The 461373-nt window shown below is 43.1% G+C and carries 459 protein-coding genes, 1 tRNA gene, 7 pseudogenes, 11 riboswitches and 1 other annotated feature (2 of these 479 running past the window's edge); of the genes and pseudogenes, 117 read left to right on the top strand and 350 right to left on the bottom strand.

Annotated features, from left to right (window positions below):
- Positions 1 to 102 carry the 5' portion of a putative DNA-binding protein gene (locus tag MHI44_RS20150; RefSeq protein ID WP_003238590.1) on the bottom strand. 231 nt of this gene lie to the left of the window's left edge, so 102 of the gene's 333 nt are visible here — the first part of the coding sequence; its start codon is at positions 100 to 102; its stop codon lies beyond the left edge, outside the window.
- Positions 103 to 279: 177 nt separating this feature from the next.
- On the opposite strand from MHI44_RS20150, the gene MHI44_RS20145 reads away from it, so the two are divergent.
- Positions 280 to 765, top strand: coding sequence for an Ig-like domain-containing protein (locus MHI44_RS20145; RefSeq protein ID WP_339202567.1), 486 nt, complete (start codon positions 280 to 282; stop codon positions 763 to 765).
- 37 nt (positions 766 to 802) lie between these two features.
- On the opposite strand, the gene ftsY is transcribed toward MHI44_RS20145, so the two are convergent.
- From ftsY to MHI44_RS20080, 13 genes are all read right to left on the bottom strand, one after another.
- Positions 803 to 1792: a signal recognition particle-docking protein FtsY gene (gene ftsY / locus MHI44_RS20140; RefSeq protein ID WP_003232026.1), complete on the bottom strand. Its 990-nt coding sequence runs from the start codon at positions 1790 to 1792 to the stop codon at positions 803 to 805.
- Between the two features lie 19 nt (positions 1793 to 1811).
- Positions 1812 to 5372, bottom strand: a complete 3561-nt coding sequence (gene smc, locus MHI44_RS20135) for a chromosome segregation protein SMC (RefSeq protein ID WP_015252105.1) — start codon at positions 5370 to 5372, stop codon at positions 1812 to 1814.
- A 100-nt stretch (positions 5373 to 5472) separates the two neighbouring features.
- Positions 5473 to 6222 (bottom strand): ribonuclease III, encoded by a 750-nt coding sequence (gene rncS, locus MHI44_RS20130; RefSeq protein ID WP_003232030.1) that lies wholly within the window; start codon positions 6220 to 6222, stop codon positions 5473 to 5475.
- A gap of 139 nt (positions 6223 to 6361) precedes the next feature.
- The gene (gene acpP, locus MHI44_RS20125; protein WP_003154310.1) at positions 6362 to 6595 is read right to left on the bottom strand and encodes an acyl carrier protein; all 234 of its coding nucleotides are present in this window, start codon (positions 6593 to 6595) and stop codon (positions 6362 to 6364) included.
- Between the two features lie 83 nt (positions 6596 to 6678).
- Positions 6679 to 7419 (bottom strand): 3-oxoacyl-[acyl-carrier-protein] reductase, encoded by a 741-nt coding sequence (fabG, locus tag MHI44_RS20120; protein WP_003232035.1) that lies wholly within the window; start codon positions 7417 to 7419, stop codon positions 6679 to 6681.
- Positions 7412 to 8365 carry an ACP S-malonyltransferase gene (gene fabD / locus MHI44_RS20115; protein ID WP_003245314.1) on the bottom strand — a complete coding sequence of 318 codons (954 nt, stop codon included), beginning with the start codon at positions 8363 to 8365 and terminating at the stop codon, positions 7412 to 7414. The genes fabG and fabD overlap by 8 nt, the downstream gene beginning before the upstream one ends.
- A gap of 18 nt (positions 8366 to 8383) precedes the next feature.
- Positions 8384 to 9385: a phosphate acyltransferase PlsX gene (plsX, locus tag MHI44_RS20110; RefSeq protein ID WP_003232041.1), complete on the bottom strand. Its 1002-nt coding sequence runs from the start codon at positions 9383 to 9385 to the stop codon at positions 8384 to 8386.
- A 13-nt stretch (positions 9386 to 9398) separates the two neighbouring features.
- Positions 9399 to 9965 (bottom strand): transcription factor FapR, encoded by a 567-nt coding sequence (gene fapR / locus MHI44_RS20105; RefSeq protein ID WP_003232044.1) that lies wholly within the window; start codon positions 9963 to 9965, stop codon positions 9399 to 9401.
- Positions 9966 to 10073: 108 nt separating this feature from the next.
- The gene (gene recG / locus MHI44_RS20100) at positions 10074 to 12122 is read right to left on the bottom strand and encodes an ATP-dependent DNA helicase RecG (RefSeq protein WP_339202566.1); all 2049 of its coding nucleotides are present in this window, start codon (positions 12120 to 12122) and stop codon (positions 10074 to 10076) included.
- A complete protein-coding gene (sdaAA, locus tag MHI44_RS20095) occupies positions 12100 to 13002 on the bottom strand; it encodes an L-serine ammonia-lyase, iron-sulfur-dependent, subunit alpha (protein ID WP_003232049.1) in 903 nt (300 codons plus the stop codon). Before sdaAA ends, recG begins: the two co-directional genes overlap by 23 nt.
- Before the next feature lie 25 nt (positions 13003 to 13027).
- Complete coding sequence (gene sdaAB, locus MHI44_RS20090) at positions 13028 to 13690, bottom strand: L-serine ammonia-lyase, iron-sulfur-dependent subunit beta (RefSeq protein ID WP_003232050.1); 663 nt, start codon at positions 13688 to 13690, stop codon at positions 13028 to 13030.
- Positions 13691 to 13828: 138 nt separating this feature from the next.
- Entirely contained in the window at positions 13829 to 15490 is a 1662-nt protein-coding gene (locus MHI44_RS20085) for a DAK2 domain-containing protein (protein WP_339202565.1), read from the bottom strand.
- A 15-nt stretch (positions 15491 to 15505) separates the two neighbouring features.
- A complete protein-coding gene (locus MHI44_RS20080; protein WP_003232054.1) occupies positions 15506 to 15868 on the bottom strand; it encodes an Asp23/Gls24 family envelope stress response protein in 363 nt (120 codons plus the stop codon).
- 276 nt (positions 15869 to 16144) lie between these two features.
- On the opposite strand from MHI44_RS20080, the gene rpmB reads away from it, so the two are divergent.
- Positions 16145 to 16333 (top strand): 50S ribosomal protein L28, encoded by a 189-nt coding sequence (gene rpmB / locus MHI44_RS20075; RefSeq protein WP_003221548.1) that lies wholly within the window; start codon positions 16145 to 16147, stop codon positions 16331 to 16333.
- Positions 16334 to 16405: 72 nt separating this feature from the next.
- Here rpmB and spoVM read toward each other — a convergent pair whose 3' ends face one another.
- The 17 genes from spoVM to MHI44_RS19990 all read right to left on the bottom strand — a co-directional run bounded on the left by spoVM (position 16406) and on the right by MHI44_RS19990 (position 33969).
- On the bottom strand, positions 16406 to 16486 hold the full coding sequence (spoVM, locus tag MHI44_RS20070; protein ID WP_003221545.1) for a stage V sporulation protein SpoVM: 81 nt from the start codon (positions 16484 to 16486) through the stop codon (positions 16406 to 16408).
- Positions 16487 to 16557: 71 nt separating this feature from the next.
- Complete coding sequence (locus MHI44_RS20065; RefSeq protein WP_003245470.1) at positions 16558 to 17202, bottom strand: thiamine diphosphokinase; 645 nt, start codon at positions 17200 to 17202, stop codon at positions 16558 to 16560.
- Positions 17203 to 17274: 72 nt separating this feature from the next.
- Positions 17275 to 17928, bottom strand: coding sequence for a ribulose-phosphate 3-epimerase (gene rpe, locus MHI44_RS20060; protein ID WP_003232058.1), 654 nt, complete (start codon positions 17926 to 17928; stop codon positions 17275 to 17277).
- 4 nt (positions 17929 to 17932) lie between these two features.
- On the bottom strand, positions 17933 to 18829 hold the full coding sequence (gene rsgA / locus MHI44_RS20055; protein ID WP_014476783.1) for a ribosome small subunit-dependent GTPase A: 897 nt from the start codon (positions 18827 to 18829) through the stop codon (positions 17933 to 17935).
- 14 nt (positions 18830 to 18843) lie between these two features.
- Complete coding sequence (gene prkC, locus MHI44_RS20050; protein ID WP_119899312.1) at positions 18844 to 20790, bottom strand: serine/threonine protein kinase PrkC; 1947 nt, start codon at positions 20788 to 20790, stop codon at positions 18844 to 18846.
- On the bottom strand, positions 20784 to 21548 hold the full coding sequence (prpC, locus tag MHI44_RS20045) for a protein-serine/threonine phosphatase PrpC (protein ID WP_014479762.1): 765 nt from the start codon (positions 21546 to 21548) through the stop codon (positions 20784 to 20786). Before prpC ends, prkC begins: the two co-directional genes overlap by 7 nt.
- Positions 21549 to 21554: 6 nt before the next feature.
- The gene (rlmN, locus tag MHI44_RS20040) at positions 21555 to 22646 is read right to left on the bottom strand and encodes a 23S rRNA (adenine(2503)-C(2))-methyltransferase RlmN (protein ID WP_014476780.1); all 1092 of its coding nucleotides are present in this window, start codon (positions 22644 to 22646) and stop codon (positions 21555 to 21557) included.
- Positions 22647 to 22649: 3 nt separating this feature from the next.
- The gene (rsmB, locus tag MHI44_RS20035; RefSeq protein ID WP_038427651.1) at positions 22650 to 23993 is read right to left on the bottom strand and encodes a 16S rRNA (cytosine(967)-C(5))-methyltransferase RsmB; all 1344 of its coding nucleotides are present in this window, start codon (positions 23991 to 23993) and stop codon (positions 22650 to 22652) included.
- Complete coding sequence (fmt, locus tag MHI44_RS20030) at positions 23980 to 24933, bottom strand: methionyl-tRNA formyltransferase (protein ID WP_029317789.1); 954 nt, start codon at positions 24931 to 24933, stop codon at positions 23980 to 23982. Before fmt ends, rsmB begins: the two co-directional genes overlap by 14 nt.
- Before the next feature lie 4 nt (positions 24934 to 24937).
- Positions 24938 to 25420 (bottom strand): peptide deformylase, encoded by a 483-nt coding sequence (gene def, locus MHI44_RS20025; RefSeq protein ID WP_029726494.1) that lies wholly within the window; start codon positions 25418 to 25420, stop codon positions 24938 to 24940.
- 26 nt (positions 25421 to 25446) lie between these two features.
- Positions 25447 to 27864 (bottom strand): primosomal protein N', encoded by a 2418-nt coding sequence (gene priA / locus MHI44_RS20020; RefSeq protein ID WP_339202564.1) that lies wholly within the window; start codon positions 27862 to 27864, stop codon positions 25447 to 25449.
- On the bottom strand, positions 27861 to 29081 hold the full coding sequence (gene coaBC, locus MHI44_RS20015) for a bifunctional phosphopantothenoylcysteine decarboxylase/phosphopantothenate--cysteine ligase CoaBC (protein WP_339202563.1): 1221 nt from the start codon (positions 29079 to 29081) through the stop codon (positions 27861 to 27863). The genes priA and coaBC overlap by 4 nt, the downstream gene beginning before the upstream one ends.
- An 82-nt stretch (positions 29082 to 29163) precedes the next feature.
- Positions 29164 to 29367 (bottom strand): DNA-directed RNA polymerase subunit omega, encoded by a 204-nt coding sequence (gene rpoZ, locus MHI44_RS20010; protein WP_003221520.1) that lies wholly within the window; start codon positions 29365 to 29367, stop codon positions 29164 to 29166.
- 3 nt (positions 29368 to 29370) lie between these two features.
- A complete protein-coding gene (gene gmk / locus MHI44_RS20005; RefSeq protein ID WP_003232083.1) occupies positions 29371 to 29985 on the bottom strand; it encodes a guanylate kinase in 615 nt (204 codons plus the stop codon).
- 7 nt (positions 29986 to 29992) lie between these two features.
- Positions 29993 to 30262, bottom strand: a complete 270-nt coding sequence (gene remA / locus MHI44_RS20000) for an extracellular matrix/biofilm regulator RemA (protein ID WP_003154355.1) — start codon at positions 30260 to 30262, stop codon at positions 29993 to 29995.
- A gap of 76 nt (positions 30263 to 30338) precedes the next feature.
- Positions 30339 to 31214, bottom strand: coding sequence for a YicC/YloC family endoribonuclease (locus MHI44_RS19995; protein WP_009967215.1), 876 nt, complete (start codon positions 31212 to 31214; stop codon positions 30339 to 30341).
- An 82-nt stretch (positions 31215 to 31296) separates the two neighbouring features.
- Entirely contained in the window at positions 31297 to 33969 is a 2673-nt protein-coding gene (locus MHI44_RS19990; protein ID WP_339202562.1) for a calcium-translocating P-type ATPase, SERCA-type, read from the bottom strand.
- Between the two features lie 121 nt (positions 33970 to 34090).
- Between MHI44_RS19990 and rqcH the strand changes: the two genes are divergently transcribed.
- On the top strand, positions 34091 to 35803 hold the full coding sequence (rqcH, locus tag MHI44_RS19985) for a tRNA modification protein RqcH (RefSeq protein WP_029317786.1): 1713 nt from the start codon (positions 34091 to 34093) through the stop codon (positions 35801 to 35803).
- Between the two features lie 39 nt (positions 35804 to 35842).
- On the opposite strand, the gene sirC is transcribed toward rqcH, so the two are convergent.
- The 56 genes and pseudogenes from sirC to MHI44_RS19705 form a co-directional block, all read right to left on the bottom strand.
- A complete protein-coding gene (gene sirC, locus MHI44_RS19980; RefSeq protein WP_003232091.1) occupies positions 35843 to 36331 on the bottom strand; it encodes a precorrin-2 dehydrogenase in 489 nt (162 codons plus the stop codon).
- Positions 36312 to 37097 (bottom strand): sirohydrochlorin chelatase, encoded by a 786-nt coding sequence (gene sirB, locus MHI44_RS19975; RefSeq protein WP_015252119.1) that lies wholly within the window; start codon positions 37095 to 37097, stop codon positions 36312 to 36314. Before sirB ends, sirC begins: the two co-directional genes overlap by 20 nt.
- A 2-nt stretch (positions 37098 to 37099) precedes the next feature.
- A complete protein-coding gene (gene cobA, locus MHI44_RS19970; RefSeq protein WP_003232095.1) occupies positions 37100 to 37873 on the bottom strand; it encodes a uroporphyrinogen-III C-methyltransferase in 774 nt (257 codons plus the stop codon).
- A gap of 98 nt (positions 37874 to 37971) precedes the next feature.
- Positions 37972 to 38565: an adenylyl-sulfate kinase gene (cysC, locus tag MHI44_RS19965; RefSeq protein ID WP_015252120.1), complete on the bottom strand. Its 594-nt coding sequence runs from the start codon at positions 38563 to 38565 to the stop codon at positions 37972 to 37974.
- Positions 38566 to 38577: 12 nt separating this feature from the next.
- Complete coding sequence (gene sat, locus MHI44_RS19960) at positions 38578 to 39726, bottom strand: sulfate adenylyltransferase (protein ID WP_003245745.1); 1149 nt, start codon at positions 39724 to 39726, stop codon at positions 38578 to 38580.
- A gap of 48 nt (positions 39727 to 39774) precedes the next feature.
- Positions 39775 to 40839 carry a sulfate permease gene (cysP, locus tag MHI44_RS19955; RefSeq protein ID WP_015252121.1) on the bottom strand — a complete coding sequence of 355 codons (1065 nt, stop codon included), beginning with the start codon at positions 40837 to 40839 and terminating at the stop codon, positions 39775 to 39777.
- An 11-nt stretch (positions 40840 to 40850) separates the two neighbouring features.
- Positions 40851 to 41552 carry a phosphoadenylyl-sulfate reductase gene (locus MHI44_RS19950; protein ID WP_042975738.1) on the bottom strand — a complete coding sequence of 234 codons (702 nt, stop codon included), beginning with the start codon at positions 41550 to 41552 and terminating at the stop codon, positions 40851 to 40853.
- Between the two features lie 161 nt (positions 41553 to 41713).
- Positions 41714 to 41819: riboswitch (SAM riboswitch) on the bottom strand.
- 144 nt (positions 41820 to 41963) lie between these two features.
- Positions 41964 to 42596: an orotate phosphoribosyltransferase gene (pyrE, locus tag MHI44_RS19945; protein ID WP_015715860.1), complete on the bottom strand. Its 633-nt coding sequence runs from the start codon at positions 42594 to 42596 to the stop codon at positions 41964 to 41966.
- Entirely contained in the window at positions 42593 to 43312 is a 720-nt protein-coding gene (gene pyrF / locus MHI44_RS19940) for an orotidine-5'-phosphate decarboxylase (RefSeq protein ID WP_003232107.1), read from the bottom strand. The genes pyrE and pyrF overlap by 4 nt, the downstream gene beginning before the upstream one ends.
- Positions 43281 to 44216, bottom strand: coding sequence for a dihydroorotate dehydrogenase (locus MHI44_RS19935; protein WP_015252123.1), 936 nt, complete (start codon positions 44214 to 44216; stop codon positions 43281 to 43283). The genes pyrF and MHI44_RS19935 overlap by 32 nt, the downstream gene beginning before the upstream one ends.
- Positions 44216 to 44986 (bottom strand): dihydroorotate oxidase B electron transfer subunit, encoded by a 771-nt coding sequence (pyrK, locus tag MHI44_RS19930; protein ID WP_014479746.1) that lies wholly within the window; start codon positions 44984 to 44986, stop codon positions 44216 to 44218. The genes MHI44_RS19935 and pyrK overlap by 1 nt, the downstream gene beginning before the upstream one ends.
- The gene (gene carB / locus MHI44_RS19925) at positions 44983 to 48198 is read right to left on the bottom strand and encodes a carbamoyl-phosphate synthase (glutamine-hydrolyzing) large subunit (RefSeq protein ID WP_015252124.1); all 3216 of its coding nucleotides are present in this window, start codon (positions 48196 to 48198) and stop codon (positions 44983 to 44985) included. Before carB ends, pyrK begins: the two co-directional genes overlap by 4 nt.
- A complete protein-coding gene (locus tag MHI44_RS19920) occupies positions 48183 to 49277 on the bottom strand; it encodes a carbamoyl phosphate synthase small subunit (protein WP_003232115.1) in 1095 nt (364 codons plus the stop codon). The genes carB and MHI44_RS19920 overlap by 16 nt, the downstream gene beginning before the upstream one ends.
- Positions 49274 to 50560 carry a dihydroorotase gene (locus MHI44_RS19915; RefSeq protein ID WP_015252125.1) on the bottom strand — a complete coding sequence of 429 codons (1287 nt, stop codon included), beginning with the start codon at positions 50558 to 50560 and terminating at the stop codon, positions 49274 to 49276. Before MHI44_RS19915 ends, MHI44_RS19920 begins: the two co-directional genes overlap by 4 nt.
- Positions 50544 to 51458, bottom strand: a complete 915-nt coding sequence (locus MHI44_RS19910) for an aspartate carbamoyltransferase catalytic subunit (RefSeq protein WP_015252126.1) — start codon at positions 51456 to 51458, stop codon at positions 50544 to 50546. The genes MHI44_RS19915 and MHI44_RS19910 overlap by 17 nt, the downstream gene beginning before the upstream one ends.
- A 144-nt stretch (positions 51459 to 51602) precedes the next feature.
- On the bottom strand, positions 51603 to 52910 hold the full coding sequence (gene pyrP / locus MHI44_RS19905; protein ID WP_029317776.1) for a uracil permease PyrP: 1308 nt from the start codon (positions 52908 to 52910) through the stop codon (positions 51603 to 51605).
- Between the two features lie 173 nt (positions 52911 to 53083).
- A complete protein-coding gene (gene pyrR / locus MHI44_RS19900; RefSeq protein ID WP_003232127.1) occupies positions 53084 to 53629 on the bottom strand; it encodes a bifunctional pyrimidine operon transcriptional regulator/uracil phosphoribosyltransferase in 546 nt (181 codons plus the stop codon).
- 182 nt (positions 53630 to 53811) lie between these two features.
- On the bottom strand, positions 53812 to 54723 hold the full coding sequence (locus tag MHI44_RS19895) for an RluA family pseudouridine synthase (RefSeq protein WP_003245307.1): 912 nt from the start codon (positions 54721 to 54723) through the stop codon (positions 53812 to 53814).
- Position 54724: 1 nt separating this feature from the next.
- Positions 54725 to 55189, bottom strand: a complete 465-nt coding sequence (gene lspA, locus MHI44_RS19890; RefSeq protein WP_029317775.1) for a signal peptidase II — start codon at positions 55187 to 55189, stop codon at positions 54725 to 54727.
- A 102-nt stretch (positions 55190 to 55291) separates the two neighbouring features.
- Complete coding sequence (gene ylyA / locus MHI44_RS19885; RefSeq protein ID WP_014476755.1) at positions 55292 to 55666, bottom strand: sporulation-related RNA polymerase-binding protein YlyA; 375 nt, start codon at positions 55664 to 55666, stop codon at positions 55292 to 55294.
- A gap of 144 nt (positions 55667 to 55810) precedes the next feature.
- Positions 55811 to 58576 (bottom strand): isoleucine--tRNA ligase, encoded by a 2766-nt coding sequence (gene ileS, locus MHI44_RS19880; RefSeq protein WP_015252129.1) that lies wholly within the window; start codon positions 58574 to 58576, stop codon positions 55811 to 55813.
- A 52-nt stretch (positions 58577 to 58628) separates the two neighbouring features.
- Positions 58629 to 58855, bottom strand: a binding site (T-box leader).
- 62 nt (positions 58856 to 58917) lie between these two features.
- Positions 58918 to 59412 (bottom strand): septum site-determining protein DivIVA, encoded by a 495-nt coding sequence (divIVA, locus tag MHI44_RS19875; protein WP_003221468.1) that lies wholly within the window; start codon positions 59410 to 59412, stop codon positions 58918 to 58920.
- A gap of 94 nt (positions 59413 to 59506) precedes the next feature.
- Positions 59507 to 60280, bottom strand: coding sequence for an RNA-binding protein (locus MHI44_RS19870; protein WP_015252130.1), 774 nt, complete (start codon positions 60278 to 60280; stop codon positions 59507 to 59509).
- Between the two features lie 60 nt (positions 60281 to 60340).
- The gene (locus MHI44_RS19865; RefSeq protein ID WP_003221463.1) at positions 60341 to 60613 is read right to left on the bottom strand and encodes a YggT family protein; all 273 of its coding nucleotides are present in this window, start codon (positions 60611 to 60613) and stop codon (positions 60341 to 60343) included.
- A gap of 6 nt (positions 60614 to 60619) precedes the next feature.
- Positions 60620 to 61075 (bottom strand): cell division protein SepF, encoded by a 456-nt coding sequence (gene sepF, locus MHI44_RS19860; RefSeq protein ID WP_003244791.1) that lies wholly within the window; start codon positions 61073 to 61075, stop codon positions 60620 to 60622.
- Positions 61072 to 61764: a YggS family pyridoxal phosphate-dependent enzyme gene (locus MHI44_RS19855; RefSeq protein ID WP_003245324.1), complete on the bottom strand. Its 693-nt coding sequence runs from the start codon at positions 61762 to 61764 to the stop codon at positions 61072 to 61074. Before MHI44_RS19855 ends, sepF begins: the two co-directional genes overlap by 4 nt.
- 6 nt (positions 61765 to 61770) lie before the next feature.
- Positions 61771 to 62607, bottom strand: a complete 837-nt coding sequence (gene pgeF, locus MHI44_RS19850) for a peptidoglycan editing factor PgeF (RefSeq protein ID WP_015252131.1) — start codon at positions 62605 to 62607, stop codon at positions 61771 to 61773.
- A 162-nt stretch (positions 62608 to 62769) separates the two neighbouring features.
- Positions 62770 to 63015, bottom strand: coding sequence for a YlmC/YmxH family sporulation protein (locus MHI44_RS19845; protein ID WP_015252132.1), 246 nt, complete (start codon positions 63013 to 63015; stop codon positions 62770 to 62772).
- Positions 63016 to 63097: 82 nt separating this feature from the next.
- Positions 63098 to 64378: an N-formyl-4-amino-5-aminomethyl-2-methylpyrimidine deformylase gene (ylmB, locus tag MHI44_RS19840; protein ID WP_033883357.1), complete on the bottom strand. Its 1281-nt coding sequence runs from the start codon at positions 64376 to 64378 to the stop codon at positions 63098 to 63100.
- Between the two features lie 87 nt (positions 64379 to 64465).
- Positions 64466 to 64567, bottom strand: a riboswitch (TPP riboswitch).
- Between the two features lie 12 nt (positions 64568 to 64579).
- Positions 64580 to 65374 (bottom strand): ABC transporter ATP-binding protein, encoded by a 795-nt coding sequence (locus MHI44_RS19835; RefSeq protein ID WP_014479731.1) that lies wholly within the window; start codon positions 65372 to 65374, stop codon positions 64580 to 64582.
- A 147-nt stretch (positions 65375 to 65521) separates the two neighbouring features.
- Positions 65522 to 66304 (bottom strand): RNA polymerase sporulation sigma factor SigG, encoded by a 783-nt coding sequence (gene sigG / locus MHI44_RS19830; protein WP_009967190.1) that lies wholly within the window; start codon positions 66302 to 66304, stop codon positions 65522 to 65524.
- 139 nt (positions 66305 to 66443) lie between these two features.
- A complete protein-coding gene (gene sigE / locus MHI44_RS19825; protein ID WP_003221446.1) occupies positions 66444 to 67163 on the bottom strand; it encodes an RNA polymerase sporulation sigma factor SigE in 720 nt (239 codons plus the stop codon).
- A gap of 62 nt (positions 67164 to 67225) precedes the next feature.
- Complete coding sequence (spoIIGA, locus tag MHI44_RS19820) at positions 67226 to 68155, bottom strand: sigma-E processing peptidase SpoIIGA (protein WP_003232163.1); 930 nt, start codon at positions 68153 to 68155, stop codon at positions 67226 to 67228.
- 192 nt (positions 68156 to 68347) lie between these two features.
- A complete protein-coding gene (locus MHI44_RS19815) occupies positions 68348 to 72649 on the bottom strand; it encodes a bacillopeptidase F (protein WP_339202561.1) in 4302 nt (1433 codons plus the stop codon).
- A gap of 302 nt (positions 72650 to 72951) precedes the next feature.
- A pseudogene (locus tag MHI44_RS19810) lies at positions 72952 to 73257 on the bottom strand (cell division protein FtsZ); the annotation flags it as partial.
- Between the two features lie 119 nt (positions 73258 to 73376).
- A complete protein-coding gene (locus MHI44_RS19805) occupies positions 73377 to 79724 on the bottom strand; it encodes an amino acid adenylation domain-containing protein (RefSeq protein ID WP_339202560.1) in 6348 nt (2115 codons plus the stop codon).
- 165 nt (positions 79725 to 79889) lie between these two features.
- Positions 79890 to 101096, bottom strand: coding sequence for a non-ribosomal peptide synthase/polyketide synthase (locus MHI44_RS19800; protein WP_339202559.1), 21207 nt, complete (start codon positions 101094 to 101096; stop codon positions 79890 to 79892).
- 664 nt (positions 101097 to 101760) lie between these two features.
- A complete protein-coding gene (gene ftsZ / locus MHI44_RS19795; protein ID WP_095843675.1) occupies positions 101761 to 102903 on the bottom strand; it encodes a cell division protein FtsZ in 1143 nt (380 codons plus the stop codon).
- A 35-nt stretch (positions 102904 to 102938) separates the two neighbouring features.
- Entirely contained in the window at positions 102939 to 104261 is a 1323-nt protein-coding gene (gene ftsA, locus MHI44_RS19790) for a cell division protein FtsA (protein ID WP_003232169.1), read from the bottom strand.
- Positions 104262 to 104434: 173 nt separating this feature from the next.
- Positions 104435 to 104800 carry a small basic family protein gene (locus tag MHI44_RS19785; RefSeq protein WP_003238683.1) on the bottom strand — a complete coding sequence of 122 codons (366 nt, stop codon included), beginning with the start codon at positions 104798 to 104800 and terminating at the stop codon, positions 104435 to 104437.
- A 17-nt stretch (positions 104801 to 104817) separates the two neighbouring features.
- A complete protein-coding gene (locus MHI44_RS19780) occupies positions 104818 to 105525 on the bottom strand; it encodes a DUF881 domain-containing protein (protein WP_019712168.1) in 708 nt (235 codons plus the stop codon).
- 22 nt (positions 105526 to 105547) lie between these two features.
- Positions 105548 to 106243, bottom strand: coding sequence for a DUF881 domain-containing protein (locus MHI44_RS19775; protein ID WP_015483203.1), 696 nt, complete (start codon positions 106241 to 106243; stop codon positions 105548 to 105550).
- On the bottom strand, positions 106240 to 107031 hold the full coding sequence (gene divIB / locus MHI44_RS19770; protein WP_003232178.1) for a cell division protein DivIB: 792 nt from the start codon (positions 107029 to 107031) through the stop codon (positions 106240 to 106242). Before divIB ends, MHI44_RS19775 begins: the two co-directional genes overlap by 4 nt.
- Before the next feature lie 129 nt (positions 107032 to 107160).
- Positions 107161 to 108072, bottom strand: a complete 912-nt coding sequence (gene murB, locus MHI44_RS19765; protein ID WP_003232182.1) for a UDP-N-acetylmuramate dehydrogenase — start codon at positions 108070 to 108072, stop codon at positions 107161 to 107163.
- Positions 108073 to 108103: 31 nt separating this feature from the next.
- Positions 108104 to 109195: an undecaprenyldiphospho-muramoylpentapeptide beta-N-acetylglucosaminyltransferase gene (gene murG / locus MHI44_RS19760; protein ID WP_029317768.1), complete on the bottom strand. Its 1092-nt coding sequence runs from the start codon at positions 109193 to 109195 to the stop codon at positions 108104 to 108106.
- Between the two features lie 120 nt (positions 109196 to 109315).
- Positions 109316 to 110416, bottom strand: a complete 1101-nt coding sequence (gene spoVE / locus MHI44_RS19755; protein ID WP_003244810.1) for a stage V sporulation protein E — start codon at positions 110414 to 110416, stop codon at positions 109316 to 109318.
- 60 nt (positions 110417 to 110476) lie between these two features.
- A complete protein-coding gene (gene murD / locus MHI44_RS19750) occupies positions 110477 to 111832 on the bottom strand; it encodes a UDP-N-acetylmuramoyl-L-alanine--D-glutamate ligase (RefSeq protein WP_029726512.1) in 1356 nt (451 codons plus the stop codon).
- On the bottom strand, positions 111833 to 112807 hold the full coding sequence (gene mraY, locus MHI44_RS19745) for a phospho-N-acetylmuramoyl-pentapeptide-transferase (protein ID WP_003232192.1): 975 nt from the start codon (positions 112805 to 112807) through the stop codon (positions 111833 to 111835).
- Between the two features lie 111 nt (positions 112808 to 112918).
- Complete coding sequence (locus MHI44_RS19740) at positions 112919 to 114403, bottom strand: UDP-N-acetylmuramoyl-L-alanyl-D-glutamate--2,6-diaminopimelate ligase (RefSeq protein WP_003245326.1); 1485 nt, start codon at positions 114401 to 114403, stop codon at positions 112919 to 112921.
- Between the two features lie 175 nt (positions 114404 to 114578).
- Positions 114579 to 116519, bottom strand: a complete 1941-nt coding sequence (locus MHI44_RS19735; protein WP_003245048.1) for a stage V sporulation protein D — start codon at positions 116517 to 116519, stop codon at positions 114579 to 114581.
- 116 nt (positions 116520 to 116635) lie between these two features.
- Positions 116636 to 118789, bottom strand: coding sequence for a penicillin-binding protein 2B (pbpB, locus tag MHI44_RS19730; RefSeq protein ID WP_080121159.1), 2154 nt, complete (start codon positions 118787 to 118789; stop codon positions 116636 to 116638).
- Positions 118786 to 119139: a cell division protein FtsL gene (ftsL, locus tag MHI44_RS19725; RefSeq protein ID WP_003232200.1), complete on the bottom strand. Its 354-nt coding sequence runs from the start codon at positions 119137 to 119139 to the stop codon at positions 118786 to 118788. The genes pbpB and ftsL overlap by 4 nt, the downstream gene beginning before the upstream one ends.
- Positions 119140 to 119178: 39 nt before the next feature.
- Positions 119179 to 120114 carry a 16S rRNA (cytosine(1402)-N(4))-methyltransferase RsmH gene (rsmH, locus tag MHI44_RS19720; protein ID WP_161477005.1) on the bottom strand — a complete coding sequence of 312 codons (936 nt, stop codon included), beginning with the start codon at positions 120112 to 120114 and terminating at the stop codon, positions 119179 to 119181.
- A gap of 69 nt (positions 120115 to 120183) precedes the next feature.
- Entirely contained in the window at positions 120184 to 120615 is a 432-nt protein-coding gene (gene mraZ / locus MHI44_RS19715; RefSeq protein ID WP_003221402.1) for a division/cell wall cluster transcriptional repressor MraZ, read from the bottom strand.
- Positions 120616 to 120740: 125 nt separating this feature from the next.
- Entirely contained in the window at positions 120741 to 122360 is a 1620-nt protein-coding gene (gene bshC, locus MHI44_RS19710) for a bacillithiol biosynthesis cysteine-adding enzyme BshC (protein ID WP_003245571.1), read from the bottom strand.
- Positions 122361 to 122430: 70 nt separating this feature from the next.
- A complete protein-coding gene (locus MHI44_RS19705) occupies positions 122431 to 123327 on the bottom strand; it encodes a 2-dehydropantoate 2-reductase (protein ID WP_339202558.1) in 897 nt (298 codons plus the stop codon).
- Between the two features lie 159 nt (positions 123328 to 123486).
- Between MHI44_RS19705 and MHI44_RS19700 the strand changes: the two genes are divergently transcribed.
- On the top strand, positions 123487 to 123969 hold the full coding sequence (locus tag MHI44_RS19700) for an N-acetyltransferase (RefSeq protein ID WP_014476736.1): 483 nt from the start codon (positions 123487 to 123489) through the stop codon (positions 123967 to 123969).
- A 56-nt stretch (positions 123970 to 124025) separates the two neighbouring features.
- Here MHI44_RS19700 and gerR read toward each other — a convergent pair whose 3' ends face one another.
- The 3 genes from gerR to MHI44_RS19685 all read right to left on the bottom strand — a co-directional run bounded on the left by gerR (position 124026) and on the right by MHI44_RS19685 (position 125472).
- The gene (gerR, locus tag MHI44_RS19695) at positions 124026 to 124607 is read right to left on the bottom strand and encodes a sporulation specific transcriptional regulator GerR (RefSeq protein ID WP_044052536.1); all 582 of its coding nucleotides are present in this window, start codon (positions 124605 to 124607) and stop codon (positions 124026 to 124028) included.
- A gap of 145 nt (positions 124608 to 124752) precedes the next feature.
- Positions 124753 to 124932: a 50S ribosomal protein L32 gene (gene rpmF / locus MHI44_RS19690; RefSeq protein WP_003154457.1), complete on the bottom strand. Its 180-nt coding sequence runs from the start codon at positions 124930 to 124932 to the stop codon at positions 124753 to 124755.
- A 21-nt stretch (positions 124933 to 124953) separates the two neighbouring features.
- Positions 124954 to 125472, bottom strand: coding sequence for a DUF177 domain-containing protein (locus MHI44_RS19685; RefSeq protein ID WP_014479718.1), 519 nt, complete (start codon positions 125470 to 125472; stop codon positions 124954 to 124956).
- 27 nt (positions 125473 to 125499) lie between these two features.
- On the opposite strand from MHI44_RS19685, the gene MHI44_RS19680 reads away from it, so the two are divergent.
- Together MHI44_RS19680 and MHI44_RS19675 are read left to right on the top strand one after the other, a co-directional pair.
- A complete protein-coding gene (locus MHI44_RS19680; RefSeq protein ID WP_003232215.1) occupies positions 125500 to 125685 on the top strand; it encodes a hypothetical protein in 186 nt (61 codons plus the stop codon).
- Positions 125682 to 126929, top strand: coding sequence for a nucleotidyltransferase (locus MHI44_RS19675; RefSeq protein WP_339202557.1), 1248 nt, complete (start codon positions 125682 to 125684; stop codon positions 126927 to 126929). Before MHI44_RS19680 ends, MHI44_RS19675 begins: the two co-directional genes overlap by 4 nt.
- A gap of 16 nt (positions 126930 to 126945) precedes the next feature.
- On the opposite strand, the gene ddcP is transcribed toward MHI44_RS19675, so the two are convergent.
- Both ddcP and MHI44_RS19665 read right to left on the bottom strand, forming a co-directional pair.
- A complete protein-coding gene (ddcP, locus tag MHI44_RS19670; protein WP_014476730.1) occupies positions 126946 to 127971 on the bottom strand; it encodes a protease DdcP in 1026 nt (341 codons plus the stop codon).
- Between the two features lies 1 nt (position 127972).
- Positions 127973 to 128755, bottom strand: coding sequence for a patatin family protein (locus tag MHI44_RS19665; RefSeq protein WP_003232221.1), 783 nt, complete (start codon positions 128753 to 128755; stop codon positions 127973 to 127975).
- Between the two features lie 180 nt (positions 128756 to 128935).
- Between MHI44_RS19665 and spoVV the strand changes: the two genes are divergently transcribed.
- The gene (gene spoVV, locus MHI44_RS19660; RefSeq protein WP_029726517.1) at positions 128936 to 130162 is read left to right on the top strand and encodes a dipicolinic acid transporter SpoVV; all 1227 of its coding nucleotides are present in this window, start codon (positions 128936 to 128938) and stop codon (positions 130160 to 130162) included.
- 10 nt (positions 130163 to 130172) lie between these two features.
- Here the strand turns inward: spoVV and coaD are convergent, their stop codons facing one another.
- The 8 genes from coaD to MHI44_RS19620 form a co-directional block, all read right to left on the bottom strand.
- On the bottom strand, positions 130173 to 130658 hold the full coding sequence (coaD, locus tag MHI44_RS19655; protein ID WP_003245283.1) for a pantetheine-phosphate adenylyltransferase: 486 nt from the start codon (positions 130656 to 130658) through the stop codon (positions 130173 to 130175).
- Positions 130659 to 130662: 4 nt separating this feature from the next.
- Positions 130663 to 131217 carry a 16S rRNA (guanine(966)-N(2))-methyltransferase RsmD gene (gene rsmD / locus MHI44_RS19650; protein WP_339202556.1) on the bottom strand — a complete coding sequence of 185 codons (555 nt, stop codon included), beginning with the start codon at positions 131215 to 131217 and terminating at the stop codon, positions 130663 to 130665.
- A 322-nt stretch (positions 131218 to 131539) separates the two neighbouring features.
- Entirely contained in the window at positions 131540 to 131812 is a 273-nt protein-coding gene (locus MHI44_RS19645; RefSeq protein WP_015715839.1) for a YlbG family protein, read from the bottom strand.
- A gap of 54 nt (positions 131813 to 131866) precedes the next feature.
- Positions 131867 to 132316: a regulatory iron-sulfur-containing complex subunit RicF gene (gene ricF / locus MHI44_RS19640; RefSeq protein WP_003221370.1), complete on the bottom strand. Its 450-nt coding sequence runs from the start codon at positions 132314 to 132316 to the stop codon at positions 131867 to 131869.
- A gap of 115 nt (positions 132317 to 132431) precedes the next feature.
- Positions 132432 to 132671 carry a YlbE-like family protein gene (locus tag MHI44_RS19635; RefSeq protein WP_003232231.1) on the bottom strand — a complete coding sequence of 80 codons (240 nt, stop codon included), beginning with the start codon at positions 132669 to 132671 and terminating at the stop codon, positions 132432 to 132434.
- A gap of 15 nt (positions 132672 to 132686) precedes the next feature.
- On the bottom strand, positions 132687 to 133085 hold the full coding sequence (locus tag MHI44_RS19630; RefSeq protein WP_003232233.1) for a YlbD family protein: 399 nt from the start codon (positions 133083 to 133085) through the stop codon (positions 132687 to 132689).
- A gap of 231 nt (positions 133086 to 133316) precedes the next feature.
- The gene (locus MHI44_RS19625) at positions 133317 to 134357 is read right to left on the bottom strand and encodes a CAP domain-containing protein (RefSeq protein WP_003245434.1); all 1041 of its coding nucleotides are present in this window, start codon (positions 134355 to 134357) and stop codon (positions 133317 to 133319) included.
- An 83-nt stretch (positions 134358 to 134440) separates the two neighbouring features.
- Positions 134441 to 134887: a CBS domain-containing protein gene (locus MHI44_RS19620; protein WP_003221362.1), complete on the bottom strand. Its 447-nt coding sequence runs from the start codon at positions 134885 to 134887 to the stop codon at positions 134441 to 134443.
- Between the two features lie 139 nt (positions 134888 to 135026).
- Between MHI44_RS19620 and MHI44_RS19615 the strand changes: the two genes are divergently transcribed.
- A complete protein-coding gene (locus MHI44_RS19615; protein ID WP_339202555.1) occupies positions 135027 to 135389 on the top strand; it encodes a YugN family protein in 363 nt (120 codons plus the stop codon).
- Positions 135390 to 135420: 31 nt separating this feature from the next.
- Here MHI44_RS19615 and ctaG read toward each other — a convergent pair whose 3' ends face one another.
- From ctaG to cyoE (MHI44_RS19585), 6 genes are all read right to left on the bottom strand, one after another.
- Positions 135421 to 136314, bottom strand: a complete 894-nt coding sequence (gene ctaG / locus MHI44_RS19610; RefSeq protein ID WP_046380999.1) for a cytochrome c oxidase assembly factor CtaG — start codon at positions 136312 to 136314, stop codon at positions 135421 to 135423.
- A 26-nt stretch (positions 136315 to 136340) separates the two neighbouring features.
- Entirely contained in the window at positions 136341 to 136673 is a 333-nt protein-coding gene (ctaF, locus tag MHI44_RS19605; protein WP_003232242.1) for a cytochrome c oxidase subunit IVB, read from the bottom strand.
- A 2-nt stretch (positions 136674 to 136675) separates the two neighbouring features.
- A complete protein-coding gene (ctaE, locus tag MHI44_RS19600) occupies positions 136676 to 137299 on the bottom strand; it encodes a cytochrome c oxidase subunit III (protein ID WP_003232244.1) in 624 nt (207 codons plus the stop codon).
- A complete protein-coding gene (gene ctaD, locus MHI44_RS19595) occupies positions 137299 to 139167 on the bottom strand; it encodes a cytochrome c oxidase subunit I (RefSeq protein WP_339202554.1) in 1869 nt (622 codons plus the stop codon). Before ctaD ends, ctaE begins: the two co-directional genes overlap by 1 nt.
- Before the next feature lie 32 nt (positions 139168 to 139199).
- A complete protein-coding gene (gene coxB, locus MHI44_RS19590; protein ID WP_339202553.1) occupies positions 139200 to 140270 on the bottom strand; it encodes a cytochrome c oxidase subunit II in 1071 nt (356 codons plus the stop codon).
- Positions 140271 to 140509: 239 nt separating this feature from the next.
- Entirely contained in the window at positions 140510 to 141427 is a 918-nt protein-coding gene (gene cyoE / locus MHI44_RS19585) for a heme o synthase (protein ID WP_003232250.1), read from the bottom strand.
- Between the two features lie 354 nt (positions 141428 to 141781).
- Here cyoE (MHI44_RS19585) and ctaA point away from each other — a divergent pair, with 354 nt between their 5' ends.
- A complete protein-coding gene (gene ctaA / locus MHI44_RS19580; protein ID WP_003232254.1) occupies positions 141782 to 142702 on the top strand; it encodes a heme A synthase CtaA in 921 nt (306 codons plus the stop codon).
- 402 nt (positions 142703 to 143104) lie between these two features.
- Here the strand turns inward: ctaA and pyc are convergent, their stop codons facing one another.
- From pyc to glsA, 4 genes are all read right to left on the bottom strand, one after another.
- Positions 143105 to 146551 carry a pyruvate carboxylase gene (pyc, locus tag MHI44_RS19575; RefSeq protein ID WP_339202552.1) on the bottom strand — a complete coding sequence of 1149 codons (3447 nt, stop codon included), beginning with the start codon at positions 146549 to 146551 and terminating at the stop codon, positions 143105 to 143107.
- 74 nt (positions 146552 to 146625) lie between these two features.
- Complete coding sequence (ftsW, locus tag MHI44_RS19570) at positions 146626 to 147837, bottom strand: cell division protein FtsW (protein ID WP_339202551.1); 1212 nt, start codon at positions 147835 to 147837, stop codon at positions 146626 to 146628.
- A gap of 205 nt (positions 147838 to 148042) precedes the next feature.
- Positions 148043 to 148324, bottom strand: a complete 282-nt coding sequence (locus tag MHI44_RS19565; protein ID WP_003245286.1) for a YlaN family protein — start codon at positions 148322 to 148324, stop codon at positions 148043 to 148045.
- A 97-nt stretch (positions 148325 to 148421) separates the two neighbouring features.
- Positions 148422 to 149351 (bottom strand): glutaminase A, encoded by a 930-nt coding sequence (gene glsA / locus MHI44_RS19560; RefSeq protein ID WP_003232263.1) that lies wholly within the window; start codon positions 149349 to 149351, stop codon positions 148422 to 148424.
- A gap of 102 nt (positions 149352 to 149453) precedes the next feature.
- On the opposite strand from glsA, the gene MHI44_RS19555 reads away from it, so the two are divergent.
- A complete protein-coding gene (locus tag MHI44_RS19555) occupies positions 149454 to 149939 on the top strand; it encodes a hypothetical protein (protein ID WP_003245279.1) in 486 nt (161 codons plus the stop codon).
- Positions 149940 to 149941: 2 nt separating this feature from the next.
- Here the strand turns inward: MHI44_RS19555 and MHI44_RS19550 are convergent, their stop codons facing one another.
- Complete coding sequence (locus MHI44_RS19550; protein ID WP_003245272.1) at positions 149942 to 151270, bottom strand: PhoH family protein; 1329 nt, start codon at positions 151268 to 151270, stop codon at positions 149942 to 149944.
- A 154-nt stretch (positions 151271 to 151424) separates the two neighbouring features.
- Between MHI44_RS19550 and MHI44_RS19545 the strand changes: the two genes are divergently transcribed.
- The gene (locus MHI44_RS19545) at positions 151425 to 152054 is read left to right on the top strand and encodes a YhcN/YlaJ family sporulation lipoprotein (RefSeq protein WP_003232269.1); all 630 of its coding nucleotides are present in this window, start codon (positions 151425 to 151427) and stop codon (positions 152052 to 152054) included.
- A gap of 82 nt (positions 152055 to 152136) precedes the next feature.
- A complete protein-coding gene (locus MHI44_RS19540) occupies positions 152137 to 152346 on the top strand; it encodes a YlaI family protein (RefSeq protein ID WP_003232271.1) in 210 nt (69 codons plus the stop codon).
- A 55-nt stretch (positions 152347 to 152401) separates the two neighbouring features.
- Here MHI44_RS19540 and MHI44_RS19535 read toward each other — a convergent pair whose 3' ends face one another.
- Together MHI44_RS19535 and typA are read right to left on the bottom strand one after the other, a co-directional pair.
- Positions 152402 to 152719, bottom strand: coding sequence for a YlaH-like family protein (locus MHI44_RS19535; RefSeq protein WP_003232274.1), 318 nt, complete (start codon positions 152717 to 152719; stop codon positions 152402 to 152404).
- Between the two features lie 56 nt (positions 152720 to 152775).
- The gene (gene typA / locus MHI44_RS19530) at positions 152776 to 154614 is read right to left on the bottom strand and encodes a translational GTPase TypA (protein ID WP_003232278.1); all 1839 of its coding nucleotides are present in this window, start codon (positions 154612 to 154614) and stop codon (positions 152776 to 152778) included.
- A gap of 112 nt (positions 154615 to 154726) precedes the next feature.
- Here typA and MHI44_RS19525 point away from each other — a divergent pair, with 112 nt between their 5' ends.
- A complete protein-coding gene (locus MHI44_RS19525; protein ID WP_003245500.1) occupies positions 154727 to 154915 on the top strand; it encodes a YlaF family protein in 189 nt (62 codons plus the stop codon).
- Between the two features lie 271 nt (positions 154916 to 155186).
- Positions 155187 to 155798: a hypothetical protein gene (locus tag MHI44_RS19520; protein ID WP_339202550.1), complete on the top strand. Its 612-nt coding sequence runs from the start codon at positions 155187 to 155189 to the stop codon at positions 155796 to 155798.
- A gap of 39 nt (positions 155799 to 155837) precedes the next feature.
- Here the strand turns inward: MHI44_RS19520 and sigQ are convergent, their stop codons facing one another.
- The 4 genes from sigQ to MHI44_RS19500 are packed head-to-tail and all read right to left on the bottom strand — an operon-like array spanning position 155838 to position 158848.
- The gene (gene sigQ, locus MHI44_RS19515) at positions 155838 to 156131 is read right to left on the bottom strand and encodes an anti-SigP sigma factor SigQ (protein ID WP_003232283.1); all 294 of its coding nucleotides are present in this window, start codon (positions 156129 to 156131) and stop codon (positions 155838 to 155840) included.
- Positions 156128 to 156649, bottom strand: coding sequence for an RNA polymerase sigma factor YlaC (ylaC, locus tag MHI44_RS19510; protein ID WP_038430006.1), 522 nt, complete (start codon positions 156647 to 156649; stop codon positions 156128 to 156130). The genes sigQ and ylaC overlap by 4 nt, the downstream gene beginning before the upstream one ends.
- A complete protein-coding gene (locus tag MHI44_RS19505; RefSeq protein ID WP_003232287.1) occupies positions 156649 to 156918 on the bottom strand; it encodes a hypothetical protein in 270 nt (89 codons plus the stop codon). The genes ylaC and MHI44_RS19505 overlap by 1 nt, the downstream gene beginning before the upstream one ends.
- Entirely contained in the window at positions 156908 to 158848 is a 1941-nt protein-coding gene (locus MHI44_RS19500; protein WP_082200942.1) for a hypothetical protein, read from the bottom strand. Before MHI44_RS19500 ends, MHI44_RS19505 begins: the two co-directional genes overlap by 11 nt.
- Positions 158849 to 159133: 285 nt before the next feature.
- Between MHI44_RS19500 and nprE the strand changes: the two genes are divergently transcribed.
- On the top strand, positions 159134 to 160699 hold the full coding sequence (gene nprE / locus MHI44_RS19495; RefSeq protein ID WP_003245026.1) for a neutral metalloprotease NprE: 1566 nt from the start codon (positions 159134 to 159136) through the stop codon (positions 160697 to 160699).
- Positions 160700 to 161050: 351 nt separating this feature from the next.
- Positions 161051 to 161965, top strand: a complete 915-nt coding sequence (locus MHI44_RS19490) for a class I SAM-dependent methyltransferase (protein ID WP_220396749.1) — start codon at positions 161051 to 161053, stop codon at positions 161963 to 161965.
- Positions 161966 to 162043: 78 nt separating this feature from the next.
- Here MHI44_RS19490 and MHI44_RS19485 read toward each other — a convergent pair whose 3' ends face one another.
- From MHI44_RS19485 to MHI44_RS19475, 3 genes are all read right to left on the bottom strand, one after another.
- Entirely contained in the window at positions 162044 to 162472 is a 429-nt protein-coding gene (locus MHI44_RS19485) for a GNAT family N-acetyltransferase (RefSeq protein WP_003232296.1), read from the bottom strand.
- Positions 162473 to 162497: 25 nt separating this feature from the next.
- Entirely contained in the window at positions 162498 to 163295 is a 798-nt protein-coding gene (suhB, locus tag MHI44_RS19480) for an inositol-1-monophosphatase (RefSeq protein WP_086343803.1), read from the bottom strand.
- 139 nt (positions 163296 to 163434) lie between these two features.
- Positions 163435 to 163623, bottom strand: coding sequence for a hypothetical protein (locus tag MHI44_RS19475; RefSeq protein ID WP_009967148.1), 189 nt, complete (start codon positions 163621 to 163623; stop codon positions 163435 to 163437).
- Positions 163624 to 163862: 239 nt separating this feature from the next.
- Here MHI44_RS19475 and MHI44_RS19470 point away from each other — a divergent pair, with 239 nt between their 5' ends.
- Entirely contained in the window at positions 163863 to 164501 is a 639-nt protein-coding gene (locus MHI44_RS19470; RefSeq protein ID WP_116315528.1) for a YktB family protein, read from the top strand.
- Positions 164502 to 164533: 32 nt separating this feature from the next.
- Here the strand turns inward: MHI44_RS19470 and MHI44_RS19465 are convergent, their stop codons facing one another.
- Complete coding sequence (locus tag MHI44_RS19465) at positions 164534 to 164800, bottom strand: UPF0223 family protein (RefSeq protein ID WP_014479696.1); 267 nt, start codon at positions 164798 to 164800, stop codon at positions 164534 to 164536.
- Positions 164801 to 164984: 184 nt separating this feature from the next.
- Here MHI44_RS19465 and speA point away from each other — a divergent pair, with 184 nt between their 5' ends.
- Positions 164985 to 166457, top strand: a complete 1473-nt coding sequence (gene speA / locus MHI44_RS19460; RefSeq protein WP_014479695.1) for an arginine decarboxylase — start codon at positions 164985 to 164987, stop codon at positions 166455 to 166457.
- A 53-nt stretch (positions 166458 to 166510) separates the two neighbouring features.
- Here the strand turns inward: speA and MHI44_RS19455 are convergent, their stop codons facing one another.
- Entirely contained in the window at positions 166511 to 166630 is a 120-nt protein-coding gene (locus MHI44_RS19455; RefSeq protein WP_003232305.1) for a GapA-binding peptide SR1P, read from the bottom strand.
- A gap of 418 nt (positions 166631 to 167048) precedes the next feature.
- Here MHI44_RS19455 and slp point away from each other — a divergent pair, with 418 nt between their 5' ends.
- Positions 167049 to 167423, top strand: coding sequence for a peptidoglycan-associated lipoprotein Slp (slp, locus tag MHI44_RS19450; protein WP_003245672.1), 375 nt, complete (start codon positions 167049 to 167051; stop codon positions 167421 to 167423).
- A 44-nt stretch (positions 167424 to 167467) separates the two neighbouring features.
- On the opposite strand, the gene lpdA is transcribed toward slp, so the two are convergent.
- From lpdA to MHI44_RS19425, 5 genes are all read right to left on the bottom strand, one after another.
- Entirely contained in the window at positions 167468 to 168880 is a 1413-nt protein-coding gene (gene lpdA, locus MHI44_RS19445; protein WP_003232309.1) for a dihydrolipoyl dehydrogenase, read from the bottom strand.
- A 4-nt stretch (positions 168881 to 168884) separates the two neighbouring features.
- A complete protein-coding gene (pdhC, locus tag MHI44_RS19440) occupies positions 168885 to 170231 on the bottom strand; it encodes a pyruvate dehydrogenase complex dihydrolipoyllysine-residue acetyltransferase (RefSeq protein ID WP_085186116.1) in 1347 nt (448 codons plus the stop codon).
- 114 nt (positions 170232 to 170345) lie between these two features.
- On the bottom strand, positions 170346 to 171323 hold the full coding sequence (gene pdhB, locus MHI44_RS19435; protein ID WP_003232313.1) for a pyruvate dehydrogenase complex E1 component subunit beta: 978 nt from the start codon (positions 171321 to 171323) through the stop codon (positions 170346 to 170348).
- Between the two features lie 3 nt (positions 171324 to 171326).
- Positions 171327 to 172442, bottom strand: a complete 1116-nt coding sequence (gene pdhA / locus MHI44_RS19430) for a pyruvate dehydrogenase (acetyl-transferring) E1 component subunit alpha (RefSeq protein WP_003222294.1) — start codon at positions 172440 to 172442, stop codon at positions 171327 to 171329.
- Positions 172443 to 172864: 422 nt separating this feature from the next.
- The gene (locus MHI44_RS19425; RefSeq protein WP_327847584.1) at positions 172865 to 173536 is read right to left on the bottom strand and encodes a YkyA family protein; all 672 of its coding nucleotides are present in this window, start codon (positions 173534 to 173536) and stop codon (positions 172865 to 172867) included.
- A gap of 213 nt (positions 173537 to 173749) precedes the next feature.
- On the opposite strand from MHI44_RS19425, the gene MHI44_RS19420 reads away from it, so the two are divergent.
- On the top strand, positions 173750 to 173908 hold the full coding sequence (locus tag MHI44_RS19420; protein ID WP_003232317.1) for a YjcZ family sporulation protein: 159 nt from the start codon (positions 173750 to 173752) through the stop codon (positions 173906 to 173908).
- Positions 173909 to 174017: 109 nt separating this feature from the next.
- Complete coding sequence (gene def, locus MHI44_RS19415; protein ID WP_003245474.1) at positions 174018 to 174572, top strand: peptide deformylase; 555 nt, start codon at positions 174018 to 174020, stop codon at positions 174570 to 174572.
- 35 nt (positions 174573 to 174607) lie between these two features.
- On the opposite strand, the gene MHI44_RS19410 is transcribed toward def (MHI44_RS19415), so the two are convergent.
- A complete protein-coding gene (locus MHI44_RS19410; protein ID WP_015252170.1) occupies positions 174608 to 175381 on the bottom strand; it encodes a Cof-type HAD-IIB family hydrolase in 774 nt (257 codons plus the stop codon).
- 385 nt (positions 175382 to 175766) lie between these two features.
- Between MHI44_RS19410 and rnpZA the strand changes: the two genes are divergently transcribed.
- Together rnpZA and rnjA are read left to right on the top strand one after the other, a co-directional pair.
- Positions 175767 to 175976 (top strand): RNA polymerase subunit omega 1, encoded by a 210-nt coding sequence (rnpZA, locus tag MHI44_RS19405; RefSeq protein ID WP_003222303.1) that lies wholly within the window; start codon positions 175767 to 175769, stop codon positions 175974 to 175976.
- A 5-nt stretch (positions 175977 to 175981) separates the two neighbouring features.
- Positions 175982 to 177649: a ribonuclease J1 gene (rnjA, locus tag MHI44_RS19400; protein WP_003245660.1), complete on the top strand. Its 1668-nt coding sequence runs from the start codon at positions 175982 to 175984 to the stop codon at positions 177647 to 177649.
- 33 nt (positions 177650 to 177682) lie between these two features.
- Here rnjA and ade read toward each other — a convergent pair whose 3' ends face one another.
- From ade to abhA, 5 genes are all read right to left on the bottom strand, one after another.
- A complete protein-coding gene (gene ade / locus MHI44_RS19395; protein WP_339202549.1) occupies positions 177683 to 179416 on the bottom strand; it encodes an adenine deaminase in 1734 nt (577 codons plus the stop codon).
- 155 nt (positions 179417 to 179571) lie between these two features.
- Positions 179572 to 180237, bottom strand: a complete 666-nt coding sequence (gene ktrC, locus MHI44_RS19390; protein WP_003222311.1) for a Ktr system potassium transporter KtrC — start codon at positions 180235 to 180237, stop codon at positions 179572 to 179574.
- 62 nt (positions 180238 to 180299) lie between these two features.
- A complete protein-coding gene (locus MHI44_RS19385; RefSeq protein WP_181217041.1) occupies positions 180300 to 181127 on the bottom strand; it encodes a gamma-glutamylcyclotransferase in 828 nt (275 codons plus the stop codon).
- Positions 181128 to 181142: 15 nt separating this feature from the next.
- Positions 181143 to 182429 carry a two-component sensor histidine kinase KinC gene (gene kinC / locus MHI44_RS19380; protein ID WP_339202548.1) on the bottom strand — a complete coding sequence of 429 codons (1287 nt, stop codon included), beginning with the start codon at positions 182427 to 182429 and terminating at the stop codon, positions 181143 to 181145.
- Between the two features lie 189 nt (positions 182430 to 182618).
- Entirely contained in the window at positions 182619 to 182897 is a 279-nt protein-coding gene (gene abhA / locus MHI44_RS19375; protein WP_003244728.1) for a transcriptional regulator AbhA, read from the bottom strand.
- Positions 182898 to 183180: 283 nt separating this feature from the next.
- Between abhA and mreBH the strand changes: the two genes are divergently transcribed.
- From mreBH to MHI44_RS19360, 3 genes are all read left to right on the top strand, one after another.
- Positions 183181 to 184188, top strand: coding sequence for a cell shape-determining protein MreBH (mreBH, locus tag MHI44_RS19370; protein WP_003245743.1), 1008 nt, complete (start codon positions 183181 to 183183; stop codon positions 184186 to 184188).
- 100 nt (positions 184189 to 184288) lie between these two features.
- The gene (locus tag MHI44_RS19365; RefSeq protein ID WP_003238865.1) at positions 184289 to 184423 is read left to right on the top strand and encodes a protein YkpC; all 135 of its coding nucleotides are present in this window, start codon (positions 184289 to 184291) and stop codon (positions 184421 to 184423) included.
- A gap of 108 nt (positions 184424 to 184531) precedes the next feature.
- Positions 184532 to 185764: an aminopeptidase gene (locus MHI44_RS19360; RefSeq protein WP_003232341.1), complete on the top strand. Its 1233-nt coding sequence runs from the start codon at positions 184532 to 184534 to the stop codon at positions 185762 to 185764.
- A gap of 33 nt (positions 185765 to 185797) precedes the next feature.
- On the opposite strand, the gene MHI44_RS19355 is transcribed toward MHI44_RS19360, so the two are convergent.
- Together MHI44_RS19355 and MHI44_RS19350 are read right to left on the bottom strand one after the other, a co-directional pair.
- Positions 185798 to 186709, bottom strand: coding sequence for a ketopantoate reductase family protein (locus tag MHI44_RS19355; RefSeq protein ID WP_144482487.1), 912 nt, complete (start codon positions 186707 to 186709; stop codon positions 185798 to 185800).
- 56 nt (positions 186710 to 186765) lie between these two features.
- On the bottom strand, positions 186766 to 188388 hold the full coding sequence (locus MHI44_RS19350) for an ATP-binding cassette domain-containing protein (RefSeq protein ID WP_339202547.1): 1623 nt from the start codon (positions 188386 to 188388) through the stop codon (positions 186766 to 186768).
- Positions 188389 to 188568: 180 nt separating this feature from the next.
- On the opposite strand from MHI44_RS19350, the gene MHI44_RS19345 reads away from it, so the two are divergent.
- Positions 188569 to 188838 (top strand): hypothetical protein, encoded by a 270-nt coding sequence (locus MHI44_RS19345; protein WP_003232345.1) that lies wholly within the window; start codon positions 188569 to 188571, stop codon positions 188836 to 188838.
- A 33-nt stretch (positions 188839 to 188871) separates the two neighbouring features.
- Here the strand turns inward: MHI44_RS19345 and lepB are convergent, their stop codons facing one another.
- The 16 genes from lepB to MHI44_RS19265 form a co-directional block, all read right to left on the bottom strand.
- Positions 188872 to 189453: a signal peptidase I gene (lepB, locus tag MHI44_RS19340; RefSeq protein WP_029317744.1), complete on the bottom strand. Its 582-nt coding sequence runs from the start codon at positions 189451 to 189453 to the stop codon at positions 188872 to 188874.
- Between the two features lie 144 nt (positions 189454 to 189597).
- Entirely contained in the window at positions 189598 to 191502 is a 1905-nt protein-coding gene (locus tag MHI44_RS19335; protein ID WP_212059062.1) for a fructose-specific PTS transporter subunit EIIC, read from the bottom strand.
- 14 nt (positions 191503 to 191516) lie between these two features.
- Positions 191517 to 192428: a 1-phosphofructokinase gene (gene pfkB, locus MHI44_RS19330; RefSeq protein WP_003244923.1), complete on the bottom strand. Its 912-nt coding sequence runs from the start codon at positions 192426 to 192428 to the stop codon at positions 191517 to 191519.
- Positions 192425 to 193180 carry a DeoR/GlpR family DNA-binding transcription regulator gene (locus tag MHI44_RS19325; protein ID WP_339202546.1) on the bottom strand — a complete coding sequence of 252 codons (756 nt, stop codon included), beginning with the start codon at positions 193178 to 193180 and terminating at the stop codon, positions 192425 to 192427. The genes pfkB and MHI44_RS19325 overlap by 4 nt, the downstream gene beginning before the upstream one ends.
- Positions 193181 to 193459: 279 nt before the next feature.
- On the bottom strand, positions 193460 to 194653 hold the full coding sequence (skiZ, locus tag MHI44_RS19320; RefSeq protein WP_339202545.1) for a sporulation-delaying-protein transporter subunit SkiZ: 1194 nt from the start codon (positions 194651 to 194653) through the stop codon (positions 193460 to 193462).
- The gene (yknY, locus tag MHI44_RS19315) at positions 194650 to 195342 is read right to left on the bottom strand and encodes an ABC transporter ATP-binding protein YknY (RefSeq protein WP_003232356.1); all 693 of its coding nucleotides are present in this window, start codon (positions 195340 to 195342) and stop codon (positions 194650 to 194652) included. The genes skiZ and yknY overlap by 4 nt, the downstream gene beginning before the upstream one ends.
- Entirely contained in the window at positions 195343 to 196476 is a 1134-nt protein-coding gene (locus MHI44_RS19310) for an efflux RND transporter periplasmic adaptor subunit (protein WP_029317740.1), read from the bottom strand.
- Between the two features lie 4 nt (positions 196477 to 196480).
- Positions 196481 to 197176, bottom strand: coding sequence for a toxin SDP protection protein YknW (gene yknW / locus MHI44_RS19305; RefSeq protein ID WP_014479677.1), 696 nt, complete (start codon positions 197174 to 197176; stop codon positions 196481 to 196483).
- Positions 197177 to 197276: 100 nt separating this feature from the next.
- Entirely contained in the window at positions 197277 to 199091 is a 1815-nt protein-coding gene (locus MHI44_RS19300) for an ABC transporter ATP-binding protein (RefSeq protein WP_339202544.1), read from the bottom strand.
- Between the two features lie 11 nt (positions 199092 to 199102).
- Positions 199103 to 200860, bottom strand: coding sequence for an ABC transporter ATP-binding protein (locus MHI44_RS19295; RefSeq protein WP_339203588.1), 1758 nt, complete (start codon positions 200858 to 200860; stop codon positions 199103 to 199105).
- A gap of 225 nt (positions 200861 to 201085) precedes the next feature.
- Positions 201086 to 201319, bottom strand: coding sequence for a molybdopterin converting factor subunit 1 (gene moaD, locus MHI44_RS19290; RefSeq protein WP_003232366.1), 234 nt, complete (start codon positions 201317 to 201319; stop codon positions 201086 to 201088).
- The gene (locus MHI44_RS19285) at positions 201312 to 201785 is read right to left on the bottom strand and encodes a molybdenum cofactor biosynthesis protein MoaE (protein WP_015715811.1); all 474 of its coding nucleotides are present in this window, start codon (positions 201783 to 201785) and stop codon (positions 201312 to 201314) included. Before MHI44_RS19285 ends, moaD begins: the two co-directional genes overlap by 8 nt.
- Positions 201785 to 202306 carry a molybdopterin-guanine dinucleotide biosynthesis protein B gene (mobB, locus tag MHI44_RS19280; protein WP_029725925.1) on the bottom strand — a complete coding sequence of 174 codons (522 nt, stop codon included), beginning with the start codon at positions 202304 to 202306 and terminating at the stop codon, positions 201785 to 201787. The genes MHI44_RS19285 and mobB overlap by 1 nt, the downstream gene beginning before the upstream one ends.
- A complete protein-coding gene (glp, locus tag MHI44_RS19275; protein WP_029317736.1) occupies positions 202267 to 203559 on the bottom strand; it encodes a gephyrin-like molybdotransferase Glp in 1293 nt (430 codons plus the stop codon). The genes mobB and glp overlap by 40 nt, the downstream gene beginning before the upstream one ends.
- Positions 203560 to 203576: 17 nt before the next feature.
- On the bottom strand, positions 203577 to 204596 hold the full coding sequence (locus tag MHI44_RS19270) for a molybdopterin-synthase adenylyltransferase MoeB (protein ID WP_339202543.1): 1020 nt from the start codon (positions 204594 to 204596) through the stop codon (positions 203577 to 203579).
- A gap of 50 nt (positions 204597 to 204646) precedes the next feature.
- A complete protein-coding gene (locus MHI44_RS19265; RefSeq protein ID WP_014479670.1) occupies positions 204647 to 205246 on the bottom strand; it encodes a molybdenum cofactor guanylyltransferase in 600 nt (199 codons plus the stop codon).
- 136 nt (positions 205247 to 205382) lie between these two features.
- Here MHI44_RS19265 and cse15 point away from each other — a divergent pair, with 136 nt between their 5' ends.
- Positions 205383 to 206348, top strand: coding sequence for a spore protein Cse15 (cse15, locus tag MHI44_RS19260; protein WP_029317734.1), 966 nt, complete (start codon positions 205383 to 205385; stop codon positions 206346 to 206348).
- Positions 206349 to 206388: 40 nt separating this feature from the next.
- On the opposite strand, the gene rok is transcribed toward cse15, so the two are convergent.
- From rok to ahpA, 3 genes are all read right to left on the bottom strand, one after another.
- Positions 206389 to 206964 carry a transcriptional regulator Rok gene (gene rok / locus MHI44_RS19255; protein ID WP_339202542.1) on the bottom strand — a complete coding sequence of 192 codons (576 nt, stop codon included), beginning with the start codon at positions 206962 to 206964 and terminating at the stop codon, positions 206389 to 206391.
- A 465-nt stretch (positions 206965 to 207429) separates the two neighbouring features.
- On the bottom strand, positions 207430 to 207876 hold the full coding sequence (gene ykuV / locus MHI44_RS19250; protein WP_213385270.1) for a TlpA disulfide reductase family protein: 447 nt from the start codon (positions 207874 to 207876) through the stop codon (positions 207430 to 207432).
- Positions 207877 to 207946: 70 nt separating this feature from the next.
- Positions 207947 to 208489: a biofilm-specific peroxidase AhpA gene (gene ahpA / locus MHI44_RS19245; RefSeq protein ID WP_339202541.1), complete on the bottom strand. Its 543-nt coding sequence runs from the start codon at positions 208487 to 208489 to the stop codon at positions 207947 to 207949.
- A gap of 236 nt (positions 208490 to 208725) precedes the next feature.
- Between ahpA and mscT the strand changes: the two genes are divergently transcribed.
- On the top strand, positions 208726 to 209529 hold the full coding sequence (gene mscT / locus MHI44_RS19240; protein WP_003244994.1) for a small-conductance mechanosensitive channel protein MscT: 804 nt from the start codon (positions 208726 to 208728) through the stop codon (positions 209527 to 209529).
- 36 nt (positions 209530 to 209565) lie between these two features.
- On the opposite strand, the gene MHI44_RS19235 is transcribed toward mscT, so the two are convergent.
- The 13 genes from MHI44_RS19235 to fadH form a co-directional block, all read right to left on the bottom strand.
- Positions 209566 to 209811: a YkuS family protein gene (locus MHI44_RS19235; protein WP_003232382.1), complete on the bottom strand. Its 246-nt coding sequence runs from the start codon at positions 209809 to 209811 to the stop codon at positions 209566 to 209568.
- A gap of 61 nt (positions 209812 to 209872) precedes the next feature.
- Positions 209873 to 210997, bottom strand: a complete 1125-nt coding sequence (locus MHI44_RS19230) for an N-acetyldiaminopimelate deacetylase (RefSeq protein WP_119899295.1) — start codon at positions 210995 to 210997, stop codon at positions 209873 to 209875.
- Positions 210998 to 211066: 69 nt separating this feature from the next.
- Entirely contained in the window at positions 211067 to 211777 is a 711-nt protein-coding gene (gene dapD / locus MHI44_RS19225; RefSeq protein WP_003218680.1) for a 2,3,4,5-tetrahydropyridine-2,6-dicarboxylate N-acetyltransferase, read from the bottom strand.
- 104 nt (positions 211778 to 211881) lie between these two features.
- Positions 211882 to 212337 carry a flavodoxin gene (locus MHI44_RS19220; RefSeq protein WP_003245242.1) on the bottom strand — a complete coding sequence of 152 codons (456 nt, stop codon included), beginning with the start codon at positions 212335 to 212337 and terminating at the stop codon, positions 211882 to 211884.
- A gap of 15 nt (positions 212338 to 212352) precedes the next feature.
- Positions 212353 to 213246, bottom strand: coding sequence for an exo-alpha-sialidase (locus tag MHI44_RS19215; protein WP_339202540.1), 894 nt, complete (start codon positions 213244 to 213246; stop codon positions 212353 to 212355).
- On the bottom strand, positions 213236 to 213712 hold the full coding sequence (locus tag MHI44_RS19210) for a flavodoxin (protein WP_339202539.1): 477 nt from the start codon (positions 213710 to 213712) through the stop codon (positions 213236 to 213238). Before MHI44_RS19210 ends, MHI44_RS19215 begins: the two co-directional genes overlap by 11 nt.
- A gap of 111 nt (positions 213713 to 213823) precedes the next feature.
- The gene (ccpC, locus tag MHI44_RS19205; RefSeq protein ID WP_339202538.1) at positions 213824 to 214705 is read right to left on the bottom strand and encodes a transcriptional regulator CcpC; all 882 of its coding nucleotides are present in this window, start codon (positions 214703 to 214705) and stop codon (positions 213824 to 213826) included.
- 147 nt (positions 214706 to 214852) lie between these two features.
- A complete protein-coding gene (cbpB, locus tag MHI44_RS19200) occupies positions 214853 to 215296 on the bottom strand; it encodes a cyclic-di-AMP-binding protein CbpB (protein ID WP_003218674.1) in 444 nt (147 codons plus the stop codon).
- Positions 215297 to 215433: 137 nt separating this feature from the next.
- Positions 215434 to 215631, bottom strand: a complete 198-nt coding sequence (gene abbA, locus MHI44_RS19195) for an AbrB antirepressor AbbA (protein WP_010886502.1) — start codon at positions 215629 to 215631, stop codon at positions 215434 to 215436.
- 133 nt (positions 215632 to 215764) lie between these two features.
- A complete protein-coding gene (locus MHI44_RS19190; RefSeq protein ID WP_003232389.1) occupies positions 215765 to 216283 on the bottom strand; it encodes a ribonuclease H-like YkuK family protein in 519 nt (172 codons plus the stop codon).
- A gap of 110 nt (positions 216284 to 216393) precedes the next feature.
- Positions 216394 to 216633: a DUF1797 family protein gene (locus MHI44_RS19185; RefSeq protein ID WP_003218671.1), complete on the bottom strand. Its 240-nt coding sequence runs from the start codon at positions 216631 to 216633 to the stop codon at positions 216394 to 216396.
- A 615-nt stretch (positions 216634 to 217248) separates the two neighbouring features.
- Positions 217249 to 218472 (bottom strand): EAL-associated domain-containing protein, encoded by a 1224-nt coding sequence (locus MHI44_RS19180; RefSeq protein ID WP_212060948.1) that lies wholly within the window; start codon positions 218470 to 218472, stop codon positions 217249 to 217251.
- 63 nt (positions 218473 to 218535) lie between these two features.
- Positions 218536 to 219300, bottom strand: a complete 765-nt coding sequence (gene fadH / locus MHI44_RS19175) for a 2,4-dienoyl-CoA reductase (RefSeq protein WP_003232398.1) — start codon at positions 219298 to 219300, stop codon at positions 218536 to 218538.
- A 142-nt stretch (positions 219301 to 219442) separates the two neighbouring features.
- Here fadH and MHI44_RS19170 point away from each other — a divergent pair, with 142 nt between their 5' ends.
- The 4 genes from MHI44_RS19170 to MHI44_RS19155 all read left to right on the top strand — a co-directional run bounded on the left by MHI44_RS19170 (position 219443) and on the right by MHI44_RS19155 (position 222812).
- Entirely contained in the window at positions 219443 to 220303 is an 861-nt protein-coding gene (locus MHI44_RS19170; RefSeq protein ID WP_003232400.1) for a metallophosphoesterase, read from the top strand.
- A 56-nt stretch (positions 220304 to 220359) separates the two neighbouring features.
- Complete coding sequence (locus MHI44_RS19165) at positions 220360 to 220854, top strand: L,D-transpeptidase family protein (protein WP_072174092.1); 495 nt, start codon at positions 220360 to 220362, stop codon at positions 220852 to 220854.
- Positions 220855 to 220929: 75 nt separating this feature from the next.
- Positions 220930 to 222222: an MFS transporter gene (locus MHI44_RS19160; RefSeq protein WP_339202537.1), complete on the top strand. Its 1293-nt coding sequence runs from the start codon at positions 220930 to 220932 to the stop codon at positions 222220 to 222222.
- A gap of 125 nt (positions 222223 to 222347) precedes the next feature.
- Positions 222348 to 222812, top strand: coding sequence for a YkyB family protein (locus MHI44_RS19155; protein WP_003232406.1), 465 nt, complete (start codon positions 222348 to 222350; stop codon positions 222810 to 222812).
- Positions 222813 to 222855: 43 nt separating this feature from the next.
- On the opposite strand, the gene cheV is transcribed toward MHI44_RS19155, so the two are convergent.
- Entirely contained in the window at positions 222856 to 223767 is a 912-nt protein-coding gene (gene cheV / locus MHI44_RS19150; RefSeq protein ID WP_264099771.1) for a chemotaxis protein CheV, read from the bottom strand.
- Positions 223768 to 223970: 203 nt separating this feature from the next.
- Here cheV and MHI44_RS19145 point away from each other — a divergent pair, with 203 nt between their 5' ends.
- Positions 223971 to 224132, top strand: a complete 162-nt coding sequence (locus MHI44_RS19145; protein ID WP_003245246.1) for a hypothetical protein — start codon at positions 223971 to 223973, stop codon at positions 224130 to 224132.
- Positions 224133 to 224333: 201 nt separating this feature from the next.
- Positions 224334 to 225515 carry an aminotransferase A gene (locus MHI44_RS19140; protein ID WP_015252196.1) on the top strand — a complete coding sequence of 394 codons (1182 nt, stop codon included), beginning with the start codon at positions 224334 to 224336 and terminating at the stop codon, positions 225513 to 225515.
- Positions 225516 to 225524: 9 nt separating this feature from the next.
- Here the strand turns inward: MHI44_RS19140 and kinA are convergent, their stop codons facing one another.
- Both kinA and MHI44_RS19130 read right to left on the bottom strand, forming a co-directional pair.
- The gene (gene kinA / locus MHI44_RS19135; protein WP_080529263.1) at positions 225525 to 227345 is read right to left on the bottom strand and encodes a sporulation histidine kinase KinA; all 1821 of its coding nucleotides are present in this window, start codon (positions 227343 to 227345) and stop codon (positions 225525 to 225527) included.
- Between the two features lie 163 nt (positions 227346 to 227508).
- A complete protein-coding gene (locus MHI44_RS19130; protein WP_017697267.1) occupies positions 227509 to 229623 on the bottom strand; it encodes a penicillin-binding protein 2 in 2115 nt (704 codons plus the stop codon).
- A 336-nt stretch (positions 229624 to 229959) separates the two neighbouring features.
- On the opposite strand from MHI44_RS19130, the gene MHI44_RS19125 reads away from it, so the two are divergent.
- A complete protein-coding gene (locus MHI44_RS19125) occupies positions 229960 to 230733 on the top strand; it encodes a CAP domain-containing protein (protein WP_003244693.1) in 774 nt (257 codons plus the stop codon).
- Between the two features lie 38 nt (positions 230734 to 230771).
- On the opposite strand, the gene MHI44_RS19120 is transcribed toward MHI44_RS19125, so the two are convergent.
- Together MHI44_RS19120 and mcpC are read right to left on the bottom strand one after the other, a co-directional pair.
- Positions 230772 to 231638 (bottom strand): NAD(P)-dependent oxidoreductase, encoded by an 867-nt coding sequence (locus MHI44_RS19120; protein ID WP_003245029.1) that lies wholly within the window; start codon positions 231636 to 231638, stop codon positions 230772 to 230774.
- Between the two features lie 137 nt (positions 231639 to 231775).
- Positions 231776 to 233743 (bottom strand): methyl-accepting chemotaxis protein McpC, encoded by a 1968-nt coding sequence (gene mcpC, locus MHI44_RS19115; protein WP_339202536.1) that lies wholly within the window; start codon positions 233741 to 233743, stop codon positions 231776 to 231778.
- Between the two features lie 134 nt (positions 233744 to 233877).
- Between mcpC and MHI44_RS19110 the strand changes: the two genes are divergently transcribed.
- Positions 233878 to 234579 carry a GNAT family N-acetyltransferase gene (locus MHI44_RS19110; RefSeq protein ID WP_134991646.1) on the top strand — a complete coding sequence of 234 codons (702 nt, stop codon included), beginning with the start codon at positions 233878 to 233880 and terminating at the stop codon, positions 234577 to 234579.
- On the opposite strand, the gene splB is transcribed toward MHI44_RS19110, so the two are convergent.
- The 8 genes from splB to papB form a co-directional block, all read right to left on the bottom strand.
- Complete coding sequence (splB, locus tag MHI44_RS19105; protein ID WP_003232425.1) at positions 234572 to 235600, bottom strand: spore photoproduct lyase; 1029 nt, start codon at positions 235598 to 235600, stop codon at positions 234572 to 234574. The genes MHI44_RS19110 and splB overlap by 8 nt on opposite strands.
- A 77-nt stretch (positions 235601 to 235677) precedes the next feature.
- The gene (splA, locus tag MHI44_RS19100; RefSeq protein WP_072174297.1) at positions 235678 to 235917 is read right to left on the bottom strand and encodes a splAB operon transcriptional regulator SplA; all 240 of its coding nucleotides are present in this window, start codon (positions 235915 to 235917) and stop codon (positions 235678 to 235680) included.
- A gap of 90 nt (positions 235918 to 236007) precedes the next feature.
- On the bottom strand, positions 236008 to 237720 hold the full coding sequence (gene ptsP, locus MHI44_RS19095) for a phosphoenolpyruvate--protein phosphotransferase (protein WP_029317726.1): 1713 nt from the start codon (positions 237718 to 237720) through the stop codon (positions 236008 to 236010).
- Entirely contained in the window at positions 237720 to 237986 is a 267-nt protein-coding gene (locus tag MHI44_RS19090) for a phosphocarrier protein HPr (protein WP_003154654.1), read from the bottom strand. Before MHI44_RS19090 ends, ptsP begins: the two co-directional genes overlap by 1 nt.
- Before the next feature lie 97 nt (positions 237987 to 238083).
- Positions 238084 to 240183 carry a PTS glucose transporter subunit IIABC gene (ptsG, locus tag MHI44_RS19085; RefSeq protein ID WP_003244661.1) on the bottom strand — a complete coding sequence of 700 codons (2100 nt, stop codon included), beginning with the start codon at positions 240181 to 240183 and terminating at the stop codon, positions 238084 to 238086.
- 228 nt (positions 240184 to 240411) lie between these two features.
- Positions 240412 to 241278, bottom strand: a complete 867-nt coding sequence (gene glcT / locus MHI44_RS19080; protein ID WP_003218635.1) for a ptsGHI operon transcription antiterminator GlcT — start codon at positions 241276 to 241278, stop codon at positions 240412 to 240414.
- A gap of 62 nt (positions 241279 to 241340) precedes the next feature.
- Positions 241341 to 242306 carry a LacI family DNA-binding transcriptional regulator gene (locus MHI44_RS19075; protein ID WP_003244772.1) on the bottom strand — a complete coding sequence of 322 codons (966 nt, stop codon included), beginning with the start codon at positions 242304 to 242306 and terminating at the stop codon, positions 241341 to 241343.
- A 281-nt stretch (positions 242307 to 242587) separates the two neighbouring features.
- A complete protein-coding gene (gene papB / locus MHI44_RS19070) occupies positions 242588 to 243682 on the bottom strand; it encodes a di/tri-peptidase (RefSeq protein WP_339202535.1) in 1095 nt (364 codons plus the stop codon).
- A gap of 165 nt (positions 243683 to 243847) precedes the next feature.
- Between papB and MHI44_RS19065 the strand changes: the two genes are divergently transcribed.
- The gene (locus tag MHI44_RS19065; RefSeq protein WP_014476643.1) at positions 243848 to 244051 is read left to right on the top strand and encodes a hypothetical protein; all 204 of its coding nucleotides are present in this window, start codon (positions 243848 to 243850) and stop codon (positions 244049 to 244051) included.
- Positions 244052 to 244088: 37 nt separating this feature from the next.
- Here MHI44_RS19065 and pfeT read toward each other — a convergent pair whose 3' ends face one another.
- From pfeT to MHI44_RS19040, 5 genes are all read right to left on the bottom strand, one after another.
- Positions 244089 to 246002 carry a metal-transporting ATPase PfeT gene (pfeT, locus tag MHI44_RS19060; protein ID WP_167408107.1) on the bottom strand — a complete coding sequence of 638 codons (1914 nt, stop codon included), beginning with the start codon at positions 246000 to 246002 and terminating at the stop codon, positions 244089 to 244091.
- Positions 246003 to 246237: 235 nt separating this feature from the next.
- The gene (gene stoA, locus MHI44_RS19055; RefSeq protein ID WP_319620572.1) at positions 246238 to 246735 is read right to left on the bottom strand and encodes a sporulation thiol-disulfide oxidoreductase StoA; all 498 of its coding nucleotides are present in this window, start codon (positions 246733 to 246735) and stop codon (positions 246238 to 246240) included.
- 50 nt (positions 246736 to 246785) lie between these two features.
- Complete coding sequence (gene ykvU, locus MHI44_RS19050; protein WP_339202534.1) at positions 246786 to 248123, bottom strand: sporulation protein YkvU; 1338 nt, start codon at positions 248121 to 248123, stop codon at positions 246786 to 246788.
- Positions 248124 to 248240: 117 nt separating this feature from the next.
- On the bottom strand, positions 248241 to 248867 hold the full coding sequence (locus MHI44_RS19045) for a cell wall hydrolase (RefSeq protein WP_213385259.1): 627 nt from the start codon (positions 248865 to 248867) through the stop codon (positions 248241 to 248243).
- A gap of 298 nt (positions 248868 to 249165) precedes the next feature.
- A complete protein-coding gene (locus MHI44_RS19040; protein WP_003218622.1) occupies positions 249166 to 249360 on the bottom strand; it encodes a hypothetical protein in 195 nt (64 codons plus the stop codon).
- Between the two features lie 165 nt (positions 249361 to 249525).
- Here MHI44_RS19040 and MHI44_RS19035 point away from each other — a divergent pair, with 165 nt between their 5' ends.
- A complete protein-coding gene (locus MHI44_RS19035) occupies positions 249526 to 249711 on the top strand; it encodes a YkvS family protein (protein WP_003232446.1) in 186 nt (61 codons plus the stop codon).
- 120 nt (positions 249712 to 249831) lie between these two features.
- Here MHI44_RS19035 and MHI44_RS19030 read toward each other — a convergent pair whose 3' ends face one another.
- The 5 genes from MHI44_RS19030 to MHI44_RS19010 form a co-directional block, all read right to left on the bottom strand.
- A complete protein-coding gene (locus tag MHI44_RS19030) occupies positions 249832 to 250122 on the bottom strand; it encodes a YkvR family protein (RefSeq protein ID WP_003245399.1) in 291 nt (96 codons plus the stop codon).
- A 733-nt stretch (positions 250123 to 250855) separates the two neighbouring features.
- A complete protein-coding gene (locus MHI44_RS19025; RefSeq protein WP_038427622.1) occupies positions 250856 to 251791 on the bottom strand; it encodes a glycosyl hydrolase family 18 protein in 936 nt (311 codons plus the stop codon).
- A gap of 96 nt (positions 251792 to 251887) precedes the next feature.
- The gene (locus tag MHI44_RS19020; protein WP_017695061.1) at positions 251888 to 252115 is read right to left on the bottom strand and encodes a LysM peptidoglycan-binding domain-containing protein; all 228 of its coding nucleotides are present in this window, start codon (positions 252113 to 252115) and stop codon (positions 251888 to 251890) included.
- A 15-nt stretch (positions 252116 to 252130) separates the two neighbouring features.
- The gene (ykvP, locus tag MHI44_RS19015; RefSeq protein WP_339202533.1) at positions 252131 to 253330 is read right to left on the bottom strand and encodes a spore protein YkvP; all 1200 of its coding nucleotides are present in this window, start codon (positions 253328 to 253330) and stop codon (positions 252131 to 252133) included.
- 480 nt (positions 253331 to 253810) lie between these two features.
- Positions 253811 to 254557 carry a glucose 1-dehydrogenase gene (locus tag MHI44_RS19010; RefSeq protein WP_003245309.1) on the bottom strand — a complete coding sequence of 249 codons (747 nt, stop codon included), beginning with the start codon at positions 254555 to 254557 and terminating at the stop codon, positions 253811 to 253813.
- A gap of 168 nt (positions 254558 to 254725) precedes the next feature.
- Between MHI44_RS19010 and MHI44_RS19005 the strand changes: the two genes are divergently transcribed.
- Positions 254726 to 255082, top strand: a complete 357-nt coding sequence (locus tag MHI44_RS19005; RefSeq protein ID WP_339202532.1) for a winged helix-turn-helix transcriptional regulator — start codon at positions 254726 to 254728, stop codon at positions 255080 to 255082.
- Positions 255083 to 255663: 581 nt separating this feature from the next.
- Here the strand turns inward: MHI44_RS19005 and queF are convergent.
- The 5 genes from queF to MHI44_RS18980 form a co-directional block, all read right to left on the bottom strand.
- Complete coding sequence (gene queF, locus MHI44_RS19000; RefSeq protein ID WP_003218613.1) at positions 255664 to 256161, bottom strand: preQ(1) synthase; 498 nt, start codon at positions 256159 to 256161, stop codon at positions 255664 to 255666.
- A gap of 17 nt (positions 256162 to 256178) precedes the next feature.
- A complete protein-coding gene (queE, locus tag MHI44_RS18995) occupies positions 256179 to 256910 on the bottom strand; it encodes a 7-carboxy-7-deazaguanine synthase QueE (RefSeq protein WP_032721432.1) in 732 nt (243 codons plus the stop codon).
- On the bottom strand, positions 256903 to 257352 hold the full coding sequence (gene queD, locus MHI44_RS18990; protein WP_003232462.1) for a 6-carboxytetrahydropterin synthase QueD: 450 nt from the start codon (positions 257350 to 257352) through the stop codon (positions 256903 to 256905). Before queD ends, queE begins: the two co-directional genes overlap by 8 nt.
- Complete coding sequence (gene queC, locus MHI44_RS18985; RefSeq protein WP_021479407.1) at positions 257345 to 258004, bottom strand: 7-cyano-7-deazaguanine synthase QueC; 660 nt, start codon at positions 258002 to 258004, stop codon at positions 257345 to 257347. The genes queD and queC overlap by 8 nt, the downstream gene beginning before the upstream one ends.
- A gap of 129 nt (positions 258005 to 258133) precedes the next feature.
- Positions 258134 to 258178, bottom strand: a riboswitch (PreQ1 riboswitch).
- 138 nt (positions 258179 to 258316) lie between these two features.
- Entirely contained in the window at positions 258317 to 259360 is a 1044-nt protein-coding gene (locus tag MHI44_RS18980) for a membrane protein (RefSeq protein WP_021479408.1), read from the bottom strand.
- 364 nt (positions 259361 to 259724) lie between these two features.
- Between MHI44_RS18980 and clpE the strand changes: the two genes are divergently transcribed.
- The 3 genes from clpE to motB all read left to right on the top strand — a co-directional run bounded on the left by clpE (position 259725) and on the right by motB (position 263777).
- Positions 259725 to 261824: an ATP-dependent protease ATP-binding subunit ClpE gene (gene clpE, locus MHI44_RS18975; protein ID WP_038427619.1), complete on the top strand. Its 2100-nt coding sequence runs from the start codon at positions 259725 to 259727 to the stop codon at positions 261822 to 261824.
- Between the two features lie 383 nt (positions 261825 to 262207).
- Complete coding sequence (gene motA, locus MHI44_RS18970; RefSeq protein ID WP_003238984.1) at positions 262208 to 263020, top strand: flagellar motor stator protein MotA; 813 nt, start codon at positions 262208 to 262210, stop codon at positions 263018 to 263020.
- Positions 262992 to 263777 (top strand): flagellar motor protein MotB, encoded by a 786-nt coding sequence (motB, locus tag MHI44_RS18965; protein ID WP_339202531.1) that lies wholly within the window; start codon positions 262992 to 262994, stop codon positions 263775 to 263777. The genes motA and motB overlap by 29 nt, the downstream gene beginning before the upstream one ends.
- Positions 263778 to 263816: 39 nt before the next feature.
- On the opposite strand, the gene mhqR is transcribed toward motB, so the two are convergent.
- A complete protein-coding gene (mhqR, locus tag MHI44_RS18960; protein WP_003232475.1) occupies positions 263817 to 264254 on the bottom strand; it encodes a MarR family transcriptional regulator MhqR in 438 nt (145 codons plus the stop codon).
- Between the two features lie 192 nt (positions 264255 to 264446).
- Between mhqR and kinD the strand changes: the two genes are divergently transcribed.
- A complete protein-coding gene (gene kinD / locus MHI44_RS18955; RefSeq protein ID WP_080287604.1) occupies positions 264447 to 265967 on the top strand; it encodes a sporulation kinase KinD in 1521 nt (506 codons plus the stop codon).
- A 27-nt stretch (positions 265968 to 265994) separates the two neighbouring features.
- Here the strand turns inward: kinD and MHI44_RS18950 are convergent, their stop codons facing one another.
- Together MHI44_RS18950 and spo0E are read right to left on the bottom strand one after the other, a co-directional pair.
- Positions 265995 to 266426, bottom strand: coding sequence for a hypothetical protein (locus MHI44_RS18950; RefSeq protein WP_003245685.1), 432 nt, complete (start codon positions 266424 to 266426; stop codon positions 265995 to 265997).
- Between the two features lie 85 nt (positions 266427 to 266511).
- A complete protein-coding gene (gene spo0E / locus MHI44_RS18945; protein WP_003218598.1) occupies positions 266512 to 266769 on the bottom strand; it encodes an aspartyl-phosphate phosphatase Spo0E in 258 nt (85 codons plus the stop codon).
- A 202-nt stretch (positions 266770 to 266971) separates the two neighbouring features.
- On the opposite strand from spo0E, the gene MHI44_RS18940 reads away from it, so the two are divergent.
- Positions 266972 to 267292 (top strand): YkvA family protein, encoded by a 321-nt coding sequence (locus tag MHI44_RS18940; protein ID WP_032721424.1) that lies wholly within the window; start codon positions 266972 to 266974, stop codon positions 267290 to 267292.
- A gap of 40 nt (positions 267293 to 267332) precedes the next feature.
- Here MHI44_RS18940 and mtnD read toward each other — a convergent pair whose 3' ends face one another.
- The 5 genes from mtnD to mtnE all read right to left on the bottom strand — a co-directional run bounded on the left by mtnD (position 267333) and on the right by mtnE (position 271812).
- Positions 267333 to 267869, bottom strand: coding sequence for an acireductone dioxygenase (gene mtnD / locus MHI44_RS18935; protein WP_003232483.1), 537 nt, complete (start codon positions 267867 to 267869; stop codon positions 267333 to 267335).
- Between the two features lie 14 nt (positions 267870 to 267883).
- Positions 267884 to 268513: a methylthioribulose 1-phosphate dehydratase gene (locus MHI44_RS18930; protein ID WP_128992732.1), complete on the bottom strand. Its 630-nt coding sequence runs from the start codon at positions 268511 to 268513 to the stop codon at positions 267884 to 267886.
- Positions 268471 to 269178: a 2-hydroxy-3-keto-5-methylthiopentenyl-1-phosphate phosphatase gene (gene mtnX / locus MHI44_RS18925; protein ID WP_003232486.1), complete on the bottom strand. Its 708-nt coding sequence runs from the start codon at positions 269176 to 269178 to the stop codon at positions 268471 to 268473. Before mtnX ends, MHI44_RS18930 begins: the two co-directional genes overlap by 43 nt.
- Positions 269175 to 270392 (bottom strand): 2,3-diketo-5-methylthiopentyl-1-phosphate enolase, encoded by a 1218-nt coding sequence (mtnW, locus tag MHI44_RS18920; RefSeq protein ID WP_033884236.1) that lies wholly within the window; start codon positions 270390 to 270392, stop codon positions 269175 to 269177. The genes mtnX and mtnW overlap by 4 nt, the downstream gene beginning before the upstream one ends.
- A gap of 84 nt (positions 270393 to 270476) precedes the next feature.
- A riboswitch (SAM riboswitch) is annotated at positions 270477 to 270577 on the bottom strand.
- A 38-nt stretch (positions 270578 to 270615) separates the two neighbouring features.
- Positions 270616 to 271812 (bottom strand): pyridoxal phosphate-dependent aminotransferase, encoded by a 1197-nt coding sequence (gene mtnE, locus MHI44_RS18915; RefSeq protein WP_213420070.1) that lies wholly within the window; start codon positions 271810 to 271812, stop codon positions 270616 to 270618.
- Positions 271813 to 271906: 94 nt separating this feature from the next.
- Here mtnE and MHI44_RS18910 point away from each other — a divergent pair, with 94 nt between their 5' ends.
- The 3 genes from MHI44_RS18910 to mtnA all read left to right on the top strand — a co-directional run bounded on the left by MHI44_RS18910 (position 271907) and on the right by mtnA (position 275281).
- Positions 271907 to 272686 (top strand): carbon-nitrogen family hydrolase, encoded by a 780-nt coding sequence (locus MHI44_RS18910; protein WP_319620546.1) that lies wholly within the window; start codon positions 271907 to 271909, stop codon positions 272684 to 272686.
- Positions 272687 to 272769: 83 nt separating this feature from the next.
- A riboswitch (SAM riboswitch) is annotated at positions 272770 to 272926 on the top strand.
- A 92-nt stretch (positions 272927 to 273018) separates the two neighbouring features.
- Positions 273019 to 274212: an S-methyl-5-thioribose kinase gene (gene mtnK, locus MHI44_RS18905; RefSeq protein ID WP_339203586.1), complete on the top strand. Its 1194-nt coding sequence runs from the start codon at positions 273019 to 273021 to the stop codon at positions 274210 to 274212.
- A gap of 7 nt (positions 274213 to 274219) precedes the next feature.
- Positions 274220 to 275281 (top strand): S-methyl-5-thioribose-1-phosphate isomerase, encoded by a 1062-nt coding sequence (gene mtnA, locus MHI44_RS18900; RefSeq protein ID WP_046380979.1) that lies wholly within the window; start codon positions 274220 to 274222, stop codon positions 275279 to 275281.
- A gap of 33 nt (positions 275282 to 275314) precedes the next feature.
- Here mtnA and MHI44_RS18895 read toward each other — a convergent pair whose 3' ends face one another.
- The 3 genes from MHI44_RS18895 to kinE all read right to left on the bottom strand — a co-directional run bounded on the left by MHI44_RS18895 (position 275315) and on the right by kinE (position 278241).
- Complete coding sequence (locus MHI44_RS18895) at positions 275315 to 275440, bottom strand: hypothetical protein (protein ID WP_003232500.1); 126 nt, start codon at positions 275438 to 275440, stop codon at positions 275315 to 275317.
- Positions 275441 to 275530: 90 nt separating this feature from the next.
- Positions 275531 to 276028, bottom strand: a complete 498-nt coding sequence (gene ogt / locus MHI44_RS18890; protein ID WP_029726987.1) for a methylated-DNA--protein-cysteine methyltransferase — start codon at positions 276026 to 276028, stop codon at positions 275531 to 275533.
- Positions 276025 to 278241 (bottom strand): sporulation two-component system sensor histidine kinase KinE, encoded by a 2217-nt coding sequence (gene kinE, locus MHI44_RS18885; protein ID WP_029317709.1) that lies wholly within the window; start codon positions 278239 to 278241, stop codon positions 276025 to 276027. The genes ogt and kinE overlap by 4 nt, the downstream gene beginning before the upstream one ends.
- 252 nt (positions 278242 to 278493) lie before the next feature.
- Between kinE and MHI44_RS18880 the strand changes: the two genes are divergently transcribed.
- Complete coding sequence (locus MHI44_RS18880) at positions 278494 to 279516, top strand: acyltransferase family protein (protein WP_003245573.1); 1023 nt, start codon at positions 278494 to 278496, stop codon at positions 279514 to 279516.
- A 40-nt stretch (positions 279517 to 279556) separates the two neighbouring features.
- On the opposite strand, the gene MHI44_RS18875 is transcribed toward MHI44_RS18880, so the two are convergent.
- The 4 genes from MHI44_RS18875 to htpX form a co-directional block, all read right to left on the bottom strand.
- Positions 279557 to 279739 carry a hypothetical protein gene (locus tag MHI44_RS18875; RefSeq protein WP_029317708.1) on the bottom strand — a complete coding sequence of 61 codons (183 nt, stop codon included), beginning with the start codon at positions 279737 to 279739 and terminating at the stop codon, positions 279557 to 279559.
- 2 nt (positions 279740 to 279741) lie between these two features.
- Entirely contained in the window at positions 279742 to 279897 is a 156-nt protein-coding gene (locus tag MHI44_RS18870; protein ID WP_003232510.1) for a hypothetical protein, read from the bottom strand.
- Between the two features lie 144 nt (positions 279898 to 280041).
- Positions 280042 to 281391: a Ktr system potassium transporter KtrD gene (gene ktrD / locus MHI44_RS18865; protein ID WP_003244672.1), complete on the bottom strand. Its 1350-nt coding sequence runs from the start codon at positions 281389 to 281391 to the stop codon at positions 280042 to 280044.
- Positions 281392 to 281564: 173 nt separating this feature from the next.
- Positions 281565 to 282461, bottom strand: coding sequence for a protease HtpX (htpX, locus tag MHI44_RS18860; protein ID WP_029317707.1), 897 nt, complete (start codon positions 282459 to 282461; stop codon positions 281565 to 281567).
- Between the two features lie 170 nt (positions 282462 to 282631).
- On the opposite strand from htpX, the gene htpK reads away from it, so the two are divergent.
- Positions 282632 to 283333 (top strand): transcriptional regulator HtpK, encoded by a 702-nt coding sequence (gene htpK, locus MHI44_RS18855; RefSeq protein WP_015252224.1) that lies wholly within the window; start codon positions 282632 to 282634, stop codon positions 283331 to 283333.
- 130 nt (positions 283334 to 283463) lie between these two features.
- On the top strand, positions 283464 to 283658 hold the full coding sequence (gene sspD, locus MHI44_RS18850) for an acid-soluble spore protein SspD (RefSeq protein ID WP_003218568.1): 195 nt from the start codon (positions 283464 to 283466) through the stop codon (positions 283656 to 283658).
- 10 nt (positions 283659 to 283668) lie between these two features.
- Here sspD and rsgI read toward each other — a convergent pair whose 3' ends face one another.
- From rsgI to MHI44_RS18830, 4 genes are all read right to left on the bottom strand, one after another.
- On the bottom strand, positions 283669 to 284814 hold the full coding sequence (rsgI, locus tag MHI44_RS18845; protein ID WP_015252225.1) for an anti-sigma-I factor RsgI: 1146 nt from the start codon (positions 284812 to 284814) through the stop codon (positions 283669 to 283671).
- Positions 284811 to 285566 (bottom strand): RNA polymerase sigma factor SigI, encoded by a 756-nt coding sequence (sigI, locus tag MHI44_RS18840; RefSeq protein WP_003245855.1) that lies wholly within the window; start codon positions 285564 to 285566, stop codon positions 284811 to 284813. The genes rsgI and sigI overlap by 4 nt, the downstream gene beginning before the upstream one ends.
- A gap of 263 nt (positions 285567 to 285829) precedes the next feature.
- Complete coding sequence (locus MHI44_RS18835; protein ID WP_128753571.1) at positions 285830 to 286804, bottom strand: TerC family protein; 975 nt, start codon at positions 286802 to 286804, stop codon at positions 285830 to 285832.
- Positions 286805 to 286880: 76 nt separating this feature from the next.
- Positions 286881 to 287546, bottom strand: coding sequence for a DedA family protein (locus MHI44_RS18830; protein ID WP_024572507.1), 666 nt, complete (start codon positions 287544 to 287546; stop codon positions 286881 to 286883).
- A gap of 180 nt (positions 287547 to 287726) precedes the next feature.
- On the opposite strand from MHI44_RS18830, the gene MHI44_RS18825 reads away from it, so the two are divergent.
- From MHI44_RS18825 to MHI44_RS18815, 3 genes are read left to right on the top strand one after another with little or no spacing between them, the layout of a single operon-like run.
- Positions 287727 to 290129 carry an EAL domain-containing protein gene (locus MHI44_RS18825; protein WP_029317705.1) on the top strand — a complete coding sequence of 801 codons (2403 nt, stop codon included), beginning with the start codon at positions 287727 to 287729 and terminating at the stop codon, positions 290127 to 290129.
- 36 nt (positions 290130 to 290165) lie between these two features.
- A complete protein-coding gene (locus MHI44_RS18820) occupies positions 290166 to 291101 on the top strand; it encodes a Ku protein (protein ID WP_010886496.1) in 936 nt (311 codons plus the stop codon).
- Positions 291102 to 291104: 3 nt separating this feature from the next.
- Positions 291105 to 292940: a DNA ligase D gene (locus tag MHI44_RS18815; RefSeq protein ID WP_029317704.1), complete on the top strand. Its 1836-nt coding sequence runs from the start codon at positions 291105 to 291107 to the stop codon at positions 292938 to 292940.
- A gap of 25 nt (positions 292941 to 292965) precedes the next feature.
- Here the strand turns inward: MHI44_RS18815 and MHI44_RS18810 are convergent, their stop codons facing one another.
- The gene (locus tag MHI44_RS18810; RefSeq protein WP_015252230.1) at positions 292966 to 293979 is read right to left on the bottom strand and encodes a glycosyltransferase family 2 protein; all 1014 of its coding nucleotides are present in this window, start codon (positions 293977 to 293979) and stop codon (positions 292966 to 292968) included.
- Positions 293980 to 293991: 12 nt separating this feature from the next.
- Positions 293992 to 295686, bottom strand: a complete 1695-nt coding sequence (locus MHI44_RS18805; RefSeq protein WP_046380975.1) for a DUF6044 family protein — start codon at positions 295684 to 295686, stop codon at positions 293992 to 293994.
- A 192-nt stretch (positions 295687 to 295878) separates the two neighbouring features.
- Here MHI44_RS18805 and MHI44_RS18800 point away from each other — a divergent pair, with 192 nt between their 5' ends.
- The gene (locus MHI44_RS18800; RefSeq protein WP_015715771.1) at positions 295879 to 296691 is read left to right on the top strand and encodes a metallophosphoesterase; all 813 of its coding nucleotides are present in this window, start codon (positions 295879 to 295881) and stop codon (positions 296689 to 296691) included.
- Between the two features lie 27 nt (positions 296692 to 296718).
- Here the strand turns inward: MHI44_RS18800 and MHI44_RS18795 are convergent, their stop codons facing one another.
- On the bottom strand, positions 296719 to 297270 hold the full coding sequence (locus tag MHI44_RS18795) for a hypothetical protein (RefSeq protein WP_024572091.1): 552 nt from the start codon (positions 297268 to 297270) through the stop codon (positions 296719 to 296721).
- A gap of 91 nt (positions 297271 to 297361) precedes the next feature.
- On the opposite strand from MHI44_RS18795, the pseudogene MHI44_RS18790 reads away from it, so the two are divergent.
- Positions 297362 to 298491 (top strand): annotated as a pseudogene (locus MHI44_RS18790) (glycosyltransferase).
- Between the two features lie 5 nt (positions 298492 to 298496).
- Here the strand turns inward: MHI44_RS18790 and MHI44_RS18785 are convergent.
- The 3 genes from MHI44_RS18785 to MHI44_RS18775 all read right to left on the bottom strand — a co-directional run bounded on the left by MHI44_RS18785 (position 298497) and on the right by MHI44_RS18775 (position 299519).
- On the bottom strand, positions 298497 to 298961 hold the full coding sequence (locus MHI44_RS18785; RefSeq protein ID WP_003232536.1) for a MarR family transcriptional regulator: 465 nt from the start codon (positions 298959 to 298961) through the stop codon (positions 298497 to 298499).
- 132 nt (positions 298962 to 299093) lie between these two features.
- Positions 299094 to 299276, bottom strand: coding sequence for a stress response protein YkoL (gene ykoL, locus MHI44_RS18780; RefSeq protein WP_003245766.1), 183 nt, complete (start codon positions 299274 to 299276; stop codon positions 299094 to 299096).
- A gap of 87 nt (positions 299277 to 299363) precedes the next feature.
- On the bottom strand, positions 299364 to 299519 hold the full coding sequence (locus MHI44_RS18775; RefSeq protein WP_003232538.1) for a hypothetical protein: 156 nt from the start codon (positions 299517 to 299519) through the stop codon (positions 299364 to 299366).
- Positions 299520 to 299713: 194 nt separating this feature from the next.
- On the opposite strand from MHI44_RS18775, the gene tnrA reads away from it, so the two are divergent.
- Positions 299714 to 300046 (top strand): MerR family transcriptional regulator TnrA, encoded by a 333-nt coding sequence (gene tnrA, locus MHI44_RS18770; RefSeq protein ID WP_003232541.1) that lies wholly within the window; start codon positions 299714 to 299716, stop codon positions 300044 to 300046.
- Between the two features lie 42 nt (positions 300047 to 300088).
- Here tnrA and mgtE read toward each other — a convergent pair whose 3' ends face one another.
- From mgtE to ykoG, 7 genes are all read right to left on the bottom strand, one after another.
- On the bottom strand, positions 300089 to 301444 hold the full coding sequence (gene mgtE, locus MHI44_RS18765; RefSeq protein WP_003232543.1) for a magnesium transporter: 1356 nt from the start codon (positions 301442 to 301444) through the stop codon (positions 300089 to 300091).
- A 17-nt stretch (positions 301445 to 301461) separates the two neighbouring features.
- Complete coding sequence (locus tag MHI44_RS18760; protein ID WP_009967087.1) at positions 301462 to 301584, bottom strand: hypothetical protein; 123 nt, start codon at positions 301582 to 301584, stop codon at positions 301462 to 301464.
- A gap of 91 nt (positions 301585 to 301675) precedes the next feature.
- A riboswitch (M-box (ykoK) riboswitch) is annotated at positions 301676 to 301841 on the bottom strand.
- A gap of 107 nt (positions 301842 to 301948) precedes the next feature.
- Positions 301949 to 302086: a transcriptional regulator SplA domain-containing protein gene (locus MHI44_RS18755; protein WP_003218541.1), complete on the bottom strand. Its 138-nt coding sequence runs from the start codon at positions 302084 to 302086 to the stop codon at positions 301949 to 301951.
- An 82-nt stretch (positions 302087 to 302168) separates the two neighbouring features.
- A complete protein-coding gene (locus MHI44_RS18750; protein WP_339202530.1) occupies positions 302169 to 302681 on the bottom strand; it encodes a PepSY domain-containing protein in 513 nt (170 codons plus the stop codon).
- A 91-nt stretch (positions 302682 to 302772) separates the two neighbouring features.
- Entirely contained in the window at positions 302773 to 303453 is a 681-nt protein-coding gene (locus tag MHI44_RS18745) for a PepSY domain-containing protein (protein ID WP_339202529.1), read from the bottom strand.
- A complete protein-coding gene (gene ykoH, locus MHI44_RS18740; protein WP_032677392.1) occupies positions 303450 to 304814 on the bottom strand; it encodes a two-component system sensor histidine kinase YkoH in 1365 nt (454 codons plus the stop codon). The genes MHI44_RS18745 and ykoH overlap by 4 nt, the downstream gene beginning before the upstream one ends.
- Positions 304815 to 304817: 3 nt before the next feature.
- Complete coding sequence (gene ykoG, locus MHI44_RS18735) at positions 304818 to 305504, bottom strand: two-component system response regulator YkoG (RefSeq protein ID WP_003232551.1); 687 nt, start codon at positions 305502 to 305504, stop codon at positions 304818 to 304820.
- A gap of 101 nt (positions 305505 to 305605) precedes the next feature.
- Positions 305606 to 305718: riboswitch (TPP riboswitch) on the top strand.
- 96 nt (positions 305719 to 305814) lie between these two features.
- Here ykoG and thiU point away from each other — a divergent pair.
- From thiU to thiX, 4 genes are read left to right on the top strand one after another with little or no spacing between them, the layout of a single operon-like run.
- On the top strand, positions 305815 to 306417 hold the full coding sequence (gene thiU, locus MHI44_RS18730) for an HMP/thiamine ABC transporter substrate-binding protein ThiU (protein ID WP_021479434.1): 603 nt from the start codon (positions 305815 to 305817) through the stop codon (positions 306415 to 306417).
- Between the two features lies 1 nt (position 306418).
- Positions 306419 to 307018, top strand: coding sequence for an ECF transporter S component (locus tag MHI44_RS18725; RefSeq protein ID WP_339202528.1), 600 nt, complete (start codon positions 306419 to 306421; stop codon positions 307016 to 307018).
- Positions 307005 to 308648 (top strand): energy-coupling factor transporter ATPase, encoded by a 1644-nt coding sequence (locus MHI44_RS18720; protein ID WP_339202527.1) that lies wholly within the window; start codon positions 307005 to 307007, stop codon positions 308646 to 308648. Before MHI44_RS18725 ends, MHI44_RS18720 begins: the two co-directional genes overlap by 14 nt.
- Entirely contained in the window at positions 308623 to 309387 is a 765-nt protein-coding gene (gene thiX, locus MHI44_RS18715) for an HMP/thiamine ABC transporter permease ThiX (RefSeq protein ID WP_339202526.1), read from the top strand. The genes MHI44_RS18720 and thiX overlap by 26 nt, the downstream gene beginning before the upstream one ends.
- Before the next feature lie 30 nt (positions 309388 to 309417).
- On the opposite strand, the gene rsbRB is transcribed toward thiX, so the two are convergent.
- Positions 309418 to 310251 carry an RsbT co-antagonist RsbRB gene (rsbRB, locus tag MHI44_RS18710; protein WP_003232560.1) on the bottom strand — a complete coding sequence of 278 codons (834 nt, stop codon included), beginning with the start codon at positions 310249 to 310251 and terminating at the stop codon, positions 309418 to 309420.
- 222 nt (positions 310252 to 310473) lie between these two features.
- Between rsbRB and isp the strand changes: the two genes are divergently transcribed.
- The 3 genes from isp to guaD all read left to right on the top strand — a co-directional run bounded on the left by isp (position 310474) and on the right by guaD (position 314780).
- Complete coding sequence (gene isp / locus MHI44_RS18705; RefSeq protein WP_029946400.1) at positions 310474 to 311433, top strand: serine protease Isp; 960 nt, start codon at positions 310474 to 310476, stop codon at positions 311431 to 311433.
- 132 nt (positions 311434 to 311565) lie between these two features.
- Positions 311566 to 311721: riboswitch (SAM riboswitch) on the top strand.
- Positions 311722 to 311848: 127 nt separating this feature from the next.
- The gene (metE, locus tag MHI44_RS18700) at positions 311849 to 314137 is read left to right on the top strand and encodes a 5-methyltetrahydropteroyltriglutamate--homocysteine S-methyltransferase (RefSeq protein ID WP_003232565.1); all 2289 of its coding nucleotides are present in this window, start codon (positions 311849 to 311851) and stop codon (positions 314135 to 314137) included.
- Positions 314138 to 314309: 172 nt separating this feature from the next.
- Positions 314310 to 314780: a guanine deaminase gene (gene guaD, locus MHI44_RS18695; protein ID WP_003245084.1), complete on the top strand. Its 471-nt coding sequence runs from the start codon at positions 314310 to 314312 to the stop codon at positions 314778 to 314780.
- Positions 314781 to 314828: 48 nt separating this feature from the next.
- Here guaD and MHI44_RS18690 read toward each other — a convergent pair.
- A pseudogene (locus tag MHI44_RS18690) lies at positions 314829 to 314998 on the bottom strand (hypothetical protein).
- 34 nt (positions 314999 to 315032) lie between these two features.
- Complete coding sequence (locus MHI44_RS18685) at positions 315033 to 315443, bottom strand: organic hydroperoxide resistance protein (RefSeq protein WP_003232570.1); 411 nt, start codon at positions 315441 to 315443, stop codon at positions 315033 to 315035.
- 142 nt (positions 315444 to 315585) lie between these two features.
- On the opposite strand from MHI44_RS18685, the gene ohrR reads away from it, so the two are divergent.
- Positions 315586 to 316020 (top strand): organic hydroperoxide resistance transcriptional regulator OhrR, encoded by a 435-nt coding sequence (gene ohrR / locus MHI44_RS18680; RefSeq protein WP_339203585.1) that lies wholly within the window; start codon positions 315586 to 315588, stop codon positions 316018 to 316020.
- A gap of 40 nt (positions 316021 to 316060) precedes the next feature.
- Here the strand turns inward: ohrR and MHI44_RS18675 are convergent, their stop codons facing one another.
- The 9 genes from MHI44_RS18675 to MHI44_RS18635 all read right to left on the bottom strand — a co-directional run bounded on the left by MHI44_RS18675 (position 316061) and on the right by MHI44_RS18635 (position 323027).
- A complete protein-coding gene (locus tag MHI44_RS18675; protein WP_339202525.1) occupies positions 316061 to 316486 on the bottom strand; it encodes an organic hydroperoxide resistance protein in 426 nt (141 codons plus the stop codon).
- A gap of 125 nt (positions 316487 to 316611) precedes the next feature.
- Positions 316612 to 317859, bottom strand: a complete 1248-nt coding sequence (gene proA / locus MHI44_RS18670) for a glutamate-5-semialdehyde dehydrogenase (protein WP_014479592.1) — start codon at positions 317857 to 317859, stop codon at positions 316612 to 316614.
- Between the two features lie 11 nt (positions 317860 to 317870).
- Positions 317871 to 318968 (bottom strand): glutamate 5-kinase, encoded by a 1098-nt coding sequence (gene proB, locus MHI44_RS18665; RefSeq protein ID WP_014479591.1) that lies wholly within the window; start codon positions 318966 to 318968, stop codon positions 317871 to 317873.
- A gap of 350 nt (positions 318969 to 319318) precedes the next feature.
- On the bottom strand, positions 319319 to 320221 hold the full coding sequence (gene purU / locus MHI44_RS18660) for a formyltetrahydrofolate deformylase (RefSeq protein WP_003245802.1): 903 nt from the start codon (positions 320219 to 320221) through the stop codon (positions 319319 to 319321).
- 70 nt (positions 320222 to 320291) lie between these two features.
- Positions 320292 to 320609, bottom strand: a complete 318-nt coding sequence (gene ykkD, locus MHI44_RS18655) for a multidrug efflux SMR transporter subunit YkkD (protein WP_015252242.1) — start codon at positions 320607 to 320609, stop codon at positions 320292 to 320294.
- Positions 320609 to 320947, bottom strand: a complete 339-nt coding sequence (ykkC, locus tag MHI44_RS18650; protein WP_339202524.1) for a multidrug efflux SMR transporter subunit YkkC — start codon at positions 320945 to 320947, stop codon at positions 320609 to 320611. Before ykkC ends, ykkD begins: the two co-directional genes overlap by 1 nt.
- Positions 320948 to 321024: 77 nt before the next feature.
- Positions 321025 to 321136: riboswitch (guanidine-I (ykkC/yxkD leader) on the bottom strand.
- Positions 321137 to 321168: 32 nt separating this feature from the next.
- The gene (locus MHI44_RS18645) at positions 321169 to 321687 is read right to left on the bottom strand and encodes a GNAT family N-acetyltransferase (protein WP_042974328.1); all 519 of its coding nucleotides are present in this window, start codon (positions 321685 to 321687) and stop codon (positions 321169 to 321171) included.
- Positions 321677 to 322204 (bottom strand): DinB family protein, encoded by a 528-nt coding sequence (locus MHI44_RS18640; protein WP_122894611.1) that lies wholly within the window; start codon positions 322202 to 322204, stop codon positions 321677 to 321679. The genes MHI44_RS18645 and MHI44_RS18640 overlap by 11 nt, the downstream gene beginning before the upstream one ends.
- 91 nt (positions 322205 to 322295) lie before the next feature.
- Positions 322296 to 323027 (bottom strand): DUF421 domain-containing protein, encoded by a 732-nt coding sequence (locus MHI44_RS18635; protein WP_033884976.1) that lies wholly within the window; start codon positions 323025 to 323027, stop codon positions 322296 to 322298.
- 144 nt (positions 323028 to 323171) lie between these two features.
- Here MHI44_RS18635 and MHI44_RS18630 point away from each other — a divergent pair, with 144 nt between their 5' ends.
- Positions 323172 to 323396 (top strand): hypothetical protein, encoded by a 225-nt coding sequence (locus MHI44_RS18630; protein ID WP_021479445.1) that lies wholly within the window; start codon positions 323172 to 323174, stop codon positions 323394 to 323396.
- Positions 323397 to 323472: 76 nt separating this feature from the next.
- On the opposite strand, the gene hmpA is transcribed toward MHI44_RS18630, so the two are convergent.
- Both hmpA and MHI44_RS18620 read right to left on the bottom strand, forming a co-directional pair.
- Positions 323473 to 324672 carry an NO-inducible flavohemoprotein gene (gene hmpA, locus MHI44_RS18625; RefSeq protein ID WP_339202523.1) on the bottom strand — a complete coding sequence of 400 codons (1200 nt, stop codon included), beginning with the start codon at positions 324670 to 324672 and terminating at the stop codon, positions 323473 to 323475.
- A gap of 238 nt (positions 324673 to 324910) precedes the next feature.
- Complete coding sequence (locus tag MHI44_RS18620) at positions 324911 to 325429, bottom strand: acyl-CoA thioesterase (RefSeq protein ID WP_003232595.1); 519 nt, start codon at positions 325427 to 325429, stop codon at positions 324911 to 324913.
- Between the two features lie 159 nt (positions 325430 to 325588).
- Here MHI44_RS18620 and MHI44_RS18615 point away from each other — a divergent pair, with 159 nt between their 5' ends.
- Together MHI44_RS18615 and pgl are read left to right on the top strand one after the other, a co-directional pair.
- Positions 325589 to 326449 carry a dimethylarginine dimethylaminohydrolase family protein gene (locus MHI44_RS18615; RefSeq protein ID WP_003232597.1) on the top strand — a complete coding sequence of 287 codons (861 nt, stop codon included), beginning with the start codon at positions 325589 to 325591 and terminating at the stop codon, positions 326447 to 326449.
- Positions 326450 to 326538: 89 nt separating this feature from the next.
- Complete coding sequence (pgl, locus tag MHI44_RS18610; protein WP_101172472.1) at positions 326539 to 327588, top strand: 6-phosphogluconolactonase; 1050 nt, start codon at positions 326539 to 326541, stop codon at positions 327586 to 327588.
- A gap of 43 nt (positions 327589 to 327631) precedes the next feature.
- Here the strand turns inward: pgl and MHI44_RS18605 are convergent, their stop codons facing one another.
- The 10 genes from MHI44_RS18605 to proG form a co-directional block, all read right to left on the bottom strand.
- A complete protein-coding gene (locus MHI44_RS18605) occupies positions 327632 to 328621 on the bottom strand; it encodes an oligopeptide/dipeptide ABC transporter ATP-binding protein (RefSeq protein ID WP_339202522.1) in 990 nt (329 codons plus the stop codon).
- A 12-nt stretch (positions 328622 to 328633) separates the two neighbouring features.
- Positions 328634 to 329524, bottom strand: coding sequence for a gamma-D-glutamyl-L-lysine dipeptidyl-peptidase (gene eepC, locus MHI44_RS18600; RefSeq protein ID WP_339202521.1), 891 nt, complete (start codon positions 329522 to 329524; stop codon positions 328634 to 328636).
- Entirely contained in the window at positions 329521 to 330621 is a 1101-nt protein-coding gene (gene ykfB, locus MHI44_RS18595; protein WP_181217015.1) for an L-Ala-D/L-Glu epimerase, read from the bottom strand. The genes eepC and ykfB overlap by 4 nt, the downstream gene beginning before the upstream one ends.
- Complete coding sequence (locus MHI44_RS18590) at positions 330618 to 331577, bottom strand: LD-carboxypeptidase (RefSeq protein ID WP_160221524.1); 960 nt, start codon at positions 331575 to 331577, stop codon at positions 330618 to 330620. The genes ykfB and MHI44_RS18590 overlap by 4 nt, the downstream gene beginning before the upstream one ends.
- 87 nt (positions 331578 to 331664) lie before the next feature.
- The gene (gene dppE, locus MHI44_RS18585) at positions 331665 to 333314 is read right to left on the bottom strand and encodes a dipeptide ABC transporter substrate-binding protein DppE (protein WP_326248490.1); all 1650 of its coding nucleotides are present in this window, start codon (positions 333312 to 333314) and stop codon (positions 331665 to 331667) included.
- Positions 333315 to 333316: 2 nt separating this feature from the next.
- A complete protein-coding gene (gene dppD, locus MHI44_RS18580) occupies positions 333317 to 334324 on the bottom strand; it encodes a dipeptide ABC transporter ATP-binding subunit DppD (RefSeq protein ID WP_032721399.1) in 1008 nt (335 codons plus the stop codon).
- Positions 334325 to 334328: 4 nt separating this feature from the next.
- A complete protein-coding gene (gene dppC / locus MHI44_RS18575; protein WP_326132001.1) occupies positions 334329 to 335291 on the bottom strand; it encodes a dipeptide ABC transporter permease DppC in 963 nt (320 codons plus the stop codon).
- A gap of 5 nt (positions 335292 to 335296) precedes the next feature.
- Entirely contained in the window at positions 335297 to 336223 is a 927-nt protein-coding gene (dppB, locus tag MHI44_RS18570; protein ID WP_003245446.1) for a dipeptide ABC transporter permease DppB, read from the bottom strand.
- A gap of 16 nt (positions 336224 to 336239) precedes the next feature.
- Positions 336240 to 337064 (bottom strand): D-aminopeptidase DppA, encoded by an 825-nt coding sequence (dppA, locus tag MHI44_RS18565; protein WP_014479576.1) that lies wholly within the window; start codon positions 337062 to 337064, stop codon positions 336240 to 336242.
- Between the two features lie 128 nt (positions 337065 to 337192).
- Positions 337193 to 338011 (bottom strand): pyrroline-5-carboxylate reductase ProG, encoded by an 819-nt coding sequence (proG, locus tag MHI44_RS18560; RefSeq protein ID WP_032721395.1) that lies wholly within the window; start codon positions 338009 to 338011, stop codon positions 337193 to 337195.
- 168 nt (positions 338012 to 338179) lie between these two features.
- Between proG and htrA the strand changes: the two genes are divergently transcribed.
- A complete protein-coding gene (gene htrA, locus MHI44_RS18555; RefSeq protein WP_015252257.1) occupies positions 338180 to 339538 on the top strand; it encodes a serine protease HtrA in 1359 nt (452 codons plus the stop codon).
- A 517-nt stretch (positions 339539 to 340055) separates the two neighbouring features.
- Here htrA and MHI44_RS18550 read toward each other — a convergent pair.
- The 4 genes and pseudogenes from MHI44_RS18550 to MHI44_RS18535 all read right to left on the bottom strand — a co-directional run bounded on the left by MHI44_RS18550 (position 340056) and on the right by MHI44_RS18535 (position 344357).
- Positions 340056 to 341027: a glycosyltransferase family 2 protein gene (locus tag MHI44_RS18550; protein ID WP_015715747.1), complete on the bottom strand. Its 972-nt coding sequence runs from the start codon at positions 341025 to 341027 to the stop codon at positions 340056 to 340058.
- Positions 341028 to 341038: 11 nt separating this feature from the next.
- A complete protein-coding gene (locus tag MHI44_RS18545) occupies positions 341039 to 343189 on the bottom strand; it encodes a glycosyltransferase family 39 protein (RefSeq protein ID WP_319620487.1) in 2151 nt (716 codons plus the stop codon).
- A 7-nt stretch (positions 343190 to 343196) separates the two neighbouring features.
- Positions 343197 to 343298, bottom strand: a pseudogene (locus tag MHI44_RS18540) (hypothetical protein); the annotation flags it as partial.
- Between the two features lie 108 nt (positions 343299 to 343406).
- Entirely contained in the window at positions 343407 to 344357 is a 951-nt protein-coding gene (locus tag MHI44_RS18535; RefSeq protein WP_015252261.1) for a ring-cleaving dioxygenase, read from the bottom strand.
- Between the two features lie 388 nt (positions 344358 to 344745).
- Here MHI44_RS18535 and steT point away from each other — a divergent pair, with 388 nt between their 5' ends.
- From steT to spoIISC, 6 genes are all read left to right on the top strand, one after another.
- The gene (gene steT, locus MHI44_RS18530; protein ID WP_029317680.1) at positions 344746 to 346062 is read left to right on the top strand and encodes a serine/threonine exchanger; all 1317 of its coding nucleotides are present in this window, start codon (positions 344746 to 344748) and stop codon (positions 346060 to 346062) included.
- A 275-nt stretch (positions 346063 to 346337) separates the two neighbouring features.
- Entirely contained in the window at positions 346338 to 346955 is a 618-nt protein-coding gene (locus MHI44_RS18525; RefSeq protein ID WP_003218470.1) for a DUF47 domain-containing protein, read from the top strand.
- 12 nt (positions 346956 to 346967) lie between these two features.
- Positions 346968 to 347969, top strand: a complete 1002-nt coding sequence (locus MHI44_RS18520) for an inorganic phosphate transporter (protein WP_003232642.1) — start codon at positions 346968 to 346970, stop codon at positions 347967 to 347969.
- Between the two features lie 109 nt (positions 347970 to 348078).
- On the top strand, positions 348079 to 348825 hold the full coding sequence (gene spoIISA, locus MHI44_RS18515; RefSeq protein WP_089172519.1) for a toxin-antitoxin-antitoxin system toxin SpoIISA: 747 nt from the start codon (positions 348079 to 348081) through the stop codon (positions 348823 to 348825).
- Complete coding sequence (gene spoIISB / locus MHI44_RS18510) at positions 348825 to 348995, top strand: three component toxin-antitoxin-antitoxin system antitoxin SpoIISB (RefSeq protein ID WP_003232646.1); 171 nt, start codon at positions 348825 to 348827, stop codon at positions 348993 to 348995. The genes spoIISA and spoIISB overlap by 1 nt, the downstream gene beginning before the upstream one ends.
- Before the next feature lie 85 nt (positions 348996 to 349080).
- Complete coding sequence (gene spoIISC, locus MHI44_RS18505) at positions 349081 to 349233, top strand: three component toxin-antitoxin-antitoxin system antitoxin SpoIISC (RefSeq protein ID WP_131228329.1); 153 nt, start codon at positions 349081 to 349083, stop codon at positions 349231 to 349233.
- On the opposite strand, the gene MHI44_RS18500 is transcribed toward spoIISC, so the two are convergent.
- The 37 genes and pseudogenes from MHI44_RS18500 to MHI44_RS18320 form a co-directional block, all read right to left on the bottom strand.
- Complete coding sequence (locus MHI44_RS18500) at positions 349230 to 350354, bottom strand: acyltransferase family protein (RefSeq protein WP_339202520.1); 1125 nt, start codon at positions 350352 to 350354, stop codon at positions 349230 to 349232. The genes spoIISC and MHI44_RS18500 overlap by 4 nt on opposite strands.
- Positions 350355 to 350397: 43 nt before the next feature.
- Positions 350398 to 351294 (bottom strand): N-acetylmuramoyl-L-alanine amidase, encoded by an 897-nt coding sequence (locus tag MHI44_RS18495; protein WP_181217006.1) that lies wholly within the window; start codon positions 351292 to 351294, stop codon positions 350398 to 350400.
- 12 nt (positions 351295 to 351306) lie between these two features.
- Positions 351307 to 351570 carry a phage holin gene (locus MHI44_RS18490; RefSeq protein ID WP_014479566.1) on the bottom strand — a complete coding sequence of 88 codons (264 nt, stop codon included), beginning with the start codon at positions 351568 to 351570 and terminating at the stop codon, positions 351307 to 351309.
- A 12-nt stretch (positions 351571 to 351582) separates the two neighbouring features.
- Positions 351583 to 351852, bottom strand: coding sequence for a hemolysin XhlA family protein (locus MHI44_RS18485; protein WP_015252265.1), 270 nt, complete (start codon positions 351850 to 351852; stop codon positions 351583 to 351585).
- 52 nt (positions 351853 to 351904) lie between these two features.
- A complete protein-coding gene (gene xepA, locus MHI44_RS18480; protein WP_256683383.1) occupies positions 351905 to 352744 on the bottom strand; it encodes a phage-like element PBSX protein XepA in 840 nt (279 codons plus the stop codon).
- 43 nt (positions 352745 to 352787) lie between these two features.
- Positions 352788 to 352952 carry an XkdX family protein gene (locus MHI44_RS18475; RefSeq protein ID WP_014479563.1) on the bottom strand — a complete coding sequence of 55 codons (165 nt, stop codon included), beginning with the start codon at positions 352950 to 352952 and terminating at the stop codon, positions 352788 to 352790.
- Positions 352949 to 353278 carry an XkdW family protein gene (locus MHI44_RS18470; protein ID WP_256683382.1) on the bottom strand — a complete coding sequence of 110 codons (330 nt, stop codon included), beginning with the start codon at positions 353276 to 353278 and terminating at the stop codon, positions 352949 to 352951. The genes MHI44_RS18475 and MHI44_RS18470 overlap by 4 nt, the downstream gene beginning before the upstream one ends.
- A 1862-nt stretch (positions 353279 to 355140) precedes the next feature.
- A pseudogene (locus MHI44_RS18465) lies at positions 355141 to 355404 on the bottom strand (terminase); the annotation flags it as partial.
- A 2-nt stretch (positions 355405 to 355406) separates the two neighbouring features.
- On the bottom strand, positions 355407 to 355679 hold the full coding sequence (locus tag MHI44_RS18460; RefSeq protein WP_029317674.1) for a hypothetical protein: 273 nt from the start codon (positions 355677 to 355679) through the stop codon (positions 355407 to 355409).
- Positions 355676 to 356254 (bottom strand): YmfQ family protein, encoded by a 579-nt coding sequence (locus MHI44_RS18455; RefSeq protein WP_015483131.1) that lies wholly within the window; start codon positions 356252 to 356254, stop codon positions 355676 to 355678. The genes MHI44_RS18460 and MHI44_RS18455 overlap by 4 nt, the downstream gene beginning before the upstream one ends.
- Positions 356238 to 357284 carry a baseplate J/gp47 family protein gene (locus tag MHI44_RS18450; protein WP_015252271.1) on the bottom strand — a complete coding sequence of 349 codons (1047 nt, stop codon included), beginning with the start codon at positions 357282 to 357284 and terminating at the stop codon, positions 356238 to 356240. Before MHI44_RS18450 ends, MHI44_RS18455 begins: the two co-directional genes overlap by 17 nt.
- Complete coding sequence (locus tag MHI44_RS18445) at positions 357277 to 357702, bottom strand: DUF2634 domain-containing protein (RefSeq protein WP_029317673.1); 426 nt, start codon at positions 357700 to 357702, stop codon at positions 357277 to 357279. The genes MHI44_RS18450 and MHI44_RS18445 overlap by 8 nt, the downstream gene beginning before the upstream one ends.
- Positions 357703 to 357758: 56 nt before the next feature.
- Positions 357759 to 358025, bottom strand: a complete 267-nt coding sequence (locus MHI44_RS18440) for a DUF2577 family protein (RefSeq protein WP_003244812.1) — start codon at positions 358023 to 358025, stop codon at positions 357759 to 357761.
- A complete protein-coding gene (locus MHI44_RS18435; protein ID WP_042974276.1) occupies positions 358025 to 359002 on the bottom strand; it encodes a phage-like element PBSX protein XkdQ in 978 nt (325 codons plus the stop codon). Before MHI44_RS18435 ends, MHI44_RS18440 begins: the two co-directional genes overlap by 1 nt.
- A 15-nt stretch (positions 359003 to 359017) precedes the next feature.
- On the bottom strand, positions 359018 to 359677 hold the full coding sequence (locus MHI44_RS18430; protein ID WP_003232674.1) for a LysM peptidoglycan-binding domain-containing protein: 660 nt from the start codon (positions 359675 to 359677) through the stop codon (positions 359018 to 359020).
- A complete protein-coding gene (locus MHI44_RS18425) occupies positions 359670 to 363671 on the bottom strand; it encodes a transglycosylase SLT domain-containing protein (protein WP_339203582.1) in 4002 nt (1333 codons plus the stop codon). Before MHI44_RS18425 ends, MHI44_RS18430 begins: the two co-directional genes overlap by 8 nt.
- 1 nt (position 363672) lies before the next feature.
- Complete coding sequence (locus tag MHI44_RS18420; RefSeq protein WP_003239113.1) at positions 363673 to 363822, bottom strand: hypothetical protein; 150 nt, start codon at positions 363820 to 363822, stop codon at positions 363673 to 363675.
- Positions 363823 to 363851: 29 nt separating this feature from the next.
- Positions 363852 to 364298, bottom strand: coding sequence for a phage-like element PBSX protein XkdN (locus tag MHI44_RS18415; protein WP_003232676.1), 447 nt, complete (start codon positions 364296 to 364298; stop codon positions 363852 to 363854).
- Between the two features lie 91 nt (positions 364299 to 364389).
- Positions 364390 to 364833 carry a phage tail tube protein gene (locus MHI44_RS18410; RefSeq protein WP_003232677.1) on the bottom strand — a complete coding sequence of 148 codons (444 nt, stop codon included), beginning with the start codon at positions 364831 to 364833 and terminating at the stop codon, positions 364390 to 364392.
- Position 364834: 1 nt separating this feature from the next.
- Positions 364835 to 366235, bottom strand: a complete 1401-nt coding sequence (locus MHI44_RS18405) for a phage tail sheath family protein (RefSeq protein ID WP_339202519.1) — start codon at positions 366233 to 366235, stop codon at positions 364835 to 364837.
- Entirely contained in the window at positions 366232 to 366450 is a 219-nt protein-coding gene (locus MHI44_RS18400) for a hypothetical protein (RefSeq protein WP_003232679.1), read from the bottom strand. Before MHI44_RS18400 ends, MHI44_RS18405 begins: the two co-directional genes overlap by 4 nt.
- Positions 366451 to 366453: 3 nt before the next feature.
- Positions 366454 to 366894: a phage-like element PBSX protein XkdJ gene (locus MHI44_RS18395; protein WP_003232680.1), complete on the bottom strand. Its 441-nt coding sequence runs from the start codon at positions 366892 to 366894 to the stop codon at positions 366454 to 366456.
- Between the two features lie 12 nt (positions 366895 to 366906).
- Complete coding sequence (locus tag MHI44_RS18390; RefSeq protein ID WP_129133955.1) at positions 366907 to 367392, bottom strand: HK97 gp10 family phage protein; 486 nt, start codon at positions 367390 to 367392, stop codon at positions 366907 to 366909.
- A complete protein-coding gene (locus tag MHI44_RS18385) occupies positions 367389 to 367745 on the bottom strand; it encodes a YqbH/XkdH family protein (protein WP_339202518.1) in 357 nt (118 codons plus the stop codon). Before MHI44_RS18385 ends, MHI44_RS18390 begins: the two co-directional genes overlap by 4 nt.
- On the bottom strand, positions 367742 to 368125 hold the full coding sequence (locus MHI44_RS18380) for a DUF3199 family protein (RefSeq protein WP_021479474.1): 384 nt from the start codon (positions 368123 to 368125) through the stop codon (positions 367742 to 367744). Before MHI44_RS18380 ends, MHI44_RS18385 begins: the two co-directional genes overlap by 4 nt.
- Before the next feature lie 21 nt (positions 368126 to 368146).
- Entirely contained in the window at positions 368147 to 369082 is a 936-nt protein-coding gene (locus tag MHI44_RS18375; protein WP_003232690.1) for a phage major capsid protein, read from the bottom strand.
- 25 nt (positions 369083 to 369107) lie between these two features.
- Positions 369108 to 369935: an XkdF-like putative serine protease domain-containing protein gene (locus MHI44_RS18370; RefSeq protein WP_003245836.1), complete on the bottom strand. Its 828-nt coding sequence runs from the start codon at positions 369933 to 369935 to the stop codon at positions 369108 to 369110.
- Between the two features lie 19 nt (positions 369936 to 369954).
- On the bottom strand, positions 369955 to 371442 hold the full coding sequence (locus MHI44_RS18365; RefSeq protein WP_003232695.1) for a phage portal protein: 1488 nt from the start codon (positions 371440 to 371442) through the stop codon (positions 369955 to 369957).
- 3 nt (positions 371443 to 371445) lie between these two features.
- Positions 371446 to 372747 (bottom strand): PBSX family phage terminase large subunit, encoded by a 1302-nt coding sequence (locus tag MHI44_RS18360; protein WP_339202517.1) that lies wholly within the window; start codon positions 372745 to 372747, stop codon positions 371446 to 371448.
- Positions 372744 to 373541: a phage terminase small subunit gene (gene xtmA / locus MHI44_RS18355; RefSeq protein ID WP_015252283.1), complete on the bottom strand. Its 798-nt coding sequence runs from the start codon at positions 373539 to 373541 to the stop codon at positions 372744 to 372746. The genes MHI44_RS18360 and xtmA overlap by 4 nt, the downstream gene beginning before the upstream one ends.
- Positions 373542 to 373657: 116 nt before the next feature.
- Positions 373658 to 374167, bottom strand: coding sequence for a sigma-70 family RNA polymerase sigma factor (locus MHI44_RS18350; protein ID WP_015715732.1), 510 nt, complete (start codon positions 374165 to 374167; stop codon positions 373658 to 373660).
- Between the two features lie 115 nt (positions 374168 to 374282).
- Positions 374283 to 374489 (bottom strand): phage-like element PBSX protein XtrA, encoded by a 207-nt coding sequence (gene xtrA / locus MHI44_RS18345; RefSeq protein ID WP_339202516.1) that lies wholly within the window; start codon positions 374487 to 374489, stop codon positions 374283 to 374285.
- A complete protein-coding gene (gene xkdD, locus MHI44_RS18340; RefSeq protein ID WP_015252286.1) occupies positions 374486 to 374836 on the bottom strand; it encodes a phage-like element PBSX protein XkdD in 351 nt (116 codons plus the stop codon). Before xkdD ends, xtrA begins: the two co-directional genes overlap by 4 nt.
- Positions 374837 to 374920: 84 nt before the next feature.
- On the bottom strand, positions 374921 to 375088 hold the full coding sequence (locus MHI44_RS18335) for a hypothetical protein (protein ID WP_003245588.1): 168 nt from the start codon (positions 375086 to 375088) through the stop codon (positions 374921 to 374923).
- Positions 375088 to 375888: an ATP-binding protein gene (locus tag MHI44_RS18330; protein ID WP_339202515.1), complete on the bottom strand. Its 801-nt coding sequence runs from the start codon at positions 375886 to 375888 to the stop codon at positions 375088 to 375090. The genes MHI44_RS18335 and MHI44_RS18330 overlap by 1 nt, the downstream gene beginning before the upstream one ends.
- On the bottom strand, positions 375788 to 376624 hold the full coding sequence (locus MHI44_RS18325) for a phage-like element PBSX protein XkdB (RefSeq protein WP_003245799.1): 837 nt from the start codon (positions 376622 to 376624) through the stop codon (positions 375788 to 375790). Before MHI44_RS18325 ends, MHI44_RS18330 begins: the two co-directional genes overlap by 101 nt.
- A complete protein-coding gene (locus MHI44_RS18320) occupies positions 376611 to 376790 on the bottom strand; it encodes a hypothetical protein (protein WP_015715728.1) in 180 nt (59 codons plus the stop codon). The genes MHI44_RS18325 and MHI44_RS18320 overlap by 14 nt, the downstream gene beginning before the upstream one ends.
- 178 nt (positions 376791 to 376968) lie before the next feature.
- On the opposite strand from MHI44_RS18320, the gene xre reads away from it, so the two are divergent.
- Both xre and MHI44_RS18310 read left to right on the top strand, forming a co-directional pair.
- Positions 376969 to 377310 carry an HTH-type transcriptional regulator Xre gene (gene xre, locus MHI44_RS18315; RefSeq protein WP_003232719.1) on the top strand — a complete coding sequence of 114 codons (342 nt, stop codon included), beginning with the start codon at positions 376969 to 376971 and terminating at the stop codon, positions 377308 to 377310.
- Between the two features lie 162 nt (positions 377311 to 377472).
- The gene (locus tag MHI44_RS18310) at positions 377473 to 378069 is read left to right on the top strand and encodes an ImmA/IrrE family metallo-endopeptidase (protein ID WP_015715727.1); all 597 of its coding nucleotides are present in this window, start codon (positions 377473 to 377475) and stop codon (positions 378067 to 378069) included.
- Positions 378070 to 378112: 43 nt separating this feature from the next.
- Here MHI44_RS18310 and MHI44_RS18305 read toward each other — a convergent pair whose 3' ends face one another.
- Together MHI44_RS18305 and MHI44_RS18300 are read right to left on the bottom strand one after the other, a co-directional pair.
- Positions 378113 to 378949 carry a manganese catalase family protein gene (locus MHI44_RS18305; RefSeq protein WP_003245071.1) on the bottom strand — a complete coding sequence of 279 codons (837 nt, stop codon included), beginning with the start codon at positions 378947 to 378949 and terminating at the stop codon, positions 378113 to 378115.
- 76 nt (positions 378950 to 379025) lie between these two features.
- Positions 379026 to 379628: a poly-gamma-glutamate hydrolase family protein gene (locus tag MHI44_RS18300; protein WP_015252289.1), complete on the bottom strand. Its 603-nt coding sequence runs from the start codon at positions 379626 to 379628 to the stop codon at positions 379026 to 379028.
- 105 nt (positions 379629 to 379733) lie between these two features.
- Here MHI44_RS18300 and MHI44_RS18295 point away from each other — a divergent pair, with 105 nt between their 5' ends.
- The gene (locus MHI44_RS18295) at positions 379734 to 380111 is read left to right on the top strand and encodes a PH domain-containing protein (protein ID WP_014479546.1); all 378 of its coding nucleotides are present in this window, start codon (positions 379734 to 379736) and stop codon (positions 380109 to 380111) included.
- A gap of 39 nt (positions 380112 to 380150) precedes the next feature.
- Here the strand turns inward: MHI44_RS18295 and MHI44_RS18290 are convergent, their stop codons facing one another.
- The gene (locus MHI44_RS18290; protein ID WP_015252290.1) at positions 380151 to 381104 is read right to left on the bottom strand and encodes an N-acetylmuramoyl-L-alanine amidase; all 954 of its coding nucleotides are present in this window, start codon (positions 381102 to 381104) and stop codon (positions 380151 to 380153) included.
- Between the two features lie 120 nt (positions 381105 to 381224).
- Between MHI44_RS18290 and MHI44_RS18285 the strand changes: the two genes are divergently transcribed.
- Positions 381225 to 381482 carry a YciI family protein gene (locus MHI44_RS18285; protein ID WP_003232731.1) on the top strand — a complete coding sequence of 86 codons (258 nt, stop codon included), beginning with the start codon at positions 381225 to 381227 and terminating at the stop codon, positions 381480 to 381482.
- A gap of 30 nt (positions 381483 to 381512) precedes the next feature.
- Here MHI44_RS18285 and phrA read toward each other — a convergent pair whose 3' ends face one another.
- The 3 genes from phrA to yjoB form a co-directional block, all read right to left on the bottom strand.
- The gene (gene phrA, locus MHI44_RS18280; protein ID WP_003245487.1) at positions 381513 to 381647 is read right to left on the bottom strand and encodes a phosphatase RapA inhibitor PhrA; all 135 of its coding nucleotides are present in this window, start codon (positions 381645 to 381647) and stop codon (positions 381513 to 381515) included.
- Positions 381637 to 382773 (bottom strand): response regulator aspartate phosphatase RapA, encoded by a 1137-nt coding sequence (rapA, locus tag MHI44_RS18275; protein ID WP_015252291.1) that lies wholly within the window; start codon positions 382771 to 382773, stop codon positions 381637 to 381639. Before rapA ends, phrA begins: the two co-directional genes overlap by 11 nt.
- A 145-nt stretch (positions 382774 to 382918) precedes the next feature.
- Positions 382919 to 384190 (bottom strand): ATPase YjoB, encoded by a 1272-nt coding sequence (gene yjoB / locus MHI44_RS18270; RefSeq protein WP_003245490.1) that lies wholly within the window; start codon positions 384188 to 384190, stop codon positions 382919 to 382921.
- Positions 384191 to 384338: 148 nt separating this feature from the next.
- Here yjoB and MHI44_RS18265 point away from each other — a divergent pair, with 148 nt between their 5' ends.
- Positions 384339 to 384803, top strand: coding sequence for a DinB family protein (locus MHI44_RS18265; protein ID WP_014479541.1), 465 nt, complete (start codon positions 384339 to 384341; stop codon positions 384801 to 384803).
- Between the two features lie 223 nt (positions 384804 to 385026).
- A complete protein-coding gene (locus MHI44_RS18260; protein WP_003245643.1) occupies positions 385027 to 385791 on the top strand; it encodes a sulfite exporter TauE/SafE family protein in 765 nt (254 codons plus the stop codon).
- A gap of 38 nt (positions 385792 to 385829) precedes the next feature.
- Here MHI44_RS18260 and MHI44_RS18255 read toward each other — a convergent pair whose 3' ends face one another.
- The 13 genes from MHI44_RS18255 to MHI44_RS18195 all read right to left on the bottom strand — a co-directional run bounded on the left by MHI44_RS18255 (position 385830) and on the right by MHI44_RS18195 (position 400915).
- On the bottom strand, positions 385830 to 387323 hold the full coding sequence (locus tag MHI44_RS18255; protein ID WP_017697315.1) for an altronate dehydratase family protein: 1494 nt from the start codon (positions 387321 to 387323) through the stop codon (positions 385830 to 385832).
- The gene (locus MHI44_RS18250) at positions 387320 to 388762 is read right to left on the bottom strand and encodes a tagaturonate reductase (protein WP_003245710.1); all 1443 of its coding nucleotides are present in this window, start codon (positions 388760 to 388762) and stop codon (positions 387320 to 387322) included. Before MHI44_RS18250 ends, MHI44_RS18255 begins: the two co-directional genes overlap by 4 nt.
- 76 nt (positions 388763 to 388838) lie before the next feature.
- Positions 388839 to 389840 carry a LacI family DNA-binding transcriptional regulator gene (locus MHI44_RS18245; RefSeq protein WP_003244946.1) on the bottom strand — a complete coding sequence of 334 codons (1002 nt, stop codon included), beginning with the start codon at positions 389838 to 389840 and terminating at the stop codon, positions 388839 to 388841.
- Positions 389841 to 389927: 87 nt separating this feature from the next.
- Positions 389928 to 391196: an MFS transporter gene (locus tag MHI44_RS18240; RefSeq protein ID WP_003245531.1), complete on the bottom strand. Its 1269-nt coding sequence runs from the start codon at positions 391194 to 391196 to the stop codon at positions 389928 to 389930.
- 47 nt (positions 391197 to 391243) lie between these two features.
- Positions 391244 to 392080, bottom strand: a complete 837-nt coding sequence (locus tag MHI44_RS18235) for an SDR family oxidoreductase (protein WP_003245605.1) — start codon at positions 392078 to 392080, stop codon at positions 391244 to 391246.
- Entirely contained in the window at positions 392077 to 393156 is a 1080-nt protein-coding gene (gene uxuA / locus MHI44_RS18230) for a mannonate dehydratase (protein ID WP_069703735.1), read from the bottom strand. The genes MHI44_RS18235 and uxuA overlap by 4 nt, the downstream gene beginning before the upstream one ends.
- 24 nt (positions 393157 to 393180) lie before the next feature.
- The gene (locus tag MHI44_RS18225; protein WP_339202514.1) at positions 393181 to 394200 is read right to left on the bottom strand and encodes a zinc-binding alcohol dehydrogenase family protein; all 1020 of its coding nucleotides are present in this window, start codon (positions 394198 to 394200) and stop codon (positions 393181 to 393183) included.
- Positions 394201 to 394205: 5 nt separating this feature from the next.
- Entirely contained in the window at positions 394206 to 395219 is a 1014-nt protein-coding gene (allD, locus tag MHI44_RS18220; RefSeq protein ID WP_339202513.1) for an ureidoglycolate dehydrogenase, read from the bottom strand.
- 104 nt (positions 395220 to 395323) lie between these two features.
- Positions 395324 to 396703: an MFS transporter gene (locus MHI44_RS18215; protein WP_103803754.1), complete on the bottom strand. Its 1380-nt coding sequence runs from the start codon at positions 396701 to 396703 to the stop codon at positions 395324 to 395326.
- Positions 396704 to 396770: 67 nt separating this feature from the next.
- The gene (uxaC, locus tag MHI44_RS18210; RefSeq protein ID WP_088325650.1) at positions 396771 to 398192 is read right to left on the bottom strand and encodes a glucuronate isomerase; all 1422 of its coding nucleotides are present in this window, start codon (positions 398190 to 398192) and stop codon (positions 396771 to 396773) included.
- A 196-nt stretch (positions 398193 to 398388) separates the two neighbouring features.
- Positions 398389 to 399567: an FAD-dependent oxidoreductase gene (locus MHI44_RS18205; RefSeq protein WP_003232765.1), complete on the bottom strand. Its 1179-nt coding sequence runs from the start codon at positions 399565 to 399567 to the stop codon at positions 398389 to 398391.
- Positions 399568 to 399606: 39 nt separating this feature from the next.
- Positions 399607 to 400029, bottom strand: coding sequence for a DUF1641 domain-containing protein (locus MHI44_RS18200; RefSeq protein ID WP_003220510.1), 423 nt, complete (start codon positions 400027 to 400029; stop codon positions 399607 to 399609).
- 388 nt (positions 400030 to 400417) lie between these two features.
- Positions 400418 to 400915: a cupin domain-containing protein gene (locus MHI44_RS18195; RefSeq protein WP_029317652.1), complete on the bottom strand. Its 498-nt coding sequence runs from the start codon at positions 400913 to 400915 to the stop codon at positions 400418 to 400420.
- Positions 400916 to 401046: 131 nt separating this feature from the next.
- Here MHI44_RS18195 and MHI44_RS18190 point away from each other — a divergent pair, with 131 nt between their 5' ends.
- The 3 genes from MHI44_RS18190 to fetB all read left to right on the top strand — a co-directional run bounded on the left by MHI44_RS18190 (position 401047) and on the right by fetB (position 403645).
- A complete protein-coding gene (locus tag MHI44_RS18190) occupies positions 401047 to 402021 on the top strand; it encodes a multidrug resistance efflux transporter family protein (RefSeq protein ID WP_256683366.1) in 975 nt (324 codons plus the stop codon).
- A 119-nt stretch (positions 402022 to 402140) separates the two neighbouring features.
- On the top strand, positions 402141 to 402893 hold the full coding sequence (locus MHI44_RS18185; RefSeq protein WP_048655273.1) for a phosphate ABC transporter ATP-binding protein: 753 nt from the start codon (positions 402141 to 402143) through the stop codon (positions 402891 to 402893).
- A complete protein-coding gene (gene fetB, locus MHI44_RS18180) occupies positions 402893 to 403645 on the top strand; it encodes an iron export ABC transporter permease subunit FetB (protein ID WP_095010690.1) in 753 nt (250 codons plus the stop codon). Before MHI44_RS18185 ends, fetB begins: the two co-directional genes overlap by 1 nt.
- 45 nt (positions 403646 to 403690) lie before the next feature.
- Here fetB and MHI44_RS18175 read toward each other — a convergent pair whose 3' ends face one another.
- Positions 403691 to 404506 (bottom strand): uroporphyrinogen-III synthase, encoded by an 816-nt coding sequence (locus MHI44_RS18175; protein WP_339202512.1) that lies wholly within the window; start codon positions 404504 to 404506, stop codon positions 403691 to 403693.
- 173 nt (positions 404507 to 404679) lie between these two features.
- On the opposite strand from MHI44_RS18175, the gene MHI44_RS18170 reads away from it, so the two are divergent.
- Complete coding sequence (locus tag MHI44_RS18170; protein ID WP_003232781.1) at positions 404680 to 404868, top strand: hypothetical protein; 189 nt, start codon at positions 404680 to 404682, stop codon at positions 404866 to 404868.
- A gap of 40 nt (positions 404869 to 404908) precedes the next feature.
- Here MHI44_RS18170 and MHI44_RS18165 read toward each other — a convergent pair whose 3' ends face one another.
- Together MHI44_RS18165 and yjiB are read right to left on the bottom strand one after the other, a co-directional pair.
- Positions 404909 to 406087 (bottom strand): glycosyltransferase, encoded by a 1179-nt coding sequence (locus MHI44_RS18165; RefSeq protein WP_339202511.1) that lies wholly within the window; start codon positions 406085 to 406087, stop codon positions 404909 to 404911.
- A 22-nt stretch (positions 406088 to 406109) separates the two neighbouring features.
- Positions 406110 to 407300, bottom strand: a complete 1191-nt coding sequence (yjiB, locus tag MHI44_RS18160; RefSeq protein ID WP_144482554.1) for a monooxygenase YjiB — start codon at positions 407298 to 407300, stop codon at positions 406110 to 406112.
- A gap of 390 nt (positions 407301 to 407690) precedes the next feature.
- On the opposite strand from yjiB, the gene MHI44_RS18155 reads away from it, so the two are divergent.
- The gene (locus MHI44_RS18155) at positions 407691 to 407969 is read left to right on the top strand and encodes a hypothetical protein (RefSeq protein WP_042974212.1); all 279 of its coding nucleotides are present in this window, start codon (positions 407691 to 407693) and stop codon (positions 407967 to 407969) included.
- A gap of 30 nt (positions 407970 to 407999) precedes the next feature.
- On the opposite strand, the gene MHI44_RS18150 is transcribed toward MHI44_RS18155, so the two are convergent.
- The 4 genes from MHI44_RS18150 to fdhF all read right to left on the bottom strand — a co-directional run bounded on the left by MHI44_RS18150 (position 408000) and on the right by fdhF (position 413054).
- Positions 408000 to 408626, bottom strand: a complete 627-nt coding sequence (locus MHI44_RS18150) for an NUDIX hydrolase (protein ID WP_327847010.1) — start codon at positions 408624 to 408626, stop codon at positions 408000 to 408002.
- 78 nt (positions 408627 to 408704) lie between these two features.
- Positions 408705 to 409346 (bottom strand): DUF4352 domain-containing protein, encoded by a 642-nt coding sequence (locus MHI44_RS18145; RefSeq protein WP_327847009.1) that lies wholly within the window; start codon positions 409344 to 409346, stop codon positions 408705 to 408707.
- A 197-nt stretch (positions 409347 to 409543) separates the two neighbouring features.
- On the bottom strand, positions 409544 to 410104 hold the full coding sequence (locus tag MHI44_RS18140; protein ID WP_003232799.1) for a DUF1641 domain-containing protein: 561 nt from the start codon (positions 410102 to 410104) through the stop codon (positions 409544 to 409546).
- Entirely contained in the window at positions 410097 to 413054 is a 2958-nt protein-coding gene (gene fdhF, locus MHI44_RS18135; protein WP_339202510.1) for a formate dehydrogenase subunit alpha, read from the bottom strand. Before fdhF ends, MHI44_RS18140 begins: the two co-directional genes overlap by 8 nt.
- A gap of 145 nt (positions 413055 to 413199) precedes the next feature.
- On the opposite strand from fdhF, the gene MHI44_RS18130 reads away from it, so the two are divergent.
- Positions 413200 to 413775 (top strand): YjgB family protein, encoded by a 576-nt coding sequence (locus tag MHI44_RS18130; RefSeq protein WP_339202509.1) that lies wholly within the window; start codon positions 413200 to 413202, stop codon positions 413773 to 413775.
- Positions 413776 to 413875: 100 nt separating this feature from the next.
- Positions 413876 to 414274 (top strand): DUF2809 domain-containing protein, encoded by a 399-nt coding sequence (locus tag MHI44_RS18125; RefSeq protein ID WP_319620474.1) that lies wholly within the window; start codon positions 413876 to 413878, stop codon positions 414272 to 414274.
- 9 nt (positions 414275 to 414283) lie between these two features.
- Here the strand turns inward: MHI44_RS18125 and MHI44_RS18120 are convergent, their stop codons facing one another.
- Entirely contained in the window at positions 414284 to 415183 is a 900-nt protein-coding gene (locus MHI44_RS18120; protein ID WP_327847008.1) for a DUF2268 domain-containing protein, read from the bottom strand.
- 126 nt (positions 415184 to 415309) lie between these two features.
- Between MHI44_RS18120 and MHI44_RS18115 the strand changes: the two genes are divergently transcribed.
- Positions 415310 to 415477: a YjfB family protein gene (locus MHI44_RS18115; RefSeq protein ID WP_015252312.1), complete on the top strand. Its 168-nt coding sequence runs from the start codon at positions 415310 to 415312 to the stop codon at positions 415475 to 415477.
- Between the two features lie 124 nt (positions 415478 to 415601).
- Entirely contained in the window at positions 415602 to 416075 is a 474-nt protein-coding gene (locus MHI44_RS18110) for a YjfA family protein (protein ID WP_052728185.1), read from the top strand.
- A gap of 39 nt (positions 416076 to 416114) precedes the next feature.
- Here the strand turns inward: MHI44_RS18110 and pdaC are convergent, their stop codons facing one another.
- Positions 416115 to 417518: a peptidoglycan-N-acetylmuramic acid deacetylase PdaC gene (gene pdaC, locus MHI44_RS18105; protein ID WP_181216990.1), complete on the bottom strand. Its 1404-nt coding sequence runs from the start codon at positions 417516 to 417518 to the stop codon at positions 416115 to 416117.
- 253 nt (positions 417519 to 417771) lie between these two features.
- Between pdaC and cotT the strand changes: the two genes are divergently transcribed.
- The 4 genes from cotT to MHI44_RS18085 all read left to right on the top strand — a co-directional run bounded on the left by cotT (position 417772) and on the right by MHI44_RS18085 (position 420390).
- Entirely contained in the window at positions 417772 to 418002 is a 231-nt protein-coding gene (cotT, locus tag MHI44_RS18100; RefSeq protein WP_181216989.1) for a spore coat protein CotT, read from the top strand.
- Positions 418003 to 418113: 111 nt separating this feature from the next.
- Complete coding sequence (gene cyoE, locus MHI44_RS18095) at positions 418114 to 419115, top strand: heme o synthase (protein ID WP_181217058.1); 1002 nt, start codon at positions 418114 to 418116, stop codon at positions 419113 to 419115.
- A 619-nt stretch (positions 419116 to 419734) separates the two neighbouring features.
- A complete protein-coding gene (locus MHI44_RS18090; protein ID WP_033884370.1) occupies positions 419735 to 420064 on the top strand; it encodes a YjdJ family protein in 330 nt (109 codons plus the stop codon).
- 131 nt (positions 420065 to 420195) lie between these two features.
- A complete protein-coding gene (locus MHI44_RS18085) occupies positions 420196 to 420390 on the top strand; it encodes a DUF4177 domain-containing protein (RefSeq protein WP_003232825.1) in 195 nt (64 codons plus the stop codon).
- 39 nt (positions 420391 to 420429) lie between these two features.
- Here the strand turns inward: MHI44_RS18085 and ybaK are convergent, their stop codons facing one another.
- Complete coding sequence (gene ybaK / locus MHI44_RS18080; protein ID WP_021479508.1) at positions 420430 to 420909, bottom strand: Cys-tRNA(Pro) deacylase; 480 nt, start codon at positions 420907 to 420909, stop codon at positions 420430 to 420432.
- Positions 420910 to 421137: 228 nt separating this feature from the next.
- On the opposite strand from ybaK, the gene MHI44_RS18075 reads away from it, so the two are divergent.
- Both MHI44_RS18075 and MHI44_RS18070 read left to right on the top strand, forming a co-directional pair.
- Complete coding sequence (locus MHI44_RS18075) at positions 421138 to 421533, top strand: hypothetical protein (protein ID WP_009967031.1); 396 nt, start codon at positions 421138 to 421140, stop codon at positions 421531 to 421533.
- 218 nt (positions 421534 to 421751) lie between these two features.
- Positions 421752 to 422258 (top strand): GNAT family N-acetyltransferase, encoded by a 507-nt coding sequence (locus MHI44_RS18070; RefSeq protein ID WP_131227324.1) that lies wholly within the window; start codon positions 421752 to 421754, stop codon positions 422256 to 422258.
- Between the two features lie 45 nt (positions 422259 to 422303).
- Here the strand turns inward: MHI44_RS18070 and MHI44_RS18065 are convergent, their stop codons facing one another.
- The 4 genes from MHI44_RS18065 to manR all read right to left on the bottom strand — a co-directional run bounded on the left by MHI44_RS18065 (position 422304) and on the right by manR (position 427965).
- Positions 422304 to 422786, bottom strand: a complete 483-nt coding sequence (locus tag MHI44_RS18065; protein WP_181217057.1) for a YjdF family protein — start codon at positions 422784 to 422786, stop codon at positions 422304 to 422306.
- Positions 422787 to 422955: 169 nt separating this feature from the next.
- Complete coding sequence (gene manA, locus MHI44_RS18060) at positions 422956 to 423903, bottom strand: mannose-6-phosphate isomerase, class I (RefSeq protein WP_181216988.1); 948 nt, start codon at positions 423901 to 423903, stop codon at positions 422956 to 422958.
- Positions 423904 to 423917: 14 nt separating this feature from the next.
- The gene (gene manP / locus MHI44_RS18055; protein WP_181216987.1) at positions 423918 to 425870 is read right to left on the bottom strand and encodes a PTS mannose transporter subunit IIABC; all 1953 of its coding nucleotides are present in this window, start codon (positions 425868 to 425870) and stop codon (positions 423918 to 423920) included.
- Positions 425871 to 426018: 148 nt separating this feature from the next.
- Positions 426019 to 427965: a mannose transport/utilization transcriptional regulator ManR gene (gene manR / locus MHI44_RS18050; RefSeq protein WP_033884375.1), complete on the bottom strand. Its 1947-nt coding sequence runs from the start codon at positions 427963 to 427965 to the stop codon at positions 426019 to 426021.
- 486 nt (positions 427966 to 428451) lie between these two features.
- Between manR and MHI44_RS18045 the strand changes: the two genes are divergently transcribed.
- Positions 428452 to 428799 (top strand): Ig-like domain-containing protein, encoded by a 348-nt coding sequence (locus tag MHI44_RS18045; protein WP_003232839.1) that lies wholly within the window; start codon positions 428452 to 428454, stop codon positions 428797 to 428799.
- 159 nt (positions 428800 to 428958) lie between these two features.
- Here MHI44_RS18045 and MHI44_RS18040 read toward each other — a convergent pair whose 3' ends face one another.
- Together MHI44_RS18040 and MHI44_RS18035 are read right to left on the bottom strand one after the other, a co-directional pair.
- Positions 428959 to 429714 carry an SDR family oxidoreductase gene (locus MHI44_RS18040; protein ID WP_003245148.1) on the bottom strand — a complete coding sequence of 252 codons (756 nt, stop codon included), beginning with the start codon at positions 429712 to 429714 and terminating at the stop codon, positions 428959 to 428961.
- Positions 429715 to 429950: 236 nt separating this feature from the next.
- A complete protein-coding gene (locus MHI44_RS18035; RefSeq protein ID WP_151262135.1) occupies positions 429951 to 430268 on the bottom strand; it encodes a putative quinol monooxygenase in 318 nt (105 codons plus the stop codon).
- A gap of 105 nt (positions 430269 to 430373) precedes the next feature.
- On the opposite strand from MHI44_RS18035, the gene MHI44_RS18030 reads away from it, so the two are divergent.
- On the top strand, positions 430374 to 431210 hold the full coding sequence (locus MHI44_RS18030) for a tetratricopeptide repeat protein (RefSeq protein ID WP_339202508.1): 837 nt from the start codon (positions 430374 to 430376) through the stop codon (positions 431208 to 431210).
- Between the two features lie 474 nt (positions 431211 to 431684).
- On the opposite strand, the gene MHI44_RS18025 is transcribed toward MHI44_RS18030, so the two are convergent.
- Complete coding sequence (locus MHI44_RS18025; RefSeq protein WP_029317635.1) at positions 431685 to 432065, bottom strand: hypothetical protein; 381 nt, start codon at positions 432063 to 432065, stop codon at positions 431685 to 431687.
- Positions 432066 to 432262: 197 nt separating this feature from the next.
- Here MHI44_RS18025 and MHI44_RS18020 point away from each other — a divergent pair, with 197 nt between their 5' ends.
- The gene (locus MHI44_RS18020) at positions 432263 to 432922 is read left to right on the top strand and encodes a hypothetical protein (RefSeq protein WP_038428800.1); all 660 of its coding nucleotides are present in this window, start codon (positions 432263 to 432265) and stop codon (positions 432920 to 432922) included.
- A 30-nt stretch (positions 432923 to 432952) separates the two neighbouring features.
- On the opposite strand, the pseudogene MHI44_RS18015 reads toward MHI44_RS18020, so the two are convergent.
- Positions 432953 to 433057 (bottom strand): annotated as a pseudogene (locus tag MHI44_RS18015) (peptidoglycan-binding domain-containing protein); the annotation flags it as partial.
- A gap of 136 nt (positions 433058 to 433193) precedes the next feature.
- Here MHI44_RS18015 and MHI44_RS18010 point away from each other — a divergent pair.
- Positions 433194 to 435056, top strand: coding sequence for a T7SS effector LXG polymorphic toxin (locus MHI44_RS18010; RefSeq protein WP_101172482.1), 1863 nt, complete (start codon positions 433194 to 433196; stop codon positions 435054 to 435056).
- 16 nt (positions 435057 to 435072) lie between these two features.
- Positions 435073 to 435363 (top strand): contact-dependent growth inhibition system immunity protein, encoded by a 291-nt coding sequence (locus tag MHI44_RS18005; RefSeq protein ID WP_029316956.1) that lies wholly within the window; start codon positions 435073 to 435075, stop codon positions 435361 to 435363.
- A gap of 43 nt (positions 435364 to 435406) precedes the next feature.
- Here MHI44_RS18005 and MHI44_RS18000 read toward each other — a convergent pair whose 3' ends face one another.
- Positions 435407 to 435538, bottom strand: coding sequence for a hypothetical protein (locus MHI44_RS18000; protein WP_256683353.1), 132 nt, complete (start codon positions 435536 to 435538; stop codon positions 435407 to 435409).
- Positions 435539 to 435551: 13 nt separating this feature from the next.
- On the opposite strand from MHI44_RS18000, the gene MHI44_RS17995 reads away from it, so the two are divergent.
- The 4 genes and pseudogenes from MHI44_RS17995 to MHI44_RS17980 all read left to right on the top strand — a co-directional run bounded on the left by MHI44_RS17995 (position 435552) and on the right by MHI44_RS17980 (position 436560).
- The gene (locus MHI44_RS17995) at positions 435552 to 435788 is read left to right on the top strand and encodes a hypothetical protein (protein ID WP_273796782.1); all 237 of its coding nucleotides are present in this window, start codon (positions 435552 to 435554) and stop codon (positions 435786 to 435788) included.
- Positions 435725 to 435883: an EndoU domain-containing protein gene (locus tag MHI44_RS17990; RefSeq protein WP_273796818.1), complete on the top strand. Its 159-nt coding sequence runs from the start codon at positions 435725 to 435727 to the stop codon at positions 435881 to 435883. Before MHI44_RS17995 ends, MHI44_RS17990 begins: the two co-directional genes overlap by 64 nt.
- 20 nt (positions 435884 to 435903) lie before the next feature.
- The gene (locus MHI44_RS17985) at positions 435904 to 436260 is read left to right on the top strand and encodes a hypothetical protein (protein WP_339202507.1); all 357 of its coding nucleotides are present in this window, start codon (positions 435904 to 435906) and stop codon (positions 436258 to 436260) included.
- A 6-nt stretch (positions 436261 to 436266) separates the two neighbouring features.
- Positions 436267 to 436560 (top strand): annotated as a pseudogene (locus tag MHI44_RS17980) (contact-dependent growth inhibition system immunity protein).
- Between the two features lie 144 nt (positions 436561 to 436704).
- On the opposite strand, the gene MHI44_RS17975 reads toward MHI44_RS17980, so the two are convergent.
- Positions 436705 to 436777: transfer RNA gene (locus MHI44_RS17975), tRNA-Val, on the bottom strand.
- Positions 436778 to 436949: 172 nt separating this feature from the next.
- Between MHI44_RS17975 and MHI44_RS17970 the strand changes: the two genes are divergently transcribed.
- Complete coding sequence (locus MHI44_RS17970; RefSeq protein ID WP_339202506.1) at positions 436950 to 438140, top strand: DUF819 family protein; 1191 nt, start codon at positions 436950 to 436952, stop codon at positions 438138 to 438140.
- Between the two features lie 69 nt (positions 438141 to 438209).
- Positions 438210 to 438755, top strand: coding sequence for a GNAT family protein (locus MHI44_RS17965; RefSeq protein ID WP_015252328.1), 546 nt, complete (start codon positions 438210 to 438212; stop codon positions 438753 to 438755).
- 32 nt (positions 438756 to 438787) lie between these two features.
- On the opposite strand, the gene metC is transcribed toward MHI44_RS17965, so the two are convergent.
- Positions 438788 to 439960 (bottom strand): cystathionine beta-lyase, encoded by a 1173-nt coding sequence (gene metC, locus MHI44_RS17960; RefSeq protein WP_128992644.1) that lies wholly within the window; start codon positions 439958 to 439960, stop codon positions 438788 to 438790.
- Positions 439953 to 441074 (bottom strand): cystathionine gamma-synthase/O-acetylhomoserine thiolyase, encoded by a 1122-nt coding sequence (metI, locus tag MHI44_RS17955; RefSeq protein ID WP_192858443.1) that lies wholly within the window; start codon positions 441072 to 441074, stop codon positions 439953 to 439955. The genes metC and metI overlap by 8 nt, the downstream gene beginning before the upstream one ends.
- A 67-nt stretch (positions 441075 to 441141) precedes the next feature.
- A riboswitch (SAM riboswitch) is annotated at positions 441142 to 441262 on the bottom strand.
- Between the two features lie 167 nt (positions 441263 to 441429).
- Here metI and MHI44_RS17950 point away from each other — a divergent pair.
- The 3 genes from MHI44_RS17950 to MHI44_RS17940 are packed head-to-tail and all read left to right on the top strand — an operon-like array spanning position 441430 to position 443130.
- The gene (locus MHI44_RS17950) at positions 441430 to 442152 is read left to right on the top strand and encodes an esterase family protein (RefSeq protein WP_015252332.1); all 723 of its coding nucleotides are present in this window, start codon (positions 441430 to 441432) and stop codon (positions 442150 to 442152) included.
- 36 nt (positions 442153 to 442188) lie between these two features.
- Positions 442189 to 442704, top strand: a complete 516-nt coding sequence (locus MHI44_RS17945; protein ID WP_003232861.1) for a YjcG family protein — start codon at positions 442189 to 442191, stop codon at positions 442702 to 442704.
- Between the two features lie 3 nt (positions 442705 to 442707).
- Positions 442708 to 443130 (top strand): GNAT family N-acetyltransferase, encoded by a 423-nt coding sequence (locus MHI44_RS17940; protein WP_339202505.1) that lies wholly within the window; start codon positions 442708 to 442710, stop codon positions 443128 to 443130.
- Between the two features lie 72 nt (positions 443131 to 443202).
- On the opposite strand, the gene MHI44_RS17935 is transcribed toward MHI44_RS17940, so the two are convergent.
- A complete protein-coding gene (locus MHI44_RS17935) occupies positions 443203 to 443457 on the bottom strand; it encodes a hypothetical protein (protein WP_003232866.1) in 255 nt (84 codons plus the stop codon).
- Positions 443458 to 443573: 116 nt separating this feature from the next.
- Here MHI44_RS17935 and MHI44_RS17930 point away from each other — a divergent pair, with 116 nt between their 5' ends.
- On the top strand, positions 443574 to 445853 hold the full coding sequence (locus tag MHI44_RS17930) for an ATP-dependent helicase (RefSeq protein ID WP_161477069.1): 2280 nt from the start codon (positions 443574 to 443576) through the stop codon (positions 445851 to 445853).
- Between the two features lie 73 nt (positions 445854 to 445926).
- On the opposite strand, the gene spoVIF is transcribed toward MHI44_RS17930, so the two are convergent.
- The 4 genes from spoVIF to yjcA all read right to left on the bottom strand — a co-directional run bounded on the left by spoVIF (position 445927) and on the right by yjcA (position 447387).
- Positions 445927 to 446181, bottom strand: a complete 255-nt coding sequence (gene spoVIF, locus MHI44_RS17925) for a sporulation-specific transcription regulator SopVIF (protein ID WP_003232870.1) — start codon at positions 446179 to 446181, stop codon at positions 445927 to 445929.
- 132 nt (positions 446182 to 446313) lie between these two features.
- A complete protein-coding gene (gene yjcZ / locus MHI44_RS17920; RefSeq protein WP_003232872.1) occupies positions 446314 to 446463 on the bottom strand; it encodes a sporulation protein YjcZ in 150 nt (49 codons plus the stop codon).
- 81 nt (positions 446464 to 446544) lie between these two features.
- Positions 446545 to 446751, bottom strand: coding sequence for a hypothetical protein (locus MHI44_RS17915; protein WP_017695696.1), 207 nt, complete (start codon positions 446749 to 446751; stop codon positions 446545 to 446547).
- A 279-nt stretch (positions 446752 to 447030) separates the two neighbouring features.
- On the bottom strand, positions 447031 to 447387 hold the full coding sequence (yjcA, locus tag MHI44_RS17910; protein ID WP_003232879.1) for a sporulation protein YjcA: 357 nt from the start codon (positions 447385 to 447387) through the stop codon (positions 447031 to 447033).
- Between the two features lie 159 nt (positions 447388 to 447546).
- Here yjcA and cotV point away from each other — a divergent pair, with 159 nt between their 5' ends.
- The 5 genes from cotV (at position 447547) to cotZ (ending at position 450120) form a co-directional block, all read left to right on the top strand.
- A complete protein-coding gene (cotV, locus tag MHI44_RS17905; RefSeq protein ID WP_339202504.1) occupies positions 447547 to 447933 on the top strand; it encodes a spore coat protein CotV in 387 nt (128 codons plus the stop codon).
- Between the two features lie 39 nt (positions 447934 to 447972).
- Complete coding sequence (locus tag MHI44_RS17900) at positions 447973 to 448296, top strand: hypothetical protein (RefSeq protein WP_015252340.1); 324 nt, start codon at positions 447973 to 447975, stop codon at positions 448294 to 448296.
- Positions 448297 to 448390: 94 nt separating this feature from the next.
- Positions 448391 to 448903: a spore coat protein CotX gene (gene cotX / locus MHI44_RS17895; protein WP_015252341.1), complete on the top strand. Its 513-nt coding sequence runs from the start codon at positions 448391 to 448393 to the stop codon at positions 448901 to 448903.
- A 151-nt stretch (positions 448904 to 449054) separates the two neighbouring features.
- Positions 449055 to 449543 carry a spore coat protein CotY gene (gene cotY, locus MHI44_RS17890; RefSeq protein ID WP_014479465.1) on the top strand — a complete coding sequence of 163 codons (489 nt, stop codon included), beginning with the start codon at positions 449055 to 449057 and terminating at the stop codon, positions 449541 to 449543.
- 127 nt (positions 449544 to 449670) lie between these two features.
- Entirely contained in the window at positions 449671 to 450120 is a 450-nt protein-coding gene (cotZ, locus tag MHI44_RS17885) for a spore coat protein CotZ (protein ID WP_014479464.1), read from the top strand.
- A 92-nt stretch (positions 450121 to 450212) separates the two neighbouring features.
- Here the strand turns inward: cotZ and cotO are convergent, their stop codons facing one another.
- The 10 genes from cotO to MHI44_RS17835 all read right to left on the bottom strand — a co-directional run bounded on the left by cotO (position 450213) and on the right by MHI44_RS17835 (position 459205).
- Positions 450213 to 450896 (bottom strand): spore coat protein CotO, encoded by a 684-nt coding sequence (cotO, locus tag MHI44_RS17880; protein WP_213414414.1) that lies wholly within the window; start codon positions 450894 to 450896, stop codon positions 450213 to 450215.
- Positions 450897 to 450996: 100 nt separating this feature from the next.
- Positions 450997 to 451773, bottom strand: a complete 777-nt coding sequence (gene fabI / locus MHI44_RS17875) for an enoyl-ACP reductase FabI (protein WP_003232896.1) — start codon at positions 451771 to 451773, stop codon at positions 450997 to 450999.
- Positions 451774 to 451908: 135 nt separating this feature from the next.
- A complete protein-coding gene (thiD, locus tag MHI44_RS17870; protein WP_014479462.1) occupies positions 451909 to 452724 on the bottom strand; it encodes a bifunctional hydroxymethylpyrimidine kinase/phosphomethylpyrimidine kinase in 816 nt (271 codons plus the stop codon).
- Positions 452725 to 452742: 18 nt separating this feature from the next.
- The gene (thiF, locus tag MHI44_RS17865; RefSeq protein WP_033883575.1) at positions 452743 to 453753 is read right to left on the bottom strand and encodes a thiazole biosynthesis adenylyltransferase ThiF; all 1011 of its coding nucleotides are present in this window, start codon (positions 453751 to 453753) and stop codon (positions 452743 to 452745) included.
- Positions 453750 to 454520: a thiazole synthase gene (gene thiG / locus MHI44_RS17860; protein WP_010886483.1), complete on the bottom strand. Its 771-nt coding sequence runs from the start codon at positions 454518 to 454520 to the stop codon at positions 453750 to 453752. The genes thiF and thiG overlap by 4 nt, the downstream gene beginning before the upstream one ends.
- Positions 454517 to 454717 carry a sulfur carrier protein ThiS gene (gene thiS, locus MHI44_RS17855; RefSeq protein ID WP_072173897.1) on the bottom strand — a complete coding sequence of 67 codons (201 nt, stop codon included), beginning with the start codon at positions 454715 to 454717 and terminating at the stop codon, positions 454517 to 454519. The genes thiG and thiS overlap by 4 nt, the downstream gene beginning before the upstream one ends.
- Entirely contained in the window at positions 454717 to 455826 is a 1110-nt protein-coding gene (thiO, locus tag MHI44_RS17850; protein ID WP_134155152.1) for a glycine oxidase ThiO, read from the bottom strand. Before thiO ends, thiS begins: the two co-directional genes overlap by 1 nt.
- Positions 455810 to 456427, bottom strand: a complete 618-nt coding sequence (gene tenI / locus MHI44_RS17845) for a thiazole tautomerase TenI (RefSeq protein WP_015715674.1) — start codon at positions 456425 to 456427, stop codon at positions 455810 to 455812. Before tenI ends, thiO begins: the two co-directional genes overlap by 17 nt.
- Complete coding sequence (gene tenA, locus MHI44_RS17840) at positions 456402 to 457112, bottom strand: thiaminase II (RefSeq protein ID WP_106073818.1); 711 nt, start codon at positions 457110 to 457112, stop codon at positions 456402 to 456404. Before tenA ends, tenI begins: the two co-directional genes overlap by 26 nt.
- 78 nt (positions 457113 to 457190) lie before the next feature.
- Positions 457191 to 457299: riboswitch (TPP riboswitch) on the bottom strand.
- Positions 457300 to 457360: 61 nt separating this feature from the next.
- Entirely contained in the window at positions 457361 to 459205 is a 1845-nt protein-coding gene (locus MHI44_RS17835) for a monovalent cation:proton antiporter family protein (RefSeq protein ID WP_015715673.1), read from the bottom strand.
- Positions 459206 to 459439: 234 nt separating this feature from the next.
- Here MHI44_RS17835 and prpE point away from each other — a divergent pair, with 234 nt between their 5' ends.
- Complete coding sequence (gene prpE, locus MHI44_RS17830) at positions 459440 to 460174, top strand: bis(5'-nucleosyl)-tetraphosphatase PrpE (RefSeq protein ID WP_339202503.1); 735 nt, start codon at positions 459440 to 459442, stop codon at positions 460172 to 460174.
- Positions 460175 to 460186: 12 nt separating this feature from the next.
- Here prpE and MHI44_RS17825 read toward each other — a convergent pair whose 3' ends face one another.
- Together MHI44_RS17825 and MHI44_RS17820 are read right to left on the bottom strand one after the other, a co-directional pair.
- Positions 460187 to 461086, bottom strand: coding sequence for an RluA family pseudouridine synthase (locus tag MHI44_RS17825; RefSeq protein WP_240304259.1), 900 nt, complete (start codon positions 461084 to 461086; stop codon positions 460187 to 460189).
- A gap of 14 nt (positions 461087 to 461100) precedes the next feature.
- Positions 461101 to 461373, bottom strand: the final stretch of a protein-coding gene (locus MHI44_RS17820; protein ID WP_339202502.1) for an NAD kinase. 528 nt of this gene lie beyond the right edge of the window; 273 of the gene's 801 nt are visible here — the last part of the coding sequence; the start codon falls outside the window, past its right edge; it ends in the stop codon at positions 461101 to 461103.

The raw sequence follows: 461373 nt of genomic DNA, 5'->3' as shown, positions 1-461373 counted from the left end.
GTCCAAATAATAAAGCGACATATAGCTCTTCTGTTTTGACGTCAACAACGACTGATAAAAATCAAACAGATAATTCATTCTCGTTGTCTTTTCGAGTGACATTTGAGCTCTCCCCTTTGTTAAGTCAAATCCCTTTACGATAACTTAGTTTACATGGTTTTATTGACACTGTCAAGTTTTTATCTTGTCAAAGCGACGATTAACCTTTTCCAAAATACGCTAAATATCATCCAATTTATTCCGATATTGTATATGAACCCTATTTTAAGGAGGATTTTTATGAAAAAAATCGGTTTATTGTTTATGTTGTGTCTGGCAGCCCTGTTTACAATAGGTTTCCCGGCACAGCAAGCAGACGCTGCTGAGGCACCTTATAAAGCCTCAATCACAAATATCAGCACAGATGGAGGGGTATACGGTAAAATCAATTACGGGCAAGGTCAATATTGGCGAGTCAAGTACAATATTACAGTAAGCGGCAAATTACTCGACCAAAACGGACAGCCAGTGCCAAACGCGCCCGTAAGATTTGAAGCGGACACGAAGGTCGGAAACACAACACAAACTGCTTCAGGAACAACTGATGCAAACGGAACATTTGAGGTTCCAATGTATTTGGGGCCAGCTGCTGGTTACTATACGTATTACACATCTGTTTCCGATCATTACTATGACATCATCCCATTCAGAGTTTTTTCTGGTGAGTCAAGACTGGTATCCACTGATAACAGCCTTTATCATTTCGCCTATCAAGTAAGAAGATAAAAAAGAAAAAGGCCCCCAAGATGTTGGGGCCTTTTTCTTAATCGTCGGCTTTTTCCACTAAATCTGAAAAGAGTCCGTACACATAGGATTCTGGATCAAATTCCTGAAGGTCATCAACTTTTTCTCCTAAACCGACTAGTTTAACCGGGATGTGAAGCTCGTTGCGAATCGCAAGGACGATACCGCCTTTTGCCGTACCGTCAAGCTTCGTTAAAGCAATGCCGGTAACATTTGTTGCTTTAGAGAATTCTTTTGCCTGAGCCATTGCATTTTGGCCGGTCGTGGCATCAAGGGCAAGCAGCACCTCATGCGGAGCTTCAGGAACTTCTCTTTCGATAACACGTTTTACTTTTTCAAGCTCTTTCATGAGATTTACTTTGTTTTGGAGACGCCCTGCCGTATCACAAATTAATACATCGGCATTTCTTGCTTTCGCAGCATGAACAGCATCGTAGATGACAGCTGCCGGATCGCTTCCGGCCGTCTGCTTAATGACAGGCACTCCTGTACGCTCTCCCCATACTTCCAGCTGTTCAATGGCTCCCGCTCTGAAAGTGTCTCCGGCGGCAAGTACGACAGATTTTCCTTCTTGTTTCATTTTATGAGCAAGCTTTCCGATCGTTGTTGTTTTCCCGACACCGTTTACACCTACCAGAAGGATTACGTTTAAACGCCCATCCTGGATGTTCAGTTCTGAAATTTGCTCATCTCCGCTGTTATAAATCTCGACCAGTTTCTCAGAAATCACTGACTGGACTTCCTTTGGATCTTGAATATTTCTGCGTTTGACTTCTTTTTTCAGCTCATCTATTAATTCCATAACGGTTGTAAAACCGACATCCGCGCTGATAAGAACCTCTTCAAGCTCTTCGAAGAAATCCTCATCCACTTTACGGTAACGGGATACAAGATCATTCACTTTGTTTTGAAAGGAGTTTCTTGTTTTTTCAAGGCCATCCTTAAACTTTTCAGATACGGAATCTGTCTGTTTTGTGATTTTCTCTTTTAATTTTTTAAAAAAGCTCATCTTTTAACCTCTTTCCTCGTTACTGAACGAATTCTTTTGTTTCTTCCAGCTTAACGGAGATTACCTTGGAAACACCGGATTCCTGCATGGTTACGCCATAAAGCACATCCGCTTCCTCCATCGTTCCTTTTCTGTGGGTAATCACAATAAACTGGGTATCACTGCTGTATTTTTTTAAATACTGCGCAAATCGGAACACATTCGCTTCGTCGAGCGCAGCCTCTACTTCGTCAAGGACGCAAAACGGCACTGGACGAACCTTTAGGATTGAGAATAAGAGCGCTATAGCAGTAAGCGCACGCTCTCCGCCTGACAGGAGGTTTAAGTTTTGCAGTTTTTTCCCCGGCGGCTGAGCGATAATCTCGACTCCTGAATGAAGCAGATCGTTAGGATCGGTGAGCCTCAGTTCAGCTCGCCCTCCTCCGAATAAGGAGCGAAAAACTTGATCAAAGTGTGAGCGGATTTGAACGAATGTGTCGTTAAAGCGCTTCGTCATTTCTTCATCCATTTCTTCAATCACTTGGAACAAGGTATTTTTCGCTTCTGTTAAATCTTCTTTTTGTTCCGACAGAAACTTGTACCGTTCGTTGACCCTCTCAAACTCATCTATGCTTCCGAGGTTCACGGTACCCAGCTCTTCAATTGCGAGTTTAATCAGCTTCACGCGCTTTCTGGCTTCCTCTGGATCAGTTTCAAGCTGATATTTCTCTTTTGCCCCCTCAAAGGACAAGCTGTATTCCTCCCGTAAATATTGGAGTAAATTATCAAGCTCGACTTCCATTCGTCCGAGTTTGACTTCTTCGTCTTTTAAGAGCGTTGTTTTTTGTTTATACAGGCGTTTCATTTCTTTCAGCTCACGCTCATACGTATCAAGCCCATGCTGAAGCTTGATGCGCTGATCGCGCCTTAATGCAATCAGTTCGATCGTTTTCGTTTTGTCACTCAATTTATGTTTTGCTGCTTCTTCCAGCTTTTCTTCGCCGCTGGTGCTAGATGACATCTCTGACGTTAAGAAGCTTAAGTCTTCTTTTGCTTCTTTTAACGCAATCTCTGTTTCAGTGAGCTCTTTCTTTAATCTGGCAAGGTTGTCCTCTTCCCCCTTGCATGCCTGCTCTTTTTTGGCCGCAGCGATCTTCAGCTCAGTAAGCTCGTTGGAAAGAGACTCTTTCGTTGAGGATTGCGTTTGTTTTTGTTTTGTCAGTTTGTCTATGTCCTCTTCAAGCTGTTTCATCTTTTCAGATACGGCAGAGAGCTCTTCTTCAAGCTTGCGTTTGCGCGCTTTTTTCTCTTCATCGCTTTCTGACAGAGCAGATTTTTCTTGGTCATAGAGCTCTAAATGGGTATTGATATTTTTCTCGGCAACTTGAAGTTCGTACAGCTGGCCTTTCACATCCTGCTGCTTTAACCTTAAGCCTTCCCCGGTTTCTCTTAAGTCAGCCAGTTTTTTCTCCATATCCTGAATGGATTGTTTAAGGGTTTTGACCTCTTGTTCAAGCAGAGCTGTTTTCTCTTCCATTTCAGCGAGCCGTTTCGTCACATCTTCTAGCTCCCGGCTTCTTCCGAGGAGGGAGTTATTTTTCTTTTTAACCGCGCCGCCCGTCATTGAACCACCGGGGTTCACAACATCTCCCTCAAGGGTTACGATGCGGTACCGGTGCCCGAGAAGCTTCGCAAGCTCGTTTGCACCCTTTAAGTCCTCTGTGATCAGAACGGTTCCAAGAAGATTCTGGATGACGCTTCGATACGCAGGATCAAATGTGACAAGTTCACTTGCAACCCCGAGAAATGATGAATGCCGGGCGGCTGTTTCCGCGTCACGGCTTTGAAGCTGGCGGTCTCTAATAACAGAAAGAGGCAGAAACGTCGCCCGGCCGAAGGAATTCTGCTTTAAATATTGAATCGCTTTTCGGGCAGATTGTTCATCGTCGGTCACGACGTGCTGAGCAGAAGCGCCGAGCGCTATTTCAATGGCCGTTTCATACTTCTGTTCTGTAGAAATCAGCTCAAGAACCGCTCCGCGAATTCCGCCAAGGCGCTCTTTCGCTTTTAGCACTTCTTTAACACCTTGATAAAAGCCGGAGAAATCTCCCTGCATCGTCTCAAGCATGTCCTTTTTTGATCTCGCTTGCTGAACGTATTGGTATGCCTGATACAGAGCGGATTCATTTTTTTCGTATTGGCGCTTTTTCTGCTCATATTTTGTCTGCATATCACGATATGCACCGACTTGACTGTGAATCTCCTGCTCAATTCGGGCAAATTCCGTTTCACATGCGGCTTTACGCGCAGAAATATCACGCCGTTCCTGCAGGTGCTTTTCATTGTTGTCCGCGAGTCTCTGCAATGTGACAGCGGATTGGGACATCTGGTCATCAAGAAGCTGGAGTTCGTTGCGTATCGAAGCCTGGCTGTTTAACAGCTCAAAATAATCACTTTTCAGCTGCTCGATTTTCTCTTCGACATTTTCATTGTGAAGACTGAGAGCCTGCTGTTTTTCTTTTACTTGCGCCCTTAACTGCTTCACCTCAGCCTGAAGCGTTTCGAAGACAGCTTCCTGCTTCGAAAGCTCTTCTTTCAGAACCGTTTCTTTTTGCTGGAACTGAACGATGGCTTCTTCAAGCTGTTCTTGGTTTTGCACAGCGTTTTTCTTTCGTTCTTTCAGGACTTCTTTACGGCCTTCAAGCTTTTCCAGCTCTTCACTAGTTACCAGTAAAACTTGCTGGAGCTCATCTACTGACTCATCAAGCGCTTGTATTTTGTCCCTTGTATCCTCAATCTTTGCTTCTTTCGCAGAAATAGCAGACGATTCAGCAAGCTCTTCTTCTTTTGCCATCTGCACTTTCTCTTTAAGAGTCGACCATTTACCATGCAGCTCTTCGATATCATAGGCAGTCAGCGCAATTTCAACATGCTCCAGCTCTTTCTTTTTCTCAAGGTAGTCTTTCGCTATTGAAGCTTGAATTTTAAGAGGTTCAACCTGCCCTTCAAGCTCATGTAATATATCTTCTACCCGATTTAGATTGTCCTGTGTCTCAAACAGTTTATTTTCTGCTTTTTTCTTTCTCGTTTTATATTTAAGCACCCCGGCCGCTTCTTCAAAGATACTGCGGCGATCCTCCGCTTTACTGCTCAGGATCTCTTCCACTTTCCCTTGGCTGATAATAGAAAATGCTTCTTTACCAAGCCCAGAGTCCATAAATAAATCAATAATATCTTTCAAGCGGCACGGCTGATTGTTAATCAGAAACTCACTCTCACCTGATCTGTACACACGTCTTGTGACACTCACCTCGTGGAAGTCAATTGGCAAGAAATGATCATCATTATCAAGAGTAAGCGTAACTTCAGCTAGATTTAATCGCTTTCTTGAATCACTCCCGGCAAAAATGATGTCTTCCATTTTTCCGCCGCGAAGAGAGCGTGCCGATTGTTCGCCGAGAACCCAGCGAATGGCATCCGTGATGTTGCTTTTTCCGCTTCCGTTCGGCCCGACAACTGCTGTCACGCCTTTAACGAAGTCTACGGAAATCCGTTCTGCAAATGATTTAAATCCTATAACGTCTAAACGTTTGAGGAACATAGCGATCCTCCTTATGTAATAAGTATTTCAATTCTATCATAAACATTGGTCAAATAAGACGGCATACATACTGAAATCCCCCTGAGTCATAAGGGGGATTTTATTGTTTCGTATGGTGTTTTTGCAATTTAGCTAAAGCTTCCTGAGCAGCGTGCTGTTCGGCTTCTTTCTTTGAACGGCCGTTTCCGACTCCGAGTGGTTCACCTTTTAGAGATACGATGGCTTCAAATTCACGGTTGTGCGCAGGTCCTTTTTCGTTGGAGATTTTATACTCCAGAGAGCCTTTGCCGTCCCGCTGCACGTATTCCTGCAGCTGGCTTTTGAAATCCATCACATGAGAAAAAGCACCATCGTTAATTTTAGGGAACACATAAACTTTTAAGAAACTTTCGACCGGCTCTAATCCTTGGTCAAGGTACAAGGCTCCGATAAATGCCTCAAAAACATCCGCCAATAGAGCAGGACGCTTTCTTCCGCCTGTCATTTCCTCGCCTTTACCCAACAGGACAAGATCGCCGAATGACAGCTCGTGAGCCAATGAAACGAGAGACGGTTCGCAAACAATTGCGGCTCTCAATTTCGTCAAATCTCCTTCACTCATAGCCGGGTATTTGGCAAATAAGAATCTGGAGATCGTCAGTTCCAAAACAGCGTCACCTAAAAATTCAAGCCTTTCATTATCTTCATACGGCTTTTTCCGATGCTCATTCACATAAGATGAATGTGTAAATGCTTGATACAAAAGCTTTTCATTTTGAAAGTGAACCGAAATCCGTTCTTGAAACTCTTTAAATTGTTCTACTTTTTTATAGAACTTTTTTTTATCTTTATAATGTGAGTGTTTTGACATAGTAACCTCCATAGGCACATCAGGTTCACCGCGCTTCTCTGACTAAACCGGATACAGCGCGCGTAAAAGCGGCATGCTGTAATAACTGCACGAATAAAGGGCTAAAGCCCCGCGTTTCGGCGGGACTTTTAGCATCAGCTTATTGCTGGTTTTGTATGTAGTTCACAGCGTCGCCGACTGTTGCAATCTTTTCAGCATCTTCGTCAGAAATCTCCATATCAAACTCGTCTTCAAGTTCCATAACAAGCTCAACTACATCTAGGGAATCAGCACCTAAGTCTTCCTTGAAAGAAGCTTCAAGTTTGACGTCTGCTTCATCAACGCCAAGGCGATCTACGATGATTTTCGTTACACGCTCTAATGTGTCTGCCATAGCAATTCACCTCCCCTCAAGTATTATAGTGGATTCGTTTTTAAAAAACTAGAGAAACTACGATGAAATTTTCGAGAAAAAACTTACATCACCATTCCGCCGTCAATATGAAGCGTTTGGCCTGTCATATAACGGGCTCCCTCTGAAGCTAGGAACGTGACAACACTGCTGACATCGCTAGGTTCACCAAAGCGCGCGAGCGGAATTTGTTTCAGCATTTCGTCTTGAACGTCTTTTGCAAGTTTATCTGTCATATCAGTTGAGATAAATCCTGGCGCTATTGCGTTTACCGTAATATTTCGGCTGGCGAGCTCTTTAGCAGAAGATTTGGTTAAACCGATGACGCCGGCTTTTGCAGCCACGTAGTTGGCTTGTCCAGGGTTTCCGCTGACGCCGACGATAGACGATACGTTAATAATGCGGCCTGAACGCTGTTTCATCATTTGTCTTGTAACAGCTTTTGTGCAGTTGAAAACACCCTTCAGGTTAATGTTAATGACGTCATCCCATTCGTCTTCTTTCATTCTCATGATGAGATTGTCTCTTGTAATTCCCGCATTATTAACCAGAATGTCAATCGTAGAAAAAACAGACAATGTTTCTTTTATCATGTTTTGTACATCTTCGGGATTTGATACATCCGCTTTTACAGCAATTGCTTTTCTGCCCATTGATTTGATTTCATCTACCACTTCATTTGCTTTCGCTTCATTGCCGGAGTAGTTCACGACAACATTTGCTCCGCTTTTTGCCAGATCAAGGGCGATTGAGCGGCCGATTCCGCGGGATGCGCCAGTGACAATAGCCGTTTTATCATTAAGCATTATCATTCTCCTCCTTAAGCGTTTGAATTGCCAGCTCGATCGTTTCCGGATCTGATACAGCAATTGTTTTTAACCGTCTATTCACTTTTTTCACAAGGCCTGAAAGCACTTTTCCGGGACCGATTTCAATAAAAGTCGTAACACCCTCTGCGATCAGCTTGTTAATGCTTTCCTCAAAACGAACCGGAGAGTAAAGCTGCTCAATAAGTTTTTCTTTGATATCTGCTTTTTCAGTCATCACGTCAGCAGAAACATTTGAGATGACCGGAACGTCAGCGTCTTTTATGTCACAGGCGTCCAATACCTCTTTCAGCTTTTCAGCAGCCGGTTTCATCAGTTCAGAATGGAACGGACCGCTTACTTCAAGCGGAATTGCGCGTTTTGCGCCGTTCTCTTTTGCCAGTTCAGATGCAAGCTCAACCCCTTTAGCTGTTCCGGAAATGACGATTTGGCCAGGACAGTTGAGATTCGCAAGCTGTACAAGGTTGCCTTCCTCTGTGACTTTATCGGTTACTTGCTTTAATGCTTCAGCATCCATGCCGAGAATCGCAGCCATTGCTCCTTCGCCAGCCGGCACCGCTTCATTCATAAACTCTCCGCGCTTTCTGACGGTATAAACAGCATCTTTGAAAGACAGAGCGCCAGCCGCAACCAGTGCAGAATATTCACCAAGGCTGTGTCCTGCTGTGAAATCAGGTGTAATGCCAGATTCTTTAAATTTCTCAAGAACAGCGATGCTTGTCGTAAGCAAAGCAGGCTGCGCATTGTATGTAAGTGTTAATTCTTCAGCATCCCCCTCAAAAATAAGCGAGCTGAGTTTTGTTTCCAACGTTTCATCGGCTTCATCAAACAGACGTTTTGCAGCAGGCACCTGCTCATAAAGCTCTTTTCCCATGCCGATAAATTGTGATCCCTGACCCGGGAATAAAAATGCAATCTTACTCATGATGTAAAAACCTCCAGACTACTCATCTGTTTTTTCTTCTTTCACTTCTTCCTGAATGAGCGCAGCCACATTTTGGCTGACCATCTCTCTTGCTTGCCGAATCGCATGGAATACAGCATTTGAATCTGAAGAGCCGTGCGCCTTGATCACAGGCGCTTTTAAGCCAAAAAGACTTGCTCCGCCATAATTCGAATACTCCATTTTCATTTTCATTTCTTTCAATTTTGGTTTCAGCACAGCTGCTGCAAGCTTGGATGTCAAAGTAGACGTCATTACGTCTCTCATCATTTTAAAAATTGACAACGCAGAGCCTTCCAGCGTTTTGAGTGTAACATTCCCGGTAAAGCCGTCTGTTACTACAACATCCGCCACATCATCTAAAAGGTCTCGCGCTTCCACGTTTCCGATAAAATTGATGTTTGCTGTTTCTTTTAAAATTTGGAACGTCTGCTTCGTCAGTTCGTTTCCTTTTTTATCTTCTGTTCCGACATTTAAAAGTCCGACTCTCGGCGAAGTGACACCGCGCACTTGCTGAGAATAAACAGAACCCATGATGGCATATTGAACGAGGTGCTCCGGTTTGGCATCGACATTGGCGCCGACATCAAGGAGAAGAAATCCGTCTCCCGAAACAGTCGGAAGTGTCGGGGCAAGCGCCGGACGGTCAATTCCTTTAATTCTTCCGACAATAAAGAGACCGGCTGTCATTAATGCACCGGTATTTCCTGCTGAAATGCATGCGTCAGCTCTGTTTTCCGCAACCTCCTGCGCCATAAGAACCATAGATGAGTTCTTTTTTCTTCGCACGGCACGGACAGGTTCATCCGTAGGCTCAATCACTTCATCTGCGTGCAGCACCGTGATGCGATCTGATGTAGTTGTTAAATGTGATTCTATCGTTGTTTTGTCACCGACAAGTGTGATATGGAGATCATCAAATGCCTCTATACCTTTTATAACTCCGTCAATAACAGCTTTGGGAGCGTGGTCTCCTCCCATTGCATCTACAGCTATTCTCATGCATGCTCCACCTTTATGAATGTTTTGAACGATACATGTCAAAGCGTCCAGAAAAAACAATTTCTTCGCCAACGTAGCTGTTCACTTCGACAACCGTTCTTCCTTTTTCTTTTTCGACAGCCGTCACTTTCGCTTTTGCTACGACACGTTCACCCTGCTTTACCTGTCTTGTAAAGCGGATGTCTGCACTTGCAGTCAGCGCCAGCTCGTCATCAATGACTGCAACGGCCAAAGAATTCGCCTGTGCAAATAAATGGTGTCCTCTCGCAATCTGATTCCGGCTGAACACGTGCTCCTGTTTTATTTCTAAAATGGATATCGCCTGATCATCCAGCTCAAGGTCAATAATTTCTCCGATAACTTCATCAAGTGACAGGGACTTCACTTCGTCCTCAAGTGTTTTCTCTGCCACGTTCTTAATTCTTTCTCTCAGTTCAGGTATGGAAAGCTCTAAGCGGTCCAAACGTATCGTCTGGATGCTCACCCCGAATTTACCCGCTAATTCTTCATCTGTAATAAAGGGGGTTGCTTGAATCGTCTGCTGAAGTAATTCCTGGCGTTCTCTCTTATTTCTTCTCATATCTAAACACCATCCGGACAATTAAGACTAGGTACTAATAGTAGTATATAATTTCATAGATTGGAATGCAACGATTGTTTCTGGCTGAACACCAAAAACTTCTGATACTCAGCTTAATTTTTCCCCGTCCATTACTCCGCTCTTCAGCAATTCATCTCTTAACACAGCGTATTCCGGCTCCTTCCAGAACGCGTCAGAAGCCACAAGATTCGCAGCATCCTGCCTTGCCGTTTCAAGCGCTCTGTAATCATGAACCATGTCCGCCACTTTAAATTCCGGCATTCCGCTTTGTTTTTTCCCGAAGAAATCACCGGGACCTCTCAGTTCCAGATCCTTTTCAGACAGCTCGAAACCGTCATTGGTCTCCGACATGATCCTCATCCGTTCTTTCCCTGTTTCTGATTTTGGATCAGCCATCAGAATACAGAAAGATTGATGCTCACCCCGTCCAACACGGCCGCGCAGCTGGTGAAGCTGTGATAGTCCGAAACGGTCGGCGTCATAAATCACCATAATCGTTGCATTCGGAACATTCACGCCAACCTCCACAACAGTGGTTGATACGAGAATTTGACAGTGATTTGCGCTGAATTCTCTCATGACCTGGTCTTTTTCATCGGAATGCAGCTTTCCATGCATAAGGCCGACATTCCATTTTCCCCGAAAAATATCAGAAAGCATATTGTACACGTCAATGGCGTTTTGCACATCAAGCTTATCTGATTCTTCAATCAGCGGACAGATGATATAAGCCTGCCTGCCTTGCTTTAATTCTTTTTCGACAAATGCCAAAATACGATCAAGCATGTCATGTTTTACCCAATAGGTTTCAATTCGCTTTCGTCCAGCCGGCATCTCATCAATGACAGATACATCCATTTCACCGAACACTGTGATCGCTAATGTTCTTGGGATTGGAGTGGCTGTCATAAAGAGAACATCAGGATCCTGACCTTTGTTCCGAAGCTTTTTGCGCTGCTCAACTCCAAATCTGTGCTGTTCATCAGTAATAACGAGACTCAGCGCCTTAAACTCCACCTCGTCTTGGATTAAAGCGTGGGTTCCTACAAGAATATCAATCTCACCCGCCGCAAGACGCTCAAGCAGTTCTTTTCGCCGCTTCCCTTTAACAGAGCTTGTCAAAAGAGCAACGCTGACGTCCCATTTTTCAAATAGCGAAACGAGCGAATCAGCATGCTGCTCGGCCAGAATTTCTGTCGGCACCATGAGCGCTCCTTGGTATCCGGATAGGATCGCGGCATACAGTGCAATGGCGGCGACTGCCGTTTTTCCTGATCCAACGTCCCCTTGAAGAAGACGGTTCATTCTGTATGGAGAAGACATGTCTGCTGTTATTTCGCGAAGAACGCGTGACTGGGCGTTTGTGAGGGGAAACGGGAGGCTTTTGATAAATCTCATGAGTTCTTCGTTTGAAAAACGCTGCCGTATCCCTTGTGTCTGCTCTCTTTCCGCCTTTCGGAACGCCTGCATTTTCAACTGAAACAACAAAAATTCTTCATAAACAAACCGCCGTCTGGCAAGCTTTAATGCTTCCCTTGTTTCAGGCTGGTGCATTGCTTTTAACGCCTGATAATAGTCAGGCAGTTTATAGCTTTTTCTTAGCTTTTCCGGAAGAGGATCAGGAAGTGAGTCTGCATATTGGGTCAGCGCCTGCTGAATAAACCGCCTCATCATTTTGACGGTAACATTTTCTTTCACAGAATACACTGGTTCAATGCTTTTGTCTTCTTGATGCGGCCTGTTTTTCAACTCCTGAACAGAGATGGTTTGGCGGTGCTTGTCCCATTTACCTGAAACCGTCACCACAGAGCCGAGCGAAAGCTTCTTCTTCAAATAAGGCCGGTTAAAACATACGGCTGTAATTAAATAGTGGCCGACCAGAAGCCTGAATGTCAGCCTGTTTCGTTTTTTTCCGTAATAGGTAAGAGAAGGCTCTGAATGAACCTTCCCTTCAACTGTGACTCTTTCATCATGCTTTACTTCTTCTAAATCCCTCAGCTCGTAGTCATCATAGCGATAAGGGAAATAATTCAGAAGATCAGAAATGTCATAAATACCGAGTTCATTCAATGTTTTTTCTGTTTCCGGCCCAATACCCTTAATGTTAGCTATACTAGTTTGCTGATGTTGTTTCACGTGAACCTAGCGCTCCTCCGAAAATTTTTTTCTCTAATTCTCTTCCTGTCGGTGTTGCCGCTAAACCGCCCTGGCCTGTTTCTCTAAGTGCAGTTGGCATCGTTTGGCCTATTTTATACATGGCATCGATAACCTCATCACATGGAATACGGCTTGTAATGCCCGCCAATGCCATATCAGCGGCAATCATCGCATTTGACGCGCCCATCGCATTCCGTTTCACGCAAGGCACCTCAACAAGCCCTGCAACAGGGTCGCACACGAGGCCTAGCATATTTTTTAATGTAATGGCCATGGCTTCCGCGCTTTGTTCGGGTGTTCCTCCTGCCATTTCAACAATGGCCGCAGCCGCCATACCTGAAGCTGATCCAACCTCTGCCTGACATCCTCCGGCGGCGCCGGAAATGCTTGCGTTATTGGCCACGACAAATCCGAAAGCCCCGGCTGTAAACAAAAAGCGGATCATTTGTTCTCTTGTTGGATTCAGCTTTTCTTTTACAGCAAATAACGTACCGGGCACCACACCGGCAGAACCTGCAGTCGGTGTCGCACAGATGGTTCCCATGGCTGCATTTACTTCATTTGTTGCAACGGCTTTCGATACAGCATCTAAAATCAGCGGGCCAGACAGGCTTTTTCCTGATCGAATATAGGCCTGCAATTTAACGGCATCTCCGCCTGTTAAGCCCGTTTGGCTCGTAACTCCCTCGAGTCCTTTCTGAACCGCCGCTTCCATAACAGACAGGTTATGATCCATCTGCTGAAAAATGTCCTCTTTTGTTTTTTCTGTTACTTCCATCTCTTGAGCTATCATCACATCAGAGATCAATATTTGTTTTTCTTTAGTAATCTCAATTAATTCTTTTACATTACGAAACATAACTGGCTCCTCCTGACCCTTTTCGCTAGTCAGCAATCTTTGTCACTTGAATAATATTCGGCAGTTTCGACAGCTCGTCGAGAATGTGGTCGTCAATATTTTGGTCGACCTCTATTGTCATCAGCGCAAGCTGGCCGATATCTTTCCGGGCTACTTCCATATGTCCTACGTTGATTGAAAATTTCGCCAGAACATTGGCAACACCGGCAATTGTGCCAAACTTGTCATTATGAACAACTAATATGGCCGGATGATTTCCTGACAGCCGGAGCTCAAAACCATTCAATTCTGTGATTTCAATCTTTCCTCCGCCAATCGAAATACCCGTCAGTTCCAGCTCACCCTTTTCATCAGAAATGGTGATTTTTGCTGTGTTTGGATGGACCGGGACTGCGTCTTCTACCCGAAACTCTATATCAATTCCTTTAGCTTCTGCAATTTGTATAGCGGTTTTAATCCGTTCATCGAATGTATCAAAATCAAGCAATCCGCCGATAATCGCGACATCTGTGCCGTGGCCCTTATACGTTTCCGCAAACGAGCCGTAAAAAGATACAATGATGCGCTCAGGCTCTCTGCCAAATAAACTTCTGGCCACTCTCCCGATTCTAGCAGCTCCCGCTGTATGAGAGCTGGACGGACCGATCATAACCGGGCCGATAATATCAAAAACGCTTCTGTATTTCATGCTATTCCTCCTTATGAACCAGAGCTTATTAGCGCTTTGCTTCTAGACTAATTGATCAGATATAAAATGGCAAGCGGGCACGTTACAGCGCTGCCGCACTTAAAAGCAGACATAAGAATAGAAGGGCAAATTGCCCTTCTATTCTGCAGAAACTATATACGAATACAGAGGCTGTTTCCCATTGTGGATCTCAACCTCAATCTCCTCGTACTTTTCACTGAGAAACGCTTCAAGCTGCTCAGCTTCTTCCTGAGACGCATCCTCACCATATAGAATGGTCACGATTTCATCATCTTCTCCGATCATTTCTGACAGCAGCATTTTCGCGGCTGACAGCTGATTTTCAGAAGTGCCGATAATCGTTCCATTCAGAATGCCCATAAAGTCGCCTTTTTTAATATCTTTACCGTCAATATGAGTATCTCTGACTGAGAACGTCACCTGTCCGCTTTTTACTTGCTGAATGGCGCTTAGCATATTGGCCTCGTTCGCTTCAGCTTCTTGATCCGGGTTAAAAGCCAGCAGGGCTGACATCCCTTGCGGAACCGTTTTAGCAGGAATGACAAAAACCTGTTCATCCACTACGCTGGCCGCTTGGTTAGCAGCCATGATAATGTTGGAGTTGTTAGGCAGGATAAATACCGTATCTGCATATACAGACTTCACGGCATCAACAATATCCTCAGTGCTTGGGTTCATGGTCTGGCCGCCTTCAATCACAACAGAAGCGCCAATGCTTTTGAATAGGTCTGAAATTCCTTCTCCCATCGCTACAGTCACAATGCCATACGGCTGTTTTGCCGGCGGTATTTCGTTGTCTGCAGGTTTGCTTTCTTGACTGATGATAGAGGTATGCTGTTCTCTCATATTTTCTATTTTTATTTTGATCAATTCACCGTAATGCTGGGCGTAGTTTAACACGTTTCCCGGCTCTTCAGCATGAATATGAACCTTCGCCAGCAATTCATCCGCAATCACAAGCAGAGAATCTCCGAACTGGCTGAGGTCTTGCCTGAACGTACCTTCGTCGAACTCTCTTTTTGTCTGATCAAGCCTAACCATCACTTCGGTACAGAATCCAAATTCAATATCTTCGGTATTCATCATGCTTTGCGCGCTCTTGTGATGCTCCGCGCTGACCATGTCGTCAAGTGACGGAAGAACTGCTTTCTGAGGTACAGTTTCACCTTTTAATGAAGCAAGGAAACCTTCATACACACAGAGCAGGCCTTTGCCCCCGCTATCGACAACTCCTACTTCCTTTAGGACAGGTAGCAATTCAGGGGTGCGGTTTAAAGACGCCTCTGCTTCTTCTGTCACTGCAATCATCAGCGCAGTGATATCGGTTTCTTTTTCTGCTAAGATCATCGCTTTTTTTGCAGCGTCTTTTGCAACTGTTAAAATGGTGCCCTCTACAGGTTTCATGACAGCTTTATACGCCATGTCTACACCTGCTTGCAGCGCAGCGGCAAACTCAAGTGCATTAATTTCTTTTTTCGTTTCAATGCTTTTGCTAAATCCGCGGAACAATTGGGATAGGATAACTCCTGAATTTCCGCGTGCTCCCATGAGCAGCCCTTTAGATAACGCGGAACCCACCTTCCCGATATCATCCGTATCCATTTGTTCAACTTCTCTTGCTCCGGAAGTCATCGACAGGTTCATATTTGTTCCCGTATCACCGTCCGGCACCGGAAACACGTTCAGTGCATCAACTGCACTGGCGTTTTGAGACAGATTCTGCGCTCCCGCAAGAATCATCTCGGCAAAGGTTCTGCCGTTTAATGTTCTGATAGACAATCCTACTCCTCCTAACTACGGGTTCGTCACTCGTACGCCTTGGACATAAATATTGACAGAGTCCACTGCCAGTCCGATGGTTTGATTTACTGTGTACTTTACTTTTGTTTGGACATTATGTGCCACTTCAGAAATTTTCGTGCCGTAGCTGACAATGATATACATGTCGATATGTATCTGTTCTCCTTCTTGGCGAACTTGGACACCCCTGCTGAAATTCTCTTTCCGAAGGATTTCAGTCAGTCCGTCTTTAATCTGGTTTTTAGAGGCCATGCCGACAATGCCGTAACAGTCAACCGCCGCGCCTCCTGCAACCATCGCGATGACTTCATTAGATATATCAATCTGTCCGTACTTCGTTCTTAATTCAATGGACACACTAGTTCCTCCTTCGAATGCATAGAGTTACAGCTATTCTACTATATGGTTTCCATTATGAAAAGACCAGGCAATAATCGCTGGCCGTACCTCTACATATACTATAGCGCTGCTGTTTCCGCAAGATGTCAAGTGAATTTTCTTGAAAGATGATGAAACAATAGTTGCAAACGTTTTTTAGCTGTGGTAAATTATTTAAAGTATCCATATCGAAAGCATCTAAGATTATATGAATGTTAAAAAGTAGATGTTTTGTGCAAGTGAGGAGGGAAACAAATGGCACGTAAATGCGTTATCACAGGTAAAAAAACAACAGCTGGGAATAACCGTTCTCACGCAATGAACGCTTCTAAGCGCACTTGGGGCGCGAATCTTCAAAAGGTTCGTATCCTTGTGAACGGAAAACCTAAAAAAGTATATGTATCTGCTCGAGCTTTGAAATCCGGTAAAGTTGAGCGTGTATAACAAAATGAACGCCTGCCCCGATATGTGGCAGGCGTTTTTATGTGGTGAAAGAGGGCTTTGAACCCCTGGGCATTAATCTTTTCTAAATGAGCCCAGCATCGCCCGGACAATTCCTCCTAAAAACTTCGGCAATTTAATGGTGTAAAATTTCATTTTTGTCCCCTCCTATAACGTCCCGTAACCGCCTTGTTCATTGTTTTCAGCAATTGAATGAAAGCACATGCTTAATCCGTGCTTCTTATCATTATTAATATGCCTTTTGCAAACGAAAAAGTACCTCGTGAATGAATGAGTTCGTTACTAATACATAGTGTTGAACCGAGCGTAATATGACAATTATTTAGAGGATATTTAAAACCGGTCAGGGTCAGCTCATGTATGTCTTCGGAAAACGGTATGAAGGAGATATATCGCTTATTTTCATCCTTCTCAATATCATATTCACCAGGAGGGAACATTTGAATATGATTTTGTTTGTCTATCAGCCTAATTTTTATGTTCGTTTTTACACCTTTATACAGAAGCTGAATGTTTCCTAAAAAATGATCAGCTCTGCCGCCTGTAATGCCGAAAATCTGAATAATATCCGGCTGCTTTTCCAGCGCCCAATCAAGGGCGAGGTCTAAATCTGTTTGATCTTTTTCTGCTTGATACACATGAAGGGCGGGAGCGGCTTTTTCTATTCGCCGGCGTTCTTGCTCCGTTATGCTGTCAAAATCTCCGAAGGCTTCAACAGGAATGATCCCGGCATCTAAGAGAGTGACGGTGCCTTTGTCAACACCGATCCAAAGCGTGTGTTCATCCGTATAGCCGGTTAGATCGGGAATGAGATTTTTCGGGCCTCCCGCAACGATATTAATTGTTTTCATCTCTGATTCCTTTCTCTGCATACAGGAAAAAGAGCTTAGGCTATTGTATGCCCAGCTCTTTTCTAAAGCTGCTTATTTACTTCCTCTGATTTCAGAAATTGCTTTTTTGCGGTCAGACTGGCCATAAACAGCTGAACCGGCAACGAGTAAATTTGCGCCCGCTTCAATGACGAGCGGAGCGGTTTCTTTGTTGACGCCGCCGTCTACTTCAATTAACAGATCTTTTTTTCCTTTTTCATCCGCCATTCGCTTAACCTCTTTTATTTTAGGAAGGACTGAATGAATAAATTTCTGCCCGCCGAAGCCCGGGTTCACCGTCATTAAAAGAACAAGATCAAGATCGTCGAAAACATGCTCGATGACTTGTACAGGGGTATGCGGGTTTAGAACTACTCCGGCCTTCACTCCTTGCTCTTTAATGAGCTGGATGGTACGGTGCAGGTGCGGACATGCCTCAGCATGCACAGACAGGATATCTGCGCCTGCTTTCGCAAAAGCCGGGATATAACGATCCGGCTCTTCTATCATTAAATGGACATCAAGCGGCAGATCCGTTACCGGCCGGACCGCTTCTACAATCAGCGGACCGATTGTGATATTCGGGACAAAATGGCCGTCCATAACATCAATATGAATACAATCGGCTCCGCCTTTTTCTACATCTTTAATCTCATTGCCTAAAGCGGCAAAATCAGCGGAAAGAATAGATGGTGCAACCTTTATCATTATGCTAATACCTCGGCTTTCTGTCTTTAATCTCCGTCATAAATTCAACATAATGGTCATAGCGATACTGCTTTAATTCCCCGTCTTCAACAGCTTGTTTCACCGCACATTTCGGCTCTTTCAGATGTAAACAGCCTCTAAATTTGCATGAAGCGCTTTTTTCTCTGATATCAGGGAAGGTATAGCCCAGCTCTTCTTCCTCAATGTCTGTAAATTCAAGCGAGCTGAATCCCGGTGTATCTGCAACCAAACCTCCGGACGTGTGAATCAGCTCCACGTGGCGGGTTGTGTGTTTCCCGCGGCCCAAATGCTCAGAAATCTCGTTTGTTCTTAATCCGAGCTCCGGACTGATCGCGTTGAGAAGCGAGGATTTCCCAACACCGGACTGACCGGCAAATACCGTTGTTTTATCCTGAAAATGCGGGATGATGTCCGCTAAACTATCTTGGTCCTTAGAGGAGGTAAGGTATACGTCATAACCAATATTCCGATAGTCCTCTGCATAGGCTTGTATCGTATCTTCTGTATCTTGATCTTCAATCAGATCCATTTTAGTAATGCATATAATCGGCTGAATATCATTGGCCTCAACGAGAACCAGGAAGCGGTCGAGCAATGCCGTGCTGAAAGAAGGCTGAACCGCTGAGAAAACAAGGACCGCTTGATCAACGTTGCAAATTGGCGGCCTGATAAGCTCGTTGGTTCTTTCTTTAATTTCCATTAGATATCCTTCTTTGTCATTTTCAGCCTGGTACACAACGTAATCACCGACAAGAGGGGTAATTTTGTTTTTTCTGAAAATGCCTCTTCCTCTGCATTGTATTACTTTATCTGAATCCTCTGATTCATCCAGTACATAGTAAAAGCCGCTTAGCGCCTTAATAATTTTGCCCTCAGGCATATTTTCCCTCCTTGTTATTCATCTTTCGGATACTCAATGGTTTTGTAGCTGACAACTTTATTGTTTACCATTACTTGATAGTACCCTTTTTGGCCGGGTTCAATCTTTAGTTCGATCGTTCGTTCAGTCGGCTCTTTTATCTTAAATTCTTCGTAAGTGTCAGAGATGCTGTGATCCGCATCGTCAACTGCGATTTGCACTTGAAGTTCGTCCCCTTCATTTTCTGGTTCGTAGGGGATCTTGACCTTTTCTTTCACTGTTTTCGCAGGTTTTTTCTCTGGTCCGAGAGAGAATGTCACTTCAACTTCGTTTCCCGGCTTTACTGCCGTACCTGCTGCTGGTTTTTGTTTGACAACCTGTCCTTCTGGAACATCATCTGAGTATGCTTCTTTTTCTACAAGCTTCAATCCGTTGTCTTCCAGATATCCAGACGCTGCTTCTTTACTGTAGGTTTTCAAGTCTCTAAGCGTAATATCTTCGGGTCCGATACTGACTGTAAGTTTGACTTGATCTTCACTCGGGACAAGCTCAGTCCCTGCTGAAGGATTTTGGTCAATGACAGTGCCCGCATTTTTCTCGTCATTCACTTCATTTACTGTTACATGTTTAAACCCTTGGTCCTTCAACGCTTTTTTTGCCTGGTCGACCGTTTGGCCTGTCACATCACCGATCTCCGTTTTTGCTTTTCCGGTGCTCTTATAAAGGGTGACCGTGGCGCCTTCTTTGACCGTGGTATCCGCTTTAGGATCCGTTTTTACCATCAGGCCCTCTTCAATTTTTTCATCTGAGATTTCTAACACCTCGGAATCAACCTGTAAACCTTCTTTTCCCAAGAGCCCTGCGGCTTTTTCGTATTCCATTCCGGAGACATCAGGTATTTTGACATCCTTAGGCATGAAAAGCGACGGAAAAACAGTGACAGCAAGAATTCCAGCTGTGATAAAAACGAGGCATATCGTGAGCAAAACCCACGGCCACTTTTTTCTTTTGCCGTTCTTCTTTGTTTTGTTTTCTTGTGCGGTTGTCACTTCAGCTTCTTTTTCGCCAGCAGCTTTAGCGAGTTCTTCATCTTTAATGATAGGTATCGCTTTTGTCATTTCTTCATCTTCTTGAATCGTAAATCTCTTTTCATTGAGTCTGTCGGCATCAAAAGCTGTTTTTATGTCTGCTTCCATGTCTTCAGCCGTTTCGTAGCGATGAAAAGGATCTTTGGCAGTTGCCTTGAGTATGATGTTTTCAACGCTTTGGGGGACCGATGGATTCCACCTTTTTGCCGAAGGAGTTTCCGCTTGAAGATGCTTCAAGGCGATGCTGACTGCTGACTCTCCATCAAACGGAATACGGCCGGTTAAAAGCTCAAATAGAACGATTCCAAGCGCATAAATATCCGATTTCTTTGTGGCTAAGCCGCCCCGGGCCTGTTCAGGTGATAAGTAATGGACCGAGCCCAGAACTGAATTGGTATGGGTGATTGTGGTCGAACTTAGTGCCGTCGCAATTCCAAAATCCGTTACTTTGATATTTCCCATATGATCAATCAAAATGTTATGCGGCTTGATGTCTCTGTGAACAATCTGGTTTTGATGGGCATGAGCGATGGCTGAGACAATTTGCTCCATGATGTTCAGCGCTTCTTTAGGGTGAAGCGGCCCATTTGCTGTTATGTATTCTTTAAGCGTCATGCCTTCAACATATTCCATGACAATATAATAAATATCATCTTCCTCGCCCAAATCGTAAATGCTAACAATATTCGGGTGATCGAGGCTTGATGCGGATTGGGCTTCTCTGCGGAAACGCCTGATAAATTCATTGTCATTTGCATAGTCAAACCGCAGGATTTTAATTGCGACTTCACGGTCTAGAATGATATCCTCAGCTAAATACACGTTGGCCATTCCCCCGCCGCCTATAACGCGGAGAATTTGGTAACGCCCGCTGATCCGCTTGCCGATTAGCACTGATCTTCACCCTCTTCAACTTGTAAAGCAAGCTCAAGCAAAACTGCTGTTATGTTGTCTTCTCCGCCATTCTGATTGGCTTTGTCCACAAGCAGGTTTACTTTTTCCTGAGGAGCTGAATCGCTTTGCAGGATGTCTTTTAACTCAGTGCCTTCCACTTTATTCGTCAGTCCGTCAGAACATAGAAGCAGTTTGTCTCCGGGTTCTATATCAAAGGAACGGGTGTCAATACTGACTGACTGGTCTGTTCCAAGCGCCTTCGTCAACACATTTTTTCGCGGATGATGTTCAGCGTCTTCTCTGGAAATCTCTCCAGTGCGAACCAGTTCATTTACAAGCGAATGGTCTTCTGTCACTTGAACGAAATCATCGTCCTGAAGCAAATAGCATCTGCTGTCTCCGATATGGGCAACAGAAACCGTTTTCCCCGTAAAAAGCGCACATACAATCGTCGTCCCCATGCCTTGGCATTCTTCGTGGGCTTGAGCGTGATCGTATATTTTGCTGTTTACCGAAAGAATCTGTTCAATGAGCCATTTTTCACATTCCGAGGGCGCAGTTGGAATCGTCTCTGCTTCATTCCATTTCTCCCCCATGGCTTTCACAGCCATCTTGCTCGCAACATCTCCAGCAAGATGGCCGCCCATGCCATCAGCGACAACCGCTAATATAAATTCATCTTTCCCCTTGAATATCCCCGCATCATCTTCATTATGCTGGCGGATTTTTCCTGTATCTGTTTTTAAGGCTGTTAACAACCCTCATCACCTCGTCTCGTCTTGACGCTCCTTCGCGCGAAGCTGACCGCAGGCTGCGTCAATGTCATGTCCTTGCTCTCTTCGGATTGTGACATTTACTCCGCGGGATTTCAGCGTTTTTTCAAAAGCAAAAATCTGATCACGCGGTGTGCGCACATAGTCCCGTTCAGGCACGTAGTTTACCGGAATCAAGTTCACGTGGCATTTGACTCCTTCCAGCAAGTCGGCAAGCTCTTCGGCGTGTTCCACCTGGTCGTTTACGCCTCCGAACAGCCCGTATTCAAAGCTGATGCGGCGTCCCGTTTTATTAATATAATATTTAACGGCTTCCATTAGATCAGGCAGTTTATATGCTCTGTTAATCGGCATCAAACGGCTTCTGATTTCTGTGTTCGGCGCGTGCAGAGAAATTGCAAAGTTAATCTGCATTTGCTGATCAGCAAATTCGTAAATTTTCGGGATGATCCCACTCGTAGAGACCGTAATATGGCGAGCACCGATATTCAGGCCCTTGTCATGGTTAATGATTTTCAAGAAAGCGAGCATTTCGTTAAAGTTATCAAAAGGTTCGCCGATTCCCATGATCACGACAGAGCTGACGCGTTCATCCGTTTCATCAAGAGCTTTTTGCACTTTGACTACTTGAGCGACAATTTCCCCTGCTTCAAGGTTTCGTTTTAAGCCTCCAAGCGTTGACGCGCAGAATGTGCAGCCAATACGGCAGCCGACTTGTGTCGTTACACATACAGAATTGCCATACTCGTGTCTCATTAAAACGGTTTCGATGGTATAACCGTCATGAAGCTCAAACAAAAACTTCATCGTACCGTCTTGAGAAGTTTGTTTAACAGCCGTTTTCAGCGTTGTTAACACAAAGTGAGTGTTTAATTTCTCACGCAGATCCTTTGAGAGGTTTGTCATTTCTTCAAAAGAAGATACGCGTTTTTCATATAGCCATTCAAAGATCTGAGCCGCACGGAACGGTTTCTCTCCGTTGTCTGTCAGCCATTGTTTAATTTCATCTAATTCAAAAGAATAAATAGACGGACGCTCTGTCCGCAATTCTTTTCTTACTTTTGTTTTATTAAGTTCTGCCATTGCTTATCCCTTCTTTCTCATGCTGCAAATAAAGAAACCATCTGTTCCGAAATAATGAGGAAGGATTTGAAGCCTTCCATCCCGAACAAAGGGTCTCACCTTTTCAGGCAGCCGCTTTTCAAGAGACAAATCGGGTTCAAAATCAGGATGTTCTTGTATAAACGCATGTATTACTTCATCATTTTCTGTCCGGTCCATTGTACACGTACTGTAGACAAGAGTGCCACCTTTTTTTACTAATGGTGCGATTTCCCTCAAGATCGACAGCTGGATTTCAGCTAGACGGGCGCTGTCGTCAGGCTTTTTCGTGTATTTCATGTCCGGCTTTCTTCTGATAACACCGAAACCTGAGCACGGGGCATCGACCAATATTCGGTCAAACTGTTCGTTTTCAAACGTTTCCCCCGCTTTTCTAGCATCCATTGTTTCCGCATGAATGATTGTCAGGCCAAGCCGGTCTGCCGCTTCTTTGATCAGCTTCACTTTATGTTTGTGAAGATCAAGCGACGTAACGCTCCCCTTGTTCTTCATTAATTCTGCGATATGAGCCGACTTTCCGCCAGGCGCCGCACACGCGTCAAGCACTGTTTCATCTGACTTAGGATCAAGGGCGCGGGCGACGAGCATGGAGCTCTCATCCTGGATGGATACTTCGCCGTTTTGGAAGAAATGAGTTCCGGCAATTGTTCCCTTTAAGAGCTTCACTGCATCTTCAGCGAGGTCGCCTTTTTCAACTTCGATTCCCTCAGCAGCCATTTGGTCAAGCAGCTCAGCTCTGTCTGCTTTCATTTCATTGACACGCAGCGTCTGCTTCGGCGGAATGAGATGGATGCGGCAAATCTTTTCCGCAGCTTCAAATCCATACGCATCCGCCCACTCTTTCACAAGCCATTCCGGATGGCTTGTTTCTGTCGCCAGCCGGCGTACAGGATCTTCGATCGAGTCAAAGGATGGAACACCTTCGCGCTGAATAGAACGGAGCACGCCGTTGACAAATGAAGCAATGCCTTTGTGACCGCGGATTTTAGCAATCTCAACCGCTTCATGGATGGCTGCCCTGTCTGGAATCTTCTCTAAATACTCCATTTGATATAAGGATAGGCGAAGAAGCTGAATCACCCACGGCTTTACCTTTTGAGGCTTATTGATAAACGGTTTAAGCATATAATCAAGCGCGATCTTATTTTGTAATGTACCATAGACAAGTTCAGTCAAAAGCCCTCTGTCCTGATCACTCAGTTCATTTGATTTAATGACCGATTTCAGCAGCAGGTTGCTGTATGCCTGGTTTTGTTCTAATTTGATCAGCGCCTCAAGGGCGATGTCACGAACACTAGTTTTTTTCATTGTTTACTCCTAACACATCACCGGCTTCAACATGAGCGCCTCGCACAAAGTCTTCGCCTTTCATTCGTTTTTTGCCTGCCGGCTGGAGTTCGGTTAATAACAGAGCCGTCTCGTTACCTGTGGCAACGATAATCCCTTCCTTTTCAACCGCAACGACTGTGCCTGGCTCAGCTTTGGTTGGTGCGGGTGTTTTTTTCGATTCCCACACTTTCAAGTTTTGTCCGTTTAGAGTCGTATAAGCAACAGGCCATGGATTTAAGCCGCGGATCTGGTTGTAAAGCTCTTCGCCCGTTCTGGACCAGTCGAGCAGCTCTTGCTCTCTTTTGATATTAGGCGCGTACGTCGCTTTCTCTTCATCCTGCTTTTCAGGTGATATGCTTCCGGCAATGACGTTTGGAACCGTTTCAGACAATAGCTTCGCGCCAGCAACGCTTAATTTATCGTGCAGTGTTCCGACATTGTCGGTTTCTTCAATGTCCACTTCCACTTTTGAGATCATATCGCCCGCATCCAATTTTTCCACCATATACATAATGGTAACCCCAGTTTTCTTCTTTCCCTGCAGAATGGAATAATGGATCGGAGCACCGCCGCGCAGTTCCGGCAAAAGGGATGCGTGAACGTTAATGCAGCCGTATTTTGGACTGTCGAGAAGCTCTTTAGGCAAAATTTGTCCGAATGCCGCCGTTACAATCAGGTCAGGCTTTAATGCCAGCACTTTCTCAATTTCTTCTGTCAATCTGACTTTTTCCGGCTGAAGAACCGGGATGCCGTGACGCAATGCCTCTTCCTTGACCGGAGGAGGTGTCATGACTTTTTTTCTGCCCTTCGGACGGTCCGGCTGTGTGACGACCCCCACTACTTCATATCCGTCCTCAATCAGGGTTCTTAAAACAGGAACTGAAAAATCCGGCGTTCCCATAAATACGATTCTCGTCATCAAATCATCCTTCCATATCCGCTAGTTCATCTTCTGTATAGTATTTACTTATTTTAGATGTAAACAACACACCGTCTAAGTGGTCCATTTCATGCTGCACGGCTCTTGCTAAAAAGCCTCGCGCTTCCAGAATGAACGGTTTTCCCTGACGGTTAAACGCACGCACTTTGACATAATCGGCACGTGTGACATCACCATAGACGTTAGGAAAGCTCAAGCATCCTTCAATTCCGGTTTGCTCGCCGCTTTTTTCTAAAATTTCAGGATTAACGAGATCAATTCTCCCTCTGTCATCCCCGATATCTACGACGGCCGCTCTTTTTAAAATGCCGATTTGCGGCGCTGCCAGTCCGACACCATCCATTTCAAGCATGGTGTCGTACATATCATCAAGCAGTTTTTTTAGCTTTTTATCAAAAACAGTCACGGTTTCCGCAGGTGTTTCCAAAACCTCCGCAGGATGTGTGACGACCTTTTTTACTGCCAATTTGTTACCCTCCAAGACGTGAGATCTTACATCATCATATAAGGATTCATATCAATTGAAATCATTACATGTTTTTGTTCAATTTCGCGTTTATAATGTTCCAGTATCTTCTTCAATAAAGCGGATAACTGGGTTTCCTGTTTGTATTTTATCACGCATTGATAGCGATATCTATCTTTGATCCTGGCTATCGGCGACGCGCTTGGTCCGAGAATTTTCGTGTCAGCTCCGCAGTTTGCTTTCAAAAAATGAGCGATTTTTTCAGCTGTAACCGCTGCTTTCGCCACTTCCTCATGAGAAACAGTCACAAGAGCCAAATAGTAGTATGGCGGATAGGATTGCTCTCTCCTGTGCGCCATTTCATGCTGATAGAACGTTTCATAATCGTGTGTTTTCGTCAGCTGGATACTGTAATGAGACGGTGTATACGTTTGAATGATGACATGGCCGGGCTTTTCATGCCTGCCTGCCCGGCCGCTGACTTGCGTTAACAGCTGAAATGTTTTTTCAGCCGATCTGAAATCAGGAATATGAAGTGTTGTATCAGCACTTAACACTCCGACAAGCGTGACATTCGGAAAATCAAGCCCTTTCGCGATCATTTGCGTTCCGAGAAGAATATCCGCTTTTCCTTCTCCGAAAGCTGACAGTAATTTTTCATGGGCGCCTTTCCGTGATGTCGTGTCAACATCCATCCGAATCACTCTCGCACTTGGCAGCACTTTTGTCAGCTCTTCCTCCACTCGCTGTGTTCCCGTTCCGAAAAAGCGGATATGCTCGCTTGCGCATTCAGGACAAGTGTGCGGAACAGGCTCTTCATGTCCGCAATAATGGCATTTCAGCCTTTGGCCGTAACGATGATACGTCATGGAAATGTCGCAGTGCGGGCATTGCGGGACATAGCCGCAATCCCTGCACATCACAAAGGAAGAGTAGCCCCTCTTATTTAAAAACAGCACCGCCTGCTCACCCTTGGCAATCGTTTCTTCAAGCTTTTCCATCAATTCAACTGAAAACATCGAGCGATTGCCGTTTCTAAGCTCCTCTCTCATATCGACAAGCGAAACCTCGGGCATCACCCGATGGTTAACACGGTGCTTCAGTGAAAGAAGCTCGTATACGCCCTTTTGCGCTCTTGCATATGATTCTAATGTCGGCGTAGCACTCCCTAATACAACCGGGCAGCTGTGATGCTCAGCCCGCTTGATTGCCACCTCTTTCGCATGATAGCGCGGCATTTCTTCCTGTTTATAGGAAGACTCGTGCTCTTCATCGATGATTATCATTCCGAGATTTTCAAACGGAGCAAAAATGGCGGATCTGGCACCGACGACAAGCCGTACTTCCTTCCGGTGGATTTTACGCCACTCGTCATATTTTTCTCCTGTGGATAAACCGCTGTGCATGACTGCCACCTGGGAGCCGAAGCGGCCCTTGAAGCGGTTGACCATTTGCGGCGTCAGCGATATTTCCGGTACGAGGACGATGGCTTCTTTTCCTTTCGCCAGTACTTTTTCAATTGATTGCAGATAAATTTCGGTTTTTCCGCTTCCTGTCACGCCGTGAAGGAGGAACACTTTATGCTCATCGCTGTCCAATGTCTCGCGTATGGGCTCGAAGGCAGCCCTCTGTTCGTCTGTCAGCGGCAGGGGCTCTGTTTTTTTGAACATTTTGTCCTGATAGGGATCTCTGTAAACCTCTTCATAGCTTTCCTTCAAAAGCCCTTTTTGGATAAGGGTTTTGATGGTTGCAGAGCTCGTGTCCGTTTTTTTGCACAATTCCGCCGCAGGAATTTTCACACCTTCCGGCTCAGAGATGAGAAAGTGAAGAATCGCCTGCTGTTTTGCTGCTTGGCGGGACAATCCCTCAGCCTGCTTAACAAGCTCTTCTTTACTCGCATTTGCCTGAATATGCCTGACCATTTTTTTATTGGTTTTTTGCGCGACTTTATACGTCACGTCAATGGCCCCTTTTTGAACATGCCTTTGAATCAGTTTCAGCGTATCATGATCGGGTATATCTGAATACAATAGCGTCTTTGTTTCAGAAAACAGCCGTTCCACTTGCGGCGGAAGATCGGCGCCGTGTGCAATTTTTAATTCTTTTTCATATTTCGCCTTTAAGGCGGCAGGCAGCATTGCTTGAAGCGCCGTTATTTTAAAAGACAGCGTTTTGTCTGACAGCCATGATGACAGATCCATAAGCTCCTCTGTCAGAACAGGTGTAAGATCTAATAAATCCTCTACTTCCTTGACAGATTTTCCCGATAGGTCAGATGCTTCTTTGACTGCTGTCACAAACCCTTGAATCTTACGGGGGCCAAACGGAACAATGACCCGCATCCCCGTTTTGATCATGCCCTTCAGATGGTCTGGGATTTTATAATCAAAAGGCCTGTCTATATTTTTAGTGCTGACATCAACGATGACTTCTGCAAAATTCATGAGCGCTCTCCGGTTTGTTTTGAGAGGGCTGCGATCTCCTGAAGAATTTCAAAAGAAACATCGAGCTTAGACATAATCGGGAGTTCGCGTTTATGCCCGTCTTTGAAAAAGATTGTCACGATATTCGTATCAGCACCAAAACCGGCCCCATTTGCTTTCACATCATTTGCCACAATCAAATCAAGGTTTTTAGCGGCGAGCTTTTTACGTGCATAGTGTTCAATGTCTTGTGTTTCGGCGGCAAATCCGACCAAAATCTGCTCTTTCTTTTTCTCGCCCAATTCTTTCAAAATATCGACTGTTCTTTTCAGTTCTAAGGTCATGCTGCCGTCTTGTTTTTTCATTTTATGGTCAAATACTGTTTTCGGCGTAAAATCGGCTACCGCAGCTGTTTTAATGACTATATCGCTTGCGTCATAAACAGAGAGCACAGCTTCGCGCATATCCGCAGCCGATTGAACAGGGATAAACTCAGCAAGGCCTTTAGGCTGATCAAGTGAAACAGGCCCAGAAATTAAGGTTACCCGTGCGCCGAGCTGAACAGCAGCCTCCGCTAGTGCGTAGCCCATTTTGCCCGTCGATTTATTGGTAAAAAACCGGACAGGATCAATCGCTTCCCGCGTTGGGCCGGCTGTAATGACCACATGCTTGCCTTCTAAAGGAGCGGATGTTTCTTCAGCAAAATGTTTTTCGGCCAGCTTTACGATGTTTTCCGGCTCTTCCAATCTGCCTTTTCCTACGTAACCGCATGCTAAATAGCCCTCACTTGGCTCAATAAAACGATAACCGTCCTGATAAAGAACAGAAATGTTTCGTTTGACTGCCGGGTGGTCATACATATGAACGTTCATCGCCGGCGCGATCCAAACGGGAGCCGTTGCTGCCAACAATGTTGTCGTCAGCATATCATCAGCGATGCCGTTTGCCAGTTTTCCAATCACATTTGCAGTAGCCGGCGCTACGATAATCAAGTCGGCCCAGTCTGCAGCATCAATATGAGAAATAACGCTTGGATTTTGTTCTTTAAATGTATCTGTATAGACTTCGTGGCGGCTCAATGCCTGAAATGTCAGCGGTGAAACGAATCGGCAAGCGGATTCAGTCATAATCACTTTGACATTTGCTCCTGCCTGAACCAGCTTGCTCGTTAACGCACAGGCTTTATAAACAGCGATGCCTCCGCTCACGCAAAGTAACACATTTCGATTGTTTAGCAATGAATTCTCCCCCTCTGCACTTTACAAAACCGCACGGAAAAAAATAACAACCTACATGTTATATAGGTTGCTACTTGTGCTACTATTCGCGGTCTTCCTTTTCAAACGAAAGCAGGCCTGCATCAATTTCTTCTAAAGCTTTGCCTACATATTTGTGTGAAATCGTATGTTCAATCATTTGGTCTTTTTTGATTTGCATTTCACGTGCGCGTCTCGCAGAAACAGTCACCAGCGTATATTTTGAATCTAATTTATTCATTAAAGAATCAATTGACGGATCTAACATTGATTATTCAACCTCCAGCATTTTCTTATATCTTGGTGCAACGCGTTCACGCTTCAAATGTTCAGCAAGAACGATTGCTTTGATTTTATCGCAAGCCGTTTCGACATTATCGTTTTCAACGACATAGTCATAAGCATCCATCATTTCTATCTCAGCTTTTGCGGCTTTCATTCGATTTTCAATCAGAGCGTCTGTTTCTGTGCCTCGTGTCACGATTCTGTTTTTCAGTTCAGAAAGGCTTGGAGGCGCAAGGAAAATAAACAGGCCTTCCGGGAAAGCATTTCTCACTTGAAGAGCCCCTTGAACTTCAATTTCTAAAAAGACGTCTTTTCCATCTTGAAGCGTCTGTTCAACATAATCGACTGGCGTGCCGTAATAATTGCCGACATACTCTGCCCATTCAAGCAGCTTGTTGTCCGCAATCATTTGCTCGAATTCGTCTCTTGTTTTGAAAAAATAATCGACTCCGTTCACTTCGCCCTCTCTTGGACTTCTTGTAGTTACTGAAATCGAATATTCAAATTTTGTGTCTTCCTGCGAAAAGATCGCTTGTCGAACCGTTCCTTTACCAACTCCTGAGGGACCTGAGAGAACGATTAATAACCCTCTTTCTTTCATGCGGCAATTACCCCTGCCCTTCATCCATAATTTCTTCTTTAACAGAAAGTCTGTGTGCAACTGTCTCAGGCTGGACGGCAGATAAGATAATGTGATCACTATCCATGACGACAACTGCACGGGTTCTTCGTCCGTATGTAGCGTCAATTAGCATTCCGCGGTCTCTTGCATCCTGAATCATCCGTTTGATTGGCGCAGACTCCGGGCTGACAATCGAAATCATCCGATTGGCGGAGATGATATTGCCAAATCCGATATTAATCAGTTTAATCGTCATCTTCTACGTTCCCCCTGTAAAATAGACGTCTCTAGTTTAGCCTAGTAAGACCGTCTGTAAACAATACGCACAGTCACTATTCTATATTTTGCACTTGTTCTTTTATTTTTTCAATAGAACTTTTCATTTCAACGACAAGCTTTGTGATCTGATGATCATTTGCTTTTGAGCCAATCGTATTTGCTTCCCGATTGAGCTCCTGAACAAGAAAGTCGAGTTTGCGCCCGACAGCTCCGCCACTAGCTAATATATCACGAAACTGGGCGAAGTGGCTCTTCAGCCTTGTAATCTCTTCAGTGATATCAGAGCGGTCTGCAAAAATAGCGCATTCTGTTACAAGCCGGCTCTCGTCTAATACGTCTTCAGTCCATTCTTTGATTCTGGCGTACAGCCGTTCCCGGTAACGAGATACGACATCTGCAGCCAGCAATTCAGTTTCTCTCACCAGCTCTTCAAGCTGATCAATATGCATCAGGCAGTCTTTCGCTAAGAGCAGCCCCTCTTTTTCACGCATTTCACAGAGACCTTTTACCGCTTCTTCTGCAGCATCGATGATCAACGCCTCCAGCTTGTCATTTTGCGTCTGTTCTTCATGAACCTGGACGACATGATCAAGCTTAAAGAAATCCATTACATCGGGCTCTGCAGACAATTGATACCGCTTCTTCATATCTCTCGCGGCTGCGACAAACTCATCGAGCAGCGGCCAATCAATTTCAAGCCTTTTCTCAACAAGCATATCGCTGTCAACGGATACGAAAAGCTCAATTCTTCCGCGCTGAATATGCTGCAGAATGGTCTGTTTCAGCTTATCTTCAAAATATAGCAAAGGCCTTGGCAAACGAGCGTTCACTTCTTTAAATCTGTAGTTCACAGATTTAAGTTCAACGCTTACAGAGAGATCGTCTTGTGTTTTGCTTGCACTGCCGAAGCCTGTCATACTTCGTATCATTTTAAAACACCCAATTCTTCCCTGTTCTCATAATAAAAGGGCAATAGACACGCTATTACCCCTAAGATTATATCATATGAATTTATTTTTTTCTTGTTAAAAGTGACCCCGCCAGCAAAAAAGTAGGGATGGCGGACATACCGATGACGAGCATCCAGTCCCCCGGCGTGATGGCTACAGTATGGAAAATCGGCTGAAGCGGCGGATAGTAGATTACTACAAGCATCAGCAAAATGGATGACAATACCGCGCCGATTAAATACAGGTTTTGAAACGGATTTCTAGAGAAAACAGAAGTTTCGCTGCGGCAGTCAAACACGTGAATAAGCTGAGCGAGCACCAATGTGGCAAACGCGATCGTCTGGGCATAAGCCAAGTTTTCCGGATTGCGGTGGTACACAATGATAAACGCTAAAATAGTGGCAACTCCGATTAAAAATCCTCTGGAAACGACCTTCCATCCTAGCTTGCGGGCAAATACCCCTTCTTTCGGATGACGGGGCTTGCGCTTCATGACGTCTCCTTCCGGCTGATCCATGCCGAGCGCCATCGCCGGCAATCCGTCCGTCACCAAGTTGACCCACAAAATCTGAATCGGAACGAGCGGTAAAGGAAGTGCGAGCAGCATCGCAAACAGCATGACAAGGATTTCTCCGACGTTAGACGCCAGCAGGTATCTGATAAACTTCCTGATATTTTCGTAGATGTTCCTGCCTTCTTTTATCGCCGATTTAATCGTCGCAAAATTATCATCCACGAGAACAAGAGATGATGCTTCTTTGGCCACATCTGTCCCGGTAATGCCCATAGAGACGCCGATATCAGCTTGTTTAATGGCAGGAGCATCATTGACGCCGTCTCCCGTCATCGCCACAATATGCCCGTTCTCCTGATAGGCTTTTACGATTTTTAGTTTATGTTCAGGGGAAACGCGGGCAAATACATACACATCCTCCACCACATGAGAAAGCTCTTCTTCAGAAAGTTCATTCAGCATCTTGCCGTCCATGATTTTGCCGCTTTTCGGAAGGAGGCGCAAGTCTTTCGCTATCGCTTTAGCGGTTTCTACATGATCACCTGTAATCATAACGGTCTTAATTCCTGCTTCACGGCATTCTTTTATCGCCTGCCTGACTTCCGGCCGCGGGGGATCAATGATACCTGAAAGGCCAAGCATGGTCAGATCTTTTTCCGCCTGCTCCATTGACGGTGTTTCGCCTGCTTTTATCGGCCTGTAGGCGACCGCTATCGTTCTGAGCGCCTGTGATGCCAAATGTCTTAATACCGCCTCTGTTTCTGCTTTTCTTTCATTTGAAAAAAGAGCCGCTGAGCCGTCATAATAAATACGGGAAGATCGCTGCATCAGTACATCCGGTGCACCTTTTGTAATGATATAGCGCTTTCTGTCTTGATCCTCTACGATGACAGTCATCATTTTCCGTGCAGAATCAAACGGAAATTCTTCGACCACCCGGTAGTTTGATTCAACAAACTCCTTTGAAAAACCGCCTTTTCTTGCCGCGGTGAGCAGCGCTCCCTCTGTCGGATCTCCGTCAAGCACATATTCGCCGTCTCTTTTCTCGATATTGGAGTTGTTACAAAGCGCTCCGAACAGAAGCATCTGCTGAAGCGGCTTATGTTCATTGACACTGATCTCTTTTTCGTTTAGTGTGAAGCTTCCTTTCGGTTCATAGCCGGCCCCTGCCACTCTCCATGTTTTCCCTCCGGACCAGACATGTGTCACCGTCATTTTGTTTTGTGTCATTGTCCCTGTTTTATCTGAACAAATGATAGATGCACACCCAAGCGTTTCAACAGCAGGAAGCTTTCTAACAATGGATTTTTGTTTAATCATCCGCTGTACACCAAGCGAAAGCGCCACTGTCACAATCGCCGGCAGCCCCTCCGGAATAGCGGCTACCGCTAACGAGACACCTGCTAAAAACATACTGTACAGATCATGCCCCTGAATAACACCGACAGCAACGACAAGTACGGTCAGAAGCAATGCAACAACAATCAAAATCTTCCCGAGCTGCTCCAGTCTTCTTTGCAGCGGGGTTGACAATGTCCCTGCCGATTCAAGCATGTCGGCAATTTTCCCCATAGCCGTATTCATTCCTGTCCCGACGACAACCCCCACACCGCTGCCGCGGGTCACAATCGTTCCCATAAATGCCATATTGGTAATATCGCCAAGTGAAACATCCGGTTTTTTCAATTTATCAGCATGCTTCACAACCGGGATTGATTCCCCGGTCAGCGCTGATTCTTCTATTTCAAGGCTTCTCGCTTCAACAATTCGAACGTCTGCGCCAATTCTGTCCCCGCTCGTAAATTTCACAATATCACCCGGCACCAGTTCCTTAGAAGGAATCTTTTTCCAGCTTCCTTCCCTGAGTGCCATGACATGCGGTGTTGAAAGCTCTTTTAGAGCCTGAAGAGATTGCTCAGCACGCCTTTCTTGAAAGAAACCGAGTATGCCATTCACAAACACAATCGCAATAATCGCAACCGCATCTACATATTCACCAAGAAATCCTGAGATTAACGTTGCCGCCAGAAGCACAAGCACCATAAAATCTTTGAACTGCGCGAAAAACAAGAGAAGCGCTGAAGTTTTTTTCCCTTCTTGCAGCTCGTTTGGTCCATGCTTGTCAAGGCGTTTTTTTACCTCTTTTTCTGTTAATCCTTGTTTCATGGACGTATTGGTTGCCTCTAGTAAATCTGTTTGTCCCATTTCATGAAACTTCATTCCGCTCGTCCACTCCCCTGCTCTCTTATAGAGATATCACTCTATAAGCATGCTTATTCTGACTCGTCCCATTTCATGCTATAATTATCGAATGCAGGAAGAATGAGAGGGTGTATTGCATATGTCGTTTGATGGCATGTTTACATACGGAATGACACACGAACTTAACGAGAAAATAATGGGCGGACGAATTACAAAAATCCATCAGCCATATAAGCACGATGTGATTTTCCACATCCGTGCCAAGGGAAAAAACCAAAAACTATTATTATCGGCACATCCGAGCTATTCACGGGTGCATATCACGGCACAAGCTTATGAAAATCCAAGCGAACCGCCAATGTTTTGCATGTTGCTGAGAAAGCATATCGAAGGCGGATTCATTGAGAAAATTGAACAAGCGGGCTTAGACCGCATCATGATTTTTCATATCAAAAGCCGAAACGAAATTGGCGATGAAACCGTACGAAAGCTTTATGTAGAAATTATGGGCCGCCACAGCAATATCATTTTGACTGACGCAGCAGAAAATGTGATTATCGACGGACTTAAGCATTTATCACCGTCAATGAACAGCTACCGTACAGTACTGCCCGGCCAAGATTATAAGCTTCCGCCTGCTCAGGACAAAATATCGCCTCTTGAGGTGTCAGAAGATGATATTTTGCGTCACCTCAGCTTTCAAGAAGGAAGGCTTGATAAACAAATTGTCGACCACTTTTCAGGCGTGTCTCCGCTTTTCGCCAAAGAAGCAGTTCACAGAGCAGGCCTTGCCAACAAAGTCACACTGCCAAAAGCGTTGCTGGCACTGTTTGCCGAAGTGAAAGAGCACCGTTTCATTCCCAACATTACGACTGTAAACGGAAAGGAATATTTTTATTTACTGGAGCTGACTCATCTAAAGGGCGAAGCGCGCCGTTTTGATTCATTAAGCGAACTGCTCGACCGTTTTTATTTCGGAAAAGCTGAACGAGACCGGGTCAAACAGCAGGCTCAGGATCTTGAGCGTTTTGTTGTGAACGAACGGAAGAAGAATGCCAACAAAATTAAAAAATTAGAGAAAACCCTGGAGTATTCGGAAAACGCGAAGGAATTTCAGCTTTACGGGGAGCTTTTAACCGCTAATTTATATATGCTGAAAAAAGGTGATAAACAGGCTGAGGTCATCAATTATTATGATGAAGAAAGCCCGACAATCACGATTCCTTTAAACCCGAACAAAACGCCTTCTGAAAACGCACAGGCCTATTTCACGAAGTATCAGAAAGCGAAAAATTCGGTCGCAGTTGTCGAGGAGCAAATCAGGCTGGCACAGGAAGAGATCGAATATTTTGATCAGCTGATTCAGCAGCTTTCGTCCGCTTCTCCCCGGGATATCAGCGAAATCAGGGAAGAGCTCGTAGAGGGCAAATATTTACGCCCTAAGCAGCAAAAAGGCCAGAAAAAGCAAAAACCGCACAATCCGGTGTTAGAAACATATGAATCCACCTCAGGGCTGACAATTTTAGTGGGTAAGAACAATCGTCAAAATGAATATTTAACGACAAGAGTGGCGGCCAGAGACGATATCTGGCTTCACACGAAGGACATTCCAGGCTCCCACGTTGTGATCAGAAGCAGCGAACCGGATGAGCAAACAATCATGGAAGCCGCGACAATTGCAGCTTATTTTTCAAAAGCTAAAGATTCAAGTTCAGTGCCTGTAGATTATACAAAAATCAGGCATGTCAAAAAACCAAACGGCGCGAAACCCGGTTTCGTCACCTATGACAGCCAGCATACCGTCTTTGTCACGCCTGATGCTGATACTGTCATCAAGCTCAAAAAAAGCTGAACCGCATAAAGAAAAGCCAGAGCATTTGTATGCTCTGGCTTATTTCTTTCTTCTCATCTGATAAAGCCTGTTCACTTCAGCAACAAAATCGCCGTCAATCAGCTTATCCACGTTTTCAGCAAGCTCTTTCGTGTGCTTTGGACTGGCTCCGCTTGTAGAAACAGACACAGTGACATGCCCTCTTTTTACGATTTTCGGCATATATACATTGCCAAGCTCAGCGTCACTGACACAATTGACAAGCTGAAAAGGCGAAGCGGATTGGGCAATTTCTTTGTTCACTGCCGCATTATCCGTCGCAGCAATAATGAAGAAAGCATTGAGATAATCTTCTTTTTCAATTGTCCGTTTTTCCCATTTGATACGCCGCTCTTCTGCCATTTGCTTGATTTCCGGTTCCACATCCGGACTGACAAGCGTTATATCAGCTCCCTCAGAAATCACCGTTTTCAGCCTTCTGAGAGCGATGCTTCCGCCCCCCGCAATCACAACCTTCTTCTTTTCCAGGCTAATGTGCAGCGGAAGCATATGAACCTCCATCAAAATCAAATTGTCCCTCAGAATTTGCCGCAGTTTCTCTCACACGGTTCAAAAATGCGTTTTTCACATGAGGATGAAAACCGATATAGGAAGAGAGGTAGACGTTCGGATTATGGGCTTTTAATTTCTGAACCTCTCGTTCGATTTCATTCATCAGCATACCCGTAAAAAGCAAATATGGAACGATAAAGGTTGTTGTGCCGTCATCTTTTTTAAGTTCTGAAAAAACCTCTTTGTAATTAGGGCCGCATGCTGTCAAAAAGCACGGAATGACTTCCTTGACTGGAACCATTTCCTGAAGAAGATTAGCAATTCCGGTTACGTCTCTTTTGACATCTGGATCTGAACTTCCCCTTCCGATGAGCACCACTCTGGCATTTTCATACGGAACACCTATGTCTTTCATTCGGTGATATACAGCCTTGACTACTTCTTCGTCAATCCCGATCGGCTTTCCGTATGAAATGCGGACTGATGGATATCGAGATGCAACACGGACAATTTCTTCCGGAATATCATGTTTTGCATGCGCAGCTGTTAAAAGAAGCAGAGGCACCACTGCGATATGAGTGGCGCCTTGCTTCACACATGCTTCAAATCCTGTCTCAATTGTCGGCTCCTGAAGCTCTAAAAAGCTGATTTCTTGTACTGGCACAGAGATGTGGGCCTTGCATCCTTCCAAAAAGGCTGCGGCTTCTTGCTGCGCTTTTTTGACCCGGCTGCCGTGGCCGACATATAAAATTGCTTGTTTCATTTTTACAACGCCTCGCTTAAATCTTGTTTTTTCAGTTCAGATTCAAACCATTCCAGCTTATAGTGATAATTTACAACATTTCCAATGACAATTAAACTCGGATTTGTAATGTTTTCTTTTATCACCGTTTCTGAAAGGGTGTCAACTGTACAAAAAACAGATTTTTGCTTGTCCGTTGTCCCCCAATGAATAAAGGCTGCCGGCGTAGAACCGTCCCGGCCATTTTCAAGGAGTTTTCTTTCAATCTGCTGCACGTTTTTGATACCCATATAGATGACAAGTGTATCAATTCCTGTAGCCAGCGCTTTCCACTTTTCCTCAAAATCTTCTTCTTTTTTATAGTGACCCGTTACAAAAGCGACGTTAGAGCCCGCATCCCGATGGGTAACAGGAATCCCGGCATAAGCGGCTGCCGCGATTCCAGACGTAATGCCGGGAATGATTTCAAACGGAATTCCATTTTCAGAGAGGCATTCCGCTTCTTCCCCTCCTCTCCCGAACACAAAAGGGTCTCCGCCTTTCAGTCTGACAACCATTTTCCCTTTTTGCGCATACTTCACAAGAAACCGATTGATGGTTTCCTGCTTCATCGTATGAAAATCCGGAAGCTTCCCGCAGTAGATCAGGTCTGCTTGCTCTTTGGCATATTGTAAAATCTCTTTATTTACTAATCTGTCATATAAGATGACATCAGCTTTTTCAATGGCTTTCAGCGCTTTAATTGTCAGCAGATCAGGGTCACCGGGACCCGCTCCTACAATATATACTTTCCCCATCGTATTTCCCCCGATCTATTCGAGTTCTTCCAGAAGATTCGCTGTGATGATGTTCTCGCTCGCATTCCGGCATCTGAGAAGAACGCAGCAGATCATATTCAGCTCAATTTTTGTTTAACAAACTCGATCAGCTGATTTTTACACGCTTCACGGTCATGCTGTCCTGAATCAAGAACGAGCTCTGGAGCTTCCGGTTCTTCATAAGGAGAATCAATTCCTGTAAAGAACGGAATCTCGCCGTTTCTTGCTTTTTTGTAAAGCCCTTTCGGATCTCTTTGTTCACAAATATCAAGGTCGCATTTAATGTAGACTTCATTAAATTCGCCCGCTTCCACAAGCTCGCGAACCTGTTGCCTGTCCTCGCGGAAAGGAGAGATAAAAGCAGTAATCACAATGGTTCCCTGCTGAACAAAAAGCTTCGCCACCTCTCCGATCCGGCGGATGTTTTCTTTTCGGTCTTCATCAGAAAAACCAAGATCCTTATTTAAGCCGTGACGGATATTATCCCCGTCAAGCACAATCACTTGGTAGCCTTGCTCAAACAATTCTCTCGCAGCGGCGTTGGCAATCGTTGATTTGCCTGAGCCGCTTAACCCTGTCAGCCAGAGAATGGAGCTTTTATGCTTGTTTTTTTGCTGGTACTCTTCTTTTGTGATAGAGGCTTCATGCCATACAATATCGCGATTTGTCACTGCCAGTCCTCCTTAAGATACGCCTACTTCTTCTTTTTTCTTCATCCCTTTGATTAACACTTCTACGACTTCTTTTCGACTGAATTCAGCAGGCGGCAGCACACCGTCTCTCAGCATACCTCTTACCTTAGTGCCTGATAAAATGACGTGATGCTCTCTGCCATGAGGGCATGTTTTCGCTGTTCCCATATTTCCGCATTTTTTACAGAAGAAGCTGTGCTCAAATTTCAGCGGTGTAATTCCGAGTTCTTCAGGTTTAAATGTGTCAAACAGCTCCTGTGCTTCGTATGTTCCGTAATAGTCGCCTACACCTGCATGATCACGGCCGACGATGAAATGTGTGCAGCCGTAGTTCTTTCTGACAAGCGCGTGGAAAATTGCTTCTCTCGGGCCTGCATAACGCATCGCCGCTAAAAAGACACCAAGGAAAACGCGATCTTTCGGGTAATAATGATCAAGAAGCACTTGGTAGCTTTCCATCCGTACATCAGCTGGAATGTCATCAGATTTTGTTTCACCCACTAACGGATTCAAGAACAAGCCGTCTACTGTTTCAAGAGCCGTTTTTTGAATGTATTCATGCGCTCTGTGAACAGGGTTTCTTGTTTGGAAACCGACAATGGTTTCCCAGCCTTTTTCCGCAAACTGGCGTCTCGTTTCTGACGGTTCAAATGTAAATTCAGGGAACTGTTTTGAAGCTTTTTTAATCAACGTAATCGGCCCGCCGACATATGTATTGCCGCGGCTGAACAGCTTTTTAACACCAGGATGCTCCTGTTCATCTGTTTTGTACACATTGACAGCTTCTTTTTGTTTGTCAGGCACGTACAGGTCTTCGATTTGGATAACGCCGTATGTTTCTCCTTCATACGTTAACTTTACCGTTTCACCAAGTGACAGTTCCGCTGCTTTTTGCGCATCGACCGGAAGCGTGATCGGAAGAGACCAGACAACGCCGGAAGAAAGACGCATGTTTTCGACTACAGATACGTAATCTTTTTCATTAAAGAAACCTTCAATCGGGCTGTATGCACCGATACCGATCAATTCCAAATCCGCAAAAGAAATTAAATCAAGTTCAATTTCTTTTTGAATGCCGCTCACATCATATGATTCATCTACTCTGTTTACTAATGTTCCTCCGTGTGGTGCTAAGCTCATAATATCCATCTCCTCCTAGTTAACTTATAAAATTACTCAGATTAATGATCAGATTCCCCCGCCTTGTTCGTGGACTGAGCGTCTCTCTTTACGAATGGCCTTTGTCAGGCTGATGGCACCGCCCGCCGCTAAAAGCACACTTACCATGATAAAGATCGAATAATAATCTGCTTTTAAAAACAAGGATACAAGCAGATAAGAAATCGATAAAGATAAAAACGGCGATACGATCCATACCTTCAGCATCGTTTGAACAACTTGTTTATGGAACACGTTCGGACCGTTTTTTGCCATGCCTATTCCGATAATAGACGATGACGTGACTTGCGCCAAGGGCACCGGCATCCCAAATACAGAACTGATGATCACAAGTCCTGCTCCTGTACCGGATAAGAGAATGCCTTCCCCTTTGGAGAATCTCGTAATTTTCTTCCCGTTTGTTTCTAGCACACGCCGGCCTAATAACAGTGCGCCAAGAGCAACAAAAGCTCCTCCATACAAGGTTCCTTTTCCGACATCAAGCACATCGGCAGCTACTAACGGGCCAACAGCATTCGCCACGTTATTCATGCCGGCAGAGAATGCTTCGAAAAATCCGGCAACTAACAAAACAATGCCGAGGATTTTTTGTTTTTTAGAAGATTTTACTTCAATCTTAAAATAACGAAACAGCTTAGATACGAAATAGGTGAAGCCGAAAGCGAACAGCGGGACAAAAACCCAAAATGACACAATGATCAGAAGATTGTTCACAAACAATACTTTATAAGCCACTCCCACGCCGACAACCGCGCCGACTGTTACTTCACTTGTCGACAAAGGAATGCCGAGCAGATTAGCAGTAAAGAGCGACAGGGCAGCAGCTCCAATAATGATGCAAACAATCGTCAGTGTAATCGTCTGCTCAGGAATAATGCCGGAGCTGATTGTTTTTACAACCTCGCCTCCGCCAATGACCGCCCCGGCAAAGACACCGACTGCGCATAGGATCAAAGCGTAGGTTTTCTTTTTGATGGCTCCGGAGCCGTAAGCAACCCCCATCGAAGCTGCAGCACCGCTTGCACCAATATTCATCGCGAAAAACAAGCTAAATAAAATAGCGGCTAATTCCATTTTGCAGCTCCTTATTCATGCAGTCCGCATTCTGTTTTCGCCATACCATTCCATCTGCCTGAGCGCAAATCCTCTGCTGTAAAAGCGGGAGCAGTGCAAGGCGCACATCCAATACTTGGATATCCTTGGTCATGAAGCGGATTGTAGTCCAGTTCATTCCGGGATGTGTATCTCCAAATGTCTTTCCAAGTCCAATGGATAAGCGGGCAAACTTTTACTGACTTGAATTTTTCATCTTTGTTTAAGAAATTCGTATTGGCACGGCTTGGCCCTTGATCACGGCGCAGGCCGGAAAGCCAGGCTGGATGTCCTGAAAGCGTCTCTCTTAAAGGAACAACCTTTCTAAGATAGCAGCACTGATTCGGCTCTCTTTCCCACAGTTTGTCACCATGTTCTTCGGCTTGTTCCTCAAGGGTGAGATCTGGTTTTTTCAGGATGATATTAAGACCCGGATAACGCTCTTTCACTCGTTCAATTGTTTCATAGGTTTCTTTAAAATGAAGTCCTGTATCAAGAAACACAATCTCTGCGTCTTTTTTCACTTTATAAATTAAGTCAATCAGAACGATTCCCTCAATTCCGAAACTGCAGGCATAAACAAGCTGATCGCCGTAATGGCCGTATGCCCATTTTAAAACTGACAGCGCTCCTTTATAAGGATCGTCTTCCGGAAATGTAATCGTTGGTTCTTCCCAATTATCATACGTTAACATTTCTTCTTTCCTCCTTTCGGAGACAAACAAACAGTAGCTTTCTGCCGGTTGTCTTTTCCCATGTAATGTGATTCGCGGCTGCTGATATACAGATAGCCTTTTTACCTCTTAAAATAAAAAACTTTCAATCCGGCGGAAAGAAAGACAGGAACAGCATGCAGCCCTTATCTTTCAAAATGGAATTCATTTTGCTGGAAGTAGCACCTTACAAACTTTGCAGGTTGCCGGGCTTCATAGGTCCAGTCCCTCAGCCGCTCTTGATAAGTTTTTAGATTTGTAGTAAATTTTAGCACAATTCTAACATAAGTCAACCCGACTTTTTTTATAGGATTAATAAAAAAACAGGCCTCACAGCCTGTTTTCAAGTACATCAAGGCTTTGAAGCCTCTTTATATCATTTGAATTTATTTTTTATTTTTTAAACCAATCTTTTGACTCGGGATTTCGTTTCCATGTTTGCAGCTTTTTTAGATCATCTGAATGAATATTTCCGTTTTCAAGCGCGACCTCTGTGAGCGTATCATAATCAGTTAATGAGTAGTATGGCAGTTCTGCCTTTGCGAAGGCTTCCTCCGCTTTAGGAAGTCCGTACGTAAAGATTGAGACGACACCAAGCACTTCACAGCCGGCCGCTTGTAAAGCTGCACAAGCTTCAAGCACACTGCCTCCTGTGGAAATTAAGTCTTCAATGACGACTGTTTTTTGCCCCTCTTGCACAGCTCCCTCAATCTGATTGCCTTTTCCGTGCGCCTTCGGCTTGCTCCTCACATAACACATCGGAAGATTCAAACGGTCAGCCGCTAAAGCAGCATGAGGAATACCGGCGGTTGCTGTTCCCGCAATCATTTCAGCTTCAGGAAAATGCTCTTTGACAAGCTTGCTGATACCTGAAGCAACATCGTTTCTGACCTCTGGGAAAGATAGCGTAAGGCGGTTGTCACAGTAGATTGGAGATAAAATGCCGCTTGCCCATGTGAACGGCTCGTTCGGGCGTAAAAATACAGCTTGGATGTCTAATAGATGTTTTGCGATGATTTGTTTCAAGATTTGATTCCCTCCCATTCAAGTCTGACAGCCTTATAGGCTTTTACCGGGTCTTCCGCTTTTGTAATCGAGCGTCCTACTACAATCGCTGATGAACCTTTCTCTCTTGCAATAGCAGGCGTCGCTACGCGGACTTGGTCATTCGCAGCGTCCTCAGACATTCTGATCCCCGGAGTGACAGTCAGAAATGAAGGCGACACCGCTTGGTAAATGGCTTTTGCTTCATGAACAGAGCAGACCACTCCATCCAGTCCGCTTTCTTCCGCCTGTTTGCTGTAGTGCACAACCGTATCAATCAGAGACTTTTCGATCAGCAGTTCATCTTTCATGATTTGTTCAGATGTGCTTGTCAGCTGGGTTACCGCGATAAGTGACGGACGTTTTTTTCCAGCCGGCGTACCTTCTTCTAAGCCTTCGAGAGCTGCCTGCATCATTTTTTTGCCCCCAGCAGCATGAACATTGACGAGATCTACTCCGAGACTGGCAAGGCGCTTCATCGCTTTGTTTACAGTAGTCGGGATGTCATGAAGCTTTAGATCTAAAAACAGCTCGCAGTTTCTTTCTTTTAATTGTTTCACGATCGATGGCCCTTCTTGATAAAAAAGCTCCATCCCAACCTTTACAAATAACGGTTCTTGCTGAAAAGGCGCTAAGAACGCAAGTGTTTCTTCAGCTGACGCAAAATCAAGCGCGATGATGGGCAGGTTGTTTTTCATGATTCCAGCTCCTTCCGATGCATTCTTCAATTGATTGATAGCCGTATTGGAGCAAAACAGATGGGAGCTGTTCAATAATCTCTGGACATGCAAAAGGATTCACAAAGTTTGCTGTTCCGACAGCGACTGCGCTTGCTCCCGCGAGAAGAAATTCCAGGGCATCTTCAGCCGTTTGCACGCCTCCCATTCCGATAATCGGGATGTTGACCGCCTGGCTGACTTCATACACCATGCGAATGGCAACCGGCTTCACAGCAGGGCCCGAAAGTCCCCCTGTTTTATTCGCTAATATCGGTTTGCCGGTTTTTAAATCGAGTCTCATGCCGATTAGTGTGTTGATCATCGTAAGACCGTCCGCTCCCGCTTCCTCGATCGCTAAGGCAATTTCTGTGATATTAGCCACGTTCGGGGAAAGCTTCACATAAACGGGTACATCCGAAACCTCTTTCACCGCTTTTGTCAAATCGGCAGCCATTTCAGGATTCGTGCCAAAAGCGATTCCGCCTGTTTTCACATTCGGGCAGGAAATATTCAATTCAAGTGCATGGACATTAGGCGCTTTGCTGATATGCTCTGCGACTTCAACATAATCATCGACTTGAGAACCTGCGACATTGGCAATGATCGGTGTATCAAACTGCTCAAGCCACGGCAGCTCATGATGCAACACACTATCCAGCCCCGGATTTTGGAGACCGATCGCATTGAGCATTCCAGCACCAGTCTCAGCTACCCGCGGCGTCGGATTCCCAAAGCGTGGCTCCTTTGTCGTAGCCTTAATCATGATGGCTCCAAGACAAGACAAATCATAAAAACGTGAAAATTCTTTTCCAAAACCGAAGCAACCTGATGCAGGAATGATTGGGTTTTTCAAATCAAGTCCCGGCAATTTCACCTCTAGCATTACAGCGCCACCTCCTGAGCTTTAAATACAGGCCCGTCGAGACATACTTTTACATAGGATGTCTCACTTTCGTTTGTATGGCACACACACGCGAAGCATGCGCCGATTCCGCAGCCCATTCGTTCCTCCATGGACAGATATACTTCTTTATGGGCATATTCCTGTTTTAACGCCTTGAGCATCGGTGTCGGCCCGCAGCTGAGGAGGATATCAAACTCTAGATTTTTCCGTTTAATCACATCTGTGACAAATCCGGTTTCCCCGTAGCTTCCGTCAGCTGTTGCCACATACGTGTCTCCGTACTGCCTGCATTCTTCCTCGTAAAATACATCCTTTGCCGATTGGAATCCTAAAACGTGGATGACATTTACCCCTTTTTCAATCAAGCGTTTCGACAGCTCTTGGAGAGGCGGCACACCTACTCCGCCTCCTACCAGCAAAGCCGTCTTTCCGGGTTGAACTTCATTAACAGGAAAGCCATTTCCCAAAGGCCCGAGGACATCCACAAGTTCTCCCTGCTGCTTCAGTGACAAGAGTCTTGTCCCTTCACCATCTACCCGATAAATGATGGTGACTTCATTTTTTTCAAAGTTGACGTCTGCGATGCTGATCGGCCTTCTCAAAAGAGGCGTAACCGCTTCGCTCACTTTAAGATGAAGGAACTGTCCAGGGGTTGTAAACCCTTGGACAAGCTCCCCTTTCAGAACCATTTGAAACACCCGGTCTGCAATTTGCTGGTTAGAACATACTGTCAAATACGCTTTTTTCATATAGTGACTGCCGCCTCCTGATTTGTGTTGACTGCCGGCATTTGATCAGCACGGAATGTCATGCTTTCCAGCACTCGCAATATCGCCTCTGCCGTATCTAAAGATGTTAGGCAGGCAACACCATTTTCTACTGATTCACGTCTGATTCTAAATCCGTCTCTTGCCGGCTGCTTTCCTTTTGTCAGCGTATTGATGACAAACTGCGCTTCTCCGTTTCTGATGACGTCAAGCAAGTTCGGGCCATCCTGACCGATTTTTCCGACGACCTTCGCTGGAATGGAAGCTTCTTTCAGGTAGCCTGCCGTTCCTTCCGTCGCTAAAATGTTGTAGCCGATCGCGTGGAACCGCTTAGCAATGGCAAGCCCTTCTTCTTTGTCCTTATCAGCTACTGTTAAAAGCACGGAACCGTAGTTCGGGATTTGAATACCTGAAGCAATCAAGGCTTTGTAGAGCGCCTTTTCAAGTGTCGAATCTTTCCCCATGACTTCACCTGTTGATTTCATTTCAGGCCCTAACGTAATGTCCACTCTTCTCAGCTTGGCAAAGGAGAAGACCGGCGCTTTTACAAATACACCTTGCTGTTCAGGCTGAAGGCCCTCTGTATAGCCAAACGCAGCCAGCTTTTGACCAAGAATGATTTTTGTTGCGAGATTCGCCATTGGGATACCCGTAATTTTGCTTAAAAACGGTACGGTTCTGCTTGATCTCGGATTCACTTCTAGCACGTACACCTCACCTTGCGACAAGACGAATTGAATATTGAGCAAACCGACAATATTCAGCCCTTTAGCCAAAGCGATCGTGTATTGTTCAATTTTTTTCTTAATGTCCTCTGTGAGAGACTGAGGCGGATAAACAGCGATTGAGTCTCCGGAGTGAACGCCCGCACGTTCAATGTGCTCCATAATTCCCGGAATGACGACTGTTTCACCGTCGGATACTGCATCGACTTCAATTTCTTTTCCAGTCAAGTATCTATCAATTAATACAGGGTGCTGCGGATTGATTTTGACTGCATTTTTCATGTAATGAAGCAGCTCCTCTTCATGGTACACAATCTCCATCGCCCGGCCGCCAAGTACATAGGAAGGACGCACCAGTACCGGATAACCGATATCACTTGCGATGCTTACCGCCTGATCAACTGATGTCGCTGTTTTGCCAAGCGGCTGAGGAACACCAAGTTCTCCAAGCGCTTGTTCAAATTTATCCCGGTCTTCCGCACGGTCTAAATCTTCTAATGAAGTTCCAAGGATTTTCACTCCGCGTGCAGAAAGCTCGTCAGCAAGGTTAATCGCAGTTTGTCCGCCGAACTGTACGACAACGCCCATTGGCTGTTCGAGGTCAATGATGTGCATGACATCTTCAATCGTAAGCGGTTCAAAATACAGCTTGTCTGAGATGCTGAAGTCTGTTGAAACGGTTTCCGGGTTGTTATTGACAATAATGGCTTCATAGCCTGCTTGTTTAATTGCCCATACAGAGTGAACCGTCGCATAGTCGAACTCGACACCCTGACCGATTCGAATCGGACCCGAACCAAGCACCATCACACTTTTCTTATCTGTAACGACAGATTCATTTTCTTCTTCGTATGTGCTATAGAAGTATGGCGTTTCTGACTCGAATTCCGCCGCACATGTATCTACCATTTTGAATACCGGAGCAATCCCCGCTTGTTTTCTCAAGCTGTAAAGCTCGGATTCTTTCATTTTCCACTCGCGGCTAATGTACTGATCAGAGAAGCCGAGTTCTTTTGCCCGTCTCAGCACATCTGTATCGCCCGCATTGGCCTTCAATTCTTTTTCAAACTGTACGATTCCGAACAGCTTATGCAAGAAGAAGACATCGATAGCGGAAAATTCATGGAGGTCTTCTACCGTGTAGCCTCTTCTGTACGCTTCAGCTAAGTAGAATAAGCGTTCATCACCGGCCTTTTTAATTCGCTTTTCAAGAAGCTCATCTGAAATGTCAGCGGCGTCCTTCAATTCAAGATGATACACATCCGCTTCCAGTGATCGCACTGCCTTCAGCAATGACTCTTCAAGCGTGCGGCCGATTGCCATGACCTCACCTGTCGCTTTCATTTGCGTGCCAAGCTTTCTGTTTGCTGATTCAAACTTATCAAACGGCCAGCGCGGAATTTTGGATACGACATAGTCAAGAGCAGGTTCAAATGCTGCATATGTTTTTCCTGTCACCGGGTTCATCATTTCATCTAATGAAAGTCCGACTGCAATTTTAGCAGCGAGCTTCGCAATCGGGTATCCCGTTGCTTTTGATGCAAGGGCAGATGAACGGCTGACACGCGGATTTACTTCAATAATGTAATATTGGAAGCTGTCTGGGTCTAAAGCGAGTTGCACGTTACATCCGCCTTCGATTCCAAGCGCGCGAATCAGTTTTAACGATACATTCCGCAAGAGCTGATATTCGCGATCGCTGAGCGTTTGGCTCGGCGCGACAACAATACTGTCTCCAGTATGGATTCCAACCGGATCAATGTTTTCCATGTTACAAACGACAATGGCGTGATCCTGGCTGTCTCTCATGACTTCATACTCGATTTCTTTATAGCCGGCGATGCTTTTTTCAAGCAGACATTGGTGTACCGGGCTTAATTTCAAGCCGTTCTCAACGATTTCTTTTAGCTCTGTTTCATTCGAGCAGATACCTCCGCCTGTTCCGCCTAATGTATATGCCGGGCGGACAATGACAGGGAATCCAATTTGACTGACGAATTTTTCTGCTTCTTCAAGGGAGTGGATAATCTCACTTTCAGGCACCGGTTCATTCAGTTCATTCATTAATGTTCTGAACAAGTCACGGTCTTCAGCTTGCTGAATCGCAGACAGTTTCGTGCCAAGCACTTCGACGCCGCATTCTGCCAAAACGCCTCTTTCAGAAAGCTCAACCGCAAGATTCAAACCAGTTTGGCCTCCGAGTGTAGGAAGAATGGCATCCGGGCGCTCTTTTCTGATGATTCGTGTCAGGAATTCAGGTGTGAGCGGTTCGATGTAAACCCGGTCAGCCATTTCTGTATCTGTCATGATCGTTGCAGGGTTTGAGTTGACAAGGATGACTTCATAGCCTTCTTCTTTCAAAGCAAGACAGGCTTGTGTTCCCGCATAGTCAAATTCTGCTGCTTGGCCGATGATGATCGGTCCAGATCCGATTACTAAAATTTTGTTAATGTCTACGCGTTTTGGCATACCGCTTCCCCTTCTTTCTCTGTTGTTTCGATCATTTCGATGAATCTGTCAAATAGATGATTGGCATCCTCAGGACCAGGTGAGGCTTCGGGATGATATTGAACCGTAAATGCCGGCAATGTTTTATGCTTCAGCCCTTCAATCGTATCGTCGTTAATTGCGATATGCGTCACTTCCAGTTCTGTTTTACTGATAGACGAAACTGTATATCCATGGTTTTGAGATGTTAAGGCAACTTTTCCTGTAGCCAGCTCTTTTACCGGGTGGTTTGAGCCCCTGTGGCCGAATTTCATTTTTTCAGTATTCGCCCCGCACGCCAGCGCGAATAATTGGTGGCCAAGACATATTCCGAATAATGGCACTTTTCCAAGAACACCTTTAATCATTTCAATCGCTTCAGGCACATCCTTCGGGTCTCCAGGTCCGTTAGAAAGCATGATACCGTCCGGTTTCAGCTGAAGCACCTCTTCCGCTGTAATGTTGTAAGGCACAACGATGACGTCACATTTCCGTTTGTTCAGCTCTCTTAGAATCCCGTGTTTCATGCCGAAGTCAACCAAGACAATGCGTTTGCCTCTTCCCGGGCTCGGATATGCTGTTTTTGCTGATACTTGGGATACTTGATTTCTTGGCAATTCCGTTTCGTTCAGTCTTTTCAGCACTGCTTCGATATCTTCATCAGATGAAGCGAATGTTCCTTTTAGCGCGCCTGCCGTGCGGATCATTCTTGTCAGCTTCCTTGTATCAATCCCCTGGAGTCCGGGAATGTTTTTCATTTTTAAATACTCGTCTAAGGTGTATGCTGAACGCCAGTTGGAAGGCAGCTCACATAATTCTTTGATGATCAGCCCTTTTACAAAAGGGGTAATGGATTCAAAATCATCACGGTTAATGCCGTAATTTCCGATAAGCGGGTATGTTAATGTTACGATCTGCCCGCAGTAAGAAGGGTCAGATAAAATTTCCTGATAGCCTGTCATCCCAGTATTAAAAACGACTTCTCCCATGTTGTGTTCTAAGCTTCCGAAGGCTTCTCCCTCGAATACCGCTCCGTTTTCCAGTACTAATCGTCTCTTCATTTGACAAGTCTCCCCTCTTCATAAGCAAGCTTCCCTGCCGCAATTGTAGCGACCGGCCAGCCGGTGCAGCTGATGCCGTTGAATGGTGTATTTTTTCCTTTTGATAAAAATGTCTCTTTGTCTATAACTGCTTCTTTTTCTAAATCGATTAACGTAATGTCCGCAGCTTGCCCCGTTTGTAATGTTCCATATGGGAGACCGAACGCTTCGCATGGCTTGATTGTCATGTAGTCAATCAACTGCTTCAGCGACCAGCTGCCATTTTTGACAAAGTGTGTGTAAAGAAGCGGGAATGCTGTTTCTAAGCCGACAATTCCGAATGGCGCCAGTTTCATTTCTGTGTTTTTCTCTTCTTCCGTATGCGGTGCATGGTCTGTTGCGATAAAATCAATTGTTCCGTCTAAAAGACCTTCAATTAAAGCAGCTCTGTCTTCTGCACTGCGGAGCGGCGGATTCATTTTATAGTTTGTGTCCAGCCCCGGGATGTCCTCATCACAAAGCAGCAAATGATGCGGCGACACTTCTGCTGTCACTCTGATTCCCGCTTTTTTCGCATCGCGTACAACTCTGACAGATTCTTTCGTGCTGATATGGCATACATGATAATGGCAGTTTGCCGCCTCAGCCAGCAGCACATCGCGGGCAATATGAACCGATTCACACACAGAAGGAATGCCGCTTAGCCCGTTCGCTTTGGAGAATGTCCCCTCATGTACGCTTCCTCCGTAAATTAAGGAGTTGTCCTCGCAATGTGCAACAATCGCTTTGTCAATTGCAGCTGCCCGTTTCATCGCTTCATACATCATACCTGCTGTCTGTATACCAACACCGTCATCTGTAAAAGCAAATGCCCCGGCTTCTTTTAATGCTTCAAAGTTTGTCATTTCATCGCCGATTTGTCTGATCGTAATGGATGCATATGGAAGAACTCTGACGCATGATGTTTCTTTAATTCTGTTTTGCACCCATTCCATCTGCTCCTTTGTATCAGGAACCGGCCGCGTATTCGGCATTGCTGCTACTGTAGTATAGCCGCCGCGTGCCGCCGCTTTGGCCCCGGTTTCAATAGTTTCTTTTTTCTCTCCGCCCGGCTCTCTGAAATGCACGTGGAGATCAACAAACCCAGGTGAAACGAGCAAACCTTTCGCATCAATTACCGTTTCATTATCCGTTGCATCAAGCTTGCCGATTGCGGTGATGGTTTCTCCAGTCACTCGGATATCCGCTTCTGTTTTTTCACCATTTTCGTTTAGTATCCAGCCGTTTTTAATGAGATATGACATATGCTGCTTCTCCTCTTTTCACATTGGTTTGTAAGGCACGCTGTATCACTGCCATTCTGATAAATACGCCATTTTGCATTTGCTTGAAGATTCTTGATTTTTTGCTTTCTACTAAGCTGTCATCAATCTCCACTCCTCTGTTTACCGGAGCAGGATGCATGATGATCGCATGCTGCTTCATACGCTCAGCCCGTTCTACGGTCAAGCCGTATTTGTTTAAATAGCCTTCCTGGCTGACAGCGGACTGATGTCGTTCATTTTGAATGCGCAGCAGCATGACGACATCGGAAGACTCAACTGCTTCATCCATTGAGACATACGTGCCGAATGTATTTTCTTCATCCTGCCATGCCGAAGGGCCGGAAAATAGGACCCGGGCACCCAATCTTGTCAACACTTCCGCATTTGACCTTGCCACTCTGCTATGCTTGATGTCACCGTGAATGGAGACGGTAAGCCCTTTGAACGTATTGAACTCTTCATAAATCGTCATTAAATCAAGCAGTGATTGTGTCGGATGCTGGCCGCATCCGTCTCCCGCATTCAGAATCGGAATGTTCACCTGGCTGACAAGCTCTTCATAATACTCATCCTCACTGTGCCTGATGACGCAGACGTCCACACCGATTGATTCGAGCGTCCGGATCGTGTCATATAAGGTTTCGCCTTTTTGCACGCTTGTGCTTGTTCCATCAAGGTTGAGCACATTCATGCCCAGCTTTTTTTCTGCGACCTCAAAGCTGAACCGCGTTCTCGTGCTCGGTTCGAAAAACAGGTTTGCGGCAAACTTTCCTGTAAGCTGATTGTCTGTTTTTCCGCTTTTGAGATCTTGTGCTGTTTGAAGCAAATCTTTGATTTCCTCAGTGCTGAGTTCACTCATCGTCGTTAAATGCTTCATGTTCTTTCCCCTCTCTTTTCAACTTAAGGCTGAAAAAAACCCCGGTCTAAGATAGACTCGGGGTATGGTTAAATAGAGGGCAGCATTGAAGCTTCCTTCTCTTCATAACCCTTCCAAGCCTCTCTGGACTTTCATTAAAAGGTTTTAGATATGATGTTGTTCAGATGTGTCTGTCTGCTCTTCCTTCGCATGCGGAAGAATCAGGTTTAAGATGACACCGACAATTGCGGCAAGCGCCATTCCTGACACTTGGAATCCGCCTTGAGACACTTGGATAAAAGCGCCTCCTACCCCGATGACAAGGATAACTGATGTAATAATGAGGTTTCTGTTGTTTTCATAATCAATTTTGTTGTCAATCAGCATTCTCAGGCCGCTTGAAGCAATGATTCCGAACAGCAGGAAGGAGACGCCTCCCATGACCGCTGACGGCACTGAACTGATCAGCGCTGAAATTTTGCCGATAAAGCCGAAGCAACAGGCAATCACTGCCGCTCCTCCGATGACAAAGACGCTGAATACTCTTGTGATGGCCAGCACGCCAATGTTTTCTCCGTAAGTCGTTGTCGGAGGGCCGCCGATCAGAGAAGCAAGAATTGTCGCCACGCTGTCACCCATAATGGAGCGATGCAGTCCCGGCTTTTTAATGAAGTCTTGTCCGACAACCTTGCTCAGCACCATTTGGTGGCCGATATGCTCTGACATTGTGACAAATGCGACAGGAACCATTGCGGCTGCGATGCCGAGTGTAACTGACGGTGAATAATCTTTGAACGGAATGATAAATTCAGGCACTGCAAACCATTTCGCGTCAAGCACCGGCTGGAAGTTGACAATCCCTTGAGTAAGGGCGAACAAGTATCCGCCGATGATTCCGATCAGAACCGGAATCAGGCTTAAAAATCCTCGTAAGAAAATCGCACAAATAATCGTGATTGCCAGCGTAACTCCTGCGACACTAAAGTGCTTTAAGCTGTAGACCAACTCACTCGCGTTTGGATCAGCATACATCGCCATGTTTACCGCAGTGCTTGCCAGTCCCAGCCCGATGACGATAATAACAGGCCCTACGACTACAGGCGGGAGAATCTTCATCAGCCATCCTGTTCCAAGCTGCCTAATCAATAAGGCAATCAGCCCGTACACCAGCCCTGCAAGAAACGCCCCAACCATTGCCGCTCCCGGCCCGCCGGTCGCTTTTACCAGAATGATCGGAGAAATAAAGGCGAAGGACGAACCGAGATACGCCGGAATTTGCCCTTTCGTAATAAGAAGGTACGCCAGTGTTCCGATGCCGCTTGTCACCAACGCCACAGCAGGACTCATTCCGACGAGCTTCGGAACCAAAATGGTTGAGCCAAACATGGCAAACAAATGCTGAAGGCTGAATGAAACCCAAGAGAAAGGTGTCGGGACATCCCTGACCCCTAAATTTACTTTTTTCTTACTCATGATGATTTCCCCCTGATTGTTGACTTTCATTTTAGGATGACTCAATGACTGTATAAAAAAACCTCTTTGCATTTTTACGCAAAGAGGCATACAAAGACCTGCCGAATACTTTTTGGGCCTTTGTTGTGCACCTCTTTGCAACCTCTCTGGATTGCCCTTAAAAAGGTGATCTATTATTCGTTTTCATAAATGGCGACGAGATCGTTTTGGTCTACCTCATCAAGCTGAACCATAACCTTTTCTGACTTTGATGTCGGGATGTTTTTCCCGATATAATCCGCTCGGATCGGCAGCTCCCGGTGTCCTCTGTCCACAAGCACTGCAAGCTGAATGGAGGAAGGTCTGCCTACATCAACAAGCGCATCCATTCCTGCTCTGACTGTTCTTCCGGTATACAGAACATCATCAACGAGAATGACTTTTTGATCTGTGATATCTACCGGAATATCTGCACCTTTTACAAGCGGTTCATCGTTGCTCGTTTTTTTAGAAAGATCGTCTCTGTAAAGAGTAATATCAATTTCACCGACTGTAACAGGATTTCCCTCAATCTGTTCAATGCGTTCCGCAAGGCGTTTTGCCAGGTAAATCCCTCTTGTCTTAATGCCGACAAGGATGCAGTTATTCATTCCTTTATTGCGTTCGATCATTTCGTGAGCAATCCTGGTCAGCGCCCGTCTGATTGCCTGTTCGTCGAGAATGACAGCTTTTTGATTCAATGTGTGACACCTCACAGTTCATATAGAAGAAAAAACCCCTCCTGCCAGAGCATAGAGGGGTTTTAGGACAAGGTGCGCGCCTATACACGCATCCCGTCAATCCGTTATCCTTCTCAGCCTCTCTGGACTGTTTTAAAGAATCTATTCAGCTTCGTTTATTATTTCAGAAAAGAAACCCTCTGTCAACCGTTTTTTCTGAGGTTTTCGATTAATTCTGCCATATCCTCAGGAAGCGGCGCTTCAAATTCGACATATTCTCCTGTTCGTGGATGGTCAAAACCTAAAACTCCCGCGTGAAGCGCTTGGCCATTAAAGTCAATTGTTTTTCTTGGGCCGTATTTCGGATCGCCTGCTAATGGGAATCCGATATATTTCATATGAACACGAATTTGATGGGTTCTCCCTGTTTCAAGCTGGCATTCCACTAACGTAAAATCCTGAAAACGCTCTAGTACATGAAAATGAGTGACAGCGTTTTTGCCATCACGTGTCACAGTCATGCTTTGACGGTCTTTCTTATCTCGTCCGATCGGCGCGTCAATTGTGCCATCATCGTGAGAAATAAGCCCGTGGACAACTGCCGTATATTTCCGCGTGACCGTTTTGTTGACCAATTGGTTTACAAGTGACTCGTGCGCCATATCATTTTTCGCCACCATTAATAAACCGGACGTGTCCTTATCGATTCTGTGAACAATACCCGGACGCATCACGCCATTTATTCCGGAAAGGTCTGTGCAATGAGCCATAAGGCCGTTTACAAGTGTGCCCGTAAGATGCCCGGGTGCTGGGTGAACAACCATTCCGCGAGGTTTATTGACAACCAGCACATCCTGGTCCTCATAATAAATATCCAGATCCATAGGCTCTGCCAGGACGTCGAGCGCTTCCGGTTCGGGTACAGTGACGGTCACCTGATCACCCGGCTGAATTTTATAATTCGCTTTCACCGCGCTTCCGTTCACGACAACCTGTCCGTCTTTTACCCATTGCTGAACCTGGGTTCTTGACCAATCATTCTCAGTCGATGCCAAAAATTTATCAATCCGCTCACTTTTTTGTTCTTCTGAAGCGGTTATATCAATTTGATTCATGCTATTGCTCCTTTTTCTTTTTCCTGCTGTCCAACAGCATTTGTATAAATAAAAGCATTACGCCGACACATAGTGAAGAGTCCGCGATGTTAAATATCGGATAATTGTAATTGACAATAATAACATGGATAAAATCCACAACTTCCTGTCTGACAGCCCGATCGATAAAGTTGCCGATGGCACCGCCAAGCATAAGTCCGAGGGCAACGCCAAGAAGCCTTTGTCCCTTTGTATAACGCTGTATGTAATAAACAATACCAATAATAACAGCGGTTGTTATGAGGTAGAAAAACCACATCTGACCCGCTAATATCCCCCATGCAGCACCCGTATTGCGATGGGAGGTGATATAGAATACCTGATCAATGATCGGAATGCTTTGGCCAAGTTCCATGTTCTTAACAACTAGCCATTTTGTCAATTGATCGGCTGCAATAATAAGTAGTGCAATCATATAATACAGCACAAACGTTCCTCCAGTTTACGGTTACTTTAATCCATTATGCATTTTATCAATAAAAAGCACTGGAGTAAAGAAATATCAGGCATAATAACCGGCCAGACACTGTTATTCATACAGTGCCTGACCATATTCGATATCCGTTGATTTCCATATCGGAAGCGTTTTTTTCTCAAATTGGACAGAATAAAGAAAATCGTTTGCTGTTCGGGCCGTCGGCAGCACTGCCAGCTTTGAAAGAGGAATGGGAGCCCCGGTTTCTTCACAGTATCCGAATGTGCCGTTTTCGATTTTGGACAATGCAAGGAGAACGTCTTGAAGCTCTTCTTTAATATGATAGATCAGAGTTGCTTTTTGTTTATGATTGATTGCTGCTTGCGGGCTTGTAGAAACCTGAAAGCAAGAATACTCAAATAATCTCGACTGTAATTCTTCTTTCATCAGAAGAAGTTCCGTATAAATTGCGGTCAGTTGATCATTCATTCTTCACAACTCCTGCTCTTAACGTAGTACCTTTATTGTTGCCTATGAATGATGATCTAAAGCCCATAAGATTTTTCCTTTCGTTCTAAAGGATGTCACTCTTGGCACAAAAAAAGCCCGGCTTTTACGCCGGGCTCTTTTGCATTATTTTTGATAGTATTTTTCAACGATTTCAGCGTTGCGTAATGAAAGTGTAGGATATTTCGGATTTGCCCCTACATCTTTTGAAATCACACGAGATCTCTCACACATTTCGCCTTCCGCTTTCTCGACAGCGATTTTACCCGTCGCAAAGCTTTGCGCATCGTTCGGCGCTTCATTTTCTTCGCTGATTGTCAGTTCAGACACAATAAACAGCTGAGAAAGGTTTTCTTTTATGGAAGCCAAGAGCTCCTTGTTTTCTTTGTTTGGATACAACTTCAGGTTTGCTTCCAAAGATTTACCGATAATTTTTTCATTTCTCGCAGTTTCTAATGCTTTTAACACGTCATCACGAAGAGCCATAAAGCGGTCAAATTTTTCTTCAGTCGCTTCACTGTTTGGAACCGCGATTGTTTCCGGCATATCGGTCAGCTGAACGCTCTGCTCTTCAACAAATGTTAAATGAGACCACAATTCGTCTGCCGTATGTGGAAGGATAGGCGCTGAAAGCTTCACTAATGCAAGAAGCGTTTCGTAGAATACTGTCTGCATGCTGCGTCTATCCGGATGATCCGCATGCTCGATGTAGACAATATCTTTTGCAAAATCAAGGTAGAATGAGCTCAATTCGATTGTGCAGAAATTATGAATGCTGTGATACACAACCGCAAATTCGTACTCATCATACGCTTTTTTCACTTTATCAATCAGCTTGTTCAGCTTAATCAGCATATACTGATCCACTTCACGAAGATCTTCGACAGCCACCGCATTTGTTTTTGGATCAAAATCGAAAAGGTTGCCGTGAAGGAAACGGAACGTGTTGCGGATTTTACGATATACTTCCGCAACCTGCTTTAGAATGGCGTCAGACACACGAACGTCCGCCTGATAATCCACTGAAGATACCCATAATCTTAAGATGTCGGCACCAAGCTGTTTCATGACTTTAGCCGGAACAACAACGTTACCGATTGATTTACTCATCTTGCGTCCTTCTCCATCCAGTGCGAACCCATGGCTGAGCACTCCTTTATACGGCGCTTTCCCTGTTACCGCTACTGCTGTAGAAAGAGAAGAGTTAAACCAGCCGCGATATTGGTCAGATCCCTCTAGGTATAAATCAGCCGGGCGAACGAGGTCATCACGTTCTTCAAGCACTGCTTGATGTGAAGAGCCTGAATCAAACCAAACATCCATGATATCCTGTTCTTTTGTAAATGTGCCGTTCGGGCTGCCAGGATGCGTAAAGCCTTCCGGAAGAAGATCCTTTGCTTCTTTTTCAAACCAAATGTTTGATCCGTGCTGTCTGAACAATTCAGAAACATGTTCAATGGTTTCATCTGTAATAATCGGTTCTCCGTTTTCAGCGTAAAATACCGGAATCGGCACACCCCACGCACGCTGTCTGGAAATACACCAGTCTCCGCGGTCCCGAACCATGTTGTGCAAACGCTGCTCGCCCCATTCAGGCACCCATTTGGTTTCTTTAATGGCATCCAGCAGGTCTGATCTGAAATCTTTAATAGACGCAAACCATTGCGCTGTCGCTCTGAAAATGGTTGGTTTTTTTGTTCTCCAATCATGCGGATAAGAGTGAGTAATGAATTCAAGCTTCACAAGTGCGCCTTTTTCTTCAAGCTGCTGTGTGATCGCTTTGTTTGCATCATCATAGAACATGCCTTCAAAGCCAGGAGCTTCGCTTGTCATTACACCTTTTTCATCGACCGGGCAAAGCACATCTAAACCGTATTTTTGGCCGATGATAAAGTCATCTTCCCCATGTCCTGGCGCTGTATGAACACAGCCTGTTCCGGCATCAGTTGTTACGTGTTCACCAAGCATAACGAGAGAGTCTCTGCCATATAGCGGGTGTTCAGCGATAATGTTCTCAAGATCTTTCCCTTTGACCGTTCTTGTCACTTCATACTGATCAAATCCGCATGCCGATGCAACATTTTCGACTAAGGCACTTGCTACGACAAAGCGGTCTTCACCTACTGCAATCACGCTGTACTCAAGATCAGGGTGCACTGAAATTCCGAGGTTCGCCGGAATTGTCCAAGGCGTTGTTGTCCAAATAATGATGCGCTCGCCGTTTTCAAGAACGCCTTTTCCGTCTTTTACACCAAAAGCGACGTAAATAGATGCTGAACGTTTGTCTTGATATTCGATCTCGGCTTCAGCCAGAGCAGACTCACTTGAAGGTGACCAGTTAACCGGTTTAAGGCCTTTGTAAATGTAGCCTCGTTTTGCCATTTCACCAAATACGCGGATTTGCTGCGCTTCGTATTCCGGTTTTAATGTCACATATGGGTTTTCCCAGTCACCGCGGACACCAAGACGTTTGAATTGCTCACGCTGTCCCTCGATTTGCTTCCAAGCGTACTCTTCGCATAGTTTGCGGAATTCCGCTACTGACATTTCTTTGCGGTTGACCTTTTTGTTTTTTGTCAGAGCTGTTTCAATTGGCAATCCGTGTGTATCCCAGCCCGGCACATACGGTGCGTTGTAGCCGCTCATTGATTTATAGCGGACAATGAAGTCTTTCAAAATCTTGTTAAGTGCATGGCCCATATGGATGTCGCCGTTTGCATACGGAGGTCCGTCATGTAAAACAAATTTCGGGCGGTCTTTCGTCCGTTCCTGAACAAGACGGTAGATATCTTCTTCCTCCCATTTTTTTTGAATGTCAGGCTCACGGTTTGGCAAATTTCCACGCATCGGGAAATCTGTTTTCGGCATTAAGAGCGTGTCTTTAAAATCCATTTTCATTCCTCCACTGCATTTTTTCAGAAAATAAAAAAAGCCCTCTCATCCCATAAGGGACGAGAAAGCTTATCTCGCGGTACCACCCTTTTAGAAAAAGCAAACATACACTTTTTCCTCTTGAGCATCGTAACGTGATGAACGTCCTAACCTACTGTGAGTTCAGCAAGGAAACTAAAGGGCTGATCTACATGATTCCGGCCATCCCGGACTCTCACCATCTCCGGGTCGCTATGAAGGCCTGAAGGAAACATGACTGTCCCTTTCAACCGTTTTTTCATCTGAATTTATGAACGTATTATATTCGACAAGCTAAGAAAATGTCAAGATAATCAGAGAATTTATTCCTTTTCCTCAAATACAGCGTCGACTTCATACTCAAGGAGATGATCCCAATCGTCATTTTTCAGAAGATCAAGCTGAGCTTCAATCAGCATTTGGAAACGTGTTCTGAACACTTTAGACTGTTTTTTCAGCTCTTCAATTTCCATTGCAATTTTTCTTGATTTTGATAACGATTCGTTGATAATGCGATCAGCGTTTTTCTCCGCTTCCCGAACAATCAGCTTTGCCTCTTTTTGAGAATTGCGTTTTACGTCTTCAGCCGCTTCTTGAGCAACTAAAATTGATTTATTCAATGTTTCCTCAATATTGGCAAAGTGTCCGATTCTTTCATCTAGCTCATTGACTTTCGCTTCAAGCTCAGTTTTCTTGCGGAGAACAATTTCGTAATCTTTTCTGACTTGGGCTAGGAATTCATTTACTTCATCTTCATCATATCCGCGAAAACTTTTTGTAAACGTCTTGTTGTGAATATCATTTGGCGTTAATGGCATGATGCCACCTCCATTTTTTACATTTCAGTACGGTTATCTAGTTCACATTATAAAACAAATTTCGCACAGATGGAGAAAAAAACTGAAAAACCGACTATTTTTGTCGTTCAAACGTAACTCTCCATTTGTCTTTTTTGGTTTTCCCTTCGATTTTTGTTAAGCTGCACCGGCCAAAACCTCTGATTGACAGCATGTCCCCTTCCGCGACTATGTATGAAGGATCTTCAACCACCTTCCAGTTCACTTTCACAAGGCCGTTTTTCACAAGCGTCTGTGATTTCTGGCGGGATTGCCTGCTCATAGAGGCGCAGACGGCGTCAAGCCTTAAAGAAGAAACCGTGTCATCTCTTATTTCGACATCAACTGCTGGAATGTTAAGGTCTGACAAGTCGATTTTCTCTAGGCTGACCGCCGCTTTGCCTGCTTGGGTCAGCTGTGCAGCCACAAAATCAGCGGTATCGGCTGAGACAATCAATTGCACTGCTGTCTCAGAAAACACGATGTCACCGAATTTTTGCCGCTTTAATCCTATGCCCATTAATGCACCAAGCAGAGAACGATGATCTACTGAGACAAACTTGTCAGCATAACGGACGTTAAACGCCTGCAATTCAAAATCCGATTCTTCCGGAGTAATGTACTCTGGATACAGAATCGCCCGTTTCCGCTCCGCTCTGTTATAGCCGCCGGAAAAAGCAAGCCCGACGTCAGCCTGTCCCGTAACAGCAGAGAGGATGACCTGCTCTCGGGGATCTAAAAAGTCGGTCAGCTTCATCCGGTACTGCTCCTGGACAATTCTTTTCCATTCGAGCGCCTGATCAATAAAGGCCCGCTCGTCTTTTCTGAAGTGCTGATATATATCGCTCATCGTCTTTCCCTTCTATGTAAAGAGGCTTGGCTGCTGCCAAGCCCCTATCAAACTGTCACATTAAAACGCAATCATGCGATAAAGCCCCCACAAGCCGGTTGTCGCAAACCGAAGCACAAGTATTGCTACGATTGGTGAAATATCCAGCATTGCAATCGGAGGGATGATTTTTCTGAATGGTTCGAGATATGGTTCACAAATCGAAGCCAAAAAACGCCCGACTGCTGTTTCCCTCGTACTCGGCACCCATGACATAAAAATATATATGATCAGGGCAAATGAGTATATTGTGATTAATAAGCTTAAAACCGAAAAAACTTGATAAAGGATCATCTCGCTTTACCACCTCTGATGTTCGTCTTCAGATATGAGCTCAGAAATTGTGCCTGATACATCTACGTTGTCAGGCGTGCAGAGGAAAATATCTGAGCCGATTCTTTGAATATCGCCGCCGATGGCATAAACGGTTCCGCTTAAAAAGTCAACAATCCGCTTCGCCTGGTCATGCTGTATCCGCTGAAGATTGACGACAACTGCCCGCCGGTTCTTCAAATGGTCGGCTATTTCCTGCGCCTCCGCATAAACGCGCGGCTCACTCAACACCACTTTAGAGGATTTCTGAACACTTTGCAAGCTCACTACATTCTGTTTGCCCGCAGGTTTATTCCCGTTGTAAGCCGGCTTTTCTTTTTGCTCATGCTCCTCATGAGATTCCCGCTCTGTCTCAATATATTCATATTCGTATTCTTCATCTTCCATTGAGAAAAAGTTTTTCAGTTTATTTTTCATACTCATTGCTGTACACCCCCTGTTTCATTTCCGACTAACGATGAGCCGATTCTAATATAAGTAGCTCCTTCTTCAATTGCAATTTCAAAATCATTTGACATGCCCATCGACAGTTCAGTACACGGAGCGTTCGGCTGGTTCAGCTTCTGAACCTGGTCACGGAGTTCTCTCAGCGACCTGAAACAGCTTCTGATCTGATCTTGATCATCAGTCAGCGGAGCCATTGTCATCAGCCCGGCAACAAGGATATGTTCGAAACCGGAAAGCTCCTGTATGAATGGAATGACTTCTTCTTTTTTCATGCCGTGTTTAGAAGGCTCAAGAGAGGTATTGACCTGCACAAAGCATCGTACAGTACCTTCAGCCCGTTTTTCAATTTCTTTCGCTAATGAGAGCCGGTCTAGGGAATGGATATAGGAAACCGAATTGACGACAGATTTTGCTTTTCTTGATTGCAGACTGCCGATAAAATGCCATTCCGGATTCCCTTTCATCAATTCCTGTTTGCGGAGCAGTTCCGCATCCCGATTCTCTCCGAGGCAGGTGATGCCAGCATCTACTGCCTCCTGTGCTCTTTCAGGTGATACATATTTAGTGACTGCAATAACCGTAACTTCATCGGAGCTGCGGCCCGATCTGTTACATGCTTCGTTTATTCGTTCGTTTATATGTCGTAAATTATCAACAACACGCAAGATCTTTTATGCCTCCTTCATTCCGATAAAGGACATCATCCGTCCAGTTTTCCCCTGATCGCGGCGGTGAGAAAAGAAAAGAGACGGCTCGCTTTCCGTGCATAAACCGCTGACAGAAATTTGTTCACTTGCCAAACCGCTGTCCATCAGTATAAGACGGTTCAGCTCTTTCAGATCAAGCTGATATTGTGCCTTTGCCGTCTGATTAACGACAAGGTCTGCTGAAACCGGCAATGCGCGGACAGCATCCATGACGCGGTCGTCTACCGTATAGCATGCACCGCTGATAGACGGGCCAATAACAGCGTAAATATCTGAGGGATTTGAACCTTCCTTCTCAGTCCATTGCTTCACCATTTCTCTGCCAATCTGTTTGACGGTGCCTTTCCACCCGGCATGGGCGACTCCGACAAGCGACTTAACCGGATCATAAAAGAAAAGAGGCACACAATCAGCAAAGCATAATGCTAAAAATACATTTTTTTCATTTGTATAGAGCCCGTCCGTTGCTTTTAGAGCCGTGTGATACTCACGTGCGCCTTTTCCCCTATCCCTCTGCGTCACTTTCTGAACGCGATTATCATGTGTCTGATCAGCGAATACCCAAGACTGCAAATCAGTATTAAACATATCGGCAATATATTCACGATTTTTAACTACATCTGCATCTTTGTCATGAACGTGCAATCCTGTATTTAACGATTCAAAAGGCTTTTGGCTGACACCGCCGTTTTTTGTCGTAAATCCGGCAATGACCTCTTTGTTGTTTTGATTCGTTTGAGCCCAGTCTTGTATCATGAGTGTCGAGGGTGTGGTAAGACTGAATGGGTGATATGTATTCATGATGATCCAACCTTTCGACAAACATTTAAAAAAGCGGAATTTCCCACTTATTTTACCACATCTTACTGCATTCGTTGAGCGCCGATTTGCATATTTCTAAATGAAATGTGCCGGAAGAATCGAGACTTCCGGCATTTGCCAATCTGCGGCAGACAAGCAGGTTTATGTATGTGGTTCACTTAATCGGACTAAGATTACATCTTCCCCGATTTTTACTATATTTCGCCATGGAATGACCAATTCCTCTTCTTTTCCAAAAAATCCGAGAACTTTCCCATTTCCTCCGAGTATGATCGCCTGAATTTTTCCAGTAGTCACATTGATATCAATATCACCAATACTCCCCAGCTTTTTTCCGTTTGAGACATTGACAACATCCTTTACCTGAAATTCTGAAATGCTGATCATTCCATCACGTCCTTTTTCCGTCCTTTTGTTCAAGTATATGAACGGGCAGGCTGAACCTTGTCAGCAAGAAGAAATTTTCATGTCATTGTTCTTTTTTCCGGCTGCACCAGCTGATGATAAAATCGAGTATAATTTTTGTATACTCTACTAGCTGCTCAATCGATACCTTCTCGTTCACAGAGTGTGCATTGTGCAGATCTCCAGGACCGTATATTACGCATGGAATACCGGCATCATACAGCCATCCGCCATCTGTAACTGATTGAGAAACGTCAATAATTGGACACTCCCGTTTCACTTTCTGATGAGAGGCAGTTAGCGCTAAGACGCCTGGGTGGCCAGGGTCAACTTCCAATGCCGGAAAAATTTCTCCTCTGTCTTCAATCATAGATGAGCCTCCCCACTTGAATACAGGGCGGTTTTCCCTAAGCCAAATATCACTGTCACTCAGCCGATTGACGTAATCCTCTATTTCCGCTGCCACTTGGTCATGGGTTTCATTCGGATAAAAATGGACTGTGATCCACAGCCGGCATTCGTCCGCTATAAAAGCCGCATGTCTGCCGCCTTCTATAACTGCCGGGTTAATCGTATTTGTGCCTGGTTTAAAACCGGGATAACTTTTCATAATAGACCAGTGGCGCTCAAGTTCACCGAGCCCCGCAATGATTTTTGCCATTTTTTCAATTGCGCTTGCTCCGAATGTTCCTCCGCCTGCGTGAATCATATTCCGTCTCGTTCCATCATGAAATGTTTGACTGCTTTTGATTTCGATCCAGCCTGTAATGACACCCCCTTGGCCTTGAATATGCATATCGCTCGTATCCGCGACAATTGCAAAATCAGCGTGGTAGCCCCTCTTGCAGCATTCAAGTGTGCCGGCCTCTCCAACTTCCTCCCCAATAACCGATTGCAGAATCAGATCACCTGGAAGCTCAATGCCGGCTTCACGAATTAATTTGACAGCAAACAGCACACAAGCCATTCCGCCCTTCATATCGGAAGCGCCTCGCCCGATTAAGAGACCGTTTTTTTCAATGGGATGAAACGGATCGTGCTTCCATTCTTCATCCTCTTTTACCTCTGCCACATCTACATGACCATTGATAATCAGGCTATAATAATCTGCTGAATCTGTTCCCTTTAGCTTGCCGACAACATTGGGATCTCCAGGGTACACATCCCATTTGTCGATCGAGAATCCCAATTCATTTAAAAATCCCGCAATCCATGACTGAATGCCCTCTGTATTTCTTGCAGGCGGAGCGGGTGTTTGATAAGAAATCAGTGTTTTAGCAAGCTGAATAAGCTCCTCCTTTTGTTCTTCCACTTTTTTTTGCAAAGAGTCTATTTGTTGATCCAATGTAAATCCGCTCCTATTCTTTAAAATCAAAAAAGCCGTTTCAAATGTGATGAAACGGCTTAATAAAAACAAACGAAGTCCGATGTACTCCGCTTTTCACCGCTTCCCTCCGCTGGCATGATCCAGATCAGGTCAAAAGGGTTGAGACAAAGTCTCTCTCAGCTTCGCAAAGCACCCCTAGGATGAATCTATATATGTTTGTCAGGCATTCGTTATCGGCTCAGCTCTTGTTAAAAACGGCCGATCCTGATTCCATAATACATGGATTGGCGTATCAAAAAAAGCGGAAAGTACTTGATCAGTAAGCATTTCCTTTATTTCTCCGGATCCAAAGACCTCTCCCTGTTTTAATAAAAGGGCTTTATCAAAGACAGGCAGAATTTCTTCAGCATGATGAGTCACATAAAGGATAGATGGTGCATTTTCTTTGTTTGCAATGTATGTAATCGTATCTAACAGCTTTTCCCGGGCAATAAAATCCAGCCCTGTGACTGGTTCATCCAGTATCAGCAACTCCGGATCGGCCATTAGTGCTCTAGCAATCAACGCTCTTTGTTTTTCCCCTTGAGAAAGGGTTTCATAGCGGCGATCGGCATATTCAATTGCTCCCAAGTCCTCTAACAAACCAATCGCTTTTTCCCTGGTTTCCTTACTTGGCGTTTCATATAACCCAATCGAAGCGTAAGCTCCGCTCAAAGCAATTTCAAAGGCTGAATCTGCCGGATACAATTTTTGCTGAAGAGCTGCTGAGACGAGGCCAATTTTACGTCTGAGCTTTTCCCCAAGCTCTGTTTTGCCAAATTCATGGCCAAGCACCTGCATCTCGCCTGATGTTGGAAAATAATATGAGCAAAGCATATTTAACAGCGCTGTCTTCCCGGCGCCATTTAGGCCGTAAAGCACCCAATTTTCCTTTTCTTCCACCTTCCAATGAATATCTCTCAGTATCCATTTCCCATTCCGTTTTAGTGAGACATTGTCAAGCTGCAAAATCATCGTGGTCCTCCTCTTTATTGCCTTTTATAATTGTTTTAATTTTCATAAAACTTTGTACGAACTAGGATACCTTACTTTTTCCAAAACGTAAACCATCCGTAATCAATAGAAAAGCCTTTAAAACAACATCGTTTTAAAGGCTTTTCATTATTGATGAATATTTTTATTCATTTGTTTGATAGCCGCTTTTTCAAGTCTGGACACCTGCGCCTGAGAAATTCCGATTTCCTCGGCGACTTCCATTTGGGTTTTCCCTTGGAAGAATCGCTTTCTCAAAATCATTTTTTCCCTATCATTCAGCCTTCTCATGCCCTCTTTTAAAGCCAGCTCTTCAATCCATTGTGAATCTGTGTTACGCTCATCACTGATTTGGTCCATCACATAGATCGGGTCTCCGCCGTCGTTATAGATCGGTTCAAATAGAGAAACCGGATCCTGGATGGCATCAAGCGCAAATACAATTTCCTCATGCGGTACTTCAAGAACTTTTGCGATGTCTTCTGCAGTCGGCTCCTTGCTTGTCTCACTGATTAACCGCTCTCTTACCTGAAGCGCCTTGTAAGCGATGTCCCGGAGTGATCTTGAGACACGGATCGGGTTATTATCGCGTAAATACCTGCGGATCTCTCCGATAATCATAGGTACAGCGTATGTTGAAAACTTAACATTGTGGCTTAGGTCAAAATTATCAATGGATTTCATTAGTCCGATGCAGCCGACTTGAAATAAGTCATCAACATACTCCCCTCTGTTATTAAATCGTTGAATGACACTTAAGACAAGACGCAAGTTCCCGTTTACAAGCTTTTCTCTTGCTGAATCATCGCCTTCATCCTGCAGCTGCCTAAACAGCTTTCTCATCTCTTCATTCTTGAGTACTGGTAATTTGGAGGTATCCACCCCGCAGATTTCGACTTTATTTCTCGACACTTTTTTCCCTCCCTACAGGAGCTGCTGTACAACGTTAAGTATCTCCTTGGGTGGGAAAAATATGCACTGCACTCAGACCGAAAAACTGTCGAAATCAGGAAATCCCTGTAAAATCAAGGGGTTCTAACCATAAAATTTTTTACACCATTTTGTTGAACTCTTTTCTCAACCTTTTTATAATTCTTTTCTCAAGCCGCGAAATATAAGACTGAGAAATCCCCATCATATCCGCTACATCCTTTTGGGTTTTTTCTTCTTCACCGACAAGCCCAAACCGCAGCTCCATGATTTGCTTTTCTCTCTCATTAAGCTGTTCAAGCGCTTTTTTCAAAAGCTTTTTATCGACGTTAGCTTCTATGTCTTTAGTGATGATGTCATCGTCAGTGCCGAGCACATCAGAAAGCAAAAGCTCATTGCCGTCCCAATCAATATTAAGCGGTTCATCAAAGGAAACCTCTGAACGGATTTTGTTATTTCTTCTTAAATACATCAGGATTTCATTTTCTATACACCGGGAGGCATAGGTAGCAAGCTTGATTTTCTTTTCTGGATTGAATGTATTCACAGCTTTGATTAGACCGATGGTACCGATGCTGATTAAATCCTCTATATTAATTCCCGTATTTTCAAATTTACGGGCGATATATACGACCAGACGCAAATTGCGTTCAATTAGAATGGCGCGCGCCGCCTGATCGCCGTTTGGGAGCTTCATTAACAAAACCTGCTCCTCATCTTTAGATAATGGAGGCGGCAGGGCTTCACTCCCGCCTATGTAATAGACTTCATCACTTTTCAGCCCAAGTTTCATCAGCAGCTTATACCAGAGGTGCGTCAACCGTAATTTCAGTTTTTTCATCTTCCTCTCCCTTCTAAATGTCACGCCGTTTGAGTATGATAAGTAACGGACATTTGCGAACATTATGAAACGTGTTTTACAGCCTTGCCCGAAAGCATTTTCGGATGAATAATCGCGTCAAACTCTCCATCTGCCGACAGCTTTGTTGTGCTGATACCGATTAAACATTTATCTGCAGAAATCATTTCTTCTTTTGTCATAATCGTTACGTGATCCGGTTTAACGCATAATAAAAATTGATTTTGCTGACCAACTCCCCTGTATGGAATCAACCTCATTTTATCTAAAAAGCGAAAGGAATCATCGAGCTGTTCGATGGCTTCCAATGGGTCTGTGTTTCGAATGATCATCGTTTCGGCTGTTCCGAAAATCGGCTCCAATTTATCAATGTAAATGATCATTACCGGTGTTTTTGTAAGAGGATCGTACAGCTGATTACCGGAATCAATCAGGCCTCTGACATGAAGTGTTTGGCTGCCCAAATCTGCCTGCACGCTGACTCGTTCCTCATATTGAATGTTTTTTGTTTCAATATCTTCAATTCTTCTTTTAGAAAAAAACCATAATGCTGGAAAGCCACCAACAATAAACAACCAGCTGATCGGGTCTCCAAACCCTGTTTGATTGGTAATCATAACACCGTTTTGAACAATAGAATTTGACTGCAGCAAAGAATGGGCTCCGATAATTCCTCCCCCCATTAAAAAAGTGGCAAAATAAAAGGAAAACAAATTTTGAAAGAAAAACCGAAATCTTTTAAAGCCAAATGTCACCACCACAATCACAACTGAAAAAGCTAGCTTCCCAGCCGGATGTTCAACAATCGGCGAAAAAGGAGTAAACATCAAAAGGACAATACTGGAACCGATGAACGCTCCGCCTACCAGTCTTCTTTTTTTTACATGCCGTTTTAAAATAAATGCCGTGAGCAAAAGCAAAAGTGCATCAAAACAAAAGTTTAACAGCCAAATGACATCTAAATAGATTTTCACATCTGACTCCTTTCTTTCTTGCCTCACGCTGTTCCCCTTCTTGCTTCATAAGTATAAAGCAAGCTCTGTGGGAAAGTCTGTCAATTAATGTTGAGAGGAAAATACAATTTTTCAGGGAAATCTGCTTAATTTGTCGAGGAAGTATAATGAGAGGATATAAAAAAGCTGCCAATGACGGCAGCTTTTTTCCACTTAATTTTCTGTGTTGATATTAAGTTTTCCATTCGCAGTTTTTCTTGTTTCATTTCCATAATCATCTCGGACGATCACTTCTACTTTTGCTCCTTTTGCTTTAATAGAAGAAGTGGCTGTCCAATAGCCTTCATATCTCCCCGGAGAGATTTCTCTTAACGGGAGTTCGGTGGCGTTTTGCACACTCGCTCTTGCATTCGTCAGCGGCATACGAATGATAAACGTTGCATCCAAATCCTCAGCGCTTGAGAAAGCGATTTTCACAGATTCACCGACTTTTAAGTTTTTATCCTCTCCCGGAATTAAGCCGGAAATGACAGGCTTATCAAAATTGACATCAATGACAGCCTTTTTCGTCGTTTTGTTGCCTGCTAAGTCTGTAGCAATCACCTTGATTTCATTGCTTCCATTCTCCAAAAGAATCCGGGCTGAGTATGAACCACCGGTTATTGTTGCTTTTTTGCCATTCACCTTGACGTCTTTCAGATTGTCATCGGATACAGCCCCTTTGACAGTCAGCGTTTCTTTATTTGTTTTCCCGCCATCCTTTGGAGTGTCCAGCGTTAACTCAGGCTTTTCTTGATCAAGCGTGACCGTGATTGGGCTGGAGGCATCTGTTGTTCCGTTGTCAGTTGATGCAGTTGCCGTCAGCTCATTTTCACCTTTGTTGAGTGTGATGCCTGCATGGAACGTGCCATCCGCAGCAGCTTTCGTTTCTCCTGCCTCTTTCTCTCCATTATAAATGTGTACCGTTGTACCAGGAGAAGCGTTTCCTTTTACAGTGACGCTATCCTTATTTGTGTATGATTTGTCTGTCGGTGAAGTAATCTCAGGTACAGCAGCTTCATAATTAACTAATGCGCGAATCATATAGTTGCCGTCTGCTTCGTCACCCGGCTCCCATTGTCCACCTATATACTGCCAGTTGCGGCCGGAATTCTTGCCGGTTTCATCCATTGCCAGTCCAGGTGAATACGGGTCAGGTTTCGACTGGATATATACGAGATAAAAATCTTTATCGACCATAATCCCTTTTGAACTGAGATCTACCTTAGTCCACTCGCCATTGCGAAGAGCTTCCGCGTTAAATGGCCCTGCAATTTTCTTGCCCGGTGCTCCGTCTTTTCCTGTGGCATCGTATACCTCAACCTTAAACTCTGTGCCGCCGGGATCAGGGAACTCTGTATCCCAGAATCTGAACAGCCCTCCTGTAAGCATGCCTTTGTCCTTGCCGTCAGCGAGCGTCATTTTTACCGCCCATCCGTTACCGGCAGCAAAATAGGAATTGGCATTCTCCGCCGTTCCGTCATCATATGCAATTTCACCCGGATAACCGACGAAAGGCTTCAATGCAGTTTCTTTTGTAACATCACCTTTTAACTCAACGGAAAATTCATCACTGTAATAACCCGGTGCAGCGACTTTAATCGTATAAGCGCCTTCATAGGCCTCCAGCGTATATTCACCTTTGTCGTTTGTCATAGCCGGTTCCACCGCAGCATCCTCTACAACATAAACGGAAGCGCCTTTTACCGGCTCTCCTGTCGTTTTATTGATGACCGTGCCTTTTAATGTGCCCTTCTTCATCTCTTCTAACGTAAAATTAGCTTGTGTCGTCTGATCCGTCTTTAAAGATACTTTTTGTGTTTTCGACTGATAACCATATGCTTCTGCCATAAGCGTATAGTCTCCCGCTTTGTGCTTCAGCGTGTACTGCCCTGTGGATTGATCTGAATATGTTGATTTTCCTGTTTCCACTACACTGACTTGTGCCCTGAGCGGCAAAACTTGCGGCTGTATATCTTTACTCTCTGTTTTTACAGCTGTATTTAGAGATGGCTTAGCCTTTTTCGGATTTACTGGCTTTTTCTTTTGCTTTCCAGACGGCTTTTCGACGCCCAGCTTATTCTTTTTGACTGTTTTTCCGGCTGATTTGTCAGAAAGCACTACATCATCAATGTACCAGCCCTCTTTGTTAATACTTTCATCTGATTGAAGGTTAAACATCACTTGAATGTTTTGGCCTTTATAAGCCGATAAATCAATTTCTTCGTCCGTCCAGCTTGATGTCTTTCCGTTATAGACACCAGCCTGCTCCCAATTCTTTTCACCTTCCGGAAGAACAAAAACGTAGCCGTAATCAAAATCATCCTCTAAATTGTGCCAGCTTTTAAATTGAAGGAACAAACTTCCTGAATCAGGTGCTTTAACAGGAGGCATAACAAGGTTCATGTTTGCTGAGTTGGCATAATTTCCTGTCAAATTCGTTCCATATACTTTTTCTCCGGATGCTGCTGTATTTGGGCCAGTTGACGGAACTCCCCATTCCCAGTTATTATTTGTTCCGCTCGCAACCCAGCCGCCGGGTGCAGTTTCAAAGTCCTGCTTATATCCCGCCGTGATGCTTGGTTTCACTGTTACATCGTATACGTCAGACGAAACGACATGACCGCCAAAATCGTGAATCATCCACTTATAGCTTAGTTTAGTTCCTTTTATATCTGGGATCTCTGCCTGATACGTTCCTTTTAGATGATCACCGCTGATTCGTTTAGCCGTTATTTCTGTCCATTCACCTTGATCAAGCTTGTAGGACAGCTTTACAGATGTCACACTCACATTGTCTTCAGCTGTCAAAGTCAGTGGCAGGCTACCACCTTCATAAGCTTCAGTTACTTTCTCATGCTGATAGACAGGAGGCTCTTGGTCATCCCCCTCTACAGAAACTTGTCCTTCCGCTTTGCCTAAACCATCTGTAACAGCGGATACAGCATCAAAAGCATTCACCAGACCATGGCCATATCCGTTATTCGGTGAATCAGGAAATGTTGAATCCGTGAGCGGTTCAGCCGTGCTGGTTAATATATCCTCCATCTCATCAACAGAAAGTGAGGCATTCGCCTGTTTCAGCAGTGCAGCAACAGCGGATACATGCGGCCCTGCCATTGATGTGCCGTCCCAACCATCCTCATATGTCTGACCAGGAACGGATGAACGAATATTAACGCCCGGTGCAGATATTTCCGGCTTTATCTCATCATATGGAGATGGCCCTTGAAGAGAAAAGTCAGCGAGCTTTTTATTGATATCAGTCGCTCCAGTTGCAAACGATTCTGGATAGTTTGCCGGATTTGCGATAGAACCAGGCCCGCCGGGAATAAAGAGATCCGTATTCCCAGCTGAAAACTCAGGGAAAATATCGGCCGCACGCCAGGCATTGACCATGTCTCTGTACCATTCATCAAGTCCAGAGCCCCCTCCCCATGAGTTATTGACAACATCAGGAGCCATTTCCGGGTGGGGATTTCCTTCCGCGTCCTTTGGTGCTAAAACCCATTCACCAGCTTCCAAAATGTCAGCATCAGTGCCGCCATCTTCAGAGAACGCTTTAACAGCAATCCATTTTGCGCCAGGCGCTACACCGATTTGATTTGTTTCATCAGGTTCAGAGCCCACCATCGTGCCTGTCACATGGGTTCCATGAGCCAAATCATCATAAGGGCTTGCCTCTCCTGCTACGGCATCATACCAGTTCATTTCATTTTCAGGCTCATTAGGATTTTCCGGATTATATCCGCGATATTTCTCTTTTAATGCCGGATGATTCCATTCCACACCGGTATCAATGGACGCAACAACCGTGCCAGTTCCATCATATCCAAGTGCCCAAGCTTTTGGGGCATCGATTTGGTCTACATTCCATTCCACACCGTCAGTTGCTTTAATAGCTTTCTGTGCTTTTTTCATATTAAATGGGGAGGATGACTTAAAAAGCTGCCGTTTCTCATTAGGAAGCACCTTTTCCACTTCGGGAAACTGCGCCACTTTTTCCATAACCTCTTTTGAGGCATGAACAGCAATCCCGTTCACCACATAATAAGAATGAATTTGGTCTGCATTTCCTTTATCTTTCTGGGTGTTCAAGTATTTTAGGACATCTTGCTGGGATTCATCGGCTGTGACTTTTAAAGATGACACAACAGCAGAACGCTTTTGATATTCCGTCTTAGCGGCAGACAGCTTCTTCGATTTCGCTTTTTTAACAGCCGCTTTTGCCGCTTTTTCTGTGTTAGCCTGATCTTTAAATTTAATCAGAAAAGTCGTCTTTTCTTTCTTTTTAAAGCTTTTCTTTAATGAACTCGAAATCTTGTTTTGAATGGATTCCGCAGATTGAAGCTCCTTTTTAACAGAAGGTGAGGTGACTTTACTGCTGGCCCCGGCTGCTCCCGGAAACAGCAGTGAACTGATGACAACTGTACTTAAAACAGAGCTGATGAGTCTGTTTTTCGTTTTTTTCTTCATTTTCATCCCCCTTTTTCAACATGCTTTTTAAAAAAAGTGTCGTCCCTCCTTTTAATAATGAATGGTTTGTCAGAACATCGCTGTATATTAACTGTAGACAATCTGAATTACAGATATTGTCGTTTCATGTCATTCAATTTCCATATATATGAAAATGATAGAAATGTCACAAAAATAAATAGGTCTAATTATCTGTTTTGTTACTAAGCGAAGGAAGCAATAGGGAAAAAGACTTTATAAGAAGGAAAGTGTGAAGAGAAAAACAAAAAAGGACAAAATCGAAAACGATTTTGTCCTTTACTTTAGCCGCGTTTATTACGGTTTCTTAAGAATGTCGGGATGTCAAGCGTATCATCAGCCGGCTGTGAAGTATGACGGCTTACTGTGTTCTGCTGCTGAGGCTCCTCACGTTTTGGCTCACGCTTCGGAACACTTTGATTGTGTGTTTTGATGCTTTGATTTAAGCTTGGACGCTGAGGCTTCGTCACGTCCTTCTCTTGTTCGATAAAGCCGGTTGCAATCACTGTCACCACAATCTCATCTTTTAGATTTTCATTAATAACAGAACCGAAAATCATGTTTACGTCTTGATCAGACGCCGAAGCGACAAAAGAATTAAAAACCTGTTATTATAAATTTCTTGACATAATTTAATTTCTTATTTCACATTATTAGGAAAAATATTTCTCGGAAAATACTCTCTGTATTTTAGAATTAAAAAAACAGTTTAAATCGATGTCATAACAGACTTGTTTATATTTTTTAATATTTCTTTGACTATTGAAACATTTTTATCGATATATTCAGGTTGCAAAATTTCGTCATGTGTCCCATAGCCATCATATTCTATATAATCTTTTGTTGTTGCATTTGCCCACTCCTTTTTAAATTTAGTCATTGAATTATCTATTACAATATTGTGAATATTAGAATCTAATACTCCTTCATTCGTTAGCTGTTCCAAATACATTGTAAATTTATTAATTTTATTTTGTACATATTTCGTATTCATCCATTCTGGAACCTTTGTATGTTCACGATTAACTTCTGATAGCATTTTCATTGCTCTTTTATTTACTTCGGCATTCCAAAGAGTTGTATCTAACATTATTATATCTGACACTTCCAATCCTTTTTTTTCCATTACCTTTGCAACTTCAAATGCTATATTTCCTCCTCCAGAATACCCCAGAAATACATATGGACCTTGTTCTTGTATTTGAACTATATTCTCTGCATATTCACGAATCATATCATCAAAATTTGTGTGATCATGAATAAAGTCCGTAATATATATTCTATAATCTCCCTCTAACAAATAAGCCATCTCTATATATGTCATCCCAATTCCTATGCGAGACGGGAAGCAAAACACATTGACGTTTCCACGATGAGTTATTGGTGTAAACTTTGTTTCATCTTCTAATTTTATATTCCCATTCATTAGATCCAATGCTAATAATTCAATGGTTTGAGCATTAAATACTGTTTGAAATGAAATTTCAGTCCTCATTCGTTCTTTTATAGATTGTATTAGTTTTAATACTTTTAATGAATCACCTCCTATATCAAAGAAGTTATCCTGTATTCCCACTTGTTTTATATCAAGTATGTCCTTCCAAATCTCAGCTAACTTTGTTTCAATTGGTGTACGAGGTGCTACATACTCAACCCCTGTCTGGATATTTTTTTCATCAGGCAGAGGGAGTTCCTTACGGTCAATTTTCCCGTTAAATGTCAGCGGCATTTTCTCCAGTTGAATAAAATAAGATGGAATCATGTAGCTTGGCATTTGGACAGATAATTTCTCTTTCATCTCACTGACCGCAAAAGATTCACTCGCAACGTAGTATGCACATAACGCTTTATCTCCGTTGTCGTTTTCATGCGCAACCACGATTGCTTCTTGTACAGCTTCCATATTCAATAAAGCTGTTTCAATTTCTCCAATTTCAATCCGGTATCCGCGTATTTTCACTTGATGGTCAATCCGTCCTAAATACTCAATGTTACCTTCCGGTAACCATCTGGCAAGGTCTCCTGTTCGATACAATTTCTCACCAGGGATAAACGGATGATCGACAAACTTTTCGGCCGTTAAATCCGGGCGGTTTAAGTAGCCTCGAGCTAGACCAACTCCGGCAATATATAGCTCTCCCTGTATTCCGATTGGCTGCAATTCTTTTTGCTCATTTAATATATAGGCATTTAATGTAGGAATCGGTTTTCCGATGTTACTTCTTCCATCTTTTATTTCGATTTCTGTAATCTCTTTATATGTTACATGAACGGTTGTTTCTGTAATACCATACATATTAATTAGCTTTATGTCTGGATATTTATCTTTCCATTCTTTTAATAAAGATGGATTCAATGATTCCCCGCCAAAGATTACTTTTCTCACTTTTAGATCACACGAAGAATGAGTTAATTCTTGATCTTTCACTAAATAAAAATAACTAGGAGTTTGATTTAGAATTGTTACTTCCTCATCTTTTAACAACTGTAAAAATTGTATCGGGTTCTTTGATATCGTTTTTGGTACTATTACTAATTTGCCACCGTACAAAAGTGCTCCATACATTTCCCATACAGAAAAGTCGAAACAGAAAGAGTGGAATAAGGTCCACGTATCTTTTTCATTAAAATCAAAAACATTTTTGCTGTTAAACAAGAGACGAACCACATTTTTATGTTCAAGCAAAGTGCCTTTTGGAGCACCTGTTGTCCCCGACGTATAGATCACATATGCTAAATTGTTTGACTGTACATGGTTTTCAAGATTCAAGCTATTTTTATGATAGTTACTTTCCTGATCTAGATTCAGCACTGTGCCAGTAAATTCTATATGCTGCTTATGGCTTTGCTTTAATAATAGTTTCACTCCTGAGTCCTCAATCATGTAACGAATTCGCTCTTCTGGATATTCCGGATCAATCGGCACATATGCCCCGCCCGCTTTGAGAATACCCAGTATACCTACAATCATTTCAAGAGAACGTTCTGTCATAATTCCAACAAGCTGTTCAGCCTCTACTCCTTCATTTCGAAGTGTACGGGCTAGTTGATTAGCTCGCTCATTCAGTTCACGATATGTCAATTGTTTATCTTCAAACACAACAGCTACCTTATCTGGTACACGTTCTGCTTGTTCTTCAAACAGTTGATGAATTGTTTTGTTTCTTGGATATTCTGCTTTTGTATCATTAAAATCTCTAAGAAGCTGCATTCGCTCCTCTTCGAGGACCATAGATAGTTCTGATAGTTTTGTATGCGGATGTGCCAAAATGTTATCTACCAGATGGGTAAAATGTTTTGTCATTCGTACTATCGTTGCTTCCTCATATAAAGATGTCGCATATTCCAACATACAATTCAATTGTCCGTTCCATTCAACTACAGTCAACATCAAATCAAATTTGGCTATCTCATATTCCCATTCAAACGGCTTTATTTCTAATCCTTCTACTTTCCCGGCTTCTTGATCCATATTTTGCAATACAAACATGACATCAAAGATCGCATTTCTGCTCATATCTCTGGTGACATCTAATGTCTCCACAATTTCTTCAAATGGATAATCTTGATTTTCATATGCTCTTAAGGCATTTTCTTTCACTTCACTCGCAAATTGCTCAAATGTTTTTTCCCCTGTTGGGTAGTTTCGCATTGCCAACGTGTTCACAAACATTCCCACAACTCGATCCAAATCAGCATGTGGGCGACCTGCAATCAGACTGCCTATAATAATGTCTTCTTGTCCGCTATATTTAGACAACATGAGCGTGTAAATTGATAACATTACCATATATAGTGTAGAACCTGTTTGCATAGCTAGTTGTTGTAGCGCCTCACTTCTGTGCTCATCGATCGTAAACTCAACTCTTGCTCCCTTAAAATTTCGGGTAGCTGGTCTCGCATAGTCAGTAGGCATTTGTAAAACAGGAAGATCTCCTCCAAGCGTCTCTAACCAATATGCTCCTTGTTTTCGAATCTGTTCTTGATTCATTTCATTTTGTTGCCACACTGCATAATCTTTATATTGAATACGCAGTTCAGGTAATTGGGCACCCTCATATAATTGAAATAACTCTTGCATAATTACAGTCATTGATACGCCATCTGAAATAACATGATGCATATCCATTAGTATCATGTGCTTTGTTGATGTGAACTCAAGAACCTGAACTCGGAAAAGAGGAGCCTGCTTTAAATCAAAAGCACGTATAAATCCCTGAATATATTCATCTAAATCCTCTGGTCTCACCTTTCGAACTTCTACCTTAAAATTAACTTTATCATGAATAAGCTGTTTCAACTCACCATCCAATAATTTAAAACTTGTCCGTAAAGATTCATGGCGATCAATCAGTTGAATGCAGGCAGACTCTAGTCTAGTAACATCTAGTTCTCCTTCAACCACCATCAAGTTGGGCATGTTGTAACTCAATTCTCCGCCTTCTAATTGATGCAAGATATACATTCGTTTTTGTGCAGAGGAAACCGGATAAGACTCTCTCTGTTCCACAGCAGGAATAGATGTAAAGCTTTGATCTTCCACAACACTTATGATTCTTGATAATTGTTCTATCGTTGGATGGTTAAATACATCCCTTAAAGATACTTTAATTTTCAATAGCTTATAAAGTTTCGAAACTAGATCAGTAGCCCGTAAAGAATGCCCTCCTAAGTCAAAGAAATTATCTCGTATTCCCACTTGTTTTAAGCTAAGTACCTCTTTCCAAATCTCAACCAGCTTTAATTCAATTGATGTACGAGGCGCAACATATTTTACACCAGTTTGTGTATTTCGATCAGGCAGAGGGAGTGCCTTACGGTCAATTTTCCCGTTAGATGTCAGCGGCATTTTCTCCAGCTGAATAAAATAAGATGGAATCATGTAGCTTGGCATTTGGACAGATAATTTCTCTTTCATCTCACTGACCGCAAAAGATTCACTCGCAACGTAGTATGCACATAACGCTTTATCTCCGTTGTCGTTTTCATGCGCAACCACGATTGCTTCTTGTACAGCTTCCATATTCAATAAAGCTGTTTCAATTTCTCCAATTTCAATCCGGTATCCGCGTATTTTCACTTGATGGTCAATCCGTCCTAAATACTCAATGTTACCTTCCGGTAACCATCTGGCAAGGTCTCCTGTTCGATACAATTTCTCACCAGGGATAAACGGATGATCGACAAACTTTTCGGCCGTTAAGTCAGGGCGGTTTAAGTAGCCTCGAGCTAAACCAACTCCACTGATACATAATTCTCCGGGGACTCCTATAGGCTGTAATTCCAAATCTTTTAAAACAACTGCTTGTACATTTCCTAATGGTTTACCAATAGGCGTGTTTACAAGACCTTTCATAGTTCTATCGGTTCCATAATAGGTTGCATATATGGTACACTCTGTCGGACCATAAATATTTTCCAATCGTGATGATAATGCAGAATAAAACTCCTTAATTGTTTTAACTGGCAATGCTTCACCGGCAGAAAATACATATTTCAAAGATTGAAGCTTTTTTATGTTTATTTGCCTTAATTCATTCAACAATACTTGTAACATAGAGGGTACAAAATTAATATGAGTAATTTTATTTTTTTCTATAATATTTATTAATGCTTCTGGTTCCTTCTCTAAACCTGGCTTAAGAATAACTAATTTGCTTTTTCCGATAAACCAGCCAAACAGTTCTGTTACAGATACATCAAATGTATAGTTTGTTTTCAATAATATGGCATCGTCTATCCCCAAAGGAAACCTTTTTTCTAAATCCGTTAAAGTATTCACTACTGATTTATGTTCAATCATTACACCCTTTGGTTTACCTGTTGTCCCTGAAGTGTATATTACATAAGCCAAATGATTTGGCCTCACTATTGAATTAAGATTAGTTTGAATTTCGTGGTAGCTCTCTTCGGAGTCGAGAGGAATTACTCTCCCAGTGAATGATACACGATGCATTAAATGACTTTGAGTCAGTAACAGCTGAGCTTCTGAATCCTTTAATATATAATGAATTCGTTCTTCAGGAAATTCAGGATCAATCGGTACATATCCTCCCCCAGCTTTGAGAATACCAAGTATACCTATAATCATTTCCAGAGACCGTTCTGTCATAATGCCCACTAGTTGTTCCGAACCTACACCATTTAATCGGAGAGTCCGAGCCAACTGATTGGCTCGCTCATTAAGTTCTTGATATGTCAATTGTTTATCTTCAAATTCAACGGCTACTTTATTTGGTAAAGATTCTGCCCGTTGTTCAAACAATTGATGAATTGTTTTATTACTTGGATAATCTGCTTGTGTATCATTAAACTCGAGAAATATTTTGTCTGTTTCAACCTTAGATAAGTATTCTAATTGATCTAGCCTAGAATCTGGTTGAGATAACATATTAGTATAAATTTGTTTTAAATGCTCTGTAGCTTGCACCAGATATTCTTGGTCATAACGTCTCTCGTTATATACGACTTTAAGATTCACTCTATTATTTTCTAGATTAAATTGAAACAGAATATCCCTTCCGCCAATTTCATTAAGAAAAGAAGAGTGTATCTCATCTAAAGAAACAACAGTGTTAATTATCGGCAAATGTTCATCATTATATTGTATATTTAAATTCTTTGTCATTTTTCGGAAAGGTACATTTTGGTTTTCTGTTACACTTTTTAAAAACAAATTAATATCTTTAAATAATGTTTTAAATGTGGTCGCCGCATTTATTTTATTTTTCAACATGAGAATTTCATTTAAAACACCTATATCTTGTTTTATCGCTGGCATTCCTATGATAATGTTTTCATTTCCGGTATATTTATTTAATAAACATTCAACTCCAGATAATAGAATAATATACACTGCAATGTGCGAGTCATTAGCTACCGACTTAATTTTTTGTGATAATTCAGTCGGTAATGAAACGTAAAGAATAGAATCCGTAACCCTACCTCTCTTACCATCATCTTTTACTGTTGTTTTAAAATAGGGCAAGTAGGATATATAGTCTTCATCATCAAAAACACCGTCCCAAAATAGTTCTTGCTCTTCAAATAAAGACACTTACAACACCTCTTTACTTATATTCTGGATTCATTAATTTCAAATTTTGAAAACTCTTTTTATTGAACTCAGTAAGCTTTATTTGTATAAAGCTCAAGTAACCCCAGTGATGGGTTACTTGAGAAAATTAAACTTAAGTCTAAAATATTTCTAATTAAGAGCAATTTATAGACGGAGTTCATATAAATCAATAGCATTAGTATCTTTCTTGTTTACGCCAAGTTCAATTCGACCTAATTTGATATTAGGATTAGAAGTAATTGTTGATAATATAGTAATTAAATTTTTCGACATTATTTCGATAGATTTCTTCCTGAATAATTTTGTGCAGTATTCAAAACTTCCCGTTAATTTAGTTTGACTAACATTAATGGATAATGTTAAATCAAATTTTGACACCTTATGCATGTGATTAATTATAGGTTTGAAATGGAGGTTCCCTCTATTAAGAATTGTTTCATCTGTATTTTGAATAGCAAACATTGTATCAAATAAAGGATTACGATCACCCATTTTTTGAAAATTAACTTTCTCAATCAACTCCTCGAATGGATAATCTTGGTTTTCGTAGATACCTAACATTGTTTCCTTTACATCTAAAACATATTGTAAAAAAGTTTTCTCTCCATTTGGATAACTTCTAACAACCACAGTATTTACAAACATTCCTATTATCTTTTCAATGTCCGTATGATTTCGACCTGCTATCGGTGTACCTACTATGATGTCCTCCTGACCACTATATTTTGATATCAAGATGAAATATGCCGCCAACAATACCATATACAATGTACTCTCAGTTTCTTCTGCTAATTTTAGTAATCCCTTGTAGATATTAGAATCAATATCAAATTCTAATAGGTCCCCTTCATAACTTCTAATTAAAGGTCTTTCATAATCAGTAGGCATATCTAACAGCGGTATTTCTCCTCTAAACATATCCATCCAATATGCTTCTTGCTTCATCATTTTTTTAATTTGCTTTTGATTTAATCTCCAACAAGAATAATCCTTATACTGAATTCTAAGTTCAGTTAATTGCTTACCTTCATATAAATCCATAAGTTCATCGATAAAAATTTTCATCGACGCTCCATCCGAAATGATATGATGCATATCTAACATTAGTATATGGTCATTTGATGCCAATTTTAGCAGTTTCACTCTAATTAAAGGTGCTTGCATTATATCAAATGGTCGAACAAACTGAACCTGATGTTCCTCTATTTCACTATTAGAAACTTTTATCGTTTCAAATGTGAAATCAACATCTTCATGTATTTGTTGTACAATTTCACCTTGAATTATTTTAAAGCTTGTGCGGAACGATTCATGTCGATTAACCAATTGTCTTAAGGAATTTTCTAATCTCTCTAGATCTAATGCCCCTGCTACTTGAAACATTTGTGGCATATTATAAGTTAATTCATTACCATCTATTTGATTCAAGATATACATCCGTTTTTGTGCTGAAGATACAGGGTAATAGTCTTTTTGTTTTACAGAAGGAATTAAGTCATATCCATCCGAACCCAATTTCATAATAACTGACGCCATTTCCTCAATTGTTGGATGATTGAACACATCTCTTATTGAAATACTAACATTTAGTTCTGTATGAATTTTGGCAACTAAACCCGTCGCTCGCAAAGAATGCCCACCTATATCAAAGAAGTTATCTTGTATTCCCACTTGTTTTAAACCAAGTACCTCTTTCCAAATCTCAGCCAGCTTTAATTCAATTCGTGTACGAGGCGCAATATATTTCACACCAGTTTGTGTATTTCTATCAGGCAGAGGGAGAGCCTTGTAATCAATTTTCCCGTTGACTGTTAAAGGAAAATTTTGCAGCCTTACAAAGTAAGTTGGAACCATATAGCTTGGCAGAGAAGAAGATAATTTTTGCTTAATGTGGCTTACTTTGAACTGCTCTCTAACTACTAAATAAGCACATAATTCTTTATCAGAATTTCCATCCTCACATGTGGTGACAATTGCTTCTTGCACAGCATCTATATTCAATAAAGCTGTTTCAATCTCCCCAATTTCAATCCGGTATCCGTTTATCTTAACTTGATGGTCAAGCCTTCCTCTAAATTCTAATACTCCATTAGACGTCCACCGAGCTATATCTCCCGTGCGATAACAGCGATCATTATTAAATGGAAGTTGTATAAATTTCTCTGCAGTAAGCTCAGGTCTATCTAGATAACCTCTCGCTACACCATCTCCACCAACAAGTAATTCCCCCCATACTCCTATAGGTTGTATATTTAATGTTTTATCTACTACGTAAGCTGTTGAATTTTGAATAGGCCGACCAATAGGTATTGCCTGAGATTGTTTGCCTCTAACCAAATAAGTAGAGGAAAAAGTTGTGTTTTCAGTAGGGCCATAACCATTTACTATATTTATCTGCGGATTGTTTTCACACACTTGATTAATATGAGGTAAAGATAATATATCCCCTCCTATAATCAACGTCTTTAATTCTTCAAATAAAAAATTGTCCTGGTTTGTAAGTTTGTTAAATAATGGGGATGTTAACCACATTGTATTAATTTTGTATTTCTTAATTAATCCTTTTAACTCACAAACATCCAGAATTTGTTCAATTTTTGTTAAATAGAGTTGTCCTCCATTTAATATAGCTCCCCAAATCTCGAAAGTAGAGGCGTCAAATACCAGAGACCCTGTTTGCAAAATATGCGTATCCCCATCTAGCTCTACATAATTCGGGTTTTTGACCAAGCTAATTACATTTTGTTGTTCAACCATAACTCCTTTTGGTTTCCCAGTCGTTCCTGAAGTATATATTACATATGCCAGATGGTGAGGCTCTACAATAGATTTCAGATTAGATCCAGTTTCATCATAGCTGTCTTCTTCATCAAGGGACAATATCTTCCCAGCAAACGATATTCGATCTCGCAAATGACTTTGGGTTAATAATAAGTGCGCTTTTGAATCTTCTAACATATAATGGATTCGCTCTTCTGGATACTCCGGATCAATTGGTATATACGCTCCCCCGGCCTTAAGGATACCGAGTATCCCCACGATCATGTCTAAAGAACGCTCTGCCATAATCCCAACGAGCTGATCAGCCTCTACACCTTCGTTTCGAAGTGTGCGGGCTAGTCGATTAGCGCGCTCATTCAGTCCACGATATGTCAATTGTTTATCTTCAAACACAACAGCTACCTTATCTGGCACACGTTCTGCTTGTTCTTCAAACAGTTGATGAATTGTTTTGTTTCTTGGATATTCCGCTTTTGTGTCATTGAAATCCTGTAGGATTTGTTGCTCCTCTTCTTTGGTGATTAATTGTAAATCCTCAATAAGCATATTTGGATTTTGCACAACTTGATTCATAAGATGAATCAGGTGATCCTTGATTTGTTCTACGCCCACCCGACTATACACATTCGCATTATATTGAAGGTGAACCTGCATTTCTCTCCCTGGCATCACTAGTACGTTAAAATCATAGTTGGTGTGCTCGTCTCCTCGAAAATTTGTAATTTTCAATTTTGTCTTATCCGATATATCACCGTGTCCTACTTCTTGTTCAACCGGATAATTCTCAAACACCATAATATGCTGAACCAAGTCTTGTTTTTGCTTTGTTTGAGCCTGTATTTCATAAAGAGGATACGTATCATACGAACTTGATGAAATCGCCAGCTCTTGTATGTTTTGCATTAAATCAGCACAGGTTATCCCTGTTCTAGTTTGTACTCGTACCGGGATCGTGTTAATAAACATGCCAATCATATTTTCAATTCCAGGAATCCCTTCCGGTCTTCCTGATACCACACTGCCAAATACAACATCATTACTATTATTATATTTTTGTAATAAAACACCCCATATTGCTTGCATTACTGTGTTCATTGTTACTTGATTGCGAGCTGCGATTTGCTGAATTTGATGGGTTAGTGCTTGTCCCAATTCACAAATAACACTCTCTGAACGATATCCCTCTTGTTCAGGATGTACTCCTAGATTTGGTACAATTGTTTGTTCTTCATAGTCGGCTAAATACTCTTTCCAATATCTAGAGGCTTCTTCCTCATCCTGCGCTAACAGCCATTCAATATATTGGCTATATGGTGTAACTGTTATATGCTTGGATTCCGAATTTCCAGTTAATACCTCGTATTGTTCGAACCATTCTTTCAATATGAGAGGTAAACACCAGCCATCCATTAAGATATGATGGAAACTCCAGATGACTCGATGAACCTCTTCATCTATTTGAAAAATAGCTACCCGTATTAGAGTATCCTCGGACAGCTGAAACCCTCTCGCTTTATTAGATTCTACGTAAGAGTTGAGATATTTCTCCTGTTCTTCAACATCAAATCTACGTAAATCTTCAAAACACCACTCACTTGATTTGTGTTTATAAACAATTTGTAACGGGATATCTCTCCATCCTTGATAAATATTAGTTCGTAAAATGGTGTGTCTTTGCATTAAACTTTCCAAACTTCTTATAAAAACATCAACATTCAAGTCACCGTTCACATCAAAAGTCATTTGTTCAAAGTAAGCAGCCGAATTGGTGTCTGCCAAGTTGTGAAACAACATTCCTTTTTGCATAGGTGTCAATTCATATAAATCTTCAATATCACCAACCTGTTTTGTTTCTTCCCTTATTTGTGCAAGTTCTTCCATACTCATGCCTTTAAGTGTTAAATCACTCGGTGTTATTTCTCCCTCTTCTTTACTCACACAGTGCTGGATAACTTGTTGTAAACTGTTTTTAATCCATGCACCTAATTGTTCAATCGTCTCATCTCTGTACTGTTCTTTACTATAATCAATCATGAAGAAGAGCTTTCCATTTTGGATCATTCCATTCATACTCAACACGTGCAACCTTTCGGTTTGTTTACTCATTGCCATTCCAGTTGAATACGAAGACATCCGCAGAGCGTTACTATCAAGGTCCTGATCGAATTGCCCTAAATAGTTAAAACTAATTTCTGGTTTCGCCGTGTATGAAATCTGATCCTGATTGGAAAGATAACGCAAAATACCATAGCCAATTCCTTTATGCGGAATACGACGTAACCCTTCTTTTACCGCTTTAATCTGTTCAGAGATATCTAATGCTTCAGGGATTTGGAGGACGACAGGATACTGGCTCGTAAACCACCCTACCGTACGAGTGATATCCACTTCAGGTATAATCATTTCTCGTCCGTGTCCTTCTAGATTCACGACAATTTCTTGCCGTCCTGTCCACCGCTGCACACCCATACCTAACGCCGTTAATAATAAATCATTAATTTCTGTATTATATGCTTGGTTTGCATGTTTTAATAATTGTTCGGTTTCTTGAACTGTCCACTCAATCGACATAACCCCGCTACTTTCATGAAGCGTGCTGTGTTGTTCCCTATCTTTCGGTAACGGATCAAGTCTTTGTACAGTCTGTTCAATCTCATCCCAATATGTTCGTTCTTCTTTAATTTCAGTACTATTCGCATATTCACACAATTGTTCTGACCAAAGTTTAAAGGAGTCCGCTTTGGGTGCAAATTGAATCACTTTCCCAGCCATCGCTTGATTGTACCCAGACATGATATCCTCAAATAAAATACGCCAAGATACCATATCAATGACCAAGTGATGAATTACGATTAATAAATGATCGCCATCTGGGCACTGGAACAGTGCCAATTTGATTAAAGGACCTTCATTAATCTTTATACTGCTTTGAATTTGATTAGCTCTAGCTTCTACAATTTGTGCACAGTCCTGTTCCTCTTGAAGATCAAACACATCTAATGTGAATAATTCTCCTTCCGCAATCCCGCGTATCCAGGCTGTGAATTCATTCTCTTGTTTTACAAATACTGTTCGTAATGCATCATGATGTTGAACTATTTGACCTATCACTTTTCTCAAAATGGCAATATCAAAGCGATCCGGCCGATACAACATCATCGCTTGATTAAAATAATGGTCAACAAAGTTCTCTTCAAAGAACCAAGATTGAATAGGGGTTAATGGTGCCACACCCGTAATTTCTCCCTGTTCAGCAACAGACGTAATACATTCAACATATCCGCTGAGTTGCGCAATCGTTGGGTACTTTAACAAATGTTTCATTTCTACTTTGTATCCAGCTTGAAACAACCTTGACGATACCTGGATCGATTTAATAGAATCTCCGCCCAAATCATAGAAATTATCTAATAATCCAATGCGTTTTACCCCTAATACTGATTCCCATGCCGTCACTAAAGCTTGTTCAGTCGGTGTACAAGGTGCTATATACTCAACCCCTGTCTGGATACTTTTCTCATCAGGCAGAGGGAGTGCCTTACGGTCAATTTTCCCGTTAGATGTCAGCGGCATTTTCTCCAGTTGAATAAAATAAGATGGAATCATGTAGCTTGGCATTTGGACAGATAATTTCTCTTTCATCTCACTGACCGCAAAAGATTCACTCGCAACGTAGTATGCACATAACGCTTTATCTCCGTTGTCGTTTTCATGCGCAACCACGATTGCTTCTTGTACAGCTTCCATATTCAATAAAGCTGTTTCAATTTCTCCAATTTCAATCCGGTATCCGCGTATTTTCACTTGATGGTCAATCCGTCCTAAATACTCAATGTTACCTTCCGGTAACCATCTGGCAAGGTCTCCTGTTCGATACAATTTCTCACCAGGGATAAACGGATGATCGACAAACTTTTCGGCCGTTAAATCCGGGCGGTTTAAGTAGCCTCGAGCTAGACCAACTCCGGCAATATATAGCTCTCCCTGTATTCCGATTGGCTGCAATTCTTTTTGCTCATTTAATATATAGGCATTTAATGTAGGAATCGGTTTTCCGATGTTACTTCTTCCATCTTTTATTTCGATTTCTGTAATCTCTTTATATGTTACATGAACGGTTGTTTCTGTAATACCATACATATTAATTAGCTTTATGTCTGGATATTTATCTTTCCATTCTTTTAATAAAGATGGATTCAATGATTCCCCGCCAAAGATTACTTTTCTCACTTTTAGATCACACGAAGAATGAGTTAATTCTTGATCTTTCACTAAATAAAAATAACTAGGAGTTTGATTTAGAATTGTTACTTCCTCATCTTTTAACAACTGTAAAAATTGTATCGGGTTCTTTGATATCGTTTTTGGTACTATTACTAATTTGCCACCGTACAAAAGTGCTCCATACATTTCCCATACAGAAAAGTCGAAACAGAAAGAGTGGAATAAGGTCCACGTATCTTTTTCATTAAAATCAAAAACATTTTTGCTGTTAAACAAGAGACGAACCACATTTTTATGTTCAAGCAAAGTGCCTTTTGGAGCACCTGTTGTCCCCGACGTATAGATCACATATGCTAAATTGTTTGACTGTACATGGTTTTCAAGATTCAAGCTATTTTTATGATAGTTACTTTCCTGATCTAGATTCAGCACTGTGCCAGTAAATTCTATATGCTGCTTATGGCTTTGCTTTAATAATAGTTTCACTCCTGAGTCCTCAATCATGTAACGAATTCGCTCTTCTGGATATTCCGGATCAATCGGCACATATGCCCCGCCCGCTTTGAGAATACCCAGTATACCTACAATCATTTCAAGAGAACGTTCTGTCATAATTCCAACAAGCTGTTCAGCCTCTACTCCTTCATTTCGAAGTGTACGGGCTAGTTGATTAGCTCGCTCATTCAGTTCACGATATGTCAATTGTTTATCTTCAAACACAACAGCTACCTTATCTGGTACACGTTCTGCTTGTTCTTCAAACAGTTGATGAATTGTTTTGTTTCTTGGATATTCTGCTTTTGTATCATTAAAATCTCTAAGAAGCTGCATTCGCTCCTCTTCGAGGACCATAGATAGTTCTGATAGTTTTGTATCCGGATGTGCCAAAATGTTATCTACCAGATGGGTAAAATGTTTTGTCATTCGTACTATCGTTGCTTCCTCATATAAAGATGTCGCATATTCCAACATACAATTCAATTGTCCGTTCCATTCAACTACAGTCAACATCAAATCAAATTTGGCTATCTCATATTCCCATTCAAACGGCTTTATTTCTAATCCTTCTACTTTCCCGGCTTCTTGATCCATATTTTGCAATACAAACATGACATCAAAGATCGCATTTCTGCTCATATCTCTGGTGACATCTAATGTCTCCACAATTTCTTCAAATGGATAATCTTGATTTTCATATGCTCTTAAGGCATTTTCTTTCACTTCACTCGCAAATTGCTCAAATGTTTTTTCCCCTGTTGGGTAGTTTCGCATTGCCAACGTGTTCACAAACATTCCGACAACTCGATCCAAATCAGCATGTGGGCGACCTGCAATTGGACTGCCTATAATAATGTCTTCTTGTCCGCTATATTTAGACAACATAAGCGTGTAAATTGATAACATTACCATATATAGTGTAGAACCCGTTTGCATAGCTAGTTGTTGGAGCGCCTCACTTCTGTGCTCATCAATCGTAAACTCAACTCTTGCTCCCTTAAAATTTCGGGTAGCTGGTCTCGCGTAGTCAGTAGGCATTTGTAAAACAGGAAGATCTCCTCCAAGCGTCTCTAACCAATATGCTCCTTGTTTTCGAATCTGTTCTTGGTTCATTTCATTTTGTTGCCACACTGCATAATCTTTATATTGAATACGCAGTTCAGGTAATTGGGCACCCTCATATAATTGAAATAACTCTTGCATGATTACAGTCATTGATACGCCATCTGAAATAACATGATGCATATCCATTAGTATCATATGCTTTGTTGATGTGAACTCAAGAACCTGAACTCGGAAAAGAGGAGCCTGCTTTAAATCAAAAGCACGTATAAATCCCTGAATATATTCATCTAAATCCTCTGGTCTCACCTTTCGAACTTCTACTTTAAAATTAACTTTATCATGAATAAGCTGTTTCAACTCACCATCCAATAATTTAAAACTTGTCCGTAAAGATTCATGGCGATCAATCAATTGAATGCAGGCAGACTCCAGTTTAGTAACATCTAGTTCTCCTTCAACCACCATCAAGTTGGGCATGTTGTAGCTCAATTCTCCGCCTTCTAATTGATGCAAGATATACATTCGTTTTTGTGCAGAAGAAACCGGATAAGATTCTCTCTGTTCCACAGCAGGGATAGATGTAAAGCTTTGATCTTCCACAGCACTTATGATTCTTGATGATAATTGTTCTATCGTTGGATGGTTAAATATTTGTCGAACAGATACTCTTAAATTTAATATCTTATAAATCTTTGCTGCTAAACTAGTAGCTTTTAAAGAATGTCCTCCTATGTCAAAGAAATTATCTCGTATTCCCACTTGTTTTAAGCTAAGTACCTCTTTCCAAATCTCAGCCAGCTTTAATTCAATTGATGTACGAGGTGCAACATATTTTACCCCAGTTTGTGTATTTCGATCAGGCAGAGGGAGTGCCTTACGGTCAATTTTCCCGTTAGATGTCAGCGGCATTTTCTCCAGCTGAATAAAATAAGATGGGATCATGTAGCTTGGCATTTGGACAGATAATTTCTCTTTCATCTCACTGACCGCGAAAGCTTCACTCGCAACGTAGTATGCACATAACGCTTTATCTCCATTGTCGTTTTCATGCGCAACCACGATTGCTTCTTGTACAGCTTCTAGATTCAATAAAGCTGTTTCAATTTCTCCAATTTCAATCCGGTATCCGCGTATTTTCACTTGATGGTCAATCCGTCCTAAATACTCAATGTTACCTTCCGGTAACCATCTGGCAAGGTCTCCTGTTCGATACAATTTCTCACCAGGGATAAACGGATGATCGACAAACTTTTCGGCCGTTAAATCCGGGCGGTTTAAGTAGCCTCGAGCTAGACCAACTCCACTGATACATAATTCTCCTGGGACTCCTACAGGCTGTAATTGATCACTGGTGTTTAATATATATACATTATGATTAGGAATGGGACGGCCAATTGGTATATTATTCAAATCCATTGTGTTGACATCATAAATCACACTGGTTGAACAAATAGAATCTTCGGTAGGACCATATGCATTGATGTATGTTACATCATTTTTCCATTTTCCCACTAATGCTACCGTCGAAGCTGATCCTGCTGTAATCAGCCTTTTCAAACAAGGAACTTGTTCAGGCTCTATATACATAGCATAGCTCGGAGGTAGCGTCACCGTTGTAATTTTATTTTGGTTAATATACGATGCAAATGCCAAATGATCCATGACAACTTCTTTATTTGGCACGTATAATGAGCCTCCCATAAACAGTGTCGAGAAAATTTCCCAAACAGCCGCATCAAATGAGATACTCGCAAACTGTACAACTCGGTCATGCTCGTTCATATGCAAGTTTTCTTTAAAGTATGTTGTTAAATTACATAATCCTCTATGCTCAACCATAACTCCTTTTGGTTTCCCAGTCGTTCCTGAAGTATATATTACATATGCCAAATGGTGTGGTTCCACAATAGATTTCAGATTAGATTCAGCTTCATCATAGTTGTCTTCTTCATCAAGGGACAATATCTTTCCAGCGAACGATATTCGATCTCGCAAATGACTTTGGGTTAATAATAAGTGTGCTTTTGAATCTTCTAACATATAATGGATTCGCTCTTCTGGATACTCCGGATCAATTGGTACATACGCTCCCCCGGCCTTAAGGATACCAAGTATGCCCACGATCATGTCTAAAGAACGCTCTGCCATAATCCCAACGAGCTGATCAGCCTCTACACCTTCGTTTCGAAGTGTGCGGGCTAGTCGATTAGCATGCTCATTCAGTCCACGATATGTCAATTGTTTATCTTCAAACACAACAGCTACCTTATCTGGTACACGTTCTGCTTGTTCTTCAAACAGTTGATGAATTGTTTTGTTTCTTGGATATTCCGCTTTTGTGTCATTGAAATCCTGTAGGATTTGTTGCTCCTCTTCTTTGGTGATTAATTGTAAATCCTCAATAAGCATATTTGGATTTTGCACAACTTGATTCATAAGATGAATCAGGTGATCCTTGATTTGTTCTACGCCCACCCGACTATACACATTCGCATTATATTGAAGGTGAACCTGCATTTCTCTCCCTGGCATCACTAGTACGTTAAAATCATAGTTGGTGTGCTCGTCTCCTCGAAAATTTGTAATTTTCAATTTTGTCTTATCCGATATATCACCGTGTCCTACTTCTTGTTCAACCGGATAATTCTCAAACACCATAATATGCTGAACCAAGTCTTGTTTTTGCTTTGTTTGAGCCTGTATTTCATAAAGAGGATACGTATCATACGAACTTGATGAAATCGCGAGTTCTTGTATGTTTTGCATTAAATCAGCACAGGTTATCCCTGTTCTAGTTTGTACTCGTACCGGGATCGTGTTAATAAACATGCCAATCATATTTTCAATTCCAGGAATCCCTTCCGGTCTTCCTGATACCACACTGCCAAATACAACATCATTACTATTATTATATTTTTGTAATAAAACACCCCATATTGCTTGCATTACTGTGTTCATTGTTACTTGATTGCGAGCTGCGATTTGCTGAATTTGATGGGTTAGTGCTTGTCCCAATTCACAAATAACACTCTCTGAACGATATCCCTCTTGTTCAGGATGTACTCCTAGATTTGGTACAATTGTTTGTTCTTCATAGTCGGCTAAATACTCATTCCAATATCTAGAGGCTTCTTCCTCATCCTGCGCTAACAGCCATTCAATATATTGGCTATATGGTGTAACTGTTATATGCTTGGATTCCGCATTTCCAGTTAATACCTCGTATTGTTCGAACCATTCTTTCAATATGATAGGTAAACACCAGCCATCCATTAAGATATGATGGAAACTCCAGATGACTCGATGAACCTCTTCATCTATTTGAAAGATAGCTACCCGTATTAGAGTATCCTCGGACAGCTGAAACCCTCTCGCTTTATTAGATTCTACGTAAGAGTTGAGATATTTCTCCTGTTCTTCAACATCAAATCTACGTAAATCTTCAAAACACCACTCACTTGATTTGTGTTTATAAACAATTTGTAACGGGATATCTCTCCATCCTTGATAAATATTAGTTCGTAAAATGGTGTGTCTTTGCATTAAACTTTCCAAACTTCTTATAAAAACATCAACATTCAAGTCACCGTTCACATCAAAAGTCATTTGTTCAAAGTAAGCAGCCGAATTGGTGTCTGCCAAGTTGTGAAACAACATTCCTTTTTGCATAGGTGTCAATTCATATAAATCTTCAATATCACCAACCTGTTTTGTTTCTTCCCTTATTTGTGCAAGTTCTTCCATACTCATGCCTTTAAGTGTTAAATCACTCGGTGTTATTTCTCCCTCTTCTTTACTCACACAGTGCTGGATAACTTGTTGTAAACTGTTTTTAATCCATGCACCTAATTGTTCAATCGTCTCATCTCTGTACTGTTCTTTACTATAATCAATCATGAAGAAGAGCTTTCCATTTTGGATCATTCCATTCATACTCAACACGTGCAACCTTTCGGTTTGTTTACTCATTGCCATTCCAGTTGAATACGAAGACATCCGCAGAGCGTTACTATCAAGGTCCTGATCGAATTGCCCTAAATAGTTAAAACTAATTTCTGGTTTCGCCGTGTATGAAATCTGATCCTGATTGGAAAGATAACGCAAAATACCATAGCCAATTCCTTTATGCGGAATACGACGTAACCCTTCTTTTACCGCTTTAATCTGTTCAGAGATATCTAATGCTTCAGGGATTTGGAGGACGACAGGATACTGGCTCGTAAACCACCCTACCGTACGAGTGATATCCACTTCAGGTATAATCATTTCTCGCCCGTGTCCTTCTAGATTCACGACAATTTCTTGCCGTCCTGTCCACCGCTGCACACCCATACCTAGCGCCGTTAATAATAAATCATTAATTTCTGTATTATATGCTTGGTTTGCATGTTTTAATAATTGTTCGGTTTCTTGAACTGTCCACTCAATCGACATAACCCCGCTACTTTCATGAAGCGTGCTGTGTTGTTCCCTATCTTTCGGTAACGGATCAAGTCTTTGTACAGTCTGTTCAATCTCATCCCAATATGTTCGTTCTTCTTTAATTTCAGTACTATTCGCATATTCACACAATTGTTCTGACCAAAGTTTAAAGGAGTCCGCTTTGGGTGCAAATTGAATCACTTTCCCAGCCATCGCTTGATTGTACCCAGACATGATATCCTCAAATAAAATACGCCAAGATACCATATCAATGACCAAGTGATGAATTACGATTAATAAATGATCGCCATCTGGGCACTGGAACAGTGCCAATTTGATTAAAGGACCTTCATTAATCTTTATACTGCTTTGAATTTGATTAGCTCTAGCTTCTACAATTTGTGCACAGTCCTGTTCCTCTTGAAGATCAAACACATCTAATGTGAATAATTCTCCTTCCGCAATCCCGCGTATCCAGGCTGTGAATTCATTCTCTTGTTTTACAAATACTGTTCGTAATGCATCATGATGTTGAACTATTTGACCTATCACTTTTCTCAAAATGGCAATATCAAAGCGATCCGGCCGATACAACATCATCGCTTGATTAAAATAATGGTCAACAAAGTTCTCTTCAAAGAACCAAGATTGAATAGGGGTTAATGGTGCCACACCCGTAATTTCTCCCTGTTCAGCAACAGACGTAATACATTCAACATATCCGCTGAGTTGCGCAATCGTTGGGTACTTTAACAAATGTTTCATTTCTACTTTGTATCCAGCTTGAAACAACCTTGACGATACCTGGATCGATTTAATAGAATCTCCGCCCAAATCATAGAAATTATCTAATAATCCAATGCGTTTTACCCCTAATACTGATTCCCATGCCGTCACTAAAGCTTGTTCAGTCGGTGTACAAGGTGCTATATACTCAACCCCTGTCTGGATACTTTTCTCATCAGGCAGAGGGAGTGCCTTACGGTCAATTTTCCCGTTAGATGTCAGCGGCATTTTCTCCAGTTGAATAAAATAAGATGGAATCATGTAGCTTGGCATTTGGACAGATAATTTCTCTTTCATCTCACTGACCGCAAAAGATTCACTCGCAACGTAGTATGCACATAACGCTTTATCTCCGTTGTCGTTTTCATGCGCAACCACGATTGCTTCTTGTACAGCTTCCATATTCAATAAAGCTGTTTCAATTTCTCCAATTTCAATCCGGTATCCGCGTATTTTCACTTGATGGTCAATCCGTCCTAAATACTCAATGTTACCTTCCGGTAACCATCTGGCAAGGTCTCCTGTTCGATACAATTTCTCACCAGGGATAAACGGATGATCGACAAACTTTTCGGCCGTTAAATCCGGGCGGTTTAAGTAGCCTCGAGCTAGACCAACTCCACTGATACATAATTCTCCTGGGACTCCTACAGGCTGTAATTGATCACTGGTGTTTAATATATATACATTATGATTAGGAATGGGACGACCAATTGGTACTATATAAGGTTGAATGTTCTCTTCTAACCCTTTCCACACCGTTGTTATGATAGAATCCTCTGTAGGACCATAAGCATTGAGATACAATAGATTTTCTTTCCATTTTGTCATCAAATCTACTGTTATAGCTGATCCACCAGTAATTAATCTTTTTAAAGAAGAAAAATTCTCTGGAGTTAAATATCTTATATACGTTGGAGGTAATAACGCCGTCGTAATTTTTTTATCGTTCATAAATTTAACAAACAAATGATGATCTATAATTTCTAATTTCTTAGGTATATATAATTTAGCCCCTAATAATAAGGAAGTAAATACTTCCCAAACAGCTGCGTCAAATGAGATACTCGCAAACTGTACCACTCGGTCATGCTCGTTCATATGCAAGTTTTCTTTAAAGTATGTTGTTAAATTACATAACCCTCTATGCTCAACCATAACTCCTTTTGGTTTCCCAGTCGTTCCTGAAGTATATATTACATATGCCAAATGGTGTGGTTCCACAATAGATTTCAGATTAGATTCAGCTTCATCATAGCTGTCTTCTTCATCAAGGGACAATATCTTTCCAGCGAACGATATTCGATCTCGCAAATGACTTTGGGTTAATAATAAGTGTGCTTTTGAATCTTCTAACATATAATGGATTCGCTCTTCTGGATACTCCGGATCAATTGGTACATACGCTCCCCCGGCCTTAAGGATACCAAGTATGCCCACGATCATGTCTAAAGAACGCTCTGCCATAATCCCAACGAGCTGATCAGCCTCTACACCTTCGTTTCGAAGTGTGCGGGCTAGTCGATTAGCATGCTCATTCAGTCCACGATATGTCAATTGTTTATCTTCAAACACAACAGCTACCTTATCTGGTACACGTTCTGCTTGTTCTTCAAACAGTTGATGAATTGTTTTGTTTCTTGGATATTCCGCTTTTGTGTCATTGAAATCCTGTAGGATTTGTTGCTCCTCTTCTTTGGTGATTAATTGTAAATCCTCAATAAGCATATTTGGATTTTGCACAACTTGATTCATAAGATGAATCAGGTGATCCTTGATTTGTTCTACGCCCACCCGACTATACACATTCGCATTATATTGAAGGTGAACCTGCATTTCTCTCCCTGGCATCACTAGTACGTTAAAATCATAGTTGGTGTGCTCGTCTCCTCGAAAATTTGTAATTTTCAATTTTGTCTTATCCGATATATCACCGTGTCCTACTTCTTGTTCAACCGGATAATTCTCAAACACCATAATATGCTGAACCAAGTCTTGTTTTTGCTTTGTTTGAGCCTGTATTTCATAAAGAGGATACGTATCATACGAACTTGATGAAATCGCGAGTTCTTGTATGTTTTGCATTAAATCAGCACAGGTTATCCCTGTTCTAGTTTGTACTCGTACCGGGATCGTGTTAATAAACATGCCAATCATATTTTCAATTCCAGGAATCCCTTCCGGTCTTCCTGATACCACACTGCCAAATACAACATCATTACTATTATTATATTTTTGTAATAAAACACCCCATATTGCTTGCATTACTGTGTTCATTGTTACTTGATTGCGAGCTGCGATTTGCTGAATTTGATGGGTTAGTGCTTGTCCCAATTCACAAATAACACTCTCTGAACGATATCCCTCTTGTTCAGGATGTACTCCTAGATTTGGTACAATTGTTTGTTCTTCATAGTCGGCTAAATACTCATTCCAATATCTAGAGGCTTCTTCCTCATCCTGCGCTAACAGCCATTCAATATATTGGCTATATGGTGTAACTGTTATATGCTTGGATTCCGCATTTCCAGTTAATACCTCGTATTGTTCGAACCATTCTTTCAATATGATAGGTAAACACCAGCCATCCATTAAGATATGATGGAAACTCCAGATGACTCGATGAACCTCTTCATCTATTTGAAAGATAGCTACCCGTATTAGAGTATCCTCGGACAGCTGAAACCCTCTCGCTTTATTAGATTCTACGTAAGAGTTGAGATATTTCTCCTGTTCTTCAACATCAAATCTACGTAAATCTTCAAAACACCACTCACTTGATTTGTGTTTATAAACAATTTGTAACGGGATATCTCTCCATCCTTGATAAATATTAGTTCGTAAAATGGTGTGTCTTTGCATTAAACTTTCCAAACTTCTTATAAAAACATCAACATTCAAGTCACCGTTCACATCAAAAGTCATTTGTTCAAAGTAAGCAGCCGAATTGGTGTCTGCCAAGTTGTGAAACAACATTCCTTTTTGCATAGGTGTCAATTCATATAAATCTTCAATATCACCAACCTGTTTTGTTTCTTCCCTTATTTGTGCAAGTTCTTCCATACTCATGCCTTTAAGTGTTAAATCACTCGGTGTTATTTCTCCCTCTTCTTTACTCACACAGTGCTGGATAACTTGTTGTAAACTGTTTTTAATCCATGCACCTAATTGTTCAATCGTCTCATCTCTGTACTGTTCTTTACTATAATCAATCATGAAGAAGAGCTTTCCATTTTGGATCATTCCATTCATACTCAACACGTGCAACCTTTCGGTTTGTTTACTCATTGCCATTCCAGTTGAATACGAAGACATCCGCAGAGCGTTACTATCAAGGTCCTGATCGAATTGCCCTAAATAGTTAAAACTAATTTCTGGTTTCGCCGTGTATGAAATCTGATCCTGATTGGAAAGATAACGCAAAATACCATAGCCAATTCCTTTATGCGGAATACGACGTAACCCTTCTTTTACCGCTTTAATCTGTTCAGAGATATCTAATGCTTCAGGGATTTGGAGGACGACAGGATACTGGCTCGTAAACCACCCTACCGTACGAGTGATATCCACTTCAGGTATAATCATTTCTCGCCCGTGTCCTTCTAGATTCACGACAATTTCTTGCCGTCCTGTCCACCGCTGCACACCCATACCTAGCGCCGTTAATAATAAATCATTAATTTCTGTATTATATGCTTGGTTTGCATGTTTTAATAATTGTTCGGTTTCTTGAACTGTCCACTCAATCGACATAACCCCGCTACTTTCATGAAGCGTGCTGTGTTGTTCCCTATCTTTCGGTAACGGATCAAGTCTTTGTACAGTCTGTTCAATCTCATCCCAATATGTTCGTTCTTCTTTAATTTCAGTACTATTCGCATATTCACACAATTGTTCTGACCAAAGTTTAAAGGAGTCCGCTTTGGGTGCAAATTGAATCACTTTCCCAGCCATCGCTTGATTGTACCCAGACATGATATCCTCAAATAAAATACGCCAAGATACCATATCAATGACCAAGTGATGAATTACGATTAATAAATGATCGCCATCTGGGCACTGGAACAGTGCCAATTTGATTAAAGGACCTTCATTAATCTTTATACTGCTTTGAATTTGATTAGCTCTAGCTTCTACAATTTGTGCACAGTCCTGTTCCTCTTGAAGATCAAACACATCTAATGTGAATAATTCTCCTTCCGCAATCCCGCGTATCCAGGCTGTGAATTCATTCTCTTGTTTTACAAATACTGTTCGTAATGCATCATGATGTTGAACTATTTGACCTATCACTTTTCTCAAAATGGCAATATCAAAGCGATCCGGCCGATACAACATCATCGCTTGATTAAAATAATGGTCAACAAAGTTCTCTTCAAAGAACCAAGATTGAATAGGGGTTAATGGTGCCACACCCGTAATTTCTCCCTGTTCAGCAACAGACGTAATACATTCAACATATCCGCTGAGTTGCGCAATCGTTGGGTACTTTAACAAATGTTTCATTTCTACTTTGTATCCAGCTTGAAACAACCTTGACGATACCTGGATCGATTTAATAGAATCTCCGCCCAAATCATAGAAATTATCTAATAATCCAATGCGTTTTACCCCTAATACTGATTCCCATGCCGTCACTAAAGCTTGTTCAGTCGGTGTACAAGGTGCTATATACTCAACCCCTGTCTGGATACTTTTCTCATCAGGCAGAGGGAGTGCCTTACGGTCAATTTTCCCGTTAGATGTCAGCGGCATTTTCTCCAGTTGAATAAAATAAGATGGAATCATGTAGCTTGGCATTTGGACAGATAATTTCTCTTTCATCTCACTGACCGCAAAAGATTCACTCGCAACGTAGTATGCACATAACGCTTTATCTCCGTTGTCGTTTTCATGCGCAACCACGATTGCTTCTTGTACAGCTTCCATATTCAATAAAGCTGTTTCAATTTCTCCAATTTCAATCCGGTATCCGCGTATTTTCACTTGATGGTCAATCCGTCCTAAATACTCAATGTTACCTTCCGGTAACCATCTGGCAAGGTCTCCTGTTCGATACAATTTCTCACCAGGGATAAACGGATGATCGACAAACTTTTCGGCCGTTAAATCCGGGCGGTTTAAGTAGCCTCGAGCTAGACCAACTCCACTGATACATAATTCTCCTGGGACTCCTACAGGCTGTAATTGATCACTGGTGTTTAATATATATACATTATGATTAGGAATGGGACGACCAATTGGTATATTATTCAAATCCATTGTGTTGACATCATAAATCAAACTGGTTGAACAAATAGAATCTTCGGTAGGACCATATGCATTGATGTATGTAACATCATTTTTCCATTTTTCCACTAATGCTACCGTCGAAGCTGATCCTGCTGTAATCAGCCTTTTCAAACAAGGAACTTGTTCAGGCTCTATATACATAGCATAGCTCGGAGGTAGCGTCACCGTTGTAATTTTATTTTGGTTAATATACGATGCAAATGCCAAATGATCCATGACAACTTCTTTATTTGGCACATATAATGAGCCTCCCATAAACAGTGTCGAGAAAATTTCCCAAACAGCCGCATCAAATGAGATACTCGCAAACTGTACAACTCGGTCATGCTCGTTCATATGCAAGTTTTCTTTAAAGTATGTTTTTAAATTACATAATCCTCTATGCTCAACCATAACTCCTTTTGGTTTCCCAGTCGTTCCTGAAGTATATATTACATATGCCAGATGGTGAGGCTCTACAATAGATTTCAGATTAGATCCAGTTTCATCATAGCTGTCTTCTTCATCAAGGGACAATATCTTTCCAGCGAACGATATTCGATCTCGCAAATGACTTTGGGTTAATAATAAGTGCGCTTTTGAATCTTCTAACATATAATGGATTCGCTCTTCTGGATACTCCGGATCAATTGGTACATACGCTCCCCCGGCCTTAAGGATACCAAGTATCCCTACGATCATGTCTAAAGAACGCTCTGCCATAATCCCAACGAGTTGATCAGCCCCTACACCTTCGTTTCGAAGTGTGCGGGCTAATTGGTTGGCTCGTTCATTTAATTGTTGATATGTGAGCTGTTCGTTGCCGAATACTAAAGCGGTTTGATCAGGTACACTTTTTACCTGTTGTTCAAACAACTCATGAATTGTTTTATCCTTTGGGTATTCTGCTTTTGTGTCATTAAAATCATTCAATATCAAATGCTTTTCAAATTCAGGTAAAATATTTATATTTGATAACATTTGATTTTTTTGATTTAAAATAGAATAGATAAAAGCTTCAAAATACTTCACTATATCTTCAATAGCCTTGTTGTCAAAAATATCTGTATTATACTCAAAATTCCCGTATATTTCACCATTATTATCTTGTTCAATAAATAGGGTAAGATCAAACTTAGAAATACGTTTTTGTATAAAAAACGGCTGCAAAGTAAGACCATATAAGTCAAAAGTATTTGAACAATTACCTAAGAATATAGCAGCCTGTTGCTCACAAGCACGTTGAAAAACGAAATTCGCTTGACAAACACGAGCATAATTTCCAACATAATCATTTGGTAATTGTTCACGTATAAGAGGAAATGGATAATCTTGATGCATAATACAATTATTTAATTCTTGACGAATTCGACTCATAAAACTAAGAAAATTCTCATTTCTAGAATACACCATTCTTATAGGAAGAGTATTCACAAAATAACCGCATGTTTTAAGAAAATCTTTATTTTTCCTTCCAAATCTAGGGGTTCCGATTACAATTTCATTTTGTCCTGTATATCGATGTAAAAATGCAAAGTAAAGTGAAAATAAAAGAGTGCTAAGTGTAAAGTTATAATCTTCACAGAATCCTTTTAATTGTTCTGTTAGATTCTGATTAAATTTAAAGGGAAATAATTTACCCTCATAAGAAGTACTGAATGTTTTTTTAGATGTTGGCCATTCTATTAGTGGAATTTGAGAAGAAAGTTTTTGAAGCCAAAATTCCTTTGAATGTTTTCCATTTTTATTTAGCCAGATATTTTGCCATGAGACAAAATCGGAATATTGGAAAAGTAAAGGCTGTAAATCGGGATCCTTTTTTTCTAAAAGACTTTTATAAATTTTACCGAATTCATCTAATACAAGAGATAAAGTCCAGCCATCAAATATAATATGATGCCATATCAGTAGTAAAATATAGTGGTGGTCGGAAATTTGAACTAATCTTATTCTAAATGGAGGCTCTTGCTCTAATACAAAAGGTATCTCTGTCTCTTGTTCAATATATCTCTGAATTGAACTTTCACTCCATAACTGAGCATCTATAACTCTAAAATCAATAATAGGTTTAAGTAGAATTTTTTGTATAGGCTTAGTTTCATCAATGGTAAAAACTGAACGAAAAATCTCATGACGGTTAATAATTTCAATAAAAGCCTGTCTAACTAAAGGTATGTTAAGTGAATTATGTATATGCCATGCATATCTTTCATTGTAAGTTGAAAGTGTAGGATGCATGCGATAGTGCAAAAATAAGTCATTCTGTCCTTTCGATAATAAACTTTCTTTTATAAACCGTTCCACCAATAACCAGCTCCTTAAAAATAAAACATATTAATAATTTTAAACACTGTGTACCTAAATCTAAAGTATTAAAAACGAGGCAAAAAACCTAGAATATAATACCATAAATGTATTTTTATAATACTATAGTAAACACCAACCACTTAAGAGTCAAGCTATTTATAGTCCAAATCATTGAATAATTATTGAAACTTTTAGAATGTTACAAGTAGAAACAAATTTCATTTCAAGTGATGGATTGGAATTCCACACCTGAATTTATGCTCTATCTTTTTTACAATAGGAATGCAGTAAATTTATTATTAATATAATTTTTTACATTTTAGGTTAAATTATTACTTTAATCCATTCTATTTCATTCCAAGACACTTAACGCATTTTGTACTATTTCTATGTCTCCATATCAAATCACACTTCTGAAAAAAGTAAATTTCTTATGGATGGCAAAACAAAAAACCACATTATTATACATGTGGTTTACTAATTTAATACTGATACTAAGCATTCAGTAAAATTAATTCGGTTAATAACATACTCAAAGAACATACTTGTTCAGATACAAAATTTCTTTAATAGAGAGGCCAATCTTCTGATTAAAAGAAACAATTTAATTAAAAGGCTGTTGAGATATACTCAACAGCCTTTTAATTTTTTGTTCTTTTACCTATCTTCCGTTGTTTCTATTTCTAAGAAACGTTGGAATATCAAGCGTATCCTCTGAGGAGTGAAATGATCGTTGGTGATTATTTTTATTCTGATGTTGTTCTTCACGTTTCGATACTCTCTGTGTGTCTTGGTTTGATTTAGTCACTGGTGCAACTGGTCTCTCCTTAAGCTTAGATAGATCCAGTTCCTGTTCAATAAATCCAGTTGCAATTAAAGTTACAACAATTTCATCTTTTAGATCTTCGTTAATGATTGATCCAAAAATCATATTTACATCTTGATCTGATGCTGCAGCTACAATATCAGCCGCTTCTTGCACTTCATATAAACTTAAGTTTATACCACCTGTTATATTCAGGAGAACACCTTGAGCACCGTCAATTGCTGTTTCAAGTAATGGACTGGAAATTGCTTTTTTAGCAGCTTCAGCAGCACGGTTTTCACCTGTGGCAACTCCGATACCCATCAAAGCAGATCCTTTGTTTGACATGATTGTTTTCACATCAGCAAAGTCAAGGTTGATAAGACCAGGTGTAGCAATCAAGTCAGAAATACCTTGAACCCCTTGGCGAAGTACGTTATCCGCTTCACGGAATGCTTCAAGCATCGGTGTGTTTTTATCAACAATTTCAAGGATACGGTCGTTCGGGATCACGATCAGTGTATCCACCGCTTCTTTCATTGCCGAGATTCCGCCTGCAGCCTGAAGCTGTCTTTTGCGTCCTTCGAAGGTAAACGGTCTTGTCACAACGCCGACAGTTAATGCGCCTAAGTCTTTCGCGATTTGTGCGATAACCGGTGCGGCACCTGTTCCTGTTCCGCCGCCCATACCAGCTGTCACGAATACCATGTCAGCACCTTTAAGTGCTTCTTCAATCTGCTCTTTGCTTTCTTCAGCGGCTTTTTTCCCGACTTCCGGATTCGCACCTGCTCCCAATCCTCTAGTCAGCTTTGCGCCGATTTGCATTTTCACTTCTGCTTTTGACAGGTTAAGAGCTTGAGCGTCCGTGTTTACCGCGATATACTCTACTCCTTGCACTTCATTTTCAATCATTCGGTTAACGGCGTTGTTACCGCCGCCTCCTACTCCGATTACTTTAATTGATGCTAAGCCGTCTATGTTTGTTTCGAACTCCAACATGCTAAATCCTCCTAATCTGCCGAATGACTATCTATCTATTCCCAAAACATGCTTAATAGTTTTTTCATTTTGCTCTGTTTATTATGTTCGGCTTGTGTTTTTTGTTTTCCTTTTGGCCGCTGCTGCACCTCATTTTGGTGATGATGCTGCTCTTGTTCCTCAGATGATGAGACTGCGATTTCCTGTATCGCTTCTTCAGGCATCTTAAAGCCTATTTTTCTGCCTTGGATTCTTGCATTCCGGCAGGCGAATTGGATCAGGCCCACTCCCGTCATATATTGAGGATCTCTTACACCGATATAATTCGGGCTTGCCACTCTGACATTGTTTTGCAGCACATCCTGTGCCAAAGACATGACACCCGGCATAGCTGCTTGTCCTCCTGTCAGCACGAAGCCTCCCGGCAGATCGGTAATTCCCATACTGCGAAGCTCTTCTGAAACAATTTCAAGAATTTCTTCTACTCTCGCTTCAATGATATTCGCTGCTTCTTGCTGTGTAAATGTTTGTTTTTGATTGGTGCCTATAACGGTTACCTCAAATATTTCATCTTCCGAGGCTTCGTCATAGTAGGCATGTCCAAATTGCTTTTTCACGCGTTCTGCTTCTTCTGTTGACGTTCTCAATCCGATGGAGATATCTTTGGTGATATTTTCGCCTCCGAGAGGAATGACACGGGTAGAAGTGAGATGTCCGTTCTGGAATACGGCAATGGTTGTTGACCCTCCCCCTATATCAATGAGAGCCACACCAAGGTTTTTCTCGTCCTTTGATAATGCAGCAGAACCGGCTGCCAGCGGCTGAAGGCAAATATCAGTTATTTCAATACCAGCTCTTTCAACGCAGCGGAGTAAGTTATGTAAGATTGTTTTTGAACCGGTGATCAAGGTGCCCTCTACTTCTAAACGCACACCCAGCATTTTTTTCGGGTCGGTGATTTCATCTCTTCCATCTACGATAAACTGTTTAGGAATGACGTCAACAATCAGCTGTTCGTGCGGTACTGAAACAACCTGTGCCGCCTCCATGACACGGCGTACATCTTCAACCTGAATTTCCTTATTTTCACTGGAAACTGCTACAACACCGTTTGTATCTTGAATATTGATATAATTTCCATTAACGCCGACAATAGCTTTTCTAAGCGGAAAACCTACCATTCTTTCAGCTTGGTCAAACGCTTTTCTTATAGAATGAACGGTCTCATCTATATCAACGATTGAGCCTTTTTTCAACCCTTCAGACGGTACATTTCCCACACCGATAATATTAAGGGAATCATCTGTCATTTCTCCGACGATCACTTTTGTATTGGACGTACCGATGTCAAGACTGACGTAAAGTTCATTGTTGTTCATTCTATGGCACCTCCTCACATTTCGATCATTTCTATTCTATTATTTGCGGAACAACAATACAATGAATGTGGCTTTACAAGTGTGTAACAAAAAATAACAACAGAATATTTTTATGTGTTTTTCACATTTTATGTTTATTGAAAATATTCGTTATATCCTATGTATATCCTCTTTTATATCACATTTTTTTTATTTTTTTTAGAAAGAGTCCACTTTGTTAGTAGATTTCTTCTGATAACGGCTATATTCTGAAATAATCTGACTCCAAATGCGAATATACCTGCTAAATACAAGTCTACACCAAGATGGACTCCCAGAAAAGCTAAACTTATTGCCAATATAATATTAAAAAAGAAACCGGAAACAAATACCATTTCATCATATGTACCTTGTAAATGCGCCCTGATTCCGCCGATTAATGTATCAAGTGCGGCAAGCACCGCAAGCGATAAATAGTTTGAGTATTCACTCGGTATCGTTAAGTTTGTCATTAGTCCAATCGCTATTCCGAGCACCAGTCCCAACACGGGCAGCCACATGACAATTCTCCTCCTTTTCAGTCTTTAAGCAGTTTCAGCTGTTGTACGTCCAGTGGTCTGTCATATGCTTTTAATATTAGTTTGCTTTCAGATTTACCGGCTTTTAATGCTAAATTTTCAGATGCAAAAAGATCCTCAAGGCCTGACCCCTTCACTCTGCTGTGTAACATGTCCGGATCTTTGGCAAGCACTTTTACTGTTAAAGGATAATCGTCAAGGGCGTATCCGTCTATTTTTGTAGTGCCGTTTATATCTCTGATGACTGTATGATTCACAACTCTTCGCTCGTTAATCGAGATATGCTCTGCACCGTAGGAGTTGAGTTCATTTATCAGCTTTTTCAGCAAATCCGGAGGCGGATTTTCGATCGGCTCTCCTGTTAAGCTTTCAGAAAAAAGCGGGGAAATCGTAATGACAATTCCGCTACCTGTTATATCGGTCATGCCGGCTGTTTTTTTTAAGGATTGCAAGGTATTATTTAGCGCGGTTTCTTTTGTCATTTCTTTCGTTTGCGAATAGCTATTCAGCAATTTGTCATATTTGTTTATTTCAGCCAGCAGCTTTTCCTGCTTCTTCTGCTCTGATGTCAGCTCTTCCCTAATATCCCACATATCTCTTGTATCCCGGACTTTGGGGTGCTTTAACGAATTAAACTGAACAGATATCATCAGGCCGAAGATGACCATAAGAACACTGATGCTTATGAAGGAACGCTTTATTTTCAATCTATTTCACCCGCTTTTTCAGTCATTCCTTCGTTTTCAGAATCGGTTTCATTTGTACGTTTTTCTCTTTTTCTGCCGACACAGAAATATGATCCATTGACAGCTGATCAATTAGGCCTCCAGCGATATTTAACGAGGGCAGCAGGACATCTGGATCTCCAATAGCGGATACCGTAAACGGAGCGGGATGCTGCACCCCGTCTACCGTTACCACAGGACCATTGCATTTGATATACGAATCATGCGTCAAACGCTGTCCATTAACGGCGACAGCTGCCGCTCCTGAGATATACAGTTCGTTTACTACTTGGAAGATATGGCTTTCGTGAACGATGTAACTATTCACATTCTCCCCTTCCGGTATGTATGACGCATCTTCCAATGTCACCTCAACGCCTTCTCCCTGCACACCGACTTCCCCAATATACATCCTGTATTTTTCTGTATCTTCGAGGACATTATAGTATTCCGACTTCTCTTTCTTCAGCTTATTTTCCGCCTGGCGGACTTTGTTTTGCTTTTGATATAATTCTTTTTCAAGCTTCTTATTTTCTTTCTCTTGTTTCAGAAGTTCATCTCTCAGCGCATATTCTTTTTTCCACTCTTCCGTCTCAGCCGCGCTTTTGTTGTTTTCTTTTGTCATTTGAAAAGAAAATGAAATCAAAAAACCTGCGATAAGCATAATCAAGGAAAGAAGGACTGCTGATTTGCCCCTCAATTTTCATCTTCCTTTTTAGCAGCTTTATCGTTTTTCCCAAACTCTTCAAAATAGGTGGCAACTTCTAAATGAATGATTCCTTTTTTATTGCTGCTTAGCTGTGAGATGATAGAAGGATACGTCTTCATTCGGTCTGCAAACGTTTTAATAGATGCCGTAACAACATAACCGTCGTTCATGTACAACTTAATACGGTTTTCATCCATTTTTACAGGCGTATAATAAATTTCTGAAATCGACTGTTTTAACGAATTTGACAACGCATCGAGCTGCTTGGCCATTTGAGACCGCTTCTTCGCGTTTGTCCAATTCACTAAAATCGGTCCGGCATCATCCGGCGTTACTTCGTTTGGCAGAACTGAGCCGTTTTCAAGCACTTCATAGTACACATCGTCTTTTTCTAAATAAGCAATCGCTTTATATTCTTCGATTGCAATGTTGATTTTATTAGGAAGCGATTTGCTGATCTCCGCTTTTTTCACTAATTTATTTTGCTGAATCTTCTTTTCTGTTTTTTGCTTGTCCAAACTCCAAAACTCAGTATCTCCGCTGTTAATATCGGAAAGGTCGATAATTTCCTTTTTTGATACATTTTCATTCCCTGTAACAGAGATTGTTGATACTTTACTGATTGGTGTTTGCAGGTACACAATGATCAGCACCATAATAAAAAAGAGCATAATAAATGAAATGAGACGGCGGTTTGCCTTTTGTTTCCTCTGCTCTTTAATTTTAGGGATCCGCTCTTCAATGTTAACGATTTTTTCTCGGTCTTGACCCGGGTTCATTGCCTGTTCACCTCATTCAAATGAAACAGCTGTTAAAAGTCTGTCTATTCCAAAACAAACGGCATACTATGATGCCGTTTGTCGTTTGCTTACAGTATATCATATGAACAGCTTCAGTCAGAACTTGAATCAGCGATTTCCGCCGATGATTTCAACCTCTGTGTGCATATCAATCTCGTATTTTTCACGGATTGTCTTTTTCACATGGTCAATGAGATCAAGCACATCTTTTGCTGATGCTCCTCCCGCATTGACGATGAAGTTTCCGTGCATCTCCGATATCTTTGCACCGCCGATTTGATATCCTTTCAAGCCTGCTTTTTCTACAAGGTTCCCGGCATGATTCGGAAGCGGATTTCTGAATATGCTTCCCGCACAAGGGCTTGAATACGGCTGTGTATTTTTTCTATAGTCTTTATTGCTTTGCATTTGCTGAACGATTGATTCCTTATCCTTCTGCTCAAGCTGCAAAACAGCTTCAAGGCAAACGCCCGGGCGTTTCTTTTGCAGTACAGATGTCCTGTAGCTGAAATCCATCTGCTCATTTGTCAGCCACTCAATCGTTCCGTCTTCAAATAAAATATGCGCTTTGACGAGGATCTCGCTCATATCAGAACCGTGAGCGCCGGCATTCATATAAACCGCTCCGCCGACTGATCCTGGAATGCCGGCAGCAAATTCCAAACCGGACAGGCCTTTTTTGCTCAATGATGTAGCAAGGCGGACCACCGAATAACCGCCTCCGACTGTTACTTGTTCCCCTTCAAGCTCCAAATGGTCAAGACCCGCCCCCAACTTGATCACTACGCCTCTAATTCCTTCATCTAAAACAAGAAGATTTGATCCGCGGCCGATGACTGTCCACTTCACATCATATTTTTTAATCACGTCCATGATGTCTTTAACAGCATCTACACTGCTTGGAATGACCAATACATCCGCAGGTCCGCCGATTTTCATCGTTGTATGATTCGCGAGCGGTTCATTTGCAAGAACCTTGCCGACTTCTCGTTCTTTTAATTCCTGTATCACTTTCTCCATCGTAAACCTCCGCATTCCATTTGCTTTTCTACTATTTTTTTAATTCCTCGAGTACGCTGTATAAACGGGCAGCCGCGTCAGGAACACCGAGTGACTTTGTTCGTTCGCTCATTTCCTTTAACGTTTGCTCATTCAGTACAATCCGGTCTAGCGCTTCAATCAGCTTCTCCCCGCTGAGCTCTGTTTCTTTCAGTACAATCGCCGCATCATGCTGGCCAAGAGATCTCGCATTGACCTCCTGGTGATTCGCTGTCACATATGGACTTGGGATCAGAACACTTGGGATTCCGAGAGCAGTAATTTCGGCAATCGTTGTCGCACCGGCTCTGGCCACAATGACATCAATGGCCTTTAAATACTCAGGCATTTGATGAAGAAACGGCTTTGTGACCATATTATCAGCGGCACCCTTGCTTTTCAGCTCATTCATTACTTTTTCATAGTGAACTTCACCGGTGATATACAGCACTTGATAGTCTCTTGTTTTCAGCGCATCCTGCATGTCAATGACAGCGCGGTTAATCGGTGCAGCGCCTCGGCTTCCGCCGAAAATTAAGACCGTTTTTTTGTCTTCAGAAAGCCCAAATTCAGCCAATGATCGTCCCGTCTTTATTGAGACGACTTCAGAGGCTCTCGGGTTTCCCGTAAATACAACTTTCTCGCTAGGAAAATGTGATTTCGCTTCTTCAAAACAAATCGCTACTTTATTAACATATTTTGAAAGAAACTTATTCGTGATGCCCGGCAGGCTGTTTTGTTCGTGGACAATAGTCGGAATTCCCATTTTCGCAGCGGCATAGACAACCGGCCCACATACATAACCGCCCGTTCCAATTACGGCATCGGGCTTAAATTCCGCTAAATACGATTTACTCTTTTTGACGCCCTTCAGAAAACGCATCACAGTCTTGACATTTTCAAATGACAATTTTCTTTTAAATCCTGTAATTTCAATTGAACGAAACGGTATATTCTCCCGCTCAACAATTTTTTTCTCCAGCCCGTTTTCTGTTCCGATATATAAAAATTCCACATTAGGATGACGTCTTTGCACTTCTTTAATAAAAGCAAGCGCAGGATAAATATGTCCCCCTGTACCGCCTCCGCTTATTGCAATTCGCATTTCTTTTCCCCCAGTCTAAGTTTCTCTATAACATAACGATAACCCTGTTTTGTTGGACAGGGTTATCGCATCAATTGTTTCCAAGCTTCATGTTAGACAGGAGGCTTGGACATACATTCGTTAATACCTCGAGTAGCGGCTTACATTCAGCAGCACACCAACTGCCATCAGCATTAGAGTCAATGAAGAGCCTCCGTAGCTCAGAAACGGGAGCGTTATGCCTGTTACAGGAATCAGGCCCGTGACTACGCCGATATTTATCATGACTTGAATGGCAATCATTGAAATAATACCGACTGCGACAAAGCTTCCGTACAGATCAGGGGCACCAAGCGCAATTCTGATTCCTCTCCACAGCAGGACGCTGAAGAGGAGCAAAATAAGTGTTCCCCCGATAAAGCCCAGCTCCTCTGACAAGATGGCGAAAATAAAGTCTGTTTGCGGCTCAGGCAGATAAAAGAATTTCTGTCTGCTTTGTCCGAGCCCCATTCCGAACAACCCGCCGGGCCCCACTGCATAAAGCGATTGAATGATCTGAAATCCGCTTCCGAGCGGGTCTTCCCATGGATTTAAGTATGAGGTAATCCGCTTAATCCGATATGGAGCTGATAGTACGAGCCCGACAAATCCGCTGAGGCCGATCAGTCCGAGAAAGACGAAATGGGCGATCCGCGCGCCGGCTACAAAAATCATGACAATACAAGTTCCGACCATTACTGTCCCCGTTCCGAGGTCAGGCTGGCACATGATAATCAAAAATGCTGAAAACACGATGCCAAGTGCAGGGACGAACCCCCGTCTGAACGATGTGATGTTTTTTTGTTTTTCAGAGAGAAATTTAGCAAGGAATGCAATCATCGCAAGCTTCATAAACTCTGAAGGCTGTATGCTGAATGCTCCGACTCCGATCCAGCTTCTTGAACCGTTCCGCACCATTCCGACGCCCGGTATCAAAACAAGCACCAGAAGGAAAAAGCAGATAACCATCAGCAATTTGGACCATGTCCTCCAAGTCCAATAATCGACATTCATGATAAAAAACATAGCAATGACGCCGATTCCCGCAAACAAAAGCTGCCGTTTCGCGAAAAAGAATGAGTCGTCAAATTTATAATCCGCCCATACCGCACTCGCACTGTACACCATAATTAATCCGATTGTTAATAATAATAACGTAATGATGACCAATAACAAATCAGGCGATGTTTTTTTAGTAGTCAAAGCAATCGACACCCCAAGCTTAAAGTCATTAGGGCTGCCGATTTACTTCAAGACAAGCCCTTACTTAAGCATATGCACGGCATCTATAAACATGTCACCGCGTTCTTCAAATGTTTTGAATTGATCCCAGCTCGCACACGCGGGTGACAGCAGGATGACATCTCCTTCATTTGAGAGCGCAAACGCCGCAGATACTGCTTGTTCAACATTATCGACACGTTTGACATGTTGTATTCCCAGTTCATTGCCGAGTTTCTCGAGTTTTGGCGCCGTCTGGCCAAATGTAAGCACTGCTTTGACATGCTTCATATAAGGTTTCAAGTCATCAAAACCATTTCCGCGATCCAGTCCGCCCGCAAGCAGAATGACCGGCTTATCAAAAGCTGAAAGCGCCTTGCTTGTCGCCAGAATGTTTGTTGCTTTACTGTCGTTATAAAATTTGCGGCCATTCACAGTTGTGACATATTGGAGGCGGTGCTTCACACCAGTAAAGCTTGTCAGCACCTTTTTAACCGCCTCATTGGATGCTCCTGCCGTTTTCACAACTGCAATAGCTGCTAAAATGTTCTCCAGGTTATGAGCACCGGGCAGTACAACCTCTTCCAGAGGAAGAATGGCTTCGCCGTTAAACATAATCATACTGTCTTTTACATATGCGCCCTGTTCAAGCGTTTTGCTGACTGAAAATGGGACGATTTCGGCTTTTCCGGCTTCAGCAAGACGCACGACGGTTTCATCATCCTGGTTGACAATAGCTTTATCTGAAGCAGTCTGATGAAGGTACACTTTCTGTTTCGCTTTTTCATAGTTTTCGCGCGTATGGTGATAATCCAGATGGGCGTCAAATACATTTAAAATCAGGCTGATTTCCGGTCTGAAAGCGTGTGTTCCCATCAGCTGAAACGAAGACAGTTCAGTAACGATCCATTCATCTCCATCAGCATGATAGGCAACCTCACTTGCGACTGTGCCGATGTTTCCGGCAATCAGTGCTTTTTGCGAGCCAGCTTTGAGCATTTCGTAAATTAGCGTTGTCGTGGTCGTTTTACCGTTCGATCCGGTAATCCCAATAAACTTGGCGCTGGTCAGGTAGTAAGCGAGCTCAATTTCCGTCCAAACCGGAATGCCTCGTTTCTCCGCTTCCTGAACCATAATATTTTCATAAGGAATTCCCGGGTTTTTGATCAGAATCGTGATTTGATGCTGATCGAACAGAGAAACTGGATGCTCTCCGCAAACAACTTCGATTCCTTTTTCAGAAAGCTTTTGTGCCGGTTCATTTTCTTCAAAAGGCTTTTGGTCATTGACTGCAACATAAATGCCTTTTTCATGAAGAATGGAGGCCGCCGCATATCCGCTTTTCGCAAGCCCAAGGATTAAAAAATGCTGTTTCTGTAAAAATTGATCATTTTCCACTTATAACCACACCTCGATGTAAATTCCTAAAACGGCAAGCAAAAGTCCCGCAGCCCAAAACGTCACGACTACTCTCCATTCAGACCAGCCGACAAGCTCATAATGGTGATGAAGCGGACTCATTTTAAAGATTCGTTTACCTGTCGTTTTAAAGCTGATGACCTGCAAAATAACAGATAATGTCTCGATAACGAATACACCGCCGATGATAACCAGCAGGATCTCTAATTTCGTTAAAATGGCAATGGTAACGATTGCTCCTCCCAATGCAAGCGATCCCGTATCTCCCATAAAAACTTTGGCCGGATGAGCATTAAATACAAGGAAGCCCAGAACTGCACCGACAACGGCAACTGAGAAAATCGCTACGTCATATTGAGACTGATTCCATGCCAGAATGGCAAAGGCGCCAAAGGCAATCGCCGCAGTACCGGATAATAACCCGTCAAGGCCGTCAGTCAGGTTAACTGCGTTTGATCCGCCGACAAGCATAAAGAGCACAAGGATAAAGTAAGCCCAGCCAAGATCAAATGATAAGTCAGTTCCAGGAATGCGAATATCCGTCGCAAAATTGTAGTAATGATACACGGCGTAAAATACAACTGCAATAATAATTTGTCCGATCAGCTTTTGCTTTGATGTCAATCCAAGATTGCGCTTCATGACAACCTTGATGTAATCATCTAAAAAGCCAAGCAAACCGTAGCCTAGCGTAACAAACAGAAGCAGCACCATTTCGGGGCTTATTTCTGAAAACTTCTGTGTCATAACAATTGTTGTCACTATGATAGAAAGTATGATCATGACCCCGCCCATTGTCGGTGTCCCTGATTTTTTCTGATGTGATTTCGGTCCTTCTTCTCTAATACTCTGGCCGAATTTTAATCTTCTTAAAAACGGAATAAGAATCGGAGAGAGCAGAACACTAATTAAAAACCCCATTAAAATTGTAAACAGAATGACTTGCTCAAGCATTGTCCTTTTCTCCTCCTGTTTCTTTCAAACGACATACGTAGTTATCATATTCATGATTTTTTTCCATATGAAAAATCTTTTCAAGCTCCATTATTCAGTAACATCTCTTTCCTATGAATTCGTCTTATTCTTATTGAGTTCAACAATGGCTCTCGCCGCTACTTCAGCATCATCAAAATCGAAAGTTTCATTTCCGATCTGCTGATAGGTTTCATGTCCTTTTCCGGCAATGAGGACAACGTCGCCTTTTTTGGCATTGGCAATTGCGAAAAAGATCGCCTGCTCGCGGTTTGCAATACTGTGATAGTATGCGTTCTCTACTCCGGCTTCCATATCTCTTAAAATCGCGCGAGGATCTTCGCTTCTCGGGTTATCTGACGTGAAAATCGGCTCGTCAGCCAGCTCCACAGCAATTTTAGCCATTTTCGGGCGCTTCGTCTTATCTCTGTCTCCTCCGCAGCCGACAACGACAAATAGCTTTCCTTCCGTCATGTCTCTGCATGTCTCCAGCACATTTTCAAGGCTGTCCGGTGTGTGCGCGTAGTCTACAATGACAGGAAACTCCTGCTGCTGATTGACCAATTCAAAACGGCCTCTTACACCATGCAATTCTTCAACAGCCTCAGTGATGATTTCAAACGGTATGCCTGCTGCAATACATGTCGCAACAGCGGCCAGCACGTTATACACATTAAATTGTCCGACGAGAGACATCGTGATGTGCTTCGTGCCTTTGTTTGTCACGAGATCAAAGCTTGTGCCCTGTGCAGTGATACTGATGTTCTTCGCCATCACATCAGCATCGTTTTTAATTCCGTATGTAGAGATATGCGCAGCTGTTACCTTTTCAAAATAAGCGCTCGCCTCATCGTCAGCATTCAGGACGGCACGCTTTGGATGTTCATGGTTGAAAGCCCCGCCAAGTTGGGAAAAGAGCAAGCTTTTTGCATGCCGGTACTCATCCATCGTTTTATGATAGTCCAGATGGTCCTGTGTTAAATTCGTAAACACGGCAATATCATAATCACAGCCATGGACGCGTCCTAAAGACAAAGCGTGGGAAGAAACCTCCATGATTGCAGTGTCAACGTGCTTGTCATTCATTTTCTTAAACGTTTTCTGCAGCGTGACGCTTTCCGGAGTCGTGTTTTTAACAGGAAGTGTTTCGTCTCCGATTTTCATATACATTGTACCGATCAAGCCTGTGCGTTTTCCCGCTTTTTTCAGAATCTCATCGACCATGTGGGTCGTTGATGTTTTGCCGTTTGTCCCTGTTATCCCAATCAGCTGAAGCTTCTTCGTCGGCTGTCCGTAAAACGCATCAGACAAAACGCTGAGCGCGCGAAGTGACTGCCGGACAATAATAACAGGAACATTCACATCGACCTCTCTTTCTGCCACAATAGCCGCTGCACCGTTTTCTACTGCTTTTTGCGCAAAATCGTGGCCATCCACCGTATACCCTTTTACACATACAAAAAGACTCCCTTTCTTTACTTCCCTGGAGTCCATCTCAATTGAAGTTATTTCAGGGTCTTGTGAGTCGTTTACAGAAGGTTCGGTTGTTAAGTATGTAAGCAGCTTTGTAAGTTTCATCGTATCAAACCTCTCAACATTCTAATTCGTTCTTTTTATCATTGAAGTCACATCAAATGATGTGGTAATGATTTTAAGCATACAGTTCATATTTTAGCGTAAATAAAAGGATACATCCAGCTAATCTTGAAAGATATCAGCATTTTTTCTGCAATAAAAGAATAGGCAGCCCGAATCAATCGGCTGCCTCCTTTTCATCTTCTTCAGTCAAATACACGCGTATCTTTGAGCCTTCTTTTACTTTCGTTCCGGCAGCTGGCGATTGTTTAACGATTTTGCTCCCTTTCCCGGAAGCATCCACATTGAGATTCACCAATAGTGACTCAAGATCTGAGACAGACATCCCTACAACATTCGGAACTTCTATTGTTTTTGTGTCGTTCCATTGGTATTTTTTCTCGATTTGATTTTTCCGGGGCTTCACACCAAGTTCCGGCAGACTGTCTCTCATAATATTTCCGACAATAGGCGCTGCTACCGTTCCGCCAAACTGAATCGTGCCTTTCGGGTTATCCACCGCAACGTAGACGACTAGACTCGGATCATCAGCTGGCGCGAAACCGATAAATGATACAATATGGTTGTTTTCAAGATATTTTCCATCTTTAACCTTTTGTGCAGTTCCCGTTTTTCCTCCGACACGATATCCTTCTACAAATGCATTGCGGCCGGTTCCTTCTGCGACGACGCTTTCTAGAGCATAGCGGATTTGTTTGGATGTTTCCTCAGAAATGACTTGTTTCTTTGCGATTGGTGATTGTTTTTTGACCGTTTTCTTCGTAACAGGATCGATCCATTCCTTTGCAATATAAGGTGTATAGAGCGTTCCTCCGTTTACAGCGGCGGATACTGCTGCAACCTGCTGAATCGGCGTGACGGATACTCCCTGTCCGAAAGCCGTAGTTGCTTGCTCCACCGGGCCCACTCTCTCAAGCGGGAATAAGATGCCTGTTCCCTCGCCTTGGAGATCAATCCCCGTTTTTTGTCCAAAACCAAAGTCTTTGATATATTTGAAAAGCTTTTCCTTTCCTAAGCGCTCGCCTAATTCAACAAACCCCGGGTTGCAGGAGTTCTGCACAACTTCCAGATACGTCTGCAGCCCGTGCCCGCCTCTTTTCCAGCACCGCAGTCTCGCTCCGTCCACTTCAGCATGCCCTTTATCATAAAATTGATCCCGTTTCAAATTTACTTTTTGCTCTTCAAGGGCTGCTGCAAGTGTAATAATTTTAAAGGTAGATCCCGGTTCATACGTGCTCCATACTGGCAGATTTCGATTGTAGACGGACGGATCAACAGATTGGTAATCAGCAGGGTCGAAGTCAGGCCTGCTAGACATCCCCAAAATTTCTCCGTTTTTCGGATTCATGGCTACGGCAATCATGCCGTCCGGATGATATTTGGCCTCAGCGTTATCAAGCTCTCTTTCCATTATCGTCTGAACCTTTGAATCAACTGTCAGCTTCATATCAAGCCCATCCTTAGGCGGCGTATAGTCATCCGCTTCATCAGGCATCTTCTTCCCCTTGGCATCTGTATAAAACTTAACAGAACCTTTTTCCCCTTTTAAATCATCGTCGTAATAGGCTTCAAGTCCAAGGAGCCCTTGGTTGTCAATTCCTGCAAATCCAAGCACATGAGATAAAAAGCTGCCGAACGGGTAATGACGGATACTGTCCTCCGCAACATACACACCTTTTAAATCAAGCGCTTTGATTTCTTTCGCCTTCTCATTTGAAATTTTTCTCCCTTCAGGAGTGATCTTTTCGATTGACGCTTTTTTTGTCACATGTTTATATACTTTTTCTTCTGACATATTGAGCACCGCCGCAAGCTGCTTGCTCGTTTTCATCGGATTCTGAACTTGGCGTGGCACGACGAATACGGTCGGCGCACTTTTATTTGTTGCGAGCTTCACACCATTCCGATCCAGAATCTCGCCTCTCTCCGGCTCAAACGGCAAGTTACGGCTCCAGGAATCTTTCGCCAGCGAAGTCAGTTTTTCGCCCATCACAAACTGAACATACCCCAGCCTTGTATCAATGATCAGAAACACGATCACGCCAAAAAGCAAAACAAATAATAAACGTTTTCTAACCGTTACATTCGAGACGCGCAAGAGACCGTTCACTCCTTATTTAGGCTTGTTTCATTTTATGCCTGAAATTGGACAGGTAGAACGCTGCTCCTCTGAAGGCATAAAAAAAGAAAGCCTGCATAACGCAAGCTTTCTTTTTAATCAGGATTTTTAAACTTAACCTTGATTACGGTTTTGTCTTTGATTTCTTTGTCTTTCTTAACACTTTGGCTGACAGCGTAGCCTTGTCCGCTTACTTCAATATGAATTCCCGCGAGCTCGCCGTACTGCAGAACCTCTCTTCTCGACCAGCCTGTCATATCAGGCATTTTGATTTTGCCGCCCGTTTTCAGGAAGACCTTTTGATTGGTGAGAACTTCCTCATCCGCTTTCGGATACTGTTCTTTTACAGCGACATCACTGCCGATGACAATTGGTGTGAGATTCTCCTCTTTTGCTTTCTTTTGAGCAGCAGCTACCGTTTGATCTGTTAAATCAGGCATTGTCTGCGCTTTTGTTTCTTCCTTATCTGAGTCAGATTTTTCAGTTGGTTCGATGTTTAGGTAGTGCAGGCTATTTTTCATTGTTGGATTGAAGATTTCTGATACTGGATCTGAACTGCTTTGTCCTGCTTTTAGTTGCGGCTGCTGTACAGCCACATAAATTAAAAGCTCAGGATCATCTTTTGGCGCCATACCCATAAACGAAAAGATATAGTTATCTGTGCCGTCTAAATATCCGCCTTTACCGGCTATTTGCGCAGTACCTGTTTTCCCGGCAACATCAAAACCTTCGATTTTATATGCTTGCCCTGTTCCGATTTTCGACGTAACAACTTCTCCCAATATATCCCGCACCTTTTTCGCTGTGCTTGCAGAAATTGGGGTTCCGGCTGATTCCGGCTTATTTTGATAAATAGTTTTATCTTTATCGGGATCAACGATATGGTCAATCACATAAGGTTTCATCATTTTGCCGTCATTTGCAATTGCCGTTGCGGCCTGAATCTGCTGAATTGGTGTGACCGCAGACGCTTGGCCATATGCAGTTGACGCCTTATCAAATTCATATTTAAAGTTGATTTTGCTGGAGACTTCTCCTGGCAAATCAATACCTGTTTTCTGGTAAAAATTGAATTTGTGCAAATATTGATTGAGGCGGTCATATCCCAGCTTTTCTTTCGCCAGTTTCGCAAAAGCGACATTCGACGACCTTAGGACGCCGTCATGATATGTTGTCGGACCCCAGCCTACACCGTTATTGTGATCCTTAACAGGTGCTCCGCCAACTTCAAATGTCCCTGATTTATATTTTTCGTTCGCATTAAACACGTTTTCCTGCATCGCAGCAGCAAGTGTAAAGATCTTCATCGTGGATCCGGGCTCATACGCATATGAAATCAAATCATTATAGTAGTTTGTCACATCGCGCTTGTTCGGATCAAAGCTTGGGCGCTGTCCCATGGCAAGGACTTTGCCCGTTTTCGGATCGACAACTGCGGCCATGATTTTTTTCGGATTATACTTTTGCGCCACTTTTGTCATGCTGTCTTCCAAAAAGGTTTGAATTTTCTGGTCAATGGTTAAATATACATTGTCACCATTTTTTGGCGCTGTAATTTTATTTTTGCTGTTCGGGAGCTCCCAGCCGGATTTGTCGCTTTCATATGTCACATATCCGTCCCGCTCCTTCAAATACTTATCCAGCACTTTTTCTAACCCCATCGCGCCGGAAATTTCATTTGTGTCTTGATCAACCTCGGCATAGCCGATTAAATTGGATGCAAAAACACCGTTTGGATAATAGCGTTTTGTATCCCGTAAAAATGAAATGCCCGGGAGTTTCAGCTTTTCGATTTTTTGCTTTTGCGAATACGTAATATCCCGGCCAGCTGAGCCAAACTCGACTTGTTTTGCATCCTCCTTATTTAAGATATCAAGGATGTCGGCCTTGTCCAAGTTTATCACTTTAGACAATGCTTCTGCCGTTTTTTCTTTGTTTACAACATGCTGAGGATGCTTGACATCAGTGGTCATTTTTTTATCGAGAATCGCAATCAGTTTATACGTCGCTGTGTCCTCTGCAATGACTTTTCCTTTTCGGTCTAAAATCGAGCCGCGGCTCGCTTCGATGGTCCGTTTCTTTTCATGCTGCTCTGTCGCTTTTGTCGCAAGCACTTCGCCGTTCGCTTTTCCGGTTATTTGAATATATGCCATTCTCCCCAGGATGACAAAGAAAAAGAGAGCGAAACAAATACTTAGAATCGCTGCTCCTCTATTCATAAATTTATTCTTTTTTGGCATTTGAATCATTCCTGTATGTTTTTCACTTTTTTATCTTTTAAATTCAAGCCGTTCTTTTTCGCAATGTCCATAATGCGCTGCGGTTTGCTTAAATCAGCAACGCTTTTTTCGAGGTCACCAATTTGCTTATTTTCGGATGAAATTTGCTCCTCAAGCTTTTGCACCTCAATATTGGTTTGATATGCCGCATACGCCTTCGATACGATCAAAAGCGATACGCTGAGCACCGCCGCAGCAAAGAGGACAAGAAGCACTTTTTCTCCGAGAGTAATGGAAGCCCTTTTCTTGACAATCACTTTTTTCTCAGGACTGATCGCATGCCGCTGCTGTTTCTCTGGTTGGTAAGCTAAATTGCTCATAGGCTGATGACCTCCTTTTAATTTTGCGTTCGCGTTTCGTTATTTTCTTTTTTCAGCAATCCGAAGCTTGGCAGAACGAGCCCGGTTGTTCTCTTCAAGCTCTTCTTGAGATGCCGTAATCGGTTTTCGTGTGATGAGCTTCAGCTCCGGTTCAAACTCTTCCGGTATAACAGGAAGTCCCGGAGGAAGTTCCGGAAGCGACGACTTTTCTTTAAAAGTGGTTTTGCAAATTCTGTCTTCTAGCGAGTGGAAGGTAATGACTGATACCCTGCCCCCTGGCTTCAGAACCTCAATTGCCTGCTCCAAAGCTTCTTCAAACACCCTAAGTTCATCGTTTACGGCAATTCTGATTGCCTGAAACACGCGTTTAGCGGGATGTCCGCCGCTCCTTCTCGCTGGAGCGGGAATCGCGTCTTTTATTAGATCGACCAGTTGGCCCGTAGTTTGAATAGGAGACTTCATTCTTGCCTCCTCAATTTTTCTGGCGATCTGTTTACTGAACTTCTCTTCTCCGTATTTAAAGAAAATACGGACGAGATCCTCATAGCGCCACTCATTAACGACTTCTTTCGCCGTAAGCGTAGCCGACTGGTCCATCCTCATGTCCAACGGTGCGTCATGATGGTAACTGAATCCGCGCTCCGGTGTATCCAGCTGCGGAGAGGACACCCCTAAATCAAATAAAACACCGTCTACTTCTGTAATGCCTTGTTCATTCAAACATTCTTTTAAATACCTGAAATTGCTTTTAATCAGAATGAGCTGTCCTTTATAGTCGGACAACACTTCTTTAGCATGCTGTAATGCCGTATCATCTTGGTCAAAAGCGATTAAACGCCCCTTCTCGGATAACTGCTGCAATAAGTATGTACTGTGCCCAGCTCCGCCGAGTGTGCAGTCTACATATGTACCGTCCGGCTTAATATTGAGTCCGTCTACGGTTTCACGAAGAAGTACTGTCTTGTGTTGAAACATATTGTGTTGGTCCCACCTTTTATCAGGATGAATTGAAATTGCTTTTAGAGTGTTATACACGAAGAATCATTATATATCAAACCCAATCATGTTTTCAGCAATTTCAGCAAATGAATCTTCTTGCTCTTCTGTGTATTGTTCCCAAATTACTTTACTCCACAATTCAATTCGATTAGAAACCCCGATAACAACACATTCTTTTTCCAGTTTGGCGTAATTCAATAGAGATGATGCGATATTTACCCTGCCTTGCTTATCCAGTTCGCATTCAGTCGCCCCTGAAAAGAAGAAACGGGTAAACGCGCGGGCATCTTTCTTTGTGAGAGGAAGAGCTTTTAGTTTTTCTTCAATTTGTTTCCATTCGTGCATAGGGTAGCCGAAGAGACATTGGTCAAGTCCTCTAGTCAGCACAAATTGCTCACCTAGGCCTTCTCTGAATTTAGCGGGTACGATCATGCGGCCTTTCGCATCGATGGTATGCTGATATTCACCCATAAACATGATCTCTTGCCCCACTTTCTCTCCTTAACTCACCACTATTCACCACTTCGCTCCACAACTTCATTTTACACTGTTTACCCATAAAAAAAAACCCTGAACTATTCAGGGTTCTTTAAAACTTTATTTCAAAGTTTGACAACTTGATGTTGATTTTGAAAAGAAAATGGCAGATTCTTGAATGTCGTGAAGAATTTTGGACCGTACCTGTTCAAATAATACATGATATTCCAAATCCGTTCCTGCGGCGCAAGCAGCGGCTTAATGCTATTTTGAATTCTTTCATAATCCTTCAAGACGTAGCCTTCTTTTTCTTCAATTCGCTTCATCACCGTGCGCTCTAAGAATTGAAGCTGATCCTGAATAAAAGCGGCATTTTTCAGAAGTAAAGGTTCCAAGCTTTGATCAACCTTTAACGCCTCCTGCCGGACCGTTTTGTGAATCGCTTCAATTTGGCTTTTCGCCTGATCCATCACCGCCGTAAACTCTTCCGGAATCTGGCGCTCGAAGTATGTCTCTCTTTGATTCTCCGTTCCGCGCTCAATCGCGTCTTGTAATGAGATATTCCGTTCAGCCAGTTTTTTCTCAATATGCCGCTCAAGTATCGTAATGTTCAGCCTTGGCATGACAGGAGGCATTTTGAAGCCCATCACCGCAAATGCCTGTTTGAGCTCGCCCCAATAATTGATTTCCCCAGGCCCTGCAATAAATGCTAAAGTCGGAATGAGAAATTCCTGCATTAACGGTCTCGTTACAACATTGTTGCTGAAACGCTCTGGATGTTCTTCCATATGTGTATGAAGTTCATCCCTCGTCCATCCTAGATCAAGCTCTTTGATGACAAATCGGCCGTTATCTTTTTCAATTAAAAAACGCTCATCTTCGTATTCATAAAACAGATTCGCCTGCTCTTTTCCGGACTCGATAATCGGTTTGTAGCCTGCTTGACGCATGAAGGCCTGCTGATCTGATACAGCCCGGGCGAGTTCATCATTTTCTCGAAGAATCTTTTGGAACATGGCCGTTTCCAGCTTTTTAATCCCCGGATCCCCAGAATTTAATAAAACTAAGCCCTCTTCTTGGAACAAATCCGCGATCAGCAGTTCAAAGAAGTCAGTAAACGTAACAGATTCCCTTAAACATCGTTTCACATTGTCGAGAAGTGTATTCGTATGGTCTGTTTCTTCAAAAGCGGCAAAAACATCATCTATCCACGCGGCACACTTTTCCTGATCAAGCGATGTACTCGCTGCTGATGATTTCTTCCAATAAGACTGAGGCAGCTTTTTTTTCACAGGCCCATTCTCTTCAGATGTGTGAACAAAATTAATCTCATCCAAATCGTGGTCTTCTCCAGCCACCCAGAAGATTGGTATGACAGGCACTTGCAGTTCCTTTTCTTGTTGCTTTGCTAAAACAATGATTGAAATGATTTTATGTATGGTGTAAAGCGGTCCTGTTAAAAGTCCTGCCTGCTGTCCGCCGACTACAGCGGCACTTGACGGGTCCTTCAGCTTCTCAATAGCAGACTGCATCGCACTTGAACCGAATTTATTATGGTAAGAGGTTAAGTACGCCGCCAATTCCTCTCTTGCGAAAAACCGGGAAGATAAGTCTTCCAGTCTTTCGCGCCACATGTCCTTATGATGAATACTGTAATCAAAAAAAGAAGACATTTCTTCTTTGCCATCTATATAGTGCTGTACAAACACATTCTGATTTTTGATGGAAAGTTCAGTTAGCTGCATCTTCTAGAACTTCCTTTCTCCAATAAATAGTTAGTGATCCGAAATGAGTATAGCATGTTACCGAAAAAGCTCAAAAGACTTTGTTTGTATTTCGCTCCAATGCTTTGATGCTGCCATATAAAAACTCTAGGTGGACGGCATCAAGACCTTGAAGATTTGCTTCCTTCAATAAGTATCCGATAATGGCGTCAGCTTCCGTCTGCCGGCCTCCAATGACGTCAACCAGCATTGATGAACGATTCTCTTTCGTTTGCCCACAAACGGCCTGAACCCGCTCCCAAGCCTTTTCTTCATTTTCAAGTTTTAAAATGCGGCATGCCTCCTGAAATACCAGCTTCATAAAAGCCAGATAAGCTGGCGTTGTCAGCAGTTCTCCATTTTTCACCTGCAATAACGCAGTTAAAGGATTAATACACGCATTTACAATCAGCTTGCCCGTCAGCAGACGGTACCAATCCGTCTCATAATAAATCGGAAAATCCGAATGGTTATGCTGAAACAAGATGTTCAGCCGGTCTGGTTCAGCATCGTCGAACGCGCTCCATTTTATCGCACCTAGGCCTGTATGATCAACAGCTGTATCCGATTTTCTTACAGCTCCGTGCTCAACAATTCCAACATAAATGGAATGGCCAACGTGCCAGTCTTTTAGGTCGTGGATATGCCCCATGCCGTTTTGCAAAAATAATATATTCGTCTTCCCGATCCGTTCAAGCGACGAAAAAACAGATTGAAGCTGATGCTGCTTCACTGTCACGACAAGCAGGTCAAAGTCCGAATTGATACTCGTGTCCGCACTGCAATCAGCCCTGAATTCCTCCCCGCCTTTATAAAGCCGGATTCCTTCAGACTGAATGGCCGCAGCCTGTTCTTGCCGCCTCGTCACAACAGTCACGTCGTGATAAAGTGACAAATAATAGGCGCATAAAAGACCGACGGAGCCTCCGCCGATAATTCCAATTTTCATGATGTCACACCCAATTTAGCATTTACGTATTATCATAGCAGAAGTAAGAAGAAATTACTTCTCAAAGATCCCATGTGCTTAAAATTAAAGTTTAAATATTTGGATTTTTTAAATAAAGCGTTTACAATATATGTAGAAACAACAAAGGGGGAGATTTGTTTGACAAAGGTAGAACGTCTGCTTATCAACTATAAAACGCTGGAAGAATTCAAGAAATTCAAAGAATACGGCATTCAGGAGCTTTCAATGCTTGAAGAACTTCAGGATAATATTATTGAAAATGACAGCACCTCGCCTTTTTACGGGATTTATTTTGGCGATAAACTTGTAGCACGAATGAGTCTGTATCAAGTTAACGGCAAATCGAATCCCTATTTTGACAACCGCCAGGATTATTTGGAGCTGTGGAAGCTTGAGGTTCTTCCGGGCTACCAGAACAGGGGATACGGGAGAGCCTTGGTTGAATTTGCAAAATCATTCAAAATGCCGATCCGGACAAATCCGAGAATGAAATCAGCGGAATTTTGGAACAAAATGAACTTTAAAACTGTTAAGTATGATATGGCGAGGGACAAAGGGGAAAACCCGCTCATCTGGCATCCTGATATGGATCACGAAATGACACCAGGAGAGTCTGCATAGAAATCAAAACAACCGGCCTATTCTTACTATAGGGCCGGTTCATTTCAGGCGTTTCTTTACGTTTCTTGAGCCGCTTTTTTCATTCTTCCGTCTTCCTTCGAAACAACCATTTTTCTGGCCCGATCCATGATATCGATCAGTGCCTTGTAATCCTCTTCTGTCATCTCTAGCTGATTCCGCAATGTCTGATTTTCACTCCGCAAATCCTCAAGCTCTTTTTGCAGCGATTGGATTTGCTCCTTCAATTTTTCCCTTTCAAGCTGAAATTCTTGTGCAGACGGCGCTTCTTTGAATTGTTCGAGAAATTGGATGACTTCCTGAATGGACAAATCTCGTTTTCCTTCCGACGATGCCGAGGCAGTCTGCTTCATGGAATTCGGCATATTGACCGAATGAACGCCGATTTGCTTTCTCAGTTCTTTCCTTTGCTTTTTTGCAAGCTCTATACCTGACTGGTATTGTTTTCTCACATACGAGTTCCACCTGAAACCACAGGCTGCCGCGGTTCTGGTCAGCGCCCTTCCAACCTCCTCAAAGGCTGAAAGCTGTGTTCCTCCCTCTCGAATATGACGAAGCACCACTTCTGCCAGCAGCAAATCCTCATCCTGAGTCCAAGCATCTTGTCTTGTAATGGTCAAATTCAATCTCCCTCCATGTCAGCTTATTTATCTCATACATATGCCGGTAATAGATTAGATAGACTATTTGCACTCACAAATTTTCCGCAAGCTGACAGGAAGAGAAAAAGAAAAAGCGCAGGGCTTTCACCCTGCGCTTTTCTCATTAGTTACTTTTTACATTTATGTCTTTGCCGTTGTATGATCCGCATGCTTTGCATACACGGTGAGACAACTTCATCTCTCCGCATGACGGACATTCTGTCATACCAGGTACATTAAGTTTGAAATGTGTACGGCGCAATCTTTTCTTCATTTTAGAAGTTCTTCTAAAAGGTACAGCCATTATTCCCACCTCCTTAAAGAGTTAAGATTCATCATCTTGTTTTAAGAGCTTTTCAAGGGCTGCAAGTCTCGGATCAACTTGATTCTTCTTGTCTTCTTCCGAAATAACTTGCCAATCCTTTCCTTCTTGAGGAGCAGCTCCTTTTTCTTGTTCAGATTCACAAAAGATTTGCATAGGGATTTCTAAAAGAATTTCTTCTTTCACGATCGGAGTTAAGTCGATAGTATCGTCCTCAACAATGTGAACGTCATCATCTTCTATATCATCCGTGTGATGAAATATAAACAGTTCTTTTGTTGAAATTTCAAATGGATACGGGACATCAACGAGTGTTCTTGAGCATGGCAAAATCATTTCGCCTGAAATTGTAAAATCAAACGAAACCTGTTTGGATTTGATATCCGCTCTGCCCTTCACCCGGACGGGAGAAATGCGGCGAATGTCAGAATTCAGCTTTGTCAGCTCATTTAACTCAACTGTTTCATCAAACTCAAAACTTTGTTTTGGCATTTGATGCAGCTGATAAATCGTCCATTTCATTTGTATCACCTCAGGAAAGCAACAAACATGATTATAGCTTTTAAGATTGTTTTTGTCAATATTTTTTCTTTACAGCATAATGCTGCCATTGAAGTATCGTTGACAGCGGAATATGCTATGCATACACTTAAAACAAAAATAAGGCGTAAGAGTTTTCATTTGCAAATGTACCATACGTTTTTAAACATAGCAAGAAAGGCGGAAAAAATATGAAAGCTGTCGGATTGGTGGTTGAATATAATCCCTTTCATAACGGTCACCTTTATCATGCCCAAACAGCAAAGCGGCAAACCGGATGTGACACTGCTGTGGCGGTCATGAGCGGGCATTTTTTACAGCGCGGGGAACCCGCTGTTGTATCAAAATGGGCCCGAACAAAAATGGCGCTGCAAAGCGGAGTTGATCTTGTCATTGAGCTGCCTTATCTTTATGCCGTGCAAAAAGCAGACATTTTTGCACGCGGCAGTGTTTCAATCCTGAACGAACTTGAATGTGAGGCGCTGTTTTTCGGGAGTGAAAATGGGGATATCAAGCCTTTTTTAGAAACAGCACAGCTTATTGATGAGCATAAACATATATTGAATGACCGAATTAAAGAAGAACTTAAAAAGGGGGCCAGTTACCCAGCAGCGGCGGCTAGCGCCTTCAGCTCCATTTTGCATACTGAAAGTGCACTTGACTTGTCAAAACCAAATAACATTTTGGGATACCAGTATGTGACCTCGATTCTAGCCGGGGGATATCCTATGAAACCTTATACTACAGCACGCATCTCTTCGGACTATCATGATGCCGATCTCCCTGAAGGCGAAAACCATATAGCAAGTGCCACAAGCATTAGAAAAGCGATGATTGGCCAGAATCTCGAAGCCTGCCTTCGTTTTCTCCCTGCTGCATCTGCAAGTGAATTAGCAGCTTACCGCAAATCTTTCGGATTGTGGCATACACCTGAGAGCTACTTTTCTTACTTAAAATACAGCCTTTCAACTGTAACAGCACAGGAATTACAACAAGTATACGAGGTGGAGGAAGGTTTAGAGCACAGAATTCTTCGTTCGATCAGAAAATCCAGCTCTTATCAAGAATTTATGGAGCTGCTGAAAACAAAACGCTATACGTGGACAAGGCTCCAGCGGATGAATACACACATTTTAACCAGAACAAAAAAACAGGATATGCAAAAGCTGCTTGACAACGATAAGGCGCCGTATATCAGGCTTCTCGGCATGACGAAAAAAGGACAGGCTTATTTATCCGAAAAGAAAAAAGCACTGTCTGTTCCGCTTGTCAGCAAACTGTCCTCTTTCTCCCATCCAGCTCTCAATCTGGACGTAAAAGCAAGCAGGATTTACAGCCTGCCGATAGAAGAGCCGCTGAGAACTGAGTTTGACCTGCAGGAATACGGACATGCACCGATTCGATATGACGAAGATGAACAACACTTTTTAAATGTATAGAAAAAGCACCTGAGAATCAGGTGCTTTTCGCTTTCAGCTTATTCAAATAATCAATCGCATCCTGCATGGTATCAACAGGCACAATCTTCATATCTGAATCAATATCTTTTGCTGTTTTTACTGCGTTCTTATAATCGGAATTGCTGGCGCCGTTTTGATTTGGCGCGAAGAAAATGTCTTTTCCGGCTTTGTCTGCGGCGACGACTTTTTGATCAATGCCGCCGATCGGGCCTACTTTTCCATCAACATCAATGGTACCTGTTCCCGCAATATCGTAGCCTTTTGTTTCGTCTGGTTTTGTCAGCTGATTATAAATTTCAAGGGACATCATTAACCCTGCTGACGGGCCGCCAATATTTTCGATTTCAAAATCAATATCAGGCTCTACCTTCACGTTTCTGTCTGTATAAAGCGAAACTCCGATTCCTGCCCGATCCGGCTCATCAGGAAATTGTTTTAACGTAAGGGTGACACGCTTTTCTTTTTCTTCTCTTTCGATCTTTAACGTGACTTTATCTCCCGCTTTTTTGCTGCTGATATAATCAATCAGCTTTTCAGCAGACTGATAGTTTTTGCCGTCTGCGCTGATGATTTTATCACCGACTTCTATTTTCCCTTTTGCCGGCATGTTTTCTACAACTGAGCTTGCGTATATGCCGTTAAAGGAATAGCTGACTTTTTTTCCTGCCTTTTGATAGGCGGCTATAACCGCATTTTCTTGCGAGCTTTTCATCATTTGGAGCTGTCTTTTCATATACTCCTTATCTGACTCGCCTTCCTCCTTAATGCTCTCATCAGGAACAATTTCATAATAAGGGTGCATCTTTGCCCACACATATGTAAATGGATTAGCCGGTCCCACTTTAACAGTCATTAAGGACAGGCTTCCTTTTTCCGGGTAGCCTCCCTCCACTTTTATCAATGAAGCAAGCTCTGTCGCTTCTCCCGGTTTTGTAATATAGTATGGAAGTTTTATAAATGATAAAACGGCGATCAGTATGAGGATGACGAGCATCCAGCTAAAATGTTTTTTACGTAGCAAATTATGAGCCCTCCCAATTCTCTATTTCTTTTCTTATCTTGCTGATCATTCGGTTTGTCGCCTCTTCGCCTGCCGATATCATTTCTTCAATATTGGCAAACGAGCTTGAGCTGTATGTTTCAAGGGAAGGGCGAATCATGATATCTGCGGCAATTGTTTGATGCCGCACTAATTCATTTTGCAGTATATCCATACTTTGCATAATCACATCAAAAATATGCACTGCTGTTTCAGTTTTTCGAACCCTGGAAACATCCGAAGCGATGATAATATCAGCTCCCATGTCTTTCACAACAGAAACCGGAATTCGATCGACGACCGCGCCGTCTACAAGAAGGCGTCCGTCCAGCCGCTGCGGAATAAAGATACCCGGGATGCTGATGCTGGCCCTCACTGCATCTGACACTGATCCTTTTCGGAACACAATCTTTTCTCCCGTCTGTAGATCACACGCAACAATGCCTAGCGGGATTTGGAGCTCTTCAATCGGTTTTCCGAATGTATAAGCATGCACAAGCTGTCTGACGCGGTCACCTTTTAAAAAACCGAGCTTCGGCACCGTATAATCAGCATAAAGCCTTCGTTTAAAGGCTTTGGCTACTTTTTTCATCGTTGCCACGTCATGTCCGGCGGCGTAAAAACTGCCCACCAAAGCGCCCATGCTGCTTCCTGCAATCATATCCACTTCAATTTGGTGCTTATGTAAACTGGAAAGCACACCGAGATGAGCAAGCCCTCTGGCCCCTCCCGATCCTAACGCTAACCCGATTTTAGGTTTGGCCAAAGCGTTAACCTCCTGCCTGAATTCCCTGTATACCGAATTCTATGGTCTAAACTGAACCCCTATGCTCGTATATTAGTACAAAGAATCAAGAGGACAGGTACTGCTTGGCCGTTTTACATCATACATTATTTTATCATGATATACATGTCATTGGGCATTTTTAGCATCGGGGAGGTAAGAATGAACTTGTCGAAGATTAATACACTTTTGATTGCCTCATTTTTTATTTTTTTAACAGCGACTGTCATCTCACATCCACAGGCCTCATTCGAAGCCTCTAAAACCGGGCTGTCTATGTGGTGGGAGGTTGTGTTTCCGTCATTGCTGCCATTTTTTATTCTGTCCGAACTCTTAATCGGCTTTGGCATTGTGCGGTTTGTCGGTGTTTTGCTTGAGCCTTTTATGCGGCCGATCTTTCGCGTGCCGGGTGTCGGCGGCTTCGTTCTTGCTATGGGAATGGCATCAGGAAACCCAGCGGGCGCAAAACTCACTGCCCGTCTGCGGCAGGAAAATCAGATTTCAAGAGTAGAGGCAGAACGGCTCGCGTCGTTTACCAATTCTTCAAACCCGCTCTTTATTTTCGGCGCTGTTGCCGTCGGTTTCTTTCAAAACGCATCACTAGGCATTTTATTAGCTTCTGCACACTATTTGGGGAATCTTGCCGTCGGTTTAACAATGCGCTCCTATGGCCGCAAGGAAGAGCAGCATCTCAGAAGAAAGAAAACGATACCTTTCCCTTCAGTCAAAGATGCTTTACACGCTCTTCATACCGCCAGACTTGCAGAAAAACGGCCCTTAGGTAAAATTTTAGGCGACGCCGTGACGTCTTCTGTTCAAACGCTTCTTATGGTAGGCGGCTTTATTATTTTATTTTCTGTCTTCAATCGGCTGTTGTCAGTGGTCCAGTTGACTGATGTTTTGTCTGTTTTCACAAAAGGAGCACTGACTTTGTTTCAGCTTCCGACTCAATTGGACATTCCGCTTTTATCAGGGATGTTTGAAATTACATTAGGCAGCAAGCTTGTCAGCGAGACAGATGTTTCTCTTCTGCAAAAAGCCATTATCGTCAGCTTTATTCTTGGGTTTAGCGGCTTTTCCGTACAAGCTCAGGTGGCAGGTATTTTATCGGAAACCGACATTAGATTTAAACCATTCTTTATCGCACGTTTGCTGCAGGGCGTTTATGCCGCTGTCTTCGTCATGCTTTTATGGAAACCTCTTTACACGGCATGGCATGATCCATATCAGTATGTATTTAAATCTCTTAACAGCAGTGACATGCCAACTGCCTTTATAAATGGCTGGAATCTGCTTGTGCAGATCGGACCTGCTGTCACACTATGCGCGCTGTTTACGTACATTATCATTTTTTCTTACAGACTGACAAACGGAACAAAAAAAGGATGAGTCAAAACCCTCATCCTTGTCTGAATTTTTGCTGAAGCGCCAGCTCTACTTCCGGCGGTACAAACTCTGATACCGAGCCGTTGTATCTCGCCACTTCTTTTACGATGCTTGAACTTAGAAACGAATATTGATTGTTTGTCATCATAAAAAATGTCTCGATGGATTCATCAAGCACACGGTTTACTGACGTCCCCTGCATCTCGTATTCAAAATCAGATACAGCTCTCAAGCCTCTTAAAATCGCTTTCGCATTTTTTCTTTTTGCATAATCAATTAACAGGCCTTGCGATGTTTCAACTGTTATGTTCGGAATGTCTTTTGTCACTTCTCTCAGAAGCTCACACCGTTCTTCCACACTGAACAAAGGCTTTTTTGAAGAATTATTCAGCACACATACATACACTTGTTCAAAAATATGCGCCCCGCGTTTGATGATGTCCAGATGCCCGTAGGTCACCGGATCAAAACTGCCGGGACAGACAGCTATACTCGCCACCTCACTACCCCCTCTTTTTATAAATCGCCACACCTGTTAACCCATAGGTTTCTTTTCTTGTCATCACAAGATCTCCTACGGTTTCGGGAAGCTCGACCTCTCTGTCATGCTCAGCGACGATAAAGCCGTCTTCTTCCAGCATTTGATATTCGTCAATCATCGTTAAAAGTGCTTTCAGCTTTTGTTCCTTATACGGCGGATCGAGAAAAATTCCGCGAAAGCCGCTTTCTCTTTTAGCAGCAGCGTGCAAAGCACGTTCCGCATCATTGCGGTATACCTGTGCATGTTTTGTAAGCTCCAGCGTTTTCAAATTAGATTTTACCGTTTGAATCGCTTTAAAATCACGGTCAACGAATATACAATGCTCAAACCCGCGTGAAAGCGCTTCGATTCCAAGACCTCCGCTCCCTGCGAATAAGTCAAGTCCCCTGCCCCCGTCAAAATAAGGGCCGATCATATTAAAAATGGATTCCTTCACTTTGTCGGTTGTCGGTCTTGTTGATGTTCCGGGTACAGCCTTTAGTGAACGGCCTTTTTTTGATCCAGAAATTACTCTCATGTTCCACACCACTTTTTCTAAAAGCTATTTTGTTTCTTTATTCGGCCGGACGCCGCTATGTACATAGAAAAAAATCAATCCTATCTTAACATAAAGCATTCTTCCAAACAATGAACGCTAATCTTGATAAACAGGTGTATAGGCAGCATGATCCTTGTCCATACTATAAGCAACAGCATCTAGAGGATGTTGTTGCCAACCGCGGAGAAGACTTACGTTTCCCCATAAGTTCTTCCTCCGGTTTCTCCTCTCCCTTTGCCTTCTCCTTAACATATTAAGGAATAGAAGGACCCCGCAGATGCCTGCGGGGATTTTTTTATAGCTATATGCCGATTTTATAATCGTATTCTTTTGCCTTATCAAGCTTTGACTCGAATTCCAATTTTAAAAACGGTTTATAAGAAGGCTCCACTTTTTTCACAAATGAGTAAGACGCAATCTTGTCCATTGTTTTTTCAATTTGGTTCATATCACAGTACAGTACGACATATTTTAATCGTTTTGATACATAGTGCACATTCCCGAACTTCCTCAGCATTTTGCTCTGCTTTAGGGAGTGCAGATACACAACCATGCCCTGGCGCCTATTCTCCAATACAATCACCTGCCTGTTTTCTCTTATATGTAAAAGACGAGACGGCCAGTCTCGTCAGGACACTTTACATCCGCAGCTTCCGCCTGAACCGCAACCGCCTCCGCATGAAGACAAACCGTCAAAATAAGGGTTCCCAGTCGGAACTTTCACATGCTCCGAAACAGCTGTCCCAATCTCAACGCTAACCTCATCAAGAATGGACTGGAGCTCATTTTCAGCTCTCTTGAAGTCAGCCACCTTATCGTTCAGGTCCAGCTCACGTTTGATCTCCCTCATTTTCCGGGATATTTCTCTATAGTCAGGATGATATTTGCCAAAACGCTGTACATCCTCATACTGCTCTTTTATTTTGATAAAAGAACGAATAATCCGACCTGCCTCTTCATCTTCCTGGAGACGCTTGTAACAATTGCGGTAGTTCTCAGCCGTCTCCGACTGCAGAATCATCTCGGCAAGCTGCTGAGCTTCACTTTGAAGCCGCACGGATTCCATCGTCGCATACATAACATGCACCTCCAGTTGTTAGTTTACCATGAAACCAGCCAATTGGAAAATGCTTAACCGCAGCCGTATACAAAACCTTATGTCCGCATGAAAAAAGACCCTTTTTCGGGGCCTTTTAATCTTTTGTCCGCATCGCTTGAAACATTTGCATCATCATTTGCGCCATTTGAATCCCGTTCGTAAACTGATTCACCCGATGCGGAATGGTTTTTTCATAAAAATTCATCATTTCAAGCTGAAAGGAGGACAGATCATCCGGTTTTCTTGAAAGCCTGCGGTACCATATCGGCTGTTCTCTGATGAATCGTTTCCGTTCTTCGTTTGCTAAAATATATTCCTGAACCTCTTTGCGCATATGAGCTCCCCTTTTTTAATCCTTTCGAAAAGAAAAAGGATGCTGTCCAGAGCCTGGCTGAGAATGCTTCTGTCCGCTTCCGGAAAATGTATTAAGAAGGCTTTGCAACGATGAGATCGACTGGCTCATTTTATTGATTTGTTCGTTCATTTGATTGACATCCATCTTTTTCACCGCTGTCACCATTTTCGAGACAAAATCATTTTTTTGCGGTGTTTCAGGCACAGCTTCAGAAGCTTCTTCCGGTTCCCGATATGGATCCCAAATCGGGTCGCTCTCCCCGAAGAGGACCCAATTTTCATATACGTCCTGCCAGCTTCTTTGTTCTTTGCGCACTTCTTTTATCAGCTTGGGATGCTTTTTGACGAATTGTTTAAAGTCATTGATTGAATGATTGGCATGTTGATTCGCCACAATCCTCACCCCCTCCGAAAATCGTTACCTACTACAATGTATCGTTTTGTCGGGCATTGTGTTCGCCTATATTCATTCCCAAATGAATTTTTAGCGATATCCCTATACACTGGTGAAAAAGCCTGACTGAAGGGATGGGAAACGGCCTTATCTGTAAGCTATCAGCACATTCATTCAGACCAGCTTGTATGGAAATAGAAAAAGCCGGGAACCATTCGTCCGCGGCTTTCATTACCATCGCTTAATAAAATTTTGGGTGTAATATTTCCGGTCTACTCCGACACCAAGATGCGTATAATCTGAATTCAGAAGCGCTTTTCGATGGCCTTCGCTATTCAGCCAGCCTTCTACGGCAGCCGGACCGTCCACATAATTGTATGCGATATTTTCTCCCGCTTGCTGAAAGTCAACATGCCCTTCTTCTAAGCGGTCTTTCAGCGAGCCGTATTTTTTAGAGACATGGGAGAAATAATTATTTTCCTTCATATCCTCACTATGCCCAAATGCCACTTCCGCCGTTGGCTGATCCCACTCAAGCTTCGCAAGTCCATGTTTAACGCGTATGACATTCGTCAAATCAAGGATTTGCTTTTCGCTCGTTGTTTGGATCTTTTTCCATTTCTCATCTGAAACGGCTTTCGGTTTAATTAATTCCCCACGGTACACTACCTCATAAGGTCTTTGCTTTACAAAGGTCTGCGCATCAAACGCCCTGATGCTGGATAGCTTCCCCTCAAATTTGTCCATATACAGCTGGACATACATCTTTCCTACCTTTACAGTCGGTCTTGTATTGATATCTTCTTCAGAAAATTCAAACCGATAGGAATTTCCTTTATACTCTACATTCACAAATGGTGCCACCTGGGTGGTCTTGAATACTTCGCCAGTTGATTCTCCAATTTTGAAAGGCTTTGCGTTAATATCATTACCCGACGCGAATAATGTGACCACTTTATTGTTTAATACCCCGATTTGGATATATTGATCCTTACCTTGATTGTATACCCACCAATCGTAATCATAAGCCGAAGGGTCAATACGTTCAGGTTCCCCAAGCTTTTTCGTTACTTCATCGGCGTGCTTGCCCATGAAGGACAATAACCCTGAAGTCGGCATATGTATTCGTTTGCCGCTTTGCGCTTCCTCATTCGACACCTGAGGCTCGCTGTCATTTGATTTCTTTTCAGGAACAGATCCATATTGAATAAACAGAACGTAGGTTCCGCAGATGATCAAAAGGATAACCATTGCTCTCAATATATTTTTCAATCTATCACCCCCGTGGCGATTCACAATCTCTTGTTTACATCCCATTACAATACAGCCTATTTAACATGTCAAAGATTTATGTGTTAATGAAAAAAGCCTTCTTCTCTATTATCCCCTTCGGAAATATCCGATAAGGCGCTGCCGGCACGTTCATTCGTTTGCTCAGATAAAGAAAGATCACCAAGCGTGACAATTCCAGTCAGTTTTTTATTTTTTGTAACTGGTATCCTTCTGAGCTGATGCGATGCCATCAAATGAAGAACCTCATCGACTGAAGCATCTTCCTCCACACTGACAGGTTTTTCAGTCATCGCGTCAGTGATTTTTTGCGAGTTCGGTTTTTTGATGGCGATTCCTCTTAATACGAGATCGCGGTCGGTTACGATGCCGACCAATGTTTCCCCGTCCTCATCAACTACCGGTATCGCTCCTACATTTGCGTCCTTCATCTTTACTGCAGCTTCATATACATTATCTAATACCGTGCAATATTGCAAGTCGGCTGTCATCAGATCTTTTATTTTTGTCATCCGTTTAACCTCCTTTAGTCTAGTGCTATTGTCGTCAAAATTTAATTTTTGCATACTTTCAAAAGAAGAAGATTCATTGAAAGTTTAACGCTTTCATACTATGATTGTCAGGAAAGGTAATTTTTATAAGGAGGGGTCAGTGTTGAAGTTTACTGAAAGCGGACTTGAAGGGGTTAAGGCTGAGCTCAGCTGGCTAGACGACTTAATGGAAAGCAAAGGTCTTATCAGAGCGAGTCAATGGGATTACGAGAGAGTCACCTATGACAAGAAGTTTTCGACGATTGAGGGTACGTTTTACCTGCGGATACAAGGTATTGCGGCAGAAGGCGATGTCGGAAGCGGGCGCGCCGTGATTCAATTAATGTCCCCTCTCCTAGGAAAGCATTACTACCCTCATGGAGTAGAATATGGAGAAACGGAAGAGTTTCCCGTACAGGTTGTGACAAAAAGCAAGGCACTGATTCAGGACATAGCCAACATGTTAAAAACAGTTCAAATGTAACGAAAAGGTACAGCATATTTCGCTGTACCTTTTATGATATCGTCTGCTGAATATACGGCGGCTCCTCCTGCCCGTCCTTTTCCCTTTCTTTCTTCACCCATTGGAAAAAAATAATGGCCAAAAAAGTACCGTACACAATTTCCTGAATGATTTTCATCATGACTGCTCCGAGCTGCTGATCCTCTAACAAAGGCAGTGTATTCAACATCTCTGGCCCTGTTAATGGGACCTGCCCCATCATATCCGCTGGCACACAAAGCCTCATTGCCTCAGCCCATACAGCCGGATCTGTATAGGTGGCATATAACGGTGCACCGCTGAACATGATCAAGGCGCAAGCAGGTGTGAGCAGCATACCGTCCGCCATAATATAACCCAGCTTCATCAAGCCGCTGAGCTGCCGTAGACGCTCAACCTTATGAACAAGCGGCCACCACATGAAGAACGCAAGCACAAAGATAAGCCAAGTGATTAATGTATGGTAAAACGGATCCGTTTTGACAGTATCAAATATAAGCGGTACATGATATAAAGAAAAAATGCCGTTAAACAAAAGCAAAGCAATTAAAGGCGTCGTAAAAAAGGAAAAAAACGGTTTGATTGAAGGCCTGAAAATGATTTTTTCCCAGAGCCATGCAGGAATTCCCGCGATTAACAGCGGCGGGACAACCAAATACAGGACGGCCATCTGCACCATATGTGCGCTGAACATAATATGTCCGAGCAGATCAACCGGGCTTCCCTCGGCTGCATATAAAAACAGCATCGCCGACAGAAAGCATACCATCTCTTTACCAGTTATTCGATTTGGCTTTGAAGACATTCGCCTGTAAAAATAGAGATAAAGCGCCGTAATGCCTAACAGGATACAAAAAAGATAAGGGCTCCACATCGCGCGAAACCCAAATATCTCCAACTGATTCATTTCTTCACCTCCGGCGGCTGTTCAAATTACCACCATATAATTGTCACAAACGCAAGCACAGTGATAAACGCGACAAACACCCCTGAATACAAAAACAGTGCCGGCGCCTCATGCCCTTTCTGATTCATATGCATGAAATAATACAGCTGAAAGATGACTTGAATTGCAGCTAGCAAAATAATGAAAGGAATCGTAAACCAGCTGCCGACACCGTCCGTGGCCACAGTCAGAAATGCAACAATCGTAAGACCGATCATTAAACCAAAAGACAGGACTTGATATTTCATCTCTCGGGCATGCTTTTTTTTCTTAAATTCAAGGTCGCTATTGATATGCCCTCTGCTTTTTTTATCGACCATGTTTATCCCACCATCCCCATTAAATATACAACGGTAAAGATGAAGACCCACACGACATCAATAAAGTGCCAATAAAGGCTGGCAACGTAAAACTTAGGCGCCGTATACAGATTCAGCCCTCTCTTGGCATTGCGGATCATAAGCGTGCTGATCCACATAAGCCCAAATGCCACGTGGGCGCCGTGTGTACCGACAAGCGTGTAAAACGCAGAACCAAGGGCAGAGCTTGTGATGGTAAAGCCAAATTCATGGGTGTAATGCTTGAACTCATAGATTTCCAGTCCTAAAAAGCCCGCCCCCAATAAAATCGTAATTCCCAGCCAAAGCTGCATCTTGCCGAAGGAAAAGTTCTTCATGTGGTACATCGCGTACACACTCGTTAAACTGCTCGTTAATAGAAGCATTGTGGCAATGAATACAAGTGTCACATCGAACATTTCCGTCGTAGGCGGATCACCGGCATTTGAATTCCGAAGCGCAAGAAACGTGGCGAAGAGAGACGCAAACAGAACAGTCTCTCCGCCAAGAAAAAGCCAAAAGCCTAAAAATTTATTTTTCCCTTCCAGGGTTACTTTTTCAGGAGAAGCCGGAAAGGTTTCTGCGGTGAATTTTTCTTGAACTTGCATTATGCCTTCACCCCTTTATCATCGTTCGGCAGTTCCTCTTTATGAATATGATAGCCGTGATCATCAATTACTGAACGAAGCAGCATCGTAATAAATGTGATGCCGAGCCCGATAAAGATCACCGGCAGGCCCCAAGCGTAATCACTTCTGTACAGCAGCCCGAACGCTGCGACAAAAAGGCCGAAGGAAATGACGAGCGGCAGGATTGAGCCGTTTGGCATATGAATATCATCAACCGGTTCCGCCGGCGTCATTGATTCGTGCCCTGCCTGCTTCTCAATCCAAAACGGATCAAGTCCTCTGACAAAAGGAAGCTGTTTAAAGTTATACTCCGGCGGCGGTGAAGAAACGGTCCATTCCAGCGTACGTCCGTCATGCCATGGATCAGCACCTACATATTCACCTTTTACCGATGTCCATATGACATTGACCAGCAGAAGAATAACAGCTACCGCCATAAAAAACGCCCCGATTGTACTGATCAAGTTGCCGGTTTCCAGACCCTGTCCTGGCAAAAACGTATAAACCCGGCGCGGCATCCCCATTAAGCCGACAAAATGCTGAATGAAAAACGTGAGGTGAAAGCCGATAAAAAACAATACAAATGAAATTTTCCCCATCGTTTCATGCAGAATTTTACCGAACATTTTCGGCCACCAGAAATGAACACCGGCTAAAAGGCCGAATACAACGCCGCCAATAATGACGTAGTGGAAGTGCGCAACCACAAAATACGTATCATGGAACTGATAATCAGCCGCAGCAGCTGCCAGCATGACTCCCGTCACACCGCCGAGCACAAAGGATGGAATAAATGAGACAGCATACAGCATAGCGGTTGTATACTTCACATTTCCTCCCCAAATCGTCAACAGCCAGTTAAAAATCTTAATCCCGGTCGGAATCGCGATAGCCATTGTTGCAACCGCAAAAATCGCATTTGCAATCGGGCCGAGACCAGTCGTGAACATGTGGTGCACCCAAACCATAAAGCCCAGAAAGCCAATGAGCACGATTGCAAAAACCATTGAAGAATAGCCAAACAAACGCTTTCTGGCGAACACAGGGATGACCTCAGAAAAAATACCGAATGCAGGCAAAATTAGGATATAAACCTCCGGGTGGCCGAAGATCCAAAATAAATGTTCCCAAATGACCGTATTTCCGCCAAGCTCCGGATTAAAGAAATTGGTTCCGAACAGCCGATCCAGCATCATGAGAGCCAATCCAACCGTAAGCGGCGGAAACGCGAACAAAATCAATGCCGAGGCCACAAATGTCGTCCATGTAAACAAAGGCAGCCTCATATACGTCATGCCCGGAGCCCTCATGTTGATAATCGTGGCCAAAAAGTTAATCCCGGCTATCAGCGTCCCGAGCCCCGATATTTGGAGTCCGAGGACGAAAAAGTCTATGCCGTGCCCTTTAGAATGAAGCGAAAGTGAGGCATATGACGTCCAGCCCGCATCTGGCGCTCCGCCCAAAAACCAGCTTAGATTTAAGAAAATGCCCCCGAAAAAGAAGAGCCAAAAACCAAGCGCGTTTAAAAATGGAAACGAAACGTCCCGAGCCCCGATCTGCAAAGGCACAACCGCATTCATCAAGGCAAATAAGAGCGGCATCGCAGCCAGAAAGATCATCGTCGTTCCGTGCATAGTCATTACTTCATTGTACGCTTGAGCACTGAGAAACGCATTTTCCGGCTTTGCAAGCTGAATTCTGATAAACATCGCTTCAATTCCCCCGACAAGAAAGAAGAATCCCCCTGCTACTAAATAAAGAATCGCGATTTTTTTATGGTCCACCGTCGTCAAATAATCCCAAAGCATAGATCCGCGCGTCCGCTTTTCTGTAAGCGCATTCAACATATGTGACCTCCCCCAATATCTCCCTTTCTTCCCTACTTGCTTTCCGCTTTTAAGCCTTTTAAGTATTCATAAAGCGCATCTGTTTCGCTGTCTGAGATCTTTGGATATGTGCCTGTCATTTTGTTCCCCGGCTTTATGCTGTCAGGGTCCTTCAGCCAAGCCTTCACATTTTCTTTGTTGGCCTCTTTCACCCCTGCCACTTTTGTCCTTTCACCGAAGGTCGCCAAGTTAGGTGCCGTTCTAGCGGCTTCTGCACGCTTATCATTCGGCTCTACCGCATGGCAGCTCAGGCAGTTTTTCTCTTTAAACAGTTCTTCACCCTGCTTAGCCAAATCGCTCTCTGCTGTAGATTTATAGTTTTTCATTTCTTTTGTCCAGCCCTGAAATTCCTTTGCAGACATCGTCTTCACCTTAAAATCCATCAGGGCATGTGAAGGGCCGCAAAGCTCTGCACACTTCCCAAAAAACATATCTCCTGCCTCTTTGCTTCGTTTTGAATCAAATGTCAGGAAGAACTTATTTTCATTATCCGTATTCGTATCAAGTTTTCCTCCAACTGAAGGAATCCAGAAGGAATGTTTTACATCAGAGGCTTTTAAATTAAAATATACACGCTGATCTGTCGGTACAATCAGCTCCTGGCTTGTGATAATGCCGTAATCAGGGTACTCAAACTCCCACCAGTATAAATTTGCCCTAACATTGACTACAAGAGCATCCTCAGCTTTGCGGCCTTTTTTATCCATTGGTGATGTGTCCGCTAGCTCCAGCGTATATAATACAACAGGAATCACAAGAATAATGAGCAGCAAAATCGGGATCACGGTCCATGTGATTTCTAAAAATTTATTCCCCTCTACCTGTTTCGGTATCGTGTTCTCACCGACCCGTGATCTTCTGAATCTCACAATCACATAAAAGAAGATAACAGATACTACTGCAACAACAACCACCATAATCAATGTGCTGAGCACTGTCAGGTCATACTGTTTATCAGCCACCTCGCCAGCAGGCTTGAGCGTGGATAAAAAAGGTTTTCCACATCCGCTTAATAGAAGCGGCACTAAGGCTAATAATAAAATAAGACGCCAATGCTTTACCATTTCACCCAACCCCTTTTCTGGTCAATACAAAGGCGGAAAGCGGATCGAAATCTATCGCCATCCAACCTATCACCAATAAAGCACTTACATTTCCTCTTCTCTTAAATTATGAGTTTTTTTACTCAAAATGCCATCTATGTATAAAAGTAAAGCCGCCTGATTAAACAAGAGGTCAAGGCGGCATTTACTAGTTGTCATCGTTTATTTTGAAGCGATAAAACAAGCATCATATCTATTTTTTAGAAAAGCGTCAAGACAACCATGGCAACGAAATAGATTGTCATGTAGTTAAGCGAGTAAACGAACATCTGCGTTGCCCACTTCATGATATTCTTGGAGCGGAATCCCATTAAGCCAAGAATCAGCCAGCCGATATTTAACAGCAAGCCGAGAATGACAATCGGAAGACCCAGGCTACCAAGGAAAAACGGAAGCGGCATCAGGCACGCAACCCACACAATAATTTGTCTTTTTGTCACTTCAAATCCGTATACGACAGGAAGCATCGGAATATTTGCAGCTCTGTAATCCTCAGTTTTCTTAATAGCCAATGCTAAGAAGTGAGGAATCTGCCAAATAAATAAAATCATGAATAACACCCATGCTACGACACCGATATTCCCTTCCACTGCCGTCCATCCAATAAGCGGCGGCACTGCACCGGAAACGCTTCCTACTACTGTGTTAATCGTATAGCGGCGTTTCGTCCACATTGTGTACAATACAACATACGTAAAGACTCCGATAAAACCGATAACAGCAGCCATGACAGTTGTCATCAGCAGCATGATCAATCCTAAAGCAACCAGCAAAATTCCAGACCATAACGCCTGACTCGGCTGAATTTTACCCGTAACCGTCGGTCTTACTTTCGTACGCTCCATAAGATGGTCAATGTCCCGGTCATACCAGTTATTGATCGCGCAGGAGCCCGCAATAATCAGTGAAGACCCGATTAACGTAAGAAGAACGGTGTTTATATTGCCTAAAAAACTCAAACCGGAAATATGCAGTGCAAGCCACATTCCAGTGAAAGTCGTGATGAGGTTAGAATTGACGATCCCTATTTTAATAAGGGACAGAAAATCTTTCCATGCCGTTGTTTCTTCAATTTGTCCGTCTATAGCTGTATCATTTAAGATTCTGGAGTTAGCCATAACGTAAACCTCCCTTACAAACCTAACGCAGGAGAATAAAATAACCTGCAACTCTATCATACAAGATAACATCTTGTAAAAAAACATCCTATTAAATATTAAACGACAAACAGGAATTTATTTGTGAACTTTTTATGAATTTTACCAAAGATGAAGGCAATCTCCAAATCGGCATTGCGTTTACCTTATTTCTATCAGACCCGGCATGAATAATCAAGTGTACATTTTCCAGAAGCCGTCATTCTATTATATTTTTGTGAACAAAAGGCTCTGGGAATTGCCACAAAACACATATTCGCTTACACTTGGAACGTATATAAAATTGCAGCAGTATGTTGAGAAGGTGAATATTGTATGAATAAAGCATTAAAAGCTCTCGGTGTTCTGACGACATTTGTCATGCTAATTGTTTTAATCGGGGGTGCCCTCGTTACAAAAACAGGTTCCGGCCAAGGATGCGGCAGACAGTGGCCACTGTGTCACGGCCGTTTTTTCCCTGAACTGAATCCGGCTTCAATTATTGAATGGAGCCACCGATTCGCAAGCGGAATCTCTATTATCCTTGTGCTAAGCCTTGCGTTTTGGTCATGGAGAAAAATCACGCCGATTTTTCGTGAAACAACGTTTCTCGCGATCATGTCAATTATCTTTTTATTTCTTCAGGCATTGCTTGGCGCATTGGCTGTCGTATTCGGTTCGAACGCGCTGATTATGGCGCTTCACTTCGGCATCTCATTAATTTCTTTTGCTTCAGTGCTTATTTTAACATTGCTCATATTTGAAGCTGATAAATCAGTCAGAACACTGGTTAAGCCGCTTCAAATCGGCAAAAAGATGCAATTTCACATGATAGGAATATTGATATATTCCTATATCGTTGTGTATACAGGCGCATATGTAAGACACACTGAATCAAGCCTGGCATGCCCTGATGTGCCGCTGTGCAGCCCGCTGAACAATGGACTTCCGACCCAATTCCATGAATGGGTGCAAATGGGCCACAGAGCAGCAGCCTTACTGTTATTTGTATGGATTATTGTTGCCGCTGTTCATGCTATTATCTCCTATAAAGATCAAAAACAGATCTTTTGGGGATGGATCTCATGTCTTATTTTCATTACATTACAGGCACTGTCCGGGATTATGATCGTATACTCTGAACTGGCTCTGGGCTTTGCACTTGCCCACTCGTTCTTTATTGCCTGTCTGTTTGGCGTTCTATGCTACTTCTTATTATTGATTGCTCGTTTCCGTTATGAATCCAGGCAATCATAAGGACTCAAGACCAAAGCCTTAGGCGGCTTTGGTCTTTTTTATGTCTTGTTTTTTGGCGCTTTATGCGTTTCAATCGCCAGCCTTCGCCGAACTTGATGATCAGTGAGCGGCTCACTTCGGTCTGTCCCCTTTCTCATCGTGATTATAGAAATTTCATATGGATCTATAGCTCGCGAACATAAGTATTAAAGCCTTTTAAATCAGATAGTGCTTAAAGAAATATGCACGGCATACTACAAAGCATCTAAAATATTGGCTGTATAAGCCTCTTTTTATTTTGGGCTTGTGACAGTACTCTATAATCTCTGAAGTCCCCTTATATCTCTTCTAACCATCTGCTTCACTCCACATTTTCTATATAAAAAACAAGAGTGTATATCATTGATATACACTCTTGTTTTTTTATGCTTTTTCAATTTCGAGAAGCAGATCTCCCGTTTGGATCGGCTCGCCATTTTTCACATGAACCTGCTTGATTGTTCCTGAGAAAGGCGCCTGAACCGTTGTTTCCATTTTCATCGCTTCATTAATCATCAAATGATCACCTTTATTGACTTTTGTGCCTGCTTCAGCCAATACCTTAATAACGGTTCCAGGCATGGAAGCTGCGATGTGGCTTGGATTTGTCCGGTCTGCTTTCAGCCTTTCCTGAACGGAAGACTTAATGCTTTCATCTTTAATGACTACTTCACGCGGCTGCCCGTTCAGTTCGAAATAAACGACGCGAGTGGCATCAGGCTGAGGCTCACCGATTGAAATCAGCTTAACGATCAGCGTTTTGCCGCGCTCAATTTCAACTTCTATCTCTTCACCCAATGTCATACCGTAGAAGAATGTCGGTGTATCTAATACCGAAATGTCTCCGTAGCTTTCTGTCGTTTTCACATAATCAGTGAAGACTTTAGGATAAAGGGCATACGCCACAGCATCCTGATCTGAAATTTCCAAGTTATGCTGCTCTTTAAATTCCTGTTTGATCGCTTCAAATGACACCGGCTCAAGCAGTTCGCCCGGTCTGACTGTAATCGGCTCCTGTCCTTTTAAGATCAGCTTTTGCAGTTTTTCCGGGAATCCGCCATGAGGCTGGCCGATATTTCCTTTGAAAAGCTCCACGACAGAATCAGGGAAATCTAAAGATTCACCTTTTTCGTAAACGTCTTTTTCAGTCAGATTGTTTTGCACCATGTAAAGTGCCATATCTCCGACAACTTTTGAGGAAGGCGTTACCTTGACGATGTCACCGAACATATCGTTCACGCGTCTGTACATTTCCTTGACTTCATTCCAGCGGTCGCCAAGGCCTACTCCCTTGGCTTGCTGCTGCAGGTTGCTGTATTGGCCCCCTGGCATTTCGTGCTCATATATTTCAGTATGCGGAGACTTCATTCCGCTTTCAAATTCACTATAATATTTACGCACCGACTCCCAATATTGGGACAGCAATTCAACGCCTTGGACATTCATTTCCGGACGGCGGTCGTTGCCTTCCATCGCATGATAAAATCCGCTCGCGCTAGGCTGTGACGTTAATCCCGCCATTGAGCTGACCGCCACGTCTATGATATCAACGCCGGCTTCAACAGCTTTCGCATACATATAAATACCGTTTCCGCTCGTATCATGCGTATGAAGGTGAACCGGAATGTCGATCGTTTCTTTCAACGCAGAAACAAGTTCATATGCAGCCTGCGGTTTTAACAGCCCTGCCATATCTTTAATCCCGAGAATATGGGCTCCGGCCGCCTCAAGCTCCTTCGCCATCGATGTATAATATGCAAGGTCATACTTCGTCCGGTTCTTGTCAAGGATATCTCCCGTATAACAAATCGCAGCTTCTGCCACTTTGCCGGTATCCCGAACGGCATCAATGGCTAACGTCATCCCTTTTACCCAGTTTAAGCTGTCGAAAATACGAAACACATCAATACCGGATTGAGCTGATTGCTTCACAAATTCTTTAATCACATTGTCCGGATAATTCGTATAGCCGACCGCATTTGATGAGCGAAGCAGCATCTGGAATAAGGTATTCGGCACTTCTTTGCGAAGATCTTCCAAACGCTTCCACGGATCTTCTTTCAGGAATCGGTAGGCTACATCGAAGGTCGCGCCTCCCCACATTTCCATACTGAATAGTTCAGGCCATAACGCAGCCGTCGGATTTGCGATTTTTTTCAAATCATGCGATCTGATTCTAGTTGCCAATAACGATTGGTGGGCATCTCTGAATGTCGTATCAGTTAAAAGGACAGATTTCTGCTCCTTAACCCAATTTGCAAGCCCTTCTGCACCTTTTTCATCGAGAATTTGCTTTGTTCCTCCGGCAGGCTGCTGATCAACGTCTACCTTTACGCTTAACGGTTTGTCAAACGCCGGTTTTTCTTTTTTCCCGATTCCAGGGAAGCCGTTCACTGTCACATTGCCGATGTAAGTGAGCATTTTCGTTCCGCGGTCTTTTTGTTTAGGGAATTTAAATAATTCAGGCGTAGTATCAATGAAAGACGTATCATATTGCCCTGTCAGGAACATCTCATGTTTTGCAACGTTCTCAAGGAACGGAATGTTCGTTTTTATGCCTCTGATTCTGAACTCCTGAAGGTTTCTCACCATTTTGGCAGCTGCCTGTTCAAACGTTAAAGCCCAAGTTGAAAGCTTAACGAGAAGTGAATCATAGTATGGTGTGATCACGGCGCCCTGGAAGCTGTTTCCGGTATCAAGACGGACACCAAAACCGCCGCCTGAGCGGTAAGCCATGATTTTTCCTGTATCAGGCATGAAATCATTTTGCGGATCCTCAGTCGTAACCCGTGACTGAATGGCATAGCCGATTGTAAAAATGTCCTTTTGCTCAGGAATATTTACTTTTTTGCTGTGAAGGCTGTGCCCTTGGGCAACAAGGATCTGAGTTTGAACAATATCGACACCAGTAATCATTTCTGTTATCGTGTGTTCAACTTGTACGCGAGGATTTACTTCAATAAAGTAGAACTCGTTGTTTGCAACAAGGAATTCGACCGTCCCCGCATTTATATAGTTTACATTTTTGGCAAGCGCAACTGCCGCCTCACAAATTTGATCCCTTAATTCAGGTGACAGCGAGACACTCGGCGCCACTTCAATGACCTTTTGATGGCGTCTTTGAACGGAACAATCCCTCTCAAAAAGATGGACGACATTTCCCTGCTTGTCTCCAATGACCTGAACCTCAATATGTTTTGGATTCTCAATTAATTTTTCTACATAAACTTCATCATTGCCAAAGGCTGCTTTCGCCTCTGATTTAGCACGCTCATATGCTTCTTTGACTTCACTTTCAGATCTGACAATCCGCATACCGCGGCCGCCGCCGCCAAGCGAGGCTTTAATGATGATCGGATAACCGTTAGCTTGTCCAAATTGTTCGACGGCTTCAAGCGTTTCGGCAGGACCGTCGCTTCCCGGAATCACGGGGATTCCCGCTTTTTCTGCCTGCTCACGCGCTTTTACCTTGTCACCAAACATATCGAGATGCTCGGATTTTGGCCCTATGAATACGATGCCTTCTTCTTCACATCGTCTCGCAAAATGAATATTTTCAGATAAGAAACCGTATCCCGGATGAATTGCATCGACTTTGTTTCTTTTCGCAATATCAATGATACCTTCAATATCCAGGTAAGCATCAATCGGTTTTTTCCCTTCACCGACCAAGTATGCTTCATCCGCTTTGTACCGATGGTAGGAACCGGAATCTTCTTTTGAATAGACCGCAACTGTACGAATATTCAACTCGGTACACGCCCGGAATATTCGAATTGCAATTTCTCCCCTGTTTGCTACTAATACTTTTTGTATCGATTGCTGAGACAAACTTTTCTCCCCCTTACCCGAATGGAATATAATCTATCATAGCGGAATATCCTTCCCCTGTACACACTTGTTTTTTACTGATAAACAGTTTTTTTGAGCTGTTTCTTTTTCATTCCCTTCGGCGCCAAGGGCTCTTTCTTTTTCTTATTCTCTGAATATTTCACAAACATGCTGATATTCGCTAATATCCCCATACTCCCCAGCAGCAGCACCAAAGAAGAGCCCCCGTAACTGATAAATGGCAGCGTAACCCCTGTAATCGGAATTAATCCGCTGACACCGCCAAGGTTAATAAACGATTGTATGGCAATCATGCTTGAAATGCCGATCGCCAGAAGACTTCCAAACGGGTCCTCGCATTTTCTGGCAATATAAAAACCTTTTATGACGACAAAACCCAATAAGAAAATCACAAACAATACCCCAAAAATGCCGAGCTCTTCAGCAATGACAGCCATAATAAAGTCAGTGTGTGATTCAGGCAGATATCCGTATTTTTGGATACTTTCACCGAGCCCCAGGCCGAAAATGCCGCCTGAGCTGATCGCATAATAAGAATTGATCACTTGCAAACCTGATGAATTTGCATACTTAAATGGGTCTTCAAGACTCTCAAAACGCGCCAAACGGCCTTTAGTTAAAATTTGATCCTGATTTAAATAGAGAATCGGGCTGACTAAAATGAAAACAATTCCGCCGAGCAAAAGCAGCCTCACCAGCGTCTTTCCGCTGAAGCCGGAGCACAAGATCATGCACGTCGCAATTAACCCTATAATCATGGCTGTACCGAAATCTGGCTGCATGGCAATTAACCCGCAAATTATAAGCGTCATGACTACCGGAGGGGCTACTCCCGTTAACAGATGGTCGATATAACTTTGTTTTTTTGCATATACGGCTGCAAGGTATAAAATCACGACCAGTTTCACAAACTCCCCCGGCTGAATACTCATTCCGCCGATTTTAAACCAGCTCTGCGCGTTTCCGGCAACATGCCCGAAAACAAACAGTGAGATAAGCGCAAGAACAGATACAAGCAGTATCCCCTTCTGAAACTTTTGATGGGCCAGTGCTTTATAAGGAAACAACGCCATGAGAATAAATAGAGCGCCACCCGCAATTAAAGCAAACAGCTGCCGCATGAAGAAAAAATTACTGCTTACTCCATACCGGGAGATAGCCGTAATCATGCTTGAGCTGTATACCATCACTAAACCGAATCCGCATAATAAAACGATTGCGAATATCAGTGAGTAATCATAAGATTTTAGCATTTTTTTTAACATAACATCCTCTTCCCTGCTTCTAACTTCCATTATCTATGGTTTTTATGTATTTATCTTTTTTATTTTACTACAATTTATCAAACGAGACGAAGAATCTCTATACGATTCGGAAGGAATGTGTAAAAAAAGACCGTCTTTTATGAGATGAGAGAAAAATAGCGGTTATAAAAAAACCCAAACTGTTAATAAGTTTGAGTTTTATCATTTATTTAGCTGTAAACGCGTCATGTAAAGCAGACAATTCGCGTTCCAATGTGTATAAAAGGTCTTTACCGTCTTTTTCATCAACCAATCCCAGGCGGACAGCAAAATCGATTTCCCTCGAAAGCCCGAACATTTGAGTATCTAAAACCTCTTCATATAGAGGACATTGAGGCATCGTTAAGTTATCCATTTGTACTCGGATCAGCTTCAAAATCTTCTCAGCGTCAACTTTTAAGAGTTCAAAAGCTTTTTGCCGATGGTCAACTATCATCTCTGAAGCCAAAAGTATCCCTCCGTTCCCCAGGCGAGTACCTAATTCTTCTATTTATCATAAAGGGTATCAACAGAAAATGCAAGAGGATTTAAGCATATGACATAAATTAAAAAATACTCAGCCTGTACATCTCAGACATTATTTCCAAAAGCTTTACACCTGCAATGCTGTTCCCTTTTTCGTCTAATGCGGGGCCGAATATGCCGATCCCGAAATCGTAAGGCGAAATGCCCATAATCCCGCCGGATACGCCGCTTTTCGCAGGAATTCCGACCTTAATTGCGAATTCCCCGCTTGCATTATACATTCCGCACGTCACCATAAATGTTTTGCAAATTCTAGCGACATCTTTTGAGATGACTTGCTCCCCAGTCTCTGGATGTCTGCCGTTCAATGCAAATACAGATCCGATTTTCGCTAAATCCAAGCTGTTCATCTCAATCGCGCATTGCTTCGTGTATAAATCCATTACTGCCTCTACATCATCTTCAAAAATGCCGTACTGCTTCATATAATAACACATCGCCCGATTAATCATTGAAGTGCTGTATTCAGATTCAGCCACTTCCCGGCAGTATGTAATCTCTTGGTTGTTTGTCAGCCTTCTGATAAAAGAAAGCAAATAATCAAGTCTCTCTTTCACCGTTCTTCCTCTTATCAGACTTGTCACTACCAATGCCCCTGCATTAATCATAGGGTTTAACGGCTTGCTCGGATTCACCGTTTCGAGCTTTATAATTGAATTAAACGGATCACCGGTCGGCTCCTGTCCAACATAACTGAAGACCTTATCTTTGCCGTATTCCATTAATACCAAAGCAAGGGAAAGGACTTTCGATATACTTTGAAGCGTAAATGTTTTTTCTACGTCACCTGCTGACAGACAAACATTATTGGAATAATAAATCGCCACTGACAGGTCGTGTTTATCAGCTTTTGCCAAGGCGGGAATATAGCTGGCTACCTCCCCCTTGTCCGTTACTTTTTTCGCCTTTTTCACTAAGGCTTCAAGCTCATCATTATGCCGGCATACCATGCAAACACCCTCGTTCCCTCAGCATTTCAATACACATAATTTGTACACAAAGTGACAATTCATGCGAAAACTTTTATAATTTTGAGAGAAGGGGGTCATATCATGAGCGTTATCCAAGTAAAAGGCAATGTTACATATCCAATTACCATTGATCCAAGCGTATGGATTTTTGATGATCGCAAATTTTCGTTTGACCGCAAAGGGGACAGTCAAGACACATATTTACAATCAGCCGGGGATGAATCAGACCTTGATCCGGAACGCGTCATCAGAGAGGGGCGAATCGCGCCGCCTACATTAAAGACGGAAAAGCAATATGAGAAGCAAAAACTGATGAACGGCAGTTTCGCAATGAGACTTGGGACTGTCCTGAAAAATGCTGAGCCGAACAGCTCTGCGACACAATGTGTATTTGTCACAAGTTCGGGAAAGGCCGCCGTTTCTCTGGAAACCGCTCTGAACAGTATTGTCCATTTCAGTGAGGCAGGCAAGCCGATTCAAGAAGGCGGCCCCGTGCATATTTACTTTGAAGACCCGGTTCATCACAAACAGCCGATTACCGATGTAAAAGAGATCGAAATCATTTAATGTTACAGCAAATCAGCTGCGAGCTGGGCGAGACCTGATCTCTCACCTTTTAACAGCTTCACGCTGCCTGAGATGGGTTGTCCTTTAAACCGCTCAACCACATAGGCCAAACCATTGTTCAGACTGTCTAAATATGGGTGATCAATTTGTTCAGGGTCACCCATTAAGACAATTTTACTGCCTTCACCGACTCTCGTCAGCAAAGTTTTCACCTCATGCCTGGTCAAATTTTGCGCTTCATCAATGATAATAAATTGATCTGGAATGCTTCTCCCTCTGATATAAGTCAGCGCCTCTACCTGAATTGAGCCAATTCCCGCCAAAATAGCATCAAGCTCCCCTGGTTTTTTCGCATTAAACAGAAACTCTAAGTTGTCAAAAATCGGCTGCATCCAAGGCTTTAGCTTTTCCTCTTTTTCGCCTGGCAAATACCCGATGTCCTTGCCAACAGGAACAATCGGCCTTGCGACGACCAGCTTTTTGTATATTCCCAAGTCTTCTGTCTGTAATAGCCCTGCCGCCAAAGCTAAGAGCGTTTTGCCGGTTCCCGCTTTGCCGATCAGGGTGACAAGCGGAATATCTTCCCGCAGCAAAAGCTCTAATGCCATTGTCTGCTGTACATTTTTCGGCCTGATTCCCCATATATGTTCATCATCAAATACGAGTCTTTTTAATACCGTTCCGGTTTTATCTGCAATTCCGACTGCCGAGGAGGATCCTCCTAGCTCATCCTTCATTAAAGCAAACTGATTCGGATAAAACGCATGCTGTTTCACATCGTTTACTGAAATTTGATTTTTTCCGTAAAAAGAGCTGAACAGCTGCTGGCTGATATATAAATCTTTATAGCCGCTGTACATTTCATCATTGTCCACAACCCGGTCATTCAAGAAATCTTCAGCAAGCAGTCCGATTGCGTCGGCTTTAACCCTGACCAGTACATCCTTACTGACGAGGATAACCGGCCTGCCATTTTCCTTGGTTTCTTCCTCGAGGCTTAAGTTTTTCGCAACGGCTAATATGCGATTATCGTTCGTCTTTTCAATAAAGATCTCTTGCAGCTGGTGAAACGAACGATGATTCAGTTCAATTCTCAGTGTGCCGCCGGTGTCAAGCGGTACATGCTCATGCAGCCTGCCCTTTTGTCTTAGCGCATCGATTAGCTTAGATACGTGCCTTGCATTCCTCCCAACTTCGTCCATATACCGTTTTTTTGAATCAACCTCTTCTAAAACGACAGCAGGGATGACAACCTCATTTTCTTCAAAAGAAAATATCGCGTTAGGATCCTGTAATAACACATTCGTATCTAACACATAAATTTTACTCAAGTCTCAGCCTCCTGATATAAGGGTCAAAGTTCTTCCTGCTTCTCTTTTGATGAAAAAGGTGAATGCCTGCTAAAATATATGTTTTTGTGCATAAAGATAGAAGGTTAATTCAACAATAAAATTAATGAAAGCATTTTAAGGAGGGAACCCGCAAGTGCGAATTCTTTTCATTATCATACAGCTGACACTTATCCTGTCCGCTTGTGCCTATCAACAAGGAAAACAGGGTCAGAATGTTGAAAAAGAATCAACAAGACAGCAGGAGACTAAACCGATTCACGTAAAGGACACAACTCAAGAAACAAAAGACAATGGAACAAGAACCGATATTGCCAAGCATCTTGTCAGCGTTGCTGAAAAAAACCCCGACGTCAAGGATGCAACAGCCGTTGTGCTGGGAGGCTATGCTGTTGTTGGGATTGATGTCGATGATACTTTGGACAGAAGCAAAGTGGAAACCATTAAATATTCTGTAGCTCAGGCGCTAAAGAATGATCGATATGGCGCAAACGCAGTGGTCATTGCTGATCCCGATACGGTCAGCCGCCTTCGTGAAATGAGCAGAGAAATCAGCGAGGGCCATCCGGTAACAGGCATACTGGATGAATTAGCTGCAATTGTCGGCCGAGTGCTTCCCGAAGTGCCTAACGACGTGATTGACAATGAAGACGAACCGCAAACAAAGCAGCAAAATGACCAATTAAATAGAAAACAGCAGCAGGAAATGGAGAAGGAGCAAAACGATCAATCTGATCATCATATGAAAAAGAACAACAATGACTAAGCTATAGCCTTGCGCTTTAGCTTTTTCTTATTTTGGACAGCTTCTGATCCGTGCTATAATACATGTTAGTGAAAGAGGTGATATGATGAGGGTCAAATGTTCTATTTGCGATAAAATTGAAACAATTGATGATGATACCCTGATCGCGAAACGGCTTCGAAACCGCCCGATCCATACATATATGTGCCAGGAATGCCACGATCGGATTGCCAAAAAAACAGAGGAACGGCTGAAAACGGGAAAATTTACTTTTCACCCGGGACAGCAGAAAAAAGAAAAAGTCAAAAAATAAAGCGGCCGCTTAACCATACAGAACACAAAAAAGACTCAGCTTTCAGCTGAGTCTTTTATGATTTTGCAGACTGTCCTTTTTTCGACTGATACAGCCGGATTTTGTAAATGATTAAAATCAGCGCAGCGACGACCAATCCTTCTGCCACGGGCAAAAACACCCCTAAAAAAGTCAAAACAGTGCAGCCCAAAGCCAAAAATACATACACCACTGCAGATTTTAATACAGGAAGCCGTTTAGCAAATCCAAGCTTAAATACAATAACGGCCAACACAAAAATCGTGCCGTACAGCAGCCACATGCCTGCCGCAGGCTGCCGGTCTACTTGATATAGAGCGGCGAAGAACGACAGACGTTCGCTTACGTCATTCAAAAAGATTCCCTCCCCTGTAAACGTACGGGTTCTATCTTTTCAAATTCTGCACGAGATTAAGACAATCCTGCTGTTTTTTTCTTTTTAGCTGCTTTTTCACGTTCGTTCTTATTGAGGATCTTCTTTCTTAAACGGATGGATTCAGGTGTTACTTCACAATATTCATCTTCGTTTAAGTACTCTAGAGACTCCTCAAGAGACATGATGCGCGCTTTTTTAATTGTAGTTGTCTGATCCTTTGTCGCAGAACGGACGTTTGTTTGCTGTTTCATTTTGCTGACGTTAACAACAAGGTCATTGTCACGGTTATGCTCTCCAACGATCATTCCTTCGTATACTTCAGTACCCGGCTCAACGAAGATGACACCGCGGTCTTCAATTCCTTGAATACCGTATGATGTTGCTTTTCCGTTTTCCATTGACACAAGTACACCTTGACGGCGTCCGCCGACTTGGCCCGCCTGCATCGGCTGGTAGCTGTCAAACGTATGGTTCAAAATACCGAATCCGCGTGTTAATGATAGGAATTCTGTAGAGTAACCGATCAATCCGCGGGAAGGAACTGTAAAGATGAGACGGACTTGGCCGTTTCCGTTGTTGATCATATCAACCATTTCGCCTTTGCGGGCACCCATTGATTCCATGACAGAGCCAGTATGCTCTTCAGGAACATCAATTTGCACACGTTCAACAGGCTCACAGCGTACGCCGTCGATTTCTTTGATAATAACTTCAGGTTTTGACACTTGAAGCTCATAGCCCTCACGACGCATATTTTCAATTAAAATTGACAAGTGCAGCTCACCGCGTCCTGAAACAACCCAAGCATCAGGAGAAGCTGTTGGCTCAACACGCAAGCTCACATCCGTCTGAAGCTGTGATTGAAGACGCTCTTCGATTTTGCGGGCCGTTACATATTTGCCTTCACGGCCTGCAAACGGACTGTTATTCACGACAAATGTCATTTGAAGTGTCGGCTCATCAATGCGAAGCACCGGAAGCGGATCTTGATGGTCTACAGGACATACTGTTTCACCAACGTTGATATCTTCCATCCCGGAAACCGCAACGAGGTCTCCCGCTTTTGCTTCTTCAATTTCCACACGCTTTAAGCCTTGGAAACCAAAAATCTTTGTAACACGGAATGACTTTGCCGTTCCGTCAAGCTTCATAAGAGAAACCTGCTGTCCGACTTTCATTGTGCCGCGGAATACGCGTCCGATTCCGATACGGCCTACATAGTCGTTGTAGTCAAGAAGGGCAACTTGGAATTGAAGCGGCTCCTCTGCATTATCAACAGGTGCCGGAACATGCTTAATAATGGTTTCATATAAAGCTTCCATGTTTTCATCCTGTTGTTTCGGATCAAGACTCGCTGTTCCATTAATCGCGGAAGCATATACCACTGGGAACTCGAGCTGCTCTTCATTGGCATCAAGCTCAATGAACAGATCCAGAACTTCATCGATAACTTCCTCTGGACGAGCAAAGTCACGGTCAATTTTGTTTACAACAACAACAGGGTTCAGGTTTTGCTCAAGAGCTTTTTTCAGAACAAAACGAGTTTGAGGCATACAGCCTTCATATGCGTCAACGACAAGCACTACGCCGTCAACCATTTTCATAATCCGTTCTACTTCTCCCCCAAAGTCTGCATGTCCAGGGGTGTCCAAAATATTGATACGTGTATCTTTATAGTTAATCGCAGTATTTTTCGCCAATATTGTAATGCCGCGTTCGCGTTCAAGATCATTAGAGTCCATTGCGCGTTCAGCAACCTGTTCGTTGGCACGGAACGTACCAGCCTGATGTAAAAGCTGATCGACTAGAGTCGTTTTCCCATGGTCAACGTGGGCAATAATCGCGATGTTGCGAAGATCATTTCGAAGTTTCACTTTTTCATCTCCTAAAAAAATTAGATAACTTTCATATTATATCACACATCCTCTTTAAAAGCGTCACGTTTTTCTGTAAACTTAATATAAGACGTAAAAGGGGATGGAATTTATGAAAAAAATGAATTGGCTTTTACTATTATTTGCATTTGCAGCGGTTTTCAGCATTATGCTGATCGGCGTCTTTATCGCTGAAAAAAGCCCTGCAGGCATTATCGCCAGCATTGTACTTGTTTGCGCTGTCATGGGCGGCGGATTTACATTAAAAAAGAAAATGCGCGAACAAGGCTTGCTTGATTAAAAGCATTGCCCCGCCGGCGACATTGTAATCAAAAAACACCGCAAAGAAAGCGGTGTTTTTCATTTCTTAAGCCTTATCTCCCCTGTTTCTTAGTCAGGAAGATGCAAAACAGCCTTCATACATAGACAATCGTTCTAACGATCACACGTGCAGCCTTCAAAAAGTAGTTCGGCAACGATACACATAAAATACCATAGCGCCTATTCCTCCACCGGAAACTACTCCCTATAATGGAATTTGTAGCACAATTCATAAAAGGGAGAGAAGAAACATGAAGAAAACATTTGTAAAAAAAGCTATGTTAACGACTGCCGCAATGACCTCAGCTGCTCTATTAACGTTCGATCCTGATGCAGCCAGCGCAAAAACACCGGTTGATAACACTGCTGTTCAACTCCAGCATCAGGCGAGCACTAACGAAGATCTCAATACATTCATTGATATATTAAATCAATGTATATACGAACAAGACGGTGTATATTATTTTGACAGCGACAAAGCTGTCAAGTTAGGAATGACAAAAGAAGAGGCTCAGGTAATTGCTACACTCTGGGAATCGACATCAGAATTTTTCAGCATTGTTTCACAATGTGTGTATCTCGAGGATGGAAATTACAAATTTGATACAGAAAAAGCAGTTGAACTTGGCTTCACAGAAAAAGAAGCACTTGCACTTGAACAATTTTTCTCCGCTGTTTCTCTCAAGATTCACATTCTTCAAGCAGCCATTGTGCTACAAGATGATGTGTACAGCTATGATAAAGACGCAGCGCTACAAGCAGGTGCAACGCCACTGCAAGCTGACGTTTATGAAAAACTCTTCAGTGCCCTGTCACAAGAACAGCTTGCCGCTATTTACGATATGATTCATCCCCAGGCTTAATGTAAAAAAGCGCTTGCCGGAATCGGACAAGCGCTTTTTTTATATCAGCAGTTTGATGATCAGCATCATGGCAACCGCCGCTCCAAACCAGCAGGCAGCTTTCATGATCAGTAATCCATAGTACCTCTGTTTAAAACGCAGTTCTTCTTCCGGCAGATAAGCCTCCTCAACGGCCTGTTCGCTTTCCAATTCAAATGGCTCAGCCATCGTGTCATACATGTCTCTGCAGCTGCTGCACATTTTTAAATGCTCTTCTATAACGTGTTCCGTTTCTCTTTTACAATCACCTTCAAGATACAGAGGAAGCAGGTCTCTTACTAGAAAGCAGGTCATATCCGCTCCTCCTCTCTACTTTTCGTCATGTTTTTCTTTAGCTCTAATCTAGCCCGGTGCAATGTGGTTTTCACCTTAGAAAGACTCCATCCTAATATCTCAGCGATTTCTTCATAAGAAAGCTCTTGGAATTCTCTTAAAATCAAAACGGATTGATGCTGATCTTTTAACTTCAGGAGCTCCTGCCGCAGTGTTTCGCTTTTCACCGTCCGTGACAGATACTGTTCAGGCTGGTCATAAGTTGTTTGCGTTAACCCTTCATTTTTGCTGATTTCAGTAAATTGGTATTTGACATCCCTTCGGTACCAATTGATAAAGGTATGATGCGCAATGGTGTAGAGCCATGTTCTGATGGAAGAATGCCCCCTAAACGAAGCCAGACCGTTAAGAGCTTTTACAAACGTGTCCTGCGCTAAGTCCTTGGCTGTTTCAAGATGATGAGTCCTTCTGAATAAATAATTTAAAATTTCTTGATAATACTGCCGATACAAGTCCTCAATGGAATCCCTATGCTTCATTAAAAGTAAAACCACACCGTCATCCAAATGGCCAATAAAATGAAACAGATATACATGGAAGACAGGTATACTTTCATATATCTGATTTGGCTTTCTTCTTCAGCACCGGGACTTCTCTTTAAACAAGTTTTACTCTTTAAGTCTTCCGCATTCTTTTGAAATAGGGATTCATGCTGTTTCATCCATTCCATTGATTCATCCTCTAGCTCTCCTTCTTTATACAGGTCGTATAAGTCTACAAAAACAGACTCTTTTTCTTTATGATTCATAAAGACTTTTCACCTCTTGTGTTTCTCCATCCACTACATAGGCATCATGGCGATTTGAACCAAACGGCTGAATAATGATCAGCCATGCATAATGCCGTTCATCCCCTCTTTGAACGATAATCGGACGCATACGCTTTTTGTAAATAACACCCTGATATAGAGAAGCTACCTTTTCGTAAGCCAATGTTCCATTACGATACGTATAAGGGAATGACTGATCAGGTGTATCGCTGTATACATAAACGTTTAGCTGACCTTGATCTTCAAAAAACTCATATGTTTTAGAAGAATCAGTATACATCACCATGTCACCCTGACTGCTTTTTTTCTTCTTTTCTGATCCACGAGCATCGAAGATCGATAATATCTGATGCTGCATCCGGCTGTTAGCCATTGAGATATTCTTTTTCATCGGAAGCGAAAGACTATGTAAACAACCTGATTCGCCCTCAAATTCCAAAACAATTCCACCTTTTGTTTCCACTCTCACCATGCTTCCGAGCAGGCTATTGCTTTCAATATCAGTGATCTGATAAGGCTGTTTTGAGATGTTCAGCGCTGTAAACATTTGTTCCACTTTGTCTTGAATGTCTTGTTCCGTTATATGAACATGCAGAAGAGAGTCAAGCTGGTAAATCGATGGATCTTCACTAAAACCCATTAAGGTTTCCTTTTCCCAATAAAATACCGCGCCATCATCAGCATGATCTTTTTTATGAAGCTGGTTTTTCAGGTATATACGTACGACTGTCTGGCCGTCCTCATTTGATACCTTTGTTTCGATATGATCCTTATGTAACACACGTCCGTGTCGCTCAAGGAAAGCGATGGACTTCCGCTTGTACTCCTGATTCGTTAGCTTTTTCCCATGTGCTTTTTGTAAGTATTCATAATTACGAATCAGCTGCGATACTTCATCTACCTCAGCTTTGTAACCTTTGCTTTCAAATGAGTAGAAATAATGCACATCCATGTTTGTATCATGCAAATAAAGTGTTTCATCCGTAGGAAAAAATGACTTTAGTATCTGTTCCGCTTTTTCTGATGAAATGTGCTCCCCGACAAAATTGAATGAATCATGGACATTTGCTGGCTTTGATACAGCGAAAGCAGCCGTTCCTATGTTATATATCGGATTTAACAGCAGGACAAAAAACACCAGGACAGCCATCGTCACCCACTTATTCACACGCACATAAACCTTTCCTGACTTTTGGAACAGATGATAGCTCATCAAAAATCCCGCCATTGCCAAATAAATCGTATATGGCATTACTGCACCATAATCTTTTGAGATTTGATTGGGATATGGCGCAAGCAGCAAGACAAGCAGTCCGATAATCAGCGTATAAAATAAGCCTAGTAAGATCTTATCCGTTCTCCAATACAGCTTGAAAAACACTACATTCAACGCAATGGGAAGAGTGATGATGAAAAACAGAAACACGAATGCAATCGGCTCCATCCCATCCGGGTATTCCTTCCAATACGAAAAGAAACTAAAAATCATTTGTACGATCGGCAAACTGACAACGGCAAGGTCGAACGTATAAAACTTACCCTTTCCGCCATGATCACGCGGCATCAGCATATAGTGAAAAGCCGTCAGCAGCACATATCCGTATAACAAAAAATGCAGCAGCGGCAGCAGTTCTTTTCCGTCCTCTCTTAAGTAAGCGCTGGTGAAGTTTGTTGATTGCACCTGGTGAATAAGTTCAACAGACACTCCCGCCAGCAGCACAATCCGCAATATAACACCCGCCAAGAACATTGTGCGCTGCCGGTTTATTTTGGGATGATGCACCAAAAGATATAAGCCCGCCAGAACAACAATTGACCATTGAATCAGCAGGGTGCTTTGTCTGCTTAATATAAAATAACGTTCGAAATGCAATACATAATGACTGAATAACTCCAACACGAACAACAATCCTTTACTTCTTATTAAGGCCTCATTCGGTTAGACAGCGGACTTTTCAAAAAGTTTCAAGTTGAAACAAAAAATATCTCATCTTCCCCTTGATATGTAAAAAACATAACTCTTGAGTGAACCGTCACATGACACTTGACTCATCTTGATATTATTCAACAAAAACAAACACAGGACAATACTATCAATTTTGTCTAGTTATGTTAGTTTTTGTTGAGTATTCCAGAATGCTAGTTTAATATAACAATATAAAGTTTTCAGTATTTTCAAAAAGGGGGATTTATTGTGGGTTTAGGTAAGAAATTGTCTGTTGCTGTCGCTGCTTCGTTTATGAGTTTATCAATCAGCCTGCCAGGTGTTCAGGCTGCTGAAGGTCATCAGCTTAAAGAGAATCAAACAAATTTCCTCTCCAAAAACGCGATTGCGCAATCAGAACTCTCTGCACCAAATGACAAGGCTGTCAAGCAGTTTTTGAAAAAGAACAGCAACATTTTTAAAGGTGACCCTTCCAAAAGGCTGAAGCTTGTTGAAAGCACGACTGATGCCCTTGGATACAAGCACTTTCGATATGCGCCTGTCGTTAACGGAGTGCCAATTAAAGATTCGCAAGTGATCGTTCACGTCGATAAATCCGATAATGTCTATGCGGTCAATGGTGAATTACACAATCAATCTGCTGCAAAAACAGATAACAGCCAAAAAGTCTCTTCTGAAAAAGCGCTGGCACTCGCTTTCAAAGCTATCGGCAAATCACCAGACGCTGTTTCTAACGGAGCGGCCAAAAACAGCAATAAAGCCGAATTAAAAGCGATAGAAACAAAAGACGGCAGCTATCGTCTTGCTTACGACGTGACGATTCGCTATGTCGAGCCTGAACCTGCAAACTGGGAAGTCTTAGTTGACGCCGAAACAGGCAGCATTTTAAAACAGCAAAATAAAGTAGAACATGCCGCCGCCACTGGAAGCGGAACAACTCTAAAGGGCGCAACTGTTCCTTTGAACATCTCTTATGAAGGCGGAAAATATGTTCTAAGAGATCTTTCAAAACCAACAGGCACCCAAATCATCACATATGATTTGCAAAACAGACAAAGCCGCCTTCCGGGCACGCTTGTCTCAAGCACAACGAAAACATTTACATCTTCATCACAGCGGGCAGCCGTTGACGCACACTATAACCTCGGTAAAGTGTACGATTATTTTTATTCAAACTTTAAACGAAACAGCTATGATAACAAAGGCAGTAAAATCGTTTCTTCCGTTCACTACGGCACTCAATACAATAACGCTGCATGGACAGGAGACCAGATGATTTACGGTGATGGCGACGGTTCATTCTTCTCTCCGCTTTCCGGCTCATTAGATGTGACAGCGCATGAAATGACACATGGCGTCACCCAAGAAACAGCCAACTTGATTTATGAAAATCAGCCAGGTGCATTAAACGAGTCTTTCTCTGACGTATTCGGGTATTTTAACGATACAGAAGACTGGGACATCGGTGAAGACATTACGGTCAGCCAGCCTGCTCTTCGCAGCCTGTCCAACCCTACAAAATACAACCAGCCTGACAATTACGCCAATTATAGAAACCTTCCAAACACAGATGAAGGCGATTATGGCGGTGTACACACAAACAGCGGAATTCCAAACAAAGCCGCTTACAACACCATCACAAAACTTGGTGTATCTAAATCACAGCAAATCTATTACCGTGCGTTAACAACGTACCTCACGCCTTCTTCCACGTTCAAAGATGCCAAGGCAGCTCTCATTCAGTCTGCCCGTGACCTCTACGGCTCAACTGATGCCGCTAAAGTTGAAGCAGCCTGGAATGCTGTTGGATTGTAATATTAGAAAAAGCCTGAGATCCCTCAGGCTTTTATTGTTACATATCTTGATTTCTCTCTCAGCTGAAACGACGAAAAGATGCTGCCATGAGACAGAAAACCGCTCCTGATTTGCATAAAGAGGGATGCAGCCGCAAGTGCGCATTTTATAAAAGCTAATGATTCAGTCCACATAATTGATAGACGAATTCTGCTACAGGTCACGTGGCTATGTGAAGGATCGCGCGTCCAGTTAAGAGCAAAAACATTGACAAAAAAATTTATTTATGCTAAAATTTACTATTAATATATTTGTATGTATAATAAGATTCTCCTGGCCAGGGGAATCTTATTTTTTGTGGAGGATCATTTCATGAGGAAAAATGAGTCCAGCTTAACGTCTCTAATTTCAGCTTTTGCCCGTGCATATCACAGCCGATATGACACACCTCTTATTTTTGATGATTTTATCGCAAAAGATCTCATTAACGAAAAAGAGTTTATCGACATCAGTAAAAATATGATTCAAGGAATATCGTTTTTCAACAAAGAGATCGCCGAACGTCTTCAAAATGATCCTGAAAAAATATTAAAATGGGTTGCACAAATCCAGCTGTCTCCAACGCCCCTAGCACGTGCTTCTTATTGTGAAAAAGTCTTGCACAACGAATTAATCCTGGGGGCAAAACAGTATGTCATTCTTGGAGCGGGACTGGATACTTTCTGCTTTCGGCATCCAGAATTAGAAAACAGCTTACAGGTTTTCGAGGTTGATCATCCGGCCACACAGCAATTGAAAAAAAATAAGCTGAAGGATGCAAATCTGACAATTCCGGGTCATCTTCATTTTGTTCCTATGGATTTCACCAAAACGTTTTCGTATGATCCTCTCTTAGATGAAGGATTTAAAAACACAAAAACATTCTTCAGCCTTCTCGGAGTGTCTTATTATGTAACACGGGAAGAAAATGCAAGCTTGATCAGCAATTTATTTTCTCATGTCCCGCCTGGAAGCTCTATTGTTTTTGATTATGCGGACGAAACACTTTTTACAGCAAAAGGGACGTCGAATCGAGTTGAACATATGGTGAAGATGGCTGCCGCAAGCGGGGAACCGATGAAATCATGTTTCACTTATCAAGAGATTGAACATCTGTTAGAGTCATCTGGTTTACTGATCTATGAACATCTATCACCAGACGACATCAATGACCTTTTCTTTAGTAATCGAAAAGACAATTTGTCAGCGTTTGAAACGATTCATTATATTCATGCGGTAAAAAAATAATTTTCAAATCATCAGAAGCCTCTCAATGTTTGAGAGGCTTTTTATTTGAACCCGCATGCAGCAAATAAGCTGTCGTTATCATACGGCAGCTTCTGCTAAAGGCTTCACCAGGATCATAAATGATTTGCCTTTCTCATCTTTTTCCGTTTTCAGCTGTTCAAAGCCGCATTGGCTTAAAAACAGTATCCATTCCCTGCGCTCAATGGGAACTCCCGCAAACATCGCTTTATGTTTCGCTCTAAGCAATTTGCTGATCTGTTCAATGATCATCTTCGCATGTCCCTTTTTTTCTTCAGCCGGGTCAATCAGGACCGTTCCGAGCCACGGCTTACCGTTTGAAGGAGACCACTCGAGATGGTAGCTGACGGCAACAGGCATACCGTCTTTTTCCCATACAAGCCATGAACCGTTGTACATGGAGTAGGAAATGATATAGTCTTCTGCATCTTTATCTCCAAACTCCTCCTCTTTCCATACAGGATGAGCCTCCGCGAGCTTTTCTAACAAGCTGAGATCATCCTGCTCAAATGGCCTACTTCCGAGCATGAAGATACTCTTCAAATATCGTTTTATGTATAGATGGGTTTCCGGCTAGCACACTGTGGTTTTCTAAAAAGGTAAACGGCTCTCCTTCAATGGTCGTATAGGTGCCTCCTACTTCATTTAACAGCACACAGCCGGCTGCGTAGTCCCATGGCGCAAGCCGCATCGTGATGTAAGCATCTATTCTTCCTGCCGCGACATTTGCCAGCTCTAAAGCGGCAGAACCGTAGGAGCGTGTGCCTCTGACTCTTTTCACAAGTGGCGCTAACACACTTTGATCAATTCTTCTGTTTTCCGTTACCCATGTTGCATTAATGGCAAGAATCGCTTCTTCAATGACGGTTTCTTTTAAAGGAGCCAGCTTCGTTTCATTCATATAAGCCCCTCTGCCGCTAAATGCGTGATACAGCTCATCGTGCACCACATCATAAATTAAACCGATTTTCCCTTCACCGTTTTCAAAAATCCCAATGGAAATCGCAAAATTTCTTTGCTGGTGCACAAAATTCATCGTCCCATCAATCGGATCAATAATCCATACGACTCCCTCAAGTGAGTGGATTTTGTCTCCTTGCCCCTCTTCACCGAGTATCCGATGTCCCGGAAATGTTTCTTGAATTCGATCAATGAAAAACTTTTCGGTTTCTTTGTCAATATTGGTGACTAAATCATTCGGATTTGATTTCGTTTCAATTGTCAGGCTTTCATGCATGGATTGTTTAATTCTCGCGCCTGCTTCTCTTATCCACTTCTTTGCAATCTCATCAATTTCCGTCCAATTTGTCATTCGTTCGTACCTCTCTTCTATGTAGACCTTTTATTTTATAGGATACTGATAACGGCAATGAAAAAGCAAGGAAAATGAAAAATATCCCTTCTCACGTAAAAACGAACCATTCATGCGGTTCGTTTTCACTATCGCTTTTTTACCCGTTAAGACGAATCCATTCTTTTCTAAGTCGCTCAAGTTTGTTTTTGCTTTGTTCAATCTGCTCTTCATTTTCTTTCTGCATTGCTTCATATAGGGTTGCCAATTCATAATCAACCTCTAGTCTCCAGACAGCAACACGATTGTTTTTCTCTTCCTTAAATCCCTCTTTTACAACTTGCCTCATTGTCTTTCGCCCCTTCCAGAGATCATTTGTTTGTAAAAAAGCATCCCATTTTGCCATTCAACAATGATTACTTCTTATATCGTATGATTGTTCTATTTACGCGCAACATGATTCTGAAAATTGTGTGTTTACCTATTCGTTTATTACCACATTTCCCCTTACTTCAAACGCACTCAATCTTTTTGAAGCTCGTATGAACTGTGATAAAATATGTATACTTAGCATGAAGGAGGAAAATCATGACACAAATGCGTTTCACTGAAGAGGACTTTAACACTTTTACAATAGAAGGCTTAGACGCGCGCATGGAAGTATTAAAAGAGACGGTCCGTCCGAAGCTTACAGCTCTAGGCGAACATTTTGCCCCAACTTTATCAGCTTTAACCGGAGATGAAATGTTTGCGCATGTGGCAAAGCACGCAAGAAGATCCGTCAATCCCCCGGCTGACAGCTGGGTGGCGTTCGCAAACAGCAAAAGAGGCTATAAAAAACTGCCGCATTTCCAAATTGGTTTATGGGAAAGCCACGTCTTTGTGTGGTTCGCGATTATTTATGAATCCCCTATCAAAGAAGAATACGGCAAATTGCTTGAAGTGAACCAAGAAACCATTACGAAAAATATCCCTGACAGCTTCGTTTGGTCTGCAGATCACACAAAACCGGGAGTACATAAACAGTCTGAAATGGACAAGGAACAGCTGAAGACACTGTTTGAGCGTTTGCAGACTGTAAAGAAAGCTGAGCTGTTATGCGGCATCCAGCTCCAAAAAGAAGAAGTGCTGAATATGAATAACCAGGAATTCCTTCAGCGTATCGACGATGCCTTTAAGCAGCTTGCTTTTCTGTACCGTCTCACCCAAAAAGTATCACAAGCATAAAAAAGAGCCGGGATATCCCCCGGCTCTTTTTCTTACATCTTAATCTTCGCGATATCAGATTCTCTCGCCTGTTTGACCGTGCGATAAGGAGAATATGTACTTTGTTCCTCAAACTCGCCGCATAGCTTTTTTTCCTCGGCCTTCCCCGGTACAATTTCCTTGAAACGGCGGTAAGCTTTAAGCAGTTCTTCACGATCCGCCCCTTTTTCATATGCAAGCTCAACCTGCTGGAAAAATGCAATCACATCCACTGCTTCTTCGGTTGTCCAATCTTCATTCATCGGATATTGATACTCCATTTTCTTCACTCCTTGTAGATTTACTTCCCTTAAGAGAAAGCATCTTCATTTGATCATAAATTGTTCTTTACATTCTTTCAAGTTCATAATATAATTCATTTGTTTTACGTCTAAAAAACGGTTGAGAAACTGATTTTAATACACACTATTATGCATAGGTATGATTACAAAGGTGGGAAAACAATTGTCGCAACATGAAACACCCTTATACACAGGACTGAAAAAGCATGCAAGCAGACAGCCTGTTCAATTCCACATTCCCGGCCATAAAAAAGGGGCAGGAATGGACCCAGAATTCAGACAATTTATCGGTGAAAACGCGTTAAGCATAGATTTAATTAATATTGAACCATTAGACGATCTGCACGCGCCAAAAGGCATTATTAAACAAGCACAAGATCTGGCTGCTGAAGCATTTGGAGCGGATCATACATTTTTTTCTGTTCAAGGAACAAGCGGCGCCATTATGACAATGGTAATGGCTGTTTGCGGACCTGGTGATAAAATTATTATTCCAAGAAATGTTCATAAATCAATTATGACAGCTATTGTATTTTCCGGAGCGGTTCCAATTTTTATTCATCCTGAAATTGACAATGAATTGGGCATCTCCCACGGCATTACACTTGAATCTGCTAAACGGGCGCTTACCGAACATCCGGATGCAAAAGGGCTTCTCGTCATCAACCCGACATATTTCGGTGTTGCAGCCGACTTAAAAAGCATCGTAGAACTCGCTCATTCGTTTGATGTGCCAGTGCTTGTGGATGAAGCACACGGCGTTCACATTCATTTTCACGACGAATTGCCGCTATCGGCTATGCAGGCAGGAGCGGACATAGCAGCGACAAGTGTACACAAGCTGGGCGGATCACTCACGCAAAGTTCGATTTTAAACATGAGAGAGGGCCTTGTATCAAAAGACAGAGTGCAATCCATCCTGAGCATGCTGACAACTACGTCAACTTCTTACTTGCTTCTTGCTTCTTTGGATGTTGCCAGAAAACGCCTTGCAACAGAAGGCCACCAGCTTGCTGAGGAAACACTCAAGCTTGCCAATCAGACGAGAGATCGCCTCAATCAGATTGAAGGCATTTATTGTGTCGGTTCTGAGATTCTTGGGTCGAAAGCAGCTTACAGCTATGATCCGACAAAATTGATTATCTCTGTGAAAAGTCTTGGCCTGACAGGACATGACGTGGAAAAATGGCTTCGTGAATCCTTTAATATTGAGGTTGAGCTTTCTGATCTGTACAATATTTTGTGTATTTTCACTCCTGGTGACAGCCAAAATGATGCAGACCGGCTTGTAGAGGCTTTAACTGAGATCGCACAGCAAATGTCAGAACAAGATGTAACACATCAGCAAACTGAGGTTCTGCTTCCAGAAATACCTTTATTGGCAATGACTCCGCGTGATGCTTTTTATGCAAATACGGAAGTCATCCCATTAAAAGAAGCATCCGGACGGATTATTGCTGAATTTGTCATGGTATATCCGCCTGGTATTCCAATCTTCATTCCAGGAGAAATTATTACAGAAGAAAACATCAGCTACATTTTTAAAAACCTTGACGCAGGCCTCCCTGTTCAAGGACCTGAGGACTCGACTTTACATATGATCCGGGTCATCAAAGAACAAAAAGCAATTCAATAAAAAATAAAAAATAAAAAATAAAAAGCATGCGGCTTTAAGCCGCATGCTTTTTTTTACTCTTCATCAACAGGACATTGACATTGTCCGCAGCATGTTCCGTATAATGTTGTCACTTTCTCATCTTCAAAGTAATGAATGGCTTCGTTGCAATCTTGGCAAACAATCGTACCCATCTCTTATTCCCCATTTCTTTGAAATTTGAAAACGCTTAATTTCTTTTGTTGTTATTATATTAATATGTCACATTTAAAATGTCAACAATAAACTGTATAACACATTTAATTTTAGATCATCATATAGACCATGCTTTTCCATTTTCCCTCATACAATATCTTCTTCATACAGAAGCTTTACTCGATATATATGCCACAGCACATAATGTAATTTCACGTTTTCTTGAACTTTCATCCAAGAATGCAGCAAAAAATTCAATATACCCCAGGTTGCTATTTTAAACGATTGATATAATATGTAATCTCACTTTAAAAACGGTTTCAATTATATAACAATTAGGTAACAAGAAGCAGATTAAGCCGCCTCTCGTGATAAACTAAAGCTAGTTAACTACTGTTTATACAGAGGAGAAGATAGATGCGATATCGCGCGGTATTCCCCATGCTGATAATAGTATTTGCTTTATCGGGCTGTACGCTTTCCACCATCAATCCGATGAAAAAAAGCCGGATTGACAACATTCATCATACACAAATCCTGTTTTTTTCTGATGAGAACCAAATAGACCAGGAAGCGCCTTATTACGATGCACTGCTTGATTTAGAAAAAGATTATCCCGAGCAAATAGATAAAATGAAGGTCTATGATAAAAAAGAAGGCTGGGAAGATGAGATTGAAACTGTCCCTACCCTTATGGTTGTTGATCAGCGCCATGTCGTGGTGAAAATCGAGGGATGTGTGAAAAAGAAAGAAGACATCATTAAACCATTACAGCATGTGCTGTCAAAATAAAAAAACAGCCCCGCTTTGAGCGAGGGCTGTTTTTGATATGAAAATTATTTTACGATGTGAATCGGACTTCCGATTGCCACTTCAGCAGCTTCCATTGTGATTTCACCCAATGTTGGGTGAGCGTGAATTGTCATCGCGATATCTTCAGCAGTCATGCCGCCTTCAATCGCTAAGCTTAATTCAGAAATCATATCAGAAGCACTTGCTCCGGCGATTTGTGCACCGATCACAAGACCGTCCTCTTTACGAGTGATCAGCTTCATGAAGCCGTCTGTTTCGTTAAGAGAAAGCGCGCGGCCGTTTGCGGCAAATGGGAATTTAGCAGCAACAATGTCAAGACCTTCTTCTTTCGCCTGTGCTTCAGTGTAACCAACTGATGCAAGTTCAGGCTCAGAGAAAACAACCGCAGGAATACCAAGGTAATCGATTTCTGCAGGCTCTCCAGCGATAGCTTCTGCTGCGATTTTACCTTCGTAAGATGCTTTATGAGCAAGCGGCGGTCCTTCGATGATATCACCGATTGCATAAATGTTAGGTACGTTTGTGCGGCACTGTTTGTCAGTTTTCACGATACCGCGGTCCGTCATTTCGATACCGACTTGCTCAAGACCAAGCTCATCAGTGTTTGGACGGCGTCCTACTGTAATCAATACGTAATCAGCATCAACAGTTTTTTCTTCGCCTTTTACTTCGAAAGTAACTGTTACGCCGTCTGGTCTTTCTTCAACGCCTTTAGCCATCGCGTTTGTATGGATTTCAACGTTGCCTTTTTTCTTCAGTCTGCGTGTAACGAGAGAACTCATTTGTTTTTCGAAGCCAGGAAGAATTTCATCTCCGCCTTCAAGAATAACAAGTTCAGTACCGAAGTTAGCATACGCAGTTCCAAGTTCAGTTCCGATGTATCCGCCGCCGATAACAACGAGCTTTTTAGGAATTTCTTTAAGAGCCAAAGCGCCAGTTGAATTCAGGACACGCTCACTATATTTGAAGTTTGGCAATTCGATAGGACGAGATCCAGTAGCAATGATTGCGTTTTTGAACGTGTATGTTTGAGCAGAGTTCTCATCCATCACACGAACTGAATTGCTGTCTACAAAGTAAGCTTCACCTTTTACAACATCTACTTTGTTGCCTTTAAGAAGACCTGCTACACCGCCAGTAAGCTTGTTGACAACAGAAGCTTTCCATTCTTGAACTTTTGTGAAATCAACTGTTACATTCTCAGCAGTGATTCCCATGTCATCAGAATGTTTTGCATTCTCATAACGGTGACCTGCATTGATCAGCGCTTTTGAAGGGATACATCCAACGTTCAGACAAACGCCTCCAAGAGTTGCTTTTTCAACGACTGTTACTTTTTGTCCAAGCTGTGCAGCGCGGATGGCAGCTACATAGCCGCCAGGTCCCGCACCAATTACAAGAGTATCTGTTTCAATAGGGAAATCTCCTACTACCATAACATTACGCCTCCATTAAAATTAATTGTGGATCGTTCAGTAAACGCTTGATGTGATTTAATGCATTTTGCGCAGTTGCTCCGTCGATCATACGGTGGTCGAAGCTGAGAGAAAGAGCTAAGACTGGAGCTGCTACGATTTCGCCATCACGAACAATCGCTTTTTCTGCAATGCGTCCGATACCAAGAATCGCAACTTCTGGATGGTTGATAACCGGAGTGAACCATTGTCCGCCGGCAGAACCGATGTTTGTAATTGTGCAAGATGCGCCTTTCATTTCAGCTGGAGCAAGCTTGCCTTCACGAGCTTTTGTTGCAAGGCCATTGATCTCATCAGAAATTTCAAAGACAGATTTACGATCTGCATTTTTCACAACCGGTACAAGCAAGCCTTTTTCAGTGTCAGCAGCGATACCGATGTTGAAGTAATGTTTTTGGATGACTTCATCTGTTTTATCGTCAATTGACGTGTTTAAAACAGGGAATTTTTTCAGTGCAGATGTAAGAGCTTTTACAACGTAAGGCAAGTAAGTCAGCTTGATTCCTTGATCAGCAGCAACCTGTTTGAACTGTTTACGATGTGCAACAAGGTTTGTTACGTCCACTTCGTCCATTAACGTTACGTGAGGAGCAGTGTGTTTAGAGTTAACCATCGCTTTTGCAATTGCTTTACGGATACCGCTCATTTTTTCGCGTGTTTCTGGGAATTCGCCCTCTGGAGCTGGTGCAGCAGCCGGTTTAGCAGCTGTTTCTTGTGGTGCAGCTGTTTCTTGTGGTGCAGCTGTTTCTTGCGGTGCTGCTTCTTGCGCTCCTCCGTTTACAAAGCTGTCGATATCTTCTTTTACAACACGTCCGTTGTTGCCTGAACCAGTAACCTTACGGATGTCTACGCCTTTTTCACGAGCATATTTACGTACGGAAGGCATAGCGATCACGCGTTTGTTCGGGTCAACTTCAGCTTGATCCTGCTGTCCTGCGCCAGTAGCTTTTGCAGGCTCTTGAGCTTGCTCTTCTTTCGCAACGTCTTGTCCAGCTTCTGCAGTTGACTGAACTTGTGCTTCAGTTTTCGCATCGTCAGACTCGTCGCTGCCTTTAAATTGAAGATCTTCGTAACCAGGTGCATCAAACGTAATAATCGTTTGTCCAACAGTTGCAACCGTTCCCTCTTCAACTTTTAATTCTAATACTTTTCCTTTAACAGGTGAAGGAATTTCTACTACTGCTTTATCATTTTGGACTTCAGCCAGTACATCATCTTCGTCTACCTCGTCGTTAGGCTTGACAAACCATTTTACGATTTCGCCTTCGTGGATACCTTCCCCGATATCTGGAAGTTTAAATTCAAATGCCACAGTTCTCGACCTCCTAGTTTGATTAAGCAATTTTAAAGTTTACATCGTAAGCATTGAAAACAGATATATAATAGAGGGAAAACGTTCATCTTCCCTCTCGATTATGCAGTTTGATTAAAATTCAAGCACTTTTCTTGCTGTTTCAAGAACGTCTTTATGGTTTGGAAGCCATACGCTCTCCGCTTGAGAGAAAGGAAATACTGTATCTGGCGCTGCAACGCGAAGTACAGGTGCTTCCAAGCTCAGGATCGCACGGTCATTAATTTCTGCTACTACGTTTGCAGCAATACCGGCTTGTTTTTGTGCCTCTTGAACGACAATCGCGCGTCCTGTTTTTTCTACAGAGGCGATAATTGTATCGATATCAAGTGGGCTTACTGTACGAAGGTCGACAACTTCAGCAGAAATGCCGTCTTTTTCAAGCTCATCAGCAGCTTTTAATGATTCATGAACCATTGCGCCGTAAGTGATGATTGAAAGATCAGTACCTTCACGTTTCACGTCAGCTTTTCCAAGCTCAATTGTGTATTCTTCTTCAGGAACTTCCTGACGGAAAGAACGGTAAAGCTTCATATGCTCTAAGAAGACAACAGGATCATTGTCTCTGATCGCAGAAATTAAAAGTCCTTTGGCATCGTAAGGAGTTGATGGAATAACAACTTTGATACCAGGCTGTTGTGCAACAAGACCTTCCAAGCTGTCAGCGTGAAGTTCAGGAGTATGAACACCGCCGCCGAATGGAGAACGAATTGTTACAGGTGAAGTCCAGCGTCCGCCAGAACGGTAGCGCATACGAGCCATTTGGCCAGAAACTGAATCCATTACTTCATAAACAAATCCGAAGAATTGGATTTCCATTACCGGACGGAAGCCGTTTAAGCCTAAACCAAGGGCAAGACCGCCGATACCAGATTCAGCAAGTGGCGTGTCAAACACACGGTCTTCACCGAATTCTTTTTGCAATCCTTCTGTCGCACGGAATACGCCGCCGTTTACACCAACGTCTTCTCCGAAAACTAAGACATTTTCGTCATTTTTCAGTTCTGTGCGTAACGCATCCGTGATTGCTTGAATCATTGTCATTTGCGCCATGGCTTACTTCGACTCCTTCTGTGTATAAATTTCAAATTGCTCCTCAAGGTTGTGAGGCATTTTTTCGTACATGATTTTCATTAAATCAGTTACTTTTTGCTTCGGTTCAGCATCAGCTTTTTTGATCGCTTGCTTAATTTCTTCTTTCGCATCCTCAATCACTTTTGCTTCTTCTTCTTCAGACCATAAGCCTTTGTTTTCAAGGAACGCACGGAAACGTACAAGCGGATCTTTTTGTTCCCACTCATTTTCGATTTCTTTTGTACGATATTTAGTAGGATCGTCACCAGCCATTGTGTGCGGGCCATAACGGAATGTAAGTGTTTCAATTAGTGTTGGACCTTCGCCGTTGATTGCGCGCTCGCGTGCTTCAGCAGTTGCTGCGTATACAGCAAGCGGATCCATTCCGTCTACTTGTACGCCGACAATACCGGCAGCTACAGCTTTTTGTGCAATTGTTTCAGCTGCAGATTGTTTTTCAACAGGAGTTGAAATCGCGTAACGGTTGTTTTGTACCACGAAGATTGCAGGTGCTTTATAAGCTCCGGCAAAGTTAATTCCTTCGTAGAAGTCCCCTTGAGAAGCTCCGCCGTCACCAGTGTAAGTGATTGCGACAGCTTTCTTACCGCGTTTTTTAAGACCTAGCGCAACACCGGCCGTTTGAATGTATTGAGCACCGATAATGATTTGTGGAGAAAGGGCATTCACATCATCAGGCATTTGGTTTCCTCTGAAATGTCCGCGAGAGAAAAGAAACGCTTGATATAATGGAAGGCCGTGCCAAATTAACTGAGGCACATCACGGTATCCAGGAAGAACAAAGTCTTCTTTTTCAAGCGCGAAATGCGTTGCAATCTGAGAAGCTTCTTGACCCGCAGTAGGAGCGTAAAATCCGAGACGTCCTTGACGGTTTAATGAGATAGAGCGTTGGTCAAGCACACGCGTAAATACCATGCGGCGCATTAGCTCTTTTAATTGATCATCAGTTAAATCAGGCATCGCCGCTTCATTCACGACTTCTCCCTTTTCATTTAAAATTTGGAACGTTTCGAACTGCTTTTTAATGGCATCAAATTGCTTCTTACTGTCAACGATAGCTTTTTTCGTTTTTGCAGCCATACTAAGTCACCTCTTCCTTTCTTTTAAACAGTCATTAGACGTGCATTCCTTTTATACATACAAACTTAGGGTACCCTAAAGTATCAGCAGTAAGTCGTATTATATTTTAGCCGATCCCCAGTTTGCCAAAACCTTTTATGTAGGATAGTTACACTCTGCTTTGAACTGTATTATTTCGAAGTTGTAAAAAACTAATACAACACCGCTTAACATGGATTAGTTTACACCAAATAAAGAAGAACCGTCAATCGTTTTCATCGCTGATTTTCAATAAATGTATTCGCTTTACATTTTCATCAAAAAAACAGATGCCAACCGCACCCAAAACTGTACTAGTATACCTTACTATGCTGTACTACAATAGAAATGAAAATTTTGAACGAAATCCGAATCGCATTTCATTCAAAAAAGAGCTGATCGAGTCAGCTCTTTTTCACACGATAGCCTGCAGCATCATATAAATCTTCCCGGGCTTTATTATATTTTTCGGTTTGTTCATTAAATTCTCCGCTATATTTAAGGATCTTTTCATAAGAAGCATTGACTTTATCGATCTGCTGATCCAGATCATCTCTTGTCAAGTCTTTGTCTTTCAGCTGCATATACAGTTTTTTATTAAGCTCAAGCGCTTTTTTATACTCTTTATACATAGTGCCATATGATGTATATCTTTTCTCCATATGGGTTGCTGCGGCATCGGCCTTTTCTTTTATGTCTTTTTCCTTAATATGTTCCGCTGACGTTTTTGCTTCCTCAAATTCTGTTTCCGATTTTTTCATGCTGTCATTTTCAAGCTTTAGGTGTTCTTCGAGCTTGCTGACATTTTCAAGCGCCTTATTAGATAAAGCAACAATTTTTTTATAATCATCCATATTGAGCTTCATAACACTATCGTAAAGCTGATTTTCTTTGGCCTCTAATTCTTTGAGTGTGTTTTGTTCTTCTTGAAACGGCTTTTCCGATTCCGCGGCTTTTTCTAATGAATGATGAAGTGAATCAACCGGGTCCTGTCCCATGCATCCTGTTAATATCAGTGCCATAGCACAAAAAGCTCCGATCTTGATTCCAGGCCGCCGTTTTATAGCGTCTTTCACGTTAAATCCCCCAATCTTGACAATTTCTACTATAGAATCCATGGGGACATTTGGCAATAGCCGTGCTGTATAAATGCAATACTGAAATTAAATCAAAAAAGTGAAAAATCAGGACAGATGACCATACAACTTTTTTGTTTTTACATAGGTTATATTAGACGCTATGCCTACTTATAAAGGCTCTGGCGTAATTAAAAGAGGAGGTTATGTAATATGTATGGATATGGTTACGGCGGAGGCTGCTGCAGTTATGGTGGTTACGGATATGGTGGCTGCGGATATGGCTACGGCCGCACCTTTGCGCTAATCGTTGTTTTATTCATTCTGTTAATCATTGTCGGAGCTGCTTATTTAGGCGGAGGCTGTTGCTAACCACACAGCATGAAATTGACCAGCCATATACGGCTGGTCATTCGTTTCGTTGCACCTTTGTGAAGAAATCCGATATAATTTACATATTAAGCTTTAGGAGTGAAGTTTCTTGATTACTATGGAAAACATCGTACGTGACGGCCATCCAGCCCTCAGAGAGACTGCCGAACCTGTTGAGCTGCCTCCAACTGATGCAGAAAAACAGCAGCTGGCCGACATGATCGAATTTGTTAAAAACAGTCAAAATCCGGAATTAGCCGAAAAATACAAGCTGCGCCCTGGCGTAGGACTCGCAGCTCCTCAAATTAATATCAAAAAACGAATGATCGCCGTTCATGCGGAAGATGCTTCCGGTAAACTATACAGCTATGCTCTGTTTAATCCTAAGATCGTCAGCCATTCAGTTGAAAAAAGCTACTTAACAAGCGGCGAGGGCTGCCTCTCTGTAGATGAAGCGATTCCCGGTTATGTTCCCCGCTATGCTCGCATCAGAGTAAAAGGAACAACACTAGAAGGCGAAAATATTGATATTCGTTTAAAAGGATTTCCGGCTATTGTGTTTCAGCATGAGATCGATCATTTGAACGGCGTTATGTTCTATGATCATATTGACAAGGAAAATCCTTTCAAAGAACCTGAAAATGCAATCGCAATTGAGCGCTAAAAGAAAAAACGGCTGGCACAATGCCAGCCATTTCTTTATTTTAAAAGGCCCAATTCTTTGACAGCGTATGCAATTCCATCCTCGTCCACCGGTTTTGTTACAAAGTCCGCGATTTCTTTCAGTTCGGGAACAGCATTTCCCATAGCAACGCCTGTCCCAACATATTCAATCATTTGCAGATCATTTAATCCGTCGCCGAAAGCATATGTATCGCCGATATCAAACGGAAGACGCTCAATCACTTTTTTGATTCCTTCTGCCTTCGAACCTCCGTGCGGCAGAACATCAGTCGATAGCTCATGCCAGCGAACTAGATCAAACTCAGGAAAAGCGGCATAAGCTTTTTCTTCTTCATCCTGACAAAATAAAAGAAGCTGAAAAATTTCTTTTCCTTCATAAAAAAGGTCATCGGTCTCTGGGTAATCGGTTTTAAGGCTGCCGATTCCCTCGAGAACATGAGGGTGATCCGCAACAGTCGCTTTCATCGTGTCCTCAGCCATAAACACAACAGGATGCTTGCCTTCATCCGCCTGCTTTAATAATCGCCTGATTGCATCTTCAGGCAGCGGATTTTTATAAATCACTTGATTTTCAAAGACAACAAACTGTCCATTGTAGGAAATAAATGAGTGGATGCCCAGCTCCTCCAAAATCGGCTTAACCAAAAATGGAGACCGGCCGCTGGCAATAAACACATGATGCCCTTGGCGCTGCAGCTCCGCCACGGTTTTTCTCGTACTTTCCGGTATATTCTTATCATGATCATATATTGTGCCGTCAATATCAAAAAAGATTAATTTAGAATCCATCGCAACTTCCCCTTTATCGTCTTGGTCTGCAATTCCCACCCTCATCATACAAAAAGATTGTCATTCAGCAAACAATTTCGTTCAAAAATCATATTAAATTCCATTAATAACCACGAAAAGTCTTCCTCAATCTCCGTATACTATTTGTATAAAAAAACTCTGGGACAAATATTTTAATAAAGGAGGAACTGGCTAATGCTGCGTAAATTAAGAAAGAAACTCAGAAGACAATGGAACGGAATGCTCCGTAAGAAAGCAATTGCCTGACAAGGGATCTTTCACTTTTTGAGAGATCCTTATTTTGCTCAAGGCTTTCCTTATATTCCGTTTTCGAATATAATAGAATGAGCGAGTCTAACATACGGCATTTAAGGAGAGATTTGGAATGATTTATAAGGTATTTTATCAAGAGAAGGCTGACGAAGTACCTGTTCGGGAAAAGACAGATTCACTTTATATTGAAGGCGTATCTGAGCGTGACGTCAGAACAAAGCTGAAAGAAAAGAAATTTAATATTGAGTTTATTACACCTGTTGATGGTGCATTCTTAGAATATGAACAACAGAGCGAAAATTTTAAAGTATTGGAGTTATGAGCGGTATGAAATTTGTAAAAAATGATCAGACTGCTGTTTTCGCCCTCGGAGGTTTGGGCGAAATCGGTAAAAATACGTACGCGGTGCAATTCCAGGATGAAATTGTACTGATTGATGCGGGGATCAAGTTTCCCGAGGACGAACTGCTCGGAATTGACTACGTCATCCCTGATTATACGTATTTAGTCAAAAACGAAGATAAAATTAAAGGGCTTTTTATCACCCACGGGCACGAAGACCACATCGGTGGTATTCCATACCTGCTCAGACAAGTGAATATTCCTGTATACGGCGGAAAACTCGCGATCGGCTTACTTCGGAATAAACTTGAAGAGCATGGATTATTGAGACAGACGAAACTGAACATTATCGGCGAGGATGATATTGTAAAGTTCCGCAAAACGGCTGTGTCATTCTTCAGAACAACACACAGTATTCCGGATTCCTACGGCATTGTTGTAAAAACGCCGCCCGGAAACATCGTACATACTGGGGATTTCAAATTCGACTTTACTCCAGTCGGCGAGCCGGCAAACTTAACGAAAATGGCCGAAATCGGTAAGGAAGGCGTTTTGTGCCTTCTTTCAGACAGCACAAACAGTGAAAATCCGGAGTTTACCATGTCTGAGCGCCGTGTAGGAGAAAGCATTCATGACATTTTCCGCAAGGTGGACGGCCGAATTATCTTCGCTACATTTGCGTCGAATATTCACCGCTTGCAGCAGGTAATTGAAGCTGCTGTACAAAATGGAAGAAAAGTTGCCGTATTTGGACGCAGTATGGAATCGGCTATCGAAATTGGACAGACACTCGGTTATATTAACTGTCCTAAAAATACGTTTATTGAGCATAACGAAATCAATCGTATGCCTGCTAATAAAGTAACAATTTTATGTACAGGAAGCCAAGGGGAACCAATGGCGGCGTTATCAAGAATTGCAAACGGCACACACCGCCAAATTTCAATCAATCCTGGGGATACGGTCGTATTTTCTTCATCCCCTATCCCAGGCAACACAATCAGCGTGAGTCGAACAATCAACCAGCTGTATCGTGCGGGTGCTGAGGTTATTCACGGCCCTCTTAACGATATCCATACATCCGGTCACGGCGGACAGGAAGAACAGAAGCTGATGCTTCGTTTAATCAAGCCTAAATTCTTCATGCCGATTCACGGTGAGTACAGAATGCAAAAGATGCATGTCAAGCTTGCAACAGATTGTGGCATCCCAGAGGAAAACTGCTTTATCATGGATAATGGTGAAGTATTAGCACTTAAAGGCGATGAGGCTTCAGTTGCAGGAAAAATCCCGTCCGGTTCAGTGTACATTGACGGAAGCGGTATCGGTGATATTGGCAATATCGTACTTCGTGATCGCAGAATTCTCTCTGAAGAAGGACTTGTCATCGTTGTTGTCAGCATTGACATGGACGACTTCAAGATTTCAGCGGGTCCAGATTTGATTTCCAGAGGATTTGTGTACATGAGAGAATCTGGCGACTTGATCAACGACGCTCAAGAGCTCATTTCAAATCACTTACAAAAAGTAATGGAACGAAAAACGACTCAATGGTCTGAAATCAAAAACGAGATTACAGACACTCTTGCGCCTTTCTTGTACGAAAAAACAAAGCGCCGTCCAATGATCCTGCCGATCATTATGGAGGTTTAAAAAAAGAGGCACTCCCTAAGGGAGTGCCTCTTTTTATTGCAGTGATATGTGTTGAAATGATTTTACATCGAATAAGCCCGTAGTCGTCATTTTAATATCAGGAATGACAGGCAACGCTAAAAACGACAATGTCAAAAATGGATTAAATCCGCCTGTGAAACCGATTAACGGCAATTTATCATGAAGCGTCAGCAAGCTTTGATTCACTTGCTCTGCAGATTGGTCGGATAATAACCCTGCAATCGGCAGCGGTACTGAATGGAGCTCTTCCCCATTTTTTATAATCGTTAATCCTCCGCCAATTTCCTGCAGCTTATTAACTGCCGCCGCGATATCCTCATCATTCGTTCCGACAGCAATAATATTATGGGAGTCGTGTGAAATGGTTGTGGCAATCGCTCCGCTCTTGAATCCAAAACCTTTCACAACACCAAGTCCGGTTTCTTTTAATCCTTTATGCCGCTCGACAACTGCAATCTTTAACAAATCAAACTCAGTGTCAGGCTCAAATTCGCGGGCATCAGGAGCCGGAACTTGTACTAATCGTGTTTCAAGCTGATTTGGTATGATTTGAATGACATTGATCTGCTCCTCTGAATCGATTGGCATATGAAAATCCTGTTTGTTAAGAGGAGCAGCAAGCTTAACAGAATCAAGCAGTGCCTGATCTGGTGCTGCAGTTGAAGCATGATCCTGATAAACCGCTTTGCTGTCTTCAGCAACAGTCTGCCCTTTTACCATCGTCATTGTGACAGTGACATTTTCCAGATCAGATACAAAGAGCAAATCAGCGTCAAAACCTGGGGCAATCGCTCCCTTTGTATCTAATCCGTAGCATTCGGCCGCATTGAGGCTTCCTAATTGATAGGCTAAAAACGGATCAAGTCCAGCTTGAATCGCCATTTTCACCTGATGGTTTACACTTCCCTCTGACAATAAATCATCCACATGCTTATCATCCGTACAGAAAAAGAACCGGCGTGCGTTCTTTTCATTCACCGCCGGCAGCACATTGAGCGTGTTTTTGGCGACTGATCCTTCACGCATCATGACATACATGCCTCTTCTGATACGATCAAGGGCTTCTTCCTTCGATGTTACTTCATGGTCGTTTAAGACAAAGGCGGTTCTGTAAATGTTAATGAGGTCTGTTGATAAACCAGCTAAATGACCGTCTATCCGTTTTCCTGCCACACGGGCATCGAGCAGTTTCTGAACCATGTCTTCTTCAGCCTGCTGAACCGACACATAATCCATAACTTCAGCCAGTCCTAATACTTCTTCTTCTTCATAAAAAGGCTTGAGATGGGCAGCTTTGAGAATTGCGCCTGATCGCTCAAAACTTGCGGCAGGCACACTGGAAGGAAGCATAAAATGGATATTCAGCGGTGTATGCCGAGCTTGTTCAAGCATAAACACAATCCCTTTTTCACCAGACACATTCGCGATCTCATGCGGATCTGTAACGACCGTCGTCACGCCATGAGGCAACACTGCTTTAGCGAACTCAATCGGTGTAACCATTGATGACTCAATATGTACATGTCCATCAATAAAACCCGGAACAATCATTTGTCCCTCTGCATCAATGGTATTTTCGCCTTCATACTCACCGAGGCCTACAATAACTCCATCTGTAATCGCAATATCTTCATATATCCATTCTTGATTATATACGTCCATGATTTTTCCGTTCCTAATGACGATATCAGCTTTTTGTCTTTTGGCTGAAGCATTCAGCCTATTGACTAGCGCTTCTTTATTCAAATAGGCCCCTCCTCTTTTTTATTATATGGTACAATATGCTATCGGAACGCCTGTGCTTAGTCAATGAAATTTTAAGAAATTGGCGCTCAGTTCATTAAAGTTGTTATATTCTGATAATACGAAAAACCGCCCTTTGAGGACGGCTTATTTGACTGCTATTTAGTATGAAGAACTCTTTTTTCAAAACGGGAGATGTCTGTAACTGATCCAATAACAATGAGTATATCTTCTTGGTGGATGACTTCGGTTGCAAGCGGTGATACGATAACTTCCTTGCCCCTTTTTATGGCTACGATATTAATACCGTATTTTGCGCGAATATCTAAATCGAGAAGTGTATTTCCAGCCAGGCGGCTGTTAGCTACGATTTCAACAAGACTATGCTCTTCAGACAGCTCCAAATAGTCAAGTACATTGTTGGACACGATATTATGCGCAATTCGTTTTGCCATATCGCGTTCTGGGTGGACGATGTGATCCGCGCCAATTTTAGACAGCACTTTTTCGTGATAATCGTTCTGCGCTTTAACTGTAATCGTATGGACGCCAAGTTCTTTCAGAATGAGTGTCGTTAAAATACTCGCTTGAATATTTTCCCCGATTGCTACAATAACGTGGTCAAAATTTCGCAGGCCTAAATTTTTCAGGACAGATTCGTCTGTCGAATCACCGATAACTGCGTGAGATGCAATCTTGGCATACTCGTTGACTTTATCTTCATCGATATCCATTGCCATAACCTCGACGCCTTCTTCGCTTAATGCTTTGCAAATACTGCCACCAAAACGGCCCAGCCCAATTACCGCAAATTCTTTTTTCATCGTGGTGCTCCTTTATACGACATGATATTGATCAAATTTTATCATATTCTTTTGTTACAGTGTTATCCTTTTGGCAGCGAATTCATATGCCGCTTGAGCTTTTCAGTAAACTCAGGCGACAAATACAGCTCCGCTCCGCGTTCGATTTCAATCTGATAGTGCTGAGGCGGGGCAATTTCCGCTTCTTTTTGGAGGACGAGAAAGGTTAAGCAGTCTTTGTAGTGCCTTCCGCCAGCTTCAACGTCTACAAATGCCGGCCGATACGTAAGAGATTCGACGCCCTCCCTTTTAAATAGATAGGAGAGAGCAGAATAAGGAATACGGTATAAAACGCCTTCTGTTGTTCCTCCGTCTTCCAACATGTCCGCTCTTGAACCGTCATCCCTTTTTAGCGTGAAGCGGGTTGTGTATCCTTTTAAAACAGCTCTTCCTACTGGATCTTGAAAATAGTGATCGACTCCCGCTTTTTGAAAGCGGGCATTATCCATGCATGATCCATAGGCAAAATAATAAATGGGGTTTTTCGATTTGCTGATCATCTGATGTTCTTTCCAGTCGCCGCTGCTTATTTTCGTAAAACCGGCACACCCTTCTTTGCTCATAAAATAAATAAGCGCATTTTTAATCCCGACATCCGTTTCTACAAACACCGTTTGTTTATGATATCCTTGAAAAAATTGATCGAGCTTATGTATACACAATTCATCTGCTTCATATACTTCGCCGTATATATAGCCTTCGCCATTAAAAACAGCTGTGGGCCCCTCTTTTGCAGCAAACAAACTTCCCTTTGTTCTCGCCTGCTCATTGATACATGCCGATTGTGCCAGCAAATGATGGTTTTTTTCATGCTTTCTTAATGTCCCATATACAAACAGAAGCGAGTTCACTTTATTTTTCTCCTCTCAGTTGTCTGATTTTAAAGGCAAAACCACTTGAAAGACGCTGCCTTTTCCAGCTTCACTTTCGATTTTCAATTCCCCGTCATGTTCCTTCAGGATTCTCAAACAAATGGGAAGTCCCAGTCCAGTGCCCTTTTCTTTTGTTGAATAAAAAGGTTTGCCAATCTGCTTCAGCTTTTCCTGCGGCATGCCGTTTCCTTCATCCTTTACGCTTATCACTGCATGAGAGGCGGTTTTAGCAGTTGAAATGGTTACGACACCGCCCTTTGGCATTGCCTCAATTCCGTTTTTAATGATGTTGATAAAGACCTGCTTCAGCTGATTTTCGTCTCCATTAATCATACAGCCATCTGTCTCTTTGAAATTTTTCTCTATGACGATATTGGACAGAATTGCATTGGTATCAAGCAATGTCGTGACTTGTTTCAAGATCTCATTAAGCTGGTGTGTTTTAAATGTGATTGCCTGCGGTTTTGCAAGCAGCAGCAGCTCGCTGAGCACTAAATCGATTCTTTTAATCTCTGAAAAGATGATGTCAAAATAGTCTTTTCTGTCCGGATATTGTGTTTTCATAATCTGGAGGAAACCGCTGACAGATGTTAAAGGGTTTCTGACCTCATGAGCAATACCTGCGGCAAGTTCACTTGTGATTGATAGTTTCTGGGATTCCCTCGCCAGCCGTTCATTAATCTCAATGAGCTCATCTTCAGCCTCTTTCCGCTCAGTGATATCTGACATTGTACCCAGGCTGCCTGTAAATTGGTCATCCCGGTCATAGTAAAGTTTATAATGAACTTCTCCCCAAAAAATCGTGCCGTTCTTTGTCACGTATTTTGCCGTAAACATGCCAGAAGACGCTTTGTTTTGGATTTGGGTGTTAATGTGGTCGGCTACGTGCTTTTCTTTTATGAAGTAATCGTTATACATTGTTCCCATACATTCACTGATTGAAAACCCGGTTATAGATGCCCACGCTTGGTTTAAATATGTAATTTCGCCTTTTGCATTTGTTTGAAATACGATTTCCTGCAAATTATCCATGATGCGGTTTTTTTCTTCAGAAAGCTGTTTATACTTCCATTCGTTATCCTTCATTTTCTTAACCAGCTGCTGTTTCTCATCAATATAATAAGCCAACATCCAGACACTTACCAGCGTGACTGCAGTATACACAATATCAACAGGCCAATTAATCGGGTTTTTGCCTATAAAATAAAATAAATAATCCCAAAACATTATAAAAATCATTGCCAAAATGATGGAAATGATACGAGCTTGATATTTTCTCATATGACCACCTGCCGCTTGTGTTTCTCTACTTATTGTACCATTCTTCGACAAATAATTGAGTAAAATATGTAAAGTATCCCAAATCATTCATTACCAAATATCTTGATGTCTTATCTTAGGCGGCGGTAATCAAAAATTGGCACGCAAAAAAGGCGGAGATGATATCACTCCGCCTTTTTTAGCATAATTTTATTCTTTTAAAGCGGCTTGAATTTCTTCGAGAAGCAGCTGTGCACCCTCAGGGCTTAGCGTAATTTTACCGTTGCCGTATTCTTTATTTTCTGAAGTGATTTCTCCAGTCATTAAACAAACGCCATGAGGTTTGTACTTTTTCAAGATAATTTTATCTCCGTCAACAAAAAACTCAATGCTGTCTTTTATGGCAATATCCAATGCCCGTCTCAACTCAATCGGCATGACAATGCGGCCTAATTCATCTACTTTTCTCACAACACCTATTGATTTCATAAAAACCCTTCTTCCTTTAAATGTTTCTTTTCTCATGTAATGTTTTAAGGATGTACCTCAATATATCGTAGACGAATGAAACTTTGAAAAAGTTTCCCGCTTTCTATAAGAATTACAAGATATTTTTTCCATAAAACCGAAAAATGTATTACTTCTGTTACACAGTTCCTTGATTTTTTACAAAAACATTTCTTTACCGACGCACACCCCCAAAAATCGCAGTATTTCTGAGAAACTTTAAATGTAGAATCATATTAAATTAGGATAGAGATTGGGTGAAAACATGTTTCAATCAACTGAAATCGGGATTGACTTAGGAACAGCTAATATACTTGTTTACAGCAAAAATAAAGGGATTATCCTAAATGAACCATCTGTTGTCGCAGTGGATACGACGACAAAAGCAGTGCTTGCAATCGGAGCTGACGCGAAAAACATGATCGGTAAAACACCGGGAAAAATTGTCGCTGTCAGACCGATGAAAGATGGCGTGATCGCAGACTATGATATGACAACTGACCTGCTAAAGCACATTATGAAAAAAGCAGCAAAAAGCATCGGCATGTCGTTCAGAAAACCGAACGTAGTCGTTTGCACACCATCAGGCTCAACAGCAGTAGAACGCCGCGCCATCAGTGATGCGGTGAAAAATTGCGGCGCGAAAAACGTTCATTTAATCGAAGAGCCAGTTGCAGCCGCCATCGGAGCGGATTTACCGGTCGATGAGCCGGTTGCCAATGTGGTAGTAGATATCGGCGGAGGGACGACAGAGGTCGCTATTATTTCCTTCGGTGGCGTTGTTTCCTGCCATTCTATCAGGATCGGCGGAGACCAGCTTGATGAGGATATCGTTTCTTTCGTCCGTAAAAAATACAATTTGCTGATCGGCGAACGCACAGCTGAGCAGGTAAAAATGGAAATTGGCCATGCTCTGATTGAACATATACCAGAGGCAATGGAAATTCGGGGACGCGACCTCGTGACAGGTCTTCCAAAAACCATTATGCTTCAATCCAACGAAATTCAAGATGCAATGCGTGAATCCCTCCTGCATATTCTTGAAGCCATCAGAGCGACACTTGAGGACTGTCCGCCTGAATTGAGCGGAGATATTGTTGATCGCGGCGTTATTTTAACAGGCGGCGGCGCGCTCCTTAATGGAATTAAAGAATGGCTCACAGAAGAGATTGTCGTGCCTGTACACGTGGCGCAAAACCCGCTTGAATCTGTAGCAATCGGCACAGGCCGTTCTTTAGAAGTGATTGATAAGCTGCAAAAGGCAATTAAATAGTCTTTACCCGCAAAATTCTCACACGCGGCAAATTTCTTGCTTCTTTTTTCCTCACTTCCTTCATATTGTGGGAAATGGAGAAACGTTAAGGAGGAAACAGATGCTAAGAGATTTAGGAAGAAGAGTAGCGATCGCAGCCATTTTAAGCGGAATTATTCTTGGAGGCATGAGCATTTCTTTGGCAAATATGCCTCATTCGCCTGCAGGCGGCACTGTAAAACTGAATCATCCATAATATTGAAAAACCCAAGACGTGTCGTTTTGGGTTTTTCACTTTGGGCTCCTTCTTTCCTTTATAGGATCATATTTGATATGATGAGAAAAAAGCTTGGAGGAATGATTCATGGATTCATTTTCACAGAAATTAAATACATATGCACAGCTGGCGGTAGAAGTCGGCGTTAATGTCCAAAAAGGCCAGTATGTAGTCGTAAATGCTTCAACAGACGTCCGGGATTTTGTCCGTTTAATTGTAAAACACGCATATGAAAAGGGCGCAAAAAACGTCACCGTGAATTGGCAGGATGACGAAGTCGCCAAATTAAAATACGAACTTGCGCCGTTTGAAGCATTTGAAGAATATCCTGAATGGGAAGCAAAAGGCAGAGAAGAGCTTGCCAAAAATGGAGCTGCTTTCATTTCTGTTGTGTCGTCAAACCCAGACTTGCTAAAAGGTATAGATTCCAAACGGATTGCGGCATTCCAAAAAGCAGCAGGCAAAGCATTACATACATACAGACAATATATTCAATCAGACAAAGTCAGCTGGACTGTCGTAGGTGCGGCATCAGCAGGCTGGGCTCACAAGGTGTTTCCTGGCAAATCAGAGGAGGAAGCGATCCACCTTCTGTGGGAAGAAATTTTTAAAGCGACGCGCGTAAATGAAGACAACCCGGTTCAGGCGTGGATCAATCATGACCAAAATCTTCATGAAAAAGTTGACCATTTGAACGAGAGACATTACGCTGCCTTACATTATCAAGCTGAAGGAACTGATTTAACAATTAAGCTGCCTAGGAAGCATGTTTGGGCAGGTGCGGGAAGCGTGAATGAAAGCGGCCATGAGTTTATGGCCAATATGCCGACAGAAGAAGTATTCACGCTGCCGCAAAAAGACGGGGTTGACGGTGTGGTATCAAGCACAAAACCATTAAGCTACGGCGGAAATATTATTGAAAATTTCACCCTGACGTTTGAAAATGGCCGTATAGTCGACATTAAAGCTGAAAAAGGTGAGGATATTTTAAAAGAACTGGTGGAAACAGATGAAGGTTCTCACTATTTAGGTGAAGTGGCACTTGTTCCTTACGATTCGCCTATATCACAATCAAACATTCTTTTCTATAACACGCTGTTTGATGAAAACGCGTCAAATCATTTGGCGATCGGAAGCGCCTATGCCTTTAATATTGAAGGCGGAAAGCAGATGTCTCGTGAAGAGCTTGTCAAAGAAGGCCTAAATGAGAGCATTACACACGTGGACTTTATGATCGGTTCTAAGGATATGAATATTGACGGAATTACGGCAGACGGGAAAAGAGAGCCTATCTTCAGAAACGGAAATTGGGCTTTTTAAGTAAATAAAAGGAGGCTTTTCCGCCTCCTTTTTTTATTTTTCTGCTTCATACATTTGCAGATTCGCATAAACGGTTTCTAATACTGGTGCAGCGAGAGATAAACGTTTTGCTTTTTCAAGCAAAAATCCATGCAGGTGGTCTCCTTCAGTCGTTTGGCCGTTTTCCATATCCCGAAGCATGGAGGACTTCATATGGTAAGACATGCTGGTCATCGTACGAAAGCTCTCTTCCTCAAGATCCGGATCAGCCGGAACACCTTCTTTTCGTAAAACAGCGCAAATTTCCCCAATAAGAGTTTGGGCCGTGTGACGTCCGGCTTCTGTGGCGAGGATTGGGCCAAGCGGTCGTTGAAATAACGTTGTGATCCCCGCTTGCGCTGCAATAAAGAGATACTTTTTCCAAATGTCCTTCTCGATATGCCCGCTAATGATGACTTCAGCCTTCACACCTGAAAATGCCTCTTCAAGCGCTCTTATCCGCTCCGTACGCTCGCCGTTCCATTCTCCAAATACAAAACGATGCGATGTGCTCGTATGATGAATTTCTCCTTTGTTGTCTAAAGCACTTTCTATAAAACACAGGCCGCCCAGCACCTGTTCTTTTGAAAATGCCGCAAATAGCTGCTCATAGTGGCGGTACCCGTTTAAGAAAGGGATAATGACAGATTCCTGATGGATAAATGGTTTGACATCCTCTATCACTTGACCAAGTGAGTATGCTTTAGAAGCAATGATAACGACATCAAATTGCCCTGTTTCTCCGACACTGATTAGTTCGGGCTGAAATGATACATTCCCTTTTTCACTATGGATGACAAGCCCGGTTTTTTTCAGCTGCTCAGCTCTTTTTTGGCGCACAAGAAATGTCACATCATTTCCTTTCTCCGAAAGCCGTGCGCCAATATACCCGCCTACTCCACCTGCTCCGACAACTAAAAATTTCATGTTGTGATCTCCTTTCATATTTAGGTATCAAAAAAAGCAGAGAAATCTCTGCTTTTTTATTCCGCGTATAGTTCAGTCAATTTTTTCTGCACATCAGCATTTTCAAGGAACTCGTCATAGCTCATTTGCTTATCGACGATGCCGTTAGGTGTAATTTCTATAATTCTGTTGGCAATGGTCTGCACAAACTGATGGTCATGGGAAGTAAACAGCATAGCGCCTTTAAAGCTGATTAAGCCGTTATTGAGCGCTGTAATGGACTCTAGGTCTAAATGGTTAGTCGGCTCATCCAAAATTAAAATATTGGCGCCAGAAAGCATCGCTTTCGACAGCATACAGCGGACCTTTTCTCCCCCGGAAAGTACATTTGCTTTTTTGTGGACTTCTTCTCCAGAGAACAGCATGCGTCCTAAGAAACCGCGTAAAAAGCTCTCACTTTGGTCGTGCGGAGAATATTGGCGAAGCCAGTCTACAAGGTTCAGATCACTGCCTTCGAAATATTCGCTGTTGTCTTTTGGAAAATACGCTTGAGATGTGGTAACACCCCATTTAAACGTTCCGCTGTCAGCTTCCATTTCCCCGGAAATGATTTTAAACAGCGTAGTAACAGCAAGTTCGTTTCGGCCAGTGAAAGCAATTTTATCTTCTCGATTCATAATAAAGCTGACATTGTCAAGCACCTTTACGCCATCGATTGTTTTTGTTAAGCCTTCCACGCGAAGAACATCATTTCCGATTTCCCGTTCCGGCGTGAAGTTAACATAAGGATAGCGGCGGGAAGACGGTTTAATATCATCCAGCGTGATTTTTTCGAGAAGTTTCTTTCTTGATGTAGCCTGCTTAGATTTAGACGCATTGGCGCTGAATCTAGCGACAAACTCTTGAAGCTGTTTAATCTGCTCTTCTTTTTTCTTGTTCGCTTCTTGAGAAAGCTTTAACGCCAGCTGGCTTGACTCGTACCAGAAATCATAGTTTCCGACATAGATTTGAATTTTGTTAAAATCAAGGTCGGCAATGTGCGTACATACTTTATTTAAAAAGTGACGGTCATGGGATACGACAATAACTGTGTTTTCAAAGTTAATCAGAAACTCTTCAAGCCACTGAATTGCCTGAAGGTCCAGGTGGTTCGTCGGCTCATCGAGCAGCAGAACATCCGGCTTGCCGAATAATGCCTGTGCCAAGAGAACTTTTACCTTCTCCGAACCGCCGAGGTCTGCCATCTTTTTTGTGTGCAGATCTTCTGAGATACCAAGGCCTTTTAACAGGATCGCAGCTTCACTTTCCGCTTCCCAACCGTTCAGTTCCGCGAATTCACCTTCTAGCTCAGCAGCACGAATCCCATCCTCATCTGAGAAATCAGGCTTCATGTAAATAGCGTCTTTCTCCTGCATGACTTCATACAGGCGTTTGTGGCCCATAATGACCACTTTCAGCACTTCATACTCTTCGTACTCAAAATGGTTCTGCTTCAAGACGGCAAGACGCTCGCCAGGACTCATATGCACGTCGCCTGTCTGAAGCTCGATTTCGCCTGACAGCACCTTTAGAAACGTTGATTTACCGGCACCGTTTGCACCAATTAACCCATAGCAGTTGCCTGGGGTAAATTTAATATTAACATCTTCAAATAACTTGCGATCCGCAAACCGCAAGCTTACATTATTTACAGCAATCATTTATTATCCTCCATCATGTCTATCATCAATAAAAGTATACCATGAATGCAGGGCAAGAGAAATGATTCCCTGATAAAACAGAGAGAAAACACTTATACACCCAAACCAGCCAGCTGTGTTACAATTAAAGAGAGAGAATGCATCCGCCTGGAAAATTACACACTCTCATGGAGGAACACGTTGAGGCTTTTAACACTTACTGAATATTGCTTACTGATCTTTTTTACGGGCTTTTACCTTGCCGTAACAGGCTTTACCGCCAAAGATATCGGCTTATATATAGGCATAGCCCTTATTTACATATTTTCGCACATTTTTTCTAAACGGCTATTAGAAAAGCGCGGAAAAGAAAACAAACAGGTTCACCTTTTCTTCAGTGTGCTGGCTATTATCGGTTCAGTGTTCATCACGGTTTTATGCATTGCATTGGTCGCTTCTTTTTCAAAATAAAAACGCCTGCTGTCCTAGGCCAGCAAGGCGTTTTTATTTTGTTTGACGCATTTCGTTAAACGGGAAAAAGACAAACTTCGATGTGCCGACAATTCGATCTTCCGCGATCAGTCCCAGCCCGTTTCGGCTGTCCATAGAATTCAGCCGGTTATCTCCCATGACAAAGTATTTGTCTTTCGGAACCTTAACCGGTCCAAAGTCTCCTGTCAGACTGACACCAAGTTTTTCTGCTTCCTTCTTGTTTTTAGACAAGTAAGGCTCGGCTACTTTTTTACCGTTTATATAAAGCGTGTCATCCTTCATTTGAACGGTTTCTCCAGGCTTTCCGATCAATCTTTTTACATAATGGATTTTAGAAGTTTCACCGTTGATAATAACGATATCTCCGCGCTTCAGCTCGCCGATATAGTTGACTGTTTTATTCACAAACAGCCTTTCTCCGTCATGTAATGTGGGATACATAGATGAACCTTCAACTAAATACGGTTCAAACAAAAAGTGACGGATCAGGAGAGCCAGCAGAACAGCGATGACAATCGCTTTACCCCATTCCAGGTACGTATTGGTTTTTTTCTTCGCCGTTTTCTCAGTATTCGTATTTTTTTCCTCGGTCAAAGTGTTTCCTCCTAGACAATTGCTATGTCAGTTGTTTCTCTTCTTTTACTTTATCATAAAAAAGAATAAAATACATAACTTAACCGCGCTCCCTGCCGGCCGGATAAGAAAAAGCGTCCTTTCGAACCAAGGACGCTTTTTTTCTTATTTTTCTGTAACAGGTTTTTTGACGATACCGAGGATAATTGCCATCACAACAGCACCGATCACGATACTTAAAAGGTAAAGCATCGGATGGTTTGTAATGAAAGCTACGAATACTCCTCCATGAGGCGCCGGAAGCGTTACTCGGAAGAATTCAGTTAATCCGCCGGCAACAGCTGCACCGACTACAGCAGCTGGAATGACGCGAAGCGGATCAGCCGCAGCAAATGGGATCGCTCCCTCTGTTACGAAAGCAGCTCCCATGAAATAGCATGTAATACCAGCTTCACGGTCACGCTGAGTGAATTTGTTTCTGAAAATGGTTGTTGCAAGTGCGATACCAAGCGGAGGAACCATACCGCCGGCCATGATTGCTGCATGAGGCGCATAGTTGCCTGCATCGATCATGGCGATACCGAACGTAAAGGCTGCTTTATTAAGCGGGCCGCCCATATCGATCGCCATCATGCCGCCCAAGATAATACCCATTAACACAAGGTTTCCAGTACCAAGGCTTTCAAGCCAGTTTGTTAAGAAATTCATAAAAGCTGCTACAGGTGTATTGACGACAAATTGCATTAATACGCCAGTGATAAAAATACCGAACAGCGGGTAAATCAAAACAGGTTTTAATCCATCAAGTGACTGAGGGATAAACGTAAATACTTTTTTCAGTAAAATCACAACATAACCGGCAAGGAATCCGGCAATTAAGCCGCCTAAGAATCCAGCATTCGCTTGAGTAGCCATAAATCCTCCGACCATACCAGGCGCAAAACCAGGACGATCTGCAATACTCATCGCAATGAAACCGGCCAGAACTGCAACAATGAGTTTTAATGCATTGTCGCCGCCGATAAAGTTTAATGCTGCTGCAAACGTGTTGTAGCTAGGATCATTCGGATCAGCAGAGTGAATTCCCCAGAAGAATGAAATCGCAACGAGAATACCACCGCCGACTACGAACGGAAGCATGTTGCTGACACCGCTCATCAGGTGCTTATAAAACGCGTTTCCGATACCGCTTCCAGACTTGCCTTTCGCTTCTTCATCATCGTTTGAAGCTGCCGAACCGCCGCCGCTGCCTTGATAAATCGGCGCATCTTGATTCATCGCTTTTTCGATAAGCTCTTGCGGACGTCTGATACCCGCCGTTACAGGAACTTGAAGTACGCGCTTGCCTTTAAAACGTTCCATTTCAACCTGCTTGTCCGCTGCGACAATGATTGCAGGTGCATCTTCGATTTCTTGGGCAGTGAGCTTGTGCTTAATGCCGCTTGACCCATTTGTTTCGACCTTAATTTCCACACCAAGCTCTTTCGCTTTTTCTTTAAGGGCATCCGCAGCCATGAATGTATGGGCAATACCTGTCGGGCATGCAGTAACCGCTAAAATTTTCCCTTTTCCGGCAGGTGCTGGTGCCGCTTCTTCTTCTTCCTCTTCGTCATCATCTTTATCGTGCTGATTAATAATGTCGATGATGACATCTTCAGACTCAGCTTCAAGGAGCTGCTTACGGATTTCTTCACGCATTAACAGCGTTGAAAGTCTTGACAATGCTTCAAGGTGAGTGTTGTTTGCGCCTTCAGTCGCCGCAATCATGAACACTAAGTGAGCCGGCTGGCCGTCTAATGATTCATAATCGACGCCGTCTTTTGAACGTCCGAACGCGATCGCCGGGTTGATAACGCTTGCCGTTTTCGCATGGGGGATAGCGATTCCTTCACCGATACCCGTGGAGCTTTGGCTTTCGCGATTTAAAATGGCTTCTTTATAGGCTTGTCGGTCATTTAACTTTCCAGCCTTATCAAGAACAGTGACCATTTCGTCAATAACATTTTCTTTTTCTTTGCTCTCAATATTAAGCTTTATCGTATGCTTCGTTAAAAGCTCAGTTATTTTCACTTGTGTTTCCTCCTCTATAGACGTGTGACCTTAACTTCAGGAAGAAGCTGCTGGACAAATTCTTCTGTTCCAAGTTCTTCAGAGAACGCGGTAGCACTGCCTGAAGTAACTCCTAAGCGGAATGCTTCTTCAAGCGGCAGCTGTTTGGAAATTCCGGCAAGGAAACCTGCAACAACGGAATCCCCTGCTCCGACTGAGTTTACCAATTTCCCCTTTGGCACGTTAGCAAAATAAACAGCTTCGTTCGTAAACAGAAGCGCTCCGTCTCCGGCCATTGATACGATTACATGTTCAGCGCCTTGTTCTACAAGCTTTTTCCCATAAGGAACGGCTTCCTCAACAGATGTAATGGCCGTGCCGAACATTTCTCCAAGCTCATGATGATTTGGCTTCATCAAAAATGGTTTCATTTCTGTTGCTTTCAAAAGAGCCTCGCCTGAGATATCCAGAACAACTCGTGCGTTCTGCTGTTTGCAGGCCTCTGCGATTTTTTCATAAGTATCGTGAGGGAGTGAAGATGGAATGCTTCCTGCAAGAACAACGATATCTCCCTCTTGCAAAGATTGGAACTGTTCTAAAAAGGCTTTGAAATCTTCATCCGAAATTGTCGGTCCCTGCCCGTTAATTTCAGTTTCATCACCAGTTTTCAGCTTTACATTGATACGGGTATCCCCTTTTACTTCAGAAAAAGCTGTTTCCAGGTTTTCTTCCCGTAAAAATGTTTTGATATATTCTCCGGTAAATCCGCCGACGAATCCGAGCGCTTTAGACGCCACATGGTGTCTTTTCAGCAGTCTCGATACGTTGATGCCTTTGCCCCCTGGATACTTGGTATCATACGAAGAACGGTTCAGGCCTCCTACAGTAAAATCTTCAACGTGAACTATATAATCGACAGATGGATTAAGTGTTACAGTGTAAATCATGGTTTCACTACCTTTACGACAGTTTTTTCTTGGTAATTATCGAATGTAAGCTCTTCAGCGTCAGTCGTAATGATTGTTGCGTCGCCTGCTCCGGCGAATGCCGAAAATGAAATTTCTCCGAACTTCGAAGGGTCTGCTAAGACGTAAGCGTGTTTTGCCTGTTTGATCGCTTTCTGTTTTAAAAGGGCCTCATCAGGGTCCGGCGTTGTAAATCCAGCCTCTGTATGGACACCGTTTGTCCCCAGAAAACTCTTGTCAAATCTGTACTGGTCCATGGCAATCAATGAAGCGCCTCCAATAATCGCGCCCGTTCTGTGCTTTACGTATCCTCCAAGCAGATAAAAAGAAATTTCTTTCCTTATTAATGCATCGATATGCATTACCCCGTTTGTGACAACGACAATATCTTTGGTTTTATCCATAAAATCAATCATGTGCAATGTCGTCGTGCCTGCATCAAGGTAAATGCAATCCCCTTCTTCTAAAAGAGAAGCTGCTTTTTCAGCAATCTTCAGTTTATCGTGAAGGTTTTTGGATGATTTTTCAAGCATATCGGGTTCAAGTCTGATATCGGAAAGCTTGGCCGCTCCACCATGAACGCGCTTTAAAAAACCGCGTTCTTCAAGTGTCGATAAATCTCTTCTGATTGTTGATTCAGAAGCATTAGTCAGATTTATAAGCTCTTGAATCTTTACCACATCATGCTTTTCTATTTGATCAATAATCAATTGATGCCGTTCAGGAGTTAGCATGCTTCACCTCCTAATGAAAACGTATTCATTTTGAATACAATTTCATTGTAAACGCTATTTTCGGTTTAGGCAACTAAAATCATTCAAATTCATTCAATAACTATCAAAATCTTTCACGTTTCTCCATATTAACGTATGTCTATAGGGTTTGTAAACTGTAAATTCGACAAAAATAAGGACAATTGTACGACATTTTCTTCTTATTTTAATGAAAAAAGTCTTTTATATTCATAGTAGAAATCACTAAACATAAAAAAACCTCATGCATGTTGCATGAGGCTACTCATAACGCAGCGCTTCAATGGGATCAAGCTTTGCGGCTTTATTTGCAGGAAGCATGCCGAAAATAACACCAATGAGCATACTGAACAGCACGCCCCCGCATACAACCTGCCAGGATATGAGTGACGGCCAGCCCGCAATGGCTGAAACAAGCGCGGCCCCTCCGTATCCAATACCAATCCCGACCAGACCGCCAATCAGCGTCAATACGACTGACTCAATTAAAAACTGAGTCAGAATCTGTCCCCTCGTCGCACCGAGGGATTTTCTGATTCCAATTTCCCGTGTCCGTTCTGTGACTGATACGAGCATAATATTCATGACACCGATTCCGCCGACCAAAAGGGAAATACCTGCAATTGAGCCGATAATCGTCGTCATAATTGCCGTTACCTTGCCAATTCCGGCCGCAATCTCCTCCATGTTCATCACTTGATACGAATCCTCTGTGCCATGATTGTCATTTACCAGCTGTGCCGCTTCTTTTCCAGCCGATTTTATGTCGTCTGCTGATTCGACCTGCAATGATACGTTACTGAAATCACTTGTGCCAAAAGAGGATTTCATCATATTAAATGGCACATACATTTCACTTAAATCGAAAGAAAGCAAGCCTGTTTCTTTTTTCAGCACGCCGATAATTTCAACGGGCTGTCCGTTTATCCAGACAACTTCACCTAAAGGGGAGGTTTTATCGAACAGCTCTTCAGCCATCTTTTGAGAGATGATTCCGGCTCTATTCCCCGCGAGAAAGTCATTGTCGGTAAATGTTCTGCCGCTTTCGATTTCTAAAGAATTGACATTCATGTATCCATCATTTATTCCGTTAACCGTAGCATCGGTTTCTTCTTCGTGATAACGCGCTTTCATACTTTCAGAAGTCGAAGCAACGACTTGTTTAATGCCTTCTATTCCTTTTAAACCTTTAATATCTTTTTCTGTAAACGTAGATTCAGCTGCGGCGTTCGGGTTGCTTGCAAGCTCCTCGTCGCTAGGCATATAGTACAGCTCCACAGTATTTCCCGGGCCGCTGATCGACTGCTTCAGCATTTGCTCGCCGCCCTGTCCTACCGCAACGACAACAATGACAGAGCCTACACCAATGATAATGCCGAGCATCGTTAAGATCGAACGCATTTTATGGGCAAGGACAGAGCTTAGAGCCATTCTGATGTTTTCTAACAGGCTCATTCTCCCACACTCCTTTGTCCGGAGCTGGCAGGAACAATGTTTCCGTCACGCACCATGACGATCCGATTCGTGCAATCTGCTACTTCAGGCTCGTGAGTAACCAGAACGATTGTCGTTCCCTCGGCATTTAATGCTGTAAACTGATCCATAATCGCCTCGCTAGTTTTCGTATCCAGCGCGCCGGTCGGTTCATCAGCTAAAATCAATTTCGGCTCATTCACGATCGCCCTCGCAATCGCCACCCGCTGCTTCTGCCCGCCCGACAGCTCGTTGGGCATGTGGAGCATTCGATCGGCTAACCCGACCTTTTCCAATGCTCTCTCAGCCCGCTCTTGACGTTCTTTTTTGCCTATCCCGGAGTAAATCATCGGCAGCTCGACATTTTTTTTTGCGTTCAGCCGCGGAAGAAGCTGAAATTGCTGAAATACAAAACCGATGGACCGGTTACGGACTGCCGCCAGTTCTTTATCTTTATATGAAGAAATGTCTTCGCCGTCCAATTGATATGTACCGGAAGTCGGCCGATCAAGACAGCCGATAATATTCATGATCGTCGATTTTCCTGATCCTGACGGCCCCATAATCGAGACATATTCACCTTGATGAATGTCCAAATCAATAGAATGGAGAACATCAAACGTTTCCTTTCCGATCTGGTAGCTTTTTCGCACATTAGAAAGCTGAATCATTTAAGATTTCACTTCCATTCCGTCAGTCACCTGATCAGATGGATTCAAAATGACTTGATCATCTTGGGTAAGCCCCTCTTTAATTTCTGTCAGGTCATCTGTCACTTCGCCGATTTTGACATCAACTCGCTTTGCTTTTCCGTCTTTTACTGTATACACATAATATTGGTCATCTTCTTTTTTGACTGCCTTTGAAGGAAGCGTATTTGCTTTCCGTTTATCTGTTTCAATATTCATGATAAATTTAAAGCCTGGCTTTCCTTCTGGAAGATTTCCTTTTATTTTCACTTGAAGCGGGTATTGGACCGCCTGTTCTGTTCCTTGTGCCGCAGCGCTCTCCTGCTGATCCGGAACAAGCCCGACTGCGGAAACCGTGCCTTTCCATGTTTTACCCTGTATTACATCTGAAGTGAGTGTGACCTTCTGGCCTTTTTTGACTTTCAATGTATCGTATTCAGACAATTTCCCTGAGACGACAAGGTCTTTTGGGTTGCCGATATGTATGACAGGCTCCTGAATATCTGACTTTTTGGATGCCGCCTCTTGGTTGACAGAAATAACGGTGCCTTCAATTTCGCTTTTCACTTCAAGATCTGATACCCGGTTGGCAAGTGACTGTCGCTGAAGCTCGGTTTGTTTTAATTCGATCTCCGCTGTTTTTTTCTGCATTTGAAGCTCTGTCCGTTCAGATTCGATTTGTTTTTCTGCTTCTTTCTTTCCTACCTGTTTTTCCAGTTCTCTTTCTTTGCTGTCTAAGGCTTTTAACTTTTCTTGAATTTGGTCAATTTGAAGCCGATTGGATTCAGACGTTAACTGGTTCTGTTCTTTTTCCAGGCTCAGCTGCTCATTTGTATAGGTGACTAAAGGCGTGCCCTTTTTAACTTTATCGCCTTCCTTTACTTTAATGTCTTCTAATGTCCCTTTATCAGCTTCATAAAAGACATACTGTTCATTTGAAAATTTTAGCGTGCCAGGAACCATAACCGTTGATGAGATTTCATTTTCTTCAACGCTCCCCGCCTGTATCTCCTTGCCGGCGCTGCCGCTTGTTGGAGCGGCAGACCGGTATATATTGATTCCAACAAAAAGAGCGACTATAACTGCGATTCCAATTCCGATCCAGACTTTTTTCATGAGCTTATGCACCCGCCACAGAATTGATTAAACCTGAAAAAAGCGAAAATACAACTAAAATTCCGAATAGAATGATTGCTGAAATCCACCCGGCTTTTTTGGAGATGCCTCCCGTTTTGTGAAGTCCGATTGCTAATAATACAAAGCTCCAGATGCTGAAAATTTCAAAGGTATTTAACACGCTGGCAAGAGCCCCGTCAGATGGGATAATCCCTGCCAGTGACGTCGTGCTGTAAAGAGGATTCACGTCAGTCGTAAAAGCAACGATTCCATTAACCAATAATCCGAGACTGCTAATTAAAGAGACAAACAGACCGAGAGAAAGCATTTTTTTATATGTCGTAACTCCGCCTGATATTTTTACACAGAGCCAATAAATAAGAGGGGCAATAAATAATGCTGCGATACCGCCGATAATAGCGCCTGCCATTCCGCCAAATTTGGTTATTGTTGCGACAGTTTCCATTTGTTCAGCAGATAGCCCTTGCGTATCCTGGCTTTTCAAAAGCTCACTATAATCCGTACCGAGTGATTGCAGCACGGCACCGACGATGATAATTGCTGCAACAATCAAAAGCGGTCCCCATACAGCCGGCCTTTCTCTTATTCTTTCAAATTGAACGGACGGACTTGTGATTACTCCGAAAAGTGAAGGCTTTTCAGTCGCCGTTCCGCTGTTTTTTTCTACATTCGTTTCCATTTCAAAACCTCCTTGAGAATATCTAACAAATAGTACGGGAAGGATATCAAAAAGTTTCATGTTTTTCTAATAAATTTCCAAAAGCCGAAGGCTTTTCATATTATTCTATCGCTGTGCTGTATTGCGCTTTCACAAGCCCGGCATAAATGCCTCCTTTAGCGAGCAGCTGATCATGGTTCCCTTCTTCTATTTTCCTGCCGTGATCAAGAACAATGATGCGGTCGGCGTCGCGGATCGTAGACAATCTGTGAGCGATCATCACTGCTGTACGCCCTTTCAGAAGCGTTTTTAACGCTTGCTGAATTTTTACTTCTGTCTCTGTATCAATGCTTGCCGTTGCTTCGTCAAGGATGATAATAGCCGGATCGGCGAGCAATGCTCTTGCAAATGAAATGAGCTGACGCTGACCGGCAGACAGTACGCTGCCCCTTTCCTCCACCTCTGTTGCGTATCCTTCCGCTAAATCGGAAATAAACTCATCCGCTCCGACCGCTTGGGAGGATTTCATCACCTCTTCATCCGAAGCATTTGGCCTTCCAAAACGAATATTTTCCATGATGGTCCCAGAGAAAATAAATGTATCTTGCAGGACAATGCTGATTTGAGAGCGCAGACTGGCAAGGGAAAGATCCTTAATCGGTATACCGTCTATTTTAATGGTGCCTCCGGTCGCATCATAAAAACGGCTGATTAAATTGGCAATCGTCGTCTTCCCGCTCCCTGTATGCCCGACAAGCGCAAGCGTCGAGCCCGCCGGAATAGAGAAAGAAATGGCGTAAAGGGCTTTTCGTTTTTCATCATACGAAAATTCAACCTCTTCAAAACTGATCTCCCCATTTATCTTTTCATTATGAATGGCATTCGGCTTCTCCTTGACATTTGGCTGTTCGTCCAGAAACTCAAAAATCCGTTCTGATGATGCCATCCCCATTAACAGCTGATTATAGACCTGACCCAGTCTCGAAATAGGTTCCCAAAACATTCCCAGATAGAAAGCAAAAGAAACGAAGACCCCAATCGTAATGGTTTCATTCATGATGAGTGTGGCTCCATACCAAATCAAGACAGCCGTCCCAATCGCATTCGTCATTTCTACCAGCGGACGGAACATGGCATTTTTTCTAGTTGCTTCCCGCCATGATTCGTAGTTCTCCTGATTGACACCGTCAAAATACGCCATGTTTTCTTCTTCCTGCGTAAATGCCTGTGTGACCCGGATGCCCTGAATGCTTTCGTTTAGATGAGAGTTGAGCTTCGATTGCTTCAGCCGTACCGTTTGCCAGGATCGGCGTATTTTTTTTCTGAGACTTGTTGAAATAAAAAACATAATCGGCAATGTCACCATGATGGCTATAGTCAGCTCAGGGCTCAGCGTAAACAAAATAATAATCACGCCGGCCAGAAGCAGCAAGTCGGTCAACAAATTGATGACTCCGCTTGTAAAGAGCTCCTGAAGAGAGTTAATATCATTCATGATCCTGACTAAGATCGATCCCGCCGACCGCTGATCAAAAAATCGATGGGATAAGCGCTGCACATGGGTAAATAAATGCTGTCGCAAATCGTAAATGACATGCTGGCCAAGCTGATTCATCCACCTGATTCTTAACACATTGGCGGCGTAATTGAGGACATATAAACCGCTAATAATAAAAATGAGCTGAATCAGCAGCTCCGAGTTTCTCCCTGTAATCGCATGATCAAGAACATAAACGCCGATCAAAATGGGGATCACAAGCTTCACAGCAGTGCCAATTAATACAGTGAGAAAAGAAAGCGGCAAAATTGTTTTTCGATATGGTTTGACATAGCTCAGCAGCCGCCACATTTGAGCCCAGTTAAACGGCTTTTCAATGATTTCATCTGAAGAGTAATAGAAACGCTCTAAAATCCCCTGTTTTTTCGCTTGTTTCATTTGGCCCCTCCCTATCCGACCTCATGCGGCTCATTAATCATTTTGACATCACGGTATTGCAAATCGTAAATCTTTTTATAGTAGCTGCCTTTTTCAAGAAGCTCATGATGTGTTCCCCTTTCACGAATGCGTCCTTTATTAAAAACGAGAATTTCATCGGCGTGTTTCAGTGAAGAAATGCGGTGAGCGACGATAAAGGTTGTGCGGTTTTTCATGACTTCTTTTAAGGCAAGCTGTATGCTGTGCTCCGTTTGCATATCTACTGCACTTGTGGCATCATCCAATATCAAAATGCTCGGGTTCAAGCAGATGGCTCTCGCAATGGCAATACGCTGTTTCTGTCCGCCGGAAAGCCCCATTCCCCTCTCTCCCAGCATGGTGTCATACCCATCAGGAAGCTCCATAATAAAGTTATGAGCCTGCGCCCTTTTTGCCGCTTCGATGACGTCTTCCATTGAGGCATCCGGCCGCCCATACGAAATATTTGATCTAATCGTAGATGAAAACAGGAAGGATTCTTGAAGTACGACCCCGATATTGGAACGAAGGGTTTTTAACGAATAATCTGTGATTGGTTTGTGATCAATGGTAATCATTCCGCTAACAGGACTGTAAAATCTGGTGAGAAGCTGTGTCACTGAGCTTTTGCCTGAACCTGTCGGGCCCAACAGTCCGATTACCATCCCGCTGTTTGCCTCAAAGCTTACATTGCACAGCGCGTTTGTTTGTTCTTTTCCGTATGCAAGAGAAACATTTTTGAAATGGACATCTCCGATTAATTTTTGTTTATGCAAAGCATGAGGATGATCTGTAATGTCTTCTTCTTTTTCCAGAATGTCGAGCAGGCGTTCCCCTGACGCTTTTGCTTGAGAGAACATATTGATGACAAAACCTAAGTTCATAATGGGCCACATCATATAATTGACAAGGCTGAAGAAAGCAACAAGCTCGCCGGGATTGAGCTGATTTTGCATAACCAAGTAACCGCCGTATGAGAGAAGAGCTACAATACAAATGTTACCAATGAACTCCATTAAAGGGAAATACGCAGACCAGATGGATGATGTTTGTAAATACTGCGCCCTGTATTCTGCATTGGCTTTATTGAAAGTGCTGATCTGAAAATCTTCCCTTGAAAGAGATTTAACCGTATTAATGCCGCTGATATTTTCCTGGACTTTTGTATTGAGTTTCGCAAACGATTTGCGGATGCCTCTGAAGGCGGGATGGACTCTTTTGTCAAACCGGTATACCGCAACCGCGAGAAATGGCAGAACAGCTATTGTCACAAGCGTGAGAGGAACAGAATAGTAAAACATAACCGACAGGCTGATGGCTACCAGCAGGCCGAATCGAATGAGCTCAGCGAGACCGTATGATAAGAAAAAACGAAGCCCTTCAACATCAGCAGTCAGCCTGGACATCAAATCTCCTGTTTTCGCGTTATCATAGTAAGAAAAAGAAAGCCGCTGCAGTTTTTCATACAGCCCATTTCTCAGCCGATAAACGGATTTGATCCCGAACATATCACCTAAATACTGATGAAAAAAGGTAGCCATTCCTTTCAAAACCATTACCGCAATAAATCCTAAGCTGACCCACGCCGCAAGCTGATACTGCCGTCCCAGCACGATCTCATCAATCGTAATTTGCAGGATAATCGGATAAACGACAGTAATTGCAGTCATCAAAAGCATGGCTAGAAGCGACCACATAAACACTTTTCTGTACGGCCAATAATACATTTTTAATCTTTTAAATGTCTCCATATCCAGCACCTTTCCAACATTTATCATCTTCACTATATCGATACCCGAAATAAATTTCTATTATTTTTCAAAATTTCAGTCTAATTATGGAGTGAGTCTCTTACTTTATAGGGAGTAACATATGTAGAATAAACGCCGCTTACAGAAAATCATTGTATGCTGAGGATACTTAGGGATATGCCAATGAAATACAGAAAACCGGACGGCTGAAATGCCGTCCGGTTTTCATCCCCCGCTGACCGGCGGTATGATGGCTACCGTGTCACCTGAAGATACAGAGGTATTTTCTTTCACATAGCTTTCGTTAACGGCAATCATAGCCGTATCAATAGATTCAAGACCGTATTGTTCTTTTAGACTCGCTTTTATTTCATCTGTGGTTGCTTGTTCCATATCTATTTCTATTGCTTGTGTACCGGCCTGTTCAGCCAGTCCTGCAAATAAAAGAATTTTAATCATGCTGCTCTCCCTCGCTTAGGTCTGGTTTTCCGTTCGGATAAGCTGTTGTTTCTAGCTGGTCACCGATCCATTGCTCACCGTCTTCCCAAATTTCTTTTTTCCAAATCGGCACAATCTGTTTAATGCGTTCAATCGCATACTCATTGGCTTCATATGCGGCTTTTCGATGGGGAGAAGATACAGCAATCACTACCGCTGCTTCACCGATATCGAGCACACCTATACGGTGCGTGATCGCAGCTGAGGCACCTTCCCATTTTTCTTCGATTTCAGCGCCGATTTGAGCAAGCATTTGCACGGCCATCGGTTCATATGCCTCATATTCAAGCCGAACCGTTCTTTTTCCGTTTGTCCATTCCCGAACCGTACCAATAAATGTCGTAATGGCTCCTGCTTCCCGTTTCTCCACTTTTTTAATGATGTCTTCAGTATTAATGGGTGTTTTCGTAATCTCAAACCGTTCCATTATGCAGATTCCCCCTTCAGCTGTGAAAGCACAAAATCCACGGCAACCGGATCATCCGCATGAAAAACGGGTAATCCCTGATGCTCTGTCATATGCTCTTTTTTTCTATAGATGATGGCGATTATATTTACTGCTTGCAGCGCTTCCAGATCTTCCTTTTCACTTAGGATAACCACTTTAGGATAAGGGGCTTTTTTAAAGCCTTCAATCAGAAGACAGTCTGTTTCGAGAAATTGGTATAACTCGACCAGCCGTGCCAAATCCCAATTGCGGCGGGCAGTCAGCTGTAACACACCAGCACCTTCTACCGCTGTTACATCAGCACCTGCCGCCTTGTAACGGTCCGTGTCTTTTCCTTCCGTGAGCGTTTGCGGTTCACCGCCGTGACCATGGTGCTTCAGGCAGCCCAAATGGACTCCCTGTTCAGAGGCTTTTTCAAGAATGCGCTCAATAAACGTTGTTTTCCCGCTGTTTTGAAATCCTACAACTTGGACGATCGGGAAAGGACGGACCAAGGCCATTCACTTCCATTCTCTTCTCTGATGAGCAGCACTTGAACCGTTCTGCCAGATTCGTAGCCTCGCGTGCCGCCCGGCAGGATAATAAATGCATTGGCATCTGCAAGTGATGTGACAGAGCTCGACTTATCTAAGCCAACGGGTGTCGCCAACAGCTTCCCTTCCTGATGGTGCACGAGCGCACGAACAAATCGGGTAAATGGGTTCGGCTTCGGAAAATCCTTGGTCAAAACAGCTTCCGCACAAATTGAATGCGGTGTTTCATTGAGCAGCCATGTCTGGATTATCGGTTTGACAAACAGTTCAAAACCGACATAGCATGCCGACGGATTACCAGAAAGGCCAAACAGCAGCATATCATTTGCATGCGCCACCGTTGTCACGCTGCCCGGGCGCATGGCAACTTTATTAAACAGCACGTCCGCTCCGAGTTTTTCATAGATCGCAGGCAAAAAGTCAAAGTCACCGACTGACACACCGCCAGTTGTGATCAGGAAATCCACCTTTTTCATCGCTTCTTTAACTGCAGCAAAGCTTTTATCCAGTTCATCAGAGATTTTCCCTAAATAAAGCGGTGTTGCGCCTGCTTCTATCGCTTGCGCATATACCATACTCGCATTGCTGTTGCGGATTTTTCCCGGTTCCAGCGGATCACTGACATTCAGCAATTCGGTACCAGTTGCGATAATCCCGACTACAGGCTTTCTCACGACAGGCACAGATGCGTATCCGAATGTTGCCAAAAGAGCCGTCACTCCTGGTGTCACCCGGGTGCCCTTTGTCAGTAAAACACTCCCTTTTTGAGCGTCCTCACCTGTTTTTGAAATATTATCCCCCGTCTGAAAGCGGCGTTTTAAAGACATAAATGACTTCCCATTCTCCTCAAAGGTTTGAGTCAATTCAATCATGACGACTGCATCTGCCCCTTCAGGGATTTGCGCGCCAGTCATAATCCGCACGGCCTGAAACGGGCCAAGTTCTTTTTCAGATACTGCTCCTGCTCCAATATGGTCAATAACTTCAAACCGAACTGGGTTTTCACGTGAAGCTTCTGCCGTATCGCACGCTCTGACAGCAAAACCATCGTATGGCGAACGGTCAAACGCAGGTACGTGGTGATCCGCAGTTATATCTTCGGCTAAAAACCGATGAAGGCTGTCTTCAAGCGCCACCCATTCTGTTTCACCTTGTTTTTGAAAATGGCAGACACGCCGAACTGCCTCGTCTACCGGTATCGGTGTTCTTTTCTCCAGCATTCTGACCCCTCCTGTTGTTACAGTCCAATCACTCTTGCCAACACGGAGTTGGCTTCTTTCACATCATTTGTTCCATGCACCAGTGCCCGTCCGTCATTGAAAATGACAATTCTGAAATCCTCGTAAAAAATATGCAGCAAAAACGCATTAGCCTCGACCTTGCCGATTGTTTTCAGCCGCTTAATGAGCTCCTGTTTCGGGATTCTTTTTAATAATTCTGACCTTACCTGCACTGTATCACGGCCGCATAGTACAGCAGCTTTTGGTATGTTCCAATCCTGAAGATAAGGATATACCGCATTTGCTCCGCAAGATGGGCATTCCTCACGGCGTACATGATTAACGTTAATCTTCATATGCGAATTGTTCCAGACATCAAATGTCACAAAACCCCGCTGTATTGCTTCTATTTGGCCGGTTAACAGCTTTAATGCCTCAGCCTGCTGATATGCTGAAACGATATGCACAGCAGGCGGAATAATGCCGGCAGTATCACACGTCGCCCCGCCAACAGGAATTTGCTCAAACAAACAAGACAGACAAGGGGTTTCTCCGGGAATGACAGTCATGAACATTCCCTGGCTGCTTACACAGGCGCCATAGACCCAAGGTGTCTTTGTTTTCTGGGCAAGATCGTTTATCAGCATGCGGGTTTCAAAATTATCTGTCGCGTCGATCACGACATCTGCTTTTTCAATCAGCGGCTCAAGCGTTTCGGCTGTTCCTTCGGTAACATACGCCTCAATATGTATCTCGCTGTTAATCGCTGATAGATGCTCTTTGGCAGCCATGGCTTTCGGCATGCGGAGTTTGGCATCGCTTTCTGTATAAAGCTGCTGCCTTTGAAGATTGCTCCACTCCACATAGTCACGGTCAATAATGGTAATAGTACCGACTCCCGCTCTCGAAAGCCCTTCAGCTCCTGCAGTGCCGAGCGCTCCCGCTCCGACAATCAGCACATGGCTGTCTGCCAGTCTTTTCTGGCCCTCTTCCCCAATTTGCTTAAATCTGATTTGCCGTGAATAACGTTCCTCCATCAAACCTGTTCTCCTTATCTTTTATGTCATCTTATCATGTTATTGCCCCGTCAGTCCCGCTTGAGGGAGTTCGATTTTTCTTCCAAACAGCTAAAATCATCACGTGTATTAATGTTGATAAACTCTGCCGGGTTTGCTCCGATATTTTCAGCCTGTACGTAACAAACCGAAATTCTGCCTAATAAATCTGATATTCTCAACCTCTTCTCAGAAAGCTGATCGTATAGAACTGGCATGATACGTTTGTGGTAAATCGCAATCAATGGCTGCACTTGTCCGTCTGAAATTGGGACTACCGCGTCCGCACCGGCAGTCATCAGACGTTTGAGCTCCAGCATCGTCCTTCTTTGTATCAGCGGTGTGTCACAGGAAAGAACAGTATAAAGATCACCGTCTGTCTTTTTAAAAGCGGTATATATACCAGCCAATGGCCCCATGCCTTGAAATGGCTCAGCATCTTGATACACTTCATTTTCACCGTTTTCTTGAAATCTATCAATAAATTCGGGACGGCTGATGATAACCGTTTGTTCTCCAAGTGCCTCTTTAGCGCATTCGTAAAGCATCCTGCCCTTCCATTTGACAAACGCCTTCGGTTCTCCAAATCGCCGCGAGGCTCCCCCTGCCAGCAGTACGTTTACATGCTTCATATCATCTCACCTCTAGTTTCGTTAAAAGCATAGCAAAAGCAAAGGCTCAACGCTACTGCTTGTCTGTTTATTAAAGAGGAATAGCTGTTCAGTATTTGCATATTGTAGTGTTAACATCATGAGGGAGATGGTTCGAATGAAAAGATCAGGTCCTTTTTTCCACGACGTGTCTCAGGAGAACCTTTATTTAAAATCCGAGCTTTCAAGGTGCCATAAGCTGATTGCTGAACTTGAAGCAAGCTACTTCCATCAGAAAAATAACAAACTGCTCAAAGAAAATACCGATATGAAAGAAAAACTCCAGCAGCTGTCTGCCGAATTAACACATATGTCAACAAAAGAAAAACATGCCTCCCACACCAGCCAAACCCTGCACCAAATAAGAGCTGAACTGCTTGATAAAATCGTTGTTTTGCAGGAGCTTCTATCTGCTGAAACCTATAAACGCAGAGCCGAAATCGAAGAAAAACATAAACTTCATATTGCTAAAGTCAAAATCGAAGAAGAAAATAAAAATCTTCATAAACGGATCAGCGAACTTCAAGCCTCGATTGAGCAGGAACAAAATGCACTGCTTCAGGCAAAACAGCAAGCCGAATTGATAAAAGCCGAAAACGGGCGTCTAAAAGAGCAAATGGTAGAAAAAGAATATCAGCTAAAACATATTAAAATAGAAGTTGATCATATGAAAGATCGAATCATAGAAACGAAAGAAAGACTGCTAGACATAGAAAAAACGAAAGAAAAATTATTTCACGAAACTATTATATCGTATAAACGGCAGCTTGATGAAAGCGATGCCTGGATTGCTTCTCATTTTGCCGATATTGATGGCGGCACGAAACAAAAAGAAAAAACGGAAGAAGAAGCTCCAGCGGTCTACGCGCAGCCAAATCATGTAGAGACTATCCTTGAAGATGTCACCAAACAGATACATGTGCTTCAAAAACAGCTTGCCCGCGCCCAATCATCAGACCAGGCCAAGAGCCATACAATCGAAGAGCTGAAAAACAGAGCCGCTGAAGAAAAGCCTTATCAAAAGTGGGTGTATAAGCTTAATCTTGAAAAAGAAAACAAACCTTCACAGAAAAAACCTCAATAAAAAAACTGCTTGAGCGATGCCAAGCAGTTTTTCTTTATATTTATTCATTTGCTGATTCTGCAGATTCGATTTCACCCTCTAAAATGTACTGCCCGCGATATGGCTTTTTCACTTCCGGGTACATTTTAATTAAGCTTTGCATAAATGTTGTCATATTAGGGATTTCAAGACCGCTTTCTTTTTCAATCTCTTTTTGAAGCTCCGAGCTCTTAATCGCCGCGTTGTGGCGTTTTAATGTTTTAATAGCAGCTTCACGCAGCTTAGCTGCTTTTGATCCCGGTCTTGCCGTTCCTCTTCTTCTTCGTGTTGTTCCGTCTGGTATACCGGCAGGAAGAGAGGAAATAGATTGAAGCTGAGGCTGAACAGACTGCTGCTGTGATTGCGGCTGATAGCTTCTGATTTCCTGAGCCGCAAGCTCAGCGAGAACCGGCAGAGAGTCAGGTTTTTTTTCAGAACGGAAATCCTTTTTGATTTCGGAAGGGCTTCCATTTTTGTCCAGCTCTCTTAATTTTGCGTATATTTTATCACGTTCAATTTGATATTCACGAATGACTTTCACTTCAGCTTCATTTAATTGTTCTAACCGCAAGCGCAAAGCTTCTCTTTCATTAAACATTCCTCAATGTACCCCCTATCAAAATTAACATCTTTAATTAAGATATTAGATTACAAAAGTAATTTTATCAACTATTATTTTAGCATTTTACTATTATATTTACTCTATGAAAAATTCCTTATTTTCTGAAAAAGTTTTATTTTTCAAAAGAGTCCTTTATTCTCAAGGGGTCAAGGGTCTTTCTAGTTTATTTGGTATAATGTTGAAAATATATATTTTACTTACTTCTTTAAAGAAATTTAGTGTAATATCTACAATTTTCGAGTTATGAGATATGAGATTTATCTAAAATTGAGGAAAAACATCAAAAATTAGCTGTGTTTTCTAGCGTATCAATCAAACAAACCATCAATTCCTATACCCAAATTTGGAAAAATAAGCTTCTTACTCTTCTTCCATTGCTTTTTGCACAAATAAAAAACCTGATGTGATCAGGTTTTTAGGAAATACTATTTAGTCAGATACCTATTCCGTTTCAGCCAGAACGCGGTTCACACGTTTTTCAAGCATTTTCATACCGCTCCCGCCGGCTTGGAAGTGACGGAGCTGTCCTGTTTTATCAAACACATAATACGCAGGTACGTATTCATTTTCAAATGCATCGGTTAAAGCATGGTCACTGTCAACAAAAATCGACTGAGTGATATCGTGTTCAGCGGCTGTTTCTTTAATTTTACCAAGGTCAAGATCATCTTCGGAACGGGGCATGTGTACAGCTACAACATTCAGCTGATCTTGATATTTATCACGAAATTCATTCACTTGCGGCATCGCTTCTTTGCACAAGTGGCAGCTGATGGACCAGAAATGAATAAGCGTCGGCTTTTCTCCAATCAATTGCCCTCTCGTCACTTCACCATTTAACCAAGCTTTTTCTCCCGTCAATTCCGGCATGGGCTGACGTAATTTCATTGCTTTTTCCCTCCTATTTAACAGAGTGGTCTAACGAATATGCTAGACCGCTTTTCGTTCTTGGAAAGAATTAAAGTGTTTTTTGGCCTGGTTTCCAGTTAGCCGGACAGAGTCCGCCAGTTTGCAGCGCCTGGAGAACACGAAGCGTTTCATCAACATCACGCCCAATGTTGTTATGGAAAACAGTTTGATATTGAAGATCCCCTTCAGGATTAATAATAAACAATCCGCGCAAAGCCACACCTTCTTCTTCGATTAAAACGCCATATTCCCGGGATACCTCATGGTTTGTATCAGCAGCAAGCGGGTATTTCAGCTGGCCAAGACCGTTTTCTTTGCGGTCTGTATTGATCCAAGCTAAATGAGTATGGATGGTATCAGTTGAAACCCCGATGACTTCTGCATCAAGATCTTCGAACTCGTCATAGCGGTCAGACATTGCTGTAATTTCTGTCGGACAAACAAAAGTGAAGTCCATTGGATAGAAGAACAGCACTGTCCATTTGTCGTTTTTCATGTTTTCCTCAAGACTTACTTTGCCGAATTCTTTGCTTGCAAGGACTGCTTCCATTTCAAAACGAGGAGCTTGTTTACCTACCATACGTTCTGCCATATGTATCCCTCCAATTTATTGTTTGGCTTAAAGGTCAAAATCGCATGAAAATAAAGGGTGATTAACCATTTTTAGTTATATTGCAATGCCATTATATAAAAGCAGATTTCCTGAGTCAATTTTTAACAAATCATGTATGTCTTTGGCTTCGACATTTTTGAATAAAACGTTTAACATGGTCATGTACAGGGTAACTAGTCTCAATGTGCAGCAATCAATTAGAAAAGGAGCTCAACATGGACTTTATTAAACAATATGATTGGGCGGGACTGATTACAAATGCCGGTGTTCTGCTCATTAAACTCGCCATTATGATATTGCTCTATTTTATCGTTCGATCATTAGGCATGAAAATCATTAAACATCTGTTTGCAAAATTCGAGGAGCAGAATAGCTTGTCTATCGGACGTGCACATACGCTCCGAAGCCTGACTCTTAACATATTTGCTTATACATTGATTTTCATATTTTTCGTCATGGTTCTAGATTTGTTTCATTATGATCCAAGCGCTCTTTTAGCGGGGGCAGGAATCGTCGGCCTGGCTGTCGGATTTGGCGCCCAAGGGCTTGTCAGTGACATCGTGACAGGTTTTTTTATTTTGCTTGAGAAACAATTGGATGTCGGAGACTATATTACCGTTTCCACCTTTGATGGAATTGTCGAGCAGGTTGGCTTAAGAACAACTCAAATCCGCAGCTTTGACGGAACATTGCATTACATCCCCAACAGAAACATCACAAACGTGAGTAATCATTCTCGTGGTACCATGCAGGCTCTTGTTGATATTAAAGTGCCGGCTGAAAGAAACATTGATGAAATGATTCATATTTTACAGCAGGTTTGTGATGAGACGGCAGCGGCTCTTCCACAAATAAAAGAAGGCCCAAATGTCATCGGGATTCAAGAACTGGGGACTTCTGAAATTGTAATCAGGGTCATTGCCAAAACAGAAAATATGGAACAGTGGCGAGTCGAACGAGTGTTGAGAAAGGAAATAAAGAACGCGTTCGACCGCGCTTTCCCTAAAGAAACAGAATAAATAAAAGAACCGAAGCTTTTTGCTTCGGTTTTTATATTACTGAATTCTGCTTTCAACTTCGCTGCAAATTTCTTCAGCCGTCATCCCGGAAGCTGTAATGACAGGTGCTTGTGTTACCGTATCGGCTATCCCTTGCACATTATTATCAAGACCTGTTACGACACAGCAGTCACAGCCTTGAGCATCAGCAGGGCTTTTCATCATTACAACGTCATATCCTTTTTCTTTTAAAGCAGCTTCTACATCTGATAATGATTGTTCAATTCCTATTTTTTTAGCCATTTTTGAACACCTCCGTTTACTAGAGTGCTCATTTTATGGAATTTTATTCTTTCATTTGTGCTTAATTGGCATAAACAGAAAAATAACCTGTCATGACATTAACCGCTGTTTCTATCGCATTTTCATCGGGATTCAGCTTAGCATGATGAAGCCCATGTTCAGAATCAGCGCCGAGCCAGAACATGAAGCCGGGATATTTTTTCAGCATGTAGCCAAAATCCTCTCCAGTCATTGCTTCTTTTGCTTCAATTACTGTCGCCAGTTGATGTTCAGCAACAAAAGACATAAATTCTTCTGTTAATCCGCTCGTATTGTAAACTTGGTGATATACAGACGGATATGTCACTTTTCCTTTGCAGCGGAATCCGATTTCGATTCCTTTCACTACATCTTCAATCCGTTCCTTTACTTGTTTCATCGATTCTTCAGAAAGCGTGCGGATCGTGCCTTCCAGGTGGGCCGTTTCTGCAATGATATTTTGTGCCGAGCCTCCGGTAATGGTACCAACTGTAATAACAGCACTGTCTAGCGGATCTGTGTTTCTAGAGATAATCGTTTGCAGCTGGGTGACAAGTGTACTTGCTGCTACAACCATATCCTCAGCCAAATGCGGATATGCCGCATGTCCCCCTTTGCCTTCCAGATCGATGACTAGCTCTGATGTATTCGCAAATAGAAGGCCGCTTTTTGTCGCAATGGTGCCTACCGGAAGCTCTGGAGCAATATGAAGCGCAGTGATGAAATCAGGCTGCCACTTTTTTAATACATCGCTCTCAAGCATTGGTTCCGCACCGCCAGGCCCTTCCTCTGCCGGCTGAAACAGAAAAAGCAAATCATGTTTGACTGGGTGGTGAACAAAATGATCAATAATGCCGAGTGCAATCGTCATATGCAAATCGTGACCGCAGGCGTGCATGTTGCCGTGATGCTCTGATGCGAATGGAAGACCAGTTTGCTCTTCTATAGAAAGCGCATCGATATCGGCTCTGTACGCCAGCATTTTTTCCGGCGCCGTCCCGTTCACTTTTACAAAAAGCCCTGTTCGCCATTTCTCAATTTCAATTCTGTCTTGCGGATATTGTTCCAAGATATTTAATAAATACTGCTGGGTTTTGAACTCCTGAAATCCAAGCTCCGGTATACGATGCAGATCTCTGCGAATTGCGATGAGCTCCTCTATCTTCATTTCTATTCCTCCTGCCTATACGAATAAGGCGTGGATATATTATCCACGCCTTTTTTATCAAACTTTTCCTTACAGCTGGCGTAATTCCTGCTTGATTTCAGTTTTGCCTTTTGTTTTTTCATCAATGTCTTTGATTTTTTTAGCTGGTGTGCCTGCAACGACAGTGTATGGCTCAACGTCGTTTACCACGATCGCTCCCGCAGCAACAACAGCTCCTTTACCTACTGTTACACCTTCAAGCACAACAGCATTTGCGCCGATTACGACGTCGTCTTCAATCACAACCGGTTTAGCGGATGGCGGCTCAATAACGCCCGCAAGTACAGAACCCGCGCCGATATGGCAGTTTTTTCCAACAGTAGCTCGTCCGCCAAGCACAACGTTCATATCAATCATTGTGCCTTCGCCGATGACTGAACCGATATTAATAGAAGCACCCATCATGATGACTGCGTTATCACCGATTTCAACTTGGTCGCGGATGATCGCGCCCGGCTCGATACGCGCTTTGATGTTTTTAAGATCAAGCATTGGGATCGCAGAATTGCGGCGGTCATTTTCAACCACATAGTCTTCGATTTTGCTTTGGTTTTCTTCGATTGCTGTTTGGATTTCGCTCCATTCACCGAAAACGACACCAGTGTTTCCATTGATAAAAGCTTTCGCAGATTCACCGAAATTGATTCCTTCCAGCTCACCTTTCACGTAAACCTTTACAGGTGTAGATTTTGTACTATTTTGAATAAATGAAATAATTTCATTTGCGTCCATCATTTTCATATGTATAGTCCTCCTCCTGATTTTCTACCTCATTACTGTATCAAAGGAAAGATACAAAGACAAGAAAAAAAGGAACAGCCGTTTTAGCAGTTCCCAGTGAGTGATCAGACAGCGCACCCGCTTTTCTTTGCGAATTGTCTCCCGAAGTTTATTAATTCTTCCTCTTCTTCACCTTCTGGATTATTTTCGATTTTTACCGAAGGCAGCACAATGTCTCCACCGCGTTCTTTTATTTTTGCCTCTAGCGTATCAACCGCTCCGCAGAAAAATTCATATGCTGTATCACCGGAACCGAATACAGCGCATGTTTTGCCGGAAAAATCAATCTCCTCCATGTCTTCAACAAGATCTAAAAATTCATCAGGCAGATCTCCGTCTCCCCACGTGTAGGTTCCCATTATGACATGGTCATAATCGGTAAACAGCTGGGCATCATCAATATCCATTGCTTCGAAACGGTCTACTTCTGCTAACGCCTCCTGAAGCCCCTTTTCAATCAAATCTGCCATAGCTTCAGTGTTGCCTGACATTGTTGCATAAACGAGCAAAATCTTCGCCAATTCCTTGTTCCTCCTCTAATGAATCATTGCTGAAACTTCGTACGGCTGGACAAATTTACATTCATACAAGCCTGCGCAAAAGAAATTCTCTTTCTGATTGGCCACTCTCCATCCATGTCCCTTAATGGTATCGAACCATTTTAACGACCGGGCTTCGAGATCAACCTGGTAAATTCTCGAAAAACCATTTTCATCTTGTGTTGTAGTGACATATATAATGCCATCATCCTCTGAAAGATCAAGAAATGATTCTTCATTTCTGATCATACTGGATTGTATGGTGAATTCTTCACCATTCAAAAGATTCCTTACAGCGACAGCACCGTGCTTTCCTTTCACAGAACCCATCCCCGCCACCAGCCAATTTTCATTGAACACGAGCATGGATGCCGTCATCCGGTTTTTTTCTTTTTTGACAACTTGGACAGTGTCACGCTTAATGTCGTAAGCCCAAATGCCGCCAAAATATTCGTGTATTTGCGTGCCGATAAAAAGATTGCCCCCGTGAAGGCATAACGACCGGATAACAGGGGGATTATGAAATTCGGCAAAAGGTTTGGCTACGCGCCATGAGACACCAAAATCATCCGATACATAAATACAATGCTTACCGTGGGCGCAGACAAACCCGTTGTTTCTGCCGGTAATCGCCCACACTGTTGCATTTGTCGGAAAGCTCGACATCGTCCAGGTTTTCCCTTCATCAGCCGAACGAATGACTGTTCCCTTTTCACCAACGCCAAATAAGTAAGGCCCTATGTAGCTGATACAGTGTATCTTACTTTTCAAACGAAAAAGCTTTCTCCAGCCCTGCTCCAAAGAGTAATGAAAAATGCCTTCTCCTTGTACCGCCACAAAATATCCAGAAAACGCCGATGCCGTAACAGCGGTTGCCCCTTTATGAAACATGGATTTTTTCCTTGTTCATATAATCTGCCCATGCAAGAAAACCTCTCGCAAACGCTCGGCAGCTTTCCACATCTTCATCTGTTTCAGGCGCTAATTCAATTTTTAGTGTTTCCTGGTAAACAGCAGCTCCCGCCTCTTGCAGCATGACATTGAACAAATTCACCGCTTCGCAAAACTTTGGATAAGAATAATCGCCAGACCCGAAGCAGGCTGTTTTTAAACCATTAAGCTGAATCTGTTTGACCTCTTCGAAAAAATCCTCCACTTCGTAGGGCAAATCGCCGTCCCCCCATGTATAGGTGCCAATCAGTACATAATCATAGGAGGTTAAACAAGACGCATCCATATCATCTATCTCGACACAATCGATATCCAACTCATATTCCTGAAGCGTATCTTTTATTATGAAGGCAATGTCTTCTGTATTTCCTGACATGCTGGCATATGTAATCAAGGCTTTAGCCATGTTATCACCCCATTAGTTGATAATGATTTTCAATATCATATGTATCACTTTAAATGATAATGATTTTCATCGTCAACAGATAAATAAAAAAAAGACAGCACCTCGCTGTCTTTAAAATGGATTTTCCTGATCCAGCATATCCTTTATCACTTGTACAAAAGCTTGAACTTGTTTCAGTTCAAAGGCAGGCTCATAGCCTAATAACCATGTATCCCGACCGATCGGATGCCCTTTCATGTCTAAAAGAGGCATTTTATTCACTTTATCTTCATTTTGAAGGGTAACAGACGGCAAAATGGCATAACCGATTCCGTGCAGCGCCATCTGTTTGCACGTTTCAATCTGATCAACCAATATCGTCTGTTTCGGCGACGTTTTAAATTTTTGATGCCACCAGTGCTGAATTTCCTGAAAATAAGTGCTATCACTTTTAAACTGGATAAACGGCCGTTCTGTATGGGCAATATCTCCGATGCAGGAAATTTCAGTATCCACTAAATACAGATGATCTGTCATTAAGTAATCTTTGCGCCCCTTCCACTCAGGGTTGCCTCTTATAATGCCGATATGAACCTGATCCTCATACAAGCTTTTCAGCATTTCGCTGCTCCACCCGGTTATGAGCGAGATCTTTGCATTCGGATACTTTTCCACATACGTCTTCAGGACTTTAGGGAGCCAATGCTGACCGATTATGGAGGCGACGGCAAGCTTCAATGTGCCGTGAATTTCACCTTCAAGCTCGTCAATATTTTCTCTTATTCTTTCCTGCTCTAATGTCACATCATTCGCAAACTGAATGATTTTCTCACCGGCGGGCGTTACCGTTAATCCTTTTTGAGATCTTAAAAAGATTTTTGTTCCCCACGCCTTTTCAATGGTTTGTAAGCGCTGAGATAAAGCCGGCTGAGATACAAAAAGCCGTTCTGCCGCCTTTCTCATATTTAATTCCTCAGCTAAAACTACGAGCATATGAAGCTCTTGAAGCTGCATGTCGTCCTCCTTTTTGTTATCAATAAGTTTTTCTTATCTCCCATTCTAATAAAATCTTAGTTTCTTATTCAAGCCCTATTCTCGTTTAAATTATGTATGCGCTTTCTTTTTTCACTCTGCCTATATAATAAAAATAGGCCGTACAGCCTACTTATTCAACGAGCGTATATGCTTATTCAATTCCTTTAAAACGACTCTTCTCGTAAAAATCCCTTCAAATACCTGCTCGTCATTTTCAACACAGACAAATCCGTTATTAATGACCATGCCGAATCCCTTCATAATCGGATCATTGATATGAAGGCGCGGAATGTCGGTCAGCATGACTTCCTCAACAGTGATTTGGTCAAGCTTTTCAAACTCAATTCGCTCAAGTCCAAAAATACTGTTCATGATCATATTTGTCCCGATTAAGCCATGTAAACGGTAGGAAGGATCCAGAACCGGGATGGCAGTGTATCCGGTTTTTGTCAATACTAATAATGCGTGCTCAAGGTTATTTCCGACTTGCACGTGCGCTACTTTGTCCGCCTCAATCATAAATTGTCCGACTGTTGCCTCAAGAAGTTGATCTGATTGTAAGCTTATCATGTTTTCGACCCCTTTTCATTTTCATCATCAATACATTCCCTATATTGCAATAATATAAACTTTATCAGTATTTGTCGAAAAGTTTCCTTTCAATAAAAAAGATACTCTTTGTGGAGTATCAATTATAGGGTGTCCCATTAATTTTCAAATCGAAATCGGTCGTATAGCGTTACAAGTTTTTTGTAGGTGGTTCCGTCAACGTTTTTGGTCCCTGTCTCTATATCGTTGATCTCACTGCTTAATAGCTCGATGGCATACTCATGGTTGATCAGGATATTCAGCAGAAGTTTTTGTTCTTCTTCTGTAAATCGTTCACCGATAAGACTCATTCGCAATCAGGCCCCCTGTTTTATACTGAATACCTCTGAAAGCAAGACAACTTACTTTCAGCTCTACCGCTAGAATAAGTAATCAGATAACAAACGTCAACCGCATAATTCGACATTTACCTTGGCTTTTTCAGCCAAATTATTTTGTGAAACGATTTGCATAGCTGAAGGCAGTGTATGAATCCGGCTTTATTTTGGCCTCAATCCCCATGGAGGTAATACGTCCAGTCATTTCTTGGATCAGATCTTTTGTAAGCCCTTTTTTCCCAATATCCAAGTGAACTTCAAAGGTAAGATCCGCCCCCTCACCGGTAAAGGGCAGGAGCAGATCGGTAATATCCATTAAGTGTCCATCAAGAATATGAGCGGCCGTTTCTTGGCTGTACGCCGTTTCTAACGAAATCTTCTCCCGAAGGCTATGTATGGGTCTGTCGACTGTATGATTTTTCAAGCAGCCCCAAGCTCCCTTGCCTGTACGATGCAAATGCAATGCGGTAATAAACTTTGTGTAATCGCGGTAAACCTGTGAATCGGTTCCGATCGATAACACATAAGAAGAACGGGGGTCCTTTTGAACAAAGGCTTTAAGCCGTTCCATCACATCTTGAAAGGTCATCTGTGCTTCTGAAAGATTATAAAACAGAAAAGAATCAGCCATCACGACACTCCTTTTCAAGGATTTACAACCATGAAACAAGTATGTTCCTTACCGTTTATTTCGATTACTTTTGCAAAGGCGGAAGCTTGTTCCCCCCTATTTCAGGAATCTTACTGAAGAAGTTCAAAGATTTCGATGGAAACCATGTCGATATTATCAAACGGATATGTGTTAGGTTTTTCACCTTTTTGGAAAACCGTCAGTTCAAACGTTTGATTTTTTTCGAAATATTTAACACTGCATATTTTCTCACCATTCACTTCGAAATAGCGCTGCATTGGCTCGTTAGCCGCTTCCGCTGTTTCTTGCAGACTTTGCAGCCGTGTGATGATACCCATTAATTGTGACATTCTAAAAAAAGACTCCTTTCAAAAAGCAACTTCAAATCAACAAGTATTTATTATAATACAAGTTCTATTGAGCATCATACCATAAAGTCGGACAGGATGGCATTTTCACTGCTGAATTTAAGCAAAGAAAAAAAGTGAAAAAAACGATTTTTCTTTAGTTTGAGGCTTTTTTTGAATGTCATGCACACAATTATAATTTTTTTCGAATCTTTGGCAGCATTAAGAATGCCTTTTTGCAACTTTGTCAAAACCTTCTTTTGAATTTTATGGTGAAGTCCCGCGTGGCCATAATCAATGGGAGTCATGCTGGATAGAGGTAAACAACGGAACTGAACACCCGTGCAGCAGTGTCAGGGGTGTTCGGCACTCAATGTTTCTCCCCGTGTTAAACGTTTACCACTAGTTAGGTTTATTGTTTCATTGGATTGTCCTATGCTTTGACAAATAAAAAACTTGGCGGGGGTAGCGCCAAGTTTTTTCGGATCTTGATCTGATAGAGGGGTTGGGGAACAGAGAGTAGCTTCTCTCTATAATTAAATGATAATGATTCTCAGTATCAATGTCAATCGTTTTTTGATATTTTTTTCAATTCATAAAAAAACGGCCTTTCAGCCGTTAAATCAGTCCGTCCTGCTCATATAAATAAGAATAAGGCAAGTCTATAAATAAATACATCTGATCATCCATCGGATATGAAAACGTTCTGATCATTTCACCTGTTTCCAAATCACTGTACAGATCACTGAAAAAACCTTTTCTGAGATTTCTCATTCTCATAATGTTCTCCAGAAAATAAGGGCGCCAGCTCCAGTTCTTTTCCGCATATTCCGGCTGATAAATCCATTCTCCATCTTGCTTAAACACATTTCCCGTCAGCTGATCGCCTTCTTCATCACACATGTAAATCCTGAAGCTGCAATCTGTCAGCTCTTCCGCCAGCTTTTTAATAAAGTCATCATCAGAAGACAGATTGTTTTTTCTCAAAGAGGTCACAGCCTGATGCACTCGTTTGTAAAACTGTTCAGAGTGCTCATAGACGGTCTCCAGTTTCTTTTTCTCATGTGTGATAAATTGGTGAAATTCAGTTTTAAGTCTTTGTTTCAATACATCTCTCTCTAGAAACGTTTCAGATGGAGACACCAAGTAATAGCCCTGAAAATAACGGCCTCCGTTTCTCCAGGCGTACTGAAGCTGGAAGTTCGCCTCAATGTCTTCATACAATAGCGCCGCACCGATTTTTCTTGCTAATAAAGATATGCTGTACAGCACATGCTCATATGACGGTGACGGCTGTGACACTTTCAGCGCCTGCAAATCGATTTTTAACAGATCTGGTGAGAGCAGCGCGATTCTGTCCAAGTTGCTGCTTTCTTTTCCGATGTTGTCAACTGCGATTTTAATTCCGTACGTACGATAGTATGCAAGCATATGGTAGAGCTGCTCAATATCCCCTTCAAAATTGTGCTCTGTAATTTCAAGAACAAAACGGTGGAGTTCGATTCCCTTCTCTTCATATTCTTTCAGAAGCTCCAGAAAGCTTTCACCATGATCCAGCATCAGCAGATTGGCATCCTGATTCATAAAAATCAGCAGATCAGAATCCGACTCTAAAAAGCGGTCAAGAGCCTGGCGGATAATTCTGTTATCAACCTCTAATTTATATTCTTCGGGTATCCCCGCATCTAAAAAGAAGGGCCCGAGACTTTGGATTTCTGAATCTGCCAAAATTCGTCCAAGCACCTCATATCCGACAACCTTCTGCTCCTCGGCACTAAAAATCGCCTGGTAATATGGAAGGACATCATCAATGTTCGTTAAAATATCAAGTGGATCCAACATGTTATCACCTGCTTCTCTATCTTTGTCTGATTATACCACATTGAATCCAAAGATTAATATTCTTTAAAACGGATAAGGATTCAGCCATTGCCCCCCGTCCATTGTGATACAATCCCCGTTTATATAGGATGCTTCATCAGAAAGCAAAAACGCTGCCAAAGCGGCGATTTCCTCCGGTGTGCCCAATCGGCCGAGCGGCACACTGTTCATCGTGCGGGCCATCGCTTTTTCCGATTCAAATAGCTTCTCCGCACCGCCTGTTCGTTCAATCGGTCCGGGGGCTATCGCGTTTGTACGAATGCCGTATTTGCTCCCCCATTCAACGGCCAGCGTTCTTGTCAATGACAATACCCCCGCTTTGGCTGCAGCGGAATGAACGACCCCCGCTCCCGCTCCCCAAGCGTACGTGGCTGCCATATTTAAAATGACACCCTGCTGCTTCTGGTCAATCCAATGCCTTGCCGCTGCTTGGCTGCAAAAAAATGTGCCGTTTAAAACAATCTCAATAACGGCTTTCCATCCATTGGGCGTCAGCTTTTCTGCCGGACAAATAAAGTTTCCGGCCGCGTTGTTAATCAGCGCGTCAAGCCGGCCAAAGGCTTTTACCGCTTCTTTAATCATGTCTGAAGCGGCAGAATCGGAACGGACATCCATTTGAAAACAAGCGACCTGTCCCTCAAAGGTCTGAATTTCTTTTTTTGTTTCCTCAAGTGCCTCATGGTTCCTCCCTGTCACCATAACGTGCCACCCTAATTCAGCCTGTTTTTTTGCCATCGCTTTTCCCATGCCGCTTGACCCGCCGGTAATAATTACCGCCTTTTTTTCCATGTTTATCCCTCCAATTGTGAATGAGTATTCATTCAATAATATTCTATCATTATATCCCTGCCTCTGTCAGCACATGCTCATATGAGATTTTTATCAGATACAGATGATATAATAGAAAAACTCTATTAAAGGTTGGTTTGAAATGAAAAAGATGTCCAGAAGACAATTTCTAAAAGGAATGTTCGGCGCTCTTGCTGCCGGGGCTTTAACGGCCGGCGGGGGATATGGCTATGCCAGGTATCTCGAGCCGCATATGATCGAGACAACCGAACACACAATAAAAAGCTCTCTCATCCCGCACGGATTTGACGGTTTTAAAATCGTGCAGTTCAGCGATGCACACTTGAGTGATTACTTTACTCTCGAAGATTTAAAAACTGTCATTCTTACAATTAATGAATCTAAACCTGATCTCATTGTTTTTACAGGTGATATTATCGATAATCCTGATACGTACCAGCACCACCAGGCAGTCATTCCATTATTGAGAAAGCTTAATGCTCCCTTCGGCAAGCTTTGTATTTACGGCAATCATGATCACGGAGGCTATGGAACTGCCGTTTACAAAAGCCTGATGACGGCCGGGGGTTTCACGGTATATCGCAATGGCTATCAAACATTGTCACTCGCAGATGGCAGCAAAATCGAGATTGCTTCGCTTGATGACTTAATGCTGGGAAACCCAGATTATGAAGGCACCCTTTCAAGGCTGAGCGACAGACTTTTTTCCATTCTTCTCGTCCATGAACCTGATGCGGCCTTGAAAACAACAGATTATCCCGTGAACCTTCAGCTTTCCGGCCATACACACGGCGGCCAGATTCAGCTGCCTTTTTACGGACCGATTATTACGCCTCCATATGGAAAAGTCTACACAGAGGGAATGTATCAAACGGGCAGCACTCATATTTACGTAAACCGAGGCCTCGGGATGACCAGGCTGCCTTTACGGTTTCTGGCCAAGCCTGAAATCACTGTCTTCACCTTAAAAAGCACAAATTAATGTAGCAGGATGGGCTCCTCATCAATACTTATAAGTAAAAAAGGAGGATGAGGAAACTGCTTACGTACCAGGTGAAGCAAGGTGATACACTGAACAGCATCGCGGCTGATTTCAGAATCAGCACGGCTGCATTACTCCAGGCTAATCCGTCACTGCAGGCAGGGCTCACCGCAGGACAGTCCATAGTCATCCCCGGACTGCCGGACCCTTATACAATTCCGTATCATATCGCAGTCTCAATCGGAGCGAAGACCCTTACGCTGTTCCTAAATAATCGGGTAATGAAAACCTATCCCATCGCCGTTGGTAAAATACTAACGCAAACGCCTACTGGCGAGTTTTACATTATTAACCGCCAGCGCAATCCCGGCGGCCCATTTGGCGCTTATTGGCTGAGCCTTTCAAAGCAGCACTACGGAATACATGGGACGAATAATCCCGCTTCGATTGGTAAGGCTGTTTCTAAAGGCTGCATTCGCATGCATAACAAAGACGTGATCGAACTTGCTTCAATTGTGCCAAACGGAACGAGAGTCACGATTAACCGGTAATGTTTTCTTATTTGTTTCAAAAACAGGCGGTTTATAATATGATAAAGTGGGACCTTTAGGGTAAGGAGCGTTTTTATGGATATATTTAAAAATCGTAATTTTGTTCGTCTATTTTTCGCAGCACTCGCTTCTCAAATGGGCACGACAGTAGGCAACATGGCCTTTGCTTTTTTTTTGCTGGACCGATTCAGTAGCCAGCCTTCATATACGACCTTGGCGGAGCTGATGTATTCTCTTCCGACCATATTTGTATTTCTGATCGTGGGAGTCGTCGCGGACCGGTTTGACAGAAAAAAGGTGGCAGAAAATTGTGATTGGATCAGAGCAGGCCTGACTGTCGTGCTTTTTTTCACTTTATTTACCGGCAATATTCCTCTTGTTTTTTGTATCTTATTTATCAGAAGCGCTGTAACAAAGTTTTTCTTTCCGGCAGAAAACAGTTTGGTACAAGCCATTCTGCCGAAGGAGCATTATGCGAAAGCGGCAGGGCTTAATCAGATGCTTTTTAGCATTTTTATGGTGTTTGGAGTCGGTATAGGCGCATTTATGTACAACACCATCGGTATTGAAGGCGCCATTATTCTTGATTTTGTCAGCTTTATCATTTCCGGGCTGCTCATCCGCAGCTGCCGGATTCCAAAAGAAGCCCGACAGCCAAACGGTGCATTCAGCTGGAGAAAGACTTCTGTTAAGGATTCAATAAATGACTTTAGAGAAGGCATCCTCTATATTTTAAAAAACAAATTGCTGGCATCTCTTATTTTTGGCTTCTTTATTTTTGGATTTGTCAATGGAGGATTCGCCGTATTGCCGATGTTTACAATGAAATATGGATTGGCGCCTGACCGTTATGAGTGGCATACGTCTGTATTTACGATCGCACTCGGGTTTGGGCTGCTGGCAGGCAGCGTAATCGGCACGATCATCTCTAAAACAGTGAAGCCGCACTTTTTAATGTCGATACCGATTTTCATTGCAGGTTTGCTGATCTTCGTCCTCGGCTACACCAATATTTTATGGGTGTATTACGCGGCAGCTTTTGCACTGGGAATGTGCATCGGACCGATCAACATTGCAATCGGAGGCTGGATGCCCAAAATTGTTCATCCAAAACTGATGGGACGTGTAAGCGGCATGCAGGACCCTTTTATGATGTTTGCACAGTCTTTGACACTCGGCTTAGTTGCGCTGTTATTCCCTAAGTTCGTTTCAAACATTGATTATCTTTATTACGGCATGGGTGTTATCATCCTGATCGTTTTTATTTTTTATTTTATTGCACTGCCAAAATACAGTGCCCAGGCTGTGGAAGTGAATGTTCAGGAAGCATTTCAAGAACAGCCGAAAAAGAAGGCAAGATCTGTATAATGCAGGTTAAAAATGCGCTTTTTTTCTTAGAAAAAAGCGCATTTTTACATTCAATATTTGCATTTCAACTTTAAAAAAGTATAATCTAAACATATAGAAATTGATAAGAGCAAAGGAGAGAAATAATGGACGACCATGCATATACGAAAGATCTGCAGCCAACCGTAGAAAATCTTTCAAAAGCAGTTTACACTGTGAACCGCCATGCAAAAACCGCCCCCAACCCTAAATACCTATATCTGCTGAAAAAACGGGCTTTGCAAAAGCTTGTCAAAGAAGGTAAAGGAAAGAAAATAGGGCTTCATTTTTCAAAAAATCCAAGGTTCAGCCAACAGCAATCGGACGTGCTTATCTCAATCGGAGACTACTATTTTCACATGCCTCCAACTAAAGAAGACTTCGAACATCTTCCGCATTTAGGTACACTTAATCAATCGTACCGAAATCCTAAAGCTCAAATGTCTTTAACAAAAGCGAAACACCTATTGCAAGAATATGTCGGCATGAAAGAAAAGCCGCTAGTGCCAAATCGCCAGCAGCCAGCTTACCATAAACCGGTCTTTAAAAAACTTGGCGAGAGTTACTTTTAAAATAAAAACAGCCGTGCCTCTTTCTGGCAACGGCTGTTTTTATTTATTCAATAACATACGTATCCACTTTTTTAATCAAATCACTGATCTCAGGCTTGCTGATTTGCTCATCTGCGCCTACAACTTCGCCGCGGTGACGCAGATCATCCGTAATTAACGATGAGAAAATCATAACCGGCACATCTGAGCTTTTCGGATTTTCCTTCAGCAGCTTTGTGAGCCTGTGTCCGTCCATTTTTGGCATTTCAATATCAGTGATGATCATATCAATCTGTTCTGATAAATCAGTTTCGTTTTCAGCAAGGTTCATAATGTATTCATATGCCTCTTTTCCATTTTCAAACGAAGCGATATTGTTGTACCCTGCTTCTTTTAGTTCATCCTGCAAGAGGCGCATCAAAAGCGGTGAGTCCTCTACAATGATTAGCTTTTTATCAGTTCTTCTTTCATCGAAGCCCTCGGTATGCATATTATACGTGTCAACACCTGAATCTGATTCAATGTCATAAATAATTTTTTCATAGTCAGGCAAAAAGATCATCAGGTCTTCGAGCTTAATAATCCCGGTAAGGTGCCGCTCCATTCCTTGATTTAACGATGTCGGCTTTTCAATCGCTTCCCAGGATACTCTGTGAATTTGAGAAACAGAGCCGACATGAAAAACAATTTTCCGTTTATTAAATTCAGTCACGATATATTTCTCATCTTTTGATCCTTCAGGCTCTACTCCAAAAAATGAGAAGAGACTGATCACAGGGAGGATTTCTCCTCTGAGTTTAATCATTCCTTCTACATGCTGATGGGAGTGAGGCACTGATGTCACCTCGACAGGCTGAATAATTTCTCTTACCTTCATGACGTTAATTCCGAAAGCATTTTCACCCACGCAAAACTTCACAATTTCTAATTCATTTGTACCAGAATCTAATAAAATTTCGTATTGTTGTAACGACAATTCAATCCCTCGCTATTCGCATTCAGTATTGTACTGTATATATCGGCGTAATTTGTAAAAAGTGAATGGCAGCTCTTCAAAATCGAATTCCGAAGGCAACAAGCCGCGTTCCTCAAAAAAGAAACTTTTTTCCTAATAACCATTGACTTTCCAACTAACAGTGATAAAATAGTCAAGGATTTTTCCAAAGAAGGGTGTAAATAATGGGTACCTTAGTAATATTTAAAGAAAACGAAATGACTGTTTTAGAGGATATCAGTGAAGAAACTTACCTGAATATGAAGAAAGAATCAGCTGACCTTCAAGAAGAGCATCCTCCGTATCTGATTTGGCACGAAGACCTTCATTTTGATTATGGCTATTAATGAAATTGGCACATATAAACAATAATAGAACATGATACAATAAAGACAATCAAATCGCTGGTTGTCTTCTTTTTTTCTGAAAAGAAAGGTATGTTTAGAAAAAAGGCGCATACAATCGAAATATATCAGTTAAAAAGGTGACAAATGATCAGCTAGTGGTAAAATAGGATAAACTCATTATATTTGTTAAGGTGATGAATTATGGAACATTTGCTGAATCCGAAAGCAAGAGAGATCGAAATTTCAGGAATACGCAAATTCTCGAATCTTGTAGCCCAACACGAAGACGTCATTTCACTTACAATCGGCCAGCCTGATTTTTTCACACCGCATCATGTGAAAGCTGCCGCAAAAAAAGCCATTGATGAAAACGTGACGTCATATACTCCGAATGCCGGCTACCTGGAGCTGAGACAAGCTGTGCAGCTTTATATGAAGAAAAAAGCGGATTTCAACTATGATGCTGAATCTGAAATTATCATCACAACAGGCGCAAGCCAAGCCATTGATGCTGCATTCCGGACGATTTTATCTCCCGGTGATGAAGTCATTATGCCAGGGCCTATTTATCCGGGCTATGAACCTATTATCAATTTGTGCGGGGCCAAGCCTGTCATTGTTGATACTACGTCACACGGCTTTAAGCTTACCGCCCGGCTGATTGAAGATGCTCTGACACCCAACACCAAGTGTGTCGTGCTTCCTTATCCGTCAAACCCTACCGGCGTGACTTTATCTGAAGAAGAACTGAAAAGCATCGCAGCCCTTTTAAAAGGCAGAAATGTCTTCGTATTGTCCGATGAAATATACAGTGAATTAACATATGACAGACCGCATTACTCCATCGCAAACCATTTGCGGGATCAAACAATTGTCATTAACGGCTTGTCAAAATCCCACAGCATGACTGGTTGGAGAATTGGATTTTTATTTGCACCGAAAGACATTGCAAAGCACATTTTAAAGGTTCATCAATACAATGTGTCATGTGCCTCATCCATTTCTCAAAAAGCCGCGCTTGAAGCTGTCACAAACGGCTTTGACGACGCATTGATTATGAGAGAACAATACAAAAAACGTCTCGACTATGTTTATGACCGTCTTGTTTCCATGGGACTTGACGTAGTTAAACCGTCCGGTGCGTTTTATATCTTCCCTTCTATTAAATCATTTGGAATGACTTCATTTGATTTTAGTATGGCTCTTTTGGAAGACGCTGGCGTGGCACTCGTGCCGGGTAGCTCGTTCTCATCATATGGTGAAGGATATGTAAGATTGTCTTTTGCGTACTCGCTGGACACACTGAGAGAAGGCTTGGACCGTTTAGAATTATTTGTATTAAAAAAACGTGAAGCCATGCAGACGATAAACAACGGCGTTTAAGCCGTTGTTTTATTTTTTTGGAAATGAAATTTTAAACGCTGTGCCTTTTTCAGGATGGCTATCCACATGTATAACTCCCTGATGGTTTTCAATGATATTAAATGTCACCATTAATCCAAGCCCCGTACCTTTTTCTTTTGTTGTTAAAAATGGCTCTCCAATCCGGTTTAGTACCTTTTCAGGTATACCTTCCCCTTCGTCTTTGACAGTAACATGAACAGAATGCTCATCTTCGGTTATGATAATGTCTACTGTTCCCCCATCAGGCATTGATTCAACTGCATTTTTGATTAAATTAATGAATACCTGCTTTAATTGGTTTTGATCTCCGTTTATATAAATGCTGTCTTTTTCATAACTTGTTCTGATAAAAATGCCATTTAAATTCGCCTGCGTTTCTAACAGGGCTGAAACCTCACCAATTAATTTTTTCAAGTTCAAATATTCTTTGACAGCATTTTGCTGAGGTTTCGCCAGCATGAGCAGTTCACTGAGTATTAATTCGATACGGCTGAGTTCAGAAAACACAATATCAAAGTAATGTTCGTTGCCTTCCATTGTCGGTTTCATCAGCTGTAAAAATCCTTTGATCGCTGTAAGAGGGTTGCGGATCTCATGGGCGATTCCCGCCGCGAGCTGCCCTGCGATTGATAATTTTTCCGATTTCAGCATCAATTCTTCTGTTTGTTTTCTCTCTGAAATGTCCCGAAGAATGACCTGGACGGCCGCTTCACCAAAAAAGGTCGTCGGAATGCAGACCATCTCCGTATAGATGACCCTGTTCTGAAAGGTGAACCAGGATTGCTTGACAATTTCAGATTCTGATTTTTGCTCGGCAATGTTTTGGATTCTCTCTTTTACATCCTCGTGATCGCAAGGATGCAGCTGATCGTATATGTTTTTGCCAATTAAATCCTCATATGTAGCCGCTTCAAACAGGGAAATTCCAGACTCATTCATAAATACCCATTTTCCATTGTGAATCACCGCAATGGTATCAATGGAATTTTGAATCAGCAGCTGATATCGTTCACGGCTTTTTTGCAGGATGGTTTGGAATTTCTTCCTTGAAGAGATATCGATCAGCAGCAGCAGCTCAGCCTGCTGGTTTTTGTAGACGGTCGGGGATGCTTTCACTTCTAAATGAACAGGTGTGCCATCAAGCCTTTTCCACGTCTGTTCAATCATTCCGACTTCCATTCCTTTTTGCATTCGTATAATCCTGTTTTTCACGATATCATGATATTCTTCTTCAATAAATTCATAGGACCATTTACCAATAATAGCATCCTTGCTTTTGGCTCCCAGCATTGAAAGCATCGCGCTGTTTACATAGACGATCTTGCCTTTGACACTGATGCATAGCGGACTCGGGAGATTTTCAACCAACCGTTCATAATCATCCGTTATATATGTAGTCGATTCCGGGCTTGCAGGTTCGATTTCATGTTTTTCGCAGTTTAGGGATTGATGGCCTGTTTCTTCTTCAAGAACCTTCATTTTCAAAATGATTTCCCGTTCTGTCCGCTCAGCTCTTGTCGTAACAATTTCTACCGCAGCCTCCACCCACACAATCGTATGATCTTTTTTAATAAAACGAAAGGTGCACGGCATCAGATGATGTTCATTATAAAAATAGCTTTCAACCAAAAATTGGTCTTCCTCATGCAGAAACGTTTTGAGGAATGATCCGATCATCTCTCCTTGGAGATAGCCCAAATGCAGTTTGGAGTTGGCAGATATATAAATGATGCGTCCATTAGAGGCCAAGACTGCATGAATATCGGTTTTTGTTTGAAGTGGTTTAACATGCTGCGTATCCTGTTCCACAGAATCCCTCCTTTGCATGATCATCGTGTTTCGACATATACAGATTGACTTTTACCTAGTATGATTCGCTAGAAAATGAGTATTCTCCTTCTATTCTTATGGTGAACGTCAATTTTTGAATAAAAGAAAGGGCACACAATCTTTTAGTTGTGCACCCTGTTTTTTATTTTTTACTGTGTTTTTTTTCGAGCTCTGCGTAGGCGTGGATAGCTCTTTTGGCAATAATTTTATTGATCTTATCATCATCATCTACTGATGGAACAACAACACTAAAGGCCACTTTTGGTTTTTTCGACGGGTAATAGCCGACAAAAGTCAGATTGTATGTTTTTTTCCCCCACCAGTTGCGATTCGTGCCGTAGTAAAATGTTTCCGCTGTTCCCGTTTTCCCTGATACATCTTCTGTAAACGTATTTTTTGCTGTCCCTGAAGAAGTGACTAATTTCATGCCTGTTTGTACTTGTTTCAAATCGCTCTCTGAATTATTAATCTTATTGAGTACTTTAGGTTTCCTATGTTCAATCGCCTTACCCAGCTGGTCTTTTTTTCCTGGCTTATGAATACTTGTGACGATTCTAGGCTGAACACGATAGCCACCATTGGCGATTACTGAGATGTATTGAGCCATTTGAAGCGGTGTGTATGTATCGTATTGGCCAATTGCTAAGTCTAAAATTAATCCTCCTACAGTTTTAGGTGTGGTTTGCATTCCGGCTGATTCCTGCGGGAGATCAATACCTGTCTTTACTCCCAGACCAAACTGGCTGTAATAGTTTCTCATTTTCAGTAGATCGTTCTGATCAGCCGGGAGAGATCCATGCGGCTTGTATGTTACGCCTGCAATATGCATGGCAACATTGAACATATATACGTTTGAACTTTTTTGCAATGCGGTTAATTCATTGATGGTTCCCATATTAGTATAAGATTTTTTTATAAGATTCGTTCCTAAAAGCATTGGAGCATCGACATAATATTTATAATGCGGAATTCCGTCCTGATAGCCGGCTAGCACGGTGGCCCCCTTTACTGCTGATCCCATTTCATATTGGGTGGTAAATGCCCCTATCGCATAATCTTCAATTTTGTTGGTTTTTAAATCTATCTTTTTCCCTGCCATTGATAAAATATCGCCGTTATTCGGGTCCATCATCACGGCAAAGGCTCTGTCAAGCATGTAATTTCCGCGTGCACGGCTGTTTCTTACTTCTTCTTCAATGATCTTTTCTACCTTTGCCTGAAGCTCCATGTCAAAAGAAAGCTGAAGATCGTATCCCCTGCTGCCCTTATCAATGGTTTTTTGGCTGACGACATTTCCTTTATTATCTTCTACGTATTCCACTTTTTCTTTATGCGAATTTAAATATTCTTCATATTGATACTCTAAATAACTTTTTCCCACCCTGTCATTATTCGCATAGCCTCTAGTTAAGTAGAAATCTTTCCGGTCGCTCAGCAGGCCCTGATCAGGTGTCGTGACGCCCCCGAAAACAGAATAAAGGGTTTTGTCATAAGGATATTTTCGTGTCCAATCGTTTACGATATCGATTCCCGGAAGTTCTTCTAAATGCTCAGAAACAATGGAAATTTCATCATATGTTAAGTCATTTTTTGGTCTTTGCGAGGAGTTTTTCTTCTCATCAAGCAGCGCTCCGTTTTTTCCATTGCTATTGCTCTTATTTGGATTCATTGCCTTTACGATTTGAGGTTCGTAAGCATTTCCGCTTGAAAACCTTGTATATATCGCAGCAGTTTCCATTTCTTCGTCATCTTGCTGAATAGCCTTTAATTCTTGATCCGGAACACGCTCTATTTGAAGCTTGTAAGCTTGGTCTCCTTTCAGATTGCTTTCTGATTCCTTAAGCAGAGCGGCGGCTTTTTTCGGATGAGCTGCGATCCAGTAATCACGAAGATCCCTTTCCTTCAAAAATTCGGTATCAATATGAATGAAAGAAGCAAGCCGCTTCGCTGTTTTGATTTTATCTTCTGTTTTTGTGCTAGATGTTGATACATACACAATTTCTGGAACGCTCTGGTTGTCGACAGCAACTTTCTGGTTTCTGTCGTACATCTTCCCGCGAGGCGCAGGATAGTAAGCTGTTTTTGCATTTGATTTCTCAGCGTCTTCTTCATGCTGTTCGCCTTCAACAATTTGAACAACCCCGAGCTTAAAAATTAATGCAGTGAATAGAACAAAGACAGCTAGGAAAAAAAGGTTCATTCTGATTGCTCTGTTTCCTTTGCTCTTTTTCTTTGGTTCACGTCCTATTTCAGTCACTTCTGGTTACCCCTCTCAAATCGTTCAATATATTTACATATACTGAGATTAATTGTAACACCTTTGTAATAGTTGTTACAGCGAAAAGGAGTAAAAAAAGCTGTCAATATAAAAACACATTAAAATATAACTAACGGTTCAAAAAAAAGGAAGCTATGTAACGGTACGATAAAATCATATATACCGCTGATTCCCTTATTCTTAGTGATTCAACGGATTTACTTTACGAAAATGACAATCTCTATTTGTCAAAGGAAAGTGCTGGAATCTTTATGACAAAAAAGCTATGTTATGATTTTTCTGTAGAAACAAACAACTCTAGGAGGTTACGAACTAATGAAGAAAGCATTTATTTTATCTGCTGCCGCTGCGGTTGGATTATTCACATTCGGGGGCGTACAGCAAGCATCAGCGAAAGAACTCTCCTGCCAGCCTGTGGTTACAGTAAAAACGGGGAACACAGTACAAAACATGTCACTTAACGATGCAGTGAAAAAACTGCATATTAACACAAATATCAAAACGTTAAACGCTGCAAACGAAAAAGAGATGAAGCAGCTTCTTCAAAAACATGCGAAGCAATCTAACGTGAAAGTTCAGGATGTTCAAAAGACAGAAACGGCAAAACCTGCACAAAAGACTACTGAAAAAGCAGCTGCTGATCAAAACACTGCTTCTAAAGCACCCGCAACTGCTGAAAAAACAAATACAACAACGTCTGCACCTTCATCTGTAAGTGCATATGAGAAAAAAGTTGTTGAACTTACAAATGCAGAAAGACAAAAACAAGGCTTAAAACCGCTTCAAATTGATGAAACGTTAAGCAAATCTGCACGCGCAAAATCTCAGGATATGAAAGACAAAAACTACTTTGATCACCAAAGCCCAACATACGGCTCACCGTTTGATATGATGAAATCTTTCGGAATCAGCTACAAAACAGCAGGTGAAAACATTGCGAAGGGCCAAAAGACACCAGAAGAAGTAGTAAAAGCTTGGATGAACAGTGAAGGACACAGAAAAAACATTCTAAACCCTAACTTTACTCACATCGGTGTTGGTTACGTTGAGTCTGGAAGCATCTGGACACAACAATTCATCGGAAAATAATAAAAAAAGATTGCCTGTTTCGTACAGGCAATCTTTTTTTATTTCACCCAAAGCTTATAGATACTCTGTGTTCCGCTGTTTTCTTCACCTTGAGCAGCTAGCTTGTCATATAAGGATTTTGCGAGCGACAAGCCTGGCATTTCTTCCCCCATTAATTCTGCTTCCTCTAGTGCGATTCCCATATCCTTAATAAAATGCTTCACATAAAATCCCGGTTCAAAGTTGCCTTGCAGCATACGGGGAGCAAGATTTGACAATGACCAGCTTCCGGCTGCGCCCGTTGTGATGCTTTTCAGAACATTTTCCGGCTCTAGGCCTGATTTTTGGGCATAAGCCATCGCTTCAGCAACACCGATCATACCGGCTGCAATTGCAATCTGATTGCACATCTTGGTATGCTGTCCGCTTCCAGCCGGTCCTTGATACTGAATATTCTCTCCCATTAAAGAGAAAATCGGCATACAGGCTTCAAAAGCTTCTTTTTCTCCACCGACCATAATCGCGAGTGTTCCGTTTTGTGCACCGATGTCTCCACCGGAAACAGGAGCGTCTAAAGCGAACAATGCTTTTTCTTTGGCCGCTTCAGCAATCTTCTTCGCAAGCGAAGGCTTAGATGTCGTCATATCAATAAGATATGCGCCTTCTTTTGCGTTTTCAATAATTCCATTGCTTCCGAAATACACTTCTTCAACATCACTGGGATAGCCGACCATTGTGATGATAACATCCGCTTCTTTCGAAAGATCTTTGACCGTATCTTTCCAGATCGCGCCTTTTTGAAGTATGCTTTCTGCTTTTTCTTTTGTCCGGGTGTACACCAATACAGGATGGCCGTCATTGAGAATATGTGATGCCATGCTTTTTCCCATTACTCCAAGACCGATAAAACCAATTGTTTTTTTCAAGGTCATTCCTCCCAGATGTTTCGTTTAGATTTTAGTTAAAATTTATCATTTTTCCTTCATTTTCTAGACTACCATATCTATTCATCTTATAACATAAAAAATCCCCAAAACAAATGATGTTTGGGGATGTAATTGGATTACAATGTGAATTTTGCAATTGTGCTCATAAGCTCTTGGCTTGCATGTTTTAGTGTTTCCGTTGAGTGTTTGACTTTATCAAGGGTGACAAGCTGTTCATCGGTTGATGCGTTCACTTCCTCTGCTGCGGCAGCTGATTCCTGTGATATGGCTGAAATGCTTTGAATGGCTTCAGAAATCGCAAGCTGTTCTTCACTCATTCTTTGAATTTCCGCGTAAATGTGATCAATACCTTGTACCAGTGACTGCATTTCTGCAGTTATCGTATTTAATACCTCTCCAGTTTCGTGAATTGCACTGTTTTGTTCATCATTCATTCTGCTTGCCTGAACCATCGCGTGAGAGGCCTCTTTTGTCTCAAGCTGGATAAGCTTCACAGTCTCGCTGATATGCTTTGTAGATAGGGCTGATTGCTCAGCTAACTTCCGCACTTCATCGGCTACGACGGCAAAACCGCGCCCGCTTTCTCCGGCTCTGGCTGCCTCAATACTGGCATTTAAGGCAAGCAAGTTGGTTTGATCAGATATGTTTGAAATCGCTGTAACGACTTCTTCAATATTCTTAGTTTGATTTTCCAAATCCAGCAGCATCGTTTCAACCTTTTTCGTTTCCATATTGGCTTCGTTTGATTTCATCAGCAGCTGGCCGAGCGCGTCAAGTCCTTTATAGCTTGCATCCTCGGACGATTTTGAGCGTTCTTTAATTCCGCCTGCCTCCTCAGCGATTTGCCTGATTTTCGTTGACAGGCTTTCCGATTTTTCATTAATGGTTTCAACTTCAGAAGCCTGTTCCGATGCTCCTGCGGCTACTTCTTCAATCGCTTTTGCAATTTGTCCGCTTGTTTCATTAGTTTCGGCAGAGACAGCCGTTAGTTGTTCAGAGGTATCAGATACTTTCCCTGAAGAGAGTCTCACTTGCTCAACCATTTCCTTCATATTTTCAACCATCAGATTGAAATCTCTTGTTAAAATACCGACTTCATCCTTAGATTTTGATTCCGCGCGCACTGTTAAATCGCCTGCGGAAACAGCTTTCGTTTTTACGATCAGCTGCTGTATCGGACCGGTTATCGTTTTGGCCAGGAAGTAGCTGAGAATAATTGTTATGATAAGCGCAATCAATGATATCCAAAGATTTGCCCGATTCATTTTATCTGAAATCCACATTAATTGATCGGTATCAAATTGCGTTCCGACCTTCCAGCCTGTCTCGCCAATCGTTTGGTACACAACCATTTTCCCATTCACATCTTGTATCCCTTGTTTCTCGGATGTGATGGTTTGCAGTGTTTGATCCTTTGATATATTTTTTCCTTGATTTGACGGATGGGCTAAAAGATTGCCGCTCGCATCAGCTAAAAAGGCAAATCCTTTGTAAGGCACCTTTTGTTTATTGACCATACTCTGGATAGCAGAGAGTTTCAAGTCATAGCTGGCAACCCCTATCACTTTTTGCCCGTCTAAGATCGCTTTCGATGCAGTAACAATCATGTCTCCTGTCACGACATCTTTATAAGGTTCCGTCCAAACAACTTGATCCGGGGTTTCAGCTGCAAGCTTATACCATGGTCTTGATGTTGGATCGTAATCCTCAGCGAAATCCGCTTTTGGATATGTAAACATTTCTTTTTTTGCGGTGCCTATGTAAGCCATCGCAACATAATCATCGTTGTCTTTGATTTGCTTAATGTCATCGTGAAACAGCCGAGCAGCTTCTTTACTTGGTTTCGTTACAAATGTATGCGTTAATTCCCCATTAGCCAATCTTGATAACGAAATGGCATAACTCTTTAATTGCAATTCAATATTTTGTTCAAGTGACTGCGTCACGTTTTGAGTTGTATTTTTCCCATCCTCTGTAATCATCGGTTTTAGCGTCAAATAAGAAGACAGCATTAAAAGAACAACTGTGACGATTAACATAATCGAAACAAAAACAGCAATCTTCATGTGAAGTTTTTTAAACAAACCAATCCCCTCCTAATTTCTATATCGGCCCTTTCGTTTAAAAAATGAATAATCAAAAAATAAATTATAAGAAAATCGGAATATATTTACTGAAAATTCAATTTTCGTTATAATGAAACAACATAAGGAGAGTGATGATCATACTAAAACGAATGTATGTGCACGACGGCAGAAAATTTGAGGCTCTGACCATCAGAAACTACACTGAGACTGACATCGAGAGGCTGATTTCTCTTCAAAAAGAATGTTTTCCTCCTCCGTTTCCCCAGGAATTGCTGTGGTCAGAGGACCAGCTTGCCAGCCATATCAAAACCTTTCCAGAAGGCGCTTTATGCGCGCTCATCAATGGCAGAATTATCGGTTCCATGACTGCTCTTATTGTACAATTTGAGCCTGATTCTCCTGACCATACATGGGCGCAAGCAACAGACAACGGATCGATTAAAAATCATGAACCTCATGGAAATACTTTATATGTAGTGGATATTTCTGTTTCTCCTCATTATCGAAAGCTTGGAATCGGAAAATGGCTGATGAATACGATGTATGAGCTGACTGTTGATAAGAGACTGGAGCGCCTTCTCGGCGGCGGCCGCATTCCTTTATATCATAAATACGCACACGAGATCAGCGCTGTTCAGTACGTTGAAGATGTGATGGAAGGCAGGAAAAACGACCCTGTGCTGTCCTTTCTCCTCCGTTGCGGGCGTTCACCTATTCGTGTAGTCAGCAATTATTTGGAGGATAAAGAATCATTGAATTACGGCGTTTTGATGGAATGGAAAAATCCTTTTTATAAAAAGAGAGCTGTTGATCACAACAGCCCGTTTAAGTGAAATATTCAATTTTTGCGTTAGGGAAAAAGGTATCAATATAGGATTCAAGCGCTTCTCGAAGTGCATGCTCTTCATCTTTCTGATAAATATATTTTCCGATCCCGTAACGGCCCCATTTATAACGGCGCTTTTCTTCATCTAATTCGAGCTTCGTCTTCGGATAATTTTTCTCTATCACTCGTTTGGCCGGTTTTGTAAAACGGTGTTGAATTAATTCAAACGTAATGTCATGTCTAACGTCCTGCGGCAAAGCAGCATCAAGCTTTTCAAACAGATGTCTGTATCCTTCTTCCCAGCCTTCATGAATATAAATCGGAGCAACAATAAAGCCTAGCGGGTAGCCTGCTTTTGCAACTTTTACTGCCGCCTCTATCCGCTTATCAAGAGGTGAAGTTCCCGGCTCAAAGTTTTTAATCACATAGTCGGCATTAATACTGAATCTGAATCTCGTTTTCCCGTTATGCTTTGCGTCTAATAGGTGATCGACATGATGAAATTTCGTTACAAATCGGAGCTTTCCGAGATCACTTTGGCCAAAATGTTCAATGGCGCGCTTCAGCGTGTGTGTCAGATGATCAATTCCTACAATGTCTGACGTACATGATGCTTCGAACCTTGTGAACTCTGGTGCGCGCTCCTTCATATACTTATCTGCCTGATCCAAAATCTCTTCGACGTTTACATAAGTTCTGATATACGGCTTTGATCCCATGGTTGTTTGCAGGTAGCAGTAATGACAATGCCCCATACAGCCTGTTGCAAACGGAATGGCATATTCAGCCGAGGGTTTGGATGAATCAAACTTTAATGTTTTCCGGACACCGATAACTAAAGTTGATTTCGCATTGCGATATTGCTGAAGATGATTTTTCCCAGGAATATTACGCACCTGATTGTGGGATGTTGTTTCTCTGATTTCAATGCCCATATTCTCAAATTTTTCTTGTAATTCTTGGCCTAGCGGATATTCCAGCGCCCTCGGTTCTATATATACAAGCTGCGGAACAAATGGGTTCTGCATGATGCCACATCCTTTTCCTTTACTAACGTTACTTTTCTCACTAGGCGGAAAGGATATGAGTTGTAATGATTTCCTTGTTACTCATACGGATCAATATCAAAGAGTTCTTTGTAAAGCGATTTAGCTTCTTCATAGCTTGCAAACACAGCATCGTCCTCTGCGAACGGATGATAGGTTTCATAAATAAACAGGGAAAGCTCGCCTTCATGGTATGGATGGTGCACAATTTTGGCTTCCTTTATGTGGGCTACATTGGCGGCGTGCGGATTTCTGTAGATCACATAAACAGTATCTCCTGCGTTAAATTGGTTTGACATACTATCCCTCCTAGCCATGTTATTGTGTCCTTCTATACCCTTACTTATGAAAAAAACCAGACAGGCCGGAGGCCGTCTGGTTTTTGTACATTACTTGAAGGTTTCTTTTACGAACGCGACAACTTCTTCTGTCGTGCTCATAGATAAGATTTTCTCTTTGAATGACTCAGCTTCTTGTTTAGACAATTTGCTGATCTGTGTTCTTGCCGGAAGAATAGACGTTGCGCTCATTGAGAACTCATCTAAGCCTAAGCCGAGAAGGATTGGAATCGCAATCTCGTCTCCTGCCATTTCTCCGCACATGCCAACCCATTTTCCTTCTTTGTGTGCTGCTTCAATTACCAGTGTAATTAAGCGAAGGATTGCCGGGTTGTATGGCTGATACAGGTAAGATACACGTTCATTCATACGGTCAGCTGCCATTGTGTATTGGATCAAATCGTTTGTACCGATACTGAAGAAATCAACCTCTTTAGCAAACTGATCAGCGATGACTGCAGTTGACGGAATCTCAACCATCATTCCGACTTCAATATCGTCAGATACAGCCTGTCCCGCTTTTACGAGCTTTTCTTTCTCTTCAAGAAGGATCGCTTTTGCTTCTTTGAATTCGTTAACTGTCGCAATCATAGGGAACATGATTTTCAAGTTTCCGTATGTACTTGCACGAAGCAGCGCCCGAAGCTGTGTTCTGAAGATTTCTTGCTCTTCAAGGCAAAGACGAATCGCTCTATATCCCAGGAACGGGTTCATTTCTTTAGGAAGCTGCAGGTAAGGAAGCTCTTTGTCTCCGCCGATATCAAGTGTCCGCACGACGACTGATTTTCCTTCCATACGCTCAAGAACCGTTTTGTAAGCATCAAACTGCTCATCTTCTGTAGGCAGCTGATCTCTTCCCATGTAAAGGAATTCTGTACGGTAAAGGCCAACTGCTTCTCCGCCGTTTTCAAGAACACCTTTTACATCATCAGGAGTACCGATGTTCGCTGCAAGCTCTACATGATGTCCGTCTTTTGAGACAGTCGGTTCATTGACAAGCTTCGCCCACTCAGCTTTTTGAGCCAAATAAGCATTATGTTTTTCTTCATACTCTTTTAAAGTTTCCGCAGATGGGTCAATAATGACATCGCCATTGATACCGTCAACGATAACAGTCACGCCGTTTTGGATCGTGCCTGTAGCCGCTTTCGTTCCAACAACTGCTGGAATCTCAAGAGAACGTGCCATGATGGCAGAGTGAGATGTGCGTCCGCCGATATCAGTAGTGAATCCTTTTACGAACTCACGGTTTAATTGAGCTGTGTCAGACGGTGTTAAGTCTTCAGCTACAATAATAACCTCTTCTGAGATCATGCTTGGGTTTGGAATTTCGACGCCAAGCAGGTGGCCGGTTACGCGTTTTGTTACATCGCGGATATCTGCCGCACGCTCTTTCATATATTCGTTGTCCATAGATTCAAACATGGTAACGAACATAGAAGACGTTTCTTTTAAAGCGAATTCAGCGTTCACTGAATCAGTGCTGATTTTTTCTTTCACAGGGTTCAGAAGCTCAGGGTCACTGAGAACTAAAAGGTGAGCAGAAAAAATATCAGCTTTATCCTGACCCAGTTCTTTCAAAGCGTGCTCTTTGATTTTTTCGAGCTCTTCTTTTGAACGTGCAATCGCTTCATCAAAACGGCTTACTTCCGCTTCAGAATCAGAGATGTTTTTCTTTTCAACCGTTAAATCTGGCTCTTCAAGCCGGTATGCTTTTGCAATCGCGATGCCGGCTGAAGCACCAATCCCTTTTAATTCTTGCATTACTCGCCGAGTCCTTCGCTTTTCATTGTTTCTTCTAAAGCGTTAAGAGCATCGTTTTCGTCAGCTCCGGAAGCAGAGATTGTGATCTCAGCGCCTTTAGCGATACCTAAAGACATAACACCCATAATAGATTTAAGGTTAACTGTTTTGCCGTTATATTCTAAATTAACGTCAGCGTCGTATTTGCTAGCAGTTTGTACAAGAACTGTCGCAGGACGAGCATGGATTCCAGAATCTGCAGTTACTTTAAATGTTTTTTGTGCCATTTTTATCATTCTCCTTTTAACTTAAAGCTTAATTACTTCACAATATTATATCATACAACCGTACTTGTCATCTGACAAGCACGGCGTACTAACACCCTTATTTTTCAATCTTCACAATATCTTCTTGTTCTCTGTTGACTGAACCGCTTGCTTTAATGCTGACTGTTTCTCCTTCAGCAAGGTTTGTAAATACAATCGGTGTCATGAGAGATGGTACATTCGGTTTGACTGCATCCAGATCAACTTCAAGAAGTTTTTGTCCAGGCTCAACGCGGTCTCCTTCTGATACGAAAGACGTAAATCCTTCGCCCTTCAGGCTGACGGTATCAATACCAAAGTGGATTAAAATTTCTCTTCCGCCGTCGGATTGCAGGCCGATCGCATGTTTCGTCGGGAACACATTGAGAATTTTTCCGCGAACCGGTGATACGACAATTCCTTCAGAAGGGAGAATCGCAAAACCGTCACCCATCATTTTTCCTGAGAAGACTTGGTCAGGAACATCCGTAATCGGGTGAATTTCCCCGGTAATCGGAGAAACGAAAACTTCCTCGCCGATTTCATTTTGCAGCGGTTCTGCAATCACTTCCTCAACCTGCTGGCCTACTTCCTCTTGAGCAGATGTTTTCGGTTCAGGTCTAGGCTTGCGTCCCGCAATAATGTCTTGCATTTGCGTTTTTAACCCGTCAGAACGCGGTCCGAAAATAGCCTGAATGTTGTTGCCGACTTCCAGCACTCCGGAAGCGCCAAGCTGTTTCAGACGGTCTTTATCAACCTTTTTCTGATCGTTTACAGTCACACGCAGACGAGTGATACAAGCATCAAGGTGTTTGATGTTTTCCTGGTCACCCATTGCCTGCAGAATCTCATAAGGAAGATCCCCTGCTTCACCTGTTTTCCCAGGTGCTGCTGTTTCTTCCGCAGCATCCTCGCGTCCAGGTGTTTTCAGATTAAATTTGCGGATGGCAAATCGGAATCCGAAGTAGTAAATGACAGCTAACCCTAAGCCGACAGGGATGACAAGCCACCATGCCGTCCGGTTCGGTAAAATACCGAATAGGAAGTAGTCAATTAAACCGCCGGAGAATGTCATACCAATCTTAACATTCAACAGCTGCATGACCATGAATGAAAGTCCCGCAAACAAACAGTGAATCGCAAACAGGACTGGAGCAACGAATAAGAAAGAAAATTCCAATGGCTCTGTGATCCCCGTTAAGAAGGATGTCAAGGCCGCTGAACCCATAATACCTGCAACGAGTTTTTTGTTTTGCGGTTTTGCTTCATGATAAATGGCAAGCGCCGCAGCAGGCAGACCGAACATCATAAATGGATATTTACCTGTCATGAACGTACCTGCCGTTAACTGTACGCCGTCTTTAATCTGCGCCATAAAGATACGCTGATCCCCGCGGATGATTTCTCCTGCTGCACTCTTATAGCTGAAGAATTCATACCAGAACGGCGAATAGAAAATGTGGTGCAATCCGAATGGGATAAGCGAACGTTCAATCACCCCGAAGATAAATGCAGCAAGGGTTGGATTCGCTTCCACTAATCCTGTTGAAAAGGCATTCAATCCATGCTGGATCGGAGGCCAGATCACTAACATAATAAGACCCAGAATCAGTGCAGAAATTGACGTAACAATTGGAACGAAACGTTTACCCGCAAAGAAACCAAGGTATTGCGGCAGTTCAATTGTGTAAAATCTGTTAAACAATAATGCAGCTAACACACCGACGATAATACCGCCGAACACCCCTGTCGCCAAGGTAGGTATACCAAGCATGTTTACATATGCAGGATGGTTTTCCGTAAAGAACTTGGCTCTTTCAACTGAATCCGAAGGAATGGTTCCGTTTGCAAGAAGAACCGCACTCATGGATACATTCATTACAAGATAACCGATAATTGCTGCAATTCCTGCAACTCCATCACCGTTGGCAAGCCCGATGGCTACACCTACTGCGAAAAGAAGCGGAAGGTTATCGAAAACAATCTGCCCAGCGCTTTCCATCACACCTGCTACAAGCTGAACATTGTCATTGCTCAAGAAATGCAGGACCTGAATCATGTCCTTATTTTGCATCGCATTCCCGATCGCAAGCAAAATACCCGCAGCCGGAAGGATCGCAACTGGAAGCATAAGCGCACGCCCAATTTTTTGAAGAACGCCGAATAATGCTTTAAACATAAGAATTGACCTCCTCTTTTTACTAGTCTGACCTTACAGCTAAAAATCATGACAACGAATTCACAGGCGTAAGTCTTCCAGTTTAACCGTTTACATTTGCCCTTTTACACAACAAAAAGGCATGAGCAAAATTGGGTGCGCAAAAGAACGAGAATGAACTTCCCGTTTTTTTCCCTCAATCACTCATGCCTGATCGAATCAGTAACACGTTATAAGGATAAACTGAATTTATGAAATTTTATTGGTTAATCGGTACAGATGAAGCGTCAGATAAACCGCTTCCGCCTCATGAACTGGTTTCTTCAATGTTTGCTGCAAGATTTTAATCAATTTCCAAGCTGTATTGTAGCATAGCGGATATTCATTTTTCAATAACAACATTAATTTTTCTGGTTCTTTAGTCGGTTCTTCTTTTTTAATTCTTTCTATTGTAAATCTGATATGCCTGATCAGCCGCAAATAGTTGACACTTTCCTTATTTACTTTCATTTGAAATGAGTCTTCAATCACCTCGACAAGCTGCGCCATGAGCTGAGAGTGCTGATTGACCTCGGACAGCGGACGGTTTGTCAATGCTGAATGGATATGCAGAGCGATAAAACCAATCTCCCCTTCCGGAAGGCAGATTCCCGCTTTTTCATTGATCATATCTATGACTTCTTTGGCAATTTGGTACTCCTCAGGATATAGTGACTGAGTCTCCATTAGAAATGGATTTTTCATATCAAATCCCTGCTGCTGCCTTTTGATCGCAAATGCGATATGGTCTGTCAACGCAATGTGAATATGTTCATTTAATGAGTGATTAGTCCTATTGCTTATGTGATAGATGACATCGTTTGAAATATCAACGAGCTTTTCATCAACATAGTCAAGGAGCTTTTTAAACTGCTTTTGTTCCTTCTCGTCTTTTAAAATGAACATTTTATCGTAGCCTTTATCTTCAATGACATCATCTTGTTTTTTTCCGAAACCAATACCTTTTCCGATTAAAACGACTTCGCTGTATTTATGATGAGAAGCAATTAATACGTTATTATTCAGTACCTTTTTCACTGTGAAGGACCCATTCACGATCCTCAGCTCCTTTGTCATTCAATACCTCATATCGTACATAACGAACAGAATGCACGTCAAACCTTTTTTCAATGCATTCACTAAACAGTCGATCTTTCGATGAGACGGTAATCCAGAACTTTCCTTTCAATCGGCTGTCCTTGAATTCTTTTTTCCAGTATGGCAAATGCCTGCTTTCCCATTTCCCTTGTCTGAATATCGATCGTTGTGATTCCAAGCGCTTGGCTGATTTCGTGGTTATCAACGCTTAAGATTGCAAGCTCATCCGGTACTGACACCCGCTGGTTCTTTGCTTCAAGAAAAAGCCCTGCTGAGACTTGGTCATTGGCAACAAAAATAGCCGTCGGCTTTTCCTTCCACGTATTCCATTTATGAAAAAGCGCCTTCCCATCATTGATTGTAATCGCTTTCTCAATTACCCAGTCTTCACGAAATGCCTCGCCGATCTCTTCCAATGCCTCTTTGTAGGCTTTGATTCGAAAATGGCTGTTCATGCCTTTTTTTCTTGCCAAACAGATGGCTATTTTTTTGTGCCCTTTGGCAATTAAATAGTCCAAGCCGTTCCGAAATGCTTCTTGGTGAGGAATGCTGATGGTTGGGAAGCGGGCATTATCTGAATTCTGGCAAAGCAAAATCGGGCCCTCCCATTCCATGAGTTTCTCATCAGCAAGCGCCTTTGAGCAAAAAATCAGGCCGTCAACCTGGCGCTGCTTTAATTGGGACAGCGCAAAGATTTCTTTTTGTACCTCATAGTTTGTTTGGAATAAAGAGAGGTGAACCCCGGATTCCGCGGCTGCGTCGGCTATTCCTGCAATCAGCTCTGCAAAATATGGCAGATTAACCGTTGGCAAGACAACACCAATCATGTTTGAAAATCCTTTCGACAAATGTACAGCGTGAATATTTCTCGTGTACTCCAATGATTCCATTGCCTCAAACACTCTTTTTCGTTTGTCTTCACTGACGTATGGATGATTGTTTATGACTCGGGAAACCGTTGTAACAGAGACACCGGCTTTTTCTGCAATGTCTTTAATATTAGCCATAGATTCCCTTCTTTCTAAATCCCCTTGATCTGGAATGCGTTTCATACAATATGATATGGACGTACCAGATATCTTTTTGTGTTTTAAGCTGAAAGGAGAAGATCACATGGGTTTCTTCATTTTAATTGGGTTATGTCTCACTGTTCTCGGTGGCAGCTGTCTTGCTGTAAAACCTCTCAACCAAAAACATGAAATTAAACCCTTTCGAACATTTGATGATTTTTTTATTTAATGCAGATAAAAAAGGACGATGTCGAGAACAAAGTCCTTTTTTATTTCTATTACGGCAGTATGATTAATTCCTTTGGATATTGGGTCAGAGCAACTGCTCCGTCCTTTGTTACGTGAACGTCATCCTCAATGCGCACGCCGCCGATCTCTGGCACATAAATCCCCGGTTCGATCGTGTAGACCATGCCTTCCTGCAGCAGTGTATCGTTGGCCTGGCTCATTGATGGATACTCATGGACTGAAATTCCGAGTCCATGCCCAAGCCGGTGAGGAAAATAATCACCATATCCCGCTTTTTCAATGATTCCGCGGGCAGTTAAATCCAGATCTCCGATTCTCACACCGGGTTTGCTTGCCTCAATCGCGGCTTTTTCCGCTTGAAGCACAGTCTCGTAAATGGCCTCCTGCTTCGGATTGATGGTTTTGTATGCAAACGTTCTTGTAATATCAGAGCAATAGCCATCAAGAATAACACCGAGATCAAATAAAACAAAATCACCTTTCTTCAACGTGGCTGTACCAGGATTTCCATGAGGCTGGCCAGATTTTTCTCCGAATAAAACCATTGTAGAGAAAGACATGCCCTGAATTCCTTTTTTCTTCAGTTCGTACTCAATTTGAGCGAGCACTTCCACTTCACTGATGCCTTCACGCAAAGCGGCTGTACCGACTTCAACACCGTAATCCGCAAGCTTTGCCGCCTCTTTCAGCAAACGAATCTCATTGTCTTCTTTAATCAGGCGAAATTGATTGAGTGTTTCTTCTGCTGAAACAAATTGAGCCCCGCCCGTCGCATGCTTCAGCTGTTCTGCACGTGATAGCGAGATTGAATCCTTTTCTACCGCAAGCGTATGTATGCTGATATTTCGCTTTTTCAAGGCCTTCTCTATCAGCTCCCATGGATTTTCGTGATCCGCATAGCCAATGATTTCATGATTCCAGCCTGCGTTGCGGTCCTGTCCTGCTTCCATTCCTGGACAAACAAAGAAAGGCTCCTCTTCTTGAAAAATAAATAACCCCATTAATCTTTCATGCGGCTCTGTGTAAAAACCGGTTAAGTAAAAAACATTTTCTTTTGTATGAATAAATGCGGCAGTATGCCCCGCTTCCTTCAGCCATGAAGAGACGCGTTGTATTCTATTCACTTCTTGTTCCTCCCTGCCATTTGCAATGCATTGTTCTGTCTTCCATTGTAACAGGTTTTACCGGTGTTTGCCTTTCACGACGCCTTCATTTTCTAATGCATTTTATTTCCTGCTCCTCTTCCTGTATACTGACAGTAACGTTCAATCGCAGGGGGGTTGTTCCGTTTGCTGATGAATTTTTTCAGACGAAAAGCAGTTATGCTCTTAACGGTTTTGGGAATTTCCGCTCCTTTTATCGGGATGAAGATGGTGGGCTTTTATTATTACAGCTCTATCATAGGCTGTGCAGCGGGTTTCCTTTGCTGCATCCTCGCTCTCATCCTGGTTATGAAAAGATCTGATAAAGACAAAAATGAAGGGAAAGCTTGATACATAAAAAGCCAGCAGCCTGATTAGGCTGCTGGCTTTATTTTAGGAGTCTTAAACCGTTTAGTATGACTAAAATCGTGCTGCCCTCATGACCAATCACGCCAAATGGCAATTCCATCGCCTGCAAAAAGTTTGCACAAATCAGCAGGCAGATTACAGCTAGAGAAAACACGATATTTTGTTTGATGATCCTGTTCATTTTCCGAGACAAGCGGCACATGTTTACGAGCTTTTTCAAATCGTTTTTCATGAGGACCATATCAGCGGTCTCAAGTGCTACATCTGTTCCGCCGCCCATCGCAATGCCGACATCCGCCGCTTTGAGTGCCGGCGCATCATTGATTCCGTCACCCACCATTGCAATCGTTCCGAATTCTTCTTTTAACCGTTTGATTTCATTCACTTTTTGGTCAGGCAGGCATTCTGCTACGACAGTTGTCATGCCGGCTTCCTTGGCAATCGCTTGAGCCGTGTCTTCGTGATCTCCTGTCAGCATGGCCGTTTTAATCCCAAGTCGGTTCAGTTCTTCCATGACCTCTTTTGCTTCAGGCCTGATTTGGTCCTTCAGTGCGATACAGCCTGCTATTTGATCATCCTTTTTCACAAATACAATTGTATGACCGCTTTGAATGACATCGGATGCTGTTTGTTTCAAAAATTGTGCTGCCATTTCCTCGCCGATAAAACCTGCTTTACCGACCTTCCATTTCGCACCCGACACTTCTGCCATAACGCCAAACCCTGAGGTTTCTTCTATAGATATGTAGCCGGACTGATTCACGCCGCGGCTGTCAGCGTACGCCGTTATGGCTTGGGCGAGCGGATGGCTTGATTGCGTTTCGATGGCATAGACAGCCTCAAGAACTTCCGCTTCACTGAATCCTTCTGCTATTCTGATCGTCTCTACGGCAGGCTGGCCTTTTGTTACAGTGCCGGTTTTATCAAAGGCGATCATTTGCACTGAGCCCAGCTGTTCAAGAAAGACGCTTCCTTTCACAAGCATACCGTTGCGGGCGCCATTTGAAATCAGGGACAGCGCCGCTGGCATAATAGAGGCGACAAGCGCACAAGGTGACGCGACAACCATAAACACCATTGCGCGGTAGAAGGTTTCACTCCAGCTCCAGCCCAGCGCAAAGTGCGGGACGAATAAAAGGAGCGCCACCGCAATTAGCACACCTTTCACATAAGCATTTTCAAATCGTTCGATGAAAGCCTGCGCGGGTGAAACACTATTTTGCGCTGATTCAACCAGTTTGATAATTTTTCTGAATAACGAATCTTCATTTGCTTTCGTGACACGGACAGTCAAGGAGCCATTGCGATTCACCGTTCCTGTGAATACAGTGTCGCCTGTGTTTTTTTCTACAGGCATTGATTCACCTGTTAAAGCCGACTCGTCAAGACTTGTCGAGCCCGATTCAATGATACCGTCTGCCGCTACGCGTTCTCCAGGTTTGATCACAATCATATCACCGGCCTGCAAGTCTGAAACCGGAACTCTTTTGGTTTCACCATTGACCATCAATGTCGCTTCTTCAGGCTCAAGCTGCATTAAAGACGTTAAATCTCTGCTGCTTTTATTCATCGTGTATGTTTCTAAAGCTCCGCTTAAGGAAAAAATAAATATTAAAATAGCACCCTCTGCCCAGTATCCGATCAAGGCGGAACCAACGGCAGCGAAAATCATTAAAAGTTCTACATTCAGCGTTTTGGATTCGAGTGTTTCTTCGATTCCTTCCTTTGCTTTAGCAAATCCGCCGATCACAAAAGCCAGCAAGAAAAGTATTATGGATAATACCTGATATCCGGATAAGAGCCAGCCTGCCAAAATAAGAGCCCCTGATACAAGTGCTGCAATAAGCTCCGCGTGCTGTGCCCAGTTTTTTTCCCTCTTGTCTGTTTTCAATGGCTCATGCGGGTCGCGTTGAACGATAACTTGTTCATTCATATCGAATTCTCCTCTCTAATTGAGAACGTAAATCATCTTCATTTCTCTTATAAAAACAAAATCGCTGCCCAAAAGGCAGCTTTATCGTCAGTTATTTCTTGATGTCTTCCTTTATTATAGCACGCACGAAGAGAATTTCAATTATAATTATTTTAATTTCTTTTTGATAATAATTATCATTAATGTTTATTCACTTCTTCTCTATATGAAAAAAGCTGAGAGTCGATGCTCTCAGCTATTCTTCCGTCCATTCCTTCAGTTGTTCCGCTGTCATCGGGCCAATTTTTGTTTTTTCAATTTCTCCCTTTTCATTCAGCAAAAATGATGTTGGGATCGTAATGATATGATACTCCTTCATCAATTCCCCTTTTGAGTCAAGGACAATCGGGAACGTCAGCTTGTTTGCTTTAATAAAATCTTCAACGACTTGCTGATTTTGTTCCGAATTCACTAAATTCACCGTTACCAGCTTTACACTGTCGGATGGATGGGCATCATAAAACGATTGAAACTGTGGAAGCTCCTTTTTGCAGGGCGGACACCATGACGTCCAAAAATGGAGAATTGTTTTTTGCCCTTTATTCGGAATCGAGATGTCCTCCCCTTCTATCGTTTTCATAAGAAAAACAGCGGGAACAGCAGGCTGTTTTTCCTCAGCTTGTGCCGCACCTGGAAACCATACAATCAACGCTAATAACATAATGTATATAGTAAGCAAGCGCTTCGTCAACATGGAATCTTCCTTTCATGCTTTTCAATTAGCTTGCCCCTGCTGTTCCTTTATCATCCTTCAATTCGCGGCGTTCTGGTCCCTCCCGTAAGAAATACAGATACCTTCAATGCTTTGCAGATCGTGGCATAGTGCAGGCTCGTCAAAAGAATCATGCCAGTGTTCATTCCAAGGATAATCCCGAGCATTTGCAGATTCTCCATTGATCCCAGTACATACATCATACTTAGCGCAACGAAATGGCTCCATACATTGTGATAAAAAGCCTCTTTCACAAAACCCATCCCGATTAAGCACGCCTGCAGCGGCATGACAAACAGATGAAAGAGAAAGTAAGGCCACAACAGCTGCAGGTAATACTGCGCTTCAGGAGAGTGAAAAAACAAATGCGTGAGAGGTCCCGCAAACTGGAACATGACCCAGACGGCAGGTATACCGTAACCTAATGTAATGAAAATCGACTGCTTCAGCCTTTTTAACACGATGTCATACTGAGAAAGTGCATAAGCTTCCGAAATACTCGGTATCATGACGACCATTAACGAATGGGCAATAAAAGCTGGGAACGACCCTATCGTCACAGCCACTCCTGCCAGCATTCCGTATTGATCGATCGCCGCTGTCCCGGCAACGCCCGCAGCCAAAAGAGCTCCTTTTACTAAAAAGGGTTCAATTGCATTGACAACCGCATGAAAAATGCGCAGTCCTGTTGTAGGAATTGAAACAGCAAGCAGTCTTTTCCTTACATCCTTTCCGCGCAAATGAATGTGCTGCTGGCCGGATAACGCCCGCCTTGCCATGATAAATTGTGAATATAAATAAACAAGCACGACCACATCACTCACGACTAGAACAAACAAGGAAATCAGCACAGCCATGTCCAATTCAAATGAGTACCATTGAAAAAAGAGGAATAAGCACAAGAGCTGGATGATTTTTTTCAGCACATTGGCAATTGCGATCTTCCCCATTTTCTGCACACCCATAAAGTAGCCCCTGGCGATTGAAGTAAAGGCGACAACAGGAATTAAGCCGATGACAATCCCTTTAATAAACGGGTGGTATGTATCAAATACCGGTATAAACGGAAGCGCAATACTAGCGGCGACAGTAGAAAAAGCAGTAAAAATGGCTGTCATTCTGAAAGCGTGCCTCAGCATGCTTTCATGAAGCTTAGGATTTGACTCGGCAATGAATTTAGAAATGGATATCGGCAGTTCCAGGCTCGCGATGACAATAATTAAAAAGATCGTGGGCAAAATACTCATGTAAAGCCCCATCCCATGCTCGCCAAGCTCCCGCGCCAAAATCATATTGACGACAAATTCAAGGCATTCAGCGAAAAAGGCGGCAATGGATAAAAGAATGATCCCTTTCACAAATCGATTCATGATGTCTCTCCTTGTCTCTTGTACTACCAACATCATATGAGACAAGTTCAAAAATTATTTTATTTTTACTCTTTATATGAAAAAAAGCACAGCTGAGACAAATTGTCTCTTCTATGCTTAGACGGCAAAAACGTGTCTGCCGATTTTTTCTACGATTTTTCTTGAACGAATCCAATTATCTGACGCTGTTTTCGGATTATAAAAGAATATGGCATCTGTTTCTCTATTTTTTGAGGACAGCGCTTCTTCGGCAGCTTCAATCGATTCTTTATCAGGCTTTTGGTTAATGCTCCCGTTTGCGACCGGTTCAAAGGCGTTTTTCTGATAAATAACTCCTCTTATCGTATCAGGAAAACCTTTTTTCTCCGTCCTGTTCAGTACAACGCTTGCTACAGCGACCTTGCCTTTATATGATTCTCCTTTGGCCTCTGCGTGAACGAGACGGGACAGCAACTCTTTTTCAGACTGTGTATATGTTTCTTTCTCATCATTTGTTTTGTCCGGTTTATCTTTCTCTTTCTTTTCAGTGTGTGCTGATAGCTTAATCGGTTTTATTTCCTTGTCTTTATCAGCAGACAGTGAAGGGAAAGATTCATTCGTATTTCGATCTATATGTGTAAGCCATTTCGCTTCTTCATGTTTTGTCTTCTTTGCGCTCAGTAGTGAAGCTTGTGTATGCTCAATTTTGGCTGCAGGCATGAAACAAAGAAGAAAAACAGCCAGAGCAGTGAATTTCGTTGTCATACAGTTTCCTCCTTAAAGTGCTCCAAAAAACACTTCATAACCTTAACAAGAGATCCATTCATTTTCACGGAAAAAGATTTTCCAACTCTCCCAAGGAGGTATCAGGATGGAATAAAGAGGATGACTCACTGCTTAATGGCAAAAAAACAGTTTGAAATTCTATAAATATTGTCAAATTAAAACATGTTTATCCATTTTTGACACTTTACATTTTATTTACACCTGTTACAGACAACTGTAATAAAAGGCTTGTATTCTGTCATATATGATAAAAAGGCTTCTCACGTATGAGAAACCTTCAGCTTCTTGGCTGTTCTAAGTATTGAAAGATAACATCTCCGCCTTGCTGGGCAATTCCTCGGAAATGTTTAAAATCATCTTGTTTAGATAACACGGCCCTGAAATCAAGAAAATGCTCTTTCTGGACTCTCAGTTCGTTTATGGCGCCGGTGCGCAGCTGTTCAATCATTTCTGTTATTTCTTCGGGACGCAACAAAAATTCCCCCCTTTTCTTTCTATTGACGAAAATCAATATATCATCTTTATAGCGACAGGACAATTCATAAGGGAGATAAAACTCCTTATCGCTTTACTTCTCAATGAAAATACTGCAAAATACTTTCAAAAGGCATTATTATGTTTAAAGGAGAGGAAGCTTGTGAAAATCGCTAAGGTTGGGAATGTCATTGAATTTAAAAACGGATTAACCGGTGTTGTTGAAAAAGTAAATGAGAATTCTGTTATCGTTGATGTGACGATCATGGATAACTATCGGGATCTTGAGTTAGATTCATTGACAGTTGTTAATCATAAAAATTATAAGATCATCAGAGACTCCTATTAAAACCTCCTTATTTCCACATTTATTCAAAAAACTGCAAGACGGACAATTTAACACCTTACATATGAAATTCGCTTTCTCAAAAGCTGCCGGCCGGCAGCTTTTTTACATAAAAAACACCGATCATGAATCGGCGTTTTTGTCTATTTCCGTTATTTCTATATAGAACTCGCTGACGGCCCCTGGTTCGTACAGGTTGGTCAATGATGTTGAATAATTTGTCATTTCCCCCCGGAAAGCAAGATCGCGTTCCGGAACCTCGACATTAAACGTTTTTTCATACAACAGGACAGCGATATCATGGTAAGTCTCACTCGTAACGTTTAAGGTAAATGCAATTTTTCGCTTCGGCTCGCTCTCCTCTTGATATGCAGCCATTTCTAACGTTACATTGTTTAACCGCAATGTCTTCACTTCATATCACTCCTTTATAGTCCATGCATCTTAGCATACCTTAGCGAATGTTTACAATGAATCTGTTCTTAACGGTTATATGAACCAATTCATTCGAAAAGACATCTTTACAAACATACGTTCGTTAAATTATAATAAAGCAGACGAGCTGCCATCCAGCATCCCGTCTTTTCATTAGAAAGCGGCGAGTGGAATTCCCCCCGGATTCGCTCGTCTTTTTTATGTAAAAACCCCCTCATTTCTAAGGAGAAACTATATGGTCGATTATCAACAAGTCATGCTTCACCATGCGTACCTTGGCGCCTTGAATTTCCCCATCCTTTAATGAGAGCGGTCAATCAATTCTCATCATGTTTTTTAGATAAACCAGCATCCATTCAGGAAGTATATGAGTGTATGTTTTTAAAGTTCTAGTTATTCGTGCGCTTCCATATCGATCCTGAACAATTCTGAATGAAATGCAATAATCCTGCTATCAAGGTAGCATGTGTATGACTTGAATCATGGAAGCAGAATAAATTCAACACATCCGTAATTACTTGAAATGCGTACTATAACATAAGTTTGAATGTGTATTTCAAGCCCAATGTAATGCCTCGTATAGAACATTTCGGGAGAAGGGCCTATGGAATGCCCTCACTGTTTTACCCGCACTCGTAATAAACTCCTTTCAGTATGTCCATTTAGAGATTCATTGCAATTATCTTCGAATTTTGTTCTGAACTATAAATCATTATATATTTTTAAACACTGTATTCCAGACTGACGCATCTTCTTGTCCAAGACTCCAGCTGCCAAGACCTTTCAATTTATATTTTTGAGCGAGTTTTATTTTTGCTCTGAGTGACTGTTCATTTTCAAACCATAATGTATATGTTCCCGAAGGCAACGGCCCCTTGTTATCGTGATTGACAGTAAAAATAGCTTTTGGAGATTGACTCTTGGTGTCAAAAATAATTGTTCCGCTATGCCTTTTTACTAATGAGTCAACAAGGTAAAGGGGAATGGCTTGAGAGGCAGATTGGCCTTCCATCCAGCAGCGGCCATAGAATGGCAATCCTAAAACTAGTTTTTGAGGAGAGATTTTTTGGGTCAGAACATATTGAATGGACTTTTCCACCCATCCTACACTTGCGGTAGGCCCAGCAAGGCGGCTTTCATCATAGGCCATAACCATAAGATAATCTGCATATTTAGCTAAATACTCGTAATCATATGATCCGTGCCAGCCCTTCGTCCAGCCAAAAGGATTTGCCGCCACTGCAACTGATACTTCTTTATGTTTAGGAATACTTTTCCTTACTAATCTAATAAAATCTGTAAATAGATTCCGATCTTTTTCTGTAAGGTTTTCTATATCGATATTAACTCCGTCCAAATCCAGTTCTTCTATTGCATGAGAAATTTGTTTAGCTAAAAGAACTCGGTTCATTAATGCAAATCGTCCCAAATCCTGATCCCAATGATTGCTTAGAAAAGGAACTACTTTTAATTTTCTTCTATGAAGAGCTTTAATCACATCGGGATTAGCTGAACGGAGAAGTAATGATCCATCTTTTCTGATATAGAAAAAATCAGGAGACACAACATTTAATACTCCGTTCGTTTGATCAACGTGTTGAATAAAATCCCATCCTAATCCAGAATAGAAATAGCTCATTTGAAACATCTCATAACCCCTTCATCCCCAAAAATATCAAGTTCCCCACAAATAAAAAAATGAGGATTGTCATTTCAATTTGATTCGTTTCCGAAACCTCAAAGATTATCTTTCTCTTATCTTTATAATTTGTCCAGGATAAATTCTATCTGAAGAAAGCTTATTAAGATTCATAAGTTGTTGTACCGGAATTTTAAAGGATTTGGCAATCGTCCATAATGTATCGCCGGATTCCACATGATATACTTCGTATGTCACGGGAAATTCCATATAACGAGGCGTTCTTTTTACTTTATTCGCTTGATTTCTTATTTTAGGTATTTTCCCCTTCATTCATATTACTCTCCTTTAGAAAAATTTGTTATTAATATTTCTAAACCGTTTCTCTCTAATCTTAATGATTTGTCCAGCATATATTTGATCTGATTTGAAATGATTAAGCTCCATGAGTTGCTGCAGGGAAACATTATACTTCCTGGCAATTATTGATAATGTTTCACCGGGAGTAACATGATGGATCACGTATTTTTCTTTGAGAACATCTACATAATGAATGGTTTCCCCTAAGTTTCTTATGATTCCTCTGCTTTTTAGCACCTCAAGCATTCTCTCGGCTCTATGCCGATAGGAATCATTCTTTACAGCCTTTTTACCGTTTATCTGAATCTTTTTTCTCTCGCTATCATGATTCAAATAGTATTTAACCTTTTCCAAAGTTTCTTTTGGGGAGGAAGAAACGATGAGATCGCGGCCAGGTTTGAATTTACCTCGAACTGCTGGTGTATTCGATGTCAATAAAAACCCCCCGGAACCAAGAATCTCATAGGTGCGTTGCGTAAGTTGGCTTTCACAGTTTTGCAAACCGATAACGACTTTTGCTGAACTGTAAACTTTATATGCTTCAGTATAATCAAGGTATCCATGGATCCAATTGGGGGGAATTTCTCTTCCTATATATTTACTCATTTTTTCCCAGTTTCTCCCCCAAAAATCAATGCGAATACCTTTCCGTATAAGAGGACGAATAAGCGTTTTTAAAGAGGACGAACGGAACACTTCCGGATGTTCTTCAAGAAAATTAGGGTAAGCATTAGCCACCACTGCTATATCACAACTGTATTTCGCTAATGGTTTAATCTGGTGATGTATACTTTCGTGAAATGCAAAGTCTAAGTGAGCTGCTTTAATCCCCATGCTTTCATAAGTTTTACACAGAGAAGGCGTAACCGTGAAAACAAAATCCGGTTTCATCTTTTTAATTAACGGGATAGTAAAGTTTTGAGTGTGCAGCGGGTCTTCAGTTGCCCAATAAACGAGAGGGATATTCACCTTTTTAGTAGCGTTGCGAATCCAGGCCTGCTTTTCCCTTGAATGCTCTGGTGTCCATCCCATAGATACTATTAGATCTGGTTTAAATTCGTCTATCATTTCAGTTATATTTTCCCGACTTACAGGACCGGAAATCATTACGGTATGTCCTGCTTCCCTAAACCCATTCGGTAAACCATAGAGCCACATGGGATGACTCTCAAGGAAAAGAATTTTCACACATTTCCATCCTCTCTTTCACTTTTTAATGTCTACTTTATTGGTATGTATATGTAATATAACTTGTCGCGGTACTAGTCTATAAAAAACGTTCAGGTGTGAGATCACGAGATAGCTTGTGTGGGATGCCCCACAAAAAAAGAAAGCAACCTACAACATATTTTCCTATGTGGTTATTCAGGACATAAGGATTCCTTTAAATATTTTTAAAAGTATTAGAATACAAGGACAGGGATATTATTTTTTATTAAAAGTCAAGAGCCCCCGTTACTTTAAGTACATTTATTCACAGTGTAATCTTTTTTACAGGTCATTTAGTAGTAGCCCCAGGAAAATGCGAATTTACAACGTTAATCAAATTCAAATATAAAAAAGTCGAATTCCCTGTCCTTTAAGGAAAACGACTTTTTTATACGACTTCTTCAAGTAAATCCCCATTAACCTTTTTTGGGGACTATTTGTAATCTCTGCGCAGTGAAATTATACCTGTGCTAGCCCACCATCTACGAACAATTCAACACCCGTCAAGTAACTGCTTTCGTCTGAAGCAAGGAAAGATACAGCGTTTGCTACTTCTTCAGGTGTCCCAACTTTTCCAGCTGGAACAGTATTTCTGCTATTTTCCAGTACCTCTTCAAGTGCATCACCAAAAAGCTCATCGTAGGCAGGTGTAAGAATACCTCCTGGACTAACCACATTTACACGGATTTCAGTACCTTTTAGGTCAAGAATCCAGTTGCGAACCAGTGCTCTTAATGCTGCTTTAGATGCTCCATATACACTAAACGCTGGGTTGCCAATTGATCCAGCAGTAGAGCCCGTTACAATAATAGAACCTACTTTGTCCGGGAATAGTGATAACGCTTTTTGAACAGTAAAGATGGTTCCTTTAACGTTAATGTCGAACGTTCTATCAACCTGCTCTTCAGTAATTTCACCTAATGGAAGGAAGTTGCCGATGCCTGCATTAGCAAAAAGAATGTCCAACTTACCTTTTTCCTGCTTTATAATGTCATATAGTTTGTCTAAGTCTTCAAGCTTAGAAATATCACCTTGAACACCGGTTACGTTCTTGCCAATTTGGTTAACAGCTTTATCAAGTTCGTTTTGTCTACGTCCCGTGATATAAACATATGCACCTTCGTTTACAAATTTTTGTGCTGTAGCAAGACCAATCCCACTTGTTCCACCCGTTACAAGCGCTATTTTACCTTCAAATTTACCCATACTTAACACTCCTTTAGAATTAATATTATTTTATGTCTAGTACCTTTAAGTACTTGAAGAACAACTTACAAGATATAGTATCCTTCAGTAAGCACATTATCGGAAGTACCCACTTTTTTGTGATATAGTAACTAAAAAGTAATAAATGTGGAATGGAGAGCTTTAGACATGAAAAAATTTAGCTGTGGGTTTGAAGTGACAAAGGAAGTTATTGGCGGAAAATGGAAAGGCCTTGTATTATACTTTTTAATGAATGGACCAAAGAGAACGAGTGAATTAAAGCGCATTGTCCCAAATATAACTCAGAAAATGCTGATTCAAACACTTAGAGAGCTTGAAGCCAGTGGACTTGTGAGCAGAAAGATGTATAATCAAGTACCGCCGAAGGTTGAATATTCATCCACTGAACTTGGAGAATCTCTTAAACCTATCTTGCAGGAGCTCTGTCAATGGGGAGGCTATTATGCGGAGCAAGAGTATGCAGAAGGTGAATATGAAATTGTACAACCAGAACAACTAAGTTAGGATTGATGTAGCTGCTGGAGTAAATGCTAAACAACTTCAATACCATCACCTAACAGATGAAGAACTGTCAGAAATAAATGAGATATTCAATTTTGAAAGTGAAGTTCTAATAAGAAGTGTCATCGACTATATTCAGGAGAACTTTGATGAAATTCAAAAAAGAGCTGTTTCAAATGTTAAAGAGAAGGTTCAGAAACTTAGCCAAAAAATAAATGAAGATATTGATAATAATATTTAATGCCTATGATCTCTAGATAGGCATATTTTCTTTCGGATAAAAAAGAAAAGACGTACAAATTGTACGCCTTAATCTGCTTCTGTACTATCAATTTTTCACTGCATAAAAGTCACAGTTCAGGTTGCACCTCAGGTCACACTTTTTAATACAATTCCCATGAGTAGAGCCATTTTCAGGTGTGACTTTTCCCACTTTTATTGAGCTTAGTGCGGGTCACACTCCGGTCACTTCGGGTCACACTTCGCTGTGACCAGGTCACATTTCCGCTGAAAATTAACGCTGAATGTTCGGATTTTACTGTGACTCCACTTCCTTTTACACTCCGTATCACACAACGGAATAATTAACGATTATCAATTGTCTCCGGATACAAATCATGGTTCATCATACGGTATTCGGCCATTTTCTCATACTTCGTGCCAGGCTTTCCGTAGTTTGTGTACGGGTCAATGGAAATTCCGCCTCTTGGCGTGAATTTGCCCCATACTTCAATGTAGCGCGGGTCCATTAATTCAATCAAGTCATTCATGATGATATTCATGCAGTCCTCGTGGAAGTCACCATGGTTTCTGAAGCTGAATAGATACAGCTTTAATGATTTGCTTTCAACCATTTTTTCATCAGGAATGTAGCTGATGTAGATTGTCGCAAAGTCAGGCTGGCCTGTTTTAGGACATAAAGATGTGAATTCCGGGCAATTGAATTTTACAAAGTAATCACGGTTTACATGTTTATTCGGGAAGGATTCCAGCACGTCCGGTGCATATTCGAACAAATAATTTGTACCTTGATTGCCTAGCAATGTTACACCTTCTAATTCTGATTCTTTTCTTGTCGTCATGTTCATCTTCCTTTCTATTATACTCCGCGTTTGTTGCCCCATAACAGGGTGTGCAGCTGCGGGAGCACTCTGACGAGATTCAGCTCCGCATCGACAGCTACCTTATCAACAAGCGCTTCATATTTTCCAAGCAAATGTGCAATCAGTGACTGATCATCTGTCGTATGCACGTCATCATTTCCGACTTGTAAATAAAACGGGATTCCCGGATACCGCTTGTGCACAGTTTTGGCAAATTCCAGATCTTCATCATTAAAGATGACAACCTTCAAGCTGACAGCATGCTGTCTATCATTCTCTTGAAGTGAAGTTAAAATGTGGTCAAGCTTTTGAAAGTTCGTTCCCATTTTTGAGCTTGGCGGTTTTGGAGAAATTGTCAGGTCATCAATCAGCGTAAACCAATCCTGATAAACGGTCCCTTGAGTTTCAAGCGCTGCACGGATGTTATTTTCCTTCAGCAGTTCAATAAAAGCATCCAGCTGTTTTAACAGAGCCGGGTTGCCGCCTGAGATCGTCACATGAGAAAACGCATCTCCCCCAATGTCCTTAAGCTCCGCAAAAATCTCCTCCGCCGTCATCCAGCGAATATCTTTTTTAGCAGACCCATCCCAAGTGAAAGCGGAGTCACACCAGCTGCAGGAATAATCGCAGCCGGCTGTCCGGACGAACATCGTTTTCTGTCCGATCACCATGCCTTCTCCTTGAATCGTCGGGCCGAAAATTTCTAATACAGGAATTCCTTTAGCCATTCAAACCACCCTTTTTCGGACGGTAGACACAGTAGCTTGTCGGTGTTTCACGGACAAACACCTGTACACAGGTCGGCTTATTCTCCAAAGTGTCTAAATAAGCCTGTACGTTGTCATAAATCGTTTTCGCCACGACTTCAGTTGTCGGCAGCGAATACCGGTCGTCCTGAGAAAAATCTTCATGATCATTTAATAGCGTGTGATCATAGTTTCCGTGCACCAGTTTTTTGAGTACGCTGAAATTGACAAGAAAGCCTGAATCGTCAAGTTCGTCGCCGGCAACGGTTATATTTACGGTATACGTATGCCCGTGAACCCTGCTGCACGCTCCCGCACTTTCCCGAGGGATAAAATGAGCGGCTGAGATATGCATGTCCTTATTCAGTTCAAACGAATAAGGATGCTGGGCCTGCGGATAAATTTGAGATAACAATTTATGCACGCTCTCCTTTCATCACCATATATTCTTCATAACCTTTTGAACGAAGGTGACATGCCGGACATTCGCCGCAGCCGTCTGCGATGATGCCGTTATAGCATGTCAGCGTGTTGTTTTTCACAAAATCCAGCGCGCCAAGCTCATCTGCAAGCTTCCACGTTTCCGCCTTATTGAGCCACATGAGAGGCGTGTGGATCACAAACGGCTTCTCCATTGCCAGATTTACCGTGACATTGCAAGATTTCACGAATTCGTCACGGCAGTCAGGATAACCGCTGAAGTCTGTCTCGCAAACTCCTGTAATAATGTGGCGCGCGCCAATTTGGTAAGCCAGGATAGACGCAAAGGATAAGAATACCAAATTGCGGCCTGGAACGAATGTGGATGGCAGTTCGCCGTCTTTTACTTCTATCTCAATATCATTTCTAGTCAGGGCATTCGGTGCAAGCTGATTTAAAAGTGACATATCAAGCAAATGATTTTTCACACCAAGCTTTTCCGCAATGGATTTTGCCACTTCAATTTCCTGCGAATGTCGCTGATTATAATGAAAAGTCACCGTTTCGACTTCTTCGAATTCTTTTAAGGCCCACAGTAAGCATGTTGTGCTGTCTTGGCCGCCGCTAAATACGACAATTGCTTTTTCTTTTTTCATGATTCCTCTCCTTCTCCGCAATAAAAACGCCGGCGAGAGACATCGCTACAGCTAATTCACGCAAAAAAACACCTTTTTTCGGAAGGTGCTCTAGAAAAACATAAAAAAGGCCGTATCCAAGGATACAGCTCGTCCTTAGTTTTTTATAGAGGGTGTAGCTAGAACCTCTCCCGCATATCGCACGGATTTTCTTCAATTTTTTCACTTCTGCTATCTTACCATAATGATGTTTTTCTTGACAATAAAAAAGTCAGTCCCCGGTTCCTAGATCAATTATCGCTCTATAGTGACGGTTCGTTTCATTATATATATTTATAAACTGCGCCGCCGAGGAGCTTTTTTGCAAAGCAAAGCGCCTATGAAGGCCAGGCTCACATAGCCAAACAAGGGATAAATCGTTGAAATAAGCCTGCCGTACCCTATTTGGCTCGTAATATAAGCCGTGATCATAATGGCCGCAAAGATATATTTGCTTTTCACTGGAAGAAAGCTTTGCACTTGTTTTTCTAATCCATATAGATTACCGATAACTGATGTGAACACTTCTCCGAAAATAATGAGTAAATAAATCAAATGGACAGATCGTGCAAAGAGATAAACCACTTGTGCCATCGGTATATCATACAAAAATACATCCGGAAGAGTTGACAAAGACAGAAAACTCGCGGACAGCACAATCGTCAGCATCGTCCCTCCGATTAAAGCGCCTTTTTTGATCACTTTCTCCGAGGACATTTCATTCGCCAGCGGAACCAAAACTGCTTGGGCAAGCGATAAATTCAAAGCCCCGTAAGAAAAGGCTGATAACAGCCAATCCCAGCGATGCGGCCAGACCCACTGAGCTGCGTTTCGTGATTCGCTGAATATAAAAGAGTCGGCCACCACAATCATTGAAAAGAGGATTAAAAGGGGAACAACAAACACATTGACACCGAAAATGCCTTTTACTCCTCTAGTCATCACAATTAAGCTCAGACCGATTGTAATAAGCATCCCAATCTGAGCGGACATCCCCAGCTGTTCCTCAAAAAGCGCCCCTGCCCCTGAAAGCATGACAGATGTAACTCCGAGGAGAACAAACAGCATAAATACATTGATAATCCGCCCAGCCGCCGCCCCGAACAAAAAGATGTTCATTTCTTGATATGACTTGGCATTGATTCGCTTTGAAATGATCATCAGCTTGGCGCCCAGAAACGTAAACATTCCGCCGCTGACGAGAATGCCGAATAAACCGAACCAGCCGAACTTCAGAAAAAACTCAACAATTTCTCTGCCAGTCGCAAATCCAGCTCCGACTACTGTGCCGACATACACAAAAGCAAGCTGACTTGCAGACCCTTTTGATTGTTCCATTTCTCCCCTCCGAACGAACCGCAGTTTTGTCCATAGATGCCTTTTTATAACCTATGAGACAAGTTCCTTGAAAAGACGAAGAAAACATGTTTTACTTTGTAACAAATTAAAAAATGTTGTGCAAAAGACTTGAAAGTCAAAGATGGTCAGAGTATACTATTAATCAAAGTTGGTCAAACAAACCGGCCTTTTTTAAAAACCAATTGGTCAAAGATAGTCAAATATTCAGTCTGCTTTGAGCATATTGGTTTGAAAGCCGTTAAGTTTGCCGTATACTAATAGTCAAAGAAGGTCAAATCCAATAGACCTTTTTATTCACTTTCATTGGTCAAAGAAGATCAAATTATTAAGGAGGTTTTGGCAAATGCGTTGTCAACATTGTCATCAAAACGAGGCGACGATTCGCCTTAACATGCAAATAAATTCCGTTCATAAACAGATGGTTCTTTGTGAAACTTGCTATAACGAACTGACCCGTAAACCTTCAATGAGTATGGGTCCTCAATCTTTCGGATTTCCGTTTGAACAGGCATTCCAGCCGAAAGAAAAGAGCGCAGCAAAACAAAGCGGAAAAAAAGGGCTGCTTGATGAGCTGGCTCAAAATATTACAAACGGTGCTAAAGCCGGTCTCATTGATCCCGTCATCGGCCGTGATGATGAAGTGGCGCGAGTGATCGAAATTCTAAACCGCCGCAACAAAAACAATCCGGTTCTTATTGGTGAGCCGGGTGTGGGGAAAACTGCCATCGCTGAAGGGCTCGCTTTAAAAATTGCTGAAGGCGATGTTCCAAACAAACTGAAAAACAAAGAGCTATACTTGCTTGATGTTGCATCCCTTGTTGCAAATACAGGGATCAGAGGCCAATTTGAGGAGAGAATGAAACAGCTGATCACTGAGCTGAAGGAACGAAAAAATGTCATTCTGTTCATTGATGAAATTCACCTTCTCGTCGGCGCAGGCTCTGCAGAAGGATCAATGGACGCCGGCAACATTCTCAAACCGGCCCTAGCCAGAGGCGAACTGCAAGTCATTGGCGCGACAACACTGAAAGAATATCGTCAAATCGAAAAAGATGCCGCGCTGGAAAGACGTTTTCAGCCTGTCATGGTGCAGGAGCCTTCAATTGAACAGGCTATCCTCATTCTGCAAGGGATTAAAGACAAATACGAGGCATACCATGGCGTAACATTCAGTGATGAAGCAATCAAAGCGTGTGTCACTTTATCATCCCGCTACATTCAGGACAGACACCTGCCGGATAAAGCAATTGATTTATTAGATGAAGCAGGTTCAAAAGCCAACCTGTTAATTGATGAACTGAATGATGAGGATGCCGCTGAACGCTTAACTGCAATTGAAGCCGAAAAAACAAAAGCCCTGGAAGATGAAAATTACGAACTGGCGGCAAAACTCCGTGATGAAGAACTCGCATTGGAGAAAAAACTGAACAGCTCCTCCGCTCATACCGCTGTCACTGTGGAAGCTGAGCACATTCAGGAAATTGTTGAACAAAAAACAGGCATCCCTGTCGGCAAACTGCAGGCAGACGAACAAACGAAAATGAAAGAACTCGAAGCAAAACTTCATGAACGCGTGATTGGACAAGAAGCCGCTGTTCAAAAAGTGGCAAAGGCGGTAAGACGAAGCCGCGCCGGTTTAAAATCCAAAAACAGACCAGTCGGCTCCTTCCTCTTCGTCGGTCCTACCGGCGTAGGGAAAACAGAGCTTTCTAAAACACTGGCAGATGAATTATTCGGCACAAAAGACGCTATTATCCGACTCGATATGAGCGAATACATGGAGAAACACGCCGTATCTAAAATTATCGGTTCACCGCCTGGATATGTCGGCCATGAGGAAGCTGGACAATTAACTGAGAAAGTGCGCCGCAATCCTTACAGCATTGTGTTGCTGGATGAGATTGAAAAAGCACACCCAGACGTTCAGCATATGTTCCTGCAAATTATGGAAGATGGCCGTCTGACAGACAGCCAAGGCAGAACCGTAAGCTTCAAAGACACTGTGATCATCATGACAAGTAATGCGGGTGCTGGTGAGAAACAAACGAAAGTCGGTTTCCAATCAGATGACAGTGTCATCGAAGAACAAACATTAATTGATTCACTGAGCATGTTCTTTAAACCTGAGTTCCTCAACCGTTTTGACAGCATTATTGAGTTCCGCTCATTGGAAAAAGAACATCTTGTCAAAATCGTCAGCCTTCTTCTTGGAGAACTTGAAGAAACATTGGCGGAACGGGGCATTAGCTTGAATGTGACAGATGAAGCGAAAGAAAAAATCGCTGAGCTGGGCTACCACCCTTCATTCGGTGCACGTCCGCTTAGAAGAACCATCCAAGAATGGGTTGAGGATGAAATGACCGATCTGCTGCTTGATAATGGCGAGATCACAAGTTTTCACGTGATTTTAGAAGATGATAAAATCAAAGTGCGAGCGAAATAACAATCAGCGGTTTCCTTTTAGGAAGCCGCTTTTTTTATGCTTTCATACTCTTGACTTAGAAAATACCGTCCCTTCCCCTGAAGCGCTACTTCCCTTCATCCTTTACACTTTTTTTAAGGAGGGATGGAACATGTTTATATACAGTGAATATGTATTTCTACTATTATATGAATACCATCTGAAGGACAGCTTGCAAGAAAGCTGCTAATTTCAGTAGACACCCGGGCTTTTCAATTTTGGAGAGCCCGTTTTTGTTTATTTCTCCCTTCTATGCCTCTTCCTTGAATATTTCATGAACAAATTCACAATGTCCCTAAAGTTCCGGGCACCAAAACCGATATTAACCATAGACAAGCTAGTAAAAAAGGATTTGGTGAAAAACTATGGATAAAACTTCGTTAATCGGTATTATTCTTGCTTTTGTGGCATTGAGCGTCGGGATGGTTCTGAAAGGCGTCAGTTTCAGCGCCCTTGCAAACCCCGCTGCCATTTTAATTATTATCGCCGGGACAATCTCAGCAGTCGTTATTGCGTTCCCAACAAAAGAAATTAAAAAAGTGCCTGCGCTGTTTCGAGTGTTATTTAAGGAAAATAAACAGCTCACAATAGAGGAACTCATTCCTATGTTCTCTGAATGGGCTCAGCTTGCACGCCGCGAAGGTCTGCTTGCTTTAGAAGCAAGCATTGAGGATGTAGATGATGCTTTCTTGAAAAACGGGCTCAGCATGGCTGTTGACGGGCAAAGCGCGGAATTTATCAGAGATATTATGACAGAGGAAGTCGAAGCAATGGAGGACAGACACCAAGCCGGAGCCGCTATTTTTACACAAGCAGGAACGTACGCTCCGACACTTGGAGTACTCGGCGCTGTAATCGGGCTGATTGCCGCTCTCTCTCATATGGACAATACAGATGAGCTTGGACACGCCATCAGTGCCGCCTTTGTTGCCACACTTCTCGGTATCTTTACAGGGTATGTGTTATGGCATCCTTTCGCAAATAAATTAAAACGAAAATCAAAACAAGAAGTAAAACTGCGTGAGGTCATGATTGAAGGTGTTTTATCCGTTTTAGAAGGACAGGCACCGAAAGTCATCGAACAAAAGCTTTTAATGTATCTTCCTGCGAAGGACCGCTTGAAATTTGCAGAACAAGGAGAGGCGCAAAATGGCGAGAAAAAAGAAGAAGAAGCATGAGGACGAGCACGTTGATGAATCATGGCTCGTTCCTTACGCCGACATCCTTACTCTTCTCCTGGCATTGTTTATTGTGCTGTACGCGAGCAGCTCGATTGACGCAGCTAAGTTTCAAATGCTCTCAAAATCATTTAATGAAGTTTTTACAGGCGGAACCGGTGTACTGGACTACTCCAGTGTCACTCCTCCTGAAAACGAGTCAGACGGCATCGATGAAGTGAAAAAGGAAAAAGAAGAGAAAGAGAAAAACAAGAAAGAAAAAGAAAAAGCAGCTGATCAAGAAGAACTTGAAAATGTGAAGAGCCAGGTGGAAAAGTTCATCAAAGATAAAAAGCTGGAACATCAGCTGGAGACGAAGATGACTAGTGAAGGCCTTCTGATTACGATTAAAGACAGCATCTTCTTTGATTCTGGAAAAGCGAACATCCGTAAGGAAGATGTGCCGCTTGCAAAAGAGATTTCAAATCTTCTTGTGATTAACCCGCCAAGAAATATCATTATCAGCGGACATACTGATAATATGCCAATTAAAAATTCTGAATTCCAATCAAACTGGCATTTAAGCGTCATGAGAGCGGTAAACTTTATGGGGCTCCTGATTGAAAACCCCAAGCTCGATGCAAAAGTGTTCAGCGCCAAGGGTTATGGCGAGTATAAACCGGTGGCTTCCAACAAAACTGCGGAAGGCCGAAGCAAAAACCGGCGGGTTGAAGTTCTCATTTTGCCAAGAGGCGCAGCGGAAACAAATGAAAAATAGCAAAAAAGGAAGCCTTGTGACATATCAGGCTTCCTTTTTTTACTTATTATGAAACTGTTTTGCGTTTAATCCTACTCTTTTTAACATTTCGGTGCACATCTCTACCTCTTCTTCGCTTAATACGCTGATCATTTCATCAATTTCAGCAGCGTGATCAGGGAAAATATCGTTCAAAAGACCGATGCCTTTTTCAGTAATTTGCGCAAATGTCACTCGTCTGTCTGTAGGAGACGCTTTCCGAATGAGAAGTTCTTTTTGCTCCAGCTTATCTACAACGTATGTGATGCTCCCGCTAGCCAAGAGAATTTTATCTCCTATCTGCTGCAGCGGCTGATCGCCTTTATGGTACAAAAGCTCTAGCACAGCAAATTCAGTCGGATTCAGCCCATGCTTATGAATATGCTTATTCATATGATCGTTAATAGACCGATACGCGCGCGACAGCACGATAAATAACTTCAGTGATTTTTCTGTCATGTCTCAATCATCCTTTTAGAAACCGTTACAGAGAAACATTAATAAACAAAGACCAAAATGTCAATAAAAATCTTTCCAATATTTCTCTTCTTTTTTTAAATGTAAGCTTGCCAACACCTTTTTCTAATTTTTTTGGTTATTTTTTCTTATTAAAGAAGAAGAAACAATGATATAATACCTCTAATCAGGTGTATGTTGGAGCGATGCAAATTGAAAATACTAAAAGGCGCCTGCGGGAGAGTCAAACTTTATATCATACTGGTCGTGATTCCGGCAATCGTCATCAGCTTTTTCGTATATGAAAAAGAAAAAGATACAATAGCTGCAGAACATAAACAAGAAGCAAGTGTCCTGCTAAACCTTCACCGCAACAAAATCAATTATTTAATCGGAGAAACAATGGCGAGAATGACCTCCTTGTCCATCGCCATCGACAGACCGGTTGATATAAAGAAAATGCAGTCAATTTTGGAAAAGACCTTTGATTCAGAGCCGAGATTTTCCGGTCTCTATTTTCTCAATGCCAAAGGAGACGTCACCGCAAGCACAACCGAATTAAAAACGAAAGTAAACCTGGCCGACAGATCTTTTTTTACAAAAGCAAAGGAAACTAAAAAGACAGTCATTTCAGATAGTTATTCGAGCAGAATTACTGGTCAGCCAATTTTCACAATTTGTGTGCCTGTTTTGGACTCAAAACGAAATGTGACAGATTATCTTGTCGCAGCTATTCAAATTGATTATTTGAAAAATCTCATTAACTTGCTGAGCCCTGATGTTTATATTGAAGTTGTGAACCAAGACGGGAAAATGATTTTTGCGAGCGGACAAGCCTCTCATGCAGAGGATCAGAAACCTGTCAGCGGATATCTGGATGATATCAGCTGGAATATGAAAGTCTATCCGAACCCGGTCACAATAGAAGAACTGTCGAAAAGCCTTGTGCTTCCGCTTTCATGTATTATTGTTCTGCTGAATATCCTTTTTATTCTCGTGCTGTATTATTTGCTGAAGCGGCAGACCCAGCTGGAGCGCTCAGAAAACGAGGCGCAAAAATTAGAGCTGATCGGGACGCTTGCTGCCAGCACAGCCCATGAAATCCGTAACCCCCTCACCGGGATAAGCGGCTTTATTCAGCTGTTGCAAAAGAAATATAAAGGTGAGGAAGATCAGCTTTACTTCTCCATTATCGAACAGGAGATCAAACGCATCAATCAAATAGTGAGTGAGTTTCTCGTTCTCGGCAAGCCGACAGCTGAAAAATGGGAGCTGAACTCACTTCAGGACATTATCGGAGAAATTATGCCGATCATTTATTCTGAGGGCAATCTATACAATGTTGAAGTCGAATTACAGTATTTAACCGAGCAGCCCTTACTCGTAAAATGTACAAAAGATCATATTAAACAAGTGATTTTAAATGTAGCAAAAAATGGCCTCGAGTCAATGCCTGAAGGAGGCAAACTGACGATCTCCCTAGGAGCTTTAGATAAAAAAGCCATAATCAAAGTTGTGGATAACGGTGAAGGGATTTCTCAGGAAATGCTGGATCACATCTTCCTTCCCTTTGTTACTTCTAAAGAAAAAGGAACCGGTCTCGGCCTTGTTGTTTGTAAACGGATCGTGCTGATGTACGGAGGCTCTATTCATATTGAAAGTGAAGTGCGAAGAGGCACAGAGGTGACAATCGCCCTCCCCGTATCCGCATCATAGCCCCCCTGACCATGTCAGGAGGGTTTTTTATCTTCGTGATCGGGCATTGCCATTCGATTTGCTTGCTGGTCTTCCAGAAAAAAGGATTTTGATGAAACGCAACAGCATTTTCAAAAGCAAAAAAAACATAAAAAATACTAAAAAACCCTTTATACCTTCCGTGGCATCTAAAAACTCCATATTCCCTCTACCCGTCACCTTTTGCTGAATCTCAATCGCAAATACGATGACAATGATGACTGTAACAGTATAGATAAAGGACAAGGCTGTCATACTCCATTTAGAAAGCCATGTAAACACAGCGTGAGTGACGCCGAAAAAGAATATGCCAAAAATGCCGATCACCCAAAAATGCATTTCTTTGTCAGTTAAATGAATGCCAAATATTCCGCATAAGGAAATAAAAGCATCATGAAATTGATTGACCATTTCGGTAATGAGAATCGCCAGTTCCTTCATTAGTTCCCTCTTTCATATGAATTTTTTCCAGAAAAAAAGAGCGCTTCCGAAAAGCTCTCTCTTTATATATGCATCTGATAGGCCGCTATTTATTTGCATCATATGCTGGCATAACATCTCTGCGGGGCCACAAGCCTAATTTCTTTACAAGGCCTTGAATCCCTTGGGAATGTTCGTTTTCTTGCATAAGCTGATGATATTCATTTATTAAACAATCCAGCTCCTGACTGTGCCTGATCGTGTCATGCCCTGTAAATCCCTGCTTTCTAGCGGCATCTATCATTAACTTTCTTTTTTCATCAATAGACACCAACAATCTTTCTTGTTCAGAAGAACCGCCCATTCACTTCACCCCTCGCCGCTAAGAAATAGGAAACAAGTTTGATTGGGTTATTGTGCATTATTACAGATTATACTTTATTTGTAAACATATTTTCATTAAATAAGTTAATTTTTCAGGTATAATAGATATATTGATAGGATTAGAAGAACAATACCCAGGTGAAGAATATCTTAAACACGCCGCCAGGCAGGAGGTATGCCCAATGAAGAAAAAGAAAGCAATTATGCTCGGAGCGGCAGGCGGAAAAGCAATTTTGAAGAGGAAAAACCGAAAAAAATGTATCCAGCACATCACTACTTTTTTTCAGATGCTTCGCGATTGGCGAAATGGCGACTACCCTCGTTCACAGGTTAAAACACTTTTGCTGTTAACTGCCGCAATCCTGTATATCGTCATGCCGCTCGATATCATTCCAGACGTCATCCTCGGTCTTGGATTCATTGACGATGCAGCTGTTTTAGGTTTGATTTGGACAATGATTAAAAAAGAACTGTCACAGTATGAAAAGTGGCGTTTGCAATAAATATAAAAAGCCCCGTTCGATGAACGGGGCTATCTCATGCTTATTGATTCACGCTGTCTTTTTCATAAATAGGAACCCAGCCTTCAGTTGTGACAAAAATTCTCACCGCGACAACTTTGCGGTCCTCCTGAAGCGTGAAGTAATGGCGGATATTCTCAGGCACGGAGATTAAATCTCCAGGGTTTAAACGGACATCAAAAAACGTGCCGTCCTTGCCTTGAATGACAAAAATACCGTGTCCGCTTACAATAAAACGAACCTCATCGTCTGTATGGTGATGCTCTCTTTTAAAGTTTTCAAGCAGTTCATCAAGTTTCGGATTGCTGTCTGACAATGAAATAACATCCTGTGCTTTATAGCCGCGGCGGGTTGAGATATCTTTAATTTCAGTTTCGAAGGTATCAAGAATTTGCTGTTTTTCTTCTTCTGTCAGGTCATATTTCTCTGAGAGATGTTCCGGAAGCTTCGTGATATCCCATTGCTCATAAATAACCTCTTGACTGTCCAGAAAGCTTGCCACTTCCTCTTGATTTTCAATCGTTGTATTTGCCTCATCATGAATTCGAATTGTAGCCATTTCAATTCCTCCTTTTATTTAACCAGCTGATGCTGGAGTGTTTTCAATTTCAAATGGTAGCTGAACAAAAATTCATACGCTTCAAGCACTCTTTTTGCCTCAAATGCTGTTTTCCCCCAAGCCGTAATACCATGATTTCGGATCAGAACAGCTCCTGAATCTTCTGAAATCTCTTCCACAAACAGTGCCGCAAGCGTCGGGATATGTGCCGGATTTTCTATAATCGGAACGGTCACTTCTGCGTTCTCTTCCCACAAGCCGAGTGCTTTTATAATTTCCTGGCCTTTGAATGTGATTTTCTTTTGGTCTCCGTATAACTCTGAAATCACATTATTGTTTACCGTATGGACATGCAGGCAGCATCCGGCATTGGTTTTATTGTACAAATGTGTATGCAAAAGCGTTTCTGCTGACGGTTTCAGAGAATGCCCGCTTTCAGCAGGCTCTCCGTTTTGATCGACCAGCAGAAAATCTTCAACCGTCTCTTTACGTTTATCTTTTCCGCTTGCAGTGACGAGAAATGTTAAAGGCTCATCTGTAACCTTAATTGATAGATTACCGCTAGTCGCCGGAAACCAATCTCTCTCTGCCAATTCCCGTTTTACTTCAGCGAGCTCTCGCCAGCGTTCTTGTTTTGCAGCCATTCCTGTACCTCCTTTACATTCTCAATTTCCTTTCTGATCTCATAAAAATCTTGATACGGAAGATGATTGAGGTTTTGCTCCCGACATTCGTTTAATAAATAATCCCTTGCAAAGCATAGGTCAGACAGCTTTGCTGCCTCCACATCTGTAACCGAATCACCGATCATGATGATATATTGGTTCGGTTCAGAAAGTTCATGGATGACCGACGGCTTACAGCACCCGCATTGATTGCTGCATGTGCCCTTGCAGGAATGAGGCCAGTCAATATGGATATAGTCATTGTCAAATGAAGCATGGTTGCAATAAATGCGGTCTTTCTCCACAATGCCTTCAAGCAAAGGATATACAAAAAAGTCCATTCCACCGCTTATGACATAAAACGGAATCTCGTGCTCATTGATAAATGCTACAAATTCCCGAAAGCCTTCCCTGATTTTTGCATCTTCCAATACAAAACTTGTAATCTCTTCTTTTAAACGGCTGGGCAGAAGGCCGAACATCCGCCCGACACCTTCCTTGATCGACAGCGTTTTGGAAAGTACGCCGTCTTTTAATGCCACCCACTCTGGGGGAGCAAATGTTTTCATGATATTTATAATGTTGTCGTTCATCGTGATTGTTCCGTCAAAATCACAAATAATAAAAGGTTTTCGAGTCGTCATACGGCTTCAACCTTTCCCCATTTATCTAGCGCAAGCTTAAGATCCTTGCATTGTTCGGCTTTTTCATCAATCGGCTGGGCCTCTAGGACCGCATCAATAATGGCTCTGAACGCTCGCCCCCCGCCTTGGGCACCGTTCGGATGTCCATGTACGCCTCCTCCGGCGTTAATAATGTGGTCTATGCCGAAATCACGCATTAATAGCGGAACCATGCCGGGATGAATGCCTGCTGACGGAACAGCAAATGTTTGGTTAAAAGCATCCTCTCTCACACATTCTTCATGAATCGCCAGTGCATCTGCTCTTGGAAGCGCAACCGAACCATATGGAGACGGAAAGAGGCTGAAGTCAGCACCGCAATATCGATTTAATTTTCCGAGTAAAAGAGCGTGAGAAAAACCGTAAAACGGAGAAGACGTAAACGCTCCGCTCACTGCTGGATGCGCCATAATCGGAACTGGGATTTCAGGATCTTCTGCTAGGCCTTGCATAACGTCCAAGCCGTAAGCAAAGACATTAAACAAAAGCGCATCCGCTCCCAGCTCGGCGGCGCGTCTCGCTTTGTCTTTCAGATCAGCCGTACGTCCAGTCAAATTCACCGCATACAGCGTTTTATGTCCGGTTTGCTCATACGTTTCTTTCAATATTTGCTTTCCTTCTGCAATTCTTGTTTCAAAAGGCGCTAGACCTGTCTCAAAGAAAATTTCATCGTCTTTAATCAAGTCAACTCCGCCAAGCGCCTGCTGCCGGAGCTGTTCTTTAATATCACTCAGGTCCCTTCCGATTACGCCTTTAAATATGCTCATTAACAGCGGTCTCTCAAACTCTCCCAGCAGCTTTCGGATGCCGTATACGCCAAACTTCGGTCCCGGCAGTGCACGCTTAAATGCTTCAGAGAAGTGAAGATCGATTAATTTGATTTTTCCGTCCAGGGACAGCTTGCCAAACACTGTTGTCAGCAAAGCCGGAATATCCTGAGAGAAATTGATTTCAGGATAGGCAATTGTGATGACCGCTTGTTTTTCTGATGCAGGAGTTCCCTCTCTCTCCTCAACTTTTATCACACGCCCCTTGTGCTTTTGCATTTGCTCCTGTTTTACAAGGGGCAGATCAGTCCAGGAGCCTACTGTCAATCCTGTTGCGATTTGTTCTGCTTTCTTCTCTGTATCGGCTCCCGGTTCGGTCAGGAGATATGTCGCTAATAACTCACTCATGCCAGAGCTCCTTTCATTTTCATCCATATCAAAAAACCTCTTCAAACTGCAATCGCGTCTAAAGAGGTTTCGTTTCTCGTCCGAATCTTATCTCTCAGCCGCTAGCTGCAAGAATTAGCACCGTGCTTTATAAGTCGGTTGCCGGGCTTCATCGGGCTCGTCCCTCTGCCTGCTCTTGATAAGAAAATATAGATTTTATAAATTATTTTGAATTATCCCATCGTTATAAGGTCTTGTCAATGCTTTTTTGGGTAAACAGGTTCAGTTTGCCAATTCGATAAGCGGCTTCCTTAAGTCTTTCTTCACTTGTTAAAAGTCCGACTCTGACGTAGCCCTCGCCATATTCACCGAAGCCGTTTCCAGCCGCAACTGCCACATTCGCTTTTTCCAGCAAAAGATCTGAGAACTGCTCTGAAGTATAGCCTTCAGGCACAGGCAGCCATGCAAAAAAAGAACCTGCGGGAGCTGTTACATCCCAGCCGATTTCCCGGCATGCCGTGATCCAAGCGTTTCTCCTGCTCTCATACCTGGCATTTTGCTCTGCCACACACGTCTGATCGGCTAACAGTGCCTCTGCTGCAGCCTCCTGAGTCGCTCTGAAAAGACTGACAAACATATGGTCTTGATAAAGATTGATCGCTTCAATGACCGAAGAGTTTCCGACGGCAAAGCCAACCCGCCATCCTGCCATATTATACGTTTTTGACAGCGTGTAAATTTCAATTCCGATATCCTTCGCACCTTCAGTCTGCAAAAAGCTTAAAGGCTTGCAGCCGTCAAATCCTACAGCGCCGTAAGCAAAATCGTGAACGACGCAGATTCCGTTTTCAGCCGCAAAACGCACGGTATCTTCAAAGAACTCGGAAGTAGCAACAGCTCCAGTCGGATTATTCGGATAATTTAAATACATCAATTTCGCCTGTTCCCTTACTTCAGCGGTTATGCTGCTGTAATCAGGGAGAAACGCCCTGTCCTTTACGAGCGGCATCATTTCCATCTTTGCTTTTGCAAGTGTGACACCCGACCAGTAATCAGGATAACCCGGATCGGGAACTAAAATCGTATCACCGGGATTCAACAAGCATTGCGGGAGCTCGACTAGACCGGCTTTTCCGCCGAATAATACAGCGACTTCGGTTTCCGGATCCAGATCAATGCCGTATTCTCTTTTGTAAAATGCAGCAGCCGCTGACTTCAGACGGTATGAGCCGCGAAAAGAAGAATATTTATGATTCTCAGGATCAGCAACAGCTCGTTTCATCTCCTCGACAATATGTTCAGGAGTCGGCTGATCTGGATTTCCCTGTCCTAGATTGATAACGTCATGTCCTTCTGCGAGCTTTCGGTTCACTTTCTGCACCAGAGAAGCGAAGAATTGTTTAGGCAATTCCTTCAATACATGAGACTGTTCAAATTTCATCTATTCTCACCTTCTAAAAAAATCTTGAAATGATAGTCCATCATCATATATGGTTAAATGAAAAAAGTAAAGAAAAATTTGGGGTGTTAAAAAGATGAAATGGACGATATCTTGTCTTCAATTTGATATTTCATACGGCAAAACTTCGGAAAATATAAAAAAAGCTGAATTTTTCATCGAAAAAGAAAGCAAACATGCTGATGTTCTTGTTCTGCCTGAATTATGGACGACCGGATATGATCTGGCCAATCTTGATGAACTCGCTGATGAAGACGGCCGCTCCGCTCAGAGCTGGCTGAAGAAAACGGCAAAAAAACATGGTGTTCATATTGTCGCCGGATCGGTCGCTGTCAGGAAGAATTCTGATGTTTATAATACAATGTACATCGCGGATAAGGAAGGGCAAATCATTAAAGAGTACAGAAAAGCCCATCTTTTTCAGCTGATGGATGAGCATCTGTATTTATCAGCCGGTTCCGAAGACGGATACTTTGAGCTTGACGGCGTCAAAAGCTCAGGATTGATCTGTTACGATATCCGTTTTCCGGAATGGATCAGAAAACATACGACAAAAGGCGCCAACGTGCTGTTTATTTCTGCGGAATGGCCTCTTCCCCGCCTTGATCATTGGAAAAGCCTGCTTATTGCGCGGGCCATTGAAAACCAATGCTTTGTCGCAGCCTGCAATTGTACCGGTTCAAATCCGGATAATGAATTTGCAGGACATAGCCTGATTATTGATCCATGGGGACGTGTACTTGCTGAAGGCGGCCGGGAAGAAGGCATAGTCCGAGCGGAAATCGACCTTCAAGAAAGCGCAGAAGTTCGGGAGAGCATTCCTGTTTTCAATGATATCAGAAAAGATTTATATTAAAAAATATATTGACAACTAACTAAATTACCTGTTACCATGTTCATCAACTGATAAATTAGAATTGTCAAACAAGTGAATATATTCTCTTATCGAGAGTTGGGCGAGGGATTTGGCCTTTTGACCCCAACAGCAACCGACCGTAATTCCATTGTGAAATGGGGCGCATCTTTTTCGCGCCGAGACGCTGGTCTCTTAAGGCACGGTGCTAATTCCATTCAGATCTGATCTGAGAGATAAGAGAGGCGGACATAGATGTTAAGCCTCCTTCTCTCTGAGAAGGAGGCTTTTTTACGGCTACATATTAAGTGATTACATAATTGGAGGTTATGATGATGGGAGTCACAAAAACACCTTTATACGAAACGTTAAATGAAAGCTCCGCTGTGGCGTTGGCGGTGAAGCTTGGCCTTTTTCCAAGCAAAAGCACGCTGACATGCCAGGAGATCGGAGACGGCAACTTAAATTACGTTTTTCATATTTATGATCAAGAACACGACAGAGCATTGATCATTAAACAGGCGGTTCCGTATGCAAAAGTGGTGGGAGAAAGCTGGCCGCTGACAATCGACCGTGCAAGAATCGAAAGCAGCGCTCTCATCCGTCAGGGCGAGCATGTGCCTCACCTGGTTCCAAGAGTGTTTTATTCTGATACGGAAATGGCGGTTACCGTCATGGAGGATCTCTCTCACCTCAAGATCGCAAGAAAAGGACTCATTGAGGGTGAAAACTATCCTCATCTGTCGCAGCACATCGGTGAATTTTTAGGAAAAACACTTTTCTACTCATCAGATTACGCGCTTGAACCTAAGGTGAAAAAACAGCTTGTTAAACAGTTTACAAATCCAGAGCTATGCGACATTACGGAAAGACTTGTTTTTACAGATCCTTTCTTCGACCATGACACAAATGATTTTGAAGAAGAGCTTCGTCCTTTTGTCGAAAAGCTTTGGAATAATGACAGCGTTAAAATCGAAGCCGCTAAGCTGAAAAAGTCATTTTTAACGTCTGCAGAAACGTTGATTCATGGTGATTTGCATACAGGAAGCATTTTCGCAAGTGAGCACGAAACAAAGGTGATTGATCCTGAGTTTGCTTTTTACGGACCGATCGGCTTTGATGTAGGGCAATTTATCGCCAACTTATTTTTGAACGCACTCAGCCGTGACGGGGCTGACAGAGAGCCGTTATATGAACATGTCAAAAAGGTCTGGGAAACGTTTGAAGAGACGTTTAGTGAATCCTGGCAGAAGGGCAGTCTGGATGTTTACGCCAACATCGACGGTTACCTCACTGATACGCTCAGCCATATTTTTGAAGAAGCAATCGGATTTGCGGGCTGTGAGCTGATACGACGCACGATCGGCCTTGCCCATGTAGCTGACCTGGATACGATCGTGCCGTTTGATAAACGAATCGGCAGAAAACGCTTGGCGCTCGAAACCGGCACAGCCTTTATCGAAAAACGTTCGGAATTCAAAACGATAACAGATGTTATTGAATTATTTAAGTTACTTGTAAAGGAATGATCCATTCATGACCCATTCATTTGCTGTTCCACGTTCTGTTGAATGGAAAGAAACAGCTATTACCATTTTAAATCAGCAAAAGCTTCCTGATGAGACGGAATATTTGGAGCTGACGACGAAAGAGGATGTATTTGATGCGATTGTCACGCTCAAAGTAAGGGGCGCTCCGGCGATCGGCATTACGGCTGCCTTCGGACTGGCGCTTGCTGCCAAAAACATTGAAACAGATAATGTCACGGAATTCCGCCGCAGACTGGAAGACATCAAACAATATTTAAACAGCTCACGGCCTACCGCCATTAATTTGTCATGGGCGCTTGAGAGACTGAGTCATTCGGTCGCAAACGCGATTTCCGTAAATGAAGCAAAAACAAACCTTGTCCATGAAGCCATTCAGATTCAGGTTGAGGATGAGGAAACGTGCCGGTTGATCGGCCAAAACGCCCTGCAGCTTTTCAAAAAAGGCGACAGGATCATGACAATCTGCAATGCCGGCTCAATCGCGACAAGCCGCTATGGAACGGCGCTAGCTCCGTTTTACTTGGCCAAACAAAAAGATTTGGGATTACACATTTATGCCTGTGAAACAAGGCCTGTCCTGCAAGGTTCACGCCTTACTGCTTGGGAGCTGATGCAGGGGGGCATTGATGTCACTCTGATCACAGACAGCATGGCTGCCCATACGATGAAGGAAAAACAAATTTCCGCTGTTATCGTCGGAGCCGACCGAATTGCAAAGAACGGTGATACGGCAAATAAAATCGGCACATACGGTCTTGCTATTTTAGCAAACGCCTTTGATATTCCGTTTTTTGTCGCCGCACCTTTATCTACATTTGATACAAAGGTCAAATGCGGCGCTGATATCCCGATAGAGGAACGAGATCCCGAGGAAGTCAGGCAGATTTCCGGAGTTCGGACCGCTCCATCCAATGTGCCTGTCTTTAATCCCGCTTTCGACATTACACCTCATGATCTCATTTCAGGAATCATCACAGAAAAAGGGATTATGACCGGAAACTATGAAGAAGAGATTGAACAGCTGTTTAGAGGAGAAAAGGTGCATTAAAAAACCGCTGGACTTTGCTCATTTGGAGCCGAGTCAGCGGTTTTTTTGTTTCTTTTTGTTAACATTGATGATTTCATCTTTTTGAGCGCTTGATAAGATATGCAGTTTCACAAACAGTTCGGCAAAAACAGCAAGTTTCTCAGAGCGGCTCGGCTTCAATTGCTTTGTCCTCCTTTTTCACCAGACCAACTTTTTTAACTTAATAAAATGATATGTCGGCCGTGAAAAAAAGGGAACGTGCCATATGTTTTATTTTTCTTTATAGGAGATTCGCTCGATGTTTAGCAAAAATGCTTTGATCTCCGTTTTGCTTCCGGCGTATCCTGTTAACGCACTGTTTTTGCCGATCACTCTGTGGCACGGGACAAAAATCGGCAGGTCGTTACGTTTATTAGCCTGTCCGACAGCGCGCACCGCTTTCGGACTGCCGACCGCAGCGGCAATATCTGCATAGCTTCGGGATTCACCATATGGAATCCTCTCCAGCGCCTTCCACACTTTTTGCTGAAAAGGAGTGCCCTTTTGGCTGAGCGGCAGGGAGAATGTCTTCCTTTCGCCTGCGAAATATTCTTGAAGCTGTTGTTTCGCTTCTGCAAGATTAGATGTTTCCTTGTGCTCAGTATTCTGAACCGTTTCTTTCCAATCCACCCAATCTTCCTGACTGAGAAATAGACGAGTGATCCGGTCATCCTCTTCGGCAATGATAAGTTCACCGAGCGGCGTTTCGGCTGTCGTATAGTAGTTCATTCATCATTCCTTCTTTCTTCAGCATTCTGTCTGACAGGAAGCGTAATATGGAAAACGGTGCCCTTCCCTTCTTCACTTTCTACCATAATTTCGCCTTGATGTTCTTCAATAATTTTATAGCTTACCATAAGCCCAAGTCCAGTTCCCCGTTCCTTTGTCGTATAAAACGGTTCACCAAGTCGCTTTAATTTATCTTCTGTCATTCCGATTCCCTCGTCTTTTAAGGAGATTAGAACATGATCTTGATCCAATGCCTTTATCGTTACAAAAATATTTCCGCCGTCAGGCATCACTTCGATGGCGTTTTTTAATATATTGATAAAAACCTGTTTCAGCTGATTCGGTTCACAGTAAATCGGGGGAATGTCGTCAATTAAATCAAGTTGCATTTGTACATTGCTGAGATTGGCTTGCGCATTTAGAAGGTCTATCGTGTCCCTCATAATTTGGGTAACATGTTTTTCCTCATACATAATGGCCTGGGGCTTAGCTAAAATCAAGAATTCGGTGATGATGGATTCGATGCGCTTTAGTTCTGAGGTGATCACGTTGAAGTAAAGGGCGTAGTCTCCCTCGACACTCCCTTTCAGAAGCTGAATGAAGCCTTTAAGAGCAGTCATCGGATTTCTGATTTCATGAGCAATGCCGGCTGCGAGTTCGCCGACAACATGAAGGGTATCTGATTTGCGCAGGCGTTCCTCCAATTCTTTTCGCTCTGTTACGTCTTTAAAGATAGCCAAGTTCATATTTTGAATAATATTCCGTTTAAATGAGAATTCGAGTTTTCTGTTATCACCGCTGCTCAGCAAAAATGGAATTTCGTTGTCCATTTCATCAAAATTAATCTGCCTTGCCGGTGATGCCAGATTTTCTATTTCATAAGCAGAAATAATATCTAACAAGCTGTGCTGTTTTATCTCTTCATGTGACAGTCCCAAAATATGGCTTGCTAACGGGTTGGCGTCAATGATCCTGTATTGATTGTCGAACAATACATTGCCGTCCATTGAGCCGTTGAACACTTTTCTGAATTTCAGCTCGCTTTCCCGAAGCTCCTTTTCCATCCGCTTTCTGTCGCTTACATTTCTTAAGATCGTCAAATGCTGATTTTCAAGGATTGTCCGTTTTGAAGTAAATTCAAGCTCTTTGAATTGGCCGTTCCCCATTTGAAACAGCAGCTCTTCTCTGATCTCTCCGTATTTTGCGTATTTCCTCTTCGTTATGCTGTATTTCTGCTGCGAGTCAACGAGAAAATCACACAGCTTTCTTTTCAACAGCAAATTCATCGGCAGCTCAAAAATTTTACAGGCTGATTGATTCGCTTTTACGATTCTTCCGTCATTCGACCAGATGATGATGGCGTCCATTGCATTTTCAAAGATTTCTCTGAAGCGCTCCTCACTTTTAAAGAGCTGTAGCTCCATAGACCGCTTCTCTGTGATATCCCTCATAATGGACATATAAAAACCGCTGATGATGTTTGATGTAATCGTGAATTCAAATAGTTTTTGAACTCCTGAACGAAGCTTGACAGGCAGCTCCCCCTTCGCTTTTCCCTTGCGGTTGAGCGCCTTCCAGATATTGTCGAAATCTTTTCGTGAGCCGCTGTCTATGAACTCATACAACGATAAATGAGACAGCTCATTATGATTGATTTCAAAGCTTTTACAAAAGGACAAATTGGCATCAATAAAACCGCCATCTTTATCAAACAGGACGATTCCGTCAACTGCTCTGTCAAACAAGTCCTTAAAAAGCTGTTCATTCATAGAGAATTCCCGCTCCAGAATCTTCTTAGAAGATATGTCCCTCATGACAACAAAAAAGAAATCCTCGCCAATACCTCTTTTGGCCAGAAACTCTATGTATTTTGTTGCCCCGCAATCAAGCCTGATCGGAACCTCCTTCCACAGAAAGCCTTTTTTAAAAAACTTCTTTACGGAAAGATTCAGTTCATCCTTTGGGATTGAAAACAAAAAATCCAAAACAGAACGCTTTTTCAAATCTTCCGAGTCAACTTGAAGCATCCTTTCTGTTGCTTCATTTGCCTGAACAATCCGCATTTCGTTATCACAAATAAAAATAGCATCGAGCGTATTGTTGACAATCACTTGATGCTGATTCAATTCCTTTTTCAGTCGCGCGTTTTCTTTTTTGAGGCGATTCAGTTCCTCTCGCAGCTCCGAGTTTGTCTGGACACCAAGAGTTTCCATGCATGTACACTCCTTCTTCAAAACCTATCCCTCAATATTTCTACAAAATGCGGGAACTTCCTTCATTTGCCCTATAAATTTCAGAAAATTTCAGCGCCATTACATTACGAAGACATTTTCTACGATCCTTACCATCACTTTACATCGACCTAACAATCAGCTTTTTTTTAGATTCCTTTTTCATCTTTTATTTTAAAATATGTACCAGCAGGGAATAATCTCTTAGTGACTGATGAAAGAGAAGGTGATGCTATGAGTAAATCGCGGGACAGTTATTTCGATAACGCAAAATTTTTATTGATATTCCTTGTTGTATTCGGTCATATCCTTCGTTCCTTTATTAATGATAATCATTTTATGCTCTACCTCTACAAGTTCATTTACACATTCCATATGCCTGCATTTATTCTTGTATCCGGTTATTTCGCGAAAGGCTTTAAACGGGCGGGATATGTAAAAAAGCTGGCGGTCAAGCTGATTATTCCGTATTTGATTTTCCAAATCATTTATTCCGTCTTTTATTACATTATGCAAGATGAAAGCATGGCAAATGTGAACCCGATTGATCCGCAATGGTCGTTATGGTTTCTTGTAAGCTTATTCTTTTGGAACCTGCTCCTATATCCTTTTTCAAAGCTTTCAAAGCAGTGGGCGCTGTTTGTCAGCTGCGGAATCGCCGTGCTGATCGGTTATCTGGACTTTGTCAGCAGCACGCTGAGCTTGTCACGGACATTCGTATTCTTACCGATGTTCCTTGTCGGTTTTTATTTAAATAAACATCATTTTGATTTATTGAGATCAAAACGCGGCAAACAAATTGCGCTCGGAGTGCTTGCCGCAGTATTCGTCATCTGCTGGGGCATCGATTTTGACTATTCTTTTCTGTTTGGTTCAAAACCGTATTCTTCATTTGGAGACGTTACCCTGGTAAGCGGACTATCCCGAATCGGCTGGTATGTACTCGCCTTTGGGGCAACCTTCAGCTTTTTAGCGCTTGTTCCGCAAAAACGGTATTTCTTTACCAAATGGGGAACCCGGACATTTTACGTGTATCTGCTTCACGGGTTTATTATTAAGACATTACGACAGGTCGGGCTTGAGGATTGGCTTACTGACTATCAAAGCTTAGTGATCCTCTTGCTTTTAACAGCAGCCCTGACATCAGTCCTCTCCAGCAACTTTGTTAAGACAGTCGCTCAGCCCTTCATTGAGCTGAGGATGACCAGCTTATTGCAATTTGTCAGAGGAACGGGCAAAAATGCTTATTTAAAATAGAAAAGCACCTCTTAAGCGGACGCCGCCTAAGAGGTCTTTTTTATTGGTGTTTTTTATTTTTGTTTTTTTCTTTTTTCTTTTCAGGCTTGGTGACTTCCAGCGTTTCGATGATCTTCCCGGCATTGTAATCCCCAAGTTCACTTGAGAACTCTTCCTCCAGCACCTTTTTATTCATAGGTTTTTTATGATTTTGCATGTCTTTGCTATGACGGTTTTTCTTCACAATTACATGCCTCCCTGCTGGCCCTGTTTGGAATTGCGGTTTGCCCCTCTAAAATTGGGGTCATCATGATATTGTGTCTTATATGAATTAGGGTCCATGCTCTCGGTAGGTGTATTGTTATTTTTAATGGCTTCATTCACTTCAGCTTTACGCTTCATACGAATCCTCCTCGCCAATTTTCAGACATTTTAAGATGCAGGAGCGTAAATTGCACCTGTCGAAGTTAGGTTCTCCAACTGAACAGGAGGCACACATCTTTTTTTTGGCAATCAAAAAACACCGCAAAATATGCGGTGTTTTGCCTATCCGATAATCACTCTTTCTTTCGGATAGTGATAATTCGCTTCAATTTCCTTTCTTCCGATCAGATACAGGAAGGTCAGGATGCCGATTCGCCCGATAAACATGACAATCATAATGACGCATTTTCCAACACTGCTCAAATCTGCCGTAATTCCAAGCGACAGGCCGGTTGTACCGAATGCCGAGCACACTTCAAACAAAAGCTCCAGCAGGGAATGCTTTTCTGTAATGGTCAGAATGAGTGTCGCGCCAAAAACGAGCAGGATCGCCATCATCGTGACAACAAGCGACTTCATCAAGTCAGCAGGGTGAAGCTCCCGTTTGAATACCTTTACGGCCTTATTGCCGCGGGCAAAATGAAACAGCGCAAGAAGGTTCAAAGCAAAAGTCGTTGTCCGTATGCCTCCCCCGACTGAGCTTGGCGACGCTCCAATAAACATCAGCGCACAAATAAAAAAGAGTGTGGAATCTGATAATTGGCTGATATCGATTGTTGCCAGTCCCCCGCTTCGGGTTGCCGTTGATTGAAACAGGGACAAAAACAAAATATCATGCCATGATTTTCCTGCGAACGCATGGTTTGCTTCCAGGGCAAAGATGCCAATGGCTCCAAACAAGACAAGTGAGCCGAACGTAATCGTCGTGATCTTTGTAAAAAGCGTAAATGGATAACGCCGATGCTTTGAAAACAGGAAATCCTTTACTTCAACAAGCACGGGAAATCCAATCGCTCCAAATATAATTAAAAGCATTGTAATAAACTGCACAAAGTAATCGTGGCGAAATGGAATCATCGAATTACCGGTAATATCAAATCCGCCGTTTGTCGTTGCACTGATACTGGCAAAAAATCCGTGTAAATAGGCTTCCTGATAGGAGTCATAGTAGGTTAAGAAATATGTGCCGAGTATCAGCCCGCCAAAAAATTCAATCCACAAGATCAGAAACAGTACCTGCTTCATCAGATTGACAATTCCTGAAAACTGGGATTGGTTTTGATCAACCATAATCAGCTTCCGTTCTTTCAGCCCGATTCGTTTTCCCATGATCAGCCAAATGAACGTTCCGAGCGTCATAATTCCGATTCCGCCAAATTGCAGAACAAATGCTAATATAAAAATCCCTATTGTGCTGAATGTATCAGCTGTATCAACAACTGTCAGTCCCGTTACACTGACTGAACTGACAGCTGTAAAAAGCGCATCAATAAACGTCCAATCCGCCCCCGGTTTATGGGCCGCCGGCAAACTCAGCAATATAACGGCCACAGTAACTGCAAGAAAATAATATAATGCGATCAGCTGGGCCGGTGACAAGGCCTGTATCAATTTTCCAAACTTTAATCTCATGTAAAATCCTTCTGCCTCTCTTTTTAAGTACGGTAATTATTCTAAAGATATTAGGTCCATTTTTAAAGGCTTTTACGAAACATTTTCTTAACTTGCTTATTTTTTTATGATTTTAGTCAATGGATAAAATAAAAAACCTCTGAGAATTCTCTCAGAGGAACAATGTGTTTGTATTATTTAGCTTCCAGCCGTCTGATTCGCTCATCTAAATCAGGGTGAGTAGAGAAAAGTGAAGAGCGCTTCTTGCCATTAATCTTTAACGTTTGGACAGCTGTCTGATCGTCTTCCATAATCCGGGAAGAATAGCTTTTAAGCGTCCGCAGCGCATGAATCATCTTGTCCTTGCCGGCAAGATCCGCTCCTCCTCTGTCAGCATGGAATTCACGATGGCGTGAATACGCAAACACAACCAGGCTGCCAAGTATCGAAAAGACAATCTGAAAAATAATCATTGCAATAAAATGAACGATCGGCGCTAGATCTTCTTTGACAAAACGGCTTGCTATCCAAGCAGCGATACGCGATAAAAAGACGACAAAGGTATTAACGATACCTTGTAAAAGCGTCATTGTTACCATATCACCATTTGTGATATGCGCGACCTCGTGGGCAAGCACACCTTCAACCGCTGCGTCATCCATCTGCTCCAGCAGCCCTGACGATACTGCGACAAGTGAACGGCGTTTTGACGGTCCAGTCGCAAACGCGTTTACTTCAGGTGAACGGTAAATCCCGACTTCCGGCATTTTCGTTAAACCGGCAGAGCGGCTTAATCTGTGAACACGTTCAACCAATTGCTGTTCCTCATAGCTGAGCGAGTGTTTTTTCGGATTCAGCACTCTGACACCCATCATCGTCTTTGCCATCCATCTGGACATCGCAAGAGACGTAAAGGAACCGACAAATCCAACGACTAAACTGAACACAAGAAGCGCCATTGGATCGATACCGCCATCAGCTGTAAAGTACGTCCCGACTCCTGTAACAGAGCTTAAAACAGACAAAACGATCCCGATTGTTGTAAGCACCAAAATATTCGTTAGAATAAACAGAAAAATTCTTTTCGCCATAACAACCTCCGTTATTTTAAGTTCAAAAGAACCCGTATATTTAAATTATAAAACATCCATTTGAAAATGCAAGGAATTCGACGTATGATGTTAATGTAATTTGCTGACGCTTGAATTTTGAACTTATACATAGACCTATATCCGCGTCAAATTGTTTAAAGAGGTGAACAATGAACATTTTTAAACTCTCTCGAACCGATATGGTGCGGCTGCTCTATTCCCTAAAAGGACAAGGAGAACATAGCCCGCTCGACATTCTCGTCCAATCAGCGAACATGTCAGCAGAAAAAGCAGCCAATCATCTAGAAATTCCTGAATTTCTTACAAGATATGAACGAAAAAAACAGAAAAAAGAATACGGACTGTCTACAAATGAAATCGTAGAGCTTGGCAACTTATGCGAGCTGACTTCGTTAAAGTCAACCGCAATTCAAAACTGGGTAAAGCGTGATATCAAAGATCTGATCGGACACCCTGAGCTGGGCAAAAAATACTCAGTTGAACAGGCAGTTATTCTTTTAATTGTACGTGATTTAAAATCCATTTATGACTTTGAACACATACGGGCTATTTTAAAAGTGGCCTTTAACACAATCTCAGACAGATCTGATGATGTCATCAGCCCGATTGCTTATTATGAAAGCTGCGCATATGTGCTTGATGCCATCCATCACCAAGATACTCCTTCTATGAAAGAATCAAATCTGCAGGAGATCGCCGAACAGGAGACAGAGCGTCTCCGTCACCGTTTTGAAGAACTGAATGACAGCCAATGGCTTAAAATCAGACAAATTATCGCCATTACAGTCCTCTCCATTTTGACGTTCCATATTCAGGCAACCGCACATAAAATGACAGCAGACATTCTATAGTCTGCGTCACCTCGGCTTAGAGGCCGGGGTTTTATTTTTCTCCACAACAATTGCCAGCATAAATAAACCCCGTATATTTCAAACTAAATACGCGTTAAGAATTTCTTTATCGAAAAAGGAGATGAAAAAGATGGCGAGCAGAAATAAACTCGTTGTTCCAGGGGTGGAGCAGGCACTAGACCAATTTAAACTCGAAGTGGCTCAAGAATTCGGTGTGAACCTTGGTTCTGATACAGTCGCACGCGCTAACGGCTCTGTAGGCGGAGAAATGACAAAGCGGCTGGTACAGCAAGCACAATCACAATTAAATGGCACAACTAAATAAATTCAGGTCTTTATTCGCCGGGGGCACTCGGCGAATCTTCATTTTGAGCTGAATGATTATCACTGCTGTAGCCGTTTGGATTACGTCGGTCTGAAGCGTTATCCCTTCTGGACGAAGAACGGTTCTTGCCTTGTTCACCATTGTTCCAGTCCCTGTGATATTGGCTTTGACCCTTGTCAGCGCCGTTATTTTCATTTCCTTTATCTTGAGGATCTTGTATTGGGGTTTGCTCATGGTCCCCATCTTTTTCGGTATTTGTATTTTCATCTGATTCCTTTATTTTTTTATCTTGGTCACTATCATCAATCTGGTCATCCGCTTTCTCTTCTTTCTGGTCTCCGGAATCCGCATCATTCAGCTGTTCATTATCTCCTTGCTTGCTGTCCTGGGTGTCAGTTTGATCGGTGTTTTCATCCTCATTTTCATCACTCTTTTGATCCTCTTCCCCGGATGGTTTGCTGGAGTCATCTTTTAAATCTTTATTGTCATTCTTTTCATTTGATTTGATGTAGCTGCCTGTTGAGACGCCTTCTTTCTTCGCTTTTTCCCTCGTTTGCATATCTGACTCGAGAGATTCCATGCGGTATGTCGTTTTATATTTTTCAGTCACATCATTCAGCTGTTTTTTCACAGCCTTTTTATATGTATTGTCTTCTGTGTTTTCATAAACAGTGGAAATCAATATTTCTTTCGATTTCTTTACATACCCGTGTTCACTGCAGTCGGTTATAATATCGTCAATCACCTTTTTAAAATCAGTCTTCTCCCAATCATCTATATCATTCACGACTTTCTGTCCCTCATCGTTTAGAGGCGTCAGTTCAATCACTTCATAATCGCTGTTTAACGCCATTTCGACGCTTGGATTGATATCAATTGTCATATACGCATAGGCCTTATTATTAGAAAAAACGGGAAGAACTATAAAAATAAAGAGCATAATAGCAGTCATCGTAAAAATCCCCATTTTGAAAGGGCGCAGTTTAAAAAAATCAAAAAAGCTGGCCCTTCTGCCCATGCGTGTTTCACTCGGAAGCATGATTTCTTCTCCGATTTCATAGCTGTGTCGATCATTTTTGGCTTTTAAAAATTGTCCGTCAGGGGTCAGCAACGTGACGAATTTTTTATTTTTCTCTACTATAATCCCTCTTCTCATGAGTGCAGCACCCCTTTAAGATAATCTTTTAAATAAATATAATCACCCGTAATGATAATACACATCGCAATAATATATTTTCTGTTTCTCTCAATCGTTTTTCGGCTCACAGAGACAAGCTGTTCAAGCTGTTTGACTGGAAGCTGCTTCTTTGTATACAGGATAGCGGCCAATTCTTCATGTTCAACAAGCGTCATTGCCACCTTTATGGCGTTTTGCCTTGCATCCGTGTGCTTTGGAGAATTTTCAAGCAGTTCTTTAAACGATAAACCATAATCCTTGAGCTGCTTTTGAAAATAGAGGATTTCCTCCCGCCTCTGCTCCTGTTCAATCTGACGACGGTATTCATCAATGGAAAGCTCGGCTTCAATCAGGCTTTGTGATGACTCCTGATCGTCTCCTTCCTGTAAATCGATATTTATATTTTGTGCGCTTCTGGCTTCTTTTCTAATGTAATCAATGACTTTTCTTTTTATAATAAGCTCAGCAAATGCGAGCAGAGAATTTCCTTTTTCAGGTGAATATTTTTCTATAGCTTCATTAAACGCGATCAGTCCAATACTGAACTCATCGTCTTTTTCATCTATATATCGTTTACAAACGGATGAAACCGTCTTTGCGATAAATGGCTTATATTGCTGTATTAATTCATTTTGCAGATCTTTATTGCCTTTTTGTATACTCTCAACAGCTTTTTCAAGTGTTTGCTTCTTTTTTCCCAATTTAAACAAAAGGCTAAGCACTGGTTTCACCTCAGTTCCTCCCTATAACTACTCATTAATGATAGCTAATTTGATAGGGATTCGCAAAGGAGAAAAAGAAATATTGATTTCCAATGTCTCAATTATGACAAACCATTCTGACGTCCTATACATGATTTCGTGCCTTTCTAAAGAATTAAGGGGGTTTTATGCGTGTTTTTTGTAACAAAGATGTTATAAAAATGTTATTTTATTTCGCTTATGAAAACGCTTCAAACACAAAAAGACTCTGCTTTTAAGCAGAGTCTTTCAGATTACGCCCGTTCACGGGTGCTGTTTTTTTGTTCGTTTTGTGCGCCCTCCGGCTGTTTTTTCCCACCTGACATAAACCAGCCGCAAACCGCGATTGCTGCTAAGACACCCCAGAATATCAGCTTCCATGTTCCAGAATGAATAAAGTGCTCAGAAACAACCGCTATGTCGCGATGGGCAAGCGTATATAAAGCAAGCTTCACTCCGACCCAGCCGACAATCACAAAGGCTGCTGTTTCTAGGCTTGGACGTTCCTTTAATAACTTCACAAACATGGAAGCCGCAAACCGCATGATCACCAGTCCGATGATACCGCCGGCCAAAATGACGAGAAATTGTCCTCCGTCAAGTCCGCCGATCTTCGGGAGTGATGTCCCAGGAAGTGTAACCGCCAGCGCTACTGCTGCTAAGATGGAATCAACAGCAAACGCGATATCTGCCAGTTCAACTTTTAAAACAGTCGGCCAAAAACCGCTTTGCTTCGTCTCTTTATGTGTGTCTTCTTTCTTAAATACATATCTTTTCAATAAGTGGCTTGCTGAGATATACAGCAAATAAATCGCGCCAATCGCTTGAACCTGCCATACGTTGACCAAAAATGAAATGGCGAATAAAGAGCCAAATCGCAGAACAAAAGCCCCTGCCAATCCATAAAATAACGCTTTTTTTCTTTTTTCCTCCGGCAAATGTTTTACCATTACCGCCATAACCAGCGCGTTATCGGCGGCTAAAATCCCTTCCAGCCCGATCAAGACGAGAAGAACCCAACCATACTCTAATAATAATGCTGCATCCATAAATGATACCCTCCCAAAAAAGTTGTTTTCTTTCTCTTCATCCGATCTTATGCCGGCCGGACCATGCAAAAAAGACCTTTGCCGACATAAGGCAAAGGTCTTGCTAGACATGAATTCAGGCATGCCAACAAAGCCGATGGATACAATCCATGAAATGACGACTTTGTTTCCGGAAGACATTCCGGACGCTACTCCCCTTTGGGATTTCAAGAAATATGATTTTATACGTCAATGATATGCGCAGCGCAATGATTTGTCAACGCTTATTTTTTAAAAATACAGATAATTGTTCGGAATGCGTGCGTTTCTTCCTCTTTTTCATCAGTAAGTAGAGCAGGAACAGCGCCAAAATCGCTATCCCGATCGGAAGCATATATTGATCAAGAATAGAGCCGACTTCCTTCCAATTTTCACCGAGCTTCACACCGAGATAAACATATACAAATGTAATCGGAAGCATAGCAATGAATGTATAAAGCGAAAACACCCAAACATTCATTTTTGCAATTCCGCACGGTATGGAAATCAATGTCCTGATGCCAGGCAAGAAACGGCCGCTGAAGGCGACAAAGCCCCCATGTTTTTTGAAAAAATTATCTGACTTATCAAGCGCTTCAGGTTTAATAAAGAGATACTTCCCAAAACGTTCAAGAAACGGCCTTCCTCCGTACCGGCCTATCCAATACAGCGTAAGCGGACCGGCCACTCCTCCAAGCGATCCTGCCAAAACAACGCCAGCAAGTGTCATATCGCCTTTAGATACCCAATAGCCCGCAAGCGGCAAGACGACTTCGGCCGGAATAAACTCAATGCTGAGCGCTAGAAATATTCCAAAATAAGATAAGCTTTTAAATGCTTCAATCCATGACATAACCAGCTCTTCGATAGCCACCAACTCCCTTGTTTCATGTTTATGTATCATACATTTTTCTCTTTTCGGAAAACATCAAGATGATTTTAACACATTTTTCACGGTCAGTTGAACTAAAAATAGATCTCCCTCGTATTTCTATCGTTTTGAAGGCTGAAACTCTGCGGTTAAGCAGCCGATAATAAAGAGAGTCAACAAGACTGGAACACACGATACGGGGGGAATCTCCATTTGGAAATACACGTTACATATAATACGACTCTCATATGTTTATCTATTCTAATTGCCTGTACCGCCTCGTATATTTCCCTTGAACTTTCAAGGAAAGTCACCATCAATACAGGATTAAAAAGTAAAATTTGGCTGATCGGCGGCTCACTTATTATGGGATTCGGTATTTGGTCAATGCATTTTGTAGGGATGATGGCCGTCCATATGGAAATGCCGATGGAATATGAATTCATGCCTTTAATGGCAGCCATTGGCGCATCTGTTTCGGGATCATTTGTGTCATTATATTTTGTCAGCCGGCACATTCTTACATATTACAGACTGCTTACCGGATCAGTTGTGCTTGGCGCATCTATTGCTTCTATGCACTATATCGGAATGTCTGCCATTTCCCGGGTAATGATTATTTACGAACCTATTTTATTTACAGTTTCAATTATCATTGCGATTGCAGCCTCTTTCGTCTCGTTAAAAATATTCTTTGACTTGGCCGTAAAAAAACATTCTGAGCATCTTATATTCTATAAAGTCGTCAGTTCAATTGTAATGGGCATTGGGATTTCGGGCATGCACTACACAGGGATGCTTGCGGCAACTTTCCATAAGGACATGGCTCCGCCCGGAAGCCATATGGAGGTGCAAACGTTTCATTGGTCAATTTTTGTTACTTTAATTATTTTTTGTATCCAAACGTTATTGTTATTCAGTTCCCATGCAGATCGAAAGTTTATTAAACAGAGCGAACGCATAAAGGATAACGAACAGCGATTTCAGTCTTTAATCGTCCACAATATTGATGCAATCTTTATTTTATCATTAGAAGGAAACATAATATCTTCCAATCACGCTGGTGAGGAAATGATCAGCAAATTTGGCTTCAGCATGCATGACTGGAGGAATTACACATCACTGAAGATTAAGCGCCTTTTTGAGCAAGTTAAAAAAGATAAACAAGCGATGAACAGTGATGGCGAACTTATCACTGAAAAAGGCCAGTTTCACTTAAATATTACTCTCATACCTGTTGAGGTCAATCAAGAACTGGACAGCATTTATGTCATTTGCAAAGACATGACGAAGCAGTACAAAGCAGAAAAAGAAATCCATAGAATGGCTCATTATGATTCGCTTACAGACTTACCTAACAGAAGACATGCCATCTCTCATCTAACAAAGGTACTGAATCGCGAGCATACCTTGCATTATAACACCGTTGTTTTCTTTCTCGACTTAAACCGGTTTAAAGTGATTAACGATGCATTAGGGCATAATGTCGGGGATCAACTGCTTCAGTTTGCGGCTAAACGTTTGTCATCTGTAGTCCCTGATAACGGATTTATCGCCCGTCTTGGCGGTGATGAATTTATTATTATATTAACAGACGCCAATACAGGAACAGGCGAAGCAGATGTTTTAGCAAGAAAAATTATCCAAATATTCAAAAAACCTTTCAAAATTCAAGATCACACCCTTGTCACATCTGTCAGTATCGGGATTGCGATATCTCCAAAAGACGGGACGGATGGCCTTGAATTGATGAAAAAGGCTGATATGGCGATGTATGCGGCTAAAGAACGAAACAAAAGCAAATACAGATACTATTCTTTTTCAATCGGCAACAAAGAAACCGTCAAGCTTAACCAAGAGATGGTACTCAGAGAAGCAATCGAAAACGATAGATTTGTCTTGCATTATCAGCCGCAATTCAGTGTAAAAAAACAAAAAATGACAGGAGCAGAAGCACTGATACGCCTTGTGACACCAGACGGGCAACTGCGTCCGCCCGGAGAATTCATCGGTGTCGCAGAAGAAACGGGACTTATTATTGATATCGGAAAGTGGATTATAGATGAAGCATGCAAGCAGGCAAGGATTTGGCACGACAAAGGCTATGATCTTTCTGTCGCCATTAATATTTCCGCCAGACAGTTCCAATCCGAAGATCTGATTCCCCTCATCAAGGATACGCTTAATAAATACCAGCTTCCTCCGCAGCTTCTTGAAGTGGAGGTGACGGAAAGCATGACAATGGACAATCTCGATCACTCCAAAAAGGTTTTGTCATCCCTAACAGAATTAGGAATCAGAATCAGTATTGACGATTTCGGTACTGGTCACAGCTCTCTTAGCTATTTGAAGGACTTCCCGATTCACAGGCTGAAGATTGACAAATCATTTATTGACGATATTCAGACCCATCCTAAATCAGAGCAAATTACCGGAGCTATTATTGCCATGGGGCATCAGCTGTCTTTGCAGGTGATTGCCGAAGGTGTGGAAAATGCAGCTCAAAAGCAGCTTCTTTTTGAAAAAGGCTGCGACCATTTGCAGGGCTTCTTTTTCAGCAGGCCAATACCTCCGGAACAATTCGAACAATTCATTATTGAACAGCCGTCGCAATAACAGCGCCGGCTTTTTTTCACCCATAAGTTACTACACATGAATCGTACTCCTTCTCTTCACACTAAAGAAAAAAAGGGGTTTATCGATATGCATACAATGTGGAAGGGATCGATCAGCTTCGGATTAGTAAACATCCCCATCAAGCTATATGCGGCCACAGAAGATAAAGATATTAAACTGCGCAGCCTCCATAAAGAGGATCACGCACCAATCAAATACGAGAAAGTTTGCACAAATTGCGAAAAAACTCTTAGTCCTGATGAAATTGTGAAGGGATATGAATATGTAAAAGGAAAATATGTAGTGCTGACAGACGAAGATTTAAAAAGCTTAAAACAGGAGCATGAGGAGAAAGCAGTTGAGATTGTTGACTTTGTTCAGCTTCAGGAAATTGATCCGATTTATTTTAACCGCTCCTACTTTGTCGGCCCCGGGGATAATGGGACGAAGGCCTATACCCTGCTGCGTGAGGCGCTGCGCTCAACCGGAAAGATCGGTATCGCCAATATGACAATCAGGTCAAAGCAGCAGCTGGCGATTCTCCGCGTTTATGAAAATTGTATCGTCATGGAGTCTATCCATTATCCCGATGAGGTCAGAAGCGCCGCTCAAGTCCCAGGTGTACCTGATCAATCGAATGTAAACGATAAGGAACTGCAAACTGCTATCACATTAATAGATGAACTGACTGCTAAGTTTGAGCCTGAGAAATATGAAGACACGTACCGACAGGCGCTGCTGCAAAGAGTCAACGACAAGCTAGAAAATAAAGAAACGGCTGTCACTCCTGATAAAGCGCCACCTCGTGAAGATGTCATTGACCTGGTAAGCGCTCTGCAAGCCAGCATCGACAGAACCAGAAGGCCGAACCGGGAGACACCGGCTGCCGCACCTGCACAAGCCGCTGAACCGAAAGGAGCCGGAGATAAAAAACAAAAAACAACTAGAAAAAAAGCCTCCGGCACATCATAGCGCATGGCGTTTACCATGCAGCCGGTCTTAACTTCGTCACCGCCAATCGGAGCAGAATGGCGTTACGAAGTAAAATATGATGGGTACCGCTGTATTCTCCGCATCCATTCTTCAGGTGTGACCTTAACCAGCAGAAATGGTGTGGAGCTCAGCAGCACCTTCCCTGAAATCACACAATTCGCCAAAACTGCCTTTCAGCACCTAGAAAAAGAGCTTCCGCTGACACTTGACGGTGAAATCGTATGTTTGGTGAATCCCTGTCGTGCAGATTTTGAACACCTTCAAGTGCGGGGGCGTTTGAAAAGGCCAGACAAGATTCAGGAATCGGCAAACGCGCGGCCGTGCTGCTTTCTCGCCTTTGATTTGTTAGAGCGAAGCGGAGAAGATGTAACGCTTCTTTCGTATTTGGACCGCAAAAAATCGCTGCGTGAACTCATATCCGCAGCAAAGCTTCCTGCATCTCCAGATCCTTACGCAAAAGAAACCATTCAATCCATTCCCTGTTATGATCATTTTGATCAACTCTGGGAGATGGTAATAAAATATGACGGAGAAGGAATTGTAGCGAAGAAAACAAACAGCAAATGGCTTGAAAAGAAGCGGTCGTCCGATTGGCTCAAATATAAAAACTTTAAACAAGCTTATGTTTGCATAACAGGGTTCAACCCTAACAACGGGTTTCTGACGGTATCGGTGTTAAAAAACGGAATAATGACACCGATTGCCTCTGTCTCGCACGGAATGCGTGATGAGGAAAAAAGCGCTATACGCGAGATTATGGAACAGCACGGACATCAAACACCCTCAGGCGAATTTACGCTTGAACCTTCGATTTGTGCAGCTGTTCAATACTTAACAATTCTCCAAGGCACATTAAGAGAGGTATCGTTTATCGGTTTCGAATTCCAAATGGACTGGACCGAATGCACGTATGCGCAAGTCATACGACACTCCAAACCGGTTCACCCAAAGCTCCAGTTCACAAGCCTGGATAAAATCATATTTGAAAAGAATAAAAAAACAAAAGAAGATTTTATTCAGTATATGATTGAAGTCAGTGACTACCTGCTCCCATTTCTGAAAAACCGGGCTGTCACCGTCATCCGCTATCCGCATGGATCTAGGAGCGAATCATTTTTCCAAAAAAACAAGCCGGACTATGCGCCGGATTTTGTTCAGTCTTTCTATGATGGAAGCCATGAATATATTGTCTGTGAGGATATGTCTACATTGCTATGGCTTTGCAACCAGCTTGCTTTGGAGTTTCACGTTCCTTTTCAAACCATTAAAAGCAGGCGTCCGGCTGAGATTGTCATTGATTTAGACCCGCCTTCGCGAGATGACTTTCTTATGGCCGTGCAGGCCGCAAATGAACTGAAGCGGCTGTTGGATTCCTTTGGCATCACATCGTACCCGAAGCTGTCCGGCAACAAAGGCATCCAGCTTTATATTCCCTTGTCTCCCGAGGCATTTACGTATGAAGAAACACGCCAATTTACGCAGCTAATCGCAGAGTACTGCACCAATGCATTTCCCGAGCTATTTACCACTGAACGCTTGATTAAAAACAGACACGGCAAATTGTATCTTGATTATTTGCAGCATGCAGAAGGAAAAACGATTATCTGTCCCTATTCGACGAGAGGAAATGAGCTTGGGACTGTTGCAGCCCCGCTCTACTGGCATGAGGTGCAATCATCTTTAACACCCGCTCTGTTTACAATTGATACGGTCATCGATCGAATTAAGAAGCAGGGCTGCCCATTTTTTGATTTTTACCGCAACCCGCAAGACGAACCGCTTAGCGCTATATTGCATCAGTTGAAGAAAAAGAGCTGACTAATGAAGTCAGCTCTTTCCGTGTTTAACTGTACTTTTTTTCTAACCGCTCTTTTTCCTGGCGCTGAAGCGGGCTCAGCTGTTCATTATACAAATCAATATCAATCGCGTATTTCGGCCGTCTTTTCACTTCAGAAAAAATCGTTCCAATATACTCTCCGATGATTCCAATTCCCATCAATTGCAGCCCGCCCAAAAACCAAATGGATATGATAAGAGACGCCCAGCCTGCATTCGTATGGCCGAGCAGCTTTTGAATAAACGCACCAATCCCTGCCACAGCGCTGAGGAAAAACAAAACAAACCCTAAAAGCGTAAAGAATCGAATTGGTGCGACACTGAATGAAGTAATCCCGTTAAAAGCGAAGGATAGCATCTTTTTCAGCGGATATTTCGTTTTGCCGGCAAAGCGTTCCTTGCGGTCATACAAAACTTCGGCCGATTTAAAGCCGATCATGGGGACAATACCTCTTAAAAACAGATTCGCTTCCGGATAACGCTCGAGCTCTTCGAGGGACCTTTTATTCATTAAACGAAAATCAGCATGATTATAAATTAATTTAATCCCAAGCTTATTCATGAGACGATAAAACCCTAACGCGGTCGTGCGCTTGAAAAAGGTATCGGTTTTTCTGCTCCGGCGTACACCGTAAACGATCTCGCAGCCCTCATGATATTTCAGCATAAAATCCCGGATCACAGAGATGTCGTCCTGAAGATCAGCATCGATCGAAATGACGCAGTCTGACCTATTCTTCGCTTTATGCAGTCCGGCTAAAAGCGCTTTTTGGTGGCCGACATTGCAGGCTAATTTTAAGCCGGTAACCTTCTTGTTTCTTATGCTCTCCATAGCAATCAAAGCCCAAGTGCGGTCTTTGCTGCCATCATCGACAAACAGAATTTTACTGTCTTCAGCAATTAATTTTTCTTCAATTAAATCATCTACAACCTCTGTCAGCTGACGGCTTGTTTCTTGAAACACTTCCTCTTCATTGAAACACGGGACGACGATGGTTAATACTGGCTGTGACTGTTTCAATCGATATCCTCCTTATCTTGTTTCATATAAATAAATGCGCCAGGCGGAATCTTTATGGTCAAACGTCTTTACGAGCGCGAGATGGTTTTGTTCAGCATTCATGATCGGAACTGAAGAAAAAATGTACCGTCCGCCCATTTTTTTAAATACATCTGTATTTAATTGAAGGTTGTTGATCGTTTTCTTCGAGTTCTTTTTGAAATCATATCGTTTACCGAGTTCATCGACAAAAAGGTAGCAGCGGCTGCCCCATTCATCAAAGTATTGTTTCAGCCGAGAATTTTTTTCCAGCTCTTTTTCGATGATTTTCCTAAATTCATATTTATATGAGAGCGGATACAGATTGTTATACGTATCTAACGTATAAAACCCGTTATATTGGGCGATAGACGGATGCAGTCCGATGCTCGCCACCCTGTACGAATCTTGCGGACGTCCGATATATTCCTTAATCTCTTTGAATTGTTCCGATGCATAAAACTCCTTGAATGTCGGCGCGTTGTAATGAACGCCATACGTATATTCTTCATTAAAAGGCGCCAACACCATCAGCTGTGCAGCGACTGCGGCGTACACAAGCCATTTCCATCCTTTCCCCATCCGCCAAATGAGATATAAAGCAAGCGCAAAGCTCACGTATATAACAAGCGGCCGAAGAAAATGAAAACGGGCAAAATTAAATTCTGCTAAAAAAGCAAATTTCTGCTTTGGAACAGCCCAAATTTTGTTGAACCAAAACGCATACCATAATGACAACCCGTAATTAAGCACACATAAAAACAGATAAACATTTTCTGGCTTTGTCCGATTTCGTTTGAACAGCAGAGCAGCAAATACGACCATCAGGATCGGAAGGATGACAACGGTATGAACGGTCATCACATGATTATGGCCATAGACAAAGTTTTTTATGGATAGCCGAAGAGAATGCCAAACGTCATGCCTAGATGAGATAAATTCGATACGATGCATCGGTGCGTGCTCAAACAGCATCGAATAGACAAGCCGATATTCAACGAAAAGATAGATACTCGTCATAAATGCAATACTGCCTAAGAACATCAAATTCCATCTTCTTTTTGTAATGGCATCATACAGCCAAAAACACGCCATCCCTGCCAGGAAAAAGAAGAAGCCTAGAACAAAGCTTGAGTATAGAGGGAGCAAGCCCAGCGTCAGCCACTCTCTCCATGAGATATCCCCTTTTCGGATATTTAAAAAAGCCCACAGTGCCAAAGGGTACCCAAGCGTACTCAGCATTCCCGAAGGCCAGAACGGTGTTAAGGCAAATGCAAGCGATACGCCAATTCGGATGAAAGCCGCTTTTGGTTCCGGGATTATATGTTTCTTCAGCAGCACATACATTCCAAAAAAAGCGACAACTCTTGTAACCGTCTGGCTTATTGCATAGGCGGTCATGGAAGAAAAGAAAGCATGGAGCCAAACAATTCCGCTCCACTCGGTGCCAAAGGCATCCCGGGGCAGCCCGTTAATGATTTGCGGAATGGCAGCGTCAACCTTGCCGACGATTTCTCCGCTATCGGCCAGAACCTTGTACCAAGCGATGTTGGAATCTAAATTATCGTGGACCCGGATATGGGCATCTTCCTTTAAAATAAAAAGCGGGGATACATACAATAAAAGAAGAAATAATGCGATCCAGAGATAATATGTTTCTTTTTTTTGTTGTCTCATCAATCGTAACATTGCTTACACATCCATTTGTTATTCTGACTCCTTCGGCATGTTCTGCCTCATGTGTCAAAATTTATTATCCCTTTTCCCTTCCAAATCATTCATCATATGACAATCCGTTTTTCAGCCTGTCTCTACCCATTAATTCCCGCTATCCATAGGGCTTGATCACTTACTATACTGATAGAAGGGAGGGGATATATTTTGTTTACAATCTTACTTTCATTGGCCATACTCGTATTTGTGCCATTTCTATATAAAGCGAACCGCAATACAAAAGATGTGAAAGTCAACACCATTTCAATCGACCAAAAAGACGGCCTTCCAGCCAGAAAAAAATTAAATATCCTTCATTTATCTGATCTTCACTTGGAAAACATTTCAGTCTCACCTGAGGAGTTGTATCATTTAACAAAAGATCAGCCTGTGGACATCATTGCTCTTACCGGGGATTTTCTTGATCGGAAACGTAATATTCCGAAACTGGCAGGTTACTTGAACGCCTTGCAAAAGCTAAAGCCTGCATATGGAATGTACGCGGTGTTCGGTAACCACGATTATGTATTGAAAGAAGAGGACTTTCGGAGATTGAAGCGAGTTTTAGAGGAAAACGGCTGTATCACGCTGCAAAATGAACATGTTCGAATCGAGACGGCTGCAGGGCCAGTCAATATTATCGGCATTGATGATTACAGTACGAATCGGAGTAATATCACCGGCTCTTATCAAAGTCTAGAAAATGGCTATCATCTTGTCTTAACACATGACCCAAATATTATTCTGGATATGAAAGATGTTCATTATGATTACCTGCTGTCAGGGCATTTTCACGGCGGGCAAATTCACTGGCCAAAACCGTATCATTTGGTGAAAATGGGAAAGCTCGTGCGAATGAACATGATTAAAGGCCTTCATTATCATCACGATAAACCATTTTATATCAGCGAGGGCTTGGGACAAACCGGCGTAAATATCCGTGTCGGAAGCCGCCCTGAAGTAACATTTCATCAGATTTAATCAAAAAAGACTGTGCTGACCGAGGCATCAGTCTTTTTTTTGATAGGTTTTCTGCAGCTTTTCTTTTGAGATAAACAAATAGGATGAATTCGGTAAATGCCGCAAGCTCACAGGCTTTGAAGTCAAATATAAAATCGGCACATGGGACACTTTTTTAAAGCACCTGTAAAAAGGGTTCACCGGGGTGATCACATCAAAGCCGAGCCTTTCCACACCTTTGTCAAGCATTGTAATCCCAATGATTCCTTTGATTTTCTCGCTTTTTTTATGATTGTTGATATAGTCAAGAAGAAGCGGCATCGATTGATATACTTTCTGATAAATAATGATTCCCTTTCTGACCGCGCTCTCAATGCTTTGCAGTTCTCTTATCAGCTTAATATTGTGCAGATGAATTTTAACGAGCACATCATTTTTTCTAATATGCGTTCCATCGCTAAGTACGACATGATGTCCTTTATACTTCGTCAGCCTGACTCGAAAGACGCTTTTTTGATCGTTGTCAATCAAGCTTAGCCTTGAAAAAAAGAAATAAATCGGATCAACCATTCTCCAAATGGAAAGGAAACAGGTTTTCATCTTTTCACCTTCCTTGTGATCAAAAACACCCTTATATTTTGTGAACGTTCTCCTCAAAATATAGTTGCCATATTTTTTAAGGAGGACTGTCATGAAAAACATTCTCATTTTTCCTTTTTTAAGCATTTCCACCGGGCATCATCATGTGGCTGATGCATTGCAGGCTGAATTAGAGTCTCAAGGGCTGGCATCAGAAAAGATTGATATCTTTTCACATGCGTATAGGCGGTTAGAAAAATTGTCCTCCGTGGCTTATTTAAAATGGATTCAATATTTCCCGAAAACGTACAGCGGCATTTACAGGCTCCTCGCCTGCGGAGAATTTCAGCATGACAAACGCTATTTCATGTACGAATGGCTGTTCACACAGCAAATGAGGCACATCCTCCAAGAAAAACAGCCTGATATCGCCTTCTGCACACATGCGCTGCCTTCTTATCTGCTGAACCGATTAAAGCCTGAATATCCGAATCTGACGGTTGTGAATGTATACACTGATTTTTTCGTAAATCAATTATGGGGACGGAAGAACATTGATTACCATTTTGTTCCGAGCACGGAAGTAAAGAAGCAGCTAATATCAGAGGGGATCGATCAGAACAACATATACTTGACCGGCATTCCAGTTCACCGAAATTTTGAAATGGAATCAGCAGATACCTTGCAGCACCACCCGCCATATACCATCATCATCACAGGGGGCAGTATGGGGGTCGGCGGGCACTTAAAATGGGTGCAGGAACTGTCGCCAGGCGGAAAGATCTTATACAAAATATTATGCGGCAGAAACGAAAAGCTCTACTCCTATGTCAAAAGTTTACACCACCCCTTGATTGAGGCGATTCCTTACCTTCACAGCAAAGCAGAGATGAACCGTTTGTACGAACAGGCGACAGGCATCATGACAAAACCCGGAGGCGTGACCATCAGTGAATGCTTACAGAAGAGGCTTCCGGTATTTATTTATCATGCACTGCCGGGACAGGAGGAAATGAATTTAAACCTTCTACATGAAAGGAAACTCGTCACAGATATGAGAAACTGGGACATGAAGAAAGCAGAAGAGTATATCGCGGCATTTTTTCAATCGAACGAACAGATGAAGGAGTATAAAAAACACGTCAATGGATACCTTGGCGAAATGTCTGATAGGAAGATTGAAGATGTTTTAAAAAGAATCTTATGAAACAAAAAAACACTCTCCTGAAACAGAGAGTGTAGAATAGTTAACGAAACAGCAAATGCTGGCTGTGTATGCCTGCTTTCTTGAGCAGGACAATCAGCTGGTCCTGTTCATCAGGCGAAAGGCCTGAAAACGCTCTCGCAATACGCAGTGCATGAATCGGATAAATTTTATCCAAATACTCATTTCCCTTGTCAGTTAAATGTGCGTAAACAGAGCGTTTATCTTTCGGGTCCTGCTCCCTTACTAAAAACCCGTTTCTTTCTAGTTTGTCAATAACATATGTGACGTTTCCGCTTACAAGCAGAAGTCTCGACCCAATTTGCTGTAATTTTTGCGGGCCTCTTGTGTACAGGAGTTCCAGTACAGCAAATTCAGTGGGATTAAAACCGTGCTCTTTGCTATCACGGATACTATGTTCGGACACACTTTTGAAAGCCCTTGCAAAAACTCTGTACAAATTCATCGCACGCTCAACTTCTTCTTCGTTAAACGATAATCTCATCATATCTACCTCGTATATAGGATTTTTATAAAAAAATAATGAAAACCCTTACATATAATAAGAGTTCAGTCCCTTACTATACGTATTCGCTATAATTCGAGAAATTCCTTCTAAAAGCAAAAAAATCCTTATACATTATCTTGTATAAGGATAATTTTTATGATTTGTAATGCTTCGAAAGAAATAAGCATATTCTTTCCGAAGCTCAGAAATCGTCATTTTGTTCATGACCTCTTTATTATAAACCCCTATCTGATAGAGTTTTTCAGAATAATGGCGTCGTTCTTTTTCTAAAGCGGATTTCAATAAATTACTCATAGCGTCCTCCTTCATTTTGAGGTATCCTATACAAAAGATACTCTTTTTAAATGAACGTGGTATGAATCTAATGTAAAGAATTTATGTTTACGAAGATTTTCGGTATTGTCCGTTTTGAACCGATCTTAATAATTGAAAAGCCTGTTCTCCGGCAAGCTGCATAAACGTCTCCAGCATTTCATCACGCTTGATATCCAACTCTATAATTTCTTTTGCCAGTGAGACCGCTTTTTCTTCCTCCATGATTATCCTTCCTCCTCGTTTGATTCGTTACATAAAGGATAAAACGCGCTTGGGTGTTACGCATTATTCTTGTTAATTTTTCTTCCGTATTTTTTCAAAAATCTTCTATTTGATGTTAGAAAATATGACAAGCGTCAGGTTTTTTCTCTTTGTTTTTTATATACTATTATCAAAAGACATCCAGGGGTGGAAAAATGACCACAGAAGATCATTCTTATAAAGACAAAAAAGTGATTTCAATCGGAATTGTGAGTGAATTGACAGGATTGTCCGTAAGACAGATCAGGTATTATGAGGAACGAAAGCTCATTTACCCGCAGCGTTCTTCAAGGGGAACAAGAAAATACTCCTTTGCCGATGTGGAGCGGCTGATGGATATCGCCAATAAACGTGAAGACGGCGTACAGACGGCAGAGATTTTAAAGGATATGCGCAAAAAAGAACAGATGTTAAAAAACGATCCGCAAGTGCGGAAAAAAATGCTGGAGGGGCAGCTTAATGCTCACTTTCGGTACAAAAACCGTTAAATAATAAAAGTCCGGCTCGCAGTTGAGACGGACTTTTTACGTTTATAATGAGTGAATGAATGCAGTGGCAATGCCAAAGTAGATTAATAAAGATAAAATATCGTTTAACGTTGTAATCAGCGGTCCAGAAGCAATCGCCGGGTCTACTTTCAGTTTGTGCAAAATAATAGGGATAATCGTTCCTGACATCGTGCCGATGATTAAGGTTAAGAACAGTGAAGAGGCGACAACAAATCCCAAAAGCGCATTCCCCTGCCATATGATGGAGACAATCGCAATCAGCACAGAACAAACCGCTCCGATAAAAATGCTTGTTCTGAACTCCCGGAAGATTAGACGCACAATCGTTTTTTTGTTCATTTCTTCTTTAGACAAACCTCTGATGACAACCGCGAGAGATTGTGTTCCCGTATTTCCTGTCATCCCTGACACCATCGGCATGAAAAACGCAAGCGCGACAACCTGCTTCAGCGCATCTTCAAAATAGCTGATAATGCTTCCTGAAATCAGTCCGATAAACAAGAGTAAAATCAGCCATGGCAGGCGCCGGTATGCCGCCACGTAAGCTTTTGTGTCAAAGGTGATGTCTTTACCGGAAGCGGCAAATTTTTCGTAATCCTCATCAGCTTCCCGAATAACGACGTCGATAATATCATCGACCGTCACAATGCCGACAAGCACGTTGTTTTCTTCTACAACCGGTATTGCCAAAAAATCGTAACGTTCAATCAGGCGGGCAACTTCTTCCTGGTCCTGAAGAGCATCTGCTGATATGACGCGGGTAAACATTAAATCCTGCACCTTTTCTTCAGGTTCACCCAGAATCAAATCGCGGTAGGAAAGAACCCCAACCAGCTGTTTGCTTTCATTAATAACATATAAGTAGTTGATCGATTCAGCTATTTCAGCGAAGCTTTTCAGTTTGACGACCGCGTCTTTTACCGTGTAATGCTGAGGAATCCACACATATCGGTTTGTCATCATGCGTCCCGCTGAATCAGCCGGGTAATTCATCAAGAGCTGTACAGCTTTTGATTCTGACGCTTCCATGCTGGACAAAAGCTGTTCCTTCAGTTCTTCGTCCATTTCTTCAAGCAATTGAGCGAGGTCATCGTTGTCCATTTTGTTCATCGCCAGTGTTGCTTTTGTTTTTCCGACTTTATTTAAGACGACAAGCTGAAATTCGCGTTCCAGCTCCCCGATCATATCAGTGATATCGTCTACAGTTAAATAAGATAAATAGCGGGCGCGGTGTTTTTCCGGCATTTCTTTAAAAATAAATGCCATGTCATAGGGCTGAAGCTCATCAATAACACTTCTGAAATCCCTGATTTTCCCGTCTCGCAGTAAAATAATGATGCGTAAAATGAGTTCGTCATAGGTCATGTTTTGAACCATCGGGACTCGTACCTCCTCTACGGAGACGTGCCGGCCTCGCCAGAAGGTGCGGCAGTTCGTCTCCTCATCGTGTAATCAATTGTCTTGCTGTCATAGTATATGGGTACTTCTTCAGATTGACTCGAATGGGGAGAATCCATACTCCGCACCTCCTTTGATTGGTTTCGTTTTAAAGGCATAAAAAAAGCCTTCGGGATTGAAGGTGAAAGAAGCACGGCAAAAAAAGCGTGCGGGCGCCTTCAATCGTAGAGCTTTAGCACTGTATGGCATAGGACAAGCATCCAGCTGCATTAAAAATCACCTTATGTCGATGATTTCTGTTGACCCATTGGCGTCTTTGGACATTTTTGGGCAGCAGCGTATCTCCATACAGGAGCCTCACCTAACGAAGTTCCTAATTGAATTGACACACTGAGATTACAGAAAAAAACAAGCTGTGTCAACTCAAAAAAGTAATAAATGCGCTTACATCACAATTACGGAACAAAACAAGGGCCAAAGCCCTTATTCTGTTGTTTGTGTCTCGTCATCTTCAGAAAGCAAATGATACGTTTCATGAAGAAATAAGGCATACTCTCCTTCCTTCGTCGGATGAGGGACATATTCAGCCTGATTGATGTATTGCTCCTCTTTCTTTTCCATGCGTTTCGCCTCCTTTTCTACTTAGATTGTCCAAAAGAAGGTTTCTTATCATGAAAAACCCCCGCTGCAGCGGGGGTTTTGATTAGTCATCTATCTCCTGTTTGATAATGCGTCCATCTTTTGCGGAAATTTCAAATTCTGTCTCAGTTCCTTGCTTCGTTTGGATTTCCATTTCATAGATGTAAGCACCGTCATCTTCGTCAAGCTTACTTTCTGTTACGGTTCCACCTGTTTGCTTTAAAGCAATTTCTTCAGCTTCTTCTTTGGTTATGGCGACTTGTTCTGCTTTCTCCTTTAGCGGGTCATTAAGCGCTTGTTTTGTATGAATATCTACATAAACGTCGTAGTCTTCACCTTCTTTTTCAATCTCCACTTCATAGACTTCTTTACCGTTGTAAAGGTCTCTGTCAATGTTTTCTACTGTGCCGTCAACAACTGTTTTAGCAATTGCTTCTGCTTCTTGTTCAGTGAGTGCATCCGTCTTAGAAGAAGCCTGTCTGTTTTCATTGTTTTCTTTGGCAAACGCGTTGTAGCTGAATCCTCCGGCCGCTAGGCACCCTGCTAAAAGACCGACCATCCATTTTTTCTTGAGCATTTGTGAGTCCTCCTTTGTTTTGTATGAGTACAGTTTACACACTCAACATGAAAGGAAAACGAGAGCAAGATGAGAATTTGATGAGAAACCGTCAGTCTTCATACACAATGTTAGCTACCTTTCCTGTGTAGGCATTGATTTTCACTGTCGCTTCCTTATTATCAGGAAGATCAACGTCTACTTCAAAGATGAGAGTGCCCTCACTTTCTTCGAGATCTGCGTCATCCGCTGTTCCACCCGTTTTTCGCTCTGCAATTGTTTTGGCTTCTTTTTTCGTAATCGGCGTTTTTTGTTGATCTTTGCTGCTGATTTGATCGGCAGACAAGACTGTTTTTGCCTGCATGTCTACCTTCACTTCGTATGTTTTCCCGTCTTCTTTTTGTATGGTATAAGTGGCAACTCGACTTTGTCGTGTTTGTTTTTTGACCGTTCCCGGCACTCGCTCAAGCGCGAGATGCTCGGCTTCTTTTTCTGTCATGGCAGATGGATTCACTGCTTTTACTCTATTCATTGAAAGAATGTCAGCCGATATTGCGTCTGCTTTTACAAAGTAAGTTCCCTTTGGATTTTCAAGGGTTATAGCATATGTTTTTTTATCCTTTGATTGAGTTGCTTTCGTGACCTTGCCTTCATAGGAGGCTTCGACTTTTTTTACGACAGTCTCCTTTGACAATACGTTCTCATGGGTTTGCCGAATGATGAGAAACGTACAGATGATGACAACTAAAATGGCTGCTGCAGCAAAAGATACTATTTTTATTGTTTTAGTCATCGGCCTCCCCCATTCTGTTCGCTGAATTGCATGGTGACAGCTGTTCCTTGTCCCGGCTTGCTTTTGACAGACAGCTCAATGCCATGCTCATCGGCGATTTGCTTGGCAATGGAAAGGCCTAAACCCGTTCCGCCTGTTTTTCGATTTCGTGCCTCATCTGCCCGGTAGAACCGTTCGAACAAATGCGGGATATGCTCCTCAGGTATTCCGATGCCTTCATCCCTCACTGACAGAAATGGCCGTCCATTCCTCGTTCCGGCTGACATCTCAATAGGCTTTTCACTATACTTTATTGCATTATCAAGCAAAATGGTCAACAGCTGCTTGATGCGTTCTTCATCAGCCTTTACAAGCAGGCTCTCTTTATCTGTTTCAAGCAATATGTCACGCTGATAAACGGGCTGGAGCGTTTGCATAACCGCGCGCGCCGCTTCAATCAGATCGATTGTTTTCAGATCAAGCTCAAGCTCTTGATGACTTTTGGCCAGCGCCAAAAGCTGATTGGTCAGTTTTTTCATATGCACCGCTTCTGAGTGAATGGCTTCTATCGACTCCTCAAGCACCTCCGGCTTTTTTGCCCCCCACCGCTTCATCAGGCTGCTGTAGCTTTCTATAATGGTGAGCGGGGTTTTCAATTCGTGTGAAGCATCTTGAACAAATTGCTGCTGTTTATCATAGTGCTCCTTCAGCATCATTGCCATTTCATTAAATGTCAGCCCCATTTGATACAATTCATCGTTGGACTGTCCTTCTAAAGAAATCGTTTTAAATTCTTTGTCTCGCTGTATGTCTTTCATTGTGATCATTAATCGTCTGATCGGATTGATGATTCGGCGGGCTAGCAAGCTGCCTGCAAAAAAAGAAGCAATGCAGACAGCAGCACTTGCAGCGATTAAAATAATTTTCAGCAGAAACAGACTCTCTTCTGTGTTCTCAAGCCTTTCAACCAGCTGAAGAGACACCACTTGTCCATCGGTCCAAATCACCGGAACAGCAGCCTCGGCAAACAGCTTGCCGTCATGTTTCCTCACATCTGCCGTTTCTCCGCTATGAAAAGAGAGAGGAAAATCTTTATAGGCTTTTTCTTTTGTGATCGTCATAACGGCTTTTTGATCACCATTCACTACACGCACCATGCCATTTGCCGGAAGATAGGCCTGCAGCATATCCTGCAAAGCCACTCCTTCTGTTTCAGCGGCACGCAGCGCTTCGGCAATGTTATCCGTCTCATCAGCAAGCCGGGCCGCATCCTTTGATGTCAGCGCAGACGAAAAAATGAGATATACTGCGGTATGAACCAAAATTAATAAAATCAACAGTGATAGCGAAGTGTATAGATGAATCTTGGTCTTCAGCTTCATCGTTTACCCCTTAATGGCATAGCCGACCCCGCGAATCGTATGGATCAGCTGTTTTTCGTAAGGATAGTCCAGTTTTTTTCTGATGTATCTTATGTAGACGTCCACGACATTGGTATCACCGATATAATCAAATCCCCATACCGAGCTTAGAATTTGCTCCCGTGTCAGCACTTGCTGCGGATGCTTTAGCATATAGACGAGCAGATCAAATTCCCGCGGCGTTAATTCCACCTCTTTGTCTCCGCGTCTCACTTCACGGGTTTTTTCGTTCACCCGCAAATCGTCATATGTAAGAAAGGTGCCGATATCTTCCGTTTTTGTTCCATTTTGCCGCAGCGCCGCCCTGATTCTCGCAAGCAATTCCTCGATTTCAAACGGCTTGGTGACATAGTCATTTGCACCGATGTCCAGACCTGTTACCTTATCAGGAATACTGTCTCGCGCCGTTAATAATATGACCGGTGTCTGCGAATCCGTTTTTCTCAAGCGGCGCAGCACTTCCAGTCCGCTAAGCCCCGGAAGCATGACATCAAGAAGCACCAAGGAATACCCGCCTTCCGCTGCCGCATCAAGACCTTCTGTGCCATTGTGTTTGATCGTGACGCTGTATCCTTCATATTCCAATTCAAGCTGAAGAACCCTGGCGATTTTTTCTTCATCTTCCACAATTAATATGTGTCCTTTTTCCAAATTTGATCATCCTCTCCCGTCCCTATTTGAAAAAAATGATTTCGTTGTTTACAAAATGATTCTTATCATCTATTATGATGTCAAAATAAAAAATTGTATACGGAAAGCACTAGGGGTGCTGTTTTGGCTGAGATAAAGCGCGGAAGAAACGCGCTTTGATCCCTTATGACCCGATCTGGATAATACCAGCGTGGGGAAGTGCAGGTTGACCGAATGGTGTATTTTTTTGTGCGCTTAATCGATCTATGACTGCATATTCCCTTAGGATATGCAGTTTTTTATTTTACCAAAAAAACAGGAGGTCGGAGAAATGGAGCATATTTGCGGTACAAGCAAAATCGCCGGTTTTCGCTTCTCTTTATATCCGATGACGGATGATTTTATCAGTGTGATCAAGTCTGCGCTGAAAAAAACAGATACATCCAAGGTATGGACGAAAACCGACCATATCAGCACGGTGTTACGCGGATCGATTGATCATGTATTCGATGCTGCAAAAGCCATTTACCTTCATGCAGCAAACAGCGAACAACACATCGTCATGAACGGCACGTTTTCCATTGGATGCCCGGGTGACACACAGGGGGATACATATCTTTCCAAAGGTGATAAGCGTGTCAATGATGATGCTGTCCGAGGCTTGAAGGCGGAAGCGCCGTGCCAATTTGCCCTTTATCCAATGAACGAGCCGGATTATATGGGATTGATTATGAAGGCTGTCGACATTGCAAAAGCCCAAGGCACTTTCGTACAGGGTGTCCATTACGCGAGCGAGCTTGACGGGGATGCGCATGACGTATTCAGCACATTGGAAGCCGTTTTCCGCATGGCTGAGCAGCAAACAAACCACATCACCATGACTGTGAATCTTTCGGCTAACAGTCCATCAAGAAAAAACAGAAAGCAGGGATAAAATGAAAAGCTGGAAAGTAAAAGAAATTGTCATCATGTCGGTTATCAGTATCGTATTTGCCGTTGTTTATTTATTATTTACACATTTCGGAAACGTGCTTGCAGGTATGTTTGGGTCAATCGCCTATGAACCGATTTACGGCATTTGGTTTATCGTTTCTGTGATCGCCGCGTACATGATTCGAAAACCGGGTGCGGCGCTCGTTTCTGAAATCATTGCCGCTCTCGTTGAGTGCCTGCTGGGAAATCCGTCTGGCCCGATGGTCATCGTCATTGGCATTGTTCAAGGACTCGGGGCTGAGGCTGTGTTTCTTGCAACACGCTGGAAAGCATACTCTCTCCCTGTCCTTATGCTGGCCGGTATGGGGTCTTCAGTAGCCAGCTTTATCTATGATCTCTTTGTTTCTGGCTATGCAGCCTATTCACCAGGTTATCTGCTCATTATGCTTGTGATCCGCCTCATTTCCGGCGCGCTTTTGGCGGGGCTTCTCGGAAAAGCTGTCAGCGACTCTCTCGCTTATACAGGTGTGTTAAACGGAATGGCACTCGGAAAGGAACTGAAAAAGAAACGGAAGCGGGCGTCAGAACATGCAAGCCTTTGATGAGCTTCTGACGGTTGAGCAGCTCAGCTTCTCTTATGAAGAAGACGAGAAACCGGTTTTTCAAGACATTTCGTTTGAGCTTCAAAAAGGAGAATGTGTTTTATTATTAGGACCGAGCGGATGCGGCAAAAGCTCGCTCGCCCTTTGTTTAAACGGTCTATATCCGGAGGCTTGCGACGGCGTTCAGTCCGGACATGTCTTTCTATTTCAAAAGCCGGTCACAGATGCTGAAACCTCCGAAACGATTGCTCAGCATGCCGGGGTCGTTTTTCAGGATCCTGATCAGCAGTTCTGCATGCTGACGGTGGAGGACGAAATAGCGTTCGGGCTGGAAAATCTGCAAATTCCAAAAGAAGAAATGACAGAGAAAATCAACGCCGTATTAGAAAAATTACGCATTACCCATTTAAAAGAAAAAATGATCTCAACCCTTTCAGGAGGACAAAAGCAGAAAGTGGCTCTCGCCTGTATTTTGGCGATGGAGCCTGAGCTTATTATTTTAGATGAGTCGACCTCTCTTTTAGACCCTTTCTCAGCGCAGGAGTTCGTTCATCTGATGAAGGATCTTCAGCGGGAAAAAGGTTTCAGCCTCCTCGTCATTGAGCACCAGCTTGATGAATGGGCGCCTTGGATTGAGAGAACGATCGTACTCGACAAATCAGGCAAAAAGGCGCTGGATGGCCTGACGAAAAATCTATTTCAGCATGAAGCGGAGACACTAAAGAAATTGGGCATCGCCATTCCAAAGGTCTGTCATCTGCAGGAAAAGCTGAGTATGCCGTTTACTTTATCAAAAGAGATGCTGTTCAAAGAGCCTATTCCTGCCGGGCGTGTCAAAAAGAAGAAAGCCCCTCCTGGGGAGAGTGTGCTTGAAGTCAGCAGCCTTTCGTTCGCGAGAGGACAGCAGGCGATTTTCAAAGACATCAGCTTTTCGTTGCGCGAAGGCTCTTTAACGGCGCTTGTCGGTCCGAACGGAACTGGAAAATCGACGCTCTTATCAGTTCTGGCCCGTCTCATGAAACCGCAAAGCGGCAAAATCCTTCTTTATGACCAGCCGCTGCAGAAATATAAAGAAAAAGAATTGCGTAAACGGATGGGATTTGTTTTTCAAAACCCTGAGCATCAATTCGTCACCGATACGGTGTATGACGAGCTTCTGTTCGGCCAGAAAGCAAATGCTGAAACTGAGAAAAAAGCGCAACACCTGCTGCAGCGTTTTGGTCTTGAGCATTTGGCTGATCATCATCCGTTTGCGATCAGCCAAGGGCAAAAACGGCGACTGAGCGTAGCTACTATGCTCATGCATGACGTAAAGGTTTTATTATTAGACGAACCAACCTTTGGCCAGGATGCCCGCACGGCGGCTGAATGCATGGAAATGATTCAGCGTATCAAGGCAGAGGGAACCGCTGTCCTTATGATTACACACGATATGGAGCTAGTCTCTTCGTATGCTGACAGCGTGCTTGTGCTTCACGATACGGGCCTGGCCTTTGACGGATCTCCAGCGCAGTTGTTTTCTCAAGAAACAGGGCTTGTCCAAAAAGCAAAGCTCACCCTTCCCCTTCTATATGAATGGATGGCATATCAAGAGGAGGTGCGTGATGAAGCAGCCGTTACATCTCATTAATCCGACTGTGAAAGCGGCGGCGGTTTTTTGTTGTGTCGTCATGCTGTCGTTTATTTACAACCCTTACACTCCGGCATGTTTTTATATCATCATCGTTGCGGGCGTTCTACTGGCGGCCGGAATCCCATTGAAAAAATGGTTGTTGTTTACGATTCCGTTTTTGATTTTAGCATTCGGGTGCGTGTGGACAGCCGCAGTTTTTGGAAAGGTGCCGACAACACCGGATAATTTTTTGTTTCAAGCAGGCCCTATCTCAATTAACAGCGATAATGTGTCTGTCGGCATCTCCCTTGGGTTTCGTATTTTATGCTTTTCCGCCTTATCGATGATGTTTGTTTTTACAACCGATCCGATTTTATTTATGCTGAGCCTTGTCCAGCAGTGCAGGCTCTCACCAAAGCTCGCGTACGGTGTCATTGCAGGCTTTCGCTTTCTTCCGCTGTTAAAGGATGAGGTCCAGCTGATTCAGCAGGCTCATAAAATCAGAGGAGGAGCGGCGGAGAGCGGCATCATGAATAAAATCAGTGCGTTAAAACGATATACCATACCCCTATTGGCAAGCGCCATCAGAAAAGCGGAACGGACAGCGCTTGCAATGGAATCGAAAGGATTTACAGGAAGCAGAAACCGGACATACTACAGGACATTGAGCGTGAACCGGCACGACTGGGTGTTCTTTTGCCTCGTCCTCTTATTATTCGCGGGATCCTTTCTCGTATCTTTATGTTTCGCATCATAAAAAATCCGCTATCACAGATAGCGGATTTTTTTATTGATGATAGTTTAATGCTTGGGCAAGGTTGGTTTTAATGGTAATATTCGAAAAGTCAATCCCCAGCTGTACAGCAGTTTGCGCAATTTCAGGCCTGATTCCTGACAGGGTTGACCGGACACCGATCAGATTTAGCGCCTCAATCAATTTAAAGATCTGGTGCGCCACCATCGTATCCACCACAACAACACCTGACAGATCGATTAACAGATGCTCCACACGTCTTTTCGCACAAGCTTGAAGCGTGTTTTCCAGAATAAACTTCGCCCGTTCGGTATCAATGTCACCGACAAGCGGCAGCAGAGCTGTTGATTTGCTCAGGGTAATGACAGGTGAGCTTAGTTCCAATATCATTTCTCTTTGGGCGTTTAATTGCTGCTTGGCATTCATTTCAGCGTGATCAACGAATGTATAAATGGTGAAATCAAATACTTTTACAATCAAATCTGCCCATTTTTGCTTCTCTCCCGGTTCAAACGCTGACTCATTTTCTTCTGCGAACTTCTCAAAATACTTCGTATATAATCTCCTGTTTCTCATAAACTCCCGAATGACATACTGAACCGGTGTGTCGAGATGTTTTTGATCGTTGGTCAGCTCAATGACCCACTCTTGAAACTCTTCGAGAAATTGTTTTTCCGGTAAAACATACATGTAATTCAGATGCCGGTAAAACTCTCTGTCCTGCTCTTTCAATTCTTCCGTTACTGTTGCATTATGTAGGGCGTAAAGCGAATTCGGATCACTTTCCTCCATCGTTTCAATCCATTCCTCGGCCATTTGTTCCACATGCTCTGAAAAAAATGCATATAATTTTTCATTCAGTTTCATGACACTGCTCCTTTCCCCAACACTATTATAACTTGACTTACAGTTGAATCCCAGTCATACACGCCGAAGCCATCCAATATTTTGAAGATTACTAATTCTTTGGTGTGTATCCTATTTTTTCAAAATGCTTCAAATGGCTCTGTCCGAGCGCTTGCTTTTTTCATATAATATAAGGCAACACCCTTGAATCCACTTGAAAGCATAAAAAAGGAGGGCTTTTTTATGAATGGTGAAATCCGCTTGATCCCGTATGTGACGAATGAGAAGATCATGGATGTAAACGAGCTTCCTGAGGGCATTAAAGTGATTAAGGCGCCAGAAATGTGGGCAAAAGGGGTAAAAGGCAAAAATATTAAAGTTGCTGTATTAGACACGGGCTGTGACACAAGCCACCCTGATTTAAAAAATCAAATCATCGGCGGAAAGAACTTCACGGATGACGACGGCGGCAAGGAAGATGCGATTTCCGACTACAACGGACACGGCACACACGTCGCCGGAACGATTGCAGCTAATGATTCAAACGGAGGCATTGCCGGAGTCGCGCCTGAGGCAAGCCTATTGATTGTGAAGGTTCTTGGCGGCGAGAACGGCAGCGGACAATACGAATGGATAATCAACGGCATCAACTACGCGGTGGAACAGAAAGTCGACATCATCTCAATGTCCCTTGGAGGGCCAAGCGATGTGCCAGAGCTGGAAGAAGCAGTGAAAAACGCAGTTAAAAACGGAGTGCTTGTCGTTTGTGCAGCGGGAAATGAAGGTGACGGCGACGAACGCACAGAAGAGCTTTCCTACCCCGCAGCTTATAATGAAGTGATTGCAGTTGGATCTGTTTCTGTAGCGCGAGAATTATCAGAATTTTCTAACGCGAATAAAGAGATTGACCTTGTGGCACCAGGAGAAAACATCTTATCCACCCTTCCCAACAAGAAGTACGGTAAGCTGACCGGCACTTCAATGGCTGCCCCTCATGTCAGCGGTGCGCTTGCTTTAATCAAAAGCTATGAAGAAGAATCATTTCAAAGAAAGCTTTCTGAATCTGAGGTTTTCGCACAGCTAATCCGCAGGACACTTCCTCTTGATATTGCAAAAACGCTGGCAGGCAATGGATTCCTGTATTTAACAGCTCCTGATGAGCTCGCAGAAAAAGCAGAGCAATCACATTTGTTGACCCTATAAGATTATTTTTCTTATATAATATACACCACATCATGTAAATAAAAATTTCAAATTCTATGTTGACAATGAATTTGAATTACTGTTAAGATTACCAACAAATGATTCAACTTTTCAAAAAATTAATAACATTTTCTCTTATCGAGAGTTGGGCGAGGGATTGGCCTTTTGACCCCAACAGCAACCGACCGTAATACCATTGTGAAATGGGGCGCACTGCTTTTCGCGCCGAGACTGATGTCTCATAAGGCACGGTGCTAATTCCATCAGATTGTGTCTGAGAGATGAGAGAGGCAGTGTTTTACGCAGAAAAGCCTCTTTCTCTCATGGGAAAGAGGCTTTTTGTTGTGAGAAAACCTCTTAGCAGCCTGTATCCGCGGGTTAAAGAGAGTGTTTTACATATAAAGGAGGAGAAACAATGACAACCATCAAAACATCGAATTTAGGATTTCCGAGAATCGGACTGAACCGGGAATGGAAAAAAGCACTTGAAGCGTATTGGAAAGGCAGTACTGATAAAGATACGTTTTTGAAGCAAATAGACGAACTATTTTTATCCGCAGTAAAAACACAAATTGACCAGCAGATTGATGTTGTGCCTGTTTCTGATTTCACACAGTATGACCATGTACTCGACACAGCAGTCAGCTTCAACTGGATTCCGAAACGTTTTAGACATTTGACTGACGCTACCGATACATACTTCGCTATCGCCCGCGGAATCAAAGACGCCGTATCTAGTGAAATGACAAAATGGTTTAATACAAATTACCATTACATCGTTCCGGAATATGACGAGAGCATTGAGTTCCGTCTGACAAGAAACAAGCAACTCGAAGATTATCGCCGGATCAAACAGGAATACGGTGTGGAAACAAAGCCTGTGATTGTCGGCCCTTATACGTTCGTTACGCTTGCTAAAGGCTATGAACCGTCTGAAGCAAAAGCGATCCAAAAACGCCTTGTGCCATTATATGTACAGCTTTTGAAAGAGCTTGAAGAAGAAGGCGTAAAATGGGTTCAAATCGATGAGCCGGCGCTCGTTACCGCCTCTAGTGAAGATGTCCGCGGTGCAAAAGAATTATTTGAAAGCATTACAAGTGAGCTTTCATCCTTGAATGTGCTTTTGCAGACGTATTTTGATTCTGTTGATGCTTATGAAGAGCTGATCTCTTACCCGGTTCAGGGAATTGGCCTTGATTTCGTTCACGACAAAGGCAGAAACCTGGAACAGCTTAAAACACATGGCTTTCCGACAGACAAAGTGCTGGCAGCCGGCGTTATCGACGGACGCAACATTTGGAAAGCGGACCTTGAAGAGCGTCTCGATGCCGTTCTTGATATTCTCAGCATTGCAAAAGTTGATGAACTGTGGATTCAGCCTTCCAGCAGCCTGCTACATGTTCCAGTAGCGAAACACCCTGATGAGCATTTGGAAAAAGACCTATTGAACGGATTATCCTACGCAAAAGAAAAGCTGGCCGAGCTGACAGCTTTGAAAGAAGGCTTAGTATCAGGAAAAGCGGCGATCAGCGAAGAGATTCAGCAGGCTAAGGCTGATATCCAGGCGCTTAAACAGTTTGCAACAGGCGCCAATTCCGAACAAAAGAAAGAGCTTGAGCAATTAACCGATAAAGACTTCAAGCGCCCGATTCCGTTTGAAGAACGTTTAGCCCTGCAAAATGAATCTCTCGGCCTTCCGCTTTTGCCGACGACAACGATCGGAAGCTTCCCGCAGTCTGCTGAAGTGCGGAGCGCACGCCAAAAATGGCGGAAAGCTGAGTGGTCCGATGAACAGTATCAAAACTTTATCAATGCGGAAACAAAAAGATGGATTGATATTCAGGAAGAATTGGAGCTTGATGTCCTTGTTCACGGCGAATTTGAACGGACAGACATGGTCGAATACTTCGGTGAAAAGCTGGCCGGTTTCGCCTTCACTAAATATGCCTGGGTTCAATCATACGGCTCACGCTGTGTCCGCCCGCCAGTCATTTACGGAGATGTTGAATTTATTGAACCGATGACAGTGAAAGACACAGTCTACGCACAGTCATTGACTTCCAAGCATGTGAAAGGAATGCTGACGGGCCCGGTTACAATCTTAAACTGGTCTTTCCCTCGAAACGACATCTCGAGGAAAGAAATCGCCTTCCAAATCGGGCTTGCCCTTCGCAAAGAAGTTAAAGCGCTTGAAGACGCAGGCATTCAAATCATTCAAGTCGATGAACCAGCGCTGCGTGAAGGCCTTCCATTGAAAACCCGCGATTGGGATGAGTATTTGACTTGGGCGGCAGAAGCTTTCAGATTAACCACTTCTTCCGTGAAAAACGAGACACAAATTCATACACATATGTGCTACAGCAACTTCGAAGATATCGTTGATACAATCAATGATCTTGATGCCGATGTGATTACAATCGAACATAGCAGAAGCCACGGAGGATTTTTAGATTACTTAAAAAACCACCCGTATTTAAAAGGGCTTGGCCTTGGTGTATATGACATTCACAGCCCTCGTGTGCCGTCAACTGAAGAAATGTACAATATTATCGTTGATGCGCTTGCCGTCTGTCCGACTGACCGCTTCTGGGTAAATCCAGACTGCGGATTGAAAACAAGACAGCAGGAAGAAACGGTTGCAGCATTGAAAAACATGGTTGAAGCTGCAAAACAGGCAAGAGCACAGCAGACACAGCTAGTATAATTTGAAAAAACCATCTGCATTTGGCAGATGGTTTTTTTCTATAATACAGCCACAATCGGTTTCTTATTTAGCAAATCCCCCAATTACTTTGTTTATTTTGCACTTTTTTAAGAATGTTCTTTGCATTCTTTTCGGCTATACTAATAACACTCTATTGACAGGAGGGATTGGGATGAATCATGAAACGTTCTTAAAACGGGCTGTCACTCTCGCATGTGAAGGAGTGAATGCAGGAATCGGCGGGCCTTTTGGAGCCGTTATCGTGAAAGACGGAGCCATTATTGCAGAAGGACAGAACAACGTCACAACAAGCAATGATCCGACTGCCCACGCGGAAGTCACTGCTATTCGGAAAGCCTGTAAGGTGCTAGGAGCATACCAGCTTGATGACTGCATTTTGTATACGAGCTGTGAACCATGCCCAATGTGCTTGGGCGCCATCTACTGGGCCCGGCCTAAAGCCGTTTTCTATGCAGCTGAGCACACAGACGCTGCCGAAGCCGGGTTTGATGATTCATTCATTTATAAAGAAATTGATAAACCTGCTGAAGAAAGAACGATCCCCTTTTATCAAGTGACTCTGACAGAGCATTTATCCCCGTTTCAAGCATGGCGGAACTTCGCCAATAAGAAAGAATATTAAAAGGATCAGGCATGTGCGGCCTGATCCTTGTTATTTCTCCAAGTAGCGCTATGCCCTGTGCAAATACAAAACAGCAATCATGCGCGCCGGAATTCAGCTTGGCAGACACCAAGCCAGCCGCCCCCTTCATCTGTAACTTTTGGTTTAAAGGCATGCTTCAAACGCTTCTCTGACGTTTTATCAAAAATCTGTGCCCGCCCCGCATGCTCCGACACCAAAAAAACATCCTGAGAACACTCAGGATGCCGGTCATTATTTTAATTCTAGTTTTACATCAACATTTCCTCTGGTTGCCTTTGAGTAAGGACAGAATTCATGAGCGGCGTTGACAAGCTCTTGTGCCTTTTCCCGATCTAAATCTTTCGTGTTCACAACAAGTGTGACACCGATTTTAAACCCGCCGTCGCTCTCATCCTTCATGAGGCTGACCTGCCCTTCAATCTCCGAATCAATTTCGATATTCTGCTCTTTGGCTACGTGTTCGAGCGCGCCACCAAAGCATGCAGCATACCCTGCCGCAAAGAGCTGTTCCGGATTTGTGCCGGTTTGTCCTTCTTTTTTGGCATTTGGCATGACAATATCAAAATCAAGAACACCGTCATCTGATGTAATATGTCCTGCCCGTCCGCCTCGCGCGGTTACTTTTGCTGTAAATAGTGCCATATTTCCCAACCTCCTTATTTGTATCTAGTTGTTATATTTCCCTTTCTAATCTTTTTAAACATGCTATGTTTGCCGAGAATAGGAAAAGTGAGGTTTTTCAGATACAATAGAATCGAATGACAAAAAAGAGTTGGTGAACAAAATGGAAAATAAATTTGATCATATGAAATTGGAGAATCAGCTTTGTTTTTTGCTATATGCGAGTTCGCGGGAAATGACAAAGCAATACAAGCCGCTGCTTGATAAGCTGAATATAACATACCCTCAATATTTGGCTTTGCTATTGTTATGGGAACATGAAACGCTTACTGTCAAAAAAATGGGCGAACAGCTGTATTTAGATTCAGGGACGCTCACTCCGATGCTTAAACGAATGGAACAACAGGGTTTGATTACGAGAAAAAGATCTGAAGAGGATGAGCGGTCCGTGTTGATCAGCCTGACAGAGGACGGGGCGTTATTAAAAGAAAAAGCGGTTGACATTCCAGAGACGATCCTAGGGCTCTCAAAGCTATCTGGAGAGGATCTCAAACAGTTAAAGTCCGCTCTATATACATTGTTGGAAACACTTCATTAAAAAAATTGAGGATGCCCTGTGCGGGGCATCCTCTTTTTATTTATTCAGCAACTTCAAGCGTCACTTCAATATTTCCGGAGGTTGCTTTTGAATACGGGCAGACGCCGTGCGCTTTTTTCACAAGCGCCTCCAATTCTGATGCACTGACTCCTTCTCCTTTTACTTGCAGCGTCACACCAAGCTTGTAGCCCTGGTCCGCTTCATCCTTTAACAGGCTTACATTCGCTGTAACCTCTGTCTCTACTTTTACTCGTTCTGTTCTTGCGACAAGCTGCAGGGCGCTGTCAAAGCAAGCTGCATAACCTGCTGCAAACAGCTGCTCTGGATTTGTCGCTTTTTCTAATTTCTTGGCTCTCGTTGTCCCCGGCATTGCGACATCAAGCTCAAGAACGCGGTCTGATGAAATGACCTTTCCTTCTCTTCCTCCTACCGCTGAAACAGTTGCTGTAAATAATGGCTGACTCATTTTTCATTCCCCCAATAAATTTTATACAATTAAATTGTACACAATTAATTTTGGTATGTCAATTTTTCACGTATAAAAAAGCTTATCTCGTAATGAGATAAGCTTTTTCATTGAACATTGCCCCGCTATTCACGGATTTGCCCAGTTCCTTTAATGATGTATTTTGTAGAAGTCAGTGCAGGAAGCCCCATCGGTCCTCTTGCATGAAGCTTTTGCGTGCTGATGCCGATTTCGGCTCCGTAGCCGAATTCAAAGCCGTCGGTAAAGCGGGTTGACGCGTTATGATAGACAGCGGCAGCATCGACAGCCGTTTGAAAATATGCTGCGTTTTTGTCATTTTCAGTTAAAATCGCTTCAGAATGATTGGTGCCGTATTGTTGGATATGCTTCACAGCTTCTTGGACGTTTTCAACCGTTTTTACGCTGAGGACAGGCGCTAAGAATTCGGTTTCCCAATCTTCTTTTGATGCTTGTTTGCTTGAAGGATGAAGTTCACATACCAATTCATCACCCCGAATTTCAACTCCCGCGTTTTCCAGCTGGTCCAGCAATTCTTTCCCGTGCTGTCTTGCCCAAGCCTTGTGAATCAGCAATGATTCAATCGCGTTGCATACAGAAGGGCGCTGAGTTTTGGCATTTACGACAACCTTTTCTGCCATTTGAGGTTTGGCTGTTTCGTCAATGAATATGTGGCAGTTTCCTGCTCCCGTTTCTAATACAGGAACTGTTGATTCTCTCACAACGAGATCAATCAGTTTCTTGCCTCCGCGCGGAATTAATACGTCTAAGCCATCATTTAACGTAAAGAGCTCTTTTGCTGTCTCTCTGCTCGTATCCTCAATCAGCTGCACAGCGTGAATCGGAAGCGCTGATTGCTCAAGTGCTCTGTGAATGACACTGACGAGCGCTTTGTTGCTGTGGATGGCTGAGGAGCTTCCCCGCAGCACAACCGCGTTCCCTGTCTTCAGGCAAAGGGTAGCCGCATCAACTGTGACGTTTGGCCTCGCCTCATAAATCATTCCTACGACACCAAGCGGCACACGGATTTTTTCAATAAACAGGCCGTTTTCTTTTTCAATCGTTTCAAGAGAGTCGCCGATTGGGTCCGCTAAGTCGATTAAGAGCTCCACCGCGTCCGCGATATCGCGTATCCGTTTCTCATCCAATGTGAGACGGTCAATGATGTCCGGTGTTAAACCATTCTCTTTTCCGTTCACAATGTCTTTTGCATTCTCCGCCAAGAGAAAATCCAATTCTTTGCGGAGTCCGTTTGCAATGAGGCTGAGCGCCTCATCCTTCTCGGCTGTTGTTTTCATGATCATTTCGGCTGCTGCTTCTTTCGCCAGCTTCGCTTTTACAGAAACTTCACTCATTTTTCCGCCTCCTAGTCTTTTACATTGACCCAGTCATTCCTATGAATAACCTCAAACGTTTTCTCAAAATCAAGTTCGTCACTGCGTTTGCCTTTAGCCTCCATAATCTCCTCGGAGGAGTAATGAGTTTGGCCTTTGCCGATCACGCCGCCCGGTCCCCTGACTTCCACAACCGCCCCTTTCGGAAAGCTTCCGTTCACACCCACAACGCCAGCGGGCAAAAGGCTGCTTCCATTATGGATCATCGCCTCCTCGGCACCCGCATCAATGATAATTTCTCCCGATATCGGCGAGTGGAACTGAATCCACTGCCTTGTGTTGTTAACCGAAGATAGTTCTTTGTCTCCGATATAAGTGCCGTCTCCCCTGCCGTCCAAAATGTCCGCAAGTTTTTGCTCTCCGCTGCCTGTTCCAATGAATACTTTCACTCCCAGAGACAGCGCGGTTTGTGCGGCTAACAGCTTTGATTTCATTCCGCCGGTGCCGACCTTTGATCCAGCTGAACCTGCATATCCAAGCAATTCAGGCGTGATCTCCGGCAAATAATCAAATCGTTTCGCCTCAGGATTTTCATTTGGATTGGCATCATACAGTCCGTTAATGTCGGTGAGAATCATGAGCTGGTCCGCGTGAATCAATCCGCTGACTAACGCAGAAAGCATATCATTATCTCCGAATGTCAATTCTTCAACAGATGTAGAATCGTTCTCGTTGATAATCGGAATGACGCCGCGCTCTAATAATTCCATTATCGTAGCATACGCGTTTCGATACCGTTCTCTTTTCGAAAAATCATTTCTCGTTAAAAGGATTTGTCCCGGAGTTAATGAGTATTGTTTAAATTGATTCATATATTGCTGCATTAACAGTGTTTGTCCGACCGCGGCCGCCGCCTGTTTTCCTTTGATGGTAACGGGACGGGACGGATAACCGAGGCTGGAAAACCCCGCCGCTACGGCACCCGAGGTAATCAGAATCATTTCATGCCCCGCTTTTTTTAACACGGAAATCGCCTGAACATGCTCTCTGATTTTTGCCTCATCAATGCTTCCTTTGCTATTCGTGAGCGAACTGCTTCCTATTTTCACTACTATTCTTTGTTTTTTCATTTATTCTCCTCCGCGGCTCTTCTACAATAAAAAAACCCATTTCATCCTGATTCATAAGGACGAAATGGGTTTCCGTGGTACCACCTTGATTGAACGCGCTTGTGCACGCTCCGCTCTCCTGTAACGCCAGGTTATGCGCCTAGGTTTTCCCCCTAGGACTCCAAGGCAGGTTCGGCAGGTTTCATGCGGCAAAATGTTTCAGCGATTCATTTTGCTCTCTGTCACAGAAAGGTCTGCTTACTAATCCTCTTCAACGCTCAATGATTTTTTTATATTATGCAAAGAAAAAAGACACTTGTCAAGGTTTTTTGTTACCAAAAATAGCCCGCATTGCGCGGGCCTCTTGCAGTCTAGTTAAAGACGATTGTTTTATTTTCATGAACGATGACACGGTCTTCCAAATGCCATTTCACAGCACGGGCAAGCACGCTGCGCTCAATTGTTCTTCCGATGTTTTTCAGCGCTTCCGCATTATCGCGGTGGTCCACACGCTCAATATCCTGTTCAATGATCGGCCCTTCATCAAGATCGTTTGTCACATAATGAGATGTCGCACCGATCAGTTTCACGCCGCGCTCGTAGGCCCGTTTGTACGGATTCGCACCGATAAAAGCTGGCAGGAATGAATGGTGGATATTGATGATGCGATTCGGATGAGCCGAAACAAAATCAGGAGTTAGAATCTGCATATAGCGTGCGAGAACGATGACATCAACATCGTACTGCTCCAGCAGTTCAAGCTGCTTCTTTTCGACTTCCGCTCTGATGTCTTTGTTCGCTTTCATATAGTGGAATGGAATGTTCAGGCGCTCAACCAGCTCTCTCGCTTCCTCATGGTTACTGATGACAACAGCGATCTCCGCCATCAGGTTGCCGGTTTGCCATTCCCAAATCAGCTCATGCAGGCAGTGGAGCTCCTTTGAAACGAAAATGGCGACACGCTTCAGTTCGCTCGCCAAAGTTAAGCTCCATGTCATGTCGAATTTTTCCGCAACAGAGGCAAACGCTGCCTGAAGTGATGATTTTTTTTCACGAATGCCTGCGCAGTCGAATTCGATTCTCAGGAAGAACCGGCCGCCTTCAGGGTCTGTCGTATATTGATTTGATTCTATAATATTGGCACCGTGTTCAAATAAAAACGCGGAAACTGCAGAGACGATACCCGGCTGATCGGGGCAGCTGACCAAGAGCCGCCCTTTATCCTCATTTCCGTCACGGTATTCGTCCAACCGCTGAGTCATATATGATTTCATGAATAATCCCTCTTATCTTTGTAAGTCTAAACTATTTATCCATTATACTGAAGATTTGATAAAAATCAATTTATGACAGAATTTTTAAACCAACTGCTGAGCATAAAATCAACGCGATAAAGAAGATCCGTTTGGCGTCTTTCTGCTCCTTGTAAAAGAGGATGCCGATAAGCGCCCCGCCGGCGGTGCCAATTCCTGTCCAGACCGCGTAAGCCGTTCCCATCGGAATGGTTTCCATTGCGTACGACAGCAAGGAAAATGAAGCGGCAAAACCAACAATGATCAACAGCACCCATTTCACGCTTTTTTCTTTCGCATATTGATTCATAAGGGCCACGCCGGCCATTTCTAAACAGCCCGCGCACAATAAACTGATCCAGTGCAGCATTATGCCTCGCCTCCTTTTTCCTCTGTCTCATCCTGTGTCACAAGCTTCAACCCGATTACACCGATTAAGAGCACGCCAATTAACAATAGCTTCGGCCATCCAACCGGTTCATGAAAAAGAACGATTTCACTAAGTACTGTTCCCGCTGTGCCGAGCCCGGTAAAGACGGCATACACGGTACCAACAGGCAGACTGTGAGTCGCCTTCATTAGAAGGTAAAAGCTGAATATGATGCCGATGGCAGTGCCGCTCCATGTTAAGACTGAGTCAGCGTGCTTTAAGCCTATCACCCAAACAACCTCGAAAACAGCGGCAAGCACGACCAATCCCCATTTCATTTTGAGTCATTCCTTTCTATCTATTAGGATTCTCCGAAAACAAAAAAACCCCGGACAGTCGTCTCACATGAGATTGACTCTCCCGGGCTTTTTTCCCTCCGTGTGCATACGCGCTTCTATTTACGCGTATGTGTTTTCTCTCGGACCAGTCCATGTCAATTGACATGCGGAACCCTAGAAAACTTTACATGATATCATAATACTAAACTGAGCTCTATCTTTCAATTGTAAGATTTTCTTTCATATACCGCGATCGGTTTATTCCATTTTCTGATCGTTTTGCTGTAATGCATGCCGATTTTCTCCGCTACCCGTATGGACGCTTTGTTATCCGGATCAATCAAAGCCGTCATTTTGCCGAACTGCCGCTCGTTAAAGCCATAGTCCAGACAGGCCCGAGCCGCTTCTTGCGCATAGCCGTTCCCCCAGTGGCGGCGGGCAAACATATATCCAATTTCCATTACGGTTTGATTTTCGATCTGCTGGGGAACGATGCCGCATTGCCCCAAAAACTCCCCTGTCCGCTTATCTTCGGCGATCCACAGACTAACGCCGTACCCTTTTTCATTTCGTTGGTTCCAATTGACCCACTCGCGGGTTTGCCTCTTATCTTTTAAACCGGAATAATATGTCATGACGTCAGGATCATTAAAAAGCAGCCCAAACAAAGTGGCTTGATCCCGATCTTCCATACAGCGCAAACGAATTCGATCAGTCACAAGCTTCGTTTTAGCGTTCATACTTCGCCACATCCTGCTTCCATTCTTTTTTGAGAGCTTCAATATGTGCCTGATGATAGCGGTTATGATCTGCCATATGCCAAATTCCCCATCGTATCGTCGCGGTGTCACCTTCGAAGGAAAGCGGCTGGTTCAAAGCATTTTCAGTTAAAGTGAAGCATACCGATTTCAACTCCTCTACTACATGCTGATGTCTTTTCAGGAGTTCATCTAAGCCTGGCTGATTCACCGGTTCAGGCAGCCGTCCGCTTTCATCTGTCATCGGGCCGTATGCCTGTTCAATATGGTCCGGTATCCGATTTTCCTTGATACGCCAGACCCATCTGATATCAACATTTGTGATATGGTGCAAAAGCTGAGCCGTGCTGTTTTTTGTTTGGCAGCGCCCCTTATAGTAAAGTTCACTGTGTGTCATATGGCTTACGATGGAAGCCAGACGGAGACTGTTTTCTTCCACTGCGGAATACAGCAAACTGACCGTTGGCGCCATGTCGTTTCTTATGGATAAGTCCTTCATGTTCAGTTCCCCTCCTAACTAGGTACATTTGACACCAAACAAAAATTCCCTTTAAAAAAGAAAAAAGCTCTCATTACAAGAGAGAGCCATCTTAATTGTTATTTCCCGGTTTGTATAAGTAAGGATCATGCTGCGGTTCATTAGCGGTATTTAAATCAAGGGATATATCACCGCGTGCATTCATCGTGCCAAGGGTAATCGAAGACAGCAGTTTGGGGCTGTACCCTTTTTCCTCAAGCTTCTCAAACAGCCAAGATCGGTTTTTTTGGAGATATTTCAAATTATGATCAAGGATTTCGCCATCCAGTATGAGCGGAATCGGGATAAAATTCCGTTCAGCTTCCATATTCAAATCCCGCACCTGCACCGCTCTCGCTTCCTCTTTCGGGATGACGCTTACTTCTCCCGTTTCTTCAATGATAGCAAGATCAATGTCAGCCGGGTCGGCATAGCCCTTTTCCCTCAGCTTTCCAAGCAGCTCATTAACAGTCAGCCTTTCTTTACGAAGGCCGCGTTCATCAATATCCCCGTTTCGGATTAGGACAGTCGGGCTCACGACCAGGAGCCATCGCCATTTATTAGATAAAGAGAGCTTGCTCATGATAAGATAAAGCACCAAAAAAGCACCCGCATAATAAATTGACATCGGCAGCTTGGATGTAAGGATCGGCTCACTGATAATGGTTCCGATTGCGAAGGTCAAAAGCAGATCAAAATTGTTCATTTGTGACACAGCTTTTTTACCGGCAAGTCGAAATAAAATATATGCAATCGAAAATACGATAACTGGCTTCAGTAAAAATACCCATATCATCCATAACACCGATCTTTACCTCCATCCGCTGGTCATATTGAGCCTATTGTGCCCCGTGGCAGGCCCTCTATGCATCAGTGTCTAGGCGAACGTGCATATCGACTGAACATAACACAATAGAAAGTGACACCGATTGGAGGCGCAATACGCAATATGAAAAATCAGAAGTCGAATGCCCTTTGGCCCTTTGATCTGCCTTTGGCTCCCCAACCCGAGAGCTACCAGCAGCAAACAATCGACAGGCTGGCCGGTTTGGAGCTAAGGATGGAGCAACTAATTAGAGCGATTGAGGTAAACAATGAATTGCTGAGAACAATGCAAGAACAGCAAAACCGTGTATGCACAAATGGCGGCGGGTCTGTGATTGTCCGGATGTAGAAACCGGCGCTTGTCTGCCTTCTTATATCTCAATAAAAAACTCTTCTCTGAAAGGAGAAGAGTTTCATGTATGTGTTCAAACGGACTGCGCCAAACTTAATTGCGGGCCGAATAGCTCGTAATGGATAGACTCCGGCGCTGATCCGAGCTCTGATACAAGCTTATGCATTGCCGTAATAAACGACGGTGAACCGCAAATATAGTAATCCGCATCTGTGTTGGCAATCAGTTCTTTGAGGAATTGCTGATCAATCTGTCCTTCATGAAAATGCAGATCACCTGCACGGTCTTCCTCTGTCGGCTCGCGATACACAAATGCTGTTTTAACAACAGAATGTTTTGCTGCTTCTTCTACTTCATGGCGCAATGCATGATATTCACTGTTTTTCGCCGCATGAATGAACAGAATTTGTCGTTCAGGCTGTTTGGAAACAGATGTTTTCAGCATGCTGATCATTGGTGTAATGCCAACTCCGGCACTGATCAAAACGAGATCTTTTTGTGATGCATGATCTAAAACAAAGTCCCCTGCCGGTGCGCTGATCTCTATTGAATCTCCCTCCTGCAGCCCATCGTGTAAGTAGGAAGACACGACACCATCTTTCTTCACTGAAATTCGATAATAGTCTTTTCCCGGCATATCAGACAGGCTGTACTGGCGGATATGCGTATATTCAGAATCAGGAATCCGCACTTTGATGCTGATATATTGCCCTGCTTGGAATTCAGGTAACGGCTTGCCGTCTTCCGGTTTCAAATAGAAGGATGTAATTTCTTTGCTTTCCCGCTCTTTTTTTGCGATAACGAATGGCTTATACTCCTTCCAGCCGCCGGCTTGCTCTTCAGCCTGTTCATACATGTCTTTTTCAATTCCGATGAACGCGTCAGCAATGACTCCGTACGCTTTTTCCCATGCCTGCATAATGTCAGGAGTTGCAGCGTCTCCCAATACATCTTTAATCGCAATCAGCAAATATTTACCGACGATTGGGTAGTGCTCAGGCTTAATTCCGATACTGCGGTGCTTGTGGCCGATTTGTTTGACAACCGGAATGATGTTTCCTAATTGGTCAATGTTTGCCGCAGCTGCAATAACGGCATTTGCCAGTGCAGTTCGCTGTGTTTTTTTCTTTTGGTTTGTTTGATTAAAAATGTTCAAAAGCTCTGGATGGTCTTGAAACATCCGATCGTAAAAACGGCCAGTGATTGTTTCTCCATGCTGTTGCAATACGGGTACAGTGCTTTTAATAATTTCGATTGTTTTGTTATCTAACATTTTATAAACAATCCTTTCGAAAAGATGTATTTAAAATATATCTTTAAAATACATGATCTTACGAATAAAAGATATATCTAAAATGAATCTTTAATAAAGTTGTCACAAAATTATCAATTTAACATGACATTTGTTGCTTTTTTGTAGAATCCCCTAGCAAAAACGGACTAACCATTGTAATAATCACCATTGAAAAGTACAAAAAAACCCAAAACAACTTATGTTTTGGGTTTAACGTTCACCAAGGCTTATCAGTTCCGAGCGCATTTGCAAGCGCCTGGCTGTGTTTCTTGCGGTTCTTACGTTCATTAGCGCGCTGTACAGCTGTATTATGCAGCATGATTTCTTCTTCTGTTTCCGGTACAACTCTCGGTACAGGCACCGGCTTGCCATTTGAATCTAATGCGACAAATGTCAAAAAGGATGTGGCAGCGAGTTCCCGTTCGCCAGTCATCAAATGTTCTTTAATGACTTTCACAAATACTTCCATGGAAGATGTGCCGACCCATGTCACATAGGACTCTAGGCAGACAGAATCCTTTTGCCCGATCGGCTTTAAAAAATCTACAGAATCCATTGAAGCTGTTACCGTTTCACGTCTGCAATGGCGCGCCGCTGAAATAGAGGCAATGTCGTCTATGTAGCTCATTAATTTTCCGCCAAACAGCGTATTATGGTTGTTCGTGTCAAGCGGGAACACCCTGCTGGTTTTCACAACCTTTGACTCTTTACAAAATCTTGTTTCCGGTGTTTCCATACCTTTCTCCCCTTTGATGTCTGATCTTTTAGCTAAATGCACTTATATTCTCCTATTAAACAATATTCTCTTCCATTTGTCTAAAATTTAAAATGGTTTAATGATTTTCATGATGAGGGAATAATAAATGTATTCTTCACACTTTAGGAGGAAAAACAAATGGACGTATCCATCCCGAAATCTCAGCACAAAACGGTATGCCGAACGGAATACGGCACACTTCAGAAAGTGATCTTATGCAAACCTGAGCACATGACCATAAAAGATGTTATAAACGAAACACAAAAACATTTTGAAGATGACAATATTCATGTAAAAACCGCAAACGACCAGCACAGCCGCTTAGTGGAGGCACTTAGGTCACACAACGTTGAGGTCGTCCTTTTGCCCGTTCGCGACGGGCTACCAGAGCAGGTTTTTACTAGGGACATAGGATTTGTCATCGGAGAAAAAGCCTTTCTGTCAAGCATGACTGAACCGATTCGCCAAGGAGAAGAAGCCGTTATAAAAGATTTTTTTCACAGCCAAGGTATCTCTTACACCCGCATGCTTGATACGAGTATTGAAGGCGGAGACGTCATTATCGATGATGACATTGTCTATGTCGGAATCAGCCAGCGCACCGACATTTCAGCTATCGGCCAGCTGGAAGAGGCACTTCCTGAATATACGATCGTTCCAGTGAAGCTTCATGAAAAATTTTTGCATTTGGACTGCGTATTTAACATTGTATCTGAAAGCGAAGCGTTAATTTATCCACAGGCCATTGAGCCAGATGCAGCCGATATGCTGGCAAAACGTTATGATCTTATTGAGGTGCCCGAGGACGAACAATTTACGCTTGGCACCAACGTCCTTTCAATCGGAAAAAAAACGATCATCAGTCTCCCTGGCAACCGCCATGTCAATCAACAGCTATCGAAAAGAGGCTATCACATTATCGAAATTGACCTGTCAGAAATTATTAAATCAGGCGGCTCCTTCAGGTGCTGCACAATGCCGCTGATTCGAGGCGAATGAAGAATCTTCCCCTTTTTCATGTTTTGAACAGCTTATTTTATCAAGATACGTTAATATAGAGGTGACATCATTTTTAAGGGGGAAATCGCATGACAAAATACATAGGATATGTCGGGACGTATACAAAAGGCGGAAGCGAAGGAATTTATTCATTTGAGCTTGATACTGAGAAAAAAGCACTCAGCGAGCCAAAGCTGGCCGCTAAGCTGGGCAACCCGACATATGTGGCGCCGAATAAAAACAACACCATCCTTTATTCCATCGAAAAAGCAGACGGCCAAGGCGGAGTTGCTGCCTATCAAATCGATAAAAACAGCGGCGAGTTGACATTTCTGAATCATCAGTTAATTGATGGCCCTTCGCCATGCCACGTAAGCATTGATGATCAAAATCAATTCGTACTGACTGCCAATTATCACAGCGGGAAGGTACACGTTTTTCCGGTTCAGGAAGACGGCAGCTTGCAATCACCTGTTTCAGAGGCCGCTCACACAGGAAAAGGGCCGCACGAAAGACAAGAAAAACCGCATACACACTACGCGGGGTTCACACCTGAACACAATTATGTGGTAGCGGTTGATTTAGGTATAGATAAGCTCTACACCTATAAGCTTAAAGACGGTGTGTTGACTGAATCCGGAAGCCATTCCTTCGCTCCCGGTGCAGGACCTCGCCATATCGCTTTTCATCCGAAAGAAAAATACGCTTATGTCATGACAGAATTAAGCAATGAAGTGATTGCGCTTGAATACAACCCGACAGCCGGCGAATTTAGAGAAATCCAAGTCGTTTCTGCCATCCCTGATGATTTTACAGATAACAGCCAGGGAAGCGCAATACATGTCACGCAGGACGGACGTTTTGTTTATGTCGCAAACCGCGGCCATGACAGTATCGCCGTATTTGAAGTGAATCAATATTCAGGAGAGCTGGCTTTCGTAGAAAGAGTGTCGACAGAAGGAAACTGGCCTCGTGACTTTGTATTTGACCCAACGGAAGGGTTCCTCGTTGCTTCAAATGAAGAAACAGGCAACCTTGTCTTGTTTGAAAGAGACAAAGAAACCGGCCGATTGACACTCCTCCCATCAACGGTTTCTGTCCCTTACCCGGTTTGTGTAAAGTTTTTACATCAAGTATAAAACAAATGGAGTGGCTCTAGTAAAAAGGAGCCACTCTTTTTATTTATCTCACTTTTTCCTTCGTTTCAGCATTTCGATACAAATGGCAAGCGACAAAACGGCCGGGTTCGATTTCTTGAAGCTGGGGACGAGATTCTCCACATTCAGGCATCGCCTCCGGACAGCGGGTACGAAACACGCAGCCGCTTGGCGGATTGACCGGGCTCGGCAGCTCCCCTTTCAAGAGAATACGCTCACGCTTGTCCTCCAATTCAGGATCTGGAATCGGAATCGAGGACAAAAGCGCCTTTGTATAGGGATGGAGCGGTTCACGATACAAGGTGCCGCTCTCTGTAATTTCAATCATGTGTCCTAAGTACATCACACCGATCCTGTCACTGATATGCTTCACCATCGAAAGATCATGGGCAATGAATAAAAACGTTAGCCCTTTCTCTTTTTGAAGCCGCTTCAGCAGGTTGACCACCTGCGCTTGAACAGAGACATCAAGTGCAGAAATCGGTTCGTCCGCCACGATAAATTCAGGATTCAGCGACAGTGCTCTCGCAATCCCGATTCTCTGCCTTTGCCCGCCGCTGAATTCATGCGGATAACGGCTCCCAAAATCGGGGTGAAGCCCAACTGCCTCAAGCAGCTCGTCCACGACGAGAAGCCGCGCTTTATGGGTATTGTAGAGATTGTGAATCTCCATCGGCTCCAAAATAATTTCTCGAACGGTCATGCGCGGGTTAAGTGAAGCATAAGGGTCCTGAAAAATCATCTGCAGTTTGCGGTTGAAGGCAAACTGCTCTTTTTCACTTAGTGCATGAAGATTTGTGCCGCGGTATGTCACGCTTCCTTCTGTCGGCTGATAAAGGCGCATCAGCACTCTCCCCAAGGTTGATTTCCCGCACCCTGATTCCCCGACTAGCCCGAACGTTTCTCCTTCACGAATCTGAAAGGTGACCCCATCGACGGCTTTGACTGTCCGCTTTTTCCCTGCGTCAAAATGCATTTTCAGCTGGCTGACCTCTAACAAAGGCAGTGGCGTCATTTGTCTCCCTCCTTATTCTGAAAAACAGCGGCGCACCGCACAAAGTTCTTTTTCATAGATTGTGTCTTTTAATGTAAGGATTTCGATTGATTTTCCTGTCTTTGGAGAATGAAGCATTTTCCCGCCGCCTACATACAGACCGACGTGATGAATCGCTCCTTTTCCTTCCTCATAAGCAAAAAACAGCAGGTCACCGGCTTTCATATCATCAAGCGGGACACCCTTCCCCGCCTTAGCCTGATCTCCCGCATCACGGGGGATGCTATATCCATTTGCCTTAAATATACTGTACATAAATCCGGAGCAATCAAACCCAAACCCGCTGATCCCTCCCCACAGGTAGGGAAGGCCAAGGAAAAACGCACCCGTTTGAATGATGTCTTCAGCAGTCCCTTTCTGTTGGCTGACAGGCACTGCATCACTTTGCCTCACAAACCTTTCCCCAAAAACGGTCGAAACCTTAAAATATCCATTTTCTTTTGCAATGAAGGGGAGAAGCGTCAAAAAGCTTAATTCGATCTCCTTTTCCCCATTGCTTCTGTACAAAAAGGCAGCAGGTTTGCTGATCATCACATCGTGTTGTGTATGGATGGGCTTTGTTTTTTCCAGCTGGTTCTTTTTCATCCAGCCTGGGTATCCGCGCGGATCCTTTCGGGATGGCTGGCTAGGCACGATCACAGAAACCCATTCCCCCTGTTCCGCCGTCACAAGTACCTTTTCGCCAAAGAGAACCTGAGTTTGGATTACATTGTCTGTACATAATCCAAGCCGTTCATCATACGTCATGCGCTCCAGCCAGTCTCTGATCATTACAGTCGGTTGAAGCATGAATTGATCAGACGGACGCGGTGAATCAGGCGCTGTCCAGATGTTGGCCACTGCTGATATGACAGTGTGCATCATTGCTTTTTTTCCCCTTTCAAAAGCGCAGCCCCGGTGATTCCGAGGCCCGGTTTGCCAGGCATCGAAATCGTGCTGCCGCGATATGTTATGCCGCCATTGAATACATCTGTTTTCAGCATCAGCGGCGCGTCAAAATCAAAGCGTGTGATGTTTCTCTTGCTTGCCGCAAAATGCGCCGCGGCCGTAATGCCCAGCTTCGTTTCGATCATGCTGCCGACCATACACTCCACCCCGCAGGCCTCCGCCATTGCATTAATTTTCTCTGCTCCGCTGATGCCGCCCGCTTTCATCAATTTAATATTGATCAAGTCTGCGCTCCGGGTTTGCAGAACTTCGAACGCCTGGCGCGGTGTAAAAACACTCTCATCAGCCATAATCGGCGTATCTGTTGCATCTGTCACCTTTTTAAGCCCAGCGAGATCATCTTTATGGACAGGCTGCTCGACAAGCTCAATGCCTAGGCCCGCATCCTCCATTTTCCGAATGGCAGTTACCGCTTCCTTCGGCCTCCACCCCTGATTAGCGTCTAAACGCAGTTTCACAGCTGATCCGACACGTTTTCTGATTTCCTGGATACGGGCGATATCTGTTGCAATATCATCTTTTCCGACCTTTATTTTCAGCGTTTGAAAGCCTTGTTTGAGATAATTCTCGGCATCAGCTGCCATCTCTTCAGGTGAGTTGACACTGACGGTATAATCTGTTTCCAGCGTATCTCGATATCCGCCAAGCATTTGATAAAGCGGCAGCCCGCACATCTGCGCCCAGCCGTCGTATAGAGCCATCTCTACAGCAGCCTTCGCGCTCATATTTCCTGTAAGAAGATGCTGGATGTCGTGCAGAATGGCCTCACAGCCGGACAGGCTTTTTCCAAGCAATGCCGGTTTTAAAACATTGTGAATGGCACTTTCAATGCTATCCATGCTGTCTCCTGTAATCACTAACGTCGGGGGTGCTTCTCCCCATCCGACTGCACCGCTGTCATAAGTAATCCTTACTATGACTGATTCAGCCGTATACACAGTGCGAAGTGCGGTTTTAAACGGCTTTGTCAGCGGGACAGCAATTCGGCTTGTTTCGATTCGAATGATTTTCATGTCTTCAGCGCCCCTTCTGAAACGCCCGCCTCTATTACGACTGTTTTTTCTGCTGTATTCATAGCAGCTTTCGCACCGATCGGAACGGCAATACTTGGCGAGCAGTGGCCGATTTTAAATCCTCTCAGAGCAGGCCTGCCCGCAGAAATAATATAGTCTTCCAGCACCTGCTCAAGCGAGAGAGACTTCTCTCGCTTCACCGGGACACAATTGTGAAAATCACAAACTAGAATTCCGGCCGCGTCCGTCAGCTTCCCCGCCATTTTCAGCTGATTCAGCATTCGGTCGATTTGATAAGGCTCCTCGTCAATATCTTCAATAAACAGAAGCTTTCCTCTCGTATCAATTTCAAATGGCGTGCCCAGTGTAGACGTCAGCAAAGACAGATTTCCCCCGACAAGCTCGCCTTCCGCTTTTCCAGGAACAAGCTCGGTCAGCGGAGAAAGCTCTTCTGTATAGGTGAATTCCGTCTCCTGGAAGAGCTGCTTATATGACGCTTTTGTCAGCGGGTGAACGTCGTCAAGGCCTATATCCGTGCTGAGCATCGGGCCATGGAAAGTGACAAGACCTGTGTTTTGATGAATGGCAGTATGTAAAAACGTAATATCGCTGTATCCCCAAAAGATTTTAGGGTGTTTGCGGATCAAGCTGAAATCAATGCCCGCGGCGATACGTCCTGTCCCAAAACCCCCGCATGCGCACAACACTGCTTTTACCTCCTCGTCTCTGAACATCTCATGGAGATCCGCCAGCCGCTCATCATCCTGTCCCGCTAAATAGCCGTGCTGGTTTTTCAGCGCCTTGCCCAACTTCACCTGAAGACCGAGCTCTTCTAAAAATAATAGCGCGGTGTCAAGCTTTTTTTGATCCGGCGGACTTGCGGGCGCGATCACTCCGACTGTATCACCCTTTTTCAGCGCTTTCGGCTTGTAATTCAACGAAAACACTCCTTTCATTTGCTCTGCACCCTACGTATACGTGCAAGAAAGAGAAAAAATACCGCTCCTTCGCATAAAGAAGCAGTATTTCCTCAATCACCGCCATCAGTTTTTATCTGCCCATTTTAAATCGATATAGCCGACAGGGTGACGGACAATTCCCTTTACTTGTTCATTTTGCAGGTGAACCTGATTATAAAAATAAACCGGAATGATGGGCGCTTCATTGATGAGCAGCTCTTCAGCTTGATGCATAAGAGAGAAACGTGTTTTTTCATCGGCTTCATTTTTCGCCTGTTTGATCAGCTGATCGTATTCTTTATTGGCCCAGCCTGTGCGGTTCATCGAATTTCCCGTTTGGAAGGCTTCCAGAAAACTGATAGGGTCCGCGTAATCAGGTAAAAATGAGCTTTGAGAGAATTGGAATTTCAGCGCTTTTTGATCCTCTAAAAATACGTTCCATTCCATATTGGCCAGCTTCACATCGACTCCGAGGCTATTTTTCAATTTTTGCTGGATAGCTTCGGCAATCTTTTTATGCTCCGGCTTTGTGCTGTAAGTAAGCGTGATCGCAGGAAGCTTATTATAGTTTTCTTCCTTCATCCCTTTTTCGAGCAGCTGCTTCGCTTTGCTTTCGTTAGGCTTGATCAGGTCTCCGCCTGCTTCCCGGAAATCTTTGCCGTCAGGCTGCGTAAACCCAGGCGATACAAAGGCGCGCGCCGGTTTTTCATTATTTTTCGTGACGTACTTTACAATTTCCTCTTGATCCACAGCCATCGCAAAGGCTTTTCTGATGTTTTCATTTTGGAATGGCTCCATGTTGACATTAAATCGATAGAAATAGAGACCCGCCTGGTCAACAATATTGACGTTATCCTGATCCATCAGCTGGTCGCTTAACTCTGCAGGGACATAAGCGGTATCAAGTTCCCCTGATTGAAACATCTGATAATCTGTATTTCTGTCACTGACCATCGCCCATTTCACCTTATCAAGCTTCACGGTATCTTTATCCCAATACGTGTCGCTTTTCTCCATAGTGATGCTGTCATCATGCTTCCATTCCGTCAGCTTAAACGGGCCGTTTCCGACAAATGTATCCGCCTCAGCAAACCACTTTGGATTGTCTTTATCGACCTTTTCATTTACCGGAAAATACGCAGGATTGGACACAACGCTCAGAAAATATTTTTGCGGTGCTTCCAGTGTAACTTCAAGGGTTCGATCATCCTTTGCCGTCACCTTCACATCGTCTTTTTTCCCTTTCCCGCTGTTATATGCTTCGCCGCCTTCAATAAAATAACCTAGGAATGCCGATGAAGCGCCTTTTTTCGGATCAAGCATTCGCTTCCACGCGTATTCGAAGTCTCCGGCTGTTACAGGATCTCCGTTTGTCCATTTCGCATTTTCCCGAATCGTAAATGTGTAGGTTTTTTTATCTTTCGAAACAGACCATTTCTCCGCCATTGCCGGCTCGGGCTCATGATCTTTGCCAAGACGCGTCAGCCCCTCCATGATGTTATTTAACGGCTGCCATGACACATTATTAAAGCCGATCGGCGGATCGAATGAAGTCGGTTCATTTTCATTATTTACATACAGCACCTTTTCTCCGCTGGTTTTTGCCTTATCATGACTGCCTTCTTTTCCGGCCTGTTCATTTGCTGTGCACCCAATCAGCGCAAACGAAAGTCCTAATGCAAGACCCATGCCCCATAGCTTTTTCACTCGTTTCATCCTCTTCCCCCTTTTCATGTTCAATCCTTCGCATCTCCTGACAGCACCGCATGCTCTGCTCGTTGATCCTGCAGCCAGCAGTTGACGGTGTGCGAGTCAGATCTGATCGTCTGGCCCGGGTACACCCTGTCACACACAACCATCCTGTTCGGACAGCGGGCGGCAAACGGGCAGCCCGGCGGAGGCGAAAATAAATCCGGCGGCGTTCCGTCGATCGGGATCAGCTCCGCGCCATCTAAATCCAGCCGCGGGACAGAAGCCAGCAGTCCTTTTGTATAAGGGTGCTGCGGCTGATAAAAAATATCTTTTCTCGTGCCGATTTCCGCGATTTTCCCGGCATACATGACTGCGACTCTGTCAGCTACCTGGGCAACGACCCCTAAATCATGTGTAATCAGGATGACAGACACATTCGTTTTTCTCTGAATCTCTTTAAACAGCTCTAAAATCTGTGCCTGAATGGTTACATCCAGGGCGGTGGTCGGTTCATCCGCAATTAAGATGTCAGGCTCGCAAATCAGCGCCATCGCAATGACAATCCGCTGTCTCATGCCGCCGCTGAATTGGTGGGGATATTGCTTTAGGCGCTCTTCGGGATCTGGAATACCAACCAATGACAGCATGGAAAGCACCTCTTTCCGTGCCGCTTTTTTGCTCATTTTTTTGTGGCGCAATAGCGCTTCCCCCAGCTGGTCGCCGACAGTCAGCGTAGGGTTTAACGCCGTCATCGGGTCTTGAAAAATCATAGAAATGTCGGCTCCCCTTATACCTCTCATTTCTTTATCAGAGAGACGGCAAAGGTCTTTGTTTTTAAATAGAATGCTGCCGTCTGTCACCTTCGCCGAATAAGGCGGAAGCAGGCCCATGATGCTTTGGGAGGTAACGCTTTTGCCGCAGCCGGATTCGCCGACGATCGCAAAGGTTTCTCCTTTATACAAATCAAAGCTCACCCCTCTGACCGCCTGAACCGTCCCGCCGTAAGTCGTAAAAGACACGTGCAGATTTTGGACTGACAGAACTTTTTCCATACAGCTACCTCCTCAGCTTAGGGTCAAGCGCATCCTGCAATCCGTCCCCCAGCACATTAAACGCGTACATCGTCAGAGATATGAAAAAGGCCGGAAAAAACAGGCGCCACCAATGCCCAGATAAAATCGTGGGCAGGCCGTCATTCGCCATCACGCCCCAACTTGCAAACGGAGCCTGTATGCCGAGGCCGAGAAAGCTTAAAAATGATTCTGCGAATATGGCGGCAGGTACGGTTAATGTCATTTGTACGATGATCGCTCCCATAGTATTCGGCAGCAAATTCTTCCGGATGATGCGAAAGGTTTTCGCGCCAAAGGTTTTCGAGGCGAGTACATATTCATAATTTTTAATCTGAAGCACCTGGCCTCTTACAATTCTCGCCATGCCGACCCACCCGGTCACAGTCAGCGCCACAATAATCGTGCCCAGTCCCGGCCCCATGAGCACCATCAGCAAAATGACAACAAGCAGGTACGGCAGTCCGTACAGCACTTCGATAATCCGCATCATAATGCTGTCAACCCTGCCGCCTTTATAGCCGGCAACGCCTCCGTAAATGACACCGATCAAAAAATCAATCAGTGCTGCCATCACGCCGACAAACAACGAGATTCTCGCGCCATACCATGTCCGGGTAAACACATCCCGGCCGAGTTCATCGGTGCCGAACCAATGATCGGCTGAGGGCGGAAGATTTTGTTCTGTCAGCGATTGGCGTACGACACTATGGGTCGATAAAAAGGGCCCGATAACTGCCATGACAAAAAGAAATAAAAGAATAAAGAGTCCGGCCATCGCTAATTTATTTTTTTTCAGCCTCCTCCAGGCATCCTGCGTGTATGACAAACTCGGCCGCTTAACCGAATCGGCTTCCCGATTTTTTTCCTGATTCGAGACAAACCACTCATCAGGCACCTGATTGTGCTGTTCTGGCTGGCGTTCATCCGTTTGTACAGGGAGATTCACACGCTTCACCCTTTCTTATGCAGTTTAATGCGCGGGTCTAAGAGACCGTAGGCCAAATCGACCAAAAACAGCATGATAATCAGAATGACGCTGTAAAAAACGGTCGTTCCCATAATCACGGGATAGTCACGCTGATTAATGCTTTCAACAAAATATTTTCCCATTCCCGGAATGGCAAAGATTTTTTCAATGACAAAGCTTCCTGTTAAGATGCTGGCGACGAGTGTGCCCAGGACGGTAATGACGGGCATGAGTGCATTTCTGAGTGCGTGTTTTACGATAATTTTGAATGGAGAAAGCCCTTTTGCTTTTGCTGTGCGGATATAATCCTGTGTCAGAACTTCGACCATGCTCGAGCGTGTCAGCCTGGCAATGATCGCCATTGGCCCTACAGCAAGCGCTGCGGTCGGAAGCACCATATGAATCGGGCTCGTCCATGTCGCAGCAGGAAATAGTTTGAGATTGACAGCAAATTGCTGAATGAGCAATGTTGCCAGAATAAAATTCGGGATGGAGATGCCGAGTACTGCAAGACTCATCGCGGCGTAGTCCAAAAAGCCATTGCGGCGGAGTGCAGCGATTACGCCCAGCACCAGCCCAGAAATCACAGCAATGACAATCGCTGTCATCCCAAGCTCAAAGGAAACGGGAAATCCGCGTTCCAGCATATCATTTACGCTGTCCGACGGTTTTTTAATTGAAGGTCCGAAATCGAATGTAATGATGGATTTTAAGTAGAAAATGTATTGGAAAATGAGAGGATCGTCTAAGTGATAGTAGGCTTCGAGATTTTTTTGAACGGCTTCATTTGTGCCTCTCTCCTCGTTAAAAGGAGATCCGGGAATGACCTTCATGAGAACAAAAGTCAGGGTGGTAATCACCAAAATCGTAGCTGCCATTGCCCAAAAACGCTTTATCATGTATCGCGCCAAAGCCTAAAACACCCCTTTAGCAGAATGATGTCCGCATCGCAAGCTCAGTCATGACAAGCATCGCCTGATAGGCTTCAAGCATGTCCTTCGCCTGAAATTGAACGGTTGTAGTTCCCGTCTTGATTTCCGTTCCCGGCATCAGATTCGCCCATTCTGCTTGGCCATAATTGGCGAATTCAATGCTCAGAACTGGCCTGTCAGGCGGTGTGAGCGGCTTGACTTTGTCCTTGTTTTGCAGGGCAAACGCAGTTTTTTCTGTCAACAGCCGTCCGGCTTTCGCAGGGGACAAGCACTTCACTGCGGATCTTGAAATGGTTTGTTTGACTGCGGCTGTCGTCACGTTCGGGATAAGCTCTTCCGCTTCCTTCGCCGCCCGGTCATCCCCGGCTACCATTAATACCGGGACATCATAATAACCGGCAACGTATGCATTTAATCCAAGCTCACCGACAGGCCGATCGTTTATGTAAAAATGACGGACGCCGAAAATCATGCTGTGTGACATGACACCGGGAGTCGAGGCTCTCGCATGATAACCGAGAAACAAAGCGCCTGTAAACGTATCATCCAGTCCCTCCACCATTGAAAATGGTTTGACGTCACCAGAAATCAAGTCTGCTTCAGGGTGAAGCTTTTCAACCATCAGATTATTCATCTTCGAATGACTGTCATTGACCAGCACCTCGGTACACCCGCTGTTAAACGCTTCAGCAATACAGTAGTTTGCTTCTTCAGTCATGATAAGCCGTCCGCGTTCATAATTCCGCTTGCCGGAATCCACAAAGGTATCGTCCGGAAGACCCGAAATACCTTCCATATCTACTGACATGTACAATTTCATAACGCTCCTCCTTTTTTACTAAATTATGAATATTCTAACAGATTATATTAAAAAAAGAGGGAAAATGCAATATAACTGGGGAAAATCTCAACCATTCAGTAATAAAAAAAGAATCCTCTTTCAAGGATTCATGTCTGTTTACCAACCTGTTCTGTAAGCAGTTCATATTTTTTCAGGGTTCTTTCAAACACCTCATCAAAAACGTCTGGCACAGAGGCGCGTATCACCTCAGCTCCCTCTCCCGTTATTCCGCCTTTGGTTGCGACACGTTCCAGCGTCTCCTCGAAAGACATATTTTTTTCGATCAGCATCTTGCCAGTTCCGTATAGCGAATGAATCAGAAAATCAAAGGCTTCTTCTTTGGACAGGCTGCTGTTTCTGACGGCAGACAGTGCCAGTTCTTCAAAGATTGCGGCTATGAATCCCGGTGCCGAGCTCGTTAAATTGCTGGCCGCATCTAAATTCGATTCTTTGATTTCTCGTACACGGCTGAAAACCGATAACAATTCATTCAGACGTTCTTTTTTCTCTGCAGCCAGTGCTTCACTGTGAACGACAAGTGAGATGCCAGCTTCTGCTTCGGACGTAATGGCAGGAATAACACGTGAGATACCCGCCTCTGTTTCTGCCTCCAAAAGACGCAGCGGCACACCGGCAGCTATGGATACGATGTGAGTATTTCTGTTCACATACGGGTGCAGACGGCGCATTGTTTCGATGACATGGAGTGGCGGGACGCATATCAAAATCAATTGGCACGTATTTGCCCAATTCTCCAACGGATCAGCCGATACGTTTGGATAATCTGACATGAGTGCCCGCAGCCGCTCCCCCTTCGTTCTCGTCTCAATAAATAGCTCATTCTCTTTTATTTGTTCATGTTTCAACAGCTGTCTGGCGATCATATCCGCCATGCTGCCATATCCAATCAATCCAATCTGTTCCATCGACTCAGTCCTTTCATATACAATATGAAGTGTACCGTTTTCCGCACTTTTTCACAATTTCCCATAATCTTTTCATTTTTATCCCACAGTTTTTGTTTATGATAAACTCAAGTCATAAACCTATCAATATAAATAGACATGTGAAAATAGAGAAACGGAGTGAACATGATGGATAACTATCGTGATGAAAACAGAACGAAAGGTAATGAGAATGAGGTCTTTTTAACGAAAGAGAACGATCAGAGCACCTCCTACTCGGCCCGCAATGTCATTCATGATCAGGAGAAGAAAAAACGAGGCTTCGGATGGTTCAGACCGTTGCTTGGCGGAGTGATCGGCGGCAGTCTTGCCCTTGGCATTTACACGTTTACACCGCTTGGCGACCATGATTCTCAGGACACTGCAAAACAATCATCCAGCCAGCAGCAAACGCAATCTGTTACAGCAACAAGCACCTCCTCTGAATCTAAAAAAAGCTCATCAAGCTCAAGCAGCTCATCTGCATTCAAGAGCGAGGACTCTTCTAAAATCTCAGATATGGTAGAAGACCTTTCACCAGCGATTGTCGGTATTACAAATCTTCAGGCACAATCAAACAGCTCTTTGTTCGGCTCTAGTTCTTCTGATTCCAGCGAAGATACAGAAAGCGGTTCAGGGTCAGGTGTCATTTTCAAAAAAGAGAATGGCAAGGCTTATATCATTACAAATAACCACGTCGTAGAAGGGGCATCATCACTGAAGGTATCTTTATATGACGGCACTGAGGTTACTGCAAAGCTGGTAGGCAGTGACTCGTTAACTGATTTAGCCGTCCTCCAAATCAGTGATGACCACGTCACAAAAGTGGCAAACTTCGGTGATTCATCTGATCTTAGAACAGGCGAGACCGTTATTGCGATTGGGGATCCGCTTGGAAAAGATCTGTCCCGCACAGTAACACAAGGAATTGTAAGCGGCGTGGACAGAACGGTTTCAATGTCTACATCAGCCGGCGAAACGAGCATTAACGTCATTCAGACAGACGCAGCAATTAATCCAGGTAACAGTGGCGGTCCTTTGTTAAATACAGACGGCAAAATCGTCGGCATTAACAGTATGAAAATCAGTGAGGATGATGTTGAGGGTATCGGATTTGCCATTCCAAGCAATGACGTAAAACCGATTGCTGAAGAACTGCTGTCTAAAGGACAAATTGAACGTCCATATATCGGTGTCAGCATGCTTGATCTGGAACAAGTGCCGCAAAATTACCAAGAAGGCACACTCGGCCTGTTCGGCAGCCAGCTGAATAAAGGTGTTTACATCCGTGAGGTCGCTTCAGGCTCTCCTGCTGAAAAGGCCGGATTAAAAGCGGAGGATATTATCATCGGCCTAAAAGGTAAAGAAATTGATACAGGCAGTGAATTGCGCAATATCTTATATAAAGACGCAAAGATCGGTGATACCGTTGAAGTGAAAATTCTCCGAAACGGCAAAGAAATGACGAAAAAAATTAAACTTGATCAAAAAGAAGAGAAAACTTCGTAAGACATAATGCCTCAGGCCGCAAAAGCGGTCTGAGGCTTTTTATTAGATAAAAGACCTAATTGCTCTATGAAACTTTATGACGAGATATCCGTATATCATACAGATTGACATCATTCTCATCAGATGCTAGAAACATCGTTTGCTAGGAGGCATGAACATGAAAACCGTGGGACTGAGTATGATCTGCGCAGGATTGGCTTTTCTTTTGTTGAGCTTTCTTCTCTCTGAATCGACGTTGACGTGGAGAATTGTATTGGGTACCAGTATTCTATTAAACATAACTGGTACGGCTCTAATCATGCGTTTCTTAAAAGCCCCCCAATATAACAGCTGACATGCAGCAAAGCCGATGACGAAATCTTTAAGTTTTGCTGTTTTTATTTCGGCATGACTGAACCGCAGTACAAGCTCACAATCTCTTCTTTACCCAATCTCCATATATCTATCAGCATCTTTTGCTTTAGATCGGGCTCAGAGCATAAAAACTCCCTGTCCATTACGGACAGGGGGTTTGAGGTTATGACATATGCTGGTCTCTATAGAGTCTTTTATTTTCAATTCCATACGATTTTTGGACGATGTAAAGCGGCCTGTCTTTGGCTTCATCGTAGATTCTGCCGATATATTCGCCGATCACGCCCAAAATCAGAAGGACAATGCCGCTGAACAGGAGCTGGATCACAATAAGTGATGACCAGCCGGTAATCGTGCTGTCTGTGAATAGTTTCAGATACAGCACGATAAACATATACAGAAATCCAGCACCTGACATTAAAATCCCCGCATAGCTTGCCAGCTTCAACGGTTTATGTGAAAATGTCGTGATGCCGTCCATTGACAGCTTCAGCATTTTCTTGAGCGGGTACTTTGTTTCTCCGGCGAGCCTTTCATCACGTACATACTCGACCGCTGTCTGTTTGAAACCCACCCAGCTGACTAGCCCTCTGACAAATGGATTTTTTTCTTTTAATCTTTTCATTTCATCACAGACTTTTCTGTCCATGAGACGAAAATCCCCCGTATCAATCGGGATATCAATATCTGTCATACCGCTGAGAAGCCGGTAAAACATAGCCGCGGTTTGTTTTTTGAAAAAGGTTTCCCCTTTTCGTTTAGTCCGCACGGCGTACACGACCTCGTAGCCTTCCTTCCACTTTTCAATCATATCTAAAATCAGTTCAGGAGGGTCCTGCAAATCGGCGTCAATGACGACGATTGCATTCCCCTGTGCATAATCCATACCCGCCGTAATGGCGATCTGGTGTCCAAAATTCCTTGAAAAATCAATAATTTTCACTCTCGGATCGATCAGGCTGTGCTCTCTTAAAATCTCAATACTGCGGTCTTTGCTGCCATCGTTGACAAAAAGCAGCTCGTAGTTTTCCTTCGTTTGATCCATGACCTCTTTTAAGCGCTGATAGGTTTCATGAATGACAAGCTCTTCATTATACACAGGTACAACAATTGAATATTGAATATGTCTGCTCATGTTTTTGCCTCCTATTCATCAGCATGTAGTTCGTATAATGTTGCTGACTGATTCATTCCGCCAGGTCCGCCCATTTTGCCGTTTTCACCTGAAGCCTTGCTGCTTGATGTATCAGCTGAATCAGTATTTTCTGTTTTTTGATCAGAACTTGATTGCCATTTTTCTGATGCTACTTCTTTTCCATTTTTCTCAACCCATTCAACAATGTCATTGTTTCCGCCTCTTCCCATTCCAGAAGCCAAGAAGTATTTCACTTTTCCTTCTTTTACAAGTTTTTTGAATTGAGTCAGTGTGATCGCCGGGTCAGAACCGCTGTATCCGCCAATAGCCATGACAGCTTTTTTCGTTTTAATGATATATGGTGCCGCTGTGTTCGAATCGGTTGTGGCAAATAGGTATTCAGCTCCGGAGTTATTCTCCTCTAGATATTTGATCAGTTTTTCATTTACAGTCGCATCAGACATTCCCATGCCTTTTCCGCTCATTGATGCGAGCTGAGGGCCTGTTTCAGGCAGTGAGCTGTTGCCTCCGTACAGAAGCGGTGTACTTGCCCAATAAATCGGCATCACCAGCAATGCGAGGAGAGCTGCAAGTGAAACATAATAACTGAACGGTTTTTGGCGCTGTTTAAACAGCAGCAAAGCAATCGCTGACAACGCGCCGATAACACCTACATCGATGCTCCAGCCTGCACCGATTTGATCGTTGTAGTTTCTGAGAATAAACAATTCAAATCCAGTTGTCGCAATAATTGCTCCCGGCAAAAGCCATGCTTTCCAGCCTGTCTGATTGCGGTACAGATGAACAAGAGCAACCCACCCCGCACCGACAAGAGCCGCAATCGGCGGTGCCAGCATGATGAGATAATAATGATGGAAAAATTCTGCGACACTGAAGAATCCGGCAATCGGTACAAGCCACGCAACCCAGAACACCGTTTCCTTCTGCTCTATAGATAATCTTCTTCTTTCTCTTGCGCCAGCGATCAGTAAGCCTGCGATTCCAAATATCGCAAATGGCAGAAGCCAGCTGATTTGATCAGATAACTCTTGTTGGAAAAGCCGCAGTGGACCAGGAGTTCCCGTTCCAAACATCCCTGAACCTGATTGCATTTTCGAACCGGTTCCTGTACCGCCTTTCCCTCCGTCTCCGCCAGGTCCGCCTTGGCCGCCATCTCCGCCGCTTGGAGGGCCTCCTTGACCGCCGCTTGGCATTTGGCCATTGGATGGAGGCGCCGCCATATTGCCATTTGAAGATTTGTCATCATTTGATGAGCTGCTGCTTGATGACTGATTAGGCGGTGCTTGAGTGTTATCAGTAGAAGACATTTCTTTTGAAGCGTCTTTGTTTGGCGCACCCTGGCCGCCGCCTGAATTTTGGCCTGTCAGCCGCTGGATTCCGTTATAGCCGAAAGCCAATTCCAAAACAGAGTTGGTTTGGCTGCTTCCGATATAAGGCCGCTTGCTTGCAGGGATATTGTCGACAATGAGCGGCCACGATAACGAAACGGCTGCTAATACGGCTAACGCACTTACCAATGAAACGATTTTTTTCTTGATTGTGGCGTTTGCCGCAATCAGATAGAACAATAAGAAAGCCGGTAAAATCATGTAAGCCTGCAGCATTTTTGTATTAAAACCTACTCCAACAACGAAAAATGCTGCTAACAGCCAGATCAGCTTTCCTTTTCTGATCGCTTTAAAGAGAAGCCATGTAGCAAGCAATAAGAAAAATACCAGTAATGCATCAACATTGTTTGTACGTGCTACAGCTACAGCAATCGGTGTACATGCCATAATGAAAGAGGCAATTCTTGCTGCTGTCTTACCGAATGTCGGTTTTATTAACAGATACATTAAAAGGACAGAACCTACACCAGCAAGTGCCTGAGGCAGGATGACGCTCCAGCCGTGCATACCGAATATAAGTGCGCTGATGGTTTGTATCTGGAACGTAATAGGCGGTTTATCAACCGTTATAAACCCCGCCGCGTCGAATGAGGCATAGAAAAAATTATGAAAGCTTTGCATCATACTTGTGACTGCAGCTGTGTAATAAGGATTCACCGTATCATCATTCCAGATGTTATAGATATTTAAGAATGCAGATGCGAGCAAAATGAGGATGAGGAAAATATCCAGCTCGCGTTTTTTCTTTTCCACTTATTTTTCACTCCTTTTTGTCTAACTTGGAAATAGTGTAACAAGCAAATATGAATAAACTATTAATAAACAAAGACAATATTTTTGCCGAGGCCATTTCATGCCAATCATCCTATATACAGCTGGTTTCAAGCCCTTTCTCCAAATCGTAATCGGCGATGCGTTTTCCCAAAATAAAAAAGCCCTCCGGCGCGCCGGAAGGCAAATGAATCACAATTTACTGGATCGGTTTCAATTTTGCTTCAATTTCTGCTCTTCGATGCTCTAGATATGGCGGAAGAGCAATCGTTTGGCCAAGCTCGTCAAGATTTTCATCTACCATAAAGCCCGGTCCGTCCGTTGATAACTCGAACAAAATGCCGTTCGGTTCTCTGAAATACAGCGCCTTGAAATAGTAGCGCTCCACAATGCCGGAATTGCTAAAGCCTTCGCGGCTGATGATCCGGTGCCACCCGGCAAGTTCTTCTTCATCTCTTACCCGAAATGCGACGTGGTGAACACTCCCTTTGCCTTGACGCTCGCGCGGAAGATCGTTTCTTTCTATTAAATGGATTTCCGTTGCAGCACCGCCTTCTCCTGATTCCAGAATAACGGCGGTTCCTTGCCCTTCGACTGGTTCACGGCTGATTTCTGTAAATCCAAGAATATTCGTCAATACGTGTAAGGTTGGTTCAGCATATGGCACAGTCAGTTCAACCGGCCCTAACCCGCGAAACGAAAATTCTTCCGGAATGCCGCTCTGTTTAACAGGCAGGCCATATCCTTTTCCTTCCTCATCAGCAGTCAGCACAAGTCGCTGCCCCTCATGATCTTGAAATGCCAATATGTCACGTCCGGCTCTTTTGGAGATGCCGCTGTGCGTTACTTGCTGCTCTTCAAAACGTTCTTTCCAGTAATGCAGGGCTTCTGTGCTTGGGACGCGCAAACCAATAGAAGAAATACTGTTTGTTCCCGCATGAAACGGTGCAATGCGGGGAATCTCGAAAAACGTCAGCTCAGTTCCCGGGTTTGCCACTTCATCTCCGTAGAAAAGATGGTACATTGTCGGTTCATCCTGATTGACGGATTTTTTGACGAGCTTTAATCCTAATACTTTCTTATAGAAATCCAAGTTTTTTTGTGCGTCGGCCGTTAATGCCGATACGTGGTGAATGCCGTTAACTTTCATATGCTGTCCCTCCAGGTTATTTTATCTCGATTTCGAGATATCATATCATAATTGTATATTTATTGTTCTAATAACAAAGTATTTTATTCGCATGAGAAAGTCAACATATCAGCTTCACCGAAGGTTCGTTCATTTTCTGAATTCTCACCTCCCCTCCGTACCGGCTAAAATCCTAATACAGAAAACACGAACTTTGCAAATAAAAATCATGAAGTTTATTCGTTTATAGATTGTTAAAACAGGCGTTTTTACAGTTTTATTTGCTGTACACAAAGCAAATTTCGAAAATCAGAAAATTTATTTTATTTCACTTTTCTAAAATAGGGTTTACAATATGAAAAAATAGATTCTTCAACATGAAGCTTCAACATCATAGGAGGTTAAGGACATGCATACTGAAGACAACGGTTTGAAAAAAGAGATAGGCCTCTTGTTTGCCCTTACTCTTGTCATCGGAACCATTATCGGTTCTGGTGTTTTTATGAAGCCCGGCGCTGTGCTTGCTTATTCAGGTGATTCAAAAATGGCGCTTTTCGCCTGGCTGTTAGGCGGTATTTTAACACTGGCGGGCGGTTTGACAATCGCGGAAATCGGAACGCAGATTCCAAAAACCGGCGGTCTTTATACGTACCTTGAAGAAGTGTACGGCGAGTTTTGGGGATTTTTGTGCGGCTGGGTGCAGATTATCATTTACGGCCCGGCGATTATTGGCGCGCTGGGTTTATATTTTGGATCTCTAATGGCGAATCTTTTCGGCTGGGGATCTGGACTATCAAAAGTCATTGGAATTATAGCAGTTCTCTTTTTATGCGTCATTAATATTATCGGTACAAAATACGGCGGTTTTGTCCAAACGCTGACAACGATTGGAAAACTGATTCCGATTGCCTGCATCATCATCTTTGGCCTTTGGAAAGGGGATCAGCACATCTTCACAGCAGTAAACGAAAGCATTTCCGATATGAACTTCGGGGCGGCTATTTTAGCTACGTTGTTTGCTTATGACGGATGGATTCTCCTTGCCGCTCTCGGCGGAGAAATGAAAAATCCCGAAAAGCTGCTTCCACGCGCTATGACGGGCGGATTATTAATTGTAACGGCGATCTATATTTTCATTAATTTTGCATTGCTTCACATCCTGTCAGCGAACGAAATTGTCACGCTTGGTGAAAATGCGACAAGCACCGCTGCAACCATGCTGTTCGGTTCAATTGGCGGAAAGCTGATCAGTGTCGGGATTATCGTCAGCATCTTTGGGTGCTTAAATGGAAAGGTGCTTTCTTTCCCGCGTGTTTCATTTGCAATGGCGGAACGCAAACAGCTTCCATTTGCTGAAAAACTGTCACATGTGCACCCGTCGTTCCGCACACCATGGATTGCAATTTCTTTTCAAATTGCTTTAGCTTTGATTATGATGCTGATCAGCAACCCTGATAAGCTCTCAGAAATCTCCATTTTCATGATCTACATCTTTTATGTGATGGCCTTTTTTGCAGTGTTTATTCTCCGCAAGCGAGCAAAGGGAAAAAAGCGCGCCTACAGTGTTCCGCTTTATCCATTTATGCCAATTCTGGCAATCGCGGGCTCCTTCTTTGTGTTAGGCAGCACACTCATTACAGATACAATGAGCTGCGGATTATCCATCCTCATCGGCCTTGCCGGACTGCCTGTCTATTACGGGATGAAAAAACGAAAAGCAAGCTGATAAAACGGTTCCCTTGTTTAGGGAACCGTTTTTTGGTGAAACAGAAGATAAAAGTTGACAGGAAAAACACAACTTTTGATATACTTTTTACGTTAAGCAGAAAGTTTTTGCAAACTTGGGTCGTTTTTTTAAAGCGAAGTAGGTCAAAATAAGGAGACACGATTTATCAAAAAAGTCAAGATACGTTTTTTTCGACTTTACCTGTTTTTTTTCGACAAAAGGCTATATAATAATTTGATGTGTGCATTGTTCATTCAAACTATGGAGGGTTTTTAATGATAAGAAGAAAAAAAGATAAGTTCTCACTCCTTTTAACAGAAATTGCAAAGAACATAGACGAAACTGCAGAATATTTTGTGAATTTTAAGGTCACTAACCAAACGACTCTTAAAGAATTTGCAGATACGTTAAAGGAATATGAAACAAAAGGTGACAATCATGTTCATGTCATGATTAAAGAGCTTAACAAAGCGTTCATCACTCCTATTGAGCGCGAAGATATCCTTCAGCTGACAAACAGCTTGGATGATGTGCTTGACGGAATCGAACATTTCTCTGCCATGATGGAGATTTTCTCAATTACTTCATCAGACGAGCATATTGATAAATTCAGCGGATATATCAGAGAATGTGCAAAAGAGATTTTGATTACGATCGAGCTGCTGGCAGAAAATCGCTTAAAGGATATTCAGCCTCACGCAATCAAAATTAAAGAGTATGAGCACAGTTGTGACAACTTGCACAGAAAATCATTAAAGAATCTTTTCGGAAATGAAACAGATCCAATCAAAGTCATTCAATATCGTGAAATATACGAAACGCTTGAAGAAATCGCCGACTCTTGTCAAAGTGTTGCCAATAATCTTGAAACCATCATTATGAAAAACGCGTAACGAGGGGTAAAAATGGATATTCTATTAATATTAACGATACTAATAGTCATTTGTGCTCTGGCGTTTGATTTCATCAACGGGTTTCATGATACGGCAAACGCAATTGCGACTTCGGTATCAACAAAAGCGTTAAAACCGCGCCATGCCATTATATTGGCGGCTGTGATGAACTTTGTCGGAGCAATGACGTTTACAGGTGTTGCCAAAACCATTACGAAAGACATCGTAGATCCTTATACGCTGGAAAATGGCTCTGTTGTCATTTTGGCTGCGCTACTCGCTGCAATTGCCTGGAACCTTATCACATGGTACTACGGTATCCCAAGCAGCTCATCCCATGCCATCATCGGCGCTATTGCCGGTGCAGCCATTGCGGCAGCCGGATTTGCAGCGTTAAACTATAAGGGCTTCATTAAAATCATTGAAGCACTGATTCTATCACCAATTATTGCCTTTGTCCTTGGTTTTATTCTTTATAGCATCGTTAAGCTGATTTTCAAAGACAGCAACTTGGCGAAAACGAATAAGCAATTCCGCAGAGTGCAGATTGTAACAGCTGCCCTGCAATCGTATACACACGGAACAAACGATGCGCAAAAAGCAATGGGAATTATCACAATGGCTCTCATCACAGCGAATTTACATACTTCTGCTAATGATATTCCTACCTGGGTGCAATTCGCCTGCGCGACAGCCATGGGTCTCGGAACATCAATCGGCGGCTGGAAAATCATCAAAACCGTTGGCGGAAAGATCATGAAAATCCGTCCGGTAAACGGTGTTTCCGCTGACTTAACCGGAGCAGCCATTATTTTCGGCGCCACGTTTATTCATTTGCCGGTCAGTACAACCCACGTCATTTCTTCATCAATTCTTGGCGTCGGTGCGTCACACCGGGTAAAAGGCGTAAACTGGGGTACGGCCAAGCGAATGCTCATTACATGGGTCATCACGCTTCCGATTTCAGCGACACTTGGTGCCATCGCCTACTTTATTTTAAATATGATATTTTAATGTCACACCGCTTCTGTCAAAGGAGCGGTTTTTTTGATGGAACAGGAAAACCATCCGGATCTCTCGAATACAATAAGCAGAACCTATTTCAGATGTGAGGGATTCGAATATGGTTTTATTCTTTCAGATCATGGTCTGGTGCATCGTGGCCGGACTGGGGTTATACGTGTATGCCACGTGGCGTTTCGAAGCGAAGGTCAAAGAAAAAATGTTCGCCATCCGGAAAACTTGGTATTTGCTGTTTGTTCTGGGCGCTATGGTATACTGGACATATGAGCCCACTTCCCTATTTACCCACTGGGAACGGTATCTCATTGTCGCAGTCAGTTTTGCTTTGATTGATGCTTTTATCTTCTTAAGTGCATACGTCAAAAAACTGGCCGGCAGCGAGCTTGAAACAGACACAAGAGAAATTCTTGAAGAAAACAACGAAATGCTCCACATGTACCTCAATCGGCTGAAAACATACCAATACCTATTGAAAAACGAACCGATCCATGTTTATTATGGAAGTATAGATGCTTATGCTGAAGGTATTGATAAGCTGCTGAAAACCTATGCTGATAAAATGAACTTAACGGCTTCTCTTTGCCACTATTCGACACAGGCTGATAAAGACCGGTTAACCGAGCATATGGATGATCCGGCAGATGTACAAACACGGCTCGATCGAAAGGATGTTTATTACGACCAATACGGAAAAGTGGTTCTCATCCCTTTTACCATCGAGACACAGAACTATGTCATCAAGCTGACGTCTGACAGCATTGTCACGGAATTTGATTATTTGCTATTTACGTCATTAACGAGCATATATGATTTGGTGCTGCCAATTGAGGAGGAAGGTGAAGGATAATGGAACGTGCGTTTCAAAACAGATGCGAGCCCAGAGCGGCGAAGCCGTTTAAAATCCTGAAAAAACGTTCAACCACCAGTGTCGCAAGCTATCAAGTCAGTCCGCATACAGCAAGAATCTTCAAAGAAAACGAACGGCTGATTGACGAGTATAAACGAAAAAAAGCATGATCACACTAAAAGGACAAGGGAAAACAGCTCTTGTCCTTATTCCTTTTCTTAAAGGGTTACATATAATAAATACAAACAGAGGATAATGTCAGGTGATACAGTGAAAAAATTGGTGAGGCGTGTGAAGTTTGTTGATTACGGAAGGTTTGGGCTTTCCGGGTACTCGCTTCGGGTGAGGGAGCGCAGTGCCATGGTAATGAAGCAGCTAAAAAAACGAACAAAAAAAAGCGACAATTAAACAATATGTCGCTTTTTATATTCATCATTTTTATCTGTTTCATTAAAAAGCTTTGCGTACATGTTTTCTAAATACTTCATTGGATGGATTATATATTTCACAATTCTGTTAAATGCTCGCGATCCCAAAATAGACGTTACTCCTAATGCCATCGTAAAACATAATACTAATCTAGTATCAGGGTTTTGCTCATTTAACCAGCTGTTATGCGTAAATAACGGGAAGACAAAGATCATATGAAATAAAAAGATCGCTAGTGAGTGTTCTCCCCATTGGGTTAATTTGTTTTTGCCAGCACCAACTGCATTTAATAATAAGAAAATGCCTAACACAGCTAAGGAATAATGAAAGAATACAATAGCAGTATAACTGTGATTCTCTATATGGAATTTTTGATAGCCAAGAAAACCAAAAAACAGCTGATCAAATTTATCATGATGAAAGTCTAATATGATGAATATCAATGCAGAGACAGCTAAAGTGGAAAACAATTTAAACTTAAATTTGTCTAATGAACTATATATTTTACTCATCAGATCGCTTGAACAATAAAAACCAGCCAAGAAAAATGGAAGAAAAACAAAAGTCCTTAATATAGAAAGCGTTTGTGTATGCATATTGCTATAGTATATTTTGATAAATTCTATTATCTCATCTGCGTAAAACCTGGAAAAAAAGCTTGCAACCAGCAATAAAATCAACAATGTCGGTTTTATGACATTTCTGCCGTTAATTTTCTTGAGAATGATAGCTAATGCATACCAGCTGCAGAGACTGACAATATACCACAAATGAGTATGCGGTCTTCCGTAAGTAAATTGAATCACAGAAAAGTTACCTGCGTAGTAACGGTACACACAGTAAAAGGTTTGAAAAATAACATATAACAGAATAAGATTAATAACTTTTTTGATTGATGGCCTTTTGGAAAAATAACCATTTAAAAAAATAAAAGCAGGCATATGGAATGAATAAATGAATTCAACCATATTTTCCAGCCCACTTTTACTAACACCCAGCAAATGGGCAAATACAACCAGAAATATCAATACACCTTTGACATTATTTAATTTAATATCTTTTTGCACAGTAAGACCACCCATAAATACAAAATTCGTCATATTCAGTATGGTTTTACTAGCTGAAGATGTCAATGTTTTCTTTCTACATAACTAATAAGGCACGGATTTTCTCCCTAGTCGCAGGCCCATAGATACCGTCAGCAGTTAAACCGTTAACAGACTGAAAACGGGCAACTGCGTCAGCTGTTTTCGGTCCGTAAACGCCGTCAATTCCGTTGTTAACAGCGCCTTTATCAGGGTAAAAATACAGAGCCGAAAGTGCTCGTTGCACCTGAAAGACGTGTTCTCCTGAGGTATAAGGTGTTGTCAATTGAATGATACCATCAGGGAGCGGATAGGGCTCGGGTTCTTCAGCGGACGATGGAGCACTTACAATTAATACTTGACCAACGCGAATAAGATTCGGGTCTTCGATATTGTTCCACTCTTGCAGTTGAGCAACCGTAACACCAAATGCTCTCGCTATAGATGTAAGTGTGTCGCCCTGTTTCACGACGTAAGTTTGGCTGCCGCCTCCCCCAATTCCTGCTTTGAACGAATCCCACGTATCTAACAATTTTCGCGGACATTCCTTCCCTGACCAATACTTATGAGGGACGACATTGGCGAGACTGATATTTTGTTCAGTCATTAATGTTTTGATAAGCCACTGGGCATTTGCTGTTGCTTTTGCAAAATCTCCATCAGCATTTTCGCAAATTTCAATTCCGATAGAAGCCCGGTTGCCGCTGCCATTTCCGTCTCCCGCATGCCAGCCGTTTTCATTCAAAGGCAGATGCTGATAAATTTCTGTATCATCAACTGTAAAATGCCAGCTTGTCGTCGTATCAGGATTTTTCAAATAGCGGGCATGCGCTGCAGCATCTGCCCCTACTGCGGTATTCGCTGTATTGTGCACCGTAATGTAAAGCGGCGTCATTGCGTAGCCTGGACGGTTATTTGCGCCAACCGGAATAAAGTCTTGAATAATGTTAACCATTTTCATCTCTCCTTATTTCGTCAGATTATTGTCCCTTAACAAGTCGCGCTGTTTTTTCCCTTTTTCTGTTATATAGTTGTTTTTAAACCAAGCGGCAAGTGTCGTTCCAATTGTAAATGCGATGGAACCGGCTGAATAAAGAGCGTCAGCGAGCTGATTGACCTGCTCCTCCTGAATGTCCAATGGTGATTTGCCGAGCATCAGCATGGTCTGGTTGATTAAAGCAATTAAAAGAAGCACCGTCCTGATGACCGTGCCCTTGTCAAACGTGTTCATGAAAATCCCCCTTTAATGCTGCAGCAGGCTGTACATAATGGCGATGGCTCCGCCAATGATGCCTGTAGACACTGCTGTAATGATGGCACCTGTGATGGTGCGTTTAATCCACGTGGTGTTTTCTTCAATTTTGTTTAATTTTTCGTTCAGCGTCATGATTTGCTGGTCTTGACGGTCAGACACGCGTTCTAATGCGGAAACCCTCTGCTCAAGTGCTTTGTGCTCGCCTTTTATGTCTGCTAAGTCCTGCTGAAACACATTCACATCTGCCTCTTGCTGCATTATTCACTCCTCCTTTACATGCAGATCACCTCCCTTCCGAGGGCCAAAACTGTTATGAAACAGCGGTCCCTTTTACCGAGAGAGTACCGCCGGTGATACTGACGATCTCCATGATGATCTCCTTAAACCCTTTAATATCGAAGGCCCATGTCTCAGCTTTTCCTAATGTACTCAAAGCAGAGGTGGCATCATCAGTTTTCACGCCTCTGATCGGCAGTTTCTGCCCTGACACCGATTTGCCCCAAAATTTGACTTCGCTCATTTCCGCTGTGCCGTAGATTTCAACGAGTAAATGCGCGGCACCGTCAACAGGTAAAGCTGCCCCCTCGCCGGCGGACTCTGCATTTTCATGAAAGACAAAGTCAAATGTTTTGCGAGCCTCGACTTTCAGCCGTCCATCGTGTGTTTGATTCTCCGCAAAGTCAATCTGTAAAGGCGTTTTTCCATTGACACGCACATCCATCTCACCCGCACCGACTGATTGGTATAATACAAACTCAGATTGCTGAAGATTCCCGTTCACATAGCGGAAACGGTAATAGCGTTTAGAAAGATATACCCAGTCCGTCGCTGTCAGGACACCTGCTGCGACATTAACTGCTGCTGTCGTTGTCCAAACATTGTTGTTGTCGCTTTCTTCTATAAAGAGCGTACCTTCACGATCTGCATACGCCCAGCCCTTCACTTTCGAAATCAGAACTGCGCCAAGCCTGTCCTGCCCGAGTTGACTATATGCCTCAGTCGCCTTTAAGGAAGCATTTGTTAAAATCTCCGCTACGCCTGACAAATTCGAAACAGGTGTCACAAAATCATTTTTTCCTCCTCGATAGGGCTTTACAGCGCCGGCTTTTCCAGCCTTATCGAGAGGAAATTCATATTGATACTTCACCATCTTCATCCTCCTTTGATCTAAAAACAGGCAAAATAAAAAAGCCTTACATGGCTTTACCGGTAATTTCTTTATACTGGTCAGCTGTGATCAGCTTTTTGTTCACACCCTCTGCCAGATCCTCAATTGAACAGTCTTTATATGCTAATGCTTGTTTTACCATATCTGCTGTCGCCCACTCATAATAAAGGGCTAGCACCCAATAATTCATTCGGCAAGATCTCCTTTCAAGAAAAGTAATGATAGCTTTATATCTGACAACTCGCTTCCCAAAGTTTTGTTCAGCTCTTCAAGCTGCTTGCGTGCCAGCTTTTCTTGTGACAATTCTTGAGCGAGAAGCTCCACCTGATCAGGCGGATCGTACGGCGGGTTTTTTTGCAGCTCCTCCCACCAGGATTCGAGTTCTTTTTGTGTTGGGATGGGCGAGCGCAGGTTCCATTTTTCAATGTAAGAACCATTGCCGTCATTCCTCAGTTCAAAATCCTTTCTTGGCACAGCGTCAGGGTATTTGTACATGATTGCGTCGTATAATATCATTTTTGCACCTCCTACCGTGCAGGATAATTTCGGCCGCCAATTTCTGTTATATCAAAATAGTTATACCAGCCTAAACTATCTGTGATATAGCGTTGTGTCTGCCCGTTATATCCGACATATAAATAAATCTCAATATAGTCTCCCTTGTTGACAGATACTGTTGCTGCACCATATATACCTATATTAATGTTCGTATTATCTTCGGGATTCGAAGGGCTTATTCTATAATGCGCGATGTTTTTATATCTACTCCCATTTACATATATAGAAGTTTCATAGTTTGCATATTCTAGATAATTTTCTATATATATACCAGCATTGACTAAATACATTCCGTCATTTGGTACAATAAAACGGTTGTTTGTAGGGTCGAAGCAATTATGGCTATCTTTTATTTTCCTATTGTAATTAACTTTTTGAGACTCGCCTTTTATTAACAACTGTTTTCCAGTAGTACCAATATTCGCGTGAGCAAATCCAGAAATTTTCTGCCATGCCGTCCATCCTGAATCTGCCCACCAATGGCGGATCCAAGAACCTGTGTTAGTAAAATAGGAGCTAGATTCATTTCCAGTTCCATAAAAGTATTGAGAAAATCTATAATTACTGTGTTTTTCATTTTTTACAATACCATAGGTAAGCGGGTATCCTGTTGTATTATTTGCTCCTATATCCATAAAAGTCAGCCCAGCTGGATACTCATTGCCGCTTGTTCTAGCGTCTTGAATTGCATTGGATCCTGTAAGAACTGTTAATTTATTATTCGTATAATTAGAGTCAACATAGTTTTTAGCATCAGCTAAGGCTTTATCTGCTTTAGCCTGAGCGCTGGTTTCAGTTTCAACCTTGTTCCATCCTTGCCATGCAACAGTACTTCCATCATAATAATTCGTAAAAACGTTGTTTCTGTAATCGGTAGCTAAGACCCAACCAAACATACCTTTCCCCTCAGTTGATTGGCTAGTCAAATGAAATACTCCTCTTATTGAAAATGGGGATGGAGCGTTTACAGCTTTTCCATGTGCATAAAATGTGCCCATACCTCTACCTTGATCAATTATTTTTTGAAGAATGTCCTCTCCTTCGTTTGCTGCAATGGACACCCCTCCTATATCACTTGTTATTTTAGTAAGCTGAGCTCCATTCCATTTACTTCTCTCAACAGATGTAATGTGTATTGCTGAGTCCTTAGCATGATTAGATACCTTTTCCTCTGCCCCAGCTGTTGTCTCTAATTCAACCCAATCTGACCAGGCTCCTCCTGAGATCGTCTTTCGATACGTTTTATTTGTATTGTCAAAAGCGATAATTTGCCCGTAATTTCCAGTCGCATTAATTGTCCATATGCCCCTGACTGAAGTGCCGGGGCCGTTTAGTGTATTTGGTGCAGAAGCAAAATGAACCAATCCAGTGTTCTGTGGAACAATTTTATGAAAATCATCTGTTTCGCTTAAGTATAGTTTTCCTTGACCGTTGTCTGCAGTAATTTTAAAAAGCTGGCTGTTATTCCACTTGTCTTTTTCTGCTTGTGTGACATGTATGTCAGAAATGTCTGCATGAGCGTTCACTTTTGTTTGAGCGCCCTCTGTCGTCTCCAATTCAACCCAATTTGACCAGATACCGTTTAAGAGAGTTTTACGAAAAGTTTTATTATCATTTGTCACCACAATTACATGACCATTTAATTTGCTGTCGCTGCAAGTCCAAAATCCTCTTCCTGAGCCGCCTGGTGAATTTAGAGGCGTCCCAGTATAAGAAAAATAAGTCAATGTAGGATAGTTCAACAGTTCCGTATGGAAATCACTCGTTATATTGAACATAGGCTGTCCATCATCTTTTGTAATCTTCGATAACTGACCCCCATTCCATTTCTCTCGCTCTTCCTCTGTAACATGCCGCACCTGATCTTGCTCATGCTTCTCAAAATCCTTCTTCGCCGCCTGCTGCACATTATCTACGTTCCCCAGTCCGATTTGCGCCTTTGTTGTGTTGTGGGGGTTGTTCATGTCGTTTTTGTGGGCGGCCAGGTCGGTGTGGGCGTCTTTTATGCCTTTTTCCCAGCGGTTGACGTCATCTTCGTTGATGGGGTCGTCCGGAAGCCAGTCTGTTTTTTCTTCGTATGCCATGTTTACACCACCTCAAAAGTAAATCTGAAATCGAGTGTTCTGTTTTCGCTGACGTCCAGGTCAGTCTTTCTCTCTGTAATGACGTTGCCCAGCTCGTCAAAAATTTGTACCGTTTCGATATGCTTGATGTCTTCCTCACGTTTTGTCAGAACGGTGACGGTCGCACCGTCAATGGCGAGATCTACTATTTCTGTTTTTTGGCCGTTGAGCAGCACGTGATCGATTCTGCTTTTTAGATCAGCCGCTGTGCGTTCTCTGTATATGGTTGAAATCAAGTTAAGACCACCTCATTATTGTTAAGAGTGACAGAATAACCGACCTTGAGCTCACTGGCTGTTCGGTATCTGCGATGATTCAGGATGACTGTGTCTTTGATTTGCAGCGTCTCGTTCAATCCGCCTCTGAGCGTATACGCCAAATGAGCGGGCTTCATGTTTTCTATCGCTTCGATCAGCTCATTCATGTGCTGGAGGTCATCAACATTGATATCGACGTTAAATCGGTATTCGCCGGGAAGCAGGCGGACCTGTGCAGACGGGTTTTTCAAGAAACGGTTTACCGCCTGCTCAATGGCCCTGTATGTGATTGGCGGGATGTTCGACATTTTGGAAATGAGCCGCAATCGTCTGATCTCATCAGTGTCGCCTGATTCCCGCGGGACGTTTAAAATTTTTTCCCAGCGGCTGAGCCCCCAAGTCGCCGTCGGCACGAATAACTGATCCGTCAGATCAAATATGCTGTCATTTTGTTTATCAAACTCAGGCGCTTCCGCTTTCAGCAGCTCAGCCATTTCTTTAAGGCTGGTGAGAAACGGCGGCAGATACGCTGTCATGTCATCTTGTTTGCTCAATGATCTTCACCTGCCCAAGCTTAGGAATTTCCACGTCGCTCAGCACCAGATTTTCAGACGTGCCGTTGATTTGAATATTGGAGTAGTCACTGACTGATGGTGAATTATAGACGATATTGTTAATTTGAGAAAGGCGGATGACGTTATCTTCAAACGCCATTTTCTTAAAGAGATTTAAAACGCCTTCCTCAATTTCTGACTTCACTTCATCAATTGAGTGATTGATCTCAGGCAGCACTTCGGCAGAAATCTCAACTTCTTTCCAGACCGCGCTCTCCACTGTGACAACGGCTCCGATTGGCGCCTGTCCCTCTCCCTGCCCTGGTTCAGGGTCGATATAATCTTTCACTTTTTGAATTAAAATTTGAGAAGCGGGCTCAAGATTCGCATTCGTGACGACAATTTTGACCGTGCCTTCACCGTTCCAAAGCGGGAAGATCTTTGCCTTGCCCACACCGTCCACTTCCTCAGCCCACTCTTTATAATGCATTTTATTGGCACTGACGGCCTCACGCCGAACCCTTGTAAAATACCGTTCTCGCAAGCTGTCATCTCCCTCTTCCTCGCGCCCCGGAATCAGGATTTCTTTGACTATAGCCGTTTCTAAACCGGGAATGGTATCCAATGACAGTAAATTGCGTCCGGTCAGATTGGCGTTTCCCGCTTCACCAGGTGTTTCACAGATGAGCGTCCCGTCTGCCGTATATTGAAAATAAAGATTATCCACGTAAAAGCGGGAGCCGACAGGAATAGTAACTCCAGATGTAAACTCTCCCGCTCTGACAGCCTTTGTCGCGGCAGTTCTTTCAATTCCCGCTTCCGCTGCACGCCTGTCTAAAAATTCGCCTTGTGCGGTATCAGAAAAAACTAGCTCAAGCACAGTATCCAGCCATATATAAGACTTCGCAAGCTCGGCCGCCGCCGGGGCTAACGCATTATAAATGACACTGCCTTCTCTTGTATCAATATCTGCGGAAATGCTGTTCAGCATACGCTCCATAATCGCTTCAAAAGTCTGATCTTCAAACATCTTCGCCAATCACCTCCTCAATCTCAAGCGTTCCTTCATCCGTCTCCACCACGAAGGACACATGAAACGCGGCGCCTTGTTTTTCAATCTCAAAATCTGTTACAGCCGATATCCGGTCATCATAAACCAGCGCCTCTTCTATCAGCCTCGGGATCTCCATCTTTTTATAGGCATCAGTTGTCTCATGATCGGTCAGCACGTCCTGAAGCTCGTTTCCGACATTATGGCTGTATATGGAATACGCATAGCGTTCTGTCTGTAAGGCGATATACACGAACTGCCTGATCGCTTCAAGTCCGGTAATCAGCTCATTCGTAATTCTTCCGTTTTCAAAATCTATTTTGTACGTTTGCGAGGTTTCAATGATTTCACTCACATCTTCAATATCTTCAAACTCCACTTCTGGTGTCAGGGCCATGATGCCCACTCCTTTTACATGCTAAATAAAAACCCCTTCGTACTGAAGCGGTTTGTCTATACCTTATCTAAAATAAAAAACGATTGCCCGCCAGTCAGAGCCGCGGTCATGAGGCGATCCCCCGGCTCGAGTGCATCGTCTCCTCCGGACTGCATTCGTTTTGGGATAATGATGGCGTCTTCCGGTATGATCAGTTTGCTGTTTTCTTTTAATTTGATTTCCACAGGAGAAACCGAAACAACTTCAGCCGGGAGCAGTTCTACCGGAGACTCAGCGTCAACTGCGCCGACTGCCAAATGTTTTATAGCCTCACTTAATCTCATCAGGAAACTCCTTCCGGCATCGTATTCTTTTCGACAACATCGATCGTCATCGTATGTTTCGTTCCTTTAAATTCATGCCGGTCCGTATCTACCCAATAGGTTTTCTTGATGCCGGCCTCCGGAATCGAAATATAGACAGGCAAGCCGCTCTGCACTTCTGGGATGCCCACTGCCTGAATATTTTTCAGTTCTTTTTTCACGCCCTTTTTTTCAGCAAGACGTACATCTGCCCGCTGCTGAAGCTGTGCCTGGTTGATGTCATCTGTGACCGTTTCCGTATATTGAAGCACACCGTATTTATTTAAGCCTGAACTGTCCTTAGCAGAGGCTTTATATGTCTTATTGTCCTGTTGCCGGCGAAGCACCACCCGAGTAGCAGTGTCGTTTATAGAAGTGCTGTATTGGTAGCCTGTGATATTGACGCCCGTTTCAAGCACCCATACCTCTGACGGATCTGGCCAAGCGCGCAGACCGAGCTTTCCTTTTTCCGAATACAGCTGGTAATGTCGTCCTGTCTGGCTTTTCGTCTGTTTCAGCGCTTTTAATATGATGTCATACAATGTCGTATCATTTTTAATGACAAGACTTTTGATCGTATGGCCTGTGTTCGCGATCGAGGTTGTCGGTATCTGGAAGTCACTAGCAATCCTTCTGATGATCTGGTCGGCCCGCTGATTGGAAAACACGTACATATCCTGGTTTTTGACCAGGTACTGCAGCATGTCATAAGCGCTGAAGGCAAGCGTATGCTCGTCCGGGGTTCTTGCAAAAACAATGCCCCGAAACAGCTCTTTTCCCTTCCATTTAAACAAGACCGTATCTCCTTCTGAGACACTGTAATACGTCTGGTCGCCCTGCTTGGTGACGATGGTTGCTTCAATGGAGCGCGGCGCCTGATAACGATGGCCTTCAAGCGATACGCTTTCTGCAACCAGCTCAAGCCACTCTGTGTCTTTAATGACGAACAGTTCTATCATCATACATCACCTGTTTCATTGCGGTATCTTTAATTTTTGGCCGGGAAAAATCCAGTGGCCCGGCTGCCTGATGTTCCGTTTGCTTCGTTTGATCATTGCTGTTTTATTGGCGTTCCAAATTTTGCGCCATTGGGTGCTGTTCCCGTAAAATCTGCCTGCAATGTCCCATAGCGTGTCTCCCTTTTTGACTGTGTACGTCTTCGGCGCAGCCTTCGACGGACGTTTTGCCTTTGTTTTTTTCTTCTGCTTGATTTTCCGCGGGGAAGCGGTTTTGTATTCTTTTAATTGAATATCAAAGGAACGATCACCTATATCCTGCTGGCCTTCGCTATAGGAAAAACCTTCAATACTGCATGTTAAATTCACTTTAGTTCCCGTAATCAAAAACTGAACCGGTTTTTTGGCCTTCATCCATTTTTCAATTTTTGTTATCGCATTTTCCGGCGACGGGAAGTTTTGATATTCTGCTATCGGACTGTATTTCTTCGGAAAAAAAGAAGAGAACGAAATTTCTTTCGCTCCCTGCTCGTCAATAAATGTAAGGTCACCGAACTTGGCTACTTTAACCGTCTCATTCTGAACTGTATTTGAAATACTCAGCTGGTCGGGAAGAACGGGGAGCCGCAGCTTGTCCTTCCCTTGTGAAATCCAAAATTCATATACGGATTTAGTCAAATGCAACGACTCCCTTCGTTCCAATATTGATATCCTTTTGCAGTTCATCTATAAGCGCCTGCTTGATCTTCGCCGCTAGGCTTTCAGCGTCCTGTCCATTATGGAAGTGCTGGTCACCGTTAAACTCAATCTTTATTTCTTTCGTTCCGGCTGTTTGTATCGTTTGCCGTGTACCGGATGTAACTGCTGAAACTTGTCCTGAAGAAAGCTCAGACTGCTGGGATTGAGACGGATCTGTCACTTCCATTCCCAGAGCTTGCGCAGCTCTCTGAAGGAGGTAGCGGCCGCGGATGCCCCGTTCCTCTGGGATGATCCATTCCCGCTTGTTTCCTTCACCGACACGGGCAATTTGTTCTTTCGTGATCAGCCCGCCGTTTGCATAACCGACATAAGGACCGCCACGTTTCAGGCTTTTAATGCCAGGTACATTATCAATTGAGCCGTATCTGCTTTTGATATAGCCGATCGCGGCAGCAGCGTTGTGAATCGGATTTCTAATGTTACCCATGCCCGGTGCTTTATGAGCATTAAATGTGGTTGGAACTGTCTGCATGAGTCCTTGTGATGGATTTCCCGCCTTCGCGTTGCTATCCCACAGGTTAATAGAGTTCGGGTTGCCCCCTGATTCATACTGTGCAATCGTCATTAATCCCGAGAGCCAGCTCAATGGTGTCTTTGTGGCCATCATTGCTGCCATAAGCCACTGTTTCACATTTCCCCCTACTGCACCCATTCCGGAATAAGCAGCTGCCAATGAACCGGCTTGTTTTTCTGCGTATTTTTTCACATCGACAGAATCCAGTCCTTTTACAACACCGACAGAGGCAAAACGCCCCAAGCTCATCATGACTCGAGAAGGTGAATGGATATCTAATTCTTCACGGAAAGCCTGCTCCACTCTCTTGGCCATATCCTTTGCTGCTTGTTTTACTTCACTGGATTTAGAATTCATGCCTGTCACAAAGTTTCCAATCAAACCGGAGCCCCAGCTGTTCGATGTGTCTTTTGAACGCAGGAACGGTTTGTCAACATGTGTACTCACATACTGTGCAGTCCCTGTTTGGGTTGAATTTTGTCCTTGCGCAAAGCCTTTGACCGTTCCTGTGCCCCATGAAGACGATTTGCTCACAGTGGCTTGGAACGGCGTTTTAACTTTTGATTGCAAAAAGCCGTCTGTTCCGGTTGCAGTGCCGCTTTGGCCCTTGGCATACCCACTTACCATTTGTTTACCGTAATTTGGTGAAGCAGAAATCATTTGTGTAAATGGTGTATTGATGTTTTTCTTTTTCCAGTCTTCCATTTTGACCGGCTGATCGCTGATGCCTTTACCAAAGCCTTCTGAAAATTGCTGTCCGAGTGTGGACGCTTGGCCTGTAAGATTTGCAGTGTTCATTACTGGGGAGGCTGTGCCTGATAGAGGACTGACAGCTGCTCCTCCTGAAACAGATGCTGGACTTCCGCCAGAAGACGAAGCTGCGCCCATGTCGTCTACAACTTGCATACCCAGCTTAGACGCCGCTTGTGAAAGAAGCATCTTCCCCCGGCCTCGGTTGTTATCAACCGGGATAACGAATTCCTTGCCGGCTTCACCGATCCACGAGATGGTTGGTTTGGTGATGTAGCCGCCTGTGGCGTTCTGATCTAGTGCTTGTTGAAAAACAGTCATATTATTATTTGATGGAGATTGAGCAAAAATGTTATTAGTAGTTGGTTTGGAACTAGTTTTTTTCTCTTTCGAATCCTTTTTGATTGGTTTTTTCTTGAGGTGAGTAACTTCTTCCCCCCTGTGTATTACTTTTGCAACGAAACCACCAACTGAATCTTTTAAATCGAATAGCCATTGAAATTTCTCAGCAATTTTCTCTGATACTTTAACCAATGGATCTTTCACATGTTCATTAAACCAAGTTTCAATTCCATCCCATGCATCCTCAAAAAATTTCCTTGCATCATCGAATTTTTCTTTTATTGAAGTTTTAATATCTTCTACTTTTTTGACGATCGGGTTCCATACATTATCATAAAACCAATTCGATACCCCTGTCCAAATATTGGAAATTATTGTCCATGCATCATTGATCTTACTCCAAATCCATGTTGCCGCAGTGGTTACGGCTTCACTTACAGGATTCCACACATTGTCCATAAACCATGTTGAAACAGTAGACCATATGCCTGAAATAACCGTCCAGGCGTTGCACAATCCAGTCCATATCGTTGTAGCAACATTAGTAACTGCTCCGCTTATTGGATCCCACACGTTATCCTTAAACCACGGGTAGACAATGTTCCATACTGCCAATATGCCATCCCATGCATAGGCAAACAATCCTACTATAAAATTAATTACAGGTACAGCAACATTATATATAGGTGTAAACACATACTGGTCAAACCAAGTTGAAACTTTACTCCATGTATCTTCAATCCAAGTAATAGCCCCATTGGCAGTATCAGAAATGGAGTTCCATTTTCCACTCCACCACTCTTTGTTAAATAGTGAATTGCTTATGCTCTCCTTTAACTTTGAAGTATCAAACATCTTACCAATGTTCTTACCTGCTTCTTCGCCGCCGATTCCGCCTACTAACCCGCCGCCAATTCCGCCGATTGCGCCGCCGATTGCTGTACCTTCCGGACCAACGAAAGATCCAATCGTTGCACCAGCTTCCGCTCCGGCTGTTGCACCAGCTTCCGCTCCGGCAATACGTCCTCCAATTGAACCAACCTTTTCGCCAGCATTATCTTTATTGATTCCAGCTAAATCAAATACTGCTAAAGCAGATCCTACGTATGGAACAGCCTTTCCCATTCCTCTGAACGCTTTACCTAGTTTGGATGAATCTTTCCCTAGCGATTTTAACCCTCCAAGCCAGTTCTTTAACTTGGAACCCGAGGTCCTAGGTGCACTTTCAGCAGGTGTGCCGCTTTGGCGTCTTCTTATCACCTCTCCAGGAACCTTGAGTGTTCTGTTTGGAGCCTTTGTGGGACTTTTCTTTTTTCTATAGGTTTTTTTATTTTTAGTGCTCGGATTGAGGCCGCCGCCTTCACAGCAGTCACAGCAACAATTTCCTCCTGTATTACGGTTAAGGACTTTTTTATCTGTGTCAGAATTTTCACCAGAATCGTCCTTTTTTTGTGGTCCTAGAATTTTATCAATGATCTTATCAAACACATCATTTTTCAGCTTTTCTATCAATCTCTCTTTGAAACGATCCAAAAAAGCTTTGCCTATTTCATTGAGTGTATCTTTAATCCAAGGCCAAGCTGATTTTGTCCACCAATCCTTCAGCCAGCCTTTTATTTTTCCGACCCATCCAGGTTTTTGATCTGAGCTTTTATCAGAGCCTTTATCTGAGGATTTGTCTGATTCTTTCTTAGAAGTTTCTTTGTTAATCGGGCTTTCTTTTTTATTGATTTTGTCTGATATTTTTGTCTTAACAACCACTTTTACATAATAGGTTTTTTCAAATTTCCTTAAAAGTGCTGTTAATCGATTAACTGTTTTGGTGATTTCATCGATGACCTTTAGTTTTACTGTGTATCCGTTTTTCAAATTTTTCTTAATATAACCGATAATCCTTTTAACTGTAGAAGTAACCTTGTCATCTGGAATCAAAAGGAATGATAGCTTTTGATTAGATAGCATCTTCTTTATTTTTTTATACGCAGCTGCTGTCCGGTCTACCAAAGAGACAGTCAGCTTCGTTTCTTTCGGCAGCCGTTTAAGTTTTCTTTCAATTGCATCAAGCTTTGAAGTGACTTGGTCATCAAGTACAACTTTAATTTCAAGCGATTTCGCGAATTTCAAAATGATATAGTCGTTTATTTTTCTCAGCCGGTAAAATGCCTGATCTTCCGCTCTGATACTGATTTTGATTTGCCGATTAATGGTTTTGACTTTTTTTTCGACCTCTTGGAATCCTTTATGTATCCGTTTTAGTTTTTTAGATACCTTGTCTTCGAGATCAAAACGGGCTGTTAATTTTGCGATATTAGTTCCCTCCTCTCCTTGATTCTTTTTCTAATAGATCTAGCTTATAACCTATCAACCCAAATAAAAGAGCTTTAAAATGTTTTGGTGCTTCATATAATTCAAGAAGTTGGGATGGCGAGTAATGAAGCTCATGCATTGCATAGTACAAATACACAGCTTCCTTATCGCCATCCTTTACTAGTTTTTTGCTTCTTCTTCTAGATCTTCAAGATCATCTTCAAAACCATTGATTTCAATTGCTTTATTCAGCCAGTTCGCATACTCTCCCCCAACAGATAATACACGTTTGGCAACTTCTACCGGATCCGCAGTTTTGTATGCTTCCCTTAAATCTTTTGAACGAAAATCAGGATAAATAGTAGATTCGATGGCAATTCTCGCATAAAAGCGCTGGGAGTCTAAATCTTTGACGCGGCCGCGGCCTTTCACATTTTTAAATGTGGTGTTTTCTTTCTCTAATTCATCAATCCGTTCAGTAGTAATTGGTTTTAAAATAAACGGAATGACATTCCCTTTTTTATCAACAAAACGCTTTGAGATCGGCACTTTGATTTCCTCAGCTTCAATTGTTTTTCCCGGCATAAAAAAGGAAAGATCATATACGTTTTCGTTCTTCTCGCTCATGTAAAAAACTCCCTTGTCTATTGTTTGGTTTCATCTTTTAAAAACAGACCTTTCTGAGAAAGGTCTGCGTATGGGCTTGATTCAGCTTTGATTAAAACGTGTCAGACAGCTTTTCAGGGACGTCGAAGTCTTCGAATGTAAATGGAACTTCTTCCTCTAACGCTTCTGAATCGACATCAAGGCTTGCGATTTTCGCAGAGTCAAAGTTGACGTCGTACAGTGTGACTCGCTCTGTGCCCCGGCCGGAGGATTGATCATCCAGCACAGCTTGGAGCGTGAAGTAAGGGTCGCTGCCTTTTTTGACATAGTCCATCATCAATAGCACGAATTTTGATGTAACTTTATAGAACGTTGCGGTCCCTGTTCCATTTGCCCCTGTTGTCTTATGGCCTGTCATGCGGCGGCCCATAATGTTGACTTCAGATTTGTTTTTCTCAACGTTTGCTTCGAATGTTTTGATGTGCGCCATTTCCTCACCATCGAGAAATAAGCGGCCTTCTTTTCCTGAGATTGTGTTTTGTGCTTTTAATGCCATATTAGTTTACCTCCACATTAAAGTAGAATTTTTCTGCTGCGTCGACAGGCTGAACAGCCAGGTCAATCAAGAAGCCGTCACGATCTTCATTCATTGAAATTGTGATATCTTCATCGGAATCAAAGCCAGTGATGCCGCCTGCATCCTGAAGCGTTGTCATGTATTGCGTGATCATCGTTTTTACATACTGCAGTCCGTCTTCAGATGCCGGGATATCGCTTCCGCTGCCTTTTCTTGATTTAATTAAGGCTTTCAGCTCGCGTGTTAAATCATTATTCACAGCATCCAGGACACGAACGATTTTGTTCTTCGCAAATTTCTTGTTTTTCTCAGCTGTGAACGTCACGAGTGAGTTAATGTCCTTTTCTACGCTGACGGATTTATCACGGGCGTCGAATGTGAATAAAAATTCACCTTTGCCCAGACGTTCAACAATCGTATCGTGGTCGAGGCGGTGTAACACATCAACTGCGCCTTCGTACTCTACAAATGTAAGTGATTGGTTAAAGGTTGCTCCTGCACTCGCTCCAGCTACCCAAGCTGTTGCTTTGTCGGGTGTAACTTCCGTGCCATCTTCAAGCAGCACACCCTCGGTTACGTTGATGATGCCTTCATAATCACCGGCATAATTGGCTGTGACGCCTTGCACTTTTTGTCCTTGGCCGTCGCGAAGGCGTTTAATGAAAGCAGCAAACGTCGCCTTCAACTGGTCACCTTCTGCAACAGGCAGCGCAATCACATCAAAGCTCTCCGTTTCAGCCGCGGCTAAGAAATCTGTATAGTCGGAGTTAACAGGGGCTTTATCCGTACCGCCAGATAAACGGATTCCCGCGGATGCATTCAGCGTCTCAGCTGCAGTGTCTCCTTCTGATCCAGTGAGAGGAATCGTTGAAGAAAGATCGCCTGTTCCGGTAAAAGTGACATAGCCGTTAGCTGTTAATTCTTCAGCCTTTTTGACAGTCTGTTTATCAACCTCTGATTCGTCCATATATGTTGTCACATCGAAAGAATTAGCATCCAGCACATTTTGATTGATGCGGATGATAATGTCATTACCTTTTGTTCCGCCATATACTGCAGTTGCTTTGACGCCTTCAGCAATATCAGCAGACGCTCGGACACCTTCGGTTAGACGGTACATCAATACCGTTTTCGCATTTTTCTTCGCTTCACGCAGCAGCAATAGAGACGGGTCATCAATGCTGATGCCCACTTTTTTGTTTAGGTCTTCAACGCTGGAAATGGAGACGAACGTTTTCGCTTCGCCCCAGCTTGATGCGACCGGAAGTGCAACTGTTCCCCGTTCACTGAGTGATACCCGCTCCTGTGCCGTCGTTTTAAAGTTAAAATAAATGCCTGCACGTTCTTTTTCTTTGCCTGTTGTAAATGTTCCGCCATTCATGATGACATGACCTCCTTGGTTAGAAATGTTTGAATCAATTGGTTGGCTTCTGATTTCGTCATACGTGGTTGATCCACGCCAAATAAAGCCCCCTGAAGAATATCCGGCTTAACGCCGAACAGTTCCTTCGCGTGCTTAATCAAATCCGCTGTATCAAATAGAGCTTCCCGGCTCTTTGTATGTACAGCCTTCTTCTGTTGTTTGTCCTTTGACACCGTTTATTTCACCCCGCTGTTCATGTCGATATCCTGTAAGACAGGCTGTTCTGTTTTGTGATAATAATATCGGCTGCTCCACCTGATAACCATGGCCGCCTCGCCCCTGTCCCCTACCCTTGTCTCGATTTGGGAGATGCGAACCATATCCCCCGTCTTCTCGCCGGATTCACTCAGCAGCGGAATCATATTTCTCGCTTCTCTGATGGCATCCGCGAGCCTGTCCGCTTCATCCAGCGCCTGAACGGAGTCCAGATGAAACAGTTTTACATTGAGACTGTAGGTTTTTTTAAATGTGGAGACCGTATCTGTTTCCTCGAAAACAGATGGTGGCGGGACATATAACGACGGCACCTGAAAGTGATCAGGAAGCTCGCGTTCATAAATGGGAACAGACCACCGGCTGTACAAAAACGCCATGATCGATCCTGTTTCACTGTTCATCCTGCTCCTCCTTTACAGCTTCTTCAGCCACTGGCGCAGTTTGCTTTCCAGCGATTTTTCAAACAGCTGTTCATATAAAAGCAGTGCATGATCCCAGTAGCCCGTGCCCGGTATCCATTTTCTCTTGAGCGCCATTCCCGTTGAAGCCGCTGGATCATAAATAAACCGTGAGCCTTGAAAACGCCCCGGCACCCATCTCACATCTTGTTTTGATGTCCAATGGCCGTCATTAAGAAATGAGGCGTAATCAAGCTGTGTCCCCACCTCAAGCGAAAGCCCGCCGCTTTGCACAATCCAGAGATTGTCCTCTGCGCCTTTCTCAAAGGAACTGAGCAGTTTTTCTGTATCAATCGTTTGTGTACTGATGAGTTCAGATTGGACGATCTCCAGAAAATCTTGCCCGCACTCCTCAAGCCACCGGGACGCCTGTCTGGAAAAACCGCCTGAAGCCGCTTCTCTTAACGCCGTGTTCAGCTGTTTCAATCCCGCTATTTTCATAGGCTTTCATCCCTGACTGCGATGACCTCCCAATGATGATGTCTGATCCTTTTCGGCAGCTTTAGTATATATTTATGATTCTCCCAAATGATTTTATCGTTCACGCGGATGTCCGCTGACAACGGAAAATGGACGAGAAAGCTATGATATACAGTTTGATCCGGATCCTCCTGAATCAGCTGCTGCGTTTTTTCGGTAAAATAACAAGGGACATCTTGTTCATCGGGTGTCTCTGGATATGAAATCACCGGCTGCAGCCTGTCTGCCGGAATCCCAAATCGGCCTGCAGACGGCGCTTGCGCTGCTTCATGATAAATGTCGCAACGGTGAATGAGCATCTGCTGATAGCTCATAAAGATCTCACCTTCAGTCTGGAGGATTCAGGGACGTAGCCCGGCTTGATAAACTCCTCGAGCAAATGATACACCTCAGGCCGCTGAATCCCGCCTTCTCCGGAAACCGTGTAGGAATAATCCCCCATTTTCTCAGACTGATAGCTCGATGAGGCAGATTCATCGCTGTTGACAAGCGCAAAATACTGGGCAAGCTTTACTAAAGCCAGCTTCACCTTACCGGGCAGCGGATCATACAAGCTGTCTTCAAAGCGGTGGCCCGTGATGAGAGCCGCTTCTGCTTCCGCCTCGATGATATCCTGCGCCAGCAGCTCTTCCGGCCTGTTTTTCACCCGATCATAAACCGAATAGGAGGCTACGTCAGTCGGTTCAATGAGCATGAGCTGACCACCTCGTTTCTATTATTCTTTTACGTTAATTAATTTCGCGCAGGCATCCTCTTCCTCGAACTTGCTGTCCAGCTTGGCCGTTAAGACAATAATGAATTTACGGGAGCGGATGTCTTTGTCGACCTCAATTCGGATATTGCGGGAGAAGCCGAGAATGATATTTTTCGGATGTGTGAGAATGATATCAGAAGCGTCATATTGCGCGTCTCCCTCACCGACTGTGTACGGCTGAATATTGGATACCCCTTTGACCGGTACGCCGAATGCTGTTGACAAGCCGCCCTGAACAGCCTGGTCCCCAAGGTTTGTCTGGCGGTCTGCCACGCGGTCCTTCCATTCAACTTCTAAGCCGTGAGACGTATAGAATCTGAATTCCTGAGGGATGCGCAAATATTTCGGCGGAACTGCCTTTAAGCCTTTCTTGAATGTCGCTCTGGACAATTCTTCACCGTTCATGTCAACGATATGGGAAACCGCCTGTTTGCGGATGCCGTCCAGCTGTGCCAGATACGGATCAGCTGATGCTGTATCACCGTTAACGATCAGCTCTTCAATATCAACTGCTGCGCGCTCTGCTAAAATTTGCATGATCGTCTGCTGCAGGCCGTCTTTTTCAATATTGTTTTCAAGTGTGTCATACGTAATGTTAATTTCCGCAATGACTTCCTTCGTGTTCAGCTGGACCGTGCTTGTCGTTGGAACTGTCAGCTCGTCGTTTGACAGTGCTTTTCCTTCTTGCGCAGCCCGCAGAATACGCTGGCCGAAGCCGATTTTTTCAAATTTTTGCGAATCGTTTTCCATTTGAATCACGCGGGATTCACTGAAAATGGTCGGCGTGTTTTGCACCATGCGGATAAAAGCCGATGCTTGCGCAGGGTTCATAAGCCCGCCGCTTTTTAAAGCAGAAAGCGACATTTCCGCTTTCCGAATGATCTCTTGATTTCTCAATTGATTTCCTCCTCCTTGACTGGTTTTACAGCAGTCCGCTCCAGATTGATTTTTTGACTTGCTCTGTATTGCCGCCCGTATCGTCCGCTGTCTGCTTAGACGCGCCTCGCGCTTTTTCCAAAGCCTCGATGCGTTCGATCAGCGGGGCAAGCATGTCTTCAACGAGCTTTTTCAGACGCTCGTCATCACCCGTCTGCTCCGGCTTTTCCTCCGTGTCTGTGTTTTTTTCAATCCGCTCAAGCCGTTTGAGCAGAGGGTAAAGCGCATGCTCGAATGATTCTTTCATGTCTTCTTTTCTCATTTCTTCAGTCTCCTTCCCTGTTTTGTCAGCAAGCATTTGCTTGAATACACTGAAGAATCCCGCTTTTTCAACCGGTTCTTCCTCATATACATCTGCAGTGCCCGCCATGCTGTAGCCAGTGATGATTCCAGCCTTGATCTGTTCCCACACCTCGTCTGACGCTCTTGTCACGAGCACCCATGAGCCCTTTGTAATCCGCTTTGACCCGATCATAAAATCATCGGGCGCCACATAGGACTCGACCACGACGCCGGTTCCGCCCTCAAAGCTGTGATTGATATCAATCTCCCGTGCCTCCGCGAGAAAACCGTGCGCCGCTTTTTCAATTTCCTCGGCGGTCATAAAATCGCCGTGGGCATCAGGAACATCAGGCTCATACACGATTCCGTACACGAGCTTTTGTTCATCCTGCTCACTTTTTGTAAACAGCCGAACCTTTTTTTCAAATGACGGAGGTTCGGCTGACTTCGTAAAGAAAAATTCTGTCTGGTTAGCCGCCTTGTCTACATAACTGACAAAGCTGATTTTGGCATTTCTTAATTCTCGCGCCACCTGCTTGATTCACCTCCCTTCAGGACGTTTTGATATCTTCGATGCTTTCTTTCAACTCCTGCATGAGCGCAGTCAGGTTTGTCTTTTCCGCATCCTGTCCTGCAGGCCGTTTATAAATGTCCTCAGGCCACTCCTCAAGTGTTTTGCCAAGCACCCGTCCGGCAAGGTCGCGTAAATCATTCGGCGAGACCGCTCCTGCTGTAATAAAAGGACCGAGCACCTTCGCAATCTCAAGCGGATCACGAAAGTCCGGTCCTTTTAATGTCAGCCTGACGTCATGGATATTCAGCTCCGGCAAAAGCAGCGTGTTCAGTTTATTCACGAGCGTTTTTCGCTCCGGCTGAAAAACCTGCTCCTCCGTAATTTTTCTAGCAGTATCAGCTGTCGCCCGGTTGTATTCCTGGGCCTCGCCTGTATACAGCGGCGGGAGACGGAACGCGGAACGCAGCTTATTTCTGCTTTTTTCATCGTATTCAAGAAACAAGGCGTCGTTTTGGAGAATTTCCGCCAAGGATTTGATTTCCACGGAAACCGGCGTAATATCCTCGCCTCCGTGGAGATCCTTTTCTTTTGCGATTCCTTCCGCTTCGATCAGGAGAAATTTATGGGCGTTTTCCACGCCTTCAAGATCATTCATGTATTCCTGCAGCTCCCGGTAAGAAGCTTCAGACAGCATCCCGTTTTCCACTGTAATCGCAGCGGGGACGTGACGCCCCTGCTTAAAATACATAAAATTGAGCTCTTCTGCTTTTCGGGCCCCGTATAAATTGACAATATTGCCGATCCAGCGGGGTACACCGTATACGCCGCTTCCGATTTTGAGGTGAATGGCTTCATTTGCTTGATACTTCTCTGCCAATGTGTTTACATATTCACCTGTGCGCATATCCATTTTTCGCGGATCGCCGTATTCTTTAAAAAATACTTTCTTTCCATTGATCATCTGCACATATTTTCGGAAGCGTTTTTGCCTTTTGATCCTTTTCATTTTCCCGTTTTCTTCATATACAAATGAAACCTCTACAGGCTCGCCTGCTCCGCATACACGCATATATTTCACATCTAAATATTCGATGCCGGCAGGTTTTCCCGCCCCGTCGCGAAGCACTTCCATAAATCCGTTGCCTGTTTTTTCTCTGTCTTCGATGGCATAGCCTAAAATCATTTCAGCTGATTCATCAAAGTGAAGACATTTATAAAAGGCTTCGAGTCTGGCCCAGTCTTTTTCCGCTCTTTTCTTTTTTGCCTGATCGACATCACTTGCGTTGACATCAAATGTGTACTCAACATCGAATCCAAAGCCTGTAATATTCACTCTGTACGCATCAATGCATTGCTGAAGAATAGTCGAGTATTCGGCAATGGTTTTGAGCTCGATGATATTGTAGGGCGGAGCGATAATGTCCTCTCCGTACAGCTCAGAAAAGTCATCCTCATAGATTTGCTTTGTCTGAGGAGCCGCGGCATTGGCTTTAAATACAGTTGCTCTGACTGTTTGATTGTGCATGATTTATGACCTCCTCCTTTCTCGGTTCGGCCGGATTCGTTTGTTTGCTGTCTCTTTCATATCAGCAACCTCATAATCATCAAGCGCATACCAAATGGCAGAAAGCGTATGCGGGTCAATCGTGAATTCATCCTCAATCAGAGCTCCGTTTTTATCTTTGGCATACGTAAGTGTCTTGAGCTCATAGATGACATTTTCACAGCGGTCCGAACAGAAGATTTTTTTGAACCGTTTTACCTTTTTGGTATATTGAAGCCTGGAGCCGGGAAACTTACTGGCTCCAACCATCCGAAAGCCCTGCTGGCGGAAATATTGGATGCTTTTCGGCTCAGCCGAGTCGGCTTTGATCAATTCCTGTGTCTCAATAAACTCACGCAGCTCCTCAGCCGTCCTATCATCTGTCATTTTATTTTGATAATACTCCCAATAAATGTAGAGGTATTTTTTTTCAGGATCTACAGCAAGCCGGACGACGGCATTATAGGATTCCTCGAATCCAAAATCCATGCCTGTACGAAAGATTGGCTTGCTGATGGCTGCGATACATTTTTTTACTTGATCATGCGGGAGTACCTCGAACTGCGGCAGCACCCTGATCCCGTTGACGCCGAATCTTCCTTTGCGGGCAATCCGGTACAGGTCGGGATCATATTCTTTGAGCCCGTCAAGCTGTTTCACATAGCTTTCTGGGAGAAAAAGATTGTCGTTAGCGGTGGAATGATGGTAATACGTATCTCCCTTCACAATTGTCCGCTTTTCGTAAAGTTCGCTGTCATCCAGCACAAACCGTTTATTGCGTTCGTCCCGAAAAAAATGCCTGTACGTCCAATTGGAGGTGCCGACGGGATTGGTGGTACAGATCATATGAAGCTTCAGCTCAGGATGGCGAAGACGTCCGATTAATTCCTTGAACCCCTCATACTTCACCTCTGAGCACTCTTCAATCCATATTAATGAAATATTATGAACCGATTTTAATTTTGCCGGATTGTCCATTCCTTTGAACATGATCCGGCTGCCATTGTGAAATCGCAGCTGCAGCGGGGAAGAAAGAGATGCCACAGCCTTTGTGAGACCGAGCTCTTCGATCACCTCTTGAAACAAGGCGAAGGTCGAATCCCGATGGGTATCGAACACCTCCCGGATCACAAGGGCCGTCCGTTTTTCCTTCAGCAGCTTTAGCACGATTTTCAATGCGGTATGATAGCTTTTGGATGAGCCGTAGCCGCCGACGAGAAATTGGTACGTCTGCTTCCAATTGAACACGTAATCTTCGAAATGAGGGTTGATTTCTTTTACAATCATGACTTGCCCTCTTTTCGTTTGATCATAATTTCAATCGGCTCTTGGCTGTCATCTGTTTTCTCCGCTTTTTGTTTGGCAAGCTTCAACTTCTCATTTTCAATTTTTTGTTTAAATTGATCTGGAAACAAATCAAAATATAAGGATAGCTTCTCAAGCGCCTTCATTTTATCTGCAAGCTTGATGGCAATGCCTTCTTTCCCAAGCTTTGCTTCCGTTACAATGGTGCCATCAACGAGCCCGGAGTCTTTGACATCGACAAAGCTGATTTCCTTCATAATCGGATTATCATCTTCATCAAACAGCGGACCCGATTTCCCGACAGCCTGGACCTCTTTTTTTCCGAAGGTCACATAGTCCGTAATATCCGCAAACGCGATCTTGATATAAACCTGCAGCACATCCATCGCTTCAATAAACATCTCATTGACCATTTCTTTTTTAATGCGTCTAATTTCAGCAGCGACCTTTTCGTTTTTTAAGAGCCGGCTGCCCGTCACATGAGCGCTGTCCGGAGAATAGCCCGCTTTGATTGCTGACTGTGTGGCATTGAAGCTTTTGACGTAATACAGGCAAAACAGCCGCTGGCGTTCATTTAATTCATCGTTGTTTATAGGGCGCTGTTTTTGTTCGTTTTTGGACGCAGAAAACAGCGCCTCTTTCCATTTGTCTTGTTTTTTCCAGATGCCGATTGTTTTCGGGGAAACACCGATTGTGTCCGCAATCGCCCGATTTGTGATCTTTCCTTGATGTTGTTGATAGATTGCTAATGCTTGTTCGCGCTGTTGTGTTTTCATGCTACGGCATCACCGCCACCTCCAGCATGGTTGTTTATTCATAAAAGCGGCTGATCAACCAGCCGCTTATGTGTCATGCTCTATTCACTTATAGGTGGCAAACGTATGACAAGCTTTCAGGCAAGTGATCGATTCATGTCTTCCTGCTGTCTTTGCATCTTTAAACTCGCCCGTTTAATCGTCGTTTGCACTGTCGATTTTTTTACGCCGAGAAGATCGGCGATCCGTTCATAAGAAAAACATTCTACCTTATGCAGCAAAAACATTTCCTTTTCTCTGTCCGTTAACAGGGCTAATGCTTCTCGAATTCTATCTCTGTCTTCTTCTGATACCTGTCCGTCCGGCTCAAACATCATAGCGCTGGAAAATGATTCGATGATTCTCGGGTCCTTGATCATCAGCCGCTGGTAAGCATCACGCCGGTCAATCGCCCGTCTGATGCCGGGCTGCCTTCCTTTTTCAAGCCATTCTGTTACATATTCAAGATCAGTAATCATATTTCTGATGATTTTTTTATCCTTCAGCTCTTCAGCTGAGAGCACGGATTCATCTGCCTCAGCGAGCGGTTTATATTGTATTCTTGTTTGTTTGAGCGTGCGTTTATATTCAAATAGTAAGTCTTGCATTCTATGATCCTCCTCATTTTTGGCAAATAAAAAACGGACACCAATCAACGCACAAATGCTGTGCAATTGATCAGTGTCCGCAGGCTTTCCGTCTTGGACGTATTCTGTTTTCGCTTTAATTTAATTTGTAGCCGATTTCAAATTCCACACGGGCAAGATCGCCCTTTCTTGTTTCGACAAGCGTTTTTCCATGCTCGGGCGCTTCTGTGATCCATGCTTCTTGCCTGATGCCGTCCACAATAATGACACGGATTTTCCCGTTCTCCAGCTGGCTCTCCAGCGTGATGGAATCAATATGCAGCAGTTTTTTAGGATGAATCATGTTTTATTTCCTCCCCTTTTCGGTGCAGCGCTTGCTTCAGCTTTTTCTAATAGCTGAATGATGCGCTCCTTTGAATGAATAGAATTCCCTTTCAGAAAATCAAGTGCTGCTTTAGACGCTTCCAGCAATTCAGGCGCTGCTGCCATCAAAGCGGCATTGCTTTTTTGCGAATACGAGCTGAGGTCAAATACAGCTGCAATCAGCCGTCCATTTGAATATGGGAATCTTTCTTTTTCTTCTTCACTGTAAGCTGAATAAATATAGATCGGTTTCGTATCCCCGCACGGGACAGCACGCCACGGCGCAGGGCTTTTCTCTGCCTGTTTTGTTTTTGCCAACACTTTCACTTCCCGTCGTCCTTATACCATTGTTCAATGTTTTTTTCTGTTCGCTTTGCCCGAAACAGCAAAGCGATTAGTGCAGTCAGCTGTTTAATCATAGATATTCAGCCTCGCTTTTCCCGCTGTCAGCATTTGCTCCAGCTTTTGAATGACAGGCGTTAAGTCAGTGCCGGACCGGCAGTTCGGACATGGATGAAAAACGACTCCAATACCGGTATGTTCCACAATGACTTTCTTTGTTTGACAAAGCTTGCACATTATCTGACGCCCTCCAATCTATGGTTAAGCTCGTTGGCTGCTCCTTTGATAATCACTAGATAGTCACTGCACATCTCATAGATTCTCGTGCCGAGCGCTTCATCAACCCGTACAAGTGCTTCAATTGTCAGCTCGCTCGAAAGCAAAATCGGTTTATGATTTAAGTAGCGATAATTGAGTACCGAATACATTTGCTCTAATTGCCAATCTGTAGCGCGGGGTTTGCCGTTAACCGGTTTAAACAGATCATCAATGAACAGCACATCCGCCTGCTTCATCCGGTTCAGCTTCGCTTCTAATAGGGCAAAATCATTTTTCAGATCAGTAAAGCCTTCCACGAACGGAAAATAAATGACAGGCACATAGCATGTTCTCATTAATTCGTTGGCAGCGGCAGTCAAAAGGTGTGTTTTCCCTGATCCAGGCTGTCCTAAAAGGGCAATGCTGTTTTTTCGGCAATCCTTGATTTGTTCATAATCGGCAACATACTCTTTTGTACACTCAAATGCGTCTTTTATAGCCTGCGGCTTTCCCTCCGTGCGGAATTCCTTGAAGCCGAGCTGTCTGAAAGCGTGGGTAATCTCACTTGCACCCAGCAGCCGCTTCACTTTTCGTTCTGCCATGCAGCTGCACATCGTCCAGACTTCCAGGCCATTCTGCCTGACGAGATAACCTCCCTGATCCTTGCAGCGCAGGCAATCATACCTGCTTGCGTCTGATTCGGCCGGTTTGTCCGCCAGTAATGGACGTCTCCCTCTTCTCAGCTCGTCCAAAATCTGTTCGATTGTTCGTTTTGTCATGTTTTTTCATCCTCTCATGCTGAATTGCGGCATTCTTTTTGGCTTGCTGCGCGAAAAATCGGTCTTCAATGAATTTCGAGCAGTAGCGAAAGGCCTTGATTGTTTCTGAAGCGGCGGTCCGCCGGTTTTCAAAAGCCTGAAAGCATTCTTCAAGCCATTTGATTGTTTGCGTGACAGGAACGCCGATGGCAACAATGCGGGCGATGGCTTGATAATCTCTTGAGGAAGGATACACGGTGCGTCCTTCTTGAGCCGACCGTAATTGTGTAAACCGCTTCGCAATGTGATCCACTGCATCATCAGCAGCAGTATATTTGTTTGTTTTATCTATATCTGTACGGTCGTTTGTGTCCGGTGTCTGCGGCGAAAATGGCCGTTCTTTTAGACTCCCGTGTACAGTATTGTCCGATCTGAAGCTGAATTTTTTGGAATGCTTGACCGAAATCATCAGTCCGTATGGCGCACGGACGGCCTTTATGTAATCATGGTTTTCGAGAAGCTCCAGCCATCTTCTGACGGTTTTTTCACTTACGCCGAAGACTGCCGCCATTTCTCTCGCTTTTAACGGCTTATGGCCGAGTACGATGCCCCAGCTTACGCCGTCTTTTTCGATTTCTTTTGTTGTTGAGCTGATAAACCAGAGAAACAGCCATAGCGCCGGGCCAATTTTGTCATAATGTTCTGAATTCAATAACCCTGAATACGTCGGAAAAGGATAGCTTTTATCGTTTTTCATTGGACGCCGCTTCTCCTTTTAACATCATGTATGCTTGAAACTGTTCCTGCGTTTCAAAGTGAAACACCGGAAGGCCGCATGCGGTAAACGAAATGGTGCCGCCGGATTGTCCGAGATGGCGCTGATCTATGGGATTTTCACTAAAAACGATTTGGATCGGATACATGTGATCACTCTCCTGATCTTTTTTTGATACATTTTGTATCAGCTGTTACCAAGTATAAACGATACGTTCTGTATCATCAAGTTATTTTTGATACTTTTTTTATCATAACTTTATTTTGATACATATTGTATCTATAATCATAAGTAACTTAGGGAGTTTAAAAAAGAGAGGTCATAGTATGATAGGCGGCAGATTGAAGAGTCTCAGAGGGAAAAGGACACAGGAAGAAATCGCATCACACATCGGTGTGTCACGGGCACGATATTCCCACTATGAAAATGGGCGAAGCGAACCTGATTACGACACACTCCAAAAGCTGGCTGATTACTTTCAAGTAACGACTGATTACTTATTAACGGGGAAAGACAAAAAATCCGATGACGATATGTTCTCAGATCCGGACCTGCAGCTTGCATACCGCGATATGCAGGATTTTTCCCCAGAAAGCAAACAGCAGGCCATCGAATTTATCAACTATTTAAAAGAAAAAGAGAAAAACCGCAAACCGAAAAATAAATAAATCGTTCTCTGTTCTCTAAAACATATAAAAAGTAGACCGATATAAAGAAAAAAATGTTTATTTTTTAAAGAAAAGGGAAAGATTTCTACACTACTTCCCAGTCCTATACGGGCTTTTCTTTCTCGCTAAAAACAGAACAAATGTTCGAAAGGGAGTATTCAATTGGGCGATTACTTATCACATCTGGAGGAATACGTTAAAAATTTATACGGCCGGCTGGGCATCACATCCCCTCATCACATTGACATGCTGAAAATCGCAAAGGATCTGGATATTTGGGTGCACTTTGAGGATATGGGGAGCATGATGGTGAAATACGACGGCATGTACAGTATCGTATTAAACCAAAAAAAGTCACGGGAAGAGCAATGGGAGGATTTTGGCCATGAGCTGTGCCACGTGTTAAAGCATGCAGGCAATCATTTTCAGATGAACAAGCTCTTCAGAGAGCTTCAGGAATTTCAGGCAAATCAATTTATGTACCACTTCTGTGTGCCAACCTTTATGCTGTTGCAGATGGAACTGCCGCAATGGAGAAGCCAGGCACTCGCCACAATTGCGGCGGTATTCCGGGTAACAAAGGAATTTGCTGATAAAAGGCTTGACATGTTTGAACGGCGTAAAGCAGGTATTCAATTTCAGAAGCGGCTCGCTTATTTATTATCTCACAAGCGGCCACATGCGTACGAGGAAGGCGATCAGCAGCACTTGCAGGTCGCTGAGGAAAAAGCGTTATATCATATTGGCAAAAACATCTGATCAAATACGGGCTGAGGATATATTCCTCAGCCCAGAAGAGAACCTAACATTTCGACATTGGGGGAACTGTATTATGCAGCCACATGGGCGCCGGTTTAAGATGAGGCGCAGATGCGAACGCAATCGGAGCCGGGATATACCTGAATTCACCCCGGCCGTCAAAGGCTTCCCCATGTGCCCATCTTCCTTGTGAGCTTTCATCCCCCCTGGAAAAGTTAAACAGGTCATAGGAGACTTCCTGCTTTTCGAGCTCACGCGGAAACGTCGTCGGGACGACAATATCCCGTTCTCTCTCCTCCAGCTCTTTAATGGCCGCGTACCACATATTTTGATGATAGGTATCCCTTGCAATCAAAAATGACAGCATATCTCTTACCCCTGGATCATCGGTCATGGCATAAAGCCGTGTCACCTGAAGGCGTCCTTGGGCCTCCGCATTTAAGTTAGCGCGAAAATCGGCCAGCAGGTTTCCGCTTGAGATAATGTATTTTGCATTCCACGGATAGCCCTCACTATCTGATGCCATCGCCCCCAATCCGGACACAATCGCGTGCTGAGGGTTCATCCCTGACATGACTGCTGCAATAGCGGGATTGCTTTTATAAGCATCCTCCTGTACATCCGCGGGTGCATTGTCCAGAAGCCTGGAAATCATCGTTGCCAGCATTTCTACGTGCCCAATCTCTTCGGTCCCCACATCATATAACAAATCTTTATACTTAGCATCCGCCCTGCAGTTAAACCCTTGAAACAAATACTGCATCATGACGCTAATTTCACCGAATTGGCCGCCGAGCACCTCTTGAAGTTTTTTCGCATAAACCGGATCGGGATGAGCTGGCTTTGCTTGATATTGAAGCTCTTTTATATGATAAAACATGAATCATTCCTCCCCACACTTTCGCACAACCCCAGCGTATGAAGGAATAGGCCAACCGTGCAGGTCCCGTCTAGTTTTATTTATAAAAGCCAAGCTTGACGGCTTCCACATATCGATCAAACAAATCGTTTTGTATGTAGCTTTTATCACGGCACCCAAAATTGCGGAATAGCGCATTTCGCTGTGCCGTGCTTACCTCCAATTGCAGTCCCATTTCTCTTTTCGTCCGATTGACAATATTGTTTGGGTGTACACCTGCCAGGCGGTCTTTCTCATTAGTGAGCTCGGCGCTAAAACCCGCTTCATTCAGACGCTCACAAATGAGCTTGGCTTTTTTACGATCCGCCCCGCCGACCAATGTATGCGGGATTTTCGGATCATAATACCCGTGAAACGCTAATGCGTAATGGTGGTCATTCACTTTTTCTAAAGCCAGCGGCTCATCAAAACGAATGCTAGTGAGATGCAAGGAACGGTTGTTTCGCTGCTTTAGACCCTCAAACAAATAGATGGAACATCGATCCGAAAATGCCCGCACCAGTTCACTGACGCCAGGCTCAATTCTGCCGCCGTGAGGACCGAGGACGATAAGCTCACTTCCGTTTTTCTCCTCATAAATAATCCGGTACTCCGACTCAGAAGCAGAAAGGGCCGCAAAGCTGTCATACATATCTTCCATCTTGAACGCCCCCCTTTACCAGTCAGCACCAGTTTACTCTACTCATCTATGAATGAAAACCTTTTTTATAGTATGATTTGATAGAATACGCAGAGGAGGTATATGATGGGGTTTATTGATGGATTACTCGGCAATGCGTCAACACTGTCAACGGCTGCTGTAAAAGAAGAGCTTGCTCATATTTTACTTGAGGGTGAGAAGGTTGAAGCCGCGTTTAAGCTGGTTCGCGATTTGATTGTCTTCACTGACAAGCGGCTTATTCTTGTGGACAAGCAGGGGATCACAGGCAAGAAAACGGAGTTTCAATCGATTCCGTACAAAAGCATTTCCAGATTCAGCGTGGAAACGGCCGGCCGCTTTGACCTCGATTCAGAGCTGAAAATTTGGATTTCCGGCGCAGAGCTCCCTGCCGTCTCAAAGCAGTTTAAAAAAGATGAGAGCATTTATGATATTCAAAAGGTGCTTGCCGCAGTTTGTATGTAAGGCAAAAAGACGGAAGCTTCACAGCTTCCGTCTTTTCATTTACAGCTTTTCCTCCAGCTTCGCTTTCGTTTTCGGACCGTAAATCCCATCAGCCGTTAAACCGCTGACAGACTGAAAACGTTTCACTGCATTTGCTGTTTTCGGGCCATAAACGCCGTCAACGCCGTGATTTTTCGCTCCTTTATCAGGATAAAAATAAAGAGCGGCTAAAGCGGTCTGCACCTGCTTTACTTTTGTCCCTTTCGTCAGCGGGCTTGTCACTTTGATCACGCCGGATGGGAGCGGATATGAGGATGCGGCATGGCTTTTAGAAGCAGATGCCGTCTGAGGCAGTTTGATCACTTGTCCGACTTTAATGTAATTCGGGTCAGTGATATGATTGATGCTTTGCAGCGTTTTCACACTGACTCCGTGTGATGCGGCAATCCCTGACAATGTGTCGCCTTTTTTCACATGATATTCAGACGCTGAAGAAGAGACTGCAGCTTTTTTAGCTGATACGCCCCCGTTTAATTCCTTTTCAATTGCCGCCTTCACTTGATCCCAGCGCCCCTCTGATAAAATGCGGTGCGGGCAATACTTTCCGTTCCAGTCCTGGTGCTTTCTCACCCGATCGATGCCCCAGCCGCGCTCCTTCAAAAGCTGTGCTACAAATGAAATCGCCAAGGCTTCAGCTGCCTCATACTTCGGGCCTCCCGATTTGCTGTAGCAAATCTCAACACCGATTGATTTGCGGTTTCCCGGACCGTTTGTGCCGTCACCTGTGTGCCAGGCGTTTCGGTTAAGCGGCAGACCTTGAATCACCTCTTGATCATCGACCGCAAAATGAAAGCTTGTCGAGCTTGTGTTCCCGATCATATAGCTGATTTCATTGGCCGCTGATGCATCGTTTGCCGTGTTGTGAATGGTAATGTATTCAGCGGACATTGCATTAGGACACTTCAACGCGTATTTCGCCTCAGAAACCAAATTTTTCTTTACTGGAATGCTCACCTATCATCTCTCCTTTTCTTTTTTCATAAATAGGTGGCATTCGTAGGACGAAAAGCTCATATCATCTATCACCGTAATATGGATAAATGTGTTAAACTGAAGTTCACGGAGGGTCTGAATATGTATACATATTTAATGCTGACAATGAGAACGGAGAAATTTAATCAGGAGCATGTGGCTGGGCACTATGAATTTCTGGATCGTTTACAGGCAGAAAAACGTTTAAAAATGTTTGGGCCATTCAGCGACGCCACAGGCGGAGCGTATGTCATCGAAGCAGATTCACTGGAAGAGGCAGCGGAAATCGGCCATGCGGATCCGCTGGTGGCAAGTGGATCTTCTGAGCTGACGATAAAAGAATGGAAGCTGAAGAAATAAAAAAGACCCCTAAGGGTCTTTTTTTATGCATCATGTTTGATTGCGTGCCGCAATATGAAATGTTTTCCCTTCTGTGTTTGCTGTTTCACCTGCATGAACCATCACCTGAGTAAAGCTGAACCCGACCGCAACGAGCAACAAACCTGACATCCATTTAGATTTCATATAAACAATCTCCTCTCTGGATTTGTTTTTGTGCGTGCACCATTTTCTCATAAAATGAAAGTGCTTTTTCGGGCTGTCCGTTTTCTATATAGAATTGGGCAGCATCATGCGCCAGCTCTTCAATATAAGGATACAGCATATGTTCTTCAAGAAATTGAAAGGTGTGTGAGACCGATTCTGTGTCAATGTTTTTTCCGTATAACGCATGTAAAAATTGAAAAAGCTCCACAAATAATTCATCACTGTATTGACGGGCGATTTCCAATCCTTCACGATACTTTTTTTGCGCTTCGGCGTCATTTTTTTGTTTATACAGAACTTGTGTTAAAGAGTAGATAGAATGCGGAAGATTATCGAACTTTTCCGACTTGCAAATAGAAACAGATTTCTCAAAGTATTCGGCTGCCTTTTGCAGTTCACCCATTTTCTCATAGCAGTTTCCGAGATTATATAGGGCAGAACTGATCAAGCGGGGATTGCCTTCTTTCTTTGCAAGATCTAAAGCCAGTTCTAAGTGGGGCAATGCTCTTTCTGGATACTGCATATCATCATAATTACCTGCAATAACGAATTCACATTGGATTCTGCGGACGGTGTACGTTTCATACATTTGGTATGTTTCTAATGCCTGAACGGCGTAGCTCATCGAAACATAGGTTTGTTTTAAATTGTAAAAAATCTCAGCCATTTTAAAAGCAAACTCTGCTTTCTCAATATCATCCGAGACGAGGGCAAGATTCTTTTCTGCCCGTTTATAATACATCATGGCACTGACAAACATCTTCTGCTTAAATTCATACATTCCTCGAAAAAAGTTAAAGTAATATTCGAGAAGCCCTGTCAGCTTGTACTGATTCCCTTCGATGTCTTCTAACAATTCTGAAAACTCCAGCTGCGACGTGTCCTCTCCAAAAGGCTTAATGTAATCCAGCATGACACGGTGCCTGAACTCCATTAAAGAATAATACAGCAGCAAATCTTGGTCTTCTTCCATATCCTCAATTTCTCTTTCTACTTCGAGCTTGACCCGTTCGGCTTCAGCGACGTGGAACTGCCGGATATGAGTATACCATTCATTAATTTTAAGCCCGACATAAGAGGACGGAATCGTCTGCTTCATCCTCAATTAATCCCCCCTTTTTGAATTACCCGAGATATGTCATATTTTATCATATTTGCAAGAAAAAGAAGAACGCAAAATAACCGCAATTGTCGAATTTCGGCTAACCGCAACAAAAAAGCACGGGTTTTTCAAACACCCGTGCTTTCTTTTAGTGAAAACCGACTTTGTTTCTTTCCATCCAGCTTCCCCGCTGGCTTTTTCTTTGCTCTCCTGTCATGTCTTTCACCATGGTTTCAATATGGTGATTCCCTTCTTGGTGCCATTGAAGGGCTGAAGATACATATAATTCTCCCAGCTGTGCAAAGGAAAAGCCTTCTGTAAGTTTTGCGGCGTTTTTTATTTCTCCTTCACTCAAAAAGATGCCAAAGCCTCTCATTTTCATATATTCCAGCCGCAGCTCTTCATCCGGAAGCCCGATTTCATAGGCACGGTCAAATCGCCCTGCACGATTCATCAAACCTGGATCGATCTCTTCGGGATAGTTTGTCGTACCGATGAGAAATAGCCCCTCTTTTGATGTCGCGCCGTCCAGCGTATTGAGAAAAAAGGACCGCACATCTTCCGGCATCGAATCTATATCCTCGATGACCAGAACTGCAGGAGCGAGGCGTCTCGCTGCCTGAAAGACTTCTTCTATTGTCTCGCTCGACGTAAATTCAGTAATTTGCCAATAAGCAACAGGTGCATCGATACTGCCTGCGATCGACTTCACTAACGTCGTCTTTCCGTTTCCAGGAGGTCCATATAACAGAATGCCGCGCTTGTAAGGGATGTCATATGTTTGATAAAACGATTTATCACTATGAAAAAACTGATCAATTGATCTGTATATCTCTTTTTTCAATAGCGGATTCATGATGACTTGACTCCGCTGAACCTCTCTGACAATGGCTTCCTGCTCTCTTGAAGTCCCTCCATCTCCATCCGTAAACACGGTCACTTTCCGCTTGCTTTTTTCCCAAAGACGCGGTCTGACTCCCTCCAGAAATGCACGCATCTTTTCATCGTTAACCGCAAACAGACAATCAAAACTCATAATGCTCCCATCTTGAAAATATGGAATTCTGGCAAAAGCAACTCCCTTTTCAGGATACGCGTATACACTGTTTCTTATAGACTTATGGACGGTATAATCCGGTTCTTTCTCATCTTCATCGTAAGCAAAGGTTTTCTTTTCAAGCTTTTCAAATATATATGCCACATGCTCAGGCTCCAATGAACCGCTGCGGACATCTTCTACAAGAAGCTCCCAGTATTCCGTATTTGGATCATCACTGGCATAGAGCTCATAGAATACACCGTATTGATCATAAAGCGTTTCTTCAATCCGTGTGATAAGGTAACCGAAAGTGCCGTAGCCCGCCGCAGCTCTTTCATTCTCTTTTTCTTCGTACTGATAAATGAAAGGTATGTTAGTCATGTTTATACTCCATTTCATGTTTTGTGAACGTTATATATACGATTGACATAGCATTTTGTTTCATCCCACAGCATATTACTTGTGAATTCATAACCGTTGATATAGGATTTCATTGCACCATTTATTTTTACATATGGAGGAGATCATAATGAGCCAATCCAATCAAATTGTCAGCCATTTTTTATCCCATCGAAACGTGACCAATGAGCTTGCCGAAAAAATCAGCAAAGACCATTACAGCTACAAACCGGCAGAAACATCAATGTCAGCAGAAGAGCTGGTCAAACACATTCTTACGTCTTTCCACTTGTTCGCAAATGTCATTAAGGAAGGCAATGCCTCACCATTTCAAAACAAGCAGGAGGAAACAGAAACAGACCTCAATGTTCTGGCAAAAACATATACAGAAAAAACGGCCGCTATCCTTGAACAGCTGACTGAAGAGCAGCTGGACAGAGAAATTGATCTGACATCCGCTTTCGGCAGAAAAGTCACAGGCCGCGCGCTGCTTCAGCTTGCAATGGAGCATGAAATTCACCATAAAGGCAACCTGTTCGTGTATGTGCGGGAAATGGGCCACACTGAGCTTCCTTTCTATCAGCAGCGCATGTAGCGTAAACAAGAAAAAAGATACCTGTTAAGAGGTATCTTTTTTTGAGCCTTTAGTACTTCTCGATTTCGTCCAGACACTCATTATAGGGCAAATGAATAGAGATATTGAGCATACCAAAATTTCAAGCAGCTGACGTGCAAAAATTCAAAAAATTTAATTGATTAACGCGTCCTAATCATATATAATCTGATAAAAATAGTCGGGTTTTCAGGAGGCCTTTATCATGAGTGTAAGCATCATATTGATGGGTTTGTTTGTCGGAGCCTTAGTCGGATTGACGGGAGTGGGTGGAGCGGCCTTATTAACTCCCCTTTTAATTGTGCTTGGAATTAATCCTTCCATCGCGGTCGGTACAGATCTTGTATATAACTCGATCACAAAGCTGTTTGGCGTTGCCTCCCATTGGCGGCAGAAAACGATTAACTTTAAATTGGTAAAATACTTAGCCATCGGCAGTATTCCGAGTGCTTCGCTAGCCATTGGCATATTGCATTTGTTCCCCGCCTTTCACCAGCATCAGGAAGAAATTATTAAGCACGCTCTAGGATATGTGTTAACGCTGGTTGCCATTTCAATCATCGTTCGTTTGTTTTTGGATAGAAAACTTCGTCCCAACCGCTGGCAGCTGATGCCGCTTGAAAATAAGCGGGCGCTGACAATTCTTATTGGTGTTGTGTTTGGGTTTATCGTCGGATTAACATCAATCGGTTCCGGCTCATTATTTGCAATTGCCATGATTTACTTATTTAACATGAAAGCGTCACAGATTGTCGGAACCGATATCGCGCATGCTTTTCTTCTTGTTACGGCAGCAGGCATTTTGAACGCAAGCTTCGGAAGCGTGGATTACATGCTGGCAGCTAATCTGCTCCTCGGTTCAATTCCCGGCGTACTGATCGGGAGCCATCTTTCGCCTCGATTCTCCCCGCGTCCGCTGCAATTTATTATGGCGTCCATTATTTTAGTCAGCGGTTTAAAATTGATTTAATGAAGAAGGCTATCCGCTTGAAGGATAGCCTTTTCTTATTATAGCGTCACACCCGATTTAAAAATGGCGAGTTCTCTGAAATCATTTTTTTCATGGTTCACAAGCTGGCCGCTTGCCACCTCTATCATATAGTGGATAAACTCACGCAGCACATATTCCTCATGAACATCATCCTCTGCTAAAAGGCCTGCGTTAAAATCAATCCAATGCGGCTTCGCCTCATACAGCTCGGTGTTTGTCGCTACTTTCACCGTCGGGACAAAGGTGCCAAACGGCGTGCCTCTTCCCGTTGTAAAGAGGACAATTTGGCAGCCGGCAGCCGCCAATGCGGAGGAGGCGATCAAATCATTGCCCGGTGCGCTCAAAAGAGTCAGCCCTTTTGTCTTGAGTACTTCACCGTATTTCAAGACATCCGTGACAGGAGAAATCCCCGCTTTTTGCGTACAGCCCAGCGATTTATCCTCAAGTGTAGAAATGCCGCCCGCTTTGTTGCCCGGTGAAGGATTTTCGTACACCGGCTGATCATGTTTAATAAAGTATTGTTTGAAATCATTGATTAAATCGACTATCTTATGAAACACTTCTTCATTGGCAGCCCGCTGCATCAGGATGGTTTCTGCGCCGAACATTTCCGGTACTTCCGTCAGCACAGTACTCCCTCCCTGTGCAATGAGATAATCTGAAAAACGTCCAAGCAGCGGGTTTGCGGTTATGCCGGAAAAACCGTCCGAACCTCCGCATTTCAGCCCGATCTTCAGTTCAGACAGCGGAATGTCTTCTCTCTTATCTCCTTTGGCCGCTTCATGAATTTCCTTCAGCAAAGCAACGCCTGCCTCCATTTCGTCGGTCACCGACTGGGATTCCAGAAACTTCACCCGCTTCAAGTTCACATCTTGCAGTGCTTCCTTCATTCTTGCCAGCTCATTGTTTTCACAGCCAAGCCCTAACACCAAGACGCCGCCGGCATTTGGATGGCGAATGGCATTCAGCAGGATCTGCTTCGTATTTTCATGATCGTCGCCAAGCTGCGAGCATCCGTATTGATGCTTTAACACCAGTACGTTATCAAATGGAGCAATATCCCCTGTTTCTCTGACAAAACGCTGCAGCATTTTTTCTGCTATTCCATTGACACAGCCGACAGTTGGGACAATCCACAATTCATTCCGTACACCCGCATCTCCGTTTTCTCTTCTAAAACCTTTAAACGTCCGGTTCTCATTAGAATACGGATTTTCATCAAATCTCGGTGTATAGCTGTATGATTGGATATCAGACAGGTTTGTTTTCGTATTATGGACATGAATATGCTCTCCGATCGAGATATCTTGTGATGCATGCCCAATTGGAAACCCGTACTTGATGATGCTGTCATTTTCTTTAATAAGCTGCAATGCAATCTTGTGGCCTCTTTTTATATCATCCTTTACTTCAAGCGACACGCCGTAAGCATGCAGCCTCTCTCCCTTTTGAATATCCCGCAGAGCAAGAAGGACATTATCTTGCTTATGAATCTTTATAAACGACTTCAACGTACCTCTCCCCCTTGTATGCAGTATTGTTCAAGAGCCCTCTGCATGCCCAGCTCATGAATATGATTCAAGTAAACAGCGACTCTATCAGTCAGCTTCGGTATCTCATTGAGATCTGCCCCCCACAGCCGCTGTTCGCCTAACACTCTTGATGCAATCCGAAGCATGTCGCCATCCTCCTGACACCAAACCTCTTTGAAAAATTGAAGAACTGCCGGATCATCCTGCAATGTCTCGTTATCATGATAAAAATACAGAAGAGCGCTGAAAGAAAACACCAAGCGTTCAGGAAGCTGTCCCTTTTGTTCAGCATATTCCTTAAGAGTCGGCAGGTTTCTCGTTTTGAATTTGGAAATGGCGTTCAATGCAATGCTTTCCAGGTAATGCTTAATATACGGGTTTTTAAAACGGTTCAGCACATCGTCAGCATACTGAGAAAGACCTTCCATTTTTAAAACAGGAAGAATTTCGTCATCAATCAGCTCTCTTATAAATCGCCCCACTTCCGGATGCTCGACTGCATCCCTAACAGTCTTCAAGCCGTATAATAAAGCCACTGGCGTCATTGCTGTATGAGCGCCATTTAAAATTCTTACTTTTTTAGTCCGGTATGGGGTGAGGTCGCTGACGATCTTTGTATGCAGCCCTGCAGCCGCAAAGGGAAGTTCTTTTCCAATCCAATCAGGCCCCTCGATAACCCACAAATAATATTGCTCTCCCACAACTATCAAATCATCCTGATAGCCAAGATCTGCCGTGATCTCATCAATGCTGTCGACGGGAAAACCCGGAACAATCCGGTCTACTAAACTATTACAAAATGTATTGGCCTCATGAATCCACTGTGTAAATCCTTCCTCCAGCTTCCACAGATGTGCATAATGAAGAACCGTTTCCCTCAGCTTTTCACCGTTATTCTCGATCAGTTCACATGGGATCAGGACACACCCTTTTGTCTGATCTCCTTTAAAAGCCTGATAGCGAAAGTAAAGAAATGCAGTTAATTTCCCAGGGAATGTTTTTTGCGGCCTATCCTCTAAACGATCTTTTTCATCACATACAATCCCAGCCTCAGTGGTGTTGGAGATAATAAACCGAAGCCTTTCGCTTGATGCCAATTCTTTGTATGCTTCATAATCAGAAAACAGGTCAATTCCCCGGCTGATTGAGTTGATAATCATATGCTCGTTTACCGCTTCTCCGTCTTTCATTCCTTGTAAAAAAAGTGTATATAATCCATCTTGCTCATTTAATCGTTTGATTTTTTCTGAGCCTCTTGGCTGGACAACTGCCACGCTCCCATTAAAATCAGTGTGTTGATTCAATTGATCAATCTGCCAATCGATAAATCCCCGAAGAAAGTTTCCTTCTCCGAATTGGAGAATTTTTTCTGGATACTGAGTATAGTGATCGTACACATTTTTATTCAGCTTCTGCACCCTTATTGCCTCCCTCTCACTTTATGCACACGTTAACATTTTTCTGTATAAAGAATGCCCGCTGAAAAACGGGACATCACGTCGTCAATCGTCTGACTGAATCACGCACCATAAATTCTGTGTTTTCCAAGATTTTTTCTGCTTTTGTTTCGGGCTCGCTGATCAGCGACAAGAGTTTTTGCGCACCGAGCACGCTTATTTTCTCCACTGGGCGCTTTACTGTTGAAAGCCTTGGCGTGATGTACTGTGAAAACCCAATATCATCAAACCCGATCACCGAAATATCATCAGGAACGCGCAGGCCCTTTGCGAATATCGCATTCATCGCTCCGATTGCCATGTCATCATTCGAACAAAAAACAGCGGTTGGAGGATTCGGCAGTGCCAGCAGCCGCTCCATCGCTTGAAAGCCGCTTTCCATATCGTACTGTCCTTTGACACTGTATTCATGCTTGATCGGAATATGATGTTGAATCAGTGCGGATAAGTACCCTTCCTTTCGCTGCTGGGAGGATTTAAAGCCTTCGATCCCCTCGATGATGGCGATGTCTTGATGTCCGGACTGAATGAAGTATTCTACAGCTTCTTGAGAGCCTTCCTTGTCATTGGACAAAATATTCGTGATGGTACGATCATCAATATCACGATTCAGCACGACAAGCGGAATGTTTTTTTCGCGAATATGGTAAATAAAAGAATTATCAATGTCACTTTGGCTCATTAAAATGATGCCGTCATATCTCATCGGTGTAACGGAGTCATAGTTTTTCAGATCATCAATGCCGCGCACATACAGATTGTAATCCTCACTTATGGCTTGATTGACGCCTTTGATAGTGTCTGCAAAGAAGCTGTGTGAGGTTCCGTTTGTAATGCTTGTAAAGAATAGCCCGATCGTATGCGACTTTTGCATCGCCAGACTTTTCGCATTTACATTTGGTGTATAGTTGAGCTGCTCTGCTAGCTCTAATATTTTTTTCTTCGTATGTTCTTTGATGTAAGGGCTGTTGTTGAGTGCTCTGGAAACAGTAGTGTGGGATACGTTTGCGAGTTTTGCGATATCTTTTATGGTTACCATCTAATTCCCTTCCTTATCATACCGGCTGCGATTATTTACTGTATATTGTATCATCAAACATACCGCCTCTCCCACTATATTTCCAGATTAATAAGACACAGGATTCTCAGCTTCTGTTCCCGCTGGCTTACCAATGATTGGACGGACAAAACGAATCACAGCAAGTGAAGCGAAGACAGCCAGCCCACCGGCAAGCAAAAATGCTCCAGAAAACGTGCCTGTTTGGTCAACAATAAATCCGGTTAAAGCCGGGCCGATAATTCCTGCCGTGTTGGCGAGGAAATGCATGAAGCCGCCAACAGAACCGACATTGTTTTGATCAACCACATCTTGAATGACAGCCCAATAGATAGCACCGGTCAAATAAAGAAAGAACACTGACAGAGCGACAAGAGTGACAGCCCCCGCAGTCGTTGCCACAAGCCCGGCAAAACCAATCAGGACAGCTGATGAAAACAAACACGTGACAAGCACAACCTTGCGCGAGAACAGCACACCTTTTCGGGCCGTTTTTTTGTACACATAGTCAGAAACAAATCCCCCCGCAGCCAGCCCGATAAATCCTAAAATCCACGGTATGACCGTGATGACACTCATCGATTCAACACTTAATCCCCGCTCGTCGACAAGATAGCTCGGAAACCATGTCAAAAAGAAGAAGAGGATGTAGTTGTAAGCGAAAAAAGCGAACGCCGTGAACAGGACTGTTTTTTGCTTCAGGTAAAAGGTGAGCGGAATTTTTTCTCCGGGAGACGTTTCTGCTTTTATTGCCGGTGCTTCCTTGATCGTCTCTTGCGGCTTTTCTTTGACAAACTTGAACCAGAGCACTGCCCATATCAATCCAATAATCATAATGAGAACGAAGGATACCTTCCAGCTGAACGCCACTGCGATCATGCCGACTATCGGGCCGGAAATGGCTCCCCCGAGGGGCGTGCCGCTGTTGGTTACACCGATAACGGACGCCCGCTGGGTCGGCGGGAACCAGTTGTTCACCATCTTGTTGATGGTCGCCGAAAGCGGGCCTTCTCCCATTCCGAAGAGAATGCGTATAATCAGCAGGCTGACAAAGCCAAAAGCGAGGGCGACTGCTCCGCTAAACAGCGACCAAACAACCATCGCGACAAACAAGGTCAGCTTTGCCCCATAGCGGTCGGATGCCACGCCCCCAAGAAAATTAAAAATGGCATAACCTATCGAAAAACTGCTGAAAATCAAGCCCATTTGTGTGGCAGACAATGTGAGATCATCCTGAATAAAAGGAGCTGCAATGGAAAGCGCCGAGCGATCCAGGTAATTAATCACCCCTGCCAGGAACAAAAAAAGGATAACGGGAAGCTTATCTTTTGAAAACATCTCAACCTCACCCCTATGTTGGTTCAGTTTCTGTTGCACCGCTTTCGTTACACACCTGAATAAGCCATAAATCCTCCATCGACAGGAACGGTGATCCCAGTGACAAAACCGGAATAGGATTCATCCGCCAGCCAAAGGAGCGTACCGAGCAAATCCTCCGGTTTTCCGAAGCGCTTCATCGGTGTTCCCGCAATAATTTTGTGAGATCGGCTGGTGAACGTTCCGTCTTGGTTGATCAGCAGATCATGATTTTGTTTTGTCAGAAAGAAGCCTGGGGCAATCGCATTGACCCGCAGCCCGGTTTCGGCAAAATGAACAGCCATCCACATCGTAAAATTATTGATGGATGCTTTCGCAGCACTGTATGCCGGAACCTTCGTCATAGGTGAATAAGCACTCATGGAAGAAAGGTTGATGATCGCGGGTGAATCCGCCTTCAGCAGTTCTTTACCAAACACTTGCGAGGCCAGAAACGCACCGGTGAAGTTGGTGGAGAATACAGTTAGAAAGCCCCTCTCATCCATATCAAAAAAGGATTGGCCTTCTCCCGCTTCTTCATATGTCTCCACATCGGTTATCGCGTCAGGATGATTGCCGCCAGCCCCGTTAATTAACAGATCAACAGCGCCAAATTGGCCAAGGATGTCTTCCTTTGCCCGCTCCAGTGACATCCTGTCCAGCACATCCGCAGCAACAGCGCACGCTGTGCCGCCAGCCGCCGTTATCTCCTTCACGACCGCTTGGCCTTTTTCAGCCGTCCGATTCAAAATCGCCACCTTCATGCCATGACGGGCTAGCTCCCGGGCCATCGCAGAGCAAAGCACGCCGCTGCCGCCAGTGATGACAGCCGTTTTACCTGCCAGGTTCTCATGCAGCGGGATCATACGCCCACCTCTTTTTTTGCCATTGCTTCATAGGCGTCCCACAGCCCGTTCAAATACATGATGCCAAGTGCCCGATCGTATAAGCCATATCCCGGGCGGCATTGCTCACCCCAAAGATGGCGCCCATGATCCGGTCTGACATATCCTTCGTAATCCTGCTTATGCAGTTCTTCCATCACGCCTTGGATGTTGATCGAACCATCCTTTGTTAAATGAGATGTTTCAATAAAATCGCCATTCTCATAAATTTTCACATTGCGAATATGTGAAAATGGAGCGATGCCGGCATACGTTTTAGCGATCTCCACCATGTCGTTAGCGGGATTGGCTCCCATTGAACCTGTACAAAGGGTGATACAATTAGACGGTGAATCTGATATCGCCCGCAGTTTCTTATAGCTTGCCTCTCCTGTGATAATGCGCGGCAGTCCGAAAATCGGCCACGGCGGGTCATCCGGATGAATGGCCATTTGAACACCATAGGCCTCAGCAACAGGAAGAATTTCCTGCAAAAAGAATGATAAATTGTCCCATAGCTTTTCTTCATCGACCGTTCTGTAGGCAGCAAAAAGCTCTTTGATCCGAGCTAATTTTTCGGGCTCCCACCCCGGCAGTGTCATGTCAGATGCATCCTCCACCGTCCGAATCAGCTCTTGAGGATCAAGGCTTTCCACCTTGGCCTTTTCAAAAAACAGAGCGGTCGATCCATCTTCTAGCGGCCGGAACATGTCCGTGCGTGTCCAGTCAAAAACCGGCATAAAATTATAGCAAATCACTTTCACGCCAAATCCGGCAAGGTTGCGGATCGTTTGCTTGTAGTTTTCAATATACCGGCCGCGTTCTTCGTTCCCAAGTTTAATTGCTTCGTGAACATTCACGCTTTCTACAACTTCAGCATGAAAACCATAGGATTGAATATATTCGGTCTCGGCTCTGATTTCTTCTTTTTCCCACACGTCGCCGACAGGCTTTTGATGGAGAGCCCAAACGATGCCTTTGACACCGGGAATTTGCTTCACGTGTTCAAGTGTGACTGTATCGTTGCCTCTTCCATACCATCGGAATGTCATATTCATGCTCGCACCTCCGGATTCAGTCATTTAATCAAACGTGATGACGGCTTTTCGCACCTGATCTGGATGCTCCTTAATAAACTGAAATGCATGATGAACGTCATCAACTGAAAATGTATGGGTCACCAGCCCGTTATGCACTAACCGGCCTCCATTCAAAAGCTCTACCACTTTTGGAAACTGATTGGTCTGCAATCGCGATCCGGTTATCGTGACTTCTTTTTTTGTAATCGGCAGCTGAGAAATCTGAGCCGCTCTTTCATCAAATCCAAGCACAACCACATGTCCCGCCGGTGACACAGCCTCAATTGAAAGTGCAAAAGTCTCCGGCAGGCAAACAGCATCAATGACCACGTTTGCTCCTTCATTCCCAGTCCATTCATGGACCCGCTCGGCAACATTTTCTGCTTGGACATTTACAACAGCATCGGCGCCGTTTTCTTTCGCAAATGCCAGCCGCTCGTTGTTCAAGTCAGTCATCATGACAGCAGCGCCCGCCAGTTTTGCCATTTTTAACACACAGATCCCGATGGGTCCCGCTCCCTGGATCAGGACGGTATCACCTTTTTCCACCTGGCCTCTCCACACTGCCTGGGCGCCTATCGTATAAGGCTCGGCCATGACTGCTTCCTCCCAAGGCAAGTCCTTTAAGACCGCGTGAAGCTGCCTTTCCGGAAGCACAATATATTCCCGCATGCCTCCGTCCTCATGTACGCCAAATACAGAAAGCTTGGCGCAAACATTCGGCCGCCCTTTGCGGCAGGCATAGCACGATCCGCAATAAGAAATCGGCTCAATCACCACATGATCACCGGGTTTTAGGCTCTGTACATTCGCACCAACTGCCTCCACTTGTCCCGTTACCTCGTGTCCGATGACTCTCGGGAGGGTAGCGAGCGGATTCGTTCCATGATAAATGTGCATGTCTGAACCGCAAATGCCGACTCGCTTGACTTTCACGAGCACTTCATCATCCTTTGAAAGAACTGGCTTCTTCACCTCCGCTGTCACCAGATCATACGCTTTTCGCACTTGAACCGCTTTCATTTTACTCACCTGCTTTTTAAGAATTCATACACGCTCCGGGCGATAGAAATTCCGTTTTTCTTATTTCTTTCTTCATGCAGCTGCTCGATCTCGCCGGGCACATACACTCTTTCGAATCCAACAGCCGGCGGTGATTGCTGCAGTTCATCAATCATGGCATCCATCTGCTCTAAAAACGTATCCCAGTCAGTAAAAAAGGATGGATTGATCGCGCAAACGTAATGCCCCAGCTTTCTTTTTTGATCAAGGCCGTTGTACATTTTGGCAATATGAGGGCCAAAAGCCGCGCCCGCCAGCAATCCTGAAAATACATCCACCACAATCGATAGTCCATAGCCTTTCGGGCCCCCGAATGTTGAAAGTGAGACGACCTTGTCAGGATCAGTTACTGCTTCTCCGTTTTCATCGACTCCCCATCCTTCAGGAATTTCTTTGCCCTCTTCACGGGCCTGCAGAATCTTCCCAAAAGCCACTTTGGATGTCGCCATATCTAGGATAAACGGTTTTTTATGCTTAGCCGGAACACCGTAAGCAATCGGATTTGTCCCTAAAAAAGGAGTCCTCCCCCCAAACGGGACAACGATACTGTCTGTATGCGTCATTGCTATTCCGATCAGCTTTTCGTCAGCCGCTTTTTGCACAAAATAGCTTAGCGCTCCGCAATGGCTGCTGTTTACGGCCGTGACCATGCCGACTCCTTTTTTCTTCGCCATGTCAATTGCATGGTCCATCGCCATGTCGCAATTCACATGACCGAAACCATCGTCTCCGTCAAGCACCCCGGTCACAGGCCCCGTTTCTTTAAAAACAGGCTGTGCCCCAGGATTGATCCCTCCCGCTAAAAGCCTGTTCACATAGTGTTCTGTGCGCAGCACGCCATGCGAATGTACATTGCGCAAATCAGCGTGCACGAGAACATCTGCTACTTTTTCAGCATCTCGTTCATTCAAACCGGCACTGGCCAGCTTTTGCCGAACGAGTTCCTTTGCTTCTTTAGCTGCAATTGTTATCGTTTTCAAGCAAGTGCCTCCTTCCTTTTCAGTTTTTTGGGCACTCTCCTAGCGAACCCCCTACAAACACATTTTATTTACAAATTATTTTAAATATTCTCTATATTATATTGTCAGATCTTTTGCTGAAGATCCTGAACGATCTGAGCATGCTGCTGGTCTGTGAGTTTATAAAGAAAGCCGATAATGATCATCGCTAATGCCAAAGCAATGGCCGGATACAGAAGCAGAAGCGCTTTGATGCCAATCAGCGCCTGTGCTGTCTGGACTGCATTCGGGACATAGCCGATAATCCCCAAACCGATCCCCGAGAGAAAGCCAGACAAAGATTGAGCAAGCTTTCTTGAGAAATTGAAAAGTGAATATGTCGTTGCTTCCTTCCGTTCACCGGATTTCCATTCGCCATAGTCGATAATATCGGAGACAAGTGCCCACGTGATGCCATTTGGGATACTGATTCCGATAAAGGCGATACTGGCGAGAATTGTAAACACATAAACGTTAGATGGAAGCATAAAGTTGATCAGATCCGCGGCCACACTGATGCCGAAGCCGATCATTGCCGTTCGTTTCTTTCCAAACATCTTGACGAGCTTTGGTAGGAATACGACGCCCAAAAAGGAAGAACCAATAATGATGAAGTTCATATAAGCCATTAATTCAACATTGCCCAAGTTATATTGTGCGAAATAGACGAGCATGGCGGATTTAATGTTGTATGCGGAAATTGAAAAAATCGTCATCAGGACAAGGGTTAACAGCGGTTTATTTGTAATAAATGTTTTGACGACAGATGAGAGTGTTAATTTTTCTTTTGGTGCTTCCGATATGACAATGCGCTCTTTGCAGTTGCGATAGCAAATATAAAACCAAATCACACCGAGCGCGGCGAACAAGCCCATGACCACCGGGTAGCCGACCTTCGGATTATCAAACTTGACGAGCAGCGGCATCACGGCCACACTTGTGATAAACAAGGCGCCAAGTGATCCGATTTGGCGGAACGTCGAAATGGAGGTCCGGTCCTCAGAATTTTGAGTCATCGCTGCCCCTAATGAGCCGTACGGAATATTCACAAACGAATAGCCGATGCCCCAAATCATATAGGATGCATATGCATATATCAGTTTTCCGGTCGTTGATACATTGGGAGACAGAAAAATAAGAACAGTAAGCACCGCAAGCACGATGCTGCCGATTAATAGATAAGGCCTGAATTTCCCCCGTTTGCCGATGTTTTTGCGATAATCGATTGATGAGCCGACAATTGGATCTGTTATCGCTGCAAACAGCTTACTTACTAAAAAAATGCCGCCGGCCATCGCAGCGGGGATTCCCGCTACATCAGTGAAATACTTCAATAAATAAATCTGGCCGAGATCAAACATAAAACCGTTGCCAAAATCACCAAAGCCATAGGACATTTTCTCTTTCAATGAAAGCCTTTTTTCCGTTTCGACCGACACAACCTTATTTGCCAGTTCAGTTCGCATGTTCCACCTCTGTGTCTTAAGAATTTTCGGATAGTGATCCGCTCAGCGATACTGAGCGGACACTTTGTTACACGTTTGCTTTCTCTTCTTGAAATTGAAAGTAGTGTTTCGCATTGTCATAGCAAATCCCCTGAACGATGCTTCCCAGAAGCTCCATATCGCGCGGCACTTCGCCGTTTTCCACCCATTCTCCAATCAAATTGCAGACGATCCGCCTGAAATATTCGTGGCGCGTATACGAAAGAAAGCTTCTGGAATCGGTGAGCATGCCGATAAAACGGCTGAAAAGGCCAACATTTGATAACGCTTTCATTTGGTCGAGCATTCCGTCTTTAGTATCGTTAAACCACCAGGCTGTGCCGAATTGTATTTTTCCCGGGGTAATACCGTCCTGAAAACTGTTGATCATGCTGGCGATGACATAGTTATCATTTGGATTCAGTGAATATAAAATCGTTTTCGGCAGCTGGTTCTTCATCTCAACTGAGTTCAGCAGCTTGTATAAAGGCTTAGCAATTTCTTCATCGTTCATTGAATCATACCCTGTATCAGGTCCGAGCCTTTTCATCATTTTTGTATTCGTGTTTCTTAAAGCGTTGATATGAAACTGCATCGCCCAATCGAGCTCCGCATACAAACCGCAAAGAAACTGAAGCGTATATGTCTTAAATTTCTTCTCATCTTCATAAGAAACCTCTGTTCCTTGTAATCTGTCAGAAAAAATCCGTCCAGCTTCTTCTTTTGTTGTTTCGGCAAATACCATTGAATCTATCGCGTGATCAGAAACTCTGCCGCCGGCTGAGTGGAAGAATCGCACTCGTTTTTCCAACGCCTTTAAAAACGCATCATAGGTTGCAATGGATATGGCGGCGGCATCTTCAAGCGCCTGCACCCACTCAGGAAAGCCTTCACGATTGATCTCAAGCCCTTTATCCGGCCGAAATCCAGGCAGCACGCTGACAGGAAAGTCTTTGTCTTCTCTTAATAATAGATGGTATTCAAGAGAATCAACAGGGTCATCTGTGGTGCACACAACCTTTACATTTGATTTCACGATTAAATCCCTTGCCCCGAAGCCTTCCCCTTTGAGCAGTTCATTTGTCCGTTTCCATATAGCCGGCCCGGACTTCTCGTTTAAAATCTCGTAAATGCCAAAAAAACGCTGCAATTCTAAGTGAGTCCAGTTGTAGAGCGGGTTGCCAATCGCCATCGGCACGGTTTTCGCCCAAGCCATAAATTTCTCCTCATCAGGCGCATCTCCGGTAATGTATGTCTCCTCAATTCCATTGGCTCTCATGATGCGCCATTTATAATGGTCACCATACAGCCAGGCTTCCGTGATGTTTTGAAATGTCTTATTTTCATAGATTTCTTTCGGACTTAAGTGGCAGTGGTAATCAATAATTGGCATGTCTTTCGCATAATTGTGATAGAGGCTGACAGCGGTTTCATTTTTCAATAAAAAGTTTTCGCCCATGAAGGGATCCATGTCCTCACCGTCTTTCATTCTATTTCAAAATGTTAACGTTAACATTTTGATTTGTTTTTATTTTACCTTTATATTCCTCTGGGTTCAATCTCTTTTTTGAAAATAAAATGTTAACGTTGGCATATAAACAAAAAGGACATTGCCAGAAAGCACTCGGTAAGGAACGCTTTTGGCAATGTCAGATTCATTAAAAGGATTAGTAAGCCAGGCTGAAAAGTCCTTTAATGTGTGTTAAGTAGCGTACGTTACTTGCTTCTTTCATCAAGGAAGCAGGAAGACCTTTAAGCGGTGTAGAATTAGCACCAATGATGGCAACCGCGTCTTTGCGTCCAAGGCTTGCAAGTGTACCAGAGTTTACTGGCTTGAATGTTTCAAGCGTTTTGCCTTCTAGGTAAGCGAATAGGTTGTAACCGATCAGCTCACCCATTTGCCATGCGATTTGTGCAGTTGGCGGGTATGGACGGCCGTCTGGACCGAAGTAAACTGCGCTGTCTCCAGCAACGAATACATCTTCATGAGATGTAGATTGCAGGAAGTCATTTACAGTCGCGCGTCCGCGGTTCACTTCTAGGCCTGATTCACCGACTAATGGGTTACCTTGTACGCCGCCAGTCCAAACAAATGTGTTGGCAACAACTTTAGATCCGTCTTTCAGATCGATTACGTTTCCTTCTACATTTGTAACAGGAAGACCTGTTAAGAACTCAACGCCGCGTTTTTCAAGGCTTGCAGTCGCACGCTCGATAAGATCATCCGGAAGAACAGGAAGGATCTTCGGACCTGCTTCAACAAGTTTCAATTTGATTTCTTTATGGTCTACGCCGTATTTTTTCGCAAGGTTCGGCATGATGTCAGCAAGCTCACCAACAAGCTCAACACCTGTTAAGCCGCCTCCGCCGATAAGGATTGTTGCATCTGCTTCGTTTTTCGTTTTAGAGTACTCGCGCACACGATCTTCAACATGTTGGAAGACTTTGTTCGCATCGGCAGCAGATTTCAATACCATGCTGTTTTCTTCAAGACCTGGGATGCCGAAGTAAGCCGTTACAGAACCAAGACCTACAACAAGCGCATCGTAAGTTAATGTAGAACCGTCAGCAAGCGCAACTTCTTTTTTATCAACAGAGAAAGAGCTTACTTCCGCAATTTTAAGATCAATGTCTTTGCCTTTGAAAAGTTTTTCTAATGGCATTGCAACCGCTTTTTCAGACACGTTGCCTGCAGCAAGGCGGTGTAATTCCGTAATGATTTGGTGAGTTGGGTATTTGTTTACCACTGTCACGCGTGCTTGTTCTTTTGTGTAATGTTTGCGAACTGTTAGAGCAGAAAGAACTCCGCCATAACCAGCGCCTAGAATGACAATATGTTTTGACATCGTATATCCTCCGTCCTTTATATCAATTTGAATCTGAGATTATTTTTGGTTTTCGCGTTCGTTCATGACTTCAAGGTAGCTGTTAGCAAAACGGAACAGCTTTTGAGCTTGAGGATCTTTCAGCATGCGAAGAAGGCCGAAAAGTCCAATTGTTTCGTTGCTTGCTTCCGCGCGGTCTTTTGCTTCGATCGCAGTCGCAGCTACTTCTTTCGCTGTTTCTTTTACAGGCTCGAGAATTTCAGTGATCGCACCGACTGTGTCGCTCTTTAACACTTCGTCAGTCGCTACAGACTGAGCGAAATCATAAGACTTCGTTAAAATATTCACTAACTCAGTCAGCTTCGGAAGCTGGTCAACTAAAACAGTCAATGATTCTTGAACTTCTGGCTTTAATAGCTGATCAATAAGATCTTGCTGGCTTTGGCTGACAGACGCATTTGTTTGATCGATTGTTTCTGGCATATCCAATTCTCCTTTACTATAAGCAGTTTGCTGATTTTTTTGGAAAGGGTAGTGCCTCTCCCTGTCTCACGCTTTTAAGGCATAAGAATAAGGATTGTGAATTCGTGCACAATCATTTACAAAAATAAATGTTTACTACCCAGTTTTTCATCTTGCCATATTCAGTATTATTTTTATCTAAAAATAAACAATTGAATAAGTCAAAATCCTTTACTCTCTCTGAAAATAGCAAACACAAAAAACTCCAATTCGATTACCTTCTATATGATAACACTTTTTGAACAAAATTTGAACGTGAATTGCTTCGATTATGAAATTAATTTATATGGAGCTCATGTCATAACGTTTCTGCGGCACTAGTTATTGACAATCCAACAATTTCTCCCCTTCACTTTACCCATATTTCCAATAGAGGCTCTCTTTTTCCTGTGATCGGATCATTCGCCGGCAACGCCGCCTGCTTAATCTGTTTGACCGCTTCCTCCCGCTCATTGGGCTTCCCCGTCTTCATATCATACTGAACGCCTCCGGGATAGGCGCCAAGGACAGTAAAATCGGGGCTTGAGCTGAGCTTTTTATGTCCGACTCCGGCTGGAATCACGACTGCGTCGCCTGATTTGAAAGGGATGGCAGCCCCTTTTTCTCCCCCAAACTGAATCACAGCCTCTCCCCTAAGGGCAATCAGGACTTCATGCGTATTGCTGTGATAATGATGGTATGGAAAAACACTCCCCGACCAGCTGTTTGACCAGCCATGCCGGATGACGATCCGCTCTGCCAGTCCGGTGTCCTTAAGCGCGTTTTGATACACCACGAGCGGAAAATCAGGGTGATTCGGAATCCTGCCGTCATCCGGAAAGAAGTATGTCTGTGTCTCTTTTTCCATCAATTTCACCTCCCTTTTTTGTCTTCCACACATAGCAGTTCGCCAAACATGATGTTTTTCTCATGATTCCATTGATCTGCATGATACCGAATAGTATAGTATAAAAAAATAATGCCAGAATGAGGGATATCATGAAAGCTATCGTTATCGGAATATTGGCTTCACTCTTTTTCGCCGTTACCTTTATATTAAACAGAGCGATGGAGTTATCAGGAGGCAGCTGGCTTTGGAGCTCTTCGCTGCGCTTTATTTTTATGGTGCCGTTTTTATGTTTGATTGTCATCATGAGAGGGACATTCACGCCTCTTTTACTAGAGATGAGGAAAAAGCCGTTTTATTGGATCAAATGGAGCTTCGTCGGTTTCGTGCTTTTTTACGCGCCGATTACATTTGCGGCTGCATACGGTCCGGGGTGGCTCATAGCCGGAACCTGGCAAATTACAATTGTAGCCGGGGTGCTCTTATCTCCTTTGTTTTATGTCAAACAAGATATGCCGGGCGGTCCGCAGCTCGTTCGCCAAAAGATTCCCCTGGTTTCACTTGGCACTTCTGTGATCATCCTGATTGGAGCGGCTCTGATTCAGCTTCAGCATGCAGAATCGCTTTCTGGGAGGATGCTGCTTTTCAGTGTGCTGCCGGTTGTCATTGCGGCTTTTGCCTATCCGTTAGGAAACAGGAGAATGCTCGAAGAATACGGAGGCCGGCTTGATACATTTCAGCGCGTGCTTGGAATGACATTGGCAAGCCTTCCATTCTGGCTTATATTAGCAGCTTACGGCTGGTGGTCAGATGGCCTTCCAACAGCAAGTCAAACCGTTCAATCCTTTATCGTTGCCATCAGCTCAGGCATCATTGCGACGGTTTTATTTTTCTGGGCCACTGATATGGTAAGAGACAATCCGCAAAAACTCGCAGCTGTTGAAGCCACTCAATCCGGTGAAGTGATTTTCGCGCTGCTTGGTGAAATTGTTCTGCTGTCAGGCGTTTTCCCATCTCTATTATCATTTGCCGGTTTGTTCATTATAATAGCGGGGATGATGTTACATACCTTCGCTTCACAGCCGAGAAAACCGAAAAAGAAAGCACAGTCAAATCTGACTGCGTAGCATCTGCAGGAGAATGGGTGAAAGCCTGTTCTCCTTTATTTGTGCTACCAAAAGGAATCTGTTTCACGTTATAGTTAAATATAATGTCAGCCTACTTATATTGAAAGGTGATTATTGTAATGGAAGCAAACGATCAAACACAAAACATACCAGCCATCTCCTTCAGATCAGTCCGAAAAAGCTATAAACAAGATGGACAAACCTATGATGTGCTGCAGGATGTCACCGGAGACATTCAACAGGGTGCAATCGTAGCCGTTTTAGGTCCTTCCGGCTCAGGCAAAAGCACCCTCCTTTCTATGTGTAATTTAATGAGAACGCCTGACAGCGGCGAAGTCAACATATATGGAAAGGAAGTCAGAGAATGGAATGTCAATGAGCTGAGGCGAACGGCAGCCCTCGCGTTTCAATCGGCTCCCGTGCTCGACGGGACAGTGCGTGACAATTTAAGTCTTGTACAAAGGCTGCATCAATCCCAGCTGTACTCTCCTGAAAAGCTGGCTTCTCTTGCAGGGCTGCCGCCAGAGCTGTTAGACAGAAGCGCCAGAGACTTATCGGGCGGGCAGCGGCAAAGACTGTCACTGGCCAGAACGCTCTCAAATCCTTCCTCCATTCTATTGTTGGACGAAATCACGTCGGCCTTGGACCCGGTTTCTGCTCTTGAGATTGAAGAACTGATCAAACGTCAGCATCAAGAGAAAAAATGGACAGTCATGTGGGTCACTCATAATATGGAGCAGGCAAAACGAGTAGCCGATACCATTTGGTTTATGGCAGATGGCCGGCTGCTTGAAATCGCCGAAACCGAAACATTTTTCTCCGCTCCGCAGCATGAAGCAGCGAAAGAATTTTTGAAGGGAGGCACTCGGTAATGGATTACCTTTCTCTCTCTTTAACGATGATCTTTGTTTTGATCGCCTTGTTTTTATCAAAATCCTTTAAAGCCGGTGTAGAAAAAGACATGATCATCGCCACCATCCGGGCCGCGGTGCAGCTGCTTATCATCGGTTATGTTTTGTCGCTGATTTTTCGCGGAGACCACCCTGTTTTTATCCTGCTGATGGTGCTGTTAATGCTCGCGGTGGCGGCGCAAAATGTCATCAAGCGAAAGAAAAATACAATCGGTTCGTTTTGGAGGGTGTTTGCCGCGTTAGCAATCGTAGAAATGGTGACGCAGGGAATTCTGCTGTCTCTTCATATCATTCCGCTTACGGCACGATATGTCATTCCGATCAGCGGGATGGTCATCGGAAATTCGATGGTGCTCTCAAGTTTGTTTCTAAACCGGCTCAACTCAGAAGTCGGCGTTCGCAAAGAAGAAATTCAATTAATATTGTCACTTGGCGGCACACCGAAGCAATCCATACAGCGCATTCTTACTTCAGCGATGAAAATGAGTATGATCCCGACGCTCGAAAGCCAGAAAACACTGGGTCTTGTTCAGCTTCCCGGCATGATGACAGGCCAGATTCTAGCCGGCGCGGACCCGATTCAGGCAGTACGTTTTCAGCTCTTAATCGTGTTTACAACGATGGCCTCAGCCGCGCTGACTTGTGTAATCTTAAGCGTGCTGACATACCCATCATTATTCACCGTTCATCAGCAGCTGAAGCAGAATGAATGACAGACAAAAGCCGCTTTCCAAGGGAAAAGCGGCTTTTTGTACTTGTTATTCCTTTTCTTCATAATACTTGGCCAGCTCAACAATCATCGCACCCATCCGCTCAATCTCTGGCGCAAGCAGTCTCGTAATGCCCTCTTCCCGCAGTGCTTCAGCAGTCACTTTTCCGACAGCAGCTGCGATGGCGCGTTCTTCGAATACCTTCTTCACTTCATTGATATAACCTCGCCCCTTGGCAAAATCAAACAGGGAACGAACCTGAATGGCCGTTGTAAAACAAACGGCATCGACCTCATCGTTCATCAGCTCTCGGCATAACCGCTCCACCGTTTCCTCCTCCGGCGGGATGTGCTGATAAGGCAGAATCGGCAGGACAGACGCGCCTTTTTCTTCAAGAAATGCCATGAGAGCCGGCGCTTTTTCGCCATGAAGCTGCACCATGACTGTTTTTCCTGAAAAGTCGTGAGGCTCCAAAGAACGGATTAAGCCTCTTGTTGTCCCGTCTTCATCCGAAGCTTCCGGTGTGATTCCAAGCTTTTTCAGCGCAGACAGCGTTTTGTATCCCCGGCATGCCGCTTTCGCTTGGCGAATGGCCTGCAGAAACTCATCTTTCAGTCCGATTTTCTCTGCCATATCGACAAGAGTCTCCAACCCGATGCCTGTCGTGAAAATGACCCAGGCAGCTTTTTTTCCCTCCACAAACGTCCGCAAATCCGGCTCCACCTGCTTCTCTGCTAAGTAAACTGTACCTTGGAGAGGCCGGATGACAGGTATTCCGCCCTGTTTTTCAATGATTGTACTGATTTCTTCCGTTTTTCGTGAGCCACCGATTGCCACACGTTTTCCAAGTAACCCTTTTCCCATACCCGTTTCCTCTCCTCTTTGCATAGGCTTTTTATGTATACAAGCTTATTAAAGCTATTTTGGCGCAAACCAAGGGAGAAATCAAGATAAACCCAGACTCCTAAAATCCATTGAATACGCCGGAAGCTTGCTGTAAGATAAACAGCAGACACGTCTTGTAACGGAGGATCGACATGGAAACCAAAAAAGAAGAATATGAAACAAAAGGCTACGATACATCGATTGTTTACGAATTCAATGAATATCCGGATGCCCGCAGCGGGCGCTGCGACAACTGTGATTACACACTGTTCAAAAGCTCTGTAAAAGGCGGAAAATTTCTTAGAGAATGCCGGAGATGCGGGATGAAAAAAAATATTTAAACAGAAAACCGAAATCAAATTGATTTCGGTTTTTATGTTTTTACTGCGGGACAGCGGATTTTTTCATAAACGCTTCAATCTCAGCTGCCGCACGCTCCGCTCCGCCAGCTTCTTTTACATCCTTTTGCATATTCTTGACGCGGCTGAGCAGCTCTTGATCACTGGATACAGCCTGAACCGCTTCCTGCAGGCTGGAAACAGTCACTTCCTCTTTCGGCAAATAAACGCCAAGGCCTAATTCATCAACCCGATTTGCAGTGAGCTCCTGCTCATACATTTGCGGAATGACGACAAGCGGCACACCTGCGTTCATCGCTTCCATCGTACTGTTCATCCCGCCATGAGAGATGAACAAATCAGCTTTCTCTAACACCTCAAGCTGCGGCACACTTTGGCGAATGGTAAAGTTAGCAGGAATATCCTCCAAGCTTTCTGGATCAATCGTTTTCCCAACCGACATGATTACTTGCCATGAAGAATCCCGAAATGCCTTGATGCACATCTTGTAAAATTCCGGCCATGCGTTAAACGCCGTACCCAAAGAAATCAGCATAAGCGGGCGATCATCCTTGTCAATCAACAGGCTTTCTTTTTCCTTCCGTTCTCCGAGAGAGGGGCCGACAAAACAGAAACGGTCATCGAACGTCTCATGCTGAATCTGAAAAGACTTCGGCATAAAGACAATATTTAATGCTTCCGGCACAGCTAACTGTTCAAATGAAACAGCCGGCAACTTCTCTTGCTCCAAGTAGGCTTTAAATTCAGCCTCTGCTTCTCTTATTTTTTTCAGCATGTCTTCATTTCCTAACTGAAAGGATTCATTTTGGGCATATGACGAACAGAGCTTAATGACCGGAACATTAAGCTTTTCAGCAAACAATTTACCAGCCAGCGCAACAAAGTCATAGATGATCAGATCAGGCTGATCATCCTTATATAACTCCTCAAGCTGCGGCAGAATGCTGAGTGATTCTTTCAAAAGACTGAGGGGCGCGTCATTCTTTTCCATCATCTCCCTGATTTGCTTAGGATCAATATTCAAGGATGTATGATAGATCAATGCTTCTCCACCGGCTTGCTGAACAGCGGGCGCAAACTCCTCAGTCGTCGCGTACGTGACACGGTGCCCTTTCTCAAAAAGCTTCTCTACTAAAGCAAGCGTAGGATTGACATGTCCGTATGCCGGGATATTGATCATCGAAATATGGTACTTTTTCATGAATCTCCAGTCTCCTTATCTATTACATTTTCACACGGAAGCTCTTTAATCCGTATATCACACTGTTTTCAATCGGAGTGATACTGACGCACTCCATATGAGGAAAAGCAGAAATCAAAGACGTTAACGCGATATTTGCTTCAAGACGGGCAAGCGGAGCCCCAAGGCAAAAATGGATGCCATGGCCAAACGCAATATGCGGGTTGGAATGGCGGCGGATATCAAACATGTGCGGCCTGCCAAACTTCGCTTCATCACGATTTGCCGATGCCACAAACGCCAAAACCATATCACCTTCTTTAATCAGATGCCCACCGATCTCCGTATCCCGCTTGGCAATGCGCCTCAAAACCGGGGCGGGCGCTCTGAAACGTAAGGCTTCCTCCACTGCCTGAGGCATCAGTTCAGGATGGCTGCGCAGTTCCTCGTAAACGCCTGGCGTTTCTAATATGCTGTACATCGCATTTGAAATCAGGTTTGTTGTGGTTTCATTTCCGGCCACCAGCAGCAGCGTGCAAAACGGAATCAGCTCTTCACCGGACAGCTTCTCGCCTGTTTCTTCCGCTTCCACTAAAATAGAAATAATATCCTGTGCCGGTTTGTTTCGCTTTTCTTCTATGATGCCGGCAAAAAACGCAGCCAGTTCTTCCTCACACTTATCTCGTTCTTCCAAAAAGGCTTTTTCAGCTTCTTCACTTTTATCCTTCGGTGTACTGACCAGAAGATCAGACCATGCTTTAAACTGATCCATATGCGCTGAAGGCACTCCCAGCAGCTCAGATATCACAATAACCGGAAGCGGGTATGAAAAATCGTGAACAAGGTCAAACTCACTGCGCCCCTGACATTTTTGAATCAGTTCATCTGTGATTTCTTGAATTCTCGGTTCCCATTGCTTCATCACGCGCGGAGTGAAGGCTTTATTCACGACTGAACGGATTTTTGTATGCTTCGGCGGGTCCATGTTAATGATGGAATTTCCAATAGAGCTTGTCTGCTGCGGCATGTAACTGGAAAACAGCTCTTTATCCCCAACAACTTTTTTGACATCATCATAAAGAAAAACGCTCCACACTTGGTTTTCTTCATCGAAGGAAACAGGCGCATCCTTTCTCATCGATTCGTACCATGGAAACGGATGATACGCATCCTGTTTGTTTTTCCCATTGAGCAGCGCTCGCTGCAAGGCTTGCCGGCGGTTTAACACATTCATGTACGGTCACTCCCCTTGAAAGAATTCAGCAATTAATGTTCCACTTCACCTCCCGCTTTCGAAAAAGAGAGGGACTACCACAAATAATTAAATTGATAACAGCAGGCAGGCGATCACGATGTTTGATGCAGGCATCATATATTCCCCCTCGAATTTCGTTCATCTTACCATAATCTTTCAATTTTTTTCTATTCTGCACTGCTGTTTTGGTTCACAACGTGACCTTAGGCATAAGCACGCAAAGCCAATATGGATTCAATTGCACCGCTCCGCTCAAAAAACGCCTCTGTTTTCAACCAAATGCACTAACTCCAAAAATGACTTTCCCATTATGTAAAATAAGCTGATTCTATGATTAAATAGAAGGTAAAAGGTGAAGGAGAGAACAACGTGGCAGCACAGACTAATTACAAAAAACAAGTTGTCGGCATCCTACTTTCACTTGCATTCGTACTGTTTGTGTTCTCTTTTTCTGAGAGACATGAAAAACCGCTTGTTGAGGGAAAAAAACAGGAAAACTGGCATACTGTCGTCGACAAAGCCTCTGTCAAAATTTATGGCAGCCGATTAGTTGAAGAAAACAAATTAAAGCAAAAACTCGGCCATAAACAAGCCGATTCTATTTTGACCCTTCTGAAACTCGCCAACGAAAAACACATTACATTATAAAAAAGAAAGAGCCAATTGGCTCTTTCTTTTTTAGTCAAATATCGTTTTCTTGTCCGGATGGCGCAAAAAGTCAAACAGCATGCTAAGCTGTGAGGGTGTGTTTCGTTTTGGAGAAAGCGGCGGGAGGCTGTCTTCCGGAAAAAAAGCGGCATGATTCGTCTCGATCCCTGTTTCCCCCTGCCCGCCCGTCATGCTGCATGCAATGAAGATTTTATAATAGTGATAAGGCTGAGGGGGATGAGAGTGTTTATGGCTGTCTAGCACGGCCAGCAATCGAGACGGCTCTGTATCGTACCCCGACTCTTCTTTGATTTCCTTGACGACGTTTTCAGCTGGCGATAAACCAATCTCGCAAAATCCACCCGGCAGCGACCACAGCTCATCATGCTTCTCCCGGACAAGCAAAATCTGATTCTCTCGGAATACTGCGCCGCGAACATCCGCTTTCGGTGTCGGATAGCCGCTCTCCCTTTTCCATAAATCAGTGATAACTTCAATGTCCTTCTCCGAGTAATCCGCCATCATTTCCGCGCTAAGCTTCATTAGCTCTTCGTACCTCTCCCTGTCGTACACATCCTTGGAAAAAGCAAGCCCCGCCTGTGCGATCGCCCGAATCCGCTGTACCCGTTCCAGCCATTTGGTTTGCACTTTTATCACTCATCCTTTCAAGTCAAGTTTTGCTATAAAAAATGCACGTTTTCCACAGATGAAAAACGTGCAACTGTAAATTAGCTTCTAATCTAACTTCACCAAGTAATCAATATCGTCCTTTACTCTCTCTTCTGTATTACTGCTATTTGTATCAGCTAAAAACGGATTATATATCAGTGTGTAATGTTTCTGTTCTCCTTTAGGGATGACATAACTGAGTACACCTGTAACCTTTTTCCCCGATACTAGTGTTCCTCCCATAAGGATTCTGCCCTTCTCTTCTATAGAAAAAACAGGCCGCACTGATTGATCATTCTTATCTCTTAAATCAAACCCGATAAAATTGTAGCTTATTGAATCTTTCCCTATATTCTCCATCGTAACTTCTATAATAAGCCGTTCCTCATCATCTTTTATTGTTTTTGTCTCCTCATTTACAGCTCCGCCAACATTCATATATTCACCTTTTTGCACTCTATCAACTTTATTCACTGTAAAATTCGTATGTCCTGCTTTAAATGTTTCTCCTATTTTATGTATTTGATCATCTTTTTTGGTCTTCGGCTCACCGCCTTTTTTCAATTCCTTATCAAGTTCCTTTTCAAGCTCTTCTTGCGATTTTTTCTCTTTCGGTTTTTCCTTCTCTGACGCATCGCTCAATTGGCTGCACGCAGAAAGCGCTAACCCGATCGTCAAGACAAATAATAGTAATAAGACTTTTTTCATGATCGTTCCCCCATCTAAAGTAATCGATTTCTATTATAATCAGATTTTTCCTTTTCTTAACAGGTAAGAAAGTAACGATTATTTCTATCTCATTCATCACAATCTTACTTCTTCCTAGTATTTGAATATTTTTTACTAGTCCATTAGACCTTTTCATCAAAAAAACCCGAGCTGGCTGAAGCCGCTCGGGTGGGAGGTCAATCTCGCTTATTCATTCCTCTTTTCTCTCGGGGTTCCTGATGATGTTTTTGGTGTTCCGGAGGCTGCGTCGTGCGTTCCAGCTCCTTTGTATCTTGTCCCATTCCTTTTAAAAAGGAAAAGAGCAGTGTAATTGATTTGTTGATTTCCGGGTCTTTTAGCGAGCGGATAATATCAAAATAACCTGTCTTTTCTTCACTGTTTTTCTGCTCTACAGCGCTTGCCACACCCGCATTCACTTTCAAAATGAGAGGCTCCAGCTGCTTCACGTCCAGCATGCCGAGTGTTCCAAACAGAAGAAGCAGATTTTTCAGCGTATTGGCTGTTTCCTCTGTATCTGCCTTTTTCACCAGGATATCAAGAACTTTATCCCCTTGACCAAAAAGGCCGCGGAGCAACGGCAGGACACCGCGCTCGTTCATATGGCCCAGCATATGCAATGTTTCGAGAATCGCTTCTTTGTGGTCAATTAGAGCATCTTCAATTTCCCGCAAATCACGCTTTCGCTGATCCTCTTCTGTTACCTCGATTTTTTGGATTCGTTTAATCGCTTTAGCCATTATGGCCCATCCCCCTTTTCACAGCGTCACCAGGGAAAATATAATCCTTCCGCGCCCATTTCTTATGAACCTGCACACCGATTTGCGGCTGCGGATTGCCGTTGCGGTGGTTGATCTTAGGCAGCGGGCTGATTCCGTCGTGCTTCAAAATTTCCATCTTGGCCGATGTTTCTTTGTAAGCAGGCGTATCGGTATCCTTATCGGCATGGCTGCCTGTTAACAGGTTGATCGCCGCTTCCCCTGAATCGTTCATTGGCAGATATACTTCCTTCCCTTTGACTCGATCAGTAATCAGGCACTTCACTTTGACATTTCCGAAAGGCGATGTGAGTCTGACGAGGGTTCCGTCCTGAATCCCTCGTTCTGCCGCAAGCTCAGGAGAAATTTCTAAGAACACTTCCGGTGTTTTCTCCGAAATCCCTTTTGATTTGTAAGTCAGGTTCCCTTCGTGGAAGTGCTCCAAGAGCCGCCCATTGTTGACATGGATATCATATTCCTCACCGAATTCCTCAGGCTCTGTCCACTGGACAGGGTAGAGAATGGCCTTGCCGTCCGGGAAAGGGAAGCGCTCTGTAAAGAGTAAAGGCGAATCCTTTCCATCAGCGTTTACAGGCCATTGCAGGGAATTATAGCCCTCAAGACGTTCATAGGTGACACCGGCATAAATCGGCGACAGCTTGGCTGCTTCCTCCATAATGTCTGCAGGATGCTTATAGTGCCAGTCGGCGCCAAGCTTATTGGCAACCTCCATAATAATCTGCCAATCCGGCTTTGATTCACCCAGCGGTTCAAATACCTGATACAAACGCTGAATCCGGCGTTCTGTGTTTGTAAACGTTCCTTCTTTTTCAAGGCTTGGGCTCGCAGGAAGAACCACATCAGCAAACTCCGCTGTACGTGATAGGAAAATGTCCTGCACCACAAAGAAATCAAGCTTTTCATATGCGGCGTGTACATGATTGATATTGGAATCCACCAGGCCCATTTCTTCACCTTTTACATACATCGCTTTCAACTGTCCGGAATGGATTTTTTCAATCATTTCGTGGTTGGTCATACCCGGCTCCTTCGGCAGCGGCACGCCCCACACCCGCTCGTATTTTTGGCGGACTTGTTCGTCCGTCACTTTTTCATAGCCCGGCATTCTGTCAGGCATGCTCCCAAAGTCACTTGCTCCCTGTACGTTATTATGGCCGCGCAATGGGTAAGAACCTGCTCCCGGTTTTCCGTAGTTTCCTGTCACAAGCAGCAGGTTAGAAATCGCCGTGCTCGTGTCGCTTCCTCCAATGTGCTGTGTCACGCCCATCGCCCACAATGCGCACACACTGTCAGCTTGCCCGATCATCTCTGCCATTTGGATAAGGGTTTCTTGATCAATCCCGGTTTTCTCCTCAGCATATTCAAGTGTGTACGGCGCGAGGCTTTTTACATATTCATGCCGTCCGTTCACTCTTTCTCTCAAAAATCGTTCATCGGCCTTGCCGTTTTCTATTAAATATTTGGCGATCGCATTCAGCCAGACGATATCCGATCCGGCACGCGGCTGGACAAATAAATCGGAGCGTTCTGCCATTTCGTGTTTTCTGATATCCGCGACGATCACTTTCTGCCCTCTCAGCTTATGAGCCCGTTTAATGCGAGTGGATAAGACTGGATGCGACTCAGACGTGTTCGAACCGATAATCAAAACAAGGTCCGCTTGCGCGATATCTGTAATTGATCCTGAATCACCGCCATAGCCGACTGTCCGGAACAGGCCGGCAGTCGCAGGAGATTGGCAATAGCGGGAGCAGTTGTCCACATTATTTGTGCCAATGACCCCTCTGGCCAGCTTTTGCATAAGATAGGATTCTTCATTTGTACATTTAGAAGATGTAATAAAAGCGAGAGAATCCGGGCCAAACGCCTCTTTTAATTCAGTGAACTTGCTGGCGATCAGCAATAACGCCTCCTCCCACTCTGCTTCACGGAAATGGTCGCCTTCCCGGATCAGCGGCTTTGTCAGGCGTTCTTCGCTGTTGACGAAATCCCAGCCGAACTTGCCTTTCACACAAGTAGAAATGCCGTTGGCTGGCGCTTCCTCCTGCGGCTCTACTTTCAGAATGTCTCTGCCCTTTGTCCAGACATCAAAGCTGCAGCCGACGCCGCAATACGTGCAGACGGTTTTCGTTTTTTTGATTCGTTCATCACGCATGGCCGATTCCATATCAGAAATCGCGAGAATCGAGCCGTAGCCTGTCTCTACGCCTTTCGTGATCTCGATCATCGGTCGCAGCGTTTCGTTATTGATGCCTGTTAAATATCCGGCTTCCCCTTCCATTCCTTTTTCCATCATCGCGTTGCACGGACAGACCGTTGAACAATGGCCGCATGACACACATGAGGACTCATTGATCGGCACGTCGTTATCCCAAATGACGCGCGGGCGTTTCCGCTCCCAGTCAATGGTCAGCGTTTCAGTTACCTGAACGTCCTGGCATGCCTCAACACAGCGTCCGCACAAAATACATTGATCTGGATCATACCGATAAAACGGATGGGATTCATCCTTATGGTATGGCTTGTGATCAAACGGAATGCTTTGGTGATTGATTTTCATTTCCTTCACCGTATTATGTATTTCGCATCCCCCATTGTTGTAATCGCAAACTGTACAATAAAGCTCATGATTATATAAAATCTTGTCCATCCCGATGACCTGCGCTTTTTTCACGTCAGGTGAGAGCGTATCAATGATATCCCCATCCTTTAATTCAGCGGAGCACGACCTCTTCAGCTCACCATTGATGCTGACGATGCACGTATCACATGTCTCAATCGGCCCTAAGCTTGGATGATAGCAAACTTGCGGCACTTCAATCGAGCTGTTATTCAAAAGCTGCAGCACCGTCTGTTCCTCGGACGCTTCCATTTCAACGCCGTTTATTGTGATTTTTTTCTTGCCAGGCATCTCCATTCCCCTTTCTTGCTTTATATACCGAATTACCTATTTCAGTTCCCTTACAACAACTCAATAAAACATACAAAGCGCACTCACATGTTTTATTGCACTAACACCGGGAAACGGGATGGTAGATAAAAAAGGAGGGATTAACATGAAAAAGACAATGTCTGCTATTACCGCTGCGGCAGCAGTAACAAGCTGTTTTGCCGGCTTTGGGGCTGCGTCCTTTTCAGCACCGGCAAAGGCCGCAACTCAAACAAACACGCTCTCAGAAAACACGAATCAATCAGCCGCCGAGCTTGTCAAAAACCTCTATAACACCGCCTATAAAGGGGAAATGCCTCAGCAGGCGCAAGGCCTTACCATTAACAAAAGCACAAAAGGGGATGTCCACGCTGCGTTTGGGGAACCGGAAAGACCAGTCGGGGGAGACAATCGATTTGATTTATATCACTGGAATATGGGACAGCCGGGCTACGGATTTTCCTATCATAAAGACATGACAATTTCAGAAATCCGTTACTTTGGAACCGGTGTGGAACGGCAGCTGAATTTAGGCGGAGTTACGCCGGAAGTACTGCAGAAGCAATTAGGGCCAGCAAATCGGGTGTTAACCGTCCCGTTTACCGATGAAATCGATTATGTATATGATACAGGCCGCTATGAACTCCATTTTGTAATAGGCACGGATCAGACAGCCGACCATGTAAACCTAAAAGCAAAATAAACACCCTACGCGGCTATTCAGCCGCTTTTTTAGTGGACAAATAAAAGCTATATTCCTTACAATACAGGGAGATGAAAAAGAGACGGGGTATCAATTCGCAATGAAGCGAAATCGTTGGATATATGCAGTTTTCACCTTACTGATCATTGGGCTGGGGCTTGGATCCAGAGCATACTCCAGTGTTCTTCCTGATACCCTCAATACTTATCTTGGGGACTCGTTGTGGGCCGCCATGATCTTTACGGGATGCGGATTTCTATTTCGGAAGCTGAAGACAATGAAAACGGGCATTATCAGTCTTTCTTTCTGTTTTGTCATTGAATTCAGCCAGCTCTATCATGCCGAATGGATCGACCAGATTAGGGATACTTCTCTTGGCGGGCTTGTACTGGGGTACGGTTTTTTATGGAGCGATATCGAAGCATATACAATCGGAATTGCCGCCTGTGCCGCCATAGAACTGCTGGTTTTGGGAATCAAAAAGCGCCGCTGTATGTGACGCTTTTTTTCATTTGGAAAACAGCCCGCATTGAGAAAGAATGGTCTTCGCATCCAAACGTGTGGCCTCGCTTATCGTGATATGATGTTGATTCATAAATGACTGAATGGCATGATATCCAACCGCATAACCTGCAAAAGCCGATAAACCAGCAGGCTTAAAGCCTTGATCGTTAGCAATTGGATCACCAAACATATAACGGTTGACTTCCGAAAATCCTTTCACATCCAGCACCTCATTAATCACATCAATGGAATATTGCAAATCCTCATGATCAAAACGAGTTACCCAAGGGCCCAATCGTTCCGTACCAAACAGCTCTCTGGTGAATGATTCCGCCAATCCTTCAATCACAAGATAATCCCCGACACTTACAGAGCCATGATGAAAATCTATATACGAAAACCGCACATTATGATGAAACTCATGAGCAATAATGGAAGGAATCCTTGGCAGGTTATAACGGTTCGGATCAAGCCATACATGAATAAAGCCCGGTATCCCACCAAACCCGCAGTAGCCTTTTTGCAGCTGAAGTTTATTTGGATCAGCGATATAAAGGCCGAATTTGATCTCCTCTGCATTCACCCGCAGCTGTTCGCGCTCAGCAAAAAATATGCATTGCCGAAGTGCAGACTCAGCTGTCTCTGAAACATGTGATTCTTTCAGTATTTGCAGTGCTTTCTGCCCACTTTCAGCATCACGGACATCCAAATAGCCCAGCATTTTCGCAGCCATGATCACATCATAGCCGTTTGGCTCCTTCGCTTTCAGCGGAACTTGGATGGCGGTCCACATCTTTTCAAACGGCCTCATCATCGTATACCGAAATTCATCTTCTCTTTTCTGTTCTTCCATTGAAAACAGCTTTTCGTATTGCTCAAAGGTCTTTTCCATTACAAGATTCATCCTGATTCCCTCCTTGTCAAAAACATACGATATGCCGCAGCGTAGGGGTCAACAGCGAAAATTAAGCCATTTTTCACTGTAAAATGATACAAAGCCGCCGATAGGTAAGGCATAGGAGGTGGAACGATGGATATTCCTGCTTTATCAGTTGCGATGCATCAAGCATCCCTTGCCCAGAATGTTAATATCGCTTTAACGAAAAAAATGCTGGATACCGCCCAGCAAAATGCCGATCAAACCTTAAAGATGATTCAGCATCCGACTCTCGGACAAACCATTGATGTAAAAGTTTAACCTCACATCAAAGGCGGCCAAGAACTCCATCCTCCCGGCCGCCTTTATTGTTCACAAAAAAGCATGCATGTTTTGATTGTTCCTCCATATGATTTATTGTTTGCCATATTAAGGAGGTCATAAATTGAAAAGACTGTTTATGAAGGCTTCATTGGTGTTATTCGCAGTAGTATTTGTTTTTGCCGTCAAAGGAGTACCCGCCAATGCGGAAACCCATGCCTACGATGGAAAAAGCCCTTATTACAATGATTGTGCGTCCAGCGGCTCTACAAAAAAATCCTCAAACTTAGTGAATGCCAGCAATCAAGTCATCGGAGTAGTCGAGCTTAAATTCAGCAGTACATGTAAAACGGCTTGGGCAAAAATCACGATGAATAATACATTGACGTCTGGCTTTGAAGCAAATGCGGAGATTACCCGAAACACGGACGGAAAGAGATATAATTGTGATTCTGCAGGCGGCAATGGAAAAGCGGTGGCCGGCCAAAAGTCTTGCTATACACCGATGGTATATGATTTAGATCCAAGGACTTCTTACGCTTTCGGCAAGTATTCAGGACCAAACTTAAATGTTTGGGCCACCACAGGCTCTTATTAAATAGAAAAAAGGCTGTCCGTACGGACAGCCTTTTTTAATTTATTTCGCTTCTCTTTGTTTTTTAACCTCTTCAAGCTGAGAAACTGTCACCAATTGATAGCCTTGATCGGTGAGCTTTTTTATAATTTCATCGGCCGCATCAGCAGAGGTGCGGTAAATATCGTGAATTAAAATGGTTCTTCCATCTCCCGCCTGATTCATGACACGGTCAACAATTGTTTTTTTGTTACGATCTTTCCAATCTTCCGGGTCAACATCCCATAACGCCACATCCATTTTCATTTGACTCCGCAGTTCATCATTAATGCCGCCGTATGGGGGTCTTACAAGCGTCGGACGATATCCGCTTATTTTTTCAATGATGTCTTGCGTATCATTGATCTGCTTTAACGCTTCTTTCACTGAAAGCCTTGTGAGAAGCGGATGGCTCCATGAATGGTTCCCCACCTCATTTCCTTCTTTCAGCATTCTTATTAGCGTTTCCGGATAATATTGAACTCTGCTCCCCAAAACAAAAAACGTGGCATGACCCTTATATTTCTTCAAGGAGTCTAGAATCTGATTTGTTGTCGCAGGATTCGGGCCGTCGTCGAAAGTAAGCGCAATGACTTTTTGATTTGGATCAACTGTTTCCTCTTTGGGTAAAGAAATCACTTCATGCTTCGGCTTTTGTTCTTTGATTTTATTTTTATTTTTTGCTTTATCAATATATTGTTCTTTCAGAATGTCTTTCAAAAGACTTTTCTTAATGGCAATCGATTGCTCTCCAAGATAGCCTGCTGCAACCTGATATGTGTCAAAGTAAAGTTCGATATAATCCTCCTTGATGGCAAAGCGGCTGAAATTTTCTTTTTTCGGAGCCGTCCCTTCCTTTAACAGTGCATCGTCCGCTGCAATGTCCTTATTCTTTTTCAGCTCGTGATAAGCGATTAACGAAAGCTTATGTAAGTAGTCAGCGTCCTCTTTGAAAATATCATCAATGGAAAGAAACGCTTGTTTACTAAAATCATAGTTAAACGTTTTTTTCACGGTTTGCCCGTGTGCCCCGCCGATGTATTTATATTCATTAAATACAATCGCCACTGTCTGTTTGGCATAATGGACAATTTTATAATCAACATTTAATTCATTGCGTTTTGTCGTATGCTCTTGGTCAACGTCCTTTGTTTCCTTTTGAAATTGACGAACCTCTTTTTCTGCGAATTTTTTTAATGCCGAATCCATTTTTTCATTTTTGAAAACGGGATAGTTAACCGCGTAATTAAAAGTTTTCCCGTCATTCACAAGCGTTGCGATCTCAACATTCCCATATTGAGAATCAGTTCTTACTTTATTCATGACCGTTTCTTTTTTCAATGAATGATTATGGAAAAAGCCGATAAGGCCCACCACACATACAACTGCTATTAATACATGAAACCATTTGATTCTTTTCGCCAACAACAAAAACTCCTTCTTTCGTAGCCATTTCGATTTACTCTTCATCAGTTGGAACTGTATCTATTTAGAAATGTTTTTGTAACATTATAGTAACATTTATTTCACATTTGTAATACTATGAGATTTAGAAGTTCATGTCAATCCTTTTTAAGGAATTTCATCATAAAAAAAACCGAATTTCATGAATGTACATACACCCAACTTAAGCATCAGGAATATGGTAAAAGGAATAAAAAAAGCTAGGGAGGTTTTCCTCTTGGATTACCCTTTGAATGAACAGCCATTTGAACAAATTACCCCTTATGATGAAAGACAGCCTTATTATTATCCGCGTCCGAGACGGCCATTTTATCCGCCTTATTATTATCCAAGACCGTATTATCCGTTCTACCCGTTTTATCCGCGCCCTCCTTATTACTACCCGCGCCCGCCTTACTACCCTTGGTACGGTTACGGCGGAGGTTATGGCGGAGGTTACGGTTACTAGTCGCCGCATATCAAAATGGGGGCAGTCCAGCTCCCCATTTTTTTGTTTTAAAAATGACAATATCATGACAAATATAGGAAATAATTGTGATTCCGTCCCCCTCTTGTTACGATAACAAAAGCATGCAGTTTTAGGAGGAGGCGTTTATTTTTGGAGAATACAAGAGATTCTGCAGCCATATCTGAAACAAAATACATAAAAGCTTCGAACCGGGTAACCATTTACGATTTTATCAAACTTGCAAAACCCGGCATTATCATATCAAACTCGATAGCAGCCTTCGGCGGGTTTTGGATCGCGTTTGCAAGCGCAGAAAAAACGTTAACCGGCTTGGCTTTTTTGATGACAATGGTAACAGCAATGTTGGGAACCGCGTTTGTGATGGCTTCCGGCACTGTCTATAACAACTATTTTGATCGGCATATGGACGCAAAAATGGCACGCACTCGCAGCAGGGCCTCGGTCACAGGGAAAATGCCGCCAGCCATGATCTTAACATATGGCTCTGTTTTAGGAATCGCAGGTCTTGCCATGCTTTATTCCCTCAATCCATTAACGGCCTTTCTCGGACTGGCCGCCTTTATTTTTTATGCGATCATCTATACGGTATGGGTGAAACGAACGTCTGTGTGGAGCACATTTGTCGGGAGCTTCCCAGGAGCTGCGCCGCCATTGATGGGGTATTGTGCCGTAACTGGTGACCTCAGTATGACAGCAGTGCTGTTGTACACGATTATGTTTCTGTGGCAGCCGCCGCATTTTTGGGCGATTGGGATAAGACGCAAAGAGGAATATCGCGCTGCTGGCGTTCCGCTCTTGCCAGTAGTCAAAGGCAATCATGTAACAAAAATAAAAATGATGCAATATATTGCCGTCCTGGTGCCGGTCACGCTATTATTTCCTTTCTCTCTTGGCACCGGCCATATAAGCCCATTTTATTTCTTAGCCGCCTTGGTTCTCGGAGGCATATGGATCAAAAAAAGCATCAAAGGATTCAAAACAGACGATGACGTGAAGTGGGCAAAGGATATGTTTGTCTACTCGCTTATTTATTTTTGCTTGCTGTTCTTCATCATGATGATCGATTCATTTATGATGTTTCTGATCAGATGATGCAAAAAGAGCCACACATTAATGTGACTCTTTTTTGTTTGGAAAAACAGCATCTAATAGAAATGTCATGGCAAAAAACACAGCCATGCAAATCAAAAATCGTATAATCTCACTCAAAATCCAGCTATCAGCTATGCGCATACCATCGGTTTCTCGGAGGGTTGCGCATATTGAAAAAATCATGAGTATGTTTTTTAGGGTTTCTTTGTTCATAAAATACCATCGCTTTCTCGATAGAATGACTTAAAGGCAATGAGATAAGTCATCAAGATATAAAATATGTCGCATCGTTGCATGTTTTGATTGAAAGAAATCATTGTTTTTTTGCCAGCCAATTGTAAAGCTCAGGCAAACAGATGAAAACCGTTTCAGTGAAAAAGCAGATCTAATCGAATGCTTCTATACTCTCTCCACAAATAAAAAATGCTAAGAAATACATTTGTTTCTCTAATCTATAAACCCGCACTCTTTTTCCATCATCAGGTATTATAAGCCAAAAACAAACAAAAAAATAGACTTGCGTTTGAGTTGTATGAAAGTGAAATTGCAAGAATAACCCAAACGGTGGTAATATATTGTTTGATTTTCCCATATTCATAGATTTGGAGGTCATACAAAAGTGAAGGGAATATTTTTAGTTGTTCAGCTTGGATTTTCTATTATGATATTTCTGTTTTTAGCTGCTGTTAATTGGTATCAAGGAAGCGAGCTTGTTTCAGATCGATTTGATTGGAACTATACTGCTAAACTCTCAAAACTGCTAAATGGAATTGATGCCGTCAGCAGCCCCAAACAAATTTCACAGCTTGATTTTTTCATCTACTCCGCTAAACACTACCCTGTTATGAGTGCGTTAATGATCATCTCCTTCTTATATGTTCTGACCGCTCTTTTTTTACTTATATACTCAGTCAAATGCAATAAGCAAGAGATTCATTTGGACTGCTGACCCGGTGAAATTCGTTTTTATAGCCCCTTAACTCTTCAAGATGTTCCTGTGTTTAGTGAGGCAGACCTTAACCTAGCTTTTCGGAACTTCTTGCTCAATTATGCGTATACCTTAATAGGAGGGATCAAACGATGAAAGAATATGAATTCGTAAGAGTTGAGCTGAGCACGATGAGAAGAAGGCCTAAAGAAGACTACCAGCAAATCATCCATGATTATGCGAAAAGAGGCTGGAGATTCGTTCAGATTTTTGCTCCCAGTATAGATGGGTATGGGGCAGCTGCTTATTTTGAAATCATATTTGAAAGGGATGCGGAAAAAGCTTAATCGATATGACTAAGCTTTTTCGTTCCCCTGTATCTGCATCTATACAATTTCTGCAAATGCGGCATCACATGATCTGGCTAAATCTTGTGGCGCCAACTTTAGCTGCATACCGATTTTCCCTGCACTGACAATGATAAAATCAAGCGTTTCTGCAGATGCATCAATATAGGTCGGGAACAATTTTTTCATGCCAATTGGCGAGCAGCCGCCGCGAAGATAGCCAGTTACCGCTAACAGCTCCTTCATTGCAATCATTTCTATTTTCTTTTCCCCTGTCACCTTTGCTGCCTTTTTTACATCTAACTCTTCTGCAACGGGTACAACAAAGACATAATAATGATTTGTTCCTGCTGCTGCAACCAACGTTTTATATACATATTTCAAAGGATAACCGATTTTTTCCGCAACAGAGATGCCATCTACCGGCTGGCCGTCTGTTTTATACCCTAATACCTCATAAGAGATGTTCTGCTGTTCTATCAGACGAACCGCATTTGTTTTTGCTATTTTTTTCGCCATTGTTTTCACCCGCTATCAAAATGATGTATGTCTAACTTCTTGCAGTAATATGTAAATTCTATCATCCTAACCTGCATTTTCAAGGTTACTAGCATTGAATCAACGAAAGGACAAATTGATTTCCTTGGACGCCTATAGCCCATTATTAGTCTACATGGAACAAAACAGGAATGAACAAATAACTCCCACATACAATTTGTATGAATGGAAAATAAAGGAGTGGTTGCTTTGTATCATTACTTTTATGGCCCTGCGTTAATTCCTTACTTTTCACATACTCATAACCCTCAAAGAAGTCCAGACTTTTCAGAAAGACAGCGAAGAAGAGAAATCACATTGACTGTAGATGGCTTTGTCCCCCCATCTTCCACCGAAGATCTTGGAGACGGCTTTTATTCTTACGCATGGACGAACCAACAGGTCATCAACCCAGGTGAATACTTAGTTTGTCATCTTGAAGGAAGAGATATCAACGTGATAAATGGTGGGTTCACTCCGCGCGATACTGCTCCATTGTATGCGGTAGCAAGCTTTCCAAGACGAAGAAACCAATGGGTCATTATCATTCATAATCCTGTGCAAACCCAAAGAGCCATATCGCTTTATTTGATTGCGAAAAGGTAGCACAACATGTTATCAGAAACCCTGCATTCAGGAACAGAAAAACGGGTAGGGACACATTAACATCAGCATTTTCCTACCCGTTTTTGGTCTGGGCAAACTCTCACCTGTCACTCTTTCAATCCCCCTCAATTTTTTCATCTTTCTCTACTGCCAAGGTACCAGAGAAAATTGTTATATGTTATCATTATTCCCAGTAAAAAGAAAAGAGGATTAGATATATGGTTCTCCTTGAAACGAATCGATTACGTTTAAAAACGATTGATATTCCCCTTCTTGACGCCGCGTCTAAACTAGATCATCAGGCTATCAAAGACTTAGGTTATGAAACAAATGGTGAATGGCCAAATTCTGATTTTTTTGAAGCGATACCTTATTTCCGCGAGATTTTAGTCAAAAACAATGGAACAAAAGGATTTGATTCATGGATTATTGTAAAGAAGGACAGTCATGAAATTGTTGGGGGAACTGGATTTTTAGGTGACCCAGACGAAAATGGCATGATTGAAATCGGTTTTGCAACAAATAAAAGTCATCGCCGCAAAGGTTATTGTGTGGAAGCCGCCCAAAAACTAATAAACTGGGCATTAAGCCAAGAAACAGTAAACCGGATCACCGCAAGATGCGAACATGATAATCTAGGCTCACAAAAAACCTTGGAGAAGTTAGGGTTTATATTGAATCATAAATCAGCGGATTATAAACATTGGATATATGTTACAAAGTAGAGTCCTTAATTACAAAGGCAGGCACTGCGCCTGCTTTTGTTTGGATTATTTACCTCTGTGCTTCTTTTTCGCTTTTTGCTTTTTGAGCATATACCTTTGCTCTTTTACATGTTCTCGTTGTTCTTTCATTATTTGTTTTTTCTTTTGCTTTCTTGCTTCAAGCTCTAGCTTTATCGCCTCTTGAGCTTTAGAAGTTACTCCGGCGTTTTTCAACTCTTTTGAAACCTGGCGCTGCAATCTTTTTGGATTGATCTTTTTTTGACGCCTGCCTTGTAAACGCACTCCTTCCTGCTCAGCTTGGGCCATCATATTCAAAAGTTGGTTATGAACAAACTCTAATACTTCAGAATCCCTCGGCTCTTTGCCAAAAAGATGACGAAAGGCTCTTAGCTTTCCATTGTTCACAACTTCAACAACGCCTACCCAAAACTGACCATCGTAGTAAACCGTTAATTTCATAACGATTCCCTCCTCATAAAAGATATTAAAGAATGATGGACATCCCGAGGAGGGGAAGGTTACTGACATTCTCAATCATGCATCCGGACTACCAACCGAATCGTGTTTTTTCATTCTTTACCATATACAGAAAAGAGTGTAACATTTCTTCTCCAACTATTAAACTCTTATTTTATTTAGATCATTGCTGGAGAATAGGCGTCTTCACTCGCAAATTTATTTCTCAAGCCCTGCCATGTTACAGATGGGAGACGATACATTCTGCATATCCTTCGAGTTTAAATTCTCCAAGACCGTGAGGCAGCAACATATGATCTCCTTTTTTGAAAGGATAGACATACTCACCAGAGATCATACGACCCTCCCCTTCAATCACACTGATAAGAAGGAATGGTTTTTGCTGCTTTAAGCTTGCTGATCCTGATAAGTTCCATTTCCCCACCGAAAAGTAAGCGCATTCAACCAATGTCGTTGTAAGCAAATCCTCAATTTGTTCATGGTGAACTGTATGCCGTTCTGGAATAGACGGGACCTCTATCACTTCGATGCTCTTTTTCGGATGAAGCTCGCGCAGCTTGCCTTCTGCATCTTTTCGATCATAATCATATAATCTGTAGGTTGTGTCTGAGTTCTGCTGCGTCTCCAAAGCAAGAATTCCTTTTCCAATCGCATGAACAGTACCGCTTGGCACATAGAAAAAATCCCCCGGCTTTACCTTTACACGGCGCAAGAGCTCATCCCATTCTCCACGCTCTATCATGGTAGTTAGTTCTTCCTTTGTTGTTGCATTGTGGCCATAAATAATCTCGGCATCTTTTTGGCAATCAATAATGTACCAGCATTCTGTTTTTCCAAGCTCACCGTTTTCATGTATGTTGGCATATTCATCATTCGGATGCACCTGAACAGATAAGTCCTGGTCAGCATCTAATATTTTTGTAAGCAGAGGGAAACGGTCCCCTTCAAGCTGTCCGAATAAATGTCTATGATGTTCCCATAATTCGCTGAGCGTGAACCCCTTATACATTCCGTTTTGAACAACGCTTTGACCATTTTGATGCGCGGCAAAAGCCCAGCACTCCCCTGTTCGTTGTGACGGAATGGTATAGCCAAAATCAGATAAAGCGGTCCCGCCCCAAATTCTTTCTTTGAAAACAGGCTTGAAAAATAACGGTTCAGTCGTCATGAAAATCCCCCGCTTTATTCGATTTCTTCTAGCAGCTTGTATGCTTCTTCTGTTGTTTGCACGGAGAGCAGCCGCTCCCTATAATTGTCATCCATTAGCTTTCGAGATAGCATCTGCAGTATTTTGAGATGCTGGTTTCCCCCGCTCTCTTTCGGTACAGCAATCATAAAGATTAATTTAGCTTCTGATCCATCCAGGCTATTCCAATCAACGCCTGATCGTTTGATCCCAAAGGCAACACTCGGCTCCCTGACCGCCTCAGACTTTCCGTGCGGAATCGCGATATTCATGCCAATCGCCGTTGTTCCCTGTTGTTCACGATTCAAAATGGCTTGTTTAAACCCGCTCTCTGAAAGCAGCGCACCTCTTCGGGACAATTTCTGAATCAATTCATCTATGATGTCATCCCTCGTTTCCCCCGATAAATTTGGTTCAATTAATTCCGGGCTGATAATGTCTGTCAGTTTTTTAAATTCCGACATCTCAGCTTTTTGGCTTTGAATTGGCTGCTTTATTTCATTTGCTGCCGCAGCTTCACTTGGCGCGGAGGTCGGTGCAGTTTCACTGAGCACAGGAGACGCCGTAATATCCTTTTTTAGTACATTGACAAACAGAGCAGTGACAAGAGATCCTGCAATCACAGCAATAAAAAACATCAAGACATGATCAACTGCGCCAAGCACTGCAACGATAGGTCCGCCGTGCGCCACTCTGTCTCCCACATTGCCAATCATGGCTATCACAGAACCTGTCATTGAGCCTGCCATAATACTTGGAATAACGCGCAGAGGGTCCTGCGCCGCAAATGGAATCGCTCCTTCAGTAATGCCGAAGAGACCCATCGTAAATGCCGCTTTCCCCATTTCTCTTTGAGATGCCTCGAATTTTCTTTTTCCTAAAAACGTCGCAACGCCAAGGCCAATCGGGGGGATACAAATGGCGACAGCAATTGGTCCCATAATTTCATAATTTCCTTCTCCAATCATTGCCGATCCAAACAGAAACGCCACCTTATTTACGGGACCGCCCATATCAAATGAGATCATCGCCCCTAAAATCAATGCCAGAAGGATCGAGCTCGACCCTTTCATCCCCGCCAGCCAAACTGTTAAAGAGGCGAAAATTTGAGCTACAGGCGCGCCGATCAAAAACACAAACGCTAAACCTACAATCAGTGATGCAAACACCGGAATAATAATAATCGGCATAATCGGCTGGATTGCTTTTGGAACTTTTAATTTTTTGATCCAAAGTGCCGCGTATCCAGCCAAAAACCCGGCAATAATCCCCCCGAGGAATCCGGCGCCGCTTGCGCTGTCATAAAAACTTCCAGTCGCCGCAATATAACCGCCGATCATCCCTGGCACAAGTCCCGGTTTATCAGCGATGCTATAGGCGATATAGCCGGCTAAAATCGGAATCATAAATGAAAATGAAGCACTGCCGATCTGTTCAATCGTTTTCCAGAAGGAATCATCCGGAATAACTAAGCCGTTAGGTGTTTTCTCCCCTCCTAGAGTTAATGCAACCGCTATCAATAATCCGCCGACAACAATGAAAGGAACCATAAATGAAACGCCGTTCATTAAATGACGGTAAATTGGATTTTGTTTCTTCTCCTGATGATTACCGGATTCCGATTTTAAAGCGGAACGATAGACCGGTATATCCCCGTTAAGAGCTTTTTGAATCAATTCTTCCGGTTTGCGGATGCCGTCCTGTACCCCCCCAGACAGCAGTTTTTTGCCTATAAACCGGTCTTTGTTTACCGAGCGGTCTGCAGCAATAATGATTGCGTCCGCTTCGCGAATTTCCTCTTCGGTTAGCTTATTTTCGACACCAATCCCTCCCTGGGTCTCAACTTTGATGCTAACGCCCAGTCTGTCAGCAGCTTTTTGCAGATTTTCCGCTGCCATATACGTATGGGCGATTCCATTCGGACAAGATGTAATCGCTAACAGTTTCATAGGAAACCTCCTTTAAAGTGTGAATAATAAGATCTTGTCTCAACTGTATACCGAAATCAGCTCATTAAAATCGCTTTTTTTTACCATAGGTTCCGGTAATAAAGGCATTTTTCCCTATAACAAAAAAAAGCAAGGAATAATCCCTGCTTTAATAATCCAAATGAGATAAAAATGTCATGACATTGGCTTCTTTCGTCAGCTTCTGGACGAAGGCCGGCTGCTCGCTAAGATATGAAAGCTCGCTAAACAGCTGCTTTGTCATGGTTTGATCCTCGTGTTTGACAGCCAGCATAAAAACGAGCGAAACTTTTTCATTTCCCCATTCAAGCGGCTCCTTTAATGTGGCAATCGCGATTGCTGATTGTTTAATAAATTTAGCGTTTGCATGAGGAATGGCAATGCCTGATCCAATATTTGTCGCCGACATTTTTTCCCTCATCACCGCATGAACCGCATAGTCCTTATCAACATAGCCTTTCTCAAACAAAGCTGTCGCCAGCTGTTCGATTAACTTGTAGCGGTGCTCTGCCTCCTGCTGCAAAAAAACCAAAAAAGGAGTCGTATTGTTCAGCATCTGAAACGTTTTTTGTTTTTGGCGGTGTGATTCGCCCAGCTGACGTATAAACGCACTTAATTTCATCTCTTCACCAGGCTCTAAAAGCGGAGACACAACAATATGGGGAACCGTTATATTCTCCAGCGCAATGGTGGATATGACAAGATCAATATCCTCATGCTTTTTGATATAATCCTTTAAATCGGCCTTTGCAATACAGGCCATTACAGCGATTTGATGACATTTCCGTTCAATTTTTGTCCGCAGCAATTGTGACATCCCAATCCCCATGTGGCAGACGATAACCGCCTTTTTATGTGTCTCGCTGCTGCCCTGCATCCGTTCGATCGCTGCCTGAAAATGCAATGTCAAATATGCTGCCTCTTCCTCAGGAATATGAAGATCAAAAGTTTGATTGATGTCTTCCAAAACATCAATGATGAGGTGGAACAAATAAGGGTACATCTTTTTGATGTCATTGAGCATAGGATTTGCTACAGAAAGATCGTAGCTCAGCCGTTGTAGCACAGTATTGAGATGAATGTTCAAACCATTGATCAAATCCTGATCCTTGTGAAAATCCATCATTTTCAGCTCTGAAACACGATTGATTAAATGCCCTACAACCTTAGGAAGCACAGCATTTTCAAGGTTCTCTTCTGTCTGCAATGGATAACGAACCTTACCGCCCAATATATGTAATGTTAAGTACACGGCTTCTTCTTCAGGGAAGCGAATTGCAAAAACCGGTTCAAGCCGCTGTAAACAAGCAAATGTCCATTGATATTCTTTCTTCTTTTTTACTGCCGCCATTTCTTTTGGGGACAATGAAATCGGCTGCTTCATTTTGATGCGGCGGACCATTAACAATGTATGCAGCAGCAAACTTTCAAACGTTTCGTCTGTGAAATAGAGGGAATGCTTTTTTTGTAGTGATTTGATTTCTTTCGTCACAAAGTCTACTTCATAATGTAAAAACTTACTTTTAATAAATTGGCTGGTAAACGCTGTATTGTGGATCAAATCAGATATTCTTGCCAATGCCTTTCTTTTATTTCTTTCGTTCCCTTCAACCTTTAATCCAAGCCGCTGCCTAGAAACCAGTGTGAGATCAAAACGCTTCAGCCACTCTTCTACTGCGTATAAATCCTTTTTTATGGAAGATCGATTGACAAAATGCCGAGCGGCAATGTCTTTTGCGGAAACAGGCTTCGGATTCATTAATAAGTCATAAGCAATGTGCAGCATTCTTTCTTCATCGCTCCGCTGCCTAGAAGAAAAATGTTCAGTATGTAATTGTTGGCTTAGCCAGGTCCTTTCCTGTTCTTCTATATGTAAATAAACGCCCAACCCTGGTTTTCGAATAAGCTGTGCATGAGAATGCTCATTGAGATAATCCTCGATCACTTTCAAATCATTCCGGATTGTTTTTTCAGAACACTGTACCCTATCTGCGAAATCTTGCACAACTAAATAGTCATCAGGTTCAGATAACAACAGATACAAAATCTCTTTTTGTCTTGTATTTATGTATTCCATCTGTTTTTCTATCCTTCCTGTCAGTATCTACTTGAGCAAATTGATAGTATAAGTATACTATATAAGAAACCGTTTACATTATAAAATAAAATCATAGAGACAAAAGTTTCGTTTTTTACCGAAGCTTCCGGAAAAAAGCGATTTTTATATTCTTTGAGTTTGCTATGTAATGTATATTCAGCAGAAATTCATAAAAATACTCCAATTCTTCACCTATTTAGAACGAAGATTTTCTAATGTATGAGTACGAAAGTAAGAACATGATGAAGAAAAATGATTTGGTATCTTCGGGGATAAAGTGCACGGATGGCCATTCTCTCTCAGCAATTTTCCATCATAAATACAAACTCTGTGCAGGGCACACAATATTCTTAGCTCAAATCAATTGATCGTTCACATATTATTAACATTTATTTACAAGGAAAATAATTACTTTTATTGAATTGTTATAGTGCAAGACAAAAAACTTTAAAGGAGTGTTTCAAAATGAATTTCAAAAAAACGGTTGTTTCTGCTTTATCGATTTCTGCGTTAGCTCTGTCGGTCAGCGGGGTAGCTTCAGCTCATGAAATAAACTCCACACCTACTGAAGTAAAGAACATTTCTATTTCACCTACACATGTTATCAAGATTCAAGACTATAATTTACCTCTAAAAGTTGGAGAAACCTATTCTGTTAAAAATAATTCAGCTACTCGTTATTGGACTGATAACCAAAAAGTTGCTGAAGTCGATCAAAATGGTTTAGTGACGGCTAAATCAAAAGGAAAAGCCACGATTACTTTGTTTAAAGGTACTGCAGTATTCGGAAAAGTATATGTAACGGTTTATTAATCTCTTATCCGCCAGATTTTCTGGATGCAAAACATGCATGAATAAAATAAGGTCCCCCTCTAAAAAGAGAAGGGACCTTATTTTATTTCAATTGCGCTTCAAGTTTAGATTTAGTTTTGGGAATACATCATACATTGGTGTATATTGTGTTTCAGTAGCTTAGCCCCGAATAAATCCACCTTCTGAATGAATAATTTGTCCAGTTATCCATTCAGCCTCATCACTTGCAAGAAAAGCAATCATTCGTGCTGCATCATCTGGTGTGCCAATACGCCCCATTGGAAATTTAGGTGAAAGAAAATTTCTTATTTCATCTGTCATCCATGTAGAATCTGTTGGACCTGGGTTTACAGCGTTAACAGTGATGCCCAATGGTGCAAGTTCTTGTGATAACGACCTAGTAAAGGCAGAAATAGCTCCTTTAGTAGCTGCATACGCTAACTCCCCAGGCAAAGGACCTAAATCCTGCCCTGATGTCATATTGATGATCCTTCCTGATATTAAATTAGATTTTTTAAACCGACGGGCGAATTCAACACAAAGAAGAAAATTCGATCTCATATTAACCGCATAATGCTCATCAAGTGATTTAGCATCTAACGATACATAATTATCACTTGCGGAATGAGCTGCATTATTAATAAGGATGGAAGGATATCCTAATTTATCTGAAATTTTTTCATGTATTGTGAATGCAGCATGTGCATCTGATAAATCAATTTTCATTGCCTCACAGCGGACACCCATACGTAAAATTTCTTGTTGAAATTCTTCTATCCAGGCCGTATCAGAATTCCAGTGAGTAAAGAAGATATGTATACCCTGTGAGGCTAACTTACGACAAATAGCCGTACCAATATCCCCTTGACTGCTTGCTCCTGTAATTAGTGCAATTTTTTCTTGAGAATGACTCATTATTTTAACCTCCAATTTATACGGAGTATCTCCATTATGATGGTAACAAGTTATCCAAAGAATATAATCCATTAAATCAAACAGAGCTGACTTTGAATACATTTTAAAATCAGCTTAAAAAAACATTTTCGTCTCAAAAAATATTAAATAGAAAAAATAAGAGTTGGACAACAATTTACTACTTAGTCACAAGTGGCTGATACTAAGTCATTGAATGTCTCTTTTTAAAGAGCCTTTCAATCATTCACATTGCTTTTCATTAACCATTCTACTTCCGTTAATTCTTGTTTTTGAACGTCTATTGTGTGTTTTTTCGTGAAATGGGTTTTCACAGCTTCTTCGTTTTCCCAAATCTCCCAAAGCATTATTTTACGTTCTGATGGCTCAAGCGGATAAGCATGGAATGTAATACAACCCTCTTCTTTGTTCGTTTCTTCCTCAAGTTTTTTGAATTCCTTCATTATCTCACTAAGGTCTTTATCACTGATGATTTTTAAACATGCCGTTATGTAATGCATCGAAATTCCCCCTCCTATCATTTTATGGCTTTTCATTATAACATTTTCTTGAAAAAGATAGATGCCATTTATAAATCATTAGACAACTTCGAGTGCATCCCTCACCAATACAATTAGTTCTATTATCATTTTTTTACCGGCATGTATCATTTTAGAACGAGAGATTTAGTTATTGCTTTAACATATTATCGCGAAGCCGAAAAATATCTTGATTTATTAGATAAAAACGCAAATACAGATAAGGCAGAGTTCTATTTCAAAATGTCAGAAGTCTATTACTATATGAAAGAGACTCATTGTTCAATGAACTATGCCCAGCGAGCATACTCTATATTTAAAGAGCAAAAAGATGCTCAGGGGAACCTTACATATGGCAAAGAAATGGTCCAATGTCAGTTTGTTATCTTTGGGAACTGGCTAGATAAAATGTGTTATGAGGACGCTTTAGAAACAGCTGAAAAAGCCTTAAATGATGCTATAAAAATAGGAGAGCAACATTTAATTGGTTCAGCTCATTTTAATGTGGGATTATGTTATAAAAATCTTGAAGAACTTGACAATACTGAGAAACATTTTCAAATCGCCTATGAAATTCATAAGAATCGAAAGCACATTTATGAGTCCAAAGCGATTTTTAATCTGGCATATGTCAAAGCAAAGAAGAATGATTTAAAGGCTGCATTAGAATTATATCAGGAAGGTCAGAAGGTTGCTGCCCGACACAACAACCAGGAAGTAACCGAGAAATTAAAACTGGTTAAAGGTCTTTATTTATCATTTGACTTACAAATACTTAGAGAAGTGTTCAAGTTCTTCAAAGAGAAAAACCTTTATGGTGATATGGAAGAATACGCTGTTGCTGTTGCTGATTTTTTGACCAACAAAGAAGACAGACATGATGCGGTCGATTTTTATCAAATGGCAATTGAAGCACGTAAACAAATTCAAAGGGGGAAACATTTAAATGAAAAAATGTAAAATTGCAATTTGTTTAGCGCTCTTGCTTGGCATTGTTGGAGTATCCAGCGCTTCATACGCTCTTTCTGAGCAGTCCACTTATAAGGTCGCAGATAGAGCAGCAACTTAATATGATATTAAGAAATAACCCCATTTTGGACTTTAGAAATGGGGTTTTTATTTTATCTTCTCAACTCAATATTATTCCTGAGTTTTCATTTAAATCATATACTGCATTAATAAACCGACAGCCCATAAAAAGTAAAAAACCCTTGCTACGCAAGGTTTTAAGCTATGATTCCGACTGGGCTCGAACCAGGGATCTCCCCCCTGTCACAAGGTAGCGATTATGTTCTGACACGAACGGACGTTTTATTCCCAAGCCTTATTTTATAGGGTTTCTTACATAAGTTTCTGATTAAAAATATTCCTTTTTGATTAAATTTGTATAAAGCCCGTCTAAAAAACGACGGGCTTTTAATTAATTCTTGTTGGTTATACTGTTTTACAGTTGTTGGTTTTGGGCTGTAATAAGATGGTCAGGGCTATACCTGATGCCAGAGTTAAAAAATAGCCACATAGCATAAAATAGGGGGCGATTTCGTTTTTGAGAAAATAAAGCCCAAAGAGAATAACGGCTGTACCGATAGTGAAATAAATCGGCTTTTTACTTTTCAAAGTCAAACGGCTTGATTGAGTAAACTTTTTGTAGATTAAAGGCAAGCCGGTATAAACCCCTATGAAAAATGTAAATAAGATAGACCAAAGGAAACCGATTGGCGAGAAATAGCTCTCGGAAAATATTCCGTCGAAAGCCCAATTGCTCAACACAACGAAGCCAAATAGATAAACAAATGCCAATATGATCTTGACCATGATATCCCTCCCCTACAATCCAATATACACGTGATATAAGGTTGTTTAAATGGGTAAAACCATTCATTTACTTTTCAATCTTCCCGCTCCTTCAAAGCCTAATACTTTAATCAATAGCACCATTTGTTACTTTCATCCCATTTACCAATATTATACATTAAGATAAGATGGGGACGAAAACATTAAGGAGGGATAAAATGAAAAAGTTACTTGTGGGTGTGGTTTTTGCCCTAGCTTTGAGTTTTTCATCTCTGTTTAGTCTTCAAAGTGCAAATGCTGCCGAAAAAGTGGACAAGAATTCTGATCTGATTATTGATAAGGCGACCTTTCACGAGGTAACAAAACAAAAAAACTTGAGAACCCTTTCATCTGAGAAAATCCCAACTGTTAAAGAAGTGAATAAGGCTTTAAACAGTATGCATGTCACCAAAGATCATCCATATCAAGAAATTGATCTCGGTAATGGTTTCACTGTGGAAATGGGCGTCAGTACAGATATGGGATTGGAAAAGATAAAAACACAAGCCACCCAAAATAAAACTGCAAGTGGCTATTACGCTGTAAAGTTTACAGGGATAAAATTATATGATATTCGAGTAAGTGACAACTATTCATACGAATATGGAAAGAAAATAACAAAGTGGGAAAGTCCGCCAAGTGCATCCGCTTCAGGTTTTGCTGGCTGGAATGGTAAAATCACTTCCAAAAAAATTGCAAACATTGATAAAACGGCTAAGGATGCAATCGCCAATTCTGATTACACGTTTGTAAAGTATGGAGGTAACCGCCACGGCCATATGGAATTACGATTCACTGCAACCGGAAACTGGTACACACATCACGTTTCTATTAAATAAAAATAGCCCTCCAATTGAGGAGGGCTATTTTTATTTAAGAAGAGATTCGAGTTTAGCTTTAGTCTTAGGACCATAAATGCCATCAGGATTTAAACCATTCATCAGCTGGAATCGTCTTACTGCGTCATCAGTTTCCAAACAAATAATCCAAATAGGTAAATTGACACAGATCAAATTATTCATTTCACACTTTTGAATTATATCGCTGTCTATTTCTTCATTTTCCCATGGTAAAATCTTGTTGGAGCTATTCAAACGAAAGGATATGAACATGAAAGTATTTGAAGCTAAAACGTTGCTTTCTGAAGCAGATAAACGCGCAAAGGAATACAAGGAATTAAGAAGTCAGATGGTCAATCTAAAAAAGGCTTTTAAAGCTGTAGCTGATTTAGATGACAGTGAGTTTTCCGGCAAAGGCGCCGACAACATTAAAGCATTTTATCAAGACCACGCAGGTGTGGCTGACAGTTGGATTGATCTAATTGATATGAAAATTGCTTTCTTGACAAGCATTTCAGGTACTTTAGAGGACGCCAGCTTATCTGATGCATATATAGAAGAATCCTTCTTAGAACACGAGCTGGCTAACGCCTACACAAAATCAAAATCTATTATGTCTGAACAGAAGAAAGCGATGAAAGATATCTTACATGATATCGACGATATTCTTCCGCTTGATTTGTTCTCAACAGAAGACTTTAAAGACGAACTTGCAGATGCAGAGGACAAACGCAAAAAAACAGTCGATAAACTAGGCAGCGTGGACGAAGCACTTGTTACTGAATATGCCCAATCAGAGCCAAACGAGCAATTCATCAAGAAGGACTTTCAAAAGCTTGAGGAATCCACTGGCAAGGGTAAGAATGCTACACCCATCCACTACAATGCCAAAGCGTATAGAGAAAGTGACATACATAAGAAAAAAGGCGATATTGAGAAACAAACTGAAGCTTATTTGAAGATCAAGAAAGATGAAGCAAAAGAACGAGAAATCAAAGAATTGAAGAAGAAGCTAGCTGATGGCGTGACGGATCCGGATGAATACTTAGAAATTGCCAAGAAGGTCGGATATGAGAACCTTACCTCTGAACAGCTTGAATTTGTTTCATTTCTTGAACAGCGTAAAGCTTTCATGGATAACGGAAAAGAAGTTTTGCAAATCATAGGTGATGGCGCCAAGGGTGCGATTGTTGGTTTATACGATCTTGCAAAGGATACCGGTGAAGGAGCCATTCAATTCGGATGGAATATCGGTTGGACAATTGACAACTTAAACAAGGATCCTCAAAAAGTGCTGGATACAGTTCTGGAATACGACTATCAAGCTGCCTTTCAAAGTATGGTCGACACATTGAAGGATAATTGGGATACAAAAATGATTCACGGGGATGCATACACGCGGCTGCACTATGTTACTTATTTGGGCGGAAGTCTTCTGTTATTGAAAGGTGGAAAGTCCTCTGTCTCAACAGGATCGAAGGATCTTGCTAAAGTTGGGAAAACAGCTAGTGATACAATTAAGAAAGGCGGAAAGTCTGTAAAACAGTTTGTCAAATCTCCTGTTAACCGGTATACTCCTGCATTAGAAGGAATCCTTCAAGATGCTGAGAATACCATTAATGTGAAAAATACTCCGCTGCTAAAAAGTATTGCGGAAGATAAAAAAGAGAGTGTTCTCAGAAGATCTGAAAGTTCTAACAACATGGGTACAGGTAATGTCAAACAAGGTGATAGTACCCCTCTCGCACCTGGCGGCGGATTAGCTGCTCATGAAGCAAAAGGCGGGCATCTTATAGAAAGACATGTCGGGAAGACGGATGAAGAATTAATAGAAAGACTGAGAACTGATCCTAACCCACATATTACAGCTTCATCTACTTTTAAAGATAGGGCTACCGCTGAGAGAATTGCTAATTCAGTCTTAAACGATCCAAAAAATATAAAGAAAATCGAAAATTGGATTGATGATCCTAAAAAACCTAAATTAATGTTAAAATACAAGGGCGATGGAGAAATAATCGGCAGAAGTGTAACAAGAAATTCAGAACTAGTAGAGAACGTTACAAACGCAAAAATTATACTCAAAAAAGATAACAACGGTAACTTTATTCTTACAGGATATCCAACCAAATAGAAAGAGAGGAAGTATCATGGATGAAAGTTATGATTTCTTAGACGAATTAGAAAATTTTTTAGGTGCAACATTTCATCAAGATATCAGATCCCCTGAACACGCATTAGACGAATTTATTGAGGAAATTAGTAAAGAAGGTTTGCTATTTACAGTTAAGTTTTGCGAAGAGTTTCTAAATAGCGATCTAACTAAAGAAGAAAAGGAAGACATTATAAAGTGTAATGCAGAAATATATTTCCCGACAATTGGATTACCACCTATAGAATGGTTGAAAAGTGTAATAGAAAAACTAAAAGAAGCTATTTAAAAGAAACACTGAAAGGCCCCCATTTTAAGAGGGCCTTTTTATATTACTTCAATTTCGCTTTTGTAGCTGGTTCATAATAGCCATCGATACCGAAGTTTTTGGCTTGCTTATCTTGATAGAAACGCAATGCCGCCAACGCTGTTTGGATCTGCTCAATAGCATCGCTGTGCCTCAATGGGCTTTTCGCTTTGAAAATGCTCGAAGGCAGATTAATAGATGTTTTCTTTTTGCTTGAGCTTGTTTTTTTTCACAGTGAAGTTACTTTTTCACTTGATGTTTTGCCGCCAAGCGCTTTTAATTTAGCAAAAAAAGATCAGGCTCCAATCAATCTTGGTTTCCCGAAAGTTGGACAGAGTCTGATATTGCAGCAGCCGGTGCAAAGATTGCTGAATTACCCGAATTCGCTAATGCAGAAAATGGTGTGACTATATTCGGAGAGTATAAAGGTGTTAGGGTTGGAGTTATTAAAACAAATGGAGAAATAGGAACCATTTTCCCCGATGCAACTAAACAACCATAGACAAAGTATGGAGGATCAATATGAATTTAGAGAAAAAAATGGAAGCAATATTAATTAAAAGAAAAAAACTTAATCTTAATGATGACTATGGAATTCAAAAAAGTTGGGATGAAATAATTGAAGTGCTCTCAGAAAATGAAGAAAATACAATTAGCTATCTAGAAAATTGTAATAAAGAAGATTTATATTGGATCAGTGAGGTATTTGAAGATTTATCTGAAAGTTTACAAAGTAAAGAACTTATTAATTGTTTAAGAAAATTAGATGAAAAATACCCTGACTTAGAAATGACAAATGATATCGATATAGCAGAAAGTTATATAGAATTAAGATACGCACCATTTCTCAGATTTGAAGTTAACATTTCTTGGCGGTGATAAGTAATGATTGAAATCGAGATTTATGAACCTGTATTTCAATTTCTAGGAGGTATATTTCATCAAGATATAGAAACTCCTGAGTCAGCACTGGACGAATACTTAGAAGAGATTCCAAAAGAAGAGCAAGAAACTGATATAGCTGCATTGAAAGATTTTTTTAACAGCGATTATTCGGATGAAGAAAAGAATGATTTTATCGATTAAGCTGCTGACGGAGTGGACGTTCTTAGTTACGGCGTATCTCCAATCATATGGCTCGAACAAGTTATTCAAAAAATCGAAAAGAATATTGCCTAACATAGAAACAGAGCTGATTTTGAATTCACTTCAAAATCAGCTTAAAAAAACTTTCGTCCCCAATTCGTCCCCAACTCGATGAATGATGACAAAATCAATAAATAAGCAAAGTAAAAAACCCTTGCTGCGCAAGGGTTTAAGCTATGATTCCGACTGGGCTCGAACCAGCGACCTCTACCCTGTCAAGGTAGCGCTCTCCCAGCTGAGCTACGGAATCATGATATGTATGTGTTGCTGGGTATGTTATTGTCTTTCTGACAACTTCTATTATATAACCTTCCCTTCTATTCGTCAACTGCTTTTTTAGAAAAACTTTTTTTGGACTTGCTGTTCCGTTCCCCGGCTATTATAATATGTCTTAATTTTCTAACAATAGAGGTGATGGGGTTTTGCATTCTTTGATTTCTTCCGATGATGTTTGGGTATTATGGGGGTTTATTGCGGTGTGGGCGGTAGTGAGCATCGGGCTGGAGCAGCGCTTTAAGTGGGCGTCCGCTGTGTCGGGCGCTATTATCGCCCTTGCAGGTGCTATGGTGTTTACAAATGTAGGAGTGCTTCCTGTTGAGTCGCCTGTGTATGATACTGTGTGGGCTTATGTGGTGCCGCTTGCGATTCCCCTTTTGCTGTTTCAGATCAATGTTCGGCAAATTTTTAAGGAAAGCAGGCGTTTGCTGTTTATTTTTCTGATTAGCTCCGCTGGCACTGTGCTTGGGAGCATTCTTGCTTTTTTTCTACTTAAACAGCATATTCCTTACTTAGATAAAATCGGCGGGATGATCAGCGCCTCTTATATCGGCGGCGGGGTCAACTTTGCGGCGATGGCGGCAAAATTTGAGACGCCTGGTGAATATGTGTCGGCTACCGTTGTGGCTGATAATTTTATGATGGCGCTTTTGTTTTTTATTTTAATCAGCATTCCTGCACTCAAATGGTTTCAGCGGCATTATGCCATGCCGTTTGAAGAGAAGGTAAAAGCCGATGAAAACAGCGGAAACAGTGCTGAAAGCTATTGGAAACGGAAGGATATTTCCTTAAAGGATATCGCTTTTAATGCCGGTGCCGCTTTCGCGCTTGTTGCGGTTAGTATGAAGGTTTCCGGTTATTTTAAAAGCATTTTTTCTCATCCCCTGCTGACCGGTACGCTTGGCGATCAGTACCTGGTGCTTACGTCTTTAACTGTTCTTATCATTTTTCTTTTCCCGCGTTTTTTTGAAAGGCTCAATGGATCTCAGGAACTTGGAACCTTTTTGATTTATTTGTTTTTTGTGGTGATCGGCATTCCTGCAGATCTCCGCTTAATCGTCACGAATGCGCCTCTTATTCTATTATTCGTGTTTATCATTGCGATCAGCAATTTAGCAGTTTCCTTAGCTGCCGGAAAATTGTTCCGCGTGCGGCTTGAAGAAATTCTGCTCGCCGTCAACGCTACTGTCGGGGGACCGACGACTGCGGCTGCGATGGCAATTGCCAAGGGATGGCGGGAGCTTGTCGCCCCGATCATGCTTGTCGGTACGCTCGGCTACTTAATCGGCAACTATGTTGGCACTTTTATTGGAAATTGGTTTTCTTCCTTCTTATAAAAAGGATATTTGCATTTCCCTGAGAATAATGTAAGAGGAATGCTGACATGAGAACGGAGAGATCACTGTATGTTAAAAGGAAAAACCATTTATGTTAGACCTTTAGAAGGAAAGGATGCCGAAGAAAATTTGCGGCTGCAAAGCGAAAATCGGGATTTTTTCGAACAGTTTTCTATGATACGCGCAGACGATTACTATACGGTTGAGGGGCAAAGAAAACGAATAACCGAGTATCAGGAAAGACTTGAGAAAGATGAAGAATATCATTTTGGCATCTTTACAGCGTCAGACGATAGATTAATCGGGACGGTTTCGCTCTTTCAAATCATCCGTGGCGCGCTGCAAACTGCGTTCATCGGGTATTTTTTAGACAAAGCCCATAATGGAAAGGGCATTATGACAGAGGCAGTCAGATTGGTTGTTGATTATGCGTTCCACGAATTGAAACTGCATCGGATTGAAGCCGGTGTGATGCCCCGTAATCTCGGGTCCATGCGTGTTTTAGAAAAAGCGGGATTTCATAAAGAAGGCATCGCCCGAAAAAATGTAAAAATTAATGGCGTTTGGGAGGATCATCAAGTCCTCGCGATTCTGAATCCTGATGACGAACAATAATAAAAGAAGCCGGGCCATCCCCGGCTTCTTTTTTAACGAACCGCAACTGGAGCAATTTCTTTCAGCGCTTGTTCGAAATCGTGTTCTAAATCGTCTGCATGTTCGACGCCCACACTCAGACGGAGCAGGCCATCAGTGATACCGCGTTTTTCACGCTCTTCCTTAGGCATTGCCGCGTGAGACATCGTTGCCGGATAGGACAAAATCGATTCCACGGCGCCAAGGCTGACAGCGAAGACTGGAAGTGACACATTCTCGACTAACTTCTTAACGGCCTCTTTGCTTTCAAGCTCAAAAGATAGCACGGCGCCCGCTCCCGTTGACTGGCTTTTATGGGTTTCAGCGCCGGGATGATCAGCCAGTCCCGGATAATACACGCGCTTGACCGCCGGGTGCTTCTGGAAAAATTCCGCAAGCCGCTGCGCTGTTTGGCTCGCTTTTTCTAAACGGACCTGCAACGTTTTTAAGCCGCGCAGCACGAGCCAGCAATCTTGCACGCCAAGGACGGCGCCGAACGCGTTTTGCAGCTTATACAGCTGCTTCCCAAGCTCTTCATCTTTGACAGCAGCTAAACCTGAGAGCACATCGCTGTGTCCGCTTAAGAATTTTGTCGCGCTGTGAAGTACAATATCCACGCCGAGATCAAGCGGACGCTGCAGTGCCGGTGTCATGAATGTATTGTCCAGAAAGGTCAGACAGCCGTTTTCTTTTGCAAGCTGAACAATCGCTTTAATATCTGTAATCCCAAGTGTCGGATTTGATGGCGTCTCCATATAAATGACCTTTGTGTTCGGCTTGATGCTCCGCGCCACTTCATTACGATCCGTCATGTCCACAAACGTATGCTCAATGCCAAACCGGGTCAGCACCTCTGTCACCATACGGAAGGTTCCGCCGTATACATCTTCGGTCACAAGAACGTGATCACCCTGTGACAGCAGTAAAAATGCTGTTGAGATAGCAGCCATGCCTGAACTGAAAGCAAATCCTCTTGTTCCGCCTTCCAATGCGGCAATTGTTTCTTCGAGAGCTGTTCTTGTCGGCGTGCCAGAGCGGCTGTAATCATATGCCCCGAACTCTTCAAATGAAGGTTGGTGAAAAGTCGAGGCGTGCTGAATCGGTACACTGACCGCCCCGGTTCCGCCGTCTGTTTTAAATGGATTGTGCACGAGCTGGGTTTCCAGCGTCCAATTGTGTTTACTCAAATGAAACAGCTCCCTCTTTGACCTGAAATAATGCCTGTTTTAGATCCTCTTTTAAATCTTCCGCATGTTCAATACCGACAGAAAAGCGCAGCAACCGATTGCACACCCCGTTTGCGATGCGGATCTCTTCAGGAATATCCATGTGCGTCTGGGTCGCAGGGTATGTAATAAAGCTTTCCACCCCGCCGAGGCTTTCTGCAAAACAAATGGTCTTCAGTGCTTTTAAAAACGGATTGACCCATTCTTCTTTTTGCAGACGGAAGGACAGCATGCCGCCTTTTCCGGGATACAGCACATCCGAAATTTCTTCCTGCTCTTCTAAAAACGCCGCAAGCTCCTGCGCGTTTGCCTGATGCTGACGCATTCTGAGGCTCAGCGTCTTCATTCCTCTCATCAGAAGCCACGAATCAAATGGCGGCAGGACGGCGCCAATCGCATTTTGATGCTGAAACATTTCCTCTCCGAGCCGCTCATCCTTCACCACGACAAGTCCAGCAAGCAGATCGTTATGCCCGCCTAAATACTTGGTTGCGCTGTGAATGACAATGTCAGCTCCCAGCTCAAGCGGCCGCTGCAAGACCGGTGTATAAAATGTATTATCTACGATCAGCAGAAGACCGTGCTCCTTTGTAATCCGGGCAATATGTTCAATGTCCGCCTCCTGCATGAGGGGGTTTGTCGGCGTTTCCACAAACACCGCTTTTGTATTCGGCGTAATCTTAGAGCGTAAACAGTCCTCATCGCTGAAATCATCATAATGAAAAGTCAATCCGTATTTTTTCCATTCATTTTCAAATAAACGGTACGTGCCGCCATATAGGTCCGATGAAACAATCAGTTCATCTCCGCTTTTAAACAGCGCCATAATCGTTTGGATAGCAGCCATTCCTGAACTAAAGGCAAGCCCTCTTGCGCCGTTTTCTAAGTTAGCGATCGCGTCCTCAACAAGCTGGCGTGTCGGATTTTTTGTGCGGACATAATCAAATCCAGTTGATTCTCCGATCCCTCTGTGGCGGTATGCTGTTGATAAATAAATAGGAGCACTCACTGTTCCCGTGACTTCATCGCTTCGGTTCCCTATTTGGGCTAATTTCGTTTCAACGTGCTGTGACATATAGCTGACACCTTCCCTTTTCAAAATAAAAACCCCTTCTTCATAAGAAGAAGGGGTTTAACGCTTCTTCTTATCTTCCAAGCATAAAAAACGCTTGCTGGATTTAGCACCTTGGCGCTTTGCACATGCAAAACAAGCCGGTTGCTGAGGTTTCTAAGGGCCAGTCCCTCCACCTCTCACGATAAGAAATATCGATTTCAATTTTCTGATTGTTTTATATTAGCGCAATTCACAGTTTATTTCAACACTTTTTTCTTCGTGTTCCGAACCGTTTAAAGAGAGAAATTTCTAATAATTCATGGTACAATAATTGAAAATGCAAGAAAGTATAGTGATGTCCTGGAGGAATGTTTTTATGGCACCGAAAAACGGCACAGTGCAAGAAAAGAAATTCTTTTCAAAAGAGCTTAACGAGGAAATGACCTTGCTTGTTTATCTGCCGTCCAACTACTCCCCGCTTTATAAATACCATGTCATTATCGCACAGGACGGCCACGATTATTTCAGGCTGGGGAGAATCGGCAGACAGGTTGAGGAATTGCTGTCGAAACACGAAATAGACCGGAGCATTATTATCGGTGTTCCCTATAAGGATGTAAAAGAGCGCAGAAACACCTATCATCCGGAGGGTTCAAAATTTTCGGCGTATAAACGGTTCATCGCCCATGAGCTCGTTCCTTTTGCAGATGATGAGTATCCAACCTATCAGATCGGTTATGGCCGAACCCTGATCGGTGATTCGCTCGGAGCGACCGTGTCACTTATGACAGCGCTTGATTATCCGAATATGTTTGGCAACATCATCATGCAGTCTCCCTATGTTGACAAACACGTACTAGAAGCCGTAAAACAGTCAGACGATATCAAACACCTCTCTATTTATCACCAAATCGGAACAAAAGAAACTGACGTCCACACGACAGACGGGAACATTCTGGACTTTACAGAACCGAACCAGGAGCTGAAGCAGCTGCTGGAGAAGAAGCTTTCCGATTATTATTTTGAGCCATTTGACGGAGACCACAAATGGACATACTGGCAGCCGCTCATCACCCCGGCGCTGAAAAAAATGCTTTAACACTCTATCATACTTTATTTCCAGGAGGGACATAATATGAAATACGGAATCGTTTTATTTCCATCAAAAAAGCTCCAAGACCTTGCAAACTCTTACAGAAAGCGCTATGACCCAAGCTACTCTCTGATCCCGCCTCATTTGACGCTGAGAGCATCCTTTGAATGCGCGGAGGAGAAAGCGGATCAGCTCGTATCACATTTAAGAAACATCGCAAAAGAGTCCCACCCACTCGTTCTCAAAATGACAAAATACAGCTCATTTGCGCCTGTCAATAATGTCATTTACATCAAAGCAGAACCGACGGAAGAGTTAAAAACACTCAATGAAAAGCTATACACCGGTGTGTTGGCAGGAGAACAGGAATATAATTTCGTTCCGCATGTGACGGTCGGCCAAAATCTTTCCGACGATGAGCATTCAGATGTGCTGGGACAATTAAAAATGCAGGAAGTGTCGCATGAAGAAATCGTTGACCGTTTCCACTTGCTTTACCAGTTGGAAAACGGATCGTGGACAGTATATGAAACCTTCTTGCTAGGCAGAGGAGAATAATGTTTGAGAGCAGTTATCGCAAAAAATGAAGACCAACTGAAAGATGCATTCTATGTAAGAGAAGAAGTCTTTGTCAAAGAACAAAACGTGCCTGCTGAAGAAGAAATTGACGAACTTGAAAATGAGTCAGAGCATATCGTCGTGTATGACGGTGAAAAGCCTGTCGGTGCCGGAAGATGGCGTATGAAGGACGGCTACGGCAAGTTAGAGCGGATTTGCGTACTGAAAAGCCACCGCTCAGCCGGTGTCGGCGGCATCATTATGAAAGCGCTCGAAAAAGCCGCGGCAGACGGAGGCGCTTCCGGTTTCATTTTAAACGCGCAAACACAGGCTGTGCCGTTTTACAAGAAACACGGGTATCGCGTGCTTTCTGAAAAAGAATTCCTCGATGCCGGCATTCCGCACTTACAAATGATGAAGGACTGAACGCATCCGGATCTTTTGAGATCCGGATTTTTACTGCATATAAAAAAACCGTTCTCTCGTATGAACGGTTTTTTATACATATCGATTAATATATGTCCCCATTCCTTTTTCTCGCAACCTCTTATAAAGAGAGCGCTTACGTTTCATCTCGTTTACTTTTCTTTCAGCTGCCGTTTGATTCTCCTGCTGCTTTTCCAGTTCTTTGTATACCCGCTGAAACGGGACATAGCTGATTTTTTCGGTTCCGGCATAATCCTGCTTATGTCCAATCGTTCTATTAGCATATTGAGCGTATTGCTGGTTCTGAATTTGACCTGCATATATCATACAATACCCACCCCTCTGCTGTCTCTTTTCCCTTAAACTTACTTTTTGAAACACATTTCTTTTGATATGATAGTCATTGTCTGTAATGAACACCTTTTGATTGGGAGGACCCCTTTTTGAAATGCGCCCGACTGAATGATAGAATCATACATTTACATACATATTCGAGAGAACATTATCAATTCCTCTTTGAAGAAGGAATAAAAGGACATTTATTTTGTTCTCATTGCGGAAATCCCGTTTTGTTACGGCTTAACATCGCCGATCCGCCAGAGTTTATCCATCGCCAGCCAGGCGATTTCCCGGCATGTGAGGAGGCGTGTGCTCCGAAGCCCGCCAAAGAGGAAAAAAAAGAAGATGATCAGGAATCTGGTGTCATTCGTTTGCCCAAGGGAAAAGCGATCGCCGCTGACCCGTCTCCAGCTGTTACGGAATGGCACCGTCCAAGAAGCATTAAACCAGGAACACCATTTGTGCCAAAAACAATAGAACCCGATACGAGCCTTTTTCCGTCTGTCGGCTTAAACACGGATCAGCTGAAAGCGGTCACGGAAACAGAAGGTCCGCTGCTTGTGCTTGCAGGTGCGGGGAGCGGAAAAACACGGGTGCTGACAGCCCGTGCCGCCCACATGATCGAACACTTAGGCATACCGCCTGAAAATATGCTGCTTGTCACCTTTACAACAAAAGCTGTCGCTGAAATGAAAGAGCGTATGGCGAACCAGTACGGATTACAGCCGGCAAAAGTCAGAAGACTTGTGACAGGAACATTCCACAGTCTGTTTTATAAGATCTTGTATCACTCTAATTCTGCTAAATGGAACGGTGAGCATCTGCTGAAAATGGAGTGGCAGCGGGAACAATATATCAAAAAAGCACTCTATGAAGAAGGCATCGATGAGAAAGAATTCCCAGTTGACCAAGCTCTGCAGCAGATCGGTTTTTGGAAAAACACTTATGTCCCAAATGAACGCATCCCTCTAAAAGATGAGTGGGAAAAACAAGTTTATCGTTTATATGAACATTATGAACGCCAGAAAAAAGAACACAGCCAATTTGATTTTGATGACATGGCTTCAGCCTGCTATGAATTGTTTATCGAGCGGCCTGACCTTCTGGAACAATATCAATCTCGGTTTACGTATATCTTAATTGATGAGTTTCAGGACATTAATCCGGTTCAATACAAAATCATGCAAATGCTCGCCAGCCCGGAGCAAAACCTGTGCTGTGTCGGAGACGATGACCAGTCCATCTACGCGTTTCGCGGAAGCAATCCGTCTTTCATTCTTGATTTTCAAAAGGATTATCCGGGAGCGAAGACGATCTATTTAACTGCGAACTACAGGTCTACGCACCCGATCGTCTCTAGTGCTGATATCGTTGTGAAAAAGAACAAAAACAGATATGCCAAAACGCTTGAAGCGGCCCGCGATGACATTCAGGTCCCTGTGCTGTTTTATCCTTATGATGAAGAGGAAGAAGCCACAATGGTCGTTTCCGATATCAAAGAAAAAATTCAAAATGGAGCCAGTCCAGAAGACTTTGCGGTTCTTTACCGCACAAACAGCGGAGGCCGTGCTATATATGAAAGGCTTCATCAATCGTCAATTCCGTATACAGCTGACCGCGGCGTCCAATCGTTTTACAGCAGACGGATCGTCCGCCAGATTCTCGCCTACTTGTACGCCAGCCAAAATGAGGATGACACCGAGGCGATTAAACATTTGCTTCCCGCCTTGTTTTTAAAACAGTCCGCTTTGAATACGCTGAAGGCGCTCTCGATTACAGAGGACTGTACCATGATCAAAGCGCTGGCCAAATTGCCTGATCTGAAGCCATTCCAGCTGGACAAAATCAAGAAAATCGTACCGTTTTTTGCAAGCCTCCGCACGATGAAGCCCGTAGAAGCCATCACCTTTGCAGAAGGAAAAATGGGCTTCTCCGAGTATTTAAAAAAGCGGGGCAATGAGGGCAACAAGCTGGAAAAAGGTTCCGATGACCTGCGCGACATCAAGGTTGTCGCCAAGAAGTTCAAAACAATTCCTGACTTTCTTGCCCACGTAGACCATATGAGGGCCGCTGAGAAAAACAGAACGGATGAACATGGCGTTCAGCTGATGACCATTCACCGGTCAAAAGGCCTTGAATTCAAAACAGTCTACGTGTTAGGCACTGTAGACGGCTCGATTCCGCACGATTTCTCATTAGAAACGGCAAGAAAAGGAGACGAGGCCGCTCTTGAGGAGGAAAGACGCCTTTTATATGTAGCCATGACCCGGGCGAAACAGCATTTATATTTGTCTTGCCCCGCTAATAGGCGCGGCAAAACAGCCAACCGCTCAAGATTTTTGTATCCCCTGCTACAGAAAGCAAGACAGCCCTTGCATCATTAACAGCCCGGCAGATTACTGCCGGGTTTTTACTGTAAAAAAAGGCCCGCTGCAGTGAGTCAGCCAGGCCATCCACTTATTTATTATCCATCATTTTAGAAATCGTGCCAAAATCAAGCTTTTCTTTTCCGCTTGTAATAGATTCCACAATTTTATCTTCTAATTCTTTTGGCACGCGTCTGTTTGCCATCTGAGCTACGCGGTTAATCACACTGCGCACTGTATTTTCATCTTTAAAATTAGCGTTTTGGAGTGATCCGGCAAGATTCATTACATCCTGCATCTTCACACCTGTTTTCTTTTCGATGTTCTTAAAAAATTGATTATCCATAATGCGCCTCCTTTTGGCGGAGTAATACGGTATTGTATGAATGCACATAATACAATGTGCTTTTCCAACATTTTTAAAAATAAACACAAGGCAAGGAAGCACGGGTTATAACCCGTACTTCCTCAATACATCTTAAAAGAAAGATGCACCTACGATGATGAGGAGAATGAATAATACGACCAACAAAACAAATGTTGAACCATAGCCGCCGCCGTAACCGCCAGCATAACCGCCATAACAGCCGCCGCCGTAGCCGCCGCCGAATCCGTATCCAAAGCCCATAGATAAGCACCTCCTTTACTCTCTATACACTATGTGAGCTGCTTGGATCGGCTTGGATATTCGCATAGGGCGTTTGCGGATTTACGATTGATCATATTGAGCTTGATGTTTTTTAAGTAAGGCCTCCGTTTTTTCAGCCAGCTCTTCAATCTCATCTTCAAATTCCAGACCGGCTTTATCAAATGCATCCAAGTCTTTTCTGATACGGCCCATCGTGTCTTCATACTCTTTTTGCTTTTGTTCGTGTGGTTCATATCTTCCTTCTATCCATTTTTCAAACTCATTCACTTTTATCCCCCCGCTTATGATATATGCTGAGCGAGGCCGCTCCGTTAAAAAACAAAAAACCGGAGTTCTCCGGTTTCTTTGCCAGGCTATTGAGGCTTTTTCTTTTTATTTCCGCACCCGCAGCCTTTCTTTTTTATCTTTTTTGATTGATACGACGAATCTGTATATGGAGATTTTTGGGAAGGTTTATTGAATTGATTCATTTTGTTCCCTTCCTTTCCTTATGTCATATATGCTACTTTATGCTGATGCTAGTGAAAAGTTGCTGGTGGTAACGCCTCATTCTTGCAGCCATTTTGATACGAGCGTTTCTATGATGCCGGCAAGGCCGGCGATCGCCAAAAGTAAAATCAGCCACTGCGCCGCTTGCGGGATCAACGCCTGGCATAAAATCAAAAAGCCGGCGCACCACACGCCTGTGCACCAATAGCAGCTCAGCAATTCACCAATAAACGCCCTGACACCGGTTCCTTTAATCACGATATAGGTTTGAATATTCCCGTCCGCATCCTTTTCTTCCTTCTCTTCATGAAACAGACTGCGAAGCGGCGCCATAATCGTGTCAAACACCAGCAGGCGGGCGAGCCGAAAGACCGCAAGCGATAGAAGAACAATTGTCAGCCCATTTATAACCACTCGTTCACTCCTTTGCCAATCATGATCCCTTCACATATATGCGAAAACCCTATTCTTCATGAATTGTATCTTGTCCGGCAGAAAATTGGTTATTTTTATTATTCCGCTCTGCACCCCATTTGCATTATATAGAGTATGGATAAGAAAGGAGTGAAGGTTATGTCATTTGAAACAAAAATTGAATCCCTGCATCCTGACATATTTGAGCAATTATCAAGCGAATTCGAGCAGCAGATCGAAGTGATTGATTGCGAAAATATCACAATAGATACGTCACATATAACAGCTGCCCTTTCTATACAAGCCTTGGTTACAACATTGATTATCCTGCTGACACAGCTCGTTATTGCCGACGAGGACTTGGCCGACACAGTAGCAAGCGAAATACTCATTCTCGATAGCTCCCAAATCAAAAAAAGAACCATCATTAAAATTATCAACAGCCGAAACATCAAGATTACTTTGTCTGCAGACGAAATAATAACCTTTGTACAAATCTTGCTTCAGGTGTTAAACAGTATGCTACTTGAATTCGACATCCTTTAATCCTTTCTTTTCACAAACTAAAAGTTGAGGTGAGAACAAATGTCAGATAACGATAAAATCAAAGAAGAGCTTGAAAAGCTCCCAGAAGTTGATCCAATGATGAAAATGCTGGTCCAAAACATATTTGTAAAACACGGCATCACAAAAGACAAAATGAAAAAAGTATCAGATGAAGAAAAAGAAATGCTTTTGAATATGGTAAAAGACCTGCAAGCGAAATCAGCGGAGCTAGCTGAAAAACACAAGAAGAAAAAAGAAGAAGAAGCCGTACAAGAGCAAAAGAGCGATAAACCGCTTAGCCGCAGAGAGCAGCTCATTGAACAGCTCAGACAAAGACGGCAAAACAATAACAATTCAAATTAATCATAAAAAATAGGGCACATCATCAAGATAAATGCCTCAGTCAAAGTAAGAGGCTCGCTCATTTAATAACAGTAAAAGAAAAGGAGGAATAGATATGGAAAGCAGACCATACTCTTGGGTTGCACTTGATCCTGACTGTGACCATCCGTTAGAGCACAAAGAGAAAGAAAAAGAAGAAAGAAAATGCAATTGCGATATTTGCTGCAATAACAATGGGTTTGGCAATGACAACAACGCCTTTATCGACCAAGATCTAGCTCAGGCAAATCTCAACAAACAAGTCTCAGATGAGACGATTATTATTAGAGACTCTTGTGACATCAACGTTTCATCTACAGACGTTCAAGCCGTAACATCTATTGTAACAGCGCTTAATGCAGCTGTCTTGACAGTAGCTCTCACCTCCATTGCAGATGGCGTTATTGCTGAATTAGTCGCACAAGATTTATTGCAGCTTACAGCTAACAAGCAAGTAAACCGCCAGAAACTTCTTATCGAATGCTCCCGCGGCGTAAACGTCACAACAGTAGATGCCGATATCGCAACCCTTGTCTCTACAGCTACAAACGTTCTGATCGCTGTCCTAGTCATCACTCTTGTCCTCTAGAACCTAAAAGCAGAGCTAAAAACGCTCTGCTTTTTCTTATTTTCCAAGCATATGATGAATATATAGACGTTCACCCACACCAAGTGGGGCACGGGTACATATGTTGTTAAGGACTAAAGTCAAATACCCTATAAAGAAGGAGCTGAAATCAATGAGCTGCGGAAAAACCCATGGCCGGCATGAGAACTGTGTATGCGATGCAGTGGAAAAGATTTTAGCAGAGCAGGAGGCAGTTGAGGAACAGTGTCCGACTGGCTGCTATACAAACCTTTTGAATCCGACAATTGCAGGTAAAGACACAATTCCGTTTCTCTTGTTTGATAAAAAAGGCGGATTGTTCTCCACATTCGGAAACGTGGGGGGATTTGTGGATGATATGCAATGCTTTGAATCCATTTTCTTCCGCGTTGAAAAATTATGTGATTGCTGCGCAACACTGTCTATTTTACGCCCTGTCGATGTTAAAGGCGATACCTTAAGTGTTTGCCACCCTTGCGACCCGGATTTCTTCGGGCTAGAAAAAACAGATTTCTGCATTGAAGTGGATCTCGGATGCTTCTGCGCGATTCAGTGCCTGTCACCAGAGCTAGTTGACAGAACATCGCCTCATAAAGATAAAAAGCATCATCACAATGGATAAACACTTGTAAAGAGGAATCCCCTTCCAAACTCTATTACAGGTGCAAATCATTCAGCTGCTTCCAGCGTGAGGCAGCTGACTCTCCATCATTTCGCCAGTCTCAAATTTATAAGGCAGGAGGGATAATATGAGCCAGAAAACATCAAGCTGCGTGCGTGAAGCTGTAGAAAATATTGAAGATCTGCAAAACGCTGTTGAAGAAGACTGCCCGACCGGCTGCCACTCTAAGCTTTTATCTGTAAGCCATTCGTTAGGCGACACAGTGCCTTTTGCAATATTTACATCAAAATCAACGCCATTAGTCGCCTTCGGAAATGTCGGCGAACTCGATAACGGCCCTTGCTTTAATACAGTATTTTTCAGGGTGGAAAGAGTGCATGGAAGCTGCGCAACACTGTCATTATTAATCGCATTTGACGAACACAAACACATTTTGGACTTCACCGATAAAGATACGGTGTGCGAAGTGTTCCGACTCGAAAAAACGAACTACTGTATTGAAGTTGACTTAGACTGCTTCTGCGCAATCAACTGCTTAAATCCTCGATTAATTAATCGTACACATCATCAGCATTAATCATAAGCTGGAAAAGCTTGCAGGCCTGCAGGCTTTTCTCTATGTAAAAAAGCTGTCCGGCAACATCAGCCGGGCAGCTTTTTTCTTTTTCGTTAAAAACCGAGCGGGTGCAAAGAGGTAATATCATCGATTGCCAGTTCGGTTGGGGCTCCGTTTCCGGTTGTTCGAAGCAGGACGGAATCATTTCTTCTTCCGACAATCACGCCCCTGTACGTTCTTCCATTGGCTTCAATCAAACAAAGCGCTCTCGGCATGTTATGAGGCAGCTTTGTTAAAAAATCAATTTTTTCGTGGATCGTCATCTTGCTCATCGGTTTTTTCACTTTTCGTGCCGGAGGTGCTTTTTCCTCCGCTTTATCAGCACTATGGACAGCTTCCGGTTCTTTCTCAGGCTTCCGGGCCTCAAGTGCAGGCTCTTCCTTTTTTTCTGCTTTCGGGGGCTCGTGTTCAACGGTTTCTTCTACGGCCTGCGGCTCTGCTTTCTGTTCCTCCTGGCTTTTTATGTTCTCTGGCTCTCTCACCTCTTGAGTTTGCTGACTCACTGGTTCGGCTGCAGGCTTTTGGTCTTCTTGCAGGACATCCTGTGCCACAGCTTCCTCCTGCTGCTTCTCATGGTAAACCGGCTTTTCCTCAGCTTTTGGCGGAGCGGGTTTGTCGGCCTTTCTTTTGATGACAATCTCCTGCATGGATGACCTTGTAGTTTCTGCATAATCCGGCTGAACAATATACATGAGCGGTTTTTTATCCGCGTTTCTTTTCTTATTAGACATCTTCATCCCTCCGATTGTGTCATATTCTATCTATATGACAGAAAGCTGAAAATCAGAAGAAATAAAAAAGCAATCCCTATTCGGGATTGCTTGAAATAGATCCTGCTTAGCGGGCAGTGATATGGAAACCTGAATCAACGTGAAGATTTTCACCTGTAATCCCGCGGGACATATCGCTGAACAAGAACGCAGCTGTATCGCCCACTTCTTCAGGTGTTGTCGTGCGGCGAAGCGGTGCACGCTCTTCGATGTCTTTTAAGATAGAGTTGAAATCGCTGATGCCTTTAGCAGATAATGTTCTGATCGGGCCGGCAGAAATGCTGTTGACGCGGATATTTTCTTTTCCTAAGTCAGCAGCTAAATATTTCACACTTGCATCAAGAGAAGCTTTTGCTACACCCATAACGTTGTAGTTTGGCATCACAAGCTCTCCGCCAAGGTACGTCAAAGTGACAATGCTTCCGCCTTCAGTCATCATCGGACGTGCCGCTTTGACAACAGCAGTCAGAGAATATGAGCTGATGTTATGAGCCAAAAGGAAGCCGTCCCGATTTGTGTTTAAGTATTCGCCCACAAGCTCTTCTTTGTTGGCAAACGCGATACAATGCGCGATACCGTGGATTACACCGACCTGCTCCTTAATGCTTGCGAAGCAAGTTTCGATTTCTGCGTCGTTTGTAACATCGCAAGGAAGGATGATGGAGTCGTTGCGGTCTAATGTTCCGGCAAGCTCGTGAACGGATTTCTCCAGGCGTTCACCAGCGTATGTGAAAATCAAACGTGCACCCGCTTCATGTAAAGAACGCGCAATGCCCCAGGCGATGCTGCGTTTGTTGGCTACCCCCATCACAACAATGTTGCGGCCTTCAAGTGAAAAATTCATATGTATAAAGCCTCCTATATTTAATAAAGACATAGTATTAGTACCTGATCTTAATTTCTATCATATCATAACCTTGTCCAGATGAAAAGCGCATACCGTAGCAAACGCAAAAGAGATCACCATCAGCTGGTGATCTCATCGGCTTGTATTTAAGCTGTTTCGTTTAAAAGCGAAATGGTTTGTCGGCCCGTGTCCCGACCCGATGCCGAGCGTATTTTCCACCGCTTCACGGACAAAGTTGGCCGCAACTTCAAATGCCTGATGGATGCTGTCTCCTTTAGCCGTTTGGGCCGTTAAAGCCGCAGCAAAGGTGCAGCCTGTGCCATGCGTATGCTTCGTATTGATATAAGGATGGGTGATTTGCATAAACATGCTGCCATCAAAAAGAAGGTCAGTAATGTGATTGTCCTCAGGCTGGTGCCCGCCTTTGATAATGACATGCTGCGCACCCATCTTGACGAGCTGCTCTGCTGCTTTTTTCCGGTCATCCAGCGAGCTGATTGTCATTCCTGTCAGCGTTTCTGCTTCCGGGACATTCGGCGTAATCGCGTAGCTTCTTGGAATGAGCAACTCCTTTAAGGTGGCAACTGACTCATCACGCAGCAAGGATGCCCCGCCCTTTGCGATCATAACCGGATCAACAATTACACGATTGAATCCGTACTCGTCAATTTTTCTTGCCACTTCTTCAATCATGTCGGCATTCCAGAGCATTCCCGTTTTGACTGCATCCGGTCTCAAATCCTCAGCAACAGCGTCAATTTGCTGTCTCAACGCCTCTACAGTCAGCGGATGCACCCCATGAACGCCAAGCGTATTTTGAGCGGTTACCGCTGTAATCGCAGACATTCCGAATACATCAAGCTCTTGAAAGGTTTTAATATCAGCTTGTATCCCTGCGCCGCCGCCTGAATCTGATCCGGCGATTGTCAATGCTTTATATATACTCATTACACTACACTCCTTTTATTACCCGATCCATTTATGATAAATGGATTTTGCCCGGGCAATATCATTTGTTCCATGGATCAAAGCTCTGCCGTCCCGGAACAGCACCATTTTCATATCATCCGAGCGGCAGGAAATTAAATACGGGTTCGCAGCTACTTCAAGCCCGGCCTGCCTCAGCTGACCGGCAAGCGCTTCAAGATCCGCTTCTTTCGTAATAGATGATCTGATCTGCACCGTGTTCCTGCCGCACAATACAGCCGCTTTTGTTTGATTTTCATATGACAAAAACGGAAAATCCTTTGTGCCGCAGCTTGGGCATGCGTCATGTTTGAGACTGGCCGCTCTCACTTCTGACCGCTCATTTTTCCACAAATCAAAGGAGCGCAGCACCGGCTCGCACTCCTCTCCCGTCAGCAGCTTCAGTGCATCTGTTACCTGAAAGACTGCTACCTGCAAAACAGCCGGACTGATGATGCCGGCTGTGTCACATGTTGCTCCGCCAATCGGAAGTGTATCGAGCAAGCAATGCAGGCAAGGAGTAGAACCCGGCACCACGGTAAAGGTGAGGCCGTAGCTCCCTACACAGGCACCGTAAAGAAAAGGAATCCCTTCCTTTACCGCAGCATCATTTACGATCAGGCGGGTTTCAAAATTATCAGCCGCATCCACTATAATTGATGCATCCCTAATCAGCTCGAAGATATTTTCTGCTGTCACATCCATGACAAGGCCGGTCACATCAACATCGCTGTTAATCGAACGGAGACGGCGCTCCGCAGCAGCTGCTTTCGGCATTTCTTTTTTGACATCATCTTCTGTATAAAGCTGCTGGCGCTGGAGGTTGCTCCATTCAACATAATCTCTGTCGGCAATTTTCACAGAGCCGACTCCCGCTCTCACCAGCATTTCTGCACTGGCTGTTCCGAGCGCGCCGGCGCCGATAATCACGGCGCGCGCTTCTTTCAATTTTTTCTGGCCGGATGGGCCGATCGGAGCAAACAGCTCCTGCCTTGAATACCTGCCCGTCATACAGGAAGACCTTCTCCCGGACTGCTTGCCGTTCCGTATTGCTTAAGCGGGATGCGGCCCGCCTCATAAGAAAGGCGTCCTGCTTCCACTGCAAGCTTCATGGCACGAGCCATTTTCACAGGATCGTCAGCGCCCGATACAGCCGTATTGAGCAGTACGCCATCCGCTCCAAGCTCCATTGCGTATGCCGCATCTTTAGGCGAGCCGATTCCCGCATCCACGATGACCGGCACTTTCGCCTGTTCAATAATAAATGACAGATTCAAAGGATTTAAGATTCCTTGTCCCGATCCAATCGGAGATGCACCCGGCATGATGGCATGAACGCCGAGCTCTTCCAGCTTTCTCGCCAGCACAACGTCATCCGACGTGTACGGGAGCACAATAAAGCCTTCTTCAAGAAGCTGTTCAGACGCTTTTAATGTCTCAACAGGGTCAGGCAGCAAGGAACGGCTGCATCCGATGACTTCAACTTTAATCATGTCACAAAGGCCTGACGCTTTCGCCAGCCTTGCAATCCGAACCGCTTCTTCAGCAGTGCTGGCGCCCGCTGTATTCGGCAAAAGCGTATATTTGGATAAATCAAGCTGTTCCAGAAAATTTGGCTGAGATGCTTCAAAGATGTTCATTCTCCTTACAGCAAATGTTAAAATATCAGACTCAGAAACAGCTACTGCTTCCTTTTGAATGTCAAACGATGGGTATTTCCCCGTGCCCAGCAGCAATCTTGATTGAAATGATTTTCCGCCAATTGTTAACATGCTCATCCGCCTCCTACAAAATGGACAATTTCAATGACATCACGATCACAAAGCTCAACCTCGTGATAGCGTTCTTTCCCGATTATTTCTTTATTTCTTTCCACGATAACGATTTTATTTTCAAGCTGATACGACGCCAGCAGGTCTTGAATTGTACCTGTGTCTTTTTCCCACTTCACGTCTTTACCGTTCAGCTGTAGCATCATATCTGAACCGCCTCCTTGCGATCAATTCGGAATGCGTGCAGCCAGTCTTGGTTGACCTCTTTATTCATGATGAGATCACTGATCAAAGCGCCCGTTGCTGGAGCAAGCAGGATCCCGTTTCTGAAATGGCCAGCCGCAAATAAAATACGGCTGTCCTCAGGATGTCTGCCGATGTACGGTTTTCCATCCTTTGTTCCCGGCCGGAGTCCCGCCCAAAAACGATCCACCTTCATATTCTGTATAGCCGGCAGCATCGTTTTTGCTTTTTTCATAACCGATTCCAATCCGCCAAGATCCGGTGTTTCACTCCAGTCCCCCGGCTTCATTGTCGCGCCGACAACCAGTTTGCCGCTTTTTCTCGGTACGATATAGCAGTGATCATGGTAAAGCGTTTTTGTCAGCGGGATATCATCATTCCAAACGGACAGGCACTCCCCTTTTACAGGGAGAAAAGCATTGTTCAGTCCAAGCTGTTTAAAAAACATTCCGCTCCACACCCCGCTGGCAACGACAACATGATTAGCCCATACGTCTCCGCTAGGGGTCTTGATGGACAGGGCTTCACCGTCACGTTCGACATGCAGGACGGGCGTATGCTCAAAAATCTCCGCCCCAAGCATTTTTGCTGCTTTCACATATGCCTTGCAAACAAAATAAGGCTCCACATGCACATCATCCTGAATAAAAGATGCACCAAAGATGTCACCAGACGCATACGGCTCTTTTTCTAACACCTCTTCTTTTGAATACCAGCTGACAGAGTCCAAATCGTCCATCTGTCTCAGCTGCAGCACATCTTCTTCAGAAAATGCAAGCTTAAACATACCGCCGTTATGCTGCCTGATATCCACACCGGATAATGCATAAAGCTCTTCTCCAAGACCTTTGTACAGACGCTGACTGTGCATAGCGAAATCAAAAAACGCGTCACGTTCCTCGCATTCGGCATGGGCGCCCAGCATTCCAGCAGCGGCACTTGTCGTTCTGCCGCCCATTGTTCCGCTTTCAAACAATGCGGTGCTTTTGTTTTCCTTTGCCAAATAATAAGCAATTGCGGAACCGATAATTCCGCCTCCAATCACCACTGCTTCATAATGCCTTTTCATAGCGCATCTCCTTTAGCTTGCGGGAATATCGTCTGGCTGCTTCCAAGGGCTCAGCGGAAGAGAAAATTCCTGACATAACAGCAATGCCGTCTGCCCCTGCTTGTTTTACGTCTCTTAACCTGTCCGGCGTCATCCCCCCGATGGCTATAACCGGGATGGAAATCCGCTGTTTGATATCTGACAGCAAAGATACTCCTCTGCCTTCAAGACCCTTTTTGCAATCCGTTTCAAACACATGGCCGAACAGCACGTAGTCCGCGTCTTCCTTTTCTGCTTGAACCGCTTCCTCCAGTGAATGCACCGACCTCCCGATATGAAGGTGTGGAAATCTGGCTCTGACCTGCTTCGGTGAAAAGCTGCCGCTTGGCAGCTGCACGCGGTGAATAGTAGAGAAAAGTGCAATATCCACGCGCCCGTTCATCACCAATTTTCGTTTATCTATACCGCCTTCAAAAATAAGCTCGAGCAGTTTCAAAATATCCGCCGCGGATTTTGAGCGTTCCCGAATGTGAATAAAATCAACTTCATTCTGAATCGTAATGATGATTCTCGCTAGCTCTTCTACCGGCTTGCTGTCATCCGTTATGGCGTGAAGCTCCACATTCCTCCACCTCTTTTATGGCGCTGTCAGACCAGCCTTCTTTTCGATAGGCCATTCCCCAAAATTGATATTCATAGTAGCTGGAGATGACAAAATTCTCTTTCATCTTGGCACGCACTTCCTCCGTGCTGTTTTCCGCCAGCTCATCAAAGCGGTTGATTTGCTCCTCGACCTGTTGTCTAAACCAATCACCGCCGTATGTCCCAATCCACTTTTGATAAATCGGATGCCCAGGATCGCAATGCAGCAATTTTTCACCAACCTCATAATAAAGCCAGTAGCATGGCAGCAGGGCCGCTAAGATTTCTGCGAAATTCCCGCTCAAAACCGAACGGTACATATGGGATGTATAAGAGTACGCTGTAGGAGACGGCTTAAACGCCTTATGCTCTTCCTCGCTGATTTCCAACAGCTCGGCAAACTCCCGATGAAGCGCCATTTCCGCCTCATATGTACCTTGGGCATGGCTTGCCATCCGCCCCGTTGTATAAAGGTCCTTCGCATAAGCGGCGCCAAATGACTGCACCTTTGCAAAATGCGTTAAATAATAGGAATCCTGAAGTACGTAGTATTTAAAACGGTCAATCGGAAGCGTTCCGTCACCGATTCCTTGAACGAACGGATGGACAAAGCTCCCCTCCCACCATTCTGCGGCTGCACTGCGGCATTCTTCTGAAAACTTCACAAATCATTCCCCCTCTGAAAATAAAAAAACCACTTTCCCGCAAGGAAAAGTGGTTTGGAATTGGCATAGTAAAATAACACAAATACCGCTCCACTTCCCTACGCAGGTCTGAACCTGTTCAAGTTATGAGGGTCTAAAAGTCACACTTTTATCTCAGCCCTTATGAAGGACACCCCTAGTGGTTAAACGAATACATATTGAATTGTTCTGCACCTCTATATTAACACGAATCCTTATTTGGTCAAGATTTATCCTTCCAATGTTTTCTTAAGATCCGTTACGTACCCCCGAGATCCGGTGACAATTAAACGGTCTCCAAGTTTCAGCCTCGTATCCCCATGAGGAACGATGCTGTCCACACCTCTGAAGATCCTGACAAAGATGACGTCACCTGTTAAAGGGAATTCCCGTAAAATGACACCATCATATTTACTGTTCTCCATATTAATTTGATACAGCGAAGACTCTTGGTTCGTGAGCAGCTTCATGACGCCAGGCGCTTCAATCAGTGCGCGAAGCAGCGTTTTTGTCGACAGCAGAATAGAAAAGATGCTGATTCCCTGCTCCTTCAGAGCTGCTTCATGCTCCGGTGATCCTACGCTTGCAATGACTCTTTCTGTGCCTTTTTCTTTTGCAAGTAATGCAATGTCTGCATTCATATCTTCATTTCCTGTCGCCACAACGAGGATATCCGTTTCAAAAATGCCGAGTGATTCAAGCGTCTCGTGTTCATAGTCAGAAATTGTTTCAACAGCAAACACTGATTCTGACAGCTTTTCCTCCGCATTCTCTTGGTAGACGTGTACAACACGCACGTCATACTCTTCCTCTGGCAATTCGAGTGTGACAGGCAAAGTCATTTGATTGGCGCCAATGAACGTAATCGTCTTTTTCTCCTCCGGCTGCTCTTCCCGTTTGTATAATTTTTTAAAACAGATCGGCGTAAAAATACTTGCAATGACGGCTACTAAAATTAGCGCTCCTGACATATTTGCGCTGATCACGTGAAGCTGCTGGCCGATTGTTGCAGCGGCAATCACGAGCGAAAGCGTTGATGTCAGCAGGAAGCCAGACGCGAAAATGGTTCGGTTATCATACCACTTCTTTAGGTACATGACAGGAATGATTTTGCTGACTAACAGCGCCAGCAGCAGGAGCGGAATCATGATTAAAATTGTTTTATCCTGGAAAAGAGTCCAAATATCCAGCTTCACACCGACCATCACGAAGAAAATCGGTATTAAGAACCCATAACCGAATGAGTCCAGCTGCTGAACAAGTTCTTTGTTTGGCGAAAGCAGGGAAACAAGAACCCCCGCTAAGAAAGCGCCGAGAATATTTTCCGCCCCAAGTGATTCAGACAGGGCAACGAGTACAATGATTAACGTAAAAATGGCACGCGTCCCGATCTGGATCGTCCCTTTTGACATGGACTGCACAAAAGAGCGATGTTTGAAGACCCGGCCGAAAAAGTAAAGCACCACTCCGGCCGCAAACAGAATCATCAGGAGCCACATGTTTCCGCTGTCCTCTCCGTATAAAGAAGAAAAAACAGCAAGAAGAATCATCGTGGCCAAATCAGCAATAACAGCAACAAGCAAAATAATCTGCCCGATATTTGAATTCATGATCCGTTCTTCTTTTAATGTTGGAACGACAACGCCTAATGAAATCGTTGAAATAATCAGGGTCATCAAAAATGCATTTTGGATAAATCCGGCCAAGACGAACCCATACGACAAGAGCAATGATAAAATAAAAATACCGACGAAAATAACAGATGCCGCAGCAAACGTATTCGGCGCTTCCTTGCCATTCGGCAGGAACTGCTTTTTCTTTCCTTTCTCAAACGACGAAAAATCAATTTCAAGCCCGCTTAAAAACATTAAAAAGATAAATCCGAGCATAGAGAGTGTTTGGAGCCAGGTGTCACCCTCCACAACTAAATTAAGGCCGCTTTTCCCAATAATCAGCCCCATAATGATTTCAGCAACAACAACCGGGATGCTGAGTTTAAACCGATGCAAAAGGATGGGTGTCAAAAATGCAACGATAAGTACAACAACTAAAGATGCGACAGATGTATGCGCCATAATCAGAACCTCCTTTTTAAGTCAGGGTTATGCTAGTTCTCACTCAGAGAACAAAACCTCATTTTTAAAAAACATAACGCGATTTTAACAAGGGTGATGATGAAAAATAAAGTGATAAGGTCTTAATCCTGTTTAGAAAATGATTCTTCTTCTATAATTTGCACATAAAAGCTTGTGATGACTCACAACACTTTGCTTCATAATAAATAAAACAATCGGTAAGGAGGATACCGCATGGCTTACGATATCATCAGCGATATTCATGGCTGCTATGACGAAATGACTGCATTAATCCAAAAGCTTGGCTATACAATCAAAAATGGAGTACCTATCCATGAAGAAGGCAGGGTGCTTGTTTTTGCCGGAGATTTAACTGACAGAGGGCCCAAATCGATAGAGGTCATCCGATTTGTAGCCGGCGCTTACGAAAAAGGCGCTGTGCGTTATGTCCCGGGAAACCATTGCAATAAATTATATCGTTACTTAAAAGGAAATCCGGTAAAAGTGATGCATGGTCTCGAAACAACAGCGGCAGAGCTTGAGGAACTTTCTAAAGATGAGAGAAAATCAGTCAGCGAACAGTTTATGAAGCTGTACGAAACAGCGCCGCTTTACGACATCTTACATAATGAAGAATTAGTTGTCGCCCATGCTGGCATAAGAGCTGACGATATCGGCAAATATACCCGCAGAGTGAAGGACTTTGTGCTTTACGGTGACGTGACGGGTGAAACATATCCGGACGGCAGACCCGTCAGACGTGATTGGGCGGCAGCCTATAACGGAAAGGCTTGGGTGGTATACGGTCATACACCTGTGAAAGAGCCTCGGAAGGTCAAGCGCACCATCAACATTGATACAGGCTGCGTGTTCGGAAATCAACTGACAGGCTTTCGCTTTCCAGAAATAGAAACCGTCTCTGTTCCAAGCTCCCTGCCTTACGACGAATCAAGATTTCGCCCCATATAAAAAAGGAGAGAATCAATGATTCTCTCCTTTTATCAGTTTTCTCATATCCTGAGGCAGTGGAGCATGAAACGTCATGTTCTTCTGTGTCAGCGGATGGATAAACGAAAGATGCTCGCTGTGCAGAGCCTGCCGGCCAATTTCCTGTCTCGTTCCGCCGTACAGTGTATCGCCGCACAACGGGTGCCCGAGATGACTCATATGAACACGAATTTGATGGGTTCGTCCAGTCTCAAGCTGCAATGCCACCGAGGTCATGTCGTCATTTGCACATGTGACGTAAAAATGAGTAACAGCCTTCTGGCCGTCTGGCGTTACCGTCCGTTCAATAATACTGTCAGGATGTCTGCCAATCGGAGCATCGACTGTTCCCTCCATCTGTGCCATCCGCCCGTGAACCACTGCCGCATATCGGCGTTTCACAAGGCCGTTTTTTTGCGCAGACGATAAAATGGAGTGGGCAAATCGATGCTTGGCAACAAGCATGACACCTGATGTATCCCGGTCTAGCCGGGTGACAAGATGTACTGTCGCCCTCACTCCGGTTGTTTGATAATGATCAATAATTCCATTGGCAATGCTGCCGGAGGGGTGCTCTCTCGAAGGGATTGATGACACATACGGCTGCTTGTTTATCACAAGCACATGTTCATCCTCATAAAGGATATCGAGCGGAACAGGCTCTGCCAGCAGCGTCTCGCTCACCTGTTCCTCAGGAAACTTCACGATAAGAAGATCTCCATCTTTCAAAACGTATTTGACCGTCACATGCTCACCGTTAATCTGCAGGTCTCCCCCGCCAAACTTAATATCGGTCAGCAGACGTTTCGAAATTCCCAGTTCACCGGCATATTCTTTTACAGTCATCCCGTCCTCAGCGGAAGTAATGTTCTTTCTGATAAAAAAATGCTCCACGATATGTCCTCTTTCTATTCACCTTTTCCAATAAACGAATCCTGGACTCTTTTCCAAAATGGAAACGGACGGAATCTCGCAAACCGCACTTTTTCGGATGCAACTTGGCAGCGGATCGACTTTACATCCTTATGGAGAAGGGTTAAATGGTCAATCGTCACTTGAAAGTCAACTTCGTTTCTCGGCTTAATCATGCAATCATGATGGGATGGGAGAAGCAGAGGTGACCCGACCGTACGGAACACGCGGTTATTAATTGAAGCCATTTCCGCAAGCTGGATCGCCCT

It is taken from the genome of Bacillus sp. FSL K6-1366, assembly GCF_037976695.1.
Taxonomy (GTDB): domain Bacteria; phylum Bacillota; class Bacilli; order Bacillales; family Bacillaceae; genus Bacillus; species Bacillus subtilis.
Note: the sequence above shows the minus strand (reverse complement) of the source record. Positions and strands in the feature narration are given on the sequence as shown.

Coding starts and splice junctions, on each gene's coding strand:
- ptsG (WP_003244661.1), bottom strand. CDS start 240,183: ATGTTTAAAGCATTATTCGGCGTTCTTCAAAAAATTGGGCGTGCGCTT.
- MHI44_RS18195 (WP_029317652.1), bottom strand. CDS start 400,915: ATGGAAAAAGAGACACAGACATACTTCTTTCCGGATGACGGCAGGATT.
- MHI44_RS18405 (WP_339202519.1), bottom strand. CDS start 366,235: ATGAATGGCGGAACATTTACAACAGGCAAAGAAAAAGAACGTGCAGGC.
- ykkD (WP_015252242.1), bottom strand. CDS start 320,609: ATGCTGCACTGGATCAGTTTATTGTGCGCGGGCTGTTTAGAAATGGCC.
- dppD (WP_032721399.1), bottom strand. CDS start 334,324: ATGGAAAAAGTTCTGTCAGTCCAAAATCTGCACGTGTCTTTTACGACT.
- queF (WP_003218613.1), bottom strand. CDS start 256,161: ATGACGACAAGAAAAGAATCAGAATTAGAAGGTGTAACATTGCTAGGC.
- sigE (WP_003221446.1), bottom strand. CDS start 67,163: ATGAAAAAACTGAAATTACGGTTGACGCACCTCTGGTATAAGCTGCTG.
- MHI44_RS18815 (WP_029317704.1), top strand. CDS start 291,105: ATGGCGTTTACCATGCAGCCGGTCTTAACTTCGTCACCGCCAATCGGA.
- MHI44_RS18535 (WP_015252261.1), bottom strand. CDS start 344,357: ATGAAAGTTAACGGCATTCACCACGTATCGGCATTAACGGCCGACGCA.
- ftsZ (WP_095843675.1), bottom strand. CDS start 102,903: ATGTTGGAGTTCGAAACAAACATAGACGGCTTAGCATCAATTAAAGTA.
- MHI44_RS19540 (WP_003232271.1), top strand. CDS start 152,137: ATGATGAGGGTCAAATGTTCTATTTGCGATAAAATTGAAACAATTGAT.
- MHI44_RS18175 (WP_339202512.1), bottom strand. CDS start 404,506: ATGGGAAAAGGGTTACTTGGAAAACGTGTGGCAATCGGTGGCTCACGA.
- MHI44_RS19210 (WP_339202539.1), bottom strand. CDS start 213,712: ATGGCTAAAGCCTTGATTACATATGCCAGCATGTCAGGAAATACAGAA.
- clpE (WP_038427619.1), top strand. CDS start 259,725: ATGCGTTGTCAACATTGTCATCAAAACGAGGCGACGATTCGCCTTAAC.
- uxaC (WP_088325650.1), bottom strand. CDS start 398,192: ATGGATCCCTTCATGGGCGAAAACTTTTTATTGAAAAATGAAACCGCT.
- ylyA (WP_014476755.1), bottom strand. CDS start 55,666: ATGAATGATCAACTGACCGCAATTTATACGGAACTTCTTCTGATGAAA.
- MHI44_RS19915 (WP_015252125.1), bottom strand. CDS start 50,560: ATGTCATATCTCATTAAAAACGGCTGGATACTAAACGAAAATGGTGAA.
- MHI44_RS19045 (WP_213385259.1), bottom strand. CDS start 248,867: ATGACAACGAAATTCACTGCTCTGGCTGTTTTTCTTCTTTGTTTCATG.
- prpE (WP_339202503.1), top strand. CDS start 459,440: ATGGCTTACGATATCATCAGCGATATTCATGGCTGCTATGACGAAATG.
- MHI44_RS19680 (WP_003232215.1), top strand. CDS start 125,500: ATGATTATAGCTTTTAAGATTGTTTTTGTCAATATTTTTTCTTTACAG.
- MHI44_RS18745 (WP_339202529.1), bottom strand. CDS start 303,453: ATGACTAAAACAATAAAAATAGTATCTTTTGCTGCAGCAGCCATTTTA.
- rsgA (WP_014476783.1), bottom strand. CDS start 18,829: ATGCCTGAGGGCAAAATTATTAAGGCGCTAAGCGGCTTTTACTATGTA.
- ccpC (WP_339202538.1), bottom strand. CDS start 214,705: ATGCAGCTTCAAGAGCTTCATATGCTCGTAGTTTTAGCTGAGGAATTA.
- MHI44_RS19870 (WP_015252130.1), bottom strand. CDS start 60,280: ATGAGCGATATATATCAGCACTTCAGAAAAGACGAGCGGGCCTTTATT.
- MHI44_RS19865 (WP_003221463.1), bottom strand. CDS start 60,613: ATGATCCTTTATCAAGTTTTTTCGGTTTTAAGCTTATTAATCACAATA.
- MHI44_RS18325 (WP_003245799.1), bottom strand. CDS start 376,624: ATGAAAAACGATAAAAGCTATCCTTTTCCGACGTATTCAGGGTTATTG.
- MHI44_RS19190 (WP_003232389.1), bottom strand. CDS start 216,283: ATGGCTGATTCTTTTCTGTTTTATAATCTTTCAGAAGCACAGATGACC.
- ctaE (WP_003232244.1), bottom strand. CDS start 137,299: ATGCAAGTTCAAGAAAAATTCACCGCAGAAACCTTTCCGGCTTCTCCT.
- MHI44_RS18615 (WP_003232597.1), top strand. CDS start 325,589: ATGGACGTATCCATCCCGAAATCTCAGCACAAAACGGTATGCCGAACG.
- MHI44_RS18720 (WP_339202527.1), top strand. CDS start 307,005: ATGCAAGCCTTTGATGAGCTTCTGACGGTTGAGCAGCTCAGCTTCTCT.
- gmk (WP_003232083.1), bottom strand. CDS start 29,985: ATGAAAGAAAGAGGGTTATTAATCGTTCTCTCAGGTCCCTCAGGAGTT.
- MHI44_RS18590 (WP_160221524.1), bottom strand. CDS start 331,577: ATGAAAGGAGTGTTTTCGTTGAATTACAAGCCGAAAGCGCTGAAAAAG.
- thiF (WP_033883575.1), bottom strand. CDS start 453,753: ATGACGGGCAGGTATTCAAGGCAGGAGCTGTTTGCTCCGATCGGCCCA.
- MHI44_RS18450 (WP_015252271.1), bottom strand. CDS start 357,284: ATGTTTGAAGATCAGACTTTTGAAGCGATTATGGAGCGTATGCTGAAC.
- cotX (WP_015252341.1), top strand. CDS start 448,391: ATGGAAAGCAGACCATACTCTTGGGTTGCACTTGATCCTGACTGTGAC.
- ctaA (WP_003232254.1), top strand. CDS start 141,782: ATGAATAAAGCATTAAAAGCTCTCGGTGTTCTGACGACATTTGTCATG.
- fmt (WP_029317789.1), bottom strand. CDS start 24,933: ATGACGAGAATCGTATTTATGGGAACGCCGGATTTTTCAGTTCCTGTT.
- fabD (WP_003245314.1), bottom strand. CDS start 8,365: ATGAGTAAGATTGCATTTTTATTCCCGGGTCAGGGATCACAATTTATC.
- MHI44_RS18030 (WP_339202508.1), top strand. CDS start 430,374: ATGTATCATTTTAGAACGAGAGATTTAGTTATTGCTTTAACATATTAT.
- MHI44_RS19410 (WP_015252170.1), bottom strand. CDS start 175,381: ATGGATTCTAAATTAATCTTTTTTGATATTGACGGCACAATATATGAT.
- MHI44_RS19265 (WP_014479670.1), bottom strand. CDS start 205,246: ATGAAGCATGTAAACGTACTGCTGGCAGGGGGAGCCTCGCGGCGATTT.
- MHI44_RS18445 (WP_029317673.1), bottom strand. CDS start 357,702: ATGGCCCTGACACCAGAAGTGGAGTTTGAAGATATTGAAGATGTGAGT.
- MHI44_RS18525 (WP_003218470.1), top strand. CDS start 346,338: ATGATAAGAAGAAAAAAAGATAAGTTCTCACTCCTTTTAACAGAAATT.
- pgl (WP_101172472.1), top strand. CDS start 326,539: ATGACAAAATACATAGGATATGTCGGGACGTATACAAAAGGCGGAAGC.
- MHI44_RS18775 (WP_003232538.1), bottom strand. CDS start 299,519: ATGGAGGAAGAAAAAGCGGTCTCACTGGCAAAAGAAATTATAGAGTTG.
- queE (WP_032721432.1), bottom strand. CDS start 256,910: ATGGCTAAAGGAATTCCTGTATTAGAAATTTTCGGCCCGACGATTCAA.
- motB (WP_339202531.1), top strand. CDS start 262,992: ATGGCGAGAAAAAAGAAGAAGAAGCATGAGGACGAGCACGTTGATGAA.
- purU (WP_003245802.1), bottom strand. CDS start 320,221: ATGAAATCATATATGACTCAGCGGTTGGACGAATACCGTGACGGAAAT.
- MHI44_RS19020 (WP_017695061.1), bottom strand. CDS start 252,115: ATGAAGGGGAAAATACCTAAAATAAGAAATCAAGCGAATAAAGTAAAA.
- MHI44_RS19455 (WP_003232305.1), bottom strand. CDS start 166,630: ATGGGTACGATTGTTTGCCAAGATTGCAACGAAGCCATTCATTACTTT.
- abhA (WP_003244728.1), bottom strand. CDS start 182,897: ATGAAATCAATAGGTGTTGTGAGAAAAGTAGATGAATTAGGCCGCATT.
- MHI44_RS19215 (WP_339202540.1), bottom strand. CDS start 213,246: ATGTTTCATAAAGGGGCAACCGCTGTTACGGCATCGGCGTTTTCTGGA.
- spo0E (WP_003218598.1), bottom strand. CDS start 266,769: ATGGGCGGTTCTTCTGAACAAGAAAGATTGTTGGTGTCTATTGATGAA.
- MHI44_RS19010 (WP_003245309.1), bottom strand. CDS start 254,557: ATGGGTAAATTTGAAGGTAAAATAGCGCTTGTAACGGGTGGAACAAGT.
- MHI44_RS18005 (WP_029316956.1), top strand. CDS start 435,073: ATGGATGAAAGTTATGATTTCTTAGACGAATTAGAAAATTTTTTAGGT.
- MHI44_RS18630 (WP_021479445.1), top strand. CDS start 323,172: ATGAAAAATCAGAAGTCGAATGCCCTTTGGCCCTTTGATCTGCCTTTG.
- ftsL (WP_003232200.1), bottom strand. CDS start 119,139: ATGAGCAATTTAGCTTACCAACCAGAGAAACAGCAGCGGCATGCGATC.
- sdaAA (WP_003232049.1), bottom strand. CDS start 13,002: ATGTTTCGTAATGTAAAAGAATTAATTGAGATTACTAAAGAAAAACAA.
- MHI44_RS18435 (WP_042974276.1), bottom strand. CDS start 359,002: ATGATAGAACTGTTCGTCATTAAAGACACAGAGTGGCTTGAGCTGGTT.
- stoA (WP_319620572.1), bottom strand. CDS start 246,735: ATGTTGACGAAGCGCTTGCTTACTATATACATTATGTTATTAGCGTTG.
- sspD (WP_003218568.1), top strand. CDS start 283,464: ATGGCGAGCAGAAATAAACTCGTTGTTCCAGGGGTGGAGCAGGCACTA.
- MHI44_RS18365 (WP_003232695.1), bottom strand. CDS start 371,442: ATGCACAATCAAACAGTCAGAGCAACTGTATTTAAAGCCAATGCCGCG.
- metE (WP_003232565.1), top strand. CDS start 311,849: ATGACAACCATCAAAACATCGAATTTAGGATTTCCGAGAATCGGACTG.
- MHI44_RS18795 (WP_024572091.1), bottom strand. CDS start 297,270: ATGAAAACCTGTTTCCTTTCCATTTGGAGAATGGTTGATCCGATTTAT.
- yjoB (WP_003245490.1), bottom strand. CDS start 384,190: ATGACTAACATACCTTTCATTTATCAGTACGAAGAAAAAGAGAATGAA.
- thiD (WP_014479462.1), bottom strand. CDS start 452,724: ATGAGTATATATAAAGCATTGACAATCGCCGGATCAGATTCAGGCGGC.
- MHI44_RS18145 (WP_327847009.1), bottom strand. CDS start 409,346: ATGAAAAAAGTCTTATTACTATTATTTGTCTTGACGATCGGGTTAGCG.
- MHI44_RS18415 (WP_003232676.1), bottom strand. CDS start 364,298: ATGAGCGAGAAGAACGAAAACGTATATGATCTTTCCTTTTTTATGCCG.
- MHI44_RS18410 (WP_003232677.1), bottom strand. CDS start 364,833: ATGGCATTAAAAGCACAAAACACAATCTCAGGAAAAGAAGGCCGCTTA.
- rsgI (WP_015252225.1), bottom strand. CDS start 284,814: ATGAGAAGAGGGATTATAGTAGAGAAAAATAAAAAATTCGTCACGTTG.
- MHI44_RS18205 (WP_003232765.1), bottom strand. CDS start 399,567: ATGTCAAAACATATTGTCATTCTAGGCGCTGGTTATGGCGGAGTTCTT.
- rncS (WP_003232030.1), bottom strand. CDS start 6,222: ATGTCAAAACACTCACATTATAAAGATAAAAAAAAGTTCTATAAAAAA.
- mtnA (WP_046380979.1), top strand. CDS start 274,220: ATGACCCATTCATTTGCTGTTCCACGTTCTGTTGAATGGAAAGAAACA.
- MHI44_RS18820 (WP_010886496.1), top strand. CDS start 290,166: ATGAATCGTACTCCTTCTCTTCACACTAAAGAAAAAAAGGGGTTTATC.
- MHI44_RS18025 (WP_029317635.1), bottom strand. CDS start 432,065: ATGGTCAAGATCATATTGGCATTTGTTTATCTATTTGGCTTCGTTGTG.
- MHI44_RS18040 (WP_003245148.1), bottom strand. CDS start 429,714: ATGAGTCATTCTCAAGAAAAAATTGCACTAATTACAGGAGCAAGCAGT.
- MHI44_RS19920 (WP_003232115.1), bottom strand. CDS start 49,277: ATGAAGAGACGATTAGTACTGGAAAACGGAGCGGTATTCGAGGGAGAA.
- MHI44_RS18470 (WP_256683382.1), bottom strand. CDS start 353,278: ATGATATTATACGACGCAATCATGTACAAATACCCTGACGCTGTGCCA.
- MHI44_RS19235 (WP_003232382.1), bottom strand. CDS start 209,811: ATGGCTAAAAAAATAGGAATTGAACAATCATTATCAGATGTAGAAGCT.
- fetB (WP_095010690.1), top strand. CDS start 402,893: ATGGATTACCTTTCTCTCTCTTTAACGATGATCTTTGTTTTGATCGCC.
- MHI44_RS18750 (WP_339202530.1), bottom strand. CDS start 302,681: ATGCTCAAGAAAAAATGGATGGTCGGTCTTTTAGCAGGGTGCCTAGCG.
- rpoZ (WP_003221520.1), bottom strand. CDS start 29,367: ATGTTAGATCCGTCAATTGATTCTTTAATGAATAAATTAGATTCAAAA.
- MHI44_RS17985 (WP_339202507.1), top strand. CDS start 435,904: ATGAATTTAGAGAAAAAAATGGAAGCAATATTAATTAAAAGAAAAAAA.
- ahpA (WP_339202541.1), bottom strand. CDS start 208,489: ATGGCAGAACGTATGGTAGGTAAACAAGCTCCTCGTTTTGAAATGGAA.
- ohrR (WP_339203585.1), top strand. CDS start 315,586: ATGGAAAATAAATTTGATCATATGAAATTGGAGAATCAGCTTTGTTTT.
- pfkB (WP_003244923.1), bottom strand. CDS start 192,428: ATGATTTACACTGTAACACTTAATCCATCTGTCGATTATATAGTTCAC.
- MHI44_RS18200 (WP_003220510.1), bottom strand. CDS start 400,029: ATGCCAGAAACAATCGATCAAACAAATGCGTCTGTCAGCCAAAGCCAG.
- mtnE (WP_213420070.1), bottom strand. CDS start 271,812: ATGAAATTTGAACAGTCTCATGTATTGAAGGAATTGCCTAAACAATTC.
- fapR (WP_003232044.1), bottom strand. CDS start 9,965: ATGAGAAGAAATAAGAGAGAACGCCAGGAATTACTTCAGCAGACGATT.
- glp (WP_029317736.1), bottom strand. CDS start 203,559: ATGCTGGAGAAAAGAACACCGATACCGGTAGACGAGGCAGTTCGGCGT.
- MHI44_RS19325 (WP_339202546.1), bottom strand. CDS start 193,180: ATGCTAACTCCTGAACGGCATCAATTGATTATTGATCAAATAGAAAAG.
- manA (WP_181216988.1), bottom strand. CDS start 423,903: ATGACGACTGAACCGTTATTTTTCAAGCCTGTTTTCAAAGAAAGAATT.
- MHI44_RS18760 (WP_009967087.1), bottom strand. CDS start 301,584: ATGGATTCTCCCCATTCGAGTCAATCTGAAGAAGTACCCATATACTAT.
- ykoL (WP_003245766.1), bottom strand. CDS start 299,276: ATGAGTAATTTATTGAAATCCGCTTTAGAAAAAGAACGACGCCATTAT.
- MHI44_RS19555 (WP_003245279.1), top strand. CDS start 149,454: ATGAGCGTTATCCAAGTAAAAGGCAATGTTACATATCCAATTACCATT.
- splB (WP_003232425.1), bottom strand. CDS start 235,600: ATGCAGAACCCATTTGTTCCGCAGCTTGTATATATAGAACCGAGGGCG.
- MHI44_RS18440 (WP_003244812.1), bottom strand. CDS start 358,025: ATGAGATTAAGTGAGGCTATAAAACATTTGGCAGTCGGCGCAGTTGAC.
- phrA (WP_003245487.1), bottom strand. CDS start 381,647: ATGAAATCTAAATGGATGTCAGGTTTGTTGCTCGTTGCGGTCGGGTTC.
- mtnW (WP_033884236.1), bottom strand. CDS start 270,392: ATGAGTGAGTTATTAGCGACATATCTCCTGACCGAACCGGGAGCCGAT.
- MHI44_RS19355 (WP_144482487.1), bottom strand. CDS start 186,709: ATGAAATTTTTAGTTGTCGGAGCAGGTGGAGTAGGCGGGTATATTGGC.
- mtnK (WP_339203586.1), top strand. CDS start 273,019: ATGGGAGTCACAAAAACACCTTTATACGAAACGTTAAATGAAAGCTCC.
- priA (WP_339202564.1), bottom strand. CDS start 27,864: ATGAATTTTGCAGAAGTCATCGTTGATGTCAGCACTAAAAATATAGAC.
- kinD (WP_080287604.1), top strand. CDS start 264,447: ATGTTGGAGCGATGCAAATTGAAAATACTAAAAGGCGCCTGCGGGAGA.
- ftsY (WP_003232026.1), bottom strand. CDS start 1,792: ATGAGCTTTTTTAAAAAATTAAAAGAGAAAATCACAAAACAGACAGAT.
- MHI44_RS18360 (WP_339202517.1), bottom strand. CDS start 372,747: ATGATTGTAAAAGAAATCAACCCTCATTTCGAAGATTACGTGTTCAAT.
- MHI44_RS19110 (WP_134991646.1), top strand. CDS start 233,878: ATGATCATACTAAAACGAATGTATGTGCACGACGGCAGAAAATTTGAG.
- thiU (WP_021479434.1), top strand. CDS start 305,815: ATGGAGCATATTTGCGGTACAAGCAAAATCGCCGGTTTTCGCTTCTCT.
- MHI44_RS19285 (WP_015715811.1), bottom strand. CDS start 201,785: ATGGAACGGTTTGAGATTACGAAAACACCCATTAATACTGAAGACATC.
- mscT (WP_003244994.1), top strand. CDS start 208,726: ATGGACTTTATTAAACAATATGATTGGGCGGGACTGATTACAAATGCC.
- dppE (WP_326248490.1), bottom strand. CDS start 333,314: ATGAAAAGGGGGAAGAGGATGAAACGAGTGAAAAAGCTATGGGGCATG.
- ykvU (WP_339202534.1), bottom strand. CDS start 248,123: ATGAATCGATTTGTGAAAGGGATCATTCTTTTATCCATTGCCGCCTTT.
- remA (WP_003154355.1), bottom strand. CDS start 30,262: ATGACGATTAAACTGATTAATATCGGATTTGGCAATATCATCTCCGCC.
- MHI44_RS18020 (WP_038428800.1), top strand. CDS start 432,263: ATGAAAAAGTTACTTGTGGGTGTGGTTTTTGCCCTAGCTTTGAGTTTT.
- ileS (WP_015252129.1), bottom strand. CDS start 58,576: ATGGATTTTAAAGACACGCTCTTAATGCCGAAAACAGATTTCCCGATG.
- sirC (WP_003232091.1), bottom strand. CDS start 36,331: ATGCTTCCGCTGCACATTAGCCTGGAAAAGAAGAAGGTTGTGATTGCG.
- MHI44_RS19005 (WP_339202532.1), top strand. CDS start 254,726: ATGAAAAAATTTAGCTGTGGGTTTGAAGTGACAAAGGAAGTTATTGGC.
- spoIISA (WP_089172519.1), top strand. CDS start 348,079: ATGGTTTTATTCTTTCAGATCATGGTCTGGTGCATCGTGGCCGGACTG.
- MHI44_RS18835 (WP_128753571.1), bottom strand. CDS start 286,804: ATGTCTTCCGGAAACAAAGTCGTCATTTCATGGATTGTATCCATCGGC.
- ktrC (WP_003222311.1), bottom strand. CDS start 180,237: ATGAAAAAAGAATTTGCGGTAATTGGGCTGGGCCGTTTTGGTGGCAGT.
- MHI44_RS18300 (WP_015252289.1), bottom strand. CDS start 379,628: ATGGAAGATATGTATGACAGCTTTGCGGCCCTTTCTGCTTCTGAGTCG.
- thiS (WP_072173897.1), bottom strand. CDS start 454,717: ATGCTACAGCTGAACGGTAAAGACGTGAAGTGGGAAAAAGACACAGGT.
- MHI44_RS19090 (WP_003154654.1), bottom strand. CDS start 237,986: ATGGCACAAAAAACATTTAAAGTAACTGCAGATTCTGGAATCCATGCT.
- cotY (WP_014479465.1), top strand. CDS start 449,055: ATGAGCTGCGGAAAAACCCATGGCCGGCATGAGAACTGTGTATGCGAT.
- MHI44_RS19420 (WP_003232317.1), top strand. CDS start 173,750: ATGTATGGATATGGTTACGGCGGAGGCTGCTGCAGTTATGGTGGTTAC.
- MHI44_RS18350 (WP_015715732.1), bottom strand. CDS start 374,167: ATGCAAGACTTACTATTTGAATATAAACGCACGCTCAAACAAACAAGA.
- MHI44_RS18675 (WP_339202525.1), bottom strand. CDS start 316,486: ATGAGTCAGCCATTATTTACAGCAACTGTTTCAGCGGTAGGAGGAAGA.
- MHI44_RS18305 (WP_003245071.1), bottom strand. CDS start 378,949: ATGTTTTATCATATAAAAGAGCTTCAATATCAAGCAAAGCCAGCTCAT.
- cyoE (WP_003232250.1), bottom strand. CDS start 141,427: ATGGCTAACTCCAGAATCTTAAATGATACAGCTATAGACGGACAAATT.
- queC (WP_021479407.1), bottom strand. CDS start 258,004: ATGAAAAAAGAAAAAGCAATTGTCGTATTTAGCGGCGGCCAAGACAGC.
- pyrP (WP_029317776.1), bottom strand. CDS start 52,910: ATGAGTAAGAAAAAAGTAAATTTAGGGGTCAGGGATGTCCCGACACCT.
- MHI44_RS19835 (WP_014479731.1), bottom strand. CDS start 65,374: ATGATTTTGCAGCTTGACAATGTCTCACTAAAACGGAATGGGAAATGG.
- MHI44_RS19300 (WP_339202544.1), bottom strand. CDS start 199,091: ATGAAACAAGCGAAAAAACAGGGGATTTTAGAGCGTTTCTATTACTCT.
- MHI44_RS19155 (WP_003232406.1), top strand. CDS start 222,348: ATGGACGACCATGCATATACGAAAGATCTGCAGCCAACCGTAGAAAAT.
- MHI44_RS18385 (WP_339202518.1), bottom strand. CDS start 367,745: ATGAGCTATCAGCAGATGCTCATTCACCGTTGCGACATTTATCATGAA.
- MHI44_RS18870 (WP_003232510.1), bottom strand. CDS start 279,897: ATGAAGCGTAAAGCTGAAGTGAATGAAGCCATTAAAAATAACAATACA.
- MHI44_RS18260 (WP_003245643.1), top strand. CDS start 385,027: ATGAGTGTAAGCATCATATTGATGGGTTTGTTTGTCGGAGCCTTAGTC.
- mtnX (WP_003232486.1), bottom strand. CDS start 269,178: ATGACGACTCGAAAACCTTTTATTATTTGTGATTTTGACGGAACAATC.
- MHI44_RS18500 (WP_339202520.1), bottom strand. CDS start 350,354: ATGACGAATTTTGTATTTATGGGTGGTCTTACTGTGCAAAAAGATATT.
- smc (WP_015252105.1), bottom strand. CDS start 5,372: ATGTTCCTCAAACGTTTAGACGTTATAGGATTTAAATCATTTGCAGAA.
- rsbRB (WP_003232560.1), bottom strand. CDS start 310,251: ATGAAACTGAATGAAAAATTATATGCATTTTTTTCAGAGCATGTGGAA.
- manP (WP_181216987.1), bottom strand. CDS start 425,870: ATGAAACTGTTAGCGATTACATCTTGTCCGAATGGAATCGCCCATACG.
- MHI44_RS18245 (WP_003244946.1), bottom strand. CDS start 389,840: ATGGTAACCATAAAAGATATCGCAAAACTCGCAAACGTATCCCACACT.
- thiX (WP_339202526.1), top strand. CDS start 308,623: ATGAAGCAGCCGTTACATCTCATTAATCCGACTGTGAAAGCGGCGGCG.
- MHI44_RS17835 (WP_015715673.1), bottom strand. CDS start 459,205: ATGGCGCATACATCTGTCGCATCTTTAGTTGTTGTACTTATCGTTGCA.
- MHI44_RS18165 (WP_339202511.1), bottom strand. CDS start 406,087: ATGAAAAAGTACCATATTTCGATGATCAATATCCCGGCATACGGACAT.
- fadH (WP_003232398.1), bottom strand. CDS start 219,300: ATGGAAAAAAAGGCGGTAATTATTACCGGCGGGTCAAGCGGCATGGGA.
- MHI44_RS17965 (WP_015252328.1), top strand. CDS start 438,210: ATGTTAAAAGGAAAAACCATTTATGTTAGACCTTTAGAAGGAAAGGAT.
- MHI44_RS18330 (WP_339202515.1), bottom strand. CDS start 375,888: ATGACAAAACGAACAATCGAACAGATTTTGGACGAGCTGAGAAGAGGG.
- cobA (WP_003232095.1), bottom strand. CDS start 37,873: ATGGGGAAAGTATATATTGTAGGAGCGGGTCCCGGTGACCCTGATCTG.
- hmpA (WP_339202523.1), bottom strand. CDS start 324,672: ATGTTAGATAACAAAACAATCGAAATTATTAAAAGCACTGTACCCGTA.
- proB (WP_014479591.1), bottom strand. CDS start 318,968: ATGAAAAAACAAAGAATAGTAGTGAAAATAGGAAGCAGTTCGCTCACG.
- MHI44_RS19365 (WP_003238865.1), top strand. CDS start 184,289: ATGCTAAGAGATTTAGGAAGAAGAGTAGCGATCGCAGCCATTTTAAGC.
- metI (WP_192858443.1), bottom strand. CDS start 441,074: ATGTCACAGCACGTTGAAACGAAATTAGCCCAAATAGGGAACCGAAGC.
- MHI44_RS19685 (WP_014479718.1), bottom strand. CDS start 125,472: ATGAAATGGACGATTTATCAGCTGCATCAAATGCCAAAACAAAGTTTT.
- bshC (WP_003245571.1), bottom strand. CDS start 122,360: ATGCAGCTAACTGAACTTTCCATCAAAAATCAGAATGTGTTTGTACAG.
- MHI44_RS19475 (WP_009967148.1), bottom strand. CDS start 163,623: ATGAGGCAAGTTGTAAAAGAGGGATTTAAGGAAGAGAAAAACAATCGT.
- MHI44_RS18120 (WP_327847008.1), bottom strand. CDS start 415,183: ATGAATCTTGTAATGGAAAAGACCTTTGAGCAATACGAAAAGCTGTTT.
- rok (WP_339202542.1), bottom strand. CDS start 206,964: ATGTTTAATGAAAGAGAAGCTTTGCGCTTGCGGTTAGAACAATTAAAT.
- ctaG (WP_046380999.1), bottom strand. CDS start 136,314: ATGAATCAGTTGGAGATATTTGGGTTTCGCGCGATGTGGAGCCCTTAT.
- MHI44_RS18035 (WP_151262135.1), bottom strand. CDS start 430,268: ATGAAAAGCCATAAAATGATAGGAGGGGGAATTTCGATGCATTACATA.
- fabG (WP_003232035.1), bottom strand. CDS start 7,419: ATGCTTAATGATAAAACGGCTATTGTCACTGGCGCATCCCGCGGAATC.
- mobB (WP_029725925.1), bottom strand. CDS start 202,306: ATGGCCTTGGTCCGTCCTTTCCCGATCGTCCAAGTTGTAGGATTTCAA.
- MHI44_RS18065 (WP_181217057.1), bottom strand. CDS start 422,786: ATGTCAGTAACCTTCCCCTCCTCGGGATGTCCATCATTCTTTAATATC.
- xre (WP_003232719.1), top strand. CDS start 376,969: ATGATAGGCGGCAGATTGAAGAGTCTCAGAGGGAAAAGGACACAGGAA.
- moaD (WP_003232366.1), bottom strand. CDS start 201,319: ATGATTAAAATTCTTTTATTTGCAGGACTGGCTGAACAGGCCGGTACA.
- MHI44_RS18045 (WP_003232839.1), top strand. CDS start 428,452: ATGAATTTCAAAAAAACGGTTGTTTCTGCTTTATCGATTTCTGCGTTA.
- guaD (WP_003245084.1), top strand. CDS start 314,310: ATGAATCATGAAACGTTCTTAAAACGGGCTGTCACTCTCGCATGTGAA.
- rpe (WP_003232058.1), bottom strand. CDS start 17,928: ATGATAAAGGTTGCACCATCTATTCTTTCCGCTGATTTTGCCGCTTTA.
- htrA (WP_015252257.1), top strand. CDS start 338,180: ATGGATAACTATCGTGATGAAAACAGAACGAAAGGTAATGAGAATGAG.
- xtmA (WP_015252283.1), bottom strand. CDS start 373,541: ATGAAAACACAACAGCGCGAACAAGCATTAGCAATCTATCAACAACAT.
- spoVV (WP_029726517.1), top strand. CDS start 128,936: ATGAACTTGTCGAAGATTAATACACTTTTGATTGCCTCATTTTTTATT.
- cysP (WP_015252121.1), bottom strand. CDS start 40,839: ATGGAATTAGCCGCTATTTTATTTAGCTTGTTTTTCGCGATGAATATT.
- MHI44_RS19995 (WP_009967215.1), bottom strand. CDS start 31,214: ATGATACGAAGTATGACAGGCTTCGGCAGTGCAAGCAAAACACAAGAC.
- sat (WP_003245745.1), bottom strand. CDS start 39,726: ATGAGCTTAGCACCACACGGAGGAACATTAGTAAACAGAGTAGATGAA.
- MHI44_RS19675 (WP_339202557.1), top strand. CDS start 125,682: ATGAAAGCTGTCGGATTGGTGGTTGAATATAATCCCTTTCATAACGGT.
- MHI44_RS19785 (WP_003238683.1), bottom strand. CDS start 104,800: ATGTGGCTGCCCGTGTTGGGACTGGTGCTCGGAATAGCGATTGGACTA.
- MHI44_RS19705 (WP_339202558.1), bottom strand. CDS start 123,327: ATGAAAATTGGAATTATCGGCGGAGGCTCCGTCGGTCTTTTATGCGCC.
- MHI44_RS20065 (WP_003245470.1), bottom strand. CDS start 17,202: ATGAAAACAATTAATATCGTTGCGGGAGGCCCGAAAAATCTCATTCCC.
- MHI44_RS18115 (WP_015252312.1), top strand. CDS start 415,310: ATGGATATTCCTGCTTTATCAGTTGCGATGCATCAAGCATCCCTTGCC.
- MHI44_RS19230 (WP_119899295.1), bottom strand. CDS start 210,997: ATGAAGATAGAGGAGCTCATCGCAATTCGCAGAGATCTGCATCGTATA.
- ctaF (WP_003232242.1), bottom strand. CDS start 136,673: ATGGTCGATAAAAAAAGCAGAGGGCATATCAATAGCGACCTTGAATTT.
- steT (WP_029317680.1), top strand. CDS start 344,746: ATGCATACTGAAGACAACGGTTTGAAAAAAGAGATAGGCCTCTTGTTT.
- MHI44_RS18010 (WP_101172482.1), top strand. CDS start 433,194: ATGAAAGTATTTGAAGCTAAAACGTTGCTTTCTGAAGCAGATAAACGC.
- yjiB (WP_144482554.1), bottom strand. CDS start 407,300: ATGAATGTGTTAAACCGCCGGCAAGCCTTGCAGCGAGCGCTGCTCAAT.
- spoIISB (WP_003232646.1), top strand. CDS start 348,825: ATGGAACGTGCGTTTCAAAACAGATGCGAGCCCAGAGCGGCGAAGCCG.
- cse15 (WP_029317734.1), top strand. CDS start 205,383: ATGAAAAGATCAGGTCCTTTTTTCCACGACGTGTCTCAGGAGAACCTT.
- mraY (WP_003232192.1), bottom strand. CDS start 112,807: ATGCTTGAGCAAGTCATTCTGTTTACAATTTTAATGGGGTTTTTAATT.
- suhB (WP_086343803.1), bottom strand. CDS start 163,295: ATGACAAATTGGACGGAAATTGATGAGATTGCAAAGAAGTGGATAAGA.
- cotV (WP_339202504.1), top strand. CDS start 447,547: ATGTCATTTGAAACAAAAATTGAATCCCTGCATCCTGACATATTTGAG.
- rnpZA (WP_003222303.1), top strand. CDS start 175,767: ATGATTTATAAGGTATTTTATCAAGAGAAGGCTGACGAAGTACCTGTT.
- MHI44_RS19935 (WP_015252123.1), bottom strand. CDS start 44,216: ATGCTAGAGGTGAAATTGCCGGGACTTGATTTGAAAAACCCAATCATT.
- MHI44_RS18685 (WP_003232570.1), bottom strand. CDS start 315,443: ATGGCACTATTTACAGCAAAAGTAACCGCGCGAGGCGGACGGGCAGGA.
- MHI44_RS18485 (WP_015252265.1), bottom strand. CDS start 351,852: ATGCAGCAAGAGGCAGATGTGAATGTGTTTCAGCAGGACTTAGCAGAC.
- ricF (WP_003221370.1), bottom strand. CDS start 132,316: ATGTATGCGACGATGGAATCCGTGCGGCTTCAAAGTGAAGCTCAGCAG.
- acpP (WP_003154310.1), bottom strand. CDS start 6,595: ATGGCAGACACATTAGAGCGTGTAACGAAAATCATCGTAGATCGCCTT.
- rpmB (WP_003221548.1), top strand. CDS start 16,145: ATGGCACGTAAATGCGTTATCACAGGTAAAAAAACAACAGCTGGGAAT.
- cotZ (WP_014479464.1), top strand. CDS start 449,671: ATGAGCCAGAAAACATCAAGCTGCGTGCGTGAAGCTGTAGAAAATATT.
- pdhA (WP_003222294.1), bottom strand. CDS start 172,442: ATGGCTGCAAAAACGAAAAAAGCTATCGTTGACAGTAAGAAGCAATTT.
- MHI44_RS18805 (WP_046380975.1), bottom strand. CDS start 295,686: ATGTTACGATTGATGAGACAACAAAAAAAAGAAACATATTATCTCTGG.
- MHI44_RS19740 (WP_003245326.1), bottom strand. CDS start 114,403: ATGAAACTTACAAAGCTGCTTACATACTTAACAACCGAACCTTCTGTA.
- sigQ (WP_003232283.1), bottom strand. CDS start 156,131: ATGACCTGCTTTCTAGTAAGAGACCTGCTTCCTCTGTATCTTGAAGGT.
- ykfB (WP_181217015.1), bottom strand. CDS start 330,621: ATGAAAATCATTCGAATCGAAACAAGCCGAATTGCTGTCCCGCTGACA.
- MHI44_RS19295 (WP_339203588.1), bottom strand. CDS start 200,860: ATGGAGACATTTAAAAGATTAAAAATGTATTATTGGCCGTACAGAAAA.
- MHI44_RS19160 (WP_339202537.1), top strand. CDS start 220,930: ATGGATATATTTAAAAATCGTAATTTTGTTCGTCTATTTTTCGCAGCA.
- coxB (WP_339202553.1), bottom strand. CDS start 140,270: ATGGTAAAGCATTGGCGTCTTATTTTATTATTAGCCTTAGTGCCGCTT.
- proG (WP_032721395.1), bottom strand. CDS start 338,011: ATGGAACAGATTGGATTGATTGGATATGGCAGCATGGCGGATATGATC.
- MHI44_RS18550 (WP_015715747.1), bottom strand. CDS start 341,027: ATGAGCAGACATATTCAATATTCAATTGTTGTACCTGTGTATAATGAA.
- sirB (WP_015252119.1), bottom strand. CDS start 37,097: ATGAAACAAGCAATTTTATATGTCGGCCACGGCAGCCGGGTCAAAAAA.
- glcT (WP_003218635.1), bottom strand. CDS start 241,278: ATGACAAAGGAGCTGAGGATCGTGAATGGGTCCTTCACAGTGAAAAAG.
- yknY (WP_003232356.1), bottom strand. CDS start 195,342: ATGATTCAGCTTTCTAATGTGCGAAAAAGCTACCAGATCGGAAAGGAA.
- sdaAB (WP_003232050.1), bottom strand. CDS start 13,690: ATGAAATACAGAAGCGTTTTTGATATTATCGGCCCGGTTATGATCGGT.
- yknW (WP_014479677.1), bottom strand. CDS start 197,176: ATGGAAACGAATGTAGAAAAAAACAGCGGAACGGCGACTGAAAAGCCT.
- pfeT (WP_167408107.1), bottom strand. CDS start 246,002: ATGAATGAACAAGTTATCGTTCAACGCGACCCGCATGAGCCATTGAAA.
- kinC (WP_339202548.1), bottom strand. CDS start 182,429: ATGAGAAAATATCAAGCTCGTATCATTTCCATCATTTTGGCAATGATT.
- motA (WP_003238984.1), top strand. CDS start 262,208: ATGGATAAAACTTCGTTAATCGGTATTATTCTTGCTTTTGTGGCATTG.
- MHI44_RS19170 (WP_003232400.1), top strand. CDS start 219,443: ATGAAAAAGATGTCCAGAAGACAATTTCTAAAAGGAATGTTCGGCGCT.
- MHI44_RS18930 (WP_128992732.1), bottom strand. CDS start 268,513: ATGGCTGCAAAACAAGAACGCTGGCGAGAGCTCGCTGAAGTAAAACGG.
- MHI44_RS18755 (WP_003218541.1), bottom strand. CDS start 302,086: ATGGAAAAGAAAGAGGAGCAATACATCAATCAGGCTGAATATGTCCCT.
- MHI44_RS18130 (WP_339202509.1), top strand. CDS start 413,200: ATGAAAAAGACAATGTCTGCTATTACCGCTGCGGCAGCAGTAACAAGC.
- MHI44_RS18605 (WP_339202522.1), bottom strand. CDS start 328,621: ATGACGCCACTGCCTTTGTTAGAGGTCAGCCAGCTGAAAATGCATTTT.
- mreBH (WP_003245743.1), top strand. CDS start 183,181: ATGTTTCAATCAACTGAAATCGGGATTGACTTAGGAACAGCTAATATA.
- MHI44_RS18395 (WP_003232680.1), bottom strand. CDS start 366,894: ATGAACAGTGAAACAGGATCGATCATGGCGTTTTTGTACAGCCGGTGG.
- isp (WP_029946400.1), top strand. CDS start 310,474: ATGAATGGTGAAATCCGCTTGATCCCGTATGTGACGAATGAGAAGATC.
- mtnD (WP_003232483.1), bottom strand. CDS start 267,869: ATGGCTACAATTCGAATTCATGATGAGGCAAATACAACGATTGAAAAT.
- thiG (WP_010886483.1), bottom strand. CDS start 454,520: ATGAGCATGTTAACAATTGGCGGAAAATCATTTCAATCAAGATTGCTG.
- MHI44_RS19075 (WP_003244772.1), bottom strand. CDS start 242,306: ATGGCTAATATTAAAGACATTGCAGAAAAAGCCGGTGTCTCTGTTACA.
- MHI44_RS18475 (WP_014479563.1), bottom strand. CDS start 352,952: ATGAATTATTGGGTGCTAGCCCTTTATTATGAGTGGGCGACAGCAGAT.
- MHI44_RS18265 (WP_014479541.1), top strand. CDS start 384,339: ATGAGCCAATCCAATCAAATTGTCAGCCATTTTTTATCCCATCGAAAC.
- divIVA (WP_003221468.1), bottom strand. CDS start 59,412: ATGCCATTAACGCCAAATGATATTCACAACAAGACGTTTACAAAAAGT.
- MHI44_RS18645 (WP_042974328.1), bottom strand. CDS start 321,687: ATGAACGCTAAAACGAAGCTTGTGACTGATCGAATTCGTTTGCGCTGT.
- MHI44_RS18295 (WP_014479546.1), top strand. CDS start 379,734: ATGGGGTTTATTGATGGATTACTCGGCAATGCGTCAACACTGTCAACG.
- MHI44_RS19525 (WP_003245500.1), top strand. CDS start 154,727: ATGAAAAAAATGAATTGGCTTTTACTATTATTTGCATTTGCAGCGGTT.
- MHI44_RS17935 (WP_003232866.1), bottom strand. CDS start 443,457: ATGATATATGCAGGTCAAATTCAGAACCAGCAATACGCTCAATATGCT.
- MHI44_RS19895 (WP_003245307.1), bottom strand. CDS start 54,723: ATGAATCAAATTGATATAACCGCTTCAGAAGAACAAAAAAGTGAGCGG.
- plsX (WP_003232041.1), bottom strand. CDS start 9,385: ATGAGAATAGCTGTAGATGCAATGGGAGGAGACCACGCTCCCAAAGCT.
- sepF (WP_003244791.1), bottom strand. CDS start 61,075: ATGAGTATGAAAAATAAACTGAAAAACTTTTTCTCAATGGAAGATGAA.
- MHI44_RS18320 (WP_015715728.1), bottom strand. CDS start 376,790: ATGTATCCGATCCAAATCGTTTTTAGTGAAAATCCCATAGATCAGCGC.
- uxuA (WP_069703735.1), bottom strand. CDS start 393,156: ATGAATATGACATTCCGATGGTATGGAAGAGGCAACGATACAGTCACA.
- xepA (WP_256683383.1), bottom strand. CDS start 352,744: ATGGTGAAGTATCAATATGAATTTCCTCTCGATAAGGCTGGAAAAGCC.
- MHI44_RS19910 (WP_015252126.1), bottom strand. CDS start 51,458: ATGAAGCATTTAACGACGATGAGTGAACTCAGCACTGAGGAAATCAAA.
- MHI44_RS19180 (WP_212060948.1), bottom strand. CDS start 218,472: ATGTTGGATCCACTTGATATTTTAACGAACATTGATGATGTCCTTCCA.
- spoIISC (WP_131228329.1), top strand. CDS start 349,081: ATGTCAGGTGATACAGTGAAAAAATTGGTGAGGCGTGTGAAGTTTGTT.
- ftsW (WP_339202551.1), bottom strand. CDS start 147,837: ATGTTAAAAAAAATGCTAAAATCTTATGATTACTCACTGATATTCGCA.
- cotO (WP_213414414.1), bottom strand. CDS start 450,896: ATGAAGATGTCTAATAAGAAAAGAAACGCGGATAAAAAACCGCTCATG.
- splA (WP_072174297.1), bottom strand. CDS start 235,917: ATGTCAAACCAATTTAACGCAGGAGATACTGTTTATGTGATCTACAGA.
- MHI44_RS18235 (WP_003245605.1), bottom strand. CDS start 392,080: ATGATCCCGCTGCATGAGAACCTGGCAGGTAAAACGGCTGTCATCACT.
- MHI44_RS17900 (WP_015252340.1), top strand. CDS start 447,973: ATGTCAGATAACGATAAAATCAAAGAAGAGCTTGAAAAGCTCCCAGAA.
- MHI44_RS18940 (WP_032721424.1), top strand. CDS start 266,972: ATGAAGAAAAAGAAAGCAATTATGCTCGGAGCGGCAGGCGGAAAAGCA.
- dapD (WP_003218680.1), bottom strand. CDS start 211,777: ATGAAAATGATGGACGCAAATGAAATTATTTCATTTATTCAAAATAGT.
- MHI44_RS20145 (WP_339202567.1), top strand. CDS start 280: ATGAAAAAAATCGGTTTATTGTTTATGTTGTGTCTGGCAGCCCTGTTT.
- MHI44_RS17945 (WP_003232861.1), top strand. CDS start 442,189: ATGAAATACGGAATCGTTTTATTTCCATCAAAAAAGCTCCAAGACCTT.
- MHI44_RS18490 (WP_014479566.1), bottom strand. CDS start 351,570: ATGAACACGTTTGACAAGGGCACGGTCATCAGGACGGTGCTTCTTTTA.
- MHI44_RS19845 (WP_015252132.1), bottom strand. CDS start 63,015: ATGATCAGCATTTCAGAATTTCAGGTAAAGGATGTTGTCAATGTCTCA.
- MHI44_RS19505 (WP_003232287.1), bottom strand. CDS start 156,918: ATGAATCATAAAGAAAAAGAGTCTGTTTTTGTAGACTTATACGACCTG.
- MHI44_RS18070 (WP_131227324.1), top strand. CDS start 421,752: ATGGTTCTCCTTGAAACGAATCGATTACGTTTAAAAACGATTGATATT.
- rlmN (WP_014476780.1), bottom strand. CDS start 22,646: ATGGCAGAACTTAATAAAACAAAAGTAAGAAAAGAATTGCGGACAGAG.
- manR (WP_033884375.1), bottom strand. CDS start 427,965: ATGGAATACATAAATACAAGACAAAAAGAGATTTTGTATCTGTTGTTA.
- fabI (WP_003232896.1), bottom strand. CDS start 451,773: ATGAATTTTTCACTTGAAGGCCGCAACATTGTTGTGATGGGGGTAGCC.
- xtrA (WP_339202516.1), bottom strand. CDS start 374,489: ATGATTCATCCTAAAAAACTGCTGCATATTGATTCCATCACGCTGGAG.
- MHI44_RS18335 (WP_003245588.1), bottom strand. CDS start 375,088: ATGTGCAAGCTTTGTCAAACAAAGAAAGTCATTGTGGAACATACCGGT.
- MHI44_RS18240 (WP_003245531.1), bottom strand. CDS start 391,196: ATGTTTTCAAAAGATAAGCTTCCCGTTATCCTTTTTTTGTTCCTGGCA.
- carB (WP_015252124.1), bottom strand. CDS start 48,198: ATGCCAAAACGCGTAGACATTAACAAAATTTTAGTAATCGGATCTGGA.
- ykuV (WP_213385270.1), bottom strand. CDS start 207,876: ATGAAATTACGTCAGCCCATGCCGGAATTGACGGGAGAAAAAGCTTGG.
- MHI44_RS18380 (WP_021479474.1), bottom strand. CDS start 368,125: ATGCTCATTGAACCGACTGACGTAGCCTCCTATTCGGTTTATGATCGG.
- ftsA (WP_003232169.1), bottom strand. CDS start 104,261: ATGAACAACAATGAACTTTACGTCAGTCTTGACATCGGTACGTCCAAT.
- MHI44_RS19620 (WP_003221362.1), bottom strand. CDS start 134,887: ATGACAAAAATAAAAGATCTGATGACAGCCGACTTGCAATATTGCACG.
- glsA (WP_003232263.1), bottom strand. CDS start 149,351: ATGGTATGCCGGCATAATGATGAGCTTGAAGCCTTAGTGAAAAAGGCG.
- ykkC (WP_339202524.1), bottom strand. CDS start 320,947: ATGAAATGGGGATTGGTCGTGCTTGCCGCTGTTTTCGAGGTTGTTTGG.
- MHI44_RS18520 (WP_003232642.1), top strand. CDS start 346,968: ATGGATATTCTATTAATATTAACGATACTAATAGTCATTTGTGCTCTG.
- proA (WP_014479592.1), bottom strand. CDS start 317,859: ATGAGTGAAGTTTCTGTAAAAGCGAAGCTGGCGAAAGAAGCAGCAGCC.
- mraZ (WP_003221402.1), bottom strand. CDS start 120,615: ATGTTTATGGGTGAATATCAGCATACCATCGATGCGAAAGGCCGCATG.
- MHI44_RS19025 (WP_038427622.1), bottom strand. CDS start 251,791: ATGTTTCAAATGAGCTATTTCTATTCTGGATTAGGATGGGATTTTATT.
- spoVM (WP_003221545.1), bottom strand. CDS start 16,486: ATGAAATTTTACACCATTAAATTGCCGAAGTTTTTAGGAGGAATTGTC.
- htpX (WP_029317707.1), bottom strand. CDS start 282,461: ATGGCGAAAAGAATTTTTCTGTTTATTCTAACGAATATTTTGGTGCTT.
- ylaC (WP_038430006.1), bottom strand. CDS start 156,649: ATGAAGCATAGGGATTCCATTGAGGACTTGTATCGGCAGTATTATCAA.
- MHI44_RS18085 (WP_003232825.1), top strand. CDS start 420,196: ATGAAAGAATATGAATTCGTAAGAGTTGAGCTGAGCACGATGAGAAGA.
- MHI44_RS18225 (WP_339202514.1), bottom strand. CDS start 394,200: ATGAAAGCGGTTCAAGTGCGAAAAGCGTATGATCTGGTGACAGCGGAG.
- MHI44_RS18980 (WP_021479408.1), bottom strand. CDS start 259,360: ATGGAACAATCAAAAGGGTCTGCAAGTCAGCTTGCTTTTGTGTATGTC.
- MHI44_RS19465 (WP_014479696.1), bottom strand. CDS start 164,800: ATGGAGTATCAATATCCGATGAATGAAGATTGGACAACCGAAGAAGCA.
- MHI44_RS18495 (WP_181217006.1), bottom strand. CDS start 351,294: ATGGTTAACATTATTCAAGACTTTATTCCGGTTGGCGCAAATAACCGT.
- murG (WP_029317768.1), bottom strand. CDS start 109,195: ATGCGAATTGCAATAAGCGGAGGCGGTACAGGGGGACATATTTATCCT.
- MHI44_RS19310 (WP_029317740.1), bottom strand. CDS start 196,476: ATGAAAAAAGTCTGGATCGGAATTGGAATCGCAGTTATAGTCGCTCTT.
- slp (WP_003245672.1), top strand. CDS start 167,049: ATGCGATATCGCGCGGTATTCCCCATGCTGATAATAGTATTTGCTTTA.
- htpK (WP_015252224.1), top strand. CDS start 282,632: ATGAACATTTTTAAACTCTCTCGAACCGATATGGTGCGGCTGCTCTAT.
- rnjA (WP_003245660.1), top strand. CDS start 175,982: ATGAAATTTGTAAAAAATGATCAGACTGCTGTTTTCGCCCTCGGAGGT.
- divIB (WP_003232178.1), bottom strand. CDS start 107,031: ATGAACCCGGGTCAAGACCGAGAAAAAATCGTTAACATTGAAGAGCGG.
- MHI44_RS19490 (WP_220396749.1), top strand. CDS start 161,051: ATGAGGAAAAATGAGTCCAGCTTAACGTCTCTAATTTCAGCTTTTGCC.
- rsmH (WP_161477005.1), bottom strand. CDS start 120,114: ATGTTTCAACACAAGACAGTACTTCTTCGTGAAACCGTAGACGGACTC.
- dppA (WP_014479576.1), bottom strand. CDS start 337,064: ATGAAATTGTACATGTCAGTAGATATGGAAGGTATTTCGGGTCTTCCG.
- ptsP (WP_029317726.1), bottom strand. CDS start 237,720: ATGCAAGAATTAAAAGGGATTGGTGCTTCAGCCGGCATCGCGATTGCA.
- kinE (WP_029317709.1), bottom strand. CDS start 278,241: ATGGAAACTCTTGGTGTCCAGACAAACTCGGAGCTGCGAGAGGAACTG.
- rsmB (WP_038427651.1), bottom strand. CDS start 23,993: ATGAAAAAAACTAGTGTTCGTGACATCGCCCTTGAGGCGCTGATCAAA.
- MHI44_RS19520 (WP_339202550.1), top strand. CDS start 155,187: ATGAAGAAAACATTTGTAAAAAAAGCTATGTTAACGACTGCCGCAATG.
- ogt (WP_029726987.1), bottom strand. CDS start 276,028: ATGAACTACTATACGACAGCCGAAACGCCGCTCGGTGAACTTATCATT.
- pyrF (WP_003232107.1), bottom strand. CDS start 43,312: ATGAAAAACAACCTGCCCATCATCGCGCTTGATTTTGCGTCAGCTGAA.
- lpdA (WP_003232309.1), bottom strand. CDS start 168,880: ATGGTAGTAGGAGATTTCCCTATTGAAACAGATACTCTTGTAATTGGT.
- rqcH (WP_029317786.1), top strand. CDS start 34,091: ATGTCGTTTGATGGCATGTTTACATACGGAATGACACACGAACTTAAC.
- MHI44_RS19125 (WP_003244693.1), top strand. CDS start 229,960: ATGAAGAAAGCATTTATTTTATCTGCTGCCGCTGCGGTTGGATTATTC.
- MHI44_RS18950 (WP_003245685.1), bottom strand. CDS start 266,426: ATGAAGGAACTGGCGATTCTCATTACCGAAATGGTCAATCAATTTCAT.
- MHI44_RS18620 (WP_003232595.1), bottom strand. CDS start 325,429: ATGGAAACACCGGAAACAAGATTTTGTAAAGAGTCAAAGGTTGTGAAA.
- yjcZ (WP_003232872.1), bottom strand. CDS start 446,463: ATGGGCTTTGGATACGGATTCGGCGGCGGCTACGGCGGCGGCTGTTAT.
- MHI44_RS19185 (WP_003218671.1), bottom strand. CDS start 216,633: ATGTCACAATTAATGGGTATCATCACACGGCTGCAAAGTCTGCAAGAA.
- MHI44_RS18140 (WP_003232799.1), bottom strand. CDS start 410,104: ATGGCTAAAGCGATTAAACGAATCCAAAAAATCGAGGTAACAGAAGAG.
- MHI44_RS18880 (WP_003245573.1), top strand. CDS start 278,494: ATGAGTAAATCGCGGGACAGTTATTTCGATAACGCAAAATTTTTATTG.
- MHI44_RS18215 (WP_103803754.1), bottom strand. CDS start 396,703: ATGCGAACTGAACTGGCAAATAAGGTTGTGTCGGTCGAAACGGAAAAA.
- MHI44_RS18125 (WP_319620474.1), top strand. CDS start 413,876: ATGAAGCGAAATCGTTGGATATATGCAGTTTTCACCTTACTGATCATT.
- fdhF (WP_339202510.1), bottom strand. CDS start 413,054: ATGCCTGGCAAGAAAAAAATCACAATAAACGGCGTTGAAATGGAAGCG.
- pbpB (WP_080121159.1), bottom strand. CDS start 118,789: ATGATTCAAATGCCAAAAAAGAATAAATTTATGAATAGAGGAGCAGCG.
- MHI44_RS19145 (WP_003245246.1), top strand. CDS start 223,971: ATGGGTACCTTAGTAATATTTAAAGAAAACGAAATGACTGTTTTAGAG.
- MHI44_RS19815 (WP_339202561.1), bottom strand. CDS start 72,649: ATGAAGAAAAAAACGAAAAACAGACTCATCAGCTCTGTTTTAAGTACA.
- MHI44_RS18725 (WP_339202528.1), top strand. CDS start 306,419: ATGAAAAGCTGGAAAGTAAAAGAAATTGTCATCATGTCGGTTATCAGT.
- MHI44_RS19270 (WP_339202543.1), bottom strand. CDS start 204,596: ATGGAGGAACGTTATTCACGGCAAATCAGATTTAAGCAAATTGGGGAA.
- MHI44_RS18390 (WP_129133955.1), bottom strand. CDS start 367,392: ATGAAAATAGCGGGATTGAAACAGCTGAACACGGCGTTAAGAGAAGCG.
- rsmD (WP_339202556.1), bottom strand. CDS start 131,217: ATGAGAGTAATTTCTGGATCAAAAAAAGGCCGTTCACTAAAGGCTGTA.
- MHI44_RS19635 (WP_003232231.1), bottom strand. CDS start 132,671: ATGCGCAAAGAGGTTCAGGAATATATTTTAGCAAACGAAGAACGGAAA.
- MHI44_RS19350 (WP_339202547.1), bottom strand. CDS start 188,388: ATGATTGCTGTAAATAATGTAAGCTTGCGGTTTGCGGATCGCAAGTTA.
- ykoH (WP_032677392.1), bottom strand. CDS start 304,814: ATGAAGCTGAAGACCAAGATTCATCTATACACTTCGCTATCACTGTTG.
- cbpB (WP_003218674.1), bottom strand. CDS start 215,296: ATGATAAGCTTACAATCAGATCAACTTCTTGAGGCAACAGTCGGACAA.
- MHI44_RS18285 (WP_003232731.1), top strand. CDS start 381,225: ATGTATACATATTTAATGCTGACAATGAGAACGGAGAAATTTAATCAG.
- thiO (WP_134155152.1), bottom strand. CDS start 455,826: ATGAAAAGGCATTATGAAGCAGTGGTGATTGGAGGCGGAATTATCGGT.
- pyrK (WP_014479746.1), bottom strand. CDS start 44,986: ATGAAAAAAGCGTATTTGACAGTATGTTCTAACCAGCAAATTGCAGAC.
- mhqR (WP_003232475.1), bottom strand. CDS start 264,254: ATGACAGAAAAATCACTGAAGTTATTTATCGTGCTGTCGCGCGCGTAT.
- MHI44_RS19950 (WP_042975738.1), bottom strand. CDS start 41,552: ATGTTAACGTATGATAATTGGGAAGAACCAACGATTACATTTCCGGAA.
- MHI44_RS19140 (WP_015252196.1), top strand. CDS start 224,334: ATGGAACATTTGCTGAATCCGAAAGCAAGAGAGATCGAAATTTCAGGA.
- pgeF (WP_015252131.1), bottom strand. CDS start 62,607: ATGAATACATATCACCCATTCAGTCTTACCACACCCTCGACACTCATG.
- ybaK (WP_021479508.1), bottom strand. CDS start 420,909: ATGGCGAAAAAAATAGCAAAAACAAATGCGGTTCGTCTGATAGAACAG.
- pdhB (WP_003232313.1), bottom strand. CDS start 171,323: ATGGCGCAAATGACAATGATTCAAGCAATCACGGATGCGTTACGCACA.
- ktrD (WP_003244672.1), bottom strand. CDS start 281,391: ATGAGATTAAAGTTTGGAAAATTGATACAGGCCTTGTCACCGGCCCAG.
- murB (WP_003232182.1), bottom strand. CDS start 108,072: ATGGAGAAAGTGATACAGGAATTAAAAGAACGAGAAGTCGGCAAGGTT.
- MHI44_RS18170 (WP_003232781.1), top strand. CDS start 404,680: ATGGAAACCAAAAAAGAAGAATATGAAACAAAAGGCTACGATACATCG.
- eepC (WP_339202521.1), bottom strand. CDS start 329,524: ATGATGCACACTGTCATATCAGCAGTGGCCAACATCTGGACAGCGCCT.
- skiZ (WP_339202545.1), bottom strand. CDS start 194,653: ATGAGCCTGTTAGAAAACATCAGAATGGCTCTAAGCTCTGTCCTTGCC.
- MHI44_RS19990 (WP_339202562.1), bottom strand. CDS start 33,969: ATGAAGTTTCATGAAATGGGACAAACAGATTTACTAGAGGCAACCAAT.
- MHI44_RS18785 (WP_003232536.1), bottom strand. CDS start 298,961: ATGATGAGATTATCGTTTAACGAAGAAGAAGTTGAGCGTGCGATGAAT.
- MHI44_RS18910 (WP_319620546.1), top strand. CDS start 271,907: ATGAAATGGACGATATCTTGTCTTCAATTTGATATTTCATACGGCAAA.
- tnrA (WP_003232541.1), top strand. CDS start 299,714: ATGACCACAGAAGATCATTCTTATAAAGACAAAAAAGTGATTTCAATC.
- MHI44_RS17950 (WP_015252332.1), top strand. CDS start 441,430: ATGGCACCGAAAAACGGCACAGTGCAAGAAAAGAAATTCTTTTCAAAA.
- MHI44_RS18830 (WP_024572507.1), bottom strand. CDS start 287,546: ATGATACATAAACATGAAACAAGGGAGTTGGTGGCTATCGAAGAGCTG.
- MHI44_RS18640 (WP_122894611.1), bottom strand. CDS start 322,204: ATGAAGGACTTATCCATAAGAAACGACATGGCGCCAACGGTCAGTTTG.
- rpmF (WP_003154457.1), bottom strand. CDS start 124,932: ATGGCTGTACCTTTTAGAAGAACTTCTAAAATGAAGAAAAGATTGCGC.
- MHI44_RS18190 (WP_256683366.1), top strand. CDS start 401,047: ATGAAAGCTATCGTTATCGGAATATTGGCTTCACTCTTTTTCGCCGTT.
- MHI44_RS19360 (WP_003232341.1), top strand. CDS start 184,532: ATGGATTCATTTTCACAGAAATTAAATACATATGCACAGCTGGCGGTA.
- ctaD (WP_339202554.1), bottom strand. CDS start 139,167: ATGTTGAATGCGCTTACAGAAAAGCGGACGCGCGGATCTATGCTTTGG.
- mgtE (WP_003232543.1), bottom strand. CDS start 301,444: ATGGTTCAAAACATGACCTATGACGAACTCATTTTACGCATCATTATT.
- spoVIF (WP_003232870.1), bottom strand. CDS start 446,181: ATGGATAATCAATTTTTTAAGAACATCGAAAAGAAAACAGGTGTGAAG.
- MHI44_RS19470 (WP_116315528.1), top strand. CDS start 163,863: ATGACACAAATGCGTTTCACTGAAGAGGACTTTAACACTTTTACAATA.
- MHI44_RS18185 (WP_048655273.1), top strand. CDS start 402,141: ATGGAAGCAAACGATCAAACACAAAACATACCAGCCATCTCCTTCAGA.